This is a genomic window from Serratia sp. 22264, from assembly GCF_052045345.1.
In the GTDB taxonomy this organism is placed as follows: domain Bacteria; phylum Pseudomonadota; class Gammaproteobacteria; order Enterobacterales; family Enterobacteriaceae; genus Serratia; species Serratia plymuthica.
The window spans coordinates 445548-899985 of the sequence record NZ_JBQEOY010000001.1; the positions used below are offsets into that span (position 1 = coordinate 445548).

Here is a 454438-nt window from a genome sequence, read left to right on the forward strand (position 1 = left end):
CAAAATCCGGGTTGTGCAGATCGGTACCGTCGGTCAGGTAGCCGCCGGCCTTCATTTCCATGGCCACAAAACCCAGCACGCTGTTGTTGAAGATCACAATCTTGACCGGCAATTTCAACTGGGTCAGCGACAGGAAATCCCCCATCAGCATGGTAAAACCGCCGTCGCCGCACAGGGCGATCACCTGCTTGCCCGGCTCGGTGGCTTGTGCGCCGATGGCCTGCGGCATGGCGTTGGCCATCGAACCGTGGTTGAACGAGCCCAGCAGGCGGCGTTTGCCGTTCATTTTCAGGTAGCGTGCCGCCCACACTGTCGGTGTGCCGACGTCGCAAGTGAAGATGGCGTCGTCGTTGGCGTATTGGCTGATCTGCTGCGCCAGATACTGCGGGTGGATAGGCTGATCGTCATTGGCGCTCGCCAGCCCATCGAGATCTTTGCGCGCGGTGCGGTAGTGCTCCAGCGCCTTGTCAAGAAACGTGCGGTCGCTCTTCGGTTCCAGTTGCGGCAGCAGGGCGGTGAGGGTGGTGTGGATATCGCCCACCAGCGCCATGTTGACCGGGCAATGCGCGCCGATGCTGCCGGGGTTGATGTCGATCTGAATGATGTTGGCGTTGGTCGGGTAGAACGCGCGGTACGGGAACTGGGTGCCGAGCAGCACCAGGGTATCGGCGTTCATCATCGCGTGGTAGCCGGACGAAAAGCCGATCAACCCGGTCATGCCGACGCTGTACGGGTTGTCCCATTCGATATGCTCTTTGCCGCGCAGTGCGTGGACCACCGGCGCTTGCAGCAGTTCGGCCAGCTTGACCACTTCGTCATGCGAACCGGCGCAGCCGCTGCCGCACATCAGCGTGATGTTCTTCGCCTGATTCAGTATGGCCGCCAGCGTGTTCAGCTCGCTCATCGGCGGTTGAACCAGCGGCAGTGCCGGGGTATGCCATACCATGCTGGCGTCTTCCGGCGCCATGCGCAGCGCCACGTCGCCCGGCAGCACGATCACCGACACGCCACGATTGAGGATCGCCTTACGCATGGCGATTTCCAGCACCCGGGGCAGCTGTTCCGGATTGGAGACCAGTTCACAGTAGTGGCTGCATTCACGAAACAGTTCTTGCGGGTGGGTTTCCTGGAAATAACCGCTGCCGATTTCGCTGGAGGGAATATGGGCGGCAATCGCCAATACCGGCACGTGGTTGCGGTGGCAGTCGAACAGGCCGTTGATCAGGTGCAGGTTGCCCGGGCCGCAGGAGCCGGCGCAAACCGCCAACTGGCCGGTGAGCTGGGCTTCTGCGCCGGCGGCAAACGCGGCCACTTCTTCGTGGCGCGTGCCCAGCCATTCGATGGTGCCCATGCGGTGCAGGCTGTCGCTAAGGCCATTGAGCGAATCGCCGGTGACGCCCCAAATGCGTTTCACGCCGGCCTGCTCAAGCGTTTTGGCGACCAGCGTGGCTGCGGTTTGCTTCATAATTCCCCCAAGCGTTGTAAAGGACCCTTTATCTTTCACGCCACAGCGTTATGGGCTGCAACTTGAAATCCAGTGGGCATGAATCATTAAGGCTTTTTTAGCGTCAGATGAATGTAATAAAACGCACGGAACAGGGGAAAGTGTAGAAGGGGGCTTCAAAGCGTGCTTGCCGATAAATGCCCCATCGGCGAGATGGGGCTATGGCCGTCAGGCGAGGGTAACGTCACCCTGCAATTGGCAACTGCACGCCAGCACATACCCTTGGGCGATCTCGGCCGGGGTGAGCGTCATGCTGCTGGTGGTGCTGTAGTCACCGTCGAGGATGCGGGTTTTGCACGAACCGCAGACCCCGGCGCGGCAGGCGGCGTTGACCGGCAGCGCGTGGGCCTCCATCGCTGCCAGCAGCGTGCTGCCGACCGGTACGCGGAACTCGCGCAGCGGCCGGGCGGCGCGCAGCGTTAGCCCTTCGCCTTGCCCGGAGTCCGTTTCCGCCGGCGTATGGAACTGTTCTTTGTGGAAGCGGGCTACCGGCACGCCAAGCTGGCGGCAAAGCTGCTCCGCCTTAGTCATGTAAGGCGCGGGGCCGCAGGTCATCACCGTACGTTCGACAATATCCGGCGCGGCCTGTCGCAAGGCTTCTAACGTTATCCGCCCGTTGAGGTAGCCCGGCTGAGCATCCTGTTCGGCCATCAGCGTCAGTTGCAGTTGAGGATGCGCGGCGCACAACTCGCGCCATTGTTCGGCAAAAATCGTATCGGCAGGGGTGCGTACGTTAAAGATCACGGCAATATCGCAGGCCGGACGATTGGCTACCAACCAGCGGCACATTGAGATAATCGGCGTAACGCCACAGCCGGCCGCCAGCATCAGGTAACGATCGGCCGGGTGCCGTTCGCAACTGAACTCTCCCTGCGCATCGGACAGCCACAGGGTGTTACCGGGTTTGACCTCCTGCGTCAGCCAGCGCGAGCCTGCGCCGTCCGGCAGGCAGCGCACGCTGATGCTGAGAAAACGGCTTTGGCCGGGTGAGGAAGACAGCGTATAGGCGCGCAGCGTTTCTTCGGTATTGCGGATGCTGACCAACGCAAACTGGCCGGCCTGATAAGGGTAAAAAACGTCGCAGATCAGGTTCAGCGTCCAAACGTCGGCAGTTTCTTGCCGGATCGAGTGTACCTGCATGCGATTGGGGCAAAGTGGGGTGGGTTGGGTCATAGAGCACCTCAAAGGCAAAGGGGCCGGCATAGGCGCGGCCCCGAAAAACAACGGCATCAACCGAGCAAGGCTTGCAGGTCCTGCTCAACGGTGGTGATCGGGCGCATGCCGAACTTGTCGTAGAGGATCGCCATCAGGTTGTCGGTCAGGAAGCCCGGTGCGGTCGGGCCGGTGACGATGTTTTTTACCCCCAGCGACAACAGTGTCAGCAAGATGACGATCGCCTTTTGCTCAAACCACGACAGCACCAGGCTGAGAGGCAATTCGTTGACCGTGCAGCCAAGCGTTTCGGAAAGTTTGACCGCCAGCATGATGGCAGAATAGGCGTCGTTGCACTGGCCGACATCCAGCAGGCGTGGCAGGCCTTCCAGCGTGCCGAAGTCCAGCTTGTTGAAGCGGTATTTGCCGCAGGCCAGCGTCATGATCAGGCAATCTTGCGGCACGCTGCGGGCGAAGTCGGTGAAATAACTGCGCTCATCGCGGCTGCCGTCACAACCGCCGACCAGGAACACGTGGCGCAGTTTCTTCTGAGCCACCAGATCGATCACCGTATCGGCGGCGTTGAGCAGCGTCTGGCGGCCAAAGCCGACGGTGATCATATGTTCGATCTCGGTATAAGGGAAACCGCTCATGCCTTGCGCCTGGGCGATCACGCGGGTGAAGTCATCCCCTTCCAGGTGGTTAACGCCCGGCCAGCCGACGATGCTGCGTGTCCAGATGCGATCGCCGTAGTTGCCGACGTCAGGATCGATAATGCAGTTGGAGGTCATCAGGATGGGGCCGGGGAATTTGGCGAACTCGATTTGCTGGTTCTGCCAGCCGCTACCGTAATTGCCGACCAGATGTTTGAATTTTTTCAGCTCGGGATAGCCGTGCGCCGGCAGCATTTCACCGTGGGTATAGACGTTAACGCCCTGGCCCTCGGTTTGCTCCAGCAGCATGCGCAGATCTTTCAGATCGTGACCGGAGATCAGAATCGCCTTGCCCGCTACCGGGCGCACATTTACGCCGCTGGGGATCGGATCGCCATAGGCCTGGGTTTCACCGTGATCGAGGATCGCCATCACGTTGAAGTTCATTTTGCCGATACCCATGGCGTTGTTCAGCAAGGTATCCACGTCGCGCGGCTGGGTGCCGAGCCAGGCCATAAAGGCATGGTAATCGGCATAGATTTGGTCGTCGAACTGGCCCAGTACGTGGGCGTGTTCCATATAGGCCGCCGCCCCTTTGAGGCCGTACAGGCACAGCATGCGCAGGCCGTGAATGTCATCGCCCACCTCGGCCTTGTCGGTGTTGAGGGCGAATTGCGCCGCCTGCTGCAACAGCGTCGGCATGTCGTCGCCGTCGAGTTGCAGACTCGCCAGTGGATGATCGACGTGTGCGCCGGCGTCCAGCAGCCGGCAGCGCGTGGCCAGCGCGTCGCGCAGGAGGAGGGTTTCCCGCGCGTAGCCGATAATGCGATCAGAGTCGAAGTTAACGTTGGTCAGAGTGGAGAAGAAGGCGCGCGGGGCAAAGCTGTCGATCTCGTGATCGATAATCCCGAGCGAGCGGGCCAGCAGAGCCCAGGCGGACAACCCTTGCAACGCCGCTACCAGCAGATCTTGCAGATCGGAGGTTTCCGCCGTTTTGCCGCACATGCCCTGAGCATAAGAGCAGCCGTTGCCTGCCGGGGTACGGATGGTTTGTTCACATTGCACACAGAACATAATCGCTTCCTTTTTTAAAGTTGCATTTATAATGCTTGTTTATGAGCATAGATCGGCAACCGGGGCTTAAAAAGGCTTTTGTGGTACTACTGTAGGCAAGTTTGATTTAGCGCAATTTTACCCTGCGGATGGGAATTATTACGCTTTATGGGGGGCATAGCCCCCGGAAGAAATCACGAGAACAGGGCGATCAGTACCGGCGCCAGCAGGCTCAGCAGGAACCCGTGCACGATTGCGGGCGGTACCATTTCCAACCCGCCGCTGCGCTGTAACACCGGCAGGGTAAAGTCCATCGAGGTGGCCCCGCACAGGCCCAGCGCCGAGGAACGGCTGCGGCGTACCAGGGTCGGGATCAGCATAATTGCCACCAATTCGCGCGCCAGATCGTTAAAGAAGGCCGCGCTGCCCAGTACCGGGCCATAAGCGTCGGTGATCAGAATACCGGAAAGCGAATACCAGCCGAAACCGGAAGCCATCGCCAGCCCGGCTTTGATCGGCAGCCCCAGCAGTTGTGCCGCCAGCGCGCCGCCGGCCAGTGCGCTGATCGTCACCACCACCGCCACTATCATGCCGCGCCGGTTAATCACGATTTGACGCAGCGTCATGCCGCTGTTGCGCAGTTGGATACCCACCAGCAGCAACAGGAAAATCAACGCGTATTCACTGCCCTTTCCGGCAAACTGCAGCCACTGCCACTGCGTCAGACCGAGCAGGAAACCGCCGAGCACCACGCCGCACAGTTTGAGCGATTCCAGCGCCATGTGCAGGCGCGAAGGCAACCGTTCTTGTTTATGGCTGTTGCGCCAGGGCATTTTGCGTTCCAGCAGCGTCAGCATCAGCAAGCTGGCAGCCAAGATACACAGGAAAAACACCGCGGCGTACTGGAATATCAGCAACAGGTTGCTGCTCAAATCTTCCAGGAATGCCAGGCTGATGCCCATAAAAAACAGGATCACGTAAACCATCCCGCTCAGCAGGCGGTTGATGGCCTGGAGTAACGTCCGGCTGCGTAAGGGGATGAGATAACCGGCAATCAGCGGTAACAGAATAATCAACAGTCCTGAATACATGGTGAAGCTTGCGTCCTTTGTTCTGGGGGCGGTGCGCGGATGACCGGCGAGGCCCACACGCTAACCAAAACGGTGACCGGAGTAAAGCGGCAGATTTGATGCAGTCTGCTTGACCTGCAAGGGGTTTTTTGACCATGCTCTGGAAAGGTCACCTTCATTGAGGACGGTGACGGCACGCACGGGAGGCGGCAGATGTTCTTAGAGCGAATCGAGATTGTAGGTTTCCGCGGCATTAATCGGCTGTCCCTGATGCTGGACGACAACACGCTGCTGCTCGGCGAAAACGCCTGGGGTAAATCCAGTCTGCTCGACGCGCTGACCCTGCTGCTGGCGCCGGAGCAACAGCTATACCGTTTTGAAGTGCACGACTTCCATTTTCCTCCCGGCGAAGAGGCGGCCAAAGACCGGCACTTGCAGGTGGTGTTTACCTTTTGCGAGAAAGACCTCGGGCACGCTCATCTCCCCCGTTATCGCCACCTGTCGCCGCTGTGGGTCAAGGGCGATGATAATCTGAACCGTATTTATTACCGTTGCGAAGGCGAACTGGCCGATGACGATACGGTGTGCACCTGGCGCAGTTTTTTGGACGCCGAGGGCAATGCGATGCAACTGCATCATATCGAACAGCTGGCGCACGCCATTATCCGTATTCACCCGGTATTGCGTTTGCGCGATGCGCGTTTTATTCGCCGCTTGCGGCCCAGCACGCTCAATGACGAGCACCCTGCGGATAATCAGGCGCTGGCTCAGCAGTTGGATCAATTGACGCGCGAACTGGTGCGCAATCCGCAAAAGCTGACCAATGGCGAGCTGCGTCAGGGGCTGGCGGCGATGCAGCAACTGCTGGAACACTACTTCGCTGAGCAGGGATCGCAGGTGGCGCGCCCGCGCAGCCACCGGTTGGATCAAGATCAGGACCAGCAGGCGTGGCGCTCGCTGGACAGCATCAACCGGATGGTCGCTGAACCGAACAGCCGCAGCATGCGGCTGATTTTGCTGGGCATGTTTTCTACGCTGCTGCAGGCCAAGGGCAACGTCAAGTTGGATCCGCACGCCCGTCCGTTGCTGTTGGTGGAGGACCCGGAAACCCGGTTGCACCCGATCATGCTGTCGGTGGCCTGGGGGTTGCTCAACCAGTTGCCGCTGCAGCGCATCACCACCACCAATTCCAGCGAACTGGTGTCTCTGGTTCCGGTGGAACACGTTTGCCGGCTGGTGCGCGAGTCGGGGCGGGTTGCCACTTATCGGCTTGGGCCACGCGGGCTGGGGCCGGAGGATGGGCGGCGGATTGCTTTTCATATTCGCTTTAACCGACCGTCATCGTTGTTTGCCCGCTGTTGGCTGCTAGTGGAAGGCGAGACGGAGGTTTGGCTGCTGAGTGAACTGGCGCGCCAGTGCGGCTATCACTTTGAAGCGGAAGGGGTACGGGTGATTGAATTCGCCCAGTGCGGCCTGAAGCCGTTGCTGAGGTTTGCTCGCCGCATGGGCATTGAATGGCATGCGCTGGTGGACGGCGACGAGGCCGGGAAGAAATACGCCAACACCGTGCGCAGTTTGCTGGATAACCACGGCGACAGCGAGCGTGATCGCCTGACTGCGCTGCCGGCGCCGGATATGGAACACTTTATGTTCCGCGAGGGCTTCAGCCCGGTTTATCACCGCGTAGCTTCTGTACCGATCAATGCTCAGATGCCGATACGCAAGGTGATCCTGAAGGCGGTGCATCACTCTTCGAAACCCGATTTGGCTATCGAAGTGGCGATGCAGGCCGGCGAGTGGGGCACCGATTCCGTGCCGCCATTGCTGAAGAAAATGTTCTCGCGGGTGATCTGGTTGGCGCGCGGCCGGGCGGATTAGGTGCTCGGCAGTCTTATCGGGTACTGAAATGTTCGGCCATTCCCTGTTCCAGTTCATCCAGCAATTGATAACGACGGCGGTATTCTGCCCGTTTCTTGCTGACCACCTCATCGATCGGTTTACGCGTGATGCGCTCCGGCAGCAGGAAGTAGCCGCTGTCGAGCATCTTGCCGCCCATTGAGCTCCAGAACTGATCGTAATCGGCGTGCAGTTGGGCTTTCTTTTTACTGTGATAACGCCAATTCTGATAAATATGGGTGGTATTGCCAACCGCCACTATTTGCCGGATGCCCAGATGATGAGCCAGCGTGCAGATGCCTTCCAGCACCAGCCGTTTCGGAAATAACCCGTGGCATTCCTTGGTGGCGTGCTGAATTTCCGCGTGCGGCACCTGGTTGTTGGCCCCCTGCAAGCCGCCGATGAACAGCGTCGGCTGTTGCTGATAGTGCATCAGCGCAAAGGTGATTTCCGCCAGCATAATGCCGTTGGCGTTACGCAGCAGCAGGGTGGCTTCCCCTTCTTTGTTCAAATTATCGATGGCCGACAGCTCCAGCGAAACCGATTCGCCGCTTTTGCCGCTGGCGGTGGCCAGCACAAAGGGTTTCTTCAGATGACCGATACGCATTTTCAGCGGCATGCGCTGCGCGCTGAGAGCGTAATGATCGCGCAGGGCGAACAGACACTCGATCTTGTTCATGTTCGCCGCCAGGTAGGGGCGATGCAGCTTGCAGGGCAGATTGGGCTGCGCGCTCAGAATTTCATCCCGCAGAGGATTGGACGCCAGCGTGTTCAGCAGGGCGCTGGTAGTGCGCCAGCAAAACAGCGATCGGCCGATAAACTTCAGGCGGAATGAGGTTTTTTTCCAGGCATTACTCGGCGCCATATCGCCATTAATCAGTGCCGTCATCAGTTGCCAACCGTTAAGCGGGCGTGCAGATACGAGTGGATAGCTGAGCTGAGACATGATGAAATCCTTGGCAGTGTCGAATAGCGCTATTTCAGCAAGCTTTCGCTAAACGGGAGTTCAATGCTTAACTGTAACCAAGGATGTCTCCACATTGTGTTGAGCTAAGGTTTAGTTACACCCTATTGCTGTACACGGCACTTTTGCTCCGTTTCCGCCTGAAATTACCTTCTTGCGAAAAGCAGCCTCGCGCCAAAACGAGCGGCCAGATTGCTTTTCCCAAACCATTCTCTGCTGCAACGTTTATCGGACGTTAAGTAGCGGGAGAGGCCGAGGATAGTTTCATCTATTGCTGCCAGTTTCCCTCATGGTTTGCTCTTAATTCTGACTTAATGCGCACATAGCCCGTGAAGGTTATAATCCCGTTCAACTTACTATGGGCATGATGAATAACGGATTTACACCGGATGAGATGCCGGGTAAACCGTCTGGGTTATTTGAAGTAAGTGATAAAAAACAAAAGGAAGATGGCATCAATGATGTTTAAAGGACATAAGCGACGCTGGGGCATCGCACTGATCGTCGTGGCGGCGATCGCCGCGCTGGCGATCTGGCATTTCAGCCGCCCGGCGCCAACCCAGTTTAAAACGGTGAAGGTGGCCAAGCGCGACCTGCAGCAAAATGTGCTGGCGACCGGCCAGCTTGACGCGGTGCGCAAGGTTGACGTTGGTGCGCAGGTCAGCGGGCAGTTGGAAAGTCTGTATGTTGAGATCGGCGATAAGGTGAAAAAAGGCCAGTTGCTTGGCGTGATCGACCCGCAGCAGGCACAAAACAGTATCCGCGAGGGTGAGGCGACGCTACGTGAACTGCACGCTCAACTGCAACAGGCCCAGGCCGAACAACAACTGGCGGCGGTGACGCTGCAGCGCAATCAGGCACTGGCGAAGTTGCAAGCGGTATCGCGCCAGGATCTGGATCAGGCGGCGACGCAACTGGCGGTGAAGAAGGCGCAGGTCGGTACCATCAATGCGCAGATTGCCCGCAATCAGGCCAGCCTGGACACCGCTAAAATCAATCTGGCATTTACCCGTATTGAAGCGCCGATGGACGGCGATGTGGTGCAGATCACCACGCTGCAAGGCCAGACGGTAATCGCCGCGCAGCAGGCACCGAACATTCTGACGTTGGCGGATCTCAGCACCATGCTGGTGAAAGCGCAGGTCTCGGAAGCGGATGTTATCAGCCTAAAACCGGGTCAGAAGGCCTGGTTTACCGTGTTGGGCGATCCTAACCGGCGTTTTGACGGCGTGCTGAAAGACATTCAGCCGACGCCGGAAAAGGTTAACAACGCCATCTTTTACTATGCGCGTTTCGAAGTGCCGAACCCCGAAGGCCTGCTGCGTCTGCAGATGACGGCGCAGGTGCATATTCAACTGGCGGGCGTCAGCCAGGCGCAGGTCATTCCTCTGGCGGCGCTGGGCGACCAAATCGCCGATAACCGTTACCACGTTGCGGTATTGAAACAGGGCAAGGAAGAGAAACGCGAGGTGACCATAGGTCTGCGTAATAATATTGACGTACAAATTACGAGCGGCTTGAGCATCGGGGATGAAGTTATTGTCAGCCGCGGCGGCTCGGAGGCCAACTGATGGCGGCGCTGTTACAACTGAGCGGCATCCGCCGCAGCTATCAGTCGGGCGATCAGACGGTGGACGTGTTGAAAGGCGTGAGCCTGAGCATCGACGCCGGTGAAATGGTGGCAATCATGGGCGCCTCCGGTTCTGGCAAGTCTACGCTGATGAACATTCTCGGCTGTCTGGACAAGCCCAGCGCCGGCGTATACCGGGTGGCAGGCCAGGATGTGGCGACGCTGGATGGCGATGCCTTGGCCCGGCTACGGCGCGAGCATTTTGGTTTTATCTTCCAGCGCTACCATTTGCTGCCTCATCTGAGTGCGGCGCATAACGTCGAAGTGCCGGCGGTCTACGCCGGGCTGGGCAAGGCAGCGCGGCGGGAACGGGCGGTAGCGCTGCTGCAGCGCCTTGGGCTGAGTGAACGCGTCAGCTACCGGCCGAGCCAGCTTTCCGGCGGTCAGCAGCAGCGCGTCAGTATCGCCCGCGCGCTGATGAACGGCGGCCAGGTGATCCTGGCAGATGAGCCGACCGGCGCCCTCGACAGCCATTCCGGTGAAGAGGTGATGACAATCCTCAAGCAACTGTGCGAGCAGGGGCATACGGTGATCATCGTTACTCACGATCCGGCTGTCGCTCGGCAGGCTGAGCGGATCATTGAAATCCGCGACGGCGAGATCATTGCCGATTCACGCCCGGCACAGCAGGGCAATCCGAATGCCAAACCGCTGGAACTGGCCGCGCCGGCACCGTCGTGGCAGCAGATGGCCGGCCGCTTCCGCGAGGCGCTGGTGATGGCGTGGCGGGCGATGGCGGCGAATAAAATGCGCACTGCGCTCACCATGTTGGGCATTATTATCGGCATCGCTTCGGTGGTCTCGATCCTGGTGATCGGCGACGCCGCCAAGCAGATGGTGTTGGCGGATATCAAATCCATCGGCACCAATACGGTGGATATTTACCCCGGCAAGGACTTTGGCGACGACGATCCCACCTTTCGTCAGTCGTTGAAATATGATGATCTTGATGCGTTGCGCGAGCAGCCTTATATCAGCGCACTGTCACCGACTATCGCCAGCAGCATGCGATTGCGGTTGGGCAACGTCGATGTGGCGGCCAATGTGACCGGGGTCAGCGAGCAGTTTTTCCGCGTCTACGGCATGACCTTCACCCAAGGGGCCGGTATTGATCCGTTCCAGGTGCAGTCGCAGGCGCAAACGGTGGTTATCGACGCCAACACCCAGCGCCGGCTGTTCCCGCATCAGAAGAACGTGGTGGGTGAGGTGATGTTGGTGGGTAACATGCCGGCAACGGTGGTCGGGGTGGCGAAGGAGAAACAGTCGATGTTCGGCAGCAGCAAGACGCTGAACGTTTGGGTTCCCTACAGCACCATGGCCAACCGGCTGATGGGCAACGCCTATTTTGATTCGATCACCGTGCGTATCCGTGACGATTACAATAGCCAGGAAGCGGAGCAGCAATTGACGCGTTTGCTGACGCTGCGTCATGGCAAGAAAGACTTCTTCACCTATAACATGGACAGCCTGGTGCAGACCGCAGAGAAAACCACGCGCACGCTGCAGCTGTTCCTGACGCTGGTGGCGGTGATTTCATTGGTGGTCGGCGGGATCGGCGTGATGAATATCATGCTGGTGTCGGTGACGGAGCGTACGCGCGAGATTGGCATCCGTATGGCGGTGGGCGCCCGTTCCGGCGACGTATTGCAGCAGTTCCTGATTGAAGCGGTGCTGGTGTGCCTGGTTGGCGGTGCCCTGGGGATTACGCTGTCCTTCGCCATCGGGTTGCTGGTGCAACTGGTGCTGCCAGGTTGGCAGATTAACTTCCCGCCGGCGGCGTTGTTGAGCGCGTTTTTGTGCTCTACCGGTATCGGCGTGGTGTTCGGTTATCTGCCTGCACGCAGTGCTGCCCGGCTTAACCCGATCGATGCACTGGCGCGCGAGTAATAGCCTCTCTCCGTGGTATTTGACGCTGCGGCGTGATTAGCGGCAACTCGACATTATAGCGTATAATAAAAAATGCCAGTCACACGGCGGCTGGCATTTTTAGCGGGTTGCTTTAGGCTGGCTCTGCATCAGCGTTTAGGCCAGTGCCTCGCTTTCCAGCGGCACAATAAGACTCGCATGGTTCCCTTTCGGCCCTTGGTGCACGTCAAAACTGACCTGTTGGCCGGCTTTTAGTGTCCTGTACCCATCCATTTTAATCGTTGAATAATGGGCGAATATGTCTTCGCCGCCGCCTTCAGGACAGATAAACCCAAACCCCTTGGCGTTGTTGAACCATTTAACAGTACCCGTCTCCATGCTTTTACATCCCTCGCAACGCTATTTTAGGTGAGATGAATAACTGAATTCGCACCCGCCAAAGGCAGGTAGCAGATGAGCACGGGGCGGTTAAAAGACCACCAGCTCACGAATTTACACTCTAGAGCAAATGATCATCACGTCAAGGGATCGGCTTTTGTCCGCAGGAAGCAGTTCATCAAAGTTTGAAGCAGTTAACGCTATTGACATTGTTTGGTAACAATTTGTCAGAGATTTTTGCGCACGTTCCAGTACGGCGAGATGATGACGAAGATGATAAAATAGTAGTGATACCCCACTTTGAATAACCGGAACCTGTCCCCATATCAGAGGACAGAGCAGAGAAGATGAGCAGCAATGGGCAATAACAACGATTGGCTGAATTTTGAACACTTGGCCGAAGAAAAACAAATCGATGCGGTAAAACCGCCGTCTATGTATAAAGTTATACTTAACAACGACGATTACACACCGATGGAATTTGTGATTGACGTTCTGCAAAAGTTCTTTTCTTATGATATTGAACGTGCAACGCAACTGATGCTCACGGTCCACTATCAAGGCAAGGCGATCTGCGGTGTTTTTACCGCCGAGGTGGCGGAAACCAAGGTCGTACACGTGAACCGTTATGCAAGGGAGAACGAGCATCCGTTGCTCTGTACGCTGGAAAAAGCCTAGATTTTGGCAACTATTGGGGAGGTGCTTATGCTCAATCAAGAACTGGAACTCAGTCTCAACATGGCTTTCGCCAGAGCGCGTGAGCACAGACACGAGTTTATGACCGTGGAGCACCTGTTGCTGGCGTTACTCAGCAACCCTGCCGCGCGAGAGGCGCTTGAGGCATGTACGGTAGACCTGGCCGCACTGCGCCAGGAACTGGAAGCCTTTATCGAACAAACCACGCCGACGTTGCCTGCCAGCGAAGAAGAGCGCGACACTCAGCCGACGCTAAGCTTCCAGCGCGTGCTGCAGCGTGCCGTATTCCATGTGCAGTCTTCCGGCCGCAGCGAAGTCAGCGGCGCCAACGTGCTGGTGGCGATTTTCAGCGAGCAGGAGTCGCAGGCGGCTTATCTGCTGCGCAAACACGACGTCAGCCGTCTTGACGTAGTGAATTTCATTTCACATGGCACACGTAAAGACGAGCCGGGCCAAGCGCCAAATGCGGAAAACCCGGTGAACGAAGAGCAGTCCGGAGGGGAAGACCGTATGGAAAACTTCACCACCAACCTCAACCAGTTGGCCCGTGTGGGCGGTATCGATCCCCTGATTGGCCGCGACCCAGAGCTGGAGCGCGCTATTCAGGTGCTGTGCCGCCGCCGTAAAAACAACCCGCTTCTGGTCGGCGAGTCCGGTGTGGGTAAAACCGCCATTGCCGAAGGGTTGGCCTGGCGCATCGTGCAGGGCGACGTCCCGGAAGTGATGGCGGATTGCACGCTGTATTCCCTGGACATCGGTTCGCTGCTGGCAGGCACCAAATACCGCGGCGACTTCGAGAAACGCTTCAAGGCGTTGCTGAAACAGCTGGAGCAGGACAAGAGCAGTATCCTGTTTATCGATGAGATCCACACCATCATCGGTGCCGGTGCGGCTTCCGGTGGGCAGGTGGATGCGGCCAACCTGATCAAACCGCTGCTCTCCAGCGGCAAGATCCGGGTGATTGGCTCCACCACTTATCAGGAATTCAGCAACATTTTCGAAAAAGACCGTGCGCTGGCCCGTCGCTTCCAGAAAATCGACATTACCGAGCCGACGCCGGAAGAGACCATTCAGATCATCAACGGTCTGAAAACCAAGTACGAAGCGCACCATGACGTGCGTTATACCGCCAAGGCGGTGCGTGCGGCGGTTGAGCTGTCGGTGAAGTACATCAATGACCGTCACCTGCCGGACAAGGCTATCGACGTGATCGACGAGGCGGGCGCTCGTAGCCGGCTGATGCCGATCAGCAAGCGAAAGAAAACCGTCAACGTTGCGGACATTGAGTCTGTGGTTGCGCGTATTGCGCGTATCCCGGAAAAAACCGTGTCGGCAAGCGATCGCGATGTGCTGAGAAACCTGGGCGACCGTTTGAAAATGCTGGTGTTTGGCCAGGATCAGGCGATCGAAGCGCTGACAGAAGCGATCAAAATGAGCCGTGCGGGTCTGGGCCACGATCGCAAGCCTGTCGGTTCCTTCCTGTTTGCCGGGCCAACCGGCGTCGGGAAAACCGAGGTGACGGTGCAGTTGGCGAAGGCGATGGATATCGAACTGCTGCGTTTTGACATGTCCGAGTATATGGAACGTCATACCGTCAGCCGCTTGATTGGCGCGCCTCCAGGCTACGTCGGTTACGATCAGGGTGGGCTGCTGACCGATGCGGTGCTCAAACATCCGCACTCGGTGGTGTTGCTGGATGAAATCGAGAAGGCGCATCCGGATGTGTTCAACCTGCTGTTGCAGGTTATGGACAACGGCACCCTGACCGATAACAACGGTCGCAAGGCGGACTTCCGCAACGTGATCCTGGTGATGACCACCAACGCCGGGGTTCGTGAAACAGAACGCAAATCGATCGGCCTGGTGCAGCAGGACAACAGCACCGATGCGATGGAAGAGATCAAAAAAGTGTTCACGCCGGAGTTCCGTAACCGTCTGGACAACATTCTTTGGTTCAACCATCTGTCGACCACGGTGATCCAGCAGGTTGTCGATAAGTTTATTGTCGAACTGCAGGCACAGTTGGATGCGAAGGGTGTGTCGCTGGAAGTGAGCGACGAAGCGCGTGACTGGCTGTCGGTGAAAGGCTACGACCGTGCGATGGGCGCTCGTCCGATGGCGCGTGTGATGCAGGAAAACCTGAAGAAACCGTTGGCCAACGAACTGCTGTTCGGTTCACTGGTGGACGGCGGCTCGGTGAAGGTCGAACTGGACAAAGACAACCAGAAACTGACTTACCACTTCCTCAGCGCTCAGAAACGCAAAGCGGATGAAGGTGCGGTGCACTAAAGGCCGGTCAGTCCAGATAATGAAAAAGCGATGCTTCGGCATCGCTTTTTTTATGGGTGAAAGTATTTCATCACCACTACAAAAATGAGCGAGCCCTCTCGGTTTACCTGCGCTCTTGCAACTCGATGTTGAACGTTGCTACGGGGGTAAACGGAAAGGGCTCCGGAGGGGTTACATCCTCGGTGCCGCCATCGGCTGGCGACGAGTGAGCCGATTAACGGCTACGGAAGACAATGCGGCCTTTGCTCAGGTCGTACGGGGTCAGCTCTACAGTGACTTTGTCGCCCGTCAGGATGCGGATGTAGTTCTTACGCATTTTACCGGAGATATGTGCGGTTACTACGTGCCCGTTTTCCAATTCAACGCGGAACATAGTGTTCGGCAGCGTATCAAGAACGGTGCCCTGCATTTCAATATTGTCTTCTTTGGCCATCGAATCCTCTAGGTCTAACTACCTTAGTTTTTAACCGGCAAGATAATGCCGAAAAACCCACATTATGTAAAGACGTGTCGGTGAACATTGCACCGTTTCCGCAAAATTAGTTTGTTGGGGAGGGTGGTTCAGCCTGCTGTGGGGGTAACACTTGCGCTGCCCAGCATTCCGGTGCTAACGGCTTGCGCTGGAGGTTGCTGAGCTGTTGTAAAAATTGGCGGCGGGGGATTTCTCTCGCTCCCAGCGTGGCAGTGTGAGCGTTAAGCACCTGACAGTCAATCAATTCTCCGCCATAAGCGGCAAAATGCCGACAAAAAGCCAATAGCGCGCACTTGGAGGCGTTGGTGGTGCGACTAAACATCGATTCGCCGCAGAACAGTGCGCCCTGCGCCACGCCGTACATGCCGCCTACCAGCTCTTTATCCTGCCATACCTCGACTGAATGGGCGAAACCGAGGCGGTGCAGATGCAGATAGGCGCGCTGCACCTCCGGGCCGATCCAGGTGCCTTCATGCGGCCGAACGGCGCAAGCGGCTATTACCGCGGCAAAGTCGTGGTTCAGCGTAATGCGAAAGGGATTGCCGCTCAGAAAGCGTTTCAGGCTGCGGCTGATATGGTATTGCGCCGGGAACAACACGGCACGTGGGTCAGGCGACCACCACAGAATGGGCTCCCCCGGCGAAAACCAGGGGAAGATACCGCGCTCATAGGCGGCCAGCAAACGCGGCGCCGTCAGGTCGCCGCCAATGGCCAGCAGGCCGTTAGGATCGCGCAGTGCGCCCTCTGGCGAGGGAAACGCGAGTGACTGCGGTGACAGCTTAACAATACGCATAAAAGGTCTCAGCGCCCTCTACAGGCCATTTTCAAGCGGTATCCCACTGATGCGCTGGCGGAAACGGGCATAACGCCCTTGCCGGCGCATCAGGGTAAGGTGGTCGCCCTGTTCGACAATCCGACCGCCGTCCATCACGCAGATGCGGTCAAGATGCTCGAGCCCATACAGGCGGTGAGTCACCAGAATCAGCGTTTTACCCTGGCAGTGCCGGCGCAACAGCGCCAGGATCTGCTGTTCGGTTTCGGCGTCCAGGCCCTCGGTCGGTTCGTCGAGCAACAGCAGAGGCGCCTGATGCAACAACGCGCGGGCAATACCCAGGCGACGTTGTTCACCGCCGGAAAGCTGGCGGCCGCCATCCCCAAGCCAGGCGTTTAGCCCTTCGTTATCCAACAACTTTTCCAGCCCGACCTGGCACAGCACGTCGCGTAACTGTTCGTCGGCCGCCGTCGGGGCGGCGATGCGCAGGTTTTCCCGCAGCGTGTTGCTGAAAATATGCACCCGCTGGCTGACGACGGTGGTCATCTGGCGCAGCGTAGTTTCATCATAGGCGCTGAGCGGCTGGCCGTTGAGCAGCATGCTGCCGCTATCGGCGTTCCAGGCGCGGGTTAACAACTGCAACAGGGTAGATTTGCCGCAGCCGGTTCGGCCGAGCAGTGCAATGTGTTCCCCGGCGGCAATCTCCAGCGTGACGTCTTGCAACACCGGCAGAGGTTGGCCGGGATAGCTAAAGGTGAGCTGTTGCAGGCTTAACGCAGCGCCGTTCTCGGCCGCCGGGCCACTGGCCGGGAAAGTGACTTCCGGCTGCCGATCGATAACCTGTTTTACCCTTGTGGCGGAAGCGATGACCTGGCCGAGATGCTGGAAGGCTCCGGCGACCGGCATCAGCGCTTCAAACGAGGCCAGCGCGGCAAACACGAACAGCGCAATCAGCGCGCCGGGTTGGGGATCGCCACCTATGCCGCCGGCGGTGAGCCACAGCAACAGCGTTACCGTCAGGCCGCTGGCCAGGATCATCACCCCCTGCGCGATCCCCCCCAGCGAAGCCTGTTGCCATTGGCGGCGCTGCCAGTGCCGTTCGGTGGCATCCAGACTGGCGCGGAAATCATTGACTGCGCCGAACACCACCAGTTCGGCCTGGCCCTGCAGCCAGGCGGTCAGATCGGTGCGGTACTGGCCGCGCAGGGCGGTCAGCTGGCCGCCAATCGGTTTGCCGGCGCGGTAGAATACCGGTGGTACCAACAGCAGCAGCAGCAACAAAATACCGCCCAGCGTCAGGGCCAGCGAGCTGTCCAGCCAACTGAGGCCGTAGGTGACCACGATGATCACCACCGCGGCGCTGACTAACGGCGAGATCACCCGCAGATACAGATGGTCCAGCGTATCGACGTCCGCCACCAGCCGGTTAAGCAGATCGGCCTGCCGGAAACGGGCAATGCCGCCCGGTGACAGCGGCAGGATCTTTTTAAAGGTAAATACCCGCAGATGAGAAAGAACGCGGAAGGTGGCGTCGTGACTGACCACGCGCTCTGCGTAACGCCCGGCGGTGCGGAAGATCGCTGCGCCACGCACGCCGGCAGCCGGCAACATGTAGTTGAAGGTAAACAGGCCCGCCAGGCCGGCGAGAGCCGATGCGGCGAGGAACCAGCCGGAAAGCGCCAACAGGCCGATACTGGCCAGCAGCGTGACGATGGCCAGCAGGATGCCCAGGCAGATCAGCAGGCTGTGACGACGGTATAGCGCCAGGAACGGCAGCAAAACGCGCATGATTATAGCTCCCCGCTGCGGTGTGCGATCAGATTGGCGAACAACCCAGGTTGGGCGCTCAGCGTGGCGTAATCGCCTTGCTGCACGATCCGCCCGCCGTCCATAACCCAGATCTGGTCGTAATCTTCGGTATCTTCCAACTGGTGTGTGACCAGCAGGGTGGCTTGCTGATGCGAGGCTGCGTTGAGCGCCTGCATGACTCGTCGCTCGCTGTGAGCGTCGAGGCTGGCTGCAGGCTCATCCAGCAACAGCAAGCGGCGTGGGCTGATGAGCGCCCGGGCGACTGCCACGCGTTGCGCCTGGCCGACGGACAGACGTGCGGCGCTATCGCCGACCTCAGTGTCCAGACCCAGTGGCAAATGCGGCAAGATCTCGCTGACGTAAGCCTGCTCCACCGCCTGTTGCAATTGAGCTTCACTCGCTTGCGGGTGGCCCAGCAGAATATTTTCCCGTAGCGTTTGCGCCGGCAGGTGCGGGTTTTGTCCCACCCAGCCGAGCTGCCGACGCCAGCCTTCTGCCGCCAGCTCACGCAGCTCGGTGCCGTTGACCGTCAGTGAACCGCGATAGGGCAGGAAGCCGAGCAGCAGATTCAGCAGGGAGCTTTTGCCGGCGCCGCTCAGCCCGACCAGAGCAATGCGCTGGTGTGCGGACAGGGTGAAACTCAGAGGGCCGGCCAGCAGCACGCCGTTTGGCGACAGAATTTCCAGATCCTGCGCTTTTAACTCCAGCGGTGCATCGGTATTCAGCTCCTGCGTGCCAGTGCCCCTTTGCTCGCCTTCGGCGCCGAGGAAAGTTTCCAACGCTTCTGCGGCGCCCACGGCCTGCGCTTTGGCATGATAGAAAGCGCCCAGATCGCGCAGCGGCTGGAAGAACTCCGGAGCCAGAATCAGCACCAGGAAGCCGGCAAACAGCGTAACGCCGGTGCCGTAGCTGCCGAAATTCAGCTCGCCAAGGAAGGAGAAGCCAAAATAGACCGCCACCACGGCGATGGAGATGGAGGCAAAGAACTCCAGCACCGCCGATGACAGGAACGCCAGCCGCAGCACTTCCATGGTGCGGCTGCGGAAATCCTCGGACGACTTGGCGATCTGCGCGGTTTCCGCCTCAGCCCGGTTAAACAGACGCAGCGTATCCAACCCGCGCAGGCGATCGAGGAAATTGCCGCTCAGCCGCGCCAGCGCCACAAAGTTGCGTCGGTTGGCATCGGCGGCGCCCATGCCGACCAGCGCCATAAACAGCGGGATCAGCGGGGCGGTCGTCAACAGAATCAGACCGGCGGCCCAGTTGATCGGAAATACGGTTATCAGGATCAGCAACGGGATAAACACCGCCAGATACATCTGCGGCAGATAGCGGGAGTAATAATCCTGCATGTCTTCGATCTGCTCAACGATGATGCTGGCCCAACTGCCCGCCGGTTTCCCCTGGATCCAGGCGGGGCCGAGCTGCTGAAGTTTGTCCAGCACCTGCCGACGCATACGCTGGCGGATCACCTGGCCGCAGATAAAACCAACGCGTTCACGCAGCCAGCTCAACAACGCACGCAGCGCGAAAGTGGCGGCCAACCAGATAAACGAGGGGATCAACTGTTCGCGCGGGGCGTGTTCGATAATCAGGGCGTGGAGCAGGGCGGCCAACAGCCATGCCTGCACGACAATCAGAATGCCGCTTATCAGCCCCAACAGCATGGAAAGGCGCAGCCAACGCTGCGCCAACGTGCTCTGAGTTTTGAGCCAACGGGTTAACTGTTGCTGTCTGGTTTTTTTCATCAGATATGAGTCTGCGTCGCCGGTGCCTGTTGTTACAAGCAAGGTTAACGTACTGTTAAAAAAAGTGTTTGCCTCAACCTGAAGCGAACAAGCGAAGGCTAATGTTACCTCTTCACCCGGCAGACTGAAAATAATAAAGCGGTCAAATATCCCTATAACAGACTCTGGTCGCGAGGGTTATTCCACCTCACGGCTGGCCGCTTCCGCCGCCAGGGCGGCTTGCACCGATTTACGCTGACCGATCTGCGCCATATACCGGGTTAACGTAGGCCAGTTTTTTAACTCGATGGAAAAAGGGGCCATCCAACGCAGTACGGTAAACAGATAGGCATCCGCCACGCTAAAGCGGTCCCCCAACAGGAAATCCTGCCCATCCAGCGCCTGAGCGACATAATCGAGACGGCGGCGCAGTTTGTCGCGGAACAGTGTTTTGACCTCTTCCTGCAGGGTTGCATTGAATAGCGGGCTGGCTCCGGCGTGGATCTCGGCGGTGATGAAATTCAGCCATTCCTGCAAGCGCACCCGCTCGAAGGTATGGCTGGGAGGGGCCAGTGCGGCGTCAGGGCGCAGATCCGCCAGATATTGCACGATGGCGGCGCCTTCGGTAATCACCCGGCCGTCTTCCAGCATCAGGGCGGCGACGTAACCCTTGGGATTGATCTGATAAAAATCACCGCCGTCGGCGCTGCGTTTGCTGCGGTTATTCACCCGGATAAGTTCAAACGGCAATTCCAGCTCTCGCAGGACGATATGCGGGGATAGCGAACAGGCGTCGGGCGCAAAATAGAGTTTCATGAGAATTCCTGAGGCAAAAAGCGATATCGCTTGACCGACAGCATGGCGCCGGTGGGGCCTGCAGAAAAATTAGAATGTCAGAAACCCGTCATCAGTTCAGCTACTGACGGGCTGCGGCAGATGATCTCGCAGGTAATCCAGCAGGGTTTGTACCGGTGCAGAGCCCGCGCCAGCGAACGAACAGACTAGGCCAAAACAACGGTAGAGCGGGACGCTCAACGGCAGAGCGCAAATGCCGGCGGCGTCGGTCGGTATCACCGATGCAGGCATCAACGAAACGCCGACGCCTTCGCGCACCAGCGTCAGTGCAGTGCTCCAGTCGCTGACGGTCACACGTATGTCAGCCAGCGCAATACCGGCCTGCTGTGCCAACCGTTGCGCGTTGAGGCTGCAGCCGCCGGTAGCCAGCACAAAGGGCAGCCCGGCCAGCGCTTTAAAATCCACCGGTTGCCGGCCCCTGGCCAGCGGGTGGCCGCTGGCGGTAACCGCAAGCCACAGATCTTGTCCCAGAGGATAGCCTTGTCTTTCTTCCTTTGGGTTCAGCACCACGCCGACGTCGACGGTTTCCAGTGCCAGCCAGTTCTCCACTTCTTGATCGGTGCCTTCCAACTGAATCAGCTCAATGGCGGGGTAGAGGCGGCGAAATTTACGCAATAGCGGCGGAAGCAAGAGGGCAAATGCCGAGGGAAAGCTGGCCAGCCGAATTTTGCCCGAGTGCGCACTTTTCGCCTGCAGCGCGTAGTTTTGGATCGCATCGAGTTCGGCGAGCATGGCGCGGGCGTGGAGGACAATTCGCTCACCGCTTTGTGTCAGAGTCACTGAATGTGGCAGGCGGACAAACAACTGCGTGCTTAGGGCGCTTTCCAATTGAGCGATAGCCTGGCTGGCGCCGGACTGGGTCATGCCGCACTGGTTTGCCGCCAGCGTAATTTTGCCGCTGTCGGCCACGGCGACCAGCAAGCGCCAGTGGAGAAGGTTCTGCATCCTATGCCCATCCGCTCATCGTTAAGGTACAAAAAAAGCGGCTGAAGCAGCCGCTTTTCAGGATAACAGAACGTGCCGTTACAGCACTTCTGCGCCAGCGATGCCGTCCAGGTAACGCTCAGCGTCCAGCGCTGCCATACAGCCGGTGCCGGCGGAAGTGATCGCCTGACGGTAGATATGGTCCATCACGTCACCCGCAGCGAATACGCCAGGAATGGTGGTCTGGGTGGCGTTGCCGTGAATACCGGACTGAACCTTGATATAGCCGTTTTCCAACTCCAGTTGGCCACCGAAGATGCTGGTGTTCGGGCTGTGTCCGATGGCGATAAATACGCCGGCCAGCGCCAGTTCCTGCGTTGCATTATCCGCTTTGGTACTGCGAATGCGCACGCCGGTAACGCCCATCTGATCGCCCAGCACTTCATCCAGCGTATGGTCGGTATGCAGCACGATATTGCCGTTTTTCACTTTCTCCATCAGCCGGTCGATCAGGATCTTCTCTGAGCGGAAGCTGTCGCGGCGGTGGATCAGATGAACTTCAGCGGCGATGTTGGACAAATACAACGCTTCTTCCACGGCGGTATTGCCGCCGCCGACTACCGCGACTTTCTGATTGCGGTAGAAGAAACCGTCACAGGTCGCGCAGGCGGAAACGCCTTTGCCCTTGAAGGCGTCTTCGGAAGGCAGGCCCAGGTAACGGGCAGATGCGCCGGTGGCGATGATCAAAGCATCGCAAGTGTATTCGCCACTGTCGCCGAACAGGCGGAACGGACGGTTCTGCAGATCGACGCTGTTGATGTGATCGAACACGATCTCGGTCTGGAATTTTTCTGCGTGCTCGCGCATGCGCTCCATCAGCGCCGGGCCGGTCAAGCCTTCGGCATCGCCAGGCCAGTTTTCCACTTCGGTGGTGGTGGTCAGCTGGCCACCTTGTTCCATACCGGTAATCAGTACCGGGCTCAGGTTTGCGCGCGCAGCGTAAACCGCGGCGGTGTAGCCGGCCGGGCCGGAACCCAGGATCAGTAATTTGCTATGTTTAGCCGTGCCCATGAATACCCTCTTTTCCCACAATGCGGACAATGAAACCGATTGTAGGGAAAATGCAGCATTAAAAAAAGCGTCAGCGGATGTTGTTAACGATTTGTTTGATAGCCGTGACCTATTAATTATTGTTTTACCACCAAAACGAGCGTAAAACGCAGCAATTTAACTTATGGAAGCCACTTGCCGGCGTTATGCGCTCGTTCTGCCTGAGACACCACATTTACCGGGTTTCAGCCGTTTTGCTCTGCGGGGTTTAAGCCAGCGATTCATAACTAAAAATGGGGTGCTGACTTTTCATGACGACAGGTTCTTCTGATTTTGCTTCTTTTACTTTGACAATCCGCTGCGCATTTGCGAAAACATCATAGGAAGAAGAAATTATCCCCCTACCTACAGTAAATCGTACGTATTTGCGGCGGCGGTGCAGGATTTTGCGCCATTGTCGAAGCGGAGAGCGGCAGGTGAGGGGAACATCGCGTCAGCGAATGGCAATTTCCTTCTTGAGATGAACGTCATTTGAATCCGTTGTGCAGGGTTGACAGACAGGTTGCACAACGATGAATGATGGTAGTGAAGCATATGACAGGCATCGGGTCTTCGCTTGGAACAAGCCCTTACACATTGACGTTGGCTAGGGTGTGGCAAGTGCAGGGAAGAAAATAAGAGAGACAATAATAATGGCAGACAATAAGAAACGCCCGGGTAAAGATCTCGACCGTATCGACCGCAATATCCTGAATGAGCTGCAGAAGGATGGGCGTATCTCGAACGTTGAGCTTTCGAAGCGCGTGGGGTTATCCCCAACCCCATGTTTAGAACGTGTGCGCCGCCTCGAGCGCCAGGGTTTTATTCATGGCTATACCGCTTTGCTCAACCCGCATTATCTGGATGCATCTCTGCTGGTTTTCGTGGAAATCACGCTGAACCGCGGCGCGCCGGATGTGTTTGAGCAATTTAACTCAGCAGTTCAAAAGCTTGAAGAAATTCAGGAGTGTCATCTGGTGTCCGGTGATTTCGACTATCTGTTGAAAACCCGCGTGCCGGATATGTCGGCTTACCGTAAGTTGCTCGGTGAAACCTTGCTGCGTCTGCCGGGGGTTAACGACACCCGTACGTACGTGGTCATGGAAGAAGTCAAACAGAGTAACCGTCTGGTTATCAAAACACGGTAAGGTGCAGGTGCAAAACCTGATTAAATTGGTTACACTCCTGTTTATTCATACAGTTTCGGCGCCGGGGAAGCTTCTCGGCGCTGTTGCTATGTCAGCTAACAGGAACCTGGAGAGCCTTTCTTGAGCCAGGAATATACAGAAGATAAAGAAGTTACCCTGAAAAAACTCAGCAGTGGCCGCCGTTTGCTTGAAGCTGTGTTGATTGTGGTAGCCATTTTTGCCGTTTACCTCATGGCTGCCTTGGTCAGTTTCAATCCGTCTGACCCAAGTTGGTCGCAGACCGCGTGGCATGAGCCGATTCATAACCTGGGCGGTGGCGTCGGAGCCTGGTTGGCCGACACGCTGTTCTTCACCTTCGGGGTACTTGCTTACGCAATACCGCCGATCATGCTGGTTTTGTGCTGGGCGGCTTACCGTCAGCGCGACAGCGGCGATTACATCGACTATTTTGCGCTTTCACTGCGCCTTATCGGCACGCTGGCGCTGGTGCTCACCTCGTGTGGCCTGGCGGCACTGAATGTCGACGATCTCTATTACTTCGCTTCCGGCGGCGTTATCGGCAGCTTGCTGAGCAACGCCATGCTGCCGTGGTTCAACGGCATTGGCGCAACGCTGGCATTATTGTGCGTGTGGGCCGCAGGGCTCACGCTTTTCACCGGCTGGTCCTGGTTGGTGATCGCCGAGAGAATCGGCGGTGTGGTGCTGGGTACGGCCACTTTCATGACCAACCGCTCACGCCGTGAGGAGCGTTATCACGACGATGACGATCGCTACGTCGACGACGAGCCGGAGCAGGCAGGGAAGGGGGCCGCAGTTGCTGTAGCCGCCTCTGCGGCTGCAGCCAATGCGGCGGAAGCGGAAGATGACGTACTGTTTTCTGCACCTTCGGTAACGGATGCTGCCAACGCCGCGGCAGACGAGGCTGACGATCCGCTGCTCAACGGCTTGCGGGCTAACGACGATGCCGATGTGGCACCTGTCGCGCCAGTGGCTGTCAGCACGCCGGTAACGCCTGATCCCGCGCCGATAGCGGCCCCGGTGACGGCGCCTGCGGTAACGGCAGCGCCAACGGCTCCGGCCTCGGTGAACCAGCATCCGATGAGTGCTGCAGTGGAGAACGCCGCGCCACCGCTGTATTCGTTTGAAATCCCTGAAGAGACGCCAGCGCCGAAAATGACGCGCCCGGCCGATCCTTACCGGGACGATGATGAACCGCGTTTGGGCAATTGGGACGCACCGGCCGTATCTCAGCCGCACGATCGCTCCCCGTTTGATTTCTCTGCGGCTCAGCGCGACAGCGTTGACGTTGGCAGATCCACCGGCTTCAGTGCCGGCGAGCCTGAGGTTACGCCATTTGGCAGCATGAAACCGCAGGCAGAAGCCGCAGCGGCGGCCGTTGTCGCCAATACCTTTATGCCTGCCTTTACGGCTACCAGCGACGGTAACTCGCAGGTGAAACAGGGCATTGGCCCTGAGTTGCCGCGGCCGAATCCGGTGCGTATTCCTACCCGGCGCGAGCTGGCGTCTTACGGTATCAAGCTGCCTTCGCAGCGTGTAGCCGAGCAGGAACAGCGTCCCCGCGATGATCAACCGCTGCAAGCTGCGGAAAGCCATCAGCAAGATGAAGAAGCCTTGCAGGAAGCGGCGCTGCGCCAGGCGTTTGCCGAACAGCAAAGCCAGCGTTACGGTGAGGAATATCCGCAAGATAATCAAGATGATGAGCAAGCCCTGCAGGAAGCGGCGTTGCGTCAGGCGTTTGCCGAGCAACAGCAGGCACGCTATGGCCAGCAGGAACCTGTGCAATCGGCGCCGATCGCCAATCCGGTAGATACCCGCAACGCGTTCAGCTTCTCGCCGATGGATGATTTGGTCGACGATAGCCCGAGCGAACCCCTGTTCACTCTGTCGCCGCAGCTTGAAGAACGTATCGAGCAGCAAAGCGAACGTGAAGACGATGTCCCCTTTGGCCAGTTTGAGCCTGCTGCACCGGCTTATTCGTCGCCGTCTCAGTCTCCGGCGCCGCAGCCATACCAGCCTGCTCAACCTGCTTATCAGCAGCCTGCTTACCAGCAGGCACCACAGCAGCAACCGGTACAGCAGCAGCCGCCAGCTTATCAGCAACCTGTGGCGCAACCGGCTCCGGCTGCACCGCAGCAGCCGGCGATGGACAGCCTGATTCACCCGTTCCTGATGCGCAACGATATGCCGCTGCAAAAACCGACCACGCCGTTGCCGACGCTGGATCTGCTGACCGAAGCCCCGAAAGAGGTGGAGCCGGTGGACTCTTTCGCGTTGGAGCAGAAGGCGCGTTTGGTGGAAGCGAGTTTGGCCGACTATCGGGTGAAAGCCGACGTAGTGGATATTTTACCTGGCCCGGTTATTACCCGCTTTGAGCTGGATTTGGCGCCGGGGGTCAAGGCTGCGCGTATTTCCAACCTGTCACGCGATCTGGCGCGTTCCCTGTCAACTTCCGCCGTGCGTGTGGTAGAGGTCATTCCCGGCAAGCCTTATGTCGGATTGGAGCTGCCTAACGTTAAACGTCAGACGGTTTATCTGCGCGAAGTGCTGGATTGCCCAGCGTTCCGCGACAATCCGTCGCCGCTGGCGATCGTCCTGGGGAAAGACATTTCCGGTGAGCCGGTGGTGGCCGATTTGGCGAAAATGCCACATCTGCTGGTGGCCGGTACTACGGGCTCCGGTAAGTCGGTTGGGGTCAATGCCATGATCCTGAGCATCTTGTATAAGGCCACGCCGAAAGAAGTGCGCTTTATCATGATTGACCCGAAAATGCTGGAGCTGTCGGTTTATGAAGGCATTCCGCACCTGTTGACGGACGTTGTGACCGATATGAAAGACGCCGCTAACGCCCTGCGTTGGTGTGTTGCGGAGATGGAGCGTCGCTACAAGCTGATGTCTGCACTCGGCGTGCGTAACCTGGCCGGTTATAACGAACGCGTTGATCAGGCTGAAGCGATGGGGCGCCCGATCCCGGATCCTTTCTGGAAGCCGACTGACAGTATGGACATTACGCCGCCGGTGCTGGAGAAAGAGCCTTACATCGTGGTGATGGTGGACGAATTCGCCGACCTGATCATGACGGTGGGCAAGAAGGTTGAGGAACTGATCGCTCGTTTGGCACAGAAAGCGCGTGCTGCGGGGATCCACCTGGTGCTGGCGACCCAACGGCCGTCGGTGGATGTGATCACCGGCCTGATCAAGGCCAACATCCCAACCCGTATCGCCTTTACCGTATCCAGCAAGATTGACTCGCGCACTATCCTCGATCAGGGCGGTGCGGAATCTCTGCTGGGGATGGGTGACATGCTGTATCTGGCGCCTAACTCCTCCATTCCTGTACGTGTGCATGGTGCATTTGTGCGCGATCAGGAAGTGCATGCGGTGGTCAAGGATTGGAAAGCGCGTGAGCGGCCTCAATATAAAGAGGGTATCCTCAGCGCCGGTGACGACGGTGAGGGTGGCGCTGGCGGCGGCCTGGAAGGTGACGAAGAGCTGGATCCGTTGTTTGACCAGGCGGTGGAGTTTGTGGTGGATAAACGCCGCGCTTCTATCTCCGGCGTGCAGCGTCAGTTCCGCATCGGCTATAACCGCGCTGCGCGCATCATCGAACAGATGGAAGCGCAGGGCATCGTCAGCGAGCAGGGGCATAACGGCAACCGCGAGGTGCTGGCACCGCCACGGCATGACTGATGAAGCTTTAATCGTTGTTATTCAATAATAAAGGGCCGCTTAGCGGCCCTTGTGCAAAGAAGCGTAAACCCGTCTGCTTCTCGGAACATTGGCCTATCTGCCGGCTTGTGGCTTCGGGTAAAGTAACGTTGGTTAAGGGTTAATTTGACCCGCACGGCACCGCCTTGCGGTTAACGCATTTCATAAGGTATCTGGAATAATGAAAAAACTGTTGGTTGCCTGCTGTCTGCTTTCGGGATTCGCTTCCACCTCTGTGCTGGCCGACGCCGCACAGGATCTGCAAAGTCGTCTGGCGAAAGTGAACAGTTTCCACGCCAGTTTCTCCCAGACCGTGACCAGCAGCGACGGCGCTGCGGTACAGCAGGGCGAAGGCGAATTGTGGGTAAAACGCCCGAATCTGTTTAACTGGCACATGACCTCACCTGACGAGAGCGTGCTGGTATCGGATGGCCAAACCCTGTGGTTTTATAACCCGTTTGTCGAGCAGGTCACTGCCACCTGGCTGAAAAATGCCACCGGCAACACGCCGTTTATGCTGATCACCCGCAACGATGCCAATGACTGGAAACAGTATAATGTGAAGCAGAAAGGCGACGATTTTGAGCTGACGCCAAAATCCAGCAGCGGTAACCTGAAACAGTTCGCCATTACTGTGACCAACAGCGGTACTATCCGCAGTTTTGCCGCAGTTGAGCAGGACGGCCAGCGCAGCTCTTACGCACTGAAAAGCCAGCAGAACACCACGGTTGACGCTGCCAAATTCAAATTTACCCCGCCGAAGGGGGTGACGCTGGACGACCAGCGCCAGTGAGGTCCGCGTGAGTAATATGTCGCTCGATTTTTCCCAGAATGAGTTCCAGCCGTTGGCCGCGCGGATGCGGCCAACTACGCTGGCGCAATATATCGGCCAGCAACACCTGCTGGCTGCCGGCAAGCCTTTGCCGCGTGCCATCGAGGCAGGGCAACTGCATTCGATGATTCTGTGGGGGCCGCCGGGCACCGGGAAAACGACGCTGGCAGAGCTGATCGGCCGTTACGGCCAGGCGGACGTCGAACGGATTTCCGCCGTTACGTCCGGCATCAAAGAGATCCGCGAGGCGATCGAGCGCGCACGTCAGAACCGTGACGCCGGTCGCCGCACTATTTTGTTTGTCGATGAGGTGCACCGCTTCAATAAAAGCCAGCAGGATGCTTTCCTGCCGCATATTGAAGATGGCACCATCACCTTTATCGGCGCGACGACCGAAAACCCGTCTTTTGAGCTCAATTCGGCGCTGCTTTCGCGCGCCCGGGTGTATTTGTTGAAAGCGCTGACCGCCGAAGATATCAGCCAGGTGCTGGATCAGGCGATGAAAGACAATAGCCGGGGGTTCGGCGGCCAGAATATCGAGCTGCCCGAAGAGACGCGCCGAATGCTGTCGGAGCTGGTGGGCGGCGATGCGCGCCGGGCGCTGAACAGCCTGGAGATGATGGCGGATATGGCGGAAATCGACGCCAAAGGCATCCGCGTTTTGACGCCGTCATTGTTAAAAGAGGTCTCCGGTGAACGCAGTGCGCGCTTCGACAATAAAGGCGATCGTTATTACGATTTGATCTCGGCGCTGCATAAATCGGTGCGCGGTTCGGCACCGGATGCCGCGCTGTACTGGTATGCGCGCATTATTACCGCCGGTGGCGATCCGCTGTATGTGGCGCGTCGCCTGTTGGCGATTGCGTCCGAGGATGTCGGCAATGCCGATCCGCGCGGCATGCAGGTGGCGATTGCGGCCTGGGATTGCTTTACCCGCGTCGGCCCGGCGGAGGGCGAACGGGCAATTGCCCAGGCCATCGTCTATCTGGCCTGCGCGCCGAAAAGCAACGCCGTGTACACCGCTTTCAAAGCGGCGATGCGCGACGCCCGAGAGATGGCTGATTACGATGTACCGGAGCACCTGCGCAATGCGCCGACCAAGCTGATGAAGGAAATGGGCTTGGGCGCGGAGTATCGCTACGCGCATGACGAGCCCAATGCTTATGCCGCCGGTGAGGACTATTTCCCACCTGAAATGGCCAAGACCCGTTACTACCATCCGACCGCTCGCGGACTGGAAGGCAAAATCGGTGAAAAGCTGGCATGGCTGGCTGAGCAGGATCAAAATAGCCCGACAAAACGCTACCGCTAGCGTTGCCGTTGCGGTAAGGTTACCGGGTATCACTCTTTCTTTATGCGGCTTATATTCAGCCGTATAAAACGACAAATTTTCTTTCAATAACAATAAGCACAGGATTAGCATGCTCGATCCCAATCTGCTGCGTAATGAGCTAGACGCAGTCGCCGTCAAACTGGCTCGCCGAGGCTTTAAACTCGATCTGGATCTGCTGCGTTCGCAAGAAGAGCGCCGCAAAGTTCTGCAGGTAGAATCCGAAACGCTGCAGGCAGAACGTAACTCCCGATCGAAATCCATCGGCGCGGCTAAAGCACGCGGGGAAGACATTGAGCCGCTGCGTCGTGAAGTGAACGAACTGGGTGATAAGCTGGATGTTGCCAAGGCCGCCTTGGATTCCTTGCAGACCGAAATCCGCGATTACGCCCTGACGTTGCCGAACCTGCCTGACGATGCCGTACCGAACGGCAAAGATGACAGCGAGAACCAGGAAGTGTGCCGCTGGGGCGAACCGCGCCAGTACGATTTCCAGGTACGCGATCACGTTGATCTGGGCGAAATGGCCGGTGGGCTGGATTTCGCCGCAGCGGTAAAATTGACGGGTTCGCGCTTTGTGGTGATGAAAGGGCAGATCGCCCGTATGCACCGCGCGCTGTCGCAATTCATGCTGGATCTGCATACGGAACAACACGGCTATCTGGAAGCCTACGTGCCGTACCTGGTCAACCACGCCACGTTGTATGGCACCGGTCAGTTGCCGAAGTTTGGCGATGATCTGTTCCATACCAAACCCTTGGAAGAAGAGTCAGACAGCAGCAACTATGCGCTGATCCCAACGGCGGAAGTGCCCTTGACCAACCTGGTGCGCGACGAGATCCTGGAAGAAGAGTCCCTGCCGCTGAAGATGACCGCGCACACGCCATGTTTCCGTGCGGAAGCCGGTTCGTATGGGCGTGACACCCGTGGTTTGATCCGCATGCACCAGTTCGACAAGGTCGAGATGGTACAGATCGTTCGCCCGGAAGATTCCATGGCGGCGCTTGAAGAACTGACCGGCCATGCGGAGAAAGTATTGCAACTGCTGAATCTGCCATACCGTAAAGTTTTGCTGTGTACCGGTGACATGGGCTTCGGCGCTTGCAAAACCTACGATCTGGAAGTGTGGTTGCCGGCTCAGGATACCTACCGTGAAATATCCTCATGTTCGAACATGTGGGATTTCCAGGCGCGCCGCATGCAGGCACGCTGCCGTAGCAAAACCGAGAAGAAGCCGCGTTTGGTGCACACGCTGAACGGTTCTGGTCTGGCTGTGGGTCGTACGCTGGTGGCCGTGCTGGAAAACTACCAGCAGGCCGATGGCCGCATTCAGGTGCCGGAAGTTCTGCGCCCTTACATGAATGGTCTGGAATATATCGGCTAGAAAAGCTAGTCGGCAAGAAAGCGCCTGCGGGCGCTTTTTTTATGTCTGAAAATCAGAGGGTCAGTGGCTGGTCAACGCCAATTTGATGGCGAGACCGATAAATGCCAGGGAAACCGACCAGCGTATCCAGTGCATCACGCGAGCATTCCCCAGAATACGATGCCGGACGCGTGCGGCAAAGGCGCCATAAAGAGAGAAAATCACGAACGTCATTACGGCGAATACCGCAGAAAGTATCAACATGGTACGGGCAGGGTGCGCATCTCCCACGGTGATAAACTGTGGAAGAAACGCCAGAAAGAAAATGGACAGTTTGGGGTTGAGCGCGTTGGCTACGACGGCATACCGCACCAGAGCGCCGTCTGTGGAAGGCGAATTGGCCTGAGACAGGGTCAGCGGCCCTTTTTCGCGCAGCGTTTCCCACCCCATAAACAACAAATAAACCACGCCAAGGTACTTCACCAGGTCAAAGGCCAGAGCGCTGGTTTGCAACAGTGCGGCCAATCCGGTCACCGCAGACAGCATATGGGGCAATACGCCCAGGGTGCAGCCCGCAGCCGCCACCAGGGCGCTGCGCGTACCCTGCTGCAGCCCGGTGGACAAGGTAATCAGCGCGCCGGTTCCCGGCGAGATAACGATCAGTAATGAGGTGAACAGGAAATCTGCATTCACGGGTAAAGCTCCTTTTGGCGATAATTGGCACCCAGTTTCAGGTGAAGGAGCCATACAGTCTTGAACGAAATTGCAGCCCGCCTTTGCAGCGGCAACGTTCAGGCGGATTGCCGGGAGAAAGAGCCGGGAGTGTACCCAAAGCTCCTGACGAACAGGCGTGTCATGTGGCTTTGATCGGCGAAGCCGCAGGCATCGGCCACCTCCGCCAGCCCGTCACCGGCGAGAATAAGCCGGCGCGCCAGCAACAGGCGGCGTTGCAGCAGGTAAGCATGTGGCGTCAGACCGGTGCGGCGTTTGAACCCGCGTAAGAGTTGGTATTGGCTCAGGCCGGCTTCGGTGGCCAACTCGGCCAACGTCAGCGGGCTGCCTGGCTCGTCGTCAATCATTTCCCGTGCGCGGACAATGCCATCTTGAGGGAAGGCTAAAGGGGGATGCGGGATCTCAGCCAGGGCTGCGGCGATAACCAGCAAAGCCTCTTCGGCGGCCAGCGCATCGCTTTGCGTTACGGCGCAGAACAGCCGGTTAAAGCAGGCGGCCAGATGATGATTGCTGAAAACCGGCTGGCTGAATTCCCCGGAGGTAAATCTCCCCTCGCTGATATCCGCGAAACATTGATTGAGCCGTTCCGGGTGGCAGTAGATCATGCGCCAGGCTCTGGCACCGGCGAGGGGAGAGCCGTCATGCACTTCTCCGGGGTTCACGGTGATGATGTCCCCTGCGGATGATTCAACGCGGCCTCTGCCACTTAGCGATTTCTGGGCGCCGCGATCCATCAGGCCAATGCCAAACTGGTCGTGAGTATGGCGGCCAAAGGAAAAATCCGTGTCCGCCGTTACCATTTCCATACCATGGAGGCGGCTGGGGACGATCTGAATGGCACGCTTTTTCATCGTCTTATCCTTAGGGTGCGCTGCGGATGCACGCCGGTTTTAGCGTGGAGGCTCAAGCTCATAGGCCAGTCTGGCGTAATCTGCCAGATGTTTTGCCTCTACATCGGCAACCGAATAAAGCTTGATATGCCGGCGATACTTACCCCCGCCCTCCAGCATCCGGTGGCGGTCTTCGAGCAGATAGCCCCGGCCAAACTCAACCGTCACATGGCCGCTGTAGGCGAACACGCCGCAGAAAAACGCCGTATGGGCAAACATGATGCCGCCGTATTTTACCGATTCACTGACGCCGCCACCGGTTGCCGTAACCACCTGGCGAACACGTTGCACTACGTCCAGAAGTTCACCATGGGTGCTGCCTATATCCGCCAGCAATGTGCCGACAGCATTATCGATAGTCTGTTTCATTATGCCTCTGCGGGAGCGAATTTCTTCTGCCGTCAGCATAGCCCTTTTTGCTGCGCGTTGCCCCTGCTGCCGGGAGTGAAACAAATTGTGCGGTGCATAGATAAGAGCGGATTGACTTTTTTATCGCCAGTGGCATGATGCGCGCACTCTCATCGCTCGTTCGGTTTCAATTTCACTATGTCCGCATATTCCCGCCCAGTGCTCCTGCTGCTCTGTGGCCTGTTATTGCTCACGGTTTCTATTGCCGTATTGAATACGTTAGTCCCTCTTTGGTTGACTCACGCTCAATTGTCAACCGGTCAGGTGGGTATGGTGAGCTCTTCTTACTTTACCGGCAACCTGGTAGGCACGCTGATAGCGGGCAAACTGATCAAACGCATCGGCTTTACCCGCAGCTATCATCTTGCCTGCGTGGTGTTTGCCGTCGCGACGGCCGGTATGGCGCTGTCGCTCGATTTTTGGAGCTGGATGGGTTGGCGTTTCTTTGCCGGCATTGGCTGCGCCTGGATTTGGGTGATCGTTGAAAGCGCCTTACTGCGCAGCGGTAACCTGTCCAACCGCGGGCAACTGTTGGCGGCCTATATGATGGTTTACTATCTTGGCACCGTGATTGGTCAACTGCTGTTGAGCCTGGTATCGACCGAATTGCTGAACGTGGTGCCGTGGGTGGTCACCATCATCATCTGCGCCATGCTGCCCATGCTGTTTGCTCGGGTTAACAGCCAGCATGACGAACCGCAGCAGGCAGCGGTATGGCCAATGCTGAAACGCCGCAGCGCACGGCTGGGCATCAATGGTTGCATTATCTCCGGTATTGTACTCGGTTCACTGTATGGCTTGATGCCGCTGTATTTATCCCATCAGGGTATGAGCGACGCCAACGTCGGTTACTGGATGGCGCTGCTGGTCAGTTCCGGTATTGTCGGGCAGTGGCCGGTAGGGCGCCTGGCCGATCGTTATGGCCGTCTGTTGGTGCTGCGCATTCAGGTGTTTGTGGTGATCCTCGCCAGTGTGGCGATGCTCGGCAACTATGCTATGGCGCCGGCGCTGTTTATTCTCGGCTGCGCCGGTTTCACGCTGTACCCGGTGGCGATGTCCTGGGCCTGCGAGAAAGCGCTGCCGCATGAGTTGGTGGCGATGAATCAGGCGTTGCTGATGAGCTACACAATCGGCAGCCTGCTTGGCCCGTCAATGACGGCGTTGTTGATGCAGAATTATTCCGACCGCCTGCTGTTTGTGATGATTGCTGCCGTTGCGCTGGTGTACCTGATGATGTTGCTGAAAAAGCCAAACCATCACCAGACTCCGCTGGCTGCTGCCTGAGATCAAAAAAACCGGCCATTGCGCCGGTTTTTTTATCTCGACAAAAAGATCAATAAATCACTTTATGGCCGTAGCTTTCCAGAATGCCTTTGACGCGGTCCATCGTGTCCGCTTTTGGTGGATGGACGCCGTCCAGCTTGTACTCTTCCCCCATCGCCACCCATTTGTGCTTGCCGAGTTCGTGATAGGGCAGCAGCTCGATTTTCTCGATGTTGGTCATGTCCTTGGTGAACTCACCCAGCATGTGCGTTGACTTGTCATCGTCGGACCAGCCGGGCACCACCACATAACGGATCCAGGTGCGCTGGTTGCGTTTCGCCAGATAGCGGGCGAAGTCCAGCGTGCGGTGGTTGGAGACGCCGACCAGGTTCTGATGAATGTCGTCGTTCATCTGTTTCAGATCCAGCATCACCAGATCGGTGGCGTCCAGCAACTCGTCGATCACCGGATCGTAACGACGCACAAAACCGTTGGTATCCAGGCAGGTATTGATACCTTCCTGCTGGCACGCACGGAACCAGTCACGGACAAATTCGGCCTGCAAGATGGCTTCGCCGCCGGAGGCCGTCACGCCGCCGCCGGAAGCGTTCATAAAGTGCCGATAAGCGACGGTGTCTTTCATCAGCTCTTCTACGGTCACTTCTTTGCCGCCATGGGTGTCCCAGGTGTCGCGGTTATGGCAATACAGGCAGCGCATCAGGCAACCCTGGAAGAAAACGATAAAGCGGATCCCGGGACCGTCAACGGTGCCACAGGATTCGAAGGAGTGAATGCGACCTTTCACTGACATTGCAGGGGGTTCTCCAATATTGACTGTCAAACGCAGTCTAAAAGTAGGCTCATAACCGCCGGCCAGGGATCAGCGATGCAGCTACCGGGTAGGCCCGGAGACTGGGGTGGAACGATTCCTGCTGGCCGGTTATTGCGCCGGATAACTGTTTTGCCGGATATCCATCAATTTCATTCAGTATAGCTATCTGGCAAAACAGACTCGTGATGAGTCAGGGAAACCGCGTTTGTTAAAAGGGCCGGAAAGATCCGGCCCCGGTATTCAGCTTAACCACCGGGCGGGAAACCCCGCCCGGATGGGGCAATTACATCGACTGGGTGAAAGTACGGGTAATCACGTCTTGCTGTTGTTCTTTGGTCAGCGAGTTGAAACGTACGGCATAACCGGATACGCGGATAGTCAACTGAGGGTATTTCTCAGGGTTTTCCATCGCTTCCAGCAGCATTTCACGGTTCATCACGTTGACGTTCAGGTGCTGGCCGCCTTCGATGGAGGCTTCGTGATGGAAGTAACCGTCCATCAGGCCCGCCAGGTTGGCTTTACGCACGTCGTCATCTTTACCCAGAGCGTTTGGCACGATGGAGAAGGTGTAGGAGATCCCGTCCTTCGCGTAAGCAAACGGCAGTTTGGCTACGGAGGTCAGAGAGGCTACAGCGCCTTTCTGGTCGCGGCCGTGCATTGGGTTGGCACCAGGACCGAATGGAGCGCCTGCGCGGCGACCATCTGGAGTGTTACCGGTTTTCTTGCCGTAGACCACGTTAGAAGTGATGGTCAGTACGGACTGGGTCGGTACCGCATTACGGTAGGTACGCAGTTTCTGAATTTTCTTCATGAAACGTTCTACCAGGTCACAGGCGATGTCATCAACGCGGGCATCGTTGTTACCGAACTGCGGGTATTCACCTTCGATTTTGAAGTCTGTCGCCAGGCCGTCTTCGTCACGGATGGTGGAGACTTTGGCGTACTTGATGGCAGACAGGGAGTCGGCCGCTACCGACAGACCGGCGATGCCGCAGGCCATGGTGCGGTAAACGTCACGGTCATGCAGGGCCATCAGCGCAGCTTCATAGCTGTACTTGTCGTGCATGTAGTGAATGATGTTCAGTGCGGTCACGTACTGTTTGGCCAGCCAGTCCATAAAGTGGTCCATGCGTTCCATGACTTTGTCATAGTCCAGCACGTCGTCCATCATTGGCGCTTCTTTTGGGCCTACCTGGATTTTCAGTTTTTCATCAACGCCGCCGTTGATGGCGTACAACATGGTTTTCGCCAGGTTGGCGCGGGCGCCGAAGAACTGCATTTGTTTGCCGACGATCATCGGGCTGACGCAACAGGCGATGGCGTAGTCATCGTTGTTGAAGTCAGGGCGCATCAGGTCGTCGTTTTCGTACTGTACGGATGAGGTGTCGATAGACACTTTCGCCGCGTATTTTTTGAAGTTCAACGGCAGCTTTTCAGACCACAGGATGGTCATGTTCGGCTCCGGAGACGGCCCCATGGTGTACAGGGTGTTCAGGAAACGGAAGCTGTTTTTGGTGACCAGCGTACGGCCGTCAACGCCCATACCCGCCAGGGATTCAGTTGCCCAGATTGGGTCGCCGGAGAACAGCTCATCATACTCAGGGGTACGCAGGAAGCGCACCATACGCAGTTTCATTACCAGGTGGTCAATCAGTTCCTGCGCTTGCTCTTCGCTCAGCTTGCCCGCTTTGATATCGCGTTCGATGAACACGTCAAGGAAGGTGGACACGCGGCCGAAGGACATTGCCGCGCCGTTCTGGGATTTCACCGCGGCCAGGTAGCCGAAGTAGGTCCACTGCACGGCTTCTTGCGCGGTAGTCGCTGGGCCGGAGATGTCGCAGCCGTATTTGGCGGCCATTTCTTTGATCTGGGCCAGTGCGCGGTGTTGTTCAGCGATTTCTTCACGCAGCTGAATGGTCATTTCCAGATCTTCGCCGTTTTCCAGCTTGCTCTGCAATGACTTGAACTGGTTCAGCTTGTCGGCCATCAGGAAGTCGATGCCGTACAGCGCAACGCGACGGTAGTCACCGATGATGCGGCCACGGCCGTAGGCATCCGGCAGACCGGTCAGCACGCCGGATTTGCGGCAGTTCAGGATGTCTTTGGTGTAAACGTCGAATACACCCTGGTTGTGGGTCTTGCGGTAGTCGGTGAAGACTTTTTTCAGCTGAGGATCCAGTTCGCGGCCATAAACCTTGCAAGAACCTTCAACCATTTTGATGCCGCCGAATGGGATCAGCGCGCGTTTCAGTGGTGCGTCGGTCTGCAAGCCAACGATGGTTTCCAGTTCTTTGGCAATGTAGCCTGCGTCATGGGAAGTGATGGTAGCGACAACGTTGGTGTCGAAATCAACTGGCGCATGGGTGCGGTTCTCCAGTTTGATCCCTTCCATAACCTTGTCCCACAGGGTGGAGGTGGCCTGAGTTGCGCCAGCCAGGAAGGATTCATCACCCTCGTAAGGAGTGTAGTTTTTCTGGATGAAGTCACGAACGTTGACTTCATTCTGCCAGTCACCTTTGCTGAAACCTTCCCAAGCTTTGGCTAACTTCTCGTTAAGTTCGGTCATTATACACCTACCTTTAATTGTGGATTTCTAACTCGGCGCACGGTCACTAACAGCTTAATGCTGTTGTTCACCACCACGCAGATAAATTACCCAGTAAGTCAACCCAACCAGCAGGCCGCCGCCAATGATATTGCCAATGGTGACTGGGATCAGATTGTCGATGATGAAGTTGCTTACGGTCAGATGAGCAAACTGCTCGGGTGTTGCCCCTACGGCTTGCCAGAACTCTGGCGTGGCGAAGTGTTTAACCACGATACCCATAGGGATCATAAACATATTGGCGATGCTGTGTTCGAAACCGCTGGCGACGAACATGCCGACCGGCAGGATCATGGCGAACATTTTGTCCATCAGGCTGCGGCCGGAATAACTCATCCACACTGCCAGGCAAACCATCAGGTTAGCCAGAATGCCGAGGCAGACCGCCTCAACAAAAGTGTGGTGCAGCTTGTGGTCAGCGGTTTGCAGGACGTTCAGGCCCCATTGGCCGTTGGCCACCATGTGTTCACCGGAAAACCAGATGAGTGCCACAAATAACAGGGCGCCAATCAGGTTACCGATATAGACGTTCAACCAGTTGGCTGCCAGTTGGGACCAACTGATACGGCCGCTGGCCTTGGCAATCACAATCAGCACGGTTGAGGTGAACAGGTCTGCACCTGAGACCACGACCAGCATTAACCCCAGAGAGAAACAGATGCCGCCGACCAGTTTTGCCAGGCCGAAGGGCACACCGGCAGTGCCGGTAGTCGCAGTGATATAAAATACGAACGCGATGGAAATAAAGACGCCGGCAGTGATCGCCAAATAAAAAGTTTTCAGCGGGTGCTTGGTGGCTTTATACACACCTGCATCTTCAGCGATTTTCGCCGTTGCCGCAGGTAATATCAGATCGAAGGGGTTGTCAGCTTTCACACTAACTCTCTCTCTTAAGGGTTAAAACAACGCAATGAGATACTAGCAAAGCAGTATAGGGTAAAAATTGATTTGGATCATAAGGCGAGGAACTAGAGGGGGCAAAAACCAGATAAATAGCAGGGTTAATTTAGTTAATTGTTTGATTTTAAAATGAAAACTATTTTTTAATGTTTGCAAATAATTTTGAATTGGCGGGATGAATACCCTTAATAAAGGTTAAATATTTATGTGTATTGTCTATTTTTGACGGCTAAATTTGACTTATCGGTTAATTATTATTTCACCAACCTGCAACAATTAACGTTTTGTTTGTCTTGTTTGTTGATAAGTGCGTAATTAGCCGGAAAAAATAAAAGAAGAAAAGAGGGATTTAACCGTCAAAATAAGATCTGGCTATTTTCTTTGCTGCGTTTACGAATGCGATGTACAGCGAACTCCGAACTCCCTCTTTAGGAGTGGCGCCGGCAGGCAAGCTGCCGACGCATTAAGACTGCGGTTATGCCTGTGCCCAGTGGCGGCGCTTGGCGTTTTGCAGTTTTTCGTAGGCCGCCAGCAGCGCCTGATGCGCCGGTAACGCTTTCAGATCGCTGTCGACAGCGAACAAGCCGTTAAAGCGCTCTTCGCCGCTGATGGCCGCAGAAGCGGCGTCGACCGCTTCCTGACCGTACATTTTCACGAAGGCGCCGTAGTACTGCGCCGGATCGCGATCCGGCTCCTGCGTCAGCAGCAGCAGGGTTTGCAGGCAGCGGTAGTAGTTGCTGCGTGCCGGGCTCAATACCGATCCGTTAAAGTCCTGAGTCCATTCCGTCCAGATCAGAGCCTGTTCCATATCGCCGCCCGCGAGTGCCAGCATGGATTTCAGCTCGCCCACGCGCAGGGTGTGCCAGGCGTTGTCTTTACCGGAGGCAATGCCCAACAACTCGCGCACGCGGGTGAAATCGTCCAGCCCTTCGTCATCCAGTCGCTCAATCAGCGCCAGATATTCTTGTGGCTCCCATTCGCTGCCCGGCAGTGCCAGCAGGGTATCACGCAGGTGCGCGCCCATGCTGTTATTGGCCAGCAACAGATCTTCCGCCGGGTAGATGTCGGACATGCCAGGTACGATGATACGGCAGGCGTAAACGTCCAGGTGCTCGTAGTCGGCGATGTACACTTCGGCGTCTTCTTTGTCGAAAATGCTCATCAGCGTGGCGAATTCTTCCTGCGTGCTGCCGCTGAAACTCCAGTCGACAAACGGGTAATCCGCATCCTGCTTGAACATGTCCCAGGAGATCAAACCGCTGGAATCGATAAAGTGGGTTTCCAGATTGGTGTGTTCGGCCACTTCTTCGTCATCGAAGGTTGGCGCGGTGAACACGTCCAGATCCTTCAGACTACGGCCCTGCAGCAGTTCAGTCACGGTACGCTCAAGCGCCACGCCGAAGTCGGGATGAGCGCCGAACGAGGCGAAACAGGTGCCGTTGGCCGGGTTGAACAGCACTACGCAGATTACCGGGTAGTTACCGCCCAATGAGGCGTCATAGGACAGGATCGGGAAGCCTTCCTGTTCCAGGCGGGCAATGGCTTCCACCACGCCTGGATAACGGTTCAGCACTTCGCTCGGGATCTCCGGCAGGCTGATGGATTCGGCGATAATGCGGTTTTTCACATAACGCTCGAATACTTCGGAAAGGCCCTGCACGCGAGCTTCGTTCGCGGTGTTACCGGCGGACATGCCGTTGGACACATACAGGTTGCCGATGATGTTCATCGGAATATAGACCGTCTGCTGGTCTGACTGACGGGAGAACGGCAGGGCGCAGATGCCGCGATCGCCGTTGCCGGATTGCAGATCGATCAGATCGCCGGCGGTCAGTTCTTGCTCTGGATCGTAGAACGCATGCAGGCGTTCGTCGAGGATGCCTTCCGGCAGCGAATCGTCGGCCGGGATCGGGAACCATTTCTCATTCGGATAATGCACGAAATCGCCTTCGGCAATTTGTTTACCCAGATAGAAATCGGCAAAGAAATAGTTGGTGGAAAGGCGCTCGAAGTATTCGCCCAAAGCGGAAGCCAGCGCGGCTTTTTGGCTGGCGCCTTTACCGTTGGTGAAGCACAGCGGGCAATCGCGATCGCGGATGTGAACCGACCATACGTGCGGCACCGGGTTCAGCCAGGAGGCTTCTTCGATATTAAAACCCAGATCGCTTAATTTCTGTTGGAAACGGGCGATGGAGTCTTCCAACGCGGCGTCTTTGCCAGGGATAAAAGTTTGCGTCATTGTCTTCACTTTTTGAGCGTACTAAAAACGCGCAATGATACGGGGTTTTACGCCCAAGCTCCATGTATTCCTAAAGCGACGGCAAAGTCACAGTTTTTTTAAGGATAAGGGCCATAATTCAGCGGGTTATCTATCAAGGAGAAACCTAATGAAATCAGTGAAACTCAGCGTTGTGGCACTATTCCTGGCGGGCGTAAGCGGTTCTGCGCTGGCATTGCCTTCCATCACTCTGTTGGCGACCGGCGGCACCATTGCCGGCGGCGGCGAATCGGCGACAAAATCCAACTATACGGCGGGCAAACTGGGCGTCGATGCGCTGGTGAATGCGGTACCGGAGCTGAAAAACGTCGCCAATGTGCAGGGTGAGCAGGTAGTGAACATCGGTTCGCAAGACATGAACGATGAGGTGTGGCTGAAACTGGTGAAGAAAATCAACGCTGACTGCGGCAAAACGGACGGTTTTGTGATCACCCACGGCACCGACACGCTGGAAGAAACCGCTTATTTTCTCGATCTGACCGTCAAATGCGACAAGCCGGTAGTGATCGTCGGAGCGATGCGCCCGGCGACGGCGATGAGTGCCGACGGCCCGTTCAATCTGTATAACGCCGTGGTGACGGCGGCGGATCCGCAATCGGCCAAACGCGGGGTGCTGGTGGCGATGAACGACAGCGTGCTGGATGCGCGCGACGTGACCAAAACCAATACCACCTCGGTGCAGACCTTCCAGTCGCCCAATTTCGGTCCGCTCGGTTATATCCATAACGGCAAGGTAGACTATCAGCGCTCACCGCAGCGCAAGCATACTACCGACACCCCCTTTGACGTATCCAGCCTGACCGAGCTGCCCAAAGTCGGCATTGTCTATAACTATGCCAACGCTTCTGATGCGCCGGCCAAGGCGCTGATTGCCGAAGGTTATCAGGGTATTGTCAGCGCCGGGGTCGGTAACGGCAACCTTTATAAAACGGTGTTTGATACGCTGGCGACCGCCGCACATAACGGCGTGGCGGTAGTGCGTTCTTCCAGAGTGCCGACCGGTTCCACCACGGAAGATGCGGAAGTGGATGACGCCAAATTCGGCTTTGTCGCCGCCGGTACGCTGAACCCGCAAAAAGCGCGGATCCTGCTGCAGTTGGCGCTGACTCAGACCAAAGACACCAAACAAATCCAACAGATGTTCAATCAGTATTGAGTAGCGATCTATGGGGGGCTCCGCTCCCCGTTTTTTATAGCCGGGCTATGCTGTAGGCAATCATTTTACCGAGGATCGATCTTATGCATGCCTTTGACCTCCAGCGGATGGCATTGGATGAAACTACCCCGGCATTTTTGGCTGAGGTTGCGGCACGGTGCTTGTTCACTTTTGTACTGGTGTTTATTTTTCTCAAAATGACCGGCCGCCGCGGCGTTCGGCAGATGTCATTGTTTGAGGTGCTGATCATTTTGACGCTCGGTTCGGCTGCGGGGGACGTGGCGTTTTACCACGATGTCCCTTTGTTGCCGGTGCTGGCGGTTTTTATTTCCATCATGGTGTTGTATCGGCTTGCTACCTGGTTGATGGACCGTTTTGAAACGCTCCAGACCTGGATGGAAGGCAAACCGCTGATTTTGGTAAGCCATGGCATTTTCGATTGGGATACGCTGCAACGGGAGAACATCACCCATGACGAGTTCTTTATGGAGTTACGACTGGTTGGGGTGGAACATTTCGGCCAGGTACGTCTGGCTATCCTTGAGGTAAACGGTGCCATTTCGGTCTATTTTTATGCGGATGACGAGGTGCGCCCCGGTTTGCCCGTTTTGCCGGGGCAGTGTGTCAAGAGTCTGCCGCAGGCCGAAGCCGCAGGGGATTATGCCTGTAGCACCTGCAGCCTGATAGCGCCCCTGGCGGATTCGCAGCAACATATTTGCCCGCGTTGCGGCAACGGTCGGTGGATTGCGGCCTTGTCCCATAGCCGGGTTAGCTGAATACAGCATAAAACACCGCGTTAACCCACTGAATTCCCCGATGGCGCAGCGTTTTATCGCACAAAAAAACGCAGTGGCGACAGAGCCTGTTATTCCGTGCTGCGGCAGTTTGCTGCCTGCGGGTGAATAAGCATTGCAGCAGCGTTACGTGAGTGATAAAACCGATGCGTTGGTTAACTCGACAGTTAACTTTGGGCGTATTTCGGTTGGCCAGTCTCATTGGCGAATAGTGAATGTGGTGAGGGGAAATGACTCAGGTTTATAATTTTAGCTCTGGCCCGGCAATGCTGCCGGTTGAAGTGTTGCGTCGTGCGGAACAGGAACTGTGCAACTGGCACGGTCTCGGCACCTCGGTGATGGAAATCAGCCATCGCAGTAAAGAGTTTATCGAAGTTGCCCAGCAATCCGAACAGGATCTGCGCGATCTGCTGAAGATCCCCTCCAACTACAAAGTGCTGTTCTGCCATGGCGGCGCTCGTGCACAGTTTGCCGCATTGCCGCTGAACCTGCTGGGTGATAAAACCACTGCGGACTATATCGATGGCGGCTACTGGGCGCACAGCGCCATCAAGGAAGCCGAGAAATACTGCACGCCAAATACCATTGATGTGAAAACCACCGTTGACGGCCTGCTCGGTATCAAACCGATGAAAGAGTGGCAGTTGAACGACGATGCGGCTTATGTGCACTACTGCCCAAATGAAACCATCGACGGCATCGCTATCGATGAGACGCCGGACTTTGGCGACAAAGTGGTGATCGGCGATTACTCCTCCACCATTTTGTCCGGCCCGCTGGATGTCAGCCGCTTTGGCGTGATTTACGCCGGCGCGCAGAAAAACATTGGGCCGGCAGGCCTGACGTTGGTGATCGTACGTGACGATCTGCTGGGTAAAGCTCGCCGCGAAGTGCCGTCGATTCTCGATTATACCGTGCTGGCCGAGAACGATTCCATGTTCAATACGCCGCCGACCTTCGCCTGGTATCTGTCCGGCCTGGTGTTCAAGTGGCTGAAAGAACAAGGTGGCCTGGTGGAGATGCACAAGCGCAATCAGGCCAAGGCCGAATTGCTGTACGCAACCATCGATAATTCTGATTTCTACCGCAGCCGCGTAGCTCACGCCAATCGGTCCTGGATGAACGTGCCGTTCCAGTTGGCTGACTCGGCGCTGGACAAAGTGTTCCTCAGCGAAGCGGAAGCCATCGGCCTGCAGGCGCTGAAAGGTCACCGGGTGGTTGGCGGCATGCGTGCTTCTATTTACAATGCCATGCCGTTGGCCGGCGTGCGGACATTAACCGACTTTATGATCGACTTCGAACGTCGTCACGGTTAAGCCTCGCTGCCTGCTTTGCGCGGGCAGCTTTCGCTGTTGTCCTTTTGCATTAAAGCGGCTCCGGCATTTTCCCGGGGCCGTTTCGTTTATCAGATTTTGGAGAGTTTTGTTCACATGGTGGATTCCCTGACGTTACAACCGGTCGCCCTGGTCAATGGCACCGTCAACTTACCCGGCTCCAAGAGCGTGTCCAACCGTGCTCTGCTGCTGGCTGCGCTGGCGGAGGGAACGACCACGTTGACCAACCTGCTGGACAGCGACGACGTGCGCCATATGCTGAATGCGCTGCAGGCGTTGGGCGTGAGTTATCAACTGTCCGACGATCGCACCACTTGTATCGTTGAGGGCGTTGCCGGCCCGCTGGTGGCCAGCGAGCCGCTTGAACTGTTCCTCGGCAATGCCGGTACCGCGATGCGCCCATTGGCGGCGGCGTTGTGTCTGGGTAGCGGCGATGTGGTGTTGACCGGTGAACCGCGCATGAAAGAGCGGCCTATCGGCCATTTGGTGGATGCTCTGCGCCAGGGCGGCGCGCAAATTGATTACCTGGAACAGACCGACTATCCGCCATTGCGCCTGCGCGGCGGTTTTCACGGTGGCGACGTGACCGTCGACGGCAGCGTTTCCAGCCAGTTCCTGACCGCGTTGCTGATGACTGCGCCACTGGCTGAGCAGGACACGAATATCCATATCAAGGGCGAACTGGTTTCTAAACCTTACATTGATATCACGTTGCATCTGATGCGTACCTTCGGCGTTGAAGTCAGCCACGACAACTACCGCGTGTTCAATATTCAAGGCCGCCAAACCTACCGCTCCCCAGGGGATTACCTGGTAGAAGGCGATGCATCCTCCGCTTCTTATTTTCTGGCGGCGGCGGCGATTAAAGGCGGCACCGTACGCGTGACCGGCATCGGCAAGAAAAGCGTTCAGGGCGACACCAAATTTGCCGACGTGCTGGAGAAAATGGGCGCGCGCATTACCTGGGGCGATGACTTTATCGAATGCAGCCGCGGTGAGTTGCGCGGCATCGATATGGATATGAACCATATTCCGGACGCGGCGATGACCATTGCCACCGCAGCCCTGTTTGCCGAAGGGCCGACCACCATCCGCAATATCTATAATTGGCGGGTGAAAGAGACCGATCGCCTGGCCGCCATGGCGACTGAATTGCGCAAAGTAGGCGCTGAAGTGGATGAAGGTGAGGACTATATTCACGTGGTGCCGCCGGTGAAGCTGAAGTTTGCCGATATCGGTACCTACAACGATCACCGTATGGCGATGTGCTTCTCGCTGGTGGCGCTGTCGGATACCCCGGTGACCATCCTCGATCCGAAATGCACCGCCAAAACTTTCCCGGACTATTTTGAGCAGTTGGCGCGCATCAGCCAATTGGCGTAACCGGTAGTCAGATGATTTCTTTTAAGGCCCTTAATCGGGCCTTTGTCGTTTTTAATGCCTGGTCGCCGAGGCTTCTTCTATACTTTTCTGCGGTTATGCGCTTATTTTCAACAACCAGACAGTTCCAGGGTAACAGTTCGTCTCTGGGCAGCGTATAATACGCCACCGTATCTGCCTCGATTGGGCAGACGGCAGGGGCGTTCGTAATTATGCTTTCGCGTTGTGCTGACGGCAGGTTGCGTCCCTGTGAGGTTTTCTACCTGAAGGAGAGAGAAATGACGGCTACAGCCCCGGTGATAACCGTTGATGGACCAAGTGGCGCAGGCAAAGGCACTCTGTGTAAAGCGTTGGCCGAATCCCTTGGTTGGCGTTTGCTGGATTCCGGCGCGATTTACCGCGTGCTGGCGTTGGCGGCACTGCATCATCAGGTCGATATCACCTCTGAGGAGGCGCTGGTTCCGCTGGCCGCACATCTCGACGTCCGCTTTGTTGCCCAAGAAGGCAAACTGCAGGTCATTTTGGAAGGTGAGGATGTCAGTAATGAGATCCGCACTGAAACCGTCGGTAATACCGCCTCGCAGGCAGCGGCTTTTCCGCGTGTGCGCGAAGCTTTGCTGCGCCGCCAGCGCGCGTTCCGCGAAGCTCCCGGTTTGATTGCCGATGGCCGCGATATGGGTACGGTGGTGTTCCCCGATGCACCGGTAAAGATTTTCCTGGATGCCAGTTCAGAGGAGCGTGCGCACCGCCGCATGCTACAGTTGCAGGAAAAGGGCTTTAATGTTAACTTTGAACGTCTTTTAGCCGAGATAAAGGAACGGGATGACCGTGACCGCAATCGGCCTATCGCGCCACTGGTGCCGGCTTCCGACGCCCTCGTGCTGGATTCTACCAGCATGTCGATCGACGAAGTCATCCAGCGTGCGCTGACTTATGCACATGAAGTGTTAGCGTTGCCGCAGCAATAAACTGCAGCGACGTTATTGCTTTTTGTCATATTTGTCATAGCGGTATCGAACTATATCGGGTAAAATTTTACCCCTGTAACCTAAACCCTGTCGGCATGGAGCCAATGGCGGGGTATGTGAAACAACCCCATTCGGCGGGATGCTAAATGGACGTTAAACTATAGAACCCTGAAGATTAAACATGACTGAATCTTTCGCTCAACTCTTTGAAGAATCCCTGAAAACAATCGAAACCCGTCCGGGTTCCATCGTTCGTGGCGTTGTAGTTGCTATCGACAAAGACGTAGTACTGGTTGACGCCGGTCTGAAATCTGAGTCTGCCATCCCGGCTGAGCAATTCAAAAACGCACAGGGCGAGCTGGAAATCCAGGTAGGCGACGAAGTTGACGTTGCGCTGGACGCTGTTGAAGATGGCTTCGGTGAAACTCTGCTGTCCCGTGAGAAAGCTAAGCGTCACGAAGCTTGGATCACGCTGGAAAAAGCTTACGAAGAAGCTGAAACTGTCGTCGGTGTTATCAACGGCAAAGTTAAGGGTGGCTTCACTGTAGAGCTGAATGGTATTCGTGCGTTCCTGCCAGGTTCCCTGGTTGACGTGCGTCCAGTACGCGACACTCTGCACCTGGAAGGCAAAGAGCTTGAGTTCAAAGTCATCAAGCTGGACCAGAAACGCAACAACGTTGTAGTTTCTCGCCGTGCGGTTATCGAATCCGAAAACAGCGCAGAACGCGATCAACTGCTGGAAAACCTGCAGGAAGGCATGGAAGTTAAAGGTATCGTTAAGAACCTCACTGACTACGGTGCATTCGTTGATCTGGGCGGCGTAGACGGCCTGCTGCACATCACTGATATGGCTTGGAAACGCGTTAAGCATCCAAGCGAAATCGTCAACGTTGGCGACGAAATCACTGTTAAAGTGCTGAAGTTCGACCGCGAGCGTACTCGTGTTTCCCTGGGCCTGAAACAACTGGGCGAAGATCCATGGGTTGCTATCGCGAAACGTTACCCAGAAGGCACCAAGCTGACTGGTCGTGTAACCAACCTGACTGATTACGGCTGCTTCGTAGAAATCGAAGAAGGCGTTGAAGGTCTGGTACACGTTTCTGAAATGGATTGGACCAACAAAAACATCCATCCGTCCAAAGTTGTTAACGTGGGCGATGTAGTGGAAGTTATGGTTCTGGACATCGATGAAGAACGTCGTCGTATTTCTCTGGGCCTGAAGCAGTGCAAATCTAACCCATGGCAGCTGTTTGCAGAAACCCACAACAAGGGCGACCGCGTTGAAGGTAAAATCAAGTCTATCACTGACTTCGGTATCTTCATCGGCCTGGACGGCGGCATCGACGGCCTGGTTCACCTGTCTGACATCTCCTGGAACGTTGCAGGCGAAGAAGCAGTGCGTGAATACAAGAAAGGCGACGAAATCGCAGCGGTTGTTCTGCAAGTTGACGCAGAGCGCGAGCGTATCTCCCTGGGCGTGAAGCAACTGGCTGAAGACCCGTTCAATAACTACCTGTCTATGAACAAGAAAGGTACTATTGTTACTGGTAAAGTCACTGCAGTTGACGCCAAAGGTGCTACAGTTGAATTAGCAGGCGGCGTAGAAGGTTACCTGCGTGCATCTGAAGCCTCTCGCGACCGCATTGAAGATGCAACTCTGGTTCTGAATGTAGGCGACGACGTTGAAGCTAAATTCACCGGCGTTGACCGTAAGAACCGTGTAGTAAGCCTGTCCGTACGTGCTAAGGACGAAGCTGACGAGAAAGATGCTATCGCTACTGTTAACAACAAACAGGAAGAAAGCAACTTCTCTAACGCAATGGCTGAAGCTTTCAAAGCGGCTAAAGGCGAGTAATGACGGGGGGCGGTTTCTGACCGCCCCGATACGGTAGTTTAGCTGCAAAGCTTGGAGGACTCATGACCAAGTCTGAACTTATTGAAAGACTTGCTGGCCAGCAATCTCATGTACCGGCGAAAGCCGTTGAGGATGCAGTGAAAGAGATGTTAGAACACATGGCTGCAACGTTAGCCGATGGTGAACGCATCGAGATCCGCGGATTCGGCAGTTTTTCTCTTCACTACCGTGCTCCGCGCGTTGGTCGCAACCCGAAAACCGGTGATAAAGTTGAGTTGGACGGCAAGTACGTTCCTCACTTCAAACCAGGTAAAGAGTTGCGTGACCGCGCCAATATCTATGGTTAATCACTGATTATTCATAGAGTTGTTGCTTGTAAAAAATATAAACGGTGCCTCAGGGCGCCGTTTTTTTTTGCCTGTCGTTCAACGGTTTTCTGATTTCTTAAGCCTCCCGTACTGACCTTATTTTGCGCGCTACACCGCATCCCCGTGCCAATAAATGAAACCTGCATCGTTAACCTGCAGCCTGTGCCGCGAGCTGTCGCATTGCAGCTGGCGGCTGCCTGAGTATGGGGGAACAATCCTGTCCATGGGGTGTGATGTGCAACAGTTGCACGTCCTTCTATCGGACGGGAGAAAGGTCGATCAAAACTTCGCTGGATCTGGCGGTTATCGCCGTTGTCTGCGGCATTCTGCCGTTACTGGTGCTACCGCAATTACCCGATGCGTTAACAACTTTGTTGGTTGTTTTACCCGCTAGCTTGATGCTGCGTTTCCGTTGGGCGGGCTGTCAATTTATTGGTTGGGGAGCATTGGGATTTCTGTGGGCGACCTTCAATGCCGGTAATCTGGTGGCGCAAGTCGAACAACTGAGCCGCGGACCAGAGGTGACCGCTGTAGTACAAGTTGCCGGTGTTACTTTGGTACCCGCTGCGAGCAAACAAACGCTGATGCGTATCGAACAGGTTAACGGGCGCTGGCTAACGCCATCAATTGCCTTTACCACCGTTTGGCGGCCGGAAGAGCCGCAACTCTGTGCCGGGCAGCGTTGGGAACTCCGGCTGCGTCTGAGAGCGGTGCACGGAAAACTGAACGAGGGGGGCTTCGATAGCCAGCGTTGGGCGATGGCGCAACGTCAGCCACTGACTGCACAGGTGAAGCGTGCCAGGCTGTTGGAGGGGAGTTGCAACTGGCGGCAGCGTATTATCAGCCACGCCGAGAGCAACATGGGTGACCTGCGATATAAATCGGTATTGCTGGCTTTAGCGTTTGGCGAAAGAACTTCGCTGGACCCTGAGTTACGCACTCTGATGCTGAAAACCGGCATTGCGCATCTGATGGCGATTTCAGGCCTGCATGTGGCTATGGCAGCCATATTGATTTGGCTGGCGCTACGGGCGGTTCAGTTCTTGTTGCCTGCACACCTGATCGGCTACCGCTTCCCATTGTTAGCCAGTTGGTTTGGTACCTTGGCGTATGTCTGGTTGGCTGGCGCACAACCCCCGGCTGTGCGTACTGCCTTGGCGTTGACGCTGTGGATGTTGCTGCGCCTACGCGGTATTCACTGCACTTCCTGGCAGGTATGGCTGTGGTGCGTGGGGTTAATTCTGGTCTGCGATCCGTTGGCGGTACTGTCAGACAGTTTCTGGTTATCGGTACTGGCGGTGGCCTGCCTGATCTTTTGGTTCGAATGGATGCCGTTAAGTGCACGTTTCCGCTCTGCCTGGTACTGGGCACCGGTGCGTTGGCTGCACATTCAGTTTGGTATCACGTTGCTGCTGGTGCCGATGCAGGCCGCTTTGTTTCTCGGCCTGACGTTGACCTCTATGCCGGCGAATCTGTGGGCAGTACCTGTGGTTTCTCTGGTGACGGTTCCTTTGATTTTGATCGCGGTTATTTGTGGCGCCTTACCGTTATTGAGCGGCGGATTCTGGTGGCTGGCCGATTTGACACTGCTATGGGTGTTTACGCCGCTGCATTATTTGCAGCGTGGATGGGTCGATCTGGGCGCCGCCTCGCTGTTGGTCAGCGCAGCGGGTTGGTTGCTGGTTATCTACTGGCGTTTTCACTGGTGGTTATGCTATCCGGCAGGCTTGGCCGCTGTGGCGATATGTTGCGTGCTGTGGCGGGAAAAAGAACCCCCATATCGTTGGCGGGTCGACATGCTGGACGTCGGGCATGGCCTGGCGGTAGTGATCGAAAGAAACGGAAAGGGGATACTGTTCGATACCGGTGATCGCTGGGCGACAGGCAGTGCTGCGGAACGTCATATTTTGCCAATGCTAAACTGGCGGGGTATCGATCTGGAGCAAATTATCATCAGCCACGATCACCTTGATCATACCGGGGGCCTGGAAGAGGTAAGGCAAGCATTTCCACAGGCCAGAGTACGTAGCCCAATACTTGATCCGCTTCATTTACCCTGCGTGGCCGGCGAAAGCTGGCAGTGGCAATCGCTGCAATTTCAGGTGTTATGGCCGCCGAAAGCGCTAAAGCGGCCGGTCAATGACGATTCTTGCGTGATCCGCGTTGATGATGGCCAATATAGCCTGTTACTGACCGGCGACGTGGAAAAGCAAGCGGAAGCGCAGTTGCTCAGATTACAACGCGATCGGCTGGCATCCACAGTGCTTCAGGTTCCACATCACGGCAGCAGGACGTCCTCGACGCCGCCGTTTCTGCGTGCGGTAGCGCCGGAGGCGGCTTTGGCGTCCGCATCTCGTTACAACAAATGGCGATTACCTGCCGTTAAAGTTATCGCCAGATATCTGGCAAATGGCATCATATGGCGCGATACTTCGCGGTCAGGTCAGATATCCGTGCTTTTTTTCGACAACGATTGGCAAATTAAAGGCTTTCGTGAACAATTAATGCCCCGTTGGTACCATCAGCGGTTTGGCGTAGAGGGTGATAATGAGTAAAATAGGCCGCTATTTCTTCCGATGCTGGTATTTGCATGATGAATGATAAAGATCTCTCCACTTGGCAGACTTTCCGTCGCCTCTGGCCGATGATCACTCCTTTTAAGACCGGGTTGATTGTGGCCGCCATTGCGTTAGTGCTTAACGCGGCCAGCGATGCCTTTATGTTGTCCTTGCTTAAACCTTTATTGGATGACGGTTTTGGGAAAACCGAGAGTAGCATTTTGCTTTGGATGCCGTTGGCCGTCATTGGTTTGATGGTGGTACGTGGCCTGACGGGCTTCGTTTCCAGCTATTGTATCTCATGGGTGTCCGGTATGGTGGTGATGCATATGCGCCGCCGGCTGTTTGGCCATATGATGAGAATGCCGGTATCCTTCTTCGATCAGCAGTCAACCGGCACGCTGTTGTCGCGTATCACCTATGACTCTGAGCAAGTGGCCTCATCCTCTTCCAGCGCATTGGTCACCGTGGTGCGTGAAGGCGCGTCGATAATTGCGTTGTTCAGCATGATGTTCTACTACAGCTGGCAGTTATCGGTGATCCTGATTGTGCTGGCACCGATCGTGTCTATCGCAATTCGCATTGTTTCCAAACGCTTCCGTAGTATCAGTAAAAGCATGCAGAACACCATGGGGCAGGTTACCACCAGTGCCGAGCAGATGCTGAAAGGTCACAAGGAAGTGCTGATTTTTGGCGGCCAGCAGGTGGAAACCGAGCGCTTCAACTCGGTCAGCAACCGCATGCGCCAACAGGGCATGAAGCTGGTTTCAGCATCTTCAATCTCTGACCCGATTATTCAGTTGATTGCTTCGTTAGCGCTGGCGTTTGTACTGTACGCTGCGAGTTTCCCTAGTGTGATGGCAACTCTGACCGCCGGTACCATCACTGTGGTGTTCTCGTCGATGATCGCCTTAATGCGCCCACTGAAATCGCTGACCAACGTCAATGCCCAGTTCCAGCGCGGGATGGCTGCTTGCCAAACGTTGTTCTCGATTTTGGATATGGAGCAGGAAAAAGATACCGGCACCCGCGAAGTGGCGCGTGCTAAAGGCGATATCGAATTCCGTAACGTGACTTTCTATTACCCAGGGAAAGAAACGCCGGCACTGCGTGATATCAATCTGAGCATTTCAGAAGGCAGAACCGTAGCATTGGTGGGCCGTTCGGGATCGGGCAAATCGACTATTGCCAACCTGCTGACCCGTTTCTATGACGTTCAGGAAGGCGAAATCCTGATGGACGGGCATGACCTGCGCGAGTATACCTTGGCGTCATTGCGCGATCAGGTCGCTCTGGTATCGCAAAACGTGCATTTGTTTAACGACACCATCGCTAACAATATCGCTTACGCTCGTGAAGAGCGTTACAGCCGGGAAGAAATCGAGAAGGCTGCGCGAATGGCTTATGCCATGGATTTCATTGAGAAAATGGAGAATGGTCTGGATACGGTGATTGGCGAGAACGGCGTGATGTTGTCCGGTGGCCAGCGTCAGCGTATCGCTATCGCGCGCGCACTGCTGCGCGATTGCCCGATTCTGATCCTTGATGAAGCAACTTCAGCGCTGGATACGGAATCAGAACGCGCCATTCAGGCCGCGCTGGACGAACTGCAGAAAAACCGTACCTCGCTGGTGATCGCGCACCGCTTGTCGACCATTGAAAAGGCCGATGAAATCCTGGTGGTGGAAGATGGACGCATCGTTGAACGCGGTGAGCATGCGGCGCTAATCGAACGGCGTGGGGTCTACGCACAGCTTCACCGCATGCAGTTCGGCCAATAATGATCGAGCGCATTTGGTCGGGCAGTTCATTGGTCTACCTGCTGTTGTTGCCCTTGTCCTGGCTGTACGGTCTGGTCAGCGGTTTGATTCGGCTGAGTTATCGCTGTGGCCTGCGTAAAAGCTGGCGTGCACCTGTGCCGGTGGTGGTGGTGGGAAACCTTACCGCCGGCGGCAACGGTAAAACACCAACGGTGATCTGGCTGGTGGAGCAATTGCAACAGCGCGGATACCGGGTGGGTGTGGTATCACGCGGTTATGGTGGCAAAGCGGCATCTTATCCGTTGGTATTGGATGAACACACTACGACCCAGCAGGCGGGCGATGAGCCGGTATTGATTTATCAACGCACCGGTGCGCCTGTAGCCATTTCGCCAAAGCGTGCGGAAGCGGTGCAGGCACTGCTGCACCAGCAGAAACTCGATGTTGTCATCACAGATGACGGTTTGCAGCATTACGCGTTGCAACGTGATTTTGAACTGGTGGTGATCGACGGCGTGCGCCGTTTTGGCAATGGCTGGTGGTTACCGGCGGGGCCGATGCGTGAACGCGCGTCGCGCCTGAACAGCGTGAATGCGCGGATTGCCAACGGCGGCGTGGCTCAGGCGGGTGAAATCGCCATGCGGTTGCAAGCGCGTGAGGCGGTCAATATCGCCAGCGGCGCGCGTCGGCCGGCGGCTGAGTTGCCGCACGTGGTGGCAATGGCCGGGATTGGTCATCCGCCGCGCTTTTTCGCCACGTTGGAAAAGCTTGGCGTGGATGTCGAGAAAGAAGTCGCGTTCGCCGATCATCAGGAGTACCAACAGGCTCAACTGGCGGCGTTGGCGTCATCTGAGCAAACGCTGCTGATGACTGAAAAAGATGCGGTCAAATGCCGCATTTTTGCCCAGCCCAATTGGTGGTATTTACCGGTAGATGCGGTTCTTCCCCCCGATCAGGCTGAGTCGTTGCTGCAAAGTATCGAAGCGCTGCTGACGAAATAACTCAAACGGCCAGCGCGTTAAGCCCCAGAGCTTGCGCGCAGGCGTTTATCGAACGCTGTTGCGTTTGTTGATACAGCGCCAATTCATCAATCACCTCTGCCCCCAGTGCCTGCTCGAAAGCGGCACGGCTCGATGCTGCATTGTACTGAGCATGCCGGTTGTCACCCAGATTAGACTGGAAAATGCCTGCAGCGCTAACCGGTAAGAAGTCTTCATACACCAAAGGTTGAAAGCGAACGTGCTCCTGAGCTATCAGCTGTTCCAGCGTACTGTTTTTATCCAGCGAGTCTTTGGCCGCCAGGCCGCACTCGGTAGGGAAATAGCGGAACCATGCCAGTTGCTGCTCACGCAAGGTTGCATAATCATCTGGAAACGCCTGGAAGTTTTCCGCCAGTAACTGATTGTACCGCTCGGCGTTCTTTTCACTTGGCGGTGCCTGCAAGGCATCGTTGGTAGCTTGCAACAGGCGGTCATAGAGCGCGCGGCCTTTCGGGGTCAGCGCTACGCCACGTTGCTCGATTTCGCCAAAACGCGCGGTATGATGTCCGCCCACGGTGCTGCCGTCATGTTCGACAAAGGCTACGCTTTCTTCCAGCGCTTTAAAGCTGGTTTGGCGTAGCAAAATTGGCCGACGGCGAGGCGGCGGGCCTTCGATAACGGCTTTAGGCGTGATTCCCCGACCGGGCATCGCTTGCTGGACGAGGTCGATATTCAGCGTGCGTGGCGTCAAATGGTTGATGTGCGGGCCCTTGAACGCCACTACGTCTGCAATCAGACGGTGCTGATCGTGCAATTGTTGATATTCGGCGGCACTGACGGTCGCCCGGTTGTGCCAACGAAAAGTTTCCAGCGCCTGTTCGATAAATTCACTGGCCTGGCTGTCATCCAACCCGCCCTGAGCTTCCTGCAAGACGATCAACTCCAGCACGCGTTCAGTAAAGATGCGGCGGCGGGCCAGCAGTTGCTGGGCCAACTGACGTAACGCCGGGCTTTCAATCAACTCTAACCGTAATAATGAGGTGAAAACCCGGAATGGGCTGATCTGCAGCGCATCTTCATGTACTGCGCGAAACGCGGTGGAATGAACCGGAACTCCTGCCACGGCCAGGTCGTAATACCCGACCGGTGACATGCCCATGACGTTAAACAGCCGTCGCAGAGTAGCCAGCTCATCCGCCGTACCTACCCGGATTGCCCCGTGGCGTTCCATGGCCAGTCTTTCGATTTCACCGGTAATTTGTAATTGATGCGCCAATGCGGCATCTTCGCGCAGGACCTGTCGGTTGGTTTCCGCAACCAGTTCGAGCAAATCGCCATAGAGAGGTACCTCTTTTTGGTACATATCTGACATGGCGTGGGAGAACCTGGAGCGGATTTCATTCGGTGAGACGAACTGCTGGGCGGTCATGCGCATAGCTCCTTTATTCGGGATAATCTGAAAAATAGTATTTTTTGCGGTAAAAGTGCTGGCTGAAAGGCCATCCGCCTTGTTTTCACCCCAAGTTTAGCTATCTCGGTTGGGTTTTGTTATAGCTTGGACAAGCATATTGGATTTTTATGCGTTAGCTCTCATTTGCAATGGTCCTGGCGGAAATGACGGCCGTCCGGAAGGCAATGCTTCTGAGTGGAAACGGCAAAAATAAATTAATTAATCTATGCATAATCATGGACATAAAAACAAATTTGGCGTAATTATAAAAACATGCCAATAAATTGCTTGTGTAAAATCTAGATTTATGAGTAAATGCTTGTCGGCCTGTGATACAGACCTATTTATGTTCGAGTTTAGATTTAAGCAGTTCCTCCAAAAACGTTATCATCTGATTCCGCTTCAAAGACGAACCTTCTAAGTACCTCCCATAAGTAATGTTCCTAAAAACGGCCTAAATTGCCTTATGGCAGGTTTTGTATATATATTTAAAAGGTAAATGTGTAATGTCTAAGAAAACGGGTCAGGTTAAATGGTTCAACGAAAGCAAAGGTTTTGGTTTCATTGAGCAAAACGACGGTGGTAAAGATGTATTCGTACATTTCTCTGCAATCGCGACCGACGGTTTCAAAACACTGGCTGAAGGCCAGCGTGTTGAGTACAGCATCCAGGACAGCCCGCGCGGGCCGGCTGCCGCCAACGTTGTTGCTCTGTAACTAAACAGGCAATGACGTAAAGAGATCTTAATACAACCATGATGAGGCGTTAATGCCGATTCATTGCGGAAGATATTAAGTTCAACAAGCCCGCGTAATGCGGGTTTTTAATTTTTTGCTCACGAGAGGTTTGTTACGAAAAACTTTAGGATGGGCTGGTAGCGTCCAACAATAATAAAAATAACGTTGTTAAGGATGCTCAAGTAAAAGGATATAAGTTATGTTTAAAAATACTGTGTTACAAATGGGCCGTGTGAAATGGTTTGATCAAGCTGCAGGCTATGGTTTTATTTCACCGGTAGATGGTAGCGACGAAATCTATGTTAGCCGTCGTTCTATCGCCAATACTAAAAATAAATCGTTAAACGAAGGTCAGAACGTTGAGTTCTCGATCTATCGCAGCTCCCACGGGCTGTCAGCGGCAGACGTCATCGCGTTCTGACCCACCCCTTCCTCGCCAGTGCCGGTGCCGCCACCCCAAGCACTGGCGAAGAAAAATCTTCTGATATCCACTATTATCGAGCAATCGCTTAACGACTTTGGATGTCAGGATGCTTACCCCGGTTATTTCTCTTGCCGCCGCCCGCGCGCTTCATCTTGCCGCACAAGGGCTATTATCCCCGATTAAACGCAAAGCCAAACCCGACGATGTGGTTACCGCCATTCAACGTATGGGATTACTGCAAATAGATACCATCAGCGTTGTTGCACGCAGCCCCTATCTGGTGCTGTTCAGCCGCCTGGGCGATTATCAGCCGGAATGGCTGGAACAGGCGCTGGCCAGTCGTCAGCTGTTCGAGTATTGGGCGCACGAAGCCTGTTTCTTACCCATTGAAGATTTTGGTCTGTTGCGCCATCGCATGCTGCAACCGCAGGGTATGGGCTGGAAATATTCTGAAGAGTGGGTGAAAAAGCATCAGGCGGCAATGGACGATCTGCTGTTGCATATCGAAGCCAGCGGGCCGGTGCGTTCGGCAGATTTTAATGCCGCAAAAAGAGGGAATAGCGGTTGGTGGGACTGGAAGCCGGAAAAGCGCCACCTCGAAATATTGTTCACCGCCGGTAAATTGATGGTGGCCGAACGGCGTAATTTTCATCGTGTTTACGATCTGACAGAAAGGTTATTGCCGCACTGGGATGATGAGCGTCATGCGTTACCTGCGGACCATGCGCAGCAGGAAATGCTTGGCAGGGCTTGTCGTTACCTGGGGATTTTCAGGGCTGAATGGTTGGCGGATTACTACCGTCTGAAGCGGGTTACGCCGAAAGTGCTGCTGGCATCGCTACAGCAACGGGGCGAAATAATGCCGGTGGCCGTTGATGGGCTGGACGGTGATTTTTACGTGCATCATTCACTGGTGCAAGAACTGCAGTTGGCAGAGCAGGGGGCGCTAAAATCCAGTGTGACCACCTTGCTTTCTCCGTTTGACCCTGTTGTTTGGGATCGCCGACGTGCGCTGGAGCTGTTCGATTTTGATTACCGGCTGGAGTGCTATACGCCGAAGGAAAAGCGACAGTACGGTTACTTTACCCTGCCGGTGTTGCAACGGGGCGAGTTGATTGGCCGCATTGATGCCAAAATGCATCGGCGACAGGGCATTTTCGAAATTATCAGTTTCCACCCGCAGGCCAAAGTTCGGTTTGGCAAACAACGTGCGCAGGATCTTCGGCAGGCAATCACGCGCAGTGCAAAATGGCACGGGGCAAAACAGGTGACGCTGGGGGATATTCCGGCACAGTTGGCCGTCGAATGGGGTGAAGGGTGGGAAGTGGAATAACGAGCGGCGTCGTCAGCGTGGGTAAAACGAATTTTCAGCGCCGCCCGTTACAATCAGATCTATGCCTTAGTTGCTGAAATTCGCAAACAGGGCGATGATTTTGTGAATACGTTTGATCATGGAAAGCGTCTTTTTTGTGACTTGCATCACAAAATTCTACGCCTGCATCACAGTCAATTCAATCCCCCGCGCCAGATTAAAAGGCAGCGGTAAAACAGCGGTGATTAACCTGGCACATAGCGTTATGCTATTCTCACGCACTTTAGATCTCCACTCAGGAGGAAGCATGGACCACCGTTTACTCGAAATCGTTGCCTGCCCGGTTTGCAACGGTAAGCTCTATTTCAATAAAGAAAACCAGGAACTGGTCTGCAAAGTGGACGGCCTCGCCTATCCGCTGCGTGATGGCATTCCCGTACTGCTGGAAAACGAAGCGCGTTCGCTGTCATTGGATGAGAAACACGCATGAGTTTTATCGCTATTATTCCAGCCCGTTACGCATCAACTCGTTTGCCGGGCAAGCCGTTGGCCGATATTCACGGTAAGCCAATGGTGGTGCACGTAATGGAACGTGCACGTGAGTCCGGCGCCAGCCGCGTTATCGTAGCGACCGATCATCCCGAAGTGGCCAAAGCGGTCAAAGCCGCCGGTGGCGAAGTGTGCATGACCAGCCCGCATCACCATTCCGGCACCGAACGCCTGGCGGAAGTGATCGAGCATTATGGTTTTGCCGATGACGAAATCATCGTTAACGTGCAGGGTGACGAACCGCTGATCCCGCCGGTGATCGTACGCCAGGTGGCAGAAAACCTGGCAGCCAGCCAGGCCGGCATGGCCACTCTCGCGGTACCGATTGCCAGCGCGGAAGAAGCCTTTAACCCCAATGCCGTCAAAGTAGTGATGGATGCACAGGGTTATGCGCTCTATTTTTCACGCGCGACTATTCCCTGGGATCGGGAACGTTTTGCCCAATCCAAAGAAAGTATCGGCGACAGCCTGCTGCGCCACATCGGCATTTACGCCTATCGTGCCGGTTTTGTGCGCCGTTATGTCAGCTGGGCGCCAAGCCAACTGGAGCAAATTGAGCTGCTGGAGCAACTGCGGGTGCTGTGGTACGGTGAAAAAATCCATGTGGGGGTTGCTAAAGCCATTCCAACCGTGGGTGTTGATACGCCGGAAGACCTGCAGCGCGTGCGCGACAGCATCAAGGGCTAAACATTAAAAGCCGGCACGTCGCCTGGCGTGTCGGCGGTACAATTTCCCGTATTCTTTATCCCCATTTTGTTGATCTGCGTTGAGGATTTTTTTTGCTCACCGTTCGATGATGTCAGCGTCTCCTCTTTTTCTCTTGAGGTTATTTCCTTATGGAGCAGTTACGCGCCGAACTGAGCATTGTGCTGGGCGAATCCATCAGTCGACTGGAACGCGTTAGCGAACAGCCTTATGCACACATGTACTCGTTGTATGACCAACAGGGTCACGCGATCCCGCTGATGGCAAAAAGCTTTGTCTGTCAGGGTATAGCCCAGCAGGAAGCTTATAAGTTGTCGATGCTGGCGCGTGAAGGGGATATCCGCCTGCCGACGGTGTATGGCGTGGTCTATACCCATCAGGCGCCCTATAAAGAGATCCTGTTGATCGAGCGTCTGCGGGGGGTGTCGGTGGAGGCGCCGACGCGAACGCCGGACCGCTGGAATATGCTGATGGAACAGATCGTCGATGGCGTATTGGCTTGGCACCGTATCGACAGCCACGGCTGCGTCGGCACGGTTGACAGCACGCAGGAAAACGACTGGTTTTGTTGGTATCAGCAGCGGGTCGAGGTGCTGTGGTCGACGCTCGGGAACCTCAACTCTCCGCAACTGACGATGGCCGATCGCCGCTTGTTGTACCGCACGCGGGAGGCGCTGACCCATTTTTTTGTCGGTTTCGACGATCCTTGTGTGCTGGTGCACGGCAACCTGTCATTGCGCAGCATGCTGAAAGATGCCAAAAGCGACCAACTGCTGGCGATGCTCAACCCTGGGATGATGCTGTGGGCACCGCGTGAATATGAGCTGTTCAGGTTGTGCGAGGCCGGGATGCCCAGCCAACTGATGTTTTATTATTTGCAGCGGGCACCGGTATCGGAGTCGTTCCTGGTGCGACGTTGGCTGTATGGCGTATGGGAAGCGGCAGGGCGGTTAATTCACACCGGCAAGCTGGATAGGCAGCTGTTTGACCATGCGTCGAAACAGCTGCTGCCCTGGCTTGCCGGCTAGTCGGCAGAGGCCTCATCGGCCCCTTTGAGCGATTGCCACAGGCTGCCCAAGGTTTCATACCAGGCACGTTCGCTGTGGCCAAGGAACATGGCTGAGGGTACCACGCGATCCCAAATATTTAACCTGGAGCTGATGGCCAACTGATTGGCCGGCGCCGGAATAGGGTGCAACCCCTTGGCTTCAAAAAAGCGCATCGCCCGCGGCAAATGGTTGGCTGAGGTCACCAGTATAAACGGTTGCTGGCCGACCAGCTTCGACACCTGTAACGCCTCTTGCTCGGTATCCATCGGGCGATCCAACAACACCATATCGCTACGAGGCACTCCCAGGCTTTCCGCTACCCGCGCCGCAGTTGCCGCGTTGCTCAAGGTATTGGCGCCGCCGGCACCGGTGAACACCATCTTGCTGCCCGGATGCGCGAGATATAAGCGCACGCCCTCCGTCACTCGTGGCAGGCTGTTACCTATCAGGTTGGAACTGGGAGCCCAATCCGGGTTAAAGGTATAGCCGCCACCCAGCACCACGATATAATTCACCTGGTCATTGCCACGATAGGTTACATATTCAGATTCTATAGGTCGCAACAGCCGGTCGGCCACCGGCTGCAGGCTGAAAAGCAGTAAAAACAGCCAGCTCAGTGATAAAATTACTTTGCCGCTTTTTTGCCAGCGGGTGAACCATAGCAGCAACAGCGCCAGCCCCATCAACAGCAGCAGCGCAGGTAATGGCATTAAAATGGCGCCAATGAACTTTTTCAGGTTGAACAGCATCAAAAATCAGGTCCTTTTGGGCGAAAAAACGACATCCGGGCACAATCAGGCCGCAAGAAGATTCATTCTAAGCCAGTCTGTGCCAAAATAGCAGGTTTGAATGGGCTGGCGCTTTGCCCCCATCAGGATAAGATCAGCGGAGCCGTTGTCCATGCAGGATCGCAATTTTGACGATATTGCTGAAAAGTTTGCGCGTAATATTTACGGCACCACCAAAGGGAAGATTCGTCAGGCGGTAGTCTGGCAGGACCTGACCACGTTGCTGGCCCAGTTGCCGCAGCGGCCGCTGCGCATTCTGGATGCCGGCGGCGGCGAAGGCCACCTGGCTTGTCAACTGGCAGAATTAGGACATCAGGTGTTGTTGTGCGATCTTTCTGGTGAGATGATCCAACGCGCTGCGCAACTGGCCGAACAGAAAGGTGTGAGCCAGAACATGCAATTCATACAAAGTTCAGCGCAGGATATTGGTCAGCACTTGGAACAGCCGGTTGATCTGATATTGTTCCACGCGGTGCTTGAATGGATTGCTGAACCTGAGGCGGCGTTGCAGGCATTGTTCAACTGCCTGCTACCCGGCGGCGCACTGTCATTGATGTTCTTTAATGCCAACGGCCTCTTGATGCGCAACGTGGTGTTGGGTAATTTCCAACTGGTGAATCCAGAGGTCAGAAGGCGCAGAAAGCGCTCTTTGTCGCCGCAATATCCGCACAACCCGCCGCAGGTTTATGGCTGGCTGGAGCAAATGGGCATGCGCATCAGCGGGAAAACCGGCGTGCGCGTGTTCCACGATTATCTGCAGAGCAGGCAGCTACAGACGCAAAAATTTGAAGAGTTACTGGCGCTTGAACAGCACTATTGCCGGCAGGAGCCGTACGTGAGTTTGGGGCGCTATATTCACGTCATGGCGCATAAACCAAACCTGAAGGACGAACTATGAGTGAATTTTCCCAGACAGTACCCGAACTGGTCGCCTGGGCACGGAAAAATGATTTCTCTATTTCGCTCCCTACGGAGCGTCTCGCGTTTTTGCTCGCTATCGCCACCCTTAACGGCGAGCGACTGGACGGCGAGATGAGCGAAGGTGAGCTGGTTGATGCATTTCGCCATGTCAGCAAGGGTTTCGAACAGACGCATGAAACGGTGGCGGTCCGCGCCAATAATGCGATTAACGACATGGTGCGCCAGCGCCTGTTAAACCGCTTTACCAGCGAACTGGCAGACGGCAATGCGATTTATCGCCTGACCCCGTTGGGCATCGGTATCACCGATTACTATATCCGTCAGCGCGAATTCTCTACGCTGCGTCTGTCGATGCAGCTGTCGATCGTGGCGGAAGAGCTAAAGCGCGCCGCCGACGCCGCCGAAGAGGGCGGAGATGATTTCCATTGGCACCGCAACGTGTTTGCACCGCTGAAATATTCGGTGGCGGAAATCTTCGACAGTATCGACATGACCCAACGGCTGATGGATGAACAACAGCAGGGCGTGAAGGAAGATATCGCCGCACTGCTGAATCAGGATTGGCGCGCGGCGATCTCCAGCTGTGAGATGCTGTTGTCCGAAACTTCCGGCACGCTGCGCGAGTTGCAAGATACGCTGGAGGCGGCGGGCGACAAACTGCAGGCCAACCTGTTGCGCATTCAGGATGCGACGCTGGGCGGGATGGAACTGGGCTTCGTCGACAAACTGGTGTTCGATCTGCAAAGCAAGCTCGACCGCATTATCAGCTGGGGCCAGCAGGCGATTGACCTGTGGATCGGTTACGACCGTCACGTGCATAAATTTATCCGTACCGCGATCGACATGGATAAGAACCGCGTGTTCGCCCAACGCCTGCGCCAATCGGTGCAAAACTATTTCGACAACCCATGGACGCTCACCCACGCCAACGCCGACCGCTTGCTGGATATGCGTGACGAAGAGCTGGCGCTGCGCAGCGAGGAAGTGACTGGGGAACTGCCGCCGGATCTGGAGTTCGAAGAGTTCAGCGAGATCCGCGAACAACTGGCGGCAATGATCGAACAGGCGCTGAAGATTTATCAGGAACAACAGATACCGCTCAATTTAGGGGCGGTAATGCGCGATTATCTGGCGCAATATCCGCGTGCTCGTCATTTCGACGTAGCACGTTTAGTGGTCGACCAGGCTGTGCGCCTTGGTGTGGCTGAAGCAGATTTTTCAGGGTTGCCGGCGCAATGGCAGGCAATCAATGATTACGGAGCCAAGGTCCAGGCCCATGTCATCGACAAATATTGAACAAGTAATGCCAGTCAAGCTGGCCAAGGCATTGTCTAACGCGCTGTTCCCGGCGCTCGACAGCCAACTGCGTGCAGGTCGTCACATCGGTATCGATGAGCTGGATAACCATGCCTTCTTAATGGACTTTCAGGACGAACTGGAAGAGTTTTACACCCGCTACAACGTGGAGCTGATCCGCGCGCCGGAAGGCTTTTTCTACCTGCGCCCGCGTTCCACTACCCTGATCCCGCGTTCGGTGTTGTCCGAGCTGGACATGATGGTAGGGAAAATCCTGTGCTATCTCTATCTCAGCCCAGAGCGTCTGGCGCATGAGGGGATTTTCAGCCATCAGGAGCTGTACGACGAGCTGCTGAGCCTGGCGGATGAGACCAAATTGCTGAAGTTCGTTAACCAGCGCTCCACTGGCTCGGATCTCGATCGTCAGAAACTGCACGAAAAAGTGCGTACCTCGCTGAACCGTCTGCGTCGTCTGGGCATGGTCTATTTCATGGGCAATGACAGCAGCAAGTTCCGCATCACCGAAGCCGTGTTCCGCTTTGGCGCCGACGTGCGCAGCGGTGACGATCCGCGTGAAGCGCAACTGCGCATGATTCGTGACGGTGAGGCGATGCCGGTCGAAAACAGTCTGTCGCTGAACGACGAGAGCGAAACTGAAGACCAGCAGGTTGATAACACTCCGGACAGTGCAGAGGATGAACAGGAATGATTGAACGCGGTAAATTTCGCTCGCTGACGCTGGTTAACTGGAACGGCTTCTTTGCTCGTACCTTTGATCTGGATGAGCTGGTGACCACGCTGTCCGGCGGTAACGGGGCCGGGAAATCCACCACTATGGCGGCTTTCGTCACCGCGCTGATCCCCGACTTGACGCTGCTGCACTTTCGTAACACCACCGAAGCCGGCGCCACCAGCGGTTCGCGCGACAAGGGCTTGCACGGCAAGCTGCGCGCCGGGGTCTGTTACTCCACTCTCGACGTGATCAACTCGCGCCATCAGCGCGTGGTGGTTGGCGTGCGTTTGCAGCAGGTGGCGGGTCGCGATCGCAAGGTGGACATCAAGCCGTTCACCATTCAGGGGCTACCGACAGCGGTGCAGCCTACTGAACTGCTGACCCAAACGGTAGGCGAGCGCCAGGCGCGCGTACTGACGCTGCAGGAACTGAAAGAGCGCGTCGAAGAGATGGAAGGCGTGCAGTTCAAGCAGTTCAACTCCATCACCGATTACCACGCTTTAATGTTCGATCTGGGCGTGCTGCCGAAACGCCTGCGTTCGTCCGCCGATCGCAGCAAGTTTTACCGCCTGATCGAAGCCTCGCTGTACGGCGGGATTTCCAGCGCCATCACCCGATCGCTGCGCGATTATCTGTTGCCGGAAAACAGCGGCGTGCGCAAGGCGTTCCAGGATATGGAAGCGGCACTGCGTGAAAACCGCATGACGCTGGAAGCGATCCGCGTCACTCAGTCGGACCGTGACCTGTTCAAGCACCTGATTTCCGAAGCCACGTCCTACGTGGCGGCAGACTACATGCGCCATGCCAACGAACGGCGCATTCATCTGGACGGCGCGCTGGCGCTGCGCAGCGATCTGCTGGGCAGCCGTAAACAGCTGGCCGCCGAGCAGTATCGTCACGTGGAAATGGCGCGTGAATTGGCAGAGCAGAGCGGTGCGGAATCCGATTTGGAAACCGACTACCAGGCCGCCAGCGATCACCTGAATCTGGTGCAAACGGCGATGCGTCAGCAGGAAAAGATCGAGCGTTATGAAGGCGATCTGGAAGAGCTGACCTACCGCCTGGAAGAACAGAACGAAGTGGTTGCCGAGGCCAGTGAGCAGCAGGCCGAAAACGAAGCGCGCGCCGAGGCGGCCGAACTGGAAGTGGATGAACTGAAAAGCCAGCTCGCCGATTACCAGCAGGCGCTCGACGTGCAGCAGACCCGCGCCATTCAGTATCAGCAGGCGTTGCAGGCCTTGGAACGGGCTCGCTCGTTGTGCCAACTGCCAGAACTGACCGCTGAAAATGCCGAACAGTGGCTGGATACTTTCCAGGCCCGTGAGCAGGAAGCGACGGAAGCGTTGCTGATGCTCGAGCAGAAACTGAGCGTGGCCGACGCCGCGCACGGTCAGTTTGAACAAGCTTATCAACTGGTGGGCAAAATCGCCGGCCAGGTCAGCCGCAGCGAAGCCTGGCAATGCGCGCGCGAATTGTTGCGCGATTGGCCTTCGCAGCAGCACCTTGCCGAACGCGTGCAGCCGCTGCGCATGCGCCTGAGCGAACTGGAACAGCGTCTGCGCTCCCAACAAGATGCCGAGCGTCTGCTGCAGGAGTTCTGCAAGCGCCACGGCCAGGAGTACCAGCCGGACGATCTCGATGCGCTGCTGCAAGAGTTGGAAGAGCGTCTGGAATCGCTGTCGCAGAGCGTCAGCGACGCCGGCGAGCGCCGAATGGAAATGCGTCAGGAACTGGAGCAGATCCAGCAGCGCATTCGCGAGCTTACCGCACGTGCGCCTGTCTGGTTGGCGGCTCAGGATTCCCTGAGTCAGCTTAGCGAGCAGAGCGGTGAAGAACTGGAAAGCAGCCAGCAGGTGACCGAGTTCATGCAGCAACTGCTGGAGCGCGAACGCGAAACCACCGTTGAGCGCGACGAAGTGGCTGCCCGCAAGCGTGAAGTTGAAGCGCAAATCGAACGCCTTAGCCAGCCTGGCGGTGCCGAAGATCAACGTTTGGTGACCCTGGCCGAACGTTTTGGCGGCGTGCTGCTTTCTGAAATCTACGACGATGTCACCATCGACGATGCGCCTTACTTCTCGGCGCTGTACGGCCCATCGCGCCACGCGATCGTGGTACCGGATCTGTCGCTGGTGCGCGAGATGCTGGAAGGTCTCGAAGACTGCCCGGAAGATCTCTATCTGATCGAAGGGGATCCGCAGTCGTTCGATGACAGCGTGTTCGCCGTCGAAGAGCAGGACAGGGCGGTGTTGGTGAAAACCGCCGATCGTCAGTGGCGTTATTCGCGTTACCCGGAAGTGCCGCTGTTTGGCCGCGCCGCGCGTGAAAACCGTCTGGAAGTGCTGCATGCCGAGCGTGAAACTCTGGCTGAGCGCTACGCGACGCTGTCATTCGACGTGCAAAAGACCCAGCGTTCGCATCAGGCTTTCAGCCGCTTTATCGGCTCCCATCTGGCGGTGGCGTTTGACGCCGACCCGGAAGCGGAAATCCGTGGCCTCAATTCCCGTCGCGGTGAAATCGAGCGTGCGCTGAACAACCATGAAGCGCAAAACCAGCAGCAGCGGCAGCAGTACGATCAGGCGAAAGAGGGCATCTCGGCGCTCAACCGCCTGATGCCATTGGTGTCACTGCTGAATGACGACACCCTGCAGGACCGGGTGGAAGAGATCCGCGAAGAACTGGAAGAGGCGCAGGATGCTGCGCGCCATATTCAGCAACACGGCGTTTCCCTGACCAAGCTGGAACCCTTGTTGTCGGTGTTGCAAAGCGATCCGCAGCAGCATGAACAGCTGCAGCAGGATTACACCCAGGCGCAGAGCGTACAGCGTCAGGCCAAGCAACAGGCGTTTGCTCTGATCGAAGTGGTGCAGCGTCGTGCGCACTTTGGTTATACCGACTCTGCCGGCATGCAGAACGCCAACAACGATCTCAACGACAAGCTGCGCCAGCGTCTGGAGCATGCGGAAGCGGAACGTACCCGCGCCCGTGAGCAACTGCGTCAGTATCAAACCCAATTTACCCAGTACAGCCAGGTACTGGCATCGCTGAAAAGCTCCTATGACGCCAAGCGCGATATGCTGAAAGAGCTGAGCCAGGAACTGGTGGACATTGGCGTGCAGGCGGATGCCAACGCCGAAGCGCGTGCACGATCGCGTCGTGACGAGTTGCATGCGGCGCTGAGTACCAACCGCGCGCGTCGTAACCAGCTGGAAAAACAGCTGACCTTCTGCGAAGCGGAAATGGACAGCCTGCAGAAGAAACTGCGCAAGCTGGAGCGCGACTATTACCAGTTGCGTGAGCAGGTGGTGACCGCCAAGGCGGGTTGGTGTGCGGTTATGCGTATGGTGAAAGACAACGGCGTTGAACGCCGTCTGCACCGTCGCGAACTGGCGTATATGGACGGTGACGAGCTGCGCTCGATGTCGGATAAGGCGCTGGGTGCGTTGCGTCTGGCGGTGTCGGATAACGAACATCTGCGCGACGTTCTGCGTTTGTCCGAGGATCCAAAACGTCCGGAACGCAAGATTCAGTTCTATATCGCGGTGTATCAGCATCTGCGCGAGCGTATCCGCCAGGATATCATTCGTACCGATGACCCGGTTGAGGCCATCGAACAGATGGAGATCGAGCTGGGTCGCCTGACCGAAGAACTGACCGCGCGTGAGCAGAAGCTGGCGATCAGTTCCAAGAGCGTGGCGAATATCATCCGCAAAACCATCCAGCGTGAACAGAACCGCATCCGCATGCTCAACCAGGGTCTGCAGGCGGTGTCTTTCGGCCAGGTGAAGAGCGTGCGGTTGAACGTCAACGTGCGCGAAGCGCATGCGACGCTGCTGGACGTGCTGGCCGAGCAGCGAGAGCAGCATCAGGATCTGTTCAACAGCAACCGTCTGACCTTCTCTGAAGCCTTGGCGAAGCTGTATCAGCGCCTGAACCCGCAGATTGATATGGGGCAACGCACGCCGCAGACCATCGGCGAAGAGCTGCTGGATTACCGCAACTATCTGGAGCTGGAAGTGGAAGTGTTCCGCGGCTCTGACGGTTGGCTGCGTGCCGAGAGCGGCGCGTTGTCTACCGGGGAAGCGATAGGGACCGGGATGTCGATCCTGGTGATGGTGGTGCAGAGCTGGGAAGAGGAGTCACGCCGTCTGCGTGGCAAGGATATCTCGCCTTGCCGCTTGCTGTTCCTCGATGAAGCGGCGCGACTGGACGCCAAGTCCATCGCAACGCTGTTCGAGCTGTGCGATCGTCTGGAAATGCAGCTGATTATCGCTGCGCCGGAAAACATCAGCCCGGAAAAAGGCACCACTTACAAGCTGGTGCGTAAGGTGTTCCAGAACCATGAGCACGTGCACGTAGTGGGGCTGCGCGGTTTCGCCAATGAGCTGCCTGCACCGGGCACTGCTGCGGTAGAAACGCCGTAAACGCAAAAAAGTCCGCTAATAATCTGAAAATAGCCGCCCTGGGGTGGCTATTTTTTTGTGTGCATGGATGATAGTCCTGCTTTTTTATCCGCTAAAAACCGGGTAGCTTAATGAAATAACAGTTATTAGCGGCGTCCAAGGGCAAAATGGCCTTTCTGTTCGTATACTGAAATTAACAAGCGGTTTTTGATGTATTTTTTGTGAGCATACAGGGGGCAATGGATGTTGCTTAAAAATGGAAACACTTTACGGCGTCTGGCGCTGAGCTGCGCAATCGCATCTGGACTTGCGTCGTCGTTACCCGCATGGGCAACCGTGCCTGCGTTTCCGGTAGCGTCATCCGGCATGTCAGTTGCGCAAAGCCGTTCGGAATTATTGGCGGCATTGCCGAAAGGAATGACACCGCACTATCTTTCAACGTTGGCTCCTTTGTACGCCGCTAACCGGATGCAACTGATGTGGCAGGATCGCGAGGCGGTTCAGCAGTTCCAGCAGCAGTTGGCCGAGCTGGCCATGTCCGGCGTGCAGCCGCAGTTTACCCAATGGGTGAAGCTGCTGACCGATCCGGCGATTACCGGCGTGGCGCGCGACGTTGTCCTGTCTGATGCTATGCTGGGGTATTTGCAGTTCGTTTCAGCCATCGGCGCCAACGGTAACAGCTGGTTGTACAGCAATATTCCCTACAAGCTCGGCCTGCCGCCTAATGCGGTGATTAATCAATGGCAACTGGCGGTGCGTCAGGGCAAGACGTTGGCTTATGTCACCAAGCTGGCGCCGCAGCACCCGCAATACGCCAAGATGCATCAGGCGCTGCGCGACATGCTGGCCGATAACCGTCCATGGCCGCAGATGGCTAACGGTCCGAGCTTGCGCCCCGATCAACTGAGCAGCGACATTGCCGCCCTGCGTGAGATCCTGGCGCGCAATGGCATGCTGACCGCAGCGTCGGTGCAAACGCAGGAGCCGCCTGCGGTACTGACCGGTTCGCGCAATGAACCGGACGATGGCGGTTTGTCAGTCGATGAAGAAAAAAGTCGCGAGAGCAAAAGTGTGGTTATCAGCCCGTCAGCCGCACCGGTAAAAGATCTTGCCGCATCGCCGGAATCGCCATTCGCCCAGCAGCCTGCCGGCCCGGTGACCGTCACTGATAACGCTTATACCCCCGATCTGGTCGAAGGCGTTAAACGCTTCCAAAAATGGCAAGGTTTGACCGCTGACGGCGTGATTGGCGCCCGTACCCGCGAATGGCTCAACGTGTCGCCGCAAACGCGCGCTTCGCTGTTGGCATTGAATATCCAGCGTTTGCGCATCCTCCCTGGCTACGTCGACACCGGGATCATGGTTAACATTCCCAATTACTCGCTGACTTACTACCAGAACGGCAATGAAGTGCTTTCCTCACGGGTTATCGTCGGTCGGCCCAGCCGCAAGACGCCGCTGATGAACAGTGCGCTGAACAACGTCGTGGTCAACCCGCCGTGGAATGTGCCGACTACGCTGGTACGCGAAGATATTGTGCCAAAGGCAATGCGTGACGGCAGCTATTTCCAGAAACACGGCTATACCGTGCTTTCCGGCTGGAGCAATGACGCTGAGGTCATCAACCCGGCGATGATTGACTGGAACATGGTGTCTGCGCGTAATTTCCCATACCGCATTCGTCAGGCACCGGGCGCCACCAACTCGCTGGGGCGTTTCAAATTCAACATGCCGAGCTCGGATGCTATCTATCTGCACGATACGCCGAACCACAATCTGTTCCAGAAAGATATTCGTGCCCTGAGTTCCGGTTGCGTGCGCGTTAACAAGGCATCTGATTTGGCTAATATGCTGCTGCAAGATGCCGGCTGGAACAATACCCGCGTTTCCTCCACCCTTAAAGGGGGAAATACCACCTACGTAAATATTCGTCAGCATATTCCGGTTAAATTGTATTATTTAACCGCCTGGGTTTCTGATGATGGAAAGCCACAATTTCGTACAGATATTTACAATTACGATGATACGGTGAGATCGGGTGCACAAATTTTGGCTCAGGCCGAAAAATTAATGCAATAAATGCAGTAATTATAAATAAATAACGGTCTGAATATCGGATCATGATGCAGGCACTCATTCAGTGGGTGCCTGCAAACCGCGGGACATCACGGGTTGACTCAGGCTGTGTGGGCGGTTATGGTTCGGGCAGTGCGCTGTTTTGTGCATATATTTTGATATTCTTGCCGGGTTTAACAGAAACATGGACAAAATTGATCATCATCGCCGCAAATGGCTGGCGTTAGGTAGCGCCGCCATGGGTATAGCCCTGCTTCCAGGGCAGGCTTTTGCCAGTCTTTCTACTTCACGCCCACGCATTCTGGTCGTAAATAACATGCATACGGGCGAAACGTTGAAGGCCGAATTCTTCGATGGGAAGGGGTATAATAAAGACGAGCTGGTTCGTCTTAATCATCTTTTCCGTGATTATCGCGCCAACAAGATTAAGCCGATCGATCCCCGCCTGTTTGATCAGCTCTACCGTCTGCAAGGTCTGTTGGGTACCAACAAGCCGGTGCAGTTGGTTTCAGGTTACCGCTCCCTGGATACCAACAATGAGCTGCGTGAGCGCAGCCGCGGTGTGGCCAAGCACAGCTATCACACCAAAGGCCAGGCGATGGACTTCCATATCGAAGGCATCCAATTGAGTAATATCCGTAAAGCGGCGTTAAAAATGCGCGGTGGTGGTGTAGGATATTACCCACGTAGCAACTTTGTACACATCGATACCGGCCCGGTGCGGACCTGGTAGTCGCTGTGCACCATAGTGAATAGCGCCAGCCCGCGAGGGTGTGGCGCTGTTGTCGTTGGAGCCTTATGAAATACCAAATTATTCCCGTTACCGCCTTCAGTCAAAATTGTAGCCTGATCTGGTGTGAGAGCACGCAGCAGGCGGCATTGGTCGATCCCGGCGGCGAGGCAGAAAAATTGAAGGCCGAAGTGGCGAAGCAGGGCGTGACGATCACGCAGATCCTGCTGACGCATGGCCATCTCGATCACGTAGGTGCCGCGGCGGAACTGGCTGAGCATTATCAGGTGCCGATTTACGGCCCGGATAAGGAAGATGCTTTCTGGCTGGACGGGCTGCCGGCACAGAGCCGAATGTTTGGGCTGGAAGAGTGTGCGCCGCTGACGCCGAACCAATGGCTGCAAGAAGGCGACAAGGTGCAGGTGGGCGAGATGACGTTCAACGTGTTGCATTGCCCTGGCCATACCCCTGGCCATATCGTCTTTATTAATGAAAAGGCGCGGCTGGCGCTGGTGGGCGACGTGCTGTTTAACGGCGGTGTCGGGCGCAGCGATTTCCCGCGTGGCGATCATCAGGCGCTGATTAACTCTATTCGTACCAAGCTGTTGCCGCAGGGCGATGACATGGCGTTTATCCCAGGTCATGGGCCAATGTCCACTTTTGGCCAAGAGCGTGAAACTAACCCGTTCCTGCGTGAAGAGCCGGCTATCTGGTAAGGTTATTTCCCGGCAGAAATAACTAAGGGGCGCTTGAGCGCCCCTTTTGCTATTTCGCATTGCAATGGGTTACAGCACGGCGACGATGGCCTCGCACAGCGGCGCCATATTGTCCGGCGTCATGCCCGCAACGTTAACGCGACCGGAGTTGACGGCATAAACGCCAAACTCTTCGCGCAGGCGCAGCACCTGCTCTTTACTCAACCCGCTGAACGAGAACATACCGTTCTGGTTGATGATAAAGCTGAAGTCCTGCTCTGCGCCTTTCTCTTGCAGCGTATTGACGAACAACTGACGCATGCGATGGATACGCTGACGCATGTCGGTCAGTTCCTGTTCCCACAAGGCACGCAGCGCATCGTCGCCCAGGATGGTCGCCACGACGGCGGCGCCGTGCGACGGTGGGTTGGAGTAGTTGGCACGAATAGCGGCTTTCACCTGGCTGAACGCGCGATCTGCGGTTTCCGCATCGGCGGCTACGATCGTGCAGGCACCTACGCGTTCATTGTACAGGCCGAAGTTCTTCGAGTACGAACTGGCGACGATCAGTTCCTGATGCTTGGCGGCGAAAATACGCAGGCCCTGTGCATCTTCTTCCAATCCCTTCGCAAAGCCCTGGTAGGCGAAGTCGAACAGCGGCAACCAGCCGTTGGCGACGGACAGCTCAGCCAATTGGGCCCACTGCTCGGCGGTAGGGTCGATGCCGGTCGGGTTATGGCAGCAGCCGTGGAACAGCACCACATCGCCGGCCTGAGCCTGTTTCAGGCTGTTCAGCAGGCCATCGAAATCCAGCGAATGGTTGGCGGCATCGTAGTAGGCGTATTCCAGGACTTCCAGACCAACGGCGCTGAACACGTTTTTGTGGTTCGGCCAGCTTGGGTTGCTGATCCAGATGCGTTTTGCGCTGGTCTGGTTGGCGATAAAGTCTGCTGCCACACGCAGGCCGCCGGTACCACCAGGCGTTTGCGCAGTGCGTGCACGCTTGTCGGCGATGATTGGGCTTTGTTTGCCGAACAGCAGCTCTTGCGTGCAGGTGGCGAACGCCGGGATGCCTTCAATGCCGAGATAGTTTTTGGTGGTTTCATTTTCCAGCAGATATTGCTCAGCTTTTTTCACGCTGGTCAGTACCGGGGTTTTGCCGGTTTCATCTTTGTAAACGCCAATCCCTAAGTTGATCTTATTAGGGCGGGCGTCCGCGCGGAAAATGTCGGTCAGACCCAGGATTGGGTCGGCGGGTGCAGCAGTGATTTTTTCAAACATGTCAGGTGCTTCCATGGCTCGGAGTTAAGCAGACAGAGGCATCAGGGTAGCGCCAGTTATGCGCTTTGCCAACCGTTTGCGAGAAAAACACATCGATCTTGTGAAGGGGGCAGGTTCAGCATAAAAAATGAGGGAGAAGGGGGGAGTTAGCAGAATAAAAAGTTACTCGCGGCACAAAAACAAAAACAGGGCCGAAGCCCTGTTTTTAACTCATACGGCGGTGAATCGCCGTTAAGTATGACAACTTAGAACTGGTAAACCAGGCCTACACCAACGATGTCGTCGGTAGCGATGGCGTTAGCTTTGGTGAATTCGTTTTCGTCCAGCAGGTTGATTTTGTAATCAACGTAGGTAGACATGTTTTTGTTGAAGTAGTAGGTAGTACCAACAGAAACGTATTTAACCAGGTCAGCGTCGCCGCCGCCGAAGCTAGAACCGTTCGCGGTACGGCCAGCCAGGTTTTTACCTTTAGATTGCAGGTAAGACACTTCTGGACGCAGACCGAAGTCGAACTGGTACTGTGCAGTTACTTCGAAGTTCTGAGTTTTGTCCGCGATGGTGTTATCAGCTTCGCCGTATGGTGTCATGTTACGGGTTTCGGAGTACATGGCTGCCAGGTAGACGTTGTTCGCGTCGTATTTAGCACCAACGGTCCACGCGTCAGCTTTGTCGCCTTTAGCGGTAGAGTTTTGGGTCTGGTCATCAGTACGGTCAGAAGACGCGTATGCAGCACCGAAGCTTACGCCTTCGCCGATGTCATAAGTAGAAGACAGGCCCCAACCGTCGCCATTTTGTTTCTTCAGAGCACGGCTGTCGTTTTCGTTTTTACCCTGGTACTGAACAGCGAAGTTCAGACCATCAACCAGACCGAAGAAGTTGTTGTTACGGTAAGTAGCAACGCCGTTGGTACGGCCGGTCATGAAGTTGTCGGTGTAGGTGTAGGTATCGCCGCCGAACTCTGGCAGCATATCTGTCCAGCCTTCCACGTCGTACAGTACGCCGTAGTTACGGCCGTAGTCGAATGAACCGTAGTCAGCAAATTTCAGACCTGCGAAGCCCAGACGAGTCTTGGTGCCTTCGGTGCCTTGAGATTCAGCGTGGTTAGCCTGAACGTTGTATTCCCACTGGCCGTAACCGGTCAGTTGGTCAGTAATCTGGGTTTCACCTTTGAAGCCGAAACGAACATAGGTCTGGTCGCCGTCATTGTCTTTGTCGTCGGAGAAGTAGTGCAGACCGTCAACTTTGCCGTACAGATCCAGCTTGTTGCCGTCTTTGTTGTAGATTTCAGCTGCGTTTGCTGCACCAGCAGCTAACAGAGCCGGGATTACCACTGCAAGAATGTTGCGCTTCATCATTATTACCCTCATTGGTGTTATTCGGACACCTTTGCCACTGCCGCCAATAATTCTTTTGGAACTATTGTAGATAGATTGGTGTCGTCCTGTGTCTGCACGCAGTGTTCCATTCGTGGGCGGGTTAATCTAGAACGAAAATGCTACCAATGTCCTAATGAGGTTTCAAAAGGAAAGTATATGTAACAAAATGTAATATTAAGGGAACTTTGTGACGCGGGTCAATATTAGAAAATGCGAAAGGCCAGCAAAGCTGGCCTTGATTTTGTAACTAAATTATTTGGAAATGTTTAGACTGATTAATTAAAAGCTTGCGTTACGCGGAGTGCGTGGGAACGGAATAACATCGCGCACGTTTTGCACGCCGGTCACATAGGCGATTAAACGCTCAAAGCCTAAACCGAAACCGGCATGAGGAACGGTGCCGTAACGACGCAGATCACGATACCACCAGTAATCTTCTTTATTCAGGCCCATCGCATCCAGGCGCTGATCCAAGACGTCCAGACGTTCCTCACGCTGGGCACCGCCGATGATCTCGCCAATGCCCGGGGCCAGCACGTCCATGGCTGCAACGGTTTTGCCGTCGTCGTTCATGCGCATATAGAAAGCTTTAATGTCTTTCGGGTAGTTCTTCACCACCACCGGCGCTTTAAAGTGTTTCTCGGCCAGATAGCGCTCATGCTCGGAAGACAGATCGATGCCCCAGGATACCGGGTTTTCGAAGGTTTGGCCGGAGGCGATCAGGATTTCCACCGCTTCGGTGTAATCCACCTGGGCGAAATCGGAAGAAACAAAGCGCTTCAAACGCTCAATCGCATCTTTGTCCACACGCTCGGCGAAGAACTGCATGTCATCCATACGCTCGTTCAACACGGCCTGGAACACATACTTCAGCATTTTTTCCGCCAGTTCGGCGATGTCTTCGAGGTCGGCAAACGCTACTTCCGGTTCGATCATCCAAAATTCAGCCAGGTGGCGGCTGGTGTTGGAGTTCTCTGCGCGGAAGGTGGGGCCGAAGGTATACACTTTCGACAACGCACAGGCGTAAGTTTCGCCGTTCAACTGGCCGGAAACGGTCAGGAAAGCTTCTTTGCCGAAAAAGTCCTGGCTGAAATCAACCGCGCCTTTATCGGTGCGCGGCAGATTTTCCAGATCCAGCGTTGAAACTCGGAACATTTCGCCGGCGCCTTCGGTATCGGAAGCGGTGATCAGCGGGGTGGAAACCCAGAAGAACCCGTTCTCGTGGTAGAAACGGTGGATCGCCTGCGCCAGCGTATGACGCACACGGGCCACGGCGCCGATCAGGTTGGTACGTGGGCGCAGGTGAGCTACCTCGCGCAGGTACTCGATGCTGTGACGTTTGGCCGCCATCGGGTAAGTGTCCGGATCGTCAACCCAGCCCACCACTTTGATGGCGGTCGCTTGCAGTTCGAAACTCTGGCCTTCGCCCGGGGAAGCAACGACTTTGCCGGTGACTTCAATCGAACAGCCGGTGGTCAGATGCAGCACTTCATCCTGATAATTCGGCAGAGAATTATTAACGACGGCCTGTAACGGATCAAAGCAGGAACCGTCATAGACGGCCAGGAAGGAGATACCAGCTTTAGAATCTCTCCGGGTACGCACCCAACCGCGTACGGTGACTTCACTGTCAACCGCAGCACGACCTTGCAGTACGTCGACTACAGGCACTACGCTCATAAATTTCTCTCTTTATAATTTGATTTGGAAATAGCTTAAAACCCAACAATATGGGGATGATGCTATGTTACTTGCCGCGATGCAGAGCACAAGCAGAAATCGCCGGATTGGAACAACATTTCTTGGGGCTGGGCGAAAAGGGGGCAGCGGAAAGCGTCTTATAAAGAAGAAAAAAGCCGGCCTGAAGTTTTCAGCCGGCTTTTTAGCGTTTGCAACGCATGGCCGCTTAGCTGGCTTTTTTCACCAGCGGCAGATCGAAGGCTTTACGCAAGGCCTTCACGAAGGCCTGATCCTGACAGATGGTTTTGCCCGGGCTGTCGGACAGTTTAGCCACTGGCTTGCCCTTGCATTCAACCAGTTTGATGACGATATTCAGCGGTTTTACGCCCGGAATGTCGCAAGTCAAACGCGTGCCGATGCCGAACACCAGGTCGATGCGTTGATAGAAGTGGCGATAAAGCGCCAGTGCCTTGTCCAGATCCAGGTTGTCGGAGAACACCAGCGTTTTGCTCATCGGATCGATACCCAACTTCCGGTAATGCGCGATGGCTTTCTCACCCCATTCAAACGGGTCGCCGGAGTCATGGCGCAGCCCCTGATAACGCGGTGCGAACTGCGGGCCGAAATCACGCAGGAACGCGTCCATGGCGATGCAGTCGGTCAACGCGATGCCGAGCTGGTCCGGGTACTCGTCCAGCCAGGCCTGCAATGCCGCACGTTGACTGTTAGCCAGCACCGGGCTTATCTGCTGGTGCGCCTGGAACCATTCATGTGCCTGGGTGCCTACCGGCGTCAGGCCAAGTTGATGCGCCAGATCGTAATTACTGGTGCCGACCAGCGATGGGAATTCGTTTTGCAGCGTGCTGACGATCGCCTGCTGCACGCTTTTGGAAAAACGGCGACGGGTGCCGAAGTCCATCAGTTTGAAACGGGAGATATCCACATCGGCGCTCACGGCTTTAAACTGCGCCAGTTTGCTGCGCAGATGCGCGACCGCCATGTCCGGCGTGATCTGCGGCGAGCGGTGACGGTGCACCACTTCACTGATCACCGCCAGCAGAGGGACTTCCCACAGGATCACTTCGCGCCACGGGCCGGCAATGCGGATATGCAGTCTGCCGTCACTATTGTCGATCTGAACCTGCTGCGGGTCATAGCGGAAATCACGCAACCAGTTCAGGTAGTCCTGACGGAAGAACGGCAACCCTGAAAGATAGCCAAACTCAGCCTCGGTCAGCGCCAGTTGGCTCATCAGAGCGACTTGCGCACGGATTTCGTCGGCATATTCGCCCAGCAGTTCATCACCACGGCAGCGAAATTCCGCCGCCACGCTGATCGCGGGGTAGCGATGGAACACGGCTTGCTGCATATGAAGCTTGTAAGCGTCAGTATCAAGCAGCGATGTCAAAATCGGGGAAGCGTATTGAGTCATAGCGCGTTACTGCATCCTCGTCAGGCGCGAGTCCAAATCCGGATAGTCATAAAAAAGTTGAGCGAGTATACCCGGATTATCCTGTTATTGAAGCTGCATCACACCACAAATCGCCGGAGCGGGTCGAGGATTAAACGTGCCTTTATGCCGGCTTGCCTTCAGGTTCCAGACAGAAAAGCCAGATAAGCCTGTAAGGTGAATGACTTAGCCTAATTAGTCATAGAAATTATAATGTTAATTATTTTAAACAACAATTCAGATAAAACCGGTTGGCGTGTGAATGCTGATCCGGTCCTTGCCGTTTTTCTTGCAGAAATAGAGCGCTTCATCCGCCTGTTTGATCGCCGTCGGCAGCAGCCTGAGGCTGTTCACCTGGGCAATACCGCAACTGGTTGTGAAACGCACGGTTTGTCCATCGTCCAGGGTCAGGATGAGTTGATGGGTTCGTTCGCGTAGCTTAGACATAATTTCCCGCGCATTCTCCAGCGTGCAGTTGCCGAGGATCACGGCAAACTCCTCACCGCCATAACGGCAGAAAATGTCGCTGGAGCGGAAGGCGTCTTGCAGTAGTTTGCCGAAGGCTACCAGCACGCTGTCACCGATGTCATGTCCGAAACTGTCATTCAGATTTTTGAAGTTATCGATATCAATCAAACAGAAGGCTAACGGGTAGCTGCGGGCTGCCAGGGATTCGCATTCACGGAAAAACTTGCGGCGGTTATAGATATTGGTCAGGGGGTCAAGAAACGAAGAGGCTTCCAGCTCTTTGATCAACAGATGTTTTTCATTTTCCAGCTTCACCTTTTCCAATTGATACTGTTTTAGCTGTTTAATGGCGTCGCTGATGGCGATTAACTCCTGGCCGTAAAACACCTCATTGCGGTCGATGTTCATATTGCCGCGCGACAGCCGCAAAATATTGTTATGCGTTTTGGTCAACCAACGGCTGATATTTGAACAGTAAACCAGCGTCGGCAGGAAAATAAACAGCACGATCAGACCACCGAGAGAAATCAAGCCGTAAATAGCCGTCTGGCTGGTGTAAATCTTGTGTTGTGATGCGGCGATTTCCAGTTCAAAACTGCGTTGATAGAGCCGTTGCGAAAGCTCACTCAGGCTTTTGACGTACTGATAAATAAAATCGGCGGGGTAGGGGGTATGATTATCGGCCGCGGTATACAACCCTTGGGTAATCTGGTCTAGCTGTCCTTTCGACAACTGACGGAGCAGCTCATTCACCAGCAAAGTGGTGGGCACATCGTTATAGGTCAGCTTCATAAAGATCAGCCGGGTGCTTAGTGCATTCAACACCCCGGTAAGCTGTACGGCTTTCAGATAGGCGCTTTTACGCTCCAATGGGTTGGTATTCACGTCAATGACCTGATCGATTAATTCGGTCAGGGACATATTCAGCCGGTTATTCAGGCGCACGGCTTCCAGAAACAGAAAGGAGTCGGCGTCGATCATACGGGTATCGTAGGTATAACGGTAGTAGCTTTTGCTGGTCTGGGAAATGTAGTAGGCGCTGTTGATATTAAACAGGTTGGCATTGGCGTCGGTAACATATGAAAGCTGTCGGTTATCGTTATCCAGCAATTGTTCCATCAGGCCGAGCATGGAAAGCGCGGCGATTTTTTGCCGTATGCCGAGCTGTTGCGAAATCTTGCTGTTGATATGCGGCTTGAACCGGTCAATTTTTTCGCGCGCCAGGCGGTCGGCCTCCTGCCATTGCGCCGGGGTAATATCCGCATTAACCAGGCTCAGACGTTTTAAACGGTGCGCCAGCAGCGTGGCTTGAAAGGCTTCGGAGATCTCTTTGGCGCGACTTATCTTATACAGATTAAGTTGATTGTCGCGATAGTCGGTATGGGCTTCAATCAGCTCATCGGAAATAAATATGGCGAAGGATGACATCAGGGCAAAGGTAAAAAAATAGATCAGATATTTTACTTTCATTTCGCCGTGAGCCCTTAAACCAGATTTATTAATTATATCATCGAGGCAACTGACATGTCTTAACTATACCCCTGGAACCTCTGTCACCGGGAAGCGAGCTGCAGGCAGGGGGATCGAGTTGGGAGCGCCGTTGAAACGGGGGTAATTGCCTATGACGATGAAGTATTGACCGGCCTGTATATGAAAGGCGGCTTTTAGCATTAAATGCTGATTTTTGCTCTGCATCAGGTGAAGGAGCCTGATGGAGCGGACCTTTCGGCGACAACATTAGGATCCACCTCCGATTTCTCCGTTCCGGTACCCCGGCATCTCTAGGCTTTTTTCGTGGCTGTGATACAGTTTATTTACAATCAGGGTCATCAACATTTTCGCGCCTCTGCGGCGGCTGAAATAAGCCAATGATGACAACCTGGCACCTGTAACTCACTGAGACGTCAAAGGGTTTTTATGACACAACTGCCACAGGCGAAGTATCGCCACGATTATCGCGCACCAGACTACAGCATCACCGACATTGATTTGGATTTTGAGCTGGACGCAGAAACGACACGCGTCACTGCAGTCAGCAAGATTAAACGTCAGGGCGCTGCCGAGGCGGCGCTGGTGTTGAATGGCGAAGATCTGACGCTGGTAAGTATTCAGATCGACGGGCAGCCGTGGAGCGCCTATCAGTTGCAGGATAACAAGCTGGTTATAGAGAAATTACCAGCACAATTTACCATGACCATCGTCAATGATATTCATCCGGCGAAGAATACCGCGCTGGAAGGGCTGTATCTGTCAGGCGAAGCGTTGTGTACCCAGTGTGAGGCGGAAGGTTTCCGTCACATCACCTATTACCTGGACCGCCCGGACGTGTTGGCACGCTTCACTACCCGCATTGTGGCGGATAAGGCGCGTTATCCGTTCCTGTTGTCGAACGGTAACCGCGTAGGCCAGGGCGAACTGGAGGATGGGCGCCACTGGGTGCAGTGGCAGGATCCGTTCCCAAAACCTTGCTACCTGTTTGCGCTGGTGGCCGGCGATTTCGATGTGTTGCGCGACAGCTTTACCACCCGTTCCGGGCGCGATGTGGCGCTGGAACTGTTCGTTGATCGCGGCAATTTGGATCGTGCCGATTGGGCGATGACCTCGCTGAAGAACTCGATGAAATGGGACGAAACCCGTTTCGGTCTGGAATACGATCTCGACATTTATATGATCGTGGCCGTCGATTTCTTCAATATGGGGGCGATGGAGAACAAAGGGCTAAATATCTTCAACTCCAAATACGTGCTGGCGAAAGCGGAAACCGCAACCGATAAGGATTACCTGAATATCGAAGCGGTGATTGGCCACGAATATTTCCACAACTGGACCGGCAACCGCGTGACCTGCCGCGATTGGTTCCAGCTCAGCCTGAAAGAAGGCCTGACGGTGTTCCGCGATCAGGAGTTCAGCTCAGATCTGGGTTCACGTTCGGTCAACCGCATCGATAACGTGCGCGTCATGCGCGGCGCACAGTTCGCCGAGGACGCCAGCCCGATGGCGCACGCCATTCGTCCGGATAAAGTGATCGAAATGAACAACTTCTACACCTTGACGGTGTACGAGAAAGGGTCCGAAGTGATCCGCATGATGCATACGCTGCTGGGCGAAGAACAGTTCCAGAAGGGCATCCAATTGTATTTCGAGCGCCATGACGGCAGCGCAGCAACCTGCGATGATTTCGTTCAGGCGATGGAGGATGCTTCCAATGTCGATCTGTCGCTGTTCCGACGTTGGTACAGCCAGTCCGGCACGCCGTTGCTGACCGTTCGCGATGAATACGACGCAGAGCATCAACAATACCGCCTGCACGTCAGCCAAAAAACCGAGCCGACCGCCGATCAGCCAGAGAAGCTGCCGTTGCATATTCCGCTGGATATCGAATTGTACGACGCCGAAGGCAACGTGATTGCCCTGCAGAAAGACGGTGCGGCGATCGGTAACGTGCTGAACATCACTGAAGCCGAGCAGACCTTCGTGTTTGACGGTGTGGCGCACAAGCCGGTGCCTTCGTTGTTGCGCGAGTTCTCCGCGCCGGTGAAGCTGGATTACCCGTACAGCGATCAGCAACTGACTTTCCTGATGCAGCACGCGCGCAATGAGTTTGCCCGTTGGGACGCGGCGCAGAGCCTGCTGGCTACCTATATCAAACTGAACGTTGCCAAGCATCAGCAGAAACAGCCGCTGTCTCTGCCGTTGCACGTTGCCGACGCTTTCCGTGCCGTGCTGCTGGACGAGAAACTGGATCCGGCGCTTGCCGCGCAGATCCTGACGCTGCCTTCGGAAACCGAGATTGCCGAGCTGTTCGCGACTATCGATCCGGAAGCGATCGCCGCGGTGCATGAATCGATTGTCCGTTGCCTGGCAAAGGAAATGGCCGACGAGTGGTTGGCGGTTTATAACGCCAACAAAACCGACGGTTACCGGGTGGATCATGCCGATATCGGCAAACGCGCTCTGCGCAACCTGTGCCTGGGTTATTTGGCCTTTGGCGATGAGGCGCTGGCCGATCGGCTGGTGGCTGAGCAGTATCGTCAGGCGGACAACATGACCGATTCGCTGGCTGCGCTGGCTGCGGCGGTAGCGGCGCAGTTGCCGTGCCGCGATGCGCTGCTGGCGGCGTTCGATGAACGCTGGCATCAGGATGGTCTGGTCATGGACAAATGGTTCGTGTTGCAGGCGAGCAGCCCGGCGGCGGACGTGCTGACCAAGGTACGCGGCCTGCTGAAGCACCGTTCGTTCAGCCTGAGCAATCCAAACCGTACTCGCTCGCTGATCGGCGGTTTCGCTTCCGCCAACCCGGCGGCGTTCCATGCGGCGGACGGCAGCGGTTATCAGTTCCTGGCGGAGATCCTCAGCGATCTGAACCAGCGCAACCCGCAAATTGCCGCCCGTTTGATTGAACCCTTGATCCGCCTGAAACGCTATGATGCTTCGCGTCAGGCTCTGATGCGCAAGGCGCTTGAACAGTTGAAAGGGCTGGAAAACCTGTCCGGCGATCTGTTCGAGAAAATCAGCAAAGCGCTCGACGCGTAAAAACTAACCAGGGACGGCGCGGCGACATGCCGTCCCTGGTTTCAATTCGTTGCCCGGCGTGGGCTTTCAGCCACCGGCGGGGGCGGTGACAGCACTCTGTCCAGCACCTCGGCTTCCAGTTCCGCCAATCTGGCCGACCCCTTACGGCGCGGGCGTGGCAGATCAATCGTCAGATCCAGCCCGATACGGCCCTCTTCAATCAAGATCACCCGATCCGCCAGCGCAATGGCTTCGCTGACATCATGCGTCACCAACAGCACGGTGAAACCATGTTGCTGCCACAGGCCTTCAATCAGCCCCTGCATTTCAATCCTTGTCAACGCATCAAGCGCGCCCAAAGGTTCGTCCAGCAACAGCAGACGAGGACGGTGGATCAGTGCGCGCGCCAGCGCTACTCGCTGTTTTTGTCCGCCGGACAGCGCTGCCGGCCACTCATTGGCACGATCGGCCAGCCCAACGGCTTCCAGCGCCTGCAACGCATCGGCACGCCAGTCGCCGCGCAGGCCAAGGCCAACGTTATCGATCACCTTTTTCCAGGGTAGCAGGCGCGCATCCTGGAACATCAGACGGGTATCCTCTTTGGCGCTGGCGAGGGGAGCATTTCCGCTAAGCAGCTCGCCGCTGCTGGCTTTTTCCAACCCGGCCATCAAACGCAGCAGCGTGCTTTTGCCGCAACCGCTGCGGCCGACTACGGCGACAAATTGCCCGGAGCTGATACGCAATTGAATATTGTCCAACACCGTCCGGTTGCCATAGCGTTTGGCAATAGAGTCCAGGGTAACCGGGGTGCCTTGGGGAATACGGGCGGGAGTCGTCATAGCGCTTCTCCTGGTTTAAGTTGATAAGCCGGATGCCAGCGCAACCATACGCGTTCCAGCAACTGCGCGCTGACGTCCGCCAGCTTGCCGAGCAGGGCATACAGCACAATCGCCACCACCACTACGTCTGTTTGCAGAAATTCGCGGGCATTCATCGCCAGATAGCCAATCCCCGAGTTGGCGGAAATGGTTTCGGCCACGATCAGCGTCAGCCACATAAAGCCCAGAGCGAAACGCACGCCGACCATGATCGAGGGCAACGCGCCCGGCAATACCACCTGGGTAAATAACCGGAAACCGCTCAGGCCATAGCTGCGCGCCATTTCAAGCAGGCCGCTATCGATATTCTTGATGCCGTGATAGGTATTCAGATAGATAGGGAACAAGGTGCCCAGCGCGACCAGAAAAATCTTGGCGGATTCATCAATGCCGAACCACAAGATCACAAGCGGGATCAGCGCCAGATGCGGCACGTTGCGGATCATCTGCACCGAGCTGTCCAACAGACGCTCGCCCCAACGCGACAAACCGGTGATAAACCCCAGAACCAGCCCGATGCTGCCGCCGATGCTAAAGCCGATCAGCGCGCGCCAACTGCTGATGGTCAGGTGTTGCCACAGCTCGCCGCTTTTGGTTAGTGTCCAGAAAGCGGTCACTACCGCGCTTGGCGCGGGCAGAATGCGGTTAGACAGCCAGCCGGCTTCAACCGAGATTTGCCAGATAACCACCAGCGTGACCGGTAATGCCCAAGGTGCCAGCCGATGCAGGATGCGTTGTGTGCCGTTTGCCATACCGCTTCTCCTCAGCTTTGCGACGCTTTTTGCGGAATATAAATATTGGCGACCACTTCACCTTGCGGTTTAACCGGCCGACGCTGAGCAGGGGCTTCGTTTTCCGCCAGATCGAGATGCGGGAACAGCAACTCGCCGACGCGATAGGCTTCTTCCAGATGTGGGTAACCGGATAAAATAAAGGTATCAATGCCCAGATCGGCATATTCCTGCATGCGGGCCGCCACCGTCGGGCCATCGCCGACCAGCGCGGTGCCGGCGCCACCGCGTACCAGGCCAACACCGGCCCACAGGTTAGGGCTGATCTCCAGATTGTCTTTCTTGCCGCCGTGGAGCGCCGCCATGCGCCGTTGCCCAACGGAATCAAAACGAGCGAAGGCTGCCTGTGCGTTGGCGATGGTCTCTTCATCCAGATTGGCAATCAGCCGGTCGGCTGCCCGCCAGGCTTCTTCTGTGGTTTCACGCACGATCACATGCAGACGAATGCCGAAACGCACCGTGCGGCCTTTGGCTGCGGCTTTGGCGCGCACTTCGGCAATTTTTTCTCTTACCTGTGCCGGTGGTTCCCCCCAGGTGAGGTACATTTCAACCTGTTCGGCGGCCAGATCCTGAGCGGCGGCGGAAGATCCGCCAAAATACAGCGGCGGACGCGGCAGTTGCACCGGTGGATACAGCAGTTTGGCACCTTTAACCTGAATGTGTTTGCCGTCAAAATCGACGGTTTCCCCTTCCAGCACCTTGCGCCAAACGTGGGTGAACTCTGCCGAGGCCTCGTAGCGTTCTTCGTGATTCAGGTGCAGACCTTCCGCCGCCAGTTCTTCGGGATCACCGCCGGTGACCAGGTTAAACAGTGCGCGGCCGTTGGAAAGGCGATCCAGCGTTGCGGCCTGGCGGGCGGCCAACGTGGGAGAAATGATGCCGGGGCGCAGCGCCACCAGGAACTTCAACCGTTGGGTGACCGGGATCAGAGAGGCTGCGACCAGCCAGGAGTCTTCGCACGAGCGGCCGGTGGGGATCAGCACGCCGCCAAAGCCCAACCGGTCAGCGGCCTGAGCGATCTGCTGCAAATAGCCGTAATCGACGCTGCGGGCACCTTCTGTACTGCCAAGATAATGGCCGTCGCCGTGCGTAGGTAAAAACCAGAATACGTTTAGGCTCATAGCTTGTTCTCCAAAATTATTGCGCACTCGGGTGCCAGATGCGTTGAGAGATATCGACCTTCACCGGCACCAAACGGTTGGTATAAAACAGGTCGGCGGTTTGCTGCTGGGCGGCGATGGTGTGCGCATCCAAAGGTTTAATGGCGGTCGGCGGGCGATGATCCAGATAAGTGGCGATCACCTTTTCCGGCAGGCCCATGGCGTTTGCCAACAGCGTGACGCTCTGCGCGCGATCGCTGCGGGTCAGTGCGTCGGCCTGGGTCAGCACCTCAAGAACCTGGCTGATAAAGGGGCCGTGCGCCTGTACGTAGGGGCGAACCGCCAAATAAAACGAACCGGTTTGATTCAGACCACTGCCGTCGCCCAGCACCCGTACGCCGCCTTGCAGCAATGCGGCGGAATAGTACGGATCCCAAATTGCCCAAGCATCAACGTTGCCTTGCTGGAAGGCGGCGCGGGCATCGGCCGGGGTCAGATAAATGGGCTGGATATCGGTAAATTGCAGCCCGGCTTTCTGCAGCGAGCGCAACAGCAGGTTGTGGGAGCTGGAACCTTTCTGGAAGGCCACCTTATGGCCTTTCAACTCAGCGACGGTTTTGATCGGGCTGTTTTCCGGCACCAGGATCACTTCCGCCTTGGGTTTTGGCGGCTCTACGCCGACATAAAGCAGATCGGCGCCGGCGGCCTGGGCGAAGATTGGCGGGATATCGCCGGTGCTGCCCAAATCGATACTGCCGACGTTCAGCGCTTCGAGCATTTGCGGGCCGGCGGGGAATTCTATCCAGCTGATTTTGGTCGAGGGAAAACGCTGTTCCAACAGCTTATGGGTTTTTGCCAATACCAGGCTGACCGATCCTTTTTGGTAACCGATGCGGAACTGCGCCGGATCCTGCGCACTGGCGGCATTGCTCCACGCGAGAGAGAGAATGCCGGCTAATGTGCCTGCGCCAAGCCAGCGGCGGAGTGAAGAAAGTCGCTTCATCATGATGTCCTTTTCCTTATTCTCTTCTCGGTCAGGCGGTCTGACGGGCAAACAGAGAAGGGGAGAGCTTTACCGTGGGTGGTTTGCGGCGGCCGAGTGCCAGATAAAAGCTTTCCAGCGCCTCTTCCAGGCGGGTTGCCAGGCCGTCAGACAGGTTGATTTCTTCGCCGTTCAGCACCACCTGACTATCATCGGCAAACACGCCGTGCAGCACTTCCTGGGCTTTCAACGCCGCCAGCACCGGCTTCAGGGCGTAGTCCACCGCCAGCATGTGGCCAATCGAGCCGCCGGTGGCCAGCGGCAACACGACCTTATGGTCCAGGGCGCGTTCCGGCAGCAAATCCAGCAGGGTTTTCAGCGCGCCGGAGAACGAGGCTTTATAGACCGGCGTCGACACCAGCAAACCGTCCGCCTGTGCCAATTGTTCGGCAAAGGCTTTGATCGCCGGGCTGTTAAAATTGGCGTAGAGCAAATCCTCGGCGTCGAAATCGTGCAGCGTGTAGGTAATCACTTCTACACCTTGTTGCTGCAACCAGTTTTGACTGAGGGTAAGCAGCGCGGCTGAGCGCGAAGGGATGCGGGGGCTGCCGGCCAGTGATATAACGCGCATTGCCACTCCTTATAACTAAAAGTTAGGTTTAATCAGGAAATGTTTGTGATCTGTTTTAAACCTATCAGTTAGGAGTGGGTTGCTTAAATCTCATTTTTTGATTTTGATATGCGTAAATGCGGATTGGCGGCGCTGTGGGCCCGTTAAAGGAAAACGATTGCGTAAAAAACGCTTTTTTTGCTTTTAATCAATTCCAATTGATCAGGGGATGCCGGATAATCGGCCCCCGGTTTGCAACCGGGAAATCAGGAGAGTACATGTACTACCCCATCATCAGGAAAGCGTTGTTCCAGCTCGATCCCGAGCGTGCGCATGAGTTGACCTTTCATCAGCTTCGCCGTATCACCGGCACCCCGTTAGAATTTCTCATTCGTCAGTCTGTGCCGACCAAGCCGGTTAGCTGCATGGGGCTTTCTTTTAAAAACCCATTGGGGTTGGCCGCCGGTCTGGATAAAGACGGCGAGTGCATCGATGCCTTCGGCGCCATGGGGTTTGGCTTTGTTGAAGTTGGCACCGTGACGCCGCGTCCGCAGTCGGGCAATGATAAACCGCGCCTGTTCCGCATTGTGGAAGCCGAAGGCCTGATTAACCGCATGGGTTTTAATAACCAGGGTGTGGATAATCTGGTTGAAAACGTTAAAAAATCCCATTTTGGCGGCATTCTGGGGATTAACATCGGCAAGAATAAAGATACCCCGGTTGAGCAAGGAAAAGACGATTATCTGATCTGCATGGATAAAGTTTATCCGTATGCCGGCTATATCGCGATTAACATTTCGTCACCAAATACACCGGGGTTACGATCCCTACAGTATGGTGAAGCGTTGGACGATCTTTTAGCCGCCATTAAAAATAAGCAGCAGGAATTGCATGCGCGGCATCACAAATATGTGCCGGTCGCGGTAAAGATCGCGCCGGATCTTTCTGAAGAAGAATTGATCCAAATAGCCGACAGCCTGGTGCGGCATAATATCGATGGCGTGATCGCCACCAATACTACGTTGGATCGCAAGTTGATCCAGGGGCTGAATTACTGCGAGCAAACAGGGGGCCTTAGCGGTCGTCCGCTGCAGACGAGCAGCACCGAAGTGATCCGCCGTTTGTCGATTGAGCTTCAGGGCCGCTTGCCGATTATCGGTGTCGGCGGAATAGACTCCCTGACCGCTGCGCGGGAAAAAATGGCAGCCGGTGCTTCGCTGGTGCAAATTTATTCCGGCTTTATCTTCCACGGTCCGCGCCTGATTAAAGATATCGTTAACTACATCTAATATTTTTTCTTTGATTTTCAGCCGGGGGTTTATTTCTTCTCCCGGCTCGTCTATATTTTGTCCACTGGCATAAATATCGTTCGCGGAATTATCCGATGTTTGAGCTACTTTATCGGTGATAAAATCGCCTTTTGGGTAAATAGAGTGTGGCATGGGCAGCGAGAAGGATAAGAGATGAAGATAAAACCTGACGATAATTGGCGTTGGTATTTTGATGCCGAACACGATCGGCTAATGCTGGATTTAGCCAATGGGATGATCTTCCGCTCACGCTTCCCGGCCAAAATGTTAACGCCGGATGCCTTCGATGAATGCGCCTTTTGCGTTGATGACGCTGCGCTTTATTTTAATTATGAAGAGCAGTGCAAGCAGATAAAGCTCAGCCATGAGCAACGCGCCGAACTGGTATTAAACGCTCTGGTGGCCTATCGCTTCCTGAAACCCTTGATGCCGAAAAGCTGGCATTTCGCCCAGCAACACTACCCGTTGCAGCCGAAGAACGGCGAACTGGCGGCGGTGAAGGTGATGGACAGCGGCTCTGAGGCCCGTTTATTGGTCGTGGAAGCCGGCGATAACGCCAGCCTGTGTCTGCTGGCGCAAAATCAGCTGTCGCTGGCCGGGCGTACCATGGTGCTGGGTGATGCGATCAAAGTAATGCACGATCGCCTTAAACCCTGTGCGCAGGATGAAGCTTCCGCCCCGGCCTACGACAGGGCAGTGTAAGGCGCATCACGCCAGCGTCAAATCGCTTTTCGGAATACAGCTGCAGGAAAGAATGGTGCCGTTGCCCGCTACCGCACTTTTCTTCAGCGGTGCAACTTCGCCACTGACCAACTCAATACGGCAACTGCCGCAAATCCCCGCACGGCAAGAATAAGGCACGCGGATCCCTTGCTGTTCCAACTGCTCCAGCAAAATCTGCTGATTATTGCCGGTAAACACCTTCCCTGCGTATTCGATGGTAACGCTCTGCGCACTGTCTTGCGGCGCCTGCACGCTTTCGACCACTTTACCTGCGCCATAAGGGCGTGGCGGCTTGGTAGATAACACTTCCACCGCATCGCCAACGCGGATAATACCGCTGTTGCGCGCCACCATATTCTGGCCAAAAACGATATCGCCGTTATCGGCGGTACGGAATTTTTGCAGGGTGCTCAGTGGCTCACCGCTGGGGTGTTTGCGCCCGCGCTCGGTACTGATGGTGGTGAGCACGCAGCGGCTGCACGGTTTTACCAGATCGAACATCACGTCACCGACGCGGATCACCTGCCAGCCGTCTTCGGCCCAGGCGCTGGCACCGGTCACCACCAGATTGGGGCGGAATTGTTCGAGTTTGATGCTGCCAGGGCAGCGCTGCTGCAAATCATTGAACGAGGCTTCGTTAATCAGCAGATAAGGATAACCGTCGGCGAAAGATAAAGGGATTTCCGGGTGCTTTTTGACTCTTCGGGTCAATTCAGGGCCTAGCCAGCGTAGCTGTACCTCACGCTGGAAATAACCGCTCAGCCAACTGTTGATAGCCGGCGGTGCAATCAAGGCGGTGAAGTGATTGCCCCACACTTCGGTTGGCTGCGCTTCGGCAGCAAAATCTGCGAAGCGGATAGCTGCGCTTTCCCCGTCCGGTGCGGTCAGAAACAGGCCGTCCGCCAGTAATGCAGGCGTAAACAATACCATCTGCGGATATTGGCGTGCGGTAATAAAAGTGCCATCCGGCTCGGTGATCATAAAGGTGCGATCGAATGCCAGACCGCTGCTGGAAACTTGTGCGTGAGAAAGTTGCAAACCCCGAAGCGATTTAACCGGATGAACGTAAAGTCTGGAAAGCGTAATCACCCTTATCTCCGTACGATTATTAAATAGAAGGGAGCAACTTTATGACAAGCGGTCTGGATTAGCTATAATGCGCAACAATTTTCTTTTTGGTGATAAGTACGATATGAACTCTCTGTTTGCCAGCACGGCGCGTGGACTGGAAGAACTGTTAAAAAGCGAACTGGAAGCGCTGGGCGCTCACGCCTGCAAAGTGGTGCAGGGTGGGGTACATTTTCAGGGTGACGATCGTCTTCTGTACCAAAGCCTGCTGTGGAGCCGCCTGGCCTCACGTATTTTGTTGCCGCTTAATGAATTCCGCGTACACAGCGATCTGGACCTGTATCTTGGCGTGCAGGCGATCGACTGGACAAACATTTTTGGCGTGGATAAAACCTTCGCCGTGCACTTCAGCGGCGTTAACGAAGAGATCCGTAACAGCCAATATGGCGCGCTGAAGGTCAAGGACGCCATTGTCGACAGTTTCACCCGTAAGATCGACCAACGCCCGACGGTGGCAAAGCAACAGCCGGACATTCGCGTTAATGTGTTCCTGCAGCGCGATATGGCCAGCGTAGCGCTCGATCTGAGCGGCGAAGGTCTGCATCAGCGCGGCTACCGTGATCTGACCGGCCAGGCGCCGCTGAAGGAAAGCCTGGCGGCCGCGATTGTGCAGCGTTCAGGCTGGCAACCGGGCACGCCGATGCTTGACCCGATGTGCGGTTCAGGCACCCTGCTGATTGAAGCGGCGATGATAGCCTCCGATCGCGCACCGGGTTTGCACCGTCAGCACTGGGGCTTTACCGCCTGGAACGGCCACAATGTCGATTTGTGGCGTGAAGTGATCACCGAAGCGCAGGTGCGCGCGCGCCGTGGTCTGCAGGAAACCACCTCGCGTTTCTTCGGCTCGGATATCGATCGCCGGGTGATTGAGATGGCACGCGGCAATGCCCGCCGCGCCGGCGTTGCTGAACTGATTACTTTTAACGTCAGCGACGTCAGCAAACTGACCAACCCGCTGCCGGAAGGCCCAACGGGTACCGTAGTCAGCAACCCGCCTTACGGTGAGCGTCTGGAAAGCGAACCGGCGCTGATCGCGTTGCATAATATGCTGGGCCGCATTATGAAGAGCGCCTTCGGCGGCTGGCAACTGTCGCTGTTCAGCGCGTCGCCGGAGCTGCTGAGCTGCCTGCAACTGCGCGCCGAACGTCAATTCAAGGCTAAAAACGGTCCTCTGGATTGCGTACAGAAAAACTACCAATTGGCGGAGAACCCACAGGGCGCCGGCGGCGTGCTGGCGGCGGAAGACTTCGCCAACCGCCTGCGCAAGAACCTGAAAAAACTCGACAAGTGGGCCAAGCAGCAGGGCATCGAATGTTATCGCCTGTACGACGCCGATCTGCCGGAATACAACGTTGCGGTTGACCGCTACGGCAGCAAAGTCGTGGTGCAGGAGTATGCGCCGCCGAAAACCGTCGATGCGCAGAAGGCGCGTCAGCGTCTGTTCGACGTGATCAATGCCACGCTGTCGGTGCTGGACCTGCCGTCAAACCAATTGATCCTGAAAACCCGCGAGCGTCAGAAGGGCAAAAACCAGTACGAAAAGCTGGCTCAGAAAGGTGAGTTCTTGCTGGTGGAAGAGTTCAATGCCAAGCTGTGGGTTAACCTGACTGACTATCTCGATACCGGTTTGTTCCTCGATCACCGCATCGCGCGCCGCATGTTGGGCGAGATGAGCAAAGGCAAAGACTTCCTCAACCTGTTCGCTTATACCGGCACAGCCAGCGTTCACGCCGGATTGGGCGGCGCGCGCAGCACCACTACCGTGGATATGTCGCGTACCTACCTGGAATGGGCGGAGAAGAACCTGCGCGTCAATGGCCTGACCGGTAAACAGCATCGATTGATCCATGCGGACTGCCTGTCATGGCTGCATAATGCCGACGAACAGTTCGACGTGATCTTTATCGATCCGCCGACGTTCTCCAACTCCAAGCGAATGGAGAACACCTTTGACGTCCAGCGCGATCACCTGGTGTTGATGCAAGATTTAAAACGGTTGCTGCGCCGTAACGGAACCATCATGTTCTCGAACAACAAGCGCGGTTTCCAGATGGATATGGCCGGCCTGAGCGAACTGGGTCTGGAGGCGAAAGAGATCACCGCCCAGACGCAGTCGCAGGACTTTGCCCGTAACCGTCAAATTCATAACTGCTGGCTGCTCACCCATGCCGGCGAAGGAAAATAATTACTATGTCGTTAATCAGCATGTCCGGCGCCTGGCTGTCCTTCAGCGATGCGCCGCTTTTAGACAACACCGAAATTCATATTGAAGACAACGAACGCGTTTGTCTGGTTGGGCGCAACGGCGCCGGTAAATCCACGCTGTTAAAGATCCTCGGCAAAGAAATTCCGCTGGACGATGGCCGGGTGATTTACGAGCAGGATCTGATTGTGGCGCGTCTGCAGCAGGATCCCCCGCGAAATATCGGCGGTACGGTATTCGATTTTGTCGCTGAAGGCGTAGCCGAGCAGGCGGAACATCTGAAAGCCTATCACGCGATTTCGCATTTGGTGGAAACCGATCCCAGCGAGAAAAACCTGACGCGCATGGCGCAGATTATGGAGATCCTCGATCACCAGGGGCTGTGGCAACTCGACAGCCGCATCAGCGAAGTGCTGTTGCAACTGGGGCTGGACGGCGACGCAGAGCTGTCCTCGCTCTCCGGCGGTTGGCTGCGCAAGGCAGCTCTGGGCCGTGCGCTGGTCAGCTCGCCGCGCGTGTTGCTGCTCGACGAACCGACCAACCACCTGGATATCTCGACCATCGACTGGCTGGAAGGTTTCCTGAAAGAGTTCCAGGGCAGCATCGTGTTCATTTCCCATGACCGTTCCTTTATCCGCAACATGGCGACGCGCATTGTCGATCTCGATCGCGGCAAGCTGGTGTCCTGGCCGGGCAACTACGATCTGTACCTGCTGAGCAAAGAAGAAGCGCTGCGGGTGGAAGAGCTGCAAAATGCTGAATTCGACCGCAAGCTGGCTCAGGAAGAAGTCTGGATCCGCCAGGGCATCAAGGCCCGCCGTACTCGTAACGAAGGCCGTGTCCGCGCCCTGAAAGCGCTGCGCAACGAGCGTTCGGAACGTCGCGAGGTGATGGGCACCGCCAAGATGCAGGTGGAAGAAGCGGTACGCTCCGGCAAGATCGTGTTCGAGATGGAAGACGTTAACTATCAGGTTGGCGACAAAGTGCTGGTGCGCAATTTCTCCGCCCAGGTGCAGCGTGGCGACAAGATTGCGTTGGTTGGCCCTAACGGTTGCGGTAAAACCACGTTGCTGAAACTGATGCTCGGTCAGCTGAAAGCCGACAGCGGCCGTGTACACTGCGGCACCAAGCTGGAAGTGGCTTACTTTGACCAGCATCGCGCCGATCTGGATCCGGAACGCACGGTGATGGACAACCTGGCGGAAGGCAAGCAGGAAGTGATGGTCAATGGCCGGTCTCGCCACGTGTTGGGTTATCTGCAGGACTTCCTGTTCCACCCAAAACGCGCGATGACGCCGGTGAAGGCGCTGTCGGGCGGCGAACGTAATCGCCTGTTGCTGGCCAAGCTGTTCCTGAAACCGAGCAACTTGCTGATCCTCGATGAGCCAACCAACGATCTCGACGTCGAAACGCTGGAGTTGCTGGAAGAGTTGATCGATGGCTATCAAGGCACCGTGCTGCTGGTGAGTCACGATCGTCAATTCGTCGATAACTCGGTGACCGAGTGTTGGATCTTCGAAGGCAAGGGCGTGATCAGCACCTTCGTCGGCGGTTACTACGATGCGCATCATCAACGCGCTACGGCGAAACCGATCCGTCAGGTTGCCGCGGCCGATCAGAACAAACCGTCGGCGGAAAAAAAGGCTGAACAGCCGAAGAAATCAGCGGTTAAACTGAGCTATAACCTGTTGCGCGAACTGGAACAGTTGCCACAGCGGCTGGAACAGTTGGAAACGGAAATCGAAGCGCTGCAGGCGCAAATGAGCGACGCGGATTTCTTCACGCGTCCGCACAGTGAAACACAGCAGGTGTTGACGGCGCTGGCCGCCGCTGAAGGGGCGCTGGAAGAAGCGTTCGCCCGTTGGGAAGAGCTGGAAGCGATGAAAAACGGCTAACTCGTTGTGAATACCGCCCGCGCGCTGCTGCGGGCGGTATTGCCGTACCGGTGAGCAACGTTATTAAGGAGGAATATGGTGTGTTCCCACGACAATCACGAGCAGCACAGCCACGCAAAGCCTGCTGAACACCAAAGGGACAACCTGATGTTGTGCCCACAGTGTGACATGTTGGTGGCGTTGCCGCCGCTGGCATATGGCACGAAAGCGGTGTGCCCACGCTGTAAAACGACCCTCAGCTCCCGCTGGGAGGAACCGCGCAAGCGGCCTATCGGCTATGCCGTCAGTGCTCTGTTTATGCTGCTGCTGGCGAATATTTTCCCTTTTATCAATATGCACGTTGCCGGCCTGGGTAACGAAATCAAACTGATCCAGATCCCGCAGGTGATGGTGGCTGAAGATTACGCCAGCATGGCCACGCTGTTTATGGTATTCGTCCAGTTGATCCCGGCGTTTTGTATGGTGGCTATTATTCTTTTATGCGCCAAGGTACGCATGCCTCTTGGCCTGAAAGAGTGGATGGCCAAGATGCTGTTCCAGTTTAAAACCTGGTGCATGGTGGAAATTTTTCTCGCCGGGGTTCTGGTCAGCTTCGTTAAGCTGATGGCTTACGGGGATATTGGCGTCGGCAGCAGCTTTGGGGCTTATTGTCTGTTTTGCTTACTGCAGGTGCGTGCCTTCCAGTGTGTGGATCGCCGTTGGCTGTGGAACGACATAGAGCCGATGCCGCGTATCGATCGCCCGGTGACGGTGGGGCGGATCGGGTTACGCCAGGGCTTGCGCTCCTGCCCCTGTTGTACGGCGGTCCTGCCGGCGGAGTTGGCTCATTGTCCACGCTGCCATACCAATGGTTATGTGCGTCGCCGTAACAGTCTGCAATGGACGTTGGCGCTGCTGTTTACGTCAGTCATGCTGTATATTCCGGCGAATCTAATGCCTATTATGGTTACCGAGGCGTTGGGCAACAAAATCACTTCCACCATCATGGCCGGGGTGATACTGCTGTGGGGGGAAGGATCTTATCCCGTGGCGATGGTTATCTTCATCGCCAGTATTATGGTGCCTTCGCTGAAGATGTTGGCGATTGGTTGGCTGTGCTGGGATGCCAACAGCAAACGGCAAGACAGGGCCGACAGCGAGCGAATGCACCTGATTTATGAAGTGGTAGAGTTTGTCGGCCGCTGGTCAATGATCGACGTGTTTGTTATTGCCGTGCTTTCGGCATTGGTACGGATGGGACAATTGATGAGTATTTATCCTGCTACTGGAGCGCTGCTGTTCGCCCTGGTGGTGATCCTCACCATGTTCGCAGCCATGACGTTTGATCCCAGGCTGACCTGGGATCGCGTAAACGAGACAATAAAAAAGGAGCCGCAAGGTGACGGAAAATAATCATAGCGTCGCGGACGTTGAAAAGATCAAGCGCTGGTCGCCGGTGTGGATTGTTCCCATCGTCACCGCGTTGATCGGCGCGTGGATCCTGTTTTACCACTTTAGCCATCAGGGGCCGGTGGTGACCTTGGTGACCACTACTGCCGAAGGGTTGGAGGCGGGAAAAACCAAAATCAAGAGCCGTAGCGTCGACGTCGGCGTCGTCGAGACCGTGACGCTAAGTGACGACCTGAGCAAGGTGATGGTGCAGGCGCGGCTTAACTCTGGTATGGAGAAACTGCTGCACCAGGATAGCGCCTTTTGGGTGGTTAAACCGCAGATTGGTCGCGAAGGCGTTTCCGGCCTGGGTACGTTATTGTCCGGCGCCTATATCGAACTGCAACCGGGCACCAAGGGCAAGGCAGGCAAGGATAATTACCAATTGCTGGATGCGCCGCCACTGGCGTCTCCAGATGCCAAAGGGCTGCGCATCGTGCTCGACAGCGAGAAGTCGGGTCAGTTGAATGCCGGCGACCCGGTGCTGTTCCGCGGTTATCGCGTCGGTTCGGTAGAGACCAGCTATTTTGATCCCAAGATGCGCGCCATGCGTTACCAGCTGTTTATCTCCGCGCCTTATGATCAACTGGTGACCAGCAACGTGCGCTTCTGGAAAGACAGCGGCGTGGCGTTCGACATGTCGGCACAGGGCATGCGGGTGGAAATGGGTTCGCTGGCCACCTTGTTCAGCGGCGGTGTAAGTTTTGACGTACCGGAAGGCTGGGATCGCGGCGAGCAGGTTAAAGAAAAGACGGAGTATGAGCTGTTCGATAATCAGCGCAGCATCCAGGATTCGTTGTACACCGTACACAAGGATTACCTGATGTTCTTCTCCGATTCGATTCGCGGTTTGCAGCCGGGCGCACCGGTAGAATTCCGTGGCATCCGTTTGGGTACCGTATCGCAAGTGCCATTCTACAAAAAGGGCATGATGCAGCGTCTGGATAACGATTACCGCATTCCTGTGCTGATCCGCATTGAACCGGATCGTTTCCAGAAACAGCTGGGCGGCGATTTCGATATTGAGGGGCATTTGAAGGATGCGGAAGCGCGTGGTATGCGCGCCTCGCTGAAGTCCGCCAACCTGCTGACCGGCTCGCTGTATATCGATCTGGACTTCTATCCGCAGGAGAAAGCCTGGAAAGGGCCGCGTGAGCTGTTCGGTTATCCGTTGATGCCGACCACCAGCGGCGGTCTGGCGCAGATCCAGCAGAAACTGATGCAGACGCTGGATAAGATCAACTCGCTGCCATTGAATCCGATGATCAACGAGGCGACCAAAACCCTGGCGGAAAGCCAGAAAACCATGCAGTCGACGCAGAAAACCATACAGTCGCTGAACGATATCATCGCCAGCAAAGAGATGAAGGCGCTGCCGCAGGATATGCAAAAAACGCTGCAGGAACTCAATCGCAGTGTGAAAGGGTTCCAGCCAGGTTCTCCGGCCTACAACAAGATGGTCGGCGATATGCAACGTCTTGATCAGGTGCTGCGTGAACTGCAACCCGTTCTGCGTACCCTGAACGAAAAGAGCAACGCGCTGGTATTTGAAGCCGCGGGCAGTAACGATCCTCAGCCGAAGAAGGCCAATAAATGATGAAATGGATTCCGGTAGCCCTGGCGCTGTTACTCAGCGCCTGTAGCAGCACACCACAAAAAACCTACTACCAACTGCCGGCGCTGGGTGTGTCGGTGCCGGTCAGTACCGGCGCTGCGACGCGTCAGCTGTGGTTGGAACACGTCAGCGTGGCGGATTACCTGGCGCAGAACGGTGTGGTTTACCAGACCAATGACGTGCAGTACGTGATAGCTCAGAACAACCTGTGGGCCAGCCCGCTCGATCAACAACTGCAGCAGACGCTGGTTACCAACCTGAGCGGCGCGTTGCCAGGGTGGGTGGTGTCTTCTCAGCCGATGAGCAGCGAGCAGGATGTGCTTAATGTCACTGTCAGCGGCTTCCACGGCCGCTTTGACGGCAAGGCGATTATCCGTGGCGAGTGGGTGCTGAATCATCAGGGCAATCTGACCAAACGGCCGTTTAGCCTGGAATTGAAACAGGGCGAGGACGGCTACGACGCGCTGGTGCGTACGTTGGCGCAGGGCTGGCAGCAGGAAGCCCAGGCTATCGCCTCCCAGGCGGGGCGTTTTTAGTCATAATTTGTACTAAAACGGTCTAATCCCTTCCGGCGAGAGATATTAAAATTTTTCTCCGGGAGGGATTTTTATTTCATTTCAATGAATTACCCTGTTTTCCAGCATATCAGCCACTTAGCCAATTCTGCGGGCGTAGCTCACAAATATGACATTGGCGTGAATTTTGCGCATTGATCTTCCCTTCATTTAGCGCTATTGCTTATACGTGGCTGCACAAAAAGCAGCCATTGTTTTCTTTCCAACTGACCAAAAAGTGAGGGAAACGAGGCATGAAGAGACAGAAACGCGATCGTCTGGAAAGGGCGCATTCGAAAGGTTATCAGGCAGGTATTTTAGGACATCCGAAAGATCTTTGTCCTTATAAAACAACTGTGGACAGCCGGTCTCAATGGCTGGGAGGTTGGCGAGAAGCCATGGAAGACAGGGCTGTGACCGCTTAAGCGGCTCCCTGTCATAAAAAGGAACAACCTCCGCTCAAGGCGGAGGTTTTTGTTTAAGTCGTATTACCCCTGCCAACGCTTCAGCAAGATACTCGCGTTTACCCCGCCAAAACCAAAACCGTTCGACAACGCATAGTTGATGGCCATAGGCTGCGCTTTTTTCGCCACCAGATGCAGTCCCTCGGCTGCCGGATCCGGATTATCCAGATTCAGCGTGGCCGGTGCGATCTGATCGCGTAGGGCCAGTGCAGTAAAGATGGTTTCCAGCCCGCCCGCGGCACCCAGTAAATGGCCGGTCGCGGATTTGGTAGAGGTTACCGCCACGCCGCCACCGGTACCGAAGAGGTGTTTAATCGCGTTGATTTCCCCCAGATCGCCCACTGGTGTCGATGTAGCGTGGGCGTTCAGATGCTGGATCTGTTCGGGTGAGACACCTGCCTGTTTCAAGGCAATTTTCATTGCACGGTAGGCGCCATCGCCATCTTCTGCGCCTGAGGTCATGTGGTAGGCGTCCGCACTGGTGCCGTAACCGACAATCTCCGCCAGCGGTGTTGCTCCACGGGCCAGCGCATGTTCCAGCGTTTCTATGACCAGCATGCCGGCGCCTTCGCCCATGACAAAGCCATCACGAGCGCTGTCGAAAGGCCGCGACGCTTTTTCTGCCTCTTCTGGCGGTGTAGTGGACATGGCGCGCGCGGCTGCGAAGCCCCCCAGGCTGACGGTGTCGATAGCGGCCTCTGTACCGCCACACAGCGCGATATCGGCCTCATCGTTACGAATCATACGTACTGCGTCGCCAATGGCCTGTACGCCCGCTGCACAAGCGGTAACGGGGGCACCAATCGGGCCCTTGAACTGGTGTTTAATAGAGACGTGGCCGGCGGCCAGGTTAACCAGGAAGGAAGGAATGGTGAATGGCGACAGGCGTTTGGTACCACGGCTGTCCGTGGTACGCACCGCGTGGGCAATTGCCGGGAAACCGCCGATGCCGGAGGCGATCACGGTTGCGGTGCGTTCTTGTTTCTCTTCCGTATCCGCAACCCAGCCTGCTTGGCGGATCGCTTCATCGGCTGCCGCCATGGCGAACAGAATAAAGCGGTCCATTTTTTTCTGGTCTTTCGGCGCTACGGAAAGGTCGGGATCAAAGCCCGCTACGGCATCCTGTTCCAGAGTAGGAACCTGACCACCGATTTTTACCTGCAGGTCGGCCACGATCGCTTCCGGAAGCGGGCGAATGCCTGACTGGCCATTTAGCAGGCGCTGCCAGATAGCCTCTACGCCGCATCCCAGTGGTGAAACGGCGCCCATGCCGGTAATGACTATACGACGACTGTTCATAGTGACTCCTTGGATAATTCGGGGGGTAATGCAGAATGATTTTGTTGCATCAGGGCTGCACGCCGACGTATACCGTCGCTTGCCGCCGGCCCTGGCGCTAAAGTGATGTGATGCAATGCGATCGGTTGCCGAGTGACGCTGTCGACCAGTTGCACGTATATCGGTTGCCCGGTACGGCGATCGACCAGTTCGGCAGTGATGCCTTCATCGGCCAGGTGGGCGTTGCCCCAGTGAAACAGAGCCGCCAGCACCGGGAAAAAATCCTGACCGCGTTCGGTGAGCAAATACTCATAGCGTACCGGCCGCGTCTGATAACGCTGTTTATGAAAAATGCCGCTTTCAACCAGATATTTTAGGCGACGAGTCAGTATGGTGGGTGAAAGGCCGAGGCTTTGCTGGAATTCATCAAACTTTGACAGTCCTTGAAACGCATCGCGAAGTATCAGGATGCTCCACCATTCGCCGACGCGATCCAGCGAGCGTGCTATCGGGCATGGCATGTTATCAAAACGGGTTCTTTGCATGGCACACCTCTTAGGTTACTACAATAATTGTAGTTACTTATTGGCCGTTATGAACGTGAGCTTTGCAGTTCACGACAAGATAACGGCGGGGAAAACAAACGGCGGCCGGGAAGGGCCGCCGTCACTGCGATTAGAACGCAGCAGTGTCCTTGAACAGGCCCACTTTCAGATCGCTGGCGGTATAAATGACCTGGCCATCGACCAGCACTTCACCATCAGCCACACCCATAATCAGTTTACGGGTGATGACACGTTTGAAGTTAATGCGGTAGGTGACTTTCTTCGCGGTTGGCAGTACCTGGCCGGTGAATTTCACTTCACCCACGCCCAACGCACGGCCTTTACCTTCGCCACCCAACCAGCCGAGATAGAAACCTACCAGCTGCCACATTGCGTCCAGACCCAGGCAGCCTGGCATCACGGGATCGCCGATAAAGTGGCAACCAAAGAACCATAGGTCCGGATTGATATCCAGTTCCGCTTCCACATAACCCTTGTTGTGGGAGCCACCGTCTTCGGTCATCTTGACCACGCGGTCCATCATCAACATGTTACCTGCCGGCAACGGCGGGCCACCGGCGCCAAACAGCTCGCCACGGCCGGATGCTTCGAGGTCTTCTTTCGTATAGGAGTCGCGTTTTTCTACCATGTTCTCAGTAAGCCTTATTTTATTGAAGGACGCAGATTAGCTAACACGTGTACGCTGAACAAGTCCGATCAGCCGTGGTTGAACCAGTTAAGCCAACGAAACGGCCATGGCCAGCGCCGACGTTCCTGCGGATTCACCTGCGCAATTCGTTCCTGAATAGCAGCTAACAGATTCGGTTGCTGTTCATCAGAGTAGGGGTAACCGGTGAGTAATGGCAAGGCTTCTGCGGCGCTGTCGACGGCCCACAGATGGAATTGCCCTTCGCGCACCGCATCGACCACATCCTGGCGCAGACACAGGTGACGCACGTTAGTTGCTGGCAGAATGATGCCTTGTTTGCCCGTCAAACCGCGACGCTGGCAAACTTCAAAAAAGCCTTCGATCTTCTCGTTGACGCCGCCAATCGGCTGCACATTGCCGAATTGATCGACGGAGCCGGTTACCGCAATCTGCTGGGTGATCGGTTGAAGCGACAACGCACTGATCAATGCACACAGCTCGGCCAACGAGGCGCTATCGCCATCTACTTCACCGTAGGATTGCTCAAACACGATTGAAGCGGAGAAGGGCAGCGGCTGATCCAATTCCAGCTCGGAAATCAGAAACGCCTGCATAATCATCATGCCTTTGGCATGCAGGTTACCGCCAAGCTCGGCCTTACGCTCAACGTCGGTAAATTCGCCGTCGCCAAGATGCACAACGCAGCTGATGCGGGAAGGTTCGCCGAAGCTGCGCGGATGCCCAGGGTATTCCAGCACGGAGAGCCCGTTGATCTGGCCGACAACTTCGCCTTCGGTCTCAATCAGAATTTGGCCCAGCTCGATCTCATCTTGCATCCGTTCGGCGAGGTAGCTTTCGCGCCACTCGCGCGCATTCAAAGCAGCTTCAAAGGCTTTGGCTGTAATACTTTCTTCTTCGGCATACAGTGCCGCTTCAGAAAGTTGCTGGCCGATCCAGAGCGGTGAAAGCGGCAGGTTGCCCTGATCGCCACTGTAGCGCACAGCTTGTATCATCAATGGGGGCCAGGCATCCGCCGCCAGCGATGGCAGTTGTTGTTCATCGATAACGGTATTGACGTAGCTGCACCACTGCACCATATCCTCGGCTTCGGTGAGCTGCAGGTCATCTTCGTATTCGCCGTAGACGGCCTGCTCGCTAAGTTCCGGTTCGATATCATGGAAATCGGCAAGACCGTGACGATCGCCAACCACGATCAGACGCAGCTCAAGTGGCATCGGTGGAATAGTGACCGGAAGCGGGCGCGTTTCATCAGGAGAAACCCAATGGAACTGGCGTTGGGTGATCATTTGCTTCAAGCGCAGCCATAGCAGCGGCTGGGCCAGCAGAGAACGTGCCGACAGGATCAGGACGCCGCCGTTGGCCTGATGCACCAAGCCCGGCTGCAGCGAGATCTCATCATTATGAATTCTGACACAGCCAAACAGTTGCTCCGGCTCCACCCATTCCTGAAACACGCAGGCGCCACCGGCGGCAAAGGGCTCATCGCCCTGACGAGCAGGCTCTACGCTTATCTTGCTGCCCTGGATCACATAGTGGCTGCCTTTGAACGCAGTGTTCTGTGGCTGCAATGGCTCAACCGCACGGGCTATCAATGCCAGATATTCGCGAGTTTCCTGCGCTTTCAGCAACATGAAACGCGGTGGCGACTGTGGGTGGCAAAACAGTGTCAGTGCATTTTCCAGCCGAGGCTGAATAGAGGCAAAGGACACGGGTGCCAATTGAGCAGCGGTATCAAATATCGCTTGATAAGGCGTAACGTCCGGCAACAGTGATTGCCATTCAAGTCGGTTATTGGTCAAAGTGTTAGATGCAATCGTCAAAAAGGGAAAGGGCGATTATACAAGAATAACGCCAGCTTGATACATACAGAGTCACAGTTGGTATCAGGGAGTTTGACATCGCGCGATAACTGTGCAAAAAACAGTCTAAAAGAGGGCGTAATTGCCGGGGAAATTCGGCGCAAAGCTGTTATGCTTAATAAAGTTACGCGGTCACTGAAGAGTTCAAGATGAAATATCAGCAACTGGAAAACCTGGAGAGTGGTTGGAAATGGAAATACCTGGTGAAAAAGCACCGGGAAGGTGAATCTATTACCCGCCACATTGAAAACAGCGTAGCTCAGGAAGCCATTGACGAGCTGCTTAAGCTGGAAAACGAGCCGGTAAAAGTGCTGACGTGGATTAGCAGGCATATGAATCCGGAGCTTGATAACCGGATGAAGCAAACTATCCGCGCAAGGCGTAAACGTCATTTTAACGCAGAACATCAACATACGCGTAAAAAATCTATCGATCTGGAGTTTCTGGTTTGGCAGCGCCTGGCCGCGCTTGCCCGTCGCCGTGGGGTAACTCTGTCAGAGACGGTAGTGCAACTGATCGAAGATGCCGAACGTAAAGAGAAGTATGCCAGTCAGATGTCGTTACTGAAACAGGATTTGAAAGCGATCCTCGGTAAAGACGAAGAGTAACTGACCAGTCTGGTAAGAAAATAGGCCGCTATTGCAACACTCACTGGGCTAATAGACGAAAAAAAACCCCGCATTGCGGGGTTTTTTACTAAGAAGTTTTAACTTAGCCCTGTGGCTGAGTCACAACGTCTTTGATGCCTTTAACTTCGATCTCTACGCGACGATCTGGTGCCAGGCAAGCGATCTGCGCTTTAGTAGCACGGCCAGCTTTGTAGCCACAGGTGTTGCCAGTGACGGAATCAGCTTCGCCCATACCACGTGCAGAGATTTTGTCTGAAGGGATACCTTTAGAGACCAGGTAATCAACAACGCTTTGTGCGCGTTTTTCAGACAGTTTCTGGTTGTACTGGTCAGAACCAACTGCGTCGGTGTAACCCAGAACTACAACAGAACCGTCTTTAGGATCCATGGAGCTCAGCTGAGAGTACAGCTGGTCCAGAGCCTGTTGGCCCTGTGGCTTCAGAGTTGCTTTGTTGAAGTTGAACAGCACGTCAGACTTCAGAGTGAAACGCTTGGTTTCAACAACTGGAGCCGGAGCTGGTGCTGGAGCAACTGGAGCAACAACATCATCCTGACCGAAACGGTAAGAAACACCCAGGCTCAGCATGGTGTTGTCTGGACGTGCGCCGACAGTACCTGCATCACCGATGTTGCTAACGAACTGATAGTCCAGGCGAGTAGCCCAGTTTTTGGTCAGTGCGTATTCAACACCCACTGCAGCCAGCGGAGAAACGCCGGTGTCGTGGTCGCTCAGACGAGTGCCATTGCCGTAGTTAGCTTTGGAGTCTGCACGCCATACCATACCACCCAGACGAGTGTAGATATCCAGATCGTCAGCAATTGGGTAGCTCAGTTTAGCTGCCAGTTGAACGCCCTGTGCTTTGAAAGCACCGTTGTTCACGCTGCCTTTGTAAGGCATACGGCCAAGCCAGTCATAGCCCAGCTCGAAGCCCAGGTATTGGTTTGCCTGGTAACCCAGGAACGCGCCAGCACCCAGTTGATCTTTATGGTTCGGACCATTGCCGATACCATTCTGGTAACCGTTGCCGTAGAAACCAGTGTCATGGTACTGGGACCAGCCCAGTTTAGCACCGGTGTACCAGGTATTATCTTTTGGGGCGGCTTGCGCTACGGTAGCGAAACCAGCCAGTGCCACTGCTAATGCGATAGCTGTCTTTTTCATTTTGCGCCTCGTTATCATCCAAATAGGCAATGAGCTTTAAAGCTGTTTTAAGCCCTTGGTTAAATTCCTTCGCCAAGGTTTGAGCCCTCGTTTGTTACTCGGCCAGTTTTTCTGGCGTTATAGAGCAACCTTGGCGATGTAAAGTCTACAACGTGGCGCGAAAGTTACAAGTGTGATGTGATAAAGCTCTAAAAAAAAACGCAGAATCGTACATATTTACTAACACTAACCGGTAAAAAATGGGGCAGTTTAGCCTGCATTTTTTCGTGCGGAACCGCAGTGGCACTCGCTTTGCACCTGATCCATCAAAGGTTCCCACCCAAAGAGATAAAAATGATGGGAAAAATCCTAAATTTACTTAATGATACAAAGAAGACTGAATTTTTAGCATGGAACACTGTCCGTGAGTCGGGTTTGTGTCACGTTGTGGACGCATAATGAACCCATAAGCGTTACCCAATTCTGCTGCACGCCGTAATTTTAGACGATCTTCTTCCGTAAGATCGGGCAACCACCCGAGAACCACACTGTAGTTACCTGTCAGAAGTGCCTTTTCCATCGCTTCAACGGTGGCAAGCGGAGTGATTTGGCTCAGTTGCACGACCTTATTGATTGGCAAACCAGACTGCTGTAGCCACAATCTACTGAGTTTTTGTTGTGGGGTTAGCCATAACAGCCAGCGTGACTGTCTGCCTAACTGTTGCAACAGGGGGAGCAATAGTTGCGCCACCGCGGGTTGATGCTCGTTGTAAACAAGTTCACTGATAAGGCCATTTTCTTTACCGGCATCCGAGTTTTCCGCAGCATTGCTCGCCGCAAAAGAGGTCTGGCTGAAATGGGGTTTGTAGAGTGATTGAGTACGCATAAAGTATCCCGCCCGTAGTGTCACTGTATGTTTATACAGTACATCTGGACATGAATAAGATCAACTCAAATTTTCGTAGTGCCTCGCATAATTGCGATTATTTTTTAGACGTCCTGTTTTTATGATTGGCAGGGCTGCGGATAGTGCGTATTTTTCTAATTACTTGTTCACGTTACTTTTATTTCATTGATGTGAGAAATAATACAATTAGAACCTACACAAGGAGAAGCTTCATGAAAGGGACATCTACAGGAAGGGTCAAACAGGCCAAAGCGTGTTTCTACGCATTAGGGAGCATTACTACGCGCTCGCAGTTTGGCGGTTATGGGCTGCTGGCTGATGGCGTTATGTTTGGGGTGATAGCGGAAGACGAGCTGTATCTTCGAGCGACGGATAGCCTGGAGCCTGCCTTCCGCGCCCGTGGAATGGTCAATATGGTTTACTCCAAACGGGGCGTACCAATCACCCTGCGTTATTACTGGGTCGATGAGTCTCTGTGGCAGGCGCAGGATGAGCTTGTTGGATTGGCACGGCAGGCTATCCGGGAGGCCCGCCTGGAACTTCAGGTCAAAATGGGAACGCATGGCCGGCTGAGAACGTTACCGAACATCGATATCAACATGGAGCGTTTACTGTGGCGGGCAGGTATTCGCAATGTCTATGACTTGCGCTTGAATGGCGCCAAACGGAGCTATCTACGGTTGTTGCAGCAGCAACGCAATTTAGGATTGCGAGTGCTGCTTTCCTTAGGCGGGGCGATTGCCGGTTATCACCATGCCGCCTTGCCACTGGCCCTGCGCAGTGAGCTAACCCAGTGGTTCGAACATACCATGGTCCTGCTTAGTCATGGGCACACGCCTGGAATCAAGGGGTTGATGAAAGACCTCGCGTGATCATGCCGATTTAGCTATCTGCTCTTTTAACGTCATGAGCTCCGGCAGCAGATCAATTACCAACCCTATCTGCTGTAATACCAGTTGCTCTTTGCTTTCTGGTTCTGGAGCCGCGAGTTGGATGCGCTCGGCAAGGCTTTCTAACGCTTGAGCGATACGTCGGCCGTCTTGTTCTTCCTGATGCAAGGCGCCATCGACATAGCATACGGCATCATTCAGCAACTCCAGCGTTGCGGGATTGCTCATGTGTTCGCGGTGTGCGCCCAATGCGGAGATATAACTCAACAAGGTGTGGTTCAGGCATAGCAGGCGAAAAGCGGCATCCTGAACCACCTTATCGGCCTTTGGATCGGCCGACATGTTTGAAATCACCGAGGCCAACTCTGCGTCGCTGTTGTGTGCATCCCTGCGGGCGATACGGTACGGCAAACCGTTATCCTTACCCTGATGGTATTGCACCAAAATCGCATCCAGATACCGGCAGTTGGCATTCAACGTTTTGCTCACCACGGCCGCCAATTGGCGAAAATGCCAATCTGGCCAGATAAAACTCACGGCTGCCCAAGCGATGGCGCATCCCAAAAGGGTGTCGTAAACGCGTGGCGCAGCCACTTCAAAGCCCTCACCCAGCAGGTTAAAGCACAGCAGTACGAGCAGGGTGATAAACATGGTTGCGTGCGCGTACTGCACGGTACGAAAAGCAAAAAACAGGACGCCGGCAATGACGATTAACACCATCTGGCCTTCCTGCGAGGGGACAAAATAGAGGATCGGCAGGCCGATAAGAATACCGGCAAGCGTACCTATGATACGCAGCGCCAGCCTGCGGCGCGTGGCATTGTAATTGGGCTGGCAAACAAACAGGCTGGTCAGCAGGATCCAGTAACCGTGCTGCATGCCGGTAAACTGAATAAAAGCATAGCCGATGCACAGCACCACAGACATGCGAATAGCATGGCGGAATAAGGCTGACTGGGGCGTCAGATGGCGGCTAATGCGCAGGCGGATGTCGCTCCAGCCGGTGAGCCGGTCATCTGACAGACTGTTCTCTTCCGCCTGGCCGTCGGCCAGCGCCTGCTCGGATTCGATATTCGCCAACTGTGCATCAATCGCGCGCAAATTTTTCAACAGGTGCGATAGCGCTTTGGTCAACTCACGATTTTCCTGGGTGACGGCCACGCGGGCCAGCGCTTCATCAATGCGGCTGAAAGCCGGCTCAAAACGCAGGTTATGCTGGTATTTTTGCCGCAGCAGGATCGACTGAGCCAATTGCTGACAGGCGCGCGCTTGCATGCTGAGCAAGCGCTGGAAACGAAACAGGATATCGCTATGACGGAATTGTCGGCTTAGGGCCTGATATTGAACATGAGCGGAACTGGCACGCTCATGAATATCCTGCGCTACAAAATAATAATGCAGGGTACGACGGGTACCGCGCTGGCCGCGGTCGCCTTTAAGCCGCGTCAGCAATGAGACTTTGGTCTGGTTGAGAGTCGTCACCAGCGCGCTGTTGGCCATTGCCACATCCATCCACGGCAGGTCCGCAGCATGTTCGGCATCGGGGTCAAACAGGTTGGCCTTGGCATCCAGATAATTTGCCAACCGATCATAGCAGCGCGCCAAATTTTCCTGTAAAGGACGAATAGGAAAAATCAGATGACCAATCAGCGTCAGGAGGTTGTACCACAGGGCGCCAATGATCAGCAGTATCGGTTGCTGATACCAGGCGTCATACATTGAGGTGCCAAGCATGGTGTAAACCGCGATCAGCAAGGCACCAAACGCAATGGTGGCGTAGCGTTGCCCCAATGCCCCCAGTAAGATAAAGCCGCAGGTCGAGGTAGTCAGACCGAGGGCGAATAACCAAGGGTAAGGAAACAGCAGCTCAATGGAGGCGGAGGCTATAAAAAAACACACTAGCGTGATCAGCAGGTTACGCAGCCTGCCGCTCAGGCGGTCATCCAAATCCGTCAACGCCGCCGCTACCACTCCCAGAGTCAGGGGAATAGTGAGTTTTGGAATGGCCAGCCACCAAGGGACGGCGGCTGCGCCGGCCAGCGCAATAAAAATACGCAGGTTGTAAAGCAAATTGCTGTTGTAGGCATAACGGCGTATTGCGGGTGCAAAAGAGAGCACGAAAAACTCCTCAGGCGGAGAAAAAATTAACGCTGTTGGTACTGACGCCGGGCATTTTCAGTTCTGGCCTGCTGAGCCATCTCAACCGATACCACGCGGCGACCCACCGGCCACAGTGCGATGGCGGCGATCTTGAAATTGGCAATACCAACCGGAATGCCAATAATCGACACGCATTGCACTATGCCTGCGGCGATATGCGACAGGCACAACCACCAACCGAAGAGTACCAACCAGACAATATTCAGCAGTGAACCGCTGGCGGAAAGCAGCGCGTTGCTTTTTTCCGGATACAGCTCATTCACGTGAATGGCTTCGTTGCCGAAAGGCAGAAACGATAATTTGGTGATCTCCCAGCACGAGCGGGTCAGAGGCAGGGTAATAATCAGTATGACGCTGAATACCGTTGCGATCAGCCAGCCAAGGGTAGTGAAAAAACCGCCCAACACAAAATTAAGAATATTCAGTACAGTACGCATAGTCGTCATTCTGCTCTAATGATGGCCAAACCGCGAAGCGGTTGCGTTTGGTATCAAAACGCAAAATCTATTCTACCCTTTTTTTAGCGCTAGAGTGCCACTGCTTATCACAGGTAAACTGGCAGATATCCGTTATTTAATCTCAACATAGTCATGGCGCGCCGATATGGAACTTAAAGCGACATCGCTGGGGAAACACCTGGCTCAGCATCCTTACAACCGCGTGCGGTTGCTGCACGCCGGGGTTGAGGTGAGCGGTGAGAAACACGAATATCTTATTCCTTTCAATCAGTTGATTAAAGTCCGATGTAAACGCGGCATCGTCTGGGGCGAGCTGGAATTTGAGCTGCCCGATGAGAAAGTGGTTCGTCTACACGGTACTGAATGGCAAGAAACTCAGCGTTTCTACCACTACCTGCAACAGGCCTGGCAGCAATGGAGCGCCGAGATGAGTGAAATCAGCTCCGGCGTTTTACAGCAGCAGGTAGAGCATATCCAGCGTATTGAACAGCAGGATAAATGGTTCAAAAAGTCAGAACTGGGCAAATTGCAGCAGCAGATCCGACAGTCTTTTGGCGCCTTGCCAATGCCGGTAGCGCGGCTTGATGAGTTCGACAACTGTCGGGATGACTACCAGCTATGTCTGCAGTGGTTGCAGCATGGGCTGCGCAGTGTGGGGCAGCGTAATCAGCAGTGGACAGAGCGCATGCTGGAGACGTATCACGATTTCTTCCAGACTATCGAAAGTTCGCCGTTGAATGACTCGCAAAGCCGTGCCGTGGTAAATGGCGAAGACTCGGTACTGGTTCTGGCTGGCGCCGGCAGCGGCAAAACCTCGGTGTTGGTGGCGCGAGCCGGCTGGTTGTTGCGCCGTCAGGAGGCTGAACCCGGGCAGATACTGTTGCTGGCGTTTGGTCGCCAGGCGGCAGAAGAGATGAATGAGCGCATTCAGGAACGTTTGGGCAGCGTGGCGATTCAAGCCAAAACCTTCCACGCGCTGGCGCTGCAGATCATTCAGCAGGGCAACCGTAAAGTGCCGGCCATCAGCAAGTTGGAAACCGACAGCAAAGCCCGGCGTACGTTGTTGATTACCCATTGGCAGCAACAGTGCGCAGAGAAAAAGGCGCAGGCCAAAGGGTGGCGTCAGTGGTTGATGGAAGAGTTGGAGTGGGACGTGCCCGAAGGCGACTTCTGGCAGGATAAACGCCTGGCCGAGCGGCTGGCTGGCAGGCTCGAACGTTGGCTGGGGCTGATGCGGATGCACGGCGGCAGCCAGGCGGAAATGATCGAACAGGCGGATGAAGAGATCCGTGACCTGTTTTCAAAGCGCATTCGGCTGATGGCGCCGTTGCTGAAAGCCTGGAAAAGCGCACTTAAAGATGAGGGGGCGGTGGATTTTTCCGGCCTTATTCATCAGGCGGTCAATATTCTGGAAAAAGGGCGTTTCGTCAGTCCGTGGAAGCACATTCTGGTGGATGAGTTCCAGGATATCTCGCCGCAACGTGCACAATTGCTGGCAGCGTTGCGCAAGCAGAATAAGCAGACCTGCCTGTTCGCGGTGGGCGACGATTGGCAGGCTATTTACCGTTTTAGCGGTGCGGAGTTGACGCTCACCACGGCGTTTGCCGAAAACTTTGGCGAGGGTGCTCAGTGCGCGCTCGATACCACTTATCGCTTCAATGATCGTATCGGCGAGGTGGCAAACCGCTTTGTGCAGCAAAACCCGCACCAGTTGAAGAAACCGTTGAATAGCCTGAGTAAGGGCAACAAGAAATCGGTGGTAATTTTACCGCATGAACAACTGGAGAACCTGCTCGACAAACTGAGCGGTTACGCCAAGCCGGATGAGCGTATTCTGGTGCTGGCGCGTTATCACCATCTGAAACCGGAAGTGCTGTCGAAAGCGGCGACCCGGTGGCCAAAACTGACCCTCGAGTTTATGACGATTCACGCCAGTAAAGGGCAGCAGGCGGAGTATGTGATCATCGCCGGTTTGCACGAGGGCAGCGATGGTTTTCCTGCGGTAGCGCGCGAGTCGGTGCTGGAGGATGTCTTGTTGCCACAACCGGAAGATTTCCCGGACGCAGAGGAGCGACGGTTGTTGTATGTGGCGCTGACACGCGCCAAACATCAGGTCTGGCTATTGCAGGATCGCGAACGCCCCTCGGTGTTCGTTGAGCATTTGCAGGATCTCGGCGTACCGCTGCAGAAAAAACCTTAAGTTCACGGCCTGGTGTTTGCCAGGCCGCAATCACTACTTCAGGCGATCCTGCAAATAACGTTGATAATCCGGAATGGCGATTTCCACTTCGCGTTTAAACAGTGAGGAATCGATCAGGAAATCTGCGGTGGAGCGGTTGGTGGCGACGGGAATATTCCATACTGTCGCCAGGCGCAGCAGGGCTTTTACATCCGGATCGTGTGGTACCGCATTCAGCGGATCCCAGAAGAAAATAAGCATATCGATCTTGCCTTCCGCGATCAGCGCGCCGACCTGCTGGTCACCGCCCATCGGGCCGCTCAGCATGCTTTGTACCGGAATGCCTGTTGCCCGTTGAATCAGATTGCCGGTAGTGCCGGTGGCGTAAAGCTGGTGCTGCTCCAGGACGGGCTTATTGTCTTCAACCCATTTGAGCAGGGCTTGCTTGCGATGATCGTGCGCCACCAGCGCAATGTGTTTGCGCGCGGCGATAGTACGGGTGGTAAATTCCATCTCGATGTCCTTCGCTAATCGGGGGGATGTGCGACAGATTACTGAAACTGTTTTTCACTGCCTAGCGTTTACACCGGAAAATGCGAAGAAAGCGCGCCTTTGCGTAAAAGACGCCGGTCATCTTAATGGGTGGGTTGTTTATTGGCCCACTGCAGGAAACGTTTCTGAGTGTCTTTATCTGCCTGCTGAAACCAATATTGCAGCATTTGTTCGGAAACGTTTTCACCCTTCAACGTCACCGTGGGGGCGCTTAACGCCACGTTGCCCAACGGGGAGGACGACGTGCCGGTACGAACCTGCGCAAAGGACGGCACCGAGGCCGGGCGATTCTGGCTGTTGTAATCTGCCATCAGTTTTTCCAGATCCACATTGAGCGTCACGCCATCGGGGTGCAGCACGTCGTGTCTCATCGCCAGCGCGTTACCTTTTTTATCGATAACCTGATAATTAAGCGTTTTATCAAACCTCTGGCCATCACGCACATTCTCAATGCGTGGCAACTCGATGGCTACGGAGCTGACATTCTGCGTATTGAAGGTGGCGATAAGCGGTGGTGAGGCATAGGCCTTTACCTCATGCTGGCCCGAACGTACGGGCTTGACGACTTTAAACAGTAACTGATGCTGCCCGCCATCCAGCTCCAGGCTGTCGGCGCCTTTTAACAACGATCCTGTCATTTTCTTGCCGTCGACCACGAGCAGGTCGATATCAGGGGAGAGTCTCAGGGTCGTAGCTACGGCAGGCATGCTGATACTGACACTGAGCAGCCCCGCAACCATCAGACCAAATTTCATCGTTATCTCCTTATAAGTGGCATCGTCATTAGTGTCGAATACGCCATGGGGTGTGTCAAAGTTTTTCAGGATTACGTATTTATTTACAAATATACACATTTATATTCATCTTGACATCATTTGCCGAGTGAATGTTAGCAGTGACAGCATCAGACCGCAAAAGTGGCAGGGAGTTTCCGGGGGGCTGCGTTTAGCCGATTTAAGGGCAATGAGTTACACTCAGCGTAGGGAAGTCCCTGTCAACTTTTGGGAGCGGAAAATGCAAGACAACGAAATTGCCAGCCTGCTGCAACAGATGAAAACCATTGCGCTGGTGGGTGCCAGTGACAATCCGGCGCGCGCCAGCTTTGGCGTGATGGCCTATTTGCTTTCGCAGGGGTATCAGGTGACACCGGTTAGTCCCAAGTTGGCGGGGCAGACGCTGCTGGGCCAGCAGGTTTATGCGAAGCTGGCGGACATTCCGCATTCGATTGATATGGTTGACGTATTCCGTAATTCAGAGGCTGCATATGCGGTGGCTCAAGAGGCCATTGCCATTGGTGCCAAGGCGTTGTGGCTGCAAATCGGTGTCATTAATGAACAGGCAGAGGCATTGGCAAACGAAGCGGGGCTTAAGGTGGTGATGGATCGTTGCCCTAAAATCGAAATCCCGCGTTTGGGGCTTGAGCGCTGAGTAAAATAAAGGCCTGGCATAATGCCAGGCCTTTAAGGCGAGTTTCTCAGGCCATGCATCAGTTGCGCAGACGTGGTGCTTGTAACTGGTGACGGATGGATTCCGCCAGTTCATCCAGCGAGGGTTGTTCGGGGTGGGCGTCCTGGGCTTCCCCATCCAGCTGTGCTTCCGCCAGATAAGTGTGCACCGGTTGGCCTTCTTCGTCTTCCATCACCACGTGGTACCAAGGGGCGAACCGCAGATCGGTATTCGCCGCTATCTCATCCGCTTTGGGCTGCTCGAGGGAGTATTCAGGGTCAATATCGATAATCACCCCCAAATACCCCAGCAACTTATGCCTAACTTGTTGTCCGATACCGAATTTGCTGGCAATCATGATGACCTCCTGAGAAACAGTGCTTTACTCTCTATATGAGGGTAAAGCAGCGTATTTCAAGTTACATCACCCGGCACGCAAAGCCTTTCAAGTACAACCCTTCAGGATAAGTTGCGATAACCGGGTGATCGGCAGCCTGACGGTACTGCTCTATAAATTGTACATCACGCCCGGCATCTACAGCGGCGTCGGCCAAAATTTTCTGGAACAAATCGGTAGGCATCAGGCCGGAGCAGGAGAAACTGAGCAAAATGCCGCCCGGATTCAGCAACTGCAACGCCAGCATATTGATATCTTTATAACCGCGGCAGGCACTGGCCAGTTGGTTTTTGTTTTCGACGAACTTCGGCGGATCCATAATGATCAGGTCGAATTTTTCACCTTGCGTGCGGTAGGCGCGTAGCAACTGGAACACATCATCGCGCACAAACTCCGCTTTGCTCAGGTCCAACTGGTTCAGTTCGACGTTCTGTTTAGCGATATCCAATGCTGCTTGTGATGTATCTACGCTGATCACCTGTGAACAGCCGCCCATCAGGGCCGAAACGGCGAAGGCGCCGGTGTAGGAGAAGCAGTTGAGTACGCGGCGGCCGGCGGAGTAATTACGTGCAGCCAGGCGACTGTCGCGCTGATCGAGGTAAAAGCCGGTCTTGTGGCCTTGTTGGATATCCACCAACAGCTTCATGCCATGCTCGGTAATGGGCAGCAGAGCAGGGGGAAGATCGCCCAGCACCGGCCCCTGAGCCAACGGCAAACCTTCTTTTTTGCGCACCGCTACGTCTGAACGATCGTAGATAGCGCATTCTGGATAGCAATGCTGCAAGGCGGTAATCAGCGCCGCGCGTTGGTATTCGGCGCCGGCTGACAGCAGTTGCAAGACCAGGAAATTCTGGAAGCGATCGATGGTCACACCTGGCATACCGTCAGATTCGCCGGCAATCAGGCGATAGCCGTCCAGTCCATCACGTTTCGCTAACCAATCACGCCAGTTTTGTGCCTGCTGTAAACGGCGAATGAAGAAATCGATGTTAATCTCTTCGTCCTGCTGGAAGGTCCAGACACGGGCGCGGATTTGGGACTCCGGCGAGTAGGCGCCGCGCGCCAACCATTTGCCCTGGGCGTCGTGAATATCAATGGTTTCGCCGGAAAGAGCTTTACCCTCAATACGTTGAACGGCACCGGAGAATACCCACGGGTGGCGACGAAGTAAGGACTTTTCACGTCCTTTGGCGAGATACAGGCGTACGGTCATAATTAAGAATGCTGCCAGCTAAGAAAAATGAGCGCTATTGTCTGGCTGCAGTCGCAAAAATGCAATTCTAAATCGCCTTGAGCGGTTTTTACACAATGTAAGATTAATCTGATTTTTGTAATTTTTTTGTAATTTTTTTGTAAGCTTTAGGCTTTTTTGCATTGACAAAAGTCAGCTATTCTTCTGTTATTAACTACTTTATTTCCCATTCATCGAATCGTTTAGGATGTAGTTTACATGTCGAAGAAAAGAGATTTATCATTCGATTTATTGAAAGGAATTCTTATTTTACTTGTGATCATTGGGCATGTGTTGCCCGGCAGTGCTGACGCTGGGCTGCGCGGTGCGATCTATTTTTTCCATATGCCGTTGTTTTTGGGGGTGACGGGTTACTTTATTCGGCGTTATTTTCTTGATACTGGCGTGGTAAATATATTAAAGAAATACCAATGGAGGATGATTATTCCTTACCTGTTGGCATTCGTTGTCTATAGCGCATATGCTTTATATAGGGCGTATGAGTCTGATGGGATCAGCGCGAAAACGATAATAGGATTACTTTTGTATCCTTATTATCATCTATGGTATATCCCCGCGGTGATTATTTTCGTGATTTATACCTTATTTATCTATCGTAACAATTTTGCTCTGGGGTTATTCCTGTTGCTTTCCACCGTACTATCCGTGTGGTGGTATTGTTATGCAGATGTTATGGAGGATAAATATGCGTTATTGAAATTCATCGGAGATAAACGATTCTATTATTATTATTCGTTTTTCCTGCTGGGGTTCTGCATTGCCGACCGATCTTTGCAGATCAAGCCGTTGATATTTCTTCCTATAGTACTGGCTTCTGGTGTGTTGAGTTACTACACTACGAATGAAACTCTGCACGATGCGGCGTTATGGTTTATTTTTAATGCATCGTTACTTTGCATGTTACTTGGTTTGTGCAAAAAAATTAGCCTGGAGACCGATAATTTTCTGGTGAAAATGGGGCAGATATCGCTACCTATTTACCTTTGGCATGTACTCCCGATTCTCATTATTGGGTTGTTTTTTGAGGCAGAGACTCCTAATTTTTACATCGGTGTCGTAACCGCTATCATTGCACTGATACTTTGCTTCATCTTGCTGCATGGAAAAAGCCGATTTCTGGATTCTTATTTTTATGGCGAACGTGCCAAATGGCTGTCTGATAAGTAAATGTGAGTTATATGGCTGAATGGACTCGGCCTGATGTTACCTTCCGGCATTGTCCCCATTCTACAATTTTCCTGTCTTCTATGCTTATATACTTGAAGGGCGTCATAAGGAGACGAAAATGACACAAGTTTGCATTGCTGCGTATGTCTATGGCGCGGTGCAAGGGGTGGGGTTTCGCTATAACACTCAGCATCAGGCGACGGCGTTGGGGTTAAGCGGTTATGCGCGCAATCTTGACGACGGCAGCGTAGAAGTGGTGGCCTGCGGCGAACAACCGCAGGTGGATAAGCTGGTGGAATGGCTGAAGAACGGTGGCCCGCGCAGCGCACGTGTCGATCGCGTGTTGGTCGAACCCCGCGGCACGGCCGATTACCAGGGTTTCAGTATCCGCTATTAACCTTTAGATGCATTTTACCGGTTTCGGCAGGCCGGCGATTTTGGTTGCCTGCTTGGCCGGGCCTTTTGGAAACAGGCGATACAGGTAACGACTGTTGCCTTTCTCTTCACCGTATTTCTGCGCCATGGCTTTCACCAGCATGCGGATTGCCGGTGAAGTATTAAATTCCTGGTAGAAGTTGCGAACAAAACGCACCACTTCCCAATGCGCCTCGCTTAGCGTTATCTCTTCCTGCGCGGCCAGCAGCGGCGCCAGGCCCTCATGCCAGTCTGCGCTGTTTTTCAGATAACCTTGCGCATCAGTTTCAATAATCTGGCCTTCAAACTCCAACATACTGCCTCGATAACGAATGATTCAGAACGGTCGCCAGTTTAACAAACTTTTGGTTGTCGCAAAAAACAAAACCCCGCCGAGGCGGGGTTTGAACGTTTACCGAGCGTTGAATCAGTTGCTGCGCGCGAAGCCCAGAATGCTTAACAGGCTGATGAACATGTTGTACAGCGATACGTACAGACTGACGGTAGCGCGGATGTAGTTGGTCTCGCCGCCGTGGATGATATTGCTGGTTTCCCACAAGATTGCGCCGGCGGAGAACAGAATAAACAGCGCACTGATCGCCAGATGCAGGGCAGGAATTTGCAGGAACAGGTTAGCGATTACCGCAACCAGCAGCACCACAAAGCCTGCCATCATCATCCCGGACAGGAATGACATGTCCTTGCGCGTGGTCAGCACGTAGGCCGAACAGCAGAAGAACACCACGGCGGTGCCGCCCAATGCCAGCATGATCAGATCGCCGGCCCCGGTATTAATGAACGAACTGAGGATTGGACCCAGCGCGTAACCCATAAAACCGGTCAGCGCGAACGCCGCCAGAATGCCCGCCGGGCTGTTCGCCAGTTTGTGGGTCAGGAACATCAGGCCATAGAACCCGACCAGCATCAGCAACAGGCCCGGTGCCGGTAGTCCCAGCATGGTGCTGGCGGTCGCGGTCAGCGCGGAAAACGCCAGCGTTAACGAAAGCAGGAAGTAAGTATTGCGCAGAACTTTATGCGTGCTGAGCAACGAGTCGCGCGAGGAGGATGAGACGACAATGCGGTCCATAATGATCTCTCTTATCAGGTCATCACAAAATTAGTTCCGATGATAGGCAGCGCAAGCGTTTGATTAAAGTTTGTTTACCAATCTTTACCCTTAGTTATCATTGCTGTCACTCTGAGCTGTCGTTGGTGGTTTCTTCAACGCTCGCACGCCGGATGCTGTTTTTTCGTTCGGTTGAGCGGTAATGGGCTTTACAAGCCGATTGGCTCTGTTTATAGTTCGGCTCGTTGCGGAGGGGTGGCCGAGTGGCTGAAGGCAACGGTCTTGAAAACCGTCGACGGGAAACCGTTCCAGAGTTCGAATCTCTGCTCCTCCGCCATACATTCTGACCCCGTGCTCTTCGAGCGCGGGGTTTTTTGTATCTGGTACACTGAAATACCCATAAACTCCTACCTACCTTCCTTCCGTTTCTCCCGCGACCGAACGTCCCCTTGTAAACTGTCACACCGTTTTTTCCCCAATCTGTTCGATATCATCCCCGACAGATGCGCCGCCAACGCTTGATCAGGGCAGTGCAAAGGTTAAAATAGAGTGATGCGATTGCGCTTAACTCTTTCATGGAGATAGAGATGAACTGGTATCAAGTGGCGTTATGGACCATGATTTTTCTGAAGTCCGGGGCGTTCCTGGTGTTCGTTTGGTGGTGGATGTTCAAGCGTGCAACCAAGCCTTATGTTCGCCCGGAAAATGTCGTCATTGATGAAACGCCAGAGGATGAAAATCTGACCATGGAAGACGTTATGAAGAAACACGGGATTACGCGCGTGGAAAATCAAACTCAATAACTCAGTCCCGCTATAGACAGCACCCGGTGACAACCCCGCACCCTTCGAGCGCGGGGTTGTTGGTTTTAGCTCTTGCAGCCCATCAGCTCCGGCAGCACCCCTGGCTTGCTCTTCAGCGAAGCCTGTACATCCTCCGGCAGACCTGCCCAGATAATCAGCCCGGTACGCTTTTCGATCTCGCTGACCGTTACGCGGTACTGGCAGAAATCGGCACTTTTCGGGGTATTTTGATCAAACAAGAACGCGGCGTAGTGGTTCACTTCCGGGCTGCTGTTGATAAAAATCACCTTCCAGTAGGCGCTGGGGATGGTGTGCGCTTTTTGAGTCCCCGGCAGTTTGCCCATATCACGTTCATACAGCGGACCGGTGACGGTATACACCGAGCTGATATCCGCCCGGTCAATCAGTTTGCGTTCCTGATCTTCCAGCCGCGCCCAGGATCCCTGGTTCAAATCGGCCTTCTGCGGCGTGATGTTGGAAAGATAGTTCAGCGACTCCCAGTCAGACACCCCCGCCAGCGAGGCCAGCGGCGCCTGATGCCCACGGTCGACTTTCAACGCCGCATTAGCGCCGGTGTAATCCGCCGGTACCAGCGTATCCGCCGGGTTCAGCGCCGGGTCGGTTTTCCAGTTGCGATCCTTGCCGCTGGCCGGCGTGTCCTTGGTGATGTGGTAAGCCACCCAGTTGGCGAACTTGGTGCTGCTGTTATTGTTCAGCGTATAAGCATGGCGAACGATAGATACGTTGCTACTGCCACCGGTCGGGCAACCCACCGCGCAGTTGTCGATGGATTCGAGCGTTTCGGCCGAAACCTGAGTGGCAAACAGCAGGGCGGCCAGGAGTAACATCTTGTTAAAGCGCATATTCATATCCTCAATAAGTTAAAATATACTGTATTTATTTACAGTTGTTTTAACTTATATCAGTGAAATGAATGCAACAATGCAACACATTCAGGTTATGAATGTGCTACAGGTGATACACAACGTTGTGTCCAATTGGAGGGGGGAAATCGAGAACGGCGATAGCAACAGGCGGTTAACCTTTGATACCACCGACTAATAGAGGCCTGTGTTTATTCCAACAGGTTATTTACGGTGCGGCGCACATACTGCGTCATTTGCGCCAGATCTTCAGGCGATACTGGCCCTCCGCCGGCACGTACTACCTGCTGTTCTATCTGAGCGATCTCCTGCTCGACCTTATTGGCAATCTGCACCTTGACGATTTTATCCACCGACGAGAGCAGGACTTTCAATACCACTTTCAGCGCAACGTTCTCGCAGAACGAGTCGTAGTGGTGGACTGCCGGCGGCGCAACGGGGGGCTCGGGCGCGCGCGGGACCATAGCCTTGAAACTGTCTACATTTTCAATAATAAGATCCATGTCTCTTATTAGTTCATCAAAATCTTTAGACACTGACTTATTTCCCTTCGCTATGCGCAAAAACAGAACGCCCGCCATCAGGGCCAATGCCGGTGATAGACGGGCAGAACGAATTTCGACCGTGACGTTCAGGTAGTGAATGGCAGGCTGAGCGGCATTTTAACCTTGCTGCGGGTTGGCAACAAGATGGGGCCGAGCGAATCCGCGGCCCCGCAGGGTAGATAACGGAAGGTTATTGCTTAACTTTTCAGCTTGGCAGTGATTTTCGCCACGTGTTCGCCCTGATAACGGGCAATGGTCAGTTCTTCCTGGCTGGGCTGACGCGAGCCGTCACCGCCAGCGATAGTGGTCGCGCCATAGGGCGTACCGCCGCGGGTATGGGAGATGTCAAACAGTTCGGGCGTGGCGTAACCGATCGGAACGATAATAAAACCGTGGTGCGCCAGCGTGGTCCAGGTGGAGGTGATAGTGTGCTCCTGGCCGCCGCCGGTACCGGTGGACGAAAATACGCTGCCTACCTTGCCATACAGCGCGCCGGAAGCCCACAGCCCCCCGGTTTGATCGAGGAAGGTGCGCATCTGCCCGGCCATGTTGCCAAAGCGGGTAGGGGTACCGAAGATAATGCCATCGTAATCGGCCAACTCCTGTGGCGTGGCGACAGGCGCTTTTTGATCGCTTTTGCCGCCGGCTTTGGCGAAGGCGTCCGCCGGTATGGTTTCCGGCACCCGTTTCACGGTGACTTCAACGCCGCTGACCCTGCGTGCGCCTTCCGCTACCGCTTCTGCCAGGGTTTCGATATGCCCGTACATTGAGTAATAAAGGACCAAAACTTTTGCCATGTTGCGTTCCCCGCTCGGTGATTGAAAGAAATGCCCCATAAGCATAGAAGTGAATGCTGAACTTATCCTTGAACCTTATTTGATGCCGGCGACCGCCAGCAGCGCACCGAAGACGATCAGCAGGCCGCCAAAGGCTCTGTCGATGCCTTTGCGCAGGCGCAGCAGGCGCGCATTGACGCCCGGCGCGGAAAACAGCAACGCCACGGCGGCAAACCAGAGAATATGGGCAACCGCAATAAACAGCCCATAACCGATTTGTACGCTGAGCGGCGTCTGCGGATTGACCACCTGCATAAACAGACTGACGATAAAAATAGTGGTTTTGGGGTTTAGCACATTGGTCAAAAAACCGATCTTCAGCGCGGCGAAGTCACTGGTGGCGGCTGTGTCTGCGTGGGAAGGGGCAGCGGCGGCAGCCCCGGCGTGGCGCAGCATGCCGACACCCAGATAAATCAAATAGGCGGCGCCGATCGCCTTCAGCACCGTAAACAACCACAGCGACTGTTGGATCAATACGCCAACACCGACCAGGGTATAGCTCACGTGGATCACCACACCAGCGCCGATACCGCAGGCAGTCAGCACCCCTGCGCGGCGGGAAAGCAGCAGGCTGTTGCGCGACACCATGGCAAAGTCCGGTCCTGGGCTGATAACGGCCAGTAAAGTGATGGTGACGACGGCGAGGAGTTCAGTCATAGTTATCCTGTCAAAAAATCAGAAGAGAGTGGCTGATTTATAAGAGGAATAGCCGGCGGTGACAAACGATGAAAACTGACAGTATCAGTGAGAAAAACTCACGCAAAATTAATCGGCCGCTGTCGCTGGGCGGGCTGCGCTGTTTTGAGGCCGCTGCGCGACTGGAAAGCTTTACGCAGGCGGCGAGCAGCCTGAACCTGACGCACGGGGCCGTCAGCCGTGCGGTCAGATCGCTGGAAGATGAGCTGGGGATTGCGCTGTTCGAGCGTCGTCACCGGCGGGTGTATCTTACGCCGGCCGGGCGCACGCTGTTTCAGGCGTCTCAGCAAGCATTCGGCATTCTGGATCATACGGCGCAAACGCTGCGCCAGCAGGAGCAGGACGCGCCGCTGGTGTTGTCGTGCGAGCCAACGTTATTGATGCGCTGGTTGATACCGCGTCTGCCGGCGTTTCAGCAGGCGCACCCGGAAATCAAACTGCAACTGGTGGCCGGTGGCGGGCCATTTTCGTTTCATGACGGCATTACCGCCGCTATCCGGCGCAACGATTTTGACTGGGGGGATAAGCTGCACAGCCTGGCGTTGTTCAGCGAGCGGGTCGGGCCGGTGTGCAAACCTGAAACGCTGCGGCGCTGGGTAACCCTTGGTGACGGCCCGCCACAGTTGAGTCACGACGCGGTACTGCTGCATTCCGCCACCCGCCCCGACGCCTGGCGGCAATGGGCGCAGGGGCAAGGCGTGGCGCTGACTGGCCGGCCGGAGCAGCGTTTTGATCATTTCTATTTCAGCCTGCAGGCGGCGGTGGCGGGAATGGGGATTGCCATCGGCCCGTGGCAGCAGGTACGCGATGATGTGACCGCCGGCTTGCTGAGCGCACCCTTTGGTTTTACGCCGGATGGCAGCGGTTACTGCCTGTTGTCGCCACAGGCAATCAGGCCGGGCAGCGCGCTCGCCCGGCTGGCGGACTGGCTGAAACTCAGTGCAGACGCCTGAGCTTTTGCTCCAGCCGCTGCCGTTGCCAACGGCTGAAAACCTCTGGCAGCAACAGGGTGCGCACGGCCCGCATCGTCACCGCCAGGCTCATGCCGCCAATCGCCCACAGCGACCAGAGATAATGCGGGTGGGTAAACCAGTTGATGGCAAACAGAAACAGGCCGACGATCGCAAAACGCACCGCCATGCTCAGCAGCTTGCCTTCCGCTTCAACCTGTCGGCGAATAGCCTGTTCGCTCTGATTGTCGTTATCCGGCTGCGCCGCTTGGCTGAGATCGCTCACCTGCAGCCCCAGCGCCGCGGCAATCGCGGTCAGGCTGTCCAGGCTGGCCTGTTCGCCATTTTCAATGCGCTGAACGGTGCGGGTGCTGAGGCCGGCAATGGTGGCCAACTGCTCCTGCGACCAGCCTTTTTCCAGCCGTAATTGCCTGATGCGGTATGTTTGCATTGCGTTCTCCAAAATGAACCCTCACTGAGGCCAAGTGTAGGGGCTGGCCGCGCCAACTGCCACGACAGCGGCACGACATTCGCGCGACAGACGGGTGACACCCGCGGCCGACGAGGGCTAAACTACACTTGCAGTGTGTCCGGCCCACTAACGGAGGAAACAATGACATCATATCGTGGCATCAAACGGGTATTGCTGAGCGACGGCGCCATCAAACATGTGATCGTGGAAGACGACGTGGGCGATGAATGCACCTTCGCCGCCAAAGACTATATATCCGAGGGGATCCAGCCGCCGTTGGAAGAGCTGCCGGAAGTGGCGGCGCTGGATGATTAAAAGGCGACGTTGCGGATAAAACGCAGCGGCCGCTCGGTGCGGTTGACGTAGGCATAGTGCTGATCGCTGTTGAACACCCGGGTTTCACCGGCATCCAGCGTCAGGGTCTGTTGTTCCAGCTCCAGCGTCAGGCTGCCGGTGATCACATAGATAATCTCGTTCCAGCCTGCGGCATCCGGCAGCGAGTCGTAGCGTTCGCCCGGCATCAGCGCCCATTCCCACAGCTCCACCCGCTGAAGTGCGGGCACGCTGGCGACCAACACCGCCTGGCTTGCCGGCTCGCGCCCCTGCCAGGCGAGTTCACCCACCAGATGATTGCCGCGTGCTTCCGGTGCCTGGATCAGATCGGTGAAGGCGATATTCAGCGCCTCGGCCAGCTTGTCCAGCACCACCAGGCTGACGTTGCGGTCACCGGCTTCAATCCCGGCCAGCATGCGACGGCTGACGCCGGATTTTTCCGCCAGCGCCATCTGGCTCAGCCCGGCCTGCTGGCGGTATCCGCGCAGATTGCTGCTTAGATATTGCAGCACTTTGAGCGCGTCATGTTTTTCATTGTGCACTATATTGCTCATCCGCAGGCATTCCCTCATACTGGTGCGATCTGTGCATTATATTGCACCCGGCATTAAGGGCAAGTCAGTGTCTGCAGTAAAAAAATCCTTGATTTCCACGCTTATTTTCAAAATCAAACTTCAGGAAGCGGTGCTGATTTTCATCACCATGATCTGGGGCGGCACCTTTTTGGCCGTGCATCACGCCATGCAGGTCAGCGGGCCGTTCTTTTTCGTCGGGCTGCGTTTCGCCGCCGCCACGTTGGTGCTGACGCTGTTCTCCCTGCGTACCCTGCGCGGATTGACCTGGTACGAATTGAAAGCGGGCGTGTTTATCGGCATTGCCATCATGTTTGGCTACGGCCTGCAAACCGTTGGGTTGCAAACGATCAGCAGCAGCCAATCGGCGTTTATTACTGCCATGTATGTGCCGATGGTGCCGTTGTTACAGTGGCTGGTGCTGGGGCGTTTCCCCGGTGTGATGTCGTGGGTTGGCGTTCTGCTGGCGTTCACCGGCCTGATGCTGCTGGCCGCGCCGAGCAGTGCGGATATGACGCTCAGCGCGGGTGAAATACTGACATTGATCGGCACGCTGGGCATGGCGGCCGAGATCATTCTGATTGGCGCCTATGCCGGTAAGGTGAATATCAAACGGGTGACGGTGGTACAACTGGGGACGGCATCGCTGGCCTCGTTCCTGATGATGGTACCGACTGGCGAGGCTGTGCCGCCGTACACCAGTTATCTGCTATACAGCGCGATAGGGCTGGGCATCGCCAGCGCCCTGATTCAACTGACGATGAACTGGGCGCAGCGCAGCATGTCACCGACGCGCGCTACGGTCATTTATGCCGGCGAACCGGTCTGGGCGGGGATCGTCGGGCGTATCGCAGGTGAACGTTTACCGGGGATTGCCCTGTTGGGCTGCGGGTTGATCGTGTTGGGCGTGCTGGTCAGCGAACTGCGCATTCGCCGCAAAGGCAAGGCAGCGGCGTTGGCTGAATAAGGCCCGGCAGGCCGGGCCTTCGGTATCAACGTGCGACGTTGTCCGCCAGCGGCAGGATTTTACGGTTGCGCAGCAGCGCATTCAGAATAATGGCGCCAAAGGTGGCAGTACCTATGCCTCCCATGGTGAAGTTGCCGATGGTCAGTGCAAAATCGCCGGCACCCAGCACCAGCGTTACGGCCACCATAATCAGGTTGCCGTTATCGCCCAAGTCGACCTTGTTTTGCACCCAGATACGCGCGCCGGCGACGGCAATCAAACCGAACACCACCACCGAGGCACCGCCCAGCACCGGGCCTGGAATGGTGTGGATCAGCGCGCCGAACTTCGGTGAAAAGCCCAGAACAATCGCCACGGCCGCCGCGGCGACAAACACCAGGGTGGAGTAAATTTTGGTTACCGCCATCACGCCGATATTTTCAGCATAGGTCGTGACCCCGGTGCCGCCTACCGAGCCAGACAGCAGGGTCGCCAGCCCATCGCCGACAAAGGCGCGGCCGATATAGGGATCAAGATTCTGGCCGGTCATCCCTGCCACCGCTTTCACATGTCCGAGGTTTTCCGCCACCAGAATGATCGCCACCGGGGCAATCAATAGCATGGCGTGCAGGTTAAACACCGGCGCGGTGAACTGCGGCAGACCAAACCAGGCCGCCTGGCTCAGCGCGCTGTAATCCACCGGCTTGCCGAGCCCAAAACCGTTGGTCACGACCACATAAATCAGGTAGGCGGCGATCAACCCGAGCAGGATCAGCAGCCGCTGCATCAATCCACGGGTGAATACCGCCACCGACCCGATGCATAAAATGGTGACCACCGCCATCCAGCTGTCAAAATTGGAAGCCGAGACGCTGCGTACGGCGATAGGCGCCAGGTTCAGGCCGATCGCCATCACTACCGCACCGGTCACCACCGGCGGCATCAGGCGTTCGATCCAACGGGTGCCGACGCTCATCACCACAAATCCGATCAGCAGGTACACCAGCCCGCAGGCGATGATGCCGCCCAGCGCCAGCGCAATGTTGGGGTTCGCGCCCTGGCCGCCGTAACCGGTGAGGGTGATCACCAGCCCGACAAACGCTGCGCTGGAGCCGAGGTAACTCGGCACCCGGCCGCCGACCACCAGGAAGAACAGCAGCGTGCCAATGCCGGACATCAATATGGCCAGGTTGGCGTCAAAGCCCATCAGCAGCGGCATCAGCACCGTGGCGCCAAACATGGCCACTGCGTGTTGCAAGCCCATAACCAGCGTTGGCACCAGCGGCAGCCTTTCATCGGGTGCGACCACCGCACCGTCCAGATTGCCTTGCTTCATGCGCCATTGGGGAAACCAGGTATTCGCCATCGTCATCTCCAAAACAGGGGGGCAGGTTAGGGGCGCAGGTGAGTGCGCATTACGGCATTATCGGCAAATCATTGTTTCAATAGCGGGTGGTAGCGGCGATCGAAGTAAGCCAACCCGTGGCTTTCGTCATTACGCGCCAACGCCACCGCCTGACAGAACAGAATGTCATGGGTGCCGACGCTGACAATTTGGCTAATCCGGCAATCGAAAGAGACCACTGCGCCATGCAGAATGGGGGAACCGGTTGCCAGCGTGGACCAACGGGCGGCGGAAAACCGCATGTCCATCGGCGTTTTACCGCCAAACAGATTCGACAGCGACTCGTGTTCCGCCGCCAGCGTATTGACGCACAGCGTCTGGTTTTGCTTGAACACCGAATACACCGATGCGGAGCGGTTCAGGCACACCAGCAGTGTCGGGGGCGTATCGGTAACGCTGCATACCGCAGAGGCGGTAAACCCGGCACGGCCGGCCGGGCCGTCGGTGGTAATGATATTCACGGCCGAACCCAGGCGCGCCATCGCGTCGCGAAAGTCCTGTTTTTCTACCCCCTGTGGCACAAGTGGCACACTGGCAAGAAGGGTTTGGGTTTGCATACTTTTTCTCCTGTGGCTGGCCCATAGCGAAGGGCCTGGCGATTGAACTCAGTGTTTCAGCCCTGTGGGCTCAAGCTGGGCGTCCGCAGGGTTGCAAGCAGACGACTGGCCGTGGGTTTTCAGCAACCAACCGAGCAGAATGCGATTAAAGTTGTCGGCATCCGTCACGCTCATGGCATGGCCGCCGTACGCCATCTGCGCCAGTTCACCGAACGGCAGGCTCTCCGCCAACTGATGCGAGCAGTGATAGGGCACCAGCAAATCGTCGCGGGAACACAACGCCAGCGTCGGAGTGGAAATGTCCGCCAGGTACGGGCGGAAATCGGTGTTCATCAGCGCACTCAGGCGGCGTAACAGGTTTTCTGTCCCCTGGAAATGCGTCACCTGATGTGTCAGCTCCTCATCCAACAGCGTTTCGTGTCGCGACAACCAGTCGGCGGGGAACAAGAACAGCGGCTGGGCGCGCACATAGGCTTCCACGCCGCTGTTGAGCAGCAGGTCCTGGCGCACTTTGAAGCAGCGCCGGGTCTGGCTGTCCAGCGTCGGCCAGCCATTAACCACCACCAGTTTTGCGACCAGTTGCGGGTGCGCGAGCGCCAACTGCAGGCCAATCATGCCGCCAAGCGCGTGGCCGACGAAATAACAGTGTTCAACGCCAATCGAGCGCAGCAGCTGCGCCACTTCATCCGCCATATCGGCCATGCTGTAGCCGGCCGGCACCTCGCCTTGGCTGCGGGCGGTGCCCTGATGATCGTAAACCACCACCCTGAAATGCTCGCTCAGCGCTTCAATCTGCGGTTGCCAGAAACTGCCTGCGCCGCCCAGACCGGCAGAGAGCACTACGGTGGGGGCGAGCGGGGTGTCTTTTCCCAAAATCTCAAAGTACATTCTCGATCCTCTGTGGATAAGGATTCAGCGGCCGATATGGGCCACGGTGGCGATCTCAATCAGTGCGTCCGGTTTCACCAGCCCGCACTGAATGCAGTAGCGCGCCGGTTTGTCGCCAGGAAAATACTCCGCATAGACCTGATTGATGGCGGCATAGTTTTGCCAGTCGGTGAGGAAGATCGAGTTAAAGGTCACGTCATCCATGCTGCCGCCTGCGGTTTCGATCACGCTTTTAATGGTTTCCAGCACGTGGCGGGTTTGCGCTGCCGCATCGCCGACGTGCACCACGTTATTGTCTTTATCGAACGCCAGCGTACCCGAGACGTAAACCACGCCGTCGGCCAGCGTGCCGGGGACGAAGGGCGCGAGCGGTTTGCCGGTGCCTGGCGGCGTAATGATGGTTTTTGGCATAGTCTTGCTCCTGATGAATGATTAAAGGGTAAAGCAGGCAAAACTCATGCCGTTTGGCTGAGTGGGGCAATGAGCGCATCGCAGAAACTGTCGACGTCCGACACCCAACCAAAGAAGGTTTCGATGTTGTACAGCGCCGCCTGCTGGGCAAACTGCGGTCCAGCCTGGTGAGTGGCGTCCGCCAGCACCACGCCGAAATATTCGAGGAAGAAGCCGTCGCGCAATGTGGATTCCACGCAGACGTTGGTGGCGATGCCGGTAAACACCAAATGGTGAATGCCGTAGGAGCGCAACAGGCTGTCGAGTTGGGTATTGAAGAAGCCGCTGTAGCGCGGTTTCGGGATCACGATATCGCCCGGCTGTGGCTGCAGTTCGTCTACCAGATCGTAGTCCCAGTCGCCCTTGGCCAGCAGCTTGCCCATCAACTCCGGGCGCTTGCGCATGGTTTTCAGCGCGTTGGATTTATGCCAGTTGGGCGAACCCTGGCCGCCGGCTTCGACATACTGATTGTCCCAGCCGTTCTGGAAAAAGATCACCCGGATACCGGCGGCACGCGCGGCGCTGATGGCGCGTTTGATATTGGCGATCACCGGGGCGGTGGCCGAGACGTCAAAACCGGCAAGATCAAGGTAGCCGCCTTGCGAAGCGTAGGCATTTTGCATATCGACCACGATCAGCGCAGTTTCCTGCGGCGCAAAGGCGATGGCCTCCGGGCGGGCGGGCAGAGTGACGGTGGCACCGGTTTCCGGCGACTGGCGGCGCACCACCGGCTGGTTTTCAACAATTTTCATCAGGCTACCTCACGGCTTTCAGCGGTTTTTGGGCAAACGTCGGCGCGGCTTTTCATCAGCGGCTGGATGCGCTCGCCGAAGTCTTCCACCCCTTTCACGAAGTCATCGAAGGTCAGCAGCACGCCTTCGGTGCCGGGCACGGTAGCGATCTCATCCATCATGCGCGCCACGTTGGCGTAGGAACCGACCAACGTGCCCATATTGATGTTGACCGCCGAGGTCGGGTCCGCCATCTGGCGTACGTTGGTGTCGGCGCCGGATTTGGTGTCTTTGCCGCTTTGCTCGGTCAGCCAGGCCAGCGCTTCGGTGTCGGCACCGGCTTTATAGCTTTCCCATTTGGCGCGTGCGGCCTCGTCGGTCTCATCGGCAATGATCATGAACAGCACATAGCAGGCGACGCTGCGGCCTTCGGTATCGGCGGCGGTTTTCAGCCGTGCTGCCGTCGGTGCGAAGGCGGTCGGGGTGTTGACGCCCTTGCCGAAGCAGAAATTGTAATCGGCGTATTTAGCCGAGAAGGCCATGCCGGCGTCACTCTGCCCGGCGCAGATGACCTTGATGTCAGCCTGCGGCTGCGGGCTGACGCGGCAGTCGTCCATCTGGAAGAACTCGCCTTTGAAATCGGACTTACCGGTGCCCCACAGATCGCGCAGCACCTTCACGTATTCCGCCAGATAGTCGTAACGGCGGCCGAAGTAATCGTCGCCCGGCCACATGCCCATTTGCTCGTATTCCGGTTTTTGCCAGCCGGTCACCACGTTCAGGCCAAAGCGCCCGTTGGAAATAGAGTCGATGGTGGAGGCCATCCGCGCGACGATCGCTGGCGGCATGGTCAGGGTCGCGGCGGTTGCGTAAATCTTGATGCGCGAGGTGACTGCGGCCAGCCCGGCCATCAGGGTGAAGGACTCCAGGTTGTGATCCCAGAACTCGGTTTTGCCGCCGAAGCCGCGCAGTTTGATCATCGACAGGGCGAAATCAAAATTGTAATGCTCGGCCTTCTGCACGATGGTTTTGTTGAGTTCAAACGTCGGTTTGTATTGCGGAGCATTGCTGGAAATCAGCCAGCCGTTGTTGCCGATCGGGATAAATACGCCAATTTTCATTTGAACACCTCGGGTCTGCGAATGGGACGGTTCACGCGCTGCTTGAATGCTTCCTGCGGGTTCCAAATTGCGCGGCGCTTGTCAGGGTGTTGCAAACACAGTGCCAGTTTTTAAAAGAGTATATTTATCAATTAATTGGATGTGGTGTGTAATCGGGTTGTTGAGTGAATGGTCCAAAATAGACCATTTGGTAAAAAATATGTGCACAAAAATCAGGCGCAGTTGCCCGTAAAAGGTGCAAAAAATCCCCCGAAAGGAGTAGGTAAATGCGTGGGTTTCACTCAGTGGCTTTGTTATGCTGATGACCGAATCAGGTGACGCCAAGGAGCTGCAGTGAAGCAACAACCCGTTAAACCGCCTACGCGCCGCTCGCGCGCGGTGGCCGCAAAACGCAGCACTATCATGGATGCGGCACTGGAGTTTTTCTCGCTGTACGGTATTCACGGCACCAGTCTGGATCAGGTGGCAGAGCGCGCTGACGTGTCCAAAACCAATTTGCTTTATTACTTCCCTTCGAAAGAAGAGCTGTACGTTGCGGTGCTGAAAGGCATCCTCGACGTGTGGCTGGCGCCGCTAAAAGCGTTGCGTGCCGATCAGGAACCCTTGCAGGCCATTCGCGAATATATCCGCCTTAAATTGGACGTGTCCCGCCATCACCCGCAGGCTTCGCGGCTGTTTTGTCTGGAGATGATCCAGGGCGCTCCGTTACTGAAACTGGAGTTGCAGGGCGGGCTGAAGGCGTTGGTGGACGAGAAATCCGCGATGATTGAGCGCTGGATCGCCGAAGGCCATATTGCGGCGGTGGAGCCGCATCACCTGATCTTTATGCTGTGGGCCACCACTCAGCACTATGCGGATTTTTGGGTGCAGGTAGAGGCGGTGACCGGCAAAACACTGGACGATGAGGCGTTCTTTCAGCAGACGGTGGACAACGTGCAGCGGGTGATTATCGACGGGATACGCCCGCGTTAATCGTCTAAAGAGGGGGAATGCAGGGGGATAAGCGATTATCCCCCTGTTGCTTTTAGGCGGTTTTTTTCTTGCGCAGGAATACGTAAGACAAACCGAGCACCACAAACCACAGCGGCGTGACGATCAGCGCCTGGCGGGTGTCATCGCGCAGCGACAGCAGCACCAGCACAAACGCGAAGAACGCCATGCACACCCAGCACATCAGCTTGCCGGCCGGCATCTTGTAGATCGATTTCTGGTGCAACGCCGGGCGTTGTTTACGGTAAACCAGGTAAGAACACAGGATAATGGTCCAGACAAACATAAACAGAATGGCGGATACGGTAGTCACTAGCGTAAACACCGTCATTACGTTCGGGATCAGGTAAATCAGCACCACGCCGCCCAGCAGGCAGATGCAGGAGAAGGTCAGGCCGTTAGCCGGCACCGCCCGCTTGGACAGATTGGCGAACGACTTCGGCGCATCGCCTTCCTGCGCCAGGCCGAACAGCATGCGGCTGGTGGAGAACACCCCACTGTTGGCGGAGGAGGCGGCGGAGGTCAGCACCACAAAGTTGATCACGCTGGCGGCAGCCGGCAGGCCGATCAGCACGAACAGCTCAACGAACGGGCTTTTATCGGCAACTACCGAGTTCCACGGCGTGACCGACATAATCACGATCAGCGCGAACACGTAGAACATGATGATGCGGATCGGAATGGAGTTGATGGCACGCGGCAGCACTTTTTCCGGATCTTTGGTTTCAGCCGCGGTGGTGCCCACCAGTTCGATGCCGACAAAGGCGAACACCGCGATCTGGAAGCCGGCGAAGAAGCCGCTGATGCCTTTCGGGAACATGCCGCCATCATTCCACAGGTGTGAGAACGACGCGACGGTGCCGGTAGGGGACTGGAACTGCATGGCGATCATCACCAGCCCGGCGACGATCAACCCGACAATGGCGACGATTTTAATCATCGCAAACCAGAATTCCATCTCGCCAAACATCTTTACCGTCGCCAGGTTCAGGCCCAGCAGCAGCAATACGCACAGCAGCGAGGCGATCCACTGCGACAGCCCGGGGAACCAGAACTGGGCGTAGGCGGTGATCGCCACCACGTCGGCGATGCCGGTGACAACCCAGCAGAACCAGTAGGTCCAGCCGGTAAAGAAACCGGCCCAGGGGCCGAGCAGATCGGCGGCGAAATCGCTGAAGGATTTATATTCCAGGTTGGAGAGCAGCAGCTCGCCCATGGCGCGCATCACGAAAAACAGCATAAAGCCGATGATCATGTACACGAAGATGATGGAAGGACCGGCCAGGCTGATGGTTTTGCCGGACCCCATAAACAAACCCGTGCCGATAGCGCCGCCGATGGCGATCAGTTGAATATGCCGGTTAGTTAGGTTTCGCCGTAGATGATCTTCTGACGCAGGCGTCGCGTCTGTGGCTATTTTGGAGTGATCTACCATCTGATGATGTCCTGTTTTACCTGTCATGGGTGAAATAGTGAGCTCTGAAGTGGCTCTTTTTTATACGATTATCCGGTTAGCCCGGCTTTAGTAAGGTAGTGCAATAACGCCACCTTTGTGCAACATGTTTACAACATTTATGCGAGGGATAAAAGTCGATTATTCTTTACACCGAGGAGGCAAATCGGACGTCTTGGGGGCGGAAGATTACTCCTCGTGGTAGCAGATTAATAGCCCTAAGCAGCCTTATCTTGTTGATAAAACAGAGGGTTGAAAATTTCGCATGAGAAAAAGTAATGGATGTAAGCGTTTGACATTGATGGCGGAGAGGCGAATAATTTAACCCGTTGGGTCGTTAGCTCAGTTGGTAGAGCAGTTGACTCTTAATCAATTGGTCACAGGTTCGAACCCTGTACGACCCACCAACAAATCATGTGGTTACAACACATTCTTGATTCCTTGTTCTCTCTGTCGTGTCATATTTGTGTCGCGATACGCAAAAATCGCGCGGATTTGCCATGTATGTTCAGAAAGGTGATCTGACGCAAGATAAGCCTGACTTTGCACTCTTCTATCGCCCCCAATCCCCCACAATCCAGCAAAATTGATAATGAAAGTCTTGTTGCCAGAATTCACCCTATAGGCGGTGTGTTCAGGTGTCGAAAACGAAGGTTGCTACCTTTGCATAGCTGTGGCCCCGTGTCTGAGGGGATTTGCTTTGCCGAACCCTAGGTTCGCTGCGGCTGAAAGACGATCACGAGTTTTTTGAAGGTTGTATAGGTTTTTTCATCCGGCGGTGCCGGGATCTCTGCTGAAAAGACGGCAGTCATGCCCGCTTCGCACAGCGGCGTAAAACCCTCAACATTATTGATGTCGGTGACCTTACCCTGGCGGTTCAGGAATATGGACATACTGCATTCTTGCCCGTAATAGCTGTCCTTTATGATCGTTTCCGTAAGTATTGCGTTGGTCACATCGTGGTAATAATCCGTTATCGCGACGCCGGTGCGTTTTGGCTCAGGGTAATTGCTGTTGCATGCGGTTAAGCTGAGCACAGCCAGGAGGGCGGTGATGGCGTTTCGCAGGAGAGGCATTTTATTCCCTTAAGTGCTGATCAGCTTCATCTGAAGCTCGTATCCCATCTGAAGATAAACGTTATTATACCCTATCATTCACCCTCTTAGGGCTTATCGCAGCGGTCGGGGTAGAAAGGTGCTCGCTGTTTTACAGTAGTTGGCCAACAGACATCAACGCCACCGCCCAAATCCCGGCGGAGAGCGCACTGGCACAGTAGACCTGTTTGCGCGGCAGCGAAATCATGCCGGCGACCAAAGGTACGGTGTAGCGCATCACGGCCAAAAAACGCGAGATAAACAACAGTGCCACGCCTTTTTGCTGCAAGGCTGAGTTAGCCTTGTGCAACGCGCTGCGGTACCTGGCCGGCAACCACTTCCCGTGTTCATGGCCCTGGAGCAATGCACCGCAATGGAAAGATAAAACGGAACCGAGCATCGCACCCAGAGCAATCGCCCCCCAGACGTAACCGTCGGCCAGCACCGGTTTGCCGGCGACAACGCCCAGCATCAGCGTAATCGATGCCGGCGGCAGCAGCGAAGAAATAAAAATAACCGACTTGCCGAACGAAAACAGAAAGATGAACAGCAGCAGAAAGCCCGGCTCCGGGCTGTATTTGGCGATAATAAGTGTCCATTCCGCCATGAAAAATCCTCATAAAATATGTCTGAGAGCCAGTGTCCCATTGCCCGCTTCAATAAAGGTTAAATATTGGGCAAGGAGCGGCGTTTTACTCGGTAACTTGCGTTATCTACGGTTCTGACGCGGTGCCGTTCGGGTGCATAAGGATAAGGATTCAGGGTAGAGTGGGCTCACATGATAGATAGCTGAAAGGGAAAAGGCGCCATGCTGAAGGTGATTGCTGAGGATTTTATCAAGATCGATTGTGTTGAAACGGTGATGCCGCTGTATCGGGAACTGGTGGAGAAAACCCGGCAGGAGCCGCTTTGCCTCTCCTATGAACTGTTTATCGATCACCAAGACCCTGGGCATTTTATTTTTGTCGAGGAGTGGCCCGATCGGGCTGCATTGGACGTACATTGCCAAACCGAACATTTCACGCGGCTGGTACCCTTGATCAACCAGTACCAAAGCAAGCCCTGTACCTTTCTGTTTATGAAACCTTTTTCTTCCACGAAGGATTAAAAGGGCAAAAAAATCCCCGCAGAGCGGGGTCAATGGCTTCTCAAAACACGGTCTTGTACTGGTTAAACGTTAGACTGCGAATGATTACCATTCACTAAGAATGTTCTCAAAAGGAGGGGGTTGCCGCTTGCCGCACCTGTTCAACCCAGCTCTGCTGGTAGCCAAACGTCGGCGTCTCATACTGCGTTAATCCATAACGGACAATGGCCTTCACCGCCCGGCTGGCGAGCGGATTTTTTTGCGCGATTTGCCGGGCGATGCTCAGCGCTTCATCCTGTGCCGAACCTTCGCTGATACGAGAGATAGCGCCGTGCCGCCAGGCCTCCTCCGCGCTTATTGTTCGGCCGGTCAACAACCAGTCGAGGGCGATATAAGGAGAGATCCGTGCCGGTAGCCGTGAACACCCTCCTTGCGCCGCAATCAACCCCAGCCCGGTTTCCGGGAAACTGAATCGTGCGTTGCGACTGGCGACGATCAGGTCGCAGGCCAACGCAATCTCGAAACCGCCGCCGTAGGCAATGCCATCGACGGCGGCAATGAGGATCTTGGCAAGGTGGGCATGCACGATGCCGCCAAATCCCTCAGGTTCGACCACCGGCAACTCCCCCAGGCGGAATGCCTTCACGTCCATCCCGGCGGAAAACGCCTCAGGATGGCCGGTCAACACAATCGCCCGCACCCTGTCATCCTGCTCAGCCCGTTGCAGATAAGTTTGAACCAGACGCGCCATATCCAGATTGATGGCATTCTTTTTCTCCGGCCGATTCAGGGTGATAACGGCAACGCCGTCATCATGGCGTTCATAAAGCACCGTAGGCAGCAGGTCATTCATGGGCTTTCTCTCCCTGGAAAAAGAACAGCGTCAGCAGCAGGGCGATGGCCCCCAGCGGCAGCGAAAACAGCGGCAGATAATAAGCCGGCAGCGTATACAGCGTCAGGCCGCCGAGCATGCCGCCGGCGGCGATGCCGGCATAGAGTACGGAACTGTTCAGTGAGACGGTCAGTGCGCCAAAGCGTTTCGATAGCGACAGCAAGTGGTGTTGGATCGGCACCAGATACATCCAGCCGGTAATGCCCCAGACCAGAAAGATCGCCAGCACCCACCAGGGGGAGGTGACGTAAAAGGTGAGCAGAAACAGCGAGACCGTTTGAATGGCCACCGAAAACAGCAGCACAAACTTGCTGCCGAGGGCATCGGTCAATACGCCGGAAACGAAATTGCCGATAACGGCCCCTACGCCGAATACCAGCAGCGCGATCGGTAAAATAGCCTCCGCGCCCAACTGGGTATGTTTCAGCAGTACGCTGACATAGCTATAAACAATATGCTCGGAACAGACGGCAAAGAAGGTGATCAGCAGCGTGGTCAACACCGCTTTTTGTCGCAGCGGGGCAAGCCGCTCCTTCAGCGTGTGTTTACCCGGTGCGGCAATGGCGCGCAGCGCCAGTGAAAGCCCCAGCAGCGAAACGGCGCCCAGCAAGGCAATCAGCAGAAAAATCTCCCGCCAACCGATCAACTTGGCCAGGAAGGTGCCAAAAGGAATGCCAAGGGCGATTGCCAGCGTCATGCCGCCGTAAACTATCGAGATGGCCAGCCCGCGGCGCTTTTCCGACACCAGCCCGACCGCGGCGGCGGCGGCTTGCGGCGTGTAGGCCGCAGCCCCCAGCGCCGCCAGCACGCGACCGGCAGAGATTTGCAAAAAACTGTCGGCAAATGCGCAAGCCAGATTACCGGCGATAAATAATACCAGGGCGATCTGTAAAATATGCTTGCGGTTGAGGTTACCAAACAGCCAGGCGGTCAGCGGGGCAAACAGCATATAGGCGAGGGCAAACACCGAGATTAACTGCCCCGCCTGAGCGGGGCTGACAGTAAAGGTGTCGGAAATCTCGGTAAGCACGCCGGCGACGATAAACGCATCGGTGCCAATGGCAAAGGTGCCGGTCGCCATCAGACAAAGCGTGAGAAAATGGCCGTTATAATCCGTCAACTTCATCCTGCTCTCCGTAATTCATTGGCGGCCCAGACTTTGCTCAATGCCGCCAGGAAATAGTCCACATCCTCATGAGTATGGGCAGAGGTCGGCGTGACGCGCAAACGCTCGCTGCCTGCCGGTACCGTCGGGGCATTTACCGGCTGCACATAAATATCGTACTCATCGAGCAGCACCTTGCTGATGTGTTTGTTCCGGTGCGGATCGCCGACCAGCACCGGCAGAATGTGGCTGTCTTCCGAAACCAGCGGGATACCGGCGGCGCGCAGGCCGGACTTAAGATGATCGATAATCGCCAGCAGGTGTTTGCGTTGATTGTCATGCTCAAGATTGTATTTAAAGCTGGCCAACGCGGCAGCCACCACCGGCGCAGGGGACGACGTACTGAAGACAAAGGCCGGCGACCAACTGCGTACCGCCTCGACCACCACGCGTGGTGCGGCGATATAGCCCCCGGCGGCACCGTAAGATTTGCCGAAGCCGCCCTGGATAATAGTGATCTTATCCAACAGGCCCAGTTGCTCGGCATAACCCAGGCCGCGATGGCCGTAAACGCCGGCGGAGTGGATCTCGTCCAGGTAGGTCAGCGCTTGATATTTCTCCGCCAGCTCCACAATCTGCGCCAGCGGTGCGAAATCGCCGTCCATCGAATAGAGCGACTCGAAGGCGATCAACTTGGGGCGATCAGGATCGGCCGCCTGCAGGAGTTCTTCAAGGTGCGCTACATCATTGTGGCGGAAGATTTTTTTCTCCGCCTTACTGTAGCGGATGCCGTAAATCATCGAGGCGTGGTTAAGCTCATCGGAAAATACGATCAGATTGGGAATGGCGTCGCAAAGGGTGGACAACGTGGCGTCATTGGCCCCGAAGCCGGTGGTGAACAGCAACGCGGACTCTTTGCCGTAGGCGCTGGCCAGCAGCGTTTCCAGTTCGCTGTGGTAGACCGAGGTGCCGGAAATGCTGCGGGCGCCGCAGGTGCCGAGACCGACGCGATTCACCGCCTCGGTGGTAGCCAGGATGACTTTGGGGTGATGGCTCATCGCCAGATAATCGTTCGAGCACCAGACGTTCAGGCGGCGCTCTCCGTCCGGCCCGTGGCTGGTGGCCCAGGGTTTATCCACCACGCTGCGTTCGAGGTTAAGGAACTCGCGGAACCGTCCCTGTTTTTTGGTTTCGGCCAGTTTTTCTTCAAGAATGTTTAATACGCTCATACGGAATTCCTTGCATTAGAGGGCTTTAATAACCAATGAAACGCCTTGGCCGACACCGACACACATCGTCACCAGCGCGTTGTTTACCTGCCGGGCGTTGAGTTCCAGCGCGGCGGAAAGCACCAGTCGCGCGCCTGACATCCCGAGCGGATGACCGAGGGCGATGGCGCCGCCGTTTGGGTTGACCCGTGTATCGTTGAAATCGATACGCCAGTTTTTCAGCGCGGCCAACACCTGCGCGGCAAACGCCTCATTAATTTCAATCACGTCAAAATCGTTCAGGGTAAAGCCGGTTCGCGCCAACAACCTGTCGGTGGCAGCGATCGGCCCGATACCCATCACCGACGGGGCAACGCCCGCACTGGCGCTGTCGCCAATCTCCGCCAGCGGTTGCAGCGACTTGCGTTTCACATAACGGCCGGAAGCCAGCAGCAGTACGGCCGCTCCGTCGTTGATGCCGGACGCGTTGCCGGCGGTGACCGATCCCTCGACGCTAAAGGCCGGTTTCAGCGCATGGAGCTTTTGCAGCGTGGTCTGGCGTGGAAATTCATCCTGTTCGAAGGTCTTGCGGGTTTTACGATCCACCTGCACCTCGAGTGGCGTGATTTCCCTGGCCAATCGGCCATTTTCAATGGCACGCCAGGTTTTTTGCTGTGAGTTCAGGGCAAAAATATCCTGATCTTCACGGGATATTTGGTGTTGCTGAGCCACGTTCTCCGCCGTAATGCCCAGCGGATCGCAACCATAGCGCTCCGCCAACTGCGGATTGACAAAACGCCAGCCCAAGGTGGTGTCGTACAGCTTGACGCTCTTGTCGAAAGGCGTTTCGCTTTTGCCCATCACATAGGGCGCCCGGCTCATGCTTTCTACGCCACCGGCCAGCACCAGTTCGCTGAGGCCGCTTTTTATTTTTGCGCTGGCGTAGATCACGGCATCCAGCCCGGATGCGCACAGCCGGTTCAAGGTTATGGCCGGCACGCTCTGATCCAGGCCAGATAACAGCGCCGCCATGCGGGCGACGTTGCGGTTGTCCTCACCGGCTTGATTGGCGCAACCCAGGATCACTTCATCGATATCCGGCTCCGCATCAGGGTGCCGTTGCAACAGTGCCCGAATAATGGCCGCCGCCATGTCATCCGGACGCGTCAGCGCCAGGCTGCCGCCGTAAGCGCCGATAGCCGTGCGCGTGCCGTCGATCAGATAGACCCCGTCGTCTTTAATCGTCATCATCTTTCCTTAGGGCGCTACGGCCAGCTCAGGCCGGGCCGCGTTCAGCAATGAGTAATGCGGGTAATAGCGCGCGGAGTGCAGCAGTTGCGCCATGTTATCCAGCGTCGATTTCACGTTTTTCTGCCCGAGTTGCGCCAACCAGGCAAAAATGCCGTCGGCATAGTTCACGCCGGCCACGGCGGCGATATCGATATCTGCCCGGCTGCAAACGCCGCTCTCCACCATGATCACCGATTCATTGATCAGGCTGCTCAGTACGCGGGCAACGATCAGGGCAGGGGAATCTTTAATAAACTCCACCTGAGCGATGACGGTTTGCAGCAGCGTCAGAAACAGCGCTTTATTCGTCTCTGTGGCATGTTGATTGTGGGCGGCCACCAGATAGGCGGTGTCGGCGTAATTCAGCGCAGCGTCAATCACGAAGGTGTCGAGAGCGGTTAAGCCGGCGAGCAGGTTTGCCGTTCTGCCATCGGTGATTTTGATCGCCAGCGCGTTATTCACCAGGATAAATCGCCCCAGTTCAGGCCGTTCCGGCAACCGCTGAACGCGCAGCGCAGGCCAGGTGGCCAGAGCGCGCTGTTGCAGATGATCGAATAAAGCGTGCTCACCATAAAAATGCAGTGAAGTTGGCGTGTCGCTCTCTGTGGTCGGGGTGGGTGGCATCGCCGGTTGGGAAGCAAAAAAAGAACGCCCGTTTTTCCTCCCCAGCAGCCCGGCATCCACCAGCGAGCGTTGCAAGTGGCCGGGGGTATAGCGAGGGTCGAACTGCATATCTTGCCAAATCTGCTTGCTGACCTGGTAGTTGATATCCTGACCGATAAAATCCGTCAGTTCTAAAGGGCCCATGCGAAAATGCCCGCCGGCCTTGAGGGCGCGGTCGATCTGTGGCGCCAGCGCCACGTTCTCCTCCAGCAGCCGGAACCCTTCCAGATAGAAAGGCCGCGCCATGCGATTAACAATAAAGCCCGGCGTGGCTTTGCAGACCACAAACTGTTTACCCAATGCTATTACCAACTTCTGGCAGCGTAGGCTGGTGGCGTGGGAGGTAAAATAAGAGGGAATGATTTCGATCAACTTCATCAGCGGCGCCGGATTGAAAAAATGCAGGCCGATAAAGCGCGGGTTGTTTTCCACCCCTGCCGCCAGTTTGTTCAGCGACAACGAGGAGGTATTGGTCGCAATGATCGCCTCCGGTTTTACCGTAGCCGCAATGGCTGCCAGGATTTCATGCTTGGTTTGCTCATCTTCCGCAATGGTTTCAATCACCAGATCGCTGTCGGTTATGGCGTCAAAGACGGCCGAGAAAATAATATTGGCTAATATCTGGCCTTTTTTCTGCAGGGTTATTTTTCCGTTATCTATTTTTCTGTCCAGGTCGCTGACAATATAGTCACGGGCCTGATTGAGATTATTACCATTGCGATTATAAAGTACGGTTCGTATGCCGTTCAGCGCCAGGAGGTAGGCGATGCCTCTGCCCATGGTCCCCGCACCAATAACGGCGGCTGAACGGATTGCCGAATTATTCTCTGCCATAGAAAATCCCCGTGAGTATTTTTCTGCATTGCCAAATTCGCAAATGCTTATAATTTATTTGGATTTGGAACGACACTGGGTGCCTAAGGCGAAGGTAATGGGTGGCGAGATGACTGTCTAACGGTAAAACTGACAGGTTTACAATAATAGGCGCTTATGGTATTCGCGTAATTTATCAGTCAGGGGGCGGTTTTAACGCGTTATTTATTAGCGATAGAGGTGATGATAGCTTTTTTTGTTATAGCCATTGTATTTTTTATACTATGAAACGGCTGTTGTAGCCAGGGAGTCACACTATAGTTAATGTTACTTATCGATTGCCGGCCCAGCTTTCTGGAGAACGTGTTTTTATGGATAACCGCATTCAGCCTTTGATGGACGCTTTACTCGACAGTGTGCACGACCGCGAGCTTTTTTTACGTCGTCTGGAACCCTGCGCCCAGGCACTGGGCTTTGAGTACTATTCCTACATTGTGTTTTCCTGCTACCCGGCCAGCCGGCCCAAAATGCTGATAGAGGGAAATTATCCTGCAGAATACCTGGAGGACTACCGCAAGCTGCGGGTGTATTTGCAGGACCCGGTTATCGATCAGGCCCATCATTCCACGCTGCAGTTTCATTGGGACGAAGAGTTCTATCAAGATAGACCGGAACTGTGGTGGCGTATGGCACAGTTCGGTATCCGTGAAGGTTGGTCACAGTCAATCAAGGACTGCTACGGTCGGTTGGGCATTCTCACCTTTGCCGGCAAAAAAATCCCTGAGCAGTCGCCGGAGGCCGGTGCGCGTAACGAAACCTTTTTCCTGTGGTTGGCGCAGATTGCTCATAAAACGTTGCGCGAAGCATTAATATCGGTGAACGACGAGGCGATCAAAGACGTGTTGACGTTGCGTGAAAAGGATATTTTACGCTGGTGCAGCGAAGGCAAAACCTCAGAGGAAATTGCCATGCTTATGGGGTTGAGTGAAAGAACCGTGAATTTTCACATCGGTAATTCGATTAAAAAATTGTCAGTTGCCAATAAAACTGCCGCCACGGCGAAAGCGGTGTATTTGCAACTCATTTGACTGATATTGCAATAATTAATCGACTAGCTGTTAACCTCGCTATGTTTATATTTTGTTAAATAACCAATTATCCCGGCCAGGAGTTACCGGCGATCACAAAAGCACGAGAAAGCGGTTCACGCACCATTCTCCCGGCAGTACCCTATAGGCACCAAGGTTTACATAGAAGGGATGTAATATGTACAAGACCATACTAGTGCCGATAGATATTGAAGAAGATCTGCTGACGGAGCATGCGTTGAAGAATGTCGAGTACCTGGCGAAAATTTCCGGAGCCAAAGTGCATTTCTTCCACGCGTTGCCGGATGCCTCGGCGTTCGTTACCGCCTATTCATTTGGCATCAAGGAGTTTGAGAATCAGGCGGAAGTAAAAGCGGTCGATAAGCTCAAGAAAATCATGTCGGAAATTGATATTCCACTGGAGCGTCTGGATTACACCATCAGCTTTGGCTCCCCGCGCGATCAGGTGCTGGAATTGGCGGAGGAAATCAAAGCGGATTTGATCATCATCGGTTCGCGCCGCCCGAGCGTGAAAACCTACTTGCTGGGATCTAACGCTGCGGCTATTGTGCGCCACGCCAATATCTCGGTCATGGTTGTCAGATAATTGGTTAAATCAGGCCCGCAGCTCAGTTTGCGGGCCTGTATCATTTAGCGGCAGAGGGCAACAATTTCTTCATACAGCGCCAGCGGCAAGGTCACGCCGTGTTGCTCGCTGTATTGCCGCATCTGAAAACGCCGCTCCCCTGGAATACGTGCCCCTTGCCCGGACATATCGGCGAACAAGGCTTCCGCTCTGGCAAAGTGAACCGCGCTGTCGGCCCCCATAAAACGTTCGGGATCCATGGCGATAATCAGTTCGCCGCCATAAGGGGAGGAGCCGGTCTGCCGATCGTAGGCCAGCGATTCCTTACTGGTCATATCGCCAATCAATGGCCCGGCAAGCAGTTCAACCATCGCTGCCAGCGCAGATCCCTTATGGCCGCCAAAGGTCAGCATCGCGCCCTGCAACACGCTGGCCGGATCGGTTGAGGGTTGCCCCTGTTCATCAATACCCCATCCTTCCGGCAGCGGCGTGCCGGCGCGGTGGTGCAGCTCGATTTCGCCACGTGCCGCGGCGCTGGTGGCCATATCGAAGATAAACGGCGGGCGCTGCGGACGCGGCCAGCCAAAGGCGATAGGGTTGGTGCCGAACAACGGGCGGGTTCCCCCGGCGGGGGTAACCCAGGCATGGCTGGGCGTGCATGCCAGCGCCACCAGCCCTTGTTCGGTTAAGGGTTCAATATCGGCCCACAGGGCGGAAAAATGCACACAGTGGTTAATGGCCAACGCCGCTATGCCGTTAGTGCGCACTTTGTCGACAAAAGCTGGGAGTGCGCGGCGATAAGCCAGCAGTGAAAAGCCGTCGTTGGCGTTCACCCGCAGGATCGCCGGAGCGCTGTCGATAAGCATCGGAACGGCGTCGGCGGACACCTTGCCGGCCAGTCGCGAGCGTACGCAGCCAAGCACCCGGTACAAGCCGTGCGAGGCGCAGCCATCACGTTCGCCGGCGGTCACATTCTGTGCGACGGCATCGGCATGTTCAACGCTGAAACCGTTGCTGCGCAGTGCACGCAGCGCGAGATGATAGGCCTCGCTCAGCGATAGCGTCTGGGTTTGCGTCATGAGATTTCTCCTTTGCGGTTACTCTTCTTCATCACCGTCGAAATTCGCCTTGGGCAAACAGGTATAGGCACCCCAGTAGTAGATCACCAGCGCAATGACTGCCACCGTCAGGGTATCCCACGGGTGACCGATGGCGTTGATACCGCCAAAGCTGCCGAGATAAGACGCCACAATAATCAGCGCGTAGAAGCCGATCAGCCACAGTGAGGACCAAATCTGCTGCCGGAGGCTGACGGCATGGGTGGGCACCTTGTTTTTGAACAGAATATAAACCACGAACATCAGGATCTGCAGGCCCAGCAGCCAGGAAACGGTGTTCCAGCCGGACCAGTAGACGATGAGTGCCGATATGATGAATGACACCGGGCCGAGCACGCAAAAGCCCCTCACGAAGAACGGGCGATGCAGGTCCGGCGCATTACGCCGCAGGCCGGCGGCGGTGACGGGCGCAATGGCGTAACTCAGTACCAGCGCGGCGGATACTACGCCGATCAGCTTCTCCCAAGAGGGGAAGGGCAGCGTCCAGAAGATCGACAGACCAAAGGTCAGCCACAGCGCGGGGCGTGGAATGCCGGACGCCCCGTCGACGCGGGTAAAGATTTTAAAGAAGGTCCCGGCGCGCGCCCAACCGTAGATCACCCGTGGCGTGGCATTCATATAGATATTGCCGGTGCCGCTCGGCGAGATAATCGCATCGCTCACCACCAGGAACGCCAGCCAACCCATGCCCAGCGTGATGGCGATATCGCGATAAGGCAGTGAGAATTGCTGGCTGATACCGGCCCAACCCCCGCTAAGCATCTCGCTGGGAATGCTGCCGAGGAAAGCCACCTGCAACAGCACATAGATGATGGTGGACAGTATTACCGACAGGATCAGCGCGATGGGAATCGTACGTTGAGGGTTTTGCACCTCGCTGGCGACCGAGATAATCGGCGTCAGACCGAGATACGCGAAGATAATCCCGCCCGCCGAAATGGCTGCTTCCACCCCTGCGGAGCCAAAGGGGGCAAAGCCCTGACTGTACAAATTTTCGGGTTTGAAGAAGTTGAACAGCACTACGATCACCAACAGCGGCACCATGAATTTAATCACGCTGATCAGGTTATTGGATTTGGCAAAGGTTTTGACGCTGTAGTAGTTAAGGGCGAAGAAGAAGCACAGCAGCACTAGCTGTACCCCCCAGCCGAATAGCGTCGGGTCGCCGGAGCCGGGTTGGCTCAAAAAGGGAAACCAGGCGGCGGCGTATTGGCGGGCGGCGACGATCTCAATCGATATCAGGCTGGAGAAGGCGATCAGGGTGATAAATCCCAACAGATAGCCCATCAGCTCGCCGTGGGAAAATACCGGATAACGGATGATGCCGCCGGCGCGCGGCAGTGCCGCACCCAGTTCACAATAGACGATACCGAGCAGTAAAACGGCCAGGCCGCCGATAAGCCAAGAGTAGATGCCCGCCGGGCCGGCAATGGAAGATACGTGGCTGGCGGCGAACAGCCAGCCGGAACCAAATATAGCGCCCAGACCGATAAACGTCAGATCGGTGAGCGTAAGCTGCTTCTTGAATTTGCCTTGGGTTGTCATAGGGTTACCCTTTTGTTATTTGATGGCATGCAGATACGGCCTGGCTAGTCATTGGCAGATAAAGTAATGGGATCCCGGGTATAAATGCCGTTAACCAGCCTTAACAGGCCAAGTGGGTTGCTGTCTTGCAACGGCGGAGGCAGTAACGCCGCGGGGTAATTCTGCAGGCAGACCGGGCGCAGGAAACGTTCGATGGCCAGCGTGCCTACCGACGTGCCGCGTACATCGCTGGTTGCCGGATAAGGGCCACCGTGCACCATGGCGTCACAGACCTCTACCCCGGTGGGATACCCGTTGAACAGCACTCGCCCGGCCTTGTGCACCAGCCGTTGAGCCAACGGAGCCGCATCGGCGTGATCATCTTCGTCTGCCAGCAGGGTGGCGGTCAGTTGCCCTTGCAGGCTCTCCAGCACGGCAGCCAGTTGACGGTTGTCTTCCACTGCCACCAGGATCGCCACCGGGCCAAAGACTTCCTCCTGAAGCAGAGGGTTGCCGCTCAGCAACAGGTTGACGTCGGCCTGATACAGTTGCGGTGCGGCCAGATGCGGTTGCTGCTCGCGGTTGCCGGCCAGATGGCGGATACCCGGCGTCTCTTCGAGCGCTTTTAATCCATTGCGGTAATGCGTCAGCGTGTCGGCATTCAACATAGGTTGGGGTGCGGCAGCATTTATCTGGGTGTTTAACTCGTGAATCAGCTGACGGAATGCTGTGCCCTGTAGGCCGAGAATCAACCCTGGCTTGGTGCAGAACTGGCCGCACCCCAGGGTGAATGAGGCAACCAGTTCCTGTGCGATTTTCTGCCCACGCCGGGCCAGAGCCTGGGGCATCACGATCAGCGGGTTAATGCTCGACATTTCGGCGAACACCGGAATAGGCTGCTGGCGGCGCATAGCCAGATCGAACAAGGCTCTGCCACCCCGCAGCGAACCGGTAAAGCCCACCGCCTGAATTGCCGGGTGCTGCACCAACTCTGCACCAATGCGATCGCCGTAAATCATGTTGAACACCCCTGCCGGGATTTGCAGTTGCTCTCGGGCCCGTTCAATCGCCTGCGCAGTTAGCTCTGCGGTGATCATATGACCGCCGTGCGCCTTGAACACTACCGGGCAACCCGCAGCCAACGCGGCCGCCGTGTCACCGCCAGCGGTGGAGAACGCCAGCGGAAAGTTGCTGGCGCCGAACACCGCTACCGGGCCGATAGCGGTGCGATATTGCCGCAGATCCGGGCGCGGTAATGGCGTTCGCTGCGGCAGGGCGCAGTCTATGCGTGCGCCATGCATATCGCCGCGACGCAACAGAGTGGCGAATAACCGCATCTGACCGCTGGTTCTGGCGCGCTCACCGCTCAGGCGAACCAATGGCAGGGCGGTTTCCTGCATGGCGAATGCGAAGAAATCCTCCTCCAGCGCGTCCAACTGATCGGCAATGGCATCAAGAAACGCCGCCCGGCGCTCGGCGCCGATTTGCGAATATGCGGTGAAGGCCTGCGCGGCGGCCTCGGCGGCGGCGGCGGCTTCAGTGGCGGTGGCCTGATGGAAGCGATGGCCGGTTGGCTGGCCGTTATCGGCACGCAGGCTGATCAGCGTAGCTTCTCCGCTGGCACGGCGTTCGCCGCCGATAAACTGTTGGCCTCTGATGGTATAGATGTTGGGCATGTATCCCCCGTCAGGAAAATGAGAGTGCCCGGCAGACGGCCGGGCGAAGGTGGCGATTACAGGCCGACGTCCGGCAGTTCGGGGCGGGTTGCCAGCGCCTTTTTGATCACTGCCGTGACTTCCGCCAACGTGTCGCCTTGCAGCGCCAGGCGCGGGGGACGGGTAACTGCGCTGCCTCGGCCCACCAGCTCTTCACATAGTTTGATGCACTGCACCAGATCCGGCCGTGCATCGAGGTGCAGCAGCGGCATGAACCAGCGGTATAGCGACAACGCTTCTTCAAAGCGTTTTTGCTTCGCCAGGCGGAACAGCGTTTCTCCCTCACGTGGGAAGGCATTGGACATCCCGGATATCCAACCTTCGGCCCCGACGGCGATGCTTTCCAGCACCACGTCGTCCAGCCCGGCGAACAGGACAAAACGATCGCCAACCTCGTTGCGTAGATCGATAAAGCGGCGGGTGTCGCCGGAAGAGTCTTTGAAACACACGATATTTTCGCAGTCGACCAGCGAGGTCAGGATGTCGGGCGTTACGTCGTTTTTGTAAATGGGTGGGTTGTTGTAGACCATGATCGGCAGATCGGTGGCGGTGGCGACGCTGCGAAAGTGTGCGGCAGTTTCGTGGGGTTTGGCGGAGTAAACCAGTGCAGGCATCACCATAATGCCGTCGACACCGGCTTTTTGCGCTTCGCGTGCCATATTGCGCGCAAAGGCGGTGGTGAATTCGGCTATGCCGGCGATCACCGGCACCTGGCCCTGGGCCGCATCCCGCGCTACCTCAATGACCGACAACTTTTCCTGTACCGTCAATGACGTGTTTTCGCCGACGGTGCCGCACACCACCAGACCTGAAACGCCGTCCTTGACCAGATTTTTGATTACCGTATGAGTGGCGTCGAGATCCAGAGAGAAATCACTGCGAAACTGGGTGCTGACCGCCGGGAACACGCCGCTCCATTTAATGGTTTTATGACTCATAGTGTTTATCCTGTCGTCCAAGTTTGTTAATCGGTGGTGAACTCTTGGTGAAATCCAACCACAGATTGACCTGTATTGTTCGCAGGGGCTTGACGGTTTTCGCCGAATGCCACGACGAAATTGGCACAGTAACGCAGATCATCGGGCGGCAAAAAACCTGAGGGTTCTTCCGCCGAGAAAAGAGAGCAGGGGGAGTAATATCAGCCGGTTAAGGGATTATCGTTAGCCGGAAATCGCGAGGGGTCAAGCCGGTCATCGACTTGAACTGACGGCTGAAAGCGCTGTGATCGGTATAGCCGCACTGCAGGGCAATGTCGGTGATGGGTAAATCACCGGCCAGCAATTCGGTCGCTTTTTCCAGCCGAACCTTGTGGATCATCTGGCGTGGCGTGAGGTGAAAAATGCGTTTGCAGTAGCGTTCGATCTGCGCCACGGAAAGAGCGGTGAGCGTTGTTAGCTCCTCGAGGGCGATCGGCCGGGCGTAATGTTGGCGAATATAGACGTCGATGGCCGCCAGCCGTTGATAGGCCGGGTGATTGGCTTTGGCCTCCTGCAGGTCATGCGAGATGCCCGCCATGCCAATGATTTTGCCCTGCGCGTCATACAGCGCCAGTTTTTGTGTCAGGCACCAGCCGGTTTCCCGACCGTTATACAGATGCATTTCCAACTGATCCTGAATCAGCACCCCGTGGCGTAACACCCGGAGATCCTGCTCGGTATAACCTGAGCCAAGCTGGGCGGGAAAGACGTCTGCTGAGGTTTTTCCCAGCAATGGCATGACGGTTTTGAAACCACAGCGCTTGGCCAGCGTCAGGTTGGCCAACAGGTAACGCGCCTGCGCGTCCTTGATAAAGAACACCACGTTGGGGATGGCGTTGAGCAGCGGGGCGATCAGCGCCAGCGAATTCAGCAATTCGTGCAGGTTGTTGGGGCGCTGTTGCGCCAGGCCATCGCACAGGCGGGACAGCTGTTCTACGGCGAATACGTCATCTTCCTGCTCATCAATAACGGGCTGGGGAGGAGTAACAACCTGATGGTCATGGGCTAATCGCATAGCAATACCTTTTCCCGCTGTTTGACACCGAACCTGAGGCGGTTCGGGCAGGCCATTCTTGGCGCCGTTAATCAATATTAACTTTCTGATAACTTTTCAAGCGCAGCTGCCAAATATGCGCATTGCCGCATACTTTTTCTTTTTGCAGATCAGTTTTTAGAAAATAAAACGGCTGCCACCTCGCAGTTTTAGAAATAGCACATCAATAACACAATGATAAATAAGTCATTCTTATGGCATTCGGAACGGAGCTGTGCGACGTCGGTTAAACGCCGCTGCGGGCATTATGCTGATTTCTGCATTTGCCGCGCCGAAATGCATCAAGCCGCCGTCGGCGTATTCGGTCAGGCTAAGGCTATCGGTAACATGTCATTAACTCAGGAGGCTCCGATGGCACTTTCTTCGCATTTCACCGGACTGCGGGCAATCGATTCCCACACCGGCGGGGAACCCACCCGATTGATTATCGAGGGATTCCCCGATCTGGGCAGCGGCAGTATGGCGGAACGCAAAGCATTGTTTGCACAGCAGTATGACGACTGGCGCTGCGCCGTCATTCTGGAGCCTCGCGGCAATGATGTGCTGGTTGGGGCATTATTGTGCCAGCCTTGTTCACCGCAGGCCGCCGCCGGGGTGATTTTCTTCAACAATGCCGGCTATCTGGGCATGTGCGGCCACGGCACTATCGGGCTGGTCGCCTCGTTGGCTTATCTGGGGCGGATCAGCGCCGGGGAGCATTTGATTGAAACCCCTGTCGGTACGGTCAATGCCACGCTGCACCAGGACGGCAGCGTCACGGTGGAAAACGTGCCCGCCTACCGTTATCGCCGACAGGTGGCGGTCGAGGTGAAGGACTATGGCGTCGTGACGGGTGATATTGCCTGGGGGGGGAACTGGTTTTTCCTGGTTGCCGAACATCCTCTTGCCATTACTACGCAAAATCTGGAGGCGCTTACCGCCTTCTGCTGGGCGGTACGGCAGGCGCTGGAGCTGGCGGGCGTTTATGGGGAAGACGGCGGTGTTATCGATCATATTGAACTGTTCGCCGCCGATCCGCAGGCTGACAGCCGCAACTTCGTGCTATGCCCCGGCAAGGCCTATGACCGTTCGCCCTGCGGTACCGGCACCAGCGCCAAGTTGGCTTGCCTGGCGGCCGACGGCAAATTGCCTCCGGATGAAGTCTGGCGCCAGGCTAGCGTGATTGGCAGTGAATTCAGCGGCTATTACCGGCGCAATGGCGATCGCGTAATCCCTTTTATTCGCGGGCAAGCTTACATTTGCGCCGATAGCCGGTTGCTGCTGGATGAGCGTGACCCCTTCGCCTGGGGAATACGGTGATGGCCGTCGGCAGATGCGCAGAGGCGATAGTGGTAGGCGCCGGCATTATCGGTGCAGCCTGTGCCTGGCGGCTGGCACAGGAAGGGCATCAGGTGTTATTGGTGGATAATCAGCGCCCCGGTGCGACAGCAGCAGGCATGGGGCACCTGGTCTGTATGGATGATAATCCCGCTGAATTGGCCTTGAGCGCTTATTCGCTACAACTGTGGCGCGGGGTGCTGGAGCGCATGCCGGAGAGTTGTGCCTGGCGCGGTTGCGGCACGCTATGGCTGGCGGAGCGGGAAGACGAGATGGCTATTGCCGAACTAAAGCAGCGGCGAATGGCGGAATATGGCGTGCTTGGCGAGACGCTCAGTGCTGCGCAGATTGCTCGTCTTGAGCCCATGCTGCGGCCCGGTCTGGCGGGTGGGTTGCAGGTGCCGGGCGACGGCATTGTCTATGCGCCCAACGTCGCCCGATGGTTACAGGTTGATGCAGGGTCGGCAATCAGGGTGATTGCTGATGAGGTGGTCGTGCTGGAGGAACAAGCGGTGGTGCTGGCTAGCGGTAAGCGCCTGACGGCCCCTGTAGTGGTGCTTGCCTGCGGCCTGCAGGCCGATAGGTTGTTAGCGCAGCCGTTGCTGAAAGCCAAAAAAGGGCACTTGGCGATCACCGATCGTTACCCGCAGAGGGTGCGCCACCAATTGGTTGAATTAGGTTATGGTGCCAGCGCACATGCCAGCGGCGGCACTTCAGTGGCATTCAACGTTCAGGCGCGTCCAACAGGCCAACTGCTGATTGGTTCTTCGCGACAATTTGATTCACCCGACGCCGATATCGACTTGCCGTTGCTGGCGGCAATGCTGATGCGCGCGGAGGCCTTTTTACCCGCGCTGGCGCAACTGAATATTATCCGTTGCTGGACAGGTCTGCGCGCCGCTTCGGCCGATGGTTTGCCGCTATTGGGGCCGCACCCGCAACATCGCTGGTTATGGTTGGCATTGGGGCATGAGGGGTTGGGGGTGACGACCGCGTTAGGCAGCGCTGCACTGATTGCGGCACAGATCCAGCATCACCGGCCGGCGATTGACGATACTCCCTATCTTGCTGAACGGGTGTTTAGCGAGGTGTTGTCGGTATGAGCGAAGAACATAGTTTGCTGATGCTAACAATTGATGGTGAAAGCCTGCGCGTGCCTGAGGGTTGCAGTGTGGCAGCAGCGCTTAGCCTGAGCGGGCAGGATCGCTGCCGTTACTCGGTCTGTCGGCTACCGCGAGCGCCGTTTTGCGGCATGGGTATTTGCCAGGAGTGTCGTGTCACGGTGAACGGTCTGCGGCGGCTGGCGTGCCAGACCCTGTGTCAGCCTGGGATGCATATTGAGAGGATCAATGATGAATAACCTCGCGTGCGACGTGCTGATTATCGGCGCAGGGCCAGCCGGGTTAGCCGCAGCTTGCACCGCTGCACAAAGCGGCCAGTCGGTGTTGATGCTTGACGATAACCCTAACCCAGGTGGACAAATTTGGCGCGATGGGCCGGGAGTAATATTGCCGGTACTTGCGCAGCAGTATCGGCAGGCGGTTGGGGCGCTGAATAACGTGACGTTGCTTAACGCCGTCAAAATCGTGGCCCATTGCGGGCGGCAGCAAATCCTCTATGAGAGTGCTGTGGGTAGTGGACTCGTCGATTATCAACGCTTGATCTTGTGCTGCGGTGCGCGGGAGCTTCTGTTGCCGTTTCCCGGCTGGACGTTGCCTGGGGTGACCGGTGCCGGTGGGTTGCAGGCACAGATAAAACAGGGGCTGCAAATTAAAGGGGAACGGGTGGCCATTGCCGGCAGCGGGCCGTTGCTGCTGGCGGTGGCCGATAGCGTTACCAAAGCCGGTGGTGACGTGGTATTGCTGGCGGAACAAGCGTCCGCTCGGCGGTTGGCGGGGTTCGCCAGCGGGCTGTGGCGCTGGCCGACAAAGCTACACCAGTCATTGACTCTACTGCATCGCCGTTATCGCCCTGACAGCTATGTGCTGGCGGCGTTGGGTGGGCAACGGCTGGACGCGGTGAGGGTTCAGCAAGGCAGGAGAGTGGCGATGCTGCCTTGCGATCGGTTGGCCTGCGGTTTTGGACTGGTGGCAAATATTGAGCTGGCGATGCATTTGGGGTGCCGCATTTCCAATCACAGGGTCGCTGTGGACGAGTGGCAGCAAACCAGTCTGCCGCCGATTTATGCCGCCGGAGACTGTACCGGCGTTGGCGGCAGTGAGTTGGCACTAGCCGAGGGAGCCATCGCCGGTTATGCCGCAACCGGCAATATGGAACAGGCGCAAGCATTAATGGGGCAGCGTGATAAGTGGCGGCATTTCGCTGGAACGGTAGAGCGCGCTTTTATGCTAAACCCTGCGCTGAAAACACTGGCGATGCCTGACACGCTGCTGTGCCGCTGCGAGGATGTGCCGTTGGGGCAGGTCTGCGAGTTCTCTGGCTGGTCGGCGGCCAAGTTGGGCAGCCGCTGCGGTATGGGAGCCTGTCAGGGCAAGATTTGCGCGACGGCGGCACGTCACCTTTTTGGTTGGCCGTTGATGGCCCCCCGGATCCCATTGACGCCGGCCAGAACAGAAACGCTGGCCCGACTGGGCCGCACCGAGAGCGACGGATAAGCATGCTACACTCAGGCATAATAACCAGAGAGTTCGGGTGGGCAAAGGATGACAAATGCACTGATTACGCTGGCACTATGTCTGTTGCTGATGCCGTTGTTGTTATGGCTGATTGGTCGTGCTCTGTCGGCCACAAAGGATAAAAAGCCAGAGAGAAATAAGTCTAAACCGAAGGCTGGCATGCCACACGGCGACGATCAATAGCTGCCGGTTGCAGGCAGGGTAACAGGGTTCGGCATGCCGAACCCGTTGCCCGCTTTGTCAGTATTGTGGCCAGTAATAGGTTTTCTCGTGCCAGCCTTTGCCATACATGCAGGCTTCGATGGTCGCCGAGCGGGCGGCCTCATTGCGATCATTCTGTACCGTTTTGAACGAGGGTTGTTTTTCGTAACGGTAGCCTTCTGGACAATCCTTCTTGTCTTTTTTACAGCTTTTGTATTGGTTTTCGTAGGCAAACTCAAAATCTCTCACCATATCTGGTGGAAAACGTTCATACCCCTTGCCTTTGCATTCGGCATATTCCGCATCGCGGGTGGCGTTGCCAGCACCGGGTTTTTCCCATTGGGTGCAAGCGGTCAATGTCAAGAATGGCAAAATAATCAAAAAATTATACGTCTTCATAGTCTCCCTAACTCTTTCTGTCGTCCTAAATACACGTGCTAAGAATCATCCTAGACAACGTAAGGCAGGAGTGTAATAAAATGATGTTAAAATTGGAAATGATAATAATTATTGTTTAGGTAAGATTGAGGTTACGCTGGCGAAGCCTATATGTGTGGCTTTAAAGTCGCAGCCGATAATGCTGTGGGTAAGTGCTGAGGTTTTGGGTTTAGGGGGAGAATGGCATGCGACGTACGCTCGTTTTACTTTTGGTATTACTGGCGCTGGCTATGCTGCTGCCCTGGGCAAGCCGTTATTTACCCCCAGGCTATCATCCTTTCTCTCCTTTAACGCTGGACGATCCCCCAACCCTGGTCACTCGCCTTAAACTGCGGTTGTTGGCCAATGATCCTGTGGCTTGCATGGCCATTTTGACTCAGGCAAGGGACGCGGGGCGTATCGCTTTTAGCCTGCCTGGCGACAGCCAGGGCAAATGTCCGCTGGTTGCGCCGGTGCGGGTGCAAAATTTTGGTGAGGTACGCCTCAGCTCCAGTTTTCTTGCCAGTTGCCCGCTGGCGCTGAGCAGCGCAATGTTCGTTGGGCAAATCGCCGCGCCGCAGGCACAACGGCGGTTTGGCGTGAGGCTGGCGCGTATTGATCATCTTGGCAGCTACGCTTGTCGCAATATCTATCATCGACCAGTGGGAAGGCTCAGTGAGCATGCCACTGCGGAGGCTTGGGATATTGCCGGTTTTCGTCTGGCGAATGGTCAACGGCTGACAATATTGCGCGACTGGCCGGAGCAAAGCACTGCGGGAAGCTATCTGAAAGCGCTGTTCGAAGAGGGATGTGGCTTTTTCGGCAGTGCGCTAGGCCCGGAATATAATGCCGCTCATGCAAATCATTTTCATTTTGGCATGCAGGGGTATGGGTTGTGCAGGTAAATGGTAATGGCGAAAGCGAGTAATAAAGCAATAATGTTTTTTGGTTATAGTGTCGATGCTAAGTTTTTTCTGATTTTATGCCCGGTATATTTATAGGATTTTTACCTAAAAGGCGTGGTTTATTTTTAGCTGCGGTAGGGGTTGGGAAAAAAGGTTGCTTGATTTGTGCAGGTTTATCCAACTTTTAAATCCATACAGAATTAAAACTATTATTCGAATGGCCAGTAATGCGATTGCAATTCACCTATAAATTTTTTAGATTCAGGAGCGATAAATGATTTTCATGATGATGAAGGCGTGAATAAGGGAGTCTTATTTGTTGAATAAACCTGAAATACCTAAAGATAACGATAATTTACCTTCATTATCAGTTGATTATGTTCGATTTAGAAACCTATCCGAGGTTGGTGATGCCTTTGGTTATGGCCGTACCCGTTTTTATCAGTGGTGTCGGGGGCGAGGTTTTCTTACTCTGATGAATGCACCTTCCCCAGAGATGATAAGCCGAGGATACATGCTGACTGGACTGTCGGAAACCGGCTACCCGCGAGTTTATGTCACAGAGGATGGATTTAACTATGTGGGTGGAATTTTTCAAGATGATATCAAGAAGCGTATGGTTAAATTCTAAATAGATTAAAAAAATCCTTATCTATTTCAATATAATAACAAAGAATTTTCCTAGTGTGACGGAACGTCCTTTGATCATCATCGCGATGGGCAGCGAAAACTCGTTTGACGTCGGACTTCTCCCCAGCCCACTGGAAGTTATCCTATTTTTCTATTGATGGCGCGCTGCCGCCTATTCTCTTGCTACTATGAAGATTGGTTTTTTCTAGGAGCTCAGGATGAAGCATTACGCCGTGTTATTTATTACAAGCTTACTGTTGTCTGGCTGCGCCACGCAGGCGGTTCCGCCGCAACAGGCTGAGTTGCCGCCGCCCAGCCGATTGATGCTTTATCAGAATGTGCCGCAAACGCCTTATGCCACGGTGGTGGTGGTGCGTGACAGCGGGATGTTGGCGGGGAGTTGCCGCACCGGGGTTTATATCAACGGGGAGTTTGCGGCATCGCTGGCGGCAAAAGAGAAGGCCGAGTTTCGAGTGCCGGTGGGGAATAACGAAGTTAGCATCGGGCAGGATATGATCGAAAATAGTCTGTGCATCTGGCGCGATACCAGCGGCCGGTTACCGATGACGCTGCGCGCCGGTGAGAGCCGTTACTTCCGCATTGCGGGCGATATGCAACGCGGTTTTGTGTTGCAGGCCGGTAAACCGTAATCAGGCGGGGCGCATTCAGCGCCCTTGCCACCATCCCCACAGAGTGATCAATAGCCACGCTGCAGCAATCCAGCACAACACCGCCGCACTCAACGCCCAAGACAATCTCATGCTGTTGATAAACAAATACAACGAGATCAGATACACCAGATAGGGAAGAACCGCCCACATGCCGAAAATCAGCGTGGTTCTCAGCGCTTCGATCGAGCGTTCGCTGCCGACAATGTAATGCGCAATCAGTGCAAAGGTGGGAAATAGCGGCACCAGGCCGGCAATATAGTAGCTGCGACTTTTGGCCAGCAGGCCGATTAAGACTACGACCAAAGCGCCGATCAACGCTTTAACGAGGATGCCCATAGGTTTCTCTGGCGTAAATAAAAATACACTGCCCGAAATAATGTGGGAGATCAATTGCTCATGAAAATCGTGAGGGAAACGGGCCTGCGGGAATGGCAGGCCGGATGGACGGCAGCTTACTGACGGTAAGCGTGCTTAATTTGTTGGATACTGTTTTTAAAGATTTCGGCCTGAGCCGGGTCTTCAATCTGTGCGATAAAGCGTTCCATTTTGATAATGACTTTCCCGGCATCCGCCTGGCCGATCGATTTCAGGATCAGCGTCAGCGTCGCTTTAAGACAGGCGACTTCTGTCGCCAGCGTTTCCGGGTTTGCAGACGTAGTGAAGTCAACGTTGCTCATTTTCTCTCCTGATTTTTGGGCCGTAGCCTGAAACAATATGCATTTTGATGCGCATCAGCACCGATTTCATTCACTCTGGCATGCAGATGCGTATTTATCTGGGCGCGGAGTATAGCATAGCATCCGATATCCATCTGCACAGATAGCGCTGGAACTGCGCCATTCAGCGGTTATCGGTGTGTTAACGCGGCGGTTATCGTTTGTGGGCTATAGCGCAGGCGTGCAGTGGATTAATCAATACCCCGGCATCCGTTCGGCAACGGGAAGAGGACAGAATAAGTGACAGTTATTTCGTTGGGGTTAATAAGTATTTGCCCGGTATGTTATTATCAACTTATGGGGGCCATTCTAATTATCAACGTGGCTGCCTTGCTCTTTGGCACCTAATTTTCTGCTGAATAATTTTCTTTCGTGACGTTTTTTCCTGAGAAGCAGAACGGCAGTTATCGTCTCGTTTTATTTCAATGAATTACAACGCAATTGCATTCGTGTTAATATTATCTACGTTGCTATTTCTTACATTGATTTTACCCGCGCTTTATGACTGGTGCGGTATCATAGGCAGGAATCACACCCACTAATATTTCCGCTGTGGGGGGCCGCAGAGAACGGCTTTATCGGGCTGGGCGGATGACTAAAATTCAAAAATCAGCGCCGTTTCGCAAAGTTAATCGGGAGTTAGTATTAATCTGTGTTCATTCTTGGCCGAAAAACAAGTAATATCTCAGGCTATAACAGAGGCTGATTGCGTTACTCCCTTTTTTTGGAGATTTTTCCTTGATTAGCGTTCTTCTTGTTGATGACCACGAACTGGTGCGCGCAGGGATACGACGCATTCTTGAAGATATCAAAGGTATAAAAGTTGTCGGGGAGGCCCAGTGCGGTGAAGACGCCGTGAAATGGTGCCGTGGCAATGCTGTAGATATCGTTCTTATGGATATGAATATGCCGGGCATTGGCGGGCTGGAAGCTACGCGCAAGATTGTACGTTATGCGCCCGACGTTAAAGTCATCATGTTGACTATTCATACTGAAAACCCATTGCCTGCCAAGGTGATGCAGGCAGGTGCTGCAGGCTACCTGAGTAAGGGGGCTGCGCCGCAGGATGTGGTTAACGCCATCCGGTCGGTGCAGGCAGGCCAGCGCTACATCGCATCGGACATTGCCCAGCAGATGGCATTGAGCCAACTGGAGCCGCAGACGGAAACCCCGTTCAGTTGCCTGTCTGAACGTGAACTGCAGATTATGCTGATGATCACCAAAGGCAAAAAGGTGAATGAGATCTCGGAACAACTGAACCTCAGTCCTAAAACGGTGAACAGCTACCGTTATCGTATGTTCAGTAAACTGAATATCAGCGGTGACGTCGAATTGACACACCTGGCTATCCGACACGGATTGTTCAATGCGGAGACGTTGTTAAGCAGTGAGTGACCGTTTTGATGCCAAAGCTTTTTTAAGCACCGTAACCAGCCAGCCCGGCGTCTACCGTATGTATGACGCCACTGGTACGGTTATCTACGTCGGTAAAGCCAAAGATCTGAAAAAACGCCTCGTCAGTTATTTCCGCCAGCAGGTGGGAAGCCGAAAAACCGAGGCGTTGGTTAAAAATATCGCACAAATAGATGTAACTGTTACGCATACCGAGACAGAAGCGCTATTACTGGAACATAACTACATAAAGTTATACCAGCCGCGATATAATGTTCTTTTGCGAGACGATAAATCTTATCCGCTGATCTTCCTTAGCGCAGACAGTCATCCGCGGTTGGCGGTTCATCGTGGTGCTAAACATGCCAAGGGTGAATACTTCGGCCCGTTTCCCAACTCTTATGCCGTGCGCGAGACATTAGCGCTGTTGCAGAAGCTATTTCCGATACGCCAGTGCGAGAACAGCGTGTACCGCAACCGCTCGCGCCCTTGCTTGCAGTATCAGATCGGGCGTTGCCTGGGGCCTTGCGTCGCCGGACTGGTAAGTGAGGAGGAATATCAACAGCAGGTAGACTATGTGCGCCTGTTCCTGTCAGGCAAGGATCAGCAGGTGTTGCATCAGTTGATCGAACGGATGGAAAACGCCAGTAAGGCATTGAATTTCGAAGATGCAGCGCGTATCCGCGATCAAATCCAGGCGGTGCGGCGTGTGACGGAGCGCCAGTTCGTTTCGGGCAATAGCGACGATCTGGACGTGATAGGCGTGGCGTTTGAAGCAGGCATGGCCTGCTTGCACGTATTGTTTATCCGCCAAGGCAAAGTGTTGGGCAGCCGCAGCTACTTCCCGAAGGTGCCGGGGGGGACCGAGATGAGCGAAGTGGTGCAGACCTTTGTCGGGCAGTTTTATTTACAGGGCAGCCAGGCTCGCACTCTGCCAGCAGAAATCCTGCTAGACTTCAATCTGCCCGAAAAAGACCTGTTGGCGGAGTCGCTCTCCGAGTTGGCTGGTCGCAAGATTCAAATCCAAAGCAAACCGCGTGGCGATCGTGCGCGTTACCTTAAACTTGCGCGTACCAACGCCGCGACCGCGTTGACAACCAAGCTTTCGCAACAGTCGACGATTCATCAGCGGTTGGCAGAACTGACGAAGATCCTGAATCTTTCTGAGATTAACCGCATGGAATGCTTTGACATCAGCCACACCATGGGTGAGCAGACCGTCGCTTCCTGCGTGGTTTTCGACGGCAACGGGCCGCTGCGTTCGGAATATCGGCGCTATAATATCGCCGGCATTACGCCAGGGGATGACTATGCCGCCATGGCGCAAGTGCTGAAACGACGCTATGGTAAAGCTCTGGAAGAGAACAAAATTCCGGACGTTATTTTTATCGATGGCGGTAAGGGCCAGCTTGGTATGGCGATCGAGGTGTTCAACTCACTGAACGTTACCTGGGATAAAAACAAACCTTTGTTGATTGGTATCGCCAAAGGCGCAGATCGCAAAGCCGGCCTGGAAACATTGTTCTTTGTACCGGAGGGCGAGGGGATTTCTCTGCCTTCGGATTCGCCGGCGCTGCATGTGATCCAGCATATCCGCGATGATTCGCATAACCATGCGATCACCGGGCACCGACAGAGAAGGGCAAAAGTTAGAAATACCAGCGCGTTGGAACTGATCGATGGCGTTGGGCCAAAACGGCGACAGGTGCTGTTGAAGTATATGGGTGGACTTCAACCATTATTGAACGCCAGCGTTGAGGAAATTGCAAAAGTGCCGGGTATTTCACAAGCATTGGCAGAAAAGATCTACAATGCATTGAAACACTGAGGGCAATGTAGCAACATACTCTTAATTCCCACTCCAGCCAGATAGTTACCGTAGCATTATGCAATTGAATATACCGACTTGGCTTACTCTGTTTCGCGTAGTTCTGATCCCATTCTTTGTTCTGGCATTTTACCTGCCGTTCACCTGGGCTCCGATGGTTTGCGCCGTCATCTTTGTATTTGCTGCCATAACCGACTGGTTTGATGGATTCCTGGCCCGTCGCTGGAAGCAAACTACCCGTTTCGGGGCGTTCCTTGACCCGGTAGCGGATAAAGTGATGGTGGCGGTGGCGCTGGTGCTGGTAGCCGAGCACTATCATACCTGGTGGATCACCTTGCCTGCGGCGACCATGATTGCCCGTGAAATTATCATCTCGTCGCTGCGTGAGTGGATGGCGGAGATCGGTAAACGCAGCAGCGTGGCGGTATCGTGGATTGGTAAAGTCAAAACCATGGCGCAAATGATGTCGCTGGTGGGGTTGCTGTGGCGCCCGGAACGTACCGTTGAGTATGCCTCCTTCGGCCTGTTGTACATCGCGGCGGTGCTGACTTTCTGGTCAATGTTCCAATATTTGAACGCGGCCCGGAAAGATTTGCTTGAACCCTGATCAAAGCGCTGCAAAAATCGTCAAACAAACGTAATGAGACAACAATTTTATTGACTCATTACGTCAGGTAAGTAGAATGCATCGCATCAGACGGCAGCGGTGAATCGCCGAAAGATAGCAAAAAAATCAGTAAGTTCTGATTGATGCGGGAATAGCTCAGTTGGTAGAGCACGACCTTGCCAAGGTCGGGGTCGCGAGTTCGAGTCTCGTTTCCCGCTCCAAATTAAACAAAGCTGGTGTTTCACGAGCTTTGGCCTGATGAAGGCAGCAGAATTAAGGCGCGTTAACAAAGCGGTTATGTAGCGGATTGCAAATCCGTCTAGTCCGGTTCGACTCCGGAACGCGCCTCCAATTTTCCCGAGCCCGGGTGGTGAAATCGGTAGACACAAGGGATTTAAAATCCCTCGGCTTATGGCTGTGCGGGTTCAAGTCCCGCCCCGGGTACCAGGGAAAATAATTCCAGAATAATCAAAGCAATATGTAGTAATGTCGTGACCGCCGGAAGGCGGTTTTTTTGTGCCTGAAATTCTCTTTCCTAACATCATTCCTAACATCGTTTTTATTCTATGCCTGAACGCTGAATAATTACTGCCCGCCGACCACAGGTACTATCTTCCTTTTACGATCTAAAGTGCTGTCTGACTCGCGTTGTATGGCCCGAAATGGCCTGCTTATCTGTCAAAGAACCGTTCAGTTCGGAGATATCTTTCGCTTTTGGGCAATGGTAAGTGAAATCGAAATCCAGATCGGGATATGAAGTGATTGCCGCTGGCTTGGTGGTCTTGCTGACCTGGCGTCCATTGTCGGTGCTGGCGTCTGGTTAGCAGGTCGACAGCCAACAATCGACAATATCAACGATGCGCTGACGCAGTGCAGGAACACCGGCCAGCAGCAGGCGGCAGTGATCACAAGCCAGAACGCTGGCTTGAGGTGCTACGTCACGCATCAAGTCAAGGCCAGGGACGGCGTGTATGGCTGCACAGGGCGATTACGGCAAGGATAAACGCCGTTCTTTTCGAGCGCACTCTTGGCGAACCATGTGCAGCTGCGAGCTGCACCCTGGAGAGTGAAAAGTGGATAAACTAATTCCCGCTCTCGTTGACGATAGTTGGCTGCTCGAGCACACCGCTGGCACCGTCTTAAGCTGTGGAAAAGTTCCGGTGGCAGTACCGTGCAGAACTGCAGATGTGCGCGCCCGACGTTCGTGGTTGATCAATTGCAGATTGGTTCATCTATACACGCAGATACGCACACTACGGACAGATAGTCACCAACGTATCGGATAGGAGTGCAAACTACCGGCAGCTATCCCAGCCTGCCAGTAGTTAACTAATATAGGGTCGTTTAAAACAGCGGTGGCCTATTATTTGATAGGGTTACTTAACCAAATTGTGGGTAGGAACCACATCTTTTTTTAACCATGAAGCAATACTCGCTCCGACAAGCATCATTGGTTTCTCCACAAGATAATAGGTAACAAACCCGACAATTATGACGCAAATGAAAGAAGTTGCGTAGCCAAAACCTATTGGCATGCCAACCTTTTTAGCGATAAACATAACTGGGATTGCAACAATAGGGTGCATCAAGTAAATCGAATACGATATCTCTCCAAGTTTCCCTAGCGCGTTAGTTAACAGGTTGTCGTAGCTTGGGTTTAATTTGTAGAGAGAGAAAACAAATGCTACGCACAAAGCAGAAATAATGATCCTGTTGGCACCTGAAACCAGGTTGATTTTATCATGTGATACAGGGTAAAAAATGAATGCTAACGCTGATAATAAACAAATTATCAATAGGGCTTTATTGCTTACTGTTACTTTTGGCGCGTACTTTCCGACTGCTGCACCACACATAAAGAGGAATAGTTGATTGAACGGATTTATATAAGTAGGCCACTGCTCTGATAATGGTAATGAGGAATCAAGAACGCCGAAAGCAAAATAAAACCCTGCTACGATACTTAATATTACTACCGTAGGGAAAACATATTTGTATGAAGAGGATACAAGATAAGTAAGGCATAGGATTGAATAGAAAACGAGCTCATTTCCAATTGACCAAGCTCCTGTGGATAAATATGCAGTTGGTTCAATAAAGCCAAATAATAGCGTGTAATTTAAAAATGCCTTGTAATATGGGAAATCAAAAGCCTGATTATTTACAGTTGCTAAAAGCCAAGTAAAAGTAATCATCGCTGTTACTGCAATCCAGAATAAAGGGAATATTCTAAAAACGCGCTTTACGGCGAATGCTGCAACATGACGTGTAGATGTTATTTTGCCATCATAAATATATGCAAGGCTAATCCCGCTAAGTATATAAAAAACAGAGACGGCATATATACCAAGCTTTCCTAAAAGGAACTGACTGCCAATAACGTCAACCGATGACCCCGTAGACATTGACCATGAAGTGTAATGATAGATAACAACCGATAAGGCCATCAATCCACGAAGATAATCCAGTGATTCAACGCGGTTATTTTTCATCCGAATGCTCTTTTATTAGGCGTGGGGAAAAATTTCAAAGTGTAAGCATTATATAAACGAAAGGTAATTTACGCTACAAAACATTGCATAAGGTAAAAAAGTTTGGCCAGGGGGTTCCTGGCCATCCTGCTACAAACCCTCTTCAAATCTGAGGGTTTTAACGCCGTTACTATGAAGTTCATTTGATAACTTTTCAGATAAAACGTATTCGCTCCCGCCTGATTGTTCTATCTGCCTGCGCATGTTTGCACGGGCAAAGTCATAGGTGAAAATGTTTGGGGCGCCGAATGTAAAAAAGAAGCTGCGCTTCGGTTTTCCAGTTTTAAAGCTGCAGTAGAGATCTCGTAGTTTACGACCAATTTTCGACTTGCCGTTCGTATCGCCAAATAGCCTTCCGATCTTCAGCAACCCTCGCTCAACAACATCATACTCCTTGCCTGCATGAGTAATTCTTACGTCAAAAATCACTACATCCCCAGGCTTTGTTGCCAGTGAAATAGCCTCTCCGTCAGTTAGGTTATCTTTAAGATGAGAACCAACTCGTACCGACATCCCATTGCCATCAGTGGAATGGTCATTCATGTAGATACCCATTTTGTACACGCGGCAATCAGGCGTAAAATAGGGTTCAGAAAAATAACCGCCTTTAGCATCGTCTTTATGCCAGCCGAAACCCATGTTGTGGTGAATGTCAGCATGAGACGTAAAGACAAAATCATCCATGGCAAAGACAGCCCTGTAGGCTTCTAAAACCTTTGGATGGCTGATGACCCATGAAAACTCAGGCTCTTCAACAGCTATGTTTGGCTGAGTTAAGCCATAGCGATATGTAACGCCTTTCCTCTTAAAAAAATTGTGAATGGAAGAATTCATCTTGGCCATTTCATCTGGAGAAAAGAGGTTTGGGAAAACTACAAATCCGTCACGTTCGATAGAATCCTTAGCTGTATTCATAATTAACCTTGCAAGTAATTTACAATTGTATATTTTTTGTAATATTATTCTTACACAAAAATGCAATTTGTAAAGTGTGGTTATGCACTTGGTGTAAATTTGAGTACGGCTATCTAGGTGGTGTTGACGACATGTGGAATGTTATAAAATAAACATCAATAGAATCAGCATCTAATGAAGTATTTATATAATCAATCATTGTACTCCGTTTGTCGCACTGGCAGTGGCTCTAAGGGGTATCGTGCATAACTATCCGTTTTTATGTTCCTAAAATGGCAATGTGCTGTCTTCAAATGCCAGGGTTTCCAGTTTTAGCGTTTTTTTAACTTCTTGATATAAATAATTTTATTTAAAACTCCTCGACTTATGATTGTGCAGGCTCAAGTCCCGTTCTGGGCGCCAGGGAAATAATTCTAGAATAATCAAAATAATATGCAGTAATGTCGTGACCATCGGGAGGCGGTTTTTGTGCCTGAAAAAATCATCTTCATAATATTCCTGGCCGTTTGCTCAACGTTTTTGTGGCCAGAAATCGCCTGCTCGTCGTATAGATCACCTTCAAGCTTCGAGACGTCTTATGACATAGATACCTATTTTTAAAGGCAGCGCTTTATCTTCGCTGATGGCCGCTCCCAATCGTCTAAGCTTATGAACATTCCAGACGATCGCTGGATTGCGCTTCGGCTCGAAACGCGGATGCCATCCGCAAGCGAGCCGTAAGGCTAAATGCTGGGGGCACCTGCATTTTTCATAAAATCTGGCAGTTTTTTAAGACGGTTAGCGATAAGTGATATATAACCGGAGAGTAAAAAGAGAAGGGGCGTTGTATGAGAGGGGGGGTATTTTTATTGATTATTGTAATGCTATCTGGGTGTTCAGGGTCTTTTGGATCGATATTGGGCGTTATTCCGCAAAGTTCCGATGTTTGTCCGCAGGGGAAAAATGCGATCTCCGGTGAATGCCGCTAGTGATAGCTAGTTGAAAAATTGAGCTCAATATCTTTCTTCGGCGCTGGCCCATAGCGTGTCGTCAGGTTGAATATCGGTCTGGCTAGCAACGCTGTCGACATGTGGCATCCGGGTATATCGCTTAACCTGACACCCGCTACGTCACGCAATATAAGACGATATCCGGCTATTTGAAGGCGTTCCGGTAGCCGGATATTGTTTTCCCCACAACTAAACCTTAGCCCCATCAGCGCCCTCCAGGCAACGGCACTTTATCTGCGTTTACATTGGCTACCGACATCGAAGTTAAAACAACCAGAATAGCGAAGAGGGCGCACAGGTCCGATTTCTGCAGATATCCCGGCTAACGACCGTTAACCCCAATGACCTCGATAGCGGCTCTGTGCAGCTTTTGGCAATATTCCTCGGGCTGTCTTTCGACCTCTTTGATCAAGTGGGCGAGAATGCTTTGCTTGGTGATGGGCCTGTTGGACAAGAGCACCTGGACTACGCTCTTGCCGACAAGGTTGTATATTTGTTCACGGTACAACTCGACGTCTTTATCGTCGAGACCGTAAAGAGAGTAATCAATCATAGTGTTTTTACCGCTGGTGAACTTTAAAGCGCCGCCCGAAGCGGGCTGAGAAGCCATTAAAAAATAAAATACTGCAAATTCCACTTAGGTACATGCCTTCGCGGTAAGTTAACGATAACGTAATAAGAATATTCCTATCAATAGGCGGCGGCAATCCAGATGGCTAATTAGGAATAACCTCATGTAACAGCTTGGGGATCTGAACTTGCTAAGATGACTTAATGGGAACGGGGGAGGGGGCTGATTAACATCAGGCTTTGCGCCAAAACTCTTGAGCGGCGGTTCCAAAGGTGGCAAGCACGCTGAGCATTCGCCAACCCTGGCCGCAGGCTAGCCCGGCTCGGTTTTTGATGGGCAATCCCCTTTACACACGGTTTGTTACAGTATAACAACGATAAATTTTCTCGCGGGAGCAACGTCGGCTCAAATTATCTGTCAGATTACCATTCAATAGCAGGATGAGCGCGTTGCCCTCAACTACAACCTGTGTCAGTAAGCAGTTATGAATTCACTTTGGCGAGAATGGTATCAATAATGCAGAAGTTCCGACGTTGGACCCAGTTGCAGGTCTCTTTCTTTATCGCGTTTTATCTCGGTGTATTGCTCAATATCCCCATATTTTATCGCCGTTATCAGCAACTCAATTACGACAATTTACTGTCGATCGGCATTGAGGTCGTCGCGGCCTTTAGTCTGGTGTGCTTTATCACTCTGCTAATCTCGTTTTTGGGGCGTCGACTGTTCCGCGTTCTGGCATCGTTTCTGGTTCTGAGCTCGGTGGCTGCCAGCTATTACATGGTGTTGTTCCACGTCGATATCGGCTACGGCATCCTGGCGGCGGTGATGACTACCGATGTCGATCTGTCCAAAGAGTCGGTTGGTTGGCATTTTGGCGTGTGGATGGTGCTGATAAGTTTGTTGCCGCTGCTGTTCATCTGGCTGGCGCCGATGCACGAAGCTGCACTGAAGCGCAGTAACTGGACTACGTTGTTTAAAAAGGGCGGTATCATGCTGGCTGCCGGGGTGTGCTGCTGGTTGCCGCTCACGCTGATGGGGCAGGTGCAGGACCGCCACGATCGCGAAAATAATCAGCTGATGGCCAGCTATGGCGGCGTAGTCGCCGGTAGCTATTCACCGTCGAACTGGCTTTCGGCGTTGGGGCTGCTGACCTACAGCTCTTACAGTCAGGCGGAAGACAGCCGTAATCTGTTCGATCCGGCTGCGCATTTTACCTATCAGCCGCCGAAAGACGTGAATGATCTCTATGTGGTGTTTGTGATCGGTGAAAGCGCCAGACGTGATCACATGGGCGTTTACGGCTACCAGCGCGACAACACGCCTTACCTTGATAAGGAAACCAACCTGGCGGTGTTACAGGGTTATTCCTGCGACACCTCGACCAAACTCTCTTTGCGTTGCATGTTCGTGCGGGAAGGGGGGGCTGCTGAAGAACCTGAGCGGACGCTGAAGGAAATGAACGTCTTTTCGGTGCTGAAAAAACAGGGCTTTTCCTCGGAGTTGTTTTCGATGCAAAGCGAAGCCTGGTTTTATAACAAAACTCAGGCGGACGATTATGCGCTGAGAGAAAGCATTCAGGCGGAAAAACGCAACGTCGGCAAACCGGTGAACGACATGGCGTTGATTGACGAGCTGCAGGATTCATTGGGCCGTCACCCGCAGGGCAAGCATTTGGTCATTCTGCATACCAAAGGTTCGCACTATATGTATACCGAACGCTATCCTCGCGCTTTCGCCCGTTACAAGCCGGAGTGCCAGGGCATTGATGACGCCTGCTCTACGGAGGAGATGATCAACTCTTACGACAACAGCTTGCTGTACACCGATTATTTCCTTGAGCAAGTGTTCAATCAGCTACGTAACCGTAATGCCATCGTGTTTTACGCTTCGGATCACGGAGAGTCGATCTCGGAAAATATGCATTTCCACGGCACCCCGCGCGATCACGCGCCGAAGGAACAGCGTACCGTTCCCATCATGGTCTGGGCATCCGACAAGTTCCTCAGCCAGCCCGACCACCAGGCAGCGTTTAATCAGTTGAAGGCGCTGCAACAGGCCAAAACGCCGGTGTTTCATGAGAAGCTGTTCGACAGCGTACTGGGCTGCATCGGTTACACCTCACCGGACGGCGGTATCGTGAAACCGCATAACTGGTGTCAGGTGAACTGAGCCAGTGGGAGAAATATTCAAACCGCCGCAAGGCGGTTTTTTTTGGAGAATTATGCGGTAGGGGGGCGTTAGCGCTGGCTTTCAATCCAGTGGAATAAGCGTGAAAAGCGGGTGGCGAGACCCCCGAGGTTAAACATCGTACCTATCCAGAGAGCGGTCATCAGCACCACTCCAATGATAATCAGCGCGTCCATTTTGCTCATTGGTTATATTCTTCAATGGGCTAAAGTTTTTTCAAGCTTAGGATCAATCGCTTCAGGGATAAAATATCGACGTAATAATGCCGGAGTTACCCAGGCTGCCGGTTGAATAAACATGGAGGATGACAATGAAAATCTTGAGCATGGCAGGAAATGACCTGCGTCTGAAGATCCTGACAGACAGCGATACTGAAATTGCTCATCTTTATTTTCGGGAGAACCAACAGCATCTTTTGCCGTGGGAGCCGAGCCGGCCAGATGACTTTTACAACGCTGAAGTTATTCAGCAGCGGCTTTGGCAAGCGGGGAAAGATGCAGAACAGGGGCGTGCCTATCAATTTGGTATCGTCAATGGCGCAGGCACCGAAATGCTGGGCGCCTGCAATTTTACCCAGGTTGCTCGCGGCCCATTCCAGGCCTGCCATCTGGGCTACTCGATCGCCGCCCGGCACGAAGGAAAAGGCATAATGACCCTGGCGCTAACCGCCGCCATCGGTCACCTGTTTGGTGAGTTGGGTCTGCACCGTATTATGGCGGCCTATATCCCGACGAACGGCCGCAGTGAAAAGCTGTTGCTGCGCCTCGGTTTCGAGAAAGAAGGCTATGCAAAGTCTTATCTGAAGATTGCCGGCCGCTGGCAGGATCACGTATTGACATCATTGATTAATCCGCAGCACACAGAGTAACAAGCCGGTGGGAATGACGGCATTAGCGGCTGGCGCTGCGTCGGCTCGGTCCCGTTGCTTTTGAAACCGGTATTAAGGTTTCTTGTCCGGGTTTGCTTTGACAAAGTCAGGGGGCATAAAAAAATCCGTAATCTGCAGTGAGATTACGGATTTTTACCGGCCAATGGGATCGCTCAATCGATCATGTAGTGCCTAACCGAGCGGCATCAACCCCGAGGGAGGCTTTAGTCCAGTTTCGGATGCTGGTCGACAAGCGTCTGCTTTTTCCTCTCCAGCTCGGCAATCTGCTCGTTGATATCCTCAACCTTCTGTTCGATGTTGTCGTAGGTTTCCTGCAACAGCTCTTTGGCTTCCGTACGGTCCGAGGCGGCCGGGGTAGCACCCCGTAGCGGTTTGTTGGCGGTTTCCTTCATATACAGTCCGGTGATCAGGCCAATCACCGCCACCACCATCAGGTAGTACGCCGGCATATACAGGTTACCGGTCGACTCGACCAACCAGGCGGCCACCGTCGGCGTAGCGCCGGCGACCAGAACCGAAATGTTGAACGAAATCGCCAGTGCGCTGTAACGAATATGCGTCGGGAACATCGCCGGCAGAGTAGAGGCCATCACACCGGTGAAAGAGTTCAGCAACACGGCCAACACCAGCAGGCCGACAAAGATCAGGCCAATCACGTTGCTGTTGATCAGGATAAAGCAGGGTATCGACAGCAACAGCAGCCCGATGCTGCCGCCAATGATAAACGGCTTGCGGCCAATGCGGTCGCTGGCCAGGCCGATCACCGGTTGCACAAACAGCATGCCGATCATGATGGCGATGATGATCAGTACGCCGTGATCTTCCGAGTAGTGCAGGTTATGCGACAGGTAGCTCGGCATGTAGGTCAGCAGCATATAGTAGGTTACGTTGGTGGAGATCACGATACCGACGCACACCAGCAGGCTTCGCCAATGCTTGGCCGCGATCTCTTTAAACGAGGTCTTCGGCGGGTTGCCGATGGCATCGCGGTCTTCTTTCTCCATCTTCTCCACGTGCTGCTGGAACGCCGGGGTTTCTTCCAGCGCATGACGCAGATACAGGCCGATCAGGCCCAGCGGTGCTGCGATAAAGAACGGAATACGCCAACCCCAGTCGAGGAAGTTGCTTTCGCCGACGATACTGGAGATCAGCACCACTACGCCTGCGCCGAGCACGAAGCCGGCAATAGAGCCGAAATCAAGCCAACTGCCCATAAAGCCGCGCTTTCTGTCGGGCGAGTATTCAGCGACGAAGATCGCCGCGCCCGAGTATTCGCCGCCCACCGAGAAGCCCTGCGCCAGTTTGGCCAGCAGCAGCAGCACCGGTGCCCAGATGCCGATCGAAGCATATGAAGGGATCAGGCCAATACAGAATGTGCTTACCGCCATGATGATAATGGTGATGGAAAGGACCTTCTGGCGGCCGAATTTATCGCCCATCGCGCCAAAGAACAGGCCGCCTAACGGGCGCACCAGGAAGGGAACGGAAAACGTTGCCAGTGCGGCAATCATCTGCACGCCGGGGGTGGCGCCAGGGAAAAACACTTGCCCCAGGGCGTAGGCTACGAAGCCATAGACACCGAAGTCAAACCATTCCATCGCGTTGCCTAATGCCGCCGCGGTAATCGCTTTCTTCAGCTTGCTGTCGTCGATGATGGTGATGTCATTAATATGCATCGGCTTATGTCGTTTTTTTCTTAACTTCATATAATCATCCCTTAATCAATTTTAGTCGTACGTGAATTCGCAATCCTTGTTCACTTTCTTCTGCCCAGTTATCAGTGTGGCTAATCTTATCTCTATGTGGAGAGATCCCAAGTCGCCATTTTTTTGTGATGCGAATCACGTAATGCGCCCGCTTTTAGCAGGAATATGTCATTTAGGTGACTAATTATTTTGCATCTATAGCTTAACGTTATATCTTGCGATGATCAAATTTAGCAGTTTTTCTTATGGTTTTTCACCAGAATAGTGCCAAAACAGGTTGATATTTGTGCATATCGATGGTTTTTTTATCGGGGGAGGGATCGCTAAAGTATAGGAGGAACCGGCAAGGATACGGGTAAAATTAATGCGTTTTGCTGTTGTGGAGCAAAGCCTGGCGTAAACGCCAGGCCGGTGAATTATTGGGGTGAGCCGCCAAACTCCAGGTAGATTTGCGCCAGGTTCTGGTACTGGTCAAAGCGGTTTTCATCCAGGGCCAGTTCTGCCAACCGACGGCGATTCTGCGCATCCAGCCAGAAGGTGATAGAGACGGCGCCTTGGCGATAGCGAATTTCATTCAACCGTTCAGATTTACGCGCCAGAGCCAAGGCCGTCTGTAAGTGTTGCTCCTGCGCCATCAACTGGGTACGCAACGATAAAGCATTGTCTACATCGGCCATGGCTTTATACAACGCCTGTTTGAACTCCAACACCCGCAGTTCGTAATCGCTACGGGCGATTTTGATGTCAACGTTCATCTGTCGCCACTCGAGGAAAGGCAGCGACAGCCCCGCGCCGGCCGATGCCATCGGATTGCGAAGAAACTCCAGCAGCGCGGTGCTGCTGGCGCCCAATGAACCGGTCAGGCTGAAGGCCGGATAATATTGGGTGCGTTTCACGTCAACGTTAGCCAACGCTTCGCGAAGCCGCAGCTCCTTGGCGTGGATATCCGGGCGATGGCGCAGCACGTTGACCGGGATACCGGCATTGATCTGCGGCAACCGGCCCATCGGCAACCTGGCGGGAGCAATCACCGCATTGCCCGGCGGCGCACCCAGCAGCAGCGTTTGTTCGTTCAACGCCAGTTGGCGCTCGCGCAGTTGCGCCAACTGGGCATTTTCCTGATTAATCAGGTTCTGTTCGGCATCCACCACGTCCAGTGAAGAGACGCTGCCCGCGCGGTAACGGGCATTAACCAGTCGCAAAGTCTGCCGGGCATAGGCGATGCTTTGCCGGTTGACGTCGATCCGCTGATTGATAAAGCCTACCCGCCAGTAATTCTTGCTGGCGCTGGCGAGCAAGGCCAAGCGAGCGCTTTGCAAATCTTGCTGCGTGGCCTGCCGGCTCCATTCTGCAGCGTCACGCTGACGCGCAAGCTTACCCCAAAGGTCGACTTCATAGCTGACGCCAAGGTTGGCGCTACTGCTTTTATTCCAGGGTGAGGAATCAGAAAGAGCGGTGTTGGCACTGCTATTGAGCGTCGCGGTCACGCCAGGCGCGGTGCTGATGCCGACCCGTTGCGCCTCTAGCTGAGCCCGATAAACCCGCAGTGCGGCGGCGGCCAAATCGTTATTGCCGGCCATGACCTGCTGTAACCAGCGGTCAAGTTGAGGATCGTGGAAGTCGCGCCAGTCAAAGGGAACCGGGCCTGCGGCATCGGCGCTCTCCTGCCAGTGGGCCGGGTAGTTAACCTGGGGTGTTTGATAATCGCTTTTCAATGCGTTGCCGCAGCCGGTGCTGAGCAGGGCTGCGAGGCATAACGCTATTGGTGTCAAAATTTTCATAAGTTACTCGCTGGCCAGTGAAATGACCGGATCCATCCGCGCCGCTTTACGGGCTGGGAGATAACCGAAGATCATGCCGATTAGGGTGGAACAGCAAAAGGCCACGGCGGCGGCCTGCCAGGAATAAATGGCTGTGAGCATTCCGCCCGCCAGCGCGGTAAACAGCGAACCGGCGGCGAACGACAATGCAATGCCCAACACGCCGCCGATCAGGCAGACCAGCACGGCTTCGATCATAAATTGCTGCATGATGTCACTGCGCCTGGCGCCCACCGCCATGCGTACGCCAATCTCGTGCGTTCGCTCGGTGACGGAAACCAGCATGATGTTCATTACGCCGAGGCTGCCGATGATCAGGGAGATCGAAGCCACCATCAGGATCAACAGGCTCAGGGTCATCGAAGCATGCTCGATCGATTTACGAAACTTGTCGCGGTTGAACAGCATAAAGTCTTTAACGCCATGGCGTTGGGTCAGCAATTGGCTGATGGCGCCGACGGCGGCTTCGTTATCGACGTCATCCTTCAATCGCACGCCGATGCTGCTTAGCGTCGGCTTGCCCACCATGCGGTACATCACCGTGGTATAGGGCATCCATACGCTGATGCGGTTCGGTGCGGAGTCCTGGTTGCTTTTGACTACGCCCACCACCCGGGCCGGCACTGCGCCGAGAAACACGATTTGGCCGAGCGGCGCTATGCCGAAATCGCCGAACAGCGAGTTGCGAGCATTCTCGTCAATGATCACTTCCTGCAATGCGCTGCGATCGTCACGGAAAGTCGTGCCCTGCAATAAGGTGAGGCCGTTAACGCGGAAATAGTCGCGCCCGACGCCGGTGATTGAGGCTGTCGCCGATTTGCTGCGAAAACGAATGGAGTCCGAGGCGCTGACTTCAGGGCTGACGCTGTCGACAAAGCTCTGGCTGGCCAGCGCATCGGCGTCTGCTGGCACCAGCGTGCGAATGCTGTCGATGGCGTCATCAAAGAAATCGCGGCCGGGGTAAATGCTGACGACATTGGTGCCGAGATCTTTGATGTTGGCCAGCGTGCGCTGTTTGGCACCTTCGCCCAGAGCGACTACCGTTACTACCGCAGCGATGCCGAAAATGATGCCGGTCATGGTCAGGGCGGTGCGCAGACGGTGGGCATTCATCGCCTTCAGCGCCATTTGCAGCGATTCGCGGGTGCGATCGAGCAGGCTTTGCCAGTAGCCTTGCCTTACGCGGACGGCTGTTGGTTGAGTGACTGGCGGGGCGGGGGACTTGCAACCGCTGTCGGCGATGACCTCACCGTCCTGCAGTTCGATGATGCGCTGTGCGTGTTGGGCCACTTTCATATCGTGAGTGACGATGACCACGGTATGGCCGCGTTGGTTGAGCTCGTTGAGGATTGCCAGCACCTCTTGCCCGGATTTGGAATCCAGTGCGCCGGTCGGTTCATCCGCCAGAATGATTTCGCCGCCGTTGATTAAGGAGCGTGCGATGCTGACGCGCTGTTGCTGGCCGCCGGAGAGTTGGCCGGGTTTATGGTTTTCACGGCCTTCCAGCCCCAGGCGCGCCAGCAATTGCGCCGCTCGCAGGCGGCGTTGATCGCGCTTGTCGTTGGCGTAAATCGCCGGGATCTCGACATTGCCCAGCGCGCTGATGTCCGGCATTAAATGATAGCGTTGGAAGATAAAACCGATGTGTTCGCGGCGCAGCCTGGCCAGTTCGTCCGGTGACAAATGTGAGGCGTTCTGGCCGCCGATGTAATAGTCGCCCTGATCCGGCACGTCCAAACACCCCATGATGTTCATCAGCGTTGATTTGCCGGAGCCGGAGGCGCCTATGATGGCGACCAGTTCTCCCGCGGCGATCGTCAGGTTGATGTTTTTGAGCACCGTCAGCGGTTGGGCGCTGTTGGTATAGGTGCGGCTTATGCCTTTCAGCTCAATAATGTTGTTCACAGTAAGATGCCATCCCCGCCCGAATTGGCGCTTTCCTGCATCAGCACGACGGTTTCACCGGCCTTCAACCCGGAAAGGATCTGGATATCGACGTTGTTGGTAATACCTGTCTTTACCTCGCGCATTTCCAACCGATCATTAGCGGTCAGCACTTGTACTTGCTGTTTTTTATCTTCGGTTTTACGCACCGCCTGAATGGGGACCAGCAGCGTGTTTTTCGCTTCATCGAGCAGCAGTGAAACCTGTGCGGTCATGGCGATGCGCAGCCGGTTATCCGGGTTGGGCACGTCCAGCAGCGCGTTGTAATACACCGAGGCATTCGACGTCCCGGAACCGGAGGCAGAACTGCTGCCGGAGAGCGAGTCGTCTTTCATCACCGATTCCGGCGCCAGTTCGACGGTGCGCAAAGTGGCGTCATAACGCTTTTCCGGATCGGAGAAAATAGTGAAATAGGCTTTTTGCCCCTGGGAAACGCGGGTAATGTCGGCCTCGGAGATCTGCGCTTTGATGGTCATCAGGTCCAGCCGTGCCAGTTTGACTATGGTCGGCGCGCTCTGGTTGGCGTTAACCGTCTGGCCTTGTTGGGTAATTACCGCAATCACGATGCCGTTCATCGGTGCCAGAATGCGGGTGTAACTCAGATCGACCTTTTTCTTATCCACTTCAATCTGCGCCTGCACGATACGCGCATTCAGGGCAATCAGTTCTGCGCGGGTGGTGGTGAGCGTAGCTTCGGCGGCTTCAAAATCCTCGAGTGAACTGGCCTCATCGTTCAGCATGCGTTTTTGGCGTTTAAAGCGGGATTCGGCCTGCTTCAGCAGTGCCTGTTTGGCCTGCAAATCTGCCTTGGCGACGTTCAGCGCCGCTTCAGCGTTGCGCAGGTCATTGCGCTGCGGCAGATCATCGATGTCGGCAATCGGTTGGCCCTGAGCGACCCGGTCGCCCAGTTTGACCTTCAGGGATTTGACCTGGCCTGAAACCTGCGCGCCGACGTTCACTCGTTCAACCGCGTCCATTTTACCGGTTGCCAGTACGGCATTTTCTATATCGCCCACGCGAACCGGCGCGGTGACATGGTTTGCCCGTGGGGGGCGCTGCAAATAGCTTGTCAAAGCGATGAGCAAGACGGCGAGCAGAGTGCCGGCCGCGATAAACGCCAAGCGGCGTGAGGTGAATTTCATGCTGGTTTGCCTTAGTTTTCCCTAACAGCGGTAAGCCGTGATTCCAAGAGGCGCCATGGTGACACCCTCGGCTTTAACTGGCGGTAAACACGCGACGTATTTTTGCCGCGGTGTCGATAATAAATATTATTCTCATAAACTACATCAAAGAAAAGTCATCATGGGGAGCATGCAATTTGAGCAAATAAGCGTTGTGCTGTATAAAAAACCAGTTATATTGATAAACAAAGATCGCGATTCGTTACCATGATGCCAAACCGACTCGAGCCGGAGCTCGACATTTATCAGTACCCGGAACATCTGCGCACCAGCCTCGAGGTATTGCCCAAGTCACCGGGCGTGTACCTGTTTCATGGCTTGAGCGACAGCATGCCGCTGTATATCGGCAAAAGCGTTAATATTCGCAGCCGGGTGATGGCGCATTTTCGCACGCAGGATGAAGCCCGCCTGTTGCGGCAAACCCAGCGCATCAGCTTTCATGAAACGGCCGGTGAGCTGGGGGCTTTGCTGCTGGAGGCACAGTTGATCAAACAGCAACAGCCGCTGTTCAACAAACGCCTGCGTCGTTCGAAGCAGCTCTGTTCATTGCATCTGGATGGCGGCCAGGTGAGCATTGCACATGCCAAAGACATTGATTTCGCCGCTACGCCTAATCTGCATGGGCTGTTTGCCAACCGAACTGCCGCGTTGGAAAAGTTGCGGATTATCGCCGATGAACAGCGCCTGTGTTACGGCAAGTTGGGTATTGATAAACTGCCCGCCGGGCGGGGGTGTTTCCGTTATAGCTTGCGAAAATGCGCCGGTGTCTGTTGCGGTGGCGAATCGGATCTGCAACATGACCAACGGCTGGCGGCGGCGCTGCAACAGACGCGCATCAACACGTGGCCCTATGCCGGGCGAGTGGCTATGGAAGAGCAGGGGGCATTTTTGCGTCAGTACCACGTCATTCATAACTGGTTCTATTTGGGGAGCGTCGGCGCGCTGCAGCAGGCCGATTCGCTACAGCGAACCGCGAGTCATTTTGACAGCGATGGTTACAAGATCCTGTGCAAGCCGTTGATGAGCGGGCGTTACCCGATCATTGAGCTGGGTGGCTGAAGGGGTCAGATTTATCTGCAAAATCGCTCGCGCGCTTGATCCCATAGCATTGATATGGATAATGACGCCCCGAAGCGAAGGGATGCGCTATTAACTCAGTTGGCAGAGTGATTGGTTTTCTAATGGCTTGTTTTGGCTACAAAATTGATAGACGCGGGTTCGAGTCCTGCATAGCGCGCCAGCTTCCCTCTTTAAGATCCGTTATCGTAAAGCGCACCCGGGTTGATTTGCACTATCGGCTCCTTGTTGGGTTTTTCGGGTGTGCTTTACCGTAACCGGCTCTCCTTTCTGTGTTGCTATCGATCTTTGCTAGACTGTAATCAGGCAGGTTTGCTGCCCGGCAACAGGAGGTCGATATGTCTGAGTCCGATCAACTGCAGGAATTATTGCAACGTGTAGCTGCTCTGGAAGCCAGAGAGAAGTCGTTGACCGCTGCCTCCAATGCCTATCAGGCGATAATCACCACTCTGCTCGGCAGCCTGGATAAGCAGGAGCGCGACAAGATTATTGCGACTATCGACCAGGCGCATGAGATTGCCTACGCCCGCGCGATTCAGCGCTGTAATGAACCGCAGAAGCAAAAAATCAAACAAGCTGACGATATCGCTCAACGCATGTTCATGTTCGCGCAAGGTAAAAATTCCCTGCAACGCTAGCGGTACAGGTATAACAGTTGCCGATTTTAAATTGCAGAACTGATCTACCTGGGCAAACTGTACTTGTGATAGTTTGAGGAATGATTATTGATAGCGTAATGCTCCCCAAGCATAAGGTTGTAAGTATGGACGCGATTAAAAGCATCTTGGTAAAAGAAATCGAGCGAATCAACCGGCAGGAAGGGCGCGACGGCAAGCTGCGTTTTAACAGCGAATTTGCCCGTGAGCACCGCTATCTGTGCCTTGCCATGTTCGCCGGCTATTTCGCCGTGATCGCCGTGATGTACCAGGTTCCTTACATGGGCTTCTTCTCATTTTTGGCTTTCACGGCCTTCGTTTTGTTCATGTTTGCCATGCTGATGATTGAAATCAAACCTGTGTATCGTTTTGAGGATATCGGCGTGCTGGACCTGCGCGTATGCTATAACGGCGAGTGGTATTTCACGCGCGCGCTGTCACCGCAGTCGGTGAAGGCGTTGCTGGATGAGCCGTCGATCGGCACGACGCTGAAAACGCGCATGCAGGAAATTATCGCCAATAAAGGCGAAATCGATTTCTATGACGTCTACGATCTGGCGTATTCAAAGAAGCCACAGGGCGAGCAGCCGCAGGTGGCGGTGCTTAACTGAAGGGTTTCCGCCTGTGCAGTTGTCGATTATACTCACTCCTCGAAGCCAGTTAAGCGTGAGGAGTTTGCGATGAGTGATGATATTTTCGATTTTGATATCGATGCCGAATTAGCGAAAGCGGAAGAAAAAGCCGCGCAGAAAGCAAAAGAAGTTCCTGAGATCCTTGAGGACGAAGCGGACTGCGAAGGGTGCAAAATCTGATCGCCATTGCCAACTAAAAAAACCGCTGCGGCGGTTTTTTTGTATCTGGAATAGGGTGAAACAGAAAAAAAAGCCCGTTTCAGGCGGGCCAACACTTAAGTAGTACGAGGGTATCATTTTTATTTCCATGTCCGTTCAGCATACGCGCTACGGCCGGGAAGAGATGTCGAAGCATTGTAACAAAAGATGGTTGTCGTGTTGCCTTGTTACCCATGTCAGCCGAACGATTAATCCAGCACAAAACCCCAAATCAACAACCCTGCCACGATAACCAGGCAGAGCGAAGAGACGGTAACCAGTATTTTTCCCAGAATATCTTTTTCTTGTTGCTGCTGTGTCACGTTAACGTTATCCAATTAAGATGCTATGGACCAAATCGGCGATGCCCAGATCCAGCGCGATGACCACCAGAGCCAGCAGCACCATGACAGATAAAAATCGAGTTTTGCTGTTCAAATCAATACCCATCACCGCTGCGCAGTGTTCCCAGAGTAAAGGTTAAAACGACGAGGCTAAAAGCCCCGATTTTGATAATTACAGAGTTTAAGAACCTTTCCGGGCTCATAAGTTCCGTCAGTATTATGGGGCCCGCTGCGGACGTCGCAGCGCAGCGAGCGGGTGCTGCGGGAGGATCAGTCAGTCACGATTTTTACGCCAATCTTGCTGATCAAGTTGCCGTCCATTTCGGCAATGGTCCAGGTCAGACCGTCCCATTCCACCTGATCGCCCACCACGGGGGCGCCGCCAATCAGTTGAAGGACGAACTGGCCGAGCGTTTGTTGTTCGTCTACGCCTTCCTGCAGGTTAAGACCGTATACCTGCGAGATATCGCTCAGGCGTGCGTCTGATTGCAGGATAAAGTCACCGAAGAAGCGCTCGTCCAGCGTGACCACCGGCGCCTGGCTGAACAGTTTACCCAGCACCGGCAGATCGTGCTCATGGCCGATTACGCACAGAATGTCATCTTCACGCAGCCTTGTGCTGCCGCTTGGGTGCAGCAGTTCCTTGCCCCGGAACAGGGCGGCGATACGAGTGCCGGGCGGCATTTTCAGCTCACGCAGCGCAGCGCCCACACACCAGTTTTCCGACGAGAGTTGGTAAACAAACTGCTCCCATTGGTTTTCCGGGTGCACGTCCAGCCCGACCCGCGAGACGGGCGCCAGCGCCGGCGGCACTATGACCTTGGCCTTTTTGGCGGCGAATGACAGCGTGGTACCTTGCAGCAGCAGCGAGACCAAGACGACAAAGAAAGCCACATTGAAAAACAGCTGCGCATTCGGCAATCCCGCCATCATCGGGAAGACGGCCAGAATGACCGGTACCGCGCCGCGCAGGCCGACCCACGAGATAAAACTGCGTTCGCGCAGGGTAAAGCTGCGAAACGGCAACAGCCCGATAAAGACCGAAAGCGGCCGGGCGAACAAGATCATCCACAGCGACAGCAGCAGGGCAGGGATGGCGATGGGCAGCAACTCGTGCGGATTGAGCAGCAACCCCAGCACCAGGAACATGCCGATCTGGCTCAGCCAGGCCAGACCGTCGAAGGTTTGGACAATGCCGTGCCGGTTGCGGATTGGACGATTGCCCAGCATCAGGCCGCACAGGTATACCGCCAGGATACCGCTGCCGTCCAGCGCGGTGGTCAGGGAAAAAATCAAAATGCCGCCGCTCACGGCCAGCAGCGGGTACAGGCCTTCGGCCAATTTGATGTGATTGATCAACCCCAACAGCAACCAGCCGCCGCCAAGGCCAAAGATGATCCCCATGCCGAACTGCTGCAGAAGATGAAGGGGGAACATCCAGCTCAGCGTGGTTTCGCCGGCGGCGATCATCGCAATCAGAGTGATGGTGAGGAACACCGCCATCGGATCGTTGCTGCCGGATTCAATTTCCAGCGTAGCGCTGACGCGTTCGTTGAGCCCCTTACCGCCCAGCAGTGAAAATACCGCTGCGGCGTCGGTAGAGCCGATAATGGCGCCAATCAGCATGCCCTGAAGCAGATCAAGATCAAACAGCCAGGCGGCAGCCAGGCCGGTAAGTCCGGCGGTAATCACCACGCCGATGGTCGCGAGGGAAAGCGCCGGCCACAGCGCGACGCGGAAAGAACTGACGCGGGTACGCATCCCGCCATCCAGCAGGATCACCGCCAACGCCAGGTTACTGACCAGATAGGCAACAGGATAATTGCTGAAAACGATGCCGCCTGGGCCATCGACCCCCGCCAGCATGCCAATCGCCAGGAAAATCACCAAAATGGGAATGCCCAGCCGCGAAGAGAATGAACTGAGAAGAATGCTTGCCCCCACCAACACGGCACCGATGATGAACAAGCTGTTGATCGTGCTGGCATCCAAAATAACGTTCTCCTGAGGCTGGGGGAAAGGCGTTGCGCGCGGGCGCAGATACCCGATGATGATAACGTGTTTAGTGGGTAAAACGCTAAAGCTGATTTGGCGTTTATTGCCATTTGGTGAGGATGAGCGGAGAAAGCGAGGGGAAGGCGATAAGTTCTTACTTTTATCTATAGTTATCAGAACACTGAATATTTACTTGGGTAATAATCGCCAGACTGTCGCTGCAGGAAGGAAAAACCATTAAACCCCCGTCGGGAGGCTTAATGGTTTGTAGGCCAAAGGTCGTTAATGATCGAGTGATTGCAAGGCCCGTCGGATCAACTCAGCGGCCAGCTTTCGCTCAGACTCTGAAATGCCGTCAAGATTGAGGCTGGAAAGCTCGGTTACCAGAATGCTGCGATCCTTGCCGCTGATCGACGAGTCCAGTGCGGACAGCAACCTGCCAAGGATTTTCAGCAGGGTGGCGTTTTCTGGAATGGCTTCCTGAGCCGAAGTGTCTTTGTCAGTCATTAAAAATCCTCTCTGTCGTGACGGAAGGGAGATGCTGCAAACATTGTCGTACCAACGACAACGTCGTCCCTCAGGGTTCATTGAGCCCAATCACTACCGTAAGGCAGGGATGTGGATTTCCACTTATGCATTGCAGTTATAACAACTACCGGCAATATGCTCCAGCATAACTTTGCCCTAACTTTAACCAGTGGGGTGAGCAATGTGTGCTCTATGCTACAAGTACGGCAGCAATCCGGACGCTATTGCCGCATTGTAAATAGACTTGAGAAGAAGGCGTTCAGGGAAAGGGCGGCCAAGAGCCGCCCCAAGTGTTCAGAGGGTTTTTTCTTTGCGCTGTACCCGGTTGTAACGCGGACGCTCCAACAGGAAATTGAGGTGCAAACGTTGAATAACGTAATAGGCAATAATGGGGGCGATCAGGCCAATCAGCGTACCGGCAACAACATGTACCGACCAGTTGTTAACGTGCAGAAACTTGGCCAGCACGATACGTAATCCACTGGCGGCAAGGATGTGCATCAGGTAGATCACCATACTCAACTCACCCAAACGTCGTAACCATGGGATGTTTGCCTTTGCCAGCAGCACTGACAGGCAAATGATAAAGGCGATGGCTACGACGGCAAGGATCAGGGAGAACACTCCGGCATTTGTGTAGGTCAGGCCAAGGTAACCATGGAATCCCCACTCCAATAGAATAAAAGCCAGTAAAGCGATCAGGCTGGTACCCATGCCGATTTCGCCAATGGCGGCTGAATAGCGTATTGCTATCGCCCCGAGCAGGAAGAAGATCATAAACTTGGTGACATAATCGAAATGGAAAGCTTGTCCAAGACTGTCCTGATAAACATACAGACCGGCGCTGATAACGATCAAGACAGGCAGGATATAGTTGAATTTGTTTTTGCTATATAACAGGGCGGCGAGGACAAACACCATAAACAAGGCGTACAGGAACCAGAATTGTGCCCGAGGATGCGTAAACAATGTCAGCATGTCCGCCAGTTTGGCGGGGTTGTTGGTATAGCGTGACAATGCTATCTCGATAGCTCCCTGCAGCAACGACCAGATGATATAGGGGTACACGATAGTATCAACTTTACTGATGATAAAGCTGGATTTACCCTTTCTATCTAATGACTGAACAAAAAACAAACCGGAAAGGAAAAAGAACAACGGCATATGAAAACTGTAGATCACGCTGTCTGTCAGTTGGTAAAACGATTCGGAAAGATGAATGTTTGCACTGTACAAACCGCGGTTTACATGACCAAAGACCACCAAAATAATACCGATGCCTTTTGCATAGTCGACCCATGCTTCTCTCATGTGATTACCCTGCCCGGAAAGGAAAAAATAACTTATAAGTATGTCTAATGAGCGTAACAGGTGATCGTCAGTTTGCAATGTGACAGAGGAGGTAAGACGAAGATTAGGAAAATGCTCATGATAAAAATATGAGCAACGCATTCAAAAGGTTAGTGAAGCTTCCCTTCCTTGCGTCAGGATGAGGAAATCTCACCCTGACGCCATATAGGCTCAATATTACTGGGGTTTTCCGGAGAACAGGAAGCGCAGCAGAGGGATGCGCTTGTGCAGTTCATATAAGGCAAAGGCGCAGGAGAAAACGAACACCATACCAATCAGGAAACCCAGAAGGTTATTGTTGATATACGGCGTCACAAAAGCGCCATATATCAAGGTCAGCGGATGATGCACCAGATATATAAACAACGACGCGTTGACCAGGTACGTGATTTTTGGCGAATGGTAGTTCAGCAACCGGTGTCCGAATGAAAACACCACGTTCGCCATCAGGATGCCGAGCAGGGTTTTGATCACAATTTCCAGCTCAAACATATAGCTGCTGTGGGCCAGTAACTTCTGATTCAGCATGTAGGCAATCAACAACAGCAGTGAGCCGAGCACTGCCAATGGGGAGGGTTTGAGAAAAATCTCTTTCAGCCACACGTACTTAAACGCGTAAGCACCGAGGATGAAGAACGGCAGGTAGAACATCGTCTCCATCACCACAAAATTGAACAGGCCATTGGAAAGCAATTGCGGCGCAAAAATTAAAATAATACGGTGCGCGGCCGAATAGCATAAAGCATATAAAAGAAAGAACAGTGAGATATTTCCTAATCCAGTCATTTTATTTATCGGGTTAGGAGCGATGTTACTTTTTAACGTCTTAATTTTTTTGAACAGATAAAAACAGGCAGTGGTTAGCAAGGTCAGAGTTAATAAAAACCACAGGTGGGAAACCAGTTCCCAGATTGTTACATTTATTTTCTGATAGTTCGAAAAATCTTCCCAGCCGTTTAATTTATCCGTGAAGTATTTCAGCATGAAAAACTGCGGTACGGTTATTAAGGGGATCGAGCTCAGTAGGGGGATTGCCACCCGCTCCAGTCTGACCTTCAACCAATGGTGGCGCTCGTAACGCTCGTAAAGCATGTAGGAGAAGTAGCCGGATATCACGAAGAACACTTGCATGCGGAAGGCATGGATGAAGTCGTTCAGCACAGTCAGCGAGAACGAGGGAGCCGCGCTGTTCACCGCCCAGGCATGGCTGGAATAGATCAGTGAGAGGTGGAAAGGAACACCGAGCAACATCAAATAAGCCCGGATCGAATCGAGGAAAAACTCGCGTTGATTGTTGCCTTTAGTCATTAGGTTACCGCTAGTCATTTTGTCGAGTGGTCATTAACACGCTTAATAAGTCGGCAATGGTTAAATCGCAATCCCGAACCCTACTATACCGATTCACATTTTTCCATAGCGTCTTGCTGCACGGCTTGCTACGCTGGTGTTTCATCAGCTGCTTAAACAATGAGCCATAAACATGAACCATCCATTTATCATGTTGTCGGAAAGCTGAATAATCCATTAATATGGATTTAAATGATTTGAGCACACGAATAGGGGGGGATGTGCTAGTTAATATATTATCCAGTAAACCACGCGCCGCGAGCGTTCGTTGGTTAGGTGCTACCGTATTGTTCACGCTGTTTACTTCGCAGGCATGGGCTTTTTCTATCGACGATGTGGCCAAGCAGGCGCAGGATCTGGCAGGAAAAGGCTTTGAGGCCCCGAAGAGCAACCTTCCTTCTCAATTCCGTGAAATGAAGTTCGCGGACTATCAGCAGATTCAGTTCAATCACGATAAAGCCTATTGGAGCAAGCTGAAAACCCCATTCAAACTTGAGTTTTATCATCAGGGCATGTACTTCGACACGCCGGTGAAAATCAATGAAGTCACTGCAACCAGCGTAAAACAGATCAAGTACAGCCCGGATTACTTCAACTTTGGTTCGGTGAAGCACGATCCGGATTCGGTAAAAAACCTCGGCTTTGCCGGTTTCAAGGTGATTTATCCGATCAACAGTGCGGATAAGAACGACGAAATTATGAGCCTGCTGGGCGCGAGCTACTTCCGCGTGGTGGGTAAAGGGCAGGTTTACGGGCTTTCCGCTCGTGGCCTGGCGATTGATACCGCCTTACCGTCCGGTGAAGAGTTCCCGCGCTTCCGCGAATTCTGGGTTGAGCGTCCGAAGCAGGGCGACAAGCACCTGGTCGTTTACGCGCTGCTGGATTCACCGCGCGCCACCGGCGCTTATCGTTTTGTGGTCTATCCGGGCCGCGATACCACGGTGGACGTCGAGTCCAAAGTGTTCCTGCGCGACAAGGTCGGCAAACTGGGCATGGCACCGCTGACCAGCATGTACCTGTTCGGGCCAAGCCAGCCGTCGCCAACGCTGAACTACCGTCCGGCGCTGCATGATTCCAACGGTTTGTCGATCCATGCCGGCAACGGCGAGTGGATCTGGCGTCCGCTGAATAATCCGAAGCACCTGTCCGTCAGCACCTACCAGATCGAGAACCCGAAAGGTTTCGGTTTGCTGCAACGCGGCCGTAACTTCAAGGATTACGAAGATCTGGACGATCGTTACGACCTGCGTCCAAGCGCCTGGATCGAGCCGCGCGGCGACTGGGGCAAGGGTAAAGTGGAGCTGGTGGAAATCCCTACTGCGGATGAAACCAACGACAACATCGTTGCCTTCTGGACTCCGGACGTATTGCCGGATGCCAAAACCCCGCTGGCGCTGAGCTACCGTCTGCACTTCACCCGCGACGAAGACAAGCTGCATTCACAGGACATCGCCTACGTAAGCCAGACGATGCGTTCTACCGGTGACGTGAAGCAGTCCAACCTGATCCGCGAGCCTGACGGCAGCGTGGCATTCCTGGTTGATTTCGTTGGCCCGGTACTGAAAGGTCTGGACGGCGCTACGCCGGTCGCCTCTCAGGTGAGCATCGGCGACAACGGTGAAGTGGTAGAAAACAATGTCCGCTATAATCCAGTGACCAAAGGCTGGCGCCTGACTCTGCGTCTTAAAGTGAAAGACGACAAGAAGCCGGTAGAAATGCGCGCTGCGCTGGTCAATGGTGATAAGACCCTGTCGGAAACCTGGAGCTATCAGCTACCTGCCAATGAATAAGCTTACTCAACCTGCCCAGGATTATCTTGCGGCAATGCCTCTGACCGCTGAGCGGTCAGAGGCGCTTAAACCACAGCCGGCGGCAGATGACGGCCAGGCACTGGAGGCGCTGCATCGCAAGATGGGCGCCGCCGATGCCAACGTCAATAAGCTGTCGGCGGATGACGTGGCGCTGGCCTCGGTCAAAACGCGTATCGAAAGCGCGTGGCCGGATGCGGTCAGCGACGACGATTTCGACACCGACGCCGAAGGCCGTACCCTACTGAAGGCGATGCCTCCGATCAAACGTACCAGCATGTTCCCGGAAGCCTGGCGCACCAACCCGGTGGCGCGTTTTTGGGATTCGTTGTTGGGGCGCTCGCCGCACAATCGTCACGCTTCCAAAGAGGAAGCCGAGGCGGAAAATCGCTGGCGCGTGGTCGGTTCGATGCGCCGCTATGTGCTGCTGGTGTTGATGCTGGTGCAAACCGGCATCGCCACCTGGTACATGAAAACCATTTTGCCGTATCAGGGCTGGGCGCTGATCGATCCGCTGGCCATGTTGGATCAGGATCTGATGCAATCGGTGCTGCAACTGCTGCCTTATGTCCTGCAAACCGGCATTCTGATCTTGTTCGCCATTCTTTTTTGCTGGGTATCGGCCGGGTTCTGGACCGCGTTGATGGGGTTCCTGCAACTGCTGATTGGCAAAGATAAGTACAGCATCTCTTCCACCATCAAGGGCGATGAGCCGATTAACCCGGCGCACCGCACCGCGTTGATCATGCCGATCTGTAACGAAGACGTCGAGCGCGTGTTCGCCGGCCTGCGTGCGACCTATGAGTCCGTCGCCGCTACCGGCCAACTGGAGCATTTCGATATCTACGTGCTGAGCGACAGCTACGACCCGGATATCTGCATGGCGGAACAGAAGGCATGGATGGAGCTGTGCCGCGATGTTGACGGCCATGGCCGCATCTTCTACCGCCGCCGCCGCCGCCGCGTGAAACGCAAAAGCGGCAACATCGACGACTTCTGCCGTCGTTGGGGTGGCGAGTACAGCTACATGGTGATTCTGGACGCCGACAGCGTGATGAGCGGTGAGTGTCTCACCGGTCTGGTACGCTTGATGGAAGCCAATCCGAACGCCGGTATCATCCAGTCCGCGCCGAAAGCCTCGGGCATGGATACGCTGTATGCTCGCGTGCAGCAGTTTGCCACACGGGTCTACGGGCCGCTGTTCACCGCCGGTCTGCATTTCTGGCAGTTGGGTGAGTCGCACTACTGGGGCCATAACGCGATTATCCGCGTGAAGCCGTTTATCGAACACTGTGCGCTGGCGCCGCTGCCGGGCGAAGGCTCTTTCGCCGGTTCCATCATGTCGCATGACTTCGTGGAAGCCGCGTTGATGCGCCGTGCCGGTTGGGGCGTGTGGATTGCCTATGACCTGCCGGGCAGCTATGAAGAATTGCCGCCGAACCTGCTGGATGAGCTGAAGCGCGACCGTCGCTGGTGTCACGGTAACCTGATGAACTTCCGCCTGTTCCTGGTCAAAGGCATGCACCCGGTGCACCGTGCGGTGTTCCTGACGGGCGTAATGTCTTATCTGTCGGCGCCGTTGTGGTTTATGTTCCTGGCGCTGTCGACCGCGTTGCAGGTGGTGCATACCCTGATGGAGCCGCAGTACTTCCTGCAGCCGCGTCAGCTGTTCCCGGTATGGCCGCAGTGGCGTCCAGAGCTGGCGATAGCGCTGTTCTCCACCACCCTGATACTGCTGTTCTTGCCTAAACTGCTCAGCATAGTGCTGATCTGGGCCAAAGGCGCCAAAGAATACGGTGGCGCTTTGCGCCTGCTGCTGTCGATGCTGATGGAAATGCTGTTCTCGGTGCTGCTGGCGCCGGTGCGCATGCTGTTCCACACCGTGTTCGTGGTCAGCGCTTTCCTGGGCTGGGAAGTGGTATGGAACTCTCCGCAGCGTGACGATGATGACACGCCATGGAGCGAAGCCTTCAAGCGTCACGGTTCACAGATGCTGTTGGGCCTGGTCTGGGCCGGTGGTATGGCTTGGCTGGATCTGCGTTTCCTGTGGTGGTTGTCGCCGATCGTTTTCTCGCTGATCCTGTCACCTATCGTGTCTGCGCTGTCGAGCCGCGCGACATTGGGCATAAAAAGCAAGCGCGCCAAACTGTTCCTGATCCCGGAAGAATACTCACCGCCGCGCGAACTGCTGGCGACGGAAGAGTATCTGCAACTTAACCGTGAGCGCGCACTGGCCAATGGCTTTATGCATGCCGTGGTTAACCCGTCATTCAACGCATTGGCAACGGCGCTGGCGACGGCGCGTCACCATCTGCGCGGGGCGATTGAGCGTAACCGTGAAGAGCGGGTGACGGAAGCGCTGCAACTGGGGCCGGAGAAACTGGTGAAGGGTAAACGTCTGGAGCTGCTGAGCGATCCCGTGGCGCTGTCGCGTCTGCATCAGCGCGTCTGGCTGCTGCCGGAAGGCAAAGCGTGGCGTGAATGCTATCAGCAATTGCCGCATAACGAACAGGCTCATCCTGTCGGACGGCGTTAGTCGCTGACCGGTTAGTCCAAGCGGGGAATGCGCGTTGCGTGTTCCCCGTTTTTTTTGGTCTTTCGCTTACGCAATGCTGACAAACCGGCGCCAGGAAACTGTGCTAACATCCGCGCGGGGCGTTGTTTATTTTCAAAACAACCAGGTTCAAGAGTCAATTTGGTGAACTTTTCTTCTTCAATCCGCTTGGCGTTGCTGGCGGCAGGCGTAATGGCGTTGACCGGTTGCGGCAGCATCATCAGCCGCACGGTGCCCGGCGCCGGGCATGGCCATCAATATTACCCGGGCGTGCAATGGGATCTGCGCGATACGCCCTGGCGCTACATCACGGTGATCGACGTACCGCTGTCGATGGTGGTGGATACCTTTATGTTGCCGTTTGATGCACAGCACGGGCCTTACGAGTAAATCGGATCCCTTGTGGCGAACACCAACAACTGATATCCATGCCGGCCGCAGCGAAAGGGCGCCAGCACCGTCATCTTCAACCCTTGCTCGTGGGCGGTCAGTGAATGCGGATTGTCGTCGTCAATAAACAGCGCGCCGACGTCGAACTCATCGCGGGTGCATGCCTTGACGGCCGCGAACAACCGTTTGAGCACCCCTTTGCCGCGCCAGGCGACATCAAGGCACACCGGGCCATACAAAAACACCTTCTGCTCACGGAGTGCCCGGCCGTTGAATGACTGATTGCCGAGCGTATCGAGCATCGCATCCACCACCGGCGGGCGCGGCTGCATATCGGTGGGCATCAGGCAGACAAAGCCCGCCAACGCGCGATCTTCAACCGCCACCAGAATGCCCAGGCGCCGGTTAATGCTTTCTAACTGAGCCTCATCCATACGCGAGACGATGAATCCTTGCCGTTTTTGGCTCTCGCCAAGGTTTGCCGGGGTATTTTGCGACTGCAGTTGCAGGATAGCGGGGTAATCGGCGCGGCCTGCCTGGCGGATGATCATGAATCCTCCTGGGAGAACATTATGGGGGTCGGACAGGTTAACACCCATCCGACGTTATTCAGCGTTCATCCCACTCGTCTGCGGCAGCCTGGCCCTCTTCGGTGTCCAGCGGCGGATCGAGCTGAAAATCACCTTCCTCCCACTCGTGCAGCGTATTTTCATCTATCCATTCCGCTCTGATTTCCACTTCGTCGTAGTCACCGTCAAAAATAGCCTGGGCGGCAGCGCCGCTGCGTAGCGTGAAACACTCGACCGATTCGCCTTCTTCCTCAAAGAATTCGGCCTGCCACATGATATCACCGTCCAGCATCACGTATTTTTGCAGATTGAACTGTTGCGGTACCGGCGGTTCATCGTCATTGCCGCTTTCGGCGGATTCAATAAACTCCTCGCGCGCGGCTTCGATAGCTTCTTCCAGGGTTGCATACAGGCTCATGTCCGTCTCCAGTCACAGTGAGGTTAAGGAAAGGGCTTTGGCAGCGCCAAAGCGTCATGACATACGTCAGAAGTAATTGTTGTCTCACTGGCGCAGGATGCAAATTTTTTTGTTGTCCGTTTTGCGACGACGATTGTCCGCTAAGCGGGAGCAGCGAATAACCGGGCGGGAAATAATAAGGCATTGTCTACGACTACCCAGGAGATCGCCATGTTAACCAACCCTTCAAGCAAATATCGCCCGTTCCCGCCGGTGGCGTTACCGGATCGCCAATGGCCCGGTCGCACCCTTGAGCAGGCGCCGCGTTGGTGCTCCAGCGATCTGCGCGATGGCAACCAGGCGTTGGCGGAGCCGATGGATAACGGCCGTAAACGCCAGTTTTACCAGTTGCTGCTGCAGTGCGGGTTTAAAGAAATTGAGGTGGCGTTCCCTTCGGCGTCGCAAACGGATTTTGATTTTGTGCGTTCGCTGATTGAGGAACGGTTGATCCCGGACGATGTCAGCATTCAGGTGTTGACTCAGTCGCGTGACGATCTGATCGATCGCACCTTTGAATCGCTGCGCGGCGCCCCTCGCGCTATCGTGCATTTGTATAACGCCACAGCCCCCATGTTCCGCGAGATTGTGTTCAGGCAGGACAAAGCGGCGACGGTGGCCTTGGCGGTGAATGGCGCGTTGCGTATCCGCCAGCAGTGCGAATTGCAACCGGAAACGGCCTGGACCTTCGAGTACTCGCCGGAAACCTTCTGCTTTACCGAATTGGAATTCGCGCTGGAGATTTGCGAGGCGGTGGCCGATGTCTGGCAGCCAGGTCCTGGGCGGCCAATGATCATCAACCTGCCGGCGACGGTAGAGGTCAGTACGCCGAACGTGTATGCCGATCAGATCGAATGGTTTTGCCGCCGCTTCAGCCAGCGCAAACAGGTGACGATCAGCGTGCATCCGCATAACGATCGCGGTACCGGGGTAGCCTGCGCCGAACTGGCGATGCTGGCCGGGGCCGATCGGGTGGAAGGGTGCCTGTTCGGCAACGGCGAGCGCACCGGCAATGTGGATCTGGTGACGCTGGCGCTCAATCTGTACACCCAGGGTGTTGCGCCGGGGCTGGATTTCAGCCAACTGAAACAGGTGGTTGAGGTAGTTGAACAGTGCAACCAGTTGCCGGTGCATCCGCGTCATCCTTATGCCGGCGAACTGGTTTTCACCGCCTTTTCCGGCTCGCATCAGGATGCCATCAAGAAGGGTTTCGCCGCCCAACAGCCGCGGCAAGACGGTTTGTGGCAGGTGCCTTACTTACCGCTCGACCCGGGTGATGTCGGCTGCAGCTATGAGGCGGTGATCCGGGTTAACAGCCAGTCAGGCAAAAGTGGCGCGGCCTGGCTGCTGGAACAAAATCACGGCCTGTCGTTGCCGCGCGGATTGCAGATTGATTTCAGCAAAGTGGTGCAACAGGCGACCGACGGCAGCGGTAAAGAGATGACCACCGCCGAATTGTGGCGGCTGTTCCGCACGACTTACGGGCTGGTTGAACAGCCGAGCCTGCAATTGCTGAGCTATCAGACAGAGAGCCATGGCGTGGAGGCTTACAGTTTCAGCGCCAGGGTATTGTTCGAGGAGCAGCAGCAGAGGTTGATGGGCGTGGGGAACGGTTTGCTGTCCAGCGCGGTGGATGCGCTGCGCCAGCGCTTTGGCCTGGCGTTGGCGATTGAGGATTATCACGAACACACCCTGGGCCATCAGAGCCACAGTCGCGCGGTGGCTTACATACGTTGCACTCTGGCGCACGGTGAGGCGGCTTATGGCGTTGGCATCGACGTCGATTCCGCCAGCGCCTCGCTGCAGGCGCTGTTTAACGTCGCCGGGCGCTACCTGGCGAAATAAACGCTCGGGGCGACGCCCAGCAGGCGGCGGAACATGGCGCTGAAGGCGCTGGGGCTGTCATAACCCAGGTCCAGCGCCACTTCCAGCACCGAGTGGCCGGCCGCCAGAGCGTTTAGCGCCGCCAGCAGCCGGGCGCGGCGGACCCAGTCGCCAAAACGCAGTCCGGTTTCACGCTGAAAGCGGCGCGACAACGTGCGACCGCTGACGCTGATATAGCCGGCCGCCTGCTCCAACTCCCAGGGCTGCGCCAGCGATTGCTGAATATGCCGGCACAGCTTCTGCAGGGCTTCACCGCGTGGCTCCGGCAAATGCAGCGGCAAAATAGGCAAGATGCGCAGCTCGTCCAGGATCAACTCCATTATCCGCTCTTCGCGCCCGCCTGGCGGGTAATCCACCGTGATGTCCATTGCGCAGATAATCAGCTCGCGCAGCAGCGGCGAGATTTGCACCACTTCGCACTGCGCCGGCAGATCGGCACGCGCCAGAGGATCGACAAACAACGCTCTGGCGGCCACCTTGCCGGTGATGCGCAGGCTATGCTCCATCCGTGCCGGCAACCAGACGCCGCGGCCTGGCGGCACCACCCAACTGCCCAGGCGGGTGTTTACCTGCACCACGCCGCTAAGGCTGTGGATCAGCTGCGCACAGTTATGGTGGTGAAGGGGCTCGAAATCGCCGTGTTGGTAATCTTTGGCAATCGGCACAATCGACCGGTTGGTTGGCATTAAGTCGTGGCAAAGCAGCATCTGTAGCGGTATCCCCGCGCGGTGGTAAGGCGTAATGGCAGCATGCCACGCCGGAACATTTCGCACCAGTCTCTGGTGCGGCGCCGAATTATAGTCTATAAGAATACAATATATAATTTTATAAATTGTTTTGAGGGTTCTATGAATATCGACAGTATGCGGCAGGCGGCAACGCAGGCTGGGGCGCTGTTGCGGGCGCTGGGCAACGAGGATCGCTTGCTGCTGCTATGCCAACTTAGCCAGCGTGAGATGTCGGTCGGTGAACTGGCGCAGACGCTGGGGATCCGTCAGCCGACGCTTTCCCAGCAATTGAGCGTATTGCGGCAGGAAGGGCTGGTGTCAACGCGACGCGAGGGCAAGCAGATTTACTATGCCGTCAGCGATGAAAAAACGCTGACGATCCTCAGCACCTTGTATCAACTTTATTGCCCGGCACCGGGAGCGACACCATGACCATTGACTGGCTGCATTTCACGCCGCTTTCCGCACTGGCCGGCGGGGGGATTATCGGCATCGCGGTGGCGCTGCTGTTGGTATTTAACGGCCGCATCGCCGGCATCAGCGGTATCACCGGTGGGCTGTTGACGCCGGGCGGTACAGAAAAAGCCTGGCGTGGCGCATTTCTTGTCGGGTTGCTGATTTCCCCCTGGCTGTATCGTATTGCCGGCCCTTTACCGGAAATGCCGGTCAGCGGCGGCAGCCTGTGGTTGATGGCGGCCGGGTTGCTGGTCGGTCTGGGGACCCGGTTGGGCGGCGGATGCACCAGCGGCCACGGCGTATGCGGCATGGCGAGGCTGGCGCCGCGCTCGCTGGCTGCCACGGCGGTATTTATGCTACTGGGGTTTATCACCGTCTGGGTTGTCCGTCACTTGGCGGGAGGCTAAAACCATGTTCAGGATTTTATTTGCGCTGTTGAGCGGGGTCATTTTCGGTTTGGGCTTGATTGTCGCCGGAATGGCCAACCCGACCAAAGTGTTGGCCTTTCTCGATATTACCGGTCATTGGGATCCGTCGCTGGCTCTGGTTATGGTGGGGGCGATTGCGGTAGCGGCGCCGGCTTTTTTTTGGGCCCGGCGTCGACAGAGAACGCTGTTGGGCGAGACGTTGCTCATTCCCACGAATCGCCGTCTGGATCGCCGTTTACTGGCGGGCAGCGCGCTGTTCGGCATTGGCTGGGGAATGGCGGGTATCTGCCCCGGGCCGGCGTGGGTGCTAGCGGGAGCGGGCTCGTTACCTGGCTGGCTGTTCGTGGCGGCGATGCTGGCGGGCATGGCACTGTATGAATTCATCATGATACGGAGAAAATAATGCCGATAACCAATGCGGTGCTGCGTATTGCCCGCCCGACCGATCGTCTGCAGGAAATCGCTGCGATGTACTGTCAGGGATTAGGGTTCGAACGGTTGGGGGAATTTGCCGATCACCAGGGTTTTGACGGCGTAATGGTCGGGCATCCGCAGCACGGTTATCACCTGGAGTTTACCCACCATCGCGGCGTAAAGGTGGGGCTGGCGCCGACGCAGGATCACCTGCTGGTGTTTTATCTGCCGCAGGAAGAGGATTGGCTCGCAGGATGTCGACGTATGCTGGCCGCCGGCTTTCGGCACGTGGTTTCTTACAACCCTTATTGGGATAATTGCGGGCAGACCTTCGAAGACCTGGACGGTTACCGCATAGTGCTGCAACGGCAGGCGTGGGGATAATAAAAAAAGCCAGCGCACCGGGCGCTGGCTGAAGGGCAAAGTGGAACGGCGATCAGGCGTTGGTGGCCGGTTTCTGTTCGCTTTTACCCTGGGTGTTTTCCATCATGCGACGGATAGGTACGATCAACAGCGTCAGGACTGCGGCGCAGATCAGCAACGCAATCGAGCAACGGGCGAACAGGTTCGGCAGCATTTCTAACTGATCGGCCTTCACATGGCCGCCAATCAAACCGGCCGCCAGGTTACCCAGCGCGCTGGCGCAGAACCACAGGCCCATCATCTGACCCCGCATTCTTTCAGGCGCCAGCAGAGTCATGGTCGCCAGGCCGATTGGGCTCAGGCACAGCTCACCCAGCGTCAGCATCAAAATACTGCCCACCAGCCACAGCGGGGACACGCCCGCACCACCGTTGCCCAGTACGTTCTGCGCGGCCAGCATCATCAGGCCAAAGCCCGCAGCGGCAAACAGAATACCGATAACAAACTTGGTGATGCTGCTCAGGCGCACTTTGTTACGTGCCAGCGCCGGCCAGGCCCAGCTGAATACCGGCGCCAGCAGGATAATGAACAGGGCGTTGATTGACTGGAACCAGACCGCCGGGATCTCGAAGCCGCCAATCATACGGTTGGTGTAGTCGTTGGCAAACAGGTTGAATGAGGTCGGTTTCTGCTCGAACGCCGACCAGAAGAACGCGGCGGAGACCAACAGGATAAAGCACACCAGCAGGCGGGCGCGCTCTTTGCGGCTCAGGCCGGCAAAGGCAAACAGGTAAATAAAGTACAGGGTCACCGAAGCGGCAATCACGTAAACCAGCATGCTGGCCACCGCCACCGGATTAATCACGATCACGCCCTGTGCGATCAGGGTGACGATCACCGCCACGCCGATGGCCAATGCGATTAACCAGGCACCGACGCCGTTTTTCTTGGCGACCGGGCTGTTCCAGGTGGAATCGAGACCGACTTCGCTGTCATAGCGTTTCATTGCCGGAACGGCAAATACCCGGAAGATCACCAGCGCCACCAACATCCCGATACCGCCGATGCCGAAGCCCCAGTGCCAGCCATGAGAGCGGATCAGCCAACCAGAAATCAGCGGGGCGATGAATGAGCCCATGTTGATGCCCATATAGAACAGCGAGAAACCACCGTCCCGGCGGTTGTCGCCCTTTTTGTACAAGGTGCCGACCATTACCGAGATACAGGTTTTGAACAGGCCGGAACCCAGCACGATAAACATCAGGCCGATGAAGAACAGGTTGTTGCCCATGACGGCAGACAACGCGATCGACAGGTGACCGAGCGCGATCAGAATGGAGCCGTACCACACCGCTTTTTGCTGACCGAGCCAGTTATCCGCCAGCCAGCCGCCCGGCAAGGCCGCCAGATACATGCTGCCGGCGAAAATACCGACGATCGCCGAGGCGTTTTCGCGTGCCAGCCCCATGCCGCCGTCATAGACCGTGGCGGCCATAAACAGGATCAGTAATGGGCGAATGCCGTAAAACGAGAACCGCTCCCACATTTCGGTAAAGAACAGGGAACCCAGCGGATAAGGATGGCCGAAGAAGGTCCGGCTTTCTTGGTTATTAACAGAGGATTGCATAACGTCTTCCCAATAAAATGCGCCGCACTTATGCGGCTTATACTGTGGTATGTATGTGTATTTAAGGAAGGTGATCCACCCAATGCGGATTACCCGACAAAACCGCAGCCGTAGCGCCCGTTAACCGTGGAAAGCGCGGCGACCTTTTTTCACTTGGCCAGTGATTTACATCTGGCGTGATATTATTTAACCATTTGATAACTGGATGGTGGTTTTGTCTAGTCCCTGTATCCCATTTTTTAGATGAAAAGTCGACAAACATCTCCTTTCTTGGTTTTTATGTTGGTTTGGGAAGGAATGTCATTGACAGCGGGTTTATTGTGCTAAAAGTTAATTACTTTTTTAAAAACAGGTAATTACATTAGGGTTTTTCTGGTTGATGCAGAAAGGTAAACGGCAAAAGGTATCAATACGAAAAGTAGGGTAAACGGACACTAGACCCCGTTAAGTGAATCAGTGAGTGATAAATGCGGTTATTGCTCTTCCTGCAGAGTGTCTTCTCTCATTCGTGTCGTCCGGCGTTGCAAACACCACCAGGAATAGGCGGCGTTAAACAGCACCACCAGGGCGGTGACGCAAAACACCGCCCGAAAACCGTAGCTGGCGGAGACCGCAGCGCCCAGCAGCGGACCGCTGACGTTACCTACGTCGCGGAACGACTGGTTATAACTGAAAATCCGCCCGGCGACTTGATTGGTGCAGTTGTAGATCAGCAGCGTTTGCACGGCCGGCAGCAGAGCACCGTCGGCGGCGCCAAGCAGGAAGCGCAATACACCGAGCTGCCACGGCGTTTGTACAAAGGCCATGGGGATCAGCAACAACACCGAGACAATCAGCATAAATACCAGAATGCGCTCAGGGCCAATTCGGTCACCCAGTTTGCCCAGCCGTGGTGCGCTCATCAACGCGGCGACGCCGGGCACCGAGGCGATCAGGCCGCTGATAAAAGCCAGATTATGAATGTTGCCGGCCAAGTCGCGCACATACAGCGTTAAAATCGGCGCGATTGATCCGGTGGCAATCTGGATAATCATGGTGGTGACGAACAGGCTGAGTATCAGTTTGGGGTTTTTCAGCGAAGCGAAGACCTGGCGCGCGTGCAGCATGTCTTTTTTCTGCACCGGGGTGAACTGTTCTTTGACGTACAGCAGCGTCAGCACAAAGCAGAGTAACAGCACGGCGGCGGTGATATAGAACACCGGTCGCAAGCCATATTGGTCGGCCAGCAGGCCACCTATCAGCGGCCCAATCAATGCGCCGCTAACGCCGCCGGTGGACAGGGTACCCAGCGCCCAGCCGCTGCGATTGCGCGGCACCTGGGTGGCAATCAGCGCATTGGCGTTGGGAATAAAACCGCCGAGCAAGCCAAGCACCGCGCGCAGGGCTAAAAACTGCCAGATATTCTGCGCCATCCCCATCAGAAGCATCACAATCGACATACCCAATGCCGAGCGCAGCAGCATCAATTTGCGTCCACGGCGATCGGCCAACCCGCCCCAGAAGGGCGAGGCAATGGCGGAGAACAGGAAGGTGATGCTGAACACCAGGCCGGACCACATGTTCAGCGCTTCGTGGCCGGTCACACCGAGCGTTTCTACGTATAACGGCAAGAATGGCATGATCAGGCTGAAGGCGGCCCCGGTGAGGAAGCATCCCAGCCAGGCGACGAACAAGTTACGTTTCCAGTTTACAGGTTCTGGTACCGAAGCCATAAATTACCGTTGCAGAAGGTGATGCGCTTTGCTCGCAGGCGAAAACAGGGGGCAAAGCAAGAAAGTTAGCCTGGTAAGTATGCGCCTAATTATGGGTAGCATCAATTGATGTGGCGGGGTTATGCGAAAAATGAAATAAAGTTTTAAAAATAACGCGTTGCCGGTATTCCGCGCTGGCTGCGCGGAATATGCCGGTGGTTATCAAACGGCATCGCCGTTGGCGGCAACCTGAAATTTAGAGGGACTTACAGCCCGGCGAGCACGTCAAAACCCTTGCCGGTGGTAGAGGGGGTGAAGTCGGTAATGTCGTAGTTGGCCACGGCGTTGAACGGATCCTGTGCCACGATGCTATCCAACTGCGCACGGTCAATGCCTTTCACCAAAATCACACCGCCAGTACGCGGATTTTTACGTCCGGAGGCGATGAAGGTACCGTCCTGGAAATATTTCTTCAGCCAGGCAACATGTCCCTCGAGATGGCTGTCAACTTCTTCTATAGGGCGATGGTAAGTCAGACTAACGATATACATAACGGCTCCAGGGTGAAAATACTGAGTACGATCAGGATGATTACCCTCTCACCATTATCCCCGTTTCTCAATACCCAGAGCACAAAATGACCCGCCATCAGGCGGGTTGTAGTCAATATAACGAAGGCTCGCCTTCGGGCCGGGTCTTGAAGCGGCGGTGCAACCACATGTACTGATCGGGCGCCATCAGGATCTCTTTTTCCACCACTTTATTCATAAACGCGGCGGCCACGAACTCATTGTCCAGCGGGAAGTTTTCCACTGCCGGCTGCATGATCAACTCATAACCTTTGCCATCCGGCAGACGACGCGGGGTAAAGGGAATGATTGCCGGTTTGCCCATTCGCACCAGTATGTAGCTGCCGGTGGTGGTAGCTGCCTTCTCTACGGCAAACAGCGGGGCGAATACGCTGCTGCGCGGGCCGTAGTCGTGATCCGGCGCATACCAGATGATGTCACCCTGTTTCAGCGCGCGGATCATGCCTTTCACGTCTTTACGGTCCAGCATGGACTTGTTGGAACGCATGCGGCCCCAGGTTTGCAGCCAGTCCATCAGCTTGTTGTCGTGTGGGCGGTAAACGCCGATGCCCGGGTTATGAATGCCAAAGATACGTGCGCCCAGTTCCAGCGTAAGGAAATGCAAGCCGATCAGCAAAACGCCCTGATGGTTGTCGCGTGCCTTTTGAATGTGTTCCAGCCCGCTGACGTGGAACCAGCGCTCGATACGCCAGTTTGGCCAAAACCAGGCCATACCGGTTTCAAACAGCCCCATGCCGACGGACTCAAAATTTTGCACCAGCAGCGCTTCGCGTTCGGCCTGCGGCATATCAGGGAAGCACAGCGTCAGGTTACGCCGGGCAATCGCCACGCGATGCTTGAGAAAACGCATGGAAAAACGGCCCAGTGAGGTCCCGAGGCGGTAAATAATCGGGTAAGGCAGTAATACCAGCAAATAAAGCAGGCCAATACCGAACCAGGTAAGCCAGTAACGCGGGTGCAATAAAGTGCGATTAAAAGAAGGAACTTGAGTCATGTGTTCTCAGCTTAGAAGCAGTCATTTAACAATAATAACAGAGTAATAGCAGGGTTTATCCTTCAGACGGACATTTTATTCACCCTGGTTTTTCTGCCGTTTATAACCACTATTGTGACATTTTTCTCGCGCAACGTGAAAAGACACCGCATTAATACATCATTTTAAGTGATGACTGGACATGACATGATTATTAATTCGACTAAATCGCTCTAAAGGATAAGGTCCGCGCACAAGAGATGCGTATCATGACCGCGCAATTATTCAGAAGGGGGGAGTTATGTGGGCATCATGGTTAAGTTCTGGGCTGCTGATCCTTGGGGCATTATTGGGCAGTCTGGGCGCGCACCTGCAGTTTAACCCTCTGCTGGCGGTTGCGGGAGGGGCGCTGTTGGCGGGGATAGTGATTTCCGGTTTTACCGAATGTCGACTTGGGCGCTGAGCGCCCAAGTCGTGTCTGTCAGTCGTTTTTAAACAGCCCTTTCAATACGTGGGGCTCGCAACGCCAGTACTGTGGCGGTGCGCTGACTTTTTCACCTAACCTGGCGGCGGCGTGCCACGGCCAGCGCGGGTTGTACAAAATGCCGCGCGCCAGCGCCACCATGTCCGCCTGGCCGGTGGAGACAATCGCTTCAGCCTGTTCCGGCTCGGTGATGAGTCCCACAGCGATAGTTGGCAGGCCGCTTTCGCGTTTGATGATTTCGGCAAACGGTACCTGATAACTCGGGCCGACCGGGATCTTCTGCTGAGGCGAAAGACCGCCGCTGGAAACGTGGATATAATCGCAACCCAACTCTTTCAGCGCTTTCGCCAGCGTCACCGATTGCTGTTCATCCCAACCGCCTTCCACCCAATCGCTGGCGGAAATCCGCACGCCGAGCGCTTTTTCCGCCGGGAACACCGCGCGCACTTCATTGAAAATCTCCAGCAGCAGGCGCATGCGATTTTGCAACGAGCCGCCGTATTGATCGTTGCGCTGGTTGGCCAGGGGGGAAAGGAACTGGTGCAGCAGATACCCGTGTGCGCCATGCAACTCTATCAGCTCGAAGCCCAGGCGATCGGCGCGTTTTGCCGCCGCAACGAACTGCGCTTTCAACCGTTCGATATCGTTCAGACTCATCGCCGCAGGGGGGGCATCATGCGGTGAGAAGGGCAAAGTGGAGGCGGATTGGGTTTGCCAGCCACCGTGTGCGGCGTTGAGCTGCCCGCCGCCCTCCCAGGGAATGCCGTAGGAGGCCTTGCGGCCGGCGTGGGAGAGTTGAATGCCTAATGGCATGGAGGCGTGTTTTCTCACTGCCTGCACCACCTGCGCCAGCGCCTGCTCGGTAGCATCGTCCCACAGGCCGAGATCGCTGGGTGTGATGCGCCCTTCAGGCGCGACTGAGGTGGCCTCGACGATCAATAACCCTGCGCCGGACAATGACAACTGACCAAGATGCATGGTGTGCCATTCGGTGGCTTTGCCCTCGTCGGCAGAATATTGGCACATAGGGGCGATAATAATACGGTTGGGTAAATCCAGCTCCCCCAGTGAAATCGGGGTAAATAACTGACTCATGACGTCCTCCGGATCCGTGGTAAAGAGAAAGAAAACTACCCTTAGGCTTATCGGGGTTTGTGACCGGCGTCAAGTTTCCAGCGTTAAACATTGCCGCCGGGCTAATGCTGTTTTGAGCGACATTTTCGGGTATTATGTGCGCCGCGCGTGGGCCTGCGGCCTGCGCGTTCAAAATAAGCCACCTCCCGAAAGACAGGAAAGTACACCATGCCAGTGTTACATAACCGAATTTCTAATGAGGAACTGAAGGCGCGCATGCTGGCGGAAACAGAGCCACGCACCACAGTTTCTTTTTATAAATACTTCACCATCGACGATCCCAAAGCGTTTCGCGACAGCCTGTACGTTGAGTTTGACAAGCTGAAGGTCTTTGGCCGCATTTATGTGGCCAAAGAGGGCATCAACGCGCAGATCAGCGTGCCGCAGAACAAGTTCGACGCGTTTAAAGCCGCGCTGTTTGCCTCGCACCCGGCACTGGATCAGGTGCGTCTGAATATCGCCTTGGAAGATGACGGTAAATCTTTCTGGGTGCTGCGCCTTAAGGTGCGCGATCGCATCGTCGCCGATGGGATTGACGATGAGAGCTTCAACCCGGCGAATGTGGGTGAGTATTTGCAGGCCGACCGCGTCAACCAGATGATTGACGATCCGGATACGCTGTTTGTGGATATGCGTAACCATTACGAATATGAAGTCGGCCACTTTGAAAATGCCATCGAAGTGCCCTCAGACACTTTCCGCGACCAACTACCGATGGCGGTTGAGATGCTGCAGGACAATAAAGACAAAAATATTGTCATGTACTGCACCGGCGGCATCCGCTGTGAAAAAGCCAGCGCCTACATGTTGCATAACGGCTTCAAAAACGTCTACCACGTGGAAGGCGGGATTATCGAGTACGCACGCAAAGCGAAAGAGCAGGGATTGCCGCTGAAGTTTGTCGGCAAGAACTTTGTGTTCGATGAGCGCATGGGCGAGCGGATTTCTGACGATGTGATCGCCAATTGCCACCAGTGCGGCGCCGCCTGCGATACTCACACCAACTGCAAGAATGACGGCTGCCATTTATTGTTTATTCAATGCCCGACCTGCGCCGCCAAATTTGAAGGTTGTTGCAGCGAGATCTGCCGCGAAGAGCTGAAGTTGCCGCGTGAAGAACAGCGCGCTCGCCGAGCCGGCCGTGAAAATGGCATCAAGATTTTCAATAAGTCGAAAGGGTTGTTGCAGACCACGATGCACATTCCGGCACCCGAGGATGAAGGCCCAGCAAGTTGAGCCAATGATAAGCGCGGCAGTTTTGCCGCGCTTTATACCCGTCGCCTTTCAGGCAACTCATAGCGCGCAGTATTACTTCGCGCGTACGCCTTCGACAGAAATAATCAGCTCAACATCCTGCGATGCCGGGCCGAGATCGGTAGTGATGCCGAAGTCTTTCAGCTTGATTTTACCGTTGGCCGCAAAGCCGGCGCGGTAGCCACCCCATGGGTCATTACCCTGGCCGATCAGTTTGGCGTCCAGCGTTACCGGTTTGGTAACGCCGTTCAGCGTCAGATTACCGACCACGGCATAGCCGTCACCGCTCTTTTTCACTTCGGTGGATTCAAACTTGGCCTGTTTGTTTTTTTCCACGTTCAAAAACTCTGCGCTGCGCAGATGTTTGTCGCGTTCGGCGTGATTGGTGTCGACGCTGGCGGTATTGATAGTGACGTTAACCTTGTCCTTGGACGGATCTTTTTCGTCGAAGGTGAAGCCGCCGTCAAAGTCTTTGAAGGTGCCGTACAACCAGCTGTAACCCAGGTGCTGGATGCGGAATTCGATAAAGGCGTGTTGCCCTTGCTTGTCAATTTTGTAGTCGGCAGCCAGCGCGGAACCGGCGCTCAGCAGCAGTGCGCCTGCGGTCAGGCCCAGTACGGTTTTCTTCAACATAGCAATCTCCATAAATCCAAAGGTTAATCGGCGCTGCTACCCAGCATCCGTTTCAAAGTCACATCACGATCAATAAAGTGATGTTTAAGCGCAGCCAGGCCGTGCAGTAGCGAGAGCACGACGACGGTCCAGGCCAGATAAAGGTGGATAGTGCCGGCGGTATCGGCCTGTTCAGCCATGCCGGTGACGGTGGCGGGGATGTCGAACCAGCCGAAAACGCTGATCGCCTGGCCGTCGGCGGTAGAAATCAGATAGCCGCTGATCAGGATGCTGAACAACACGACATACAGCGCGATATGAGCCAGTATCGCACTGACGCGAGTAAAACGACTGTAGCTGGCCAGTGGTTTTGGCGGCGGTGAAACGAAACGCCAGATCACCCGAACCACCATGACGATGAACAACAGTGTACCGATGCTTTTATGGATTTCCGGTGCCTGGTGATACCAGACATCGTAATAGCCCAGCGTGACCATCCACAAGCCCAGGGCAAACATGCCGTAAACCGTCAGCGCAACCAGCCAATGGATTAGCACTGAAATATGGCCAAAACGGCTGGCGGTATTTTTCCAAAGCATCTTGTTTCCTTACATTCATCATTTTCTGGGTGCAATAATTAAACTTTAAGAAACATAAAATCAATAATAAATTTAACTATGTTACTTCTTTAGAATATCAGTCAGTGAATTTGCGGAAGATTGCGGGAAGTTAATCAGTGAAATCGTCGTAGTGAATATCGTCATTTGAATGCACTTTTCCGTTACTAATTGAAATTAAAGCTTTTTATTTATTTGTGTCAGCTTTTGTCATTTTGCGTAAATACGATCTTTTTTTAACAAATAATCCGCTAGCAAAGAGCGTCGATTATTTCCAGTCTGATTTTGGCAAGGGTGCGGATTTTCTTGCTGGCTGGTGTTTATCGGCAGTTTACCTGCGCTGCAGCGGCAGAGTTTGCTAACATAAGAGGCATCTGGCGGCCCTGTGGGCCTGGATTATCAATACAAAGGAAATGTCATGGGCCGAACCCTTTTGACCGATCGCAGCCTGCGCCTGGCCATTATGTTGGCGATGCTGGTGATTATCCTGGCCGGTATTAAAGCGGCGGCAGACATCATGGTGCCGTTCATGCTGGCGGTATTTCTGGCGATGGTACTGAACCCGCTGGTGGCGCAACTCGAACGCTGGCGGATACCGCGCGTGTTGGGGGTTAGCTTTTTGGTGGTGGCCGTGGTGGTAGTGCTGATGCTGTTTATCGGCATGCTGGGTGCTTCGTTGAATGAGCTTGCCCGTTCATTGCCGCAATACCGCGGCATGATGATGGAAAAACTGCGCGAGCTGCAACATTACGCCGATCGTTTCAACATAACCCTGTCCACCGTGGCGATGCTGCAGTATGTCGACCCAAGCGCAGCGATGAACCTGGTCACTCGCCTGCTGAGCCACCTTTCCGGCGCTATGACCAATATCTTCCTGCTGCTGATGACCGTGGTGTTTATGTTGTTTGAAGTACAGTTGCTGCCTTACAAGCTGCAACAGGCGCTGGACAAGCCCAGTGAGGGGATTGCCAATATTCAGCGTGCGCTGGAGGGGGTAACCCGTTATCTGGTGATCAAAACGGCGATCAGTCTGGCGACCGGGATTATTGTCTGGGTGTTCCTTGCTGCGGTCGGCGTACGTTTTGCATTTATCTGGGGGTTACTGGCATTTTTGCTGAATTATATTCCCAATATAGGTTCGGTGATCGCCGCCATTCCTCCATTGATTCAGGCCCTGTTGTTTAACGGCTTTGGTGATGCGTTAGTGGTGGCGGGGGGCTTTATCATGATCAATCTGGTGATTGGCAATATGCTGGAGCCGAGGATCATGGGGCGAGGGCTGGGGTTGTCGACGCTGGTGGTATTTCTTTCGCTGATTTTCTGGGGATGGCTGATGGGGCCGGTAGGCATGTTGCTCTCGGTACCGCTGACTATTATTGCCCGCATTGCGCTGGAAACCACTGAAGGGGGGCATAAAATGGCCATTATCCTCGGCGATGGTCGGCCGGGCAAGAAAGTCACCTCGGAGTAAAGAAAAATCAGGAAGGGGGAGAGCGGGCGCGTAGTGTGTCCGTGACGACAATCTGCCGGGGACTCAGAAACGCCTGAAACACAAACGGGGAAGGTTGGTTGGCGTAGCGCCTTGAGTCAGGTCATTCAGGTCATAAAGAAGAAATAGACATCAAGCGCTAGCACCAGTAGCCACAGACAGAGGTACAGCACCAGATGTTCGCGTACATTGTTGACGATCGCCGACAGTATTTTATTTAGCATTCTAAGCAGCCAAAAGGTTAGGACCGCTGATTATAGTATTTTTGTAGCCAACGTTAATACTGTGAAAGGGCAAAGTGTGGGATCAGAGGTGAGTTTCACCTCTTTGAACAAGTTATACGGCCAGCAGGGACAGCGACATTGGGGCGGTCGGCGCGCTTGGCGGGTAGAAATAACGCAGTACGTTATAGAGAGAGTAAAACTCCAACCGGTTGCGGGCGTTGATTTTTTCCGTGATATGGCGTTTGTGAACATAAACCGTGTGTGAGCTGATTTGCAGCTTTTTCGCGATACGGTAATTCGGCATTTCCGCCATCCAGTGTTTCATCACCGTCAGTTCTTGCGGGCTGAACAGGGAATGTTCAACGCCAGCATCCATCATTGCAACAGGCTTTTCCCTCAGCATGCGCAGGGTAACGGGCAAAATACTTTTGTTGAACAGGAAGGCGTTATCAGTGATGCGCATCGGCGTTTCGCTGTAGGGATAAGGCGTGTCCAGATAAATAAACAGCAGCGCCGAGGGGCTGGCCTCAATAAAAGCCTGCAGTTGGGTATCATCGTCGTTATAGCGGCAATGCTTGGTCAGGTTTACCAGGATGTGGCTCGGCTGGTAACTGCTCAGTAGCGGCATCGCCTGTTCAATGCTGTGGCAACAGGTGGTCTGAACGAAAACATGGTCAGAAAAATAGTTGTCGATTCCGACTCGGGTGAAGCAGCATTCGTCCACGACAAGCAGTTTCATGGTGACGTCCTTGTTGATCGAAAAATTACTTGGGCATATCAGCTGTAAAATAAGACTTACACCATAGAGGATCAATTCGGAAATCCGGATACTTGTGTCAGAAATTTCCGTTGCCAGATTTTTTATATGATTTTTTAATGAGTTATAGACGTGGTGAATTGTAACCGAGGGGGAAACCGCAGCCCGCGCGGGTTAGCGGGTGCGGTTAGTGAATGGGAAAAGGTTAATTAAAACGTTTTAGCGCAAAGGGGGAGATGTCTACTGGCGGGTTTTTGTCTTCGGCAAACAGGGCGGCGATCTCGCCCAACACGCTGGCAAACTTGAAACCATGGCCGCTCAGACCGCTGATGACCATCAGTCGATCGCATCCCGGGACGGTGTCGATAATAAAATCTTCATCCGGACTCATATCGTAACTGCATGCTTCCCCATGTAAACATACCCCTACACCCGGTAAAAATTGGCGCAGAAATTGGAAGACTTCAGTGCCATCACTGGCGAAACTGCCGAAAGGTTTGCGTTGCTCAGGCGCATCCATCTCCTGGCCGCCGTCATGCTTACCCACTTTCAGCCCGTCGTTATCGGCGGGAAAACCGTAATAATGGTTGCCGTCCTGAGCCTCAACGGTAAAAGCCGGGAAACGGTTGTTGATGCTGTAACGGCCATCCGCCTGATGCCATGAAAATACTTTCCGCAGCGGTGCGATAGGTAACTGCGGCAGCAGCGCTTTTACCCAGGTGCCGGCGGTAACCACCGCTTTTCGGCCCTGGAAGCGGCCTTCAGAGGTGACGACTTCGACACCGCCATCAATAGGCTCCACTGCGCTGACGGGGCAATTGAACAGTTGGCTGCAACCGGCTTCATTAGCCAGTTTGATCAGGCAGGCGACGGCCTGTTCCGAGCGCAGGAACCCGGCATCGGGTTCAAACACGCCAATATAACCCTCAGGCGCGTTGAATTCGGGCCAACGCTGGTTAATCTGTTCCGTGCTGAGGTTTTGCGTGTTGAGGCGGAATTTTTGCGCGCTGCGTTGGGCATTGCTGATGAATTCAGAATGCTGCGGCCCGAGGTTCAGTACTCCGCAGGCTTGAAACAGTTCTTCGCCGGTTTGCTGAATCAGTGCGTTCCACAGGGCCTGGGCACGCAGAATCAGTGGCACATACTTTTCACCTTCGCCATAGGCATGGCGGATGATTCGTGTATCGCCGTGGTGGCTGCCGTTACGGTGTGGGGGCATCGCGCTGTCGATCATTAATACTTTCAAGCCGGATCTCGTAGCATAGTAACCCGCCGCTGCGCCTACCGAACCGCTGCCCACAACAATTAAGTCATATTCCACGTGCCGTAACCTCTCTGATATACGTTTCTTATCGGGCTATGATAAAAGGTTGGGCGCAGCAATGCACCCGTTGCGCTGTTGTGCCGGCAAAGAAAAAGGCGCCAGAGATAATCGCTGGCGCCTTAGGCTTTTTGGGGCAGTAAATTAGTGTTTTTTACGATCAAGGTCCTGGTAATCCGTTGCTTCAATCTTGGCAATGCCGGCTTCTAAAATATTGATTAATTGGCGTGCGACATCTGTAGTTAACCAAAGCGTTCTGTCTACTTGGGCTTCTTCTGGCGTCTGGTCTAGTGAAGACAGGTAATGAAGGCGTATCATCATGGCGTCATAAACGTCGACAGTACTAATATCCCAACCAACAAGCGGGTGTGTCTGAATTACTTCATCATTTCTGTCCATAAAGACCCCTTATTGAGTAGTAACTAACGTGAGTGACTAACGAGGATCAATGCGGCTCATCATCATGTGAGCAATTACAGTATACGCATATGGTTTCTGCGGTGGAGCTTTTCCATCCTTTTTTGCAAAATAAATATAATTATTCTACTGGCTGGCCAAGGAGGCCCGCGTGACGGGCATGCGGCAATCATTCTGCATCAGGAGGGGCGCTGTGTAACCGTTTCTCAAGTTCGGCGGCCAGATGCGCGAAATGCTGCTGCGTTTCGGCATCGCGATTCTGATTTTGCGCTTCCAGTTTCAGGCTGTGGATCAGCAATTGATTGGCTTTGTCATCCAGACCAAAAGCCAGATAGGAGAACGCAACTTCCAATACGTTCAAGCGCCGTTTTTGATCGCCAATCAGCGCCAGCAGCTCGCCAAAGGTCATCGTTTCTTCAGATTTTATCTTGTCCGGGACCATGTCAAACACCTCCTGTTAAAAACATTCAGTACAGACCAGATAAGGCATTTCTTCCAGCATAAATTGAAGGAGGGAGGTGAGTGCGGTTTCAAAGGCAAAAAAGCCGGGGAGCGACCCCCCGGCAAAAACAGCATTGCAGTGTTATTCTGCGCTGAACCACTCGTCTGCGCTTTCCCAGGTTTCCTGGAGGATTTCAGCGATTAGGTCTTTATCCGTTTTTAGGCCGCCAAGCACAGAAAGCCCGTTGGAACCGGCATAACGAACCTGAACTACGGCATCTGGAAATTGACGATTTACCCGCTTGCCCAGCTCGCCGGTCAGGGCTTCAATTGCCCCTGGCGGTAGCGGTCTGGTTTTATCTATAGTGACTTCAACACGCATGATTGCCCCCGAAGCGATTTACTGGTTATTTATACAGTTAAGTTCGTGCGGGAGCAAGAGGTTGCGTTAAAAAAGATTTTACGCCTTCACGGACCAGCTCAGGGTCTCCCCGGCCAGGAATGGCACAACCGCTTCGTTACCCATGGCTATCTCTTCCGGTTGCGTCGTCGGCACACGTTGCAGTTCGATAAAGTCGGCATTGACCGGCAGGCCATAAAAACGTGGGCCGTTCAGCGAGCAGAAGGCCTCCAGATGCTCCAGCGCGCCCAGTTGTTCGAATACGCTGGCATAGGCCGGGATGGCATTCGGGGCGTTGAATACGCCGGCACAGCCACAGCTTGACTCTTTGCGGTGCTTGGCATGCGGCGCCGAGTCGGTGCCGAGGAAGAAGCGCTCGGAACCGCTGGCGACTGCTTTACGCAGCGCATCCTGATGAATGTTGCGTTTCAGGATCGGCAGGCAGAACAGGTGCGGGCGGATACCACCAACCAGCATATGATTGCGGTTAAACATCAGGTGCTGCGGCGTGATAGTGGCACCAAGGAAACGATTGCCTTCCTGCACATATTGAGCCGCTTCTTTGGTTGTGATGTGCTCGAAGACGATTTTCAACTCTGGGAACTGCCGGCGGATTGGCTCCATAACCTGTTCAATAAAACGCGCCTCGCGATCGAAGATATCTACGGCTGCGTCGGTCACTTCACCGTGGATCAGCAGCGGCATACCGATTTTCTGCATTTGTTCAAACAGCGGGTAGATGCCTTTCACATCGCTGACACCGTGGCTGGAGTTGGTGGTGGCGTTGGCAGGATACAACTTGGCGGCGGTGAACACGCCTTGCTCAAAGCCGTCGACCAATTCGGCGGCGGCTAGCGAGTTGGTCAGGTAGCAGGTCATCAATGGGGTGAAATCGTGATCCTGAGGAACTGCGGCCAGAATGCGGTCACGATAGGCCCGTGCAGCCTCTACGGTAGTGATTGGCGGAGCCAGATTCGGCATCACAATCGCCCGGCCAAATACCTGACTGGTATAGGGCAGAACCGTTTTCAGCATGTCGTCATCACGCAGATGGATGTGCCAGTCGTCAGGGCGGCGGATTTTCAGGGCTTGAGGTTGTGCGGTCATGTTGCAAGGCTCCGGCGGTCAGAAACACGTCTATATAAAAGCGAATAATGGGGGTTATTCACGCCGGGGTGTAAGGATAAGCGGAAAGCGTCTTTGATGCATCTGTTTGTTCACGGCAAGTTGAAATCAATTGGCTTTCGGGCGCATAGTGACAGGGATTTTAACGATCCCCGTGTCATAACTGCTGGGTTATCAACGTTCATCATGTGGAATGGGAGAAAGAAATGGAAGTACGAGTTATTGCCACCCTGCAGGCGAAACCTGAATTTGTGTCTGCCGTCAGCGATGCTGTGCATGAAATTATAGAGCCAAGCCGTCAGGAGCTGGGCAATCTGCAGTATGATCTGCACCGCGATCTGGAACAGCCTGGCACCTTCGTGTTCTTCGAACGCTGGGCAAGCGCAGAAGCGCTGGAAAAACACAACGCCACCGAGCACTTTAAACAATTTGTCAGCCAGCTCGACGGCAAGCTGGATTTGCTGGATATCAAACAATTGAAAAAAATTGCCTGAACCGATTTTTTGGCAAGAAAAAACCCGCCATTTGGCGGGTTTTTTTATCGGAGCAGATTAACTTATTCGTTAACCGGCTGCGGTTTGGCTGCCGGCGCTGTGGCTTGATTCACCGCAGCATGACCTCCCGCCGAGCCTTTACCTTCGAAATTGAAGGAGGGGCGTTGCCAATCGCTGCCTTTCTGCTCTTCCGGCTCGTAAGCCGGCGCTGGGGCCTTGGTCATTGGCGCTGTGGCGATATGTTTATAGAGTGTCCCCTGCACCGGCGCTGGCTGCTGAACAACCGGCGGCTTTTCTGCAACAACGACCGGAGCAGCAGCTTCCTGAACAGGTGCGGCTTCAACGATGATCGGCGCTGGCGCTGCGACAGGCTCAACAACAACGGCAGTCTCTTCAGCAACAGCCGCGGCTTCAACCACCGGGGTTGCTTCGACATTCGTAGCTTCTTCAACCACGGTCGTCTCTTCAACCACGGTAGCTTCTTCAACTACTGGCGTCTCAGCCTGCGGTACCGCAGCCGTTTCCTCCAATTGAGCCGTAATGACCGGCGCAACAGTTTCAACTTCCGGCTGGGCTTCTTCTGCAATGACAACCTCAGCGGTTTCTACCGGTGCGAGGGTTTGTACGGCAGCTTCAGCGATAACCGGAGCGGCTACGTCGACAGCTTGTTGTGCCATCACGTTGTCGGCAGCGATTTCGGTAGCATCAGTCTGAACTTCAGCTTCTTCAATCACTTGTGCGGTTTGTGTTACAGGGTAACTTACCCATACCTTGCCAGAAGCCATTTCCGGAGAGGCGAAAGCCCCAGCCAATGGCATTGGCGACTGGGCAGGGTAACGCTCATCACGGTAACGGCGACGGCGCTGACCGCTCACGCGCAGATGGCGTGGCGAGCGGCGTGAACGGCGTGGCATGCCATTTTCGCCGTTGCGGTTGTCGCCCTGAACGTCATCTTCAGCCGGTGTCTCAAGGGATTCTGGCAGCAATTTAACGCTGTCTTCTTCCAGAGCCGGTTTCACGTCCTGGGTTTTCGCCACTGGCGCTTTAGGGGCCAGCAGCTCTTCCGCTGCGCGATGCAATTCTTCTTCCGCGGACAATACGCGAACTTTCTGCGACAGAGGACGACGCTGGCGACGCTGCATGTTTTGCTGCTGGCGTTCTTCCAGATCTTCATCGCTGATAACGTTGGTGCTGGTGTCTACACTTTCCAGTGCAGCCACTTCCTGCTGAGCCTGGCGCTTCTCTTCCTGACGACGGCGCTGGCGTTCGGCACGCTGGTCACGGCGTTGTTGCTGCTCTTCACGCTGTGCCTTGGCGGCTTCTTCAGACTGTGGCGCCTCGGCAACCGGTGCGGCAACCTGCGGTGCATTGCGGCGGTTGTTACGGCGTTGTTCATCGCGCACTTCACGCGTTTCACGGCCTTCACTGCGATTGTCGCGCGGCTCACGATTTTCACGTGGTTCACGGTTATCGCGCTCGCGATTGTCACGGCCTTCGCCGCGTTCCTTGCGTTCGCCACGTTCAGGACGATCGCTACGCTCACCACGTTCTCCGCGTTCACCACGTTCTTTACGGCCAGAACCCTGACGGCGTTGACCACGGCGATCCTGGCGGCGGTTTTCACCGTTGCCTTCGGCCTTAGGTGCTTCAACGGCAGGTTTGGCTTCAACAACCGGTTGTTCTTCACTGGCGAACAGCGCTTTCAAGCCACCGAACAGGCGGCCCAACAGACCTGGTTTTGCAGCGGTTGGGGCGCTTGGTTTGGCCACGACAGCGGCAGCAGCGGACTGTGCCGCCACAGGTTCTTCGGCAGGCGGCGGGGCGTCAGCCGCCAGAGAGAACGAAGCCAGAGCCGGTTGTTCCGGACGTTTGCGCTCCATCGGCGCATCGTCCAGTGGCTGGGCCATCTCTTCTTCGTGCAATTTCGGCAGCAGGTAGCTCAGGGTTGGTGTTTCTTCGCCTTTGCGCACACGCAGCACCGAGTAGTGCGGGGTTTGCATCTGATCGTTCGGCACGATGATCGCTTTCACGCCACCCTGACGTTTTTCGATTGCGCTCACCGACTCACGTTTTTCGTTCAGCAGGTAAGAAGCGACCTGAACCGGCACGATAGCGTGAACTTCTTTGGTATTTTCCTTCAGCGCTTCTTCTTCGATCAGGCGCAGAATGGAAAGTGCCAGCGATTCGTTATCACGGATGGTGCCGGTGCCGTTACAGCGAGGGCAGACGTGATGACTGGATTCACCCAGTGACGGGCTGAGGCGCTGACGCGACATCTCAAGCAGGCCAAAGCGGGAAATGCGGCCGATCTGGATACGCGCACGGTCCTGACGCACTGCGTCACGCAGGCGATTTTCTACTTCGCGCTGGTGGCGCACTGGGGTCATATCGATGAAGTCGATAACGATCAGGCCGCCAAGGTCACGCAAGCGCAGTTGGCGAGCGATTTCGTCCGCCGCTTCCAGGTTGGTGTTGAACGCAGTTTCTTCGATATCGCCACCGCGGGTTGCTCGCGCGGAGTTGATGTCGATGGCGGTCAAGGCTTCGGTAGTGTCGATGACGATCGAGCCGCCGGAAGGCAAGCGAACTTCACGCTGGAAGGCGGATTCGATCTGAGACTCGATTTGGTAATGGCTGAACAGAGGGATTTCACCGCTGTACAGTTTGATTTTGCTGCTGAAATCCGGGCGGCCCAGAGCAGCGATGTGCTCTTTTGCCAAATCGAGAACTTTAGGGTTATCGATCAGGATTTCGCCGATGTCCGGGCGCAGATAGTCACGGAATGCGCGCACGATCACGTTGCTTTCCTGATGGATCAGGAACGGAGCAGGGCGGCCTTCGGCGGCTTTCTTGATGGCTTCCCAATGCTTCAGACGGAAAGACAGGTCCCACTGCAGCGCATCGGCAGATTTGCCAACGCCCGCGGTACGAACAATCAGACCCATGCCATCCGGCAATTGCAGGGAGGAAAGCGCTTCTTTCAGTTCGGTACGGTCGTCACCCTCGATGCGGCGGGAAATGCCACCGGCACGCGGGTTGTTCGGCATCAGCACCAGATAACTGCCGGCCAGACTGATGAAGGTGGTCAAGGCTGCGCCTTTGTTACCACGTTCTTCTTTGTCAACCTGAACGATAACTTCCTGGCCTTCGCGCAGCACATCTTTGATGTTCGGGCGACCATGAGAAGAGTAGTTACTTGGGAAGTATTCGCGGGCGATTTCTTTAAGAGGGAGGAAACCATGTCGTTCTGCGCCGTAATCAACGAACGCTGCTTCAAGACTTGGTTCAATACGAGTGATTTTGCCTTTGTAAATATTCGCTTTTTTCTGTTCATGACCTGGGCTTTCAATGTCCAGATCATACAGCCGCTGTCCATCTACAAGGGCAACACGCAACTCTTCCTGCTGAGTTGCGTTAATCAACATTCTTTTCATCTTAACTTACTCGTTATTTTTACATTATCGACAAAGCTGCGGGCAAAATAACCTCATGGCCGGGTTAAAACCGAAAACCCCGTGTCTTCTCGCAAAGTCGTCAACCTCACGGTTGTCGCCTGCATAGGGGCGCATTATCTCGGTAAGCCTGTATTTCTTTGTGAAAAACAGCACTTTTACTAGGGGAATAGCCTCTGATTTACGTCGACAGATCTGATTCCGTTTGCCGGCCAAGCTGCAACCCGCAGCCCGCTAATTGTTTGATTTCGCATTACGTCTTACGCCATTGCTGCGTTTTTGCGCCATCAGACAAATTTTATAATCCCACCGTTTTCCCTGTTTAACGAGAATCAACGTGGAAAGTAAACGCATTATTCCACTGCTGATGCCGTTATAGCAAGGTGACTTTTCCTTAACTGCGGAAGAAATCGCAAACGTTCAAACCGGCTTGCTGCCTTATTGTTCGCTGGGGTTTCGTCTGCAGTCAGAGAGACAGTTAAGCACAGAAAAAGAAGTGGCGCTATTTACTCGCTCTATTTAGAATCCCGCTCCATGAAAACGAACATTCCTGCAGTACAATTAATCACGATTTCTGACGACGAAGCCGGTCAGAGAATCGACAACTTTTTGCTTGCCCGCCTGAAAGGCGTGCCGAAGAGCATGATTTACCGCATCGTGCGTAAAGGCGAGGTGCGGGTTAATAAAGGACGCATCAAGGCAGAATATAAACTGGCCGCCGGCGACGTGGTGCGCATTCCGCCGGTGCGCGTTGCCGAGCGTGAAGAAGCGCCAGTCTCCGCCAAACTGGATAAAGTGGCCGCGCTGGCAGATTGCATCTTGTATGAAGACGATCACCTGCTGCTGCTGAACAAGCCATCAGGCACGGCAGTCCATGGCGGCAGCGGCCTGAGCTTCGGCGTGATCGAAGGCCTGCGCGCGCTTCGTCCCGAAGCCCGCTTCCTGGAACTGGTTCACCGCCTGGATCGCGACACCTCAGGCGTGCTGCTGGTGGCGAAAAAACGCTCTGCGTTGCGTTCGCTGCACGAGCAACTGCGTCTGAAAGGGATGCAAAAAGATTACCTGGCGTTGGTTCGTGGCCAGTGGCAATCACATTGCAAAGCGGTGCAGGCACCCTTGCTGAAAAACATTCTGCAGAGCGGTGAGCGTATCGTTCGTGTCAACAGCGAAGGCAAACCTTCGGAAACACGCTTCAAGGTGGAAGAGCGCTTTGAGCACGCAACGCTGGTCAAAGCCAGCCCGATCACCGGGCGCACCCATCAGATCCGTGTGCACACCTTGCATGCCGGGCATCCGATAGCCTTTGACGATCGTTATGGCGATCGCGAATTCGATCGCCAACTGGCGGGCACCGGGCTCAAGCGTCTGTTCTTGCACGCGGCTGCTTTGCGTTTCGAACATCCGGGTACCGGCGAAACGATGCGCATCGAAGCGCCGATGGATGAAGAGCTGCGCCACTGCCTGCAGGTGTTGCGCAAGCAGTCTCAGGGCAAATAACGCAGCCCTTTTATCCTATGCCAGCGGGTTGATGCCTTCAGCCCGCAGCATTTCCAGCAGGGCGATCAACGGCATGCCGATCAACGTATTGGGATCCCGCCCTTCCAGCTTATCGAACAGCGCAATCCCCAATCCTTCACTTTTAAAGCTGCCCGCGCAGTTGAGTGGTTGCTCAAGTCGCACGTAAGCGCTGATTTCAGCCTCGCTCAGCGTGCGGAAATGTACGTGAAAGGGTTCGCACAGTACCTGCAGATGCCTGCTGCGGCTGTTATACAACGCCAGCCCGGTATAAAAGGTGACTTTCTGGCCGCTGGCCTGGCGCAATTGAGCGCAGGCGTTCTCTTCCGTGTGCGGTTTTCCGGTGATTTTTCCTTCGAGCACGCAGACCTGATCGGATCCGATAATCAGATGTTCGGGGTAGGCGGCAGCCAGCGCCTGGGCTTTCGCCGTGGCCAATCGCAGCACCAGCGCCTCGGCGCTTTCCCCCGCCAGCGGGGTTTCATCCACCTGCGGCGCCGCGCAAAGGAAGGGCAAGTGCAGCTTTTCCAGTAGCATCTTGCGGTAGGTCGAGGTGGAGGCAAGGAGAAGTCTTTGCATAATTTTTTTCGCAAACCGTAGCGTAAATAGAGTGGGCATTTTAAACTGTCCGCCGCTGAGGAAGCGAATAATGGTGAAAGGTACCGTTTTACGGCCTTTTTCTTTGACTCTACGTCGTTACAAAGTTAATATGCGCGCCCTATGCAAAAGGTAAAATTACCCTTGACCATTGATGCGGTACGTACCGCTCAGAAACGCCTGGACTATGTTGGTTCCTATGCGCCTGAGCAGGTTACACGTGTTGCCGACTCCGTGGTCAGTGTGGACAGTGATGTTGAGGTTTCGTTATCGTTCGATATTGATAACCAACGCCTCGCGGTGATAACAGGGCATTCGGACGTTCAGGTAACCCTGATGTGCCAACGCTGTGGTGTCCCGTTCGAGCGTCATATCCACACAACATATTGTTTTAGCCCGGTCGTCAATGATGAGCAGGCTGAGGCATTACCGGGAGCGTACGAACCGATCGAAGTCGATGAGTTTGGCGAAGTCGATCTGTTGGCAATGATTGAAGACGAAATTATTCTTTCACTGCCTGTCGTCCCGTTACATGAATCTGAACACTGTGAAGTGTCCGAAGCGGACATGGTATTTGGCAAACTGCCTCCAGAGGCGGAGAAACCGAATCCATTTGCCGTATTAGCCAGTTTAAAGCGTAAGTAATTAAGGAGTAAGGTCCATGGCCGTACAACAAAATAAACCAACCCGTTCCAAGCGTGGCATGCGTCGTTCACACGATGCTCTGACCACCACCACATTGTCTGTTGATGCGACTTCTGGTGAAACTCATCGTCGTCACCACATCACTGCCGACGGTTTCTACCGCGGTCGCAAGGTTATCGGCTAAGTAGCGGTACCTTGACTCGTCTAACCCTGGCGTTAGATGCAATGGGCGGGGACTTCGGTCCCTGCGTCACAGTGCCTGCTTCATTGCAGGCACTGGCCTCTAATTTACAGCTTCATCTCCTGCTGGTCGGCGATCCCGACGCCATCTCTCCTTTACTTGCCAAAGCCGATCCGGTTCTTCTGGAGCGTTTGCAAGTCGTGCCCGCTGAATCAGTGATTGCCGGCGACGCCAAACCCTCACAAGCGATACGCGCCAGCCGAGGCACATCTATGCGCATTGCGCTGGAGCTGACCAAAAACGGCGATGCGCAGGGTTGCGTCAGTGCAGGTAATACCGGTGCGTTGATGGGCCTGGCGAAAATGCTGATTAAGCCGCTGGACGGTATTGAACGTCCGGCGCTGATGACCGTGATCCCAAACCAGCAGCTCGGTAAAACCGTAGTGCTGGATCTGGGCGCCAACGTTGAATGCGACAGCACTATGCTGGTGCAGTTTGCGGTAATGGGCGCAGTGATGGCCGAAGAGGTGGTGGGTATTGCGCAGCCCCGCGTGGCGCTGCTGAATATTGGTGAAGAAGAGACCAAAGGCCTGGATAATATCCGCGAAGCGGCCGCCGTGCTGAAAAACACCCCGGCAATCAATTATATTGGTTACCTGGAAGGCAATGACCTGCTCACCGGTAAAACCGATGTCCTGGTCTGCGACGGCTTCGTGGGTAACGTCACCCTGAAAACCATGGAAGGGGTGGTAAGAGTATTTTTATCGCTGCTGAAATCATCCGGAGACGGTGGCAAGCAGGCGTGGTGGTTAAAGTTGTTAGGCCGTTGGTTGCAAAAACGGGTGGTAAAGCGGTTCGGCCACCTGAACCCCGACCAGTATAATGGCGCATGTCTGTTAGGATTGCGCAGCACCGTAATCAAGAGCCACGGCGCTGCGAACCCACACGCGTTTGCAGTAGCAATCGAACAGGCTGTGCAGGCGGTGCAGCGGCAAGTCCCTGAAAGGATTGCTGCGCGCCTTGAAGCTGTATTACCTAAGAGTGACTGATCGTACATGTATACAAAGATTCTCGGTACGGGGAGTTATTTACCCGTACAAGTGCGCACCAATGCTGACCTTGAAAAAATGGTGGATACCTCTGACGAGTGGATCGTCACGCGTACCGGTATCCGTGAGCGCCGTATCGCTGCCGCTGATGAAACCGTGGCGACGATGGGCTTCCATGCTGCTGAAAAAGCGCTGGAAATGGCAGGTGTGGCTAAAGAAGACATCGGGTTGATCGTAGTTGCGACCACCACCTCAAGCCATGCATTCCCAAGCTCCGCTTGCCAGGTGCAGCAGATGTTGGGCATTAAAGACTGTGCGGCCTTCGATCTGGCCGCAGCCTGCGCCGGTTTTACCTATGCGTTGAGCGTGGCCGATCAGTACGTCAAGAATGGCGCGGTGAAACATGCGCTGGTGATCGGCGCGGACGTGCTGTCACGCACGCTGGATCCTGAAGATCGCGGTACCATCATTCTGTTCGGTGATGGCGCGGGTGCGGTGTTGTTGGGCGCGTCCGAAGAGCCGGGCATCCTGTCTACCCACCTGCATGCCGATGGTACCTACGGCGGCCTGCTGACGCTGCCGTTCAAGGATCGTCAGGATCCGGAGCAGCCGGCCTACGTTACCATGGCAGGCAATGAAGTATTCAAAGTTGCGGTTACCGAACTGGCTCACATCGTGGAAGAAACGCTGCAAGCCAACAATCTGGACCGCGACCAACTGGATTGGCTGGTGCCACACCAGGCCAACCTGCGCATCATCAGCGCGACGGCGAAAAAACTGGGTATGGGGATGGAGAAAGTGGTAGTGACGCTCGATCGTCACGGCAACACTTCTGCCGCCTCGGTCCCTGCAGCGTTCGACGAAGCCGTGCGTGACGGGCGGATCCAGCGCGGCCAACTGGTGCTGCTGGAAGCCTTTGGCGGCGGCTTTACCTGGGGCTCGGCGCTGGTCCGTTTCTGATTAACAGGAAGAAAAAATGACGCAATTTGCTTTTGTTTTCCCAGGTCAGGGGTCTCAGGCTCTTGGCATGTTGGCCGATTTGGCTGCGCAATTTCCGATCGTTGAAGAGACTTTCAGCGAAGCCTCGTCCGCTTTGGGCTATGACCTGTGGCAGTTGGTGCAGCAAGGCCCGGCGGAAGAGCTGAACAAAACCTGGCAGACGCAGCCGGCATTGCTGGCCGCTTCCGTGGCGATTTTCCGCGTCTGGCAGCAACAGGGCGGTAAAGCACCTGCGATGATGGCCGGCCACAGCCTGGGTGAATACTCGGCGTTGGTGTGTGCGGGCGTGCTGGATTTCCAGGCGGCGATCCGCTTGGTTGAACTGCGCGGCAAACTGATGCAGGAAGCGGTGCCGGAAGGCACTGGCGCGATGTTCGCCATTATCGGCCTGAATAACGAGGCTATCGCCAAAGCCTGTGAAGAATCCGCTCAGGGTCAGGTTGTTTCCCCGGTGAACTTCAACTCGCCGGGGCAGGTTGTCATCGCCGGCAACAAGGAAGCGGTCGAACGTGCAGGCGCGGCCTGTAAAGCCGCAGGCGCCAAGCGCTCCTTGCCGTTACCGGTGAGCGTGCCTTCGCATTGTGCGTTGATGAAGCCGGCGGCAGACAAACTGGCCGTTGCGTTGCAGGAGATTACCTTCAGCGCGCCGCAGGTCGCGGTAGTGAATAACGTCGACGTGCGAACTGAAACCGATCCAGAAGCCATCCGCAGTGCGCTGGTACGCCAGTTGTACAGCCCGGTGCGCTGGACCGAGAGCGTAGAGTTTATGGCAGCACAGGGCGTTACGTCGCTGCTAGAGGTTGGCCCGGGTAAAGTTCTGACCGGTCTGACTAAACGTATTGTTGACACCCTGACGGCGGCGGCGGTTAATGACGCAGCGAGCCTGTCAGCGGCGCTTGAACAATAAAGAGGAAAATAATGAGCTTCGAAGGTAAAGTTGTTCTGGTCACCGGCGCTAGCCGGGGTATTGGCCGGGCTATTGCAGAATCGTTTGTGGCACGTGGCGCCAAAGTGATCGGCACCGCCACCAGTGAAAGTGGCGCTGAGGCTATCAGCAGCTACCTGGGTGCAAGCGGCAAAGGGTTTGCGCTGAACGTTGTTGATGCTCAATCTATCGACAGCGTTCTGGCATCTATTCGTGCTGAATTTGGCGAAATCGACATTTTAGTGAATAATGCCGGCATTACGCGTGATAACCTGCTGATGCGCATGAAGGATGATGAGTGGCAGGATATTCTGGACACCAATCTGACTTCCGTATTCCGTCTGTCAAAAGCGGTAATGCGAGCTATGATGAAAAAGCGGTTTGGCCGGATCATCACCATCGGTTCCGTAGTTGGCACCATGGGCAACGCAGGGCAGGCTAATTACGCGGCGGCTAAAGCCGGTTTGATTGGTTTTAGTAAGTCTTTGGCACGTGAAGTTGCTTCGCGTGGCATTACGGTCAACGTCGTGGCACCTGGTTTTATTGAGACGGACATGACACGGGCGTTGACAGATGATCAACGTGCAGGCATTTTGTCATCAGTTCCAGCCAATCGGCTGGGGGATGCTAAAGAAATCGCCAGCGCTGTTGCTTTTTTAGCCTCTGATGAGGCTGGCTACATCACCGGTGAAACGTTACATGTCAATGGCGGCATGTACATGATTTAAAAAATGCGAAAACTATTTGCGTTATTTGGGGTAAAAACCGCAAAATAGCGTAAAATCGTGGTTTGACCAGCCGGGATTTAGTTGCATCTTTTTCAACATTTTATACACTACGAAAACCATCGCGAAAGCGAGTTTTGATAGGAAATTTAAGAGTATGAGCACTATCGAAGAACGCGTTAAGAAAATCATTGTTGAGCAACTGGGTGTTAAACAGGAAGAAGTTTTAAACAACGCTTCTTTCGTTGAAGATCTGGGCGCTGATTCTCTTGACACCGTTGAACTGGTAATGGCACTGGAAGAAGAATTCGATACCGAGATTCCAGACGAAGAAGCTGAGAAAATCACTACTGTTCAGGCAGCTATTGATTTCATCAACGCTAGCCAGCAGTAAGAGAACATATCTAGGCGGTCACTCGACCGCCTAAGTTTTTTCTATCCCTAGTGTCATATTTTTCCCTCCTTGGAGGACAAACGTGTCTAAGCGTCGAGTAGTTGTGACCGGACTGGGCATGTTGTCTCCTGTCGGCAATACTGTAGAGTCCACGTGGAACGCTCTTCTTGCCGGTCAGAGTGGCATCAGCCTGATCGACCATTTCGATACCACTGCCTATGCGACCAAGTTTGCTGGCCTGGTAAAGAATTTTAATTCAGAGGATTTCATCTCTCGCAAAGATGCGCGCAAGATGGATGCCTTCATCCAGTACGGAATCGCTGCCGGCATGCAAGCCATGCAGGATGCGGGGCTGGATATCACCGAGGCTAACGCCAGCCGCATTGGTGCCGCTATCGGCTCCGGTATCGGCGGCCTGGGTTTGATTGAAGAAAACCACAGTTCACTGGTTAACGGTGGCCCACGGAAAATCAGTCCGTTCTTTGTGCCGTCAACCATCGTGAACATGATTGCAGGCCACCTGACTATTATGTTCGGCATGCGTGGTCCGAGTATTTCCATCGCTACCGCCTGTACGTCAGGTGTGCACAACATTGGCCATGCCGCGCGTATCATTGCTTACAATGATGCCGACGTTATGCTGGCCGGTGGCGCAGAGAAAGCCAGTACTCCTTTGGGCGTTGGCGGTTTCGGCGCAGCGCGCGCACTGTCGACCCGCAACGAAAACCCGCAAGCGGCCAGCCGCCCATGGGATAAAGACCGTGACGGTTTCGTCCTGGGTGACGGTGCCGGCATGATGGTGCTGGAAGAGTACGAACACGCCAAGAAACGCGGCGCCAAGATTTACGCTGAAATTGTCGGCTTTGGGATGAGCAGCGATGCCTATCACATGACGTCGCCGCCGGAAAACGGTGCGGGCGCGGCGCTGGCAATGGAAAATGCTTTGCTTGACGCAGGTGTGACTACGTCACAAATCGGGTATATCAATGCGCACGGCACTTCCACGCCGGCCGGTGATACCGCCGAAACCCAGGCAGTGAAGTCGGTATTTGGCAGCGATGCGCAGCGCGTGATGGTCAGCTCGACCAAATCGATGACCGGCCACCTGTTAGGTGCGGCAGGCGCGATTGAATCGATCTTCACCGTGCTGGCATTGCGTGATCAAGCGGTTCCACCAACCATCAACCTGGATAACCCGGATGAAGGTTGCGATCTGGACTTCGTTCCGCACGAAGCGCGCCAGGTAAGCGATTTGCAGTATACGCTGTGTAACTCCTTCGGTTTCGGCGGTACTAACGGTTCGCTGATCTTCCGCAAGGTGTGACGTGTCTGCTGGCAGACTGTAAAAAACCCGCTTTCGAGCGGGTTTTTTTATGGGTTGTTTACAAGTGAAAAGATGAGTTCCGCACTTTTTTGGCTGAAAAATTAATGGAATAGGCTTTACTGGTTGAAGGTTGCCGGTAAAAGTCGGAGTAAATCCATGGTTAGACAAGCAGGAGAAAGTGTATGTTGGGCGGAAAACGTGCGTTGGTTACTGGGGGCGGGCGCGATTTTGGGCAAGCCGTGTCGGTCTGGTTGGCGCGTGAGGGCGTTGATGTGGATATCTGCGCCCGACAACTCAGTAGCGCAAGGGAAACTCAAAACATCATACGAGCCGAAGGTGGACGGGCGCAGGCTTACCAGTGCGATATTGCCGATCCGGCTTCACTTACGGCGTTTGTCGATCAACTGTTGCAGGACGACAGGCCGATCGACATTCTGGTTTTGAGCGCCGCCCAATGGCTGGAGGGGGATCTGGAGAGCAAAGATGATGCTGACGTCATCAGCACCATCAATTCCGGGCTGACGGGGAATATTTTACTGACCCGCGCACTCTTGCCCAGCCTGCGGCTTTCGGCCGGGGCTGATATTATGGTGATGGTATCGGTGTGCGGCATACCTCAGTTCATCCAGTCGAGTGCCCACCCGGCGTTTTTTGCCGCCAAGCAGGGGATCGGGGGCTTTTGCCACAACATCGCGCACCACCTGGCAGCGGAAAACATTCGGGTGACGGGTTTCTATCCGCCAGATTTTGAAATGAGCGCCCTGGATGATGGGCCAACAGAACAATCGGATCAACCCGTGCTGAACGCACGTTCGATCTGGGAAACGATGCGTTTTGTGTTGCAGCAGCCGCGCAGTTGCCACATTAACGCCATCCACTTCCAGGGGCCTTGCCGCTAGCGCCGGCATAACGAGGAGAGTGTGGAAATATGTACTGGATTAACGGACAACAGCACGATGCGTTAGCGCCAAGCGATCGCGGTTTGCAGTTCGGTGATGGCTGTTTCACCACTGCCCGGGTTATCGACGGCAGAATCGAGCTGCTTCCCTGGCATATCGAACGCCTGCAACAGGCAGCGCAGCGGCTGATGATGCCGCTCACTGATTGGGGCGCTCTTGAAAGTGAAATGGCGCGTGCGGCAGAATCTATCCCGCTCGGCGTGGTCAAAGCGATACTGACGCGCGGCAGCGGCGGACGAGGTTACAGCCCGCAGGGGTGTGAAAATCCTACGCGCATTGTCTCTCGCAGCGCTTATCCCACGCACTACCTGTCGTGGCGTGAACAGGGCATCAGCCTGGCGCTCAGCCCGGTGGCACTGGCGCGTAATCCGTTGCTTGCGGGGCTTAAGCATCTGAACCGTCTGGAGCAAGTGTTGATCCGCGCGCATCTTGACCAGACGGCCGCCGACGAGGCGCTGGTGCTTGACACTGCCGGTATGCTGGTGGAATGCTGTGCGGCTAATTTATTCTGGCGTAAAGGAAAAGCGGTATTTACGCCCGATCTGAGCCAGGCCGGCGTGGCTGGGTTGATGCGTCGAAGGGTGATTGAGCTGCTGGCGGGCAGTGAATATTCGCTGCATTACGTCAGCGAGCCGCCGGCCACTCTTGCAGACGCCGAAGAAGTACTGGTGAGTAACGCGCTGATGCCGTTGCTGCCGGTAAATACAGCGCAATCATGGCGTTATCACTCACGCCAACTCTATGATTTTTTGCGTCCACACTGTTAACGATGGCTGATTGATGAAGAAAAGAAAGCTGAAGGTCGTTTCTCTTATTGTTGTTCTGGTGTTGGCCCTGCTGTGCTGGGGTTACCAGAAAGTTGAACGCTTTGCTGATACGCCATTGGCGATCCAGCAGGAAGCCATTTTTAAACTGCCTGCGGGTACCGGGCGGGTAGCGCTGGAAGGCTTGCTGGTACGCGACAAGCTGATCCGCAACGGTGCCTGGTTCCCGTGGTTGCTGCGCCTGGAGCCGCAACTGGCAGAGTTCAAGGCCGGCACTTACCGCTTTACGCCGGGAATGACGGTGCGCCAGATGCTTAAACTGTTGGCCAGCGGTAAAGAGGCACAGTTCAGCGCGCGTTTTATCGAAGGGTCGCGCCTGCGTGACTGGCTGTTGGTGTTGCAGCAGTCGAAATACCTCAAACATACGCTGGCGGGCAAAAGCGAAGCGGAAATCGCCGTGGCGCTGGGCCTGCCGGAGGACACTCATCCGGAAGGGCGCCTGTACCCGGATACCTATCTGTATACTGCCGGCATGAGCGATATCGCGTTGCTTAAGCGTGCTCATCTGCGCATGATCAAGACGCTGGAAGCCGCCTGGCAAAGCCGCGATACCAGTTTGCCCTACAAGACGCCGGAAGATTTGCTGACTATGGCTTCAATAGTCGAGAAGGAAACCGCGGTACCGGAAGAACGCACCAAGGTGGCTTCGGTATTTATTAACCGCCTGCGTATTGGCATGCGCCTGCAAACTGACCCAACGGTGATCTACGGCATGGGCGACGCCTATAATGGCAATATTACCCGTAAAGATCTGGAAACGCCGACGCCGTACAACACTTATGTGATCAGCGGCCTGCCGCCGACACCGATCGCCATGCCGGGCCAGGCTTCTTTGGAAGCCGCCGCCAATCCGGCGAAGACGCCTTATTTGTACTTTGTCGCCGACGGCAAGGGCGGCCACCAGTTTACCACTAACCTGGCAAGCCATAATCAGGCGGTGCGCGCCTATCGCCAGGTGCTTAAGGAAAAGAATGAAAAGTAAATTCGTGGTTATCGAAGGGCTTGAGGGCGCGGGGAAAACCACCGCGCGCGATACCGTGGTCAACGTACTGCGCGAGCACGGCATTAACGACATTGTCTTTACGCGCGAACCCGGCGGCACTCCGCTGGCGGAAAAGCTGCGGGATCTGTTCAAACGCGGCATAGACGGTGAACTGCCGACTATCAAAGCCGAAGTGCTGATGCTGTATGCAGCCCGCGTACAACTGGTAGAAACCGTCATCAAACCGGCGCTGGCGCGTGGTGCCTGGGTGGTCGGCGATCGTCACGATTTGTCATCGCAGGCCTATCAGGGCGGCGGTCGTGGTGTAGATCAACAACTGATGGCTTCACTGCGTGACACCGTCTTGGGGGATTTCCGCCCGGACCTGACGGTTTATCTGGATCTGCCGCCGCTGGTTGGCCTGCAACGCGCCCGTGCACGCGGCGAGCTGGATCGTATTGAGCAGGAAGCGCTGCCGTTCTTTGAACGCACTCGCTCGCGCTATCTGGAGTTGGCGGCGCAGGACGATTCTATCGTCACCGTCGACGCTTCCCAATCGCTGGAACAGGTGACGGCGGCTATCCGCCGTTGCCTCAGCCAATGGCTACAGCAGGAAGGCGTGTAATGAACTGGTACCCGTGGCTGAACACGCCTTACCGTCAGTTGGTCGGGCAATATGCCGCAGGCCGTGGTCACCATGCGCTGTTGCTGCATGCTGCCGCCGGCAATGGCGACGAGGCGCTGGCCTATGGCCTGAGTCGCTGGTTGATTTGTCAACGGCATAACGGCGAGAAAAGCTGCGGCGAGTGCCACAGCTGCCGGCTTATGCTGGCGGGCAACCATCCGGACTATCACGTATTGACGCCGGAGAAGGGCAAAAGCAGCCTGGGGATTGAACCTATCCGCCAGGTGATCGAAACCCTTTATTCCCACGCCCAGCAGGGTGGCGCCAAGGTTATCTGGTTGCCGCAGGCGGAACTGCTGACTGAAGCGGCCGCCAATGCCCTGTTGAAAACGCTGGAAGAGCCGCCGGAAAAAACCTATTTCCTGTTGAGCTGCCGCGAGCCTTCACGGTTGTTGGCGACATTGCGCAGTCGCTGTTTCTATTGGCATCTCGCCAGCCCGGATGAGCAACTCAGTTTGCAGTGGTTAAACCGGCAAATGCCGGGCAATCCGGTGGATCTCCTCACTGCGCTGCGGCTGCATGATGGTGCGCCGCTGGCTGCCGAACAACTGCTGCAACCCGAGCGTTGGCAGCAGCGCGGCGCTCTGTGCGCAGCACTGAATGCCGCCTTGCCGCAGCATGACATGCTGTCGCTGTTGCCGGTGCTGAATCATGAAGACGTGGCGGAGCGGCTGCACTGGCTATGCGCATTGCTGGTGGATGCCATGAAGTGGCAGCAGGGCGCGGCGAGCTTTGCGCTTAATCAGGATCAGCAACCGCTGGTACAGCAATTGGCCAGCCAACTGAGCGGCACCTCGCTGCAGCAAGTGGTACAGCAATGGCTTAACTGTCGCCATCAGTTGCTTAACGTAACCGGCGTCAATCGCGAGCTGCTGCTGACCGAACGATTACTCAGTTGGGAGCAGATGCTCGGCGCTACCGGCTATTTTCATCCTCATTCGTTGTAAAAGAGTTAACTATTATGTTGTTAGTAGATTCGCATTGTCATCTTGATGGCCTGGATTACCAAACGCTGCACCAAAACGTGGATGACGCCCTGGCAAAAGCCAAGGCGCGCGATGTCGGTTACGTACTGGCCGTCGCCACCACTTTACCGGGGTATCAGGCCATGACGCAGTTGATCGGCCCGCGCGATGACGTGGCGTTTTCCTGCGGCGTTCACCCGCTCAATCTTGAGGGCGGTTACGATTACGCCGAGCTGCGTCGTTTGGCGGCGGCAGATCAGGTAGTGGCGCTGGGAGAGACCGGGCTGGATTACTTCTATCAGAAAGACAATCTCGAGCTGCAGCAAGCGTCATTCCGTGAGCATATCCGCATTGGTCGTGCGCTGAACAAACCGGTGATCGTGCATACCCGCGACGCGCGTGAAGATACGCTGGCGATCCTGCGTGAGGAGAATTCGCAGGACTGCGGAGGCGTGCTGCACTGTTTTACCGAAGATATCGCCACCGCAGAAGCGTTGCTGGATCTGGGGTTCTATATTTCCTTCTCCGGCATTTTGACCTTCCGCAATGCGGAGCAACTGCGCGAGGTGGCGCGTTACGTGCCGCTTGATCGCATTCTGGTGGAGACCGATTCGCCGTACCTTGCCCCGGTGCCGCATCGCGGCAAAGAAAACCAACCTGCCTACGTGCGTGATGTGGCTGAATACATGGCGGTATTGAAGGGCGTGAGCCTGGAAACGCTGGCCGAAACCACTACCGCCAACTTTTCACGCTTATTTCACATCGAACTATAATCCTTGGCCTAGGCTTAGCTGTAGTCATTGATGTTGGGATTTTTTTTAAGCTCGTAATTAATCGCTGAAACGGGTAATGTTCCCACCCGTTTTATGGCGGTGGCTGGGCGTTTTTTTGTCTTTTTTGATAAAAAATAGCCGATTTAAGAAAAATACCCGGCTTTGTTCATCGAAACGTGACTGCCATCAAACATTGCGCAGGCTATTTATTTTACTCTGCGTAAAAATTCAAGGGGTGCTCAGACACCCTGAATTGCAGGGGTTTTTCTCCCCCCCTTGCAGCGCGAAGAATCGCGAGAAGTAGCAAAGCACTATTACTCAGGAGCACACTCAACTATGTTCAAGAACGCATTTGCAAACCTGCAAAAAGTAGGTAAGTCGCTAATGCTGCCGGTTTCCGTATTGCCTATCGCAGGTATTCTGCTGGGCGTCGGTTCCGCCAACTTTAGCTGGCTACCTACGGTAGTTTCTCACGTGATGGCGGAAGCCGGCGGTTCAGTTTTCGCCAACATGCCGCTGATTTTCGCTATCGGTGTTGCCCTGGGCTTCACCAATAACGATGGTGTATCTGCGTTAGCTGCGGTAGTGGCTTACGGCATCATGGTGAAAACCATGGCGGTGGTTGCACCTTTGGTTCTGCACCTGCCGGCTGAAGAAATTGCGGCTAAACACCTGGCGGATACCGGTGTGCTCGGGGGGATTATCTCCGGCTCCATCGCGGCCTATATGTTTAACCGCTTCTTCCGTATTCAGTTGCCTGAATACCTGGGCTTCTTTGCCGGTAAGCGGTTTGTGCCGATTATCTCCGGCCTGGCGGCGATCGTTCTGGGCGTAGTTCTGTCCTTCATCTGGCCGCCAATCGGTACGGCTATCCAGACCTTCTCCCAATGGGCTGCTTATCAGAACCCGGTAGTGGCGTTTGGTATCTACGGCGTGGTTGAACGTGCGCTGGTGCCGTTTGGTCTGCACCATATCTGGAACGTACCTTTCCAAATGCAGATCGGTGAATACACCAACGCGGCCGGCCAGGTATTCCACGGCGATATCCCGCGTTACATGGCGGGTGACCCGACTGCGGGTAAACTGTCCGGTGGCTTCCTGTTCAAAATGTACGGTCTGCCTGCTGCCGCTATTGCCATCTGGCATTCAGCCAAGCCGGAGAATCGCGCAAAAGTCGGCGGTATCATGATCTCCGCTGCGTTGACCTCGTTCCTGACCGGTATCACCGAGCCGATCGAGTTCTCCTTCATGTTCGTTGCGCCGATCCTGTACGTAATCCACGCCATTCTGGCTGGCCTGGCGTTCCCGATCTGTATCCTGTTGGGTATGCGCGATGGCACCAGCTTCTCGCACGGTCTGATCGACTTTATCGTGCTGAGCGGTAACAGCAGCAAGATCTGGTTGTTCCCAATCGTGGGTATCATCTACGGTCTGGTGTACTACACCATCTTCCGCGTGCTGATTGCCAAACTGGATCTGAAGACGCCTGGCCGTGAAGACACCGTTTCCGAGCAGGTCGCTCAGGGCGGTTCTGAAATGTCTGCGGCTCTGGTTCAGGCCTTTGGCGGTAAAGATAACATCACCAATCTGGATGCCTGCATCACCCGTCTGCGCGTTAGCGTGGCGGACGTGAGCAAGGTTGACCAGCCTGGTCTGAAAAAACTGGGTGCTGCCGGCGTTGTTGTTGCAGGCTCAGGCGTTCAGGCTATCTTTGGTACCAAATCTGACAACCTGAAAACCGATATGGACGAATACATCCGTAATCACTAATTCAGGCTGGGGAGCTTTGAGGGAGGCGAAAGCCTCCCTTTTTTATTGGCGAGGATTTATTTCCCGGCGTGGCTTTGCAGAAAACGTTCAAACACCGCCAGGGTGTCGCTAGAAATGTGATGCTCAATCCCTTCGCTGTCCAGCTCCGCCGTTTCAGTCGGCACCCCGAGGCACACCAGCAGATCGACCACAATACGGTGCCGGCGGCGCACCTGCTGCGCCAGTTGTTCACCTTCTTCGGTCAGAAAGACCCCGCGATACGGGCGTGACTCTACCAGTCCGGCACTCTTCAGCCGCGCAATGTTCTTGATCGCAGTAGGGTGGGAAACGCCAAAGCGGCGGGCGATGTCGGTGGTTCTGGCTTCGCGAGTGGTCAGCAGCAGATCGGCAATCAGTTCGACGTAATCTTCGATCAACGCATTCGACTGCGCTTCACGGGCGCGGGTAAAGCGCAGGGCGTGCTCAGCCTCATCCGGCATTTCAGCCAAGGTGGGGCGTTCGGCGTTATCTGACGCGCTTGTTACCATATTCTGAGACGTCCTTTATAGGTTAAGCCAGTGAGTTCCAGACTAATGGAATCCTGCCCTACGTTAGTCTAATAGCGACGCATTATCAATTCAGCCGCCGTACTCAATGACAATAAGAAATATTTGTACACAAAGGTAAAGTATCTTCCATTTTGCATAAAGTGTAGCCGATGCTACATTGCTCTGAGTATTGGGTGAAAAATAACCAGAATAACATTGAGGGTAAAATATGCGTGAGGCGGCAACCACCACATCGTTAACCGAACGGACCAATACGGCGATTGGTAACGCACTGGCCGGGCGCAAGCGCGGCGCGTTTACGCCGCTATTGTTCGCCGGGCCGGCGGTGATTGCCTCCATTGCCTACATGGACCCCGGTAATTTCGCCACCAATATTCAGGCCGGTTCAAAATACGGTTACAGCCTGTTGTGGGTAGTGGTGATGGCCAATCTTATTGCCATGCTGTTCCAGGCGCTGTCGGCCAAGCTGGGCATCGTCACCAACCGTAACCTGGCGGAAATGTGCCGCGATCAATTCTCGCGCCCGGTGGTGATCGGCATGTGGCTGCTCAGCGAGGTGGCGGCAATGGCCACGGATCTGGCGGAGTTTCTGGGTGGGGCTATCGCACTCGCCTTGCTGTTCCATATGCCGCTGTTGGCGGGGATGGGCGTAACGGCGGTGATTACCTATGCATTATTAATGGTAGAAAAGAAAGGTTTCCGCCCGGTTGAGCTGATGATTGGCGGGCTGGTGGCGATCATTGCCCTGTGCTATCTCGCCGAGATGTTTATCGTGCCGGTCGACTGGCTGGCGGCGGGCACCGGCATGGTAACGCCACAGTTGCCGGATGCGCAGGCATTGACCATTGCCGTCGGTATTATCGGTGCCACCGTAATGCCGCACGCCATTTTCCTGCACTCGGGTCTGACCCAGCACCGTACGCCGGCCAGTAACAACGGCGAACGTCGCAAGCTGCTGCGTTTTTCCAATATCGAGGTGGTGATCGCGCTGGCGATAGCCGGGTTGGTGAATATCGCCATGGTGATTATGGCTTCCAGCGCCTTTCATGCCGGTAACAGCGACGTGGCGGAGATCGGCACGGCGTACCATACGTTGACTCCGCTGTTTGGCGCCGCCGCCGCCGGGATCTTCCTGATGTCACTGATAGCATCCGGTATTTCAAGCTCGGTGGTGGGCACCATGGCGGGCCAGATGATTATGCAAGGGTTTGTCGGTTTCCGTATCCCTGTATGGGTGCGTCGGCTGGTGACCATGATCCCGGCGTTTATCGTGGTGGCGTTAGGGGTTAATGCGACGGACGCGTTGGTCTACAGCCAGGTGGTGCTGAGCCTGGCGCTGCCGGCGCCGATGATTGCTCTGGTCATGTTTACCCGCCGCCGCGACATCATGGGCGAGTTTGTGAACAGCCGCCTCACCAGCCTGGTATCGATCATTGGCACGGTGATTATCATCCTGCTCAACATGGTGCTGCTGCTGCAGACGTTCGGCGTCACCATTCCCGGTCTGGGCTGATTGATAAGCCGTGCGTTTGTTACGGTCACGGCTTGTCTCCTCTCTATAGCTCGCGTTAAGGCATCGTTTTCGGTGCCGAGTTTTGACCACCGGTCAGGGCCTTCTCATCGTTGGAAATGCTGCCGGTATTAGCCGCCCATACGCCTTCTTGCGTTTTGGTCACCTGCTGGTGGCCGGCATTCAGGTTCTGGCCGACGGCGGCGATATGGTTGGATTCTACGTCGCCGGTATTTTTTGCCCAAGGGATGCTTTGATCGCCGGCTTGGGCGATGCCGCTAAACGCCATCGGTATCACCAGCAGCGCGGCATGAATGAAGGTTTTGATTTTCATGATCTCAATGTCCGTTGATGCATAGGGTACGGTAAATCCGTGCCATAGCGATTCAGGGAAAAGCAATTGAGGGTGGGGGATTACCTAAGGTCAGTCTGATTGCGGCTGGCGGTCTGGGATCCGCACTACGCCCTGTATATTCAGTGTAGGACGGGTTGTCAGTGACCATCAGCAGGCGGATGTAAATGAAGCCCATGAGTTATATCAGTGCATGTAAAAATGTTACCTTGGAAATAATTACTACGCTTATTATATAGGCGTTTTCAGGATACCTAAGCCGACAGCCATCCTTCACTTCCCTGGCCGGTATGACTCAATAATAGGCGGTTATTACACGCCGTAGCGTTTGTTTCCTCCCGAAGTGATGCAGTAACGCCCGCCTCGTGGGCCTATACATATTCTTCCTGACGAACAGGGGCATCCGGCAGCACTTTCCACGTTGCGCTTTGGCGTGGGCCGATATACAGGCTGCTTTGGGGCAGGTGTCTGGCGGCTTTTTTGATAGCACTTATCACCATGACACAAGGACTTTGTAGAAACCCATTGGCTCGATTGATTACCCGGCGTGATTTTTACCCAATTATCGCTCTCTTGGTAAATGGTGATACTTTGCCCACGTTTTAGGGACGTAATGACTTTACCGTTCGGTGCGTTTCGGACGTTGAGCCGATCGGCCGCTACATATTTAGTGGGTAAAACGGCATCATTTTGCGGTTGAGGGGGCTGTTCGCCGATATCTAATGCCTGATTGGCCGGCGGCGTATAAACATGGGCCGTTGAGGTGCCGGACTGCGACATCGACGTGTTTTTTTCTGATTTATTGTCAGATTTGAATGCAAACCAAAGAACGATGGCGGCGATTACCAGTATTCCTACGCCTTGATTATTCTTTTTGCTTGCCATCAGTTTTCACCATCCAAATTGGGTAAATACTAAGGCTAGACGCAGTTTAAGAACGCATCAATGAAAGGATATTTTATTATTATCATCTAATAATATTATTACTTAACTCACTGTTTGTTCCGTAACTTAATTTCACCGTCGGGTTCTCCCAACGGTGAATGATACCCTATAGCTTGCAAACTGCGGCCAGGCACCCAACTGGCTCATCCTCTGGCGCTGACTTGAGTCAGTCACTGGGGTGAGCGCATGCAGGTAACGACGCGCAGCTTGCAGGATGACGGGTATATAACGGTATTACAAATTGCCCACTCCGCCGTCAATCTGCAGCTCGGCCCCGACCATAAACGCGGATTCGTCAGAGGCGAGGAACACGGCCGCTTTCGCCAGTTCCAGCGGCGTGCCCATGCGGCCGATCGGCACCAGGGCACGGATGTCATCGCGCAGCGCTTGCTCATCCTCTTCTTTCAGGCCCAGCTTGCCCAATGCCGGTGTTTCGGTCGGGCCTGGGCTCAGGCCGTTGACCCGAATACCCCGCGGATGCAACTCACCGGAAAGCGTTCTGGCCAGCGACAGCAGGCCGGCCTTGCTGGCGGCGTAAACGCTGCTTAGCGGCAGGCCGATATGCGCGCTGACCGAGCCGCACAGAATAATCGAGGCCGGATTCGCCAAGAGTGGCAGCAGCGCCTGAATCAAGAAAAATGGCCCTTTGAGGTTGATGTCCATCAGCCGCTGATAGCTCTGCTCATCCCATTGCTGCAGCGGAAGGTGAGTGACGTCACCGGCGTTGATATACAGCGCGTCAAGGCGCGGCCAGTGGCTGGTCAACTGTTGCGCTAAAGCTTGCTGTTGGCGGATATCCCCGGCGTCACTGCGCAACAGCAGCACGTCGCCCAGCGCTTTCCCCGCTGCGTCGAGGCCGCTTTGGCTGCGGCCGGTGATCGCCACGGTGGCGCCTTCGGCAATAAACTGGCGTGCGGTTTCCAGACCAATCCCGCTGGTGCCGCCGGTGATCAACGCGTATTTACCTTTAAGTCGCGACATAGCCTGCCTCCTGTTTTCCGTTGGTAGCGCCATTATTTGCGCTATAGTATCTTTTGCATAGTAGGCACCTTTTGGATACTAAGGGGCGAGGTGGGATGAAATGACGACAGCGGCGCTTTCGACAGCGGAAAAAAATTTAACGGCATTGCCGGCAGCGGACGCACCTTGCCCTATGGTGGGGTTTGTGAATCTGGTGGCGGGGAAATGGGCGATCCCGATCCTCTACAGGCTGATCATGATCGACGGCCCGGTGCGCTTCAGTGAGTTGCAGCGCGCGGTGGCGCCGATCGCCCAGAAAGAGCTGACGCGTCAACTGCGGCAGTTCGAACAGCGCGGCCTGGTTACGCGGCAGGTATTTCCGGAAGTCCCGCCGCGCGTTGAATACCGGATTACGGCGCTGGGCACATCCCTGCGCCCGACGCTGGACTCGCTGGCCGAGTGGATGCGTGCGCATGCACCGCAATTGAACGCTGACTAATCGCCGATCCCCGGCGGGTTGATGGTGGAACGCTCGACCTTTTCATCATGTTCGCCCCAACGGTCCAGCACCTGCGCGTATTCGCCGCTGACGATCACCCCATTAATGGCAGCGTTAATGGCGGCAACCAGGCCGTTATCTTTTTTGGTAGTCACCGCTACGTAGGCGACATTAGGGCCGATGCCGACCATTTTGGTTCTGCCGGTTAGCGCTGCTTTATAGGCACCGGTAGAGTGGGGGCCAAAGAAAGCGTCGGCGCGCCCGGACTGAATGCTCAGGTTGGCGGCGGCGTCATCGGTGACATAAATCGGTTGCACCGGCGCCAGGCCGTTGGCGCGGTTCTGTTTATCCCAACCGAGCAGGATGTTTTCCTGATTCGTACCGGAACCGACAATAATCCGCAGCCCGGCAACGTCCGCCGGCCGGTTGATGGAGGCGATCTTGCTGGTGGATTTCACATAGAAACCCAGCGTATCTACGCGGTATGTGGCGAAATCAAATTTGGTTTTCCGCAGCTTGGTGACGGCAATATTAAAAATGGCGGCATCGTACTTGCCGGAAGTAATGCCAAGCGGCCAGTCCTCCCAGGAGGTGGGCACAAGATTCAGTTCCAGCCCCAGGCTGTCCGCCACCAGTTGCGCGATATCCGGGTCGCTGCCGATCAAGGTTTTATTGTCTTCGGCAAACAGCGCCAGCGGCGGGGAGTTTTCAGACGCCACCGCTACGGTTAACTTGCCCGGTACGGCAAAATGGTAATTCGCCGGGATCAAGGCGACGGCCGCCGGGTTTTTGAGCGTGCGTATATGTTGCTGATTGGCCTGCAGATCGATAATGTTTTTGCTTTCCGCCTGGGCCGCACCGCACAGCAGCAGCACGCCCAGCGCCAGGGTTTTGAGTGGCATGGTGTTTTCTATCCTTTGCTAATCATAGAGTTACTATTGGCGGCGGCCGCGGGCAAGTAAAGCAACAATAGTGAATAACCAAAGTGAAAAAAATCAGATGATTGCCGCAGTGATCTAATGGCAGAGGCATGGCTAGCCTGGCAGGTTGCCTGATTCTGCATCACTCGACGCGATAAGTGCGCAATCAGGTTGAAAGCAGTAGAATTTGTCACTCATACTGCGTACAGATTATTTTCCTCAACAAGGAATGCCAGATGGCCGAAGAAACGATTTTCAGTAAAATTATCCGCCGTGAAATCCCTGCTGATGTGGTCTACCAGGACGAACTGGTCACCGCATTCCGTGATATCTCACCTCAGGCTCCGACCCATATTCTGATCATCCCCAATGTCTTGATCCCAACGGTAAACGACGTAACCGCAGAGCACGAAGCGGCGCTGGGTCGCATGATCACCGCCGCGGCGAAAATTGCCGAACAGGAAGGCATCGCCGAAGACGGCTATCGCCTGATTGTTAATTGCAATCGCCATGCCGGCCAGGAGGTCTATCATATTCATATGCACCTGGTCGGTGGCCGTTCGTTGGGGCCGCTGCTGTCACGCTAACCGAGGTCAATCATGCGCTATAGCAAAACCCTGCGTTGTCTGATGGCGCTGGCGTTACCCGCCGCAATGCTGATGGGCTGCAGCAATCGGCCCGGCATTGCGGTTAACGAGCGGCAGGCGGTGGTGATGGATTCGCCGGTGCTTACCGCAGGTATCGTGGCCGATAACCCGTCGATTAAGGATGCCTCCGGGCGCGTGATGGCCACTTCGGTGCTCAGCAACAACCAACCGACGCCGGTAACTGTGCATTACCGATTCTACTGGTATGACAATCAGGGGCTGGATATTCGGCCCTTTGAAGAGCCGCGCACCGTTACTGTTGCGCCAAATTCAGACGCTGAAATTTACTCGATTAACGGCAATCTCGATGCCAAGCGTGTGCGTCTGTATCTATTCTTGTAAGCTCTTGCTTTAGTTGTTGGAGAGGGATAATGAAAAAGTATCTAGTTGTCGCACTGGCCGCGTTGACGTTAAGCGGCTGTTTGTCACGTCCCCCAGAGCCTGAACAGCCACCGGCCACCGTTGAGCCGGCCAAACCGCCGGTGGTGGTAGAGCCGCAGCCGCAGCCGCAACCTCAGCCGCCCATTGGCGAGCAGGTACCGCAACCGCCAAAAATCCAGCAACTTGACTGGCTGAGCAGCGTGCAACCGTTGGTGAACCAGATGCTGAAAGCCGATGGCGTCAACCCGGGCAGCGTGCTGCTGCTGGACAGCGTGAAGAACAACACCAACGGCTCATTGCAAACCGCTAAAGCCACCTCCGCGTTGCACAAGGCGCTGGCATCGAACCAAACCTTCTCCGTCGTGCCGGAAGCGCAACTGGCGACCGCCAAGCAGACGCTGGGCCTGTCGGCGGATGACAGCCTGGGGTCGCGCAGCAAGGCCATTGGTCTGGCGCGTATCGTCAGCGCACAGTACGTGTTGTACAGCGATGTTAGCGGCGACGTGAAGTCTCCAACGCTGGATATGCAGTTGATGCTGGTACAAACCGGTGAAATCGTTTGGTCAGGCAATGGCGCCGTTACCCGCTGAGACCGCGCTGCGAAGGCTGATTGAGAACGAACTGCCGGCGGTGAAAACCGCCGGTTGTCGTTTCAGCCCGGTGCAGGGGCTGACCGGCGAAAGTTGGCGCATTGACGGTGGGGGCGTGCAATTGTTGGCGCGCCAGCAAAGCGCAGAGAAAACGGCGCTCGGCGTGAGCCGGCGGCGAGAGGCGCGTGTGTTGCGCCGTGCAGGCGAAGGCCTGGGTCCGCAGGTTTTAGCGCAGAACAATCAATGGATTATCCTGGAATGGCTGGCTGGTGACGTTGTCACTGAGGCGCGTTTTACGCGCCTGAATCAGCACGGCGAGCTGGCGCGATGGGTTACCCGTTTGCACCGTCGGCCGCTCAGCGGTTATCCGTTGAACCTGCATAACCAGTTTGCCCGTTACTGGCAGCAGTTGGATCGTCGGCGTTTGACGCCTGCCTGGCTGCGGCTGCATCAGCGCTTCTTGCAAGCCCGGCTGCCGTCTCCGCTGAAAATAGCCCCGCTGCATATGGATATCCATCCGGGCAATTTGATTGCACAGGGCGAAAGAGTACGGCTGATTGACTGGGAGTACGCCGCCGACGGTGACATCGCACTGGAGATTGCTGCGCTGTTTCGCAGCAACGCGTGGTCTGCGGCCAATCAGCAGCATTTTTTGCAGCACTATTCCCAACAGGGCTATAACGACTTGCCGCTGCTGAGCACGCAGGTGCAGCGCTGGTTGCCGTGGGTGGATTACCTGATGCTGTTATGGTTTGAAGTGCGCTGGCAACAAACCGGCGATAGCGAATTTTTACGCTGGGGCGCAGTGCAGCGCCGGCGTTTTTGTTTATCATCCCCATGTTCTGAATGAATAATGAAGTGAGGTGGCCGTGGGCCCAGTAATGTTAGATGTCGCCAGCTATGAGCTGGATGCCGAAGAACGTGAGATTTTAAAACACCCGCTGGTCGGCGGACTGATCCTGTTCACCCGCAACTTCCACGATGCGCAGCAGCTGCGTGAATTGGTGCGCCAAATCCGCGAGGCTTCCCACGATCGGCTGGTGGTGGCGGTGGATCAGGAAGGCGGGCGCGTCCAGCGCTTCCGCGAGGGGTTCACTCGCCTGCCGGCGGCGCAGTCGTTCGCCGCATTGAACGATGCCCCTGAGGGCGGGCGTCTGGCGCAGGAGGCCGGCTGGCTGATGGCGGCGGAAATGATCGCGCAGGATATCGACATCAGCTTTGCGCCGGTGCTGGATATCGGTCACGTCAGCGCGGCGATTGGCGAACGCTCATTCCACAGCGATCCGCAACAGGCGCTGGCAATGGCCGAGCGTTTTATCCTGGGTATGCACAGCGCCGGGATGAAAACCACCGGCAAGCATTTCCCCGGCCATGGCGCCGTCAGTGCAGATTCACATAAAGAAACCCCGCGCGACCCACGCCCGCTGGCGCAGATCCGTGAGCATGACATGGCGATCTTCCGTGAATTGATCAACCGTCAGTTGCTGGACGCCGTGATGCCGGCGCACGTCATCTATACTGAAGCGGACCCGCGTCCGGCCAGCGGTTCGCCATACTGGCTGCAACAAATCCTGCGCCAGGAGCTGGGCTTTGACGGCGTTATCTTCTCCGACGATCTGTCGATGGAAGGGGCTGCCATCATGGGCAGTTACGCTGAGCGCGGTCAGGCGTCGCTGGATGCCGGCTGTGACATGATCCTGGTGTGTAATAACCGTCAGGGGGCGGTCAGCGTGCTGGATAACCTGTCCCCGGTCAAAGCAGACCGGGTGAAGCGGTTATATCATCGCGGTCAGTTCACCCGTCAGGAATTGCGTGATTCTGCGCGTTGGCAGCAGGCGCACAAAGAGCTGAGCGCGCTCAGCGAACGCTGGGAAGAGCATAAGCAGCAGAGTGCCGGGTGAACCCAGGGCGTCGTAATGCGGCGTAGTAAATGATGAGGGCTGCGGCGCGGCCCTCGGCTTGTTGCGAGGATCCACATGATTATCTATTTGCATGGCTTCGATTCCACCAGTCCCGGCAATCATGAAAAGGTTTTACAACTGCAGTTCATTGATCCGGACGTGCGTTTTATCAGCTACAGCACCTTGCACCCACGCCATGATATGCAGCATCTATTGAAAGAGGTGGACAAGGCGGTTCAGCAGGAAGGGGATAAGCATCCGCTGATCTGCGGGGTGGGGCTGGGCGGTTTCTGGGCCGAACGCATCGGTTTCCTGTGCGGCATCCGGCAGGCGATCTTTAACCCTAATCTGTATCCTGAAGAACATATGCACGGCAAAATCGACCGGCCGGAAGAGTACCGCGATATCGCCACCAAATGTGTCGAGGATTTCCGCGAGAAAAACCGCGATCGCTGCCTGGTCGTGCTTTCCCGCCAGGATGAGGTGCTGGACAGCCAGCGCAGTGCAGAACTGTTGCACAAGTACTACGAAATCGTCTGGGATGAGCAACAGACCCACAAGTTCAAAAATATCTCGCCGCACCTGCAACGCATCAAGGCGTTCAAGAGCCTGCTTTAACAGTTTCATAACGCCTGACGCCGCCGCAACGATTGCTTTTTATCGGCAAGAGTTGCGGCATTTTTTGTCAAAAAAGCCCCGTTTTGCCCGCCCGGCGGCAAAATTTAAAACTGTGACGCAGCGCTAACTATTTGAATCACAATCCTCAAAAACTCCTCTCGTCCAGCCTTTAACCAAAAAAGTTTGATGCACATCAATTTTGGTATTACCAAATAACCTCACATGCTATTCTGGCTTTAGATAGCAGGTTTATTTTAAGCGAACCCTATGTATTCTAAGGATATTATTTATTTACCCTTGGATAACAATTGGTTCACATTTAGGGGGTTATTTTGACAACGCCAAAGAAAAAAATCGTTATTGTCGGCGGTGGCGCCGGTGGCCTGGAACTGGCGACCAGTCTGGGCCATAAACTCGGCCGCAAGCACAAAGCCGAGATCACGCTGGTGGACCGTAACCACAGCCATCTGTGGAAACCGTTGCTGCATGAAGTAGCAACCGGTTCCCTTGATGACGGCGTGGACGCGCTGAGCTACCTGGCGCATGCACGTAATCACAATTTCAGCTTCCAACTGGGATCGCTGACCAACATTAACCGTGAAACGCAAACGCTGCAGTTGGCGCAAATCTGCGACGAGCAGGGTGAAGAACTGGTGCCAGAGCGCGAGTTGTCTTATGACATTCTGGTCATGGCACTGGGCAGCACCTCGAACGATTTCGGTACCGCAGGCGTAAAAGATAACTGTATCTTCCTGGATAACCCGCATCAGGCACGCCGTTTCCACAATGAAATGCTGAACCTGTTCCTGAAATTCTCGGCGCAACCGGGGCAGAAAGAGCGAGTGAACATCGCCATCGTCGGCGGCGGCGCCACCGGCGTGGAGCTGTCCGCCGAGCTGCACAATGCGGTAAAACAGTTGCACAGCTATGGTTTCGAAGGCCTGGACAACAGCGCGTTGAACGTGACTCTGGTCGAGGCGGGCGAGCGCATTCTGCCTGCGTTGCCGCCGCGTATTTCCGCCGCTGCACACCAGGAATTGAACAAACTGGGCGTGCGCGTACTGACCAACACCATGGTCACCAGTGCGGATGCCAAGGGCCTGAATACCAAGGGCGGCGAATTTATCGATGCCGATCTGATGGTATGGGCGGCCGGCATCAAGGCGCCGGACTTTATGAAGGACATCGCCGGGCTGGAAACCAACCGCATTAATCAACTGGTGGTGGAACCGACGCTGCAGACCACGCGCGATCCGAACATTTTCGCCATCGGCGACTGCGCCTCCTGCCCGAAAGAAGGCGGCGGTTTTGTGCCGCCACGCGCCCAATCGGCGCACCAGATGGCGTCACGCTGCTTCACCAACATTCTGGCGTTGATGAGCGGCCAAGCGCTGAAGCCATACGTGTATAAAGACCACGGTTCTCTGGTCTCGCTGTCCCGCTTCAGCACCGTCGGTAGCCTGATGGGTAACCTGATGCGCGGTTCGATGATGGTAGAAGGGCGTATTGCGCGCTTCGTCTATATCTCGCTGTACCGCATGCATCAGGTCGCACTGCATGGCTACATCAAAACCGGCCTGATGATGCTGGTTGGCGGCATTAACCGGGTGATCCGCCCGCGTTTGAAAATGCACTGACAGCCGCAGTTATCGACTCGCCCACGCCGGTTCGCCCGCGTGGGTTTTTTTATGCCGACGCGCAGGCAGCATCGGTGGTTGCGGGGTCAATGGCCAGCACGAAATTTCGTCGGCATGGGTAAAATTCTTAAGATTCCTCCTAAACACCGGTGAGAAGCGGGGTTTCCAGCATCTTTGGTCACATTGTCTTATTGCGGGGCTCTGGAACATTGTGCAGACTTTACCTCGTTTACAGACGGCGCGTCGCGCACGCCGTAAACCGGGATACCCTTTGCCGCCCATGCGCAAAATAATAAGCGCGGCGCAATGTCGGTAGCGTTCCCGGTACAAATGCGTGGTAACACTTTCAGGAGGATTTCCTGTGAACAAGTCAATGTTAGCCGGTGTTGGGATTGGTGTTGCAGCCGCTCTGGGTATTGCCGCGGTTGCCAGCATGGATGTGTTTTCTTCTGGTCCGCAATTTGCGCAGGTGCTCGCTGCCACGCCGATCAAAGAAACCATCAAAACCCCGCGTCAGGAATGCCGCAATGTGACCGTCACTCACCGTGCGCCCGTGCAGGATGAAAACCGCATTGCCGGTTCGGTGTTGGGTGCGGTAGCCGGTGGCGTGATTGGCCACCAGTTCGGCGGCGGTCGCGGTCGTGACGTTGCGACAGTGGTTGGCGCGCTGGGCGGCGGTTATGCCGGTAATCAGGTGCAGGGGGCAATGCAAAATAACGACACTACCACCAGCACACAACAGCGTTGCAAAACGGTTTACGACAAATCACAGAAAATGCTGGGTTACGATGTGACCTACAAGATTGGCAATCAGCAGGGCAAGATCCGTATGGATCACGATCCCGGCACCCAGATCCCGCTGGATAAAAGCGGCCAACTGGTGCTGAACAAGGCCTGATCACAGTTTAAGAATTAAACCCGCGGACAGTGTTAGTTCTGATCGTTTAACGCAGTTAAGCGAGCGGCATTAATATTGACGCGGGTTTCTGCTTTATTCCGCCGCCGCTTTACGTCGAGCCGGCATCAACGGCATCTTTTACGCTAATGTATCCGTGCGATTTCCCAGGGCATAACTTCAATAATGCGGCAATATTTGTTATATTATTGTGCAATTGAGCGGGTGTTATGGCGTGATGCCGCACCGGCCAAGCCTGAGATTTTGGTCTCCTGGAGACAGAGATAAAGACATGCTAGATTTCCGCTTTCCGACAGCATTGCAAATGGTACTTAGCGTAGCCTTGGCTGAAAAGCAGGGCCTGCGTTCGACCAGCGCGATCCTTGCCGCCGGTCTGGAAGCCAACCCCAGTTTCATCCGCAAGCTGATGGTGCCCTTGACCAAAAATGGCATTATCGTTTCCACTTTGGGCCGTAACGGCTCGATTCACCTTGGCCGCCCTGTGGAAGAGATCACCCTGCGTGATATCTATTTGTCCGTCATTGACGATAAACGCATCTGGGCTGCGCGGCCGGAAGGGCCTGCGCGTTGTCTGGTCAGCGCCAATGCCTGCTGGTATTTCAAGTCGGTAGTGAATGAGGCGGAAGAGGCATCGCTGGCAGTGCTGGAGCGCCACACGGTTGCGGATGCGTTGGCCGAGCTGGAGCGTGGCGATAAACGTAGCTGCGCGGAATACGTGGCGGAAACGGCGAAACTCGCGGAAGCTGCGGATAAATAATCTGCGGTGTTGATGCAAAGAGAAAGGTCGGGCTGAGCCCGACCTTTTTTTATGCCTGCCGCGGCCGGCAGGCGAACTTTTATGCCGTTTGCTGCGGTGCTTTACGCGTCACCATGCGGCGTAGGGTCACGTAGAACACCGGCGTCAGGAATAACCCGAACAGCGTCACGCCCAGCATGCCGGCAAACACCGTGATACCGGTCACTCCGCGCACTTCGGCACCGGCGCCGTGGCCCAGAATCAACGGGATAGTACCGGCAATAAAGGCGATGGAGGTCATTACGATCGGTCGTAACCGCAGGCGGCAGGCTTCCAGCGCCGCTTCCATAATGCTTTTGCCCTGCAACTCAAGCTCGCGGGCGAACTCGACGATCAAAATGGCGTTCTTACAGGCCAGCCCCATCAACACCACCAGTCCCACCTGCACGAACACGTTGTTGTCACCGCCGGTCAGCCAGACGCCAAACAGTGCCGACAACATGGTCATCGGTACGATGAGGATCACCGCCAGCGGCAGCGTCCAGCTTTCGTACAGCGCGGCCAGCGCCAGGAACGCCAGCAGCACGGCTACCGGGAACACGATAATCGCCGCATTGCCCTGGGTCGACTGCTGGTAGCTCAGATCGGTCCACTGGATGTTCATGCCGTTCGGCAACAGCTTGGCGGCCATCGCCGTCAGTTCGCTCATGGCCTGCGTAGACGACAGGATGCGCGGATCGGCATCGCCAATCAGGTCCGCCGCCGGGAAGCCGTTATAACGGATCACCGGGTCTGGCCCGTAGGTGGTACTGATATTGACCATGCTGCCAATCGGCACCATTTCACCCTTGTCGTTGCGGGTGCGCAGGTTGGCGATATCCTCCACGCTGTCGCGGAATTGACCGTCGGCCTGCGCGATGACTTGCCAGGTGCGGCCATAGCGGTTGAAGTCATTGATGTAAGACGAACCCAAATAAGTCTGCAGCGTGCCGAACAGCGCGTTGAGCGGCACGCCCTGCGCCTTGGCCTTATCGCGGTCGATTTTCGCTTCCAGCTGCGGCACGTTGGCCTGATAAGACGAGATCGGGAAACTCATGCCCGGCGTTTGCATGATGCTGCCCGACAGGGTATTGATCGCGGTTTGCAGCGCGCCATATCCGAGACCGGCGCGATCCTGGACATACAGCGAATAACCGGAACCCTGTCCGATACCGAGGATTGGCGGCGGCATGATCGAGAAGGCGAACCCTTCCTGAATCTGCGAGATGCGTGCATTGATCTCGGCGTTGATCTGCGCCGCGCTGCGAGTGCGGGTGCTTAAAGATTCAAGCGCGAAGAACACGGTGCCGGTATTGGGCGTATTGGTAAATTGCAATGCATTCAGCCCCGGGAAGGCTACCGCGTCCGTCACTCCGTCGACGCTCAGGCCGATGGCGCTCATTTTACGGATCACCGCATCGGTGCGTTCCAGCGACGCCCCCTCCGGCATTTTCACTCCGCCAATCAGATAAAGCTTATCCTGCGTCGGGATAAATCCGCCAGGCACGGTTTTAAACATTACGCCCGCGGCGCACAACAACAGTACGTACACCACGAACACCGCGCCGCGTTTGCCGAGCGCTCGGGAAACCCCGCGCTGATAGCGCTGTGAGCTGTTGGCAAAGAAGCGGTTGAACGGGCGGAACAGCCAACCGAACAGCCGGTCGATCAGGCGCGATGGCATGTCCTTCGGTGCGCCGTGCGGTTTCAGCAGCAATGCCGCCAGCGCCGGCGACAGGGTCAGCGAGTTGATGGCCGAAATCACGGTCGAAATGGCGATGGTGACGGCAAACTGCTTATAAAACTGGCCGGTGACGCCGGACAAAAATGCCATCGGCACGAACACCGCGCACAGTACCACCGCGATGGCGATGATCGGCCCGGACACTTCGCGCATCGCCTGATGCGCCGCCGCCAGCGGCGATAAACCTTCCTCGATATTACGCTCGACGTTTTCCACCACCACGATGGCGTCATCGACCACGATACCGATCGCCAGCACCAGCCCGAACAGGCTGAGCGTATTGAGCGAGAAGCCCAGCAGGTACAGCGCGGCGAAGGTACCGACGATGGAAATAGGCACCGCCAGCAGCGGGATGATCGAGGCACGCCAGGTTTGCAGGAACAGGATCACCACCAGCACCACCAGCAGCACCGCTTCGAGCAGGGTATCTACCACCGCGCGGATCGAATCGCGGACGAACACCGTCGGGTCGTACGGCGATTTCCAGCTCATGCCATCCGGGAAGCGGGTCGACAGTTCGGCCATTTTGGCCCGTACCGCATCGGACAGCTCGATGGCGTTAGCGCCAGGCGCCTGGAAAATACCGATCCCGACGGCATCCTTGTTATTGAGTTGGGCGCGCAACGCATAGCTGCCGGACCCCATTTCAATGCGCGCCACGTCGCGCAGGCGCACTATCTCGCCGTTGTCGCCGCTCTTGAGGATAATATTGCCGAACTCTTCCTCGGTTTGCAGGCGGCCCTGGGCGTTAATGGAAAGCAGATAATCGCTGCGGTTCGGCATCGGCTCTGCACCCAGTTGGCCGGCGGAAACCTGCACGTTCTGTTCTTGCATGGCGGTGACCACGTCAGAAGCGGTCAGCCCGCGCGAGGCGACCTTATTCGGATCCAGCCAGACGCGCATGGCGTATTCACCGGCGCCGAAAATCTGCACCTGGCCGACGCCCGGCAGGCGGGCCAACTCATCTTTGACCTTCAGGGTGGCGTAGTTACGCAGATACAGTGAATCGTATTTACCGGAAGGGGAAACCAGATGCACCACCAGCGTCAGGGCCGGGGACTGCTTCTGCGTGGTTACCCCTTGGCGGCGCACGTCTTCAGGCAGGCGTGCTTCGGCTTGCGCCACGCGGTTTTGCACCTGCACCTGCGCCTGATCGGGGTCGGTTCCCGGGCGGAAGGTAACGGTGGTTACCAGCACGCCGTCAGAGCCGGCCACCGATTTCATGTACATCATGTGTTCGACGCCGTTAATTGCCTCTTCCAGCGGCGTGGCCACCGTTTCGGCAATCTCTTTCGGGTTGGCGCCTGGGTACTGGGCGCGCACTTGCACGCTTGGGGGCACTACGTCCGGGTATTCGCTGATCGGCAATAGCGGGATCGCAATAACGCCACCGACGAAAATCAGGATCGACAGCACCGCGGCAAAGATCGGCCGGTCGATGAAAAAGCGGGAAAAATCCATGGGTCAGGGTTCTCTGCTGGTGGCTTAGTTGACTGCGGAAACGGGAGCGTTGGCTGCCATCACGACGGTTTTCGCATTGACCGGCATCCCTGACATAAACACTTTCTGCATGCCGTCGACGATCACCCGATCGCCCGCCGCCAGGCCTTTCTGCACGATGCGCAATCCATCCGCCACCCGGCCCACTTCGATATCGCGCCGCTGTGCCTTGCCGTCCTTATCGACGACATAAACGAATTTGCGGTCCTGATCGGTCATCACCGATTTATCGTCGATCAGCATGGCGTTGAACTCGGCGCTGCCGGGCATCTGCACCCGCGCAAACAGCCCTGGGGTGAAGCGGCGCTCGTGGTTTTCGAGTTGGGCGCGCATGCGAATGGTGCCGGTGCCGGCATTCAGCTGGTTATCGGTAAAATCGACAACGCCCTGATGCGGATAACCTTCTTCGCCCACCAGGCCGACCTTGACCGGTAACTTCGCCTGCGGATTCTGGCTGCGTTGGCCATCGCGAGCCATATTCTGGTAACGCAAGAAAGTGGCTTCGTCGACGTCGAAATAAACATAAACTTTATCTAGCGACACCAGCGTAGTGAGCACGCTGGCGCTGTCCCCGGTGGTGACCAGGTTACCTGCGGTGATCATGGCGCGGCTGGCACGCCCGTCGATCGGCGCGGTCACGCGGGTAAAATCGAGATTCAGCTGCGCGATATCAAGCTGGGCCTGGGCCGCCAGCACGTTGCTCTGTGCCTGTGCGGCGGAGGAGCGGCGCTGTTCCCATACCTCGGTCGAGATCGCTTGGGTGCCGATCAGTTTTTCGGTACGACTGGATTCACTGCGGGCCAACGCCGCCTGATTACGTGCCCGCACCAGTTCGGCCTGAGCCTGTTCGCGGGCGGCGCGGTAGGTACGATCGTCGATGGTGAACAGTACCTGACCTTTTTTAACCTCATCGCCTTCGGTGTAATTCACCTTATCGATATAGCCGGAAACCCGCGGGCGTAGCTGAACGCTTTGCACCGCTTCGATCCGGCCGTTAAAGGCATCCCACTGGCTGATGGGTTTTATTACCACGTTAGCGGCGCTGACGGCCGGTGGCGGGGGAGCTGCATTTTGAGCGACGCTGTTGTCGCAACCAGCAAGCAGGGCGACCAGCAGCGCTACTGCTGAAAGACGCGCGCTGAAACCGATGCTATGAGCGTTAAACAATGAGTTTGGCTGGCTTGGCATTATTTTTATTCCATGGGTGAGCGCGGTCAGGCCATACACCCGGCCCTGTTATCCGGGTAACGTCCCTGGCCTGTGACCGGCGGCAGAGCGGTTGCGTCGTTCATCGGCACAACGTTAGTTTTTGAAACACATTGTTGTCACATTAATGTATTAATATCGGTTACATTAACGGATGGATTATAGAAGCGCCTGTCGAATAAATGCAATAATAAAAATTGCATTTAATGCGAAACTGCTGCAACGTAGTGATATCGGGCAGCGGATTTACCTGCCAATGTCATGGGAGCGTCAGCATGAACAGCACGGGTTTTATTACCGATTTGATTGAGTGGATTGACAACAATCTGGAAGAGAAGCTGGATATCAACACCGTAGCGGACCGCGCGGGGTATTCCAAATGGCACCTGCAGCGCATGTTCAAACGCCAGACCGGCTACGCGTTGGGGGAGTATATCCGCATGCAGAAACTGAAAGTTTCCGCAGAGCGCCTGGCCAACAGCGGCGAGCCTATCGTCAGCGTGGCGATATCACTCGGCTTTGACTCGCAGCAATCCTTCAATCGCAGTTTTAAACGCCAATTCGGCCAGACTCCGGGCGACTGGCGCCGTGCTGTGATGCAGCCGCAGATCGCCGCCAGTCGCGCACACTGAGGCGGATCGCAGACAACAAAAAAGCCTGAACTTGCGTTCAGGCTTTTTCATAAAATATGGCGGGAGGGAGGGCTTGATTCGCTGCGGGCCGCCTTTGGCGGTCCAAAACGCGATGCGTTTTGTCAAACCCTGTCGAGGCTTCTCACCCCTCTCGAAGGGGGATTTATAAAAGCAAAAAAGCCTGGACGCGAATCCAGGCTTTCTCTTCAGAATATGGCGGTGAGGGAGGGGTTCGAACCCTCGATACACTTACGCGTATACACACTTTCCAGGCGTGCTCCTTCAGCCACTCAGACACCTCACCGTATTTTTTCGTTGCGTACTCTCTGGTGCAACGGGGCGCTACTATAGGGAGTGGGGGCGAACCGGTCAAGCAGAATTTCTGCGTTTCGGCGCGTCCGCTCACGTGCTGCTCAGTTTGTCGAAAACTGCGGCAAACCCTGTGGACGGTCTGGTCTGCGGGCATTTTACCTGTATTGCGGGCAACAAAAAAGCCTGGATGCGAATCCAGGCTTTCTCTTTAGAATATGGCGGTGAGAGAGGGCTTGATTCGCTGCGCTCACCCTAGGGGCCGCCTTTGGCGGTCCAAAACGCATGCGTTTTGTCAAACCCTGTCGAGGCTTCTCACCCCTCTCTGCGGGGATTTATAAAAGCAAAAAAGCCTGGACGTTAATCCAGGCTTTCTCTTTAGAATATGGCGGTGAGAGAGGGGTTCGAACCCTCGATACACTTACGCGTATACACACTTTCCAGGCGTGCTCCTTCAGCCACTCAGACACCTCACCGTTTTGTAGCATCGCTAACGCATTGCGCTGTCGACGGGCGCTAATGTAGGAGAATCTGATCCCAGCGTCAACCCTCTTGTGACATAACAATGACTGTTTAGCTAAAGTTGCAGCAATTTGCTGATTTCCCGAGCGATAAGCCGCTGCCCAATGCGTACCCGAGGGATAGTAACGATGCTAAATTATCTTGCAGGATAATGTTTGAGCGCCTTGGTATACAACAGCTCAATATACCAGCAAGAAAGTCTTATGCTGTGCTGTTATATGCATTAATACTGGATTATTAGTCATATGTATCGCTAAATAGATCGCTGCTGACGCGGAGGATTTGGCAAGGAATATCACTCCGCCGCGCAGGTTGCCGGGCCGTACGCCGGCGATAACGCAGACAGGGACTGATCAATTAAAATAACGGACTCGACGAATTTCAACGGGCAGCCAGCGGCGCTGCGGCTTGAAATACGACGGGCATCATGCAGCAGAGGTTCACTTTGACTCCATCGGACTCCATGCCGGCGGCGCATCAGCGTCACGCCATCCCCCCGGGCGCCGGGGCACTGTTTTTTATCCAAATCTTCGCCACGCTGGGTTTTGCCGTGCTCTACTCCACGCTGGTGCTCTACGCCACCAAACGCCTGGGCTTCAGCGAGGGCAGCGCTAACGCCATGATGGGCGTGTTCGGCGCCTTCAACTATGGGCTGCATATGTTCGGCGGCTACCTGGGAGGGCGCTTTCTGAGTAACCGGAACCTGTTCGTACTGGGTATGGTGCTGCAGGTGATCGGCTGCGCACTGATTGCCGTGGCGGGCGTTTGGGGTCTGTACTGGGGGTTAGCGATGTTCCTGACCGGCAGCGGGCTGAACGTCACCTGCATCAATATGATGCTCACCCAGCGCTTCAAGCCGGATGACGATCGGCGCGAATCGGCGTTTTTGTGGAACTACGCCGGGATGAACCTCGGCTTCTTTGTCGGTTTTACCGTAGCCGGCTATTTCCAGTTGAGCGAAAATTATCGCGCGCTGTTCCTGTTCGCCACGTTGGGTAATGCGGCGGCGATTATCGTCGCCGTCAGCCGTTGGCGCATTCTGGCCGATCTCAACACGCCGTTGCATGACGCCAGCCGCGCGCAATACCGCTGGCGTATGCTGGTCGGGCTGGCAGTATTGGTGGCGCTGGTGCCCATTATCCGGGTGATGCTGACCCATGCGGAATTCAGCGGCCACTTTGTGATTGGCCTCGGCGTACTGATTTTCCTGATGCTGTGCGTGGTCACACTGCGTCACCACCCGCGCACAGAGCGCCGTCGCATGGTGGCCTATCTGATTCTGGCGCTGGGCTCATTGGTATTCTGGGCGCTGTACCAGTTGGCGCCTATGGGGCTGATGCTGTTCTCCGAGCACAATATCAACCTGAACGTCTACGGTATTCAGGTCGCTCCGCAGTGGATCCAGAATATCAACACGCTGGTGATCGTCGTGGGCGGGCCGCTGATGGCCTGGTGGTTTAACCGCTTGCGAGCTCGCGGCTGCAATATCGATATCCCGTTGCAATTCTCTGGCTCGTTGTTTTGCATCGGGTTGGGCATGCTGGTGTTGCCGTTGGGCATCAGCCTGGCCGGCGGCGACGGGCTGGTGGCGTTTAAATGGATCGCAATCAGCTACATACTGCAAAGCATTGGCGAACTGATGATCTCCCCGATCGGCTACGCGATGATCGGCAAGCTGGCGCCACCGCGTTATCAGGGCGTCATGATGGGCTGCTGGATGATGGTCACCGGCGTCGCTTCGGTGTTGGCGGGCTATGTCTCCGGCCTGATGCCGGAAAACAGCGGCAGCACTCCGGCGCTGACCAACCCCGGCTACAGCGAAATATTCAGTGCGCTGGGCTGGGGGGCCGCGGGCGTTGGCGTGGTGATGTTGATCCTGATCCCGCTGTTGCGCCGGCTGATAAGGCACGACGCCCCCGTCGCCGCCTGAGATCTCTGCAGGATAAAAAAACAGCCCCACTGGTCGGGGCTGTTTGCGTTTTTGGCTTTAGCGCTTGCATCTGTCGGCGAATCGCGGAAATCTGGATGAAAATGCATAAAAAACAGACGGAGTCTGACCGATGAACATCATTTATTACCACCCCTTATTTAACGCCCAGGATTGGTTGGCAGGCATCAAACAGCGTCTGCCGCAGGCCAACGTTCGCGAATGGCAACCCGGCGACGATCGCCCGGCGGATTATGCGCTGGCGTGGCGTCCGCCGCAGGAGATGCTGGCTAACCGCCGGCAACTGAAAGGGGTGTTCGCCCTGGGGGCGGGCGTCGATGCCATTCTCGAGCAAGAGCGCCAACATCCCGGCACGCTGCCGGCGGGCGTCCCGCTGCTGCGCCTGGAGGACACCGGCATGGCGCAGCAGATGCAGGAATATGCGTTGAGCTACGTACTGCGTTACTTTCGTCGTTTCGACGAGTATCACTTGCTGCAACAGCAGCAAAAATGGCAGCCGCTCGATCCCCACCAACAGGATAATTTCACCATTGGCATCCTCGGGGCAGGCGTTCTGGGGAAAAGCGTGGCGCAAAAGTTGGTGGAGTTCGGTTTTAACGTACGTTGCTGGAGCCGCAGCCCGAAGCAGATCGATGGCGTTGAGAGTTTTGCCGGCGCAGAGCAGCGCACTGCGTTTCTCAAGGGCACTCGATTGCTGATCAATTTGCTGCCCAATACGCCGGAAACCGCCGGTATCCTCAATCGCCACCTGTTCGCGCATTTGGTGCCGGGAGCCTATCTGATCAACATCGCCCGCGGCGCGCATCTGGTTGAGGACGATCTCTTGCAGGCGTTGGAGCAGGGGCAGATTGCCGCCGCCACCCTGGATGTGTTCGTCAACGAGCCGCTGCCGCAGGCACACCCGTTCTGGCGTCATCCGCGTGTCACCATTACCCCGCATATTGCTGCCATCACCTTGCCGGAACAGGCGATGGACCAGATAGCCGCCAACATCCGCACTTTAGAGGCCGGGCAAACGCCGGCAGGGATGGTGGATGTGCAACTTGGTTACTGACCTTTCGGTGACTCACCTGCTAAGCTAATAAGAAACCCGGCCTGCCGCCGTCCCTTTGGCAGGCCGCCAGAAGGAGAAATAATGTACCCTGTTGATTTGCATATGCACACCGTTGCCAGTACCCACGCCTACAGTACGCTGCATGATTACATCGTCGAAGCCCATCAAAAGGGCATCAAACTGTTCGCCATCACCGATCACGGCCCGGATATGGCCGATGCGCCGCATTACTGGCACTTTATGAACATGCGCGTCTGGCCGCGTCTGGTGGATGGCGTAGGGATCCTGCGCGGTATCGAGGCCAACATCAAAAACCTGCAGGGCGATATCGACTGCACCGGACCGATGTTGAACGAAGTCGACGTGATTATCGCCGGCTTCCACGAGCCGGTGTTTGCGCCGCAGGACAAGGCGGCCAATACCGAAGCGATGATCGCCGCGATGGCGCAAGGGGATGTGCACATTATCAGCCATCCCGGTAATCCAAGGTATCCTATCGACATCGCGGCGGTCGCCGCAGCGGCCGCGAAGTATGAAGTGGCGCTGGAGCTGAATAACTCGTCATTCACCCATTCACGCAAGGGTAGCGAGGACAATTGCCGGGCGATTGCCGCCGCGGTGCGTGATGCAGGCGGTTGGTTGGCGCTGGGGTCGGATTCGCATATCGCTTTCTCACTCGGCGGCTTCGAGCACTGTGAACGCATCATCGCTGAAGTGGAATTTCCGCAGGAACGGATCCTCAACGTCAGCCCACGGCGCCTGCTGGACTTTCTCGAGCGGCGCGGCAAGCCGGCGATTGCGGAATTGGCCGATTTGTGACATCGTCCCGGCAAATTTTCCGTATTGTATAAGGCATTATCATGAATGAATTTTCCGTTGTTTGCCGCGTGCTGGGTACGCTGTTTTACCGTCAGCCGCAAGATCCGTTGTTGGTGCCGCTGTTCACGCTGATTAAAGAGGGCAAGCTGCAGCAACACTGGCCGCTGGAGCAGGACGAACTGCTGACGCGCTTGCAGCAGGGATGCGATGTGAACCTGCTTTCCGCCGATTTCAACGCGATGTTTGTCGGCAGCGAATGCAGCGTGTCGCCGTTCCGTTCCGCTTATGTGGAAGGGGCAACGGAGGCGGAAGTTCGCACTTTCCTGCAGCAACGTGGCATGCCGCTTGGCGAAGCGCCGGCCGATCACTTCGGTTCTCTGTTGCTGGCTGCCTCCTGGCTGGAAGATCAATCGCAGGAAGACGAAGTGCAGGCGCAAATCACCCTGTTTGACGAATACCTGCTGCCTTGGTGCGGCCGTTTCCTCGGTAAAGTGGAGGCGCATGCCACCACCGGTTTTTACCGTACGCTGGCGCTGCTGGCCCGTGAGTCGATTCAGGCGATGCGTGACGAACTGGCAGAATATGAGCAGGACGAAGAACAGCCGGGCGAAGAAGGCTGAAGCACTAAAAATGACGGGCCTGCGTGGCCCGTCATCGTTTTCTCTGCGCTAAACACAGGTTTTCATCCCCCATACGTAAGTTGACAAAAAATCCCCTAATCTGACGGTTCATCGGCGGTTGGCTTTTCCGTGCCTGCGCGCCTCGTTTCCTCACGCAAAGGGTAGAGCATGAAAAATAACTGGATGCAGCAGATTCAATCGATGATTGGGCAAAAGGCCGGTTCCATCGGTGGGGCGGAAGGCATTGGCAAACTGCTGGCCCCGACCGCGTTGGGGGGCCTGGTGGGTGTTTTGCTGGCGAACAAATCTTCGCGCAAGCTGGTGGGCAAGTTCGGTAAAAACGCCTTGATTATCGGTGGCAGCGCGGCCGTTGGCGCGGTGTTGTGGAATAAATACAAACAGCGGGTAAAAGAAACTCATCAGGACGAACCGCAGTTTGGCTTGCAAACTACGCCGGTGGATCTGCGCGCCAAACGGTTGGTGCAGGCGCTGGTGTTTGCCGCCAAGAGCGACGGCCATATCGATGCGGAAGAAAAACGCGCGATCGACCATAGCCTGGAACAGCTGCAGGTGGGCGAGGAAGCGCAAAAATGGGTGCAGGAGGCGATCGACCAACCCTTAAACCCGGATCTGATCGCCCAGAGCGTGAAAAACGAAGACGAGGCGCTTGAGGTGTATTACCTGAGCTGCATGGTGATCGACGTCGATCACTTTATGGAACGCGGCTATCTCGATGCGTTGGCGCAGTCGTTGAAGATCCCTGCGGACGTCAAGCAGGGCATTGAAAACGACGTCAACGAGAAAAAACGCGAGCTGGCGTAGCGCCGCTTGGCAAGCCGGGGGGAATCGTGTCACTCTTGCCTTAATCAAGGTAAGCGGATGATTTAGCAATGATGACACCCCCTAAGGCAGAAAAACGACCTTATCCCATCACCATCCACGGCGATACGCGCGTGGATGACTACTATTGGCTGCGCGACGACGAGCGGGCAGACCCTCAAGTGCTGGACTATCTGCAGGCGGAAAACGCTTTTACCGATGCGATGCTGAAACCGCAGCAGGCGTTGCGTGAGACGCTGTATGAAGAGATGGTGGCGCGTATCCCCCAGCAGGAGCACTCGGTGCCTTATGTCAGGCACGGTTACCGTTATCAGACCCGTTTCGAGCCGGGCAACGAATACGCGATTTATGTTCGTCAGCCACAGGCGGAAAGTGAACGCTGGGATACGCTGATCGACGGCAATCAGCGCGCCGAAAAACGCGAGTTTTACACTCTGGGCGGTTTGGAAGTCAGCCCCGACAACCAGAAACTGGCGGTAGCGGAGGATTTTCTGTCACGCCGGCAGTATGACATTCGCTTCAAAAATCTGAACGACGACAGTTGGGCCGACGAAGTGCTGGAAAATACCTCCGGCAGTTTCGAATGGGCGAACGACTCCGCCACCGTTTATTACGTGCGTAAACATGCCAAAACGCTGCTGCCCTATCAGGTGTATCGCCATGTGGTGGGCACAGATCCGCAGCACGACCAACTGATCTACGAAGAGCTGGACGACACCTTCTACGTCGGGCTGGAAAAAACCACCTCCGAACGCTTTATCCTGATCCACCTGAGCAGCACCACCACTTCGGAGATTTTGCTGTTGGACGCCGATCGCGCCGACAGCACGCCCCAGATGTTTGTGCCGCGCCGCAAGGATCATGAATACGGCATCGATCACTACCATCAGCATTTCTATATCCGCTCCAACAAGGACGGCAAGAACTTCGGTCTGTATCAGAGCGAGCAGGCGGATGAAGCGCAGTGGCAGGAGCTTATCGCTCCGCGTATCGAGGTGATGCTTGAAGGCTTCAGCCTGTTCCGTGACTGGCTGGTGGTGGAGGAGCGCAGCGAAGGCCTGACCCAACTGCGCCAGATCCACTGGCAGAGCGGCGAAGTGAAACGCATCGCTTTTGACGATCCGACCTATACCACCTGGCTGGCCTACAATCCTGAGCCGGAAACCGAACTGCTGCGCTACGGCTACTCTTCGATGACCACGCCGACCACGCTGTATGAGCTTAATCTCGACAGCGGCGAGCGCGAGATGCTCAAGCAGCAGGAAGTGAAAAACTTTACGCCGGAAAATTACCGCAGCGAACGGGTATGGGTAAAAGCGCGGGATGGAGTCGAGGTGCCGGTCTCGCTGGTTTACCGCCAGGATCGCTTTATCCGGGGCAACAATCCGTTGATGGTTTATGGCTACGGCTCTTACGGCAGCAGCATGGATCCGGCCTTCAGCGCCAGCCGTTTGAGCCTGCTTGATCGCGGTTTTGTCTTCGTCCTGGCGCACATTCGCGGTGGCGGCGAGCTGGGGCAGCTGTGGTATGAGGACGGCAAGCTGTTCAAGAAGCAAAATACTTTCAACGATTTTATCGACGTGACCGAAACGCTGATCGCGCAGGGTTATGGCGACGCCAAACGCGTCTTCGCCATGGGCGGCAGCGCCGGCGGCCTGTTGATGGGGGCGGTGATCAATCAGGCACCGCAGCTGTTTAACGGCATAGTGGCGCAGGTACCGTTTGTCGATGTGGTCACCACCATGCTGGATGAGTCTATTCCGCTGACCACCGGCGAATACGACGAATGGGGCAACCCGAACGAGCCGGCGTATTACGACTACATCAAGCAATACAGCCCATACGATCAGGTGAAAGCGCAAGATTATCCGCACATGCTGGTGACCACCGGGCTGCACGATTCGCAGGTACAGTACTGGGAACCGGCCAAGTGGGTGGCGAAGCTGCGCGAGTTGAAAACCGACGATCGTCAGCTGCTGCTGTATACCGATATGGATTCCGGCCACGGCGGCAAGTCCGGGCGTTTCAAAGCTTATGAGGACATTGCGCTGGAGTACGCCTTTATTCTGGCGCTGGCGGAGTAATTTGCAGGCGGGCGGCGATTGCTGCCCGCTTTTTTAGCCGATCAGATAGTATTTCAACGTATGCTTCATGTCCGGGCTGAGATCCTCGATGGACTTCAACATCCAGCGCAGATAGCCGGGATCTTCCTGCGCAATGCGATCGATTTCCTGCCCGCGATACTTGCCGAATTTGAATTTCTTCAGCAGCACCGGCTGTTCGGTGATTTGCGCCATTTGTTCCGGCGTCCAACCCGAATCCTTGACGATGCGTTGCAGCAGCGCGGCGGTGACGTAGCAATCGTACAGCGCCCGGTGCGGGTACAGCGTGGTGTCTTGCGGCAGTTGCACCTCCAGATTCAACGCATAGCGCAGATACTGGTTGCCGTATTTGATGTCCGGGTACAGGGTGCGCGCCAGCTTCATGGTGCATATCCAGGCACCGCGCATTTCCGGCAGCACGCCGCGATCAAACGCTGCGTTGTGCGCCACATAGTAAGGGCTACCCAGATAGCGGCCGATCGCCACCGCGATGCGCGGTTTACCCTCGACCATCTGTTCGGTGATGTGATGGATAGCCATCGCATCAATGCTGATGGGCCGATCGGGGCTGACCAAGTCGCTCATCGGATTGGCGATGTGGTCGTCGATCAGGTCGACGGAGGCGACTTCCACCACGCCGCCGTCCAGCCCGCAGGTTTCAGTGTCTATTACGCGTAAAATCATGGTTTCCTCTGGGGCAACAGCTCAGCGTTAGCTTAACCGGCAGTAGCGCCCGTGCCAACCGTTGGGGCGGTTTTCTGCAATCAGCAACCCCTGGCTGCTATCTGGTACGCTGGCTACCTGCCGGCCTGTTTCATCCCATATTGCGCTTCTACCGGCAGGGATCCAGCCACCGGTAGGGCCGGCATGGTTAGCCATCAAGGTGACAATGCCATGTTGTTGCGCATAACTCGCCAAATTAGAGCTGTCGGTGGAGTAACCGGCTTGAGAAACCAACACGCCGGCGGCGTAGATCTCGGCACCGGCTATTGCGGCATCGGTGGCATGTTCTGGGTGCGCGGTGTCAGCGCAAATCGCCAGGGCGATCCGTCGTTGGCTTACCGTCAACAGAGGGCCGCCATTGCCGGAACGAAATATCTCTTTTTCCGCACCGTGCAGATGTTGTTTGGTGTAGGTATTTCGGCCGCCGTCGGGGCTGAACGTGAATGCGCTTATAAACAACTCAGTGCCATCGTTGAGCGGAGCGCCGACAACAAGCGTCATCTGTTGTTTTTTAGCCGCATCGGCTAGCGGCTGCAAACGTGGATCGTCAAGTGTAAGGGCTAAACGACTGGCAGCATTGAGCTCGTAACCGGTCAGCGAAAGTTCAGGAAAAATCAGCAACTGCACATGCTGTTCTGCGGCCTGACGGATGAATGTCAGATGGTGGTCCAAATTGCGGTCAATATCAGCGGCCACGGCGTGGTACTGAGCGGCGGCGATAGTCAAGTGGGGCATCGGTATTCACTCCGGTAATTTCAGACAACAAAAAACCCGCCTCGGCGGGTTTAATTACGGTTAGAAGTTCGCTTACTCGCCGGACGTTTGCCCTTTTTTGGCGCGTTTGCCTGCACGTTTCTCTGCAGGGGTTTTCAACGGCTTCTTCTTCGCATTTTTCTTGCTATCCATTCCCTTACTCATGTTGGCCTCTCAGTTACCTATGGGTGGGTGGTTTGCTAAGCCATTAACCACCTTACACCGGTTGGTTGCAAGCATGAAAACGTATGTTTTAGTCAATCGCTTGTTAAGCGTGAGTATTTTGTTTTTTGTGAAAGGCTGCTTAATTGGTTTGTTATGTTATAATGTAACAGATAAATTATCACGGGAGAGCGCAATGACCGTCGTTTCCTTGTTAAACCCACAGCAACTCTTGGCCATGCCGGAGTCTGATTATATGAACCCGGCACAGCAGGCGTTTTTTCGCCAACGCCTGCTGGAGGAGCAGCAAAAATTGCTGCTGCACATCGATGCGTTGAAACGCGACATCGACGGCGGTGAAGTCTCCGGCGATGAAGCGGATAAAGCCGCGCGTGAAGAAGACCTGCGATTATTGTTCCGCCAGTTGGACCGCGAAAGCCGCTTGTTGCCGAAAATCGCTGCGGCGTTGTCGCGGCTTCACAACGGAGAGTTCGGCTATTGTCTTGAAACCGGGGAGCCCATTGGCCTGCCGCGTCTGCTGCTGCGGCCTACGGCAGAACTGGGCATCGAGGCGAAAACCGCTCAGGAAATGCGTGAGCCGCACTTGCGCAAAAGAGGCTGACCCAGGCGCTGGGTATGCTCGTTTGGGCTGACCCGGCCGGTATTTTGCGGTCATTTTAAGCAAACGCACGCTAACTTGCCGGGGAGTATGGGAGTTTTCAGGTTTTACCGTTGACCTGATGGGCCGCTTCGGCTTTTATGAGGGTATGACCACAGAGACGGAAGCGCCATGGAACAATTACGAGGTTTGTACCCGCCGTTAGCAGCGTATGACAGCGGTTGGCTGGACACAGGGGATGGCCACCGGATCTACTGGGAACTGAGCGGCAACCCGAAGGGTAAGCCGGCAGTCTTTATTCATGGCGGACCGGGCGGGGGGATATCCTCCTATCACCGCCAACTGTTCGATCCACAGCGCTACAAGGTGCTGCTGTTCGATCAGCGCGGCTGCGGGCGCTCCAAACCGCACGCCAGCCTGGACAACAACACCACCTGGCATCTGGTGCAGGACATTGAACGCCTGCGCGAAATGGCCGGCGTGGACCAATGGCTGGTGTTCGGCGGCTCATGGGGATCGACGCTGGCGTTGGCCTATGCGCAAACCCATCCGCAGCGCGTTAGCGAAATGGTGTTGCGCGGCATCTTCACGTTGCGTAAGCAGGAATTGAGCTGGTATTACCAGGACGGCGCTTCGCGCTTCTTCCCGGAGAAATGGGAGCGCGTTCTGTCGATTCTTTCAGAGGAAGAGCGTAAGGACGTGATCGCGGCCTACCGCCAGCGCCTGACCTCAAAGGATCTGCAAGTGCAGCTTGAAGCGGCGAAGTTGTGGAGCGTGTGGGAAGGGGAGACGGTAACGCTGTTGCCAAGCACCGAGTCCGCTTCCTTTGGTGAGGATGACTTTGCGCTGGCGTTCGCCCGCATCGAAAACCACTACTTTACCCATTTGGGCTTTCTGGACAGCGACGACCAGCTGCTGCGCAACGTTCCGTTGATTCGCCATATCCCGGCGGTGATTATCCATGGCCGCTACGATATGGCTTGCCAAGTGCAAAACGCCTGGGATCTGGCGAAGGTCTGGCCGGAGGCGGAGCTGCATATCGTAGAGGGTGCCGGGCACTCCTTCGATGAACCGGGTATCCTGCATCAGTTGATGCTGGCCACCGACAGGTTTGCGGCAAAATGATGCAAAACCCGCCATGACGGCGGGTTTTTTTTATCTGGATTTCGGCTCGTACGGCAGGCGCGAATACTTGTGTGATTCGACGCGATAGAACGCCACGCGTTCGCGGAAATAATCGCGCAGGTGCGCCGGCTGTTCGCGTTCAACCATTTCCGGGATCACCGGCATGTTATAGCGTTCTTTAAACGCCACGCCGGAAGCCGCGAGATCAACGTTCACCTTGTCCATCTCTTCTTTGGAAAGCTCTGCCAGATTGTAACCCACCGTATTCTCCTTACTGTCACCGCATTGGATCAGCGCAGAAGGTAATGCACCCGGCGGCGCTTGGCAAGCCTGAAGCGCAAGGGAAGCAGGGCCGCGGGAATAACGCCAGCCATCAGCGCTTATTTATTATGCCGAAGGTAATGCAATCTATTTGTTTTATTAAATAAGAATGATTCGTTTTCGGGGTGAATGTATAGATGAAAATAGTTATCATAATAATTTAGATGAATAATTGATGTTTAATTTAACATATTGATTTTTAATTGATTAAAAATTAAATGGCTCATGATGTAAATCAGGTGTTTTTATTTTGTTCTTATCAAGGCATAATACGGAAAAATTAAATCGATACCTGCAAAATAAAAGGGATAATTATGCTGACGCAAGAAATGACCAAAAAGCTGAATGAGCAACTGAATCTGGAATTTTATTCCGCCAACATGTACCTGCAAATGAGCGCATGGTGCAGTGATAAAGGCTTTGAAGGCGCGGCCGCATTTCTTAAAGAGCATTCTCAGGAAGAGATGCAGCACATGCAACGTCTGTTCGATTATCTGAGCGATACCGGCTCCTTGCCGCTGCTGGGCACCATTGCCGCACCGCCGGTTGAGTTCGAATCCCTTGCGGACGTGTTCCAACAGACCTACGAACATGAGCAACTGATTACCCGCCAGATCAACGAGCTGGCGCATGCGGCAATGACCGCTCATGACTACTCTACCTTCAACTTCCTGCAGTGGTATGTCGCTGAGCAGCATGAAGAAGAGAAACTGTTCAAATCCGTGCTGGATAAACTGGCGTTGGTGGGCACTAGCGGCAAGGCTCTGTTCTTCATCGACAAAGATCTGAAGAAAATGGGCGCAGCCGGTGAAAACGGCAACGGCCAGGGTTAAATCTGCGCTGAATAACCGCGCGTCGGGCTTTGCCTGGTGCGCGGTTTTTTTATGCCCTGCATTTAGCATGGTTTAGCAGCGATACGTGCTGCCAGATCGCAGAATGCCAGCGTTCTGCTCGACTTACGGATCGAGTCTCGTTATCATTTAATACGATACGCTACAGGGAGGGTAGAGAGTCAAAACAGCGGGTTAGCCGTTATTCCCGTTCTTCTGTTTACCCGTGGCGCAATCATCTGCGGTGGGTTATGGTCGCCGGCCTTGGCCCTTATCACCCTCGATTATTGCTTTAAGGGATATCACTGTGATCGGTAAAATTCGTTCTTCGTATCGCCTGCTTTCTACTATTTTTGTGTTGTTTGTCGGGTTGTCCTCGCAGCAGGCGCTGGCGCATGCCCATTTGAAAGTGCAGACGCCGGCGGAAGATGCCATCGTCAGCCCGGCACCGAAGGTGCTGACGCTCAATTTCTCCGAAGGCATTGAGCCTAACTTCAGCGGCGTGAAAATCACCGGCCCGAACGACGCCAACGTGAAAACCGGTAAATTGCAGCTCGATGCGAACAACAACACCCAGATCAATTTGCCTATCGAAGACGATCTGGCTGCCGGCAAATATAACGTCAGCTGGCATGTGGTTTCGGTCGACGGCCATAAAACCAAAGGCCAGTACAGCTTCACCGTCAACTAAGCCATGAGTCTGGCGGCCCTGTTTGTTCTGTGTCGCTTTGTGCACTTTGCGGCGGTGATGCTGATGTTTGGCAGCAGCCTGTTCACCGCCTTATTGTCGCCGCAGCGCCTTTCCCCGTATCTCTCCCGTGACGTGCGTCCTCTGCTGGTTTCCAGCACCTGGCTTGCCGGGCTTTCTGCCGTGGCGCTGCTGGCGATTCAGGCTGGGCAGATGGGGGATGGCTGGGCCGATACCTGGCAACCCGATGTTTTGTGGGCGGTGCTGGGCACCACCTTCGGCGAGGTCTGGCGCTGGCATTTGGGGATGTCGCTGCTGGCATTGTTGAGCTTGTGGCTGCCGGAGCAACGCCGTACACCGCTGTTGGCGCTGCTTTCCACGTTGCTGCTGGTCAGCATGGCGTTTATCGGCCATGCGGCAATGCATGGGGGCGCACTCGGTGCGCTGCACCGTTTTAACCATGCACTGCACCTGGTGGCCGCCGGTTACTGGTTTGGCAGCCTGCTGCCGCTGTTGAGCTGCCTGCGCTATCTTGCTCAACCGCAGTGGCGCAGCGACGCGGTGATCACCTTGATACGTTTCTCGCGCTGGGGGCACCTGGCGGTGGCGTTGGTTATCTTGACCGGCATAATTAACAGTTTGATTATTCTCGGCAACTGGCCGCTGGATGTGGCTTCGCCATATCAGCGCCTGTTGTTGTTCAAAACTGCGCTGGTGGCGCTGATGGTCATGGTGGCGCTGGCCAACCGTTACGCCATCGTACCGGCGATGAGCAGCGTACCCAGGCTGGCACAGCGCGGGTTGGTGCTGGCTTGCTGGATTGAGGTTGTGCTGGGCGCATGCGTACTGCTGCTGGTCAGTTTATTTGCAACCTATGCGCCGGTGTAATATTGCGGCTTGCCGGATGCCTATAAACTGCGGGAAAATTGAATCAAATAGCAACCTTAAGGCCATAACATGAAATCGGTATTATTTGGCATTACGCTGCTGGCCACCGCGACCGGCGCGCTGGCGGCAGACCAACTGGTTAACATCACCAAGCTGGAATACGGCAAGCAGTGGGCGTTCACCAAAGAAGAAGTGACGTTGCAATGCCGCAGCGGCGGCGCGCTGTTTGTACTGAACAACAGCACGCTGATGCAATACCCGCTTAACGCCGCAGCAGAAGCGCAGGTGAAAGCAGGGCAGCAGCGCGCCCAGCCGCTGGATGTGATCTTGCTGGATGACGCTGCCAATCCCGGCAAAAAAATGAGCACAGAGCCATATCGTGAGCGCGCCGAGAAGCTGTGCGCGAACTAATGGCTTGCTCCACAATGGCTTAGCCAGAGGTGAATCGGTGCTGAAAAATTGCGCGGGATTAATGTCATAACGCAACTATCACCGGTCGTGCGCGAGGCTGGCAAAACTAGCGCGGTAAGCTACTCTTAAAGTGCATGGCTGAACAAGCCCTGCACAAAATGCCAACTTTTAGCGCACGGCTCTCTCCCAAGAGCCATTTCCCTAGACCGAATATAGGAATCGTATTCGGTCTTTTTTTATTTGCTATATAATTCAATGGCTTATCTCGATAATTCCGAAGTTCTCCGAAATTTCTCCGAATTTCCATATCCGGTCTTTTTCTAAAACATCATGCTGACGACCATTTTTGATAACTCATTTTTTCTTTTTATGCCGCTTTTCTTCTGCCAGCATAGAGAAGTGATTACCTATGGCATGCATTGCGCCAACCACCAATTTGTATGCGCCGTAGATTGCGCAAACATCCCAAACCCAAGACCACATAGCTAACGCCCTCGGTGATTTTATACGCTTAATATCACATATTTTGCTTCTCTTTCATTAAGGTATTTCTCAGTCATCTTCTCTGACTTATGGCCGAGTAGTTTTTGTGCAAAATCCTTAGAAAGAACAGCAGCTGCGCCAGCAGGGCGAAATTTATCAAAGGATGTATCAGGATGCTATCAAAAACGACGAATGTGCCAGCCGCCTCGCTCCTAGTGCTGTGCTTGACCTCCTGCACAGCACGGATACCACCGACTCCAACCCCCATAGTTCTGTTGCCCCCTGAGTCTGTATTCAGGTTATGTGAACGTCCAACGTTGCAGGGTAATACCTGGGGTGATATTGGAAGCTACGCGCTGGCGCTTCAAACGGCGTTATCAATTTGCGCAGGCCAGGTCGCCACGCTGAACCAATGGCGGGCAACCGTCGAGAGATAACAAAATGTACAACTTACCAGGCACCGGAACATTTCTTGTTTTGATGGCGGCATCCGCAATTGTTGGATGGGCTGTAATTGAAGGAATAATTAGCCTTTTCGGTTTTATCTTCGGTTAAGCATGACAGGTGCCCTTTTCAGGGCGAATGATAATGTGACTGAGTCTTAACCTAGGCTATACGATTACCAATAGTGGCAGGTAACGGAACTATAACTTCATTAAACTCGGGGTGTTCTGGGCTTAATTCTTTCATACTTTTACCTGACCAGTACATATCCATATGCTGTGAGAAGACCAAGGTTGTTGCTGTGGGGTTAATGATATTCATATCTGCCACATGAATTGTTTTTTCATCACACATCACTTCATAAATGGGGAAGCTTGCTGGGCCATCCCTATCTCGAAACTGAATTGCTTCGTCTATTGATTGGCAGCAAAAAATGCTTGTAAACCTTGATGGTTTTTGTGGATGCAACGCTCTGCGGTGCATTTCAAGGTGTAGTTCTAAAGCAGATGTCATATCTTTTGGATTTGAGTGTCCACTCCAAAAATACAGCATTCCGTGGCGTGAGAGACCGTCAGGGAAAAGGCTGTCTAGATATTCATCTAGCTCTGGACGTCCGACGCTCTTCTTAAACAAAGAAATATGTTTATTGTTTTGGTAAAAGCCCAATCTATCTACTGTGTATAAGATGATCATTATGCCCCTGTGAAAATGATGATGGTTTTTTTGATCAAGATAACAAAGAAGCATGAATTTCGCATTTTTATTGCCCATTACAGAGCGCCTATACAGGTGCTGCGTAATGCGCAAGCAAAATCACCGGCGGATCCTGCCTGGTCACCCTGACCGTTATCTGCTGGTGGTTTTTATTTTGTTCTGAATTTTTAAGCTGGCCACTAAGAAAATCAGCATAAACGATCTGTATTCGTGGGTGGTGGTTAACAGTTTTCCGAATGGGCATTCCAGAGGTCAGCAGAAAATTCTAAAAGGAGGGTGGGCGGCCATCGGTAGTTGGAGCTACCGACAACGCCTCGAACTACACGCTGTTAATGTTCCTTCAGGAGAACTTTAAGGATATGACTTTTACCGACGACATCATGCTGTCAGCGGACATTAAGGATGACCAGGGAAAAGCAGAAGATACTCCGTTGGATGATGATCGCATGGTGGTGTATTGCAAGGACATGGAGGTGGTTAAGGGGCATGACACTATGCCATTGCAGTTCCTGGCTCCTGCCACTGCTGACAATGTACATTTTAAGGTTCCAGCCATTATGCGTTCTGGCGGTACTGAAATTCGTGTTCCTGGCGCACTCCACTACATTGACGGACTTTAATTTATGCAAACGCTTATCAACTGGACGAAATCCCCTATTGTGGTCGTCGATGAAAATGGTGACCGTATTACTATACCGGCAGGTCAGGAGCGGTCTGTTAACGGCAATTTCAATCGTTATGCTTTCGGTGATCCACTGGTGTTCTCTGCGTGGAAGGCATATTGATGAAGATGGCCGGCGAGTGCCGGCCTAATACAGCCAGCAGCCAGCCTTGGCGGATGCAATCAGCATATTGATAGTGAGAGGTTTTGATTGTGTCTTACTGCCGGGAAAGTAGGTAGTGAAGTCCAAGGCATCATGCTCAAGGTGAAATTCTGTGAAAATTTCATCCAAAAGATCCATGGCTTCCTGCTCATCCATTCCCATGGTGTGATTCAACGAACTATCACCAGTAAGAATCTGCTTCTTAAACGTTAGCCAGGAGCGTCCGTTATAAGGTTCCACCAGTTCAAAAATGCGCGCTTCAATTTTATCTACCATAACTTGTCGGCACCTCGCGCTATTCTGTTGTACTTAACCGTAGATCTGAATGAAATCTCTGTTATGTCTTTTGCAAGGATGACCCACCCAAGAACAGGGACCGCACGGCCTACAAATGTACCCATCTTCCTTACCATGCGCAGTCTTAGGGTTGAGGGAGGATAGCCTCCGATTACCGACGGCATTTTCAACCCGAGTGGAAACATTCTATTTCCAAACACCTTTCTAGCTTGTCGGGAAGCCAAGGAGGTATCAGGTATCGCCGTTCTAAATTTCCCTCGTGTTGGTGAAATATTTCTTCCCGCATGGATAAACGCTACGGCGGCTATATCCTCAATACCTAACTGAGTGGCCGTTTCTTCGCAGAAGATCATGAAAAATAGCTCACTGGCACTCAGGTTATACCTTCCAGCATAGAAATACGTCCCGCCTAATTCCTCAACCGTATCCATAACTTTTCCTTGTCATTTTAGTTGTTGCCTAACCTACCAACTGAAGCGAAACATTTCTATGCTGGATGCTGATTTGGGAAAATTGCCCGGTTTTTGTTCTGGGGTGCGTTGCGGGATGCTGCTGCTTTGGTTCGAGAGAAAAAATAGTTATGCCAGACGGGGTGTAAGGTTGGCTTCAGAGGGGATTTTGATCGAAAATCCTTTCGAGTTTTTTCCGAGCATCCCCGAAAAAAATGATATGTGTTTGATTATTTTGACGTGTTTTCACATGCTTTCTTGGGTGTGCTTTAATCGTTTTTTTGTTTTAAATGTATGATATTTAATGAATTAATTAGTATGGTGCGAGAACAGGAATCGTATTCGGTCTTTTATAGCATTACGTATTCTTTTCCCCTTGTATTGAGATATTTCAGCGTCATCATTTCCGACGTATGTCCCAGTAATTTCTGCGCAAAATCCCTCCCTCTTTCCTTCTCATACAGCCGCCCGGCTAGGCTACGGATCTCGTGAAATATCGGGGGGGGGGGGCCGTGGCGTGATGGTGCTCGACCGTTGGATGGTGAACCCGACGACACACGACCGCGTTACCGAAATGGGGCCGGATTTTGGCACCCCCAAATTTTACCAGGTGGTGACCACTGCTACCGGGATCCCCCGTGGAAAATTCATTACAGCCGCATTATTCGTTTTGACGGCGTCACGCTGCTTTATCAGCAGATGCTGACGGAAAACGACTGGGGCAGTCCCGTTGTTGAGCGCATTTTTGATTGCCTGCTGGCGTTCGATAGCGCTACCACTGGCGCCACGCAGCTGGTCTACAAAGCACACCTGCGAACCTACTCGATTAAAGGGCTGCGCTCGGTGCTGGGCATGGGACAGATCACCTCGGCTTACAAAGGGCTGATGGCCCACATGGACATGATCCGCCAATACCAAAGTATCGAAGGTATGACGGTCATGGACTCCTACGATAAATTCGAGACTCATAGCTACACGTTCGCGGATCTGTCCGACGTTCTGGCACAGTTCGGCCAGCAGGTCGCTGGCGCCGTCGGAATTCCTCTTGTCCGACTGTTCGGCCAATCCCCGGCCGGTTTCTCTACCCCGCTACGCCATTTATCGTATACCTGCAAAAATTGCTGATAATAATAGATATATCAATGCCGTTAATTACACCAAGACAGGGTTGACCTTTATGGATTTATTCCGGCAGGTGATGGAAATATCGACAGCTATTCCTACATTTCAATAGGTTGGTAATCTGGAGAGAGGTAGCTTATCATTGCGTCAATAATTAAAGGGGTTTGTATGTCAGAACGCAATGATATTATTGATTTTTTTAGGGGAGTGGCCGTTATGCTGGTCACTGCTTTCCACCTGTTCCTATGGTCGGGAACAGGTGGTAGTCCGTTACCTTTCGGGTTTGATGCTTTGGGGATCTTTGGTAACGGGTGGATCGGTGTGGGGATGTTTTTTATCATTTCCGGCTACTGCATGGCTAACTCAAGTAGAAAAGCATTTTTCAGTGGGTTTTCAGCGAAAAAATATGGAATTTATTTTCTAAAGAGATATTTACGGATAGCCATACCTTTTTACATATCTATGGTTTTCTGGTTAATTTTAATCAGAGGCTTCAGTGTCGCAGTGAAACCAACAGGGATTTCTGATGTGTTATCGCACATGTTCTTTGTTCATAATTTGTCAGAAAAAACATTCTTCTCAATTAGTGGTGTTTATTGGTCGCTTGCTGTTGAAATGCAGTTTTATGTACTCCTCCCTATAGTGGTTGTGTTGTTTACTACTAAAATGTCTAGAGTTTCCTTGTTGATTGCTGCTTTCTTAATGAGTTTTTTGGTTAACATCTATAGCGATAACCAACTACTAACATGGGGAATTCCATCCTACCTTTCACTTTTTGTGCTGGGATGGTTATGCTCTCTGTACCAACGAGAAATTGGCTGTTTTATAAACAAAGCAAATCTCCAATGGGTTTTAATTGCTGTATTTTCTTTGTTGCTTTTTTATAAGGGAGCTGGATTTAACAACAAAATAAAATTATATGAAATTTTGGTATCATCAATTTTTGCATTACTAATGGTTTCACTTGTAAGTTCGTTCTCGGTGAGAAAGATTCCGAAGATTATTCGTAGCGTTGCATTTGTCGGTAAGTGTTCATTTTCAATCTATCTATATAATTATGTTTTTTGGGTTTTTGATAGGTCAGAATTAACGCCTTTAAAGCTGGCTTTGATATTTGTTTGTGTGATTGGTTTTGGTGTCGTCATGTATTTTGCATTTGAAAATAAGTCAGAGAAATTTAGAAAAGGCATTATCAAGAAGGCTGAGATTAAGTTCACCGCCCGATAGATAAAAAAACCGGATAATACCGGGGGGGGGGTTATATCCGCTGACCCCCACTCTATAACACCATTGAATTATCTGGATTATTTCGGAGAATTATCTATGTCATCTGAAGGATTGCCAGTTGATGCGTCATCGGCACAGACATTGTGCTGACCCCTCGCAGCACACAACAAGCAACAGACGAAGCAAAGAGCAGCTTGTCGGTGGACACCGGCACAAGCGGAACCTATCTCGAAGCGTGGGATGATGTGCCTGAAACTGGACCATGCCGGTATCGCGGACGCCGCTGCTGGTATGGGAGGGTATTGCGTCAACTCCAGCCGTTCGCGCTTATCACTACTTTCGTCGGGATCGCGGATATATCCTGTGCATCTAGGGACAATCATGGCCAGCGGCGCTTGGCTGGTCCTGCTGATTGTATCGATTTGCCTGGGAGGATATAGCTCGCTGCTTTCGCACCTGTTGGAATTGGCGCGGCAGCAATCAGCCGTGCAGCAAAGCCAGGAGTAGCTGCTGTGCCAGCAGGGTAAACCTACTGAAGGAAATACCGTGAAGCGATTAAAAATGACGCCTGCACTGCTCACCCAAGACCAAATTAAAGCGTTGGCAACGTTTGCAGTGAAAGACGGCCAGCCAATCTGCACCATTGCCACCGGTAGTATCCCGGAGTTCGAAGTGGACGATGGTACGCAGGTGCAAGAGTACAATGGCCTGATTGCTTACTCTGAATCGGAAGATCACTGTGTGCTGCAATTGGATTGATGGCATTATAATTACTTTCAGTGAGGTCTGTGACAGTGAGCCCAGAGTGATTTTTTTGTCGGCGGTGGCACAACTTTGAAGGGATGAAAATCAGTATCGATACCCGGTAATGTTTAACTCTCGAGTTTACGCGTTTTGCTAGAGAATTTATCGCTATTAAGTACTTGAGTGAGATAGTCATAACATTACCAAGGAGCCTATATGTTGTTTGAAAAAAACAAAGATGAGATTTTTTATAGTACTTTGTGCAATAAATTAACGATGGAGTTAGGTGATAAGCGTGTTTCTGCTATATTGGCGGAGGATTTAGATATTACCATTTTTGATAATCATCCACCCTATATCTCTATAGGCGATACGGACATCCTCATTGCTTTTGCATTTGGGAACCGTGAAAATGTTTCCGGGTCAAAAAATGAGTTGGCACAACCTGGGCCAATGAACAAGGATCTTGCTGATTGCTGTGCCAAGGCATACCGTATGAAGCCAATGCGAATGTATGTTCAGTGGGAAATTGCACGGTATTTGGCTTCAAAAGAAATGTATCCTGACATCCCCGCCGACGATATCGTTTCCATTGAGCCAGAATGGGATGACCAAGGAAATCTCACTTACCTTAGTACTGATGGCGTACTGCAAGCTATCATCAATAAACATTTCGGGGGTAATTCAGCTTCTGTCGGGACGGCGGCTGTTATCGGACATGGCGATCATGTGAAGCGTTGCGTGATGACATGTCAAATGCGTAATGTTAAAGGATATGCACTGAGGGAGGTGACTCTGCCGGTATGGTATGATAACCAATCTGCACAAGCCTGGACTCGGCGTAGAGATTTATATGTTTTAAACGATATGGCAAATAGATTGATGATGGTTGCTCAAAAAAACATTCTTAACTCTCAATAATTATATTTTTATTAATCCCAAGAATGTTTTTTGTTTCAGGTCGCCAATGGCGACCTTTTTTATGCACTACAGAGCGGCTTCCTGAGGCTGCTGCATAATGCACGATAACCAAACGGGTCGTGCGAGTTTGAGGGCGAACCGGTGATTTGATGACCGGTCGTTAATGTATTTTCATGTCGAATTTTTTCCGAATCGTTCCGAGAATTCTGCCAACCAACTTTACCCCGCAATTAATAGCGGGGTTTAAATATGGGGTAGAGTAATGTGATAACTATGGCTTATCCTTGACTAGTCACTTCGGTATTTAGTAAGGATAACAATTCGGCTATAAATTTTTGCGGTGCCTCTAGCATTGGGCTATGTCCGCAATTTTTGATTACAGTCATACTAACGTTTTTTAATTGTTGAGATAGCGTAACCCACGGCTCCATGGGAGTTATCATATCATGTTCTCCCCAAATAAAGTGGGTGGGAGTGGCCATTTTATTAAGAGTCTCTGGGACATCATATTTTCTACTGAACGATAACCATCTTACGATGTTTTTATGAATTTGTTCATCGCTGAAAAGATGAGAAATTTCATCTATTCCACGTTGTGGCACTTTGCTTTTATCAAAATAAACATTGCTCATCAAAGAACGAGCATATTTGGTATCGCCCGTACGCAGTTCACTTAACGATACGCCGGCATCCGCTTCAATCTGGCCGGGCGCTCCACTCATAAAAAGGCCTTTAACCTGAGAGGGCGCGAGGGATGCGTAATGTAAAGCAATTAATGCACCCAATGAGTTGCCTACTAAATAAGGTGCTTCATTACAAGAGGCGATCACCTGATCCAGCGAGTCTTTCGCCTTTTTATAGCCGCTACCAAAAGTTACAGGTATTGATTCATTGAATACTATAGGACTATATCCATGATCAACCATGCTCTCAATAACTGAGTTCCATATCCAACCCCCGGCAAATAATCCAGGCAGAAAAATAATGGGGTGGCCAGAACCAGTCTTGGTATATAACATGATAATTATTTCCTTTTGCGATTTTTTGAGGTTTTTTTCCTAAGCGTGAAGGTGCCTACTACCGATTAATAAAAGGTAACAATTATGATGATCTTGGCTTTCTATTTGACTCACTGATCTGTTTTTGATGATACATCGATATTAATAATCATACAATGTTACTTGGCAAAAAATATTACTCTGCAATAGATATGATTAATGCGATAACTGTATTTTTGATTTAATGTTTTTTCTGGGGATTTTTTCTGATTGTGATTAATAGCTTGGTTTGTTTATTATTTATTTAGGCCTTATTAAGCTATCAATATTCATGATCTTTTGAATTAGATGTGTCACCAAGGGCACATCGCCAGTCATGCGATATCCCATAAATAAGTTGATAAAGTCCGTTCGCTGTATATGGATACAGTAATAATGACAAAGGAACCAAAATGACAAATTTGATTATTGATGAGAATAATTGTGTGACGCTAACCCCGGAGCAGGCAAAAGCGTTAACCAAGGTAGTGGTAGGGGGTGGGTTCGAAGGCGCCGTCCTTTTAAACAAATACCTCGGGCGTTTACCGTTGCCGATTGATCCGGCGATTGTGTACGACGAAGTACTGCATTCCGCCGCAGCCTACTACTTGGCTATCTCCCTGGAGGGGCGTTGCTTCTCTGGCGTGGGTGTGCCGGTTGTTGATCAAGAGGGCGTCAGTTGGGCATTTAAATACTCGTTTGATATGGAGGAAAGTTATGGTGAACAAATAACGACCCAACACCTGACGGTAACCTCTCCAAGCTAAGTACTCAAAAAAGCCCTGGCAAATTTGCCAGGGCTTTCTCGTTGCACTGGGTAATATCTTCCCTCTATGAACCTCATTGACTCCTCCGCCGACCTTAAGCATTATCGAGTGATGAAATATACCTTGCTCACCTCGACCACAACCACGACAACCGCCTTTTTCTGGCGGGCCGTGAGGGTGTGCGTGAGCTAAAAACGCAGTTCCCCAAAGCCCCGCCAGCAATGGCCGGGGTGTCTTTATGCTCCGTCCTGGTTGGTAACGACGGAGATTCACGTGCAACAACATCATCACCGTACCGCACTTTTGATCATTGATATGCAGCTCGGCATGTACGAGGGCCCTGAGCCGCCTTATGAAGGCGAACGCGTTCTGGCTAATATCAACGCGCTGATTGGTAGGGCACACGATGCGGGCTGCCCCATATTCTTTGTGCGCCATGCCGGGCCAGAAGGGTCAGCGATCGCAGCAGGCAGTCATTTTTGGCAACTGCACCCGCGTCTGGCAATCGATGCGGCAGTGGACAGGGTTATAGATAAAAACCGGCCCAGCTGTTTCTATCAAACGGGGCTGGCCGAGCAGTTGAACGAAGAGAGCATAACCCGGTTAGTGATAGCAGGAATGAAAACGCAATATTGCGTGGATACCGCCTGCCGGCAGGCTGGTGAGCTGGGATTTCAAACGCTACTGGTCGCTGATGCGCATACTTGCAGCGATACGCAGGCGCTGAGTGCCGAGGCGATAATCAGGCATCATAATCTGACTCTCTCGGGTCCTTTTGCCCAGTTGAAACAAACTGCGGACGTGCGGTTCTGAAAAAACGGCGGGCCTGGGATTTCGGTTCGCCGATCAATTCGGAACACGCCGCTGGCTCCAGGGCCACTGGTTTTTGATTCTCTTTCCCATAGCTAACGAGGTCTGAGTTCGCACGCAACTGGACCCAGACCTTTTAATTTCAGCCGCATTATTTCGTTATCGGAATTGATATGCTCGCTTATCAATTTCGGCAACTAATTTAAATTAAGTGACTTTTTATTTCTAAAGCATCACTTGGCCATGGCTTCCTTTATTGCATTGTATGTGGCTGACGAATAATATTGCGTGTTATTTGGGGCTATCTTGAATTTTCCATGTTCTTTGTCATCACCAAAGTTTTCGGGCTTTAGCTCGATGTAGTAAGGGCTGATGAAAACAGCACCCATTTCATGGTGTTTTTCAAGTGCTTCAGATATTATTTTTTGACTTTCAACCATAGGGTGAGCCTCAGGAATACCGTATCTTGTGATACCTGAGTCTTTCAGCCATTTAAACGTAATATCACCATAAAATGCAGCTCCGTAGGTATTAAACCCTATATAGTATGCATCATTTTTCTTTAGCGAGTCGCTGACGGCAGTTTTTTCCTGATTCCAGTCACCATTGAACATAGGTGCAATCTGATGTGAAAATGTTCTGTTTTTAGTTATGCAAGAGGAGCTTACGATATTTGCGTATTCGGTGATTTCTTTTGTTACGTTCATCTTTCTGAATTTATAGAACTCCTCAGAGAGTGGGTTGTAATAGACAGGTTTAAGTGATTCCGGATAATCATTCCAGAATAGTATATCTTTCTCTTGCGGAAATGTTACAGCTTTACCTACGGTTTCCGGTGCGCTTTGTGTACGATCCATCACAGGAATTTCAAGATGCTTCATCAGAGTATATTTACCGTTGTCATCATGCACAATATCGACAGTATGAATCCCATGAGAAAGTTTCTTGATATCCAGATAATAACGATAGCCAACGGATGCCCGCCGGATCGAAGGCATCGATTGATAAACATCCAAGCGATTCAGACCATACTCAGCATATCCTGCATCGGTGCCGTCGATGAAAACTTTCACTTTGACCGGGCTTCCGTCTTTCCCAGCAGCCCAGCCATAAATAGCCAACTCTCCAGAGGATGCATAATCAATATGCTGGAAAAAATTGGTCAGTTTGTCAGTATTTATATTTTTTGCGGGCGGGTAGATATCCTTAAATGAGGGAAAGTCGGAGTTAAAGGATTTATTTAATTCTTCAATGTTATGATACTTACTTTGTAAATAGTCTTGGAATTTAGCCACTGAATCAGGAGAGTAATCGGTGAGCTGCATTATTCCTTTATAGCCCATCCCATTAAAAAAGTCAGGGTAGCTGTAATGAACTTCACCAAGAACAGTAACTGCGCGTATTTTTTTCTTGTCGGTTTCATCCATTGAGCATAGTTGCGCTAATATTTCTTTTATAGTGGCTTTGCGTACTTTATCTATTAGCGTTCCATCGGAATTTATTGCCCATGGATAGGTTTTACTGGAGAAATAACCATCGATTGGGCTTTTCCCATCGCTAAGTTGCATTAGACTTGATTTGTCAATGTCGGCTATTTTCTCCTCGGTTTCTGCATGATTAGTAACGGAGAAATGGTTTGAGAATAAATAGACTACGGCATCTCGATTAGTGTCTTTAAGCAGTTTTATTCTGAATTTTATTTTGTCTTTATTTATGGTAAATGAACCATCACTCTTCATATCAACATAAGAGAGTATTGGAAAGCCAAGCGTGTAGCCGATCTGGAATTTATCACTAGGGCTTTTTTTATTGCCGAATTCAAAAAGTTTTTTTTCGAGCAGCGATGATGATGTCTCATTGATAGACCGACAATATGTTTCGGCATCGTAAGAGTTAGTTATTCCTTTTATAATGGCTGACTGGCAAATGTCTAATCCACCAACCATAGGCGAGATGAGAGTATCGCTTGCAAATACCAGTGAGGGGATCAAGGTCACTGCCAATAACGGCATATTGTGTAGTTTCATCGTGCTCCATTCCATGTATGTCGATGTCTATTTTTATTAATACCACTGATTTATTGGATGGAATTAACTAGACTGTCTTCTAAGCTGCGTGTTTACTCCGTAGATTTTATCACCTTCGATGTCTCGCCGTATAACTAAACTGGCTGTATCTGTGATCTGGGATAACATTTTTATAGGGCTATCACATGACATGAAAAATCTCGCGACTAATTTCTATCCAAATTATATTTAGCATAGGTAACACGCCTTTCATATCACTGCAACCTACCGCTAACCAACGTTATTAGGGAGGTGGCTTGTTGTTGACTTTTTAGGCTGAAAGGATACGGCTGGTTAATAAAATCAGAAAGTTTCAATAATAAAGTTCGCTGGACTAACCGTATTGACCCGCATATCCGCTGTGTTGCTACCCTTGTCACAGAGAGGTCGTGCATAAAACCTTATTTACCGAAAGTAGGGTTTGTCATTTTAGCGGGTATATTCCTCCTGTCACACCAAACAATTAACGGCTTGCCGCCCGGCTTGACGTGTTGTTCGCGGGGCCACGCCAGACCCGTTGTTTTTTCTCACTGTCCACCGAACCCAGGGGCAGGGTACCTTAGGTACACGCCCACAGGATTTGACTATAACCCTTCAAGGCTGCATAGCCCCAGCGGTCGGTTGGCATTGGCGAAGCATTCACCTTCATCTTGTTTCGTCTCATTGTTCTGCTGTAGACCTGTGGGTCGGGTTAGTATTATTAATCTCATAAAGTTAGACCCAGATGTTGCGGTTAGCAAATGGATAATTGAAGTTGTGTTTGCCGAGCTATGGAGAAAAAGATAGCAATCTAATCATTACTGATTTTATTCCATAGCGGCCGGCAGCCATGACCAATGAGTTTGCATAGCCATCTTTTAATGCTGTGGTGTTTAGCCAAGAAAAGAGTGAGGTATTTTTTTTGATGTTGGTTCATTGGTGAGTTGGTTTTTATCGCTTATGTTTTCCTGCCTTTTGACGATAATAGTGACGAGTCGAGGTGATAATAAAATTACGTTACATGAAGAGTTCGCCGTGGCCCGTCATTATTAATCAATGCTGAATGTTCGATAATGGCCGCTGTTACGTTTTGTCTTAACAAACCGCTTAAGTGGTTCAATTGCGGGTCTGATTTCGCACCTTATTTCATCGATATTATTTGTAACAGGCTCATTCCCTCCAAATTCGGAACACGCCGCTGGCCCCGGTAGCCGTAGCTTTGGTACTATCCCTCCCACCCAAACAGTCAATGGTGCATTACATTGAAAATCCAAGCGTTATTATTTGTTGCCGTCGCCGGTTTGGCAGGCTGCAGCCAAGAGGGAACCTCAGTGAATCAACCCAAGAAAAACAAGGGTGACCATACGGAAGTGTTACTTGTTAACAGTGCGCTGGTGGATTGCATGGGCGTCTCCCCAATGAAATGCATGCAGGTGCGTCATTCAATACAAGGGCAGTGGGAAATGTTTTATAGCCAGATTGAAGGCTTCAACTTTGAACCGGGTTACCGCTATCGCCTGAAGGTTAAGGTGACCCAGGCTGAAAACGTACCGGCCGATGCATCCTCATTGCGCTATACGCTGGTTGAACAGTTGGAAAAGAAGAAGGTCTGATTATGCCCCGGCAGGTCAGGGCCGAAAATCCTGACCTGATGACCGTGTACCCAACTGGCAAGGTACTTTTCGACGTAAACTCCCCAGGCCATCACGCGTTATGATTTCCCTCTGCGGCCGAAGTTTACCGGGCGAGACTGGTCTGCTCACTGGGCTTGTTGCGATTCTGCAATGCGCCTGTCTTAAGTATATTGTGAAAATCAGGTATATTGTCCTTCGGTTTTTAGCTACCAAGACAAAATTACTATGATTATCAAACCTAAAATTCGTGGTTTTATCTGCACCACCGCTCATCCGGCAGGCTGTGAAGCCAACGTCCGCGAGCAAATTGCTTACGTTAAATCCCGTGGCGAACTGAAAAACGGGCCTAAAAAGGTGCTGGTGATTGGTGCCTCTACCGGTTACGGCCTGGCGTCACGTATCAATGCTGCGTTCGGCAGCGGTGCGGCCACCATCGGCGTATTTTTTGAAAAGCCGGGCAGCGAAGGCAAAACCGGTTCTGCCGGTTGGTACAACTCTGCCGGTTTTGATAAGGCAGCTAAAGAAGAAGGTCTGTACGCGAAAAGCATTAACGGCGACGCTTTCTCCAACGAATGCCGTCAGACCGTTATTGACCTGATCAAACAGGACCTGGGTCAGATCGACATGGTGGTTTACTCGCTGGCTTCCCCGGTGCGTAAAATGCCGGAAACCGGTGAAGTGGTGCGCTCGGCGCTGAAACCTATCGGCGAACCGTACAAATCCGTGGCGCTCGACACCAACAAAGACGTGCTGGTAGAAGCCGTGGTTGAACCTGCCAACGAGCAAGAAATTGCCGATACCGTCAAAGTGATGGGGGGCCAGGACTGGCAGCTGTGGATGGACGCGCTGGAAGAAGCCGGCGTGCTGGCAGACAACGTACAGGCTGTAGCTTATTCCTACATCGGTACCGATCTGACCTGGCCAATCTACTGGCACGGTACGCTGGGCAAAGCAAAAGAAGATCTGGATCGCGCGGCTCAGGCCATCGATCAGAAGCTGAAGGCCAAAGGCGGCGCGGCTTACGTTGCGGTGCTGAAGTCGGTAGTGACTCAGGCTTCCTCGGCCATTCCGGTAATGCCGTTGTACATCGCCATCGTCTTCAAAATCATGAAGGCTCAGGGGATCCACGAAGGTTGCATCGAGCAAATCCAACGTCTGTTCGCCACCAAACTGTACAGCGGTAGCGCACCGGACACCGACGAGAAGCATCGTCTGCGTCTGGACGACTGGGAACTGCGTGACGACGTGCAGAACACCTGCCGTGAAATTTGGGCGCAGATCAACGACAACAACATCAATGAGCTGACCGATTATCAGGGCTACAAGGCCGAGTTCCTGCGTCTGTTCGGTTTTGGTCTGCAGGGTGTTGATTACGAAGCGGATCTCAGCGGTGAAGCGAAGTTCGACGTGATCGAACTGGTCTAAACCTATCGAGTATTCGGAAAAAGCCGGGTTATCCCGGCTTTTTTACGTCCATACCTGCCTGTTCCCGTCGCTACTCATCAGTCCACTTGATCATTGACAGCAATAAGTTATCGTTTTACGATAACTTATTGCTGTTTTCCAAGGATGAACTTGTTATGGCTGCCGTGCCACGGATCCACCTTCCACTTTACGTACGTTGCTTGTGTTTGTTGATCATGGCGATGCTGATTATCAGCACCGGCGTGGAGATGTTTATGATTATCCAGGGCTGGGTGCAGGGCGAAGCGTTCAACAGCATTGTGGCCGCCTATCGCGACTACTACCCGGAGCTGAATACCTACGCCATCCCGCAGCAGCGCTGGGCGATTCTCGCCACCCTGTTGCTGGATATGTTCGCCTACGTGCCTTATTACAGCGCGCTGCTGTGTGGTGCCGGGCTGTTTTATCAGTTTTATCGCGGCAATGTCTGGCACCGCAACAATATGCTGTTGCTGCAGATCATCGGCATTTTACTGATTGTCGATGTACTGTTCCCTTCATTGGCCGGCATGTTGCAGGTGATGATACTGACCGCCAGTGAAAAAATGCTGTTAATAATTTATTATGGCGTCAACAGCGAGTCGGTACGCTCGTTGATCGTAGGCTGCGCAATCCTGGTGTTTAGCCGGGTATTCCTGGAAGCGTTGCGGCTGAATGAAGAACAGCTTTCTTTCGTGTGAGAATAGAGTGGCGATAATAGTAAGTCTTGATGTCATGTTAGCCAAAAGGAAGATGCGATCGAAGGAGCTTGCGGAGCAGGTGGGGATCACGGAGCAAAATTTGTCGTTGCTGAAGAACGGTAAGGTGAAAGGCGTCAGGTTGGAGACGTTAGACAAAATCTGCCGTATTCTCGATTGCCAACCGGGCGATCTGCTGGCCTGGGCGCCTGATAGCGAAAGCTGACGCGGCGGCGCATTTTGTGCGCCGCTCTCTCTTTGCTGAGTGTCATTGCCGCTGCGCTGGGCCGGTTTATTTGTTTGTTTTAAGTTAAATCACTCGCCACATTATTTAACAGTAATGCGTTTTGCCTTGGCATGGCCGCTTGGCGCATTCTGATTAATAAACTAAAAAAAGTGATTTTTTTATTTACCGTCACCGGCGGTTAAGTCTATTTTAAGGAGAATATATGGCATTGCGTCATGGGATCCCCGCGCTGATAATATTGCTGAGTGGCTGTAGCGCTATTCATGCAGATTCATCTTATTCGTCCTGGGAGCCGCCCGTACGGGCAACGCGGGAACAAAAACAACGCATTGGCAGTGGTGAGTCGGCCTATTCCGTATTGAACGAAGGCTCGCCCCGCATCGGCGGAACCTTGGACTGGTCCCGGTTATGGGATCGCTAATCAGCATAAATATATTATGCCTGCGAATTATAAGTCTCAATACTGACCATTTAATTAAGGTTTATTATTGTTCGGGTAATGTGTTTTCTCCGGTCAACGTTTATTTTAATGGCAAATAATGCCTCTTTTGATTTTATGGAAATGAGCGCCTGCATCGGGCTTATTACAGGAGTTTATTGTGGAAAAAGGCATTCCCGTTATTTTCATATTCTTATTGTTTCCCTGGAGCTACCCGGCCACCGCCGCCCGTTATGATCGGGAGCATGAAGGGGGCTCGCCTGTGTTGTTTCGCAAGAAACTGAAAGAAGTGGTCCACGGCCTGTGGGACGAAATGGGTAATGAAAAACAGCGGTCGCTGGTGGCGACGCCAAGCGAAGACAATATGCTGGCCCTGCGTAAAGGCTGCAAGGCCCAGGGAAAAACTGCCTCTGCCATGGGTGAACCACATCCGTCGGCCTTGCCACGCGAAGAACAGCCGTTGCTTATCGACGGCTGCTAGCCCCAACGGCATCAATGGAGTTTATGCTTTTGAAATTGACCTCTGTGATTGCGGCGGCGTTCACCTTGCTGGCGTCTTGCTGTTGCTATTCATTTGTCGACCGGCACGCTCAGCACGCAGCCTCTGATGCGAAAGACGATGCCGTTGACTATCGGCAGCGGTTTAACGGGCTGTTGCAACATCTCTGGTACGTAGAGCAAATCCGTTCGGAACAGGCGCGGCTTGCCGATTTGCGGGCACAGCGAAAAGCGCTGGAGGCCACCATCCATCGATTGGAATCCGAGTTACCCACGGCGGAGCACCGCCAGCGCAAAGAACGCCTGTGCGGCTCGGCCTCTGTGGCGAATCCTTGCCTGCTGGTCAGGCGGTTGCCAATTCCAGTGATGGGGGCGCATCGCTTGTATGTCGGTACTTTTTGTCGCACAAGGTTCAACTAAAGGCAGGTACTGAGCCGTGGGTGGAGCAGGATAAATTTAATGTTGGGAGTGCATCGATGAAACGGATTTTTTTGGCCTGCGTGGCACAGTGTTGTTCTTTCTCTTCACAAGCGCTGGTTGATTTGCAATACCATGCCGCACAACCGTTGGATAACAAAATTTCTGAGGATTACCGGCAAAAGCGCAGCGGGCTACAGCATAAGATATGGAGCGCCGAAGGGGTGGCGTTGGCCAATGAAAAGGCACTTGAACGGGAACGGCAACGGGGATCGACCGAAGAGGCGAACCGGCGGCGCAACAGCACGATGTTCGGTGAGCGTCGTTGCGGCAATAAATCCCAGCAGGACGGAACTTGCCGGCTACCGGGCCGCGATAGGGCTTTCCCGAATCTCAAGCGCCGTCATTGATCCCCAGTAACATTGCCGGCATCCGGTCCAATAAAGTGTCGATAGCTGCGCGGGTTTTGGCCGGAAGATAACGAGTCTGTGGCCACACGGCATGAATATCGCTGGGCAGCAGGTGAATATTGTCGAGCACTGGCACCAGTTCGCCGCAGCGGAGATAGCGTGCCAGCAGCCAGTTCGGCAGCCATACCAGCCCGGCGCCGGCAACGGCGGCATCGGCCAGCGAATGCAGATCGTCGAGGCGTAGGCGGATATCGATGTTCAGTTTACTCGCAGCGGCATCGGCCTGGAGTTGGCGCCAACCGACGTCCTCACCGAACCGATGATAGGCGATGCCGCTGTGGCCATCGAGCGCGGCAACGCTTTGCGGGTTACCATGCGCAGCCAGATAAGCAGGCGCTGCACACAGTGCAAGGTGTTGGCCGCCCAGTCGACGGGCGATGATGTTTGCGCTGTCATTCAGCGGGCCGATACGTATTGCCAGATCAAAACCTTCCTCTGCCAAATCCACCACCCGATCATTGAAGGCGATATCGACCTGCAGATTAGGGTAGCGACCGACCAACGCCATCAGCACCGGGGTGATACAGTGGCGGCCCAGCAGTTTCGGTGCGCTGACCCGCAAAGTGCCTTGCGGTTCTCGCCGCCCGTTGTCCAGTTCGGCGTCGGCGGCATCCAGTTCGCTTAACGCGCGCAGGCAGCGATCGTAATAGGCCTGGCCCTCGTGGGTCAGGCTCAGACCGCGGGCGTTGCGGTGGAACAGCAAAACCCCGAGGCGCTGCTCAAGCCGGGCGATACTTTTACCCACGGCAGAGCGGGTCAGGTGCAGGCGTTCGGCGGCCAGCGAAAAATTGCCGGCCTCGACCACCCGTACGAAGGTCGTAATGCCGGTGAGACGATCGTTCATGGTCAAAATGGGGGTTCCCGTCAGGCTACACAGCCGGTCATTTAAGGCGCTCGTCAGCCTTCTTTAATCCTATAGCATAGTGGATATCGGGCGTCGGGATCCTCCCGCGCTCAAGGGCTATTGGGGTGACCATGAACAGCTTGTCTTTTATTACCGCCGGTGACGGTTGCAAGATTGCCTACAGGTTTGACGGCGCGGCCGATAAACCGATTCTGGTGTTATCCAACTCGATTGGCACCGCAATGGCGATGTGGGACGATCACATTGCGGCGTTATCCGCGCACTTTAGCCTGCTGCGCTACGACGGCAGAGGGCATGGCGCGTCAGACGCCCCGGCGGGAGCCTATTCGGTCGCCAGGCTGGGGCGCGACGTGATTGAACTGCTGGATGCGTTGCAGCTCGAGCAAGTGTTCTTCTGCGGCCTGTCGCTGGGGGGCATGGTTGGGCAGTGGCTCGGCGTACATGCCCCGGAGAGGATCGAAAAGCTGGTTCTGGCCAACACCTCGTCTTATTTGGGGCCGGCAGGGCAATGGGACGAGCGGATTGCCGAACTGCGGCAGGCCGACATGCACGACGTTGCAGAAGGGGTTCTGGCCAACTGGTTTTCGACAGCATACCGGCAGCAACATGCGGCGACGGTGGCCCGATTTCGCACTATGCTGCTGGCCACCCCCATGCAGGGATTGGCCGGGTGTTTTGCCGCCGTTCGCGAGTTGGATATGCGCCGTACGGCGGCATTGATCCTGGCACCGACGCTGGTGATCGCCGGCAGGGATGACACCGTTACCACGCTGCCTCAGGGGGAGTTGCTGGCCCGTACGGTGCCGGGCGCAGAGTTACTGGTGTTGCCGGTGGTGCACCTGTCCAACGTCGAGTTGCCCGATGATTTTTTGGCGGCGCTGTTGGATTTTCTGACCGGTTAGGCCGGCCGGCAATACTCTTTCAGCATGGCAAGGGCGTCCGGCTTCAGTTGGTAAAGATAGACCGGCCTGCCGGTAGTACCGTACAGAATACGGGTGCCAAGGATGCCGCTTTCTGCCAGATAGATCAGATATTTACGGCAGGAAACGCGCGAGATGCCGATGGCGTTGGCCAGATTGTCGGTGGAGAACTCGCCGTCATGCTGCTGCTCAATCCATTCGCACACCGTACTCAGCGTGATGGTGGTCAGCCCCTTCGGCAGCTTCTTGCCTTCGCTGCTGCTGGGCTGGCGGCGCAGCAGGCTGTCGACGTCGCTCTGCGAAAACTCGCGTTGCGCCAGGATCTGCGACTGCTGTTGGTAGTTGTTCAACGCCTCTTTGAAACGGGTGAACTGGAAAGGCTTGATCAGATAATCCACCACGCCGTAGTGCAGCGCGCGCTGCACCGTGTCCACGTCGCTGGCGGAAGAAATGATGATGACGTCGGTTTTTTCGCCCAGTTCGCGCAGGCCGGGCAGCAGGTCCAGCCCGTTTTCCTGCTGCATATAAATGTCCAGCAGCACCAGATCGACCGGGACGTTGGCGTCGGCCAGCAATGCGCGCGCCTGCGCCAGCGTGGCGACCGTCGCCTGGCAGTGAAAACCGCTGACCTGGCTCAAATAGTATTTGTTGAGCTCCGCTACCATAGGATCGTCATCGATAATCAATACGTTAATCATGGGTTCAGTCCTTGGCCCGATAGGGGATATGCACAAAAAATTGGGTTAGCTCACCCGGTTCAGAGTCGAAATCAATGCTGCCGCCCAGCTTCTCCAGGCTGCTGCGGATCAGCGCCAGCCCAATACCGCGCCCCGGCCCTTTAGTGGAAAACCCTTGCTCAAAAATACGCGCGCCGATAGCCGGATCGATACCGGGGCCGTCATCACTGACAATACAGTGTAAGCGATCCTCATTGTGATGGAAGCTCAGGTTGATCTCATGCCCTTCAACGCCGTCGATGGCGTCGATGGCGTTTTCAATCAGATTGCCCAGCACGCTGATCAGCACATGGGTGGTTTCCGCATCGTCGGTTTCCGGCAGCAGGCTGGCCTCATCAATGGTCAACTCAATGCCGGCCTCATGAGCGCGGCTGATCTTGCCGATAAAGAAGCCCGCGACTTCCGGCGACTGGATCTTGCGCAGCAGCGCGCCGATTTCTTCCTGATAGTTGCTGGCAGTATTGATGATGTAGTTTTCCAACTGCTGATAAGCCTTCATATGCAACATACCGAGGATCACATGCAGCTTGTTCATAAACTCATGCGACTGCACGCGCAGCGCGTCGGCGTAGTGCGCCATGCCGCTCAGGCGCTGCACCAACTGGCTGACCTCGGTTTTATCGCGGAAGGTGGCGATGGCGCCGATAACCTGGCCTTTGACGATCACCGGCACGGTATTGGTTAACAGCTCGCTGCCGTTAAAATTAATCTGCCGGTCGCGCAGCGGCTTGCCACTGGCCAGCACCTCCGCCAGATGCAACAGGGCCGGCCAATGCTTGCTGGCAGATTCCAGCAGCAAATTCTCAAGCGGCCCGCATTGACGCAGCAGCCGTTTGGCTTCGTCGTTGACGATGGTGATGCGCGATTGATTATCGACCGCAATCACGCCTTCTTTAATGGACTGCAGCATGGCGTTGCGTTGTTCGAACAGGTTGGATATTTCGTAGGGTTCAAAGCCGAGCATGATGCGCTTCAGCGCTCTCACCAGGAAGAAGGTGCCGAGCGTGCCGACCAGCGCGGCGAAGGCGATGGTCCAGTAAATAATCCAGCGGCTTTCGCCCACCACCCGGCGGACGGTATCCAGTGCGATGCCGAGCGACACTACGCCGATCTGCTGCCGCTGCGCGTCATAGACCGGGACAAAAACCCGCAATGATGGCCCCAGCGAGCCGCGAGTGATGGCGCTGTTGGTTTTGCCGTGCAGCGCCGGCTCCAGATCCTCGCCGATAAAATGCTGGCCGATGCGCCAGGGTTTGGGGTGCGAGTAACGAATGCCTTTCATATCGACCACCACCACGAACAACAACTCGTTCTGCTTACGCACCTGCTCGGCAAAGCGCTGGATTTCGCCGCTGTGATCCTGACGTTCAAGACCCTCGACCACGGTGGAAGAGAGCGCCAGCGTATTGGCAATCGCCATGGCTTTTTGCTGTAACTGATCTTGCCCCTCTTGGTTCATCTGCACAAAAAACAGCGCGAACACCACCAGCAGCACCGAAGCAATAATGGCGGACACCATCAGCGTGAGCGTGGTGCTAAGCTTCAGTGGGATCCGTTGTTTGGGCATGGCGGTTCTCCGAATGGCGATATCAACGATTCTTGCGGGGAATAGGCTGCAGGGCAGTGACCGGCAGCAGGTTATAACATGCTGCCGCCGGGCGAGGGATTATTTTAGTTACAAAAGCCGCCTTCAGGGCTGATGGTAGATTTCCAGCGCCTGCTGGCCGCTGGCGCCCTGGTGGATGATCGCCATTAGCGCATTGACCACTTTTGACGGGTTGCTGTGCTGATAAACGTTACGGCCATACACCATGCCGGATGCGCCTTGCGCCATCAGTGCGGCGGACTTCTCCAGCACCGCGCCCAGTTCGCCTTTGCCGCCACCGCGCACCAGCGTCGGGCAGCGTGCCGCTTCCACGATGCGGTGAAAATCGTCCACCCGCTCGGTCGGATCGGCCTTGATAATGTCGGCGCCCAGTTCACGCGCCAGCCGCACCAGCGGCACCATTTTTTCCACATCGCCCAGCGAGCCGTAAGCGGCACCCTGGCCGGGCGGGGCCATTACCAGCGGTTCGATCATCAGCGGCATGGCGTAGCGATCGCAGGCATGGCGCAGCCGGCCGATGTTTTCCACGCACTGGCGGAAAATGCCCGGCTCATCGGGGATCAGGTACAGGTTAACCACCACCGCTGCGGCATCCATTTGCAGCGCGGCGAGGATCGGTGCGTCCGGGTTATGCAGCACCGCCCACATTTCGCGGTGGCGGGCGGCGTTATAGGCATTGCCGACGTCGGTGCGCATCACCAGCGCCGGTTTGTCGCGCTGCGGCGAGCGTTGCAGCAAATCCGCCTGACCGTAATTAACCTGAATGGCATCCGGCCGAGCGGCGATCAAGCTGCCCATGACCCGTTCGATATCCTCCAGGCCGATCAAAAAATCCGGTTCATTGGCGATGCCGTGGTCGATCGCCACATCGAGGCATTTGCCGTTATTAAACAGCCGGTTCATCCGTACCTTACTGCTGAGCTGCATGTCAGATCCTCCTGAAAATAGGGATATATCCAGTATCGCTGAGTAAGCATGGGCATGAAATGGGGAAACCGCAAACTGCGCGCTCGCTCGCACATTTACTGAGAAACCCGCGCGCCATTTTCTATTGCTGCGGGCGTTAACTGCGGCTGAGCGCAGTAAAGCCGGTACAGGGCTGATGGCTTTTGCGTCATTTGTTAGATCCGTGTCATGTTTTTGTTACTTGGTCATTCCAAAACGCATGTTTCGCTTGTTTGAGTTAAAAAGTTTCAATAACCTCAATTATGAAATAAACATTTGATAATGGCGTGATGACCTGAATTTACCGCCAAGATGTATATTTCAATTTGTTGTTTTTATTCTATTTTGAGATATCGATCAAAATTTTACACACCGCCCGAATACGCAGAAAAAGCGGTAAATCTGCCGTATCAAAGGGATAACACCGACCGGATTGTTGTTTGAATGTAAAAAATATTTTTCATTAGCTGTCAAATCAACAGGCATCTTCATTCTAACGATTAAAGGGTACAGAACATGAAGCTGAAGAAACTGATCGTCACCTCGGTACTGATGTGCATGTTGCCGGCCAGCGTGTTGGCGAAAGACATCAAGATCGGCGTTTCAATGGCTTATTTCGATGACAACTTCCTCACCATCCTGCGCCAGTCAATGCAGAACAAAATGAAGGCGGACGGCAACGTCAGCGGTCAGTTTGAAGATGCCAAAGGGGATATTGCCCAGCAAATTCAACAGGTCGAAAACTTTGTCAGTCAGGGCGTCGACGCCATCATTCTCAACCCGGTCGATACCCAAGGCGTGAAGCCGATGATCAAACTGGCGGAAAACGCCAAGATCCCATTGGTGTTCGTCAACCGTCGTCCGGAAGTCTCGCTGCCGGCGGGCATGGCTTATGTGGGCTCAGACTCCAAACTGGCCGGTAAGCTGCAAATGGAAGAGCTGGCCAAGCAGATGAACGGCAAGGGCAACGTGATGATCCTGATGGGCGAGCTGTCCAATGAAGCGACCCGCGACCGTACCCGTGGTGTGGAAGAGGTGGCGGCCAAATACCCCGGCATCAAAATCCTTGATAAACAAACCGCCAAGTGGGGCCGTAAAGAAGCCGTCGACATTACCACCGACTGGGTGCTGACCGGTCAGCAAATTGATGCCATCGCCTCCAATAACGACGAAATGGCCATCGGCGCTATCCTGGCGCTGAAGCAGGCGAAGAAAAGCGGCGTGTTGGTGGCCGGCGTTGACGGCACTCCGGACGCGCTGGAGTTCATCAAGAAGGGCGATCTGGCGCTGAGCGTATTCCAGGACGCCAAAGGCCAGGGTGAGGGGGCGGTACAAACCGCTATTCAACTGGTGAAAGGCGAGAAAGTGGAAAGCAATGTGCTGATCCCTTACCAACTGATCACCAAGGCCAATTATCAGGAATTTGCCGACAAGAACAGAAAATAAGCGTTAAAGCAGCGCGGCTATACCCTATGAATTTCATGCTGCAGCTAGGCGCCCAGCTTGCTAATCCCCAGGCGCTTACTTTAGTAAGTAACTGGGGTAAGCAAGAGCAGGTAACAACGCTGCAGTTTGAAAGGCGACGGGTATATATCCCTTGCCGTATTTACCCGATACACAGCGGTAAATACGGCAGGGATGCATTGACGAACGGCGGAGGTTATCAGTATGTATCCTTATGTTCTTGAGGCTGAAGGCATCAGTAAGCAGTTCCCCGGCGTGAAGGCGCTGGACAAGGTCTCAATTAAAATCAAACCAGGCAGCGTACACGCGTTAATGGGGGAGAACGGCGCGGGTAAATCGACGCTGATGAAATGTTTAATCGGCATTTATCACCCCGATGAAGGCACCATTAAAATAAAAGGCGAGCCGGTGATCTTCAGCGATACGCTGCAGGCGCTGCATTCGGGTATTTCCATGATTCACCAGGAGCTTAACCTGGTGCCTTACATGACGGTGGCGGAAAACATCTGGCTGGGGCGTGAACCGGTGCGGCTTGGCTTCGTCAATCATGACGAGCTGAACAGGAAAACCCGCGATCTGCTGTCGCGGCTGAACATCAAGTTAAAACCGGAGACCCTGGTCGGCGAACTTAGCATCGCCAGCCAGCAAATGGTGGAGATCGCCAAGGCGGTTTCCTATAACGCAGACGTCCTGATTATGGACGAACCCACCTCGGCGCTGACCGAAAGCGAGGTCGGGCACCTGTTCGCCATCATTCGCGAGCTGCGTGAACAGGGCAAAGGCATTATTTATATCAGCCACAAGATGGATGAGATTTTTGCCATCACCGATGAGGTGAGTATTTTCCGCGACGGCACCTTTATCGCCTGCGATAAAACCGAAAACCTGACCAAGCAGTCGCTGATCACCATGATGGTGGGGCGCGAACTGACCCAAATGTTCCCCAAGTTCAACAACAATATCGGCGAGGAAGTGCTGCGGGTCGAAGGGCTGCGGCGTTCGGACTGGTTCCACGATGTTTCGTTCAGCGTTAAACGCGGCGAGATCCTCGGCGTCGCCGGGCTGGTGGGCGCAGGCCGCAGCGAGGTGATGGAAAGTTTGTTCGGCATGCACCCGGCGGACGGCGGCAGCATCTTTATCGAGGGTAAGGCGGCAAAGGTCGATTCCCCATCGAAGGCCATCGAGCTGGGGCTGGCCTTTCTGACCGAAGATCGCAAAAAGTCCGGGTTGTTTCTGGTGCTGTCGGTGGTTGAGAACATGAGTATCGTCAACCTGTCGGAATACATCGGCAAGAACGGGTTTGTCAGCCATGTGCAAATGGCCAAAGACTGCATGGAGCAGATCAAAAAGCTCAACATCAAAACCCCGACCATGGATCAAATCATCAATAACCTGAGCGGCGGCAATCAGCAGAAGGTGCTTATCGCCCGCTGGCTGCTGGCGCAGCCGAAAATATTGATTCTCGACGAGCCCACGCGCGGTATCGACGTGGGGGCGAAAGCGGAAATCTATCGCCTGATCAGCGAGCTGGCGAACCGTGGCGTCGCCATTATTTTGGTGTCCTCGGAATTGCCGGAGATCCTCGGCATGAGCGACCGGGTGATGGTCATGCACGGCGGCCGTATTACCGGCATTTTGGATAAAGAAGAAGCGGATCAGGAAAAAATCCTGGCGCTGGCCTCTGAATAACGCAAAGGTGAACCACCATGAGTAATGTAAAAATCGAGAAGCCGCTTGCGGGTAAAGCGCCACTGTTCTCTGGCCTGAGCGGCAAAATGCCGAAAGACACCGGCATCTTTATCGTGATGATCGGCATCGCGCTGATATTCGAAATTCTCGGCTGGTATATTCGCGATCAGTCATTCCTGATGAACCCCAACCGACTGTTGTTGATCGTGCTGCAGGTGGCGATTATCGGCATCATTGCCGTTGGCGTTACCCAGGTCATTATCACCACCGGCATCGATCTTTCATCCGGCTCGCTGATTGCGCTGACGGCGGTGGTGGCGGCCAGCCTGGCGCAAACCTCCGACAGCATTTCACCGATGTACCCGGCACTGCTCGATTTACCGGCGGCGATCCCAATCGGCGCGGGGATAGGGGTGGGCATCGTTTGCGGTTTCATCAACGGTTTTCTGATTACCCGCACCGGCATTCCGCCTTTTATCGCCACTCTGGGCATGATGGTGTCGGCGCGCGGCCTGGCGCAGTATTACACCCAGGGTAACCCGGTCAGCTTCCTGTCCGACGGGTTTACCTCGATCGGCCAGGGCGCGATGCCGGTGATCATCTTCCTGGTGATTGCGGTGATTTTCCATATTGCGCTGAAACATACCCGCTACGGCAAATATATCTACGCCATCGGCGGCAACATGACCTCGGCCCGGGTATCCGGCATCAATGTCAATAAATACCTGGTGACGGTGTATACCATCGCCGGTGGTCTGGCGGGGTTGGCGGGGGTGGTGCTGGCGGCGCGCGTCAGTAGCGGCCAGTCGAGCATGGGGATGTCTTATGAACTGGACGCTATCGCCGCGGCCGTGATCGGCGGCAGCAGCCTGATGGGCGGCGTCGGGCGCATTACCGGCACGCTGATCGGCGCGGTGATCCTCGGGCTGATTAAAAGCGGCTTCACCTTTATCGGCGTGGACTCCTACATTCAGGACATTATCAAAGGCGTGATTATCGTCGCCGCCGTGTCGATCGACATGCACCGTAACCGCAAAAAACACTGATTGCCGTGAATTGCCGCCGGAGTTGTGCTTGTTGGCACGATAAAAACAAATCGTATACTGTATAGATGAAAATGGATTGTGTCTGTAGACGCGCCTGCCATGGTTTTTGGCCATGGCAGGCGTTTGTGGGTATCCTTCGGTTTACCATGGAATGTTGGTTAAACATGGGATATAACTGTCATTATAGGCATTATAATGTAATGACATACACTTCTGGTTAATTATGGAGGTTAATGAGAAATAGATGGCTGTAATAAAAATTACATTTTAGTGATCAATGAGATTTGAGGTTAGAGTGGCTTAAGCGATAGCCTGAATTGATTTTTTGTTTTTTAAATTTATAATAATTAATTTGTTGAGTGAAAACTATTGGATTTCTTCTCGGTAATTACACCAAAGGATAACTTACCCTCTATTTTAAATGACTGCTGTCAACCCCTCATTTTTTTGGGAAATTATAAATCGCCGTGGTTTCTTAACTTCCCAAATAAATTTCATTCCTGTCTCCATATATGTGTTATCGATATAAAAATATACCCAATCATTCTATATTAAAAATAATTATCAATGATAAGCTGTCACCCAAAAGCCAACGTTTATTGGCTTTTTTCTTGTTTTAATAAGATCAAAATACGTATGATAATAGTATGGCTATTACTGCTGATCATTGATTTTTTTGCTGTATCTGTAATTGAGTATTAATAATTTAAGCTTATTGTATTATTTTATTCATTTTCTTTGTGAATAGTTCTCTTGGTATTTACCAATGCCAGGAATTTGACTTGGCGTTTTAATTTAAGGAGCGGGATTTTGATTTTTAATTAATGATTTAAAGGAGTTTGATATGAATAATTACTTGCCAGCCACTCTTCCACAGCGCCGTATTCTTAACGCGGAGAGTCTTTTCCCTGAGTCTGACCAATATATGCTTAGGGTTCTGTATGATTTCAATAAAATAGAACCGCCAACGATGCTGTTGGCACTGTCAGAGATATTATACAAACAAGAAGATATCAACAGTCGCTTTTGCCTACGTAATGGCGGTACTGAGTTCTCCCACTATGTGGGAGAACCCGATGTGTCGCTTATTCACTTATTGGAAGAGGGCGATGTTATATGGCAAGAACGTTACGGTTTTATGCAGCGATTTTCCACCCTCTGGGATAAGCCTCTCTATGAGTTTTTTATCCAGGCGATTCCAGGTGATGAGGGCGGCGGTACGCGAGTTTGGGGCAAGTTCCACCATGTTCTGCTAGATGGTACCGGCATCAACTTGTTAGGCAAGTGGATAGCTGAAGCTTGTGCTGTTGTCAGTGCTAACGGACAGCTGGTCAAAAGACATCAGGTACAAATGGCCTGCTTACAGGCAGAAGCAGCTTATAGCCATTCAGACACTTGGCAGCGTGATGCAGAATTCTGGGGAAAACAACTGCAAGATACCCGTCTTTTTCCCAAAAAACTTAGGGGTGGGAGTGATTCTTGCGGGACTGTAGTCATTGATTTTGAACCTGAGTTGACGCAGCGTCTTAATGCCTATAGTAAAAGCTTTCCCACTCCGCTTTCTGCATTCCGTCTGGCTCTGGCAATTATAGGCGCTTATCTTTTCCGCCGTTTTGACTGTGACGCGCTACCGATACTTACGGCCCACGCAGGGCGTCGAAATAAGGGAAACGTGGCGGAATCTATTAGCATGCAGACCAATACACTGTTGCTTAATATCAAACGCGTGTCGGGGCAAAACTTCGGCGAATTGGCTATGCATGTCAACTTGCTGCTTAGTGAAGTACTGCATCATGGTCAATATCCATTGGAAGAGGTGGTAGAAAAATTAAACAGTCAGGGAGAGGACACATCGATGCTATGGAATTTTTCCGTCGTGTCCAATGCCTGCCGCACCCAGCCATTCGCGATGGAGTTTACCAAAAAGCAAAGTATCCCTTTTGGCTTGGTATTCCGTGTAAACAGCTGCCGTGATGACCGCGACGGCCTGCAAAGGATACATCTACATTTCCGCCATGCAGCCTATAGTCAGCAAGATGCCAATCGCATGGCGGAAGGTATCAAAACAATGGTTATCAACCTGTTGGATAACCCTGATCGTGCCATAGATCGGTTGCAGATCCTGGGTGAGGAGGAGCGCGATCTTCTCCTCTCTGGCTTTCAGGTTGCCTCTCCCATCTCGAGCGATTCTGACGCCACTTTTGTTGATCTTTTCCGTAAGTGCGCCGCTGAGCACCCACAACATATTGCCTTGCGCGATCGGCAGCAAAGCCTAAGTTTCGCGGAAGTAGACAGCCTCACTGATCGACTTGCATTTTTGCTTGAGGCTAAAGGCCCCGTGCGTGGACGGGTTATAGCGCTCGCCATTTCTCGAGATAATGCTTTCCCTCTGGCCGTTTATGCCGTGATGAAAGCAGGGGCGAGTTATCTTCCTTTAGATCCTGATTACCCTTTGAGCAGGCTGGAATATATGTTGGCTGACAGTGAGGCACCACTGCTTATTGTGGACGATAATAGTCCTATCAGCGGGGAAAGGTTGTCAGAGCTCGGTCTTAGTGTTCTTGATATCCATGCGTTGCTGGCCGAAGCTGAACAGCTCGATACGCGTTTTTCCTTGCCAAGATCCCCCGATCTTTTCTCCCCGGCCTATATGATCTATACGTCAGGGTCTACCGGTACCCCAAAGGGCGTGGTTATCTCCCATAAGGCATTAGCCACATTTGTCATCTGGATGGTGGAACTGATGCAGCTTAATAAAAACTCACGTGTAGCTCTGCACTCAAGTTTCAGTTTTGATGCCGCAGTCATTGCGTTGTTTCCTCCGATGTGTGCGGGAAGTGAAATGCATATCATAGATACGGAAACGCGCCTGGATATGGACGCGCTGCACCGGTATCTGCACGAGAAAGCTATCACCGACATTTTTCTCACCACTCAAATATGTGTGGAATTCCTGCGGCGGTTTGACGCGCCGGGCCTCACTATTTCCACGGGTGGCGAAAAGCTGAGGTCCGTTCCCGATCATGCCGGCCGCCTCTTCAATTTTTATGGCCCTACAGAGTTTACGGTCCTTGCCACCGGGCATTTGGTTGACCCTCAACGATGCTACGATAACATTCCTATAGGCACGCCTATGCCAGGGGTTAGACACTATATTGTTGATCGCAATCGAGAGCTTCTCCCAATAGGGACGGAGGGTGAGCTGTACCTATCTGGGCCGCAGATTGCCGATGGTTATTGGAATAAGCCCGAGATTACGCACCTTGCATTTGTGGATAATCCTTTTGCTGATACCTTGGACACGCAGAGGATGTATCGTACTGGCGACCGGGCTACCTGGAATGAACGAGGTGAAGTGGAGTATCTGGGGCGCAATGATGATCAAATCAAACTCCGCGGCTTTCGGATAGAACTGGGTGAAATTGAAACAGCGATACGAAATATATCGGGTGTCAATGACGTCGTGATCGTGGTTCGCGGTGATGTACTGGACGCCTATTTTCAAGCGGATCGGCCCATTAACGATGCTGAACTGCGTAACGCCTTACACCAAAACCTGCCGGGATATATGGTGCCTTCCGGGTTTATGCAGCTTGAGTCGCTCCCTATAACGCCCAATGGCAAGATAAACTACCAAAAGCTACCCCCTCTGAGTGTGATTTCGGACCTAAAAGCGCCTGTTAATGCATTGCAGCGGCGTATCTGCGCCATTATTTCCGAGCTCATTGGCAATGATGCCTTTGGGGTGGATACAAACCTTTATCACGCCGGAATGAGTTCACTTTCTGCTATAAAGATCGCCGCTCAGCTAAATCATGAGCTCAATGTCACGCTCAGCCCCTTGGCGATAATGCGAGATGCTACGGTGGCGGGTGTCGAAGTTCTGATAGGGCAGGCAAAACCGACACAGGTAAAAACCGCTCGAAAAAGTCGGCGCGTTTATCCTCTGAGCACCACCCAGTGGGGCATCTACTATGACTGCGCCAAGCGGCCGGATTCTCTGATTTATAATATTCCTTTGGGACTAAAGCTGCCTCAAAAAACGAATATCGATAAATTGCAACGTGCATTGCAGGCCGTGGTTGCTGTGCATCCGACGCTTAAAGCAGGTCTAATAATGGAAGGCACGACACTCGGTTTGGAGCGCCGCGACGAGGCTAACATAGTTGTTTCTCGGCTAGAGTGCTGCGAGTCTGAGATCGAAAAGGTGATGCATAATTTTGTTCAGCCGTTCGATCTCTTTATTGGCCCTCTATTTCGTTTGACCCTGTGCCGCACGGAATCTCACCTCTGGCTGTTAGCGGACTTTCACCACCTGATCTTTGACGGTTTTTCTGCGGATGTATTTTTACGCGATTTAAGCCTGGCTTATTTGGGACACACTCTTGCTGAGGAAAATGTCAGCGCCTTCGAAGTAGGATTGGATGAGCAAGAGCAGAATATCAGTTTGGCACGTAGCTACTATGATGGGCGTCTCGCTCTCATTGACAATCCCACAGTGCTGGCACCGAGACAGTCCGCAGAAAAAAATCATGCTGTTGGTAATTCGAATACCGTCAATCTTTCAGTGGAGCGTTTGGAAATCGACTCTTTTTGTGCGCGCATGGGGCTTACGCCAGGCAGCCTATTCCTCGGAGCCTCCGCGCTGCTCATCAGTCGTTTCGTGAGTAACAGACACCTCCTGTTATCCATTATTCACAACGGACGAGATGACGCCCGTTATCACAATAGTGTCGGCATGCTAGCCAAAACCTTGCCATTAACATTAGAACTACAGGTGGAGGAAGGACTGCAAGATTATTTACTGAGGGTAAAGGAAGAAATACTGAATACCATTGAACATCAAACTTATTCTTTTACCCACCTTGTTGCTGACAGACATTGGGTACCAGAGATCAATTTTGCATTTCAGGATCTCCCTGCGAATAACGATTTACTGGAAGGGGAAGGTATAAAGTTTGAAACTCTTATACTTCCAGAATTGAAAAAAGCGCCTAAATTCCCGCTGACTATTGAAATCAATGCTATGGAGAGTGTCTATCAGCTTAACGTGGAATACAGCGACGCACTGTATGAAAGAAGTTTTATGAATACCCTCGTTGATAGTTTGGCTCACATTGTCCGTACTATGTGCCGAATGGAAGCAAACGCGCGGGTTTCCTCTATCGGACTCATGACTGAGGAACAGGCGCGCAGGCTTGCATTATTCAACGAACCGATCACTCCCAACGTGACGAGCCGCAACCTGCATAGCCGGTTTGAACAGGAGGTGGCCTGTCAACCGAACCAGACGGCACTTTCAGCCATAGACGGTGAGCTGACATTTGATGAATTGAACCGTGCGGCCAATCGGATTGCCTGGGCGTTATTACAGCGCAATGTGCATCCGGAAGACCGCGTGGCTTTCATGTTGCCCCGGACCAGTCGGGTGTTCTCCGCTATGTTGGGCATCATGAAAGCGGGCTGCGCTTTCATTCCCGTAGATCCGGAGTCTCCGGCCGATAGAGTGCGCCATCTTCTGGAAGATAGCCAAGCTCGCTTTGTTCTGACTCAGGGGGAAAGCGCTTATGACAATGCGTTGGATATTGATGACTTGTTGCGGTTTGACAACACGGATAATCCTGTCTTGGACATCAGTCCAGAGCGACTGGCCTATATCATTTACACTTCAGGCTCTACGGGGAAGCCCAAGGGGGTGATGCTGACACATGCTAACGCTATTAATTATGTGGAAAACACGCCGCGTAATTTCCATGTGCACACTTTTGTCCGTACACGTTGTAAGCTCGTTTCCATCATTACCGTTTCATTTGATGCCTTTTTGGAAGATGCCTTCTGTACGCTCATGAATGGCTTGCCTTTGGTGTTTGCCTCCGAAGAACAGGCACAGAATCCCGACAAATTGGCAGCGCTCTTTGAAAGGGCCAAAGGTACAGGGGCTAACTTCACACCATCACGCCTCTTGCAGTATTTGGAACAGCCCGAGATGGTTAAGGCACTGTCTCGCTGCCGGGTCATCACTGCTGGGGGTGAGAAATATCCGATGGTTCTCTACAAGCAGCTGCGTCATATTGCGCCCGGCGCAGTCCTGATTAATGCCTATGGCCCAACCGAGACTACTATCTCCAGTAACATTGCCAACTTAAACGAGCATGGCATTACCGTCGGCTCCCCTTTACATAATGTGGTTGAGCGTATTGTCGACATCGACGGCCACGCTCTACCTATAGGTGTGGTAGGCGAATTGTGGATTGGCGGGGAGGGCGTAGCCAGAGGCTACTATGGTCAACCCATCATGACGAAGCAACAGTTCGTCACAGTCGAGGGCATCCGTTATTATCGTTCCGGCGATCTCGCAAAATGGACCGAAGAGGGTAACGTGATTATCCTTGGTCGCAATGACGGGCAGATTAAATTGCGTGGCATGCGCATTGAGCTTGGTGAGATTGAAAATGCCCTAATGGCCATTCCTGGCATCCGCTCCTGCGCTGTAATTGTTCGTATTATTGCGGGGCGTGAACATATAAGCGCTTTCTATACGGCTTCACGCTCATGGGAGCCTGACCAGTTGCGCAGCGTTTTGTCAACATCGTTAGCACGATATATGGTGCCTACGGCCTACCGTCAACTGGAGGAATTACCGGAAACGCCGAATGGAAAGGTAGACTTTAAAGCACTGCCAGAAGCTCTGCTCACGGCTCGTCGGGCGTTTAAGCCCCCCAAAAACGACGTGGAACGTCTGTTTTGCAAAATATTCAGCCAAGTATTGCAACTGGAAAATATTAGCGCAGATGACAACTTTTTTGATCTTGGTGGCACCTCTCTGTTGGTCACTCGTGTGGTTATTGAGGCTCATGCTCATAACCTTCATCTGTCTTTTGGTGATGTTTTTGTCCAAAGTACGCCGGAAGACTTGGCCAAGTTTCTTATAAACAATAAGGGTTCTGTCGTAGCAAGAATAGAAAATAGACCGGAAAATTATGACTACAGCCTCATTCATTCACTTCTGGCTGAAAATAATCTCGAGTCATTTAATGCTGACGTTAAGCGAGATTTGGGAAATATCGTCCTTACTGGCGCGACGGGGTTTCTGGGTGTTCATATTCTGTATGAATTTCTGCGGTCAGAAAAAGGTGTTGTCCACTGCCTGGTTCGTGGCGGGAAAGTTTCGGCGAAAGATCGTCTGAAAAACCTCCTTTTTTATTATTTTGGCGTCAGCTTTGAAGCAGAGTTTGACTCACGGATCTATGTCGTTGAAGGTGATATTACCGACACAAACGCAGTGTCCCGTCTTATGGAATATAGGGTCGACACATTCATTAACTGTGCTGCAAATGTAAAGCACTTTGCTGCCGGGATGGAAATTGAAAACGTTAATTTAGGTGGGGTGAAAAACAGCATAGATTTCTGCAAGAAAAATAATTGCCGCTTCATTCAAATATCTACCGTGAGCGTAGCGGGGTTCAGCATTGACAACCAGCCTCCGGAAAATACTCGCCTTTCGGAACAGTTGCTTTATTTCGGGCAAAATTTAGATAATAAGTATTTGCACAGTAAGTTTATGTCTGAACGTTTAACATTGGAAGCTGCTGTCACAGCAGGTTTAGATGTTAAAATAATGCGGGTTGGCAACCTGATGCCACGGCTGGGTGATGGCGAATTTCAGATCAACTTCCATACCAATAGCTTTATTGGCATGCTGAAAGCGTATCAAAAAATAGGCAAAATTCCGTTCGAAACGATGGGGCATGTAACGGAGTTGTCACCGGTGGATAGTACCGCAAAAGCCATATTGTCTTTAGCGCGTACACCATCAATGTGCCGAGTTTTCCACCCGGTCAACAATCATTGCATTTTCATCGGGGATATTATCAACGTTCTGAATCTCCATAGTGGGCTCATCACCCCCTGCGAAGTGAATGAGTTTGAATGTGCATACCAACAAAACCTGCAAAATCCGAAAAAATCCAAGGATATTTCTTCCTTGATAGCCTATAGAAGTACTCCAGGAAGCAGGCCATTAACACTTCTCGAAAGTAGAAGTGATTACACCAATCAGATCTTGCATCGAATGAATTTTTTCTGGCCTTTAACGGGGGAGGATTATCTGGAGAGATTCATCTCTGCTCTGTCAGATTTACATTTTTTCGATTAAAACTACATTTTTATGAAGGATAAAACATGAATATATTGAAGTTTCATGAAGAAGATAGCGTCATATTAGCTCTGAATGGGGAGCTTAACGCCAATACGGCACTTGAGTTGGAAAAAATGGTTAACAATCTCCCAAGCCTTTTTAATACTCTTGTTTTAGATTGCAAGGGATTGTATTACCTGTCCAGTTCTGGGCTTAAGGTTATTTTGAAAGTACGAAAAGAGCTTGCCAAGCAAGACGCAAACTTAACGCTTAGACAGGTGCGTGATAATATAATGGAAATCTTGAGTGTTGCTGGTTTTTCAAGTGTTTTGACTTCGGGTAATTAAACTGATTATTGATCGCAATGATGCTGGTTTTATTGTCCGCCAATCACCGCCTCCAAGGGGCGGTGATTGGCGGCAGCACATCGACGCCACGCCGGACAGCCTGAAGGCGCTGTCTTCCGGCAAGATGCAGGTGACGGTATTCCAGGACGCCGTTGGTCAGGGCAAAGCCTCGGTCGACGTAGCGCAGCGGATGATCAAAGGCGAAAAGCTGGAGCCGTATTATTGGATCCCGTTTGAACTGGTGACGCCGGCCACTATGCAAAAGTTCGTGACGAAGCAGTGACGGCGTAGCCATTCAAAGCCTGTTTCTGTTTCCTTGGCGGGGCGCTGCATATTGCGCCTGTCGTGATTTTATCCTCAACCTCGGGAGCTGCTTGCAGCTCCTTTTTTGTTGTGTCATCGGTGGGTAGATTTCGCTGATAACTGTATTTATATACAGTTATTGGGTGGCAATAGTGCCACCGCGAGGAGACACATCATGACCGACACTTGTATCGATATTATTGCGTTGGGCCAACAAACGGCCCCCACCGGATCGCTGATGAAAGTTGCTGCTTTCAAAGCGGGTCTGCTAGGCAAACAAATCCGTGGCACTTTGGGTGGCGGTACCTTTGTCGCTGTTCCTGCCGCCGGCATTACGCCTGACGGTTGCATTTATGTGGCGCAACCGGCCAGCTCACCTTACTGCTGGATGCGGGTACTGGACGCCGACTCGGTGTTGAATCCGGAAATGTTCGGTGCCGTGGGTGATGGCCTCAACAATGATTATCCCGCATTGAAGCAGCTGTTCAGTTATGCCAACAGCGTCGCTTCTGCACAATCGCCGCAGAAGATGGTGCTGGGAGGACATTACCGTCTGGCGGATGTGGTTGAACCGAATCAGACAACGCCGTTTGAACCCTTGGACGCGCCGGGTTTCACCACGATTGGCGGCGGCGGAAAACTCTATCTGGACAACAATAAAACTACGTTGACCATGGTGCAGTTTGTCAATAAAACCGACTTTACGTTTGGCGATCTGACGCTGACCCGCAATGGCAGCGATCCGACTCGTTTGTGGTCGAAACAGGCCACTGCGTTGTTTGTTGACGGTGGCCAACGCTTCCGTTTGCACGACCTTGATCTGTTTATGCATACCGATGCGATCAGCATCAGACAGTCGGAAAGCTTCGAGGTGGTCAGCAATAAATGCCATGAATTGGGTGAAGAGGGCATTGCGGTGCGCGGTAGCCGCCGGTGGGTGCTGCGCGACAATGAAATCTACCACCATAACGGTGACGGTATTTTACTGAAGACCTCTTCGACCAGCAGTTTTGACGGCAAGATCCTCAATAACCGCCTGTACGATGCGATTGGCGCACCCGATACTGCACAGGGGCATCGCGGCGGGGGCATTACTCTCAATGACGAAAATGGCGGCTCTACCACTTTCTTCCGCAATTTGCTGGTGCAGGGCAACTCGCTGACCAACCTTTCCTACGGTATCGCCTTCACCAATATTGAAGACTGGGAGGTGGCGGATAACTTTGTCGATACCCTCGATCGCTTCGGTATCATCGTGGACAGCGAATTGAGCAATAATCCACAGAAAAACCCGATCAAACGCAGCAAGTGCGTGGGTAATACCGTGCGCAATACGGTACAGAACGGTATCAGCTTCACCACGCTGAATGAGATTCTCGTGCAATACGCGCTGATCGCCGATAATCAGGTGGATACCTGCGGTACCAGCCCGACGGCGGAATACCCCGGCATCTCCGCCACGGGTGCCACCATTACCGGCAACCGTGTACTGAACTGCAAGATTGGCCTTTCAGCCAGCGGCTGCGTCACCAGCGGCAATTTCTTTGAAGGCTCTACCTTCACCAGTGCCGGTTCCGGCAGCAATTATATCAAGCTGGCCGCGGGGGGCAGCTTTGTCGGCAATCGGGTAACGGACAGCAATCAGGGTCACATCCGCCTGTCCGATCCCGGCAGCTTTGTGTTCGCCGATAATATTGTGCAGCTCAGTTCTTCCTTTGCCGGGCTGTATCTGATCGGCAGTGACTACGGCCCTAACACCGTCATTGGCAAAAACGTGTTTGATACCGCTTTTACGGCAGTAACCAAGTTCCAGATTGGCATCACCAGTATCCGCCGGATACAGATGGACGCGTCCGCTTACGGCCGCAGGGAGTTTCGTTACGACAGCCAACCGCCAACGGGTATTGATGTGCGGGTGGGCGATGAGGTTTATAACTTCAATGCGGTGCAGGGGCAGCCGCGCAAGTTCAGTTGCGTATCTGTGGGGGAAGATCCGGTGTGGGTAGGTGGCGATTTTGTCGATCTGCTCGTCTCGTCCTTGCCTCAGGATGTGACGCTGGCACCGGGGGCAAGCCTGGATATCGATGCGCAACTGGCGGCGGTGCAGCCCACGTTTGTCGCTAACGGAGTGAAGTTTAACCAGAGTCCGAAAAAAGTGAAAAGTACGGTTTGTGTCAGTGAGGCGGGTACGGTGACCTTCACGCTGACCAACCCGACGTCCAGTGCGGTAACGCTGCCGGGGCTGAAGCTAACTACGCGGTGTAATAACGGTAACTGATACGAAGGGCGCTGCTAATGCAGCGCCCTGGTTGGCACTGGCGTTATAAAGGGCGTTACCAGCCCTTCACCGCGTCGCCCTTGTAGATGTCGGCTGCGCTGGCGGCCACTTCATCGGTCTGGTAGGCCTTGACCAAATCCTTTACGTTTTCGTTGTCTTTGTTATCGATGCGGGTGGCGAAGATATTGACGTAAGGCGAGTTTTTATCTTCGACAAACAGACCGTCCCTGGCCGGTGACAGGCCGATCTGGCTGGCGTAGTTGGTATTGATAATCGCCAGCGCTACCTGTTTATCGTCCAGCGCGCGCGGCAACTGTGGCGCTTCGATCTCGACGATTTTCAATTTCTTCGGATTACCGACGATGTCCAACGCGGTGGGCAGCAAGCCGACGCCGTCTTTCAGAACGATCAGACCCTGTTTTTGCAACAGCAGCAGCGAGCGGCCGAGGTTGGTGGGATCGTTCGGCACGGCGATCTGCGCGCCGTCCGGCAGTTGGCTGAGCGAGGTGATTTTTTTCGAATAACCGGCTATCGGGTAAACGAAGGTGTTGCCCACCGCGACCAGCTTGTAGCCGCGTTCCTGAATTTGCTTGTCCAGGTAAGGCCGGTGCTGGAAGGCATTAATATCCAGATCGCCGTTGTTCAATGCCTCGTTGGGCAGTACGTAGTCATTGAACGTCACCACTTCCACATCCAGGTTGTACTTCTGTTTGGCGACCTTCTGTACCACTGCCCACATCGATTGATCGATGCCGGAGCTGATGCCGACCTTAATATGATGGCTGTCTTGATCCGCTGGCCCGCAGGCGGTGAGCAGCAGGGTGCCGGCTACCGCCAAGGTTGCGGCGAGTTTTTTTAGCGTAAATGTCATTTTCCCAGAGTCCTTTTCAAAATAGCCTGCTGGTTATTGCAGGATAAGCAGTGACGATGACTCTAAGTAAACGTCAGGATAAAACAAAAGACGGATTCACTATGATTAATAGCGATTTGCTATGAGCAAGCTCAGGCGTCGCCGATCGTGAAATAACGGGAATCGGATTGCTCTGTTTGTGCCTCTGTTCTCCGGTTTGTTTTGACTGCGGATCCACCGGGTTATTATGATGTTCGCAGGCCCGGCAGGGGTAGAATTCACGAAAGGAAAATACAATGCGATTTAACATCTGGAGCAAGGCGCTGCTGCCGTTGGTGGTGTTGGCCTGCGTATCGACGGCGCAGGTGCAGGCGGCGGATCAGAGCCAGCAGGCGGCAGTTGAGCCCATCCCCAAAACATTGTTGGGTAACTGGCATGTCAGCAAAATTTTGCCGACGCAAACCGTGGGCTGCTGGGACGAACAGCAGGCAAAAAACCTGGTCGGCGGCAAAATCAGTTATAAGGCCGATGGCTTCAACTGGAACGGCACCGCATTGAAAAATCAGGGAGCGACCCTCAGCACGGTTGAGGCGCAGGAGTTTGTCGAGGACAATTCCGGCAGCAGTTCCTACATTGACTTCCCGATGCTGGGCATCAGCACGCCTTCGGTTGAGCGGGTGACAATCCAGCACGCCGACACCGAGATTAAAGGCATTACCGATCAAGGCACCGAAGGCGTACCCGGCGACAACGTGCTGGTGAAAGACGCCAACACGCTGATTTTGTCGGTTTGCAATGTGTGGTTTGAAGTGCAGCGCGTGCGCTGATCCCCTCAGGCCCCGGCAGCGGGGCCATTCCCGCCAATATCCCCGTCCGATCGCTGCGTTTCTGAACTAAAATTAACCATAACGATATCGCCCTGATGGGATATCGGAGCCTCGGCTCTCTACCGAGTCAATGACAGGAGGCGCTATGTGTTATCAACATATTTTAATTACCACAGATCTGAGCGATGACGGCAAACGGCTGGTTGAAAAAGGCGCGTTGCTGGCTGCTGCGCTGAAGGCCAAACTCTCCCTGATCTACGTGGACGTTCATTACGATACCTATCACGCGGCGATTGGCTTTTCGGAGAGAAGCTACGACGGCGTGTCTTTCGCCGACAAGATCAAGAAAGAGATGGAACCGATGACCCAAAATGTGAATTACCCGATCCACGAGGTGATTATCGGGCGCGGGGATTTTATTGAACAATTGCAGAACGCGATAGTGGATAAAGGGATAGATCTGGCGATCTTCGGCCATCATCACGACCTGTGGAACAACCTGTTTTCATCGACCCGCCATGCCATCAATCAGCTGAACGTTGACGTGCTGGTGATCCCGATTAAACAGTAACGCATCAACAAACCGCGCCGCTGCGCGGTTTGTCGCCTTCAGGCTTCCAAACCCCTCAAGATAAACGCGCGAAAGGTCTCTTTCTGCCGGCAAGCGGAACAGAGGGCGTTCGTCTCAAAAACGACAAAAATCAGGTAACCCAACAAAAGTTAGCTTTTGAGAGGAATGCGGTTACCCGTTTGTTTTTACGAGATTATTGTAAGAATAAAATGCTTCATCATGCCTAATGGTTATTTTTGACTGCGTTTAGCGGCAATCGCAGATTTTATGATGTGACGCAGATCACAAAAAGCGCTCTGAAACCTTATACATCGGTATTACGATCGCCTTCCCAAATCCGATGGGAATATATAAAAGCCGCTTTACTGGGTGTTAAGCCCGTTATAAAACAAACGCATGTTTAAAAACAAACAAGTGTCCAATATGACCAGCAGAGAAAAACAGATATTGCAGCTTCTGAGACGCGATCCTTTGATCCCACAGCAGGAAATTGCCGATGTTTTAGGTATTAGCCGCTCTGGTGTTGCAGGACATATTATGAATTTAATGAATAAAGGATATATAAAAGGAAAGGGCTACATATTATCGGAACACAGCTACGTGGTTACCGTAGGTTCAACCAATATGGATGTCTGCGGTTATTCCTCGTCAAAATTAGTGTATGAAGACTCTAACCCCGGAAAAATAAAATGTACTCCCGGTGGCGTCGGCAGAAATATTGCGCAGAATGTCGCTTTGCTAGGCCGTGAATGCCACCTTATTTCCGTCGTCGGCGACGATTTTTATGGTGAAACGCTCTTGGAGCAGGCAAAGCTGGCGGGGGTGCATATCGGCAGCTTCCACAAGCTGCATGGTGAAAATACGTCGACCTATATCTCGTTGCTCGATGCCGGCGGTGAACTGTTGGTGGCCATTAATGATATGCGGATCCTGGAGAAGCTGACGCCGGCATTATTAGCGACGTCCAAAGACCTTATTCAGCATGCGGGCGTGTTGGTGGCTGACTGCAACCTCACCGAGGAGGCTCTGGCCTGGTTATTCGGCCATTGCGGCAACGTACCGATCTTTGTCGATACCGTCTCGGCGTTTAAAGCGCCAAAAATCCGCAGTTGGCTCTCGCATATTCATACCTTAAAACCGAATCGCCTCGAGGCCGAAATCCTCAGCGGCATGACGATTAGCGGGCCGCAGGATGCGCAACCGGTTGCCCACTGGTTCCATCAGCAGGGCGTACAGCGGCTGGCGCTCAGCATGGGGGCTGAAGGCGTTTATTACAGCGAGATTGACGGGCAAAACGGCTGGTCACGGCCGCTGATGGTCGACGTGGTTAATGTGACCGGTGCCGGCGATGCCATGATGGCGGGGCTGGCCCACTGTTGGCTGGAGGACATGACGCTGGCGGACAGCATCCGCTTCGCCCAAGGCTGCTCTGCGTTAACGCTTTTATCTGAATTTACCAATAACCCTAATCTGTCGAATGGCAGTGTCCAAAAACTGTTGGAGCTTCAATCATGAAAACGACCCTTATCACCCATGACTACCTGGATATTTCAGCGGAAGTGGCCGAAGCCCTGGCCAATAAGCGCCCGGTTGTCGCTCTGGAATCCACCATTATCTCCCATGGCATGCCGTATCCGCAGAACGCGCAAACCGCGTTGGAGGTTGAGCAAAAAATCCGCGATAACGGCGCAGTACCCGCCACTATCGCCATTATAAATGGCCGCATGAAAGCGGGATTAACGCGTGCTGAAATTGAGCTGCTGGGCAAAGAAGGCCATAACGTGGCGAAGGTGAGCCGCCGAGATCTGCCGTTTATCGTCGCCGCCGGCAAGCACGGCGCCACGACCGTGGCCTCTACCATGATTATCGCCGAGATGGCGGGGATCCACGTATTTGCCACCGGCGGTATCGGCGGGGTTCACCGCGGTGCCGAACAGACCTTTGATATCTCCGCGGATCTGCAGGAACTGGCGCGAACCAATGTCGCGGTGATCTGCGCCGGCGCCAAGTCTATTTTGGATTTAGGGCTGACTACCGAATATCTCGAGACGCACGGCGTGCCGCTGATTGGCTACCGGACGCAAACGCTGCCGGCATTCTTTTGCCGCACCAGCCCTTTCTCGGTGAGCATCCGGTTGGATGAACCTGCGGAAATCGCGCGAGCAATGGCGACCAAATGGCAGACTGGCCTGGGCGGCGGCATGGTTATCGCCAACCCTATTCCGGCGCAGTATGCGGTGCCGGAAGACAAAATTAATGCCGCCATTGAGCAGGCGGTGCAAGAATCCGTTGAGCAGGGCGTACATGGCAAAGACAGCACGCCATTTTTACTGGCGCGCGTAGCCGAGTTGACCGGCGGCGATAGCCTGAATGCCAATATTCAATTGGTGTTCAATAACGCCAAACTGGCGGCGCAGATCGCCTGCTGCTACCAGCAGACTGCGGCATAAGAGTTCGCCGTTTCTTAAGTTTTATCCGGTAAAAAATCAATAAAAAAGCCAGCCTGAAAGGTGGCGGGGCACGCTTTGTCTCGCACGCCTTTCAGGTATCGACCTATCTATATCCTTTGACGTTCAAGTTGCCGCCAATAACGCTGCAGCTTGAATGATAAGGGGGTAAATTAAGGATGGATTTATGGACTTATTACGCAGCTTATTGGGTATCTGTATTCTTCTCCTTATCGCTTTTGTTTTTTCCAACAACCGAAAGAAAATAAGTTTAAGAACGGTGGGTGCGGCGTTATTTCTGCAGATAGTGCTTGGCGCCATTATGCTTTATATCCCGGCGGGGAAATGGCTGGTTAATGCGATAGCCGGCGGCGTCAATAAAGTGATCTCTTATAGCGATGCAGGCAGTACTTTTATTTTTGGCGGATTGGTGGGGCCAAAAATGAACGTTTTATTTGATGGCGCCGGGTTTGTTTTCGCCTTTCATGTGCTTCCTGCCATCATATTCATTACCTCGCTGATCTCGATTCTCTATTACCTCGGCGTGATGGGGTGGGTGATCAACCTATTGGGCTATGTTTTTCAGAAAATGCTGCGGGTCAGCAAGGTGGAGGCTTTTGCCGCCGTAACCACCATCTTTCTGGGGCAAAACGAACTGCCGGCGGTGTTAAAGCCTTTCATCAACAAGATGAACCGCAACGAGCTATTCACGGTAATTTGCAGCGGAATGGCATCGATAGCCGGTTCGATGTTGGTCGGCTATGCCGGGCTGGGCGTACCCATTGAATATTTGCTGGCGGCTTCGCTGATGGCGATCCCCGGCGGGATATTGTTTGCGCGCATGCTGAGCCCGGCCACCGAGGCTTCGCAGGTGGCGTTTAGCCAGATGTCGTTCAGTGACAAACGCCCGGCGAGCATTATTGAAGCGGCGGCGAGCGGTGCCATGCTGGGGCTGAAAATTGCGATCGGCGTTGCCACAGTGGTGATGGCGTTTGTGGCGTTGATTGCCCTGATCAATGGCCTTATCGGCGGCGTGGGCGGTTTGTTGGGTTGGCAGAGCCTGAGCCTGGAAAGCCTGTTCGGCTATCTGTTCTCGCCGCTGGCTTACATTATGGGCGTGAACTGGGATAACTCGGGATTGGTCGGCGGGTTGATTGGCCAAAAATTGGCGATCAACGAGTTCGTCGCTTACCTGAACTTCTCGGCGCACCTCAAGGGGACGGCGGCAGCGCTGGATCCCAAAACCATCGCCGTGATTTCCTTTGCCCTGTGCGGGTTCGCCAACTTTGGTTCGATCGCCGTAGTGGTGGGGGCATTCAGCGCCGTTGCGCCGGAGCGCGCTTCGGATATCGCCCGTTTAGGGATGCGCGCCTTGCTGGCGGCGACGCTGTCCAACCTGATGAGCGCCACCATCGCCGGGTTGTTCATCGGCCTGGGCGCGTTGACGATAGCGTCATGACCAATACCAGACTCTTGCTCTGCCTGGCGCTAAGCACCGGGGTTTTATCAGGTTGCTGGGCCTGGCTGGCCGGGCAACTTCAGCTTGCGGGCTGGATAGGCTTTTTAGGCTGCACTACCTATTTCGCCATCCCGCATAAAGGCCCGGCCGGTTTGCTGCGTGGCATGGCGGCCAACATCAGCGGTGTGCTATGGGCTGCCGGCGCCATCCTGCTCACGGCCTCGGCGGGCGCAGTGTACGGCGGCATTCTGACCGGCCTGATTTCGTTTGCCCTGTGCGCGCAATCCCGCTTGCCGCTGCTGGGTTTTGTGCCTGGCAGTTTTATAGGCGCTTGCGCCATGTTTGGGGCGTCGGCCGACGGGCTGGCGGTGATTGAAGCGTTATGCCTGGGCGGCGTGATGGGGTATTTGATGCAAGCGGGCGGCCTGTGGCTGGCAAACTTTCGACGGCCTTCGAAGGCGCGTCGATAAGAATTTCGTGCCGTAAACTTGCGCATTAGATAAGTGAGCACTAATGTGTAGTCATGAATGAAAATGAGATCTTCAAAGCGCTGGCGGATCCCACCCGTCGCGCCATCTTCGAAAAGCTGGCGATTGGCAGCATGAATGCCAGTGCGCTGCGCGAAGGCATGCAAATCAGCCAATCGGCCATGTCCCAACACCTGGCGGTGCTGCGCCATGCCGGGCTGGTGTGCGAAGAGCGGCAGGGGCGTTTCGTCAATTACGAAGTCGATCCCCATGGCCTGGCGCTGCTCGCCCGTTGGCTGGATAAGTACCGTGCCTTCTGGCCTGCGCAGATAGACAAGTTGAACATTTTGCTCAAGGACATGGACCAATGAACGACATCGGCAGCGAAACACGGGGCGAGCCTTTGGTTCTCGAATACCGGCTCGACGCACCGCCGGAGAAAGTCTGGCGGGCGCTCGGCATCCCTGAGTTGCGTGAACAATGGTTGCCGCAACAGGTATTGGCCGATGCCGAGCCGGTCGTTTCGATACCGGGTGAAGAAATCCGCTATCGGATGCGCGATGACGAACCGCCATTCCTCGAAAGCACGGTGACGTTGCAAATCCGGCCTGGCGCCGATGGCGGCAGCCTGTTGCGCATTATCCATCTATTGGACGACGCACGCCTGACGGCGGCCAACGACAGCGGCCAACCCCTTATGTGCGCCGCCTGACCCCTTCATTCATCAACTGTATCTGCAAAACGGAGTTCACCTATGCGTGAAGCGATGTTGCTCGTCCCGACGGTGGTAGAACAATCCAGCCAGGGGGAAAGATCCTTTGATATTTACTCGCGGTTGTTGCGCGATCGCATCATCTTTCTGAATGGCGAAGTCAACGACGCCATCGCCGAACTGGTCTGTGCTCAGTTGCTGTTTCTCGAGGCGGAGAACCCGGAAAAACCTATTCACCTCTACATCAACTCACCCGGCGGCGCCATTACCAGCGGCTTCGCCATTTATGACACCATGCGATTCATCAATGCGCAGGTGCATACGCTGTGCATGGGAACCGCCCGCTCGATGGGGTCGTTTCTGCTGATGGCGGGGGAGCCGGGCCACCGTGCGGCATTACCCAATGCCAGCCTGCATGTTCATCAGCCGTTGGGTGGCTTTCAGGGCCAGGCATCGGATATTTTTATTCATGCAGAAGAGATGCGGCGCACCAAGGACCTGGTGATCCGGCTGTATGCCGAACATTGCGGCCACAGCGCTGAAGAGGTTGAACAGGTGCTGGATCGCGACCGCTTTATGACGGCCGACGAGGCGGTAGAGTGGGGGCTGGTGGATCGGGTGCTGGTGCGGCGGTAGGGGATAAAGCCGCGTGGCTGCGCGGCTTTGGGAGGAGCGGATGTTCCACGAGAATTTTGAGCAATCATTAAAACAAAAATCCACGCAATTGCGTGGATTTTTGAGTTCGCAGCGAAGCTGAAACTTAGACGTTAAACAAGAAGTTCATCACGTCGCCATCTTTCACGACGTAGTCTTTGCCTTCCGAACGCATCTTGCCGGCTTCTTTGGCGCCTTGCTCACCCTTGTAGGTGATGAAGTCTTCGTACGCGATGGTTTGCGCGCGGATAAAGCCTTTCTCGAAGTCGGTGTGGATCTTGCCGGCCGCTTGTGGGGCGGTAGCGCCCACCGGGATGGTCCAGGCGCGTACTTCTTTTACGCCGGCGGTGAAGTAGGTTTGCAGGTTCAGCAGCTCGTAACCGGCGCGGATCACGCGGTTCAGGCCCGGCTCTTCCAGGCCCAGCTCGGCCATGAACTCGGCGCGGTCTTCGTCTTCCAGCTCGGCGATGTCGGATTCCACGGCGGCGCACACGGCAACCACTACGGACCCTTCGGCTGCGGCGATTTCACGCACTTTGTCCAGGTACGGGTTGTTCTCGTAACCGTCTTCGTTGACGTTGGCGATGTACATGGTCGGTTTCAGCGTCAGGAAGCTCAAGTAGCGGATAGCCGCTTTATCTTCTTCGGTCAGATCCAACGCGCGCAACATACCGGCGTTTTCCAACTGCGGCAGGCATTTTTCCAGCGCCGCCAGTTCGGCTTTCGCGTCTTTATCGCCGCCTTTGGCTTTCTTCTGCACACGGTGAATGGCGCGTTCGCAGGTGTCGAGATCCGACAGCGCCAGCTCGGTGTTGATGACTTCGATATCGTCAGCCGGATCAACCTTGTTGTTCACATGGATGATGTTGTCGTTCTCGAAGCAGCGCACCACGTGGCCGATAGCTTCGGTTTCACGGATGTTGGTCAGGAACTGGTTGCCCAGGCCTTCGCCTTTGGATGCGCCCTTGACCAGGCCGGCGATGTCGACGAATTCCATGGTGGTTGGCAGGATGCGCTGAGGCTTGACGATCTCGGCCAGCTTGTCCAGACGCGGATCGGGCATCGGCACCACACCGGTATTAGGTTCAATGGTACAGAACGGGAAGTTGGCTGCTTCGATACCCGCTTTGGTCAACGCGTTGAACAGGGTGGATTTGCCTACGTTAGGCAGGCCGACGATACCGCATTTGAATCCCATGTTGTTATCACCTTAAATATCTTAACTATCAGCTTGTTAGGGTTAACCCGCTGCATAAATGGCAAAATAATGCCGCCATTATACACGTAATGGGCGTTTTTCTCGATCTGGCTGTATAGGGTAGGAAAATGCGGCGGTGAGGCCAGTTTGCATTGAGATTTGGATCACATTTACACATACTGCGCTTCTGATTCACCTACAGGAAACGCGCCGGATGTCCTTCTTGCCCAGTCCACCCTGAGTTGCCTCTCTCTGCCGCGGTTTGCCGCGCCATGCGGCCCTGGTTCCCGTTCTGCGGGGATGTATTTTTTATTTGTCAGAAGTGAAAAACTCATGTTTAACCTGAGCAATATCAGGCTGTCGGACGTCAAGAACGATGTCCTGGCGGGCTTTGTGGTGGCGGTATCGATGATCCCGGAGGCGGTCGGCTTTTCGCTGGTCGCCGGGCTTTCCCCGATCGTCGGGCTGCACACCGCTTTTATTATCGGCCTGGTGACGGCGCTGTTCGGCGGCAAGCCGGGTATGGTGTCGGGTGCTGCCGGTTCGATCGTGGTGGTACTGATGAGCCTCGCGGCGCAGCACGGCATGGGATACGTGCTGTGGGCGACGATTTTCGCGGGCGCTATCCAAATCCTGATCGGCGTGTTCCGGTTGGGCAAATTTATTCGGCTGGTGCCGCTGCCCGCCATTCACGGCTTTGTTAACGGCCTGGCGATTGTCATCATGCTGGCGCAACTGCATATGATTGCCGGGCAGGGGCCGCTGATGTACGGGCTGGTGGCGCTGGCGATCCTGGTGGTGGTGTTCTTCCCCCGGCTGACGCGCGTGATCCCGGCTTCGCTGGCGGCGCTGATCGTGGTTTCCGCATTGGCGATCGGGTTCAATCTGCATACGCTGCGGGTCGGCGATCTGGCGGATATTTCCGGTGCCTTGCCGCATTTCAGCTTGCCGATGGCGCCGTTCAGCCTGGAAATGCTGAAAGTGGTGCTGCCGTATGCGTTGGTGATCGCCCTGGTCGGCCTGATTGAATCGCTGTTGACCATGACGGTGCTCGACGAAATGGGCGGCAAGAAGGGCAACGGCAACCGCGAGAGCATCGCTCAGGGTGCAGGCAACACGATTTGCGGCCTGTTTGGCTGTTTTGCCGGCTGCGCGATGATTGGGCAGTCGATCATCAACTTCACCTCCGGCGGCCGCGGGCGTATTTCCGGCGTAGTGGGTGCATTGCTATTAATCTTGTTTGTGGTCAGCCTGTCGGGCTATATCGGCCTGCTGCCGGTGGCGGCGCTGGCCGGGGTCATGCTGGTGGTGTGTTACAACACCTTTGAATGGAGTTCTCTGCGCCGGCTGCGCCGCATGCCGAAGATGGACGCGCTGGTAATGCTGCTGGTGACTCTGATTACCATCTTTACCGATCTGGCGGTGGCGGTAATCAGCGGGGTGATTATCTCGGCGCTGGTATTTGCCTGGCAGCAGGCGCGCATCCGCGTTCGTCAGCGCCAGGTGGAGGGTGATGTGGCGGTGTATCAACTCGACGGTCCGCTGTTCTTTGGTTCCACGGCGGCGTTTGCCGACCTGTTTGAACCGAAAAACGATCCGGAAAACGTGGTGCTGGATTTTGCCGGCACCCGGGTGATGGATTCCAGTGGGGTGGAGGCGATCGACAAGCTGACGGCGCGTTATCTGGCTGCGGGGAAATCCATCCGCCTGCGCCATCTGAGCGTCGATTGCGTGCGGCTGCTGAAACGGGCCGGCCCGTTTTGCAGCCATGAGCTGGATGACCCGCAATATTATGTGGCAGAAGAAGGGTATCAGACCGATGACAGTAACGTCGGCGAAGAAACCTTTAAGGTGCGGACGTAACGCCGCTAGCAGCGGGCGGTATGCCCGCTGCGGCAACCATCAGGCCTGCGCCTTGAAGCTGTGCAGGCGGCGAACGGTTTTCTCCAGCCCGTCAGTCATCAGAACTTCGGTACAGCGGGCGGCTTCATCTATCGCTTCATCAATCATTTTTTGCTCGCTGGCCGGTGGCTTGCCAAGCACAAATCCTACGACTTTGTTTTTATCGCCCGGATGGCCAATGCCGATGCGCAAACGGTAGAAGTTCGGGTTATTGCCGAACTTGTTCTGAATATCCTTCAGCCCGTTGTGGCCGCCGTTACCGCCGCCGAGTTTGATTTTGGCGACACCCGGCGGGATATCCAGCTCGTCATGCGCCACTAGGATTTCGTCCGGCTCAATGCGGTAGAAACTGGCCATCGCCAGCACCGCTTTGCCGCTCAGGTTCATAAAGGTGGTCGGTACCAGCAGGCGCACATCGTTACCCGCCAGGTTCAGCCGTGCGGTGTAGCCGAAGAACTTGCTCTCTTCCTTCAACTGCTGGTTATGGCGCTGGGCCAGCAAATCTACGTACCAGGCGCCGGCGTTGTGCCGCGTCTGGGCATATTCAGCGCCCGGATTCGCCAGGCCGACTATCAATTTAATACTGCTCACTGGGAAATTCGCTATGATCGAGATAATGGAAAGGGCATTAGTCTACCTGCCGCCGCCGCGAATGACAAAATCCTGATGCCCAGCCCCGAGTATTGATTCAGCGACAGACTGAAAATTGAATAATTCATTAGAAAAACAATTCAATTTGTCGGCTAACAGGCAGGATAAGGTAAAGATTTGTCACGTTTTCTTTACCATTTGTGATCGTCTCCGCAAACCCCTTGTCGGACCAGGGGCTATACTTAATTTATCAAAGTGGGTTAACCCTTTGCTGAGTTATCCCGGTTGGCATAAAGCGCAATGGAGGTGACAAATGAAACGTAGAAACGCGTGCAGAATGGGCAACTTTTTTATGGGGCTGGGGCTGGTCGTGATGATCGGCGGCGTCGGATACAACATTCTTGCTGAAGTATCGCAGCTCGATTTACCGCAACTTTTCGCCCATGGCGCCATCATGAGTATTTTCGTGGGTGCGTTGTTGTGGCTGGTCGGTGCCCGTCTCGGCGGTCGCGAGCAGGTTGCCGATCGTTACTGGTGGGTAAAACACTTCGATAAACGCTGCCGCAACGATCAGCATCGTTCGTCGCATTGATTAAAAAAACGAAAGGGAGCGGCATTACGGCAAAGGAGATCTGCCGCGCACTCAGGTCTAAGGTCATGTTTGACTACGAGTAGAAAACCCGTTGCTGCTTGCGCACCAACGGGTTTTTCTTTTTCTGCTGCCGGGCAATAGGCTCTTCCGGTACGGCAGGACACCGCACCGAAAGGGAACGAATTAATGCTCGAACATTGCAGAGATTGACTCTTCATTGCTGATACGGCGGATGGCTTCAGCCAGCATGCCTGACAGCGTCAGAGTACGTACGTTTTTCAGTGCCTTGATTTCTGCAGACAACGGAATGGTGTCGCAGACGATCACTTCATCAATCACCGAGTTCCTGATGTTTTCAACGGCGTTACCGGAGAAGATCGGGTGCGTCGCGTAGGCAAATACGCGCTTGGCACCGCGTTCTTTCAACGCTTCAGCCGCTTTACATAAGGTACCGCCGGTGTCGATCATGTCGTCAACCAGCACGCAGTCACGGCCTGCCACGTCACCAATGATGTGCATCACCTGAGAAACGTTCGCACGCGGGCGACGTTTATCGATGATAGCCATATCGGTATCGTTGAGCAGTTTGGCGATAGCGCGGGCGCGCACTACGCCGCCGATGTCCGGGGAAACCACGATTGGGTTCACCAGATTCTGTTGCAGCATGTCTTCCAGCAGGATCGGGCTACCGAACACGTTATCTACCGGAACATCGAAGAAGCCTTGAATCTGTTCAGCATGCAGATCCACCGTCAATACGCGGTCAACCCCTACGCTGGAGAGGAAATCGGCGACAACCTTGGCCGTGATTGGCACACGCGCAGAACGCACGCGGCGATCCTGGCGGGCATAACCGAAATAAGGGATAACAGCAGTAATACGACCTGCGGAGGCGCGACGCAGGGCATCTACCATAACAACCAGTTCCATCAGGTTGTCGTTGGTAGGGGCACAGGTGGACTGGATGATGAAAATATCACCGCCGCGTACATTTTCGTTGATTTGCACGCTCACTTCGCCGTCGCTAAAACGACCTACAGCGGCGTCACCAAGGCTGGTGTACAAACGGTTGGCAATACGTTGTGCTAGTTCCGGGGTGGCGTTACCAGCAAAAAGCTTCATATCAGGCACGAGAAGAACCTCAGGCATGCGTCCAGAGAAGATATTGTCGTACGGCCTTCGATAAGGGGCAGTTAACGATGCCGGCGCAATATCATACGGGTGTGTAAAAAACTAACTTGAAACCGCAGCGGCGCAGGGATTACAGGGCCAGGTGTGCATGACCCTGCGCAGCGAAACGAGAACTACGGTTCAATCTGCCCGGAACGGATGCGATGTAGTGGAGAGACGTTAACGCCACGCGCTACAAAACCACACAACCACTCCGGAGCTTGATTTAACACCTGACGGGCGGCGATTTCTGTGTCGAATTCAGCAAACACACATGCACCTGTGCCAGTCAGGCGTGACGGCGCGTATTCTAACAGCCAAGAAAGAAGCTGTTCAACCTCGCGAAAACGTTTTCTTGCTATTGGTTCGCAATCATTTGCGTAAGTTGCCTGCAACAGCACATTTAACGGGCGAACCGGGGTGTCTCTTTTTAATTCCGCGTCGCCAAAAATAACCGGGGTAGGGATGCTGACGCCCGGATGCGCCACCAAATACCACTTTTCCGCCGGATTTGCCGGCTGCAACCGTTCGCCGATGCCTTCTGCAAACGCCGCATGGCCGCGCACAAAGACCGGAACGTCGGCACCCAGCGTCAACCCCAGCTCCGCCAACTGATCGTCGCTCAGCCCGCAGTGCCACAGCTCATTCAGCGCCACCAGCACGGTGGCGGCGTTGGACGAGCCGCCGCCCAGCCCTCCGCCCATCGGCAGGCGCTTATCGATACTGATATCGGCGCCGCGCGGGAGCGTTTTGAGCCCGTGGCTATCGCAATGCTGTTGCAACAAGCGGGCGGCGCGGACAATCAGGTTTTGCTCGTCCGGCACGCCATCGACCGGCGTCAGCAGGCGGATGCGGTCATCCTGCCGCACGTCGAGGGTCAGCGTATCGCCGTAATCCAGAAACTGGAACAGCGTCTGCAGCAGGTGGTAGCCGTCTTCGCGCCGGCCGGTAATGTACAAAAACAAATTAAGTTTAGCGGGAGATGGCCACTGGCGGATCATTTGAGGGTCCAGTTATCCATTTTCAGTTTAATGCGTTGATCGCCCTGTTTCAGTTCCAGGCGGCTTGGCAGCTGCGGCTTGAGATCGCTGTTGTAATCCTGGTAATCCACGCTCCAGGTCTGGCCGCCTTGCCGATAAGTCAGTTTGCTCAGGCGGTACTGGTCATCCAGCGTGAAATCATTGGCCTCGCCCGGCAGGCCGAGCATCCACTGACGCAGGTTATCCAGCGGGATCGCCATGCCGGTCAGTTTGCGGATCATTTCTTCGGCGTTGTCGCTGACATAGCGTTTGCCCTGGTTGTCCGTCAACTGCACCACGTTTTGCTGTACGTTCAGGTCAAGTTCGGTGCTGCCAAGCGGGTTGGTCAGCAGCAGGCGGTAACGTTCCGGCGAATATTGCTGCCAGAAGAAGCGCGCATAGACTTTTTTCTGGTCTGACAGATAGGCGAAAGAGCCACGGGTCTGATATTGCCCGAGCTGTTGCACCGCTTGCTCGTGAGCGCGCCACTGCGGTGAGGTTGGGCTGGTCGCCGGGCCGCTTGGCTTGGTGGTGGTACAGGCGGCCAGCACCAGGCTGGCCAGCGGGATCAGACGTAGCAAACTAACTTTGCGGATTGGCATAACTTTCTCTTGTCCTTTTGTCCTTGCGGGCATGCGCAGCGAAATCTTTTTTCAGCGTTCACGCTAGCGGGGGAACGCGATAGCGTCAACACGCCCCGTTCTGAATATCACCGTCTTTTTACGGCGATAACAGGCGCTTTGACGGCCGGGCGGCTGAGCTTTGGGTTGCCATAAGATTAACACAATCGCCCGGTCGTGCTGCGCTGGCCGCGAGAATATCTTCGGTTGCAGCCCACGACGGCGTTGTGCCAAAACAGCATATATTAGCAATTAAATTAATGTTTAATGAATGATATCGGCGTATTTAGGCGTGATTCATACGATGATTAGCTTAAATTGATTAATTTTATTTATGCAATTTACTGGGGGGATGTCTATGCTGGTAAAGCCAAATGGATAGCAGGGCTATCCTGCTGCGCATCATCTGCGTCACGCAGGCGATGCGGGCATCTCAACCCCTATACATAATGAAATAAGGTATTTCGTATGAAAAAGCGTTTTTCTCTGTTGGCAGGAATGCTGTTTGCATTAACGATGCCGGCGCATGCCGCCGAGAATACCGAAGCGAAAGCGATCGGGCCAAAGCATGGCGCTACCTTGATTCCCAAGGCGCGTCAGGTGATTTGTGAACAGGACGGCGGTTACAACCACCCGGATGATGGCTCGAACATACCTAATGCGGCCTGCAGAAATGCCTTTTTGTACAAAGCGGAGACTATTCCTATTTGGGAACGCCGCCAGATGTTTACCGAATGGCCCGCCTACTCGCAAAACCTGCAAGGTACCCAGCATCCGTCAGACAAGGTCCCCGATGGCCAGCTTTGCTCGGCGGGCATCGCCAAGTTTGAAGGCATCGACCAGCCGCATGCCGACTGGTATGTGAGCAGCGTCTCGGTAAAAGACGGCGAGGCTACGCTGTACTTCGACGCCACCCAGGTGCATGAGCCGAGCAAGTGGACGGTGTCGCTTGCCAAGCCGAGTTTCAATGCCGCCACGGATAAGTTGAAATGGAGCGATCTGACACCGCTTGAGGTGACTAAAGTGACAGTTCCGCCGCCGGCCAAAGGCAACCATGTCAAATATGCCGGCGTCTACCAGATTGAGGTCAAAATCCCGGCCGATCGTGCTGACGGGAAGCAAACACTGTTGTATGTGCAGTGGGAACGACAGGACCCAGCGAGAGAAACCTTTTTCAGCTGTAGCGACGTAAGGTTCAACGGGGAATCCGCAGCCAAATAAGCCGCGGCAGCCTTAAGGTGCCGGCGCAGCATGCCGGCGCCCTAACCGGCGACGAAGAGAGCTCTGCTTACTATTTGGGCGACCATAAGCGTTCAATCAGGATAACTTATTGATGAATACTGTGCGGATCGTCGCGTTTCAAACTAAAATTTAGTGTGCTTATTGATCTGGATATAATTTAACTTTTTGAATTTATTATTATTCATTGATTGGTTTAGGCTATATCAGTGATTGAACGGAAGATGCGGTTGTTACTTTTATTGATCCCGCGCATCAAGTAGAATGCCGTTCAACGAGAACCCGTACCAACAGAAGTATTACTCGAAGCAATGACCCTGCTGGCGTTAGGTATAAATCACAAAACCGCTCCGGTTTCTCTGCGTGAAAGGGTGACCTTCTCCCCAGAGTCTATCGATCAGGCGCTGACCAGCTTGCTCCAACAACCGTTGGTGCAGGGCGGTGTGGTGTTGTCTACGTGTAACCGCACCGAGCTTTATCTCAGCGTGGAGCAACAGGAACACCTTCACGAACAGCTGGTAGCCTGGCTGTGTGAATATCATCACCTGCGCCCGGAAGAAGTGAGCAAAAGCCTGTATTGGCACCACGGCAACGACGCCGTGAGCCATCTGATGCGCGTAGCCAGCGGGCTGGATTCGTTGGTATTGGGCGAACCGCAAATCCTCGGGCAGGTGAAAAAAGCCTTCGCCGAGTCGCAACGCGGCCAGTCGCTTTCCGGCGAGCTTGAACGTCTGTTCCAAAAATCCTTCTCCGTCGCCAAACGCGTGCGCACCGAAACTGAAATCGGCGCCAGCGCAGTTTCCGTGGCCTTCGCCGCCTGTACGCTGGCGCGCCAAATCTTCGAATCGCTGGCCGATCTGAACGTGCTGCTGGTCGGCGCCGGCGAAACCATTGAACTGGTGGCGCGTCATCTGCGCGAGCATAAAGTGCGGCATATGATTATCGCCAACCGTACTCGCGAACGCGCCCAGTTGCTGGCAGACGAAGTCGGCGCTGAAGTGATCACGTTGCCGGAAATCGACGAACGTCTGGCGGATGCCGACATCATCATCAGTTCTACCGCCAGCCCGCTGCCGATCATCGGTAAAGGGATGGTGGAGCGTGCCCTGAAAGCGCGTCGCAACCAGCCGATGCTGCTGGTGGATATCGCCGTGCCGCGCGATATCGAGCCGGAAGTGGGTAAGCTGGCGAATGCTTATCTTTATAGCGTGGACGATCTGCACGCCATCATTCAAAGCAACCTGGCGCAGCGCAAAGCCGCGGCGGTGCAGGCGGAAACGATCGTTCAGCAGGAAAGCACCAATTTTATGGCCTGGCTGCGCTCTCAGGGCGCGGTGGAAACCATTCGCGACTATCGCTCGCAGGCCGACCAGATCCGCGCCGAAATGGAAGCCAAAGCGCTGGCCGCCATCGCGCAAGGCGCTGACGTGGAACAGGTTATTCACGAACTGGCCCACCGGCTGACCAACCGCCTTATTCATGCCCCTACCAAATCCCTCCAGCAGGCCGCCGGCGATGGCGACGTGGAGCGGTTGCAATTATTACGCGACAGCCTCGGGCTGGATCAGCATTAGTTTTCTCTTTTAACAGGGTTTAATACCACGCATGAAGCCTTCTATTGTTGCCAAACTGGAAGCGTTACAAGAGCGCCATGAAGAAGTGCAGGCGCTGCTCGGCGATGCCGGCGTTATCGCCGAGCAGGATCGGTTCCGCGCCCTGTCGCGCGAATACTCGCAACTGACCGATGTCAGCCGTTGTTTCCTGGAATGGCGTCAGGTGCAAGAGGATCTGGCTACCGCAGAAATGATGCTGGACGATCCTGAAATGCGCGAGATGGCGCAAGAAGAGATGAAGCAGGCCAAGGCGGCGACGGAAGAACTTGAACAGCAGCTGCAAGTGCTGCTGCTGCCGAAAGACCCGGACGACGAACGCGGTATCTTCCTGGAAGTGCGCGCCGGTACCGGCGGTGACGAAGCGGCGATCTTCGCCGGCGACCTGTTCCGCATGTACAGCCGCTATGCTGAAACGCGCCGCTGGCGCGTCGAGATCATGAGCGCCAACGAAGGCGAACATGGCGGTTATAAAGAAGTGATTGCCAAGGTCTCCGGCGACGGCGTCTACGGCCAACTGAAATTTGAATCCGGCGGCCACCGCGTGCAGCGCGTACCCGAAACCGAGTCGCAGGGGCGTATTCATACTTCCGCCTGCACCGTGGCGGTGATGCCGGAAGTGCCGGAAGCCGAATTGCCGGAGATCAATGCGGGCGATTTAAAAATCGATACCTTCCGCTCCTCCGGTGCCGGCGGCCAGCACGTCAACACCACAGATTCGGCGATCCGTATCACCCACTTGCCGACCGGCATTGTGGTGGAGTGCCAGGATGAGCGTTCGCAGCACAAGAACAAAGCCAAGGCGATGTCGGTGCTGGGCGCACGCATCCGTGCTGCCGAAATGGCCAAGCGCCAGCAGGAAGAGGCGTCAACCCGCCGCAACCTGTTGGGCAGCGGCGATCGTTCCGATCGTAACCGTACCTACAACTTCCCGCAGGGCAGGGTGACCGATCACCGCATCAACCTGACGATTTACCGTCTGGACGAGGTGATGGAAGGCAAGCTGGACATGCTGATTCAACCGATCGTGCAGGAATATCAGGCCGATCAGCTCGCTGCGCTGTCCGCAGAGCTTGAGTAATGGATTATCAATCCTGGCTGAAGGCGGCAAGTGCGCGGCTGACGCAGAGCGAAAGCGCCCGACGTGATGCCGAGATCCTGCTGGGCTTCGTGACCGGCAGGGCCAGGACCTTCCTGATGGCGTTTGGTGAAACCGTTTTGACGCCGCAGGAACAAGAACAGTTGGAAAGGCTGCTGGCGCGCCGCGAACGCGGCGAACCTGTGGCTTATTTGATTGGCGAGCGCGAATTTTGGTCGCTGCCGCTGTCAGTATCTCCCGCAACCCTGATCCCGCGTCCGGACACCGAATGCCTGGTGGAACTGGCGCTGGAGCGCTTGCCGCCTTCTCCCTGCACTATCCTCGATCTGGGCACCGGCACCGGCGCCATTGCATTGGCGCTGGCCAGCGAACGCCCGGATTGCGCGGTGACCGGCGTTGATTTACAGCCGGAAGCGGTGGCGCTGGCGCAGCATAACGCGCAGAAACTGGCAATAGGTAACGCGCAGTTCTTGCAAGGCAGTTGGTTCGAACCGCTGGCCGGCCAAACTTTCGTCCTGATCGCCAGTAATCCGCCTTATATCGACGCCGCTGACCCGCATTTGGCGCAAGGGGATGTGCGTTTCGAGCCAAGCAGCGCGCTGGTGGCGCAACAGCACGGGCTGGCGGATTTGGCCGCCATTGTGCAGCAGGCACCGCATTATCTGCAGCCACAGGGTTGGCTGTTGCTTGAACATGGCTGGCAGCAGGGGGAAAGCGTACGCGCGCTGCTGCAGGCTGCCGGTTTTATTTCGGTCGCTACCCGCCGTGACTACGGCGATAACGATCGCGTGACGTTTGGCCAATGGCCGCAGTAACTGAAAACCAACAATAACGAAGCACACAGCGAATAAAAAGGAAGCGATATGGCAGTCTACACGGCGTTAAAAAATCTGCATTTGTTGACGGTCGCCCTCAGTATTGCCTTGTTTGTCTTGCGTTTTTTCTGGAAATGGCGCAATTCGGCCATGCTGAACAAGCGCTGGGTGAAGATAACGCCGCACGTTAATGATACGGTGTTGTTCGCCAGCGGCATTGCGCTGGTGGTGATGTTCAAGCTTTATCCGCTGCCGGGCATGGACTCATGGCTGACCGAGAAGCTGTTTGGCGTTATTATCTATATCCTGCTTGGTTACGTCGCATTGGGCAAGAAGACCAAAAGCCAGAACCTGCGCACCTTGGCGTTTGTGCTGGCGCTGAGCTGTCTGTACCTGATAATTAAACTTGCCACGACGAAATTACCCTTTCTGATGGGATACTTATGAGTAGCATTGCTGATTTTGAATTTAACACCTCGCTGCTGAGCGAGGGCGTAATCCTGGTATCGCAGTCGGTGCGGCGTGATTTCCCCGTCGCCGAAGTCGAACGCAAGCTGCAACAGCTGGTCGACGACGCGCGCGCGGCCATGCCGCAGGATCTCAACCAGGAACAGCAACTCGACGCACTCATTGAGCTGTTCTTCAAAACCTGGGGCTTTGGCGGTGCAGGCGGCGTGTATCGCCTGTCCGACGCTATCTGGCTCGACAAGGTGCTGGAGGGGCGTCAGGGTACGCCGGTCTCGCTCGGCACCATTTTCCTGCATATCGCCCATCATCTCGATTTGCCGCTGTTGCCGGTTATTTTCCCCACCCAACTGATCCTGCGTGCAGACTGGCTGGATGAAGAAATGTGGCTGATCAACCCGCTGAACGGCGAAACGCTGAATGAGCATCAGTTGGAAGTGTGGATCAAGGGCAACCTGGGTCTGGGCGCTGAGCTGGAAGACGACGATCTCGATGAATCAGAAAACGTCATGGTGGTGCGTAAAATGCTGGATACGCTGAAAGCCTCCCTGATGGAAGAAAAACAGATGGAATTGGCCCTGCGCGCCAGCGAAACTGTGCTGTGCTTCGATCCGGACGATCCTTACGAGATCCGCGACCGCGGGCTGATCTACGCCCAGTTGGAATGCAACCATATCGCTATTTCCGATCTCAACTATTTTGTCGAACAGTGTCCTGAAGATCCGGTCAGCGAAGTGATCAAAGTGCAGATCCACTCGATTGAACCTAAACAGGTTACGCTGCATTAATTCATTTAAAATACCCGGTGAATTTCAAGCCGAGGCCTGGAAGGCTACGGGTATAACATCAACAAAGGCGAAAGCATGAAACAGAAAGTAGTTAGCATTGGCGACATCAACGTAGCGAACGATCTGCCGTTTGTGCTGTTTGGCGGGATGAACGTGCTGGAATCGCGCGATTTGGCGATGAGCATCTGCGAGCACTACGTCACCGTGACGCAAAAACTGGGCATTCCTTACGTTTTCAAAGCCTCTTTTGATAAAGCCAACCGTTCTTCCATTCACTCGTACCGTGGTCCAGGTCTGGAAGAGGGGATGAGAATCTTCGAAGAAATCAAAAAAACCTTCGGCGTGAAAATCATCACCGACGTGCACGAAGCGTCACAGGCGCAGCCGGTATCCGAAGTGGTTGATGTTATCCAACTGCCGGCCTTCCTGGCGCGTCAGACCGATCTGGTTGAAGCTATGGCGAAAACCGGCGCGGTGATCAACGTCAAGAAGCCACAGTTCGTCAGCCCAGGGCAAATGGGCAACATCGTCGACAAGTTCAAGGAAGGCGGTAACGATCAGGTGATCCTGTGCGATCGCGGCAGCAACTTTGGCTACGATAACCTGGTGGTCGACATGCTTGGCATCAACGTAATGAAGAACGTGACCGGTGGCCATCCGGTGATCTTCGACGTTACCCACGCCCTGCAGACCCGTGATCCGTTTGGCGCCGCTTCCGGCGGTCGTCGTGCGCAGGTTGCCGAACTGGCGCGCGCCGGTATGGCGGTAGGTCTGGCCGGTCTGTTCATCGAAGCGCACCCGGAGCCGAACAGTGCCAAGTGCGACGGCCCATCCGCGTTGCCGCTGGACAAGCTGGAGCCGTTCCTGGTGCAGATGAAAGCCATCGACGATCTGGTGAAGAGCTTCCCTGAGCTGGATACCAGCAACTAAGCCGGTTTCCGCGTCTAAAAAAGCCCGACTTGTCGGGCTTTTGCTTTTCTAAGCGTCCAGCGCCGCCAGCGCTTCCGGCAGCGTTGAATAGAAATGCAATTTTCCCTCGATCGGTTGCACCCGCGCCCGTGCCAGCGTTTTCAACGGCTGGAACGGAATATCGGTGATCGCCAACTGCTTGCCTGCGGGCAAGGCTTCAATAAAACGTTGCAGGGCGGTTAAGCCCCCGGCGTCCAGCACCGGCACCGCGTCCCATTGCAGCACAATCACGTCATAGTTTTCACTGCGCGCCAGCAATTCATTAAAAATGCGCTCGGCGGCGGCGAAGAACAGCGGGCCGTTCACTCTCAGCACCAGGCGGCCGTTTTCGGCACTCAGTTCGCTCAGCCGGGTCATGCGCGCAATGCGGCGCATAAACAGCAGCGAGGCCAGCACTATGCCCACGGTAATGGCGATCACCATATCGAACAGCACCGTCAGCGACATGCACAGCAACATCACTAGAATGTCGTCCTTCGGCGCTCGGCGCAGCAGATAAACCACCTTGTGCGCTTCGCTCATGTTCCAGGCCACCATCAGCAACAGCGCCGCCATCGCCGACAACGGCAACCAGGACAGCCACGGCGCCAGCACCAGCAACGCCAGCAACACCAGCAGCGCATGGATGATGGCGGCCACCGGCGAGGTAGCGCCGGCGCGCACGTTGGCCGCCGAACGGGCGATGGCGGCGGTGGCGGTAATGCCGCCAAAAAACGGCGCGATGAGATTACCCGCGCCCTGGCCGATAAGTTCGGTGTTGGAGTTGTGTTTTTTGCCGGTCATGCCGTCCAGCACCACCGCGCACAGCAGCGATTCAATCGCGCCCAGCATCGCCATGGAAAACGCCGCCGGCAGCAGGGCGGAGAGGGTCTGCCAGCTCAGCGGCATCGGCTTGCCGTCAGCGGCCGGCAGATCCCACGGCAGCATCAGTTGCGGCAAGATCGGCGGGATGCCGTGCCCACGGCTGCCATCGGCCAGCAGGTAACTGAAGCGGGAACCGATGGTCGCCACCTGATGGTCAAACAGCGCCAAAATGCCCATGACCGCCATCCCCGCCAGCAGTGCGGGCAGGTGGCCGGGCACCCGCACGCCGAGCTTCGGCCAGAGCACCAGTATCAGCAGCGTAACCGCGCCGATCAAGGTATCGCCGATATCCAGCGTCGGCAGCGCCTGCAACAGGGCGTAAACCTTGCCGACATAATTTTCCGGCATCGCCGCCAGTTGCAGACCGAAGAAATCCTTCACTTGCAGGGTGGCGATGGTGATGGCGATCCCGGAGGTAAAGCCCAGCGTGACGGACAGGGGAATATATTCAATCAGCCGGCCGAAGCGAGCCAAGCCCATAATCACCAGAAACACGCCGGAAAGCAGGGTAGCGATCAGCAGGCCGGACAGGCCGAACTGCTGCGATACCGGGTAGAGGATCACCACAAAGGCGGCGGTGGGGCCGGAGACGCTGTAGCGCGAACCACCGCAGATGGCGATCACTATTCCGGCGACTGCCGAAGTGTAAAGTCCGTACTGGGGGGGCACGCCGCTGGCGATCGCCAGCGCCATCGCCAGCGGGATGGCGATAATGCCGACGGTGACGCCGGCGATGGCGTCTTTAAGCAGGCGTTGCAGGGAATAGGGTTCTCGCCAGCAGGCGTCAATCAGCGCGCTGAACGGCCGGATGCCGTTAATTTCATGCGTTTTCATCTAAGGTGCGGACCAAGTCTATAAAAGAGAACGGAATGGCGGGCCAGGTAAGGTCCGTCTCGAATAGCTGATAGACAGACTACGCCAGTTGCGGCGGCGATTCCTAGATATACATCAAACGGACGCAGAAAATCGGAGTTACGCTATTTTGGTTGGGTGGGGTAAGCGGGAAAACCAGACCGGCCGCGGGTAAGGCGGCCGGTCTGGTGAATATAAAGAGACTTTTACCGCTTAATGCACCGAGGGCAGGGATAAACCGAGAAAATGCGCCAGCGTGCCGACCAGCAGGTTATGGTCCTCCAACTGCGGTGAACCGGAGATACTCAGGGTGCCGATGCAGCCTATGCCCGCCAGATTGATGGGAAAAGCGCCGCCGTGCACCGAGTAGTCACGCACGCTCAGGCCATAGCGCTCCTCCAGCGTCGCCTGCCGCTGTTGCAAGCGCAGGCCGATAGCGTAAGAGCTTTTGTGAAAGTGATTCACCACGTTGCGTTTGCGCCGCACCCAGTCGGCGATGTCCGGCGTGGTGCCAGGCATCGCGTAATAGAACAGCGTTTGCCCGGCCAACTGGATTTCGATGGCGATACTCAAACGCCGCTGCTCTGCGGCGGTCTTCAGCGCCGTGCCCAGCTCCCAGGCGGTTGCATGGTCAAAATGGCTAAAGGTCAGCGTGGCTTCCTGTTCGCTGAGCGCACGCAACTCATCATCAGTATTCATGGCTACCCCCGTTAATCTTGGCTGCGGACAGAGTATCCCGAACTGAAAAAACGGGATAGACAGCTTGGCGATAACTTAGAACCGCAGCCGGGCAATCAATATAGCTGCCGGCGGGGCCGACAGTCAGGCCGCCAACGTGTGCTCGCGGAATGCGGCCAAGAGCTCCTCGGTGAACTTCAGGCGCTTTTGACGATCGGTCAGGTCCAGCATGAACTTCAGCTTGGTCGGCCCATCCAGGCGATAAATTTGCGGATTGCTCTGCAGCAGGCCAATCAGGTAACCCGGATCGACCCGATTCTTCTCGCCAAACTCGATAAAACCACCGCGCTCGTTCCCTTCGATACGCTTAATCCCCAGTTTCTGCGCATGTTGGCGCAGCGCCGCGCTTTTCAACAGGTTGCGCGCCGGATCGGGCAGCAGGCCGAAGCGGTCAATCAGCTCCACCTTCAGTTCTTCCAGTTCGCCGTCGTTTTTCGCGCTGGCGATACGTTTATAGAACGACAGACGGGTGTTCACGTCCGGGATAAAATCGTCCGGCAGCAGGGCCGGCATGCGCAGCTCCACTTCGGTTTGGTTGCTGGTGAGATCTTCCAGCGACGGTTCGCGCCCGTTTTTCAATGCGTCAACCGCGCTTTCCAGCAGCTCCATGTACAGCGAGAAGCCGACGGTGGTCATCTGGCCGCTTTGATCTTCACCCAGCAGCTCGCCCGCGCCGCGGATTTCCAGGTCATGGGTCGCCAAAGCGAAGCCTGCGCCGAGATCTTCGAGCGAAGCGATGGCTTCCAGCCGTTTGTGCGCATCGGTACTCATGGCCTTCGGATTCGGCGTCAGCAGATAGGCGTAGGCCTGATGGTGCGAACGGCCTACGCGGCCACGCAACTGATGCAGCTGCGCCAGCCCGAAGCGATCGGCGCGCTCGATGATAATGGTATTGGCGCTGGGAATATCGATGCCGGTTTCGATAATGGTGGTACAGACCAGCACGTTAAAACGCTGGTGGTGGAAATCGTTCATCACCCGTTCCAGATCGCGCTCGCGCATCTGGCCGTGGCCGATGGCGATACGCGCTTCCGGCACCAGCTCAGCCAGTTTCTCCGCGGCTTTCTCGATGTTCTCCACGTCGTTGTACAGATAGTAAACCTGGCCGCCGCGCAGCACTTCACGCAGGATCGCCTCGCGAACCACCAGGCTGTCGTACTCGCGCACGAAGGTTTTCACCGCCAGGCGGCGGGCCGGCGGGGTCGCGATAATCGACAGGTCGCGCATGCCGCTCATCGCCATATTCAGCGTACGCGGGATCGGCGTGGCGGTTAGCGTCAGGATATCCACATCGGCGCGCATCGCCTTGATGCGTTCTTTGTGGCGCACGCCGAAACGGTGTTCTTCATCGACGATCAGCAGCCCCAGATCTTTCCAGCGCAGATCGCTCTGCAACAGTTTGTGGGTGCCGATAATAATGTCCACTTTGCCGTCGACGGCGTCGTCCATGATCTGTTGCTGCTCTTTGGCGCTGCGGAAACGCGACATCATCTCGATGCGAATCGGCCAGGTGGCGAAGCGATCGCGGAAGTTGTCGAAGTGCTGCTGCGCCAACAGCGTAGTGGGCACCAGCACTGCCACCTGCTTGCCGTTTTCCACCGCCAGGAAGGCCGCGCGCATCGCCACTTCGGTTTTGCCGAAGCCGACGTCGCCGCACACCAGCCTGTCCATCGCCAGCGGCTGGCACATGTCGCTCAGCACGGCGTTGATTGCCTGTTCCTGGTCTGGGGTGGTTTCAAATGGGAAGCTTTGACAGAACAACTGATACTGTTCGCGGTTGTGTTTGAAGGCGAAGCCGGATTTGGCGGCGCGCTGGGCGTAAATATCCAGCAGCTCGGCCGCTACGTCCCGCACCCGTTCCGCGGCTTTCTGCCGCGCGCGCGTCCAGGCGTCACCGCCCAGCTTGTGCAGCGGCGCATTTTCATCTGCGCCACCGGCATAGCGGCTGATCAGGTGCAGCGAAGAGACCGGCACATAGAGTTTGTCTTCACCGGAGTAGGACAGGATCAGGTATTCGGCCTTGATGCCGCCGGCTTCCAGCGTCGTCAGGCCAACGTAACGCCCGACGCCGTGCTCCAGATGCACCACCGGCTGGCCGGGATGCAGCTCCGCCAGGTTGCGGATCAGGGTATCGGTATTGATGGTGCGGCGATTGTCCTGTCGGCGGCGGCTGACGCGTTCGCCGAGCAGATCGCTTTCGCAGATCAGCGCCCGGTTGCGCATGCCGTCGAGGAAACCGCGTTCCGAGGCGCCGACCATCATATAGCGGCCGGCCGGTTCCGCCTGATCGAGATGTTGAATCAATGACGTGCCGAGTTTGATGCGGCCGAGCAGGTCTTGCAGCGTTTCGCGGCGGCCCTCGCTTTCGACCGAGAAAATCACGCTGCCGTCAAAGCTTTCTGTAAAGCGGCGCAACTGGTCCAGCGGCGCTTTATTTTGGGCTTGCACCGCCAGATCCGGCAGCGCGCGATAGTCCAGGTTGGTGTTGCCGGCTTTGGCAGGCAGCGCTTCGGTTTTGAGTGCCATGCGAGGCCAGGCTTTCAATTCGCCAAACAGCGCGTCAACCCGCAGCCACAGGTTGTCCGGTGCCAGCAGCGGGCGCATCGGATCGACGCGGCGGCTTTCGTAACGCTGGTTAACGTCCAGCCAGAAGCGCTCGGCGGCGCTCTCCAGGTTGCCGGTATTGACGATCAGCGTGTTGGCCGGCAGGTAGCTGAACAGCGACGGCAGCGGCTGGCTGAAGAACAGCGGTTGCCAGTATTCGATGCCGGCCGGCCAGGTGCCTTTGCTCACCTGCTGGTAAATATGTTCGGCGTCGCGGCGCACCTCAAACTGCTCGCGCCACTGGCTGCGAAATAGCTCGATGGCGGTTTTGTCGGTCGGGAATTCATGGGCCGGCAGCAGGTTGATGGCCTCGACTTCGCTCAGCGTGCGCTGGGTGTCGACGTCAAAGATGCGCAGGCTGTCGATTTCATCGTCGAAGAAATCGATGCGGTAAGGTTCTTCGCTGCCCATCGGGTACAGATCGAGCAGCGCGCCGCGGGTGGCGAACTCGCCGTGCTCCATCACCTGATCGACGCTGCGGTAACCGGCTTGCTCCAACTGGGCGCGCAGTTTTTCGCGCGACAGGCGCTGGCCCTTTTTCATCACCAGCGCGTGGCCATGCAGGAATTCGTGCGGACAGACGCGCTGCATCAGGGTATTTACCGGCAGAATGATGACGCCGCGCACCATGGTCGGCAGGTGGTACAGGCTCGACAGACGGGCTGAGATAATTTCCTGGTGCGGCGAGAAACTGTCGTAAGGCAGGGTTTCCCAGTCAGGCAGCGTGGTCACCATTTGATCGGTAAACTGCTGGATTTCGTCGCGCAGCCGCAGGGCGTTCTGCATGTCCGGGGCGATCAGCATCACCGGCCCGTTATGACGTTCGACGATCTCGGCGCACTCCACGGCGCAGGCCGCGCCGGTTAGTTGCCCCAACTGGCGCAAATCGCCTGCGCGATCGGGCAGGGAATAACGGGAGGATGACGATGCAGAACGGTTACGGTTATCGGAGGTGCTCATTAAGGTATCTTTAATCAATGTGTTAAATTTCGCCCTGGCACAAATAACAAAGCGCCTTTACCCGGTAATACTAGCCCACTGGCCAGCAAACTGACATAGGTAAAAGCGCCATATCCGTCGTCTTTCAAGTTGCAGCGCCGCCGGCGGCATTTATGGCCAATGCGGGCGCAGCATGGCGTGCGCCCTCTCGGGTTTGGGCGAACGGGGCGCCTGGGGGAGCGTTAACCCACTGAAGGTATTATTCTTGCGCGCCCATCGCGAGGTATTGCGCGATTTTATCCACATCGACATTGCCACCGCTGACAATCACCCCGACTTTTTTACCGCGCAAATCCAGCAGCGAATTCATGGCCGCCGCTGCGGCCAGACACCCTGTGGGTTCGACCACCATTTTCATCCGTTCCATAAAGAAGCGCATTTGCCGGCACAGCTGCGCGTCGGTGACCGTCAGAATATCCTCTACATACTGCTGGATGATCGGGAAGGTGAGTGTGCCCACCTGCTGGGTTTGCGCGCCATCGGCGATGGTTTTCGGCACCGGAATGCGCACAGGTTGTCCGCTGCGAAAAGCCTGCTGCACGTCGTTGCCTGCCTGCGGCTCTACGCCGTACACCCGGCAGCCCGGCGACCAGTGGCGGGCCGCTATCGCACTGCCGGAAAGCAGGCCGCCGCCGCCGGTAGACACCAGCAACACGTCCAGCGGGCCGACTTCTTCTATCAGCTCTTTGGTGGCGGTGCCTTGGCCGGCAATCACCTGCGGGTAATCATAAGGGGGGACGATCGCCAGGCCATGCTCTGCGGCCAGGCGCTGGGTAATCTCTTCGCGGTTCTCGCTGTGGCGTTGGTAAATCACCACGTTGGCCCCGTAGCCGCGTGTCGCCGCCAGCTTGGTTTCCGGCGCGTCGTTCGGCATGACTATGGTGACGTTGACGCCCAGCTCCCGCGCCGCCAGCGCCATTGCCTGCGCGTGGTTACCGGAGGAAAAGGCAATCACTCCGGCCTTGCGCTGCGCCTCGCTCAGTTGCGCGATCGCGTTGTACGCCCCGCGGAACTTAAAGGCCCCGACGCGCTGGAAGTTCTCGCATTTGAAAAACAGTTGTGCGCCTGTGAGGTTGTCGGCCTGATGCGAAGTCATGACCGGCGTGCGGAGGGCATGTCCGGCCAGAATTTCTGCGGCGGCAGAGATATCGGCGGCGGTGATACAGTGGGGCGTTGAACTCATGGCGACCTCGCATGGATGAAGGGGGGATTGATTACCCGGGATTTTTAATTTACTCTTTGTAAAGTTTTTGTCAAACGGTTAAGTCAATGAGCGATCTCAGGCAGGAAAATGCGCTATTGCTGCGCGAAGCGGAAAAAATTGTCCAGGCGCTGGGTATGATGTTTGCCCCCAGTTGCGAAGTGGTATTGCACGATCTGACACAGCCGGAGCACGCTATCGTCGCCATCGCCAATAATCTGTCGAACCGCAGCATTGGTGACGCCGCCAGTGAAATGGGGCTGGAGCGCATTGCCTCGCCGGACTTTCCGGACGTGGTACAAAATTACGCCAATGCCTTCCCGGACGGGCGCCCGGCCAAGAGCACGTCGATCGGTCTGCGCAACAGTGAAGGCGTCTATGTGGCGGCCATCTGCCTCAATCTGGACGTCTCAATCTTCAACAGCGTCAACGCCATTCTGCAACAACTGACCGCGGTAGTGCAGAGTGCGCCGCAGCCGGCGGCGGAGGGGGCCCGTTCGCTGTCGGATATCGCCGCCGTGATCAACAACTTTGCGGCGTCGCACGCTACCCAGCCGCGTGCGCTCTCTTCAGAGCAACGTTATCAAGTGATCCAGTTATTGAAGCAGCAGGGCTATCTGCAACTGCGCGGGGCCGCCACCATGGCGGCGGAGGCGTTGGGCATTTCACGGGTGTCGGTTTATAACCTGTTAAAACGGGATGCCGGTTAACGACCTGCCGTCTGTCAGGCTGCAGCGTTCAACGCTGTTCCTGACAGAACCCGTGGGAGGAGCGAATACATGCGCTCCGATTGAAACGGGTACAACACTTACGCAAAGCTCTGGGGCAGATGCTGCGGCGCAATGCGCAATAGGCGGAATAAAAGGCGTCTGGGTGGTTCCCTAAACGAGGTATAGCCTTTATTATCCTTGATCACTTTGCTTAAGCTACGGCAACAAAACGGATTTCATGTATCAACCTGTCGCGTTATTCATTGGCCTGCGCTACATGCGCGGGCGAGCCTCAGACCGCTTCGGGCGGTTTGTCTCCTGGCTGTCCACCATCGGCATTACGCTGGGGGTCATGGCGTTGGTCACCGTTTTGTCGGTGATGAACGGTTTTGAAAAAGATCTGGAAAACAACATCCTTGGCCTGATGCCGCAGGCGTTGATCACCAGCCCGCAGGGGTCGATCAATCCCCAGCAGATCCCGGCCTCGATGGCGCAGGGATTGCAGGGCGTCAGCCGCGTTGCGCCGCTGACTACCGGCGACGTGGTGCTGCAAAGCGCCCGCAGCGTGGCGGTTGGCGTGATGCTCGGGGTGAACCCGGACGAAGCCGATCCGCTGACGCAGTATCTGGTTAACGTCAAACAGCAACAGTTGCAGCCGGGCCAGTACAATATCATCATCGGCGAACAGCTTGCCGGGCAATTGGGCGTCAAACGCGGCGACCAGTTGCGGGTGATGGTGCCGAGCGCCAGCCAGTTCACGCCGATGGGGCGCATTCCCAGCCAGCGCCTGTTTACTATTATCGGCACCTTCCACGCCAACAGTGAAGTGGACGGCACCCAGATGCTGGTCAATCAGCAAGACGCTTCCCGCCTGATGCGCTACCCGGCCGGCAATATCACCGGCTGGCGTCTGTTCCTGCAACAGCCGCTGACGGTCGATACTCTCAGCCAGCAGAAACTGCCGCAAGGGGCGCAATGGAAAGACTGGCGTGAACGCAAGGGCGAGCTGTTCCAGGCGGTACGCATGGAGAAAAACATGATGGGGCTGCTGCTCAGCCTGATCGTGGCGGTGGCGGCGTTTAACATCATTACTTCGCTCGGCCTGCTGGTGATGGAGAAGCAGGGCGAAGTTGCCATTCTGCAAACCCAGGGCCTGACCCGCCGGCAGATCATGTCGGTGTTTATGGTGCAGGGCGCCAGCGCCGGCATTATCGGTTCGCTGCTCGGCACGCTGCTGGGCGTGCTGCTGGCCACCAACCTGAATAACCTGATGCCGATCCTCGGCGCATTGATTGACGGCGCGTCGCTGCCGGTGGCGGTCGATCCGCTGCAGGTGACGATTATCGCCGTAGCGGCGATGGCGGTATCCCTGTTGTCCACGCTTTACCCTTCATGGCGCGCTGCCGCCGTACAACCCGCTGAGGCTTTACGTTATGAGTAACCATCTTTTGCTGCAGTGCGAAAACCTGTGCAAGACCTATCAGGAAGGCAATCTGCATACCGACGTACTGCGTAATGTCAGCTTTGCCATGCAGCCGGGCGAGATGATGGCGATTGTCGGCAGCTCGGGTTCCGGTAAAAGCACCCTGTTGCACCTGCTGGGCGGCCTGGATTCGCCAACCTCCGGCGAAGTGATCTACAAAGGCCAGTCGCTGAATACCCTGTCGTCGGCGGCCAAGGCTGAGCTGCGCAACCGTCAGTTGGGCTTTATCTATCAGTTCCATCACCTGTTGCCGGACTTCACCGCGTTGGAAAACGCCGCCATGCCGCTGTTGATCGGCGGCATGAAACCGGCCCAGGCGCAGGACAAGGCGCTGGAAATGCTGACGGCGGTCGGGCTGGAAAAACGCAGCAAACACCGGCCTTCGGAGCTGTCCGGCGGCGAGCGTCAACGCGTGGCGATCGCCCGTGCGTTGGTGAATAACCCGTCGTTGGTACTGGCGGACGAACCGACCGGTAATCTCGACAAGCGCACCGCCGACAGCATCTTTGATCTGCTCGGTGAGCTGAACGTGCGTCAGGGCACCGCCTTCCTGGTGGTGACCCATGACTTGCAACTGGCCAAGCGCCTCAGCCGCCAGTTGGAAATGGCCGACGGCCACCTGCAGGCTCAACTGACCCTGATGGGAGCCGAGTAATGGCGGGTGCGTCACTTTCCTTTTTGACGGCGCTGCGCTTTAGCCGGGGCCGCAAGCGCGGCGGCATGGTGTCGCTGATTTCGGTGATCTCCACCATTGGCATTGCGCTGGGCGTGGCGGTGTTGATCGTCGGGCTGAGTGCGATGAACGGTTTCGAACGCGAGCTGAAAAACCGTATTTTGGCGGTAGTGCCTCACGGCGAGATTGAACCGGTGAAACAGCCGTTCAAAGACTGGTCGTCAATCTTGCAGCGGGTGGAAAAGGTGCCGGGTATCCTGGCTGCCGCCCCCTATATCAACTTTACCGGCCTGATGGAAAACGGTGCGCAGCTGCGGGCGGTGGGCGTTAAAGGGGTCGATCCGCAGCAGGAAAGCCAGCTCAGCGCACTGCCGAAATACGTGCAGGGCGATGCCTGGGCCAATTTCAAAAGCGGTGAGCAGCAGGTGATCCTCGGCAAGGGCGTGGCCGATGCGTTGGGCGTGAAACAAGGCTCCTACGTCACGGTAATGATCCCCAACAGCGATCCGCAAATGAAGCTGTTGCAGCCCAAACGCATCCGTCTGCATGTGACCGGCATTCTGCAACTGAGCGGCCAACTGGACCACAGCCTGGCGATGGTGCCGCTGGCCGATGCCCAGCAGTATCTGGATATGGGCGACAGCGTGACCGGTATCGCGATTAAAGTTAATGACGTGTTTGCCGCCAACAAACTGGTGCGCGACGCGGGCGAAGTCACCAATTCCTACGTCTACATCAAGAGCTGGATCGGCACCTACGGCTACATGTACCGCGATATCCAGATGATCCGCGCCATTATGTATCTGGCGATGGTGCTGGTGATTGGCGTTGCCTGCTTCAACATTGTCTCTACGCTGGTGATGGCGGTGAAGGACAAGAGCGGCGATATCGCCGTGCTGCGTACTTTGGGCGCCAAAGACGGTTTTATCCGCGCCATATTCATCTGGTACGGCCTGCTGGCCGGGCTGGTGGGCAGCGTCAGCGGCGTGGTGGTCGGGGTGATAGCTTCGCTGCAGTTGACCAACATCATCAAAGGGTTGGAAAAACTGATGGGGCACTCGTTCCTGTCGGGAGATATCTACTTCATTGACTTCCTGCCTTCCGAGCTGCACTGGCTGGACGTGGTGATTGTATTGGCGACCGCATTGGTGCTCAGCCTGTTGGCCAGTTGGTATCCGGCCAGGCGCGCCAGCCGTATCGATCCGGCACGCGTGTTGAGCGGACAATAACGAAAATCAGGGGGAGCGGAAACGCCGCCCCCTTTTTTTAGCCTGAGGGTGGGTTATGTACTACGGTTTCGATATGGGCGGCACCAAAATTGAGCTGGGCGTGTTTGATGCGGATCTGAACCGTATCTGGCAAAAACGGGTGCCGACGCCGCGTGACGATTACCGGCAATTGCTGACCACGCTGCGTGACCTGACCCTTGAGGCGGATGAGTTCTGCGGCCAGCGGGGCAAAGTGGGTATCGGCATTCCGGGGTTGCCCAATGATGACGGGACGTTGTTCACCTCCAACGTCCCGGCGGCGATGGGGCAGCCGCTGCCGCGTGATTTGGCGGAGCTGATTGGCCGCGACGTGCGCGTCGACAACGACGCCAACTGTTTTGCGCTGTCGGAAGCCTGGGACGAAGAGTTCCGCCGTTATCCGACCGTGCTGGGCATTATTCTGGGCACCGGCGTGGGCGGCGGGCTGATCGTGGAGGGCAAAGTGGTGTCCGGGCGCAATTACATCGCCGGCGAATTTGGCCACTTCCGCCTGCCGGTCGATGCGCTCGAGGTACTGGGGCGTGATATACCTCGCGTTGCCTGCGGTTGCGGCCATCAGGGTTGCATCGAAAATTACATATCGGGCCGCGGTTTTGAGTGGATGTACGCTCACTTTTATCAGCAGCACTTGCCTGCGCAGCAGATCATTGCGCATTATCAGACAGGCGAGCCGCAGGCGGTGGCTCACGTTGAGCGTTTTATGGACGTCCTGGCAATATGTCTGGGGAATCTGTTGACCATTATCGATCCGCATCTGGTGGTGATCGGTGGCGGGTTGTCGAATTTTGAAGCGATCTACCAGGCGTTGCCACAGCGATTACCGGCGCACTTGTTGCGCGTGGCCAAGCTGCCGCGGATCGAGAAAGCGCGCTATGGCGATGCCGGCGGCGTGCGCGGGGCGGCGTTCCTCAATTTGGAAAACAGGGAAAGGTAAGGAGAGAGTTAATGCACACTCGCCATCGGTTGTGTCAGTTTCGTAAGAGCAAGCATGTGCTGCATCAGCGCTTTCGTTCTCGTATTTTCCATCGCGACACCATGGCGGCGGCCGAGCTGAAAAAGCCGTTTGTGGTGGTGTTGACCGGGGCCGGTATTTCGGCGGAATCGGGTATCCGCACCTTCCGCGCTGCGGATGGGCTGTGGGAAGAACACCAGGTGGAGGATGTCGCTACGCCGGAAGGCTATAAGCGCGATCCGCAACTGGTACAGGCGTTTTACAATGCGCGCCGCCAACAACTGCAAATGCCGGAAATCGCGCCTAACGCCGCGCACCGCGCGCTGGCGGATTTGGAAGCCTGGCTGGGGGATAACTTCCTGCTGGTGACGCAGAATATCGATAACCTGCATGAACGCGCCGGCAGCAAACGGGTGCTGCATATGCACGGCGAATTGCTGAAAGTGCGTTGCACCAGCTCCGGGCAAGTATTTGATTGGCCGGAAGATCTCAACGTGGACGACCGCTGCCATTGCTGCCAGTTCCCGGCACCGCTGCGCCCGCACGTGGTGTGGTTCGGCGAAATGCCGCTGGGCATGGACGAAATCTATCAGGCGCTGGCCAAGGCCGACTTTTTTGTCGCTATCGGCACCTCGGGCCATGTTTATCCGGCGGCCGGTTTTGTGCACGAGGCCCGGTTGGGCGGGGCGCATACCATGGAACTGAATCTGGAACCCAGCCAGGTGGAAAGTCAGTTTGATGAAAAACACTATGGCCAGGCCAGTGAAGTGGTGCCGCGCTTTGTGCACAAATTCCTGGTAGGGAAAGTCGAACGGGCCGATCGGCCCTAATCTGCAGTTCAGAGCGCACCCGCTGCGCTCTGGTCTTGCCTGCCGAGCGGCCGCTATTTTTACTTCATGGGCAGGGGGCGCGGTGAATTTCAAACAGGTATTCAGCCAGGCGGATCTGAGCAAAACGGATCTCACCATCCTCAACGCTATTTTCGACAACCCGGATGCTTGCATCGATGACGGCATCCGGGCGGTTTCCGTCCGCTGCCACAGTTCGCCTTCAACGCTGGTGCGGCTGGCAAAGAAACTCGGTTTTCGCGGTTATCTGGAACTGGTGTATTTCATCAAGTTCAACCTGGTGATGGCACCGGCGTTGCAGGGGGAACCGCAACAGGTCGCCCCGGCCGATGAAAAGCAGCAGGCGCAGTTTCTCGATATGCTCGACAGCGGCAAGATCCTGATCCACGGCAGCGGCTTCTCGCAACTGGTGGCACAGTACATGTACAACAAATTTATGACGTTGGGCATCGATAGCTATCTGTCGCTGTGGCCGGATTTCGAGATCCTCGATCAGAAGATGCGTTTCCGTTTTGACATGGTGATTGTGATTTCAAAGTCGGGCAACAGCAATTCGGCGCTGAGCTGGAGTGAGGCGGTGAAGCGCAACAACATCCGGCTGGCGGCGTTTTGCGGCGACGGCGACAGCCCGCTGGCGCGGCAGGCAGACATGACCTTTCTTTATGAAGACCGGCAGAAATACGACCACGATATTTACTACCCCAATCCGTTTTTCGGCCATTGTCTGCTGGGGTTTGAGAACCTGGTCAAGGCCTGGTTTGAACGGCGCATCCCCTGAAGGCATGCGCCGCGTCGCTTAACGCCAGTGCTCGGCATATTGGTGATGGGCCTGAAGATATTCCTCGACCAGGGTTTTCGCCAGCGAATAAGAATTCACCAGCGGGTGCACCATCAGCGCCTTGATGGCCTTCTGGCGATTGCCCTCCAGGATGGCCGCGACCGCCAGGCGTTCATACTCTTTGACCTGCGCGATCAGGTTCTTCTGGGTATCGGGGATATCGCGCATTTTCACCGGATGAATGCCCGCGTTGCTCAGTTCGCAGCTGATTTCGATCACATCCTCCGGGTGCAGGAAATCGAGCGTGTCATTGTTTTGCATCGACACCACCACGCGTTTTTGCTGACCGTTATTCACCGCTTCCAGAATGTCTATCGCCACCCCGGCGTAACCGCCGCTGTCTGGCTGTTCGATAAACTGTTGCAGCGTCAGCATCTCCCGCTCTTTCACTTTGCCCTGGCTCGATTCGCGCTGCATATAAGAGTTTTCACGCGTCAGATAGTGGCTGAAATACAGGCTGAAGGCCTGATCCAATTGGTCGGGGATGTTCAGTTCGGCAAGATCCGCCAGCATTTGCCGGTTAATCTGCGCAATCTGTTCGCCACGGGTTTCGCCGGCACCGACGATGGCGGCGATCGCCTGTTCGCGGTAGTAGTAGTAATACAGGTACTCGTTGAGCATCAGGTTGTCCGACAGCGCCACCAACTCCGGCGAGAAGTATTTCATGCAGGTATCGCGGTAAAGACGCGGATCGGCCAGCAATTGCCCGGTGACGTCCTGGCCGTTGACCCGTACGTTGCGAAACCACGACAGGTGGTTCAGCCCGAAACAGTCGACGCTCAAATCGGCCTCGCGGCAACCCAGCAGCTCCGCCAGTTCACGGATAAACTCGCTGGGCGCGTCGCAAATGCCGTACACCTTGCGCTTGAAGCCGGATTTGATGATCGCCTCGGTCACCATGCCCGAAGGGTTGGTGAAGTTGAACAGTACCGCGTCCGGCGATGCCACCTGTTCGATCAGGCGGCAGTAATCGATGATGGCCGGAATGGAACGCATAGCCATGGCGAAACCGCCCGCGCCGGTGGTTTCCTGCCCCAATACCTGATGGTTGAGCGCGATGCGCTCGTCATGAATGCGGCCTTCTTCGCCACCGATGCGCAACGTGGTGATGATGTAATCGGCGCCGCTCAGCGCCTGGCGGGCATCGTTGCTCAGGCTGAAGGCGATGTCGCTGCGGATGCGTTCGAACACCCCCTGTGCGATAGCGCCGTAAACGGCGAGTTTTTGCCGGTCGGTATCCATAAATACCACTTCGGTCACGCCGATGCGGTGCGCGTTATAGGCGATGGATTTGGCCAGGAACGGCGAACGTACGCCGCCGCCGCCCAGAACGGTTAATTTCATGACAAGTCTCCCTAGGAATAAACGTTATAATGCCGCTAAATATTTTTCGACCTGATTCTTTACCTTGCCGACGGTGACGCCATAGATCACCTGGACTTCATTGCGATTTTTCACCACGCCTTTGGCGCCGGTGCTTTTTAATGCGGGTTCGTCAATAAGCTGCATATCCTTTAACTCAACCCGCAACCGGGTAAAACAGTTATCGACGGAAATAATATTGCTCTTGCCGCCGAGGGCGCGAATAATAATGCCGCTTAATTCGTTCGGCTGGTTTTTGCTATTTTGGTAGTCCTGTTTTGAATAGAGTTTGACCTCATCGTCATCCTCACGCCCCGGGGTTTTTAAGTTGAGTTTCAACACCAGGGTTTTGAATACCAGGTAATACACGGCGAACTGCACCAGACCAATCACCACATACAGCGGCCAGCGCGTGAGAGCGACCGGCAGCGGCAGGTTATACACCAAAAACTCGATCAGGCCGCTGGCGCCCCAGGGGCGTACTTCGAACAGATTGCACGCCACCTGCGACAGCGCGGTCAGCACCGCGTGGATCACCCACAGCAGCGGTGAAATGAACAGGAAGGTGAACTCTATCGGTTCGGTAATGCCCACCAGAATTGAGGTGGTGATGGCCGGAATCAGTATGGCTTTGGCCAGCATTTTCTTCTCGGGCCGGGCGGTGCGGTAGAAGGCCAGCGCCGCGCCGGACAGGCCGAAGATGGTCACCATGCCCTGTTGCGAAAAGCGCAACGCTTCGTTCATCAGCGGAGAGATGCCGGGGTCGCGCATATAGGCGAGGAAAATCGCCTGTGAACCGGACACCGTGTGGCCGTCCTGAACTATCGACCCCCCGATGCTGGTGAGCTGAAACGGCGACCAGATAAAGTGATGCAGCCCGGTGGGGATCAGGAATTTCTCGAAGAAACCGTAGACGAACACGCCGAGCGAACCGGAGCTTTTCATAAAGCTGGTCAGGGCGACCAGGCCGTGCGAAATGGCCGGCCACAGGTAGCTGAAGCCGACGGCGTAGAGCATAATCACCGGCGTCATGGCGATCAGCACCAGTTTGGAACCGCCGTAGACCGAGAACACGCCGTTCAACTCCACGTTGCACAGTTTGTTGTGCACCCAGGCGATGGTGATGCCGAGGATCAAACCGAGGAAAATGCCCATATCCACCACGGTAAAGCCCAGCAGCTCGGTTTGCCCGGTGCCGTAATATTCCCCGTTAATTTTCTGCGCGACGTGGCCGCTCAACTGTAAATAGGAGGAGTTGGCACCGAGGAACATAATAAAGCACATCACGGCAACCAGCGCCGCTTCGCTTTTTTTATCCTTTGCCAGCCCGTAGGTGATGCCAATACAAAAAATGAGCCCGAGGTTGCCAAACAACGGCCAAAAGGTATCCCCGATCATTTTGCCAATATGAAATACGCCGGAGTTTTCATTCACCAGTGTGGCGTTGGTAAGAATAGAACTTAATGCCAGGATCAAGCCAATCACCGGCAGAAAAAATATCGGCCCCATCATGGCTTTTGAGAAAGTCTGCAGCTTGCTTAAGATATTATCAATAATACCTTTCATGGCAGTTCCTTTTTTATTTTTTAGTGGATAACGACGTTGCTGATAAAGCTCCCCGGTGTGGCGAAAATAAAAGCATAAGAACGCGGTAATCTTTGCCTTGAATTAGTTATAGGTGGAATGATTTGGCGTTGCAATCGGTTGCCCGAAAAAGGTACCTGTGGTCAGCGGCTGACAACAGGTACCAGGCGTGAAGGGGATCACATCAGTGCGCCCGCGGCCTCCAGGCTGGAGATAGCCGGTGAGATTGCACACATCTCGGGAATTAATGATTTCCGTTAATTCTGGTTAAAAATGACCTGTCTCAATATTTGATCCGGATCGGTTCCGCATAATGAAATGCGATATTCTGAGGACGGATGCCATGAATAAACTACTTGATCGCTTTTTTAACTACGTCTCTTTCGACACGCAATCTAAAGCGAACGTCAAACATGTGCCGAGTACCGACGGGCAACTGAAGCTGGCGCGTGCGTTGCAACAGGAAATGATTGAACTGGGGTTTGAACGGGTGTCGCTCAGCGAGCACGGCTGCGTGATGGGGACCTTGCCAGGCAACGTTGCCTGGCCGGTGCCGGCCATTGGATTTATTTCTCATCTGGATACTTCACCGGACTTTACCGGCAAGCACGTTAATCCGCAGATTGTCGAAAATTACCGCGGTGGCGATATCGCCCTGGGCATCGGCGATGAAGTGCTGTCGCCGGTGATGTTCCCGATCCTGCACCAAATGCTGGGGCAGACGCTGATCACCGCGGAGGGCAAAACGTTGCTCGGCGCCGATGACAAAGCGGGCATTGCCGAAATCCTGACCGCCATGGTGCGTTTGCAACAGGGCAACATTCCGCACGGCGATATTCGCGTGGCCTTTACCCCGGACGAAGAAGTGGGCAAAGGGGCGCAACTGTTCGACGTAGAAGAGTTCAACGCCGAGTGGGCTTATACCGTCGACGGTGGCGGCGTCGGTGAGCTGGAATGCGAAAATTTCAATGCGGCCTCGGTGACCATTAAAATTGTCGGCAACAACGTTCATCCCGGCAGCGCCAAAGGCGTGATGGTTAACGCGTTGTCGCTGGCGACCCGCATTCAGCAGGCGTTACCGGCGGATGAAACCCCGGAAACCACCGCCGGCTACCAGGGGTTCTACCACCTCAGCAGCATCAAGGGGAGCGTTGAACGTGCCGAAATGCACTATATCCTGCGTGATTTCGAGCGCGAAGGTTTTGAAGCGCGCAAACGCCTAATGATTGAAGTGGCGCGCCAGGTGGGCAAAGGCCTGCCGCGCGATTGCTACATCGAAGTGGCGATCGAAGACAGTTATTACAACATGCGCGAGCACGTGGCTGAGCATCCGCATGTGATCGCGCTGGCGCAGCAGGCGATGCGTGATTGCGATATCGAACCGGTAATGAAGCCGATTCGCGGCGGTACCGACGGGGCGCAACTGTCGTTTCGCGGCCTGCCATGCCCGAATCTGTTTACCGGCGGCTATAACTTTCACGGCAAGCACGAGTTCATCTCGCTGGAGGGCATGGAGCAGGCGGTAGCGGTCATCATGCGTATCGCGGCGCTGACGGCCGAGCGCGCCAGAGAGCGTTGATTGCCGTTGTCATAATGGCTTGCCGCAACAACGATTTGCTCCTAGTGTTTGTGAACATCTTTTCAGCGCAAGGATCTGCATTATGAACACCGAACACCGTATCGACAGCCAAAGCCTTGAACAATTTGTACAGGCCATTTGGCGCCACGCCGGCAGCACGGATCGGGAGGCCGCGCTGGTGGCGGAGCATTTGGTGCAGGCCAATCTGGCCGGGCATGATTCGCATGGCGTCGGCATGATCCCAAGCTATATGGCATCGTTGGCGGAAGGGCAGTTGCAGCTTAACGTTCATGCCCAGGTGGTGCGTGATGTCGGCGCGGTGCTGACGATTGACGGCGGCCAGGGATTCGGCCAGGTGGTAGCCAGTGAAGCGATGGACAAGGGGATCGAACGCGCCCGGCAGTTGGGGTTGGCGGCGGTGGCTTTGCATAACTCTCACCATATCGGCCGCATCGGCCACTGGGCCGAGCAGTGCGCGCGCGCCGGTTTTATCTCCATTCATTTCGTCAATGTCGTGGGCGACCCGATGGTAGCGCCGTTCGGCGGCAGCGATCGCCGCTTCGGCACCAACCCGTTTTGCGTGATTTTCCCGCGTGAGGGTAAAAAACCGCTACTGCTGGACTTCGCCACCAGCGGCATCGCCTACGGCAAAACGCGCGTGGCCTACAACAAAGGCCTGAGCGTGGCGCCGGGCTACCTGATTGATCAACAAGGCCGGCCGACCACGGAACCCAGCGTGATGCACGAACAACCTTTCGGATCGCTGCTGCCGTTCGGTGCCCATAAAGGCTATGCGTTGGCTGCCCTGTGCGAAATTCTCGGTGGCGCGCTCTCCGGCGGTCGCACTACCCATAACGCCACGCTGAAATCCGACAGCAGCGCCATTTTCAACTGCATGACCACCATCATTCTCAACCCGGAAGCCTTTGAAGCGCCCGAGATGCAGACCGAGGCCGAGGCCTTTATCGACTGGGTCAAGGCTTCGCCGCCAAGCGACGGCAAGCCGATTGAGGTACCGGGCGAATGGGAAGACGCTAACCGTGAGGCGCGGTTGCTGCGGGGGATCCCGATAGACGACAACACCTGGCGGCAGATTTGCGCGGCAGCGAAACAGGTCGGCATGCCGGAAAACGAGCTGGACGGCTACCGGGCGCGGGCGTTGCCGGTATAAAAATGGCCCGCGCCCGTTCGCATGCGGGCAGAGCAAGGGATGACTCTCAAGACTCGTAAGCTATTTTGTAGCTCTTGCCTGCCCGCTCGATACGTGCAAAACCGAGTTCCCCCAGGTGCATGCCGGCGATAAGCGTTTTGTCCGAGCTGACGATATCCAACAGTTTTGATCGTGTCTCGGCGGAAACCCGCGGATCCTGGTCAAACGCAATGGATACGTCGGGGCGAGTAATCTGGATATGGGGGAAATGAACGATATCTCCCCAAATTAACAGGCTGCTGCTATCGGATTCGAGGCGATAACCGGAATGCCCGGCGGTATGCCCCGGAAGGGGGAGCGCACTGATGCCAGGGAGAACCTCATTATCCGTAAACCTGCGGATCCTCTGCCGATACTTATCGAACACCTTGCGCGCAAACAGAAAATTTCCGCGAGCGCGCTCGCTTGCCCGGCTGAGATTGCCGTCGTCCTCCCAGAAAGAAACCTCATGCTGGTGGACCACTAACTCTGCATCGGGAAAGGCGGCTTCCCCTGACGATTCCACCAGCCCCCCGATATGATCGGGATGCGCATGAGTCAGAAGGATAGTGTCAATGTCGCAGGGGCGTACGCCGGCCAGTGCAAGATTCGCTTTCAGTTTGCCGCCCCATTGCTTAAATCCCCCTGCACCGGCATCAATCAAGATCGTACGGCCAGGGCCACGAACCAAATAACAATTGATATGAATAGAAGAGGGATCCTTCACCCCCGCGTTTTGCTGCAACGTTGAGGCATCCATTGGATCGATATTGGAGAGCGAATCGAGACCCGTGGAAAGGTATCCGTCACTGATGGCCGTGATCGAAAATGCCCCAACCTGCCGGGTTGGAAATACCATGTCATTCATCACCGTATTCCTCACTGATACTGTTTTTTGTCAGTTGACCTGCCATTGGCACATAGAGGTGCGCGCCCTTCGGAAGCGCTTCCAGGCTCAGGTCAATGGCGCAGCCCAGCTTCGCCAGCCACCGAACTTCAGGGACTTTCTCCAGGGCGACAGCCTGCATCCGATAAGGCGTGAGGCCCATTTCGATGAGCGGTTCCGGGCCGACTGCACTCGTCACCAGATGTTCGTGTTCACCGATGGCCGGAGCACGATCAAGGCCAGCATAAAGATTGCGGTGCCAGTCGGTGATGTGCTGCTGCCAGCGCGCGAAATTGCCACCGCCTTTCTGACGATACTCATCTCCCTGGAGCACATCGAGACTGTCGATCGAATGCATGGCGAGGTAGACAGGGCAACCGGCGCTCAACGCCTTGAAACGTTGCGAAGTATGGAACCCGCTCACCGAAATGAGCGCGGGCAGTTTTTCCAGACTATAAAAATCATTCCACTCTGCCTCACTGGCGGGATCGGCAAAGCCGCATTCGACTGTATAAATCATTAGGTCACTCTCGACGGGATACCTTGTTGACGTTAAGTCATGGTAGAGCGCTAAAGGCAGCGAACAAATCGATTTTTCGGTATGCTTCAGTGACAAAAAATCAAGATGGGCCAGCCGCTGGGGCCCCAATCAGGAACGCTTATGCGCCGGAAGATCCCTAGCAACACTTCATTGGTGGCATTCGAGGCTGCTGCTCGTCATGGCAGCTTCGCGCGCGCGGCGAACGAACTGTCTCTAACCGAAGGCGCTATCAGCCGTCAGATTGGTCGCCTGGAAGCCTTCCTTGGCGTCACGCTGTTCGAGCGAATCGGCAATCGCGTCCGGCTCCTGCCGAACGGGGCACGCTATGCGACCCAAATCCGTGAGTTGCTTGACCGTCTGGATCGGGACAGCCAGTACCTGACAGGACAGCCGAGCGATGGCGCAAGCCTGGACATTGCCATCATCCCGACTTTCGCGATGCGATGGCTCATTCCTCGCTTGTCACACTTTCGGCAGAAGCATCCGAACATCACTGTACATCTCTCCGAACGCATGGAACCCTTTGTCCTGACCGGGAGCGGGTTCGATGCTGCAATCCATTTCGAGCACCCGGCCTGGACGGGAATGCGGACTTACCCCCTGTTGGATGAGGTGCTGGTGCCGGTTTGTCATCCTGACATTCTGACGGGAGGCGAAGGGACAAGCGTACTGGATAACCTGCCGCGCCTGCACCGCCGGCAGAACCCTGAGGCCTGGCAACGCTACTCTCAGGAGACGGGGATCCCTCTGACTCATCCTGCGATGGGGGCACGCTACGATCTTCATGCCATGTTGATCGAAGCGGCATTGGCCGGTCTCGGTGTTGCGTTGGTGCCGCGCCTTTACGTTGATACCGAACTTGCATGCGGAAGGCTGGTCGCGCCGTGGCCTGAGGGGAAAACAATCGCCAAAACCTTCTGTCTCGTTCTCCCTGAGTCGATCGGATTAAGCAGTGAGCCGATACAAGCGTTTGCTCAATGGATACTGGACGAAGCCAAGAAAGGAACGAGGGTTGAGTCGTAGGAAATGCCGTTCCTCTCTATTTTATTCGCTCGAGTTCAGGCAAGCGTCGGCATAGGCCTTACTCTATTAATGTTTTGATAATTATTGAATGTTTTCTCTTGGTGCAGTTCGGTACCGGGGGCATGATGAAAAAAAAGCCACCTGCCGAAGCGGGTGGCTCTATCCGACAGTTATCGGGTTTAGTCGTTGAAGTACCAGTAACCGCTGTTGATCAGCGCGGTGAGGGTGGCCAGGAACGACGGATCGTCGATGGCATCGCCCAGCATGGCGGCATTAACGCTGAAATGCTGGCACAGCGCGTCGGCGGCTTGCAGATGTTCGGTATCAATCAGCTCGCCATTCACAAAGCACCGGTCGCCAACGCGCAGCACGCGCAGGCCGCCCAGGCGTTGCAAGGGTTCACCCTGTTGCAGCAGCTCGTAGATTTCTCCGGCCTGATACGGCGGTTCCGGCGGCGCTGCGTCCAGCTCGTGGCGAGTCTGAGAAATAAACTCACCGAACCAGTGCTGGAAATGTTCCGGTTGCTGAACCAGATCCAACATCATCTGGCGCAGGGCGTCGACTTCCTGCGGCAAGATCTGCGCCGGTTGGTCGCGCAACTGAATGTCCGGATCGCTGTAACGTTGGCTGCCCAGCTCGCGCGCCAGCACGTAATCGGCAAAGCCGCTGATCAACTCGCGGCCGTTCGGTGCGCGGAAGCCCACCGAGTAATTCAGCGCATTTTCCAGCGCGTAGCCTTCATGCGGGAAGCCCGGCGGGATATACAGAATGTCGCCCGGCTCCATTTCTTCGTCGATAATGGCGTCGAAAGGCTCAACCTGCAGCAGATCCGGATGCGGGCAGTGCTGCTTCATCGGCACCTTCTCGCCTACGCGCCAGCGGCGACGGCCGGTGCCCTGAATGATAAAGACGTCGTACTGATCGAGGTGCGGGCCAACGCCGCCGCCCGGGACCGAGAACGAAATCATCAGGTCGTCCATTCGCCAGTCCGGCAGTTGGCGGAAAGGGCGCATCAGCGCGCTGGAAGGCTCATGCCAGTGGTCCACCGCCTGTACCAGCAGCGACCAGTTATTCTCGCTCAGGTGGTCAAAGCTCTCGAAGGGACCGTGCGCAACCTGCCAGCGGCCGTCCTGGTGGCTGACCAGGCGGCTATCCACTTCGTTTTCCATCGCCAGCCCGGCCAGCTCATCCGGGGAGATTGGATCGATAAAGTTTTTGAAGCCGCGCTTCAGAATTACCGGACGCTTTTGCCAGTAACGTTGCAAAAAGTCGTTCCAGTCGAGATCTAATTGATAATCCATGTTCTATTCCAGCAGAAAGGAGTGAGCCTGAGTGCGATTATAACGGAAGTTTGGCCCCGTGGATCGGGGCCGGAACGACAGAATTTATTCGTGATGATGGGAATCGTGTTGACGGGCGAAGGTGACCTGCATGCGCGCACCACCAAGCGGGCTGTCGCTGATGGTGATGGTGCCGTCATACTGCTCGATAATCTCCGCCGCAACGGATAACCCCAACCCCTGGCCGGGGCGCAGGGTGTCTACGCGCTGACCACGTTGGAAGATCAACTCGCGTTTGCTTTCCGGAATGCCCGGCCCGTCGTCGTCGATCACGATGGTGAGGTTTTTATCGGAGTGGAGTGAGGTGATTTCAACGAACTCCAGGCAGTATTTGCAGGCGTTTTCCAACACGTTGCCCATCACTTCCATAAAGTCGTTCTTTTCGCCCATGAAGGTCACTTCCGGCGAAATATCCAGCGTGATCACCACGCCTTTACGCTGATACACCTTGTTGAGCGCCACGGTGAGGCTGTCCAACAGCGCGGGCACGGAGTGGATCTCACGGGTCAGTACCGTTTGCCCCGAACTGATGCTGGCGCGATGCAGGTAGTAACCAATCTGCTGCGAGATGCGGCTGATTTGGTCCAGCATGATCGGTTCGACCTCTTCGATGGTGGTCTGCTTGCCGGTGCGCAGCGAACGCAGCGTGGTTTGCAGCACCGCCAGCGGCGTTTTCAGGCTGTGGGTCAGGTCGGACAGCGTGGTGCGGTATTTGGTGTAACGCTGGCGCTCATTGCGCAGCAAAATATTCAGATTACGCACCAGCCCGCGCAGTTCGCTGGGGGGATTTTCGTCGAGCTGCTCGCGTTCACCGTTCTCCAGCTCGCCCACTTGATTCACCAGCGCCTTGATCGGTCGCAGGCTCCAGTAAGCCGCCAACCACAACAGCGGTACCACCAGCAGCAGGTTGGCCAGCAGCACATAGCTGAACCATTCCCAGACCACGTCCGAACGCTGCAGCTCCTGCGGAATGGTGTCGACCACCACTATGGTCAGCGCGGGCAGCCGCGAAGTTGCCGCGTAGGTGTTGACCGCCACTGAGTGGGTCAGTGCGTTTTGGTCGTTGTCGTCATAGTTTTTCAGCTGATCCTGGGCTTTGGGGTTGTTGCCCAGCACTTCGCTACTGATGCGGGTATCGGTATCGATTTCGTAGAAGTCGGATTTTTCCAGCCACTCTTTGTTGATGCGCTTTTCCAGCTCCGGCAACTGGCGTTGGCTCCACAGCAGATTGCCCTTGTCGTCGTAAATAAACACCAGGGTAGGGAAGTTGAGATCGAGGTCGGGTGGAATGGCGATAGTGAGCTTGTTGTCTTTCCATTGCGCCAGGCTGAAGAACAGGTTGCTTTCACCCCGCAGCAGGCGGAAGGCGGTCTTGTCGAAGCTGACGATATAACCGACTACCGCGACCATGCCGTAGGACAGCGACAGCGCCAGGATCACCCCGGCGGTCGCCATCAAAAAGCGTGCACGGAGTGAAAAAGGTTTTTTATTTTTGTTGAACATCATGTTCACTTCGCATCAAAACGATAGCCCTGGCCACGAACCGTGGTGATCACTTCCTGTGGATATTCAGCCTGCAGTTTTTTGCGCAGGCGGCCCATCAGCACGTCGATGGTGTGGCTCTCGCGCAGTTCCGCATCCGGATAGAGTTGCAGCATCAGAGAATCTTTACTGACTACTTTGCCGGCGTTACGGATCAAGGTTTCGATGATGGTGTATTCAAACGCGGTCAGTTTGATTTGCTGTTCCCCGACGCTCAGCTCGCGGCGCGACAGGTCGATCTGGAACGGCGGCAAGACGATCACCTGGGAAGCCAGGCCGCTGTTGCGGCGCATCAACGCCTGCATGCGGGCAATCACTTCTTCCAGGTGAAACGGCTTGGTGACATAGTCGTCGGCACCGGCTTCCAGCACCGCCACTTTGTCCTGCCAGCTTTCGCGCGCGGTCAGCACCAAAATGGGCAGCTTCATCTGGTGAGCGCGCCAGCGGCGGATCAGGCTCAGGCCATCTTCGCCCGGCAGGCCCAGATCGACAATTGCGATGTCCGGCGCATGTTCTTGCAGGAAATAGTCGGCTTCCTTGGCATCTTCTGCAGCATCCACCTGATGACCCATTTCACGCATCTGCACGGAAAGGTGGTGGCGCAGCAAACCGTTATCTTCAACAACCAATACTCGCATGGCGGACTCCTGTGACTATGCGGGTGAACATCCTGTCACCCCGCTATAAAAGTAACACGCTCTTCAGCGCGTGAGGGATAGCGCGGCTACTTACCCATCTGATCGTTAATCTTGACGCTATGGTAGGTAGAACCCGCTGTTACCGCAAGAGACGCAGAGCGTTGGCGGGAAATAAGCGCTATCGATTTTATGTTCGCCGTCATTATCGGCAACGGCTAATAAACGCCGGATAAACAATGGCGGAGCAAAGTTAAACCAAACTTAAACCGTCGGGTGTTGAAGGATTGGGCTAAAGCCCGGAACCAACGGGCGTTTTGCGTACGTCAATGCATGAGATACCGAGCTGAAGGAGGGGCCGTGCGGGGGAAAGGATTGGGGAAGAAAAAAGTCGTTTAAAAACGCCGTATTCGCAATCTGGCGGGTTCAGGTCAATGCCCTGGCATGACCGCGAAGGGACTGAAATAAGGTAAAGTAGGGCGTAAACGGCCCTCCCTCTGACCGGAGCACCATGAAACACAGCAGCCCACCCACTTCCCCGGATGCCTTACAGGCAAGTTTTGCCCGGCATTTGCAACAGGGCATGACGCGCAAAGCGGCGCTGCATCTGGCCATCAAACAGCAGGTGACGGCGGGGGATCTGCCATATCTGGCGAAACTTCCTCCCAGCCGGGTGCTGGCTGCACGGTTGGGCGTTTCTCGCGATACCGTCGAGGTGACCTACGCCCAACTGGAAGCCGAAGGCTACATTGCCCGCGCGGTGGGGCGCGGCAGCTTTGTCAGTTATCAGCGAAGCACCCTGATTGGCCGCGAGTTGTTGGCGGCGGATGACGCCGAAAGCGCGCTGCTGACGGAGCGGGAACTGAGCGCGCATGGCCGCTCGTTGCTGGTGGCCGCCCATGCGCCGCATACCAGCCGCGCCAGTTCGCTCACGCCGTCACTGCCTGACCTGCGGCTGTTCCCGATAGATAGCTGGTTGCAACTGGAAAGGCTGGCGGTTCGGCAGTACGGCGAACGTCTGTTGGGCTATGCCGATCCCCAGGGCGTGGTGGAGCTGAGGGGAGAAATCATTGAGTATCTGCGGCGGGAAAGGGGCGTTAAGGCCAGTGTGGAGCAGGTGATCGTGGTGACCAGTTCCCAACAGGCGCTGTCGCTGTGTACCCAGGTGTTGTTCAATCCTGGCGACAGGGTCTTTGTCGAAGAGCCGGGTTATCAGGGGGCGAAAAAGCTGGTGCAGTCTGCGGGGATCATCGCCCAGCCTGTCGCGGTCGATCATGACGGAATGGATATTGACGCATTAATTGATGCGCGCCATCGTGGGCGTGGCGTGTATGTCACGCCATCTCATCATTATCCGCTGGGGCATTCGCTCAGCATCGACAGAAGATTAAAATTGCTGGAATGGGCGCAGCGGCACAAGGCCTGGATTATTGAAGATGATTACGATTCCGAATTCAATTATGACGGGTTGACCAGGGCTTCGCTGCAGGGGCTGGATAAATACCAACGCACGCTGTATATCGGCACCTTCAGCAAAACCCTGTTCCCGGGGCTGCGCATCGGTTTTATCATCGTTCCGCCACAGTTAATCAAGCCTATGGTGGCTGCCAAACAATTCCAGGATGGTTATACCTCCGCGTTGCCGCAAATGACCCTGTTCCGCTTTTTAAATGGTGATTTTTATGCCGAGCACTTAAGGAATATGCGCAAGCTGTATAAGGCCAGGCTCGATATTCTGCATGCGGCTGTCCATCAGTATCTTGCTGCCTGGACCCGGCCGCCGCTGCCGCAGGGTGGGTTGCAATTGGTATGCTCGCTGGCGGATGCGGCTACCGAGCGGCGTTTGATTCAGGCCGCCGCCGCGCAGGGAATGAAGGTCTATGGGCTGGCGGATTTTTACACCGGCCAGCCTCGGGAAGGGGCGCTGGTATTTGGCTTCTCGGCCTACACGCCGGATGAAATCGTAAAATTCATCAAAAAATTATCCGCCATTTTCAGCGCGCTGCCGCAGGCCGGTTAATGGCGTTTATGCCGTCAAAAATTGGTCTGCTCACTGTTGTGAATTGGTCTGTATTCAGCCTGCGATCGCCGGTGTACCCTGTTGGCATTAGGTTATTTCTCCTGTGGAAATAATATCTTAAAACCAGAGAGGCACTATGCACCCAGTAAACAATGGCGTTGTGGTACGCAAAATACAAAACGGCGATAAATCGCAGTGGTTGGATCTGTGGCAGGGATATCTTCATTTTTATCGTGCGGAAATAGCCGCACAGGTTACCGAGCACACGTTTGAACGCTTATGCTCGGATCAGCAGGTTTATGGGCTGGTGGCGGAAGACGCAAACGGCAATCTTTTGGGGTTGATGAACCTGATTTTCCACCCTTCAACCTGGAGCTCCGCCGGCTATTGCTACATTGAAGATCTCTATGTTTCCCCGGTGGCGCGCGGCAAGAAGGTGTCCGAGAAGTTATTTGAGCAGGCTTATCAGCTTGCCAATGAAAGGGGCAGCGATCGGGTTTACTGGATGACGCAGGAATATAACGCCCCGGCGCGTTCGCTGTACGACAAAATAGGCAGAAGAAGCTCGTTTATCATCTATACCCGTTAATTACCGACTGCGAGGGGCTTATGGCGTTCAATCAATTCGGGCAGCCGGTAGGCGAGCCATTAACCGATTGGCGGGCACCGCAACGGCCTGCCGGAGAGCCGCTGGACGGGCGATTTTGTTTCATGAAGTCGCTTGATCCGCAGCGGGATCACGCAGCCCTGTTCAGCGCATTCCAACTGGCCCCCGATGGCCGGGACTGGACCTATTTACCCGCCGAACGGCCGGACAGCCCGGCGGCGATGTTGCAACACCTGACCCAGCTTCAGGCCAACCCCGCGTTGGTGAACCTGACGGTGTTCGATAGCGCAAGCCAGGCACCGGTCGGCACCGTAGCTTATATGCGCATCGATGAAGGCAACGGCGTGCTGGAGATTGGCCACGTCAGTTGGTCGCCGGCGATGAAGCAACGCTCCAGCGCAACGGAGGCCATCTATCTTATGCTGCGGCACCTGTTCGATGATTTGGGTTATCGCCGCTGTGAATGGAAGTGCGACAGCCACAACGCGCCGTCCAGACAGGCGGCGGCAAGGTTCGGCTTCAATTACGAGGGCCGGTTCAGGTATGCGGTGATCACCAAGGGCCGCAGCCGCGATACCGACTGGTTCGCCATCACCTCGGATCGCTGGCCTGCCATTAAAGCCGCCTTCGAGCAGTGGTTAAACCCCGGCAACTTCAACGCGCAGGGGCAGCAGAAACAGCGCCTGCAGGCATTTATGCGCTGAGGCTCTAAAATACGAAAGGCGGCCATTTGGCCGCCTTTTTGCTTTCTGACCAGACCGATTATTTCAGCTCGTCAACCATAGTGGCGGCGCGGCCAATGTAGTTAGCCGGGGTCATGGCTTTCAGGCGGGTTTTCTCTTCTTCCGGCAGCGCCAGACCGTCGATGAACGCCTGCATGCCGGCGGCATCCACGCGCTTGCCACGGGTCAGCTCTTTCAGCTTCTCGTACGGCTTTTCGATGCCGTAACGGCGCATTACGGTCTGGATCGGCTCGGCCAGCACTTCCCAGTTGTGATCCAGCTCGTCCAGCAGGTGCGCCTGGTTCACTTCCAGCTTGCTGATGCCTTTCATGGTCGCCTGATAGGCGATCAGCGCATAGCCCAGGCCCACGCCCAGATTACGCAGCACGGTGGAGTCGGTCAGGTCGCGCTGCCAGCGGGAAACCGGCAGTTTGCTGGCCAGATGGCTCAGCACCGCGTTGGACAAGCCCAGGTTGCCTTCGGAGTTTTCGAAGTCGATCGGGTTGACCTTGTGCGGCATGGTGGAAGAACCGATTTCACCGGCGATGGTCTTCTGCTTGAAGTGATTCAGGGCGATGTAACCCCAGATATCGCGGTCGAAGTCGATCAGGATGGTGTTGAAGCGCGCCACGCAGTCGAACAGCTCGGCGATGTAGTCGTGCGGCTCGATCTGAGTGGTGTATGGGTTCCAGGTGATGCCCAGCGAGGTGACGAAGGTTTCGCTGAACTGATGCCAGTCCACTTCCGGGTAAGCGACGATGTGGGCGTTGTAGTTGCCGACCGCACCGTTGATTTTACCCATAATCTCAACGCGTTCCAGCTGACGGAACTGGCGTTCCATCCGGTAGGCCACGTTGGCGAATTCTTTACCTACGGTCGACGGGGTCGCCGGCTGGCCGTGGGTGCGGGACAGCAAAGGAATATCGCGATATTCCAGCGCCAGGCCCTTGATCGAATCGATGATTTTGCGCCAGTACGGCAGCACCACGTCCTGACGTGCGGTTTGCAGCATCAGCGCGTGGGACAGGTTGTTGATATCTTCTGAGGTGCAGGCAAAGTGGATAAACTCGGAGACCGCCTGCAGGGCAGGGACGGCTTCCACTTTTTCCTTCAGGAAATACTCAACCGCTTTCACGTCGTGGTTGGTGGTGCGTTCGATAGTTTTGATGCGCTGCGCGTCTTCTTCGCTGAATTCTGCGACGATCTTGTCGAGGAAAGCGTTTGCGTCGGCGTCAAAAGCGGGAACTTCCTTGATTTCTGCGCAGGCGGCCAGTTTTTGCAGCCAACGTACTTCAACCTGCACGCGGAATTTCAGCAGACCGTATTCGCTGAAAATGGTGCGCAGTGCGCTGACTTTATCACCGTAGCGTCCATCAACGGGTGAAACGGCGGTCAGTGAGGATAATTCCATCGGTAGCAACTCCTGGGATCGATTAACAATGAGCAACGATATTTTGCGCCTGTTTGAACAGACGATTACGAGAAAACATTAATTGCAGGCGGCTGCCGCCAACCTGTTGCCACAGCACGGCGGCACGGATGCCGGCCAGCAGTGTGGCGCGAACCTTGGCCTGCACCTGCGTGTTCTGCAGGATTGCCGGTGAACCTATCACCTGGATGCGCGGCCCGAGCGGGCTGACCACGTCGACATAAATGCCGGCCAGCGCGCTGATAATGGTGTCTGATTCCAAATCATAATGCGCCAACTGGCGCTCCAGCTGGCCGAGGCGTTCGCCAAGCTGGTTCATCGCCTGCTTGTTGGCGTTGAGCTTGCGCTCCAACACCATCAGGCTGATGGTGTAGCGGGTCAGTTCGGCGCCAGGACCCTTATTATTGGCATTGAGCACGCCCATCAGCGTCTCGAGGCCCATTTTCAGGTTGCGCTCTTCGCCGCCGAACACTGCCAGCGTGGAAGGCGGGTCCATTTGCAGCAGGCTGCTCAACGAGACATGCAAGGCTTCTTTATCGCATATCCCCTCGTGGGCCAGTTGCTGGACCAGACGCGCTGACTGGCTGATTCCAGCCATCGCCAGCGTAATGTCATAATAATTCTTCGCCACGGTTACTCCTGTAAACGCTGTTCGATAATGCCGCCACCGAGGCAGATTTCGTCCTGATAAAACACGGCTGACTGGCCTGGGGTGACGGCGGCGACCGGCTCGTCGAAACGTACTTCGATACGCTGGTCATCCAGTGGCGTAACGGTGCACGGGATATCCTGCTGGCGATAACGGGTTTTCACCGTACAGCGCAATGGCCCGCTCAGCGGCAGGCGATCGACCCAATGCAATTGTTGCGCGATCAGGCCGGTAGACATCAGGCGCGGATGATCATGCCCCTGAGCGACCACCAGCACGTTGTTGGCGACGTCTTTGTCTACCACGTACCACGGATCTTCACTGCTGTCTTTCATGCCGCCGATGCCCAGCCCTTTGCGCTGGCCGAGGGTGTGATACATCAGCCCCTGGTGCTCGCCGACGGTCTGGCCATCGACGTTGACGATAGGGCCTGGCTGCGCCGGCAGGTAGCGACCGAGGAAATCACGGAATTTGCGCTCGCCGATAAAGCAGATGCCGGTAGAGTCTTTTTTCTTGGCGGTAACCAGTTCCAACTGCTCGGCGATGCGGCGCACCTCCGGTTTTTCCAGTTCACCGACCGGGAACAGACTTTGCGCGACCTGCTCGTGGCTCAGGGTATACAGGAAGTAGCTCTGGTCTTTGTTGCCGTCGACGCCGCGCAGCAGGCGGCTTTTGCCGTCCACGTCCTGGCGGCGCACGTAGTGCCCGGTGGCGATAAAGTCAGCCCCCAGATCTTCTGCGGCGAATTCCAGGAAGGCTTTGAATTTGATTTCTTTATTGCACAGGATGTCCGGGTTCGGCGTGCGACCGGCCTTGTACTCTTCGAGGAACAGCTCAAAAACGTTGTCCCAGTACTCTGCCGCGAAGTTCACCGTATGCAGCTCGATACCGAGTTTGTCGCATACCGCTTGCGCATCGGCCAAATCGGTCGCTGCGGAACAATATTCTTCGTCATCGTCCTCTTCCCAGTTCTTCATAAACAGCCCAGCGACCTGATAGCCCTGTTGCTGTAACAGATAGGCAGTAACGGAAGAGTCGACGCCGCCGGACATACCGACGATTACTTTTTTCTGGCTGTTGTCTGACATGGGAGTCTCACGAACTTGAACACGAACCGTGCGATAAAAAACAAGCGCAGGATTTTACCACGTTGGCCGCGCCGGCGCACGGCACTTATTCATCTCAGAACGGCCAATCATAGCTGCCGACCAAGGAGAGCGGGTAGCGCTCCGGCTGCTGGTAACAACGGAGGCTTTCCGCAACCAGCCCGGAACGCAGGTTGGGCGCCTGCAAAATCTCTTCGGCGCTCAGCCACAGGCAGCGGTCGATATTGCTGTCTTGCGGCTCGGTGGGCAGGGGGTGCTCCAGCTCAATGACAAAACAAAAGCGCAAAAACGGCGTGTTGTCCGGGGCGATCCACTGGTGCAGCTTGAGGAACGACTGCGGCGTGGCGCGGATGCCGGTTTCTTCCCACAGTTCGCGTTCGGCGGCTTGCACCAGGGTTTCATCGGCTTCCAGGTGGCCGGCCGGCTGATTCCATAACGCTTTGTTGTTGATGGTTTCTTCGACGATCAGAAATTTCCCGGCGGCGTGAACCACGCAGGCAACGGTGACGTGCGGTTTAAACATAACGGCCCCTTACAGCGGCTGGTTGAAGTGCCGGCATACTCTTGGTTTTTCACTCGGCCGCTTTGTTTGCCGGCTACAGCGAATCAAGGGTTTTCCATTCGCCAGGTTGTAATGCATCTAGGGAAAGCTCGCCCATACTGTAGCGAATCAGGCGCAGGGTAGGGAACCCGATATGCGCCGTCATGCGACGTACCTGGCGATTTCGGCCCTCGAACAGGGTGATTTTCAGCCAGGCGGTGGGGATCGCCTTGCGTTCGCGGATCGGTGGGTTGCGCGGCCACAGCCATTCCGGCTCGCTCACCAACTCCACGCCGGCCGGCAGAGTGGGGCCATCTTTGAGCGTAACGCCGCTGCGCAGCGGCGCCAGATCGGCTTCCTGCGGCGCGCCTTCCACCTGGGCGTAATACACTTTGCCGGTGCGTTTGCCCGGCTGGGTAAGCTGCGCTTGCAGCTTGCCGTCATTGGTCAGCACCAATAACCCTTCGCTGTCGCGATCCAGTCGCCCGGCGGCGTATACATCGGGAAAAGGAATGTATTCTTTCAGCGTGGCGCGGCCGGCTTCATCGGTAAATTGGGGGAGCACATCGAAGGGTTTATTGAATAACACCACGCGGCGCGGCCCCTGTGCTACAGCGGGTTTGGCGGCGTTCGGCTTGCTGAATCGTTTAACGTTGTGATTTTTAACAGGGAATTTTTTCATAACAGTTGAGATTACGGATGATAGGCGCATTATAACCGAATCCGTTTCGGATTGGCGCGGACTGAATATTCGAGTAGTATCTACACGCATCTTACAAAGCATTAACAAAAATTGCGCTTGAAGGAGAGGTTGATGGAAAGCAAAGTAGTTGTTCCGGCAGAAGGTAAACAGATTACGGTCGATGCCCAGGGTAAACTGGTTGTTCCGAATAACCCGATCATCCCGTTCATCGAAGGCGACGGCATTGGCGTTGACGTTACCCCTGCTATGATTCACGTGGTTGATGCGGCTGTGAAAAAGGCCTACCACGGCGAACGTAAAATCTCCTGGATGGAAATCTACACCGGTGAAAAATCCACTCACGTTTACGGGAAAGACGTGTGGCTGCCGGAAGAAACCCTGGATCTGATCCGTGACTACCGCGTTGCCATCAAAGGCCCGCTGACTACCCCGGTCGGTGGCGGTATTCGCTCCCTGAACGTGGCTCTGCGCCAGCAACTGGACCTGTACGTGTGTCTGCGTCCGGTGCGTTACTACCAGGGCACCCCTAGCCCGGTTAAACAGCCAGAGCTGACCGACATGGTGATCTTCCGCGAAAACGCCGAAGACATCTATGCGGGTATCGAATGGAAAGCCGGTTCTGCCGAAGCGGACAAAGTGATCAAGTTCCTGCGCGACGAAATGGGCGTGAAGAAAATCCGCTTCCCGGAACAATGCGGTATCGGCGTCAAGCCATGTTCCGAAGAAGGGACCAAACGTCTGGTGCGTGCGGCGATCGAATATGCCATCACCAACGACCGTGACTCTGTGACCCTGGTTCACAAAGGCAACATCATGAAGTTCACCGAAGGTGCCTTCAAGGATTGGGGCTACGAACTGGCGCGCGAAGAGTTCGGCGGCGAATTGATCGACGGCGGCCCGTGGCTGAAAATCAAGAACCCGAACACCGGTAAAGAGATCGTGGTTAAAGACGTGATCGCCGACGCCTTCCTGCAGCAAATCCTGCTGCGCCCGGCGGAATACGACGTAATCGCCTGTATGAACCTGAACGGTGACTACATCTCCGACGCCCTGGCCGCACAGGTTGGCGGTATCGGTATCGCACCTGGCGCCAACATCGGTTCCGATTGCGCGCTGTTCGAAGCGACCCACGGCACCGCACCTAAGTATGCCGGCCAGGACAAAGTGAACCCAGGTTCCATCATCCTGTCCGCAGAAATGATGCTGCGTCACATGGGCTGGTTCGAAGCGGCTGACCTGATTGTTAAAGGCATGGAAGGCGCAATCGCTGCCAAGACCGTGACTTATGACTTCGAACGCCTGATGGAAGGCGCTAAACTGCTGAAATGTTCAGAGTTTGGCGACGCTATCGTTAAGCACATGTAAGAGTGTTTAAGCGTTAAATGATAACGGGAACCTGATGGTTCCCGTTTTTTATTATTCAAACTGCAACGGTTATCAAAACGTTATCAAAATTAATTATCAAAACCTAGTCGGTTTTCTCATCTTGCTTTGCTGAAAGGCTTACTTTCAAAACTAGAATCAAGCAAGAAATCACTTCTACTATAAGGTTCAACGACAAAAGAATTACCCATAACTCTAGCGCGGTTGACCTGCCCCCAGGATTAGATACAACGCTCAGTTAGCAATGTCGGATCCTTCACTATCAGAATTACCCTTTCTCCAACCCGCCGCAAATTCAGACAGCGTCTGATAATTCAGCGTGGAGTGCGGGCGGCACTCGTTATAATCCTGACGCCATTCACTGATGGTTTTCCTGGTATGACTGACGTCACTGAACCAGTGTTCATTCAGACATTCATCGCGAAAACGGCCGTTAAAACTCTCAATAAATCCGTTCTGTGTCGGCTTGCCGGGCTGGATCAGCCGCAGCTCCACGCCATGCTCATAAGCCCACTGGTCAAGTGCTCTGCAGGTAAACTCCGGCCCCTGATCAGTTCTTAATCGTAGCCGGATAGCCGCGAAACAGCGCAATGCTGTCCAGAATACGCGTGACCTGCACGCCTGAAATCCCGAATGCGATGGTAATTGTCAGACACTCCTTCGTGAAGTCATCCACGCAGGTAAGGCACTTGATCCTGCGACCGGTGGCCAGTGCGTCCATGACGAAATCCATCGACCAGGTCAGATTGGGCGCCGCGGGGCGGAGCAACGGCAGACGTTCTGTTGCCAGCCCTTTACGACGTCGTCTGCGTTTTACGCCCAGCCCGCTCAGATGATAAAGGCGGTACACGCGCTTGTGATTAACATGAAGCCCTTCACGGCGCAGTAACTGCCCGATGTGGTGGTAGCCAAAACGCCTGTGCTCCAGTGCCAGTTCGGTGATGCGTCCGGATAAATGCGCATCAGCCGCCGGACGCTGAGCGTCATAGCGGCAGGTCGACAGGGACAAACCTGTGAGTCTGCAGGCACGACGTTGTGACAGACCGGTCGCATCACACATCAACACCACAGCTTCGCGCTTCTGGTCTGTCGTCAGTACTTTCGCCCAAGAGCCACCTGAAGCGCCTCTTTATCCAGCATGGCTTCGGCAAGCAGCTTCTTGAGTCTGGTGTTCTCTTCCTCAAGCGACTTCAGGCGCTTAACCTCAGGCACCTCCATACCGCCATACTTCTTACGCCAGGTGTAAAACGTGGCATCGGAAATGGCGTGCTTGCGGCAGAATTCACGGGCGGATACCCCGGCTTCAGCCTCGCGGAGAATACTGATGATCTGTTGGTCGGAAAAACGCTTCTTCATGGGGATGTCCTCATGTGGCTTATGAAGACATTACTAACATCGGGGTGTACTAATCAACTGGGAGCAGGTCAGGGCTGCTGCAGGGCTGCGGCATCAAGTATGCGACAAATCACGACAGGGATACGATGAAAGGGGTGCCTACGGACACTCCTATCGCCATGCGACTTATCGGCGACCGCCGGAACCTCAAGCACCACCGTAAGTTCTGGAAGCTGTTGGAGCTCGGCTTCTCGTACTGGATGCCTGATTGGACGTTCGTTAGCGATCCGGAGAAGTGGATTGCGCATGAAGTGGCAAAGACGCTTGCGGTACAGGCTGGCGATCCTCTGCTTTATGACAACATCACCAAGCTGATTGCCGACAGTGTTCTACAGCGTGTTGCTGCGCAGCGCCAGCGCCGCTTTTGACGCCGAAGCCGTGAAAACAACGGAGGCATATCTCAACCACGTCATGGTTAAAGCCGGCTTCTATGATCTGGCCGCAAACCCGGACGGCGGAACGCTGAAGCAGCGCTGGAGCATCGCCTTCGTCAACATGCGCCAGGAGAAGTTCGACAAGGTTTATAGCGGTGTTGCGGGCGTCATCTGGAACGAGACGCTACAGCAGCATTTTGCCGATGAGTATGAGATGGAACAGGCCGTTAATCGGCTGATGGAGTACTGATATGCGAAAGTCGCCAGCATTCAGAAGTAAAACCCTTCGCGATTCGGCGCGGGGCCAGTGTTGCACGTTACAAATCCCCGGAATTTGCAATGGGAACCCGGAAACGACCGTGCTTTGTCACTTGCCGAGCATCACCTATGGCATGGGGTACAAGAGCGATGATTTTTGGGCGGTGTTTGGATGTTCCAGTTGTCATGATGTGATTGATGCGAGAAAATCGTATGATTGGGAAAAAGGCGAAAAAGAAGAACTGCTAATTAATGCTCTTTATTTGACATTTAAATATTGGTATTCAATAACATTATTTTGAATGTTATTAATTGACACGTAAACTATTAGGTGGCGTAGTGACTTCTTATACTGATGAGTTTGTTAAGAAAAATATTGATGAGTGTGACTCATTTATTGAAATAAAATATAAAGAGTCTGTATTTAATATACAGGGGGATAATGAACTTAACGATAAGAAATTTATTTCAAACCTAAGTTATGATGAGGTTTTTCAGGTGGCTATTTATTGCGCCTGGTTGGATTTTCACACCAAATTTAGAAATGACGCAGTTATCCTTGGCAAAAACACAATTTTTAACAGAAAGAAACTAGGCGATAGGGTTTTATTTTCCGCAGATCAAGTAAAGGATGATCCTGTTTTGTTCTTGTCAAACTTATTAAGGGTAATAATAGAAGCTAATTTTTGGGAGGGTTCGCCTGGTCTTTTTTATAATAGACGTGATGTTTTGACGATCTTAGCAAGTAATTACGGTAAAAGGGAGTATCAATTCGAGTGGATAAGAGATACTTTGCAGATTTCATTGGCTCAGTTCTTACTACACTCCGATGATTTTAAAATGGCATTACAACTTGGTTCCAATATAACTGAGCAGTCTAATATTATAAGAAATGAGTTAAATAAAGATGTGGGAGTTCTAATTGGAACTTTAACTTCAGAAAAGGAAAGTATAAAGAAAGATTTTGACACAAAAAAAGAAGAGGTTTCAAAATTATTAATCGACAAGGAGGAAGAGTTACGCAATATTTTGGAAGAGATTAACTATAATGTTAAAGGGATAGATGAGGTTAGAGAGCGATTAAGTAGTTACCATTCTGAGTTTAACTTTGTAGGTCTTTATTCTGGGTTCAAGGAATTAAAGAAAAGTAAAGATGAAGAGCTAGAATCGGCAAAAGGAAACTATCATTTAGCCATGATTATTGCAATAATGTTACCGTTATTAAGTATAGGGGTACATATATTATTCCCTCAGCTAGTGAATGGAAAAACTTTAGTTCAATGGGTGTCGTGGGCAGCTCCGTTCACTGCAATAGAGCTTCTTATATTATATTATGCAAGGGTGATTTATTCGGAAGTAAAGTCGTTGAGAACTCAACTTGTACAAATAAATTTAAGAGGAGCGTTATGCCAATTCATAGAAGAATATATGAATTATAGAAAGAAAATGAAAAATGAAAAAGGTGAGCTGAATGATGCAGCGTTGGATAAATTTGATTCATTAATCTTCAGTACAATACAAATGGACAGCGATAACATTCCTGGAGCTCTGGATGGCGTTAATGCTATTGCTGAGTTGGCGGGCAAAGTTTTAGCGAAAGGTAAGTCTTAGATAGATTGGAAATAATTTAATTCAAATTAAAATCTCATTTATAATTATTTTTGATTAAGAGGGGTTATAATGAAAAATTTAGTAGAACTGCCTTTTGAATGGCATAGCGAGAGCGATGGATTTCCAGCGGATAATCTGGATCGGGCTAAATATGCTAGATTCTTAACGGATTTCTTGGTTGCTAAAGGCCGTGAAAAAAATTATGTCTTGAATGTAAATGCTTCATGGGGGGCTGGGAAGACATGGTTTTTGAGACGTTGGTCTGAAGAGATCAAAAAGAATTATCCTGTGGTATTTGTTGATGCATGGAAAAGTGACCATTCAAAAGATCCTTTTTTGTCTGTTGTATCTGCAATTTCTAAAGATCTAGAGCCATTAATAGATGTGAAATTTAAAGATAGCGCAATAACGAAAAAAAGCTGGCTATTGTTAAAAAGTATAGCCCCCGAACTTACAAAAGGGATTGTGAAAAAATATTTGAGCTTAGATATTGATGAGGTGTCAAAAGCAATTAATAATAATGATGCATCTTCCATTGCTGGTGTAGGCGCTAAAGCTGTTGAGAAATTAATTAAGTTTCATGATGAAACTAATAGCTCCATTGATGACTTCAAAGAAGCCACATCAAAATATTTGGATTTAATTGTCAATAAATCAGATAAAGAGTTACCCCTTTTTATTTTCATAGATGAATTAGACAGGTGCAGGCCAACTTATGCAATAGAAATGCTTGAAACAATAAAGCATATATTCGATATGGATAAGGTTGTCTTTGTGATAGCTACAGATAAAGGGCAGCTACAACATTCTATCAAGGCAGTGTATGGGAATGGATTCAATTCAACAAAATATTTAGATAGATTTTTTGATAGATCTGTAACGTTAAGAAAATCATCTCTTTCAGAGTATATAGCCAGTTTGGTCTCTACAAGTGAAATTTTAAGTGTTTACTTGGGGGACTCTAAATCATGCTGGACGTTAACCGTAGAAAGTAAAAATGACATTCAAGAAAAAATTTGTTGGTTAGCAATTGTTTCTGAAGTTTTCAATATGGATTTAAGAACTGTAAAACAATGGGTGGATCGTTTAGAAGCATCGATTAATTCATCAGGGGATAGGGTTGATTTTATTTTCTTATCTTACCTTTTAGCGCTAAATAGCGTGAGTAGCAATGGGTATGATATTGTAGCTAATGCTAATTCCTCATTTACAGGTGAAATGAAGAGAACATATTTCAACGAGTTATTAATAGAGGCTAATGATGATGGTAATATCATAAAGTTCGCGATGGATTGTACTGTAATAGGTATTGACATACCGATTCCTAGATCTGGCATGTCTGTACGTAACCCGCTTAGGATAGAAGTTTTTGAATCTAGCATTCATGAGTATTTTTTTAATATTTTTTCAATTCTTATAAGTGGAGATATAGACTCTTCGATTAATAATCGCCGTGGTTATTTTGCGGATAGATTAATGAATGAAGCTGGGGGGGCGAGGGTTATCAATTTCGATGTGGTAAATTTAGTAGCTTGTATAAATAGTAAAGGAATGAGTATGGAAGATTATTTTGATATAGTGGAGTTGGCAACCATACTAGAGTAATTTTTTTTCAAAAAGGACTGACCAATATGACCAACGCAATAGAATAACTCATAAAAATGCACGTTCCGCGCTGTGTAAGCGCTGAGTCAATGAATGTAGGCCGTGGACGCGCTTCCCTGACCAGGGAGCACAGAGCAGAAGAGAGAGGATTGATCGCTTTATGGCGCAGTGTAATAAGCTGGTGCAGCAGGCGGTTGAAAGGGTGAACCTATATTTTAATAATTGATGTTTAGTTGTTATACTTCATGTAATTATCTTACTGTCGGCAAAGTGCTAGAAGCGTATAGTACACATTTAAAGGTGTTTTATTGTTGGGCCGAGCTAACCGGATTGCCGGTTAGCGAAGTAACCGGTGATTTTCATTAAAAAATATAGTTAATTGATACACTGTGAGTGCGATCGGCGGTATGCACAATTGATCCGCTTAAATCCTTTATGACCATTGGATGTGGATGGTGCTTAGTACCTGAAGCACAATGCAAAAATTGAGCTGGTGCCAGTAATGCAGCATTCCCCACCTTCCATGAATGTTGAGAACCGTGGTGAGGCACCTGAATTAAACCAATCTTGTCCCAGCGTTGCGCCCCCAGATGGCTCCTCAGGTCTGAAATAACCTCAGGAGTTAGATGTATATCCCCGGTGCAGAGCGTTGCCAGACGCGAAGTTGGAAAAAGGGTAGATGGACATACATTGAGATTACTATTCACCCAAAATTCACTAGTATCCATTTGAACCGGTGCTGCATACATGCATAGCGAAATGTTGTTTTTAGCTTGGCTGGTATGCCCAAAATGCTTCTCATAGCATTTCTTCAATGTCTTGCGCCAGTCTAAAGGCATCGCAGATAATGGATTATGTAAATTAATACTCATAATTGTATTATGGATATCTGCTTTCACATCAGAAAGAAGCATGCCCGATTTTTTTGCATGCCACTGCTTGCCTCTTTTTATTATTAACCCCAGCTCGCTGAAGTCTTTCTCCGCATTGAAAAAGACAAATTCAAAATCGTTTTTAGTTGCTTGCATGGGCCGATCATGTCTGATGGTTTTTATCTTCATGGTGCCATGTACAGAGGGCTCATTGAAAGTAAAATAGTCATCGCCCAGCATCTTGGAGTCATCATCTCGTTGAAAATCATCTGGCCTTGGGTCGGGGTTATCTTCACCAAGAGTAGTAGGCGGTCTATCTGAACCTCCTTGGATTAGTACAACCTCATCAACATGAACATCAAAATTTCTAGATGCTAACCATTGTAGTGGGTTGAGTTGCAGAAGTGCTGTGGACGGAGAAGTACCCTTTTTCCCTAAGACCGAAATTTCGCGCACGCTCTGGGTCCATTCTGAGTAGGGTAGGACCAGAGATTTGATGTGGTTATGCTTGAGAAGCTCCTCAACTCCATTAACGTGGTCATTATCAAAATGGGAGAGAACCAGCATATCAATATAATTATGCCAACACGAAAGCGTGGTTATTTTTTTGAGGATACGATCGAGAGTTGAGAAACTGGTAGAACCACAGTCGTATACCCACTTGAACACATTTTCATCATAACAATTAAAAATTAAACCAGTTTTGAAGGTACCGTTGCCAACCGAGTGAAAACGCTGAAAAACCTCATTTTTTTTCATTTTCCATCCTTAAACATACAATGCAAAAAGTGGTCTTAAAATCTCTTTGTACCTACTCTGGATATCATAGGTATATCGGCAATCATTGCCGACTATTTTTAGTCGATGAATAAGTTATCACAAACGTAAGGAGAAGCTAAAGAGGGGGGCAAAGATAAGGTTTATGAATACGGAAAATTTGGATAACATGAGCTCTATTCAAAACCTGTAGTGATGTTAGAAAACTATGTCAGACTATAATTAATAGGAAGCTAAAAATAATCAATACTACGACCGCTCTTGACATTGTGCTTCTGATAAAATATTAGCGTGCTCATTTTTCATCTTGATTGGTATTTATCGGTCCTCCTGTGAGTTTATGTGCAGGTGATATCAACTTTGATGGTAACAAGGTGATATTAAAGGTAACTTATTGTGTAATATTATGTTTGATATGGTTTTCGTTAGTTATTTCATTGTGCCTGGCATTACTTTTGGCTATCTTTGAATACCGGATGGATAATTGAGTGTGGAAGGAATATATGAAAACCATGTTGGCTACGACGCTGGTTGCGTTAATTTCGGTAAGTGCAGCGAATACGGATGCTGCAACCACCAAGACGGTGAATGGGAAGCTTGAAACACGCTTTGGCAACCCAACGTACAAGCAGGTGCTACATTATCGCGAGATGTATGAGAAAAAACCTTTCCCTGATGCTGAAATTTATTACTACGATAACGGCGTCTATAAAATCATTTCTCAGGGGGAAGACCATTATGGGTTATATGTGCTGCAGGGTGGATTTCAAGAACAGACTTATACCATAAGATTTGTTTCCTTGCCGTCCGCCGACTGGGGGAGTAAAACCGCATTTCATCAGCTTACTTTTATAAAGAACGATAAAGACAGTAATGGTGTGTTTATCCAGAATGCGGTTGTTGATACCGGTGAGGCAATTGCTCAGCAGAATGGCACTTTTTCTCTGGAAGAGAATAAAGAGAAGGATCCAACGAATAAGCGGTGGGGAAGTTAATTTACAGCCAAACTCAAACATCAGAGCGACTCAATAGTTTTGATTCTACCCTGAGTAATCTGAATGTGACCACGATGTGAAGTGACAGTCGCCGGCAGTCATTCAAGCCCCGGTATCCGTCGGGGCTTTTCTTCTGCTTAGAACACCTGATGACGCGCGCTTTCCGAATGTGGGCCGCAATACATTGATCTAAACCTGTTTAAATTTACCCGTGTTGGTTTATTATTCTTTCCTGTGGATATTCTATTAAAGAAGGGAATCATGAATAGAGTTCATTTGGGGTTTGGGATTTGCGCGCCGGCATTATCGCTTGTTATCGCTGCGTTGTTGGTGACGGGGTGTGCGAAGACGAGTTCTGCGATTAAACCTGTGCCGTCTGATGAGGGGGGCGATGAGATGTTTGCCGCCTTCGAAGGTAAAACAGCGCCTCAACCTGGGGAGGAGGCACGCCAGTATGCCGCGCAAATACAATCCGCTATTCAAAGCCATTTTCAAGACGTCGGCTCATATGCCGGTAAACGATGCGCTTTAAGACTTATGCTGGCCCCGGATGGCATGCTTTTAGATGTGCGAGCCGAAGAAGGTGACCCTGATCTTTGTCGTGCCGCAATAAAGGCGGCCACAAAGGCCCGTTTTCCCAAAGCGCCTTCACCAGCCGTTTATGATGCTTTGAAAAATCCTATATTGGAATTCCGCCCCTGAGCACCTGAAAGAGAGGGGAAAACGTGTCAACGCTATTAGGTCGGGTCAATTTGAATAAAAGCGGGAGCCTCTGAGCTCCCATTCTTTATGATCAAGGACCTTATTTCATTTCTTTCAGTTTGGCGCGTGCAGCCCAAGCAATGGCGACCATGATGATAGCGCCGACAAATTTGGGCCACTGGGCACAGGCGAAGAATTGTTCACTTATTTCTTTGCTGAGGGCAATGCAGGTGTAAACGGTGGCGAAGGTAAACCACGCTTTGATCCAGGCGGCGCTGATGGGACATCCTTTTCGAGAGATAAGGATGAAAATATCCCCCCTTTTGCATTAACAATCAAGCCGCTCTCAGCCGCTTTCCGGGGCTGCTGCGCGATGATGTTAACCCTATCCCCTAAACGGCGTTTCTACTCTGATGCTGACTGCCGGCTAATAAAGTTTTATGTCCACTTCCTGCTGTTTCAGGTAGGTACTGACGTAACCATAGGCGCAGTAAAAGGCCAGCAACGACAAGATGAGTACCGCGAAGGATGCCTTGAATTTGACGTCACCGTCTTTTGACATTTGGTAGGCGCAATAGATGAAAGACAGCAGAAACAGCAGAGTAAAGATTATGGCTAATGTGGCATATAAGATAAGCATGGCTCAACACGGTTTTCCCTGTGAGTGTTACAAAGCAGGCTCAAGGATAGCATAAGGGTGTTCGGCGTAACTCGATGGCAAACGTTGGGGGCCTGCGCAGGCCCCCGGAATTAACATAATCTCTGCTTCAACGCCGCTTAACCGGCATCAGGATGATTCTTGCCTTCTTCGATAAAGGCCTCATCAATCTCATCGGTGGTCTCCTCGCTGTCGCGGCCGGAAAGGATATTCCAGCAGGCGATGAACAACGCGGCGATCAACGGGCCGATAACGAAACCATTGATGCCGTAAATCTCCATGCCGCCCAAGGTGGAAATCAGGATGAGGTAATCCGGCATCTTGGTGTCTTTGCCGACCAGCAGCGGGCGCAGAATGTTGTCAACCAGCCCGATAATCACCACGAAGAATCCGACCAGGAATGCCCCTTGCCACAGCATGCCGGTGGCGAAGAAATAGATGGCTGCCGGCACCCAGATAATGGCGGAACCGACGGCGGGGATGATGGAGAGGAAGGCCATCAGCGCGCCCCACAGCAAACTGCCATCGATGCCGGTGATGTAAAATGCCAGGCCGCCGAGGGCGCCTTGCACAATTGCCACCACCACGGTGCCTTTCACCGTAGCGCGGGACACGGCGGCGAACTTCACGAACAGGTGGTGTTTGACATGCTCGGACAGTGGCAGCGCTTCAAGCGCCAGGGTCACCAGATAGGGGCCGTCTTTCAGCAGGAAGAACAGCAGATAGAGCATGATGCCAAAGCCGACGGCAAAGTTGAATGTGCCTTTGCCGATCAAGAACACGCTGCCCGCCAGGAATTGCCCGCCCTTGAGCGCCACGTCGGAAAGCTGCTTTTGTATTTCCGCGGCGCTGTCGAGGTTATGCTCCGCCAGAAAATGCCGTGCCCAGCCGGGTAAATGCTGCATCACTTCGGCCAGCATCGCAGGCAACTGGGTATTGTTGTTCTGCAGTTTTTCGTAGAGAACGTTGAATTCAAGCGCCAGCGACGATGCGATGATCGCCAACGGGGTGAACACAATCAGGCAGATCACCAGCAATGTTAACAATGAGACCAGGCCGTTGCGGTCGCCAAGATATTGTTTAAGCTTGTTTTTCAACGGGTGGAAAATCACGGCCAATATGATGGCCCATAGCACCGACGAATAGTAGGGACCCAATACGTCCAGAAAAGCGGCGGTTACGATGAAAAGGATCAGAATAAAGAATCCCTTTGAAATACCTTTAGACATCATAGCAGTCCCTCTGATGATAGATTTTATCGGTGAGCCTTAACGCTTACCGTCATTGACGAGCAGTGAAAAACAAACCATAGCATCACAATGACTTAACAGTTAGCGGATTGTTGGTGAGCGGAGGTTCTCTAGCTTGTAAGCCGGAGTGCTCATGGATTTTTGTGTAAATTATCAATAAATCTTATTGGTTGTGTTTCATTTTGTGAGTTTGCCTTGATGAGAAGGGGCGGGGTATCTACGTTTTAGGTGAACGTATTTTCACCTGACACGCAGAGGTAGGCGAATGACTGGGCATAAACGACTTAGATTCATTGAGATGATAGTTGCGATCGCTTTTGGCGGTTTGGTGATTTACCTGATAGCCACGGGGACTTTGTCATTATCAGGGGTGGAGCACCATTGGCCATATCCATCAAGATAACTGTAGTGATTTGCCAGGGTATGCTGAACACGGCGGATAAAAATAAAATTACGCTATTCAGACATTGCGTTCGGGCGAGGAAAGTACGGCGGAGATCCATAAGCTTAAACGCCGGCCGCTGAATCTCCCGCTAAGATCGGATGTCTTTCATCACGCCTGACCCTTCAGGCGCTTCATCATATAAATGCTCAGCGGATCAGGCGGGTAGTTGCCAAAGCGCGTTGTCTGTCGGTAGCCGGCTTTTCGGTACAGGCTAATCGCCTCGGGTTGGTTAACGCCGGTTTCCAAATACAGTTCGCCATAACCCAGCGATTGCGCTTTCTGCTCGATAACCTCGATCAACCGGTAGGCGATACCTTGCCCGCGAAAGCGCGGATCAACGTACATGCGTTTGATCTCGGCAATTTTACCCTCTGAAATGTACAGGCAGCCGCAGCCCGCGTAGTCGCCCGCGCTTTTTGCGACAAAGGCGCAGGTTTCTGACGACGTCATTTCCTCAACCGACACCGAATAGCATGAAGCGGCGGGATAAAGCGGTTGCTGGTAGTCGTCCAGCGCCGTCACCAGCGCAGCAAAACCGGTATCGGTCACCGCGGTTTCTTCAATAGATACAGCCATACTCGCTCTCGTATAACAGGGGCATCCAGATAACCACAGTATCACAGCGCACCTTGGCTGCGCTGCGACATTGTTACCTTATCCGGCGCGCCGTAAAACCCTGTCTTGTCAGGGGGTCAATACCGGGTTGACAGTAGCAATGTCAATGCTATGCCCAACGCGGCGGCGGCCAGTACCATTGCGGCGGGGGCGGACCAGCCGGCATTGGCGACGATGCTGCTTATCGCGATGGGGGCGATCACCTGGCCCAGATAATTGCCTTGCATTACCAACCCCAGGCACAGTGGGATGAGGGTCGGTTCCGGTGACGACATCGGCGTGGCGGCGAGAATGGTGGACGGCAACATACCGCTGATGGCGGAAAACAAAAAACACAGCGGTATCAGCATGTTCATCGGCGTTACCGAGAAGAAGATACCGCTGCCGGTCAGCCCCATGGCGATAAAGGTGCCGGTGAGCAGCGCTTTGGTGCTGATCCCACGCGACAGCAGTAAACCGGCGGAGAGATTGCCAATCATATTGACGGCTATAATCGCGGTACTGATGCTGCCCGTGTTGGCGAGCGACAGCCCGACGTGCTGCATCAAAAATAGAGGCAAAAAAGCCATTACCGCAAAGAACAGCAGGTTGTAGCTGGTGAATATCAGCGCCAGCAGCCCAGGTTGTCGTGCGCGCAACAGGCGAGACAACGCCTGGCGCAGGCCGATGTGTAAAGTCGCCGCAGAGCCGGTAGCCTCCCGGCGGGTCGTCAGCGGCAGCAACAACGCCGCTAACAGCGTCAGAGCGGCGCTCGCCAGCCAGCTCTGTTGCCAGCCGCCGAGCAACGGGCCGAAAAACATCGAGAGGGCGATGCCCGCCGGCATAAAGGTGCTCCAGATGCCAAACACCAGATTACGTTTTTGCGGCTGAACCACGCGATTGAGAATTGCCGGTGCGGCGACCACTACGATGACGAAACCCAGGCCCTCAATAAACCGCGTGGCGATAAGTCCATTGAAGTTATGCAGACCGGCGCCGACAAAGCTGGCGGCGCTGATGATCATCAGCCCAAGGCAAAGCAAGCGGCGATCGCCCCAGCGGCGGACCAAAATGCCGACGAGGATGCCGCTGAACACGCCCACGAAAGGGAAGGCCGAGATTACCCAGCTTAACGATTCCAGAGAGCGGCCGAACTCGCGTTGCAACTCCGGTAATGCAATCGTCGCTTTACCCACCTGCAGGGCTGCCGCAATACCGGCGAACACTATGTTCAGGATCGCCGGCCACTGGGTGGCATTGGGTGCCGCATACTCGATGGCGTCGGATTTTGTCGATGTCATGATTCGCTCCGGGGGACAAAATCAGACTATGCGTTATGGCGAAAACAGCAGCAGTTCAATAATTGCTTCACCTGCCCGAAAAACGTTCATTTCGAGCTTTTTACCGCTCTCTGCAACGACTCAAATCGCGATTAACGCCCCCGATCACACAAAACCCCTGGCCGGGTTTCCTCCGTCATCGACACCATGATAGTTTTTATCAAAATCATGATGAGGAAGAGTATGGCAGGCAAGAAAACGACCCTGGCGGCTATTGCCAGAGAGGCGCATGTCGGTATCGCCACGGTTGATCGGGTAATAAACCAACGTGCTGCGGTACGGCCGGAAACGGAGCGCAAAGTTATCGCTGCGGCGAAAAAGCTGGGTTTTGCCCTCGAAAAGTCCCACCGGTTGTTTGAGGCGGCCGGGCAGTCGCCTGTGCGGCTCAAAATGGGCTTTATCCTGCTGCGCCGCGAACATTCTTTCTATGCGCAGTTAGCGGAAAGCCTGCTGGAACAGGCCGCGCCGTACTGCGATCCGGCTCATCCGCCGCAGTTCATTTTTCATGACATCAGCGCGGTAGGCGATACCGCCGCGGCCATTACGCAACTGAGCCAGAGCGTGGATGTGATGGGGGTGCTGGCGCTGGATAACCCGATGATCCGTTATGCGGTCGAAGAAGCCAGCCGCCAGGGCGTTAAGGTGTTTACGCTGCTGTCGGATCTGTCGGTGCACAGCAGGGCCGGTTATGTTGGCCTGGATAATCAGCAGGCCGGTCGCACCGCGGCCTGGGCGGTAGAGCGTATGTGTCGAAAGCAGGGGGAAATCGGGGTTATCATCGGCGATAATCGCTTCCTGTGCCAGGAAGCCTGCGAAATCAGTTTTCGCTCTTACCTGCGCGAACACCTGAGTGGCCACCGGGTGCTGGAGCCGCTACGCAGCTATGAACGGGCCGAAAATGCCAGACAGGTCACCTTGAGCATATTGGCGCAGCACCCTGAATTGGTGGCGTTGTACGCGCCCTGCGGCGGCGTGGAAGGGATTATCGCCGCGTTGCGAGAGAGCGGCAGGCAGCACGACGTGATGCTGGTTTGTCATGGCCCGGTGGAAAACGCGGAGATGGCGTTGATCGACGGCACGTTGGATCTGATGTTGACGCACCGCATTCATGAATTCGCCGCGTCGGTCATCAAGACCTTTGTCGCCGCCGCCGGCGATGAACACCCGGGTTTTATGCAGATCATTAACCGTTTTGATCTGATCACCAAAGAAAATATCTGATCGCCGGCCCCAATGTGGGCCGTTCCCCCTGAGTTGCCGTCGATGTCTTGCAGGTTACGGCTTGTCTGTGTTTGATAAAAAACTATCATTTTAACTATCAAATTTAACGCGATCTCCATCAAAAAATGAAAGTTTCATCATTGATGGTGTCGAAATATTTGTTTGATACTGGCGCCACACTCCCCTCGAAACGGAATGAAAAATGACCTTGCCTATCGCCAATGCTCCCTGCAGTTGGGGAGTGGATGATCCCAAAAATCCTTATCTTCCTCCTTACGCCCAAGTGCTACAGGAGGCGAACGCCGCAGGCTATCACAGCATTGAGCTGGGGCCGTGGGGCTACCTGCCAATCGAGGCCGCAACCCTGACCGCAGAGTTGCACCACCACCAGTTGTCGCTGGTAGCCGGCACCATTTTTGACGATCTGGTCAGCGAGCAGAACTTCGCGCACATCCTGACGCTGACCCATAACATTTGTCGCAATTTGTCGCAGGCGCCCAAAGCACATCCCATTTGCGAAGGCCATTTCTCGCCGCCTTACCTGGTGATAATCGACTTCGGCAATCCACAGCGGGCCCGGTTCGCCGGGCAGTCATCGCAGGCACCGCGGCTGGCGCCAGACGACTGGAACCGGATGATCGGCCACATCAAAACGGTCAGCGAGATTGCCTGGCAAGAATATGGCGTCAGGCCGGTGATCCATCCGCATGCCGGTGGCTGCATCGAGTTCGCCGATGAGATCGAGCTGTTGGTCAGCCAAATTCCGCACCAAACCGCCGGATTATGCCTGGACACCGGGCACCTGTATTACTCCGGCATGGATCCGGTCATCTGGCTCGAACGCTATTTCTCCCGGATTGATTACCTGCATTTCAAGGATGTTAACCCGCAGGTGTTCAATGAGGTGCTGAAACGCGGGCTGGATTTCTTTACCGCTTGCGCACAAGGGGTGATGTGCCCACTGGGGCAGGGTGCAATTGATTATCCAGCCGTGCGCGAATTATTGGCGGCGCGCGGTTATCAGGGCTGGATCACCATTGAGCAGGAACGGGATCCGCGTCAGGTGCAGGGTAGCCTGCGCGACGTGACGGAAAGCCTCAATTATTTGCGAACAGTCGGTTTTTAATCGGGAGAAACGTGATGATCAACGGCATTAAACCTCTGGAACGATCCCTGCGCTGGGGTATGGTCGGCGGCGGCGGCACCAGCCAAATCGGTTATATCCACCGTTCTGCGGCACTGCGCGACGGCACCTTCACTCTGTTGGCCGGCGCGTTCGATATCGACGCGTCGCGCGGGCGCAGTTTTGGGCAAAGCCTGGGAGTGGCAGCGGACCGCTGTTACCCGGATTACGGCACGCTGTTTCGGGAAGAAGCCGCGAGATCGGACGGTATCGAGGCGGTTTCCATCGCCACGCCAAACAACACCCACTTTGCTATTTGCCAGGCGGCGTTGGAAGCGGGTCTGCACGTAGTGTGCGAAAAACCGTTGTGCTTTACCGCCGAAGAGGCGCAAACGCTGGTCGAGCTGAGCGAAAAACGGCAAAAAATTATCGGCGTCACCTACGGTTATTCCGGCCACCAGTTGATTTTGCAGGCCCGCCAGATGATCGCCGACGGCCTACTGGGCGAGATCCGTATCATCAACATGCAATTCTCCCACGGGTTCCACGCCGCGCCGGTAGAGCAAGAGAACCCCAGCACGCGCTGGCGGGTAGACCCGCGTTTTGTCGGCCCGAGCTATGTGCTGGGCGATCTGGCCACGCATCCGCTGTTCCTGGCGGAAACCATGGTGCCGCAATTGAAGATCAAACGCCTGATGTGCAGCCGCCAGAGCTTTGTCAAAACCCGTGCGCCGCTGGAAGACAATGCCTACGTGTTGATGGAGTACGACAACGGCGCGGTAGGTTCAATGTGGTGTTCGGCGGTCAACAGCGGCTCGATGCACGGCCAGAAGGTGCGCATCGTCGGCGAGAAGGCCAGCCTGGAATGGTGGGACGAACAGCCTAACCAATTGCGTTTTGAAGTGCAGGGCGAGCCGGTGCGCATTCTGGAGCGCGGCATGCCTTACCTGGATCACGCCGCGTTGGCGGACGACAGGATTGGCGGCGGTCATCCCGAGGGGCTGTTTGAAGCCTGGTCAAATCTGTACCGACGTTTTGCACTGGCGATGGACGCCACCGACCGGCGGGACGAGGCTTTCCTGGCCGATTTCTGGTACCCCGACGTGCATGCCGGGGCGATGGGCGTGCGTTGGGTCGAAAACTGCGTACGCTCCGCCGATGCCGGCGCCAGCTGGGTCGAGTTTCGCTAAAGCCCCAAAAGCGAGGCGGGGCCCGGCGACATGATTATTGGAATTGCAGATAGACTACCTGCTGAAAACGTCGGTTTGGCCCATTTCAGTTCACTTTTTCGCCACCCAGGCGCCAGGGGGGCGATACAGTGATCTGCCTCATTAGAGAAAGGGGGGAAAGGCTGATAGGGTAGGGGTTGGCCCAATCACAAGGAGAGAACGATGTTAGAGCAATACTACCCGGCGACGATGAGCTCCAAACCCGTCACGGACGAACAGCATAAAAGGCTAGTGGCAGTGCAGGCGGCGCTGGAGCTGATCAAGGCCACTTTGTCCGATACCAACGACGGTAACGGCGTGGATTTTCAACTGAAAGCCGCCGAAAAGCACATTGGCCCCATGGCCGACGCCATACAGGAAGCCTTGAAGTAAGCTCCTGCTGCCGATCATCAACCGCCCCCTCTGGGCGGTTTTTTGCTTTTTGTCCGGCAGATTCGGATTGTTTGTCATAGAGCAAAACGGGAAAAGTTGTAAAATCGACCTCAGGATTATCTTAAGAAAGAGCGTGAGGAGAGCGTTGATGAAGGATGTGCATATCACCCTGTCGGGCAGCTGTGTGCGGTTGGCTTACCCGGGGGAAGACGTGCTGGATTTTCCCGACCGCCTGTCATTCGGGCCGCTGTATGCGCTCGACGACGATGGCGCGTTGCAGGCCAGAACCCGCTGGTTGCACGATTTATACCGATCCGTTCACGCGCCTGAGTGGGATACCTCCGAAGAGAGTCAGGCGGGGATGACGGCGTTAAAAGCGCAACTTGCCGCCGTTACCGGGCAAGTGACCCTGTGGGTCGGCGATAACGCCGATGAACAGCTGATGCTGCGTGCATTGCTGCCGCTGCTTGGCGAACGCCCGATCTTTGTCGTCAACGTAACCGAACACACCGGGCGGCCGAGCACCCACTGGTGTGCGGCGGAAATGCTGGAACCCTTGTGGATCCGGCGGAGTGAACTGACGTCGGCAGACAAAACCGCGCTCACTACCGACTGGCATCGTCTGTTGTTGGAGAATGCCCCGGTTCGGATCTTTGCGGAAAACGCGGTTCGCGGCCAGGCGCAGGATTTTCATGACCGTCAACTGCTTGACGCCTGCCCTGGCGATTACACCCAGGGGTCGCGGGTGGTGGGCGAGGCGATGGTGAATTCACCTTATCCGGTGGGGGATACCTTTTTGAATTTCCGTCTGTACGCCTTGATTGCACAGGGTGCATTACAAGCTCAGACCGCCGGCATGAACATGAACCGCATCAAGGTCAAACAGGCATAAATTCCCTCATGCCGCATGCGGTTTTTTTTGTGCCTTCCGACGGAGAAAATAGGCCAAAGCGGTTTTCCCGGCCGTACGGATCGGCTTATAATGCGTCATTGACTGTATAAATAAACAGGGTGGTTGCAATGACGTTGGCTTTGGATGGTGAAAAAATTGGCCGTAACCGGTTTACCGGTGAGAAGATTGAAAACGGCACCTTCCGCAACTGTGATTTCTCGGGTGCGGATCTGACCGGCACCGAGTTCATCGGCTGTCAGTTTTATGATCGCGAGAGCCAGCAAGGCGGCAATTTCAGCCGCGCATTGTTGAAAGACGCCAGCTTCAAAAACTGCGATTTATCGATGGCGGATTTCAGAAATGCCAATGCGCTGGGCATTGAAATTCTCGAGTGCCGTGCACAGGGCGCCGACTTTCGCGGTGCCAGTTTTATGAACATGATCACCACGCGTACCTGGTTCTGCAGCGCTTACATCACCAAAACCAACCTCAGCTACGCCAATTTTTCGAACGTGGTATTGGAGAAGTGCGAGCTGTGGGAAAACCGCTGGAATGGGGCGCAGATCCTCGGCGCGACCTTTAGCGGCTCCGATCTCTCAGGCGGCGAATTTTCTTCATTCGACTGGCGTGCCGCCAACTTTACCCATTGCGACCTGACCAATTCTGAATTGGGTGAGCTGGACGTGCGCGGCGTCGATTTGCAGGGGGTAAAACTGGACAGTTATCAGGCGTTCCAGATCATGGAACGGTTGGGCATCGCGATTATCGGTTAAGCTTTTGCCGTATTGAGGAGTACCTACTCTACTCCTCCTGGCTGGGCTAGAAAAACTAGCGCGTCGCTGGGGCCAGTGAGTTGATCACTGCATCGGCATTGACCGGGATTTTCCGAGTGGTTACCGGGATGGTGAACCCCGGTTGTTGGGTGAAATAACGCGCATCATCATTGACCGGCGTAACAAAAATCGCCAGGTTATCACTGGCCTGCATCACGCCTTCTGGTTCGAACAGCGCGAACACAGGGGAAGCGTGCGTATCGGGTGAAGAGCAAGCGGAAAACCAGAAACCGTTTTTACTGGTGTACTTGCAGTGGGTGTCTTCACCGGCGATTCGGGTAATTTGCTTTTCAAGCAGCGCGTTAGCGTTTGACACATAGCTGGGTGGCGTCGGTTGACACCCCGTCAGACTGATAGCAAAGGCTACCAGAGCCACTGTCTTTTTGTAAATCATAACCATCCCGTGACAACCACTTAGGTAACTATATTGGTACTTTACAATAACGATCCTATCAACTGTGATGCGCCGATGTCGAGAACTTATTGATTAATTAAGGTTTGTTACTAAAACATGACGATTAGACGGGGGTGTTAACGGTGCGCATCTGACAGTCCTTCACCTTTATATCAGTAAAAAATCAAAGCAACGGTGGCAAAAAGGGTCATCTGAGCGCTATGTTCAAGCCGTAGATAAAAACTGAGGGAGCACTGCCGGAGTGCAGTTATTTAAACCAAAACGGATTTTCCCGTTGGTACGCCTCGTGAAAAACGGGCCGTGATTGCATTAGGCAGAAGTAGCCAGGCGGGGGCAAGCCTTGTGAAGATGGGCGGGAGCGATGGCTGGCCCGGCGCATAAATACAGTTGATATGACATGACTACAGCCCTTGGAAGCTGGCGCAGGCATTAATCGACGATAAACAACTGCGCACCGCCTTGCGTTGACGAGCGGTGCGGTTCGGCGTCGTCCGCCACCTGGTAGCTCATGCCCGGCAGCAGAATAAAGCGTCGGCCGTGTACTCAACCATTCTGACGCGCAGGTCGCCGAACCGGCGAGTTCGCCAATAGGCCACGCCGGTAATGCCTGGGTGCTCTGTTGCGGCGATGTCTTGCCAGTCCGTGATACCGAAGGGAAGGTCGGTTATTTTCATGGTTTTCCCTGGTAAACAGCCTGATAAATTGGGTATATCGTCCATCGTCAACGCAGTAACTGCCGTATTCCCAGCCCGACGATCAACGCGCCGCAAACCCGATCGATATGGGCTTTGCTGCGGCGATAGGCGCTGGCAATCGGGGCGTGCGACAGCACCAGGACGACCAGCCCGTACCAACAACCGGCAATCATCGCCACTTCCGCCAGCATGGCGACGAAGGTCGCCACTGAGACATGCGCCGGTGCCGCTGACGAGAATACCGCCGCGTAGAAGGCGACAGATTTAGGATTGGCAATATTGGTTGCGATACCCTGCACAAAAGCGACACGTGATCCGCTTTTTTCACGGGCGCTGGCGCTTATCAAACCCGAGACAGGTTTAGCCTTGGCGAACAGGCGGCAGCCAAACCAAATAAGATAGCCGGCACCGGCGATTTTGACCGCCATTGCCAGCCAGGGGAACAGGGCAAAAACCAGGCCGATGCCGAGAATCGCGCCGCTGGCCCAGAACAGATTGACCAGCACGATGCCGGCTACCAAAGCGAAGGCTTCCGCCCGGCGCGCAGAGACGGCTTTATGCGCTACGGCGACAAAGTTGGGGCCAGGCACCACTACGCCGACCACATACAGGGTGAAAACGGCGATTACCGCGGACATATCGATCATCATGCTGTAGCCAATCAGAAAGGAACATGTCAGCTGTTTTATAATGAATCGCGACCATAATCCATCCTGATATCCGCGCGGAGCGGAAAATTTTTCCTCCGGCTTTATGCTGCCTTTCTCAGCGGCGAGTTTTCATCGTGTTGAACGTAATAAATTCATAGGGTGTATAAATATAATTATAAATATTCCTTGCTTAAATAATCTGGCTGTGTGTAAATAGCGTCATCGGTTTGTAGTACAGACCTTATGAAAGCAGTTTTAGTAAAGCAGTTCTCAGTATTAGTGATATCCCATAGATACCTCTTCTCCCGCGAATTACCTTCTCTAGTGCCCAATAAGTTTCCAACAAAAACAGACCTCTATCGCCGTATGGCGTCTCAAAATATAAAGGAAATATCTATGTCTACTAAAATGACTGGTTTGGTAAAATGGTTTGATGCAGGTAAAGGTTTTGGTTTCATCTCTCCGGCAGACGGCAGCAAAGACGTGTTCGTGCACTTCTCTGCCATTCAGAGCAATGATTTCAAAACTCTTGATGAAGGCCAGCGCGTTGAGTTCACCATCGAAAGTGGTGCAAAAGGCCCTTCAGCAGGCAACGTAGTGGTTTTATAATTTTTAGGTAATGTTTTATTTCTTGCGATAGCGATGATGGCTTAAGCCGGAGCGGATGAGAAATAAAAGCGTTATCTGAATAAACTCCGGGTTCGCCCGGAGTATTAATGAATACGTCATTAGCTCAGCAGGAAGAGCGGCGGTGAATTTATTTACTGGCGGACTGGGGTTCGATTCCTCGATGACGTTCCAATAATTTATTATTGGCAACAGCAAAACAGATTGACGCATAAATAATAAAGCGGCGTCTCAGTCTTTTTTTCTGTTGTGAAAAGGTTGTGCTTAGGCTGCGTAACGTTGGAGTGTTCGATGGACGCTTACGCCATAACATGACGGTCGGGAAAGTAACCGGCACATATTTGATAGCCCCGGCTCTGTGCCGGGGCTTTTTTATGCCTGCGGATCAGCGCTGGGAGTCCAGCTGTTCATGGTGGGTCACCACGTCCTGGGCTTTGAGATAGCTTTCGATCAGCAACTGATAGGCCGGGAAGATTTTGGTATAGACTTCCGCCCATTGCTGCGCGTCTTCGCGGTTCCAGCTACCCTGCAGCTCGGAGGCCACGCCGGCTGTGTCGATCGGCACAACGCCCGCCTGCACGACGCGCGCCAGGGTGATTTCCTGTGCCATTTTCGAATAGGTGCCGGAGGCGTCGATCACCGCGAACACCTTATAGCCTTCGGCCACCGCGCTGATGGACGGGAAGGCCATGCATACGCTGGTGATGGTGCCGGCGACGATCAGGGTTTTGCGGCCGGTGGCCTTCACCGCCGCCACGAAGTCCGGGTTGTCCCAGGCGTTGATTTCCCCTCGGCGGGCGACGTACTGCGCATGCGGTGCGTTCTGGTGGATTTCCGGGATCAGCGGGCCGTTGGGGCCCTGTGGCACCGAGGCGGTAGTGATCACCGGCAGGTTGCTCAGCGTGGCGATGCTGGCCAATGCGCCGGCGCGGGCGCGTAGCTCGGTCATTGGCATATCGGCGACGGTCTGGAACAGGCCGCTCTGGTGGTCAATCAACAGCATTACGGCATCATTGGCATCAATAACAGGACGCTGACCGTTGAAGTTTGCTGGGGCGCTCATGGTTTTTTCCCCTGTAGTCGGATCGTGAGATAACAATTAATGGCGAATAACCCAGGATGAACCTCATCACTTGCCCTTAGTTTAGGTGCACGGCTGAATTGTACTAGAGGGTAAAGGCGGAATGCATCGTTCCATAAATGGAACGATGTCGCGACAGGCGATCATGCCAACGCTGAACTAAACTTAAACTGCATAAGAAACATGCGGGAAGCCGGGCAGGGAGCGCCATCCTGTTCACCAGCTCTATGCGGAGGGCTGCCATCATGGCTTATCAACATATCGTTGTCGCCACGGATCTCAGCGAAGACGCCGAGTTCCTGCTGGGCAAGGGCGCCAGGCTGGCCGCCGCGCTCAACGCCAAACTGTCTCTGATCTATATCGATATCCACCGCACCGGTTATTACGCCGAGCTTGGGGTGGGTGAATACAACTACACTGACCGCACTTTCTCGGAGCGGGTCAAGAACATGCTCAATGCGATCCGCGGCCAATCGTCTTACCCGGTGGAAGAGGTGATCGTCAGCCGCGGTGAGCTGACGCAAGAGTTGAACCGGGCGGCGAAGGACAAGGGTTTTGATCTGGTTATCTTCGGCCATCACCACGATGTCTGGAGCCGGTTGGTGTCTTCGGCGCGTCAGGCGATCAACGATCTGAACGTCGATCTGCTGGTGATCCCCATCGATAAAAAATAGCCATCGCCGCCGAGCTGGGCGGCGATGGCTTTTCAATGACCCTTGCTTAAGGGGATTGCGTTTATCCCCGGCCTGTCGCCGCAGGGAGCAGGCTGATAATCCCATCCCGGAATAGTCACTAAGGTAAATTCTATTATATCCATCAATGATTTGGCCTAATTCTGATAAAGGTTGGGTCAGCGCATTGAAATGACAATGAATACCTCTTTTGGGTTAATAAACCGCACGTTTTGACTGGCCCTTGCCCTCCATGAGTTTTATCCTCGGATCTCAGCAGGATTTGTATGATTTATAGAAATATATTCACATGGAGGAGGTTTCATGCGTTTCGACAATAAAGTGGTAGTGATCACCGGCGCAGGCAATGGGATGGGGGAAGCGGCGGCACGCCGATTTTCCGCCGAGGGCGCCGTGGTGGTGCTGGCGGACTGGGCGAAGGACGCGGTAGATGCCGTTGCCGCCTCGCTGCCGAAAGGTAGGGCGCTGGCGGTACACATCGACGTTTCCGACCCGGTTGCGGTTGAAAAAATGATGAACGAGGTGGCGGCAAAACTGGGCCGCATCGACGTGTTGCTGAACAATGCCGGCGTGCACGTGGCGGGTACAGTGCTGGAAACCAGCGTGGCCGACTGGCGGCGCATCGCTGGGGTGGATATCGACGGCGTAGTGTTCTGTTCCAAATTCGCCATGCCTTATCTGCTGAAAACCAAGGGCTGTATCGTTAACACCGCCTCGGTATCCGGCCTGGGTGGCGACTGGGGCGCGGCATATTACTGCGCGGCGAAAGGGGCGGTGGTCAACCTGACGCGCGCCATGGCGCTGGATCACGGCAGTGACGGCGTGCGCGTGAACTCGGTGTGCCCGAGTCTGGTGAAAACCAATATGACCAATGGTTGGCCGCAGGAGATCCGCGACAAGTTCAACGAGCGCATTGCGTTGGGGCGTGCGGCAGAGCCGGAAGAAGTGGCGGCGGTAATGGCGTTTCTGGCCAGCGACGACGCCAGCTTTATCAACGGCGCCAACATCCCGGTTGACGGGGGCGCGACCGCATCAGACGGTCAACCGAAAATTGTTTGATCCTTGGCATAAAGGGCCCAGCATGCTGGGCCCCTTGCATCACACCCCCATCCGATCCCGCAGCGTATAGTAAGCGGCGCCAATCGCGGTGAACGGAATTTGCAGGTTGCGGCCACCGAAGAACGGCAGGTGCGGCAGCTTGGCAAAGGCATCGAAACGCTCCGCATCGCCGCGCATCAGCTCGGCAATCAGCTTGCCCGCCAGATGGGTACAGGTCACGCCGTGACCGCTGTAGCCCTGCATATAATACACATTGTTCTCCAGCCGGCCGAATTGCGGCATGCGCGACAGCGTGAGCAGGAAGTTGCCGGTCCAGCGGTAGTCGATGCGAACGCCTTTCAACTGCGGGAAGGTTTTCAACAGTTTTGGACGGATCAGATTATCGATATCGTCCGGATCGCGTGCGCCATACACCACGCCGCCGCCGTACAGCAGGCGGTTATCGCCGGTAATGCGGTAATAATCCAGCAGGTAGTTGCAATCTTCCACGCAGTAATTTTGCGGGATCAGCGACTGCGCCACTTCCGGTGCCAGCGGTTCGGTGGCTACCACCTGCGTGCCGCACGGCATGCTGCGTTTCGCCAACCGGGGTTCCAGCTTGTCGCCCAGATAAGCATTACCGGCCACAATCACATAGCGAGCCTTCACCTGGCCGCCGGCGGTGCTGACCAGCGCCGGTTCGCCGTGGCGAATATGGGTCACCGCCGACTGCTCGAAGATGCGCCCGCCCTGCAGGCGAATCGCCTCGGCTTCGCCGAGCGCCAGATTCAGCGGATGAATATGGCCGCCGCTGTGATCCAGCAGTGCGCCGACGTAGCGTTCGCTGTTCACTTCTTCACGGATCCGCTCTGCGTCCAGCAACTCCAGTTGGGTATTGCCGTAGCGCTCCCAATTTTGTTTCTGCTCGATCAGCGCATGATATTGCCGGTTGTTCAGCGCGGCGAAGATGCCGCCGGGGCGATAGTCGCATTCGATGGCGTATCGCTTGATACGGCTGCGAATGATCTCTGCGCCTTCGAACATCATGCTGCCGAGCATCCGGGCGCTTTCTGCGCCATAGCGTTCTTCGATGACGTCAATGTCGCGGCTGTAGGAATTCACCAACTGGCCGCCGTTACGGCCGCTGGCGCCGAAGCCGATGCGGGCGGATTCCAGCAGCACCACGTTGTAGCCTGCCTCTACCAGGAACAGCGCAGAAGACAGACCTGTGTAGCCACCGCCGACGATACAAACGTCGCATTCAATAGATTCATTCAGTTGCGGGTAGGGCTGATGGCTGTTGGCCGAAGCCGCATAATAGCTTTTTACGTGTTCAGTCATGATGGGGGCCCTTATTCCAGCGAAATCCAGGTGGTTTTCAGTTCGGTGAATTTATCCAGCGCGTGCAGCGATTTGTCGCGGCCATTGCCGCTTTGCTTGTAGCCGCCGAACGGCACGGTCATGTCTCCGTCGTTGTAGTTATTGACGAACACCGAACCGGCTTTTAACTGCCGAGCCATGCGGTGGGCGCGGGACAGGTCACGCGTCCAGACGGCGGCTCCCAGGCCGTATTCGCTGTCGTTGGCTAATTGCAATGCCTGCTGTTCGCCGTTAAAGGACGTCACCGCCAGTACCGGGCCGAAAATCTCATCGCGCGCCACGCTCATGGCGTTATCCACCTGGGTGAGAATGGTTGGGCCGAGATAACCGGCATGGCCGCTGCGCGGGTGCTCGCGACCGTCAAGGAACAGCGCTGCGCCCTGGCTCAACCCTTGTTCGATATAACCTGCCACTTTTTCACAGTGGGCCTGATCGATCAGCGTGCCCATCACCGTGGTCGGATCGAGCGGATCGCCCGGCACAAAGGCTGCCGCATGCTTGCGCAAGGCTTGCAAGAATTCCTGCTGAATGCTCTCTTCCACCAGCAGCCGGGTGCCGGCGATACACACTTGCCCCTGGTTGTAGAAGATACCCGCTGCCGCGCCCTGTGCCGCTTTATCCAGATCCGGGCAGTCGGCAAAAATGATATTGGCGCTTTTGCCGCCGGCTTCCAGCCACACCCGTTTCATATTGGATTGCCCGGCGTAGATCATCAGCTGTTTGGCGACCTGGGTTGAACCGGTGAAGGTGAGCGCGTCGACGTCGTTATGCAGCGCCAGCGCCTTGCCCGCATCCTGGCCGTAGCCGGGGAGGATGTTCAGCACGCCGTCCGGCAACCCGGCCTGTTTCGCCAGCTTGCCCAGATAGATCGCGCTCAGCGGGGATTTCTCCGAAGGTTTGAGGATCACGCTGTTGCCGGTGGCCAACGCCGGGCCGAGCTTCCAGCAGGCCAGCAGCAGCGGGAAGTTCCAGGGTACGATCGCGCCAACCACGCCGATCGGCTCGCGTTCGATCAACGCCAGTGCATCGCCGCCGGTAGGGGCGATTTCGCCGTACACCTTGTCGACAGCTTCGGCATACCAGCGCAGACAGCGGATAGCGCCGGGCACGTCGTCGCGCAGGCTGTGGAGGATCGGCTTGCCGGTATCCAGCGTTTCCAGCAGCGCCAGCTCCTCGTGGTGCTGCTCCATCAATGCCGCCAGTTGCAGCAAGGTCGCCTTGCGTTGCGCCGGTGCGGCCCGTGACCAGTCGCCGCGCTCAAATACCTCGCGCGCTGCGCTGACCGCCAGATCGATATCGGCGCTGCTTGCCCGCGCCACCTGCGTCAATTCGCGCTGCGCGGCAGGATCCTCCAGGGTAAAGGTTTCGCCTTCAGCGGCCTGTTGATAACGGCCATTAATAAACAGTCGGTTCTCAATGTTCAGGGCTTGCGCCCGGTGTTGCCAATACTGCAGGTGATGGAAGTCCATGCCTTGCTCCGTTGATCAGAATGTCGTCGGGGTATGGGCGCTGATAATCCGGCAAATCCGCGCCGACGTGTTGCTGAAACTGTGGGGAATGCCGGTGTTGATGGCGTAGCTCTGGCCGGCCTGCAGGTGATAGTTCTGCCCGTTGACCTGCAACAACACTTCGCCTTCCAGCAGGGTGCCTATTTCTTCCCCCTGATGTTTGATGCGTTCGCCGGTAGTGGTGCCCGGCTCGTAGGTTTCGATCATCATCGCCAGCGTGCGGTTGGGGTCGCCGTTGTGGATCAGTTTCATCGACACCCCCTGGCTGCCAATCTCGATCAAGTCTTCATGATCGATGACAATCCGCGGCTCGTCCGGTTTTTCCGGCTCGGCGAAAAACGCCGATAGCGACAATCCATACACCGTCAGCAGTTTTTGCAGCGTGCTGATGGCCGGGCTGACTTTGTCCTGTTCGATAGTGCTGATGGCGCTGTGGGTTAATCCAGACAGTTCGGCGGCGCGGCGCTGTGACAACCCTAATTGTTGGCGGATCTGCGACAGACGTTTCCCCGGTGCCAAGCTGACATCGCTCATAGGCGTTTTTCCTTTTGGTAGTGCCGGCACGCGGTAATGAAGCCGTCAAACAACAGGCGCGACAGGGCGTACTCCTCACTGTTCCATTCCGGATGCCATTGCACGCCCAGCGCGAAGGGCTGGTCACGCAGGCTGATCGCCTCCACCAGCCCATCGGCGGCGTGGGCCTCGATGCGAACGTTGGGGCCGAGGGTTTTTGAGCCTTGCCCATGCAGTGAGTTGACCCAGAACCTGTTGCAATCCGGTATCAGTTGCGAGAGCAGCCCGCCATCCTGAACGATGACTTCGTGGGCGGGGGCGTATTGTTGATCCAGCGGCAGTTCGTGATCTTCACGGTGTTCGAGCAGTTCGGGCAGCTCAAACAAACGACGATGCAACGTGCCTTGGGTGGCAACCACCATTTCCTGCATGCCGCGGCAAATGGCGAAAAGGGGAATGTGCCTGTCGAGCGCATGGCGGATCAGCGCCAGGCTCAATTCATCTCGCCCGGGATCGGCGTCAGGCTCATCGCCGTTTTCACCATAAAGGTGCGGCTGCACGTTACTGGGGCTGCCGGGCAGCAAAATGCCATCGAGGTGCGGCAGCAATTCCTCCAGCAGTGTGGGCTCCGCCAGCGCGTGCGGCAGGGCGATCGGCAACCCTCCGGCGGTGATTACTGCATTCAGGTACTTTTCTTGCAAGGTCTGAGTGAGATGCTCGTTTAACCTATACCTGCACATCACTACGCCGACCATTGGTCTGTTAAATATATTGCCCATGCTATCCCCTTGGGTTGTTCGAAATTATGAACGATAAACTTCTTTAGTGCCGTTTTCGTTCAATATTTTATAAATCTAGCAGTCAAATGGGCAATATTCAAACTCAAATTAACACTTGCAAAACAATTTTGTTGCAACTATGTTTCACTGGTGGGCATTATATTGAACGCGATGGTCAAAAAACATCGACGGCAATAAGTGTGAGAATCACTGACAAAAACATAAATGGCGGGTGAATCATGCAGACCAACTTAGTAGAAGTGGAAAACTTTGTTCAGCACAACGAAGAAAGGCGAAGTAGCGCGTTCCAGCGTGAAGTGAAGAAGTACCTGGAACGTTATCCATTGACTCAGCACGTTGACGTTCTGCTGACCGATCTCAACGGCAGCTTCCGCGGCAAACGCATACCTGTCGGTGGCCTGAGCAAGCTGGAGAAGGGCTGTTACTTCCCGGCGTCGGTGTTCGCGATGGATATTCTCGGTAACGTAGTAGAAGAAGCCGGGCTGGGGCAGGAACTGGGTGAGCCGGATCATATCTGTGTCCCGGTGCCGGGCACGCTGATGCCGTCGGCGGCGGATCCGCAATATATCGGCCAGGTACTGCTCACCATGCTGGATGAAGATGGTACTCCCTTTGACGTTGAACCGCGTAATGTGCTGAACCGAGTGTGGCAGCGTTTGCGTCAGCGCGGGCTTTCCCCCGTAGTAGCGGTAGAGTTGGAGTTCTATCTCATCGATCGCCAGCGCGACGCAGAAGGCTATCTTCAGCCGCCCTGTGCGCCGGGCACTCAGGAGCGCAATACCCAGAGCCAGGTGTATTCCGTCGACAACCTTAATCACTTCGCCGACGTGCTGAGCGACATCGACGAGCTGGCACGCTTGCAAGGCATCCCGGCGGACGGCGCGGTGGCGGAAGCCTCACCCGGCCAGTTTGAGGTAAACCTGCATCATACCGACAACGTTCTGCAGGCCTGCGACCATGCGCTGGCTTTAAAGCGCCTGATCCGCATGGTGGCGGAAAACCACAACATGCACGCTACCTTTATGGCCAAGCCGTATGAAGAACACGCCGGCAGCGGCATGCATGTGCATATCAGCATGCTCGACAAGCAGGGCAACAACGTATTAGCCGATGACGACGGCGAAGATTCCGCGCTGCTGAAGCAGGCGCTGGCGGGGATGATCACCCTGATGCCTTCTTCTATTGCGCTGCTGGCACCCAACGTTAACGCCTATCGCCGCTTCCAGCCGGGCATGTACGTACCGACCCAGGCTTCCTGGGGTCATAACAACCGCACCGTGGCGCTGCGTATCCCCTGCGGCGATCGCGACAATCACCGCGTGGAGTACCGCGTGGCCGGCGCCGATGCCAACCCTTATCTGGTGATGGCGACCATTCTGGCGGGGATTGTTTACGGGCTGGAAACGCCGCTGCCGCTGCAAGAGCCGGTGACCGGCAATGGATTGGAGCAGGAAGGGCTGGCGTTCCCCATCCGCCAGAGCGATGCGCTGTACGAATTCGAGCATCAACCGGTGCTGAATGCGCTGCTCGGCGAAAGGTTCAGCCATGTTTATCTGGCCTGTAAAACGGATGAGATGGTGCAGTTCGAGCGCCTGATCACCGAAACCGAAATCGAGTGGATGCTGAAAAACGCCTGACCCCGCTCCCGAACTTACCGCGCGCGTCTGGCGCATTCCGCCGGCTATCCTGTGGCCTGCGAAGCTGCGCGCAGCGGTACAGCATTTCTTCCATCTGGGCGTACAGGACGCCGGCGAGGAAATAATCATGACAGCCATTACCCTTCCGTCAGTCAGCGCGGGCGCGTGTCCGTGCCGCAGTGAATACGGGCCATCCGCAGGCCTTAGCTATCGCTTTTCCCACCGCCCGAGCAGCAGTTTCCCCGCGGCCTCTCTGAATGACGTTAAACGGTTACCGGCAGAGGACAACGAGGGGAAGCGCTATGACGATTAATGCCACTGACTGTAACCCGGCGGCCAAGCCGCAGCTGCGCAAGACCCTTAAACTGTGGCAAGTGGTGATGATGGGCCTGGCGTATCTGACGCCGATGACGGTGTTCGATACCTTCGGCATCGTGTCCGGCGTCACCGACGGCCATGTGCCTTCCGCCTACCTGTTTGCGCTGGCCGGGGTGCTGTTTACCGCCATCAGCTACGGTAAGCTGGTTCGCCAGTTTCCGACCGCCGGTTCTGCCTACACCTACGCGCAGAAAGCGATCAACCCGCACGTCGGTTTTCTGGTCGGCTGGTCCTCGCTGTTGGATTACCTGTTCCTGCCGATGATCAACACGCTGTTGGCGAAGATTTACCTGACCGCGCTGTTCCCCGAAGTCCCTCCCTGGATTTGGGTAGTGGGATTTGTGATTATCATGACGGCCATTAACCTGAAAAGCGTCAATCTGGTGGCCAACTTCAATACGTTGTTCGTACTGGCCCAGGTAGCGATTATTCTGGTGTTTATCTACCTGGTGGTGCACGGCCTGCGCAACGGCGAAGGGGTAGGAAAGGTATGGAGTTTGCAGCCGTTCATCAGCGAGAATGCGCATCTTTTGCCGATTATCACCGGTGCCACCATTCTGTGCTTCTCGTTCCTCGGTTTTGACGCGGTCACCACCCTGTGTGAAGAAACGCCCAATGCCGCCAAGGTGATCCCGCGTGCCATTTTCCTGACCGCGCTTTACGGCGGGGTGATCTTTATCAGCGTGTCGTTCTTTATCCAGCTGTTTTTCCCTTCCATTCAGCGTTTTCATCAACCGGATGCGGCGCTGCCGGAAATCGCGCTGTACGTGGGCGGCAAGCTGTTTCAAGCCATCTTCCTGTGCACCACCTTCATCAACACGCTGGCTTCCGGCCTGGCCTCGCACGCCAGCGTTTCGCGGCTGCTGTACGTGATGGGGCGCGATAACGTGTTCCCGGAAAAATTCTTCGGCTACATCCACCCGAAATGGCGCACGCCGGCATTGAACGTGCTGATGGTCGGGCTGGTGGCACTGTCCGCGCTGTCTTTTGATCTGGTCACCGCCACGGCGCTGATCAACTTCGGCGCGTTGGTGGCCTTCACCTTCGTTAATCTGTCGGTTATCAGCCATTTCTTTATTCGCGAGGGGCGCAACAAAAGCTGGAAGGACCGTTTCAACTATCTGATCCTGCCGCTGATTGGCGCGTTGACGGTGGCGGTGCTGTGGTTGAACCTGGAAAAAAGTTCGCTGACCATGGGGCTGATCTGGGCGGCGCTGGGCTTTGCGTATCTGGTGTACCTCACCCGGCGTTTTCGCCAGCCACCGCCGCAGTTTGAGCGGCAGCCGCAGCAATAACGAAATCAGGCGGGTTTTCCCGCCTTTCTTTTTCTGCCGCCCGGCAGTAGAGTGAAAATCCCGATAAAAAATAACCTATTGGATCGTCTTCATGTTTTCTTTATCCGCCCGGCATAAAGCCACGTTGTTCGGTTTATTGGCGATCCTGCTGTGGAGCAGCGTCGTTGGTCTGATCCGCAGCGTCAGCGAAGGGCTGGGGCCGATTGGCGGTGCGGCGATGATCTACAGCGTCAGCGCAGCGTTTTTGCTGCTGGTGCTGCGTTTGCCGAATTTGCGCCATTTTCCCCGTCTTTATCTGATACTCGGCAGCCTGCTGTTTGTCAGCTATGAGATCTGCCTGTCGCTGTCGCTGGGGTATGCCAATACCCGGTTGCAGGCGATAGAAGTGGGGATGATCAACTATCTCTGGCCCTGTTTTACCGTGCTGATGGCGCTGGTGTTTAACGGGCAAAAAGCCAAATGGTGGCTATTGCCCGGCTTGCTGTTGTCGCTGTTCGGCATTGGCTGGATCATGAGCGGCGAGGGCGGATGGTCGCCGGCGCAGATGCTGGAGAATGTGCGCAGTAACCCGCTGAGTTATTCGCTGGCTTTCAGCGGCGCAGTGATTTGGGCGCTGTATTGCAACCTGACCAAAAAAATTGCGCAGGGCAGCAACGGCGTGGTGCTGTTTATTGCGCTGACCGCCGTGGCGCTGTGGCTGAAATATGCCTTCAGCACCGAAAGCGGCATGCAGTTCACCTGGACGGTGACCCTGACGTTGTTGTGTGCCGGCGCGGCGATGGGGGCCGGTTACGCGGCGTGGAACGTCGGCATTTTGCACGGCAACATGACACTGCTGGCGACGGTATCCTATTTTACGCCGGTGCTGTCGGCGGTGTTTGCCGCGCTGGTGCTCGATACTTCGCTGAGGGCCAGTTTCTGGCAGGGCGTGGTGATGGTCACGCTCGGCTCGCTGATCTGCTGGCAGGCAACCCGAGGAAAGTAACGGAAATTTTCAGTCGACCCTGGGATAGTGGGCTAGAATTTAACTATCGATTGTGCCTGAAGGAACATAAAAATGAGAGACGATATCCAATTCATTCAGCAGCCAGTGATTGACGATGAAAACTATATGCGCGGTGATACGGTGCGTCTGACCACCGCTAATTTGCGTCATGAATACCAGCTTGATGTCAGCATTCTGCGTCGGGAAGGCAAGTTGATTTTCGGCTCCGTGGTTGCCGCTGCGCCGAAGATGGACATTCCCCCTAAAGAGTGGGAGGTGGCTCCGGGGCAGGAAGTGGTTTTCCGCCAGGAAAATATTGCCAAAGCGGTGCCGGGCGTGCGTTGAGTTTTCAACGGCCATCAGACCCGCTTTCCACTTATCTCTTTCTGCAGCCGGCCATCTTGAGCCGGCTTTTTTTTGGCCTGAAAATGTCATCCGCACTCATTTTGGGTGTTGTGCACAATTGGCACAAAAACTGCTTTATAAATCACCGAGCATGACAAAAATCACATCGATCGTGAATTTGCATGAAACATAATTTGACAAATGTGAACGCAATCGATTACCTATTCGCGAAATGCATAACTGGATCACAGATTATTACACTCAGTGATTTCTATAATGCGCGCGTCGCCCGAGAAGTTTGTCAGCGGGGCAACGCCAGGTGTCGTCAGACTCATTGTCATCTTTTCTAACGGGCAGGAAATGGCCCTTTAAGCATGTGGTAATAAAAATGAAAAAAATAGCTCTAGCAGCAGGTGTATTGCTCGCCGCGTCGTACAGTGCATCTTCAATGGCTGATAGCAAAGATAGCGAATTCGTCTCGGATTGGTGGCACCAGAGCGTTAACGTAGTGGGTAGCTACCACACCCGTTTCGGACCTCAGCTGAACAACGATCTGTATCTTGAGTATGAAGCCTTCGCCAAAAAAGATTGGTTCGATTTCTATGGCTACGTCGACGTGCCTAAATTCTTCGGTGTCGGCAACACGCCGGACCGCGGGGTTTGGGACAAGGGCTCACCGATGTTTATGGAGATCGAGCCGCGCTTCTCCATCGACAAGCTGACCGGTACAGATTTGAGCTTTGGGCCGTTCAAAGAATGGTACTTCGCCAACAACTACATCTATGATCTGGGCCACAACGCCGATGGCCGCCAGAATACCTGGTACATGGGTCTGGGCACGGACATCGATACCGGCCTGCCGATGAGCCTGTCGATGAACATCTATGCCAAATACCAGTGGGAAAACTACCAGGCTGCCAATGAGAACAGCTGGGATGGTTATCGCTTCAAGGTGAAATATTTTGTGCCGTTGACACAGGTGTGGGGCGGCAACCTGAGCTACATCGGTTTCACCAACTTTGACTTCGGTTCCGATCTGGGCAAAGACAGCAACTGGACCGACGGCACCGGCAAACAGGTTCGCACCAGCAACTCGATCGCTTCCAGCCACATTCTGGCGCTGAACTACGATCACTGGCACTACTCGTTCGTGGCCCGTTACTTCCATAACGGTGGCCAGTGGCAAGATGGCTCGGAGATCGGTACGCCGCAGGGGCCAATTAAATCTACAGGCTGGGCCTATTACCTCGTGGCCGGTTATAACTTCTGATTTTCCGTGGTATCAGAAACAGAAAACCCCGCTTTGCGGGGTTTTTTTTGTCATCACTGCGCTTGTTCACCGGGTAAATGTCTCACCGGCATAAATAATCGTCCTTTGATTACATGGCATTCATTATCAATCCAATGGATGATTTGTTCACGGCTCACGCCTTCGGATTGCGCGTAGCGGTGAAGATCGCCATTAAAGTGCTGAGTGATGTATTCCATGAGTGTCATTTGCATGTCTTTTGCTCCTGAACGCCCACCCGTTGCCAACTGGCCACCGCGGGAGGTTAAGGTTTCTCAGACGCTGAATTTAAAGTATTGGCTACCAAATCTCAACATAAAGCACCGGGTTGGTGCGACAGGCGTCAAATTTAGCAGAAAAAAGAATCCCGCACGGAGAGGCGGGAAGCATTCAGTTTATCATTCTGGACGATAAAATAAGATTTGAGGTGCGACGAAAAAGAGCAGACTAACTCTTTTTGTTACCTTTCCAAGGTACTGGAAGACTTATTTTGCCGCAAGAAAAATCTTGTCGCCAAATTCGGTTTTTTCGAATAGTTTTGCGCAGGAATAATCTTTCATCACTTTCCTTACTCTTGCCGGCCCGCCCGCCTTGTCATGGTCCCTATCTCGGATTTTTCCTTATCCTTTATGGGGGGAATTAACGCTATAGTTAATGTAATACCCCAAGCAGGAAGTCATAACATGAACAAAAGTCGTACTACTCTCACGGCACTGGCGCTGATTGTCTCGCTGGGTCTGTCTTCTGCGCCGGCGTTCGCCGATAAAGGCGGCAATGGCAATGGCAATGGCAATGGCAACGGCGGTGGGCACGGCAATAGTCAAGGCAACGGTGGCGGTAATGGTCACGGCAACAGCGGCAAAGGCAATAGCGGCGACCACGTCAAGGGCAATAAAGACCACGGCTACAAAGCCAAAGGTGACGAACGCGATCTGGTGTCGGTCAATATCTCTCACGACCGGGTGCGTTCGCTGGCGCTGAATTACGGCCTGACCGGGTATCGTTCTCTGCCGCCGGGCATCGCCAAGAACCTGGCACGCGGTAAACCTTTGCCTCCAGGCATCGCCAAGAAAATGGTGCCGTCTTCAATGCTGCGCGATCTGCCGTCCTATCCGGGTTACGAATGGCGCATTGCCGGTAACGATCTGGTGCTGGTGGCGCTGAGCACCGCCATTGTGGCCTCGGTGATTAACGGCGTGTTTGACTAATGCCGGCCTCTTCGGCTCAAAGCCTCGCTTCGGCGGGGCTTTTTTCTTTCCGGGGGAGAGTTGCCTGAGCGGCGGCGATTGTGATGAACTCTGTTTTCTTTATTTGGGCAAACAAAAAGGAAAGGGTTATGTTCAGAGCGTTATTGTTCGCCTGCTGTCTGGCCAGTTTTTCGGCGCTGGCAGGCGAGGGGGCGACGCTTGGCGAATTGGTCAACCAGCGTCTGGCCTATATGAAAGACGTCGCCGGTTACAAAGCGCAGCAGCATTTGCCGATCGAGGATTTGGCGCAGGAAGCCAAGGTGCTGGCGAGCACAGAGGCGGAAGCGGGCAGGTTAGGGTTAGAGCCGCGCTCGGTGCGGCCGTTTATTGTGGCGCAGATGGACGCCGCCAAGGCGATTCAGTACCGCTATCGCGCAGACTGGCTGGCAACGCCGGAAAGCGGTTGGCAACCGCGCCCGCTGGACAGCGTGCGGCCGCAGATTGCCGAGCTGAGCAACCGCATTCTGCAACGGCTGGCGCAACAATTAAAGGCCGGGCCGTTGACGGAACAGGCTCGCGGCGCTTTTGTCAGCGCCATTCGTCAGCCTAATCTCAGCGATGCCGACAAGCAGCGGTTGTTCACCGCCTTGCTGGCAGTCAGGGCCGACAAGGCGGGGTGAGCGGCGTAGCTAATCTCGGCCGGCGTTGCTGCGCTGAAAGGTCAGCACCCGGCTGCGGTTGGCGATCAAATCCACGCTGTAGCCGCGAAAGTATAAACAAAAGCGTTTTAACCACGGGCCGTCGTGGCTTTCCACCAGCATGCGGCCGTTGCCGAGTGAGCTGACAGTGCCTGTCTGCGCCGCCGGACCCACGCCGATGTGTACCTGATCGCCGCAAATCTCGAAGGCGGTGCGGTACTGCGGGTGATACCAGAAACCCTGAACGTGTTTCAGGCAGTCGCCGCTGGGGATGACCGGCAGAAAGCTGCGCGTCACGTGTCCCACTTCGCCTTCAACCGCTTCACCGGTCCATTTCAGCCGCATTGGCATATGGGCGGAAAGCGACACCGCGTAGCCGTCGTCGGCCTGATAAAGCGGCTCGCCGGTCCCCAAATAGGTCACATTGCCATCTTCCACCTCCAGCCAGTAAGGCTCGGCCACCGTAGCGTAAATGCCGTCGGGAATGGCGGTGCTGCGCTGCGGCAGCGCCTCATCGAGCAGGGCGGCCATCACCTGTAGCGCCATGCCAAAACTGTCGCAATCCTCGCGGTTGGCCACCAGCGCTACCCCAGCCTGCCGACCGGGTGCCAGCAGGAAATAGCTTTTGTAACCGGCGTGTGAGCCGCCGTGGCCCAGCAGCCTATAGGTCCCGAGCGGGGTTTGCGCCAGCCCCAAACCGTAAGCGCTGAGCTGGCCCTGATTGAGCCGCCGTGGGGCGCTGAGCTGCGCCAACACGCCGTGGCCCGGGCCTTCATCCGCCAGCAGCGTTTGCAGCCAGCAAGTGAGGGCATTGGCGCTGCCGGTCAGGCTGCCGGAGGCAGACAGATGCAGGCCTGCGCTGGCCAGTTGCCAACCTTGCGCGGAACGCCAGTAGCCGGGCGCCAGCCCAGGCACCACGTCAAACCAGCTTTCCGGCGCCCGCAACTGAACCTGCAGCGGTTGGGCAATATGCTGTTGCACCAGTTGATCGAAATCGTAGCCTTTGGCTTTCAGCGCCGCCTCAACCAGCCGGTATCCGGTATTGGTGTAGGCGACTTCGCTGCCGGCCGGATAATTGAGTTCACGCAACCCCTGCAGGAACTGCATCACCGGTTGTGCATCGCTGCGGGTATGCACCGAGATGCCGAGCAGCCCCAGAGTTTCACGTACGTCGGGCAGTCCGCTGGTCATGTCCAGCGCCTGGCCGACGGTCACGTCCGCCAGCGGAACATGCAGCTCAGGCAGCAAATCGCCGAGGCGATCGCGCAGATTGAGGGCGTTGCCGGTGGCGTTCAGCGCCAGCGCGGCGAAAATATGCTTGGTGATTGAGGCATAGCGCACCACGCTGTCGGCGGTAAAAGGGGTGTTTTGCGCCAGATCGGCCAGGCCGGCGCTGGCGGTCGCCCGTATCTGCCCGGCGTCGAACAGGGTCATTGCCCCGCCGGGTTCGCCATCGGTGCGCCAATTCGCCAACAGCCGATCGGCAACGGCCTGTGCGGCACGCCAGTTTAACGGGGTTTCAGACATGGTAGCCTCCAGAGTAGGTCATCAATTTGGGCCTTGCGCCGCGCACCCGGATCCCGTAGCCACCTGGGGCGCCGGGGGAGAGGTTTACGGGAGTTTATACCCAGGCAATCGCCGGGCTTTTCGGCAGATTGTGGCGTACCGCGCGATCCCTATGCCGCTGTTTTGTGCGTTGTCCGACCAGATACAAAGGTTTTCACTGAAACTGCGATGCAGTGCGCAAATTGAAGCCGGGGAAGGAAAGGAGGCATGATTTATGCCGAAAAATCAGGAGGCAAGGTGACGCCGGGGCAAGATAAGCAGGCCCCGGCTTGGCATAGGCTGTGGGTTAACGCGGTTGCCCGCAGGCCAGCAGGCTGTCGATCATTTGCTTCAGCAGGCGTTGCAAAGCGGACGCACGCTGCGGCTCGAAGGCAAAGGGATACTGTTCGGACATGTAGTTCACCTGCGCCAGCTCCAGTTGAATCGCATGTTGCTGTTGCTGCGGCTGACCATAAGCACGGGTGATGTACCCGCCTTTAAAGCGGCCGTTAAGCACATGCGTGAACTGCTGTTGCTGTTCGCAGCAGGCCACCAGGCGATCGCTCAGCTCCGGGGCGCAGCTTTCGCCGCCGTTGGTGCCCAGATTGAGATCCGGCAGCTTACCGTCGAACAATCGTGGGATCACCGAGGCGATGGAGTGCGCATCGAACAGCAGCGCGTAGCCGTGCTTGGCTTTCAGTCGCGTCAGTTCATCCTGCAATTGCTGGTGGTAGGGCTGCCAGATTTGCTGTAAATAGCCGGCACGCTCTTCGTCCGACGGCGTTTTACCCGGCAAAAAGCTCGGGCGGCCGTCAAACAGCACGTCAGGGTACAGGCCGGTGGTGGCGGTGGTATACAGCGGCTTATCGTCCGCCGGGCGGTTCAGATCGATGACAAAACGCGAGTAGTTGCCGATCAGCACGCTGGCACCCATCGTACGGGCAAACTCATACAGCCGCGGAATATGCCAGTCGGTATCGGGCAGTGGCCGCGCCTCTTCGGTCAAACCGGCTTCGACCGCCGGCGTCAAGCGGGTGCCGGCATGGGGAATGCTGATCAGCAGCGGCAGGCTGCCGGTCTGGAAATCATAGGGATCGCGAATGGTCATTGACGTACTTCTCCTCGGAAAATCACCGTACAGGGCAGTTGTCCGCCCAACCAGTAAGCCAGTTCAGCCGGCCGGGAAAGCGGCCAGTGCACAAAATCCGCCACCTTGCCGGTTTCCAGCGTGCCGTGGCTGTCCTGCAGCCCCAGCGCTTTGGCCGCGTGAACCGTGACGCCCGCCAGCGCTTCTTCCGGCGTAAGGCGGAACAGCGTGCAGGCCATGTTGATCATCAGGCGCAGCGACAGCGCCGGGGAGGTGCCAGGGTTGGCGTCGCTGGCGATCGCCATTGCCACCCGGTGCTTGCGGAACAGATCCACCGGCGGGCACTGGGTTTCGCGCAGCAGGTAATAAGCGCCAGGCAGCAACACCGCAACGGTGCCGGCATCGCCCATCGCCCGGGCATCTTGCTCGGTGGCATATTCCAGGTGATCGGCGGAGAGCGCATGGTGATGCGCTGCCAACTCGCTGCCGCCGAGTGCGGAAAGCTGTTCGGCGTGCAGCTTCACCGGCAGGCCGGCGGCCTCGGCGGCGGCGAACACCCGCTCAACCTGCGCCGGTGAGAACGCCAGATGCTCGCAGAAGGCATCGACCGCATCCGCCAGCCCGGCGGCGGCGGCCTGAGGAATAATGGTGTTGCACACCAGATCGATATAATCGTCGGCGCGATTGGCGTATTCCGGCGGCAGCGCGTGGGCCGCCAGGCAGGTGGTTTTCACCTCTACCGGCAGCATGTCGCCAAGTCGGCGCGCCACGCGCAGCATTTTCAGTTCGCTTTCCGGCGTCAGCCCATAACCGGACTTGATCTCCACGCAGGTCACGCCTTCCGCCAATAGCGGCCGCAAACGGAATAGCGCTTGCTCGAGCAGCGCTTCTTCGTCGGCGTCGCGGGTGGCTTTGACCGTGGAAATGATGCCGCCGCCTTGGGCTGCAATCTCGGCATAACTCACGCCGTTCAGGCGCTGTTCGAATTCGCCGCTGCGGTTGCCGCCGAACACCAGATGGGTATGGCAGTCGACAAAGCCCGGCGTGATGATGCCGCCGTCGAATTTCACCCTTTCATCGGCGATCAGCCCCGCAGGCAGCGCGGCATATTCGCCCACCCAGACGATTTTGCCTGCGCGCACGGCGATCGCGCCATCGCTGAGGGTGTGATACTTGCCGTCGCGCATGGTGACGATGTCGGCCCCGTGCCACAGGCTGTCGCAGTGAATCTCAGACGTCATTGCTTTCCTCCGCCGGAGCCTTGGCTCCCACATGGTTGTATATACAATCAAAAACAACCTAGCGCATTCACCGGTTTGTCACAAGAGGCGGGGTAAAAATTTGTTATCGGGATGTGACCGCTGAGGGAAGACGGGTGCAAAGGCTGCACCCGCGGGGGAATTAAACGTCGCTGGTGAAACGGCCGAACAGTTGATAGCGGCTGCCGGGATACAGCAGGCGCGCCGAGGTGACCACGTTTTTGCCGGACCAGGTGCGGCGGTGAATCAACAGACCCGGTTCGTGATCTTCCAGTTGCAGCAGGTCGCGCTCCTGGCGGGTCGGCACTACCGCTTCCACGATGTGCTCGCCGGCGGTCAGCGGGGCGGCCTGCGTCAGGTAGATATACGGCGTCACGCGGTCGAAATCCTGCTTCATGTAATCGGGTGCGACCACCGGATTGACGCAGCGGTCTTCAACCTGCACCGGCAGGTCGTTTTCGTAATGCACGATCTGCGAATAGAACAGCTGCTGGCCGGGTTGAATACCCAGCGCGAGCGCTTCTTCTTCACTGGCCGGGCGCGCCTTCAACTGCAGGATCTTGCTGCTGTGGCGATGGCCGCGGGCAGCGATTTCGTCGGCGATGTTATGCACTTCCAGCAGCGCGGTATGCGCTTTGGCCTCGGCGACGAAGGTGCCGACGCCTTGCATGCGGATCAGGAAGCCTTCGCTGGTCAGCTCGCGCAGCGCGCGGTTGATGGTCATGCGGCTGACGCCCAGTTCCGCCACCAGTTCACTTTCAGAGGGCACGCGCTGGTGCGGCAGCCAGTGGCCCGCACGGATTTGGTTTACGATCGCCTGCTTGACCCGTTGGTAGATCGGGGCGGGGGTATCGCTCATTGCAGCAGCCAGTTGTAACAGGGTCTGTTGATCCACCACGACGTTAACCTCGTCAAATAAAAAAATAATAACACCAGTTTACTGTTGATGTCGGCGTATGTATATGTATATACAACTAAGGGCCGGTTCGCCACAGCAATGCGATGGGCCTGTGCATTTTCGGATGCGTGATTCTCGCGCGTTATTAGCCGTTACATTAACAGTGGAATACTGCCATGCCTGCTTATTTTGCCTCACGCGCTCTGCTCCCTGAGGGGTGGGCGCATAACGTCCGTCTGGACGTCGATGCGCACGGTCACCTGGCTCAGGTGATTGCCGATTCAGATCCCGAAGGCTGCATTCGCCTGCACGGCGATGTGGTGCCGGGCATGCCGAACCTGCATTCCCACGCCTTCCAGCGTGCGATGGCCGGGCTGGCAGAGGTCGCGGGCAACCCGCAGGACAGTTTCTGGACCTGGCGCGATCTGATGTATCGCCTGGTACAGCGGCTGACTCCGGAGCAGGTGGAAGTTATCGCCCGACAACTGTATATCGAAATGCTCAAGGGGGGATATACCCAGGTTGCCGAGTTCCACTATCTGCATCATGGCGCCGACGGCAATCCTTACGCCGATCGCGGCGAAATGACCGGTCGGCTCAGCCAGGCGGCGCAACAGGCCGGGATCGGCATGACCTTGCTGCCGGTGCTGTACAGCTACGCCGGTTTTGGCGCCCAGCCCGCCCAGCCGGGGCAGAAACGTTTTATTCAGGATGCGGACAGCTACCTGCAACAGCAGCAGGTGATTGCCCGCCAAGTGGCGGACCAACCGCTGCAAAATCAAGGCCTGTGCTTCCATTCCCTGCGCGCGGTGGAACTGAGCCAGATGCAGCAAATCCTGGCGGCGTCGGACAGCGCCTTGCCGGTGCATATTCATATCGCCGAGCAGCAAAAAGAGGTCAACGATTGCCTGGCCTGGAGCGGTCAACGCCCTGTGGCCTGGCTGTATGAGCATATGCCGGTGGACTCGCGTTGGTGCCTGGTGCACGCCACCCATCTCGATCGCGCAGAGCTGGAGCAACTGGCGCGCAGCCAGGCGGTGGCCGGCCTGTGCCTGACCACCGAGGCCAACCTGGGCGATGGCATTTTCCCCGGTGACGCCTATCTGCACCATCAGGGGCGTTGGGGCATAGGTTCCGACAGCCACGTGTCGCTCAACGTAGTGGAAGAACTGCGCTGGTTCGAATACGGCCAACGGCTGCGCGATCAGCGCCGTAACCGCCTGACCACGCCACAACAACCGGCGGTGGCGGACGTGCTGTACCAGCAGGCATTGCAGGGCGGTGCGCAGGCCTGCGGCGCGCCAATCGGCCGTTTGCAGAGCAGCTACCGTGCCGATTGGCTGGTACTGGATGGCGACGATCCTTATCTGGCCGCAGCACCCGATGCCTCGATCCTCAACCGCTGGCTGTTCGCCGGCGGCAAAGAGCAAATCCGCGACGTTTTCGTCGGCGGCCGTCAGGTGATCGAGCAGGGGCGTCACGCGTTGCAACAGCAAAGCAGCGCTGAATTCCTGCAAGTACTGAAAACTTTCCAGCAGGAGGCGTGATGAGTCTGACCCGTTTTGATTTCGATTCCCTGCCGGTGACGCCCTGGCGCAACGGCGGCGGCGAAACCCGTGAGATCGCCTGCTGGCCGGCGGGGGAGCAAGACTTTGACTGGCGCGCCAGCATCGCCACCATCGCGCAGGACGGCCCATTTTCGGCATTTGACGGCATCGACCGCTCGATTACCCTGCTGGAGGGCGACGGCGTGCATTTGTTCAGCACCGGGCACATTGATCACCGACTGTCGCAGATTGGCGAGCCGTTCGCCTTTTCCGGCGACGTGGCGTTGAATGCCACGCTGCTGGGCGGCGCCAGCCAGGATTTCAACATCATGACCCGGCGCGGGCGCTGGGCGGCCAACGTGCAACGCATTACCGCCGGCGTGGCATTGCCGGCAGGCCACGCCGGTGTGCTGTATGTATTGCAAGGAACCTGGTCACTGGCGGGCGGCGTCACGCTGGCTGCACGCGAGGGCGGCTGGTGGCCGGCCGAACATCACGGCGGGCAGTTGACGCCGCTGGCGAAAGAGAGCCTGGCCCTGTGGGCCGATATTCACCCGGTTTAATCCGCTCATCCGACAGGCGGCCCCTTGCTCCAATTAGGTGCGCCGCCTGCGCCATCATGATTCACCCGTACCCGGCATCGCCTTCCTGAAATCCGTTTATCCGCTTCCCACGCTGCTTGCGCGTTTGGCACAGTCTTTGCTCCTGTCACTTCGCTTGTATAGACAAGACTATACAGAGCCTTTCTGGCGCCCGCGGTGGGGCGTTTTATCGGCAAGACAGGAGCACAGCATGAGCAAGGGTTTTTCCGTGAAAACGGCAATGGGAACACTTTCGATCCTGGCAGCAGCGACAGGATTTTACGGTTTGACGGCAACGGCGGCGCAGGCGGCCGATACGCCGGTGGCGATTGGCATCTCCGGCTGGACCGGCTTCGCCCCGTTAACGCTGGCGGACAAGGCCGGGATTTTCAAAAAGCATGGCCTGGATGTCGATCTGAAAATGATCCCGCAAAAAGACCGCCATTTGGCGATCGCTTCCGGTGCGGTGCAGTGCGCCGCCACCACGGTGGAAACCTACGTCGCCTGGAACGCCAACGGCGTGCCGATCACGCAAATCGTGCAGTTGGACAAATCCTACGGGGCCGACGGGCTGGCGGTGCGCAACGGCATCAGCAGCGTGGCGCAGTTGAAGGGCAAGACGGTGGGCGTCGATGCGCCCGGCACCTCCTCCTATTTTGCGCTGGCGTGGATCCTGGACAAAAACCACATGACGCTGAAAGACGTCAAGCTGGCCACCTTGTCACCTCAGGCGGCGGCGCAGGCTTTCAATGCCGGGCAGAACGACGCGGCGATGACCTACGAACCTTACCTGTCGACGGTCCGCGACAACCCCAAACAAGGCAAAATCCTGGCTACCACGCTGGATTACCCGATGGTGATGGATACGCTGGGCTGCACGCCGGACTGGTTGAAGAAAAATCCGCAGGCGGCGAAAGCGCTGGTGGAGAGCTATTTCGACGCGCTGGACATGATCAAGGCTCAGCCGGATAAATCCTACGAAATCATGGGAGCGGCGGTGAAGTCCAGCGGCAAGCAGTTTGCCGAGTCCGCCGGCTACCTGCGTTGGCAGGATCGCGAGCAGAACCGCAAGTTCTTCAGCGGCGAAATCGCCGATTTCAGCAAAGAGGCCGCGGCGCTGCTGCTGGAAATGCGCGTGATCCGCAAACTGCCGGACATCGGCACGCTGTATGACGCCAGCTACGTAAACCAGCCATGAAGGAGTCCGAAATGAATTCACCCCTCAGTCCAGTGGCGGAACTGGAACGGGAGCCTGCGGCACTGCCGCCCGCTAAACCGCACTGGCATAACCCGATGATGGTGCCGTTGCGGCCGGTTGCCGGGCGGTTGCGCTGGTTTCTCGGCCTGGCTTTCTTCGTGCTGTTTGTGGCGCTGTGGGGGCTGGCGACTTTCACCGGGCTGGTGTCGCCGACGTTTTTGGCCGATCCGCTCACCATGCTGCGCGAAGGCGTACTGCTGTTCACCGAGTACGATTTCTCGCTGGATATCGGCATGACGGTGTTCCGGGTGCTGAGCGGCTTCTTGCTGGCGGCGGCCATTGCGGTGCCGCTCGGTATCATGATGGGTTCGTACAAGCTGGTGGAGGCGTTTCTCGAACCCTTCGTCTCGTTTTGCCGCTATTTGCCGGCATCGGCGTTTGTGCCGCTGTTGATCCTGTGGGCCGGCATCGGCGAAATGCAAAAAATTCTGGTGATCTTTATCGGGTCGTTCTTCCAGATAGTGCTGATGGTGGCGGTGACCGTCGGTGCCGCTCGGCGCGATCTGGTGGAGGCGGCCTATACCCTGGGGGCTTCCAACCGCAGCGTGGTGCGAAGGGTGCTGATCCCCGGTGCGGCCCCGGAGATTGCCGAACTGCTGCGTCTGGTGCTCGGTTGGGCCTGGACCTACGTGATTGTCGCCGAACTGATCGGCTCTTCCAGCGGCATCGGCCACATGATCGTCGACAGCCAGGCGCTGTTGAACACCGGGCAGATTATCTTCGGCATTATCGTCATCGGCTGTATCGGTCTGCTGTCCGATCTGCTGTTCAAGGCGGCTAACAAACGCCTGTTTATCTGGAGTTCTCTGCGATGAAAGCCGACAAACTCAACGTCAGAAACGTATCGCGGATCTTTACCGGGCCGCATGGCGAGCAGACGCAGGCGCTGCTGCCGGTCGATTACCAGGTGCAGGAGAATGATTTCATCACCATTCTCGGGCCTTCCGGCTGCGGCAAATCGACGCTGCTGCGCATCATTGCCGGGCTGGACAGCCCGACGCAGGGGGAAGTGTGGCTGGATGGTCAGCGGGTAGAGGGGCCGGGCGCCGATCGCGGCATGGTATTCCAGAGCTATACGCTGTTCCCGTGGCTCACGGTGGAGCAGAACATCCGTTTTGGCCTGCAGGAACGCGGTATAGGCGCGGCACAGCAGAAAGAGCGCAGCGACTATTTCATCAACAAGGTCGGGTTGCGCGGTTTTGAACGGCATTTCCCGCGCCAGCTTTCCGGTGGCATGCAGCAGCGTACCGCCATCGCCCGCGCGCTGGCCAACGATCCGAAAATCCTGCTGATGGACGAACCTTTCGGCGCGCTGGATAACCAGACGCGGGTGATGATGCAAGAGCTGTTGCTGAATATCTGGGAGGCCTCGCGCAAGACGGTGCTGTTTGTCACGCACGACATCGATGAGGCGATTTTCATGGCCAACAAGGTGGCGATTTTCAGCGCGCGGCCGGGGCGGATCAAAACCGAAGTACCGGTCAACTTCCCGCATCCGCGCGATTACACCCTGAAAACGTCTCCGGAGTTTATGGCCATCAAGGCGCAGGTCACCGAAGAGATCCGCAGCGAAACGCTGCAAAGCCTGCACTGAGCTTCCGCCAGGCCATAGACCTTCCTGCCGACCTGGAAGGGGGGTCATGCGCTTTTTGACTTTACCGATACTCAACCCGCGAGGTGAGGATGCAAGCCATTTCTTCCGCAGCACAGGCGGTGCGCCGCCTGGCGCGCCAACAGGCGAGTTCGCTGGGCGCCTATAACGCCGGATTATCCAGCGAGGCGGTGCGCAATCGTTACGGCGTCACTGAAATTACCCGTCTGGCGAGCAACGAAAACCCGCTTGGCGCCAGCCCTTTGGTGCAACAGGCGCTGAGCGATTTGGCTCAGCATAGCGGCATTTACCCAGACCCAAACAGCCAGGCGCTGCGGGCGGAAATCGCCGCGCTGACCGGCATTGCGCCGCAGCAGGTGGTGATTGGCAACGGGTCTGAAAACATTCTGGAAATGCTGTGTCTGGCGTTTATTAATCCGGGCGATCGGGTGGTGACCCTGCTGCCGTCGTTTGGGTTGCATGAAATCTACCCGCGCATGATGGGGGCGGAGGTGACGCTGGTGGCGGTCAATCAGGCGCTGGAGTTCGATCTGGCCGCCTGGCGGCTGGCATTGCAACGGCCGGCCAAGATGGTGGTATTCAGCAACCCGTCTAACCCGGTCGGCTGCATGCTCGGACGCGATGACTTTTTGCAATTGATCGCCGCAGTGCCGCAAGACTGCCTGCTGGTGATCGACGAGGCGTATTACGAATACTGCGCCAACCAGGCGGATTACCCGGACAGCCTGGCGCTGTTGCCGTTACAGGACCGCCCGTGGATTGTGCTGCGCACCTGCTCCAAAGCTTATGGGCTGGCCGGGCTGCGCGTCGGTTACGGTCTGGCCTGCGATGCCGAGTTGGTGGCGCTGCTGGACCGGGTGCGTACGCCGTTCAACATTAACCGGGCGGCGCAAAATGCGGCGTTGGCGGCATTGCGCGATCGGCAACATGTGGCCGACAGCGTCGCCTGGGTCAGTGAAGCGCGTGCGGCGATGGCGGCGGCGTTGCGTGCGCTGGGGTTGCAGGTGGCGCCCTCCAGCGCCAACTTCCTGTTCTTTGATTGCGGCTACCCGAGCGTGCAGATCGCCGAAGCATTGCTGGCGCACGGCATCATCGTCAAACCCTGGCGCGAAGCCGGTTATCAGCGGTTCATCCGGGTTTCGATCGGCAGCGCGGCGGATAACCGGCGTTTCCTCCATGCGTTGCGACAGGTGCTGGCGGAGGCGGCGCGCTGATGAGCGGGGCGATACTCAACGTGGCGGATTTACAGCGTGCGGCGCGGTGTTATCTGCCGCGTTTCGCTTACCGTTACCTGGCGGGCGGCGCGGAAGACGAACATACGCTGCGCGGTAACCGGGTGGCGTTCGGCCAATGGCAGTTTGTGCCGCCGGTACTGCGTGACGCCAGCCGCCGCACGCTCAACATTCGGCTTTGGCAGCAGGAATTGGCGGCGCCGCTGCTGATTGCGCCCACCGGCTACAACGGCATGCTGCGCTATCAGGCGGATCTGATGCTGGCGCGCAGCGCCCGGGCGTTCGGCATTCCCTATATTCAGAGCACGGTCTCGACCGCCTCGTTGGAGGAGATTGCCGCCGACGGTCAGGGGCAGCACTGGTTCCAGCTGTATGTGCTGCGCGATCGACAGGTTACCGCCGGGCTGTTGCAACGCGCTCTGGCCGCGGGCTGCAACACCCTGGTGCTGTCGGTGGATGCGGTGCATTTCGGCAACCGCGAGCGCGATCGGCGCAGTTACCGGCGGCCAATGAAACTCTCCCTCGCCAGCCTGTGCGACGTGGCGCTGCACCCTCGCTGGTTGTGGCATACCTTGCGCCCGGCGGGCATGCCCGGTTTCGGCAATCTGCAACCCTATTTGCCGGCGGAGCGGCAGCGGGGCCTGAGCGGGGCCGCTTATTTTGCCCGCGAGATGGACGCCGCGCTGAACTGGCAAACGCTGGATTGGGTACGGCAATGCTGGCCGGGCAAGCTGCTGGTGAAGGGCATTTTGCACCCTCAGGATGCCCGTCAGGCGCTCGATGCCGGGGCGGATGGCATCGTGCTGTCCAACCACGGCGGCCGCCAGCTCGACGGCAGCGTGGCCCCCATCAGCCTGTTGCCGGCGGTGCGTGCTGCCTGTGGGCCGACGGCGACGATCCTGATCGACAGCGGCTTTCGGCGTGGCACCGACGTGGTGAAAGCGCTGGCGCTGGGTGCCAATGCCGTGTTGCTCGGCCGCCCGTTGTTGTACGGCGTGGCGCTGGCTGGGCAGGCTGGCGCGACTCAGGCACTGCGGATTTTCAGCGAGGAAATTGACCGCACGCTGGCGCAACTGGGCTGTAGCAGCGTGCAGGAATTGGGGCCGCATCTGCTGCGGCCGGTGAATGAACGAGGATAAGGAGCCTGAGATGTCTTTAGCGCAAATCGCTTTCCCGGCGCGCGTGATACGCGGCGCCGGAGCATTGGAGGAGATCGGTACGCTGTGCGCCGGCTACGGTTCAAGGGCGATGCTGATTGGCGGCGCGCGTGGGCTGGCGGTTACCGAAGCGCGCATAGGCAACTGCCTGCGTGCCGCGGCGGTGGAGCGGGTTGGCTGCGAGCAGTATGGCGGCGAATGCAGTGAAACGCAGATTGCGCGGCTGGGCGCAGTGGCGCATTCAGCGGCGGCGCAGATGCTGATCGTGGCGGGCGGGGGCAAGGCCATTGATACCGGCAAGGCGGTGGGAGCGGCTTGCGGATTGCCGGTCATCACCGTGCCGACCATTGCCGCCACTTGCGCTGCCGTTACGCCGTTGACCATCCGCTATCATGACGACGGCCACTTTCGCGACATGCTGCACCTGCCGCATGCCCCGGCGGCGGTGGTGATTGACAGTCAGCTGTTGGCCGCGGCACCCGCCCGCTGGTTGGCGGCCGGGTTGGGAGATACGCTGGCGAAATGGTATGAGTATCGCGCCATCGGCCACCCGCCGGCACTGAACGGCATGGCGCTGGCGGCGCAGGCTAACAGCCGCATCTGTTACCAACTGATTGAAGAGTACGGGGCTGCGGCCTGTCAGGCGGCGGAGCTATGCCAGGCCGACGCTGCGCTGGAGCAAGCGCTGGATGCCATCTTCCTGTTCGCCGGGCTGACGTCGGTCATGGGCAGCGGGGCACATGCCGCAGCGGCCCATGCGCTGTTTGAAGGCTTCACCGTCTGCGACAAGACGCGCAATTTTGGTCATGGTCTGTTGGTCGGTTACGGTAACCTGTGCCTGCTGGCGCTGGAACAGCGCAGCGACGAGGAACTGCTGGCTGCGTTGCGGTTGGCGCAGGCCTGCCGGATACCGCTGCATTTGGCGGATATCGCCGACGATCTGGACAATCAAGCCATCAACGCCATTATGGCGGCGGCGGTTGAAGCGCCGGATATGGCCAACATGCCGCACCCTGTCACCGTTACCCAGCTGGCGCAAGCCATGCAGCGGGTACATGAACTGGCCGACAGAATGTGCAAAGGGTAGAGTCCGGCGTTAAGTTGTGGGATTATTTGGTTTTCCATCCTACACAGAGAAGGGCGCATGGCCTCGCTGAAAGACGTTGCAAAACTTGCCGGGGTGTCGCTGATGACAGTTTCCCGTGCCATCAACGAGCCAGGCAAACTGCGGCCAGACACCTACCAGCGCGTCAAGCTGGCGATCGACCAACTGGATTACGTGCCCGATCTCTCGGCCCGGCGCATTCGCGGCGACAGCAGCCGGGTACAGACGCTCGGCGTGCTGGCGCTGGACACCGCCACCACGCCGTTCTCGGTGGAAATGATCCTGTCGATCGAAAAGACCGCGCGCGAACACGGTTGGAACAGCTTTGTCGTCAACCTGTTCGCCGACGACAGCGCCGAACACACCATAGATTTGCTGCTGGCGCACCGGCCGGATGGGGTGATTTTCACCACCATGGGGCTGCGACAGGTCACGGTGCCGCCCAAGTTACTGGATAAAAAGCTGGTGCTGGCCAACTGCGTCGGCCAGGGAAACCGCGTTGCCAGCTACATTCCGGATGACGAACAGGGCCAGTACGACGCCATACGTGCGTTGATCGTCAAAGGCTACCGGGCGCCGCTGTGCATTCATCTGCCGGAAAACACGCTGGCGGCCGGGCTGCGCCGTCGTGGGTTGGAGCGCGCCTGGCGTGACGCAGGCGGTGACGTAGACCAACTCAAGCAATATCACCTTGATTTGAGCGACGGCGATGAGCGCTATCGCGATTGCGTGGCCTTGCTGGAACGGCATTTCGCACCGGGGCGGCGCGATTGCGATGTGGTGGTGTGCGGCAACGATCGGGTGGCGTTTATGGTGTATCAGGTGCTGTTGGCGCAGGGCTGGCAGATCCCGCAGCAGGTGGGGGTGTTGGGCTATGACAACATGGTCGGCATCGGTCAACTGTTCCTGCCGCCGTTGACCACGGTGCAACTGCCGCATTACGAACTGGGCCGTCAGGCGGCGCTGCATCTGATTAACCAGTTGGATCACTGCGAGACGGTGAAGGTGGCCTGCCCGCTGTTGCTGCGCGAATCGATGTGAACGAAACAGGGCACGACAAGCGTGCCCTGCCAGTCAGGCGCCGAGGATTATCAGGCCCAGATGCTCGCCAGTTCCCACCCCTGTAACGCTTCAAACTGTGCCTGGCCGCTTTCGGCAAACAGGCTCACGCCGCGCTGGCCATCGGTCGGGTAGATGCGGCTGGTCAGGCAGGCAACGCCCTGATTGACGAACACTTCCAGCGATGAACGGTCGATAAACAGGTTCAGCGACAGCGTGTCGCCCGCCGGCAGCGGCACGCTGCGGCAACCGCACAGACCCGGTTCCTCGCTGAAACGCTCTAACACCAGCCTGTGGGCCTGGTTGTCCACGTACAGCCGGGCGGCGTCGCCAATGGCGATACCGTAGCGTTCGGCATCGCTGGCGGCCAGATCCAACGACAGCGTCAGCTCTTGCAGGTTTTCCGCCAGAAGCTGGCGTTGGTTGCGCAGTTGCGCTGCGGCAAACCTCTGCGGCAGGCCGCGCAGCGCCGCCAACTCCCGCGCCGGGTTCATCAGCACATCGCCTTCGGCATTCAGCGTCAGTTCGCGGGGCAGGGTGAGCGCACCGGCCCAACCGTGCGCCTTGCTCGGCATTGGCGATTCCCACATGTCCATCCAGGCGAACAGCAGGCGGCGGCCGTCGGCGGCGGTGAACGTTTGCGGCGCATAGAAATCATGCCCGGCGTCCAGCTCGCAGAAAGGTTGAGTGACGTTGAAATCGGCGCCTGGCTGCCAGTGACCGAGCAAATAGCCGCTCTGGAAGCGGTTACGGTGGCGGTAACCCTGTGCCGCCAGCCCCTGCGGCGAGAACAGCAGCACCTGTTTTTCGCCGAGCGGGAAGAAATCCGGGCACTCCCACATATAGCCCTGATGCAGCGTCTGCGCGCCGTCCAGCACGCGGTCAAATTGCCAACTGCGCAGATCTTTTGAACGATAAAGCCGTGCCTGCCCGAGTCCGTTTTGTTTGGCGCCGACCACCATCCACCAGCCGTCATTCTCGCGCCAGACCTTGGGATCGCGGAAATGCTGAATGCCTTCCGGCGGTGCCAGCACCGGTCCGTGTTTGACGAAATGTACGCCGTCCTCGCTGGTGGCCAGGCATTGAACCTCGCGCACCTGATCGTCATCGCCTACTTTGTCCAACCAGACGTGGCCGGTGTAGATCAGCGTCAGCACGCCGTTATCGTCCACTGCGCAGCCGGAGAAACAGCCGTCTTTGTCGTAGTCGTCGCCGGGCGCCAGGGCTATCGGCTGGTGCTGCCAGTGCGCCAGATCCCGGCTGATGGCATGGCCCCAGTGCATCGGCCCCCAGTTTTCGTCGTAGGGGTGATGCTGATAGAACGCATGATAAACGCCGTTAATGTACACCAGCCCATTGGGATCGTTGATCCAGCCGGCGGCAGGCGCCAGATGAAACCGCGGGTAGTAATCGTCCTGACGCTGTGCGCGCAGGGTTTCGACCGCATGGTCGGCTTGAGCTAAGGCATTGTTCATTGGATTGGCTCACTTGATTTTATCGTGGATTGAAATTGAGGTGCGCGGGCGGGAGTCTCGCCGCGCAGCAGGAAGCAGGAAACCAGCGTAGTACCGGCGACGGCGCAGCCCATCAGCAAATAGGTGTCGGCAAAGCCGATGCGGTCGTAGCCGAGACCGGCCAGCGGCGCCAGAATGCCGGCGACGATCTGGCTGATAAACTGGAAGCCCACCAGATACAGCGTGGAGGACAGGCGGCTGTCGAAGCGGGTGGTGATGTATTTGAACATGGCTACCAGCAGAATCGGCAGTTCCACGGCATGCAGCAGTTTCATGGCGGAAATCATCAGCGCGCCATTGGCGAAACCAGAGCCGAACATGCGAAACGCCATCACGCTGCTGGCCAGCAGCAGGCTTTGCTTGATACCGATACGGTTGACCAGCAGCGGCGCCAGGAACATGCCGCCGGCCTCCAGAAACACTTGCAGCGAGTTAAGGAAGCCGTACATGCGGTTGCCTTCCTCGTGGGTCGCGAACTGCGAAGCGAAGTACACCGGGAACTGCTGGTCGAAGACGCCGTAGATGCTGGTGCCGAGCACGAACACCACCAGCGCCCAGAACCCCGGCAGGCGCAGCAACGCCAGGGCGTCCTGCAACTTCAGGTTTTCCGGTTTGCCGTATTCCAACCCGGCCATGGCGTTGGGTTTCAGCTCTCGCACCTGCCACAGCAACAGCAGGAATACCGCCGCCGAGGCCGAGGCAATCCAGAAATTGATGTTCGGGTTGATGTTATAGATAAAGCCGGCAAAGAAGGTGGCGCTGGCCCAGCCCAGCGAGCCCCACATGCGCGCCCGGCCGAACTCGAAGCCGACGATGCGGCTGACGCGCTCGGTATAGGATTCCAGCGCGCCGATGCCGGCGTTGAACGCCAGGCTGACGAACAGGCCGCCAACCAGTGCGCCGGCCACCAGATTGGTTTGCAGCAGCGGGGCGTAAACATAGATAAAGAACGGCCCCGTGAGCAACAACAGCACGCCGACGAACAGCAGCAGATGCTTACGCAACCCGAGTTTGTCCTGAACAAACCCGTACAGCGGCTGCACGCACAGCGCCATGATCGACATGGCCGAGAAGATCAGGCCGGTTTCGGTGCCTTTCAGGCCGATTTTCTGGTTTAGCCAGATGGAGATCAGTGAAAAGCTGGCCGACCAGGTAAAGAAGAAGAAAAACAACAGGCCGCTTAGAAGCACATAATATTTTTTTGTTTCGCGGTTCATGTGAGATGCCCTGATGGATGATGTCAGCCTTATTGTTAACGTTAACCTTTGGCCAAATAAAGCCACCAACGTCAGGGATTGCGATGTTAATCACAAAAGTTAACGTTAACATATTTGCGTTGTGATCGTCATCACTGGATGGATGCAAGGCGCCGGAGAGGGCGGGGTCAGGATATCGCCCCGCGCCTGCGTTTATTCAGATACTGGCCAGATAGCCGCCGTCGACATACAGGATCTGGCCGGTGATGTAGGCTGCCGCCGGGCCTGCGAGGAAAATGGCCGCACCGGTAAGGTCGCTCAGCTTGCCAAAGCGGCCTAGCGGGATTTTATTCTGCATGGACTCGCGCCAACCGTTATCCTGGTAAAACACCTCGGTCATCGCGGTCTGAAAATAGCCTGGCCCGATGCCGTTGACCCGGATCCCGTGGGTAGCCCATTCGCTGGCCAGCGCACGCGTCATGCCTGCCAGCCCGGATTTTGACGCGCCGTAGGCGGTAGCCCCCGGCACGCCGACTTCGCTGGTCAATGAGCACAGGTTGATGATGCTGCCGCTGCCCTGTTTGACCATCAGGCGCGCCGCCGCCTGCGCGCAGAAGAAAGCGCCTTTCAGGTTGGTGCCGACGATGCTGTCCCACAGCGTTTCATCCACCTCCAGCGACGGGCACAGGCGTTCGATACCGGCGTTGTTGATCAGGATATCCAGCGGTTTGCCCGCCAGCGTGGCGAAGGCGGTTTCAATCGACGCCGGGTCCTGGACATCCAACAGCAGCATTTCCGGGTGTTCTCCCCAGTTATTCAGCTGTTGCACCACCTCTTGCAGCGCGGCGCGTTGTCGTCCGGCGACGATCACTTGCGCACCGGCCTGCGCCAGCCCGATCGCCAGCGCCTGCCCAATCCCCCGCGTAGCGCCGGTGATCAGGGCACGCTTGCCGAGCAGTGAAAAGGGGGCCAGGCCCGGCGGTAAATAGGTGTTTTGCATAAATTCTCCTCAGGGAACCACCAGGGTTTTCAGCGCTCCGACGCGCCCCGCCAACAATTGCCGATAGGTATCCGGCAGGGCGTCGAGAGGGATCGGCCGGGATATCCAGTGCACCAGTTCGCCGGCCAACTGCGGCAACAGGCTGATGGCGCTGCGTTGCTCATCGGCGAACACGCTGCAACCGATTAGCGAAATCTCGCGCTCCACCAGCCTATTGGCATCGATTGCCGCCTGCCCATGAAACAGACCGACCATGGCAATGCGGCCGCCTGGGGTGACGAGGTTAATCAGTTGATTCAATACTCCGGTAACGCCGGTGGCCTCCACCGCGTAGGCTGCCGCCAGCGGTAAGTCGTGATCCAGCTCCACCGCCTGTAGCGGCAGCACCTGGCTGAGCACTGTCAGCCGCAGCGGGTTGGACTCCGCCACCAGCAACGGGCAGCCGCGCAGATGGTGCAATAACAAGGCGACCAACCCGCCTATGGTGCCGCCACCGGCGATCAACACCGGTTCTCCGGGGGGCGGGTTCAACTGATTCACCACCCGCAGTGCCACGCCAAGCGGCTCGCTCAGGGCGGCAATCGCCGCCGGCAGGGTATCCGGTACCCGCAGCAGCCGTGAGGCCGGCAACTGCACCTGTTCGGCAAAGCCGCCGTCGCAGACTTCGCCGACAAAACCCAGCGAACGGCACAGGTTGTGACGCCCGCTTTGGCAGGCGGCACAGTGGCCGCAACCGACGCGTGAGTCGGCCACCACCCGGTCGCCAACGGCAAAGCGGCTTACTGCGCTGCCGATCGCCAACACTTCACCGCAGAACTCATGACCGGGGGTGACCGGGAGAGGACCGATCCATTGCCCGGTGCGGAAGTTATGCAGGTCGGAACCGCAAATACCGGCGGCCAGCACCCGCACGCGTACCGCATCGTCGGGCAGGGCGGACGGCGGGGCGATGTCTTCGATGCGCAGGTCGCCTACGCCATAAAAACGCGCGGCTTTCATACTTCACCGCCGAACTGCGGATCGATGGCGGTGAACCAGCGGCTGGCCACGTCCTTGCCGTCGACGGGTTCGCTGCCCAGCATCATGGCGATGGCGAAACCCAGCGCCGAGCTTTCCGGCGTATGGCCGCTGCCGCCGCCGGCGCGCAGATCGAGCACCAGCGTCGGGCAGCAGAACAGCGCCAGCCGCATCAACCGCCGCCAGTTATGCGGCAACCAGCCGCGCGTCGTCAGTTCGCTGAGCAATGGCCGCCAGCACAGCGCACCTTTGTCCTGCAGGAAGGCGGCGCGCAATGGCGTCAATTGCCAGTCATGCTCGACGATCAGCCGTTGCCCCTCCAGCCGGGCCGCCACCCGGTAATGCGTCGCGCAACGCTGCGGTTCGTACAACCAGAACGGGTGAGCGAAAATATTGTGGAAAGTCGCTTTGATCTCCGCCAGCAGCGCCGGGATATTGCGCCCGGCGAAGGCCGGATCGAAGCTGACCAACTGCGGCGGCGGGCGATCGGTTTCGTACCATACGTTGGCGTTGTGCGCGTCGCCGTGGGCGATCACCACGCCGTGCTGCGCCAGTTCGGCCGGGGCCAACAGTTCACCGGCCTGCAACAGCAGTTCACCCAGCGTATGGCGATAGCGCACGCCGTTGATTTCCCACTGGAGGTCTTGCAATTGCGCCCAACTCAACGCTTGCTGCGCCAGTTGGAAGGTTTTGCCTACGTAGAACTGCGCCACCCGGCCGCCCAATCCCGGTGTGGCACCGGGGCTGACCAACCGGTGATGAAACAGCTGGTGGATCGGCTCGCGTGCCACCGCCGCAGGCTGGCCGATTTTCAGCGTCGGCAGCGTCATCAGCAGGATCTCCGCATCGGCACGGTGCTGGGCATCGACCACCGGGGCCATCTGCGGCCAGCTCTGTTGCAGTTCGATCTCGCGGCACACGTCGGCCAGCCGCCGGTCGTGGCGCAACAGGTACAGCAGGATCTGCCGGCCCGGCTCGCCGCAGGCATACAGCGGTACATCGACGCGGAAACCGTTGTTGCGCAGCAGCTCAGCGTTGTAATACTCCTCGATGGTGTGGTCTTCGCCTTCCTCGTGGTGATATTTAAAGAACAGACCGCGGCCGTCGGCCAATTGCAACTGGCCGTTCAGCGAGTTCAGGCTGTACTGATCGCGGTTGATGCTCAACTCGCCCACCGCCACTCCGGTGATCTCCAGCACCAGTTGGCGCAGTTTGTCCGCCGCCTGCTGCCATTCGCCGGCGTGGGTCAGCGCTCTGGCCTGCGCCGCCAAGGGTTCGCCTCGGGCGGTGCGGGGAATAGGATTATCGGTCATCGTAACCTCACTGCCTGTTCAGGACTGACGATCGAGCAGGGTTTTACGCAGCGGTGACACCGCCAGCGCGTGTGCGGGGAAGCCTTCATACAGGGCAAACCCGTGCGCCTTTTCCGCCAACGCGTCGTAGCCGCTGCGGGTGACATAACCCACGGAAATACGCTTCATGTAGTCGAATACCGACAGCGGCCCGGCCACTTTGGCGGCGGCATTGGTCGGCAGCACCGCATTGGGGCCGAGCACAAAGTTGCCTAACGTCACCGGGGTGTAATTGCCCAGCAGGATTTCACCGGCGTTGCGAATTTGGCCCATCACCGCCAGCGGCTCTTCCGCCAGGATCTCCAGGTGTTCCGGTGCGTAGCCGTTAACAAACTCTACTGCGGCGGCGAAGTCCTGCGTCAGCACCACACCGCCGTGGGCACCGCACAGCACGCTTTGCGAGAAGCCGGCGCGTTTCTCGTCCAGCTGCGCCCAGTAACCCGGCAGCGCGGCGATCGCCTGTTCGGCTACCCGGCGGCTGGAGGTCACCAACCAGGCGGAGGAGTCCGGGCCATGTTCCGATTCAATGATCAAGTCCAACGCCGCCAGTGCACCGTTGGCGCTGTCATCGGCCAAAATAATGCTTTCGCTGGGGCCGGCCGGCACGCCGGGATCGATCAACTGCGCCAATTGGCGTTTGGCGGCCACCACCCAGGGGCTGCCGGGGCCGACGATCTTCAGGCATTTTGGCACCGTCTCAGTGCCATAAGCCACTGCCGCTACCCCTTGCGCGCCGCCGCACTTGTAAATTTCGCGGATGCCGACCAACTGCGCCGCCACCAGCGTGGCATCGTCGACTCTGCCATCCGGGCCGGGCGGGGTGATCACCACCGGCCGGGGTACGCCGGCCACCAGCGCCGGGATCGCCGTCATCAGCAGCACGCTGGGGAACGAACCTTTGCCGCGCGGCACATAGCAGGCCACGGAATCGATCGGCAGGTGGCGATCGCCGGCAAAAGCGCCGGGCTGCATCTCTTTCAACCACATTTCTTCCGGTTTCTGCGCTTCATGAAACGCGCGGATATTGCCGGCGGCATAGGCGATAGCGGCGGTGACGGCGGGATCCAGCCGCGCCATGGCGTCGTCGAACTCGCTTTGTTCGACGCGAATCGACATGCGTTCGGCCTGCACGCCATCGAATTCCCGTGCGAAGCGCTGTAGCGCGGCATCGCCTTCACTGCGTACCGCCGCGATAATCGGCTGCACCCGTTCGATAAAGAACGACAAGTCGGCTTCGGTGCGTTGGAACAGGGCTTCCGGCAATTGCCGGCTGTGGCTGAGATCGTGAAAGGTCACTGTGTGCGACATGGGGATGCTCCTAAGCTAATTCGTGTTGGGAAGCCTGTTCCCGGATAGATTTCAGAACCTGACGTTGCAGATCGATATAGCGCGCGTCACCGCTCACTTCTTCGCTGCGCGGGCGCGGCAGATCGACCTGAAAGGTGGTATTGATTTTGCCCGGCCCCATCACCACGATGCGGTCCGACAGGTACACCGCCTCTTCGATATCGTGGGTGACAAACATCACCGTCAGGCGATGGGTTTCCCAGATGCGCGTCAGCAACAGCTGCATCTGGTGGCGCGTCATGGCGTCGAGCGCGCCGAAGGGTTCATCCATCAGCAGGATTTTCGGCCGGTAGGACAGCGCGCGGGCAATCGCCACCCGCTGTTTCATGCCGCCGGACAGTTCGTTGGGATAGGCATCGGCGAATTCGGTCAGCTTGACCAGCGCCAGGTGGTCGCCGGCGATGTCACGGCATTCGCCGCGGCCATAGCCCGCCGCCTTCAGGGCGAATTCAATATTCTGGCGGGCGGTCAGCCACGGTAGCAGGGTATAAGACTGAAACACCACGCCGCGATCGATGCCCGGCCCGCGAATGTCCACGCCGTCAACGCGCACGCTGCCGCTGTCGAAATCCTCAAGCCCGGCGGCGATCGACAGTAGGGTGCTTTTGCCGCAGCCGGAACTGCCGACCACAGAGACAAACTCGTTGTCGTGCAGCGTCAGATCGATGTCATGCAATACCTGACGCGATCGCTTACCGACCTGAAAGCTTTTGTTCAGACTGTTTAGGGTTAGGGTCGCCATTATTTACGCCTCGCGTTGTAGCGGAACAACACGCGCTCGGCGGCGCGCATCAGTTGATCGGTGATCAGCCCAAGCAGCCCCAGCAGCAGGATGTAGCCGATAATGGTGTCGGTCTGGAAAAAGCGCTGCGACACCACGATGCGGTAGCCCAGCCCTGAGGTGGAGGCCACCAGCTCCGCCAGCACCAGCCAGGTCCAGGCCCAACCGAGGCTGATGCGCAACGCATCCCAGATGCCCGGCAGCGCGCTGGGCAGCACGATCTTGAACAGGATATTGCGGTCCGGCATACCGAGCGTGCGCCCCAGGCCGACAAAATCCCCCGGCACGCGCTTTACGGTGTCGATCACCATCAGCACCTGTTGAAAGAAGGTGCCGATCCAGATGATCAGGAATTTCTGCACGTCATCGGTGCCGGTCCACAAAATGGTCAGCGGCACAAAGGCCACCACCGGCATATAGCGGACAAAATCCACCAGCGGTTCGGTGACCGCTTTGAAAAAACCGTAACAGCCGGCCAATACGCCGATGACAATGGACATCACCGACGAAATCAGGAAGGCCACCGAGATGCGGTACAGGCTGCTGCGAATATCGCTCCACAGCGTGCCGTCCTGCGTCAGGCTGACCATGCGGCGCCATACGCCGTCCAGCGTGGGCATAAAAATCGCCGGTACCGCGCCGCTGCGGGTCGCCAGCCACCAGCTCAGCAGCAGCAGCGCGAACACGGCCACGGCGATGGCGACGAACAGCCCGCGCGACGGCGTTTTGCCGATCACCATCAGCCCAAGCGGCTTGCGCCTGCGCCGCCCAGGCGGTGGGGCGTTGTTCAGATGCGTGCGCGCGTTAGGCGCATCCAGTTTTATCGAGCTCATCGGGTCTTTCCTCTGATGGGGCGTTGCGCCGGTCATAAACCGTCGGCCGGCGCTAATCCGGCTTACAGACCGTTAACGAATCGCGCGTCGATGAGGTTTTCCGGCGTGACCGGTTTGCTCACCAGCTTGGCTTCTGTGGCCGCTTTCAGCACGTGGGCGAAGGTGTGTTTGGCGAAGTGCTCGCTCAGGACCTGCTTGTTTTCCGCCAGCGAGTAGTACTTCACGCCGTCAAACGCGCTGGCCAGATCGGCCGGGCTGGCGCCAACCTGTTTGGCGATGATTGCCCGGTCCGCCGCGGTGTTGTGCTGATAATGCCGTAACGCGGCATCCCAGCTTTTAATCATGGCGGCGACCTGGCCCGGCCTGGACTTGATCACCTCGTCGCGTACCACCAGCACGTCGCTGATCAGGCCCGGATCGGACTCGCCGCTGTACAGCATTTTTACGTCGGCGTCCTGTTTCTTCGCCATGCTCAGGTAAGGTTCGTAGGTGACGGCGGCGCTGACGCGTTTGGCGATCAGCGCACTGCCTGCGGCGTCGGCAGGCATCGGCACTGGCACTATGTCACTCCATTTCATTCCGGCGGAGGCGAGGGCGCTGTGCAGCAGGATGTCGCTGGTGGTGCCTTCTTCGTATGCCACCTGTTTGCCTTTCAGATCGCTCAGCGTTTTGATGCCAGGGCCGACAATCAGCGCGTCGGCAGTTTGGCTTTGATCAAGCAGCAGCACGATTTTGACCGGCAGACCGGCGGACACCATGCCCATGGCGGTGTGGGTGGCGATATTGGCGGCATCGATCTGGCCGCTGGCCAGTGCGGCGTTGATGTCTTTATCTTCGGCGAAGTTGATGATATCCACCTTGTCCAGCCCCTGTTGTTTGAACAGCTCAAGGCTATTGGCTACGTGCCACTGGCCGTAGCCCAACCAGGGTTCAATGCCCATTTTGAAGGTGCCGGCCTCCGGCTTGGTCAGAGGTGTCTCGGCGGCGAATGCCGGGGCGGCAAGCATGCTGAGGCAGCAGGCGGTGGCGAGCACTTTTTGTAGCGTTTTTATGGGTTGCTTCATGGGGGAACCTCGTCTTTCGCACTGGTGAGTAATAGTGATGTCCGTGTCGGTAATGTCCGTCCATGTATATACAAGGTGGAGCAAGTTAAGGGCCAACTGCGAATAGTGGCGGGAATTATTTTTCAACTTATTAATAACTATAAATAATCAGTCATTTTGCTGACAGGGCGAGAGGGGCGTTGAAACGGTGACTGGGGGGATGCACTAGAACGGCGCACAAAAATTGCGCAGCGGTTCGAACTTGGGGCGCTATGCGCCCCTTCAGGATTAACGCTCGTTCAGCGAGCGCAGATGATCGTCGCGCCGCAGAGTCATCAGTGCGAACAGGCTGACCACCGAGGTGGCGACCACGTAGTAAGCCGGGATATCGAGGTTGCCGGTTTGCTTGATCAAACCGGTGATGATTAACCCCGCTGAACCGGAAAATACCGCGTTGGAGAGCGAATAGGCCAGCCCCAGACCGGTGTAGCGCACTTTGGTCGGGAACATCTCTGCCAGCATCGCCGGGCCGGGGCCGGCCAGCATCCCGACCACCGCACCGGCGATCAATACCGCGATGCCTTTGGCCAGCAGCGAGCTTTGCGGGTCTTGCAGCAAGTGCAGCAGCGGGAAGGTAAACAGGATCACCGCGATGACCGCCGCCAGCATCACCGTTTTGCGCCCCAGCTTATCGCTGAGAATGCCGGCGGGCAGAATGGTCAGGGCGAAACCGACGTTGGCCAGCACCGTGGCCACCAGCGCCTGCTGGAAGGTGGCGTGCAGCGAAGTTTGCAGGTAGGACGGCATCACCACCAGGAAGGTGTAACCGGCGGCGGACCAGCCCATCATGCGGCCAATGCCGATCAGAATGGTTTTCAGCACGCCGCCCAGCTTCACTTCCGGCGCTTGCGCCGTTTCGCCGCCGCTTTGTTGCGCCTGTTTAAAGGTCGGCGTTTCCTGCAGTTTCAGCCGCAGCCACAACGCCACCGCGCCCATCGGCAACGCCAACAGGAAGGGAATGCGCCAACCCCAGTCATGTAACTGTTCCGGCGTCAACAGCGCGGCCAGCAGCGCCACCAGCCCGGCACCGGCCAACAGCCCGAACGCCACGGTCAGCGATTGCCAGGCGCCGTACAGCCCACGCTTGCCCTTGGGCGCGAACTCGGTCATCAGCGACACCGCACCGCCGAACTCGCCGCCGGCGAACAGCCCCTGAAACATGCGCAACAGGGTCAGCAGCAACGGGGCGGCGACGCCGATAGAGGCATAGGTCGGCATCACGCCGATCAGGGCGGTTGCCAGGGTCATCAGCAGCAATACCGCAATCAGCGTCGGTCGGCGCCCGATCCTGTCGCCGATGCGGCCGAAAATCACCGCGCCGATCGGGCGGCAGAAAAAGGCCAGCGCGAAGGCGGCGTAGGTGAGGATCAGACTGGTGATTTCACTTTCACCCTGCAGAGTGAAAAAATTGGCGGCGATGACGGTGGCCAGAAAACCGTAAACGCCAAATTCATACCATTCGATAAAGTTGCCGACCGATCCGGCCAGCAATGCCTGGCGCGACCGGCGTGCGTCGATAACCGTCGTTTGTGCGTCCATTCCCGTTCCCGTACGTTTGAGTTGTTGTCATCCACTTCTAAATTCATATGACAAAACAATCAATTATTTTCAACGGGAAGTGTGAAGGGGGTTCACCAGGGTAACGGCGCCGCCTCACGGCCATTTTCGGCGTAGTACAACGATGGCAGGAATTGCGCCAGATAGCTGAATTCGTTATAGCAGTGACGCATCAGATTAAAGCCAATCTCGTCCGGCAGCTCGTCATGCGCGTTCGCACAGGATTTACCCAACAGGAAACGGCTGCGCAGCACGCAGCCGAAGGGCGTGTCACGCGCCAAATGCAGCATTTCTCCGTCGCGAGGGTCGCCATTGTCATCCAGCGCCACCTGCTCGCCGAAGCCGATACGGGCGCAAATGGCGGCAGATAGCGCCTGGGTGTCGCGCGCCTGTTGCAGCGGTTGCGCGGCAAAAAAATCTTCGGCGGCGTGAAACTTGAGGCGTGCCGGCACCGGCGGCAACTCCGCCAGCCATTCAACCGCGTTGATGCTGGCGCCAATGTAGCTTTCGCCTTTTTTCCAGTGCCTGTCCCAGCCGCGGTGCTCAACGTGATCGTGCGGATGCCACCAGCGAATGTGCTGGGTGGTCTCAAAAAAGGTAAACCACCAGTCCAGCATGCGGCCCTTGCAGCCGGGCAGATCGGTGCGGATCGCCACGGTCAGCAATCCGTCGGTGCTGCGCGTCAGCCCCATCTCCAGCAGCAGCGGTTCCGGTTTAAGCAACGCGTTGATATCATTAACGCCCCAAGGAAGCATCAGCGATTGATGTGTCATAGCGGTCATCCTTATAAATTAGGAAACGATATTGGTTTCCTAATTAAGGCTATGCCGGTATGCTGTTCCTGTCAACGATTTCGAGGAACCATTATGGCAAATGAAAGGGATGCCGAACCGCGTTCGCGTGGAAGGCCTTCGGCCCCGGAGGCGGAGCTGCGCTCGGCGGCGGTTGAGGCTACTCTGGCGCTGTTGCTGACGCAGGGGTATGCCGCCACCACCGTGGACGCGGTGGCGAAACGGGCCGGAATGGCCAAGAAAACCCTGTACCGTTTTGCCGAAAATCGCGATGCGTTGGTGATGCAGGCGATAGCCAGTTGGACCGACGCTTTTCAGCCGGCGTTTGAACAGGATGCGCAGCGGGCGGCAGAGGTAACGCCGCTGCTTGAGCAGGGCCTGCGCGCCATTGCACAACAGGTGCTGAGCGTGCAGGCGGTGGGGGTCTTTCGCCTGTTGCAGAGCGAGTTTCCTGGGCGGGAGGCGTTGCTGGCAACTTATCAGCGTAACGGCATTGAACGCGGTCGGGCCATTGTGGCGGATTGGCTGCAGCGCCAACAACGGCACGGCTGGTTGCGTGAGTTGGACTGCGCGCAGACCAGCGATCTGCTGCTGGCGATGGTGATGGCCGAACCCTTGCGCCAGATGGCGCTTGGACTGTTGCCGCCGGGCAGCGACATCGACAACCGCATTGCGGCGGCGTTGACGCTGGTGCTGCCGGGCTTGGTACGGGATTAAGGGGCCGAGCCCCGCATTGTTGTGGCTTTTGCTGAAATATGGCATGTTCATTATTGATGTTGTCTCACTATTTCTGACTAATAAAATGAACAATGCTCACCAATTTAAAAATGGCGACCTGTTTGCCCTGACCGTTTTCCTCGCCGTCGCGACGCACCGCAGTTTTCATGCGGCGGCGGTGGAGCTTGAGGTGACGCCATCGGCGGTCAGTCATTCAGTGAAAAATCTGGAGCAACGCCTTGCCGTTCGATTGTTCAATCGCACAACGCGCAGCGTATCGCTGACCGACGCGGGAGAGCAGCTTGCGGCTAAACTGCGCCCCGCGTTGTCTTCCATCAGCAATGCCTTGCAAGAGGTGGATGATTTTCGCGGGACACCCAGCGGCACTGTGCGGATCAACGCCAGTGAAGGCGCGGTCCGTATGGTTTTACGCCCGCTGCTGGCCCGCTTTCTGGCTGCATACCCGCAGATCCACCTCGATATCGTCTGTGACGGCAAACTCAGCGATATCATTGCCGATGGGTTTGATGCCGGGATCCGTCTGGCCGACGCTGTGCCGCAGGATATGGTCGCAATACGCGTCAGCGAACCCGTGCGCTTTGCCGTCATCGCCGCGCCCGAGTATTTCGCCGCGCACGGGCGCCCGATGGTGCCGCAAGATCTGCTGCGCCATAACTGCATCCGCTTCCGTTTCGACAGCGGAGCCATTTATCGCTGGGAGTTCGAACGCCATGGCATCGCGGAATCGATAAATGTTACCGGCCCACTCACGTTGACCGATCAACCTTTAATGGTCGATGCCGCCATCGAGGGTATTGGCATCGCCTTTGTGCCCGATCATTTGGCAATCGAAGCGCTGCGGGCAGGGCGCCTTGAGCGCGTGTTGGATGAGTGGTGCCCGGCATACCCGGGATTGTGCCTCTATTATTCCGGTCATCGTCATGTGTCAAGCGGGCTGAAGGCGTTGATAAGCTGCATTCGCGGCGCGCAACAACAGCAGTCGTAACTCGCCTGTGTACTTTTCCTCTGTCCCTTCGATTGATGAATATCATTCACTTTAACAGTGAGGCTGGCCTGCATTGTTGCGATAAGGGGAGTGTTTTACGCTTGCATGGCAAGGCGTCGGAGCATATCGGCGCATATTAACCGCTATCGCAAAGCAAGGAACCTGCAATGGAAAAGAAGATGAAAGCCGTCGTCATGACGGGTGCCAATCGCCCGTGGGAAGTTTGGCAAGTGCCGATGCCCAAGGCTGAGCCAGGTCAGGTATTGGTAAAAGTGCGTGCTTCAGGAATGTGTTACACCGACGTATGGTCTACGCAAGGCTACGCCGGGGATATCTATCCGCAGACCCCCGGCCATGAAGTGGTGGGTGAAGTGGTTGAGGTCGGCGCCGGCGTGCATTCGCGTCAGATTGGCGATCGCGTCGGTACGACATGGGTGCAGTCATCTTGTGGGCGTTGCGCCTATTGTCGCGAGAACCGCCCTCTAACGGGGCAAACTGCGATGAATTGCGTTTCGCCGCGTACCACAGGTTTCGTCGCGCAGGGGGGGCATGCCGAATATATCGCCATCGCTGCCGAAGGCACGGTGTTGCTGCCGGATGGGCTGCCCTATGTGGATGCCGCGCCTATGATGTGCGCCGGTTATACCACCTGGAGCGGGCTTCGTGATGCCGCGCCACAACCCCACGAGAAGGTGGCCGTTTTGGGGATTGGCGGCCTGGGACACGTCGCGTTGCAGCTATCGAAAGCCTGCGGTTTCGAGACGATCGCCATCACTCATTCACCGGATAAGCACTCTCTGGCGCTGCAACTGGGTGCCGATCGGGTCGTCGAGTCCGGGAAGGCATTGTTGGAGAGCGGCGGCGCAGATATTTTGCTGGTGACAACCAACGATTTCGATTCCGCTCAGGAAGCGATGACGGGGTTGAGAGTTGACGGCCGCGTCGTGCTTTGCGGGTTGGATTTCAGCAAACCCTTTGCTATTTCGTCCGACGGCGTGCCATTCCATATGATGCGCCAGCGGGTTATTGGTTCGACACACGGCGGGCAGCAGTATCTGGGCGAGGTGCTCAATCTCGCGGCCAAAGGTAAAGTGAAACCGATCGTCGAGACTTTCTCGCTGGATCAAGCGGAGGAAGCCTACAAGCGGCTGGCCGCTGGAAAAATGCGTTTCCGCGGCGTGTTCGTGCCTTAAGCGATGCAGACAAGGTGCAATAGGTTGTCACCTCTCAGCCTGCCAACGCCCGATGAACTTCATTGGGCGTTTTGCATTTTAGCGACATAAAAAGGGCGCCTTCAGGCGCCCGGATAAAACAGGGAGTGTTTACAGTTTCGGCCCGGCGTTCACCAGCTTTTCGCCTGCCGGAGTCACAGTGTATTTAGCGAAGTTATCGATAAAACGCTGTGCCAAATCCTGCGCTTTTTCCTGCCACAGAGATTCGTCGGCGTAGGTTTTGCGCGGATCGAGGATCGAAGGATCAACGCCCGGCAGCGCCGTCGGGACCGCCAGGCCGAAGATCGGCAGGGTGAAGGTCTCGGCGTGCTCAATCTCGCCGTTCAAAATCGAGTCGATAATGCCGCGGGTATCCTTGATGGAGATACGCTTGCCGCTGCCGTTCCAGCCGGTATTCACCAGATAGGCCTGGGCACCGGCCGCTTCCATGCGTTTCACCAGCACTTCGGCGTACTGCGTCGGGTGCAGCGTCAGGAACGCGGCGCCGAAACAGGCGGAGAAGGTAGGGGTTGGCGTGGTGATGCCGCGTTCGGTACCGGCCAGTTTGGCGGTAAAGCCGGACAGGAAGTGATATTGGGTTTGTTCCGGCGTCAGGCGAGAAACCGGCGGCAGAACCCCGAAAGCATCCGCCGTCAGGAAGATGATCTTCTTGGCGTGACCGGCCTTGGACACTGGCTTGACGATGTTTTCGATGTGGTCGATCGGGTAGGAGACGCGGGTATTCTCGGTCTTGCCGGCGTCATCGAAATCAATGCTGCCGTCTGCCAGCACCTGCACGTTTTCCAGCAGCGCATCGCGACGAATTGCCTGATAAATTTCCGGCTCGGCCTGCGGCGAAAGCTTGATGGTCTTCGCATAACAGCCGCCTTCAAAGTTGAACACGCCGTCGTCATCCCAGCCGTGTTCGTCGTCACCGATCAACTGGCGCTTGGGATCGGTGGAGAGGGTGGTTTTGCCGGTGCCGGACAGGCCAAAGAATATCGCCACGTCACCCTGTTCGCCGACGTTGGCCGAGCAGTGCATGGAGGCAATGCCTTGCAATGGCAGCAGGTAGTTCATGATGGAGAACAGACCCTTTTTCATTTCGCCGCCGTACCAGGTGCCGCCGATCAACTGAATGCGTTCGGTCAGGTTGAAGGCGACGAAGTTCTCTGAATGCAGCCCCTGCTGTTGCCAGTCCGGGTTGGTGCATTTGGCGCCGTTCATCACCACGAAGTCCGGTTCGAAATCGACCAGTTCGGCTTCGCTCGGGCGGATAAACATGTTCTTGACGAAGTGCGCCTGCCAGGCCACTTCGGTAATGAAACGCACCTTCAGGCGGGTATCGGCATTGGCGCCGCAGAATGCATCCACCACGAACAGGCGTTTGCCGGAGAGCTGATTGCCCACCAGGGTTTTCAGGTGCTGCCAGACTTCCGGCGACAGCGGTTGGTTGTCGTTTTTGCCGGTGCCGTTATCGGACCACCAGACGGTATCGCGGGTGGTGTCGTCACGGACGATGTATTTGTCTTTCGGCGAGCGGCCGGTGAATTCGCCGGTATCGACGTTAACTGCGCCAAGCCGGGTCAGCGTACCGCGTTCCAGTGCCGGCAGGTCGGCGCGGGTTTCCTCGATAAACAGTTGTTCGTAACTTGGGTTATAGACGATCTCGGTAGCCTGATGGATACCGTAGCGGGCCAGCGTTTGTGGGGTAACAGCGATTGAAGACATATCTACTTCCTTATCGGTTCTATGCCCGTAGCCTTTCAAGCCGTGGAGTCGTTGGCAAAAACGAAAGCCATAGGGCATATATTATGTGCCTCACTCCTGCACGGTGCCGCGTGCAGAGAAGAGGCTCGGGTACAGCTGACCGGATTCAGCTAATTCCTGCTCCGGTTCTCATTAATAAACGCACGGATTTTTACTTCCATCTATAGCATAGCAGCGAATTTTAACCTGATTAATTTAATTACAAAACGCTGACGATAATTAATTAAAACCAACATTGGTTGGGGCTCACAATATTGAATTAACGCGACGCAATTTAGTTTTGTATTTTTATTTTTTATCATATTGTCTGAGCTGTCCACTGTTTTTCCATTATTAAAAAACGAAAATACGCAATAAAATTTATGATAAACAGTTGTTTTTGTTTGATAACGTTCTTCGCTTGTGGTCAGGCGAACCGTTCCGCACCGAACACTTGTCAGCAGGGTGAATAATGAAACAGATAAATGCAGAAGTTGCCTGTGAAAAAAATACGCCATTACCTGATTCATCAGGATTAATTAATCAAATTAGACAAATGGATATCGGCGCGGTTCCGGTCGCGTTGTTTATCACTATTTGCGCCATTGTTACCGTATCGGCCTACGCCAACTTCTTGCCGAAAAATATGATCGGCGGCCTGGCGGTGATTATGACGCTGGGTTTTGCGCTGGCGCATTTAGGCAAAAGTATTCCCGTGTTGCGGGATATCGGCGGCCCGGCCATTTTATGCCTGATGGTGCCTTCGGTTCTGGTTTACTTTAACGTCTTCCAGCCTAACGTGATGGGCACGGTCCATCTGCTGATGAAAGAAGCCAACCTGCTGTACTTCGTTATCGCCAGTCTGGTGGTGGGCAGCATACTCGGCATGAACCGGGTGATCCTGATCCAGGGCATGATCCGCATGTTCGTGCCTTTGGTGGTCGGCACGGTCACGGCGATCGTCACCGGGTTGCTGGTGGGCAAGCTGTTTGGTTTTACCTTCTATCACACCTTCTTCTTTATCATCGTGCCAATCATCGGTGGCGGCATAGGTGAAGGTATCTTGCCGCTGTCGCTGGCGTATTCCGCCATTTTGGGATCGACGCCGGACGTTTACGTGGCGCAACTGGCACCGGCGGCGGTGTTGGGCAATATCTTCGCTATCGTTGCGGCTGGGGTATTGGCGCGTATCGGCCTGCAGCGCAAAGCGCTGAGCGGGGAAGGCATGCTGATCCGCTCGGCGCAGGAAAACGCGGTGTTCGCCATCAAGGAAACCAACGGCAATGTCGATTTCCAACTGATGGGCGGTGGGCTGCTGGTGATCTGCGCCTTCTTTATCGTCGGCGGCCTGTTTGAACACATTGTGCATATTCCCGGCCCGGTGCTGATGATTCTGTTTGCCGTGCTGTGCAAATATTGCCGGGTGATCCCGGTCTCGATGGAAACCGGCGCGCACAGTTTTTACAAGTTCGTTTCTACCGCGCTGGTGTGGCCGCTGATGATTGGCCTGGGCATGCTGTATGTGCCGTTGGAAAGCGTGGTGGCGGTGTTTTCGGTGGGCTATGTGGTGGTCTGCGGTTCGGTGGTGTTGTCGATGGGCGTGGTGAGCTTCCTGATTGCGCCTTACCTGAAAATGTACCCGATTGAAGCGGCGATCGTCACTTGCTGCCACAGCGGGTTGGGCGGTACCGGCGACGTGGCGATCCTCTCCGCGTCCAACCGTATGGGGTTGATGCCGTTCGCGCAAATTGCCACGCGCATTGGTGGTGCTTCGACGGTGATTGGGGCGACCTTATTGCTGGGTTGGTTAATCTGAGCCCAACATTCATGATGGATAGCCGGAGGGGATTCCTCCGGTTTTTTATTTTGCTGTTGATAGGCCAAGGCAACAAAAACAGTAATTTTTGGCAAAAACGCGATAATTCCTATTAATTTCATCGGGTCAGCCTGACATAGTAGCGCTCAGAAGGCCGGGCTTGCATACCTCGGGCTTCTGCCGAATCGCCAACCATTCCGGTTGGCGATTCACTTTCCATCTTTCAGCATGTTGATCGCCGCACCGATCAGGATCCGGCGTTCGATATCGTTGCTTTCAGCCAACTGCCGCGCCAGGTGCTTCGCCAGCGTTTCTACCGATAACACCTCGCCGCGATGGCGCAGTTGCATCACGCTGTCACCGATCAAACGGGCGACTTCATCCCACACGGGTTTTATCTCCTGCTCCGAGAACATCATCATTTACCTCGGCTGGGTGATTTTTGGTCAATGTAGCAGTTGGGCCCAGGGTTCGCCACTGCACCGGTCGCACAACGCTAAAACCGGAAGCATAAAAAATAAGGCATCAGTGTTTCTTCTGGTTTTTTCGCCCAATACTTAGCTTGTCGAATATCTGGAGGGTGCGTGATGAAACTGGTCGATCAACTGGCGGAATACTATCGCCTGAGCCGGCGGGCAGAAGTGCAAAATCGGTTGTGCCGTCTGTGGTTGCCGCAGGGGGAGGCGCGAATAGCCTATCTGCGAGAGCTGCTGGAGCCGGTGGCTAAAACGCCGGGCGAACGGCGCAACTGAAAATAGCGTCGACGTCCGGTTGGCGTTAACCGAAAACCATTGCCGCCCAGCGCAATAACAATAGGGCTACGCAGATTAACAACAAAATCAAAAACATCTTCCAGTGCTTGGTGCGCATGCGTTTGGTTGCCAAGGTGATCTCCTGTTCTATTGATCAGCTGAAATACCAGCCGCCGATAACAAAGAGAGCAATCACGACCAGCGCAATGACTTTTAATAAGTCACTGAAGGTGTCATCGGGGTCTTTGTCGTCATTTTTCATGTTACCGCCTGGCCGTAAGCCATGGTGTGAATATCGTCCACAGTATGCCTGTTGTCCCGGCGCAGGCACAGAGATTTACCGTAAAAGCCTGTAAATGGTATGGGTTTGCGCCGCCGTGCGGTGAATTCGGCAGGTGCAGGCGGCGGGGAATACGTTGTACTATTCTCTCTGCACAATGATTCATTTAATAAGGTAAGGCAATGGCAGAGGCAATTCCGAAGAAATATGAGAACACCGAGCGTTGGGCGTTCGGCAACACCGAGCAGCAGGCCGATGATGTGGTCAAGCTGATCCTCAATGGCACCAAGACCGCCACCTGTTCCAATCTCGACGGGGAAGGTATCCCGCTGGCCGGCGACGTGTTTGTGGTCGTTGACGGTAAAAATGTTCCGGTCTGTGCGGTAGAGCTGACCTCGGTAGAGATGAAAACCTACGATCAGGTTGATGAAGCGCATGCCTATGCCGAAGGGGAAGGCGATCGTTCATTGGTGTACTGGCGTAAAGAGCTGCAGAGTTTCTTTGAAGAGTACGAGCTGTTCTCGCCGGATATGACGCTGGTGCTGATGAATTTCAAAGTGATTGAGACTTTCTGATTTGACGACGGCGGTCCCCTACGTTTGCCAATGGGCAACACCTGAACTGGCGGCCGATCTGATTGCCGGGCGTGCGACCTTGGCAGATGATGCCAACTGGGCGCGCAGCGGGGCGCGTGATCGAGCGGAATATATCGAATGGGCCAATCACGTTTGCGGTATGGCCTGCCTGAAAATGGTCCTGAGCCACCGTGACGGCGATGCGCCGCCGGTGTTGGAGCTGGCGCGCCGCAGCTTGCCGTACGGTGCCTATGTGCGTGAAGGCGAACGTATCAAAGGGCTGATCTACGCGCCCTTTGTCGACTATGTGCGTGAGCAGTTTGCGTTGGACGCCGAGGTGCGGGTCGGCCTCGACGTGGAGGCGCTGCCGCAATTGCTGGCGCAGCGACGCTATTTTATGGCTTCGGTGCACCCAGGCATTCGCCAGCCCGAGCTGCCCCCGCCGCAGCGGGGCGGTCATCTGGTGCTGGTCACCGCCGTTGAGGCCGAGAACGTGACCTTTCACAATCCTTCCGGCGACAGCCAAGTCACGCGCCAACAGGTGACGCTGCCGCTGAGCCGATTTGGCCGTTTCTTCGCCGGTCGCGGTATCGCCATCACATAAAAAACGCGCCGTGCTCCTTGCGGTACACGGCGCGTTTTTCAGTTCATCGTTGTTCATGCCAGCCGCATCACCCAGGCATCGGATTGCCGATCGTAATGCTGCTTAAACAGCAGCGAATGCTTGCCATCCAGCGTCGCCGGAATGCTGGTGTGTTCATCCCACCCGTCTAACTGCATGCACAAGTCGGGATCCGACTTGCAGGGAATGGTCAGCGTGCTGGCCTGCTCGGACGAGGAGGACAAATGTGCATCATCAACCTCAAAACTGCCTATTTTTACCACGGTTTTGCCCATTGGAACTCCTTGCTCGATCTGCTGGTATGAGGTATGACCAGTTAAGGCCATCTCTTTGAGCATAGCTAAATGAGCAAAAAATGCCACATAAAAAATACAAGCTGGCAACAATCGCCGTCAGCGACTAGCGCATGAGGCTAATATTCCACGACAAAGCTGAGATTGTCCTGATAGGCGCCGACCGGCTTTTCGGTTTGCGCGGCGTTAATCACCGCCAGATAGGGAATGCTCTGCGCCAGGCCGGTACCGGCCCCGCTTTGTTTGTTGGTGCTGTCCCAGACGGTGGTGGTATTGGGCAGGTAAATTTGATACTGCATGAAATTGCTGGTGCCGTTTTTCATCTGCCGCCAGCCGGTGACCGGGTTATTGCCGTTGGTGAAATAGGTGTTGTAACCCTCGGTTTTGGTGCAGGTAAGGGTGATGCTCTGGTTCACCGGGTTAAACTGGCCCACCAGCGCCATGCTGCCAAAATTGACGTTCTGCGCGGTGCCAATCAGGCAGTCTTTGGTGATCACGGCGGTAATGGTCATGGTACTGAGCTTGTCGACGCCGTCCCACCAGATACACAGACCGAGCACGCCCAGGCCACAGATGTGGTAGTTCCAGGTCAGATTGACGGTATCGGTATAGGTGCCGGAACGCACGTTAGCGCCGGCGGTGGTCCTGACATACATCGGGAAATTGACGTTGGAGGAGATGAGGATCAGCGACAGCAGGTTCAATGAGCTGTAATCGATGGTTTGCCCGACGCTATACGCGTATTGGTAGTTCGAATCGGGGTAAATCAGGTAAGGAATTTGATCGCCGGAACCGTCGGTGTTGGCTATCGCCATATTGTGGGTGGTCGAGGTGATTTTCACCGTTACGGTGTTTTGCGACAGCAACGACAGACCGAGGCCGGTGCAGTTCAGCCCGGCGGTGCCCTGGGCGCTGATCTGGCCGTTGTAGACGGTAAAAGAGCTGCCGCCAGGCAGCGTCACGCTGCCATTGGTGGTGGCACAGTCGGCCAACGCCCACTGGCTTGCCAGCAGCATCAGCGTCAGTAATATCGCTTTGAATCCCCGAATCATATCTTTCTCCATAATGGGTTACTGGCAAACGATCGGCCCGATGCTCTGGATGCCCTGCGTTTTTGTCAGGCTGAACTGCGCCTGACAAGGTGCGCCGCCGTCTGCGGGGATGACGCTCAACCGGTTGTGCTGCTGCACCGGATCCAGATAGGCCATGCCGTCCCAACCGACATAGCTGCGTTGACTGCCGCCGATAACCGCAACCTCACTGCCGTTGGCCAGTGGTTTGCCTTGCGCATCGACCAGTTTGACGTCGGCGGCGGAGATCGGCTGGACCGGAAAATCGACCAGGAAACCGCTGTGATCGCGGATCGCCACGGTTTTCTCGACGGTAGGAATGGCAACGTCCGCAGGCAAATTGAGCGGGTCGATCTGGAATTTGGCGTGGTAATACGAGGTCACGGTCGGCACCAGCAGATAGCCTTTGGCGTTGGTCACGCCGATCAACTGATTTTCATAGCGCACCGGAATGTCCGGATAGCCCTGGGTCGAGACCAGCGCGAAGGCGTCGTTGATGGTGTTGGTGGCGTAGAGATCGCCTTTCATCATGACCAGCGAACCGCTCACTTCTCCCCAGCGGGTATAGTCGTCGCTGTTGCCGTACATCCCGGCGCGGGCCTCGAGCAAGCGGGTACGCCAGGTCATGTCGGCCTGACGGTAGCTGTTGCTGTCTTGTCCGTCCGCGTAGGCCAGGTTCCAGCCCAGGCCGCCGTCGGTCGGTGCGGCGCGGCTGTAGCTGACGCGTTCGCTCCACCGATTGTTGTTGTCGCGGGAAGCGCTGACGCTGGCGGTGCCCCAACTGTCGAAGGGAATGGCGAGCTGTAGCTGGGTGCTGTAACCGCTGCTGCCGATCTCCCGGTTGACCGAGGCATACAGGCTCATGTTGCGCCATAACGACAGGCTGTAGGAGAAGTTGACCAGCCGGGTGCGCGTGCCGATAGTGTCACGCACGTCGAAATAGCCGGCGCCAATGCTGCCGGCGCGGCCAAGGCCGAGGCTACCGGTGAGTTGATCGGTACGGCGGCTCAGGCGGTAGTCGCTCTTATAAACCGAAATATCGCCAAAGCCGGCACTGCGCAGGACGCGCTGGGCATTGAGGCTGAAATACCGGTTGCTGTAGGTGTAGCCGATGCTGCTTTGATCGCCCCGGTTACGGGTGTATTGGTAGACCGGTTGTTGATCGGGCTGCGGCAGCGATTTGCCGGTCAGCGGGTCGTAATAGTTCATCTGCCGCGAAGGGTGATAATCGTTAAACGCGCTGTCGCCGGCCTGGCTGTAGCTGTACGACGCGTTGAGCACGCCCCACTGGCCGAGGCGGATATCGGCACCTGCACCGCCCACCGCCAGTTCCGCCGCCGCTTCGGCGCGGCCTTCCATCGTCAACCAATCCGTGACGCCGTAACGCCCACTGCCGCTGGTCACCCATTGGCCGTAATCGGCTGAATTCAGGCCATAATTTCGGCGCAGGGCGCCGGCGGAAACGCTGAAATCGCTCATGCCAGCCTGCAACAGGTTGCTGGCGACATAAAACGGCACCAGGGTGCTGACCTGGCGGCCCAGCGCGTCGGTGGTGACCACCCTGGCCTCGCCCGCACCGTTGATGTAGGGCACTGTATCCAGGGTGAAAGGGCCAGGATTGACGCTGGTGGTGCTGTTTTTATAGCTGTTGATATACAGATCGACGCTGCTGGGTACCGCCGCCTGGCCGGAAAACTGCGGCAGCGGATAGGTGATCAGATCTGGGCGGGCGGTAAAATTACGCGCCAGTTGGATACCGCCAATACGCACGGAGCTGCTCCAGGGCAGTGAGCCGGTGGTGAGATCGCCGGCGGTATAGCTGAGCAGACGCTCATCATCCGTGTATCGCCACTGGCTGTCGTAGCGAATATAACGGCTCTCCTGGCTATCGCCGGCGGAGCGGTTAAAGCTGCCACGGAAAATGCCGGTGTTAGCCACCACGCCAAAACCGTCAAACAGCCGCTGTTCGCTCCAGGCGGAAAGGTAGCCCGGCTGGCCGTTGGCGTTGCTTTGGCTGGCGTAAACGTCGTAATTGAACAGCAGGCCGAGGCTGCTTTGCGCCGGCAGGCGATCCAGCGGATTCTGCGCGTTGAATTTTTGTTTGGGCAGCCAGTCGTTGGGGACGTTGATCAGCAATTGCTGGGTTTCGCCGCCGTAAGTGACATCCGCCTGCTTCAACAGATCGACCGCAATTTCTTTTGCCTGCTTGTCCGCCACCGGCAGACCGGCGTCGATCAATTGCTGCGGCGTGAGGTAATAGTGGCCGCCACGGTAGTTCACCGGCACCACTTTGCCGGTCTGGCGGCCATTGACCACCGGCTCCAGATACAGGGTGGTATCCGGCATGCTGATGGCGCTGGGCGGCGGCGGCAAATCATCGGCGTGCGCCAGCGGCGCCCACGGTGTGGCCGCTGCGCACAGTATGGCGAATGCCAACGGCTTCAGCCCGAATCCGTTGCTCCTGAGTGACGGCGTCCCTGTTAACCGCATGTGAAACTCAGTAAGACGGGAAGGTTATCGGTTGTTTATTGTCATTGACCGTGGCCTGCAGTTTACCGCTGCTGAAACTGCCTGAAGGCGGTACGGCAAAGCGCATTTGCGAACCGGGCAACACGTAACCCATCAGCCCGGCATTGAGCGTTTTTCCCTGTATCGTCACTTTGGAGATACGTGCGTGCACGATGCCCTGATTACGCACCTCCAGCCAACGTTGGCTGCTTTGCTGCAATAGCCGGTAGCTGAGTTGCGGCTGGTTGGCGGTGGCGTAGTCGCGCGGTTTTTCAGAATCCGGTTTGGTCCAGACACCCTGGCCGCTGACAAACAGCGGCACGGAATAACGCATCTGGAATTTCAACCCCATCTGGGCGCCGGCGGGCGTGGATGAACTGTCGTTTTCTTTTACCGGCACTTCATCAATCAGAATGCGGTAGGCGCGTTCCTGGCCGGCGGGCGGCGGGGTCTGCTTAATCAGCCGGATCAGTTGGCGCTTGCCCGGCGCTATCGAAGCGACCGGCGGGCTGGCGATCACCTCGCTCTGGTTACTGTAATCGTCTTTACCGTCGATTTGCCTCCAGCCAAGCACCCGTACCTGCATATAGACCGGTTTAGTGTCGCGGTTTTCCAACCACAGCGCCGTGGCGGGCTGTTGATCTTCAATCACCGGATCTATGGGCCAAATCAGAATCGACGCTGCGGCCAATGCCTGTTGCTGGCCGACAAGCAGCAGCGCTGCCGTCAACGGCAGACGGAAGGGGATACGCATAGCTAAATCCTTATTCAAAATACTTAATAAGTTACCGTCAGTAAGACCGTATCGTTGTAAGTGCCACTGGTGGGCAAGGTACTGGCCGAAAACAAACGGGCATAAACTTTTATTTCCTGAGTACTGCCGGTGGCGGCGATCACTTGCGCAGTGCCGCCGTTGCCGCCATCGCCCCACGGCGTGGAGTAGTTGTTGTCCTGGTAGAGTTGATAAAGCAGCGTCTCCGTGGTCAGGGTATTTTTTAGTTTGCGCCCTGCGGAGATGGAACCGGTGATGTTGTTGCCGACGCCAAGCGCCAGCGTGACGCTCAGGCCCGGGTTGCAACGTAGCAGCACTGAACCGGCCCCGGCGCTGGAAACGATGCTGACATTGCTGGCCAACGAAGAGATCTGACCAAAGCTGAGGGTGCCGAAGGTGGTGACATCGCTGTTGCCGCTGCCCAAGACGCAACCTTTCACTACCGTCGCATTGACGGTAAACGGCGTGCTCTTTTGCAAGTCGTTGACGCCGGTGTCACCGATTACCGGGGCCGCCGTCATCCCGAGCAGCAGCCCGCAGGCTGAAATGCGCATTGCCTTTACCAATTGATGGTCACCTGTACGGTATCGGTATAGCTGCCGACCGGTGGGGTGGATTGCACCGGGATCATGCCATACACCGGCAACCAGTTATCCTGGCCGTTAGCGGTTTGCGACACCCCGTTCAGGTTATCCCAAATGACGCTGTGGGTGCTGTTGGTGTACAGGTTGTAGTTTACCCGTTGGTTGGCGGCGCTCTGCAGGTAGCGGGCTGCGGTGTTGCCGCTTTGCCCGCCGCCGAGCAGCACGTTGTAGCTGGTGCCGTTGTTGCATTTCACGCGGATGGCACCGGCATTTTGTTGCCCGGCTACGCTGACGGCGGTAGTGAGAAAATACACCGTGCCAAAGTTCAGCGAGCCGAAGCTGACGTTGCCCCCCGAGCTGCTGCCGGCTTCGCACGCATTCAGCAGAGTGGCGCTGACGCCAATATTGGCGGTTTTGCTATCGGCATAAACCGCCAGACTTAACGCCAGTAATCCGCAACCGAAAACCGCCTGCCGCACCCTTACCAGGTTACCGTCATCGTCACGGTATCGTTATAGGTATCGGCCGCCGGAGTACTGCCCGCTGCCGGGACACGGCCGTAGACAATCAGAGGAACTGCCGCGCCGGTACCGGTGCCGGTTCGGGCGTTGGCGCCGCTGCCCCAGGCGGTAGCGCGGGCTTGATCCTGGTAGAGGTTGTAATTGATAAAGGCGCCGGCGGCGCTGGCCATGCGGCGCTGAGTGCCGGAGGTCACGTGCAGTCCGTTGTCCAGCGCTACGGTATAGTCGGTCCCGCTGGTACAGGTCAGCGACAGCGTGCCTGCGCCGCCGGAACCGGTTGCGCTGGCGTCGATAATATTCGCAAGCGAGGAGTAGGTGCCGAAGCTGATGGAGCCAAAATCATTGACTGAGCCGCTGCTGTTTCCGCCACCCACTACGCAACCTGCGCCGATGGTTAACGTCACCCCCAGGTTGCCCTGAATGGTGCCTGCTGCGTGGGCTGCGCCGTTTGCGCACAGCAGGGTTGCTACCGAGGCCAATGCCACCAGAGTTTTTTTCATTTTTTATTCCTTGCTGTGCCAGAGAGATCCGCAAAGCGCCATCCGGAAAGGCTGAACGCATTAATTTCTTTATAGGATAATTAATAGAATAGGAATTCAGAATTGTCTCGGCGGGGGGGCGAAAAATTTTCTTTATTTTGAAAGGTATCGATATTGCGCAGTCTGGGAAGCGCAATGTCGTAAATGTAGAATTATTAGAAGGGTAATACTTACATTTAGGAATATTATTAACGGTATTAATTGGCCGGGATTTCCCGGCCAATTAATACATTATTGATGGAAATCCAAAGCGCCGTCGCGGACCAGTTCGCGCGGCAGATTGTTTTTAATCCGGCTGCCGATGCGTTTGGCGATACCCAGCGGCTGCTGTTGGTAGGTCACTATGCATTCATCGCTCTGCGGCGGTGTTTCCGGATACAGATCGCGGCCGTGATACCACTCTTGCGCCAGCGCGGCGTCCAGCTCGAAACGCTGTTTGCCGTCGGCGGTGGCCAGCGCGATGACGGCTTCATGCTGCCAGCGATACCCTTTAGGGAAAGACTCTGCCAGCTTCACCCCAATACGCGAGAAGCGCACTTTGCTGATCAGCGCCTCCAGTTCGGCAGGGAACAGCCAGATCTCTTTATCGCGCGCCCACAATCGGCTGGTTTCATCCCAGGCGAGGCCGGAGGCCGCAGCGGCCTGGCTAACCACGGCCGAATCCTTGCCGGAAAGCGGGGTGAACGGGAATTTGCCCAGCTTGTAACTCGGTTTCGGCAACGGGGCAACGGAGTGGTTCTTGCGCAGGCGTGCCACGAAGAACCCCTCGCTGTCGTAGATCTGCGGGAAAACATGCAGGAAGCCTTCGGCGGTTAGCGCCTTTTCCGTGCCGGGGAACAGCTCGCCCAGCGGTTCAATGCTCACTGCATCGCCATACGCCGCCAGAAGGCCGTTGACGATTTGCTGATTTTCCTGCGCGTTGAGCGTGCAGGTGGAGTAGACCATGACGCCGCCTGGGGCCAGTGCATGGAAAGCGCTGTCGATCAGTTCGCGTTGGGTTGCCGCAATAGCGGTAACGCTTTCCGGCGACCAGTTGCTCATGGCGTCCGGATCTTTGCGCACCACGCCTTCGCCGGAGCAGGGGGCGTCCAGCAAAATGGCATCAAAGCTTTCCGGCAGCGCCGCGCCGAACACCCGGCCGTCAAAGTGGGTCAGCGCGACGTTTTTTACGCCACAGCGGCTGATGTTGGCGTGAAGGACTTTAACCCGGCTGGCGGAGTATTCGTTGGCCACGATACCGCCCTGATTGTTCATCAGCGCGGCAATCTGGGTGGTCTTGGAGCCCGGAGCGGCGGCGACGTCCAGCACCCGACGCGGTTTTTCCCGATCGGCGAACAGGGCGCTGACGGGCAGCATTGAACTGGCTTCCTGAATGTAAAACAGGCCGCTCAGATGCTCCGCCGCGCTGCCAAGCCGCAACTCTTCATCCTCACGCTCGATCCAAAAGCCTTCCGCACACCAGGGAATGGGCTCCAGCCGCCAGTCATAATCTTGTACCAACGCCTGAAAATCGGCGACGCTGATCTTCAACGTATTGACCCTCAGGCTGCGGCGCAGCGGGCGTTGGCAAGCGGCTATAAAATCGTCCATCGACAGTTCGGCGGGCATAATGGCGCGCGTCGCGTCGAGAAACGCGGGAGGCAAAAAAACGGAGGCAGGTTTGGCCACGGGGCGAGCTCTCTGGCAGCAATCGAAATAAGGGCGGGATTCTAGCATAAAAACGGGCCGACAGGGGGAGTGGGTGCCCCCTGCCGGCATTGGGTTACGCGCTTAATCCCGCGGGATTGCGGTGCCCCATTCTTTCCAGTCTTTCGGCTCTTCCGCATTCAGCATGAAGTGTTTGTTCGGCGTCGATTTAGGCGCCAGCGGAATGGTTGGCGGGGTGGCGAAGGCAATGCCGCCGCGGATGAACTGCTGGAAGGTGCCGCTCTTGATCACGCCGCCGGTCAGGCCAAACTGCAAGTTGTAGCCGGAGGCCAGCCAGAACACGCTGTTGTTGCGCACCAGGTGCTGATATTTCTTGCTGATGCGCAGCGCAACGTGAACGCGATCGGACATGGCGCCGAGATAGAAACCGGTGATGGTACCCACTTCCATGCCACGGAACAGCACCGGCGTGCCGACTTGCAGCGAGCCGGTTTCCGCTGCGTCGAGGATCACGCTCAAGCCGTCCAGATAGCGTGAGTCGGTGATGCTGGCTTCCTGCAGTTCGAAGCTGCGCAGTTCGCGGCCGCGGCCTGGTTCAACGTTGATATACGGCTGCAGCAGCGTATCGAGGTTGCTGACCCCCGCGGCGGAAATTTCCGGCGACACTACGGAGAAACGGCTGCCCAGACGTGCGAAGGTCTGTACGTATTCCGGATACAGCACCGCCTTGGCCAGCACTTCATTGCGCTCCGGCGCCAGTTTGAGCGAATCCACCTGGCCAATATCGATGCCGAGATAACGCAGCGGCATGCCGGGCGACAGCTTGCTGGCATCGTAAGTCCTCAGGACAATCTGGCTGCCTACCGCGCGGGCGGCGGTTTCATTGGCATAGAGTACGCGTTTGGCGCCTTTATCCAGCGTCACGCCCTGCAGATTGTCGAAGCTGATGGCGCCTTTCAACGCCCGGTTGAGCGGCGAAGCCTGCACCGACAGGCCGCTGCCGTTCAGTTGCACCTTGGCGCCGCCTTCGGCCCAAAAGATGCTTTCGCTGGTCAGCAGTTTGCGGTATTCCGGGCTGATATAGACGTCCACCTCAAACTCGTTGGCTTTCGGGCGAACGTTAACGATCTCGCCCACCTGGAATTTACGGTACAGCACCACCGAACCGGTCTGCACGTCCGGCAGGCTGACGGCGTTCAGCGTAAGGGTTGGCGTTGGGCTGTTGCCGATAATGCCGGCTTCGGCCTTCTCGGCGTTGGCATACAGCGGATACTGGCCGACCGGTTCGCCCTTGCTGCCGGGGATGATGCGCACGCCGCCGTCCAGCCACTCTTGCGCGCTGGCACCCAGCACTTCCATGCCGTCGATCCCCAGCTTGACGTCGACGCGGCTGTTGACCACGAATTTGCTGTCTTTATGCAGCAGGCGACGGTATTGGGCTTCGACGGCGGCGGTGAAGACCACGCCGCTGTCGGTCAGTGCGCGGCTCATCACCTGGCCGACTTTAACCCCATGCACAATCAGCGGCTGGCCTACGTCGATGCCGTAGCTTTGCGGGGCGTTGAGCGTCACGGTCAGCACGCCCGGCTGTTGCAACAGGGTTTCGCTGCTGTCGAGTACGTTGAAATGCTGCTGCGGTTCACCGTCGCCCGGCACCAGTTCCAGGGTATTGCCGGTCAGCAGTTGGCTGATTTTGGCGTCGTTAAGGCTGAGGCGCGGGCTGCGCATCACAATACGCGTTCCGCTGCGCATCAGATCCACCACCGAGGGATCGACGGTCAGCTCGCCTGTGACCTTGCTGTCCTGCTGGAGCGTCAGTTTGGTCAGGGTGCCCACCTGCAGCCCCTGGTAAATCAGTGGGGTGCGGTTCTCGCTGAGGTTATTGCCGCTCGGCAGATCAAGCGTAATGTTCACGCCGCGTTGACTGTGCGCCAGATCAGGGTACAGATCATAGCTTTGGTCGGCCTTGGCTTGCTGGCCGTCCGGCGGCGAGTCAAAGGCGATTGCGCCGTTGACCAGCGCCGCCAGGCTCTCAACCTGTACCGAGGCGCCCGCCAGGCTGAAATCGCCCTTAAAGCCTGAAACATTCCAGAAGCGGCTGTTACCTTTCACCAGATTGGCGAAGCGGCGGTCGATCAGCACGTCGACAGTGACGCCCTTATTACCTTCGGCGATGGTGTAGTCGTAGACTTTGCCGACCGGAATTTTACGGTAATACACCAGCGAACCGGTATTGAGCGAACCGAGGTCGTCGGCATGCAGGTGAATCATCAGTTCACCGGTATTCAGACGGTATTTGGGCTGGGTATCGAGTGCGGTGAAATGGGTTTGCTCTTTGCCGCTGCCCGGCATCATACCGATGTAGTTACCGCCGACCAGCGCGTCCAGGCCGGATATCCCGGCCAGTGAAGCCTTTGGCGTAACCAGCCAGAATTGGGTACCTTCGCGCAGCGAGTCTTCCAGATCGCTCTTGATGCTGGCTTCAACCACAATGCTGCGCAGATCCTTGCTCAGGCTGATGGACTGCACTGTGCCGACTTCCACCCCCTGATAGCGCACAGGAGTACGGCCCGCGACGATGCCCGCCGCAGACTGGAAATCGATGGTGACCGTGCTGCCGCGTTCCTGAAAGTTGGTATAAACCAACCACCCCGCGATCAGCAGGGCGATAAACGGCAGTAACCAGAATGGCGAAATGCGGCGCTTGTTTTTGACCCGCGCTTCAGTCGGTGTATTCGGCGTTTCCTGTTGCATGTGCATCCCAAATCAATCGGCTATCCAGCCACTCTACGGCAAGAATAGTTAAAATGACCGCAGAACCAAAGTAAAAGGCTGCCGGCCCCATAGTAAAAGATAACAGTTGGTCGCGATTCACCAGCGACATCATTAAGGCGATAACGAACAGATCGAGCATGGACCAGCGACCGATCCAGGTGACCAGCCGCAGCAGACGAATGCGCGTCTTCAGGCTGTGCGAGGTCTTGAAGTGTATGCTGAACAGCAGGGTGATCAGCACTATGACTTTGGTGAAGGGGACCAGCACGCTGGCGATAAAAACGATAGCGGCGATCGGCGCGTTGCCGGAGGTCGCCAGCGACACTACCCCGGAGAAAATGGTGTCTTCCAACCGTGCGCCGTTGGCGTAGACGATTGAAATCGGCAGCAGGTTGGCCGGGATCAGCAAGATCATCGCCGCAATCAGCGCCGCCCAGGTTTTTTGCAGGCTATAGGGCTGGCGATGACACATGGGAATATGGCAGCGCGGGCAGCGTCCCCGCTCGTCCGGATAACCGGTGAAATGGCACGACAGGCACACATGCAGCGCCGCCGGCGGGCCTTCCGGTTGTTCCTGCGGGTAATAACGTTCCCACAGTTGTTCCAGATTGACGTGGATCAGGGTCAGGATGCTGAGCAGAGTGAGCGACAGGTAGGCGATCAGCGCGCTGCCGGCCTGGATATCGGCATACTCTTTGACTTTGATCGCCGCCACCGCCATGCCGATCAGGTAAATATCGAGCATCACCCATTCTTTCAACCGTTCCAGCATCAATAATACCGGACGCAAATTCATGCCGAACGCGTGCCCGAAACGCAGATAAAGCAGCGACAGCGCCAACGTCAGCGGAGCACCCAGGGTACAGAAAGCGACCATGCTGGCGGTAAGGGGATCGCCCTGGCGGCTCATCTGCCAGATGCCTTCCAGCAGGCTGGCGTCGATGCGGGTGCCCAACAGGCGGATGCTGATCAAAGGTTCGCTGAAGGCGAAAGGCATCAGCAGCAGCATGGCGACCGCCATGGCGGTCAGGCGGGTCATCGACCAGTCGCGGCCATGCACCACTTTAGCATTGCAGCGCGGGCAATATGCGGCCTGATTGCCGTTCAGCGGCGGCAACACGAACAGCAGGTCGCATTCGCAACAGCGCTGGTGGCGTGCTTTGGAAAGAGGGCCGGTGATCGCGTGTATTTTCATCATGACAAAGCTGCTCTAAAGCCCGCCGGAGGGATAGCGTGGCTGAAAAATAAACCTGCTGTAACCCGCTTCGGGTAAAGCGCGGCGCGGTAAACAGGGTTTCTGCGAGGCAAACATACCTTGCCCGGCAGGGGTTTGTGAAGCAACAGATGAATAACCCGATGGCTATACGCATTTTTTGTAGGAAGGACAATGCGGGCCGGCGATCGTCGCTGCATTTTCTGGGGTGGTCTTTCTGGACATGGCTTCATTATAGCCACGGCGGCCATTTGCGGGCTGCCGGCGGGGCAATGGAGGGCCGACATTGAGCGTCGTTGAACGTCATAACTACCAATGCATTGATATTAAAAGAATAAAGTTCATGGCGGTTGACCCGTCGTTCCTTGCGCTAACTCCCTGTTTCAAAACGTCTCATGATTGCTTTGGACAACGCGACGCAATAGCAATTATGCTGGGGGCAAGCCGACAGGAAAATGGCAAGACAGCGAAACTACCTGCATGATATACAATAGAAAATCAAATCTATTGCCGCTTGCATACATTATGACTGGTTCCTGTGTTTCTCTCTTTATTCGGCACGGGAACGGATAACCATGGTTAACTAATGACAAAAGAAGAATTCTACGCGGAATTAAAACGCGATTTGAGTGCGCTGCTCGACGGGGAAACCAACTTCATTGCCGCACTGTCCAACGCCAGCGCGTTGATTAATGAGCGTCTCGACGACGTCAATTGGGCCGGCTTTTACCTGATGGACGGCAACCAACTGGTGCTCGGTCCGTTCCAGGGGAAAATCGCCTGCGTGCGCATTCCGGTGGGCAAGGGTGTCTGTGGAACCGCAGTGGCGGAAAATCGCGTGCAGCGCGTTGGCGACGTCCACGCGTTCCCTGGCCACATCGCCTGCGACGCGGCCAGTAATGCGGAAATCGTACTGCCGCTGCGGGTTAGCGGTCAGATCATCGGCGTTCTTGATATCGACAGCACAGTTTATCAACGTTTCGACGAACAGGACCAACAGGGCCTGGAAGCAGTGGTGGCGGGGCTTTGCGTGCAACTGGAACACTGTGATAGTGCGAAATACATCACTGTGACGGCAAGTTGATCTACGGTTAACGTGGCATTTACCGATGACGTCATTATAATGACGCCTGTTCATGCCTGTGGCTTGTTGGCGACCCGTTGTAATCAGGAAATTTCATGGAAAATCAACCTAAGTTGAACTCTAGTAAAGAAGTCATTGCTTTTCTTGCCGAGCGTTTTCCGCTCTGCTTTAGCGCCGAGGGCGAAGCTCGCCCGTTGAAAATCGGTATTTTTCAAGATCTGGTAGAGCGTGTTCAGGGGGAAGAAAGCTTAAGCAAAACGCAATTACGTTCTGCACTGCGCCTGTACACCTCAAGCTGGCGTTATCTGTACGGTGTCAAAGTTGGCGCGCAGCGCGTCGATCTGGACGGTAATCCGTGCGGTGAGCTGGAACAGCAGCATGTCGATCATGCCCGCCAACAGCTTGAAGAAGCCAAAGCGCGCGTTCAGGCACAGCGTGCCGAACAAAATGCCAAAAAACGTGAAGCTGCCGGTGAATCAGCCGATGCCGAGCCACGCCGTCCACGTCCAGCCGGTAAAAAACCTGCTGCGCGTCGCGAAGGCGGAGCCGCACCGGAGAACCGCAAGCCGCGCCCACAAACTCGTCCACAGCAAGCTCGTCAACCTCGTGCAGCAAAAGAGGAAAGCCAGCAGCGTCATGTGCCAGTCACGGATATCTCTAAACTGCAAATTGGCCAAGAAATCAAAGTCAGAGCAGGCCAGAGCGCGATGGATGCAACCGTACTTGAAATCGCTAAAGATGGCGTACGTGTGCAGCTCTCTTCCGGTCTGGCGATGATTGTGCGCGCAGAACACTTGCAGTTCTGATACGGAGGCCAACCAAGGCATGAACAAATTTGTCAGATTAACAGCAGTCGCGGGTCTGTTGTGGGCGGGTGTCAGTTACGGAGCGGATACAGCCAACATCCGCATCGACCAACTGCCTCAGCTTCATCAGGAACCGCAGCATGCTACTGTGAGTGAGCGCGTAACCTCGCGCTTCACTCGCTCTCATTACCGTCAGTTTGCCCTCGATGCGGATTTTTCAGGCAAGATCTTCGATCGCTACCTGAATATGCTGGACTACAACCATAACGTGTTGCTGGCCTCCGACGTGGCGCAGTTCGCCGATAAGCGCAATCAACTGGGCGAAGAACTGAAAAGCGGTAAGCTGGATACGCCATACGCGCTGTACAATCTGGCTCAGAAACGCCGTTTTGAGCGTTACACCTATGCGTTGTCGTTGCTCGAAAAGCCGATGAACTTTACCGGCAACGACACTATCGATCTCGACCGCAGCAAAACGCCGTGGCCGAAAGACAAGGCCGAACTGGACAGCCTGTGGGATGCGAAAGTCAAATATGACGAGCTGAACCTCAAGCTGACCGGCAAAACCGACAAAGAAATCCGCGAAACGCTGACCAAGCGCTATCAGTTCGCCATTAAGCGCCTGACGCAAAGCAACAGCGAAGACGTGTTCCAACTGGCGATGAATGCCTTTGCGCATGAGATCGACCCGCACACCAACTATCTCTCCCCGCGCAACACCGAACAGTTCAACACCGAGATGAGCCTGTCATTGGAAGGCATTGGTGCGGTGCTGCAGATGGATGACGATTACACGTTGATCAACTCCATGGTACCGGGCGGCCCGGCCGCCAAGAGCAAGGCGATCACCGTGGGCGACCGCATTGTCGGCGTCGGTCAGACGGGTAAACCTGTGGTCGATGTTATCGGCTGGCGTCTGGACGACGTGGTTTCCCTGATCAAAGGGCCGAAGGGCAGTAAAGTCCGCCTGGAAATCCTGCCTGCCGGCAAGGGCACCAAAACCCGCGTTGTTACGCTGACTCGCGAACGTATCCGCCTGGAAGACCGTGCGGTGAAAATGACGATCAAGACCGTCGGCAAAGAGAAAGTCGCGGTGATGGACATTCCTGGCTTCTACGTGGGCCTGACCGATGACGTGAAAGTGCAACTGCAGAAGATGGCCAAGCAGAACGTCAAGAGCCTGATTATCGATCTGCGGACCAACGGCGGCGGCGCGCTGACCGAAGCGGTCTCGCTCTCCGGCTTGTTCATTCCGAGCGGCCCGGTGGTGCAGGTGCGTGATAACAACGGCAAAGTGCGTGAAGACGCGGATACCGACGGCATTGTTTATTACAAAGGCCCGCTGGTGGTGCTGGTTGACCGTTTCAGCGCCTCGGCTTCCGAGATCTTTGCCGCAGCGATGCAGGACTACGGCCGTGCGCTGATCGTCGGTGAACCGACCTTCGGTAAAGGTACCGTGCAACAGTATCGCTCGCTGAACCGCATTTACGATCAAATGCTGCGGCCGGAATGGCCGGCGTTGGGCTCGGTGCAATACACCATCCAGAAGTTCTATCGCGTTAACGGCGGCAGCACCCAGCGTAAGGGCGTAACGCCGGATATCCTGATGCCTACCGGCGTCGATCCAGCGGAAACCGGCGAGGCGTTTGAAGACAACGCCATGCCTTGGGACAGCATCAATGCGGCTACTTACAGCAAAACCGGCGATCTGACCGCGTTCGATCCTGAACTGCTGAAGGACCATGAGCAGCGTATCGCCAAGGATCCGGAGTTCCAGTACATCGCGCAGGACATCGCCCATTACAAGGCGTTGAAAGACAAGCGTAACATCGTCTCACTCAATCTTGCTCAGCGCGAGAAAGAGAACCACGATGATGACGCTACCCGTTTGCAGCGCATCAACGATCGTCTGCAGCGTGCCGGCAAGAAACCATTGAAGGCGTTGGAAGATTTGCCGAAGGATTACCAGGAGCCGGACCCATACCTGGATGAAAGCGTGCATATCGCGCTGGATCTGGCTCACCTTGAACAGGCGCAGCCAACCCAGCAGCCGGCGGCGAAGTAACGCAGCCGGGTAAATAAAAAACGCACCTTCGGGTGCGTTTTTTGTTAAGCGCCGCTGAAGGCGCATTTAGGCGTCAAACATCCTGTGAGGCAATGATGAGCGAACTAACGCGTTACTCTGCGGCTCGAGTCGCTGCTGGTTTTGTTGGTGTCTGTAGCGCTGTATCAGCACCGGGAATACAGCTGGTGGCTGTTTCCTGATACCGGACATTTCGTTCCTGGGCTATGCGTTTGGCAAAAAGGTGGGGGCGATCGGTTATAACCTTGCTCATTCCTATATCGGCCCGGCGCTGTGCGCCTTACTGTTCGTCCTTTTCCCGCAGCCGTTCTGGCTGATGACGGCGCTGATTTGGTGTGTCCATATCGGCTTCGACCGCACCTTGGGCTACGGGTTGAAATATGCTCAAGGTTTCGCCTATACCCACCTTGGGCGTTTGAACGACAAACACCGCTGATTTGCCGCAGAAAAACCACCGCATTACGCAACAATCGTTTACAATTTGAAAAGCCATGCTGGAACGCCGATTTTGTAAAGTTTCGTATTTTTAGTAGGTTAATGGCGTACAACTCTTGAAACTGTGACGAATGCCCATACGATCTAGGGTATCCGAGACAGCGTTTTGTTAACATTTATGAGGAAGTAAACATTTTATGATGCGTATAGCTCTGTTCCTGCTCACCAACCTGGCGGTGATGTTGGTTTTCGGGCTGGTGCTCAGCCTGACAGGAATCCAATCCAGTAGCGTTCAGGGTCTGATGATTATGGCCGGTCTGTTTGGTTTCGGCGGTTCGTTTGTCTCCTTGCTGATGTCCAAATGGATGGCGCTGCGCTCCGTAGGCGGGGAAGTGATTGAACAGCCGCGTAACGAAACCGAAAACTGGTTGCTGGAAACGGTGCGCCGTCAGTCGCAGCAGGCGGGCATTGCCATGCCGCAGGTCGCTATTTATCACGCACCGGACATTAACGCTTTCGCTACCGGCGCACGCCGTGATGCTTCGCTGGTTGCCGTCAGTACCGGCCTGTTGCAGAGCATGAGTCGGGATGAAGCGGAAGCGGTTATCGCGCACGAAATCAGCCACGTCGCCAACGGAGACATGGTCACCATGACGCTGATTCAGGGCATCGTGAACACCTTCGTGATCTTTATCTCGCGCCTGATTGCGCAAGTGGCCGCCGGTTTCCTCGGCAACCGCGACGGTGAAGGCGAAAGCAACGGCAACCCGATGATTTACTTCGGCGTGTCGATGGTGCTGGAATTGGTGTTCGGCATTTTGGCCAGCATCATCACCATGTGGTTCTCACGCCACCGTGAGTTCTACGCCGACGCAGGCTCCGCCAAACTGGTGGGCCGCGAGAAGATGATTGCTGCGCTGCAGCGTCTGAAAACCAGCTACGAGCCGCAGGAAGCGGGCAGCATGATGGCGTTTTGCATCAACGGCAAATCCAAGTCGTTCAGCGAACTGTTCATGTCGCACCCACCGCTCGACAAGCGTATCGAAGCGCTGCGTTCAGGTCAGTACCTGAAGTAACGCTGAGAAGATTAAAAACCCCGGCTTGCCGGGGTTTTTTATGTCTGCTATTTGGCTTGCGGGCTGTGTTCCACCGGCTCCGCGCGCGGTTGGGTGATTCGCAAGCTGCTGACCGCTGCCGCTAGCGTGGCGAAGCTGCCGGCGAGGATCAGCGAGGCGTGCGTACCGGAGGTGGGAAACAGATTGAACATCAGCGCCACCAGCGCGGCACCGGAGGTTTGTCCCAACAGGCGGGCGGTGCCGAGCATGCCGCTGGCGCCGCCGCTGCGGTTACGGGGTGCGGCAGAAATAATGGTGTGGTTATTGGGTGACTGGAACAGCCCGAATCCGGCACCGCACAGCACCATACGCCAGATGATATCCAGGTCCGACGGGTTATGCGGCAGCATCGCCAGCAGGAACAGCCCTAGCGCAAACACTCCCAACCCGATACAGCCCAACAGCCCGGCGTGAACGCGCTCCACCAGCCGCCCGGCGATCGGCGCCATAACGATAATCGCCAGCGGCCAGGGTGTCAGCAACAGCCCGGTAGCCACCTCATCGCGGCCCAACGTACTTTGCAGAAAGAACGGCAGTGAAACCATCGCCAGCATTTGCGCAGCGAAGGAACAGATCGAGGTGCCCATCGACAGGGCGAAAATCGGGATGCGCAGCAGGTCGACCGGCAGCAGCGGAAACTCTTGCCGCAGTTGGCGGCGGACGAAGAAGAAGCCGATCACCATCAGTACGGCGATTTCGCTGAATATCAGCGTCAGGCTCTGACCCTGGGCAAAGCCGCTGATGGCAGTGATCAGCAGCCCGAAGGTCAGGGCGTTCATCACGGCGCTGGTCGGGTCAAAACGCTGATTGCTGCTTTTCTGGCTGTTGGCGGGCAGGTATTTCATCCCCAGCGCCAGCGCCACAATGCCAATCGGCAGATTAATGGCGAACAGCCATTGCCAGGATGCCACGGACAGTATCGCCGCCGCTACCGTGGGGCCCGCCGCCGAGGAAAAAGCGACAATCAGTGAGTTGATGCCCATGCCGCGCCCGAGAAAGCGCTGAGGATAGATAATGCGGATAAGCGCGGTGTTGACGCTCATGATGGCGGCGGCGCCAAACCCCTGCAGCACACGGGCTATGGTCAATGTCACCAGCGAATCGGACAGCGCGCAAAACAGCGAGGTAATGCTGAAGACCAACAAGCCGGCTTGATAGATACGGCGATAACCAATCAGGTCACCGAGCGAGGCCAGCGACAGCAGTGAAATGGTGATGGCCAACTGATAGGCGTTAACCACCCAGACCGAACTGGCCGGGCTGGCGTTCAGATCGCGGGCGATGGTAGGCAGCGCCACATTGGCGATCGCACCGTCAAGCACGGAAACGGTAATGCCCAGGGCGATGGCGAGGATGGCCCCATAGCGTTGTGGGACGGGGAGGCCGTCAGTACAAGAACGCATGTTGATCTCGAAGGTATTAATACGGGGGAGTATTAACATGCTAATCATATTCGACGGTAATTGCACCTTCAGTGGCCAGCTCAATTGTAATAACCGATGAGAGTTATGGCCTAATACATTCATCTTCAAGCATTTTTTCTTGGTTTCATTGCAGGGCGTCAGGGCTTGCGCGTATACTGAAACCCGTGTTCAAATTTCTTAAAACAGAAAAGCTGAGTAGGGCATTTAGTATGGCTAACGCAGATTTAGATAAACAACCGGATTCTGTTTCATCAGTGCTGAAAGTGTTTGGTATCTTGCAAGCGCTGGGCGATGAGCGCGAGATCGGCATTACTGAGCTTTCTCAACGGGTGATGATGTCCAAAAGCACCGTCTATCGTTTTCTGCAGACCATGAAGTCGCTGGGCTATGTGTCGCAGGAAGGAGAATCGGAAAAATATGCGCTTACTCTCAAGCTGTTTGAACTCGGTGCCAAGTCGCTGCAGAACGTCGATCTGATCCGCAGCGCCGATATTCAGATGCGCGAGTTGTCGAATCACACCCGTGAAACCATTCACCTCGGGGCGCTGGATGAAGACAGCATTGTCTACATCCATAAAATCGACTCGATGTACAACCTGCAGATGTATTCGCGCATCGGTCGCCGTAATCCGCTGCACAGCACCGCCATCGGTAAAGTGCTGCTGGCCTGGCGCGAGCGTGCGGAGGTGGAAAAAATCCTGTCGCAGATTGAGCTTACCCGCAGTACCCCGCACACCCTCACCAGCCCCGCTGCGCTGCTGTCGCTATTGGAGCAGGTACGCGAGCACGGGGTGGGCGAAGACATTGAAGAGCAGGAAGAAGGGCTGCGCTGCATTGCGGTGCCGGTATTCGATCGCTTTGGCGTGGTGATCGCCGGGCTTAGCATTTCGTTCCCCACTATCCGTTTCTCCGAGAAGGCCAAGGCGGATTACGTTAAACGCCTGCATGCTGCCGCACGTAACATTTCCGATCAAATGGGCTACCACGATTATCCCTTTTGATCCTGCCGGTGGTTGATGCCTAAAGGTGTGCCGTTCACGGGCGCGCCTTTATCCTTTAAATGAACCGCTATCGCAGACATAAAAAAACCGGAGCATCGCGCAGCTCCGGTTTTTTATTGCGGACGACATTTACTGGTGAGCCAGTTCCACTTCGTCTTCGCTGTCCATGATGTTTTTGTCCGTCTGCTTCATCAACTGGCTGGTGATGGTGCCGGCAGTCATTGAGCCGCTGACGTTCAGTGCGGTACGCCCCATGTCGATCAAGGGTTCGACCGAAATCAGCAGGGCAACCAGCGTGACCGGCAGGCCCAGCGCAGGCAGTACAATCAGCGCAGCGAAGGTGGCACCGCCACCCACACCGGCAACGCCGGCAGAGCTGATGGTGACGATACCCACCAACGTGGCGATCCACACCGGATCAAGCGGGTTGATGCCAACGGTTGGGGCAACCATAACCGCCAACATCGCCGGATACAGGCCTGCACACCCGTTCTGGCCGATGGTAGCGCCGAACGAAGCGGAGAAGCTGGCGATGGATTCCGGCACGCCCAGGCGGCGAGTCTGCGCTTCAACATTCAGCGGAATGCTGGCGGCGCTGGAGCGGCTGGTGAAGGCGAAGGTGATGACCGGCCAGACCTTGCGGAAGAATTTCGCCGGGTTAACGCCGGTGAAGGCCAGCAGCAGGGCGTGTACCCCAAACATGATTGCCAGACCGAGGTAAGATGCCACCACGAAGCTGCCGAGTTTGACGATGTCGTGGATGTTGGAACCGGCCACCACTTTGGTCATTAACGCCAGTACGCCGTACGGAGTCAGTTTCATCACCAGGCGCACCAGCTTCATCACCCAGGATTGCAGGGTGTCGATAGCCACCAGCACGCGCTGGCCTTTCTCTTTATCGTCTTTCAGCAACTGTAGCGAAGCCACACCCAGGAAGGCGGCGAAGATCACTACGCTGATGATCGAGGTTGGGCTGGCACCGGTCAGATCGGCGAACGGGTTTTTCGGCACGAACGACAGCACCAGTTGCGGTACGGTCAGGTCCGCCACTTTACCGACGTAGTTGCTCTGGATAGCCGCCATGCGCGCGCTTTCCTGCGTACCCTGGACCAGGCCTTCTGCGGTCAGGCCAAACAGGTTGGTCACCAGCACACCCACCAGCGCGGCGATAAGCGTGGTGAACAGCAGGGTGCCGATGGTCAGAAAACTGATCTTGCCCAGTGAAGAGGCATTGTGCAGCTTGGCTACCGCGCTCAGGATTGAGGCAAATACCAGCGGCATTACGATCATTTGCAGCAACTGCACATAGCCGTTACCGACAATGTTGAACCAACTGATGGATTCTTTCAGTACCGGGTTTTCCGAGCCGTATACCAGTTGCAGACCCAGGCCGAACACTACGCCCATCACCAGGCCGACCAGTACTTTTTTCGCCAGGCTCCATTGCTTATGGCGGGTTTGTGCCAACAGCAAAAGGAGGGCGACAAAAACCACCACGTTAATTACCAGCGGAAAATTCATCCCCAATGTCTCCAATCATTTTTCTTATATAAAAACGGCTACGCACCAAGGTGTAGCGAATCAAATATCGTAACAGTTTGCGCAACGGCTCACTTATATCCAAATGGAATTTGATATAACTTTGAATATGGATTTGTTTAATTAATATACTTTATGAATGGTTAGTGGCCGATTTTTTGTGATCACAGTCGGATATTTTTGATTTGCTCAAAATAGGACTGCACAGGAATGGTGCACCCTCCTTGCCAATAGATAGCGAAGGCCACCAGGCAGAGGCAAAGGGCTCGCTCCAACTGGTTGCCTTTCTGGGAATTTAGCACCGGCAGGCGAAAGCGCCAGCGGCAGGGCCAGAGCAAGGGTACGCCGGCAGGGGTGAGCATATCGGCCAACAGGTGGCTGAAATAGCCAATAATCATCGCATGCAGCACGTCGGGCGGGATAGGCCAACTGCGCGGCACATCTAACTGGAACAGCGCCATACCGCCGGCGATCGCCAGCAGGCTGTGGGTGAAACCGCGGTGCCCGAAGGCTCGGGAGATGGGAATGGCAATCCAGCGCAGGCGTTGGCCCAGGACCGATTTGGGGTGATCGATATCGGGCAGCAGTGAGGTTAGCAGTGCGGCAGGGATAATGTGCCACCAGTCGCCGGTGGCCAGCTCCGGTGTCACCTCGGCCTTCTTGGCGAAAATCGCGCAAGCGACAGAGAAAATAAGATGTCCTTCCGCGGTCATGCTGTTGTTGTTCCGGCTGATAAACTGTTAATTTATCCAGTATATGGGAAAATTAACAGTTGCGGAAGCGGTTACCCTGTAACTAATTGTTTGTTTTGTCCGGTTTTACAACGAGTTGTTACGTAAAAGGTTAAGCATTGACCGTTGTGGATGCCGCGGATGATCGTAAGGAATGCGTTGACTACCTCCCACAAATACATCTCGACTGCAGGCATGCGGGAGAAAGCGCCGAGCGGCAGAGTTGCGCTGCGTGGCAGTGACAGCGCTTACCGGCTACCCGGCGCTTTCTTGATGTCCCAGCATAGATATTCCGGCATGTTAATTCAATAAAAATGAAATAATGTTTTATTTATTTTCAGGCCTAAGGCATGGTTTTGAAAATTAGCAGGAGGAACCAGGAGATAAAAGAGAGAGGCAGGGCGGCAGCGGGATAACGCCGCCGCGAAAGATTACGCCAGATGGCCGGGAGTGAGCTGTTCGAGGGTATCGAGTTTATGGTCCGCCAGTGCCCAGCGCGTGTCGTGGCGATACTCTTGCGCCGGGATGACGATTGAACGCATTCTCGCGGCCTTGGTGGCAATCATGCCGTTGAACGAGTCTTCCAGCGTGATGCAGCGCAACGGATCGCTGCCGAGACGTTCGGCGGCGATAAGGTAAACCTCCGGGTGCGGTTTGCTGTAAGGCAGATATTCGGCGGACACCAGTTGATCGAAATACCCCGCCAGATCGAACATCTTCAACACCTGTTGTTGCATGTGCAGCGGCGATGCGGAGGCCAGGCCAATCTTCAGATCCAGACTGCGGCACAGTTCCAACGCCTGTTGCACGCCCGGCAGCAACGGCCGTTTTTCATGCACCAGCTCAATGGCGCGTTCAATAATCCGCGCGGAGACCTCCTCCAGCGAAACGCCTTGCCACGGCATGGCCTGAAACCACATTTTCACCACCAGATCGATGCGTAGCCCGAGGGTGTCCGGCAGTTTATGGCGGTCAGACAGATCCAGCCCCAGCGCGCCAAAGATATCCAGTTCCGCCTGTAGCCACAGCGGTTCTGAGTCGATCAACAAACCGTCCATATCAAAAATAGCGGTTTCAATGCGTTGCGAATAGGCCATTAGCGATGAGCTCCTGCCGCGTCGGTGAATGTGCCACCACTTTAGCATCGCCGGGAACCAGACTAAAATTTTTGCTTGCCGGATTGCGCCGCATTCGCTCCGGGCGCCTTGCCGAAACGCAGGATACGCCACAGATCGCGCAGTTTTGACCACCAGCGCTGGTGCTGCCGCTCGGTAACTTGCTGCAGCATGCGGGCATAGTCCAGCACCAACCCCGGCGTCCAGGTCATGGTCTCTCCGCGGCTACGCAACACCGCCAGCATCCACAGGTTGGGGTCGAGGATCAAAAACAGAAAACGCCGCCACAGAGGTTTGTCGCCCAATACGCCTTCCAGCGCACTGTCCAGCGCCAGGATCACCGTGGTGGAACAGTTACGGCGCGTCAGGTTGTAGGTTGTGTCCTGACGATACCCTTGCCAGAATGCGTGCAAGGCAGCTGGGTTATAACGGCGGAACTGGATTTTCTTGTCGGGTGGGCACCAGGCCGCTACCTCTTGCTGCAAGCCGGGCAGAAAGCGACCCTCGACGTTGTTTTGTTCGCCGGAGTGCAGTAACTGACGGAAATCCTGCACTGAATGGCTGATGTCATTCAGCGGATAATGGCTGATGTACAAATCCGGGGCCAGCTCCAGAGCGGCATGCCCGGTGGAAATATGGCCGCCGCCATCCACTGCGGCGATATAGCGGTCAACAATGTAGCGCCGGCGCGCATCTTTCGCCGCCGCCACCGGAGTCCAGACATAGACCGTCAAGGGGGCAGCCTGAACCGTTAGCGCAGCAGCAGGTTGCTGTCGGTTCAGGGAGAAGCTCTCCAGCCGCTGTGCAATGCGCAGTAACGCCCAGCCCGACAGCAAAAGCATGACGCCGACGCAAAAGGGGACCGTCATGCGGTGCGGTACCGGCCAGCCGGTAAAAATAAATAGCGACAGCAAGATTTCGAACCCCCCCGCCAACGCGACCAGTTTCCAGCGGCTGTGCTGGATCAGGGTAGAAGAGGCGATACGCACTGAACCGTCCAGCAGCAACGCGCTGCCGAACACCAGCGTGGCGACAATATTGTCGTCTGCGGGGACGTCCAGCACCAAAAAAGCCATCACCAGAAACCCCAGCCCCTTTAGCAATACCGGTCGGCTGGCGGTGGAGCCAATCACCAGTGCGGCGGAGATCGCCACCAGCCCCTCGAGTGCCAGTACCACCGCCAGTGCGTCCAGCGCCAACACCGAGCGGCCATCTTCTAGCACGTCAACTAACATCAGCAAACCGACGGCGATCCATGCCCAGCCAAACAGCAGCAGCGCACGCCGCTGGCCGCGCAGCGCCTGTGGACCCAATAACAAGATGATAAGGCGAACCATGGCGCCCCCTTTCAGAACGGATTGAATTAACTATATAGCCATTTAACGAGAATGCGTTGTCACCGTTAAGTTGTTGAAAACGGATAATCCCGGCTACGCTTGTAGCACAGCAAGGCTAAAGAAAACGGTGGGCGAGTTTCAGTAACTACAGGTAGACTTAGCCAATTACGGTTACGTCGCTTACAAGGGGAACACATGACGTATCAACAGGCTGGGCGCATCGCCATTGTGAAACGTATTCTTGGTTGGGTAGTTTTCATCCCCGCGTTGCTGTCAACGCTGATCTCGCTGCTGCTGTTTTTCTATCAGCACAGTGAGAAGACCAAGGGCATTAATGCGGTGATGCTGGATTTTGTCCACGTCATGGTGGATATGGTGCGCTTCAATACGCCGTTCCTGAATATCTTCTGGTATAACTCGCCGGTGCCGGACGTAGCGAAAAGCCTGTTCAGCGGCGCCAATCTGATGTTTATCGTTATCTATTTTTTGATTTTTGTCGGGCTGGCGTTGCAAGCCTCGGGCGCACGCATGTCGCGCCAGGTGAAGTTTATCCGTGAAGGCCTGGAGGACCAGATGATCCTCGAGCAGGCCAAGGGCAGTGAAGGGCATACGCGTGTGCAACTGGAAGAACGCATTACGCTGCCACGCCACACCATTTTTCTGCAGTACTTCCCGTTGTACATTCTGCCGGTAGTGATCGCGGTCATTGCCTGGTTCGTCATCAAGTTACTCGGCCAACTGGCCGGCGCCGCTTAAGACTGGACGAGGCCAAGGCGCTGGATTCAGCGCCTTGATACTATCGCGCTTGAGGGTGCAGCAACGCGTCTACTGCACGCTGCGCCTTGACCAGATGTTGGCCGCCGAACAGATTGCTGTGGTTAAGCAGGTAATACAGCTGATACAGCGGCTGGCGTTCAATAAAACCATGTTCCAACGGCCAGACACTCTGATACCCGTCATAAATCTGCGGCGGTAGCTCAGGGTGCAACGGCAGCATCGCCAGATCGCACTCGCGATCGCCCCAGTAGCTGGCAGGATCGAACAGGATCGGACCGTCGGCGGTCATGCCGCAGTTTCCCGGCCAGAGGTTGCCGTGCAACAGTGAAGGTTGCGGCTGATGGTGTTGCAGGCGTAGATACACTACGTCGATAATTTCATCAATATCACCAAAGGTCATGCCTTTCTCCGCCGCCAATTGCAGCTGCCAGCCGATGCGTTGCTCGGCAAAGAATTCCGACCAGCGGCGCTGCCAGGCATTGGGTTGCGGAGTGGTGGTCAAATCGTTATCGAAGTCGAGGCCGAACTGCGGCTGTTCACTCCATTTATGCAGATGAGCCAGCTGTTGGCCGAGGCAATGAGCGCCGTGGGCATCGAAGGGTTTCAGCGGCTGGTATTCCAGCAGCAGGAAGCTGTAGTCACGATCGCTGCCGACGCCATAAACCTGCGGCACCCGCACGGTTTTACTGCGTGCCAGCAGGGCCAGTTGATCGGCTTCGGCGGTAAAGATCGGTAGCATTTCGCGGGCATCACATTTGACAAATACCTCGTTGTCACCGTAACTCACGCGCCACGCCGGGTGGATCTCTCCCCCGGGCAGTTCAGTCCTTTCGCGGATTTCTGCGCTGCCAAGATGTTCACTTAACAGACGGCTAACGGCTTGCCACATGGTACACCCCCTCTGTGTTGCCTGCGAATTCATTAGGTTAGCCTCTTTACCGTTCCGAAAACACGACCTGGCGCACAGCTGGCACCGACGGCAGGCGATTTTTTCGCCAGTCGCGTTTGCTCAAAGTATATACGCTATTGATTCATTTAAGCACGCGGCCTATTGCAACTTCGTGGCACCGGAGCGATGTTTATCAGGTTGGCGGCAACAGGATACGTATAGAATGATTTTTATAATCAATAAGATGAGGGAGTTATGGAGCAGAACCGGCAGTGGCGTCGCGACGAATACCTGATAGATACGGATAAAAGTGAATTAAATTTGGCGTTCACTCACGCATTTTTGACCACCTCGAGTTGGGCGTCAGGCATTTCGCAGGAGACTGTGCAACTTTCCATCGACAACAGCCTGTGTTTTGGCCTCTATCATCACCGGCAACAGATAGGTTTTGCGCGTCTGGTGACGGATTACGCCACCTTCGGTTATCTGTGCGATGTGTTTGTCGCACTGGATTATCAGGGGCGTGGGCTGGCCCGCTGGCTGATGGACTGCACGCTGGAACATCCACTGCTGCAGCGGTTGCGGCGCGTTATGCTGGTGACCGGCACCGCGCCATGGCTGTATCAAAAAGTGGGATATGAAGCGTTGAATCGTCAGGACTATGTCTGGCATATCGTTCGGCCAGATATCTACCGGCAGCGGTAAGGATAAGCGGCGATGAGGGGGCTCACCGCCGCAAGCGTTAAGGTTTCTCGTTGCGCAACGCCTCTTCGTGACGTTGTAACGGCCTGAGTTTGCTGTAGAGCAGGGCGATAATAAACGCAATCGCCTGAACGATCACAATACAGGGGCCGGTCGCGCCGTCGATGTGAAAGCTGATCAGGGTACCGAGCACGCAGGAGAATACCGACACCAGCGTCGCGATGACCAGCATGCGATCGAAACTGCGGCACAGCATAAAGGCAATGATGCCCGGGGCTATCAGCATCGCAATCACCAGTATCACCCCGACTGCCTGCAGAGAAGCGACAATCGTCAGCGCCAGCAGGCACAGCAGCCCATAATGCAGCAGTTTTACCGGCAGACCTATGACCCTCGCATGGTTCGGGTCGAAACAGTAGAGCATCAGATCTTTGCGCTTGAGCAATACCACCACCAGCGTAATGCCGGCAATCAGCAGCGTTTGTTTCAGCTCGGCGTCGGTAATCCCCAGCATATTGCCGAACAGGATGTGGCTCAGATGCTGATCGGTATCGACGCGGGAAAACAGCACCAGCCCGAAGGCGAACATGCCGGAGAAAACGATGCCCATCACCGTATCCTCTTTCACCCGGCTGTTCTCTTTCAGGTAGCCGGTGGCTACCGCACAGAAAATGCCGGAGAAAAACGCGCCGATAACCACCGGGATGCCAAGTACGAACGCCACGACAATGCCGGGCAGAACAGCGTGCGAGATAGCATCGCCCATCAGCGACCAGCCTTTGAGCACCAGATAGCACGACAGCACCGCACACACCACGCCGGTCACGATAGCGGCCAGGATCGCCCGCTGCATAAACGGGTAGGCGAAGGGTTCACTGAGCAGTTGATACAGGGTTTCCATCAGTGGCCTCCGGTCTGTTCACGGGCGACGCGGCGCCGGGACGCCAGCAGGCCGTGTTTGGGGGCGAAGAAAAACGCCGCCAGGAACACCAGCGTCTGCAGGGTCACGATCACGCCGCCGGTAGCGCCGTCAAGGAAGAAGCTCAGGTAGGCACCGACACCGCTGGTCAGTGC

At 55.2% G+C, this 454438-nt stretch carries 425 protein-coding genes, 9 tRNA genes and 6 pseudogenes (2 of these 440 only partly in view); 238 read left to right on the forward strand and 202 right to left on the reverse strand.

The features are described 5' to 3' along the window. The 4 genes from poxB to ACTJJ1_RS02230 all read right to left on the reverse strand — a co-directional run. On the reverse strand, positions 1-1465 hold the 5' portion of the coding sequence (poxB, locus tag ACTJJ1_RS02215; protein WP_440832235.1) for a ubiquinone-dependent pyruvate dehydrogenase. 257 nt of this gene lie to the left of the window's left edge; only the first 1465 of its 1722 coding nucleotides appear in the window; the start codon lies at positions 1463-1465; its stop codon lies off the left edge, out of view. Between the two features lie 207 nt (positions 1466-1672). Beyond that, positions 1673-2677, reverse strand: coding sequence for an NADH oxidoreductase (gene hcr / locus ACTJJ1_RS02220; RefSeq protein WP_440832237.1), 1005 nt, complete (start codon positions 2675-2677; stop codon positions 1673-1675). Positions 2678-2733: 56 nt separating this feature from the next. Then, positions 2734-4383: a hydroxylamine reductase gene (gene hcp / locus ACTJJ1_RS02225; protein WP_004942565.1), complete on the reverse strand. Its 1650-nt coding sequence runs from the start codon at positions 4381-4383 to the stop codon at positions 2734-2736. Positions 4384-4556: 173 nt separating this feature from the next. After that, positions 4557-5453: a lysine exporter LysO family protein gene (locus tag ACTJJ1_RS02230; protein WP_004942566.1), complete on the reverse strand. Its 897-nt coding sequence runs from the start codon at positions 5451-5453 to the stop codon at positions 4557-4559. A gap of 192 nt (positions 5454-5645) precedes the next feature. On the opposite strand from ACTJJ1_RS02230, the gene ACTJJ1_RS02235 reads away from it, so the two are divergent. Further along, positions 5646-7310, forward strand: coding sequence for an ATP-dependent endonuclease (locus tag ACTJJ1_RS02235; RefSeq protein WP_004942574.1), 1665 nt, complete (start codon positions 5646-5648; stop codon positions 7308-7310). Positions 7311-7323: 13 nt separating this feature from the next. Here ACTJJ1_RS02235 and ACTJJ1_RS02240 read toward each other — a convergent pair whose 3' ends face one another. Further along, the gene (locus ACTJJ1_RS02240; RefSeq protein ID WP_004942576.1) at positions 7324-8274 is read right to left on the reverse strand and encodes a VirK/YbjX family protein; all 951 of its coding nucleotides are present in this window, start codon (positions 8272-8274) and stop codon (positions 7324-7326) included. Positions 8275-8750: 476 nt separating this feature from the next. On the opposite strand from ACTJJ1_RS02240, the gene macA reads away from it, so the two are divergent. Both macA and macB read left to right on the forward strand, forming a co-directional pair. Continuing rightward, positions 8751-9863 (forward strand): macrolide transporter subunit MacA, encoded by a 1113-nt coding sequence (macA, locus tag ACTJJ1_RS02245; protein WP_004942579.1) that lies wholly within the window; start codon positions 8751-8753, stop codon positions 9861-9863. Continuing rightward, complete coding sequence (gene macB, locus ACTJJ1_RS02250) at positions 9863-11809, forward strand: macrolide ABC transporter ATP-binding protein/permease MacB (RefSeq protein WP_006324534.1); 1947 nt, start codon at positions 9863-9865, stop codon at positions 11807-11809. The genes macA and macB overlap by 1 nt, the downstream gene beginning before the upstream one ends. 135 nt (positions 11810-11944) lie before the next feature. Here macB and cspD read toward each other — a convergent pair whose 3' ends face one another. Then, positions 11945-12166 carry a cold shock-like protein CspD gene (cspD, locus tag ACTJJ1_RS02255; RefSeq protein ID WP_004942590.1) on the reverse strand — a complete coding sequence of 74 codons (222 nt, stop codon included), beginning with the start codon at positions 12164-12166 and terminating at the stop codon, positions 11945-11947. 357 nt (positions 12167-12523) lie between these two features. Here cspD and clpS point away from each other — a divergent pair, with 357 nt between their 5' ends. Further along, a complete protein-coding gene (clpS, locus tag ACTJJ1_RS02260; protein WP_004928347.1) occupies positions 12524-12844 on the forward strand; it encodes an ATP-dependent Clp protease adapter ClpS in 321 nt (106 codons plus the stop codon). A 27-nt stretch (positions 12845-12871) separates the two neighbouring features. Further along, positions 12872-15151 carry an ATP-dependent Clp protease ATP-binding subunit ClpA gene (clpA, locus tag ACTJJ1_RS02265; protein WP_004942592.1) on the forward strand — a complete coding sequence of 760 codons (2280 nt, stop codon included), beginning with the start codon at positions 12872-12874 and terminating at the stop codon, positions 15149-15151. 214 nt (positions 15152-15365) lie between these two features. Here clpA and infA read toward each other — a convergent pair whose 3' ends face one another. The 7 genes from infA to trxB form a co-directional block, all read right to left on the reverse strand. Further along, the gene (gene infA / locus ACTJJ1_RS02270) at positions 15366-15584 is read right to left on the reverse strand and encodes a translation initiation factor IF-1 (RefSeq protein ID WP_002211347.1); all 219 of its coding nucleotides are present in this window, start codon (positions 15582-15584) and stop codon (positions 15366-15368) included. A 106-nt stretch (positions 15585-15690) separates the two neighbouring features. Next, complete coding sequence (gene aat / locus ACTJJ1_RS02275) at positions 15691-16416, reverse strand: leucyl/phenylalanyl-tRNA--protein transferase (RefSeq protein ID WP_004942593.1); 726 nt, start codon at positions 16414-16416, stop codon at positions 15691-15693. 18 nt (positions 16417-16434) lie between these two features. Continuing rightward, positions 16435-18183 (reverse strand): heme ABC transporter ATP-binding protein/permease CydC, encoded by a 1749-nt coding sequence (gene cydC, locus ACTJJ1_RS02280; RefSeq protein WP_440832241.1) that lies wholly within the window; start codon positions 18181-18183, stop codon positions 16435-16437. A 2-nt stretch (positions 18184-18185) separates the two neighbouring features. Then, positions 18186-19952, reverse strand: a complete 1767-nt coding sequence (gene cydD / locus ACTJJ1_RS02285; RefSeq protein ID WP_440832243.1) for a heme ABC transporter permease/ATP-binding protein CydD — start codon at positions 19950-19952, stop codon at positions 18186-18188. A gap of 177 nt (positions 19953-20129) precedes the next feature. Continuing rightward, positions 20130-20747 (reverse strand): glutathione transferase GstA, encoded by a 618-nt coding sequence (gene gstA / locus ACTJJ1_RS02290; RefSeq protein ID WP_122289050.1) that lies wholly within the window; start codon positions 20745-20747, stop codon positions 20130-20132. 96 nt (positions 20748-20843) lie between these two features. Then, positions 20844-21731, reverse strand: a complete 888-nt coding sequence (locus ACTJJ1_RS02295; protein ID WP_440832246.1) for a LysR family transcriptional regulator — start codon at positions 21729-21731, stop codon at positions 20844-20846. 78 nt (positions 21732-21809) lie between these two features. Continuing rightward, entirely contained in the window at positions 21810-22781 is a 972-nt protein-coding gene (gene trxB / locus ACTJJ1_RS02300) for a thioredoxin-disulfide reductase (protein ID WP_004942608.1), read from the reverse strand. A 671-nt stretch (positions 22782-23452) separates the two neighbouring features. Here trxB and lrp point away from each other — a divergent pair. The 5 genes from lrp to serS all read left to right on the forward strand — a co-directional run bounded on the left by lrp (position 23453) and on the right by serS (position 31219). Continuing rightward, complete coding sequence (lrp, locus tag ACTJJ1_RS02305) at positions 23453-23947, forward strand: leucine-responsive transcriptional regulator Lrp (RefSeq protein ID WP_004928318.1); 495 nt, start codon at positions 23453-23455, stop codon at positions 23945-23947. Between the two features lie 120 nt (positions 23948-24067). Further along, positions 24068-27655 (forward strand): DNA translocase FtsK 4TM domain-containing protein, encoded by a 3588-nt coding sequence (locus tag ACTJJ1_RS02310; RefSeq protein WP_440832248.1) that lies wholly within the window; start codon positions 24068-24070, stop codon positions 27653-27655. Positions 27656-27854: 199 nt separating this feature from the next. Then, positions 27855-28466, forward strand: coding sequence for an outer membrane lipoprotein chaperone LolA (gene lolA, locus ACTJJ1_RS02315; RefSeq protein ID WP_004942614.1), 612 nt, complete (start codon positions 27855-27857; stop codon positions 28464-28466). 7 nt (positions 28467-28473) lie between these two features. Further along, positions 28474-29817 carry a replication-associated recombination protein A gene (locus ACTJJ1_RS02320; protein WP_013812283.1) on the forward strand — a complete coding sequence of 448 codons (1344 nt, stop codon included), beginning with the start codon at positions 28474-28476 and terminating at the stop codon, positions 29815-29817. 109 nt (positions 29818-29926) lie between these two features. Then, entirely contained in the window at positions 29927-31219 is a 1293-nt protein-coding gene (gene serS / locus ACTJJ1_RS02325; RefSeq protein ID WP_004942617.1) for a serine--tRNA ligase, read from the forward strand. Between the two features lie 60 nt (positions 31220-31279). Here serS and ACTJJ1_RS02330 read toward each other — a convergent pair whose 3' ends face one another. From ACTJJ1_RS02330 to ACTJJ1_RS02340, 3 genes are all read right to left on the reverse strand, one after another. After that, on the reverse strand, positions 31280-31891 hold the full coding sequence (locus ACTJJ1_RS02330; protein WP_440832251.1) for a LysE family translocator: 612 nt from the start codon (positions 31889-31891) through the stop codon (positions 31280-31282). Between the two features lie 98 nt (positions 31892-31989). Next, on the reverse strand, positions 31990-32781 hold the full coding sequence (locus ACTJJ1_RS02335) for an AraC family transcriptional regulator (RefSeq protein ID WP_004942621.1): 792 nt from the start codon (positions 32779-32781) through the stop codon (positions 31990-31992). 39 nt (positions 32782-32820) lie between these two features. Then, the gene (locus ACTJJ1_RS02340; RefSeq protein ID WP_004942622.1) at positions 32821-33189 is read right to left on the reverse strand and encodes a DUF1801 domain-containing protein; all 369 of its coding nucleotides are present in this window, start codon (positions 33187-33189) and stop codon (positions 32821-32823) included. 177 nt (positions 33190-33366) lie between these two features. Between ACTJJ1_RS02340 and ACTJJ1_RS02345 the strand changes: the two genes are divergently transcribed. Next, entirely contained in the window at positions 33367-34512 is a 1146-nt protein-coding gene (locus ACTJJ1_RS02345; protein ID WP_004942623.1) for an MFS transporter, read from the forward strand. Between the two features lie 49 nt (positions 34513-34561). Here the strand turns inward: ACTJJ1_RS02345 and pflA are convergent, their stop codons facing one another. From pflA to ycaO, 4 genes are all read right to left on the reverse strand, one after another. Continuing rightward, complete coding sequence (pflA, locus tag ACTJJ1_RS02350; protein ID WP_004942624.1) at positions 34562-35302, reverse strand: pyruvate formate lyase 1-activating protein; 741 nt, start codon at positions 35300-35302, stop codon at positions 34562-34564. Between the two features lie 304 nt (positions 35303-35606). After that, positions 35607-37889: a formate C-acetyltransferase gene (pflB, locus tag ACTJJ1_RS02355; protein WP_020453766.1), complete on the reverse strand. Its 2283-nt coding sequence runs from the start codon at positions 37887-37889 to the stop codon at positions 35607-35609. Positions 37890-37943: 54 nt separating this feature from the next. After that, positions 37944-38804 carry a formate transporter FocA gene (gene focA, locus ACTJJ1_RS02360; RefSeq protein WP_020438794.1) on the reverse strand — a complete coding sequence of 287 codons (861 nt, stop codon included), beginning with the start codon at positions 38802-38804 and terminating at the stop codon, positions 37944-37946. A 499-nt stretch (positions 38805-39303) separates the two neighbouring features. Next, complete coding sequence (gene ycaO, locus ACTJJ1_RS02365; RefSeq protein WP_409443420.1) at positions 39304-41067, reverse strand: 30S ribosomal protein S12 methylthiotransferase accessory factor YcaO; 1764 nt, start codon at positions 41065-41067, stop codon at positions 39304-39306. Positions 41068-41215: 148 nt separating this feature from the next. Here ycaO and ansB point away from each other — a divergent pair, with 148 nt between their 5' ends. From ansB to lpxK, 10 genes are all read left to right on the forward strand, one after another. Continuing rightward, entirely contained in the window at positions 41216-42262 is a 1047-nt protein-coding gene (gene ansB / locus ACTJJ1_RS02370) for an L-asparaginase 2 (RefSeq protein WP_004942633.1), read from the forward strand. 83 nt (positions 42263-42345) lie between these two features. Then, positions 42346-43038 (forward strand): DUF421 domain-containing protein, encoded by a 693-nt coding sequence (locus tag ACTJJ1_RS02375; RefSeq protein WP_440832256.1) that lies wholly within the window; start codon positions 42346-42348, stop codon positions 43036-43038. A gap of 248 nt (positions 43039-43286) precedes the next feature. Next, positions 43287-44372, forward strand: coding sequence for a 3-phosphoserine/phosphohydroxythreonine transaminase (gene serC / locus ACTJJ1_RS02380; protein ID WP_004942642.1), 1086 nt, complete (start codon positions 43287-43289; stop codon positions 44370-44372). A gap of 114 nt (positions 44373-44486) precedes the next feature. Then, positions 44487-45773: a 3-phosphoshikimate 1-carboxyvinyltransferase gene (gene aroA / locus ACTJJ1_RS02385; RefSeq protein WP_073439481.1), complete on the forward strand. Its 1287-nt coding sequence runs from the start codon at positions 44487-44489 to the stop codon at positions 45771-45773. Between the two features lie 275 nt (positions 45774-46048). After that, positions 46049-46738, forward strand: a complete 690-nt coding sequence (gene cmk, locus ACTJJ1_RS02390; RefSeq protein ID WP_004942647.1) for a (d)CMP kinase — start codon at positions 46049-46051, stop codon at positions 46736-46738. Positions 46739-46919: 181 nt separating this feature from the next. After that, positions 46920-48593, forward strand: coding sequence for a 30S ribosomal protein S1 (gene rpsA, locus ACTJJ1_RS02395; protein WP_004942650.1), 1674 nt, complete (start codon positions 46920-46922; stop codon positions 48591-48593). Between the two features lie 62 nt (positions 48594-48655). Beyond that, positions 48656-48940: an integration host factor subunit beta gene (gene ihfB / locus ACTJJ1_RS02400; RefSeq protein WP_004942652.1), complete on the forward strand. Its 285-nt coding sequence runs from the start codon at positions 48656-48658 to the stop codon at positions 48938-48940. Between the two features lie 254 nt (positions 48941-49194). After that, a complete protein-coding gene (locus ACTJJ1_RS02405) occupies positions 49195-51516 on the forward strand; it encodes a ComEC family protein (protein WP_004942654.1) in 2322 nt (773 codons plus the stop codon). A 35-nt stretch (positions 51517-51551) separates the two neighbouring features. Beyond that, complete coding sequence (msbA, locus tag ACTJJ1_RS02410; RefSeq protein ID WP_006324560.1) at positions 51552-53300, forward strand: lipid A ABC transporter ATP-binding protein/permease MsbA; 1749 nt, start codon at positions 51552-51554, stop codon at positions 53298-53300. Next, the gene (gene lpxK / locus ACTJJ1_RS02415; RefSeq protein WP_006324561.1) at positions 53300-54280 is read left to right on the forward strand and encodes a tetraacyldisaccharide 4'-kinase; all 981 of its coding nucleotides are present in this window, start codon (positions 53300-53302) and stop codon (positions 54278-54280) included. The genes msbA and lpxK overlap by 1 nt, the downstream gene beginning before the upstream one ends. Before the next feature lies 1 nt (position 54281). On the opposite strand, the gene hglS is transcribed toward lpxK, so the two are convergent. Further along, complete coding sequence (gene hglS / locus ACTJJ1_RS02420) at positions 54282-55688, reverse strand: 2-oxoadipate dioxygenase/decarboxylase HglS (RefSeq protein ID WP_006324562.1); 1407 nt, start codon at positions 55686-55688, stop codon at positions 54282-54284. Positions 55689-56215: 527 nt separating this feature from the next. Between hglS and cspE (ACTJJ1_RS02425) the strand changes: the two genes are divergently transcribed. From cspE (ACTJJ1_RS02425) to ACTJJ1_RS02450, 6 genes are all read left to right on the forward strand, one after another. Further along, entirely contained in the window at positions 56216-56425 is a 210-nt protein-coding gene (gene cspE / locus ACTJJ1_RS02425) for a transcription antiterminator/RNA stability regulator CspE (protein WP_004942663.1), read from the forward strand. A 220-nt stretch (positions 56426-56645) separates the two neighbouring features. Next, positions 56646-56867 carry a cold-shock protein gene (locus tag ACTJJ1_RS02430; protein WP_006320799.1) on the forward strand — a complete coding sequence of 74 codons (222 nt, stop codon included), beginning with the start codon at positions 56646-56648 and terminating at the stop codon, positions 56865-56867. A 109-nt stretch (positions 56868-56976) separates the two neighbouring features. After that, positions 56977-58203 carry a winged helix-turn-helix domain-containing protein gene (locus tag ACTJJ1_RS02435; RefSeq protein WP_440832261.1) on the forward strand — a complete coding sequence of 409 codons (1227 nt, stop codon included), beginning with the start codon at positions 56977-56979 and terminating at the stop codon, positions 58201-58203. A 286-nt stretch (positions 58204-58489) separates the two neighbouring features. Continuing rightward, positions 58490-58672, forward strand: a complete 183-nt coding sequence (locus ACTJJ1_RS02440) for a Trm112 family protein (RefSeq protein WP_004942667.1) — start codon at positions 58490-58492, stop codon at positions 58670-58672. After that, on the forward strand, positions 58669-59418 hold the full coding sequence (gene kdsB / locus ACTJJ1_RS02445) for a 3-deoxy-manno-octulosonate cytidylyltransferase (protein WP_004942670.1): 750 nt from the start codon (positions 58669-58671) through the stop codon (positions 59416-59418). Before ACTJJ1_RS02440 ends, kdsB begins: the two co-directional genes overlap by 4 nt. A gap of 149 nt (positions 59419-59567) precedes the next feature. Further along, positions 59568-60464, forward strand: a complete 897-nt coding sequence (locus ACTJJ1_RS02450; protein WP_004942685.1) for a YcbJ family phosphotransferase — start codon at positions 59568-59570, stop codon at positions 60462-60464. On the opposite strand, the gene elyC is transcribed toward ACTJJ1_RS02450, so the two are convergent. Then, entirely contained in the window at positions 60461-61234 is a 774-nt protein-coding gene (gene elyC, locus ACTJJ1_RS02455; protein ID WP_004942687.1) for an envelope biogenesis factor ElyC, read from the reverse strand. The genes ACTJJ1_RS02450 and elyC overlap by 4 nt on opposite strands. Positions 61235-61385: 151 nt before the next feature. Between elyC and cmoM the strand changes: the two genes are divergently transcribed. The 4 genes from cmoM to mukB are packed head-to-tail and all read left to right on the forward strand — an operon-like array spanning position 61386 to position 68644. Beyond that, positions 61386-62171, forward strand: coding sequence for a tRNA uridine 5-oxyacetic acid(34) methyltransferase CmoM (cmoM, locus tag ACTJJ1_RS02460; protein ID WP_004942688.1), 786 nt, complete (start codon positions 61386-61388; stop codon positions 62169-62171). Beyond that, the gene (gene mukF, locus ACTJJ1_RS02465) at positions 62168-63490 is read left to right on the forward strand and encodes a chromosome partition protein MukF (protein WP_004942690.1); all 1323 of its coding nucleotides are present in this window, start codon (positions 62168-62170) and stop codon (positions 63488-63490) included. The genes cmoM and mukF overlap by 4 nt, the downstream gene beginning before the upstream one ends. Continuing rightward, positions 63471-64199, forward strand: coding sequence for a chromosome partition protein MukE (gene mukE / locus ACTJJ1_RS02470; RefSeq protein ID WP_020438800.1), 729 nt, complete (start codon positions 63471-63473; stop codon positions 64197-64199). The genes mukF and mukE overlap by 20 nt, the downstream gene beginning before the upstream one ends. Then, a complete protein-coding gene (gene mukB / locus ACTJJ1_RS02475; protein ID WP_440832265.1) occupies positions 64196-68644 on the forward strand; it encodes a chromosome partition protein MukB in 4449 nt (1482 codons plus the stop codon). Before mukE ends, mukB begins: the two co-directional genes overlap by 4 nt. 125 nt (positions 68645-68769) lie before the next feature. On the opposite strand, the gene ACTJJ1_RS02480 is transcribed toward mukB, so the two are convergent. After that, a complete protein-coding gene (locus tag ACTJJ1_RS02480) occupies positions 68770-68991 on the reverse strand; it encodes a hypothetical protein (RefSeq protein ID WP_006324566.1) in 222 nt (73 codons plus the stop codon). Here ACTJJ1_RS02480 and ldtD point away from each other — a divergent pair. The 3 genes from ldtD to ACTJJ1_RS02495 all read left to right on the forward strand — a co-directional run bounded on the left by ldtD (position 68990) and on the right by ACTJJ1_RS02495 (position 72145). Further along, positions 68990-70702, forward strand: coding sequence for a L,D-transpeptidase (gene ldtD / locus ACTJJ1_RS02485; protein WP_006324567.1), 1713 nt, complete (start codon positions 68990-68992; stop codon positions 70700-70702). The two genes, ACTJJ1_RS02480 and ldtD, sit on opposite strands and share 2 nt — an antisense overlap. 181 nt (positions 70703-70883) lie before the next feature. Further along, the gene (locus ACTJJ1_RS02490) at positions 70884-71432 is read left to right on the forward strand and encodes a YcbK family protein (protein WP_004942701.1); all 549 of its coding nucleotides are present in this window, start codon (positions 70884-70886) and stop codon (positions 71430-71432) included. 65 nt (positions 71433-71497) lie between these two features. Beyond that, a complete protein-coding gene (locus tag ACTJJ1_RS02495) occupies positions 71498-72145 on the forward strand; it encodes an MBL fold metallo-hydrolase (protein WP_440832268.1) in 648 nt (215 codons plus the stop codon). A 69-nt stretch (positions 72146-72214) separates the two neighbouring features. On the opposite strand, the gene ACTJJ1_RS02500 is transcribed toward ACTJJ1_RS02495, so the two are convergent. From ACTJJ1_RS02500 to ACTJJ1_RS02520, 5 genes are all read right to left on the reverse strand, one after another. Then, a complete protein-coding gene (locus tag ACTJJ1_RS02500; RefSeq protein WP_006324568.1) occupies positions 72215-73405 on the reverse strand; it encodes an amino acid aminotransferase in 1191 nt (396 codons plus the stop codon). 245 nt (positions 73406-73650) lie between these two features. Next, on the reverse strand, positions 73651-74760 hold the full coding sequence (ompC, locus tag ACTJJ1_RS02505) for a porin OmpC (protein ID WP_041416859.1): 1110 nt from the start codon (positions 74758-74760) through the stop codon (positions 73651-73653). 300 nt (positions 74761-75060) lie between these two features. Next, positions 75061-76461 (reverse strand): asparagine--tRNA ligase, encoded by a 1401-nt coding sequence (asnS, locus tag ACTJJ1_RS02510; protein ID WP_006324570.1) that lies wholly within the window; start codon positions 76459-76461, stop codon positions 75061-75063. A 226-nt stretch (positions 76462-76687) separates the two neighbouring features. Beyond that, positions 76688-77893: a nicotinate phosphoribosyltransferase gene (pncB, locus tag ACTJJ1_RS02515; protein ID WP_004942718.1), complete on the reverse strand. Its 1206-nt coding sequence runs from the start codon at positions 77891-77893 to the stop codon at positions 76688-76690. 255 nt (positions 77894-78148) lie between these two features. Then, a complete protein-coding gene (locus tag ACTJJ1_RS02520; protein WP_006324572.1) occupies positions 78149-79849 on the reverse strand; it encodes a GGDEF domain-containing protein in 1701 nt (566 codons plus the stop codon). A gap of 447 nt (positions 79850-80296) precedes the next feature. On the opposite strand from ACTJJ1_RS02520, the gene pepN reads away from it, so the two are divergent. Further along, the gene (gene pepN, locus ACTJJ1_RS02525; RefSeq protein WP_006324573.1) at positions 80297-82912 is read left to right on the forward strand and encodes an aminopeptidase N; all 2616 of its coding nucleotides are present in this window, start codon (positions 80297-80299) and stop codon (positions 82910-82912) included. 41 nt (positions 82913-82953) lie between these two features. On the opposite strand, the gene ssuB is transcribed toward pepN, so the two are convergent. Genes ssuB through ssuE form a run of 5 tightly spaced genes read right to left on the reverse strand, consistent with a single transcriptional unit; the run spans position 82954 to position 87273 of the window. Next, positions 82954-83730, reverse strand: a complete 777-nt coding sequence (ssuB, locus tag ACTJJ1_RS02530) for an aliphatic sulfonates ABC transporter ATP-binding protein (RefSeq protein WP_004942726.1) — start codon at positions 83728-83730, stop codon at positions 82954-82956. Then, positions 83727-84521 carry an aliphatic sulfonate ABC transporter permease SsuC gene (gene ssuC / locus ACTJJ1_RS02535; protein WP_004942729.1) on the reverse strand — a complete coding sequence of 265 codons (795 nt, stop codon included), beginning with the start codon at positions 84519-84521 and terminating at the stop codon, positions 83727-83729. Before ssuC ends, ssuB begins: the two co-directional genes overlap by 4 nt. Positions 84522-84532: 11 nt before the next feature. Continuing rightward, a complete protein-coding gene (gene ssuD / locus ACTJJ1_RS02540; RefSeq protein WP_063199398.1) occupies positions 84533-85681 on the reverse strand; it encodes an FMNH2-dependent alkanesulfonate monooxygenase in 1149 nt (382 codons plus the stop codon). Positions 85682-85697: 16 nt separating this feature from the next. Then, on the reverse strand, positions 85698-86663 hold the full coding sequence (locus ACTJJ1_RS02545; protein WP_080653263.1) for a sulfonate ABC transporter substrate-binding protein: 966 nt from the start codon (positions 86661-86663) through the stop codon (positions 85698-85700). Between the two features lie 31 nt (positions 86664-86694). Further along, a complete protein-coding gene (gene ssuE, locus ACTJJ1_RS02550) occupies positions 86695-87273 on the reverse strand; it encodes an NADPH-dependent FMN reductase (RefSeq protein WP_004942749.1) in 579 nt (192 codons plus the stop codon). A gap of 257 nt (positions 87274-87530) precedes the next feature. Here ssuE and pyrD point away from each other — a divergent pair, with 257 nt between their 5' ends. Next, positions 87531-88541 (forward strand): quinone-dependent dihydroorotate dehydrogenase, encoded by a 1011-nt coding sequence (pyrD, locus tag ACTJJ1_RS02555; RefSeq protein ID WP_202290512.1) that lies wholly within the window; start codon positions 87531-87533, stop codon positions 88539-88541. A 174-nt stretch (positions 88542-88715) separates the two neighbouring features. Then, positions 88716-89264, forward strand: coding sequence for a cell division protein ZapC (locus ACTJJ1_RS02560; protein ID WP_004942754.1), 549 nt, complete (start codon positions 88716-88718; stop codon positions 89262-89264). A gap of 6 nt (positions 89265-89270) precedes the next feature. Here the strand turns inward: ACTJJ1_RS02560 and ACTJJ1_RS02565 are convergent, their stop codons facing one another. Beyond that, positions 89271-90374 (reverse strand): YcbX family protein, encoded by a 1104-nt coding sequence (locus tag ACTJJ1_RS02565; protein ID WP_440832273.1) that lies wholly within the window; start codon positions 90372-90374, stop codon positions 89271-89273. A gap of 103 nt (positions 90375-90477) precedes the next feature. Here ACTJJ1_RS02565 and rlmKL point away from each other — a divergent pair, with 103 nt between their 5' ends. From rlmKL to rmf, 6 genes are all read left to right on the forward strand, one after another. Continuing rightward, the gene (gene rlmKL, locus ACTJJ1_RS02570; RefSeq protein WP_004942759.1) at positions 90478-92598 is read left to right on the forward strand and encodes a bifunctional 23S rRNA (guanine(2069)-N(7))-methyltransferase RlmK/23S rRNA (guanine(2445)-N(2))-methyltransferase RlmL; all 2121 of its coding nucleotides are present in this window, start codon (positions 90478-90480) and stop codon (positions 92596-92598) included. 5 nt (positions 92599-92603) lie between these two features. Beyond that, positions 92604-94511, forward strand: a complete 1908-nt coding sequence (locus ACTJJ1_RS02575; protein WP_004942764.1) for an ABC transporter ATP-binding protein — start codon at positions 92604-92606, stop codon at positions 94509-94511. Positions 94512-94586: 75 nt separating this feature from the next. Continuing rightward, positions 94587-95903: a membrane integrity-associated transporter subunit PqiA gene (pqiA, locus tag ACTJJ1_RS02580; RefSeq protein ID WP_020438808.1), complete on the forward strand. Its 1317-nt coding sequence runs from the start codon at positions 94587-94589 to the stop codon at positions 95901-95903. Further along, on the forward strand, positions 95890-97536 hold the full coding sequence (gene pqiB / locus ACTJJ1_RS02585; RefSeq protein ID WP_020453769.1) for an intermembrane transport protein PqiB: 1647 nt from the start codon (positions 95890-95892) through the stop codon (positions 97534-97536). The genes pqiA and pqiB overlap by 14 nt, the downstream gene beginning before the upstream one ends. Then, the gene (pqiC, locus tag ACTJJ1_RS02590; RefSeq protein WP_440832276.1) at positions 97533-98090 is read left to right on the forward strand and encodes a membrane integrity-associated transporter subunit PqiC; all 558 of its coding nucleotides are present in this window, start codon (positions 97533-97535) and stop codon (positions 98088-98090) included. Before pqiB ends, pqiC begins: the two co-directional genes overlap by 4 nt. 272 nt (positions 98091-98362) lie before the next feature. Further along, positions 98363-98533, forward strand: a complete 171-nt coding sequence (rmf, locus tag ACTJJ1_RS02595) for a ribosome modulation factor (protein WP_013812328.1) — start codon at positions 98363-98365, stop codon at positions 98531-98533. A gap of 63 nt (positions 98534-98596) precedes the next feature. Here the strand turns inward: rmf and fabF (ACTJJ1_RS02600) are convergent, their stop codons facing one another. From fabF (ACTJJ1_RS02600) to ACTJJ1_RS02615, 4 genes are all read right to left on the reverse strand, one after another. Continuing rightward, a complete protein-coding gene (fabF, locus tag ACTJJ1_RS02600) occupies positions 98597-99871 on the reverse strand; it encodes a beta-ketoacyl-ACP synthase II (protein ID WP_004942773.1) in 1275 nt (424 codons plus the stop codon). Beyond that, complete coding sequence (locus ACTJJ1_RS02605) at positions 99868-100395, reverse strand: winged helix-turn-helix transcriptional regulator (RefSeq protein ID WP_004942783.1); 528 nt, start codon at positions 100393-100395, stop codon at positions 99868-99870. The genes fabF (ACTJJ1_RS02600) and ACTJJ1_RS02605 overlap by 4 nt, the downstream gene beginning before the upstream one ends. 130 nt (positions 100396-100525) lie before the next feature. Continuing rightward, positions 100526-101044, reverse strand: a complete 519-nt coding sequence (fabA, locus tag ACTJJ1_RS02610; protein ID WP_004942787.1) for a bifunctional 3-hydroxydecanoyl-ACP dehydratase/trans-2-decenoyl-ACP isomerase — start codon at positions 101042-101044, stop codon at positions 100526-100528. Positions 101045-101112: 68 nt separating this feature from the next. Further along, on the reverse strand, positions 101113-102864 hold the full coding sequence (locus ACTJJ1_RS02615; RefSeq protein WP_183130083.1) for an AAA family ATPase: 1752 nt from the start codon (positions 102862-102864) through the stop codon (positions 101113-101115). Positions 102865-103073: 209 nt separating this feature from the next. Between ACTJJ1_RS02615 and matP the strand changes: the two genes are divergently transcribed. Further along, positions 103074-103532 (forward strand): macrodomain Ter protein MatP, encoded by a 459-nt coding sequence (gene matP / locus ACTJJ1_RS02620; RefSeq protein ID WP_004942789.1) that lies wholly within the window; start codon positions 103074-103076, stop codon positions 103530-103532. A gap of 103 nt (positions 103533-103635) precedes the next feature. On the opposite strand, the gene ompA is transcribed toward matP, so the two are convergent. Together ompA and sulA are read right to left on the reverse strand one after the other, a co-directional pair. Continuing rightward, positions 103636-104715 (reverse strand): porin OmpA, encoded by a 1080-nt coding sequence (gene ompA / locus ACTJJ1_RS02625; protein WP_004942790.1) that lies wholly within the window; start codon positions 104713-104715, stop codon positions 103636-103638. A 358-nt stretch (positions 104716-105073) separates the two neighbouring features. Next, positions 105074-105580, reverse strand: coding sequence for an SOS-induced cell division inhibitor SulA (sulA, locus tag ACTJJ1_RS02630; protein ID WP_004942796.1), 507 nt, complete (start codon positions 105578-105580; stop codon positions 105074-105076). Positions 105581-105813: 233 nt separating this feature from the next. Here sulA and ACTJJ1_RS02635 point away from each other — a divergent pair, with 233 nt between their 5' ends. Beyond that, on the forward strand, positions 105814-106473 hold the full coding sequence (locus ACTJJ1_RS02635; protein WP_004942798.1) for a TfoX/Sxy family DNA transformation protein: 660 nt from the start codon (positions 105814-105816) through the stop codon (positions 106471-106473). Here the strand turns inward: ACTJJ1_RS02635 and yccS are convergent, their stop codons facing one another. Both yccS and ACTJJ1_RS02645 read right to left on the reverse strand, forming a co-directional pair. Continuing rightward, on the reverse strand, positions 106474-108609 hold the full coding sequence (gene yccS / locus ACTJJ1_RS02640) for a YccS family putative transporter (protein ID WP_440832281.1): 2136 nt from the start codon (positions 108607-108609) through the stop codon (positions 106474-106476). A 26-nt stretch (positions 108610-108635) separates the two neighbouring features. Further along, the gene (locus ACTJJ1_RS02645) at positions 108636-109088 is read right to left on the reverse strand and encodes a YccF domain-containing protein (protein WP_006324588.1); all 453 of its coding nucleotides are present in this window, start codon (positions 109086-109088) and stop codon (positions 108636-108638) included. Between the two features lie 166 nt (positions 109089-109254). Between ACTJJ1_RS02645 and helD the strand changes: the two genes are divergently transcribed. Continuing rightward, a complete protein-coding gene (gene helD, locus ACTJJ1_RS02650) occupies positions 109255-111309 on the forward strand; it encodes a DNA helicase IV (RefSeq protein ID WP_004942808.1) in 2055 nt (684 codons plus the stop codon). Positions 111310-111342: 33 nt separating this feature from the next. Here helD and ACTJJ1_RS02655 read toward each other — a convergent pair whose 3' ends face one another. Both ACTJJ1_RS02655 and ACTJJ1_RS02660 read right to left on the reverse strand, forming a co-directional pair. Next, the gene (locus ACTJJ1_RS02655) at positions 111343-111801 is read right to left on the reverse strand and encodes a methylglyoxal synthase (protein WP_004942809.1); all 459 of its coding nucleotides are present in this window, start codon (positions 111799-111801) and stop codon (positions 111343-111345) included. Positions 111802-111923: 122 nt separating this feature from the next. Further along, positions 111924-112595 (reverse strand): DUF2057 family protein, encoded by a 672-nt coding sequence (locus tag ACTJJ1_RS02660; protein ID WP_020453770.1) that lies wholly within the window; start codon positions 112593-112595, stop codon positions 111924-111926. A 259-nt stretch (positions 112596-112854) separates the two neighbouring features. On the opposite strand from ACTJJ1_RS02660, the gene ACTJJ1_RS02665 reads away from it, so the two are divergent. Beyond that, a complete protein-coding gene (locus ACTJJ1_RS02665) occupies positions 112855-113268 on the forward strand; it encodes a CoA-binding protein (protein WP_020438813.1) in 414 nt (137 codons plus the stop codon). 58 nt (positions 113269-113326) lie between these two features. Here the strand turns inward: ACTJJ1_RS02665 and hspQ are convergent, their stop codons facing one another. Then, entirely contained in the window at positions 113327-113644 is a 318-nt protein-coding gene (gene hspQ / locus ACTJJ1_RS02670; RefSeq protein WP_004942817.1) for a heat shock protein HspQ, read from the reverse strand. Between the two features lie 61 nt (positions 113645-113705). Then, on the reverse strand, positions 113706-114896 hold the full coding sequence (gene rlmI, locus ACTJJ1_RS02675) for a 23S rRNA (cytosine(1962)-C(5))-methyltransferase RlmI (protein WP_004942819.1): 1191 nt from the start codon (positions 114894-114896) through the stop codon (positions 113706-113708). Positions 114897-115133: 237 nt separating this feature from the next. On the opposite strand from rlmI, the gene ACTJJ1_RS02680 reads away from it, so the two are divergent. Together ACTJJ1_RS02680 and yccX are read left to right on the forward strand one after the other, a co-directional pair. Then, positions 115134-116102: an acyltransferase family protein gene (locus ACTJJ1_RS02680; RefSeq protein ID WP_020453771.1), complete on the forward strand. Its 969-nt coding sequence runs from the start codon at positions 115134-115136 to the stop codon at positions 116100-116102. Between the two features lie 118 nt (positions 116103-116220). Next, positions 116221-116499, forward strand: a complete 279-nt coding sequence (gene yccX, locus ACTJJ1_RS02685; protein WP_004942821.1) for an acylphosphatase — start codon at positions 116221-116223, stop codon at positions 116497-116499. Between the two features lie 3 nt (positions 116500-116502). On the opposite strand, the gene tusE is transcribed toward yccX, so the two are convergent. Both tusE and yccA read right to left on the reverse strand, forming a co-directional pair. Continuing rightward, positions 116503-116832 carry a sulfurtransferase TusE gene (gene tusE, locus ACTJJ1_RS02690; protein WP_004942823.1) on the reverse strand — a complete coding sequence of 110 codons (330 nt, stop codon included), beginning with the start codon at positions 116830-116832 and terminating at the stop codon, positions 116503-116505. A 111-nt stretch (positions 116833-116943) separates the two neighbouring features. Then, positions 116944-117603 carry an FtsH protease modulator YccA gene (gene yccA / locus ACTJJ1_RS02695; protein WP_004942825.1) on the reverse strand — a complete coding sequence of 220 codons (660 nt, stop codon included), beginning with the start codon at positions 117601-117603 and terminating at the stop codon, positions 116944-116946. A 228-nt stretch (positions 117604-117831) separates the two neighbouring features. On the opposite strand from yccA, the gene ACTJJ1_RS02700 reads away from it, so the two are divergent. Further along, positions 117832-117919: transfer RNA gene (locus ACTJJ1_RS02700), tRNA-Ser, on the forward strand. Between the two features lie 250 nt (positions 117920-118169). Beyond that, the gene (locus tag ACTJJ1_RS02705; RefSeq protein ID WP_004942827.1) at positions 118170-118385 is read left to right on the forward strand and encodes a hypothetical protein; all 216 of its coding nucleotides are present in this window, start codon (positions 118170-118172) and stop codon (positions 118383-118385) included. A 65-nt stretch (positions 118386-118450) separates the two neighbouring features. Here the strand turns inward: ACTJJ1_RS02705 and ACTJJ1_RS02710 are convergent, their stop codons facing one another. The 4 genes from ACTJJ1_RS02710 to ACTJJ1_RS02725 form a co-directional block, all read right to left on the reverse strand. Continuing rightward, positions 118451-119248: a DNA/RNA non-specific endonuclease gene (locus tag ACTJJ1_RS02710; RefSeq protein WP_440832287.1), complete on the reverse strand. Its 798-nt coding sequence runs from the start codon at positions 119246-119248 to the stop codon at positions 118451-118453. A gap of 212 nt (positions 119249-119460) precedes the next feature. Further along, entirely contained in the window at positions 119461-119772 is a 312-nt protein-coding gene (locus ACTJJ1_RS02715; RefSeq protein WP_440833652.1) for a hypothetical protein, read from the reverse strand. 239 nt (positions 119773-120011) lie between these two features. Further along, positions 120012-120611, reverse strand: coding sequence for an NAD(P)H:quinone oxidoreductase (gene wrbA / locus ACTJJ1_RS02720; protein WP_004942840.1), 600 nt, complete (start codon positions 120609-120611; stop codon positions 120012-120014). Positions 120612-120686: 75 nt separating this feature from the next. Then, positions 120687-121307: a LysE family transporter gene (locus tag ACTJJ1_RS02725; protein ID WP_006324593.1), complete on the reverse strand. Its 621-nt coding sequence runs from the start codon at positions 121305-121307 to the stop codon at positions 120687-120689. A gap of 68 nt (positions 121308-121375) precedes the next feature. Between ACTJJ1_RS02725 and ACTJJ1_RS02730 the strand changes: the two genes are divergently transcribed. Beyond that, positions 121376-122299, forward strand: a complete 924-nt coding sequence (locus tag ACTJJ1_RS02730; protein ID WP_409443430.1) for a LysR family transcriptional regulator — start codon at positions 121376-121378, stop codon at positions 122297-122299. Here the strand turns inward: ACTJJ1_RS02730 and ACTJJ1_RS02735 are convergent. Continuing rightward, complete coding sequence (locus ACTJJ1_RS02735; protein WP_062792828.1) at positions 122283-122747, reverse strand: helix-turn-helix domain-containing protein; 465 nt, start codon at positions 122745-122747, stop codon at positions 122283-122285. The genes ACTJJ1_RS02730 and ACTJJ1_RS02735 overlap by 17 nt on opposite strands. A 162-nt stretch (positions 122748-122909) precedes the next feature. Between ACTJJ1_RS02735 and ACTJJ1_RS02740 the strand changes: the two genes are divergently transcribed. After that, positions 122910-123083, forward strand: coding sequence for a hypothetical protein (locus ACTJJ1_RS02740; protein ID WP_004942853.1), 174 nt, complete (start codon positions 122910-122912; stop codon positions 123081-123083). On the opposite strand, the gene ACTJJ1_RS02745 is transcribed toward ACTJJ1_RS02740, so the two are convergent. After that, a complete protein-coding gene (locus tag ACTJJ1_RS02745) occupies positions 123080-123655 on the reverse strand; it encodes a helix-turn-helix domain-containing protein (RefSeq protein ID WP_122289760.1) in 576 nt (191 codons plus the stop codon). The two genes, ACTJJ1_RS02740 and ACTJJ1_RS02745, sit on opposite strands and share 4 nt — an antisense overlap. A gap of 67 nt (positions 123656-123722) precedes the next feature. Here ACTJJ1_RS02745 and ACTJJ1_RS02750 point away from each other — a divergent pair, with 67 nt between their 5' ends. Next, on the forward strand, positions 123723-124640 hold the full coding sequence (locus ACTJJ1_RS02750) for a DMT family transporter (protein ID WP_006324597.1): 918 nt from the start codon (positions 123723-123725) through the stop codon (positions 124638-124640). Between the two features lie 25 nt (positions 124641-124665). Here the strand turns inward: ACTJJ1_RS02750 and rutG are convergent, their stop codons facing one another. The 6 genes from rutG to rutA all read right to left on the reverse strand — a co-directional run bounded on the left by rutG (position 124666) and on the right by rutA (position 129771). Beyond that, complete coding sequence (rutG, locus tag ACTJJ1_RS02755; protein ID WP_004942858.1) at positions 124666-125985, reverse strand: pyrimidine utilization transport protein G; 1320 nt, start codon at positions 125983-125985, stop codon at positions 124666-124668. 68 nt (positions 125986-126053) lie between these two features. After that, a complete protein-coding gene (gene rutF, locus ACTJJ1_RS02760; protein WP_004942860.1) occupies positions 126054-126581 on the reverse strand; it encodes an NADH-dependent FMN reductase RutF in 528 nt (175 codons plus the stop codon). A 48-nt stretch (positions 126582-126629) separates the two neighbouring features. Next, positions 126630-127469 carry a pyrimidine utilization protein D gene (gene rutD, locus ACTJJ1_RS02765; RefSeq protein WP_440832292.1) on the reverse strand — a complete coding sequence of 280 codons (840 nt, stop codon included), beginning with the start codon at positions 127467-127469 and terminating at the stop codon, positions 126630-126632. A gap of 24 nt (positions 127470-127493) precedes the next feature. Beyond that, on the reverse strand, positions 127494-127880 hold the full coding sequence (gene rutC, locus ACTJJ1_RS02770; protein WP_004942866.1) for a pyrimidine utilization protein C: 387 nt from the start codon (positions 127878-127880) through the stop codon (positions 127494-127496). 44 nt (positions 127881-127924) lie between these two features. Further along, positions 127925-128671, reverse strand: coding sequence for a pyrimidine utilization protein B (gene rutB, locus ACTJJ1_RS02775; protein ID WP_004942869.1), 747 nt, complete (start codon positions 128669-128671; stop codon positions 127925-127927). After that, on the reverse strand, positions 128671-129771 hold the full coding sequence (rutA, locus tag ACTJJ1_RS02780; protein ID WP_004942872.1) for a pyrimidine utilization protein A: 1101 nt from the start codon (positions 129769-129771) through the stop codon (positions 128671-128673). Before rutA ends, rutB begins: the two co-directional genes overlap by 1 nt. A gap of 333 nt (positions 129772-130104) precedes the next feature. On the opposite strand from rutA, the gene rutR reads away from it, so the two are divergent. After that, positions 130105-130743 (forward strand): HTH-type transcriptional regulator RutR, encoded by a 639-nt coding sequence (gene rutR, locus ACTJJ1_RS02785; RefSeq protein WP_004942877.1) that lies wholly within the window; start codon positions 130105-130107, stop codon positions 130741-130743. 52 nt (positions 130744-130795) lie between these two features. On the opposite strand, the gene cycA is transcribed toward rutR, so the two are convergent. After that, entirely contained in the window at positions 130796-132196 is a 1401-nt protein-coding gene (gene cycA / locus ACTJJ1_RS02790) for a D-serine/D-alanine/glycine transporter (RefSeq protein ID WP_004942879.1), read from the reverse strand. A 349-nt stretch (positions 132197-132545) separates the two neighbouring features. On the opposite strand from cycA, the gene ACTJJ1_RS02795 reads away from it, so the two are divergent. Then, positions 132546-132621, forward strand: a tRNA-Lys gene (locus ACTJJ1_RS02795). Positions 132622-132924: 303 nt separating this feature from the next. On the opposite strand, the gene ACTJJ1_RS02800 is transcribed toward ACTJJ1_RS02795, so the two are convergent. Both ACTJJ1_RS02800 and ACTJJ1_RS02805 read right to left on the reverse strand, forming a co-directional pair. Continuing rightward, positions 132925-133290, reverse strand: a complete 366-nt coding sequence (locus ACTJJ1_RS02800) for a cell envelope integrity TolA C-terminal domain-containing protein (RefSeq protein WP_041416866.1) — start codon at positions 133288-133290, stop codon at positions 132925-132927. 130 nt (positions 133291-133420) lie between these two features. After that, positions 133421-133915 carry a DedA family protein gene (locus ACTJJ1_RS02805; protein WP_440832295.1) on the reverse strand — a complete coding sequence of 165 codons (495 nt, stop codon included), beginning with the start codon at positions 133913-133915 and terminating at the stop codon, positions 133421-133423. A 201-nt stretch (positions 133916-134116) separates the two neighbouring features. Between ACTJJ1_RS02805 and ACTJJ1_RS02810 the strand changes: the two genes are divergently transcribed. Further along, a complete protein-coding gene (locus tag ACTJJ1_RS02810) occupies positions 134117-134416 on the forward strand; it encodes a putative quinol monooxygenase (protein ID WP_440832297.1) in 300 nt (99 codons plus the stop codon). A gap of 106 nt (positions 134417-134522) precedes the next feature. Here the strand turns inward: ACTJJ1_RS02810 and ACTJJ1_RS02815 are convergent, their stop codons facing one another. From ACTJJ1_RS02815 to ACTJJ1_RS02835, 5 genes are read right to left on the reverse strand one after another with little or no spacing between them, the layout of a single operon-like run. Next, the gene (locus tag ACTJJ1_RS02815) at positions 134523-135248 is read right to left on the reverse strand and encodes an enoyl-CoA hydratase-related protein (RefSeq protein WP_122289758.1); all 726 of its coding nucleotides are present in this window, start codon (positions 135246-135248) and stop codon (positions 134523-134525) included. After that, on the reverse strand, positions 135241-136413 hold the full coding sequence (locus ACTJJ1_RS02820; protein ID WP_330762365.1) for an MFS transporter: 1173 nt from the start codon (positions 136411-136413) through the stop codon (positions 135241-135243). The genes ACTJJ1_RS02815 and ACTJJ1_RS02820 overlap by 8 nt, the downstream gene beginning before the upstream one ends. Then, complete coding sequence (hemA, locus tag ACTJJ1_RS02825) at positions 136410-137621, reverse strand: 5-aminolevulinate synthase (protein WP_409443435.1); 1212 nt, start codon at positions 137619-137621, stop codon at positions 136410-136412. Before hemA (ACTJJ1_RS02825) ends, ACTJJ1_RS02820 begins: the two co-directional genes overlap by 4 nt. A gap of 15 nt (positions 137622-137636) precedes the next feature. Next, positions 137637-138848 carry an acetyl-CoA C-acyltransferase gene (locus ACTJJ1_RS02830; protein WP_440833589.1) on the reverse strand — a complete coding sequence of 404 codons (1212 nt, stop codon included), beginning with the start codon at positions 138846-138848 and terminating at the stop codon, positions 137637-137639. A 9-nt stretch (positions 138849-138857) separates the two neighbouring features. Further along, positions 138858-140387 (reverse strand): 3-hydroxyacyl-CoA dehydrogenase NAD-binding domain-containing protein, encoded by a 1530-nt coding sequence (locus ACTJJ1_RS02835; RefSeq protein WP_440832300.1) that lies wholly within the window; start codon positions 140385-140387, stop codon positions 138858-138860. Between the two features lie 350 nt (positions 140388-140737). On the opposite strand from ACTJJ1_RS02835, the gene ACTJJ1_RS02840 reads away from it, so the two are divergent. Both ACTJJ1_RS02840 and ACTJJ1_RS02845 read left to right on the forward strand, forming a co-directional pair. Continuing rightward, a complete protein-coding gene (locus ACTJJ1_RS02840) occupies positions 140738-141454 on the forward strand; it encodes an autoinducer binding domain-containing protein (RefSeq protein WP_004942903.1) in 717 nt (238 codons plus the stop codon). A gap of 178 nt (positions 141455-141632) precedes the next feature. Continuing rightward, a complete protein-coding gene (locus tag ACTJJ1_RS02845) occupies positions 141633-142061 on the forward strand; it encodes a universal stress protein (protein WP_004942906.1) in 429 nt (142 codons plus the stop codon). A gap of 44 nt (positions 142062-142105) precedes the next feature. Here ACTJJ1_RS02845 and ACTJJ1_RS02850 read toward each other — a convergent pair whose 3' ends face one another. The 5 genes from ACTJJ1_RS02850 to ACTJJ1_RS02870 form a co-directional block, all read right to left on the reverse strand. Continuing rightward, complete coding sequence (locus tag ACTJJ1_RS02850; protein ID WP_440832303.1) at positions 142106-143119, reverse strand: Ldh family oxidoreductase; 1014 nt, start codon at positions 143117-143119, stop codon at positions 142106-142108. Between the two features lie 18 nt (positions 143120-143137). After that, positions 143138-144703 (reverse strand): APC family permease, encoded by a 1566-nt coding sequence (locus ACTJJ1_RS02855; protein ID WP_004942912.1) that lies wholly within the window; start codon positions 144701-144703, stop codon positions 143138-143140. Positions 144704-144747: 44 nt separating this feature from the next. After that, the gene (locus ACTJJ1_RS02860) at positions 144748-146358 is read right to left on the reverse strand and encodes an aldehyde dehydrogenase (NADP(+)) (RefSeq protein ID WP_440832305.1); all 1611 of its coding nucleotides are present in this window, start codon (positions 146356-146358) and stop codon (positions 144748-144750) included. 56 nt (positions 146359-146414) lie between these two features. Then, the gene (locus ACTJJ1_RS02865; protein ID WP_004942917.1) at positions 146415-147335 is read right to left on the reverse strand and encodes a dihydrodipicolinate synthase family protein; all 921 of its coding nucleotides are present in this window, start codon (positions 147333-147335) and stop codon (positions 146415-146417) included. A gap of 208 nt (positions 147336-147543) precedes the next feature. Beyond that, positions 147544-148389 carry an AraC family transcriptional regulator gene (locus ACTJJ1_RS02870; protein ID WP_004942921.1) on the reverse strand — a complete coding sequence of 282 codons (846 nt, stop codon included), beginning with the start codon at positions 148387-148389 and terminating at the stop codon, positions 147544-147546. Positions 148390-148779: 390 nt separating this feature from the next. Here ACTJJ1_RS02870 and ACTJJ1_RS02875 point away from each other — a divergent pair, with 390 nt between their 5' ends. The 4 genes from ACTJJ1_RS02875 to ACTJJ1_RS02890 are packed head-to-tail and all read left to right on the forward strand — an operon-like array spanning position 148780 to position 152360. After that, entirely contained in the window at positions 148780-149727 is a 948-nt protein-coding gene (locus ACTJJ1_RS02875) for a 4-hydroxyproline epimerase (RefSeq protein ID WP_004942924.1), read from the forward strand. Beyond that, positions 149727-150848, forward strand: a complete 1122-nt coding sequence (locus ACTJJ1_RS02880; RefSeq protein ID WP_440832307.1) for an NAD(P)/FAD-dependent oxidoreductase — start codon at positions 149727-149729, stop codon at positions 150846-150848. Before ACTJJ1_RS02875 ends, ACTJJ1_RS02880 begins: the two co-directional genes overlap by 1 nt. Further along, the gene (locus ACTJJ1_RS02885) at positions 150845-151105 is read left to right on the forward strand and encodes a (2Fe-2S)-binding protein (RefSeq protein ID WP_122289751.1); all 261 of its coding nucleotides are present in this window, start codon (positions 150845-150847) and stop codon (positions 151103-151105) included. The genes ACTJJ1_RS02880 and ACTJJ1_RS02885 overlap by 4 nt, the downstream gene beginning before the upstream one ends. Beyond that, on the forward strand, positions 151098-152360 hold the full coding sequence (locus tag ACTJJ1_RS02890; RefSeq protein WP_440833590.1) for an FAD-dependent oxidoreductase: 1263 nt from the start codon (positions 151098-151100) through the stop codon (positions 152358-152360). Before ACTJJ1_RS02885 ends, ACTJJ1_RS02890 begins: the two co-directional genes overlap by 8 nt. 261 nt (positions 152361-152621) lie before the next feature. Here the strand turns inward: ACTJJ1_RS02890 and ACTJJ1_RS02895 are convergent, their stop codons facing one another. Further along, the gene (locus tag ACTJJ1_RS02895; RefSeq protein WP_004942932.1) at positions 152622-152981 is read right to left on the reverse strand and encodes a hypothetical protein; all 360 of its coding nucleotides are present in this window, start codon (positions 152979-152981) and stop codon (positions 152622-152624) included. Positions 152982-153205: 224 nt separating this feature from the next. On the opposite strand from ACTJJ1_RS02895, the gene ACTJJ1_RS02900 reads away from it, so the two are divergent. From ACTJJ1_RS02900 to ACTJJ1_RS02910, 3 genes are all read left to right on the forward strand, one after another. Continuing rightward, complete coding sequence (locus ACTJJ1_RS02900; RefSeq protein ID WP_122289541.1) at positions 153206-153904, forward strand: extensin-like domain-containing protein; 699 nt, start codon at positions 153206-153208, stop codon at positions 153902-153904. A gap of 316 nt (positions 153905-154220) precedes the next feature. Further along, positions 154221-154535, forward strand: a complete 315-nt coding sequence (locus ACTJJ1_RS02905; RefSeq protein WP_122289540.1) for a hypothetical protein — start codon at positions 154221-154223, stop codon at positions 154533-154535. A 217-nt stretch (positions 154536-154752) separates the two neighbouring features. Further along, positions 154753-155184, forward strand: coding sequence for a hypothetical protein (locus ACTJJ1_RS02910; protein WP_440832310.1), 432 nt, complete (start codon positions 154753-154755; stop codon positions 155182-155184). Positions 155185-155199: 15 nt separating this feature from the next. On the opposite strand, the gene ACTJJ1_RS02915 is transcribed toward ACTJJ1_RS02910, so the two are convergent. Next, positions 155200-155541, reverse strand: coding sequence for a GlpM family protein (locus tag ACTJJ1_RS02915; protein WP_004942938.1), 342 nt, complete (start codon positions 155539-155541; stop codon positions 155200-155202). A 116-nt stretch (positions 155542-155657) separates the two neighbouring features. Beyond that, complete coding sequence (locus ACTJJ1_RS02920; RefSeq protein WP_004942939.1) at positions 155658-155882, reverse strand: DUF2594 family protein; 225 nt, start codon at positions 155880-155882, stop codon at positions 155658-155660. Positions 155883-156659: 777 nt separating this feature from the next. Here ACTJJ1_RS02920 and uvrY point away from each other — a divergent pair. From uvrY to ACTJJ1_RS02950, 6 genes are all read left to right on the forward strand, one after another. Further along, a complete protein-coding gene (gene uvrY, locus ACTJJ1_RS02925) occupies positions 156660-157316 on the forward strand; it encodes a UvrY/SirA/GacA family response regulator transcription factor (protein ID WP_004942941.1) in 657 nt (218 codons plus the stop codon). Then, positions 157309-159141, forward strand: a complete 1833-nt coding sequence (gene uvrC / locus ACTJJ1_RS02930) for an excinuclease ABC subunit UvrC (protein WP_006324623.1) — start codon at positions 157309-157311, stop codon at positions 159139-159141. Before uvrY ends, uvrC begins: the two co-directional genes overlap by 8 nt. A gap of 58 nt (positions 159142-159199) precedes the next feature. Continuing rightward, positions 159200-159748: a CDP-diacylglycerol--glycerol-3-phosphate 3-phosphatidyltransferase gene (pgsA, locus tag ACTJJ1_RS02935; RefSeq protein ID WP_004942945.1), complete on the forward strand. Its 549-nt coding sequence runs from the start codon at positions 159200-159202 to the stop codon at positions 159746-159748. A gap of 145 nt (positions 159749-159893) precedes the next feature. Then, positions 159894-159969 (forward strand) — tRNA-Gly (locus tag ACTJJ1_RS02940). Positions 159970-160025: 56 nt separating this feature from the next. Continuing rightward, positions 160026-160099, forward strand: a tRNA-Cys gene (locus tag ACTJJ1_RS02945). 10 nt (positions 160100-160109) lie between these two features. After that, a tRNA-Leu gene (locus ACTJJ1_RS02950) sits at positions 160110-160195 on the forward strand. 373 nt (positions 160196-160568) lie between these two features. On the opposite strand, the gene ACTJJ1_RS02955 is transcribed toward ACTJJ1_RS02950, so the two are convergent. The 4 genes from ACTJJ1_RS02955 to ACTJJ1_RS02970 all read right to left on the reverse strand — a co-directional run bounded on the left by ACTJJ1_RS02955 (position 160569) and on the right by ACTJJ1_RS02970 (position 164820). Beyond that, entirely contained in the window at positions 160569-160694 is a 126-nt protein-coding gene (locus ACTJJ1_RS02955) for a hypothetical protein (RefSeq protein ID WP_440832313.1), read from the reverse strand. 430 nt (positions 160695-161124) lie between these two features. Further along, positions 161125-162240 carry an acyltransferase family protein gene (locus ACTJJ1_RS02960; RefSeq protein ID WP_440832315.1) on the reverse strand — a complete coding sequence of 372 codons (1116 nt, stop codon included), beginning with the start codon at positions 162238-162240 and terminating at the stop codon, positions 161125-161127. Positions 162241-162369: 129 nt separating this feature from the next. Beyond that, positions 162370-163194 carry a phytanoyl-CoA dioxygenase family protein gene (locus ACTJJ1_RS02965; protein WP_440832317.1) on the reverse strand — a complete coding sequence of 275 codons (825 nt, stop codon included), beginning with the start codon at positions 163192-163194 and terminating at the stop codon, positions 162370-162372. A gap of 1311 nt (positions 163195-164505) precedes the next feature. Beyond that, positions 164506-164820 carry a hypothetical protein gene (locus tag ACTJJ1_RS02970; protein ID WP_006324624.1) on the reverse strand — a complete coding sequence of 105 codons (315 nt, stop codon included), beginning with the start codon at positions 164818-164820 and terminating at the stop codon, positions 164506-164508. A 450-nt stretch (positions 164821-165270) separates the two neighbouring features. On the opposite strand from ACTJJ1_RS02970, the gene eptB reads away from it, so the two are divergent. Next, positions 165271-166923: a kdo(2)-lipid A phosphoethanolamine 7''-transferase gene (eptB, locus tag ACTJJ1_RS02975; RefSeq protein ID WP_006324625.1), complete on the forward strand. Its 1653-nt coding sequence runs from the start codon at positions 165271-165273 to the stop codon at positions 166921-166923. A 68-nt stretch (positions 166924-166991) separates the two neighbouring features. Here the strand turns inward: eptB and ACTJJ1_RS02980 are convergent, their stop codons facing one another. Continuing rightward, positions 166992-167126, reverse strand: a complete 135-nt coding sequence (locus tag ACTJJ1_RS02980) for a hypothetical protein (protein WP_440832319.1) — start codon at positions 167124-167126, stop codon at positions 166992-166994. Between the two features lie 125 nt (positions 167127-167251). Here ACTJJ1_RS02980 and ACTJJ1_RS02985 point away from each other — a divergent pair, with 125 nt between their 5' ends. Continuing rightward, positions 167252-167809 carry a GNAT family N-acetyltransferase gene (locus tag ACTJJ1_RS02985; protein WP_006324627.1) on the forward strand — a complete coding sequence of 186 codons (558 nt, stop codon included), beginning with the start codon at positions 167252-167254 and terminating at the stop codon, positions 167807-167809. A gap of 224 nt (positions 167810-168033) precedes the next feature. On the opposite strand, the gene proP is transcribed toward ACTJJ1_RS02985, so the two are convergent. From proP to ACTJJ1_RS03005, 4 genes are all read right to left on the reverse strand, one after another. After that, complete coding sequence (gene proP, locus ACTJJ1_RS02990) at positions 168034-169536, reverse strand: glycine betaine/L-proline transporter ProP (protein WP_004942953.1); 1503 nt, start codon at positions 169534-169536, stop codon at positions 168034-168036. 416 nt (positions 169537-169952) lie between these two features. After that, positions 169953-171317, reverse strand: a complete 1365-nt coding sequence (locus ACTJJ1_RS02995; protein WP_440832322.1) for a TolC family protein — start codon at positions 171315-171317, stop codon at positions 169953-169955. Positions 171318-171320: 3 nt separating this feature from the next. Continuing rightward, positions 171321-173261, reverse strand: a complete 1941-nt coding sequence (locus ACTJJ1_RS03000; RefSeq protein ID WP_122289538.1) for a MacB family efflux pump subunit — start codon at positions 173259-173261, stop codon at positions 171321-171323. Beyond that, entirely contained in the window at positions 173258-174442 is a 1185-nt protein-coding gene (locus ACTJJ1_RS03005) for an efflux RND transporter periplasmic adaptor subunit (RefSeq protein ID WP_440832324.1), read from the reverse strand. The genes ACTJJ1_RS03000 and ACTJJ1_RS03005 overlap by 4 nt, the downstream gene beginning before the upstream one ends. 246 nt (positions 174443-174688) lie before the next feature. Here ACTJJ1_RS03005 and cho point away from each other — a divergent pair, with 246 nt between their 5' ends. The 5 genes from cho to ACTJJ1_RS03030 all read left to right on the forward strand — a co-directional run bounded on the left by cho (position 174689) and on the right by ACTJJ1_RS03030 (position 177026). Further along, the gene (gene cho / locus ACTJJ1_RS03010) at positions 174689-175540 is read left to right on the forward strand and encodes an excinuclease Cho (protein WP_440832326.1); all 852 of its coding nucleotides are present in this window, start codon (positions 174689-174691) and stop codon (positions 175538-175540) included. Positions 175541-175624: 84 nt separating this feature from the next. Beyond that, positions 175625-175721, forward strand: a tRNA-OTHER gene (locus tag ACTJJ1_RS03015). A gap of 175 nt (positions 175722-175896) precedes the next feature. Beyond that, positions 175897-176196: a sigma-S stabilization anti-adapter protein IraP gene (locus ACTJJ1_RS03020; RefSeq protein ID WP_004942964.1), complete on the forward strand. Its 300-nt coding sequence runs from the start codon at positions 175897-175899 to the stop codon at positions 176194-176196. 125 nt (positions 176197-176321) lie between these two features. Continuing rightward, entirely contained in the window at positions 176322-176825 is a 504-nt protein-coding gene (locus tag ACTJJ1_RS03025) for a YlaC family protein (protein WP_006324632.1), read from the forward strand. A 69-nt stretch (positions 176826-176894) separates the two neighbouring features. After that, on the forward strand, positions 176895-177026 hold the full coding sequence (locus tag ACTJJ1_RS03030) for a hypothetical protein (protein WP_004942970.1): 132 nt from the start codon (positions 176895-176897) through the stop codon (positions 177024-177026). A gap of 632 nt (positions 177027-177658) precedes the next feature. Here ACTJJ1_RS03030 and ACTJJ1_RS03035 read toward each other — a convergent pair. The 4 genes from ACTJJ1_RS03035 to mdoC form a co-directional block, all read right to left on the reverse strand. Continuing rightward, entirely contained in the window at positions 177659-179380 is a 1722-nt protein-coding gene (locus tag ACTJJ1_RS03035; protein ID WP_004942972.1) for a potassium/proton antiporter, read from the reverse strand. Positions 179381-179665: 285 nt separating this feature from the next. Further along, positions 179666-179890 carry a hypothetical protein gene (locus tag ACTJJ1_RS03040; RefSeq protein ID WP_004942973.1) on the reverse strand — a complete coding sequence of 75 codons (225 nt, stop codon included), beginning with the start codon at positions 179888-179890 and terminating at the stop codon, positions 179666-179668. Between the two features lie 315 nt (positions 179891-180205). Then, positions 180206-181222 carry an acyltransferase family protein gene (locus ACTJJ1_RS03045; RefSeq protein ID WP_004942975.1) on the reverse strand — a complete coding sequence of 339 codons (1017 nt, stop codon included), beginning with the start codon at positions 181220-181222 and terminating at the stop codon, positions 180206-180208. Positions 181223-181438: 216 nt separating this feature from the next. Continuing rightward, positions 181439-182569: a glucans biosynthesis protein MdoC gene (gene mdoC, locus ACTJJ1_RS03050; protein ID WP_440832330.1), complete on the reverse strand. Its 1131-nt coding sequence runs from the start codon at positions 182567-182569 to the stop codon at positions 181439-181441. Between the two features lie 260 nt (positions 182570-182829). Here mdoC and mdoG point away from each other — a divergent pair, with 260 nt between their 5' ends. From mdoG to ACTJJ1_RS03065, 3 genes are all read left to right on the forward strand, one after another. Continuing rightward, positions 182830-184398, forward strand: a complete 1569-nt coding sequence (gene mdoG / locus ACTJJ1_RS03055; RefSeq protein ID WP_013812409.1) for a glucans biosynthesis protein MdoG — start codon at positions 182830-182832, stop codon at positions 184396-184398. Further along, entirely contained in the window at positions 184391-186952 is a 2562-nt protein-coding gene (mdoH, locus tag ACTJJ1_RS03060) for a glucans biosynthesis glucosyltransferase MdoH (RefSeq protein ID WP_122289537.1), read from the forward strand. Before mdoG ends, mdoH begins: the two co-directional genes overlap by 8 nt. A 210-nt stretch (positions 186953-187162) precedes the next feature. Then, positions 187163-187360, forward strand: coding sequence for a YceK/YidQ family lipoprotein (locus ACTJJ1_RS03065; RefSeq protein ID WP_042437287.1), 198 nt, complete (start codon positions 187163-187165; stop codon positions 187358-187360). Here ACTJJ1_RS03065 and ACTJJ1_RS03070 read toward each other — a convergent pair. Next, positions 187351-187911, reverse strand: coding sequence for a GNAT family N-acetyltransferase (locus ACTJJ1_RS03070; protein ID WP_062792805.1), 561 nt, complete (start codon positions 187909-187911; stop codon positions 187351-187353). The two genes, ACTJJ1_RS03065 and ACTJJ1_RS03070, sit on opposite strands and share 10 nt — an antisense overlap. Positions 187912-187969: 58 nt before the next feature. Then, positions 187970-188347, reverse strand: a complete 378-nt coding sequence (locus ACTJJ1_RS03075) for a MysB family protein (RefSeq protein ID WP_004942988.1) — start codon at positions 188345-188347, stop codon at positions 187970-187972. A gap of 210 nt (positions 188348-188557) precedes the next feature. Between ACTJJ1_RS03075 and leuA the strand changes: the two genes are divergently transcribed. Then, the gene (leuA, locus tag ACTJJ1_RS03080; protein ID WP_440832333.1) at positions 188558-190228 is read left to right on the forward strand and encodes a 2-isopropylmalate synthase; all 1671 of its coding nucleotides are present in this window, start codon (positions 188558-188560) and stop codon (positions 190226-190228) included. On the opposite strand, the gene ACTJJ1_RS03085 is transcribed toward leuA, so the two are convergent. After that, positions 190213-190974 (reverse strand): AraC family transcriptional regulator, encoded by a 762-nt coding sequence (locus ACTJJ1_RS03085; protein ID WP_004942991.1) that lies wholly within the window; start codon positions 190972-190974, stop codon positions 190213-190215. The two genes, leuA and ACTJJ1_RS03085, sit on opposite strands and share 16 nt — an antisense overlap. Before the next feature lie 141 nt (positions 190975-191115). On the opposite strand from ACTJJ1_RS03085, the gene ACTJJ1_RS03090 reads away from it, so the two are divergent. The 4 genes from ACTJJ1_RS03090 to ACTJJ1_RS03105 are packed head-to-tail and all read left to right on the forward strand — an operon-like array spanning position 191116 to position 192677. Then, positions 191116-191427 carry an ArsR/SmtB family transcription factor gene (locus ACTJJ1_RS03090; protein WP_440832335.1) on the forward strand — a complete coding sequence of 104 codons (312 nt, stop codon included), beginning with the start codon at positions 191116-191118 and terminating at the stop codon, positions 191425-191427. Continuing rightward, a complete protein-coding gene (locus tag ACTJJ1_RS03095) occupies positions 191424-191858 on the forward strand; it encodes a YeeE/YedE family protein (RefSeq protein WP_004942996.1) in 435 nt (144 codons plus the stop codon). Before ACTJJ1_RS03090 ends, ACTJJ1_RS03095 begins: the two co-directional genes overlap by 4 nt. A gap of 4 nt (positions 191859-191862) precedes the next feature. Beyond that, positions 191863-192282: a YeeE/YedE family protein gene (locus tag ACTJJ1_RS03100; protein ID WP_004942998.1), complete on the forward strand. Its 420-nt coding sequence runs from the start codon at positions 191863-191865 to the stop codon at positions 192280-192282. Beyond that, on the forward strand, positions 192282-192677 hold the full coding sequence (locus tag ACTJJ1_RS03105) for a VOC family protein (RefSeq protein WP_004942999.1): 396 nt from the start codon (positions 192282-192284) through the stop codon (positions 192675-192677). The genes ACTJJ1_RS03100 and ACTJJ1_RS03105 overlap by 1 nt, the downstream gene beginning before the upstream one ends. Positions 192678-192729: 52 nt before the next feature. Here ACTJJ1_RS03105 and ACTJJ1_RS03110 read toward each other — a convergent pair whose 3' ends face one another. The 4 genes from ACTJJ1_RS03110 to ACTJJ1_RS03125 form a co-directional block, all read right to left on the reverse strand. Next, entirely contained in the window at positions 192730-194283 is a 1554-nt protein-coding gene (locus ACTJJ1_RS03110) for a peptide MFS transporter (RefSeq protein ID WP_020438834.1), read from the reverse strand. A 473-nt stretch (positions 194284-194756) separates the two neighbouring features. Further along, positions 194757-195995, reverse strand: coding sequence for a multidrug efflux MFS transporter MdtG (gene mdtG / locus ACTJJ1_RS03115; RefSeq protein ID WP_020438835.1), 1239 nt, complete (start codon positions 195993-195995; stop codon positions 194757-194759). Between the two features lie 245 nt (positions 195996-196240). Next, positions 196241-196525: a YciI family protein gene (locus ACTJJ1_RS03120; protein WP_004943006.1), complete on the reverse strand. Its 285-nt coding sequence runs from the start codon at positions 196523-196525 to the stop codon at positions 196241-196243. A gap of 112 nt (positions 196526-196637) precedes the next feature. Then, on the reverse strand, positions 196638-197558 hold the full coding sequence (locus ACTJJ1_RS03125) for a Kdo(2)-lipid IV(A) acyltransferase (protein ID WP_004943010.1): 921 nt from the start codon (positions 197556-197558) through the stop codon (positions 196638-196640). A 280-nt stretch (positions 197559-197838) separates the two neighbouring features. On the opposite strand from ACTJJ1_RS03125, the gene ACTJJ1_RS03130 reads away from it, so the two are divergent. Next, a complete protein-coding gene (locus tag ACTJJ1_RS03130) occupies positions 197839-198000 on the forward strand; it encodes a hypothetical protein (protein ID WP_006324651.1) in 162 nt (53 codons plus the stop codon). A gap of 18 nt (positions 198001-198018) precedes the next feature. Here ACTJJ1_RS03130 and ACTJJ1_RS03135 read toward each other — a convergent pair whose 3' ends face one another. After that, entirely contained in the window at positions 198019-199116 is a 1098-nt protein-coding gene (locus ACTJJ1_RS03135; protein WP_440832340.1) for an NADH:flavin oxidoreductase/NADH oxidase, read from the reverse strand. A gap of 207 nt (positions 199117-199323) precedes the next feature. Between ACTJJ1_RS03135 and trhO the strand changes: the two genes are divergently transcribed. After that, a complete protein-coding gene (gene trhO / locus ACTJJ1_RS03140; protein WP_004943014.1) occupies positions 199324-200391 on the forward strand; it encodes an oxygen-dependent tRNA uridine(34) hydroxylase TrhO in 1068 nt (355 codons plus the stop codon). Positions 200392-200463: 72 nt separating this feature from the next. Here trhO and ACTJJ1_RS03145 read toward each other — a convergent pair whose 3' ends face one another. Both ACTJJ1_RS03145 and ACTJJ1_RS03150 read right to left on the reverse strand, forming a co-directional pair. Continuing rightward, positions 200464-201042, reverse strand: a complete 579-nt coding sequence (locus tag ACTJJ1_RS03145) for a YceI family protein (RefSeq protein ID WP_004943016.1) — start codon at positions 201040-201042, stop codon at positions 200464-200466. Between the two features lie 23 nt (positions 201043-201065). Next, positions 201066-201620: a cytochrome b gene (locus ACTJJ1_RS03150; protein WP_006322539.1), complete on the reverse strand. Its 555-nt coding sequence runs from the start codon at positions 201618-201620 to the stop codon at positions 201066-201068. A gap of 436 nt (positions 201621-202056) precedes the next feature. On the opposite strand from ACTJJ1_RS03150, the gene ACTJJ1_RS03155 reads away from it, so the two are divergent. Next, positions 202057-203109, forward strand: a complete 1053-nt coding sequence (locus tag ACTJJ1_RS03155; protein ID WP_440832343.1) for an AI-2E family transporter — start codon at positions 202057-202059, stop codon at positions 203107-203109. Positions 203110-203234: 125 nt separating this feature from the next. Here the strand turns inward: ACTJJ1_RS03155 and ACTJJ1_RS03160 are convergent, their stop codons facing one another. The 7 genes from ACTJJ1_RS03160 to pyrC all read right to left on the reverse strand — a co-directional run bounded on the left by ACTJJ1_RS03160 (position 203235) and on the right by pyrC (position 207794). Beyond that, positions 203235-203351: a DUF2770 family protein gene (locus tag ACTJJ1_RS03160; protein ID WP_006324655.1), complete on the reverse strand. Its 117-nt coding sequence runs from the start codon at positions 203349-203351 to the stop codon at positions 203235-203237. 112 nt (positions 203352-203463) lie between these two features. Further along, entirely contained in the window at positions 203464-204090 is a 627-nt protein-coding gene (locus ACTJJ1_RS03165; protein WP_004943023.1) for a LuxR C-terminal-related transcriptional regulator, read from the reverse strand. Between the two features lie 223 nt (positions 204091-204313). Next, positions 204314-205429, reverse strand: a complete 1116-nt coding sequence (gene solA / locus ACTJJ1_RS03170) for an N-methyl-L-tryptophan oxidase (RefSeq protein WP_073439737.1) — start codon at positions 205427-205429, stop codon at positions 204314-204316. Positions 205430-205573: 144 nt separating this feature from the next. Next, on the reverse strand, positions 205574-205828 hold the full coding sequence (bssS, locus tag ACTJJ1_RS03175; RefSeq protein WP_004943025.1) for a biofilm formation regulator BssS: 255 nt from the start codon (positions 205826-205828) through the stop codon (positions 205574-205576). Positions 205829-206015: 187 nt separating this feature from the next. Then, complete coding sequence (locus tag ACTJJ1_RS03180; RefSeq protein ID WP_006324659.1) at positions 206016-206288, reverse strand: hypothetical protein; 273 nt, start codon at positions 206286-206288, stop codon at positions 206016-206018. Positions 206289-206429: 141 nt separating this feature from the next. Further along, the gene (gene dinI, locus ACTJJ1_RS03185; RefSeq protein ID WP_006324660.1) at positions 206430-206669 is read right to left on the reverse strand and encodes a DNA damage-inducible protein I; all 240 of its coding nucleotides are present in this window, start codon (positions 206667-206669) and stop codon (positions 206430-206432) included. Positions 206670-206747: 78 nt separating this feature from the next. Next, a complete protein-coding gene (pyrC, locus tag ACTJJ1_RS03190; protein ID WP_421416256.1) occupies positions 206748-207794 on the reverse strand; it encodes a dihydroorotase in 1047 nt (348 codons plus the stop codon). Between the two features lie 224 nt (positions 207795-208018). Here pyrC and ACTJJ1_RS03195 point away from each other — a divergent pair, with 224 nt between their 5' ends. After that, positions 208019-208306 carry a putative quinol monooxygenase gene (locus ACTJJ1_RS03195; RefSeq protein ID WP_004943033.1) on the forward strand — a complete coding sequence of 96 codons (288 nt, stop codon included), beginning with the start codon at positions 208019-208021 and terminating at the stop codon, positions 208304-208306. A gap of 62 nt (positions 208307-208368) precedes the next feature. Here ACTJJ1_RS03195 and rne read toward each other — a convergent pair whose 3' ends face one another. Further along, positions 208369-211740 (reverse strand): ribonuclease E, encoded by a 3372-nt coding sequence (gene rne / locus ACTJJ1_RS03200; protein WP_440832347.1) that lies wholly within the window; start codon positions 211738-211740, stop codon positions 208369-208371. A gap of 552 nt (positions 211741-212292) precedes the next feature. Between rne and rluC the strand changes: the two genes are divergently transcribed. Further along, positions 212293-213255, forward strand: coding sequence for a 23S rRNA pseudouridine(955/2504/2580) synthase RluC (gene rluC, locus ACTJJ1_RS03205; RefSeq protein WP_004943036.1), 963 nt, complete (start codon positions 212293-212295; stop codon positions 213253-213255). Positions 213256-213270: 15 nt separating this feature from the next. Here the strand turns inward: rluC and ACTJJ1_RS03210 are convergent, their stop codons facing one another. Continuing rightward, complete coding sequence (locus tag ACTJJ1_RS03210; RefSeq protein ID WP_122289529.1) at positions 213271-213852, reverse strand: Maf family protein; 582 nt, start codon at positions 213850-213852, stop codon at positions 213271-213273. Positions 213853-213993: 141 nt separating this feature from the next. On the opposite strand from ACTJJ1_RS03210, the gene yceD reads away from it, so the two are divergent. The 15 genes from yceD to ptsG all read left to right on the forward strand — a co-directional run bounded on the left by yceD (position 213994) and on the right by ptsG (position 227070). Then, positions 213994-214515, forward strand: coding sequence for a 23S rRNA accumulation protein YceD (gene yceD / locus ACTJJ1_RS03215; protein ID WP_004943040.1), 522 nt, complete (start codon positions 213994-213996; stop codon positions 214513-214515). A gap of 16 nt (positions 214516-214531) precedes the next feature. Then, positions 214532-214699, forward strand: coding sequence for a 50S ribosomal protein L32 (gene rpmF, locus ACTJJ1_RS03220; protein ID WP_004943042.1), 168 nt, complete (start codon positions 214532-214534; stop codon positions 214697-214699). Between the two features lie 11 nt (positions 214700-214710). Next, positions 214711-215745, forward strand: a complete 1035-nt coding sequence (gene plsX, locus ACTJJ1_RS03225; protein ID WP_020453780.1) for a phosphate acyltransferase PlsX — start codon at positions 214711-214713, stop codon at positions 215743-215745. Positions 215746-215751: 6 nt separating this feature from the next. After that, positions 215752-216705: a beta-ketoacyl-ACP synthase III gene (locus ACTJJ1_RS03230; protein WP_004943045.1), complete on the forward strand. Its 954-nt coding sequence runs from the start codon at positions 215752-215754 to the stop codon at positions 216703-216705. 16 nt (positions 216706-216721) lie between these two features. Continuing rightward, a complete protein-coding gene (gene fabD, locus ACTJJ1_RS03235) occupies positions 216722-217651 on the forward strand; it encodes an ACP S-malonyltransferase (protein WP_004943046.1) in 930 nt (309 codons plus the stop codon). Positions 217652-217662: 11 nt separating this feature from the next. After that, on the forward strand, positions 217663-218397 hold the full coding sequence (gene fabG / locus ACTJJ1_RS03240; protein WP_004943047.1) for a 3-oxoacyl-ACP reductase FabG: 735 nt from the start codon (positions 217663-217665) through the stop codon (positions 218395-218397). A 154-nt stretch (positions 218398-218551) separates the two neighbouring features. Then, positions 218552-218788 (forward strand): acyl carrier protein, encoded by a 237-nt coding sequence (gene acpP, locus ACTJJ1_RS03245; protein WP_004719003.1) that lies wholly within the window; start codon positions 218552-218554, stop codon positions 218786-218788. A gap of 82 nt (positions 218789-218870) precedes the next feature. Next, positions 218871-220112, forward strand: a complete 1242-nt coding sequence (fabF, locus tag ACTJJ1_RS03250; protein ID WP_004943048.1) for a beta-ketoacyl-ACP synthase II — start codon at positions 218871-218873, stop codon at positions 220110-220112. Positions 220113-220294: 182 nt separating this feature from the next. Continuing rightward, positions 220295-221011, forward strand: coding sequence for an SDR family oxidoreductase (locus tag ACTJJ1_RS03255; RefSeq protein WP_421416267.1), 717 nt, complete (start codon positions 220295-220297; stop codon positions 221009-221011). Between the two features lie 29 nt (positions 221012-221040). Continuing rightward, a complete protein-coding gene (pabC, locus tag ACTJJ1_RS03260; RefSeq protein ID WP_062792794.1) occupies positions 221041-221838 on the forward strand; it encodes an aminodeoxychorismate lyase in 798 nt (265 codons plus the stop codon). 13 nt (positions 221839-221851) lie between these two features. After that, positions 221852-222877, forward strand: a complete 1026-nt coding sequence (gene mltG, locus ACTJJ1_RS03265; RefSeq protein ID WP_004943051.1) for an endolytic transglycosylase MltG — start codon at positions 221852-221854, stop codon at positions 222875-222877. Continuing rightward, on the forward strand, positions 222867-223502 hold the full coding sequence (tmk, locus tag ACTJJ1_RS03270) for a dTMP kinase (RefSeq protein WP_006324672.1): 636 nt from the start codon (positions 222867-222869) through the stop codon (positions 223500-223502). Before mltG ends, tmk begins: the two co-directional genes overlap by 11 nt. Then, complete coding sequence (holB, locus tag ACTJJ1_RS03275; RefSeq protein ID WP_006324673.1) at positions 223502-224509, forward strand: DNA polymerase III subunit delta'; 1008 nt, start codon at positions 223502-223504, stop codon at positions 224507-224509. The genes tmk and holB overlap by 1 nt, the downstream gene beginning before the upstream one ends. A 14-nt stretch (positions 224510-224523) precedes the next feature. Beyond that, entirely contained in the window at positions 224524-225300 is a 777-nt protein-coding gene (locus ACTJJ1_RS03280) for a metal-dependent hydrolase (RefSeq protein WP_004943056.1), read from the forward strand. A 336-nt stretch (positions 225301-225636) separates the two neighbouring features. Further along, the gene (gene ptsG / locus ACTJJ1_RS03285) at positions 225637-227070 is read left to right on the forward strand and encodes a PTS glucose transporter subunit IIBC (RefSeq protein WP_004943058.1); all 1434 of its coding nucleotides are present in this window, start codon (positions 225637-225639) and stop codon (positions 227068-227070) included. A gap of 56 nt (positions 227071-227126) precedes the next feature. Here ptsG and mntR read toward each other — a convergent pair whose 3' ends face one another. Continuing rightward, positions 227127-227597, reverse strand: coding sequence for a manganese-binding transcriptional regulator MntR (gene mntR, locus ACTJJ1_RS03290; protein ID WP_004943060.1), 471 nt, complete (start codon positions 227595-227597; stop codon positions 227127-227129). 229 nt (positions 227598-227826) lie between these two features. Between mntR and ACTJJ1_RS03295 the strand changes: the two genes are divergently transcribed. After that, positions 227827-229131 carry an Nramp family divalent metal transporter gene (locus ACTJJ1_RS03295; RefSeq protein ID WP_004943062.1) on the forward strand — a complete coding sequence of 435 codons (1305 nt, stop codon included), beginning with the start codon at positions 227827-227829 and terminating at the stop codon, positions 229129-229131. Positions 229132-229186: 55 nt separating this feature from the next. Here the strand turns inward: ACTJJ1_RS03295 and ACTJJ1_RS03300 are convergent, their stop codons facing one another. From ACTJJ1_RS03300 to ACTJJ1_RS03310, 3 genes are all read right to left on the reverse strand, one after another. Next, complete coding sequence (locus ACTJJ1_RS03300) at positions 229187-229462, reverse strand: hypothetical protein (protein WP_004943063.1); 276 nt, start codon at positions 229460-229462, stop codon at positions 229187-229189. 330 nt (positions 229463-229792) lie between these two features. Then, a complete protein-coding gene (locus ACTJJ1_RS03305) occupies positions 229793-230365 on the reverse strand; it encodes an SH3 domain-containing protein (RefSeq protein ID WP_440832355.1) in 573 nt (190 codons plus the stop codon). Between the two features lie 294 nt (positions 230366-230659). Further along, positions 230660-231406 (reverse strand): SDR family oxidoreductase, encoded by a 747-nt coding sequence (locus ACTJJ1_RS03310; protein ID WP_004943066.1) that lies wholly within the window; start codon positions 231404-231406, stop codon positions 230660-230662. Positions 231407-231506: 100 nt separating this feature from the next. Here ACTJJ1_RS03310 and ACTJJ1_RS03315 point away from each other — a divergent pair, with 100 nt between their 5' ends. Further along, positions 231507-231884 (forward strand): winged helix-turn-helix transcriptional regulator, encoded by a 378-nt coding sequence (locus tag ACTJJ1_RS03315; RefSeq protein WP_073439272.1) that lies wholly within the window; start codon positions 231507-231509, stop codon positions 231882-231884. On the opposite strand, the gene ACTJJ1_RS03320 is transcribed toward ACTJJ1_RS03315, so the two are convergent. Continuing rightward, a complete protein-coding gene (locus tag ACTJJ1_RS03320) occupies positions 231881-232786 on the reverse strand; it encodes a transporter substrate-binding domain-containing protein (RefSeq protein WP_004943069.1) in 906 nt (301 codons plus the stop codon). The genes ACTJJ1_RS03315 and ACTJJ1_RS03320 overlap by 4 nt on opposite strands. A gap of 254 nt (positions 232787-233040) precedes the next feature. Here ACTJJ1_RS03320 and hinT point away from each other — a divergent pair, with 254 nt between their 5' ends. The 9 genes from hinT to ACTJJ1_RS03365 all read left to right on the forward strand — a co-directional run bounded on the left by hinT (position 233041) and on the right by ACTJJ1_RS03365 (position 240251). Beyond that, complete coding sequence (gene hinT, locus ACTJJ1_RS03325) at positions 233041-233391, forward strand: purine nucleoside phosphoramidase (RefSeq protein WP_004943071.1); 351 nt, start codon at positions 233041-233043, stop codon at positions 233389-233391. A gap of 12 nt (positions 233392-233403) precedes the next feature. After that, a complete protein-coding gene (locus tag ACTJJ1_RS03330; RefSeq protein WP_004943072.1) occupies positions 233404-233793 on the forward strand; it encodes a YcfL family protein in 390 nt (129 codons plus the stop codon). A gap of 29 nt (positions 233794-233822) precedes the next feature. Beyond that, positions 233823-234422 (forward strand): penicillin-binding protein activator LpoB, encoded by a 600-nt coding sequence (lpoB, locus tag ACTJJ1_RS03335; protein WP_004943074.1) that lies wholly within the window; start codon positions 233823-233825, stop codon positions 234420-234422. Further along, positions 234403-235272 (forward strand): phosphotransferase, encoded by an 870-nt coding sequence (locus ACTJJ1_RS03340; protein ID WP_440833593.1) that lies wholly within the window; start codon positions 234403-234405, stop codon positions 235270-235272. Before lpoB ends, ACTJJ1_RS03340 begins: the two co-directional genes overlap by 20 nt. A gap of 31 nt (positions 235273-235303) precedes the next feature. After that, positions 235304-236323, forward strand: coding sequence for a beta-N-acetylhexosaminidase (nagZ, locus tag ACTJJ1_RS03345; RefSeq protein WP_041416882.1), 1020 nt, complete (start codon positions 235304-235306; stop codon positions 236321-236323). Between the two features lie 75 nt (positions 236324-236398). Continuing rightward, positions 236399-236941 (forward strand): alpha/beta hydrolase YcfP, encoded by a 543-nt coding sequence (gene ycfP, locus ACTJJ1_RS03350; protein ID WP_006324724.1) that lies wholly within the window; start codon positions 236399-236401, stop codon positions 236939-236941. Between the two features lie 332 nt (positions 236942-237273). Continuing rightward, on the forward strand, positions 237274-238578 hold the full coding sequence (locus ACTJJ1_RS03355) for an NAD(P)/FAD-dependent oxidoreductase (RefSeq protein ID WP_006324725.1): 1305 nt from the start codon (positions 237274-237276) through the stop codon (positions 238576-238578). Positions 238579-238939: 361 nt separating this feature from the next. Further along, positions 238940-239476, forward strand: a complete 537-nt coding sequence (locus tag ACTJJ1_RS03360; RefSeq protein WP_020438851.1) for a glycine zipper 2TM domain-containing protein — start codon at positions 238940-238942, stop codon at positions 239474-239476. Between the two features lie 289 nt (positions 239477-239765). Next, the gene (locus ACTJJ1_RS03365) at positions 239766-240251 is read left to right on the forward strand and encodes an RrF2 family transcriptional regulator (protein WP_006322456.1); all 486 of its coding nucleotides are present in this window, start codon (positions 239766-239768) and stop codon (positions 240249-240251) included. 79 nt (positions 240252-240330) lie between these two features. On the opposite strand, the gene sdeB is transcribed toward ACTJJ1_RS03365, so the two are convergent. Together sdeB and ACTJJ1_RS03375 are read right to left on the reverse strand one after the other, a co-directional pair. After that, a complete protein-coding gene (sdeB, locus tag ACTJJ1_RS03370; RefSeq protein ID WP_122289521.1) occupies positions 240331-243474 on the reverse strand; it encodes a multidrug efflux RND transporter permease subunit SdeB in 3144 nt (1047 codons plus the stop codon). A gap of 24 nt (positions 243475-243498) precedes the next feature. Beyond that, positions 243499-244701, reverse strand: coding sequence for an efflux RND transporter periplasmic adaptor subunit (locus ACTJJ1_RS03375; RefSeq protein WP_440832361.1), 1203 nt, complete (start codon positions 244699-244701; stop codon positions 243499-243501). A gap of 293 nt (positions 244702-244994) precedes the next feature. On the opposite strand from ACTJJ1_RS03375, the gene ACTJJ1_RS03380 reads away from it, so the two are divergent. Beyond that, a complete protein-coding gene (locus ACTJJ1_RS03380) occupies positions 244995-245351 on the forward strand; it encodes a helix-turn-helix domain-containing protein (RefSeq protein WP_004943090.1) in 357 nt (118 codons plus the stop codon). Between the two features lie 214 nt (positions 245352-245565). Here ACTJJ1_RS03380 and ACTJJ1_RS03385 read toward each other — a convergent pair. Beyond that, positions 245566-245655: transfer RNA gene (locus tag ACTJJ1_RS03385), tRNA-Ser, on the reverse strand. Between the two features lie 391 nt (positions 245656-246046). Further along, a tRNA-Ser gene (locus ACTJJ1_RS03390) sits at positions 246047-246136 on the reverse strand. A gap of 509 nt (positions 246137-246645) precedes the next feature. Between ACTJJ1_RS03390 and ACTJJ1_RS03395 the strand changes: the two genes are divergently transcribed. From ACTJJ1_RS03395 to ACTJJ1_RS03420, 6 genes are all read left to right on the forward strand, one after another. Next, on the forward strand, positions 246646-248112 hold the full coding sequence (locus ACTJJ1_RS03395) for a peptide MFS transporter (RefSeq protein ID WP_006324731.1): 1467 nt from the start codon (positions 246646-246648) through the stop codon (positions 248110-248112). Between the two features lie 130 nt (positions 248113-248242). After that, on the forward strand, positions 248243-249184 hold the full coding sequence (gene ghrA / locus ACTJJ1_RS03400; protein ID WP_202290547.1) for a glyoxylate/hydroxypyruvate reductase GhrA: 942 nt from the start codon (positions 248243-248245) through the stop codon (positions 249182-249184). Positions 249185-249265: 81 nt separating this feature from the next. After that, positions 249266-250003, forward strand: coding sequence for a phosphatase (locus ACTJJ1_RS03405; protein WP_004943097.1), 738 nt, complete (start codon positions 249266-249268; stop codon positions 250001-250003). A 41-nt stretch (positions 250004-250044) separates the two neighbouring features. Then, a complete protein-coding gene (locus ACTJJ1_RS03410) occupies positions 250045-250623 on the forward strand; it encodes a TorD/DmsD family molecular chaperone (RefSeq protein ID WP_062792782.1) in 579 nt (192 codons plus the stop codon). Between the two features lie 168 nt (positions 250624-250791). Then, positions 250792-251445 (forward strand): tellurite resistance TerB family protein, encoded by a 654-nt coding sequence (locus ACTJJ1_RS03415; RefSeq protein ID WP_013812460.1) that lies wholly within the window; start codon positions 250792-250794, stop codon positions 251443-251445. A 68-nt stretch (positions 251446-251513) separates the two neighbouring features. Beyond that, on the forward strand, positions 251514-253547 hold the full coding sequence (locus ACTJJ1_RS03420; protein ID WP_122289519.1) for a S9 family peptidase: 2034 nt from the start codon (positions 251514-251516) through the stop codon (positions 253545-253547). Between the two features lie 33 nt (positions 253548-253580). On the opposite strand, the gene exoX is transcribed toward ACTJJ1_RS03420, so the two are convergent. Both exoX and ACTJJ1_RS03430 read right to left on the reverse strand, forming a co-directional pair. After that, positions 253581-254249 carry an exodeoxyribonuclease X gene (gene exoX, locus ACTJJ1_RS03425; RefSeq protein WP_004943107.1) on the reverse strand — a complete coding sequence of 223 codons (669 nt, stop codon included), beginning with the start codon at positions 254247-254249 and terminating at the stop codon, positions 253581-253583. Positions 254250-254276: 27 nt separating this feature from the next. After that, positions 254277-255023 carry a carbon-nitrogen hydrolase family protein gene (locus ACTJJ1_RS03430; protein WP_409443466.1) on the reverse strand — a complete coding sequence of 249 codons (747 nt, stop codon included), beginning with the start codon at positions 255021-255023 and terminating at the stop codon, positions 254277-254279. Between the two features lie 376 nt (positions 255024-255399). Here ACTJJ1_RS03430 and ACTJJ1_RS03435 point away from each other — a divergent pair, with 376 nt between their 5' ends. Continuing rightward, positions 255400-255825 (forward strand): TraR/DksA C4-type zinc finger protein, encoded by a 426-nt coding sequence (locus ACTJJ1_RS03435; RefSeq protein ID WP_004943113.1) that lies wholly within the window; start codon positions 255400-255402, stop codon positions 255823-255825. 168 nt (positions 255826-255993) lie between these two features. Further along, positions 255994-256947: a prolyl aminopeptidase gene (pip, locus tag ACTJJ1_RS03440; RefSeq protein ID WP_004943115.1), complete on the forward strand. Its 954-nt coding sequence runs from the start codon at positions 255994-255996 to the stop codon at positions 256945-256947. A 30-nt stretch (positions 256948-256977) separates the two neighbouring features. Here the strand turns inward: pip and ACTJJ1_RS03445 are convergent, their stop codons facing one another. Next, entirely contained in the window at positions 256978-257208 is a 231-nt protein-coding gene (locus tag ACTJJ1_RS03445; protein ID WP_004943118.1) for a DNA polymerase III subunit theta, read from the reverse strand. A gap of 374 nt (positions 257209-257582) precedes the next feature. Here ACTJJ1_RS03445 and ftnA point away from each other — a divergent pair, with 374 nt between their 5' ends. The 5 genes from ftnA (at position 257583) to lysC (ending at position 261005) form a co-directional block, all read left to right on the forward strand. Further along, positions 257583-258101 (forward strand): non-heme ferritin, encoded by a 519-nt coding sequence (gene ftnA / locus ACTJJ1_RS03450; RefSeq protein ID WP_440832366.1) that lies wholly within the window; start codon positions 257583-257585, stop codon positions 258099-258101. Between the two features lie 304 nt (positions 258102-258405). Next, positions 258406-258789, forward strand: a complete 384-nt coding sequence (gene yobA, locus ACTJJ1_RS03455; protein WP_004943122.1) for a CopC domain-containing protein YobA — start codon at positions 258406-258408, stop codon at positions 258787-258789. A gap of 3 nt (positions 258790-258792) precedes the next feature. Beyond that, positions 258793-259674 carry a copper homeostasis membrane protein CopD gene (copD, locus tag ACTJJ1_RS03460; protein ID WP_440832368.1) on the forward strand — a complete coding sequence of 294 codons (882 nt, stop codon included), beginning with the start codon at positions 258793-258795 and terminating at the stop codon, positions 259672-259674. Between the two features lie 69 nt (positions 259675-259743). Continuing rightward, positions 259744-260085, forward strand: coding sequence for a YebY family protein (locus tag ACTJJ1_RS03465; RefSeq protein ID WP_013812467.1), 342 nt, complete (start codon positions 259744-259746; stop codon positions 260083-260085). Between the two features lie 656 nt (positions 260086-260741). Beyond that, complete coding sequence (lysC, locus tag ACTJJ1_RS03470; RefSeq protein ID WP_440832370.1) at positions 260742-261005, forward strand: Rz1-like lysis system protein LysC; 264 nt, start codon at positions 260742-260744, stop codon at positions 261003-261005. 169 nt (positions 261006-261174) lie between these two features. On the opposite strand, the gene ACTJJ1_RS03475 is transcribed toward lysC, so the two are convergent. Beyond that, positions 261175-261783: a hypothetical protein gene (locus tag ACTJJ1_RS03475; RefSeq protein ID WP_440832372.1), complete on the reverse strand. Its 609-nt coding sequence runs from the start codon at positions 261781-261783 to the stop codon at positions 261175-261177. Positions 261784-262043: 260 nt separating this feature from the next. Here ACTJJ1_RS03475 and ACTJJ1_RS03480 point away from each other — a divergent pair. After that, a pseudogene (locus ACTJJ1_RS03480) lies at positions 262044-262346 on the forward strand (major capsid family protein); the annotation flags it as partial. Positions 262347-262349: 3 nt separating this feature from the next. Next, positions 262350-262511: a hypothetical protein gene (locus ACTJJ1_RS03485; RefSeq protein ID WP_440832374.1), complete on the forward strand. Its 162-nt coding sequence runs from the start codon at positions 262350-262352 to the stop codon at positions 262509-262511. A gap of 24 nt (positions 262512-262535) precedes the next feature. Here ACTJJ1_RS03485 and ACTJJ1_RS03490 read toward each other — a convergent pair whose 3' ends face one another. After that, positions 262536-262826, reverse strand: a complete 291-nt coding sequence (locus tag ACTJJ1_RS03490) for a DUF1493 family protein (RefSeq protein WP_330762278.1) — start codon at positions 262824-262826, stop codon at positions 262536-262538. Next, positions 262820-263278, reverse strand: a complete 459-nt coding sequence (locus ACTJJ1_RS03495) for an STM2901 family protein (RefSeq protein ID WP_330762277.1) — start codon at positions 263276-263278, stop codon at positions 262820-262822. The genes ACTJJ1_RS03490 and ACTJJ1_RS03495 overlap by 7 nt, the downstream gene beginning before the upstream one ends. Positions 263279-263336: 58 nt before the next feature. Between ACTJJ1_RS03495 and ACTJJ1_RS03500 the strand changes: the two genes are divergently transcribed. After that, positions 263337-263594, forward strand: a complete 258-nt coding sequence (locus ACTJJ1_RS03500; RefSeq protein ID WP_440832376.1) for a hypothetical protein — start codon at positions 263337-263339, stop codon at positions 263592-263594. 52 nt (positions 263595-263646) lie between these two features. Here ACTJJ1_RS03500 and ACTJJ1_RS03505 read toward each other — a convergent pair. Continuing rightward, positions 263647-263799: pseudogene (locus ACTJJ1_RS03505) on the reverse strand (tyrosine-type recombinase/integrase); the annotation flags it as partial. Here ACTJJ1_RS03505 and ACTJJ1_RS03510 point away from each other — a divergent pair. From ACTJJ1_RS03510 to ACTJJ1_RS03530, 5 genes and pseudogenes are all read left to right on the forward strand, one after another. After that, a pseudogene (locus ACTJJ1_RS03510) lies at positions 263790-264382 on the forward strand (anti-CBASS protein Acb1 family protein); the annotation flags it as partial. The pseudogenes ACTJJ1_RS03505 and ACTJJ1_RS03510 sit on opposite strands and share 10 nt — an antisense overlap. Positions 264383-264586: 204 nt before the next feature. Next, positions 264587-265645 (forward strand): acyltransferase family protein, encoded by a 1059-nt coding sequence (locus tag ACTJJ1_RS03515; protein ID WP_440832378.1) that lies wholly within the window; start codon positions 264587-264589, stop codon positions 265643-265645. Between the two features lie 381 nt (positions 265646-266026). Next, entirely contained in the window at positions 266027-266152 is a 126-nt protein-coding gene (locus ACTJJ1_RS03520; RefSeq protein WP_440832380.1) for a hypothetical protein, read from the forward strand. Between the two features lie 39 nt (positions 266153-266191). After that, positions 266192-266404 carry a hypothetical protein gene (locus tag ACTJJ1_RS03525; RefSeq protein ID WP_440832382.1) on the forward strand — a complete coding sequence of 71 codons (213 nt, stop codon included), beginning with the start codon at positions 266192-266194 and terminating at the stop codon, positions 266402-266404. Positions 266405-266605: 201 nt separating this feature from the next. Beyond that, positions 266606-267310, forward strand: coding sequence for a hypothetical protein (locus tag ACTJJ1_RS03530; protein ID WP_440832384.1), 705 nt, complete (start codon positions 266606-266608; stop codon positions 267308-267310). Positions 267311-267588: 278 nt separating this feature from the next. Here ACTJJ1_RS03530 and ACTJJ1_RS03535 read toward each other — a convergent pair whose 3' ends face one another. Next, the gene (locus ACTJJ1_RS03535; protein ID WP_020438856.1) at positions 267589-268329 is read right to left on the reverse strand and encodes an alpha/beta fold hydrolase; all 741 of its coding nucleotides are present in this window, start codon (positions 268327-268329) and stop codon (positions 267589-267591) included. A 431-nt stretch (positions 268330-268760) separates the two neighbouring features. Between ACTJJ1_RS03535 and ACTJJ1_RS03540 the strand changes: the two genes are divergently transcribed. Both ACTJJ1_RS03540 and ACTJJ1_RS03545 read left to right on the forward strand, forming a co-directional pair. Then, positions 268761-269114: a hypothetical protein gene (locus tag ACTJJ1_RS03540; protein WP_440832386.1), complete on the forward strand. Its 354-nt coding sequence runs from the start codon at positions 268761-268763 to the stop codon at positions 269112-269114. Between the two features lie 273 nt (positions 269115-269387). Next, the gene (locus ACTJJ1_RS03545; protein WP_440832388.1) at positions 269388-269927 is read left to right on the forward strand and encodes a cysteine hydrolase family protein; all 540 of its coding nucleotides are present in this window, start codon (positions 269388-269390) and stop codon (positions 269925-269927) included. A gap of 230 nt (positions 269928-270157) precedes the next feature. Here the strand turns inward: ACTJJ1_RS03545 and ACTJJ1_RS03550 are convergent, their stop codons facing one another. Next, positions 270158-271951, reverse strand: coding sequence for a beta-galactosidase (locus tag ACTJJ1_RS03550; protein WP_440832390.1), 1794 nt, complete (start codon positions 271949-271951; stop codon positions 270158-270160). A gap of 1280 nt (positions 271952-273231) precedes the next feature. Between ACTJJ1_RS03550 and ACTJJ1_RS03555 the strand changes: the two genes are divergently transcribed. From ACTJJ1_RS03555 to ACTJJ1_RS03585, 7 genes are all read left to right on the forward strand, one after another. Beyond that, positions 273232-273582 (forward strand): DUF4377 domain-containing protein, encoded by a 351-nt coding sequence (locus tag ACTJJ1_RS03555; RefSeq protein ID WP_020438857.1) that lies wholly within the window; start codon positions 273232-273234, stop codon positions 273580-273582. Positions 273583-273828: 246 nt separating this feature from the next. Next, positions 273829-275028: an enoyl-ACP reductase FabV gene (fabV, locus tag ACTJJ1_RS03560; RefSeq protein ID WP_421416327.1), complete on the forward strand. Its 1200-nt coding sequence runs from the start codon at positions 273829-273831 to the stop codon at positions 275026-275028. 155 nt (positions 275029-275183) lie between these two features. Beyond that, positions 275184-275747 carry a DUF2975 domain-containing protein gene (locus ACTJJ1_RS03565; RefSeq protein WP_004943139.1) on the forward strand — a complete coding sequence of 188 codons (564 nt, stop codon included), beginning with the start codon at positions 275184-275186 and terminating at the stop codon, positions 275745-275747. Between the two features lie 7 nt (positions 275748-275754). Continuing rightward, positions 275755-275970: a helix-turn-helix domain-containing protein gene (locus ACTJJ1_RS03570; RefSeq protein ID WP_440832393.1), complete on the forward strand. Its 216-nt coding sequence runs from the start codon at positions 275755-275757 to the stop codon at positions 275968-275970. 620 nt (positions 275971-276590) lie between these two features. Further along, positions 276591-276911, forward strand: a complete 321-nt coding sequence (locus ACTJJ1_RS03575; RefSeq protein ID WP_409443470.1) for a hypothetical protein — start codon at positions 276591-276593, stop codon at positions 276909-276911. A 23-nt stretch (positions 276912-276934) separates the two neighbouring features. Continuing rightward, positions 276935-277348, forward strand: a complete 414-nt coding sequence (locus tag ACTJJ1_RS03580; RefSeq protein ID WP_440832395.1) for a hypothetical protein — start codon at positions 276935-276937, stop codon at positions 277346-277348. Positions 277349-277404: 56 nt separating this feature from the next. Then, entirely contained in the window at positions 277405-277755 is a 351-nt protein-coding gene (locus ACTJJ1_RS03585) for a hypothetical protein (protein WP_041416891.1), read from the forward strand. Here the strand turns inward: ACTJJ1_RS03585 and ACTJJ1_RS03590 are convergent. Continuing rightward, positions 277739-278659, reverse strand: coding sequence for a LysR substrate-binding domain-containing protein (locus tag ACTJJ1_RS03590; protein WP_440832397.1), 921 nt, complete (start codon positions 278657-278659; stop codon positions 277739-277741). The genes ACTJJ1_RS03585 and ACTJJ1_RS03590 overlap by 17 nt on opposite strands. Before the next feature lie 131 nt (positions 278660-278790). On the opposite strand from ACTJJ1_RS03590, the gene pcaD reads away from it, so the two are divergent. After that, the gene (gene pcaD / locus ACTJJ1_RS03595) at positions 278791-279582 is read left to right on the forward strand and encodes a 3-oxoadipate enol-lactonase (protein WP_440832399.1); all 792 of its coding nucleotides are present in this window, start codon (positions 278791-278793) and stop codon (positions 279580-279582) included. Here pcaD and dcuR read toward each other — a convergent pair. From dcuR to ACTJJ1_RS03610, 3 genes are all read right to left on the reverse strand, one after another. After that, entirely contained in the window at positions 279579-280298 is a 720-nt protein-coding gene (gene dcuR / locus ACTJJ1_RS03600; protein WP_004943147.1) for a two-component system response regulator DcuR, read from the reverse strand. The genes pcaD and dcuR overlap by 4 nt on opposite strands. 4 nt (positions 280299-280302) lie before the next feature. Then, positions 280303-281904: a sensor histidine kinase gene (locus ACTJJ1_RS03605; RefSeq protein ID WP_006324761.1), complete on the reverse strand. Its 1602-nt coding sequence runs from the start codon at positions 281902-281904 to the stop codon at positions 280303-280305. A 123-nt stretch (positions 281905-282027) separates the two neighbouring features. Beyond that, positions 282028-282870 carry a class I fructose-bisphosphate aldolase gene (locus tag ACTJJ1_RS03610; RefSeq protein WP_409443473.1) on the reverse strand — a complete coding sequence of 281 codons (843 nt, stop codon included), beginning with the start codon at positions 282868-282870 and terminating at the stop codon, positions 282028-282030. A 534-nt stretch (positions 282871-283404) separates the two neighbouring features. On the opposite strand from ACTJJ1_RS03610, the gene ACTJJ1_RS03615 reads away from it, so the two are divergent. The 7 genes and pseudogenes from ACTJJ1_RS03615 to ACTJJ1_RS03645 all read left to right on the forward strand — a co-directional run bounded on the left by ACTJJ1_RS03615 (position 283405) and on the right by ACTJJ1_RS03645 (position 298152). After that, positions 283405-284334 (forward strand): sugar ABC transporter substrate-binding protein, encoded by a 930-nt coding sequence (locus ACTJJ1_RS03615; protein ID WP_409443474.1) that lies wholly within the window; start codon positions 283405-283407, stop codon positions 284332-284334. Positions 284335-284556: 222 nt separating this feature from the next. Then, positions 284557-286041, forward strand: a complete 1485-nt coding sequence (locus ACTJJ1_RS03620) for a sugar ABC transporter ATP-binding protein (protein ID WP_004943160.1) — start codon at positions 284557-284559, stop codon at positions 286039-286041. Between the two features lie 17 nt (positions 286042-286058). Continuing rightward, positions 286059-287087 (forward strand): ABC transporter permease, encoded by a 1029-nt coding sequence (locus ACTJJ1_RS03625; protein ID WP_004943164.1) that lies wholly within the window; start codon positions 286059-286061, stop codon positions 287085-287087. An 844-nt stretch (positions 287088-287931) separates the two neighbouring features. Then, positions 287932-295242 carry an amino acid adenylation domain-containing protein gene (locus ACTJJ1_RS03630; protein ID WP_440832403.1) on the forward strand — a complete coding sequence of 2437 codons (7311 nt, stop codon included), beginning with the start codon at positions 287932-287934 and terminating at the stop codon, positions 295240-295242. Positions 295243-295268: 26 nt separating this feature from the next. Continuing rightward, positions 295269-295571: an STAS domain-containing protein gene (locus tag ACTJJ1_RS03635; protein WP_440832405.1), complete on the forward strand. Its 303-nt coding sequence runs from the start codon at positions 295269-295271 to the stop codon at positions 295569-295571. 79 nt (positions 295572-295650) lie between these two features. Beyond that, positions 295651-295854: pseudogene (locus tag ACTJJ1_RS03640) on the forward strand (rhizopine-binding protein); the annotation flags it as partial. Positions 295855-296049: 195 nt separating this feature from the next. Then, positions 296050-298152: a right-handed parallel beta-helix repeat-containing protein gene (locus ACTJJ1_RS03645; protein WP_440832406.1), complete on the forward strand. Its 2103-nt coding sequence runs from the start codon at positions 296050-296052 to the stop codon at positions 298150-298152. Between the two features lie 55 nt (positions 298153-298207). Here the strand turns inward: ACTJJ1_RS03645 and ACTJJ1_RS03650 are convergent, their stop codons facing one another. Further along, a complete protein-coding gene (locus ACTJJ1_RS03650) occupies positions 298208-299023 on the reverse strand; it encodes a MetQ/NlpA family lipoprotein (protein ID WP_006324766.1) in 816 nt (271 codons plus the stop codon). 275 nt (positions 299024-299298) lie between these two features. Here ACTJJ1_RS03650 and ACTJJ1_RS03655 point away from each other — a divergent pair, with 275 nt between their 5' ends. The 9 genes from ACTJJ1_RS03655 (at position 299299) to ACTJJ1_RS03695 (ending at position 306121) form a co-directional block, all read left to right on the forward strand. Next, complete coding sequence (locus tag ACTJJ1_RS03655) at positions 299299-299829, forward strand: hypothetical protein (protein ID WP_004943172.1); 531 nt, start codon at positions 299299-299301, stop codon at positions 299827-299829. 145 nt (positions 299830-299974) lie between these two features. Next, positions 299975-300400, forward strand: a complete 426-nt coding sequence (locus ACTJJ1_RS03660) for a universal stress protein (protein ID WP_197927529.1) — start codon at positions 299975-299977, stop codon at positions 300398-300400. A 396-nt stretch (positions 300401-300796) separates the two neighbouring features. Further along, positions 300797-301915 carry a PfkB family carbohydrate kinase gene (locus ACTJJ1_RS03665; protein ID WP_440832409.1) on the forward strand — a complete coding sequence of 373 codons (1119 nt, stop codon included), beginning with the start codon at positions 300797-300799 and terminating at the stop codon, positions 301913-301915. After that, positions 301912-302850: a pseudouridine-5'-phosphate glycosidase gene (locus ACTJJ1_RS03670; protein WP_440832411.1), complete on the forward strand. Its 939-nt coding sequence runs from the start codon at positions 301912-301914 to the stop codon at positions 302848-302850. Before ACTJJ1_RS03665 ends, ACTJJ1_RS03670 begins: the two co-directional genes overlap by 4 nt. Positions 302851-303034: 184 nt before the next feature. Continuing rightward, positions 303035-304306, forward strand: a complete 1272-nt coding sequence (locus ACTJJ1_RS03675; RefSeq protein ID WP_006324770.1) for a NupC/NupG family nucleoside CNT transporter — start codon at positions 303035-303037, stop codon at positions 304304-304306. Then, positions 304303-304776, forward strand: a complete 474-nt coding sequence (locus ACTJJ1_RS03680; protein WP_325986352.1) for a DUF1097 domain-containing protein — start codon at positions 304303-304305, stop codon at positions 304774-304776. Before ACTJJ1_RS03675 ends, ACTJJ1_RS03680 begins: the two co-directional genes overlap by 4 nt. Positions 304777-304829: 53 nt before the next feature. After that, the gene (locus tag ACTJJ1_RS03685) at positions 304830-305144 is read left to right on the forward strand and encodes an ArsR/SmtB family transcription factor (protein WP_440832414.1); all 315 of its coding nucleotides are present in this window, start codon (positions 304830-304832) and stop codon (positions 305142-305144) included. Beyond that, entirely contained in the window at positions 305141-305485 is a 345-nt protein-coding gene (locus ACTJJ1_RS03690) for an SRPBCC family protein (RefSeq protein ID WP_004943189.1), read from the forward strand. The genes ACTJJ1_RS03685 and ACTJJ1_RS03690 overlap by 4 nt, the downstream gene beginning before the upstream one ends. Positions 305486-305527: 42 nt before the next feature. Continuing rightward, a complete protein-coding gene (locus ACTJJ1_RS03695) occupies positions 305528-306121 on the forward strand; it encodes an ATP-dependent Clp protease proteolytic subunit (RefSeq protein ID WP_073439723.1) in 594 nt (197 codons plus the stop codon). 124 nt (positions 306122-306245) lie between these two features. Here ACTJJ1_RS03695 and ychF read toward each other — a convergent pair whose 3' ends face one another. Then, a complete protein-coding gene (gene ychF / locus ACTJJ1_RS03700; RefSeq protein ID WP_004943196.1) occupies positions 306246-307337 on the reverse strand; it encodes a redox-regulated ATPase YchF in 1092 nt (363 codons plus the stop codon). Between the two features lie 333 nt (positions 307338-307670). Here ychF and ACTJJ1_RS03705 point away from each other — a divergent pair, with 333 nt between their 5' ends. After that, complete coding sequence (locus ACTJJ1_RS03705; protein WP_440832417.1) at positions 307671-309200, forward strand: SulP family inorganic anion transporter; 1530 nt, start codon at positions 307671-307673, stop codon at positions 309198-309200. Positions 309201-309239: 39 nt separating this feature from the next. On the opposite strand, the gene pth is transcribed toward ACTJJ1_RS03705, so the two are convergent. After that, positions 309240-309830 carry an aminoacyl-tRNA hydrolase gene (pth, locus tag ACTJJ1_RS03710; RefSeq protein WP_004943204.1) on the reverse strand — a complete coding sequence of 197 codons (591 nt, stop codon included), beginning with the start codon at positions 309828-309830 and terminating at the stop codon, positions 309240-309242. Positions 309831-310143: 313 nt separating this feature from the next. On the opposite strand from pth, the gene ychH reads away from it, so the two are divergent. Next, positions 310144-310422, forward strand: a complete 279-nt coding sequence (ychH, locus tag ACTJJ1_RS03715) for a stress-induced protein YchH (RefSeq protein WP_004943205.1) — start codon at positions 310144-310146, stop codon at positions 310420-310422. Positions 310423-310605: 183 nt separating this feature from the next. Here ychH and prs read toward each other — a convergent pair whose 3' ends face one another. From prs to lolB, 3 genes are all read right to left on the reverse strand, one after another. Then, positions 310606-311553 carry a ribose-phosphate diphosphokinase gene (gene prs, locus ACTJJ1_RS03720; RefSeq protein ID WP_004943207.1) on the reverse strand — a complete coding sequence of 316 codons (948 nt, stop codon included), beginning with the start codon at positions 311551-311553 and terminating at the stop codon, positions 310606-310608. 173 nt (positions 311554-311726) lie between these two features. After that, a complete protein-coding gene (ispE, locus tag ACTJJ1_RS03725) occupies positions 311727-312593 on the reverse strand; it encodes a 4-(cytidine 5'-diphospho)-2-C-methyl-D-erythritol kinase (RefSeq protein ID WP_004943212.1) in 867 nt (288 codons plus the stop codon). Further along, a complete protein-coding gene (gene lolB, locus ACTJJ1_RS03730) occupies positions 312590-313213 on the reverse strand; it encodes a lipoprotein insertase outer membrane protein LolB (protein WP_440832420.1) in 624 nt (207 codons plus the stop codon). The genes ispE and lolB overlap by 4 nt, the downstream gene beginning before the upstream one ends. Before the next feature lie 486 nt (positions 313214-313699). Between lolB and ACTJJ1_RS03735 the strand changes: the two genes are divergently transcribed. The 7 genes from ACTJJ1_RS03735 to kdsA all read left to right on the forward strand — a co-directional run bounded on the left by ACTJJ1_RS03735 (position 313700) and on the right by kdsA (position 320177). Beyond that, positions 313700-314452 carry a lytic polysaccharide monooxygenase gene (locus ACTJJ1_RS03735; protein ID WP_440832422.1) on the forward strand — a complete coding sequence of 251 codons (753 nt, stop codon included), beginning with the start codon at positions 313700-313702 and terminating at the stop codon, positions 314450-314452. A 329-nt stretch (positions 314453-314781) separates the two neighbouring features. Then, entirely contained in the window at positions 314782-316044 is a 1263-nt protein-coding gene (gene hemA, locus ACTJJ1_RS03740; protein ID WP_006324808.1) for a glutamyl-tRNA reductase, read from the forward strand. A gap of 31 nt (positions 316045-316075) precedes the next feature. Further along, complete coding sequence (prfA, locus tag ACTJJ1_RS03745; RefSeq protein ID WP_004943225.1) at positions 316076-317161, forward strand: peptide chain release factor 1; 1086 nt, start codon at positions 316076-316078, stop codon at positions 317159-317161. Beyond that, on the forward strand, positions 317161-317994 hold the full coding sequence (gene prmC / locus ACTJJ1_RS03750; protein WP_004943227.1) for a peptide chain release factor N(5)-glutamine methyltransferase: 834 nt from the start codon (positions 317161-317163) through the stop codon (positions 317992-317994). The genes prfA and prmC overlap by 1 nt, the downstream gene beginning before the upstream one ends. Before the next feature lie 48 nt (positions 317995-318042). Then, entirely contained in the window at positions 318043-318441 is a 399-nt protein-coding gene (locus ACTJJ1_RS03755; protein ID WP_440832425.1) for a SirB2 family protein, read from the forward strand. After that, positions 318438-319247 (forward strand): invasion regulator SirB1, encoded by an 810-nt coding sequence (gene sirB1, locus ACTJJ1_RS03760; protein WP_004943232.1) that lies wholly within the window; start codon positions 318438-318440, stop codon positions 319245-319247. Before ACTJJ1_RS03755 ends, sirB1 begins: the two co-directional genes overlap by 4 nt. Before the next feature lie 75 nt (positions 319248-319322). Beyond that, positions 319323-320177, forward strand: a complete 855-nt coding sequence (kdsA, locus tag ACTJJ1_RS03765) for a 3-deoxy-8-phosphooctulonate synthase (RefSeq protein WP_004943235.1) — start codon at positions 319323-319325, stop codon at positions 320175-320177. Positions 320178-320225: 48 nt separating this feature from the next. Here kdsA and dauA read toward each other — a convergent pair whose 3' ends face one another. The 4 genes from dauA to ACTJJ1_RS03785 all read right to left on the reverse strand — a co-directional run bounded on the left by dauA (position 320226) and on the right by ACTJJ1_RS03785 (position 327456). Further along, positions 320226-321914, reverse strand: coding sequence for a C4-dicarboxylic acid transporter DauA (dauA, locus tag ACTJJ1_RS03770; protein ID WP_004943236.1), 1689 nt, complete (start codon positions 321912-321914; stop codon positions 320226-320228). A gap of 231 nt (positions 321915-322145) precedes the next feature. Beyond that, complete coding sequence (locus tag ACTJJ1_RS03775) at positions 322146-322631, reverse strand: heme-degrading domain-containing protein (protein ID WP_004943239.1); 486 nt, start codon at positions 322629-322631, stop codon at positions 322146-322148. 123 nt (positions 322632-322754) lie between these two features. Next, positions 322755-326234 carry a transcription-repair coupling factor gene (gene mfd / locus ACTJJ1_RS03780; RefSeq protein WP_440832428.1) on the reverse strand — a complete coding sequence of 1160 codons (3480 nt, stop codon included), beginning with the start codon at positions 326232-326234 and terminating at the stop codon, positions 322755-322757. 238 nt (positions 326235-326472) lie between these two features. Further along, positions 326473-327456, reverse strand: a complete 984-nt coding sequence (locus tag ACTJJ1_RS03785) for a threo-3-hydroxy-L-aspartate ammonia-lyase (protein ID WP_004943244.1) — start codon at positions 327454-327456, stop codon at positions 326473-326475. Between the two features lie 86 nt (positions 327457-327542). Between ACTJJ1_RS03785 and ACTJJ1_RS03790 the strand changes: the two genes are divergently transcribed. From ACTJJ1_RS03790 to ACTJJ1_RS03820, 7 genes are all read left to right on the forward strand, one after another. Then, a complete protein-coding gene (locus tag ACTJJ1_RS03790; RefSeq protein ID WP_004943247.1) occupies positions 327543-328184 on the forward strand; it encodes a helix-turn-helix transcriptional regulator in 642 nt (213 codons plus the stop codon). Positions 328185-328422: 238 nt separating this feature from the next. After that, positions 328423-329625, forward strand: a complete 1203-nt coding sequence (gene lolC, locus ACTJJ1_RS03795; protein ID WP_004943249.1) for a lipoprotein-releasing ABC transporter permease subunit LolC — start codon at positions 328423-328425, stop codon at positions 329623-329625. Further along, on the forward strand, positions 329618-330322 hold the full coding sequence (gene lolD / locus ACTJJ1_RS03800; RefSeq protein ID WP_006324815.1) for a lipoprotein-releasing ABC transporter ATP-binding protein LolD: 705 nt from the start codon (positions 329618-329620) through the stop codon (positions 330320-330322). The genes lolC and lolD overlap by 8 nt, the downstream gene beginning before the upstream one ends. Next, on the forward strand, positions 330322-331569 hold the full coding sequence (gene lolE, locus ACTJJ1_RS03805; RefSeq protein ID WP_004943254.1) for a lipoprotein-releasing ABC transporter permease subunit LolE: 1248 nt from the start codon (positions 330322-330324) through the stop codon (positions 331567-331569). Before lolD ends, lolE begins: the two co-directional genes overlap by 1 nt. A 55-nt stretch (positions 331570-331624) precedes the next feature. Further along, entirely contained in the window at positions 331625-332542 is a 918-nt protein-coding gene (gene nagK, locus ACTJJ1_RS03810; protein ID WP_006324816.1) for an N-acetylglucosamine kinase, read from the forward strand. Between the two features lie 11 nt (positions 332543-332553). Further along, positions 332554-333390 carry a Sir2 family NAD+-dependent deacetylase gene (cobB, locus tag ACTJJ1_RS03815; RefSeq protein ID WP_440832432.1) on the forward strand — a complete coding sequence of 279 codons (837 nt, stop codon included), beginning with the start codon at positions 332554-332556 and terminating at the stop codon, positions 333388-333390. Positions 333391-333472: 82 nt separating this feature from the next. Continuing rightward, on the forward strand, positions 333473-334186 hold the full coding sequence (locus ACTJJ1_RS03820; RefSeq protein WP_004943264.1) for a MurR/RpiR family transcriptional regulator: 714 nt from the start codon (positions 333473-333475) through the stop codon (positions 334184-334186). 18 nt (positions 334187-334204) lie between these two features. Here ACTJJ1_RS03820 and ACTJJ1_RS03825 read toward each other — a convergent pair whose 3' ends face one another. Next, a complete protein-coding gene (locus ACTJJ1_RS03825; RefSeq protein WP_440832434.1) occupies positions 334205-335590 on the reverse strand; it encodes a family 4 glycosyl hydrolase in 1386 nt (461 codons plus the stop codon). Between the two features lie 24 nt (positions 335591-335614). Beyond that, the gene (locus ACTJJ1_RS03830; RefSeq protein WP_440832436.1) at positions 335615-337174 is read right to left on the reverse strand and encodes a PTS transporter subunit EIIC; all 1560 of its coding nucleotides are present in this window, start codon (positions 337172-337174) and stop codon (positions 335615-335617) included. A 361-nt stretch (positions 337175-337535) separates the two neighbouring features. Here ACTJJ1_RS03830 and pepT point away from each other — a divergent pair, with 361 nt between their 5' ends. Beyond that, entirely contained in the window at positions 337536-338771 is a 1236-nt protein-coding gene (gene pepT / locus ACTJJ1_RS03835; RefSeq protein ID WP_440832438.1) for a peptidase T, read from the forward strand. 82 nt (positions 338772-338853) lie between these two features. Further along, on the forward strand, positions 338854-339942 hold the full coding sequence (locus ACTJJ1_RS03840; protein WP_440832440.1) for a malate/lactate/ureidoglycolate dehydrogenase: 1089 nt from the start codon (positions 338854-338856) through the stop codon (positions 339940-339942). A gap of 46 nt (positions 339943-339988) precedes the next feature. Here ACTJJ1_RS03840 and ACTJJ1_RS03845 read toward each other — a convergent pair whose 3' ends face one another. Together ACTJJ1_RS03845 and ACTJJ1_RS03850 are read right to left on the reverse strand one after the other, a co-directional pair. Further along, positions 339989-340828 carry an MBL fold metallo-hydrolase gene (locus ACTJJ1_RS03845; protein WP_440832442.1) on the reverse strand — a complete coding sequence of 280 codons (840 nt, stop codon included), beginning with the start codon at positions 340826-340828 and terminating at the stop codon, positions 339989-339991. Beyond that, the gene (locus ACTJJ1_RS03850) at positions 340821-341366 is read right to left on the reverse strand and encodes a sugar ABC transporter (RefSeq protein WP_440832444.1); all 546 of its coding nucleotides are present in this window, start codon (positions 341364-341366) and stop codon (positions 340821-340823) included. The genes ACTJJ1_RS03845 and ACTJJ1_RS03850 overlap by 8 nt, the downstream gene beginning before the upstream one ends. Before the next feature lie 141 nt (positions 341367-341507). Between ACTJJ1_RS03850 and ACTJJ1_RS03855 the strand changes: the two genes are divergently transcribed. Then, positions 341508-342410, forward strand: coding sequence for a LysR substrate-binding domain-containing protein (locus ACTJJ1_RS03855; protein WP_004943285.1), 903 nt, complete (start codon positions 341508-341510; stop codon positions 342408-342410). Between the two features lie 179 nt (positions 342411-342589). On the opposite strand, the gene ACTJJ1_RS03860 is transcribed toward ACTJJ1_RS03855, so the two are convergent. From ACTJJ1_RS03860 to phoP, 3 genes are all read right to left on the reverse strand, one after another. Then, positions 342590-343711: a ribosomal protein uL16 3-hydroxylase gene (locus ACTJJ1_RS03860; protein WP_122288614.1), complete on the reverse strand. Its 1122-nt coding sequence runs from the start codon at positions 343709-343711 to the stop codon at positions 342590-342592. A gap of 84 nt (positions 343712-343795) precedes the next feature. After that, entirely contained in the window at positions 343796-345253 is a 1458-nt protein-coding gene (phoQ, locus tag ACTJJ1_RS03865) for a two-component system sensor histidine kinase PhoQ (RefSeq protein ID WP_006324826.1), read from the reverse strand. Between the two features lie 5 nt (positions 345254-345258). Beyond that, positions 345259-345930, reverse strand: coding sequence for a two-component system response regulator PhoP (phoP, locus tag ACTJJ1_RS03870; RefSeq protein ID WP_004943295.1), 672 nt, complete (start codon positions 345928-345930; stop codon positions 345259-345261). Positions 345931-346438: 508 nt separating this feature from the next. Between phoP and pdxR the strand changes: the two genes are divergently transcribed. The 3 genes from pdxR to ACTJJ1_RS03885 all read left to right on the forward strand — a co-directional run bounded on the left by pdxR (position 346439) and on the right by ACTJJ1_RS03885 (position 349258). Then, positions 346439-347947 (forward strand): MocR-like pyridoxine biosynthesis transcription factor PdxR, encoded by a 1509-nt coding sequence (gene pdxR, locus ACTJJ1_RS03875; RefSeq protein ID WP_440832447.1) that lies wholly within the window; start codon positions 346439-346441, stop codon positions 347945-347947. 136 nt (positions 347948-348083) lie between these two features. After that, positions 348084-348536, forward strand: coding sequence for a GNAT family N-acetyltransferase (locus ACTJJ1_RS03880; protein WP_006324829.1), 453 nt, complete (start codon positions 348084-348086; stop codon positions 348534-348536). Between the two features lie 20 nt (positions 348537-348556). After that, positions 348557-349258: a GNAT family N-acetyltransferase gene (locus ACTJJ1_RS03885; RefSeq protein WP_122288612.1), complete on the forward strand. Its 702-nt coding sequence runs from the start codon at positions 348557-348559 to the stop codon at positions 349256-349258. A gap of 58 nt (positions 349259-349316) precedes the next feature. On the opposite strand, the gene purB is transcribed toward ACTJJ1_RS03885, so the two are convergent. From purB to rluE, 5 genes are all read right to left on the reverse strand, one after another. Continuing rightward, positions 349317-350687, reverse strand: coding sequence for an adenylosuccinate lyase (gene purB / locus ACTJJ1_RS03890; protein ID WP_004943305.1), 1371 nt, complete (start codon positions 350685-350687; stop codon positions 349317-349319). A 22-nt stretch (positions 350688-350709) separates the two neighbouring features. Then, positions 350710-351336, reverse strand: coding sequence for a high frequency lysogenization protein HflD (gene hflD, locus ACTJJ1_RS03895; protein WP_004943308.1), 627 nt, complete (start codon positions 351334-351336; stop codon positions 350710-350712). Between the two features lie 2 nt (positions 351337-351338). Next, positions 351339-352442 carry a tRNA 2-thiouridine(34) synthase MnmA gene (gene mnmA / locus ACTJJ1_RS03900; RefSeq protein ID WP_004943312.1) on the reverse strand — a complete coding sequence of 368 codons (1104 nt, stop codon included), beginning with the start codon at positions 352440-352442 and terminating at the stop codon, positions 351339-351341. Between the two features lie 94 nt (positions 352443-352536). Next, on the reverse strand, positions 352537-352983 hold the full coding sequence (locus tag ACTJJ1_RS03905) for an NUDIX hydrolase (protein WP_440832451.1): 447 nt from the start codon (positions 352981-352983) through the stop codon (positions 352537-352539). A 73-nt stretch (positions 352984-353056) separates the two neighbouring features. Continuing rightward, positions 353057-353683 (reverse strand): 23S rRNA pseudouridine(2457) synthase RluE, encoded by a 627-nt coding sequence (gene rluE / locus ACTJJ1_RS03910; RefSeq protein WP_440832453.1) that lies wholly within the window; start codon positions 353681-353683, stop codon positions 353057-353059. Positions 353684-353815: 132 nt separating this feature from the next. On the opposite strand from rluE, the gene icd reads away from it, so the two are divergent. Beyond that, positions 353816-355069: an NADP-dependent isocitrate dehydrogenase gene (icd, locus tag ACTJJ1_RS03915; RefSeq protein WP_004943319.1), complete on the forward strand. Its 1254-nt coding sequence runs from the start codon at positions 353816-353818 to the stop codon at positions 355067-355069. Positions 355070-355321: 252 nt separating this feature from the next. On the opposite strand, the pseudogene ACTJJ1_RS03920 reads toward icd, so the two are convergent. Then, a pseudogene (locus ACTJJ1_RS03920) lies at positions 355322-356443 on the reverse strand (IS3 family transposase). 125 nt (positions 356444-356568) lie between these two features. On the opposite strand from ACTJJ1_RS03920, the gene ACTJJ1_RS03925 reads away from it, so the two are divergent. The 5 genes from ACTJJ1_RS03925 to ACTJJ1_RS03945 all read left to right on the forward strand — a co-directional run bounded on the left by ACTJJ1_RS03925 (position 356569) and on the right by ACTJJ1_RS03945 (position 360330). Next, complete coding sequence (locus ACTJJ1_RS03925; RefSeq protein WP_440832455.1) at positions 356569-356850, forward strand: DUF1367 family protein; 282 nt, start codon at positions 356569-356571, stop codon at positions 356848-356850. Then, positions 356807-357106 carry a DUF1367 family protein gene (locus ACTJJ1_RS03930; protein ID WP_440832457.1) on the forward strand — a complete coding sequence of 100 codons (300 nt, stop codon included), beginning with the start codon at positions 356807-356809 and terminating at the stop codon, positions 357104-357106. The genes ACTJJ1_RS03925 and ACTJJ1_RS03930 overlap by 44 nt, the downstream gene beginning before the upstream one ends. 1 nt (position 357107) lies before the next feature. Then, a complete protein-coding gene (locus tag ACTJJ1_RS03935) occupies positions 357108-357416 on the forward strand; it encodes a DUF1364 domain-containing protein (RefSeq protein ID WP_440832459.1) in 309 nt (102 codons plus the stop codon). Positions 357417-357453: 37 nt separating this feature from the next. Beyond that, positions 357454-358725 carry a hypothetical protein gene (locus tag ACTJJ1_RS03940; protein WP_440832461.1) on the forward strand — a complete coding sequence of 424 codons (1272 nt, stop codon included), beginning with the start codon at positions 357454-357456 and terminating at the stop codon, positions 358723-358725. A 69-nt stretch (positions 358726-358794) separates the two neighbouring features. After that, a complete protein-coding gene (locus ACTJJ1_RS03945) occupies positions 358795-360330 on the forward strand; it encodes a KAP family P-loop NTPase fold protein (RefSeq protein WP_440832463.1) in 1536 nt (511 codons plus the stop codon). Positions 360331-360692: 362 nt separating this feature from the next. Here ACTJJ1_RS03945 and ACTJJ1_RS03950 read toward each other — a convergent pair whose 3' ends face one another. Next, a complete protein-coding gene (locus tag ACTJJ1_RS03950; protein ID WP_440832465.1) occupies positions 360693-361961 on the reverse strand; it encodes a hypothetical protein in 1269 nt (422 codons plus the stop codon). A gap of 521 nt (positions 361962-362482) precedes the next feature. Between ACTJJ1_RS03950 and ACTJJ1_RS03955 the strand changes: the two genes are divergently transcribed. The 3 genes from ACTJJ1_RS03955 (at position 362483) to ACTJJ1_RS03965 (ending at position 364235) form a co-directional block, all read left to right on the forward strand. Beyond that, the gene (locus tag ACTJJ1_RS03955) at positions 362483-362974 is read left to right on the forward strand and encodes a hypothetical protein (protein WP_440832467.1); all 492 of its coding nucleotides are present in this window, start codon (positions 362483-362485) and stop codon (positions 362972-362974) included. A 261-nt stretch (positions 362975-363235) separates the two neighbouring features. Next, the gene (tolA, locus tag ACTJJ1_RS03960; protein ID WP_440832469.1) at positions 363236-363676 is read left to right on the forward strand and encodes a cell envelope integrity protein TolA; all 441 of its coding nucleotides are present in this window, start codon (positions 363236-363238) and stop codon (positions 363674-363676) included. 196 nt (positions 363677-363872) lie between these two features. Then, entirely contained in the window at positions 363873-364235 is a 363-nt protein-coding gene (locus ACTJJ1_RS03965) for a hypothetical protein (protein ID WP_440832471.1), read from the forward strand. 218 nt (positions 364236-364453) lie between these two features. Here ACTJJ1_RS03965 and ACTJJ1_RS03970 read toward each other — a convergent pair whose 3' ends face one another. The 3 genes from ACTJJ1_RS03970 to ACTJJ1_RS03980 form a co-directional block, all read right to left on the reverse strand. Further along, the gene (locus ACTJJ1_RS03970) at positions 364454-365566 is read right to left on the reverse strand and encodes an AI-2E family transporter (RefSeq protein WP_004943322.1); all 1113 of its coding nucleotides are present in this window, start codon (positions 365564-365566) and stop codon (positions 364454-364456) included. Between the two features lie 571 nt (positions 365567-366137). Next, positions 366138-366605 (reverse strand): GNAT family N-acetyltransferase, encoded by a 468-nt coding sequence (locus ACTJJ1_RS03975; RefSeq protein ID WP_440832473.1) that lies wholly within the window; start codon positions 366603-366605, stop codon positions 366138-366140. Positions 366606-366721: 116 nt separating this feature from the next. After that, positions 366722-367924 (reverse strand): MFS transporter, encoded by a 1203-nt coding sequence (locus ACTJJ1_RS03980; protein ID WP_440832475.1) that lies wholly within the window; start codon positions 367922-367924, stop codon positions 366722-366724. Positions 367925-368146: 222 nt separating this feature from the next. Between ACTJJ1_RS03980 and ACTJJ1_RS03985 the strand changes: the two genes are divergently transcribed. The 6 genes from ACTJJ1_RS03985 (at position 368147) to ACTJJ1_RS04010 (ending at position 373573) form a co-directional block, all read left to right on the forward strand. Continuing rightward, positions 368147-369184 (forward strand): LacI family DNA-binding transcriptional regulator, encoded by a 1038-nt coding sequence (locus ACTJJ1_RS03985; RefSeq protein ID WP_004943331.1) that lies wholly within the window; start codon positions 368147-368149, stop codon positions 369182-369184. Between the two features lie 202 nt (positions 369185-369386). Beyond that, the gene (locus ACTJJ1_RS03990; RefSeq protein WP_004943333.1) at positions 369387-370310 is read left to right on the forward strand and encodes a TIM barrel protein; all 924 of its coding nucleotides are present in this window, start codon (positions 369387-369389) and stop codon (positions 370308-370310) included. 14 nt (positions 370311-370324) lie between these two features. Then, positions 370325-371497 carry a Gfo/Idh/MocA family protein gene (locus ACTJJ1_RS03995; RefSeq protein WP_421416510.1) on the forward strand — a complete coding sequence of 391 codons (1173 nt, stop codon included), beginning with the start codon at positions 370325-370327 and terminating at the stop codon, positions 371495-371497. A gap of 201 nt (positions 371498-371698) precedes the next feature. Next, positions 371699-371908 carry a hypothetical protein gene (locus ACTJJ1_RS04000; RefSeq protein ID WP_004943339.1) on the forward strand — a complete coding sequence of 70 codons (210 nt, stop codon included), beginning with the start codon at positions 371699-371701 and terminating at the stop codon, positions 371906-371908. 148 nt (positions 371909-372056) lie between these two features. After that, positions 372057-372800 carry a DUF3658 domain-containing protein gene (locus ACTJJ1_RS04005; RefSeq protein ID WP_440832477.1) on the forward strand — a complete coding sequence of 248 codons (744 nt, stop codon included), beginning with the start codon at positions 372057-372059 and terminating at the stop codon, positions 372798-372800. A 128-nt stretch (positions 372801-372928) separates the two neighbouring features. Further along, complete coding sequence (locus tag ACTJJ1_RS04010; RefSeq protein WP_004943345.1) at positions 372929-373573, forward strand: Qnr family pentapeptide repeat protein; 645 nt, start codon at positions 372929-372931, stop codon at positions 373571-373573. Between the two features lie 55 nt (positions 373574-373628). On the opposite strand, the gene ACTJJ1_RS04015 is transcribed toward ACTJJ1_RS04010, so the two are convergent. From ACTJJ1_RS04015 to ACTJJ1_RS04025, 3 genes and pseudogenes are all read right to left on the reverse strand, one after another. Further along, on the reverse strand, positions 373629-374027 hold the full coding sequence (locus tag ACTJJ1_RS04015) for a hypothetical protein (protein WP_440832479.1): 399 nt from the start codon (positions 374025-374027) through the stop codon (positions 373629-373631). A 450-nt stretch (positions 374028-374477) separates the two neighbouring features. Further along, positions 374478-374722 (reverse strand): annotated as a pseudogene (locus ACTJJ1_RS04020) (DHCW motif cupin fold protein). Between the two features lie 47 nt (positions 374723-374769). Further along, positions 374770-375390 (reverse strand): LysE family translocator, encoded by a 621-nt coding sequence (locus ACTJJ1_RS04025; protein WP_041417334.1) that lies wholly within the window; start codon positions 375388-375390, stop codon positions 374770-374772. Positions 375391-375789: 399 nt separating this feature from the next. On the opposite strand from ACTJJ1_RS04025, the gene cspE (ACTJJ1_RS04030) reads away from it, so the two are divergent. Further along, the gene (cspE, locus tag ACTJJ1_RS04030) at positions 375790-376002 is read left to right on the forward strand and encodes a transcription antiterminator/RNA stability regulator CspE (RefSeq protein WP_004943356.1); all 213 of its coding nucleotides are present in this window, start codon (positions 375790-375792) and stop codon (positions 376000-376002) included. 113 nt (positions 376003-376115) lie between these two features. Further along, a tRNA-OTHER gene (locus tag ACTJJ1_RS04035) sits at positions 376116-376194 on the forward strand. A 211-nt stretch (positions 376195-376405) separates the two neighbouring features. On the opposite strand, the gene ACTJJ1_RS04040 is transcribed toward ACTJJ1_RS04035, so the two are convergent. After that, positions 376406-377083 (reverse strand): hydrolase, encoded by a 678-nt coding sequence (locus tag ACTJJ1_RS04040; RefSeq protein WP_004943358.1) that lies wholly within the window; start codon positions 377081-377083, stop codon positions 376406-376408. A 263-nt stretch (positions 377084-377346) separates the two neighbouring features. On the opposite strand from ACTJJ1_RS04040, the gene ACTJJ1_RS04045 reads away from it, so the two are divergent. Beyond that, complete coding sequence (locus ACTJJ1_RS04045) at positions 377347-377775, forward strand: universal stress protein (protein WP_004943361.1); 429 nt, start codon at positions 377347-377349, stop codon at positions 377773-377775. Between the two features lie 321 nt (positions 377776-378096). Then, positions 378097-378852, forward strand: coding sequence for an SDR family NAD(P)-dependent oxidoreductase (locus ACTJJ1_RS04050; RefSeq protein WP_440832483.1), 756 nt, complete (start codon positions 378097-378099; stop codon positions 378850-378852). Between the two features lie 39 nt (positions 378853-378891). Here the strand turns inward: ACTJJ1_RS04050 and ACTJJ1_RS04055 are convergent, their stop codons facing one another. From ACTJJ1_RS04055 to puuD, 4 genes are read right to left on the reverse strand one after another with little or no spacing between them, the layout of a single operon-like run. Beyond that, entirely contained in the window at positions 378892-380172 is a 1281-nt protein-coding gene (locus tag ACTJJ1_RS04055; RefSeq protein ID WP_004943366.1) for an NAD(P)/FAD-dependent oxidoreductase, read from the reverse strand. A gap of 11 nt (positions 380173-380183) precedes the next feature. Then, positions 380184-381680, reverse strand: coding sequence for an aldehyde dehydrogenase PuuC (gene puuC, locus ACTJJ1_RS04060; RefSeq protein ID WP_004943368.1), 1497 nt, complete (start codon positions 381678-381680; stop codon positions 380184-380186). Positions 381681-381695: 15 nt separating this feature from the next. Continuing rightward, entirely contained in the window at positions 381696-382253 is a 558-nt protein-coding gene (gene puuR / locus ACTJJ1_RS04065) for an HTH-type transcriptional regulator PuuR (RefSeq protein ID WP_004943370.1), read from the reverse strand. After that, the gene (puuD, locus tag ACTJJ1_RS04070; RefSeq protein WP_004943373.1) at positions 382250-383011 is read right to left on the reverse strand and encodes a gamma-glutamyl-gamma-aminobutyrate hydrolase; all 762 of its coding nucleotides are present in this window, start codon (positions 383009-383011) and stop codon (positions 382250-382252) included. Before puuD ends, puuR begins: the two co-directional genes overlap by 4 nt. A gap of 239 nt (positions 383012-383250) precedes the next feature. Between puuD and ACTJJ1_RS04075 the strand changes: the two genes are divergently transcribed. The 5 genes from ACTJJ1_RS04075 to ACTJJ1_RS04095 all read left to right on the forward strand — a co-directional run bounded on the left by ACTJJ1_RS04075 (position 383251) and on the right by ACTJJ1_RS04095 (position 388942). Beyond that, positions 383251-384669 carry a glutamine synthetase family protein gene (locus tag ACTJJ1_RS04075; protein WP_004943376.1) on the forward strand — a complete coding sequence of 473 codons (1419 nt, stop codon included), beginning with the start codon at positions 383251-383253 and terminating at the stop codon, positions 384667-384669. Positions 384670-384971: 302 nt separating this feature from the next. Then, entirely contained in the window at positions 384972-386342 is a 1371-nt protein-coding gene (locus ACTJJ1_RS04080) for an APC family permease (RefSeq protein ID WP_004943379.1), read from the forward strand. Between the two features lie 91 nt (positions 386343-386433). Continuing rightward, entirely contained in the window at positions 386434-387327 is an 894-nt protein-coding gene (gene yddG / locus ACTJJ1_RS04085) for an aromatic amino acid DMT transporter YddG (protein ID WP_440832487.1), read from the forward strand. Positions 387328-387399: 72 nt separating this feature from the next. Next, the gene (locus ACTJJ1_RS04090; RefSeq protein ID WP_440832489.1) at positions 387400-387672 is read left to right on the forward strand and encodes a hypothetical protein; all 273 of its coding nucleotides are present in this window, start codon (positions 387400-387402) and stop codon (positions 387670-387672) included. Between the two features lie 388 nt (positions 387673-388060). Continuing rightward, positions 388061-388942 (forward strand): nucleoside-specific channel-forming protein Tsx, encoded by an 882-nt coding sequence (locus tag ACTJJ1_RS04095; RefSeq protein ID WP_004943389.1) that lies wholly within the window; start codon positions 388061-388063, stop codon positions 388940-388942. A 53-nt stretch (positions 388943-388995) separates the two neighbouring features. On the opposite strand, the gene ACTJJ1_RS04100 is transcribed toward ACTJJ1_RS04095, so the two are convergent. Continuing rightward, positions 388996-389175, reverse strand: coding sequence for a hypothetical protein (locus ACTJJ1_RS04100; RefSeq protein WP_006324851.1), 180 nt, complete (start codon positions 389173-389175; stop codon positions 388996-388998). Positions 389176-389643: 468 nt separating this feature from the next. On the opposite strand from ACTJJ1_RS04100, the gene ACTJJ1_RS04105 reads away from it, so the two are divergent. Together ACTJJ1_RS04105 and ACTJJ1_RS04110 are read left to right on the forward strand one after the other, a co-directional pair. Continuing rightward, positions 389644-390168, forward strand: coding sequence for an anti-virulence regulator CigR family protein (locus ACTJJ1_RS04105; protein ID WP_440832492.1), 525 nt, complete (start codon positions 389644-389646; stop codon positions 390166-390168). Positions 390169-390296: 128 nt separating this feature from the next. After that, positions 390297-390827 (forward strand): chorismate mutase, encoded by a 531-nt coding sequence (locus tag ACTJJ1_RS04110; RefSeq protein ID WP_004943394.1) that lies wholly within the window; start codon positions 390297-390299, stop codon positions 390825-390827. A 9-nt stretch (positions 390828-390836) separates the two neighbouring features. On the opposite strand, the gene ACTJJ1_RS04115 is transcribed toward ACTJJ1_RS04110, so the two are convergent. The 4 genes from ACTJJ1_RS04115 to hutC form a co-directional block, all read right to left on the reverse strand. Further along, positions 390837-392372 carry a serine hydrolase domain-containing protein gene (locus ACTJJ1_RS04115; protein ID WP_440832494.1) on the reverse strand — a complete coding sequence of 512 codons (1536 nt, stop codon included), beginning with the start codon at positions 392370-392372 and terminating at the stop codon, positions 390837-390839. A 325-nt stretch (positions 392373-392697) separates the two neighbouring features. After that, positions 392698-393498 (reverse strand): N-formylglutamate deformylase, encoded by an 801-nt coding sequence (hutG, locus tag ACTJJ1_RS04120; RefSeq protein WP_440832496.1) that lies wholly within the window; start codon positions 393496-393498, stop codon positions 392698-392700. Continuing rightward, positions 393495-394718, reverse strand: coding sequence for an imidazolonepropionase (gene hutI, locus ACTJJ1_RS04125; protein WP_004943404.1), 1224 nt, complete (start codon positions 394716-394718; stop codon positions 393495-393497). The genes hutG and hutI overlap by 4 nt, the downstream gene beginning before the upstream one ends. Positions 394719-394878: 160 nt before the next feature. Beyond that, complete coding sequence (gene hutC, locus ACTJJ1_RS04130) at positions 394879-395595, reverse strand: histidine utilization repressor (RefSeq protein WP_208295248.1); 717 nt, start codon at positions 395593-395595, stop codon at positions 394879-394881. 215 nt (positions 395596-395810) lie between these two features. Between hutC and ACTJJ1_RS04135 the strand changes: the two genes are divergently transcribed. The 9 genes from ACTJJ1_RS04135 to ACTJJ1_RS04175 all read left to right on the forward strand — a co-directional run bounded on the left by ACTJJ1_RS04135 (position 395811) and on the right by ACTJJ1_RS04175 (position 405167). After that, on the forward strand, positions 395811-397181 hold the full coding sequence (locus tag ACTJJ1_RS04135; protein ID WP_440832498.1) for a formimidoylglutamate deiminase: 1371 nt from the start codon (positions 395811-395813) through the stop codon (positions 397179-397181). Then, positions 397181-397744 (forward strand): HutD/Ves family protein, encoded by a 564-nt coding sequence (locus ACTJJ1_RS04140; RefSeq protein WP_440832500.1) that lies wholly within the window; start codon positions 397181-397183, stop codon positions 397742-397744. The genes ACTJJ1_RS04135 and ACTJJ1_RS04140 overlap by 1 nt, the downstream gene beginning before the upstream one ends. 259 nt (positions 397745-398003) lie before the next feature. Beyond that, positions 398004-398960 carry an ABC transporter substrate-binding protein gene (locus ACTJJ1_RS04145; protein WP_375232555.1) on the forward strand — a complete coding sequence of 319 codons (957 nt, stop codon included), beginning with the start codon at positions 398004-398006 and terminating at the stop codon, positions 398958-398960. Positions 398961-398971: 11 nt separating this feature from the next. Then, positions 398972-399835 (forward strand): ABC transporter permease, encoded by an 864-nt coding sequence (locus ACTJJ1_RS04150; RefSeq protein ID WP_004943418.1) that lies wholly within the window; start codon positions 398972-398974, stop codon positions 399833-399835. Beyond that, on the forward strand, positions 399832-400614 hold the full coding sequence (locus ACTJJ1_RS04155; RefSeq protein ID WP_004943421.1) for an ABC transporter ATP-binding protein: 783 nt from the start codon (positions 399832-399834) through the stop codon (positions 400612-400614). The genes ACTJJ1_RS04150 and ACTJJ1_RS04155 overlap by 4 nt, the downstream gene beginning before the upstream one ends. A gap of 89 nt (positions 400615-400703) precedes the next feature. After that, complete coding sequence (gene hisC / locus ACTJJ1_RS04160; RefSeq protein WP_440832503.1) at positions 400704-401846, forward strand: histidinol-phosphate transaminase; 1143 nt, start codon at positions 400704-400706, stop codon at positions 401844-401846. Beyond that, complete coding sequence (locus ACTJJ1_RS04165; protein ID WP_020438898.1) at positions 401846-403003, forward strand: alpha-hydroxy acid oxidase; 1158 nt, start codon at positions 401846-401848, stop codon at positions 403001-403003. Before hisC ends, ACTJJ1_RS04165 begins: the two co-directional genes overlap by 1 nt. A gap of 10 nt (positions 403004-403013) precedes the next feature. Continuing rightward, positions 403014-404108, forward strand: a complete 1095-nt coding sequence (locus ACTJJ1_RS04170) for an iron-containing alcohol dehydrogenase (protein WP_004943429.1) — start codon at positions 403014-403016, stop codon at positions 404106-404108. 57 nt (positions 404109-404165) lie between these two features. Further along, a complete protein-coding gene (locus tag ACTJJ1_RS04175) occupies positions 404166-405167 on the forward strand; it encodes a LacI family DNA-binding transcriptional regulator (protein WP_440832505.1) in 1002 nt (333 codons plus the stop codon). Between the two features lie 50 nt (positions 405168-405217). Here ACTJJ1_RS04175 and ACTJJ1_RS04180 read toward each other — a convergent pair whose 3' ends face one another. From ACTJJ1_RS04180 to ACTJJ1_RS04230, 11 genes are all read right to left on the reverse strand, one after another. Further along, complete coding sequence (locus ACTJJ1_RS04180; protein ID WP_409443506.1) at positions 405218-406660, reverse strand: glycoside hydrolase family 32 protein; 1443 nt, start codon at positions 406658-406660, stop codon at positions 405218-405220. After that, on the reverse strand, positions 406657-407916 hold the full coding sequence (locus ACTJJ1_RS04185) for an MFS transporter (RefSeq protein ID WP_006324864.1): 1260 nt from the start codon (positions 407914-407916) through the stop codon (positions 406657-406659). Before ACTJJ1_RS04185 ends, ACTJJ1_RS04180 begins: the two co-directional genes overlap by 4 nt. A gap of 196 nt (positions 407917-408112) precedes the next feature. After that, the gene (locus ACTJJ1_RS04190) at positions 408113-408895 is read right to left on the reverse strand and encodes an SDR family NAD(P)-dependent oxidoreductase (protein ID WP_037432747.1); all 783 of its coding nucleotides are present in this window, start codon (positions 408893-408895) and stop codon (positions 408113-408115) included. Between the two features lie 9 nt (positions 408896-408904). Beyond that, a complete protein-coding gene (locus ACTJJ1_RS04195; protein WP_440832508.1) occupies positions 408905-409894 on the reverse strand; it encodes a zinc-dependent alcohol dehydrogenase in 990 nt (329 codons plus the stop codon). Further along, complete coding sequence (locus ACTJJ1_RS04200) at positions 409891-411225, reverse strand: hypothetical protein (protein ID WP_440832510.1); 1335 nt, start codon at positions 411223-411225, stop codon at positions 409891-409893. The genes ACTJJ1_RS04195 and ACTJJ1_RS04200 overlap by 4 nt, the downstream gene beginning before the upstream one ends. An 18-nt stretch (positions 411226-411243) precedes the next feature. Beyond that, positions 411244-412572: a histidinol dehydrogenase gene (gene hisD / locus ACTJJ1_RS04205; protein WP_004943449.1), complete on the reverse strand. Its 1329-nt coding sequence runs from the start codon at positions 412570-412572 to the stop codon at positions 411244-411246. Positions 412573-412582: 10 nt separating this feature from the next. Beyond that, positions 412583-413353 (reverse strand): ABC transporter ATP-binding protein, encoded by a 771-nt coding sequence (locus ACTJJ1_RS04210; RefSeq protein ID WP_440832512.1) that lies wholly within the window; start codon positions 413351-413353, stop codon positions 412583-412585. Continuing rightward, complete coding sequence (locus tag ACTJJ1_RS04215) at positions 413353-414225, reverse strand: ABC transporter permease (RefSeq protein WP_006324868.1); 873 nt, start codon at positions 414223-414225, stop codon at positions 413353-413355. Before ACTJJ1_RS04215 ends, ACTJJ1_RS04210 begins: the two co-directional genes overlap by 1 nt. 62 nt (positions 414226-414287) lie before the next feature. Further along, entirely contained in the window at positions 414288-415289 is a 1002-nt protein-coding gene (locus tag ACTJJ1_RS04220) for an ABC transporter substrate-binding protein (RefSeq protein WP_006324869.1), read from the reverse strand. Between the two features lie 267 nt (positions 415290-415556). Further along, on the reverse strand, positions 415557-416867 hold the full coding sequence (locus ACTJJ1_RS04225; RefSeq protein ID WP_440832515.1) for an MFS transporter: 1311 nt from the start codon (positions 416865-416867) through the stop codon (positions 415557-415559). A 92-nt stretch (positions 416868-416959) separates the two neighbouring features. After that, on the reverse strand, positions 416960-417658 hold the full coding sequence (locus ACTJJ1_RS04230; RefSeq protein WP_208905019.1) for a DAPG hydrolase family protein: 699 nt from the start codon (positions 417656-417658) through the stop codon (positions 416960-416962). A gap of 93 nt (positions 417659-417751) precedes the next feature. Here ACTJJ1_RS04230 and ACTJJ1_RS04235 point away from each other — a divergent pair, with 93 nt between their 5' ends. From ACTJJ1_RS04235 to ACTJJ1_RS04245, 3 genes are all read left to right on the forward strand, one after another. After that, a complete protein-coding gene (locus tag ACTJJ1_RS04235) occupies positions 417752-418393 on the forward strand; it encodes a TetR/AcrR family transcriptional regulator (protein ID WP_440832517.1) in 642 nt (213 codons plus the stop codon). An 85-nt stretch (positions 418394-418478) separates the two neighbouring features. Continuing rightward, complete coding sequence (locus tag ACTJJ1_RS04240) at positions 418479-419399, forward strand: LysR family transcriptional regulator (protein ID WP_062792017.1); 921 nt, start codon at positions 418479-418481, stop codon at positions 419397-419399. A gap of 167 nt (positions 419400-419566) precedes the next feature. Next, positions 419567-420592: an alcohol dehydrogenase catalytic domain-containing protein gene (locus tag ACTJJ1_RS04245; RefSeq protein WP_062791997.1), complete on the forward strand. Its 1026-nt coding sequence runs from the start codon at positions 419567-419569 to the stop codon at positions 420590-420592. Between the two features lie 129 nt (positions 420593-420721). Here the strand turns inward: ACTJJ1_RS04245 and pckA are convergent, their stop codons facing one another. Continuing rightward, positions 420722-422341, reverse strand: a complete 1620-nt coding sequence (gene pckA, locus ACTJJ1_RS04250) for a phosphoenolpyruvate carboxykinase (ATP) (RefSeq protein WP_440832519.1) — start codon at positions 422339-422341, stop codon at positions 420722-420724. A gap of 490 nt (positions 422342-422831) precedes the next feature. Between pckA and ACTJJ1_RS04255 the strand changes: the two genes are divergently transcribed. Then, the gene (locus ACTJJ1_RS04255; protein ID WP_006324873.1) at positions 422832-424175 is read left to right on the forward strand and encodes a 2-hydroxycarboxylate transporter family protein; all 1344 of its coding nucleotides are present in this window, start codon (positions 422832-422834) and stop codon (positions 424173-424175) included. 209 nt (positions 424176-424384) lie between these two features. On the opposite strand, the gene ACTJJ1_RS04260 is transcribed toward ACTJJ1_RS04255, so the two are convergent. Continuing rightward, positions 424385-424594 (reverse strand): hypothetical protein, encoded by a 210-nt coding sequence (locus ACTJJ1_RS04260; protein WP_004943477.1) that lies wholly within the window; start codon positions 424592-424594, stop codon positions 424385-424387. A 168-nt stretch (positions 424595-424762) separates the two neighbouring features. Between ACTJJ1_RS04260 and ACTJJ1_RS04265 the strand changes: the two genes are divergently transcribed. Further along, entirely contained in the window at positions 424763-424927 is a 165-nt protein-coding gene (locus ACTJJ1_RS04265; RefSeq protein WP_004943479.1) for a hypothetical protein, read from the forward strand. A gap of 25 nt (positions 424928-424952) precedes the next feature. Here ACTJJ1_RS04265 and yniD read toward each other — a convergent pair whose 3' ends face one another. After that, on the reverse strand, positions 424953-425060 hold the full coding sequence (gene yniD / locus ACTJJ1_RS04270; RefSeq protein WP_020438901.1) for a small membrane protein YniD: 108 nt from the start codon (positions 425058-425060) through the stop codon (positions 424953-424955). Positions 425061-425389: 329 nt separating this feature from the next. On the opposite strand from yniD, the gene ACTJJ1_RS04275 reads away from it, so the two are divergent. Together ACTJJ1_RS04275 and ACTJJ1_RS04280 are read left to right on the forward strand one after the other, a co-directional pair. Further along, on the forward strand, positions 425390-425782 hold the full coding sequence (locus tag ACTJJ1_RS04275; RefSeq protein WP_440832521.1) for an ASCH domain-containing protein: 393 nt from the start codon (positions 425390-425392) through the stop codon (positions 425780-425782). A 1-nt stretch (position 425783) separates the two neighbouring features. Next, positions 425784-426386, forward strand: a complete 603-nt coding sequence (locus ACTJJ1_RS04280; RefSeq protein WP_440832523.1) for a C39 family peptidase — start codon at positions 425784-425786, stop codon at positions 426384-426386. 53 nt (positions 426387-426439) lie between these two features. On the opposite strand, the gene ACTJJ1_RS04285 is transcribed toward ACTJJ1_RS04280, so the two are convergent. The 10 genes from ACTJJ1_RS04285 to yebS all read right to left on the reverse strand — a co-directional run bounded on the left by ACTJJ1_RS04285 (position 426440) and on the right by yebS (position 438308). Further along, positions 426440-426679, reverse strand: coding sequence for a YebV family protein (locus tag ACTJJ1_RS04285; protein WP_004943489.1), 240 nt, complete (start codon positions 426677-426679; stop codon positions 426440-426442). Between the two features lie 137 nt (positions 426680-426816). Further along, positions 426817-427749 (reverse strand): Csu type fimbrial protein, encoded by a 933-nt coding sequence (locus ACTJJ1_RS04290; RefSeq protein ID WP_409443515.1) that lies wholly within the window; start codon positions 427747-427749, stop codon positions 426817-426819. Positions 427750-427767: 18 nt separating this feature from the next. Further along, positions 427768-430257, reverse strand: a complete 2490-nt coding sequence (locus ACTJJ1_RS04295; RefSeq protein WP_440832526.1) for a fimbria/pilus outer membrane usher protein — start codon at positions 430255-430257, stop codon at positions 427768-427770. A gap of 7 nt (positions 430258-430264) precedes the next feature. Beyond that, on the reverse strand, positions 430265-431029 hold the full coding sequence (locus ACTJJ1_RS04300; protein ID WP_004943497.1) for a fimbrial biogenesis chaperone: 765 nt from the start codon (positions 431027-431029) through the stop codon (positions 430265-430267). Positions 431030-431052: 23 nt separating this feature from the next. Beyond that, on the reverse strand, positions 431053-431601 hold the full coding sequence (locus ACTJJ1_RS04305; protein ID WP_004943498.1) for a Csu type fimbrial protein: 549 nt from the start codon (positions 431599-431601) through the stop codon (positions 431053-431055). A gap of 5 nt (positions 431602-431606) precedes the next feature. Then, positions 431607-432110 carry a Csu type fimbrial protein gene (locus tag ACTJJ1_RS04310; RefSeq protein WP_006324879.1) on the reverse strand — a complete coding sequence of 168 codons (504 nt, stop codon included), beginning with the start codon at positions 432108-432110 and terminating at the stop codon, positions 431607-431609. Positions 432111-432112: 2 nt separating this feature from the next. Further along, positions 432113-432652 carry a Csu type fimbrial protein gene (locus ACTJJ1_RS04315; RefSeq protein WP_004943503.1) on the reverse strand — a complete coding sequence of 180 codons (540 nt, stop codon included), beginning with the start codon at positions 432650-432652 and terminating at the stop codon, positions 432113-432115. Between the two features lie 270 nt (positions 432653-432922). Next, positions 432923-434359, reverse strand: coding sequence for a 16S rRNA (cytosine(1407)-C(5))-methyltransferase RsmF (rsmF, locus tag ACTJJ1_RS04320; RefSeq protein WP_440832529.1), 1437 nt, complete (start codon positions 434357-434359; stop codon positions 432923-432925). A 102-nt stretch (positions 434360-434461) separates the two neighbouring features. Next, a complete protein-coding gene (locus tag ACTJJ1_RS04325; RefSeq protein WP_006324881.1) occupies positions 434462-437092 on the reverse strand; it encodes a PqiB family protein in 2631 nt (876 codons plus the stop codon). After that, positions 437061-438308, reverse strand: coding sequence for a membrane integrity lipid transport subunit YebS (yebS, locus tag ACTJJ1_RS04330; RefSeq protein ID WP_006324882.1), 1248 nt, complete (start codon positions 438306-438308; stop codon positions 437061-437063). Before yebS ends, ACTJJ1_RS04325 begins: the two co-directional genes overlap by 32 nt. A 604-nt stretch (positions 438309-438912) precedes the next feature. Here yebS and ACTJJ1_RS04335 point away from each other — a divergent pair. From ACTJJ1_RS04335 to htpX, 5 genes are all read left to right on the forward strand, one after another. Beyond that, positions 438913-439410, forward strand: a complete 498-nt coding sequence (locus ACTJJ1_RS04335; protein WP_004943516.1) for a GAF domain-containing protein — start codon at positions 438913-438915, stop codon at positions 439408-439410. Between the two features lie 95 nt (positions 439411-439505). Next, positions 439506-440216, forward strand: a complete 711-nt coding sequence (gene proQ / locus ACTJJ1_RS04340) for an RNA chaperone ProQ (RefSeq protein ID WP_004943519.1) — start codon at positions 439506-439508, stop codon at positions 440214-440216. Positions 440217-440235: 19 nt separating this feature from the next. Next, positions 440236-442281 (forward strand): carboxy terminal-processing peptidase, encoded by a 2046-nt coding sequence (gene prc, locus ACTJJ1_RS04345; RefSeq protein ID WP_004943522.1) that lies wholly within the window; start codon positions 440236-440238, stop codon positions 442279-442281. Positions 442282-442522: 241 nt separating this feature from the next. Continuing rightward, entirely contained in the window at positions 442523-442735 is a 213-nt protein-coding gene (locus ACTJJ1_RS04350; RefSeq protein WP_440832532.1) for a DUF4260 family protein, read from the forward strand. A 196-nt stretch (positions 442736-442931) separates the two neighbouring features. Then, positions 442932-443810, forward strand: coding sequence for a protease HtpX (gene htpX, locus ACTJJ1_RS04355; protein WP_004943526.1), 879 nt, complete (start codon positions 442932-442934; stop codon positions 443808-443810). A gap of 47 nt (positions 443811-443857) precedes the next feature. Here the strand turns inward: htpX and ACTJJ1_RS04360 are convergent, their stop codons facing one another. Beyond that, entirely contained in the window at positions 443858-445252 is a 1395-nt protein-coding gene (locus ACTJJ1_RS04360) for an MFS transporter (protein WP_041417337.1), read from the reverse strand. 230 nt (positions 445253-445482) lie between these two features. On the opposite strand from ACTJJ1_RS04360, the gene kdgR reads away from it, so the two are divergent. Then, positions 445483-446274, forward strand: coding sequence for a DNA-binding transcriptional regulator KdgR (gene kdgR, locus ACTJJ1_RS04365; RefSeq protein WP_004943529.1), 792 nt, complete (start codon positions 445483-445485; stop codon positions 446272-446274). Positions 446275-446403: 129 nt separating this feature from the next. Here the strand turns inward: kdgR and ACTJJ1_RS04370 are convergent, their stop codons facing one another. The 4 genes from ACTJJ1_RS04370 to ACTJJ1_RS04385 all read right to left on the reverse strand — a co-directional run bounded on the left by ACTJJ1_RS04370 (position 446404) and on the right by ACTJJ1_RS04385 (position 450996). Then, positions 446404-447795, reverse strand: a complete 1392-nt coding sequence (locus tag ACTJJ1_RS04370) for an L-cystine transporter (RefSeq protein ID WP_004943531.1) — start codon at positions 447793-447795, stop codon at positions 446404-446406. A 182-nt stretch (positions 447796-447977) separates the two neighbouring features. Then, positions 447978-448526, reverse strand: a complete 549-nt coding sequence (locus ACTJJ1_RS04375) for a metal-dependent hydrolase (protein WP_004943534.1) — start codon at positions 448524-448526, stop codon at positions 447978-447980. A gap of 449 nt (positions 448527-448975) precedes the next feature. Then, positions 448976-449641, reverse strand: a complete 666-nt coding sequence (hxpB, locus tag ACTJJ1_RS04380; RefSeq protein ID WP_004943536.1) for a hexitol phosphatase HxpB — start codon at positions 449639-449641, stop codon at positions 448976-448978. Positions 449642-449703: 62 nt separating this feature from the next. Next, complete coding sequence (locus ACTJJ1_RS04385; protein ID WP_440832536.1) at positions 449704-450996, reverse strand: HdeD family acid-resistance protein; 1293 nt, start codon at positions 450994-450996, stop codon at positions 449704-449706. Positions 450997-451191: 195 nt separating this feature from the next. Between ACTJJ1_RS04385 and ACTJJ1_RS04390 the strand changes: the two genes are divergently transcribed. Next, complete coding sequence (locus ACTJJ1_RS04390; RefSeq protein WP_004943543.1) at positions 451192-451752, forward strand: YniB family protein; 561 nt, start codon at positions 451192-451194, stop codon at positions 451750-451752. 40 nt (positions 451753-451792) lie between these two features. Here the strand turns inward: ACTJJ1_RS04390 and ACTJJ1_RS04395 are convergent, their stop codons facing one another. Then, positions 451793-452662, reverse strand: a complete 870-nt coding sequence (locus tag ACTJJ1_RS04395) for a fructosamine kinase family protein (protein WP_004943546.1) — start codon at positions 452660-452662, stop codon at positions 451793-451795. Positions 452663-452917: 255 nt separating this feature from the next. On the opposite strand from ACTJJ1_RS04395, the gene ACTJJ1_RS04400 reads away from it, so the two are divergent. Further along, complete coding sequence (locus ACTJJ1_RS04400) at positions 452918-453367, forward strand: GNAT family N-acetyltransferase (RefSeq protein WP_325986427.1); 450 nt, start codon at positions 452918-452920, stop codon at positions 453365-453367. 37 nt (positions 453368-453404) lie between these two features. On the opposite strand, the gene ACTJJ1_RS04405 is transcribed toward ACTJJ1_RS04400, so the two are convergent. Both ACTJJ1_RS04405 and ACTJJ1_RS04410 read right to left on the reverse strand, forming a co-directional pair. Next, positions 453405-454265, reverse strand: coding sequence for a metal ABC transporter permease (locus ACTJJ1_RS04405; protein WP_006324890.1), 861 nt, complete (start codon positions 454263-454265; stop codon positions 453405-453407). Then, positions 454265-454438, reverse strand: partial view of a metal ABC transporter permease gene (locus ACTJJ1_RS04410; RefSeq protein ID WP_006324891.1) — the 3' end only. 687 nt of this gene lie beyond the right edge of the window; 174 of the gene's 861 nt are visible here — the last part of the coding sequence; its start codon lies beyond the right edge, outside the window; its stop codon occupies positions 454265-454267. The genes ACTJJ1_RS04405 and ACTJJ1_RS04410 overlap by 1 nt, the downstream gene beginning before the upstream one ends.

What these genes read in the sequence shown, in the direction of transcription:
- hcr (WP_440832237.1), bottom strand. Translation starts at nt 2,677, where the DNA reads ATGACCCAACCCACCCCACTTTGCCCCAATCGCATGCAGGTACACTCG.
- ACTJJ1_RS04220 (WP_006324869.1), bottom strand. Translation starts at nt 415,289, where the DNA reads ATGAAGCAACCCATAAAAACGCTACAAAAAGTGCTCGCCACCGCCTGC.
- ACTJJ1_RS04300 (WP_004943497.1), bottom strand. Translation starts at nt 431,029, where the DNA reads ATGCGTATCCCCTTCCGTCTGCCGTTGACGGCAGCGCTGCTGCTTGTC.
- ACTJJ1_RS04145 (WP_375232555.1), top strand. Translation starts at nt 398,004, where the DNA reads ATGGGAACACTTTCGATCCTGGCAGCAGCGACAGGATTTTACGGTTTG.
- ACTJJ1_RS03860 (WP_122288614.1), bottom strand. Translation starts at nt 343,711, where the DNA reads ATGGATTATCAATTAGATCTCGACTGGAACGACTTTTTGCAACGTTAC.
- ACTJJ1_RS04360 (WP_041417337.1), bottom strand. Translation starts at nt 445,252, where the DNA reads ATGCGTTCTTGTACTGACGGCCTCCCCGTCCCACAACGCTATGGGGCC.
- ACTJJ1_RS03490 (WP_330762278.1), bottom strand. Translation starts at nt 262,826, where the DNA reads ATGGTAGATAAAATTGAAGCGCGCATTTTTGAACTGGTGGAACCTTAT.
- ACTJJ1_RS02450 (WP_004942685.1), top strand. Translation starts at nt 59,568, where the DNA reads ATGGAGCAGTTACGCGCCGAACTGAGCATTGTGCTGGGCGAATCCATC.
- rpsA (WP_004942650.1), top strand. Translation starts at nt 46,920, where the DNA reads ATGACTGAATCTTTCGCTCAACTCTTTGAAGAATCCCTGAAAACAATC.
- helD (WP_004942808.1), top strand. Translation starts at nt 109,255, where the DNA reads ATGGAACTTAAAGCGACATCGCTGGGGAAACACCTGGCTCAGCATCCT.
- ACTJJ1_RS02800 (WP_041416866.1), bottom strand. Translation starts at nt 133,290, where the DNA reads ATGCCTCTCCTGCGAAACGCCATCACCGCCCTCCTGGCTGTGCTCAGC.
- ACTJJ1_RS03495 (WP_330762277.1), bottom strand. Translation starts at nt 263,278, where the DNA reads ATGGATACGGTTGAGGAATTAGGCGGGACGTATTTCTATGCTGGAAGG.
- wrbA (WP_004942840.1), bottom strand. Translation starts at nt 120,611, where the DNA reads ATGGCAAAAGTTTTGGTCCTTTATTACTCAATGTACGGGCATATCGAA.
- ACTJJ1_RS02430 (WP_006320799.1), top strand. Translation starts at nt 56,646, where the DNA reads ATGTTTAAAAATACTGTGTTACAAATGGGCCGTGTGAAATGGTTTGAT.
- ACTJJ1_RS03680 (WP_325986352.1), top strand. Translation starts at nt 304,303, where the DNA reads ATGACCAATACCAGACTCTTGCTCTGCCTGGCGCTAAGCACCGGGGTT.
- ACTJJ1_RS02815 (WP_122289758.1), bottom strand. Translation starts at nt 135,248, where the DNA reads ATGAATGACCTGCTGCCTACGGTGCTTTATGAACGCCATGATGACGGC.
- ACTJJ1_RS03045 (WP_004942975.1), bottom strand. Translation starts at nt 181,222, where the DNA reads ATGAGAGAAGCATGGGTCGACTATGCAAAAGGCATCGGTATTATTTTG.
- ACTJJ1_RS03705 (WP_440832417.1), top strand. Translation starts at nt 307,671, where the DNA reads ATGTTTAACCTGAGCAATATCAGGCTGTCGGACGTCAAGAACGATGTC.
- aroA (WP_073439481.1), top strand. Translation starts at nt 44,487, where the DNA reads ATGGTGGATTCCCTGACGTTACAACCGGTCGCCCTGGTCAATGGCACC.
- ACTJJ1_RS04175 (WP_440832505.1), top strand. Translation starts at nt 404,166, where the DNA reads ATGGCCTCGCTGAAAGACGTTGCAAAACTTGCCGGGGTGTCGCTGATG.
- ACTJJ1_RS04305 (WP_004943498.1), bottom strand. Translation starts at nt 431,601, where the DNA reads ATGCGCATTTCAGCCTGCGGGCTGCTGCTCGGGATGACGGCGGCCCCG.
- rutF (WP_004942860.1), bottom strand. Translation starts at nt 126,581, where the DNA reads ATGCAAACCCAAACCCTTCTTGCCAGTGTGCCACTTGTGCCACAGGGG.
- ACTJJ1_RS03165 (WP_004943023.1), bottom strand. Translation starts at nt 204,090, where the DNA reads ATGAAACTGCTTGTCGTGGACGAATGCTGCTTCACCCGAGTCGGAATC.
- ACTJJ1_RS03095 (WP_004942996.1), top strand. Translation starts at nt 191,424, where the DNA reads ATGACCATTGACTGGCTGCATTTCACGCCGCTTTCCGCACTGGCCGGC.
- ACTJJ1_RS02665 (WP_020438813.1), top strand. Translation starts at nt 112,855, where the DNA reads ATGCAAGACAACGAAATTGCCAGCCTGCTGCAACAGATGAAAACCATT.
- ACTJJ1_RS03580 (WP_440832395.1), top strand. Translation starts at nt 276,935, where the DNA reads ATGCTTTTGAAATTGACCTCTGTGATTGCGGCGGCGTTCACCTTGCTG.
- ACTJJ1_RS03160 (WP_006324655.1), bottom strand. Translation starts at nt 203,351, where the DNA reads ATGCTAAATAAAATACTGTCGGCGATCGTCAACAATGTACGCGAACAT.
- leuA (WP_440832333.1), top strand. Translation starts at nt 188,558, where the DNA reads ATGTTAACCAACCCTTCAAGCAAATATCGCCCGTTCCCGCCGGTGGCG.
- serC (WP_004942642.1), top strand. Translation starts at nt 43,287, where the DNA reads ATGACTCAGGTTTATAATTTTAGCTCTGGCCCGGCAATGCTGCCGGTT.
- ACTJJ1_RS03230 (WP_004943045.1), top strand. Translation starts at nt 215,752, where the DNA reads ATGTATACAAAGATTCTCGGTACGGGGAGTTATTTACCCGTACAAGTG.
- infA (WP_002211347.1), bottom strand. Translation starts at nt 15,584, where the DNA reads ATGGCCAAAGAAGACAATATTGAAATGCAGGGCACCGTTCTTGATACG.
- yceD (WP_004943040.1), top strand. Translation starts at nt 213,994, where the DNA reads ATGCAAAAGGTAAAATTACCCTTGACCATTGATGCGGTACGTACCGCT.
- cydC (WP_440832241.1), bottom strand. Translation starts at nt 18,183, where the DNA reads ATGCGCGTTTTGCTGCCGTTCCTGGCGCTATACCGTCGTCACAGCCTG.
- ACTJJ1_RS04165 (WP_020438898.1), top strand. Translation starts at nt 401,846, where the DNA reads ATGAGCGGGGCGATACTCAACGTGGCGGATTTACAGCGTGCGGCGCGG.
- rne (WP_440832347.1), bottom strand. Translation starts at nt 211,740, where the DNA reads ATGAAAAGAATGTTGATTAACGCAACTCAGCAGGAAGAGTTGCGTGTT.
- ACTJJ1_RS02645 (WP_006324588.1), bottom strand. Translation starts at nt 109,088, where the DNA reads ATGCGTACTGTACTGAATATTCTTAATTTTGTGTTGGGCGGTTTTTTC.
- ACTJJ1_RS03420 (WP_122289519.1), top strand. Translation starts at nt 251,514, where the DNA reads ATGATGACACCCCCTAAGGCAGAAAAACGACCTTATCCCATCACCATC.
- ACTJJ1_RS03905 (WP_440832451.1), bottom strand. Translation starts at nt 352,983, where the DNA reads ATGTTTAAACCGCACGTCACCGTTGCCTGCGTGGTTCACGCCGCCGGG.
- ACTJJ1_RS04375 (WP_004943534.1), bottom strand. Translation starts at nt 448,526, where the DNA reads ATGACCGCGGAAGGACATCTTATTTTCTCTGTCGCTTGCGCGATTTTC.
- ACTJJ1_RS02545 (WP_080653263.1), bottom strand. Translation starts at nt 86,663, where the DNA reads ATGAAGCGACTTTCTTCACTCCGCCGCTGGCTTGGCGCAGGCACATTA.
- ACTJJ1_RS02745 (WP_122289760.1), bottom strand. Translation starts at nt 123,655, where the DNA reads ATGAGCAATATAGTGCACAATGAAAAACATGACGCGCTCAAAGTGCTG.
- hspQ (WP_004942817.1), bottom strand. Translation starts at nt 113,644, where the DNA reads ATGATTGCCAGCAAATTCGGTATCGGACAACAAGTTAGGCATAAGTTG.
- ACTJJ1_RS03020 (WP_004942964.1), top strand. Translation starts at nt 175,897, where the DNA reads ATGTCTGAGTCCGATCAACTGCAGGAATTATTGCAACGTGTAGCTGCT.
- ACTJJ1_RS03880 (WP_006324829.1), top strand. Translation starts at nt 348,084, where the DNA reads ATGCACCCAGTAAACAATGGCGTTGTGGTACGCAAAATACAAAACGGC.
- pepT (WP_440832438.1), top strand. Translation starts at nt 337,536, where the DNA reads ATGAATAAACTACTTGATCGCTTTTTTAACTACGTCTCTTTCGACACG.
- ychH (WP_004943205.1), top strand. Translation starts at nt 310,144, where the DNA reads ATGAAACGTAGAAACGCGTGCAGAATGGGCAACTTTTTTATGGGGCTG.
- cho (WP_440832326.1), top strand. Translation starts at nt 174,689, where the DNA reads ATGATGCCAAACCGACTCGAGCCGGAGCTCGACATTTATCAGTACCCG.
- clpA (WP_004942592.1), top strand. Translation starts at nt 12,872, where the DNA reads ATGCTCAATCAAGAACTGGAACTCAGTCTCAACATGGCTTTCGCCAGA.
- tusE (WP_004942823.1), bottom strand. Translation starts at nt 116,832, where the DNA reads ATGTTGGAGTTTGAAGGCCAGATTATTGAAACTGATGCGCAAGGTTAT.
- acpP (WP_004719003.1), top strand. Translation starts at nt 218,552, where the DNA reads ATGAGCACTATCGAAGAACGCGTTAAGAAAATCATTGTTGAGCAACTG.
- ACTJJ1_RS02995 (WP_440832322.1), bottom strand. Translation starts at nt 171,317, where the DNA reads ATGAAAATTTTGACACCAATAGCGTTATGCCTCGCAGCCCTGCTCAGC.
- ACTJJ1_RS04050 (WP_440832483.1), top strand. Translation starts at nt 378,097, where the DNA reads ATGCGTTTCGACAATAAAGTGGTAGTGATCACCGGCGCAGGCAATGGG.
- lpxK (WP_006324561.1), top strand. Translation starts at nt 53,300, where the DNA reads ATGATCGAGCGCATTTGGTCGGGCAGTTCATTGGTCTACCTGCTGTTG.
- ACTJJ1_RS04055 (WP_004943366.1), bottom strand. Translation starts at nt 380,172, where the DNA reads ATGACTGAACACGTAAAAAGCTATTATGCGGCTTCGGCCAACAGCCAT.
- ACTJJ1_RS04370 (WP_004943531.1), bottom strand. Translation starts at nt 447,795, where the DNA reads ATGAATTTTCCGCTGGTAATTAACGTGGTGGTTTTTGTCGCCCTCCTT.
- ACTJJ1_RS04080 (WP_004943379.1), top strand. Translation starts at nt 384,972, where the DNA reads ATGACGATTAATGCCACTGACTGTAACCCGGCGGCCAAGCCGCAGCTG.
- ACTJJ1_RS02895 (WP_004942932.1), bottom strand. Translation starts at nt 152,981, where the DNA reads ATGAAGACGTATAATTTTTTGATTATTTTGCCATTCTTGACATTGACC.
- cspD (WP_004942590.1), bottom strand. Translation starts at nt 12,166, where the DNA reads ATGGAGACGGGTACTGTTAAATGGTTCAACAACGCCAAGGGGTTTGGG.
- ACTJJ1_RS02335 (WP_004942621.1), bottom strand. Translation starts at nt 32,781, where the DNA reads ATGAAAAAGCGTGCCATTCAGATCGTCCCCAGCCGCCTCCATGGTATG.
- copD (WP_440832368.1), top strand. Translation starts at nt 258,793, where the DNA reads ATGAGTCTGGCGGCCCTGTTTGTTCTGTGTCGCTTTGTGCACTTTGCG.
- ACTJJ1_RS03125 (WP_004943010.1), bottom strand. Translation starts at nt 197,558, where the DNA reads ATGACTCAAGTTCCTTCTTTTAATCGCACTTTATTGCACCCGCGTTAC.
- ACTJJ1_RS04140 (WP_440832500.1), top strand. Translation starts at nt 397,181, where the DNA reads ATGAGTCTGACCCGTTTTGATTTCGATTCCCTGCCGGTGACGCCCTGG.
- ACTJJ1_RS03415 (WP_013812460.1), top strand. Translation starts at nt 250,792, where the DNA reads ATGAAAAATAACTGGATGCAGCAGATTCAATCGATGATTGGGCAAAAG.
- ACTJJ1_RS03995 (WP_421416510.1), top strand. Translation starts at nt 370,325, where the DNA reads ATGATCAACGGCATTAAACCTCTGGAACGATCCCTGCGCTGGGGTATG.
- ssuB (WP_004942726.1), bottom strand. Translation starts at nt 83,730, where the DNA reads ATGACGACTCCCGCCCGTATTCCCCAAGGCACCCCGGTTACCCTGGAC.
- hutI (WP_004943404.1), bottom strand. Translation starts at nt 394,718, where the DNA reads ATGACGTCTGAGATTCACTGCGACAGCCTGTGGCACGGGGCCGACATC.
- ACTJJ1_RS04155 (WP_004943421.1), top strand. Translation starts at nt 399,832, where the DNA reads ATGAAAGCCGACAAACTCAACGTCAGAAACGTATCGCGGATCTTTACC.
- ACTJJ1_RS03950 (WP_440832465.1), bottom strand. Translation starts at nt 361,961, where the DNA reads ATGAAAAAAAATGAGGTTTTTCAGCGTTTTCACTCGGTTGGCAACGGT.
- ACTJJ1_RS02810 (WP_440832297.1), top strand. Translation starts at nt 134,117, where the DNA reads ATGCTGAAGGTGATTGCTGAGGATTTTATCAAGATCGATTGTGTTGAA.
- ACTJJ1_RS03280 (WP_004943056.1), top strand. Translation starts at nt 224,524, where the DNA reads ATGTTGTTAGTAGATTCGCATTGTCATCTTGATGGCCTGGATTACCAA.
- rutC (WP_004942866.1), bottom strand. Translation starts at nt 127,880, where the DNA reads ATGCCAAAAACCATCATTACGCCGCCAGGCACCGGCAAACCGCTCGCG.
- hglS (WP_006324562.1), bottom strand. Translation starts at nt 55,688, where the DNA reads ATGACCGCCCAGCAGTTCGTCTCACCGAATGAAATCCGCTCCAGGTTC.
- yccX (WP_004942821.1), top strand. Translation starts at nt 116,221, where the DNA reads ATGACACAAGTTTGCATTGCTGCGTATGTCTATGGCGCGGTGCAAGGG.
- ispE (WP_004943212.1), bottom strand. Translation starts at nt 312,593, where the DNA reads ATGATCCGCCAGTGGCCATCTCCCGCTAAACTTAATTTGTTTTTGTAC.
- cspE (WP_004943356.1), top strand. Translation starts at nt 375,790, where the DNA reads ATGTCTACTAAAATGACTGGTTTGGTAAAATGGTTTGATGCAGGTAAA.
- pflA (WP_004942624.1), bottom strand. Translation starts at nt 35,302, where the DNA reads ATGTCAGTGAAAGGTCGCATTCACTCCTTCGAATCCTGTGGCACCGTT.
- hutC (WP_208295248.1), bottom strand. Translation starts at nt 395,595, where the DNA reads ATGAGCGATACCCCCGCCCCGATCTACCAACGGGTCAAGCAGGCGATC.
- ACTJJ1_RS04150 (WP_004943418.1), top strand. Translation starts at nt 398,972, where the DNA reads ATGAATTCACCCCTCAGTCCAGTGGCGGAACTGGAACGGGAGCCTGCG.
- ycaO (WP_409443420.1), bottom strand. Translation starts at nt 41,067, where the DNA reads ATGACGCAAACTTTTATCCCTGGCAAAGACGCCGCGTTGGAAGACTCC.
- ACTJJ1_RS03070 (WP_062792805.1), bottom strand. Translation starts at nt 187,911, where the DNA reads ATGATCATCCGCCAGGCAGGCCGCGCCGATTACCCCGCTATCCTGCAA.
- ACTJJ1_RS02805 (WP_440832295.1), bottom strand. Translation starts at nt 133,915, where the DNA reads ATGGCGGAATGGACACTTATTATCGCCAAATACAGCCCGGAGCCGGGC.
- pabC (WP_062792794.1), top strand. Translation starts at nt 221,041, where the DNA reads ATGTACTGGATTAACGGACAACAGCACGATGCGTTAGCGCCAAGCGAT.
- ACTJJ1_RS03210 (WP_122289529.1), bottom strand. Translation starts at nt 213,852, where the DNA reads ATGCAAAGACTTCTCCTTGCCTCCACCTCGACCTACCGCAAGATGCTA.
- pqiA (WP_020438808.1), top strand. Translation starts at nt 94,587, where the DNA reads ATGGTGTGTTCCCACGACAATCACGAGCAGCACAGCCACGCAAAGCCT.
- mukF (WP_004942690.1), top strand. Translation starts at nt 62,168, where the DNA reads ATGAGTGAATTTTCCCAGACAGTACCCGAACTGGTCGCCTGGGCACGG.
- ACTJJ1_RS02660 (WP_020453770.1), bottom strand. Translation starts at nt 112,595, where the DNA reads ATGAAATTTGGTCTGATGGTTGCGGGGCTGCTCAGTGTCAGTATCAGC.
- ACTJJ1_RS03430 (WP_409443466.1), bottom strand. Translation starts at nt 255,023, where the DNA reads ATGCCCCACTTGACTATCGCCGCCGCTCAGTACCACGCCGTGGCCGCT.
- cmk (WP_004942647.1), top strand. Translation starts at nt 46,049, where the DNA reads ATGACGGCTACAGCCCCGGTGATAACCGTTGATGGACCAAGTGGCGCA.
- ACTJJ1_RS03690 (WP_004943189.1), top strand. Translation starts at nt 305,141, where the DNA reads ATGAACGACATCGGCAGCGAAACACGGGGCGAGCCTTTGGTTCTCGAA.
- ACTJJ1_RS03620 (WP_004943160.1), top strand. Translation starts at nt 284,557, where the DNA reads ATGTATCCTTATGTTCTTGAGGCTGAAGGCATCAGTAAGCAGTTCCCC.
- ACTJJ1_RS04295 (WP_440832526.1), bottom strand. Translation starts at nt 430,257, where the DNA reads ATGCGGTTAACAGGGACGCCGTCACTCAGGAGCAACGGATTCGGGCTG.
- ACTJJ1_RS04105 (WP_440832492.1), top strand. Translation starts at nt 389,644, where the DNA reads ATGAACAAAAGTCGTACTACTCTCACGGCACTGGCGCTGATTGTCTCG.
- kdgR (WP_004943529.1), top strand. Translation starts at nt 445,483, where the DNA reads ATGGCTAACGCAGATTTAGATAAACAACCGGATTCTGTTTCATCAGTG.
- ACTJJ1_RS03735 (WP_440832422.1), top strand. Translation starts at nt 313,700, where the DNA reads ATGAAAAAGCGTTTTTCTCTGTTGGCAGGAATGCTGTTTGCATTAACG.
- hemA (WP_006324808.1), top strand. Translation starts at nt 314,782, where the DNA reads ATGACCCTGCTGGCGTTAGGTATAAATCACAAAACCGCTCCGGTTTCT.
- ACTJJ1_RS03980 (WP_440832475.1), bottom strand. Translation starts at nt 367,924, where the DNA reads ATGACATCGACAAAATCCGACGCCATCGAGTATGCGGCACCCAATGCC.
- rluE (WP_440832453.1), bottom strand. Translation starts at nt 353,683, where the DNA reads ATGAAAAAATTCCCTGTTAAAAATCACAACGTTAAACGATTCAGCAAG.
- pip (WP_004943115.1), top strand. Translation starts at nt 255,994, where the DNA reads ATGGAACAATTACGAGGTTTGTACCCGCCGTTAGCAGCGTATGACAGC.
- pqiC (WP_440832276.1), top strand. Translation starts at nt 97,533, where the DNA reads ATGATGAAATGGATTCCGGTAGCCCTGGCGCTGTTACTCAGCGCCTGT.
- ACTJJ1_RS03540 (WP_440832386.1), top strand. Translation starts at nt 268,761, where the DNA reads ATGACAAATTTGATTATTGATGAGAATAATTGTGTGACGCTAACCCCG.
- ACTJJ1_RS04225 (WP_440832515.1), bottom strand. Translation starts at nt 416,867, where the DNA reads ATGGACGCACAAACGACGGTTATCGACGCACGCCGGTCGCGCCAGGCA.
- ACTJJ1_RS02230 (WP_004942566.1), bottom strand. Translation starts at nt 5,453, where the DNA reads ATGTATTCAGGACTGTTGATTATTCTGTTACCGCTGATTGCCGGTTAT.
- ACTJJ1_RS03535 (WP_020438856.1), bottom strand. Translation starts at nt 268,329, where the DNA reads ATGTTATATACCAAGACTGGTTCTGGCCACCCCATTATTTTTCTGCCT.
- yccA (WP_004942825.1), bottom strand. Translation starts at nt 117,603, where the DNA reads ATGGACCGCATTGTCGTCTCATCCTCCTCGCGCGACTCGTTGCTCAGC.
- ACTJJ1_RS03295 (WP_004943062.1), top strand. Translation starts at nt 227,827, where the DNA reads ATGCGTGAGGCGGCAACCACCACATCGTTAACCGAACGGACCAATACG.
- ACTJJ1_RS03925 (WP_440832455.1), top strand. Translation starts at nt 356,569, where the DNA reads ATGAAAGGGGTGCCTACGGACACTCCTATCGCCATGCGACTTATCGGC.
- ACTJJ1_RS03955 (WP_440832467.1), top strand. Translation starts at nt 362,483, where the DNA reads ATGAAAACCATGTTGGCTACGACGCTGGTTGCGTTAATTTCGGTAAGT.
- puuD (WP_004943373.1), bottom strand. Translation starts at nt 383,011, where the DNA reads ATGGGCAATATATTTAACAGACCAATGGTCGGCGTAGTGATGTGCAGG.
- ACTJJ1_RS03630 (WP_440832403.1), top strand. Translation starts at nt 287,932, where the DNA reads ATGAATAATTACTTGCCAGCCACTCTTCCACAGCGCCGTATTCTTAAC.
- ACTJJ1_RS04275 (WP_440832521.1), top strand. Translation starts at nt 425,390, where the DNA reads ATGGCAGAGGCAATTCCGAAGAAATATGAGAACACCGAGCGTTGGGCG.
- ACTJJ1_RS03695 (WP_073439723.1), top strand. Translation starts at nt 305,528, where the DNA reads ATGCGTGAAGCGATGTTGCTCGTCCCGACGGTGGTAGAACAATCCAGC.
- ACTJJ1_RS03625 (WP_004943164.1), top strand. Translation starts at nt 286,059, where the DNA reads ATGAGTAATGTAAAAATCGAGAAGCCGCTTGCGGGTAAAGCGCCACTG.
- lpoB (WP_004943074.1), top strand. Translation starts at nt 233,823, where the DNA reads ATGAAAAAGTATCTAGTTGTCGCACTGGCCGCGTTGACGTTAAGCGGC.
- ACTJJ1_RS03645 (WP_440832406.1), top strand. Translation starts at nt 296,050, where the DNA reads ATGACCGACACTTGTATCGATATTATTGCGTTGGGCCAACAAACGGCC.
- puuC (WP_004943368.1), bottom strand. Translation starts at nt 381,680, where the DNA reads ATGGACTTCCATCACCTGCAGTATTGGCAACACCGGGCGCAAGCCCTG.
- ACTJJ1_RS03775 (WP_004943239.1), bottom strand. Translation starts at nt 322,631, where the DNA reads ATGAATACTGATGATGAGTTGCGTGCGCTCAGCGAACAGGAAGCCACG.
- ACTJJ1_RS02490 (WP_004942701.1), top strand. Translation starts at nt 70,884, where the DNA reads ATGGACAAAATTGATCATCATCGCCGCAAATGGCTGGCGTTAGGTAGC.
- mnmA (WP_004943312.1), bottom strand. Translation starts at nt 352,442, where the DNA reads ATGTCAGACAACAGCCAGAAAAAAGTAATCGTCGGTATGTCCGGCGGC.
- prfA (WP_004943225.1), top strand. Translation starts at nt 316,076, where the DNA reads ATGAAGCCTTCTATTGTTGCCAAACTGGAAGCGTTACAAGAGCGCCAT.
- ACTJJ1_RS02405 (WP_004942654.1), top strand. Translation starts at nt 49,195, where the DNA reads ATGTGCAACAGTTGCACGTCCTTCTATCGGACGGGAGAAAGGTCGATC.
- ACTJJ1_RS03100 (WP_004942998.1), top strand. Translation starts at nt 191,863, where the DNA reads ATGTTCAGGATTTTATTTGCGCTGTTGAGCGGGGTCATTTTCGGTTTG.
- htpX (WP_004943526.1), top strand. Translation starts at nt 442,932, where the DNA reads ATGATGCGTATAGCTCTGTTCCTGCTCACCAACCTGGCGGTGATGTTG.
- pflB (WP_020453766.1), bottom strand. Translation starts at nt 37,889, where the DNA reads ATGACCGAACTTAACGAGAAGTTAGCCAAAGCTTGGGAAGGTTTCAGC.
- ACTJJ1_RS04180 (WP_409443506.1), bottom strand. Translation starts at nt 406,660, where the DNA reads ATGAACAATGCCTTAGCTCAAGCCGACCATGCGGTCGAAACCCTGCGC.
- ACTJJ1_RS02885 (WP_122289751.1), top strand. Translation starts at nt 150,845, where the DNA reads ATGAGCGAAGAACATAGTTTGCTGATGCTAACAATTGATGGTGAAAGC.
- tolA (WP_440832469.1), top strand. Translation starts at nt 363,236, where the DNA reads ATGAATAGAGTTCATTTGGGGTTTGGGATTTGCGCGCCGGCATTATCG.
- exoX (WP_004943107.1), bottom strand. Translation starts at nt 254,249, where the DNA reads ATGATTTTACGCGTAATAGACACTGAAACCTGCGGGCTGGACGGCGGC.
- ACTJJ1_RS02920 (WP_004942939.1), bottom strand. Translation starts at nt 155,882, where the DNA reads ATGAGCAACGTTGACTTCACTACGTCTGCAAACCCGGAAACGCTGGCG.
- ACTJJ1_RS04385 (WP_440832536.1), bottom strand. Translation starts at nt 450,996, where the DNA reads ATGGTTCGCCTTATCATCTTGTTATTGGGTCCACAGGCGCTGCGCGGC.
- lolB (WP_440832420.1), bottom strand. Translation starts at nt 313,213, where the DNA reads ATGCCAATCCGCAAAGTTAGTTTGCTACGTCTGATCCCGCTGGCCAGC.
- ACTJJ1_RS03320 (WP_004943069.1), bottom strand. Translation starts at nt 232,786, where the DNA reads ATGCCACTCAAAACCCTGGCGCTGGGCGTGCTGCTGCTGTGCGGTGCG.
- ACTJJ1_RS03365 (WP_006322456.1), top strand. Translation starts at nt 239,766, where the DNA reads ATGCTAGATTTCCGCTTTCCGACAGCATTGCAAATGGTACTTAGCGTA.
- kdsA (WP_004943235.1), top strand. Translation starts at nt 319,323, where the DNA reads ATGAAACAGAAAGTAGTTAGCATTGGCGACATCAACGTAGCGAACGAT.
- ACTJJ1_RS03135 (WP_440832340.1), bottom strand. Translation starts at nt 199,116, where the DNA reads ATGAGTCAGTTATTTACCCCGATTTCACTGGGGGAGCTGGATTTACCC.
- ACTJJ1_RS03935 (WP_440832459.1), top strand. Translation starts at nt 357,108, where the DNA reads ATGCGAAAGTCGCCAGCATTCAGAAGTAAAACCCTTCGCGATTCGGCG.
- ACTJJ1_RS03845 (WP_440832442.1), bottom strand. Translation starts at nt 340,828, where the DNA reads ATGAATGACATGGTATTTCCAACCCGGCAGGTTGGGGCATTTTCGATC.
- ACTJJ1_RS02960 (WP_440832315.1), bottom strand. Translation starts at nt 162,240, where the DNA reads ATGAAAAATAACCGCGTTGAATCACTGGATTATCTTCGTGGATTGATG.
- ACTJJ1_RS03330 (WP_004943072.1), top strand. Translation starts at nt 233,404, where the DNA reads ATGCGCTATAGCAAAACCCTGCGTTGTCTGATGGCGCTGGCGTTACCC.
- ACTJJ1_RS03120 (WP_004943006.1), bottom strand. Translation starts at nt 196,525, where the DNA reads ATGTATATCGTTAGTCTGACTTACCATCGCCCTATAGAAGAAGTTGAC.
- ACTJJ1_RS03180 (WP_006324659.1), bottom strand. Translation starts at nt 206,288, where the DNA reads ATGGTCCCGGACAAGATAAAATCTGAAGAAACGATGACCTTTGGCGAG.
- ACTJJ1_RS02980 (WP_440832319.1), bottom strand. Translation starts at nt 167,126, where the DNA reads ATGAGCAAAATGGACGCGCTGATTATCATTGGAGTGGTGCTGATGACC.
- ACTJJ1_RS04090 (WP_440832489.1), top strand. Translation starts at nt 387,400, where the DNA reads ATGAGAGACGATATCCAATTCATTCAGCAGCCAGTGATTGACGATGAA.
- ACTJJ1_RS03585 (WP_041416891.1), top strand. Translation starts at nt 277,405, where the DNA reads ATGAAACGGATTTTTTTGGCCTGCGTGGCACAGTGTTGTTCTTTCTCT.
- sirB1 (WP_004943232.1), top strand. Translation starts at nt 318,438, where the DNA reads ATGAGTAGCATTGCTGATTTTGAATTTAACACCTCGCTGCTGAGCGAG.
- rluC (WP_004943036.1), top strand. Translation starts at nt 212,293, where the DNA reads ATGAAAACGAACATTCCTGCAGTACAATTAATCACGATTTCTGACGAC.
- ACTJJ1_RS03565 (WP_004943139.1), top strand. Translation starts at nt 275,184, where the DNA reads ATGGCTGCCGTGCCACGGATCCACCTTCCACTTTACGTACGTTGCTTG.
- ACTJJ1_RS02820 (WP_330762365.1), bottom strand. Translation starts at nt 136,413, where the DNA reads ATGAAGTTGACGGATTATAACGGCCATTTTCTCACGCTTTGTCTGATG.
- ACTJJ1_RS04335 (WP_004943516.1), top strand. Translation starts at nt 438,913, where the DNA reads ATGACAAAAGAAGAATTCTACGCGGAATTAAAACGCGATTTGAGTGCG.
- ACTJJ1_RS02705 (WP_004942827.1), top strand. Translation starts at nt 118,170, where the DNA reads ATGAACTGGTATCAAGTGGCGTTATGGACCATGATTTTTCTGAAGTCC.
- ACTJJ1_RS03110 (WP_020438834.1), bottom strand. Translation starts at nt 194,283, where the DNA reads ATGCAATCCTCTGTTAATAACCAAGAAAGCCGGACCTTCTTCGGCCAT.
- clpS (WP_004928347.1), top strand. Translation starts at nt 12,524, where the DNA reads ATGGGCAATAACAACGATTGGCTGAATTTTGAACACTTGGCCGAAGAA.
- hisD (WP_004943449.1), bottom strand. Translation starts at nt 412,572, where the DNA reads ATGTCGCACACAGTGACCTTTCACGATCTCAGCCACAGCCGGCAATTG.
- dinI (WP_006324660.1), bottom strand. Translation starts at nt 206,669, where the DNA reads ATGCGTGTTGAAGTCACTATAGATAAAACCAGACCGCTACCGCCAGGG.
- fabG (WP_004943047.1), top strand. Translation starts at nt 217,663, where the DNA reads ATGAGCTTCGAAGGTAAAGTTGTTCTGGTCACCGGCGCTAGCCGGGGT.
- pckA (WP_440832519.1), bottom strand. Translation starts at nt 422,341, where the DNA reads ATGTCTTCAATCGCTGTTACCCCACAAACGCTGGCCCGCTACGGTATC.
- ACTJJ1_RS02865 (WP_004942917.1), bottom strand. Translation starts at nt 147,335, where the DNA reads ATGAGTCATAAAACCATTAAATGGAGCGGCGTGTTCCCGGCGGTCAGC.
- ACTJJ1_RS03025 (WP_006324632.1), top strand. Translation starts at nt 176,322, where the DNA reads ATGGACGCGATTAAAAGCATCTTGGTAAAAGAAATCGAGCGAATCAAC.
- rutD (WP_440832292.1), bottom strand. Translation starts at nt 127,469, where the DNA reads ATGTACTTTGAGATTTTGGGAAAAGACACCCCGCTCGCCCCCACCGTA.
- ACTJJ1_RS03105 (WP_004942999.1), top strand. Translation starts at nt 192,282, where the DNA reads ATGCCGATAACCAATGCGGTGCTGCGTATTGCCCGCCCGACCGATCGT.
- ACTJJ1_RS02890 (WP_440833590.1), top strand. Translation starts at nt 151,098, where the DNA reads ATGAATAACCTCGCGTGCGACGTGCTGATTATCGGCGCAGGGCCAGCC.
- ACTJJ1_RS03615 (WP_409443474.1), top strand. Translation starts at nt 283,405, where the DNA reads ATGAAGCTGAAGAAACTGATCGTCACCTCGGTACTGATGTGCATGTTG.
- ACTJJ1_RS03040 (WP_004942973.1), bottom strand. Translation starts at nt 179,890, where the DNA reads ATGACTGACAAAGACACTTCGGCTCAGGAAGCCATTCCAGAAAACGCC.
- ACTJJ1_RS02710 (WP_440832287.1), bottom strand. Translation starts at nt 119,248, where the DNA reads ATGCGCTTTAACAAGATGTTACTCCTGGCCGCCCTGCTGTTTGCCACT.
- sulA (WP_004942796.1), bottom strand. Translation starts at nt 105,580, where the DNA reads ATGCGTACTCAATCACTCTACAAACCCCATTTCAGCCAGACCTCTTTT.
- ACTJJ1_RS04285 (WP_004943489.1), bottom strand. Translation starts at nt 426,679, where the DNA reads ATGGGCAAAACCGTGGTAAAAATAGGCAGTTTTGAGGTTGATGATGCA.
- ACTJJ1_RS02880 (WP_440832307.1), top strand. Translation starts at nt 149,727, where the DNA reads ATGGCCGTCGGCAGATGCGCAGAGGCGATAGTGGTAGGCGCCGGCATT.
- yebS (WP_006324882.1), bottom strand. Translation starts at nt 438,308, where the DNA reads ATGAAAATACACGCGATCACCGGCCCTCTTTCCAAAGCACGCCACCAG.
- cydD (WP_440832243.1), bottom strand. Translation starts at nt 19,952, where the DNA reads ATGAAAAAAACCAGACAGCAACAGTTAACCCGTTGGCTCAAAACTCAG.
- ACTJJ1_RS03520 (WP_440832380.1), top strand. Translation starts at nt 266,027, where the DNA reads ATGGCCAGCGGCGCTTGGCTGGTCCTGCTGATTGTATCGATTTGCCTG.
- ACTJJ1_RS04230 (WP_208905019.1), bottom strand. Translation starts at nt 417,658, where the DNA reads ATGACACATCAATCGCTGATGCTTCCTTGGGGCGTTAATGATATCAAC.
- fabF (WP_004942773.1), bottom strand. Translation starts at nt 99,871, where the DNA reads ATGAACAGTCGTCGTATAGTCATTACCGGCATGGGCGCCGTTTCACCA.
- ACTJJ1_RS03485 (WP_440832374.1), top strand. Translation starts at nt 262,350, where the DNA reads ATGCAAACGCTTATCAACTGGACGAAATCCCCTATTGTGGTCGTCGAT.
- ACTJJ1_RS03300 (WP_004943063.1), bottom strand. Translation starts at nt 229,462, where the DNA reads ATGAAAATCAAAACCTTCATTCATGCCGCGCTGCTGGTGATACCGATG.
- ACTJJ1_RS04235 (WP_440832517.1), top strand. Translation starts at nt 417,752, where the DNA reads ATGGCAAATGAAAGGGATGCCGAACCGCGTTCGCGTGGAAGGCCTTCG.
- phoQ (WP_006324826.1), bottom strand. Translation starts at nt 345,253, where the DNA reads ATGTTCAACAAAAATAAAAAACCTTTTTCACTCCGTGCACGCTTTTTG.
- ssuC (WP_004942729.1), bottom strand. Translation starts at nt 84,521, where the DNA reads ATGGCAAACGGCACACAACGCATCCTGCATCGGCTGGCACCTTGGGCA.
- ACTJJ1_RS03975 (WP_440832473.1), bottom strand. Translation starts at nt 366,605, where the DNA reads ATGGCTGTATCTATTGAAGAAACCGCGGTGACCGATACCGGTTTTGCT.
- ACTJJ1_RS03675 (WP_006324770.1), top strand. Translation starts at nt 303,035, where the DNA reads ATGGACTTATTACGCAGCTTATTGGGTATCTGTATTCTTCTCCTTATC.
- ACTJJ1_RS02875 (WP_004942924.1), top strand. Translation starts at nt 148,780, where the DNA reads ATGGCACTTTCTTCGCATTTCACCGGACTGCGGGCAATCGATTCCCAC.
- lysC (WP_440832370.1), top strand. Translation starts at nt 260,742, where the DNA reads ATGCTATCAAAAACGACGAATGTGCCAGCCGCCTCGCTCCTAGTGCTG.
- ACTJJ1_RS02520 (WP_006324572.1), bottom strand. Translation starts at nt 79,849, where the DNA reads ATGAAAGTAAAATATCTGATCTATTTTTTTACCTTTGCCCTGATGTCA.
- ACTJJ1_RS03530 (WP_440832384.1), top strand. Translation starts at nt 266,606, where the DNA reads ATGTTGTTTGAAAAAAACAAAGATGAGATTTTTTATAGTACTTTGTGC.
- elyC (WP_004942687.1), bottom strand. Translation starts at nt 61,234, where the DNA reads ATGCTGTTCAACCTGAAAAAGTTCATTGGCGCCATTTTAATGCCATTA.
- ACTJJ1_RS04255 (WP_006324873.1), top strand. Translation starts at nt 422,832, where the DNA reads ATGAAACAGATAAATGCAGAAGTTGCCTGTGAAAAAAATACGCCATTA.
- ACTJJ1_RS02955 (WP_440832313.1), bottom strand. Translation starts at nt 160,694, where the DNA reads ATGCGTGACGTAGCACCTCAAGCCAGCGTTCTGGCTTGTGATCACTGC.
- lolD (WP_006324815.1), top strand. Translation starts at nt 329,618, where the DNA reads ATGAGTAACCATCTTTTGCTGCAGTGCGAAAACCTGTGCAAGACCTAT.
- ACTJJ1_RS02850 (WP_440832303.1), bottom strand. Translation starts at nt 143,119, where the DNA reads ATGACGCAAACCCAGACGCTATCGCTGAGCGAGGCCTATCATCTCGCG.
- ACTJJ1_RS04005 (WP_440832477.1), top strand. Translation starts at nt 372,057, where the DNA reads ATGAAGGATGTGCATATCACCCTGTCGGGCAGCTGTGTGCGGTTGGCT.
- ACTJJ1_RS03075 (WP_004942988.1), bottom strand. Translation starts at nt 188,347, where the DNA reads ATGAGCCTGTATGCAACCCTGGAAGAAGCTATCGAAGCCGCGCGCGAG.
- ACTJJ1_RS02340 (WP_004942622.1), bottom strand. Translation starts at nt 33,189, where the DNA reads ATGAAACAGACTATCGATAATGCTGTCGGCACATTGCTGGCGGATATA.
- ACTJJ1_RS02375 (WP_440832256.1), top strand. Translation starts at nt 42,346, where the DNA reads ATGCATGCCTTTGACCTCCAGCGGATGGCATTGGATGAAACTACCCCG.
- ACTJJ1_RS04395 (WP_004943546.1), bottom strand. Translation starts at nt 452,662, where the DNA reads ATGTGGCAAGCCGTTAGCCGTCTGTTAAGTGAACATCTTGGCAGCGCA.
- ACTJJ1_RS03340 (WP_440833593.1), top strand. Translation starts at nt 234,403, where the DNA reads ATGGCGCCGTTACCCGCTGAGACCGCGCTGCGAAGGCTGATTGAGAAC.
- mltG (WP_004943051.1), top strand. Translation starts at nt 221,852, where the DNA reads ATGAAGAAAAGAAAGCTGAAGGTCGTTTCTCTTATTGTTGTTCTGGTG.
- ACTJJ1_RS03435 (WP_004943113.1), top strand. Translation starts at nt 255,400, where the DNA reads ATGACCGTCGTTTCCTTGTTAAACCCACAGCAACTCTTGGCCATGCCG.
- asnS (WP_006324570.1), bottom strand. Translation starts at nt 76,461, where the DNA reads ATGAGCGTAGTGCCTGTAGTCGACGTACTGCAAGGTCGTGCTGCGGTT.
- ACTJJ1_RS03855 (WP_004943285.1), top strand. Translation starts at nt 341,508, where the DNA reads ATGCGCCGGAAGATCCCTAGCAACACTTCATTGGTGGCATTCGAGGCT.
- mukB (WP_440832265.1), top strand. Translation starts at nt 64,196, where the DNA reads ATGATTGAACGCGGTAAATTTCGCTCGCTGACGCTGGTTAACTGGAAC.
- cmoM (WP_004942688.1), top strand. Translation starts at nt 61,386, where the DNA reads ATGCAGGATCGCAATTTTGACGATATTGCTGAAAAGTTTGCGCGTAAT.
- ihfB (WP_004942652.1), top strand. Translation starts at nt 48,656, where the DNA reads ATGACCAAGTCTGAACTTATTGAAAGACTTGCTGGCCAGCAATCTCAT.
- pyrC (WP_421416256.1), bottom strand. Translation starts at nt 207,794, where the DNA reads ATGACCGCACAACCTCAAGCCCTGAAAATCCGCCGCCCTGACGACTGG.
- puuR (WP_004943370.1), bottom strand. Translation starts at nt 382,253, where the DNA reads ATGAGCGATGTCAGCTTGGCACCGGGGAAACGTCTGTCGCAGATCCGC.
- ACTJJ1_RS03380 (WP_004943090.1), top strand. Translation starts at nt 244,995, where the DNA reads ATGAACAGCACGGGTTTTATTACCGATTTGATTGAGTGGATTGACAAC.
- ACTJJ1_RS02560 (WP_004942754.1), top strand. Translation starts at nt 88,716, where the DNA reads ATGAAGATAAAACCTGACGATAATTGGCGTTGGTATTTTGATGCCGAA.
- ACTJJ1_RS03515 (WP_440832378.1), top strand. Translation starts at nt 264,587, where the DNA reads ATGTCAGAACGCAATGATATTATTGATTTTTTTAGGGGAGTGGCCGTT.
- ACTJJ1_RS02840 (WP_004942903.1), top strand. Translation starts at nt 140,738, where the DNA reads ATGGATAACCGCATTCAGCCTTTGATGGACGCTTTACTCGACAGTGTG.
- ACTJJ1_RS02240 (WP_004942576.1), bottom strand. Translation starts at nt 8,274, where the DNA reads ATGTCTCAGCTCAGCTATCCACTCGTATCTGCACGCCCGCTTAACGGT.
- ACTJJ1_RS02500 (WP_006324568.1), bottom strand. Translation starts at nt 73,405, where the DNA reads ATGTTTGAAAAAATCACTGCTGCACCCGCCGACCCAATCCTGGGTCTG.
- msbA (WP_006324560.1), top strand. Translation starts at nt 51,552, where the DNA reads ATGATGAATGATAAAGATCTCTCCACTTGGCAGACTTTCCGTCGCCTC.
- ACTJJ1_RS04215 (WP_006324868.1), bottom strand. Translation starts at nt 414,225, where the DNA reads ATGAGCTCGATAAAACTGGATGCGCCTAACGCGCGCACGCATCTGAAC.
- ACTJJ1_RS02235 (WP_004942574.1), top strand. Translation starts at nt 5,646, where the DNA reads ATGTTCTTAGAGCGAATCGAGATTGTAGGTTTCCGCGGCATTAATCGG.
- hinT (WP_004943071.1), top strand. Translation starts at nt 233,041, where the DNA reads ATGGCCGAAGAAACGATTTTCAGTAAAATTATCCGCCGTGAAATCCCT.
- ACTJJ1_RS02725 (WP_006324593.1), bottom strand. Translation starts at nt 121,307, where the DNA reads ATGACTGAACTCCTCGCCGTCGTCACCATCACTTTACTGGCCGTTATC.
- ACTJJ1_RS03130 (WP_006324651.1), top strand. Translation starts at nt 197,839, where the DNA reads ATGTGGGCATCATGGTTAAGTTCTGGGCTGCTGATCCTTGGGGCATTA.
- ACTJJ1_RS03655 (WP_004943172.1), top strand. Translation starts at nt 299,299, where the DNA reads ATGCGATTTAACATCTGGAGCAAGGCGCTGCTGCCGTTGGTGGTGTTG.
- fabV (WP_421416327.1), top strand. Translation starts at nt 273,829, where the DNA reads ATGATTATCAAACCTAAAATTCGTGGTTTTATCTGCACCACCGCTCAT.
- proP (WP_004942953.1), bottom strand. Translation starts at nt 169,536, where the DNA reads ATGAAGTTAAGAAAAAAACGACATAAGCCGATGCATATTAATGACATC.
- pdxR (WP_440832447.1), top strand. Translation starts at nt 346,439, where the DNA reads ATGAAACACAGCAGCCCACCCACTTCCCCGGATGCCTTACAGGCAAGT.
- ACTJJ1_RS02900 (WP_122289541.1), top strand. Translation starts at nt 153,206, where the DNA reads ATGCGACGTACGCTCGTTTTACTTTTGGTATTACTGGCGCTGGCTATG.
- ACTJJ1_RS03150 (WP_006322539.1), bottom strand. Translation starts at nt 201,620, where the DNA reads ATGCTTTGGAAAAATACCGCCAGCCGTTTTGGCCATATTTCAGTGCTA.
- ACTJJ1_RS04010 (WP_004943345.1), top strand. Translation starts at nt 372,929, where the DNA reads ATGACGTTGGCTTTGGATGGTGAAAAAATTGGCCGTAACCGGTTTACC.
- ssuD (WP_063199398.1), bottom strand. Translation starts at nt 85,681, where the DNA reads ATGAGCCTAAACGTATTCTGGTTTTTACCTACGCACGGCGACGGCCAT.
- mntR (WP_004943060.1), bottom strand. Translation starts at nt 227,597, where the DNA reads ATGGTAACAAGCGCGTCAGATAACGCCGAACGCCCCACCTTGGCTGAA.
- rpmF (WP_004943042.1), top strand. Translation starts at nt 214,532, where the DNA reads ATGGCCGTACAACAAAATAAACCAACCCGTTCCAAGCGTGGCATGCGT.
- hcp (WP_004942565.1), bottom strand. Translation starts at nt 4,383, where the DNA reads ATGTTCTGTGTGCAATGTGAACAAACCATCCGTACCCCGGCAGGCAAC.
- lrp (WP_004928318.1), top strand. Translation starts at nt 23,453, where the DNA reads ATGGCAGACAATAAGAAACGCCCGGGTAAAGATCTCGACCGTATCGAC.
- pncB (WP_004942718.1), bottom strand. Translation starts at nt 77,893, where the DNA reads ATGACTCAATACGCTTCCCCGATTTTGACATCGCTGCTTGATACTGAC.
- ACTJJ1_RS02440 (WP_004942667.1), top strand. Translation starts at nt 58,490, where the DNA reads ATGGACCACCGTTTACTCGAAATCGTTGCCTGCCCGGTTTGCAACGGT.
- rlmKL (WP_004942759.1), top strand. Translation starts at nt 90,478, where the DNA reads ATGAACTCTCTGTTTGCCAGCACGGCGCGTGGACTGGAAGAACTGTTA.
- trxB (WP_004942608.1), bottom strand. Translation starts at nt 22,781, where the DNA reads ATGGGCACGGCTAAACATAGCAAATTACTGATCCTGGGTTCCGGCCCG.
- prmC (WP_004943227.1), top strand. Translation starts at nt 317,161, where the DNA reads ATGGATTATCAATCCTGGCTGAAGGCGGCAAGTGCGCGGCTGACGCAG.
- ACTJJ1_RS03405 (WP_004943097.1), top strand. Translation starts at nt 249,266, where the DNA reads ATGTACCCTGTTGATTTGCATATGCACACCGTTGCCAGTACCCACGCC.
- ACTJJ1_RS03885 (WP_122288612.1), top strand. Translation starts at nt 348,557, where the DNA reads ATGGCGTTCAATCAATTCGGGCAGCCGGTAGGCGAGCCATTAACCGAT.
- gstA (WP_122289050.1), bottom strand. Translation starts at nt 20,747, where the DNA reads ATGAAACTCTATTTTGCGCCCGACGCCTGTTCGCTATCCCCGCATATC.
- ACTJJ1_RS02575 (WP_004942764.1), top strand. Translation starts at nt 92,604, where the DNA reads ATGTCGTTAATCAGCATGTCCGGCGCCTGGCTGTCCTTCAGCGATGCG.
- prc (WP_004943522.1), top strand. Translation starts at nt 440,236, where the DNA reads ATGAACAAATTTGTCAGATTAACAGCAGTCGCGGGTCTGTTGTGGGCG.
- ACTJJ1_RS04260 (WP_004943477.1), bottom strand. Translation starts at nt 424,594, where the DNA reads ATGATGTTCTCGGAGCAGGAGATAAAACCCGTGTGGGATGAAGTCGCC.
- bssS (WP_004943025.1), bottom strand. Translation starts at nt 205,828, where the DNA reads ATGGACAGAAATGATGAAGTAATTCAGACACACCCGCTTGTTGGTTGG.
- hisC (WP_440832503.1), top strand. Translation starts at nt 400,704, where the DNA reads ATGCAAGCCATTTCTTCCGCAGCACAGGCGGTGCGCCGCCTGGCGCGC.
- ACTJJ1_RS04025 (WP_041417334.1), bottom strand. Translation starts at nt 375,390, where the DNA reads ATGATCGATATGTCCGCGGTAATCGCCGTTTTCACCCTGTATGTGGTC.
- hutG (WP_440832496.1), bottom strand. Translation starts at nt 393,498, where the DNA reads ATGACCATTCGCGATCCCTATGATTTCCAGACCGGCAGCCTGCCGCTG.
- ACTJJ1_RS04290 (WP_409443515.1), bottom strand. Translation starts at nt 427,749, where the DNA reads ATGATTCGGGGATTCAAAGCGATATTACTGACGCTGATGCTGCTGGCA.
- ACTJJ1_RS02435 (WP_440832261.1), top strand. Translation starts at nt 56,977, where the DNA reads ATGCTTACCCCGGTTATTTCTCTTGCCGCCGCCCGCGCGCTTCATCTT.
- fabD (WP_004943046.1), top strand. Translation starts at nt 216,722, where the DNA reads ATGACGCAATTTGCTTTTGTTTTCCCAGGTCAGGGGTCTCAGGCTCTT.
- ACTJJ1_RS02635 (WP_004942798.1), top strand. Translation starts at nt 105,814, where the DNA reads ATGAAAGGGACATCTACAGGAAGGGTCAAACAGGCCAAAGCGTGTTTC.
- cobB (WP_440832432.1), top strand. Translation starts at nt 332,554, where the DNA reads ATGCACACTCGCCATCGGTTGTGTCAGTTTCGTAAGAGCAAGCATGTG.
- ACTJJ1_RS02845 (WP_004942906.1), top strand. Translation starts at nt 141,633, where the DNA reads ATGTACAAGACCATACTAGTGCCGATAGATATTGAAGAAGATCTGCTG.
- ACTJJ1_RS04400 (WP_325986427.1), top strand. Translation starts at nt 452,918, where the DNA reads ATGGAGCAGAACCGGCAGTGGCGTCGCGACGAATACCTGATAGATACG.
- ptsG (WP_004943058.1), top strand. Translation starts at nt 225,637, where the DNA reads ATGTTCAAGAACGCATTTGCAAACCTGCAAAAAGTAGGTAAGTCGCTA.
- hemA (WP_409443435.1), bottom strand. Translation starts at nt 137,621, where the DNA reads ATGAGCGTATTAAACATTCTTGAAGAAAAACTGGCCGAAACCAAAAAA.
- tmk (WP_006324672.1), top strand. Translation starts at nt 222,867, where the DNA reads ATGAAAAGTAAATTCGTGGTTATCGAAGGGCTTGAGGGCGCGGGGAAA.
- trhO (WP_004943014.1), top strand. Translation starts at nt 199,324, where the DNA reads ATGCCAGTGTTACATAACCGAATTTCTAATGAGGAACTGAAGGCGCGC.
- ACTJJ1_RS02835 (WP_440832300.1), bottom strand. Translation starts at nt 140,387, where the DNA reads ATGGCAGAGAATAATTCGGCAATCCGTTCAGCCGCCGTTATTGGTGCG.
- rmf (WP_013812328.1), top strand. Translation starts at nt 98,363, where the DNA reads ATGAAGAGACAGAAACGCGATCGTCTGGAAAGGGCGCATTCGAAAGGT.
- rlmI (WP_004942819.1), bottom strand. Translation starts at nt 114,896, where the DNA reads ATGACCGTACGCCTGTATCTCGCCAAAGGACGTGAAAAGTCCTTACTT.
- cspE (WP_004942663.1), top strand. Translation starts at nt 56,216, where the DNA reads ATGTCTAAGAAAACGGGTCAGGTTAAATGGTTCAACGAAAGCAAAGGT.
- rutB (WP_004942869.1), bottom strand. Translation starts at nt 128,671, where the DNA reads ATGAAAATTGTTGAAAACCAGCCGGTGGTGCGCCGCCAGTCGCCGGAA.
- ompC (WP_041416859.1), bottom strand. Translation starts at nt 74,760, where the DNA reads ATGATGAAGCGCAACATTCTTGCAGTGGTAATCCCGGCTCTGTTAGCT.
- ACTJJ1_RS03755 (WP_440832425.1), top strand. Translation starts at nt 318,043, where the DNA reads ATGGCAGTCTACACGGCGTTAAAAAATCTGCATTTGTTGACGGTCGCC.
- ACTJJ1_RS03550 (WP_440832390.1), bottom strand. Translation starts at nt 271,951, where the DNA reads ATGAAACTACACAATATGCCGTTATTGGCAGTGACCTTGATCCCCTCA.
- ACTJJ1_RS02915 (WP_004942938.1), bottom strand. Translation starts at nt 155,541, where the DNA reads ATGGGCATCCTCGTTAAAGCGTTGATCGGCGCTTTGGTCGTAGTCTTA.
- macA (WP_004942579.1), top strand. Translation starts at nt 8,751, where the DNA reads ATGATGTTTAAAGGACATAAGCGACGCTGGGGCATCGCACTGATCGTC.
- ACTJJ1_RS03005 (WP_440832324.1), bottom strand. Translation starts at nt 174,442, where the DNA reads ATGAAATTCACCTCACGCCGCTTGGCGTTTATCGCGGCCGGCACTCTG.
- ACTJJ1_RS03065 (WP_042437287.1), top strand. Translation starts at nt 187,163, where the DNA reads ATGGCGTTGACCGGTTGCGGCAGCATCATCAGCCGCACGGTGCCCGGC.
- pyrD (WP_202290512.1), top strand. Translation starts at nt 87,531, where the DNA reads ATGTACTACCCCATCATCAGGAAAGCGTTGTTCCAGCTCGATCCCGAG.
- ACTJJ1_RS04115 (WP_440832494.1), bottom strand. Translation starts at nt 392,372, where the DNA reads ATGTCTGAAACCCCGTTAAACTGGCGTGCCGCACAGGCCGTTGCCGAT.
- ACTJJ1_RS04040 (WP_004943358.1), bottom strand. Translation starts at nt 377,083, where the DNA reads ATGAGCGCCCCAGCAAACTTCAACGGTCAGCGTCCTGTTATTGATGCC.
- pepN (WP_006324573.1), top strand. Translation starts at nt 80,297, where the DNA reads ATGACACAACTGCCACAGGCGAAGTATCGCCACGATTATCGCGCACCA.
- ACTJJ1_RS03785 (WP_004943244.1), bottom strand. Translation starts at nt 327,456, where the DNA reads ATGAGTTCAACGCCCCACTGTATCACCGCCGCCGATATCTCTGCCGCC.
- ACTJJ1_RS03840 (WP_440832440.1), top strand. Translation starts at nt 338,854, where the DNA reads ATGAACACCGAACACCGTATCGACAGCCAAAGCCTTGAACAATTTGTA.
- ACTJJ1_RS04245 (WP_062791997.1), top strand. Translation starts at nt 419,567, where the DNA reads ATGGAAAAGAAGATGAAAGCCGTCGTCATGACGGGTGCCAATCGCCCG.
- kdsB (WP_004942670.1), top strand. Translation starts at nt 58,669, where the DNA reads ATGAGTTTTATCGCTATTATTCCAGCCCGTTACGCATCAACTCGTTTG.
- lolE (WP_004943254.1), top strand. Translation starts at nt 330,322, where the DNA reads ATGGCGGGTGCGTCACTTTCCTTTTTGACGGCGCTGCGCTTTAGCCGG.
- ACTJJ1_RS02730 (WP_409443430.1), top strand. Translation starts at nt 121,376, where the DNA reads ATGAAAACTGACAGTATCAGTGAGAAAAACTCACGCAAAATTAATCGG.
- ACTJJ1_RS04405 (WP_006324890.1), bottom strand. Translation starts at nt 454,265, where the DNA reads ATGGAAACCCTGTATCAACTGCTCAGTGAACCCTTCGCCTACCCGTTT.
- ACTJJ1_RS04325 (WP_006324881.1), bottom strand. Translation starts at nt 437,092, where the DNA reads ATGCAACAGGAAACGCCGAATACACCGACTGAAGCGCGGGTCAAAAAC.
- ACTJJ1_RS03665 (WP_440832409.1), top strand. Translation starts at nt 300,797, where the DNA reads ATGTTTAAAAACAAACAAGTGTCCAATATGACCAGCAGAGAAAAACAG.
- ACTJJ1_RS03685 (WP_440832414.1), top strand. Translation starts at nt 304,830, where the DNA reads ATGAATGAAAATGAGATCTTCAAAGCGCTGGCGGATCCCACCCGTCGC.
- ACTJJ1_RS04265 (WP_004943479.1), top strand. Translation starts at nt 424,763, where the DNA reads ATGAAACTGGTCGATCAACTGGCGGAATACTATCGCCTGAGCCGGCGG.
- ACTJJ1_RS03145 (WP_004943016.1), bottom strand. Translation starts at nt 201,042, where the DNA reads ATGTTGAAGAAAACCGTACTGGGCCTGACCGCAGGCGCACTGCTGCTG.
- ACTJJ1_RS02680 (WP_020453771.1), top strand. Translation starts at nt 115,134, where the DNA reads ATGTCGAAGAAAAGAGATTTATCATTCGATTTATTGAAAGGAATTCTT.
- ACTJJ1_RS03500 (WP_440832376.1), top strand. Translation starts at nt 263,337, where the DNA reads ATGCTGGATGCTGATTTGGGAAAATTGCCCGGTTTTTGTTCTGGGGTG.
- ansB (WP_004942633.1), top strand. Translation starts at nt 41,216, where the DNA reads ATGAAATCAGTGAAACTCAGCGTTGTGGCACTATTCCTGGCGGGCGTA.
- ACTJJ1_RS03475 (WP_440832372.1), bottom strand. Translation starts at nt 261,783, where the DNA reads ATGGGCAATAAAAATGCGAAATTCATGCTTCTTTGTTATCTTGATCAA.
- ACTJJ1_RS03830 (WP_440832436.1), bottom strand. Translation starts at nt 337,174, where the DNA reads ATGAAAGGTATTATTGATAATATCTTAAGCAAGCTGCAGACTTTCTCA.
- mdtG (WP_020438835.1), bottom strand. Translation starts at nt 195,995, where the DNA reads ATGGCTTCGGTACCAGAACCTGTAAACTGGAAACGTAACTTGTTCGTC.
- ACTJJ1_RS02495 (WP_440832268.1), top strand. Translation starts at nt 71,498, where the DNA reads ATGAAATACCAAATTATTCCCGTTACCGCCTTCAGTCAAAATTGTAGC.
- ACTJJ1_RS04135 (WP_440832498.1), top strand. Translation starts at nt 395,811, where the DNA reads ATGCCTGCTTATTTTGCCTCACGCGCTCTGCTCCCTGAGGGGTGGGCG.
- ACTJJ1_RS04315 (WP_004943503.1), bottom strand. Translation starts at nt 432,652, where the DNA reads ATGAAAAAAACTCTGGTGGCATTGGCCTCGGTAGCAACCCTGCTGTGC.
- ACTJJ1_RS02715 (WP_440833652.1), bottom strand. Translation starts at nt 119,772, where the DNA reads ATGGATCTTATTATTGAAAATGTAGACAGTTTCAAGGCTATGGTCCCG.
- ACTJJ1_RS02870 (WP_004942921.1), bottom strand. Translation starts at nt 148,389, where the DNA reads ATGCGATTAGCCCATGACCATCAGGTTGTTACTCCTCCCCAGCCCGTT.
- ACTJJ1_RS04170 (WP_004943429.1), top strand. Translation starts at nt 403,014, where the DNA reads ATGTCTTTAGCGCAAATCGCTTTCCCGGCGCGCGTGATACGCGGCGCC.
- ssuE (WP_004942749.1), bottom strand. Translation starts at nt 87,273, where the DNA reads ATGCGCGTTATATCACTGGCCGGCAGCCCCCGCATCCCTTCGCGCTCA.
- pgsA (WP_004942945.1), top strand. Translation starts at nt 159,200, where the DNA reads ATGCAATTGAATATACCGACTTGGCTTACTCTGTTTCGCGTAGTTCTG.
- ACTJJ1_RS03990 (WP_004943333.1), top strand. Translation starts at nt 369,387, where the DNA reads ATGACCTTGCCTATCGCCAATGCTCCCTGCAGTTGGGGAGTGGATGAT.
- ACTJJ1_RS04015 (WP_440832479.1), bottom strand. Translation starts at nt 374,027, where the DNA reads ATGATTTACAAAAAGACAGTGGCTCTGGTAGCCTTTGCTATCAGTCTG.
- ACTJJ1_RS04095 (WP_004943389.1), top strand. Translation starts at nt 388,061, where the DNA reads ATGAAAAAAATAGCTCTAGCAGCAGGTGTATTGCTCGCCGCGTCGTAC.
- ACTJJ1_RS04390 (WP_004943543.1), top strand. Translation starts at nt 451,192, where the DNA reads ATGACGTATCAACAGGCTGGGCGCATCGCCATTGTGAAACGTATTCTT.
- ACTJJ1_RS02345 (WP_004942623.1), top strand. Translation starts at nt 33,367, where the DNA reads ATGTCCGCATATTCCCGCCCAGTGCTCCTGCTGCTCTGTGGCCTGTTA.
- ACTJJ1_RS03790 (WP_004943247.1), top strand. Translation starts at nt 327,543, where the DNA reads ATGAGCGATCTCAGGCAGGAAAATGCGCTATTGCTGCGCGAAGCGGAA.
- ACTJJ1_RS04045 (WP_004943361.1), top strand. Translation starts at nt 377,347, where the DNA reads ATGGCTTATCAACATATCGTTGTCGCCACGGATCTCAGCGAAGACGCC.
- ACTJJ1_RS03155 (WP_440832343.1), top strand. Translation starts at nt 202,057, where the DNA reads ATGGGCCGAACCCTTTTGACCGATCGCAGCCTGCGCCTGGCCATTATG.
- dcuR (WP_004943147.1), bottom strand. Translation starts at nt 280,298, where the DNA reads ATGATTAACGTATTGATTATCGATGACGATCCTATGGTAGCGGAGCTC.
- ACTJJ1_RS04110 (WP_004943394.1), top strand. Translation starts at nt 390,297, where the DNA reads ATGTTCAGAGCGTTATTGTTCGCCTGCTGTCTGGCCAGTTTTTCGGCG.
- ACTJJ1_RS02910 (WP_440832310.1), top strand. Translation starts at nt 154,753, where the DNA reads ATGAAGCATTACGCCGTGTTATTTATTACAAGCTTACTGTTGTCTGGC.
- mdoC (WP_440832330.1), bottom strand. Translation starts at nt 182,569, where the DNA reads ATGACTAAAGGCAACAATCAACGCGAGTTTTTCCTCGATTCGATCCGG.
- ychF (WP_004943196.1), bottom strand. Translation starts at nt 307,337, where the DNA reads ATGGGATTCAAATGCGGTATCGTCGGCCTGCCTAACGTAGGCAAATCC.
- lolC (WP_004943249.1), top strand. Translation starts at nt 328,423, where the DNA reads ATGTATCAACCTGTCGCGTTATTCATTGGCCTGCGCTACATGCGCGGG.
- ACTJJ1_RS03090 (WP_440832335.1), top strand. Translation starts at nt 191,116, where the DNA reads ATGAATATCGACAGTATGCGGCAGGCGGCAACGCAGGCTGGGGCGCTG.
- ACTJJ1_RS03030 (WP_004942970.1), top strand. Translation starts at nt 176,895, where the DNA reads ATGAGTGATGATATTTTCGATTTTGATATCGATGCCGAATTAGCGAAA.
- ACTJJ1_RS03970 (WP_004943322.1), bottom strand. Translation starts at nt 365,566, where the DNA reads ATGATGTCTAAAGGTATTTCAAAGGGATTCTTTATTCTGATCCTTTTC.
- ACTJJ1_RS03945 (WP_440832463.1), top strand. Translation starts at nt 358,795, where the DNA reads ATGAAAAATTTAGTAGAACTGCCTTTTGAATGGCATAGCGAGAGCGAT.
- rutG (WP_004942858.1), bottom strand. Translation starts at nt 125,985, where the DNA reads ATGGCGAATACCTGGTTTCCCCAATGGCGCATGAAGCAAGGCAATCTG.
- ACTJJ1_RS03610 (WP_409443473.1), bottom strand. Translation starts at nt 282,870, where the DNA reads ATGCAGCTCAGCAGTAAGGTACGGATGAACCGGCTGTTTAATAACGGC.
- ACTJJ1_RS03085 (WP_004942991.1), bottom strand. Translation starts at nt 190,974, where the DNA reads ATGCTGCTTTGCCACGACTTAATGCCAACCAACCGGTCGATTGTGCCG.
- ACTJJ1_RS03605 (WP_006324761.1), bottom strand. Translation starts at nt 281,904, where the DNA reads ATGCCCAAACAACGGATCCCACTGAAGCTTAGCACCACGCTCACGCTG.
- ACTJJ1_RS02985 (WP_006324627.1), top strand. Translation starts at nt 167,252, where the DNA reads ATGAAAATCTTGAGCATGGCAGGAAATGACCTGCGTCTGAAGATCCTG.
- cycA (WP_004942879.1), bottom strand. Translation starts at nt 132,196, where the DNA reads ATGGTAGATCACTCCAAAATAGCCACAGACGCGACGCCTGCGTCAGAA.
- ACTJJ1_RS02740 (WP_004942853.1), top strand. Translation starts at nt 122,910, where the DNA reads ATGACATCATATCGTGGCATCAAACGGGTATTGCTGAGCGACGGCGCC.
- ACTJJ1_RS03650 (WP_006324766.1), bottom strand. Translation starts at nt 299,023, where the DNA reads ATGACATTTACGCTAAAAAAACTCGCCGCAACCTTGGCGGTAGCCGGC.
- ACTJJ1_RS02605 (WP_004942783.1), bottom strand. Translation starts at nt 100,395, where the DNA reads ATGCAAAGAACCCGTTTTGATAACATGCCATGCCCGATAGCACGCTCG.
- sdeB (WP_122289521.1), bottom strand. Translation starts at nt 243,474, where the DNA reads ATGGATTTTTCCCGCTTTTTCATCGACCGGCCGATCTTTGCCGCGGTG.
- pcaD (WP_440832399.1), top strand. Translation starts at nt 278,791, where the DNA reads ATGAACAGCTTGTCTTTTATTACCGCCGGTGACGGTTGCAAGATTGCC.
- ACTJJ1_RS03825 (WP_440832434.1), bottom strand. Translation starts at nt 335,590, where the DNA reads ATGAAATTAACCGTTCTGGGCGGCGGCGGCGTACGTTCGCCGTTCCTG.
- lolA (WP_004942614.1), top strand. Translation starts at nt 27,855, where the DNA reads ATGAAAAAACTGTTGGTTGCCTGCTGTCTGCTTTCGGGATTCGCTTCC.
- ACTJJ1_RS04075 (WP_004943376.1), top strand. Translation starts at nt 383,251, where the DNA reads ATGCAGACCAACTTAGTAGAAGTGGAAAACTTTGTTCAGCACAACGAA.
- ACTJJ1_RS04210 (WP_440832512.1), bottom strand. Translation starts at nt 413,353, where the DNA reads ATGGCGACCCTAACCCTAAACAGTCTGAACAAAAGCTTTCAGGTCGGT.
- ACTJJ1_RS03315 (WP_073439272.1), top strand. Translation starts at nt 231,507, where the DNA reads ATGACGACAGCGGCGCTTTCGACAGCGGAAAAAAATTTAACGGCATTG.
- ACTJJ1_RS04190 (WP_037432747.1), bottom strand. Translation starts at nt 408,895, where the DNA reads ATGCAAAACACCTATTTACCGCCGGGCCTGGCCCCCTTTTCACTGCTC.
- ACTJJ1_RS02830 (WP_440833589.1), bottom strand. Translation starts at nt 138,848, where the DNA reads ATGACGATTAAAGACGACGGGGTCTATCTGATCGACGGCACGCGCACG.
- fabA (WP_004942787.1), bottom strand. Translation starts at nt 101,044, where the DNA reads ATGGTAGAAAAACGCGACTCCTATACGAAAGAAGACCTCGAAGCATCC.
- yddG (WP_440832487.1), top strand. Translation starts at nt 386,434, where the DNA reads ATGTTTTCTTTATCCGCCCGGCATAAAGCCACGTTGTTCGGTTTATTG.
- ACTJJ1_RS03635 (WP_440832405.1), top strand. Translation starts at nt 295,269, where the DNA reads ATGAATATATTGAAGTTTCATGAAGAAGATAGCGTCATATTAGCTCTG.
- ACTJJ1_RS03465 (WP_013812467.1), top strand. Translation starts at nt 259,744, where the DNA reads ATGAAATCGGTATTATTTGGCATTACGCTGCTGGCCACCGCGACCGGC.
- ACTJJ1_RS03670 (WP_440832411.1), top strand. Translation starts at nt 301,912, where the DNA reads ATGAAAACGACCCTTATCACCCATGACTACCTGGATATTTCAGCGGAA.
- hxpB (WP_004943536.1), bottom strand. Translation starts at nt 449,641, where the DNA reads ATGGCCTATTCGCAACGCATTGAAACCGCTATTTTTGATATGGACGGT.
- ACTJJ1_RS03305 (WP_440832355.1), bottom strand. Translation starts at nt 230,365, where the DNA reads ATGGCAAGCAAAAAGAATAATCAAGGCGTAGGAATACTGGTAATCGCC.
- ACTJJ1_RS02965 (WP_440832317.1), bottom strand. Translation starts at nt 163,194, where the DNA reads ATGAATACAGCTAAGGATTCTATCGAACGTGACGGATTTGTAGTTTTC.
- mdoH (WP_122289537.1), top strand. Translation starts at nt 184,391, where the DNA reads ATGAATAAGCTTACTCAACCTGCCCAGGATTATCTTGCGGCAATGCCT.
- ompA (WP_004942790.1), bottom strand. Translation starts at nt 104,715, where the DNA reads ATGAAAAAGACAGCTATCGCATTAGCAGTGGCACTGGCTGGTTTCGCT.
- ACTJJ1_RS03590 (WP_440832397.1), bottom strand. Translation starts at nt 278,659, where the DNA reads ATGAACGATCGTCTCACCGGCATTACGACCTTCGTACGGGTGGTCGAG.
- ACTJJ1_RS03255 (WP_421416267.1), top strand. Translation starts at nt 220,295, where the DNA reads ATGTTGGGCGGAAAACGTGCGTTGGTTACTGGGGGCGGGCGCGATTTT.
- serS (WP_004942617.1), top strand. Translation starts at nt 29,927, where the DNA reads ATGCTCGATCCCAATCTGCTGCGTAATGAGCTAGACGCAGTCGCCGTC.
- ACTJJ1_RS04100 (WP_006324851.1), bottom strand. Translation starts at nt 389,175, where the DNA reads ATGCAAATGACACTCATGGAATACATCACTCAGCACTTTAATGGCGAT.
- ycfP (WP_006324724.1), top strand. Translation starts at nt 236,399, where the DNA reads ATGATTATCTATTTGCATGGCTTCGATTCCACCAGTCCCGGCAATCAT.
- mukE (WP_020438800.1), top strand. Translation starts at nt 63,471, where the DNA reads ATGTCATCGACAAATATTGAACAAGTAATGCCAGTCAAGCTGGCCAAG.
- ACTJJ1_RS04200 (WP_440832510.1), bottom strand. Translation starts at nt 411,225, where the DNA reads ATGACCGATAATCCTATTCCCCGCACCGCCCGAGGCGAACCCTTGGCG.
- ACTJJ1_RS02295 (WP_440832246.1), bottom strand. Translation starts at nt 21,731, where the DNA reads ATGCAGAACCTTCTCCACTGGCGCTTGCTGGTCGCCGTGGCCGACAGC.
- phoP (WP_004943295.1), bottom strand. Translation starts at nt 345,930, where the DNA reads ATGCGAGTATTGGTTGTTGAAGATAACGGTTTGCTGCGCCACCACCTT.
- matP (WP_004942789.1), top strand. Translation starts at nt 103,074, where the DNA reads ATGAAATATCAGCAACTGGAAAACCTGGAGAGTGGTTGGAAATGGAAA.
- eptB (WP_006324625.1), top strand. Translation starts at nt 165,271, where the DNA reads ATGCAGAAGTTCCGACGTTGGACCCAGTTGCAGGTCTCTTTCTTTATC.
- ACTJJ1_RS03985 (WP_004943331.1), top strand. Translation starts at nt 368,147, where the DNA reads ATGGCAGGCAAGAAAACGACCCTGGCGGCTATTGCCAGAGAGGCGCAT.
- proQ (WP_004943519.1), top strand. Translation starts at nt 439,506, where the DNA reads ATGGAAAATCAACCTAAGTTGAACTCTAGTAAAGAAGTCATTGCTTTT.
- ACTJJ1_RS03375 (WP_440832361.1), bottom strand. Translation starts at nt 244,701, where the DNA reads ATGCCAAGCCAGCCAAACTCATTGTTTAACGCTCATAGCATCGGTTTC.
- nagK (WP_006324816.1), top strand. Translation starts at nt 331,625, where the DNA reads ATGTACTACGGTTTCGATATGGGCGGCACCAAAATTGAGCTGGGCGTG.
- purB (WP_004943305.1), bottom strand. Translation starts at nt 350,687, where the DNA reads ATGGAATTATCCTCACTGACCGCCGTTTCACCCGTTGATGGACGCTAC.
- dauA (WP_004943236.1), bottom strand. Translation starts at nt 321,914, where the DNA reads ATGAAAACGCATGAAATTAACGGCATCCGGCCGTTCAGCGCGCTGATT.
- icd (WP_004943319.1), top strand. Translation starts at nt 353,816, where the DNA reads ATGGAAAGCAAAGTAGTTGTTCCGGCAGAAGGTAAACAGATTACGGTC.
- ACTJJ1_RS04240 (WP_062792017.1), top strand. Translation starts at nt 418,479, where the DNA reads ATGAACAATGCTCACCAATTTAAAAATGGCGACCTGTTTGCCCTGACC.
- ACTJJ1_RS02855 (WP_004942912.1), bottom strand. Translation starts at nt 144,703, where the DNA reads ATGACAACCCAAGGCAAATTCAAGAAGCAGCTTACGCTCACCGATCTG.
- ACTJJ1_RS03850 (WP_440832444.1), bottom strand. Translation starts at nt 341,366, where the DNA reads ATGATTTATACAGTCGAATGCGGCTTTGCCGATCCCGCCAGTGAGGCA.
- ACTJJ1_RS04195 (WP_440832508.1), bottom strand. Translation starts at nt 409,894, where the DNA reads ATGAAAGCCGCGCGTTTTTATGGCGTAGGCGACCTGCGCATCGAAGAC.
- ghrA (WP_202290547.1), top strand. Translation starts at nt 248,243, where the DNA reads ATGAACATCATTTATTACCACCCCTTATTTAACGCCCAGGATTGGTTG.
- mfd (WP_440832428.1), bottom strand. Translation starts at nt 326,234, where the DNA reads ATGAGCACCTCCGATAACCGTAACCGTTCTGCATCGTCATCCTCCCGT.
- ACTJJ1_RS03195 (WP_004943033.1), top strand. Translation starts at nt 208,019, where the DNA reads ATGGAAGTACGAGTTATTGCCACCCTGCAGGCGAAACCTGAATTTGTG.
- ldtD (WP_006324567.1), top strand. Translation starts at nt 68,990, where the DNA reads ATGTCAGTTGCGCAAAGCCGTTCGGAATTATTGGCGGCATTGCCGAAA.
- ACTJJ1_RS02860 (WP_440832305.1), bottom strand. Translation starts at nt 146,358, where the DNA reads ATGCCCAACATCTATACCATCAGAGGCCAACAGTTTATCGGCGGCGAA.
- nagZ (WP_041416882.1), top strand. Translation starts at nt 235,304, where the DNA reads ATGTTAGATGTCGCCAGCTATGAGCTGGATGCCGAAGAACGTGAGATT.
- ACTJJ1_RS04185 (WP_006324864.1), bottom strand. Translation starts at nt 407,916, where the DNA reads ATGAACCGCGAAACAAAAAAATATTATGTGCTTCTAAGCGGCCTGTTG.
- ACTJJ1_RS04000 (WP_004943339.1), top strand. Translation starts at nt 371,699, where the DNA reads ATGTTAGAGCAATACTACCCGGCGACGATGAGCTCCAAACCCGTCACG.
- ftnA (WP_440832366.1), top strand. Translation starts at nt 257,583, where the DNA reads ATGCTGACGCAAGAAATGACCAAAAAGCTGAATGAGCAACTGAATCTG.
- rutA (WP_004942872.1), bottom strand. Translation starts at nt 129,771, where the DNA reads ATGAAAATTGGCGTATTTATCCCGATCGGCAACAACGGCTGGCTGATT.
- ACTJJ1_RS03410 (WP_062792782.1), top strand. Translation starts at nt 250,045, where the DNA reads ATGAATGAATTTTCCGTTGTTTGCCGCGTGCTGGGTACGCTGTTTTAC.
- ACTJJ1_RS03310 (WP_004943066.1), bottom strand. Translation starts at nt 231,406, where the DNA reads ATGTCGCGACTTAAAGGTAAATACGCGTTGATCACCGGCGGCACCAGC.
- aat (WP_004942593.1), bottom strand. Translation starts at nt 16,416, where the DNA reads ATGCGTATTGTTAAGCTGTCACCGCAGTCACTCGCGTTTCCCTCGCCA.
- ACTJJ1_RS03395 (WP_006324731.1), top strand. Translation starts at nt 246,646, where the DNA reads ATGCCGGCGGCGCATCAGCGTCACGCCATCCCCCCGGGCGCCGGGGCA.
- ACTJJ1_RS02735 (WP_062792828.1), bottom strand. Translation starts at nt 122,747, where the DNA reads ATGCAAACATACCGCATCAGGCAATTACGGCTGGAAAAAGGCTGGTCG.
- holB (WP_006324673.1), top strand. Translation starts at nt 223,502, where the DNA reads ATGAACTGGTACCCGTGGCTGAACACGCCTTACCGTCAGTTGGTCGGG.
- macB (WP_006324534.1), top strand. Translation starts at nt 9,863, where the DNA reads ATGGCGGCGCTGTTACAACTGAGCGGCATCCGCCGCAGCTATCAGTCG.
- ACTJJ1_RS02480 (WP_006324566.1), bottom strand. Translation starts at nt 68,991, where the DNA reads ATGCCGGATGACGCTACCGGAAACGCAGGCACGGTTGCCCATGCGGGT.
- ACTJJ1_RS03660 (WP_197927529.1), top strand. Translation starts at nt 299,975, where the DNA reads ATGTGTTATCAACATATTTTAATTACCACAGATCTGAGCGATGACGGC.
- ACTJJ1_RS02655 (WP_004942809.1), bottom strand. Translation starts at nt 111,801, where the DNA reads ATGGAATTTACCACCCGTACTATCGCCGCGCGCAAACACATTGCGCTG.